This is a genomic window from Variimorphobacter sp. HTMS_6, assembly GCF_059717775.1.
The window spans coordinates 2,936,372-3,325,000 of sequence record NZ_AP046094.1; the positions used below are offsets into that span (position 1 = coordinate 2,936,372).

The window sequence follows — 388,629 nt, forward strand, 5'->3', positions numbered from 1 at the left end:
TATATCTTTATTCATTGATAGCCCCCCATTATTATTCGCTATTTTTTATCAATTCCTACCCAAATTGATACTTGTATCTTTTTCTCTCATGAATTCAGAATAACCATTTTTCGCCATTATAGTTGTTCCCATATTATTTGTCAATACTATGAATAGCAAAAGCCATGAAGGAAACTTATTCTTTTCCGACATGGCTTTTTTGCTGTGCAACCAGGTTGATGATTGCATTATATTAAGATTACTGTATTACAAGATTATCACACTTTAATATCCGCTTTTAAACCCAGCGCATCCTTATTCTCATCAAGAATAGGCTGGATTACATCACGGATGAATTCTTCTGTCTGTTCCTTTGCTCGTCCTGTGTACTTTGCAGGATCCATTGTACTCTTTAACTCTTCTAAAGTCATGTTAAAGGAAGGGTCTGCTGCAATCAGTTCAAGAAGATTATTTTCAAGACCTTTTTCTTTTACATTTCTACCAGCTTCCATGGATAAGGTACGAATTTTTTCATGAAGCTCCTGTCTGTCTCCTCCGGCCTTTACCGCATCCATCATAATATTCTCGGTAGCCATGAATGGAAGCTCCTGCATAAGGCGTCTCTCAATAACTTTCGGATAAACCACAAGACCATCCACGACATTCATATATAGATCTAATATTCCGTCAATTGCTAAGAATGCTTCCGGTACACTGATACGCTTATTCGCGGAATCATCTAACGTTCTTTCAAACCACTGAGTAGAGGTCGTGAGTGCAGGATTTAAAGCATCCACCATAACATAGTTTGCGAGGGAAGCAATACGCTCACTTCTCATCGGATTTCTCTTATATGCCATCGCAGAGGAACCAATCTGATTTTTCTCAAACGGCTCTTCAATTTCCTTTAAGTGCTGTAATAAACGAATATCATTTGAGAACTTATGTGCACTTGCCGCAATTCCTGCAAGAATATTTAACACTCTGTAATCAACTTTTCTGGAGTAGGTCTGTCCGGATACCGGATAGCAACCGGAGAAGCCTATCTTATCAGCGATTATTTGATCCAGCTTCTTTATGCGGTCATGATCACCATCAAATAATTCAAGGAAGCTTGCCTGTGTACCTGTAGTACCCTTTGAACCAAGTAATTGCATGCTATCAATAATATAACAAATATCATCATAATCAAGCTTTAATTCCATTAACCATAATGCAGCTCTTTTACCAACGGTAGTCGGCTGAGCAGGCTGAAAATGAGTAAACGCAAGTGTCGGAAGGGAACGATATTCTATCGCAAACTTCGAAAGCTCAGCCATAACATTGATCAGCTTTTTCTTCACAAGCTTTAACGCTTCAGTCATAACAATAATATCGGTGTTGTCACCAACGTAACAGGAGGTTGCACCAAGATGGATAATTCCCTTTGCCTTAGGGCACTGCTCACCATATGCATAAACATGGGACATAACATCATGACGAACTAATGCTTCTCGCTCCCTTGCCACCTCATAATTAATATTATCCTGTGACGCTTTCAGCTCATCGATTTGTTCCTGTGTAATATTTAAACCAAGTTCCTTTTCGGCTTCTGCCAAAGCAACCCAAAGCTTTCTCCAGGTTTTAAATTTCATATCCGGCGAAAAGATATACTGCATTTCCTTACCGGCATAACGCTCGGATAACGGAGACATGTATTTATCGTTACTCATCTTTCCTACCCCTTTCTTCTCTCAGTAATTATTTTTCAACTTTACTTTATTGTTATTCATACTAAATTGAATATGCTTGACTTATCACGAATGTTTCAAATGACAAACTTATGAGTGTAAATTATACTATTTATATACCACTCTATTCTTACCAGTTCATAATTTCTCGTAACCTTTCCTCAAGCTTATGAGCCATCTTATTATGCGTAATCTTACTAGGATGCCAGTCTATACCGATGTCGTCCTCTTCCAGCTGAACATCAAATTCCATATAGTGAATATGCTGCTCCCCTTCTGATATAAACCTTGTTACCTGTGCTTCAATCTCACCGCACAATTCCTGACCCATTGCACCTAAGGTACATACAATCTCAGTGGTCGGATTATTGGAACGAATATATTTTAAAAATCGATAATATTCTTTTCCGAATGCATTAATTCTATCCGATAGGTTCTTTGTATAGCTTGCATCATTGGTTCCGAGATTAATCACGATACAGTCCGGTACAAAGGGATCGTACTCCCAAGCCTTTGGCATATCATTACCAAGTGCAAGGTCGGTTGCCTTGTCCGTATACGGATACATTGCAGGCATCAGCCATTCATCGTTCGCTGAATCCTCCTCTGTATAATTTGATATCACTCCAATTCCACTCCATGAAATCAAATGATAATCCGCATTAAGAGCCCGTGCCGTTATCGCAGCATACCCTTCCCATGGATTTTCTGTTGAAGTATCAAACTCGTCCTGATTCCATACGCCTTCATTTCCATACCCACAAGTTATAGAATCTCCGATATATTCAATTCGCCGCTCTCTTTTTAATGTGGGTCTTGGAGGTTGTTCTCCATCAATTATAATTGACTTAATCCCAATCTTTCCAAAGGCCACTTCAGAGTATTTTACCAAGGTAAGTTTTCTTTCTTTGGGAGACGTATTTGTAGCTGCCTTCTCTTCAAAGAGAAGATACGTTCCTTCCTGATCCACAGCAATTCGCTTCACAGGCTCTTGTCCATCATCGACAAACACCCCTATCCAGGCTTTACAACTACTCTCTAACAAGGATGAATTGGTCCAAAGCTCCGCTTCCACCCGATTGCCTGTAAATAAAAATTCTATTGAGGAACAGGAATAATTCATGTATCGAACACCATCGTAAAACAGTGTTCTTCCTGTTACATTCACATAGTTATTATCTGCAGCAAATCTCATAAAAACAACCTTGTCCTTCCTCATAACTTAATATACATACTGTTAACACACATACTCTTTGTGTTAGTTTATGCCGATAATTCCGCAGTCACAAACGTTGAGATGTAAAAAATGCATTTCGATAATTCATCCACCTTAATACACAAACTTGTTAATGTGAATTATGCTTTTCAATAATTCACATTAACAGCAAGATTAGTATATTATAACATATCTTTTTAATTTACGCCTCATAATCTCCGCGAATGTCTTCCTTCGGTGGTTCAATTGGATAATTACCGGTAAAGCAAGCATCACAATATCCTATATCTCCACCAATCATCTCACTCAGTCGCTCAACATCCAGATAACCGAGGGAATCAGCACCAATCATATCCCTGATCTGATCAACTGTATTGTTATGAGCGATTAATTGATCACCGGTTGGAACGTCGGTTCCAAAATAACATGGATGTAAGAATGGAGGTGAGCTGATTCTTACATGCACTTCGGTAGCTCCAGCTTTCTTTAACATTCTGACAATCTTCTCACTGGTAGTACCACGAACAATGGAATCGTCTATCATAACAACCCTCTTACCCCTTACTACCTCAGCCAGAACATTCAGTTTAATTCGAACACTGGAGGTACGCATGGACTGTTTTGGCTTAATGAAAGTTCTTCCCACATAACTGTTCTTTACAAATGCCATTCCAAACGGAATTGCAGATTCTAGAGCATAACCCATAGCAGCTGCATTACCGGAATCCGGAACACCGACTACAACATCCGCTTCTACCGGATAAGTCTGTGCAAGAATTCTACCGGCCATAATTCTGGAATTGTATACGCTTACTCCATCAAAGGTAGTATCCGGTCTGGAAAAATAGATATATTCAAAAATACATTTTGCAGCCTTCTGACCACATTGAGAGGTATCGGAATGAATTCCATTCTCATCGATCATCACTACTTCACCCGGTAATACATCACGTATAAATTCCGCATCAGCAGCATGTAATGCAGCTGTTTCAGAAGCTAAAATGTATGCATTCTTTCTCTTTCCAATTACTAACGGGTGAAAACCAAATGGATCTCTGGCTCCCATCAGCTTTCTTGGGCTCATTATTACTAAAGAATATGCGCCGCTTATTTTCTTCATCGCTCTTGCTACTGCTTCTTCCGCAGTTGCAGAGTTTAAACGCTCTCTTGCAATGTGGTATGCGATGACCTCTGAATCAATCGTGGTCTGGAATATCGCTCCCGTATATTCTAACTCTTTTCTCAATGCAGGTGTGTTCACTAAATTACCGTTATGAGCAAGTGCTAATGTTCCTTTTACATAATTTAAAACTAAGGGCTGAGTATTTGCAATATTACTTTCACCTGCTGTAGAATAGCGAACATGTCCAACACCGATATTTCCGCCTGTTATTTTATCCAAATGCTCCGGCGTGAAGACTTCGCTGACCAGACCCATTCCCTTCCAAGCCTTAACCGTTCCTTTTGGGCCCTCGGTATCACTTACTGCAATACCGCAGCTTTCCTGCCCTCTATGTTGAAGTGCAAACAAACCATAATAAATTGTGGAGGCTACATCATTGCCATCCAGATCATATACTCCAAAAACGCCACATTCTTCATGTATTTCATCAGGATTATAACTGTTATATTCAAAATTCATGAGCACGAACCTTCCTCTCAATCAATAGTAATGACCAATCATCATTCCCTATTATGCCATGTAGTTCTTAAGCAATAGTCTCATTCAATGTTTCCAAAGTTAGGATGAGGCTGCCCAAATCCTCGAACAGCCTCATAAGTATCTATCTGTGACAAGCTTCGCTGCTTATCCTATTCTTATCTATTATATTCCTAAACGCTTGAATACTTCAACATAAGCCTCTTCAACATCGCCCATATCTCTACGGAAACGATCTTTATCAAGCTTAGCATGTGTATTTACATCCCAAAGTCTACAGGTGTCCGGAGAGATTTCATCCGCAAGGATAATCTGCCCGTCAGTGGTCTTGCCGAATTCAATCTTAAAGTCGATTAATTCGATGCCCTTTTCTTCTAAGTATTTGCAAAGGAAATCATTTACCTTAAATGTCAATTCTGTAATACGTTCAATCTCTTCTCTTGTAGCGATGCCGATTGCAATTGCATAGTAGTCATTGATCATTGGATCACCCAAAGCATCATCCTTATAAGAGAACTCTAAAGTAGGAGCCTTTAAACGAATACCTTCTTCCATGCCCAACTTCTTTGCAAAGCTACCTGCAGATACGTTTCTTACAATAACTTCAAGAGGAACGATAGTAACCTTTTTAACTGCGGTTTCACGGTCGCTTAACTCTTCTACAAAGTGAGTCGGTACGCCTTCCTTCTCAAGGAGACTCATAAGGTGATTGGACATTCTATTATTTACAACGCCTTTACCTACAATAGTTCCCTTCTTTAGCCCGTTAAATGCAGTGGCGTCATCTTTATAATCAACGATATAAACGTCTTCCACATCTGTTTTATAAACCTTTTTTGCTTTTCCTTCATAGAGCATGTCTAATTTTTCCATTGCAACTGCCACCTATCCTTTACTATATTTTCGATATAATACTTTAGAAGCCATCCGTTACACTTACATATTATAATAAACCGTCACGGCTTCGCAACAGGATTTTGATGTTTTAAAGTTGAAATGAATAAATTTGTATATATGCACAAAACACAGGTCGTTTTTTCACCCTTTTATATCACATTATTCGATACAAAAAACGTCCCAAAATCCCATTAATTAAGCACGTTTATGTTATTTATAACCCTCATTAATAAATGATTTTTTGATGATTGTTTTTACATTTTTTATGAGATAAAATTCATCGATTAGCTGATCCATTGACTACTTTTTTTAATATTCCATGTTTCTCCGTTCCACTTCGCCTTTGCATTATCACTTCCGACCGCTCCATCCCCTGATCTCCATTTACTAATCGAATAGGAGATCTCGCCATTATCTTTACTTAATTTCACATGAGATATGGTAATTAGAATACCATCTTTAAATATAAGGTTTTGCTTGTCAATTATCCCCTGTGCTGACAATTCATCCATTGTCCCTTCTTTAATCTCTACGTTATATTTTAAATTCATTCGCCCAAGCACAATCTTCTTCTCATTCTCCTCTAAACCGATCCACCCTGAAGTGTCCACAACAATTATTTTGATATTACCATTCAAACCGTTATCCTCTTGATAAATATCATCAATCATTGCTAAGTATCCATCTGTAATTTTATTATGTCCAATTACTTTTACCGAAAATGCACCAATTTGCGCCGGATAAGAATCCAACATTCTACCGTTATAGGTTATCTCGATGATATCCCCTGGTTTTCAAATCCTCTGCTTTCATCTTTTTCCCTTGCTTATTCGTAATTACCGCATCAACAAGACTTACCGACATTTTGTCAGAGGATTTATACTCATCACTTGCATAATGAGGTGCGATCAATAACCCATTCTTATTATCGATTATTTCCCCAGTAAACCGAACCTTACCACCCTTTTTTAAAGTACCCTGATTACTTTGTAATGAGTCACTTGTAGGTTTATTAGTCACATGATCCAATCCTTGGCTTATGGGCTTAATCGATCCACACCCTGCTATTATTAACACCATCAATATAATCGGTAATATTCTCATTGCCTTCTTCAAATAAAACACATTCCCTTCCATTGAGACCACTAAAATCCATATTATATTATATTCGTAACCTCAACATCCTTAACGATAATCTTTATCAGGGATTACTTATCTATTTATAAGTCATTTTAATTAGACTCTTTACTCTCTGAAATGATTCCATATATAAATATAGCCATATAACTCGCATTGACTAAATCCTCCTAAGATGAAAAATGATATGATCCTATGAAGTAGATTCTGGTTATTTACCATGTCTACTTCATAGGATCATATCATAAACGTCCTGAGAGGTTCTCTAAATGCTTCTTAGATGTCCTGCATTATAGCAGATGTCTCTACATTACCTAAAAGTTTGTATTTCTTGCTTTATATCATCTAGTGACATAGGTTCTTCCTTAGCAATATAATTTTCTCCTATTTTTTCAATGTTTGAACTTGCTTCCACACTTGGTATATATCTAGAATATAGATTTGTACTTTTATTCAATATATATTTACCCCTAAAATTACCGATCGGAACATAGCCACCTGCAACTCTTCCAGATGTCTTTTTTTTGCCTAAAAACACAATATAATTATCCCCTTCCAAAGATAATGGTGCATTTGCTAGTGATACTAATAATACACCATTTTCAATTTTATCCTTGGATATTTTTTCAAAATGATCATCACCATATTCATTTATAAATGTTTTCATTCTCACGTACCCATTTGACTCACCAATACTAATCAAACTACCTGCCTTTATATCACCTTTAAGTGTTTCAGAAATCTTAAACTTATAAATTGTTCTTGGTATAGCATCATCATCTGTATATTCAACCGTCTCAACCTTTCCAACAACTACGTTATTTGCTTTATCATAAATTGTATTCAAATCAGGAAAGGATTCAACAAAATCTGCTGTACCCTTTGATTCTTGTAAAACTTTTTTACCATTAAGACTAAATGCATTTTTTAATGATATAGTGTTATCAACAATCTTGTTGTCTGTGGTAACAGAAACATTAGCTTGAACTTCTTTAGCCCTATTTGTCATAATGCTTGTGTTTGGTCGCATTGCCTCTTCCTTTTTACTACCACATGCAGTTACAAATAATGCACCAACAATAAACATAACATTTAAGAAAATAAACATAACTTTCTTCATAGCTTCCTCCTAAAATATTTTCCCTGTATGATTCTTTGATCGTTAACCATTGAGTATAACAACTTAAATTAATATAAACTCTCATTAAAAACTAGAAACAATATAAGAATAAAGTTCACTCTTAAAAATATTTACATCTTATTTCATTATATGTAGTGCAAAAAGTGACATTTTACTTATTATACCTTTATTAATATAGAAAGTTTATACCATTCAACTCATCTTTTGTACAATGATCAGTCGTAACGGTGTCACCATATGGATACATCAAACAAGAAGAACTTTTAACGTGACACAAACCCATTGCATGTCCTATTTCATGAGCCGCAACACCCTTTTGCCTATTTATACCATTTACAGTTCTAGAAATATATGTATAGTTTGGTTTGTTTAAAATTATCTGAGTCCATCCCCAATTTGAATTCGGGAAATAACCTATGTCCGCAAGCATATTCTGGTTTTTCCAAAACAAAGTAACGCCGTACACGCCCTCTTCTTCTTCATACTGACCTTTATAGTAAAAGTCAAATACACTGTCAGACTTTACAGTAGTTTTCTTTACTGATATCGGTGTGGTTATTCCCATAGATGATGTAGTATGTATCCATTCACTCCATGCTGAGCCAATATCCGTAGACATAGTTTTTGAACAGCTGCTGTCAACAAAGTAATACCTATTTGTATTACCATAGTTTCCAACTCCACCATTTAATACATGACCTGTGGTTTCATAAGCATAAGCAGTTTGTGTTCCTATTCCAATTGACATAATTACCATTCCAACTAAAATGGATTTTAATAGTTTTAATATCTTATTATTCTTTTTCATAATGTAGATTTTACTCTCCTTTCTTTTTTTAAATTTTACTATATAAGTAATTATATGTCAACCTAAGGCATATTTTGTAATTTTATACAATATATAAGACTGAAGGACTCTAGTATCAAATTTACTTAAATAATATATTATCAACCAAACTACGCCAATTTAATCAGAATAATGCAAACGTACATACCTCAATTATGAATTAACTTTGAAAGCAAATTCAATTTTATTATGTGCCTCCTAACTTCCCTATTGAATCCCCATTTTCCCCCTATTAATTCCGGGTTATTTTAGATTACTACACTTTCTTTTAGTTACAACTCATGTGTCTATTTTACTTTATAAAAATTTAAGACTTCTACCTCATGCTGTTACTGATGAATTGAATGGATATTCTTAGCTTTGTGTTCATTACGAAATTTTTACCCCCTAAATCTACGATATTTAATATCCAAATACCTAAAGTATAGATAATATTTTATTAATACTATTCTATAGATTTCCAATATCTATCAATCAACTGTTTTATTCCATTCTCAAATTCACTTGCTTTAAGTAATCGATATGAGTACATATCCGGTTTCTCCCCAGTAACAATCTTGTTGCTCTTTGATGCAATTGTATTCCATTCAGTACTAACCAAGTAATAACCGTCTTCTGTAACCTCAATTTGATTATGATATGGATAAATAATCCTAATATCAGAGTCATATCGGCTGTCACCACCTGCAATTTTTTTACCAAAATGTGTTATTTCAAAGGAAGACTTGTAAAGTGGAAACATATACGTGTGACCTACTTTAAGTAATACTACATTGTCAATTCCAATCGCATTTTCACATTCTATTTTTATAGTTTCGTTAGGGATTAGATTCCCGTACCAAGACCTCTTCACTTTTACATTGTAAATCACATGGGTTTCCTTCATTTTAAACTTACCGTTTTCCCCAAATTTGTCATCATAAATTTCATACTTATAACTTCTCAAATAAGCACCAATAATAGTACCCTCAATGATACTATCGCTTTTCCTCAACATATTTTCATCAAATATCGAAATGCTCATCGTTCCCATATTAACCTTATCAATTCCTACAATCTCCACATTGCTTTTGGGTATTTTCAAAGAACTATATCCAACTGAGCCCTGAGGTATTTCATTTTGTGAAGCATCAGGATTCTCAGTTATCTTACTGCGATTTAATGAATCTGTTAGCTTTTGTCCACTGGAATCGAATAAATTAAAATGACTCATTTGCGGCAAAGTATAAACCGTCAAACCAAAAGATACAGTAATCAGAACTGCTGCAGCCACTGCATATTTTATAAGTAGCGTTCTTCGTTTCGGTTTATATTCCTTAGCTTCATTAACATACTTTTCATCAATTTTGCTCAGATTTTCAAACATTTTCTCGTTATTCAAACAACAACACCCCTCTCTTCTAAATAATCTCTAAGTTTTTTTCGTAAGCGAAATAAAGTCGATGTCAACTTACTTTCTGACATATTCCATTCAAATGCAAGGTCTTTAATCGACTCACCATACCAATATCTCCTCACGAATAGAACACGATTATCAACAGATAATCGTTCCAAAAAAAAATTCAGTTCCTTTGTAATCTCCTTACTTTCAATTTCTCTATCAATTGAACTAATATGAGGAATTGTCTCATCAAGTTCTGAGAGAAGCTCTTCCATACAACTGTTACGCTTTTTTCTGTGTTTTTTTCGATACAAATCAAATGCAGTATTTCGCGTAATTTTACTTAAGAATGCAAAGAGACACCTTGGTGAATTTGGTGGAATACTCTCCCACGCCTTGAGCCAGGTATCATTAACGCATTCCGAAGCATCTTCTGAATTATGTAAAACATTCATCGCAATTTTGGATAAATATATTCCATATTTATTTATAGATTCTTCTATAGCTAGCTCAGAACGTGCCCAAAAAAGTGAAATTATTTGATCATCATCCATATTCATCCTCCATGTTTCATAAGTCCTTATATCTAGTAAGACGACATTTTTATTTGTATATTGCACTGCCAATAAAAATATATTATATATATATATATATATTCGCCATTTCATCCCAAAAGGTACTGATTTTGGGCTATATACACAAACAGATATCACTCCAATAATGGATTAATTCTTGTGGTAGAGAAAACCTTGGTGATAAATTTCCTTACGATATGTTTGCTTTTCTATCTATTTTTGATAAGGGATTGGACCATGATGTATGATAAGAAATTAATTATCTATCAAATGAATCTTGAAACTCATCACGAAATGGATGATGTTTCCCAACGACACTAGAGAAACGTAATAATCTTCGCCTATTGATCTGTAAAAGACATGATATCGACTCCAATATTTGGTATATTCGAATTCTGATGAGATACCGCTCAACTGCCCCTTTTACCCTTATTTAATTTCAATTTTACACCTTTTAATTAAAAAAATCATCCAAATATTTACACTAGTATATCAGTAGTTAATATTTTCATAAACAGCTAGACATTTACTATGGCAAACCAGAACTTACATAGTCAATTTACTTATAGTAGTACAATTACTATTGGCATTACAGTAAGAAACGATCCGGCTCCATGCTAATATAATCCTGCTTAAATCCGGGTCGTTTCTATGATTTATTTACTCTTTTTATTACTGATCATTCAATCGCAACATCAACTGCTTTTATTATTGCTCTCCAATACAAAGTGAATTATTTAACTCTACCAGTGCAGCTCTTGGATAGACTACTCCTGCAATTTCTTTACGGTCTTTGTCTCTTCCGTATAGTGTCAGTAACACATCATTATTTGGTATTTGAATTACTGCTATTGTGTGCTCATGATTTTCAGTCTGAAGTGTTAAAAAGGAATATTCACCCGGTTTTAAATCTACCGAGGTTGTACCTAATAGGATCGGGTGGGGATACAATCCATACAGTCCATATACTGAAAAACCAACCAGTACACTCGTACCAGAATTATTTAACGCCTCCAAATGCCAATCATATAATTCTCCTAGAACAAAATCTTTATTCACTGGTCCTGACGTAAGAAGCATGCAATTACCTCCATAATATTTTTTATCCGACATGCCAAGCGTTGTTTTTATAAGAACTTCCCATACCAAACCCTCCGCATCATACCTCTTGCCAGACAATAATTAATTGTATGATAACCACTTGGCATTATATCATATGTCGAATTATGGAACATTGTGACGAATATATTAAAGGTATTTCATTGTTTTTGAACAAAAAACTGTTTCAACCCATGCTCCTCCTTCCCAAAACAAAGAATTAAACGTTTTAAGAACTTACATGAATTGAAACAGTTTTTATATTTATTATATTATTTAAAATTCAGCTTTCCATAAACCGTGAATGTTACAGTACTCATAAACAGTACCTTCCTCATCAACAGCGAAGGAAGCTTCCGGCTCTACACCAGGCTCTAAGTATTTAAACTGAACTGTATTACCGGATACACAGGCAATCCATTCAATATAATGCTCTTCCAACATAGGGTGTGTTATGGAACCAATGCGAACAAAGATGGATCCATCTTCTTTTGTTATATCAGGGACATGTTTTTCCTGAACAGCATCCGTTGAATTTGCCTTTAACTCTCCCATCGGCTCTCCACAACAAATAACAGGAACTCCTGCATCCTTAACAAATGTAATGATATTACCGCAATGTTTACATCTAAAAAATGAAATTTCTTTTTTCATTATATCACCATACCTTTCTACTGCCTGCAAATCTCAGAATGCAGACTTATAATTTATAAGAAACAAATCTTTTTCTTCTTTAGTAATTATTCTTCTTAATTTCAAAATATGCCTTTGGATGGTCACAAACAGGACAAACCTCAGGAGCTTTTTTACCTACATGTACATAACCACAATTATTGCAGATCCAAACAGTATCACCATCTTTGGAGAATACAAGACCATTCTCAAGATTTCCGATTAATTTACGATATCTTTCCTCATGATCCTTTTCAATCTTTGCAACTGCATCAAAGAGATAGGCAATTTTATTGAAGCCTTCTTCCTTTGCTTCCTTTGCAAAAGTGGCATACATATCGGTCCACTCATAGTGTTCACCAGCTGCTGCATCTTCTAGATTAGTCGGTGTATCACCAATTCCATCATGAAGAAGCTTGAACCAAATCTTAGCATGCTCTTTTTCATTATTAGCGGTCTCTTGAAATAAATCTGCTATCTGCTGATAACCTTCTTTTTTCGCTTTTGATGCATAATAAGTATACTTGTTGCGAGCCATTGATTCTCCCGCAAAAGCAGCCATAAGATTGGCTTCCGTTTTTGTTCCTTTTAATTCACTCATCTTGTCATCCCTTTCTTTAAAAGTAGTGTTAATTAGTAACTAATATAAATTTTACCATTTTATACAAGCTCTTTCAATATATCTTTCCTTAACTTTTTGAAAAGTATTCATAAAAATCAGGTAGATAAGTTACAAATAAGCTATTACAAAATGCACTGGTTCATGGAATGAAAATCCATAGAGAAGCATTTGTAATAGCTTATTAAATGTATATATAATTAATTCTTGGTTTTACTTATAACCTACATTACTAACAAGATTTCATTTACGTCCTTTAATGCGCTTTCTGCTAAGTAGTTTTTCTCCAGTTTTTCACCATTCAGGAAAAATTCCTTGTATCCGCTTTCCTCACCGTTCGGATTTTGAACCTTGATGTTCAACTTTCTACCACGGAATACCTTCTCGATGGAGAATTCCTTCCAATCGCTTGGCACACTTGGAGCAACTGTTAAACCGTTCAGATCCGGTCTCATACCAAGAATACCTTCTACGCAGCCAACCATAACTGTGGATGCAGTACCGGTCAACCAGTGAACATGAGATCTACCCTGATGAGGGCTATCGGTAGCTTCTGTGAACTGGCCATGTACATATGGCTCAAGAACTCGAACTTCTGCCTGATCATTTAATGTTGCAGGACTGGATTCTGTAAAGTATTCAAAAGCGCGATTACCATGTCCCATTAAAGCTTCTGCAAGGATAATCCATCCCTGAGGCTGGGAGAAGATACCGCCGTTCTCTTTGGTGGATGGATTAAAGAGAATTGCCAATGCGCCATCAAATGCATGATCCACATAGGAGGGAGCCATTAATCGGACACCGTAAGGTGTATTTAATTCTCTATGAACACTTTCCAATGCTTTCTCTGCCTGATCCTTGGTTGCAAGACCACTGATTATAGACCAGGGCTGTGGTTCCAACCACATATTTGCTTCCGGATCGTGCTTAGAGCCGATGACTTGACCATCCTCTTTGAAACCACGGATAAAGCGATCATCCTCCCAGCAATTATCATTAATGGTATCCTTCAATTCCTTCTGAACCTTATCAAGATATGTGATATATTCTGTATCATTTCTATCAACAGCGATGTCACGGATAACTGACATTGCATAATATAACTGTAATGCTACGAAAGTAGATTCGCCCTTTTTACCAAGTCTTAAACAGTCATTCCAATCAGCGTGAAGACCTGCAGGCATCTTATGCGTACTAAGGCGTTCCATCGAGAAGTTTATTGCTCTCTTTAAATGGTCATATACATCCCCTTGATCCTTATTTGCATAAGGAATCACTTTATCTAAGAACTCCTTATCACCTGTTTCCGCCATGTATTTATATACAGTCGGGAATAACCATAACGCATCATCCGCACGATATGCAGGATGACCGGTAGATTGAGCATAAGAAGCATCATCCGGAGTATCCTCATGTCCTGCATTATGAGAGAATTTAACCAGTGGAAGACCACCTCCGTTATCCACCTGTGCGGATAACATAAATTCAATCTTTTCCTTAGCCATAGCAGGATCCAGATGAATGATACCCTGAATATCCTGAACAGTATCACGATAGCCATAACCATTTCTTAATCCTGCATAGATAAAGGAAGCTGCTCTAGACCAGATAAAGGTAATAAAGCACTGATATGCATTCCAGGTATTTAACATCGCATTAAAGTTCTCATTCGGAGTTTTTACCTGTAGTGCAGAAAGCTTACCATGCCAGTAAGATTTTAATTCACATAATTCCATATTTACTGTCTGAATATCCTCATAAGTAGCGATAATCTTCGCGGATTCCTTATCGTCCTTCTTACCCAGTACAAACACGAATTCTTTGCTTTCACCTGGTTGCAAGGTCATCTTTGTCTGTAATGCACCGCAGCAGTTAGAGTTATAGTTCAATGCATTATCACACTCACCGTTCTCAACTGCAATCGGGTTACTATAGCTTCTATAATTACCGATAAAATGAGATTTATCACCGTTATAGGAATCCACCTGAGCTCCAGCAAGGCCGAAGAAACGCTCATTTCCATTAGATCCGTCCTCATTCTTCCCACAATTCTCATTGATTACCTGTTGAATTTTATTCCCTTTAAAATAGGTTTTGGTTATAAAAAGTGTGTACTGTAAATTCACCTGATCATTTTCATAATTACCTTCATTCGTAAATTCAACAAAGCCAAATGCAGATAAATTACGTATCTTATCCCCTGTATTTTTAACGGTTACTTTCCATACCTCATGGGTCTTGTTAAGCGGTACATAATAGAGCACCTCTGATTCTATCTCTGAATACTGCGCTCTCAGCGTGGTATATGCAGTACCATGATGGCACTCACTCTTATATTCATCTAGGGGTTTGCCAACAGGCTGCCAAGAAGCAGACCAATAATCCTTAGAATCATCATCACGAAGATATACATATCTTCCGGGTTTATCCTCCTGATTAAATATGTATCTTGTGATTCTACCGCTTGCACCACTCTTTACAAAGCTGTATCCTCCTGCATTATTAGATACAATTGCACCATATTCGGGTGATCCAAGATAGTTTGCCCAAGGTGCCGGTGTATCGGGTCTGGTAATGATATACTCTTTGTTTTTCTCATCAAAATAACCGTAATTCATTGTATCAATTCTCCTTATACATTATTTATTTTTCTTATAACTTTCCCCATTTATATCAATTTATTTTATAATGTATTTTATTTATGGACAATGGTATTACTTATCCTCTTTTTGTAATATCCCATTATCTGCTACGTGTAATAATATCCTTGAGATCCTCCACACTGAAATGATATTGTGTATTACAAAAATGGCAATTCACTTCAATCGGTTCATTATCATCGATCATCTCCTGGATGTCTTTACTACCGATGGATACAATTGCTTTCTCAACTCTGTTCTTACTGCAATTACATTCAAATGCGGTTGGAATCTTATCCATAATCTCTAGTCCAAACTCACCGAGGATATCTTCCAATATCATCTCCGGAGTCATATCTTTATCCAGTAGCTTTGTAATACTGTCTATTTGGCTGATTTTCTCCTCCAGCTTAGATATTATGCTTTCATCTGCAAATGGTAGTAGCTGAATAATAAAGCCTCCTGCTCTTCTGACCGTGTTATCTTTATTCATCAATACTCCAAGTGCAACTACAGACGGCACCTGTTCACTTGCCGCAAAGTAATAGGTTAAGTCCTCTGCGATTTCTCCGGATACCAGATGAGTCTGTCCAACATATGGCTCCTTAAGACCCATATCCTTAATAACACTTAACATTCCTGCTCCAAGAGCACCCGCTACATCGAGCTTTCCCTTATCATTTGCATGGATTAAAACTTCAGGATTATAGACATAACCTTTTACCGTTCCCTTTGAATCTGCTGTAACTGTAATTCCTTCAATCGGACCGTCTCCTTTCATCTGAAGCGTAAGGATATCTTTGTCGCCTTTCATCATGGTTCCCATGATAGCACCACCTGTCAGCAATCTACCTAAAGCTGCAGTCGCAACCGGGCTTGTTCCATGAATATCTCTTGCATGCTCTACTAATTCTCTAGTTGTTGCTGCGAAAGCACGAATTTGATTATCTGCTGCGCTCGCACGTACGATATAATCTGTCATATAAATTACCATTCCTTTCATCGTGTTCAGCTGATTTAATTAACGAATAATACGTTCAGTTATATTTAGCCTATCTGCTTTGTTTTCTTACAATATCAGCTGATGTTTTTACTAATTTCTTATCTGTGATTTTCTGTAGTCTAACTTGCCTTTCCTGTAGACTATATTATGATTATTCATTTATCTATTTAGAGTCTAATCTGATACTATATATCTTTTACTTTTATTTTTTACTTATTATCTTATATTTTTTATCTTAAATCTTTTACTCTTTATCTTATACTTTACATCTAACTATCAATTTAATGTCTGAATTCTATAAACTCAACTGAATACAAGCATCGTTCATACTTGATTTCTCTGATTTCTTAATAATAATTTAAATGATAAAAATACTCGTAAGTATTCTGCTCCTTGTATATTCTAAATATACAATTTATCTTGTTGGCGCTTCTCACGAGCGATGATATATACTCTTTCACAATCCTTTTTCGGCTTCTTCTCCGTTAAAGCATCATAAACTGCCACCCACTCCATACCGGCTTCCTCAATGAGCTCCTTAATTCGGTCAATGGAATATGCTTTTCGGTAATGTGTCTCCTCATATTTATGATACAAAGCATTAGAATTGTTTTCTTCATTCTCACTTATCTCCGGGATAAATAAGGTGAGACCCACCTCATTCATGGTTTCCTCTTCATAATACGTATTCTCCCAGATAAAGCTTCCTTCCTCACGGTTCTCTGCAATCGTGTTATCACCAAGCACTTCACAATAAGCATATTCTGTATCTAAATCAAAGATAAACAGCCCATTTGGATCCAGATAATTATTAACTAGCTTAAATACCTGAAGCAAATCCTCCTCGGATAGGATGTAGTTCATGCTGTCACAAACACTAATCACAGCATTTACTGTGCCATAGAGTTCGAACTCTCTCATGTCCTGGCACAAATACAAGGTACCTTCTACATCACCATTTTTCTCTCTTGCTATACCAAGCATCTCCTCAGAGTTGTCTATCCCAATCATATCAAATCCTTTATTTGCCATACGTCTGGTCATACTACCTGTTCCGCATCCAAGCTCTAATAATAAGCCTTCCTCAATTCCATATTTCTTTAATAACAGTTGTACATAATCTGCCCAATCATCATATGGAACATTATCCATAAAGAGATCGTATACGGCAGCAAATCCTGTATATGGCTGCATGTACGCAGCTCCTTTCTCTATAAATTATCATGAGAACTTAATTCATCCCATAACTGTATTAATCAAAAGCACAACCAGTTATGAGAATCATAATCTGATCGTGCTATAATTTCCGTTCATTATTTTACCATACTATAAAGTGTGAATCAAATCAATACCTATCTCCTGCTTACTTCTTTACGACCGGAACCCATATTTCGCAAAAAACCGTTCCATCACTTTCAGCCGGATAGAATTCAATATCAGTTTCATCTACAATATCATAACCGGATGCGGGTAAGAATTCCTTAAAAATCCTGTCCCAAGTCTCACCTATGCAATCGCCATTTTCTCCAACGCATGGGAATATTGCCCATAAAGTAGGCTTGACTGCAAGTAGATGGTATCCTTGTGGTACTGTACTTCCATCATAAAGCATCCCGATTCCATAGTCAAAATATCCGCTATCTTTTGATATCGGAGAACAAACGCCATAAATGTCTTGTCCTACCGAATGTTTTCTCAGTACATCAAATACACCACAAGCAGCTGATTCCTTCCAAAAATCAGGTATTTCTGTATTTCCTTCCTCAGATATAATTTCATTACGAAACTGTTTCCCCTTTACTATAAGCTGAAATGCTTCCTTGTGAATAACTTTGTAATCCATTATCATACCACCTTCTACAATTATTTTTATGTTTAGGCGATTGTATAATTTGAGCTGTTTACCCATTCTTCTTGCAACGCTCGGCGAAACACCGTGAAATCTGGTAAAAGACTTCGTGTAGCTTTCCGGAGAATCATATCCATATTTATATGCGATATCAATGACTTTAACATCGGACAATAATAGTTCCTGAGCAGATAGTGACATTCTCCGATTCCGCATATATTCATTAGCGGTAAGACCAGTTAACATACGAAACGTTCTGTGAAAATGATAGTTTGACATATAAACTTCTTTTGCCACATCCTCATAATTGATATTTTCAAGAATATGTTCTTCCATATAGTCGATTGCTTTTTGAACACTTGTAATACAGTCCATATTTATTATCACCTCACGATAATTGTATTAGAATATAACTTATTTTTCCTGACTTAACTTGCTTATATTTGGCAGTAAAAATACTATGGGAATAATGTCTTTGCTATAAGTATTCTTACTAAGGTAATAGAAAGCCGGAACAAGAAAAAATGAACATTTTCAAATCAAATTGTTTGAATTGAAGATGCCATATTTTCTTGTTCCGGCCTAATTATATCACAAATCGATAATCAAATTAGAATAATTCTTATTATACCATCTTATCATACATATCTTTTAATGTAGGATAAAGCTGTTTGAATACATCGTATTTCTTATTGTAAAGCTCAACTTCAGCTGCGTCCTGATCAGTAGTCTCAACTACTTTGATTAATTTTGCTGTTGCTTCTTCTACGGATGCATACTTACCACAACCAACTGCCGCAAGGATTGCTGCACCGAATGCAGGACCTTCTGCGGAATTAATCTTATCTACTTTAACATTTAATACATCAGCGATAATCTTACACCATAATGGGCTCTTAGCACCGCCGCCATTGATACGAATTCTTTCGATTGTTACACCAAGGGATTTTGTAATTTCAAAGGAATCACGAAGTGCAAATGCTACACCTTCAAGTACTGCCTGGGTCATATCTTCACGGGTTGTATCCATTGTCATACCAATGAATGTACCTCTTGCATTAGGATTATTGTGAGGAGTTCTCTCACCCATCAAGTAAGGAAGGAAGAAAACATTGTTTTCGCCAAGTTTTTTGATGCCCTTCTGCTCGCTAGGATAATCTTTTGTTCTGATAATCTCATCCATCCACCACTTGTTAGAAGCTGCTGCACTTAACATAACGCCCATAAAGTGATATTTTCCATCTGCATGTGCAAATGCATGAAGTGCATTATTTTCATCTACTGCAAATTCTTTCGCGGAGATAAATACAACACCTGAAGTACCAAGTGATACACTGCACATACCTTCGCCTACGCAACCACCACCAACTGCTGCAACTGCCTGGTCACCGCCACCTGCGATAATCTTAACATTTGTAGTGAAGCCAAGAGCATCTGCTGCTTCTTTTGTGATGTTTCCAACAACTTCATAAGACTCATGGATTTTCGCCATTTGCTCTTCTTTTAAACCACAAATTTCAAGCATTTCTTTCGACCAAGTCTTGTTTTTAACATCTAATAATAACATACCGGAAGCATCGGATACGTCTGTACAATGTACACCGGATAATTTATATGCAATATAATCCTTAGGAAGCATAACTTTCTTAATTTTTGCAAAGTTCTCTGGCTCATGTTTTCTAACCCATAATAACTTCGGAGCAGTAAAGCCTGTTAATGCCATATTAGCTGTATAACTGGAGATCTTCTCTCTACCGATTTCATTATTTAAATAATCACATTCTGCCTGGGTACGACCATCGTTCCACAGAATTGCAGGACGGATAACATTATCATTCTCATCAAGAATAACCATACCGTGCATCTGTCCACTGAAGCTTACACCTTCGATCTGGGACTTATCACAATCTTTTGTTAACTCCTTAACACCATCAATCAGAGCGGAATACCAATCCTCTGGATTTTGCTCAGACCAGCCTGGCTTTGGAAAATACAACGGATACTCTCTGGTTACAATACTCTTAATATCTCCCGCCTCATCCATTAATAAAAGCTTTACGGAAGACGTTCCTAAATCCACACCAACGTATAACATGTTTTAAAACTCCTTTCGGTTTCTATGAAAGGAGTTATTACGCTCCTTTCGGATTTTAAAAAGAATATTACTTCTTTCCTTATGCTGCATGTTCCGATTAAAATCATATCAATATTCTTTGTATTGAAAATCAGTTTCATGCTAGAATCGCATTTATTTGGTCAATAAACTATATGTAAATACTATAACAAGTAGTGTTATTTATGTCAAGCACGAATGCATATTACTTCATTCCCCAAATTTAGGCTTTCCAAAAAAATCAATTTATGTTAACATATTATATTATCAATCCTAACGAATGAAAGGTGACTGTGATGGTAACAGGCAGTAAAGAGCTCATAAGAGACATCAATACCAAATTGGTATTAGAAACAATAATTAATAATACCGCAATATCAAGAGCTGCAATTGCTAAGTACCTCGGCTTAACAAAAGCAACGATATCTGCTATTGTACAAGAATTAATCAACAAAAAACTAGTAATAGAGATAGGTAGCGATGATACCAGTTTGGGACGCAAGCCTATTCTATTAAGTTTGAACAGAAAAGCAGGTTATGTGATTTGTATCGATATCGGAGTTGACACAATATCTGCATTACGAGCGGATTTAATTGGAGAAGATTGCAGTCTTAAACAAATTAAAACGCCGAAGAATCCTACAAATATTATCAATGTTTTGATTGAATTAATAGAATCAATGAGACTCCCTAAAAATACTCCTTATGATTTAGTCGGAATCACCCTTGGTATTCACGGTTTAGTGGCAAATAACCAGGTATCTTTCGCTCCTTATTACAATTTATCCGGTATCAATTTGGGAGAGAATCTGGAACGACATTTTAGCTCTCCGGTATATTTGGAGAATGAAGCAAATTTATCCGTAATTGGTGAAAACACGTTCCAGTATGATTATACGAATATTGCAAATATCAGTGTGCACTCCGGTATCGGTCTTGGAATTATTATTGACCACCAACTCTATACCGGTTATAACGGAAGAGCAGGCGAATTCGGACATACCATTATCGAGATAGATGGAAGACAGTGCCCCTGTGGCAACCAAGGCTGTCTAGAGCAATATGTATCCGAACGTACGCTAATTAATGAATTTGCGAAGTTGAAGGGACTGGAAGAAGCTACCTTCGAACATTTCCGCATTGCTTATGAAACAAATGATTCAGATGCTCATAAGATTATGCAGGATTTCATCAAATACATGTCGGTTGGCGTAAACAATGTATTGAATGCTTACAATCCTGATATTGTAGTAATCAATAGTTCCTTCACTATCTTCTTCCCGCATATAACTGAGAAGATTGAAGCTGCCCTTAAAAGCAAAATGAATAGCTATATCCGAATTGTACCCTCCGTACTTCAGGATACATCTATACTGCTTGGCGGAATCTGCGTTGGAATTAAAGGCTTCTTAGGTGTAGACGTATTAAAACTTAACCATATCGATATTCGTAAATAAAATGCAACCGCCACAAGAATAACAGAATATAATACAGCTTTATAAAAACCTAAAAATCACAAAACGGGCTACCCTGAAATCGAATGAAATGATTACGAAACATTTCATTCCTATCAGGATAGCCCGATTTTTGTTACGATATCAAGGTACCGCTATTCATTGCAAGCATACATTTTTCTATCACTCAAAGTTGAATCATCTATTCCTACTGTTCTTCTTTCATCTCTTTTCGCTTTTTTTCTTCTCGTTTTCTCTTCGTCATTAGTCCACCGATTCGACCAGATTCCTTTGCCGTGAGTGATTTCCATCCCGAATCAATCACCTTATCCAGGTACCCCAACTCACTTGCTATTTCATACTTGGTGGCTTCCTCCGGCTTAATATCATTTAAATCAATTTTCTTCTCTTTCTTACCCATATTGGCACACCCTTCTAATCCAAATTCAATCTTGTATTTTAGCTAAAGATCATATTTAATATCTAGAGTGTACCCAACTTCTATTCTTCTATACGAATCTCTTTTCCCAAATAAAGCGAGTAGATGATCATCTCCTTGACCCTCTTATGCAACATTTGTTCTAACGCCCTCTTGTAATATTCAAGCTGCACTTTATAACGAGTAATCAGTTGTTGCTCCTCTGATACAATATCTGATTTGTAGTCTAGTAAAACCAGTTCACCATCCTCTTCAAAGTACACATCAATAATACCCTGGATTAATATCAACTCATCACTGTCCTGGTTTTTGATTACCTCAGAAGCTTTAATTCCGATTACAAACTGCTTCTCCTTGTAAAGCTTGTTCGAATATTCCGCCATCCTCATTCGATTCGCGACCTCACTGTCAACAAATCTCCTGATATAATCTGCCTTAAGCATCTTCATATCCGATTGCTTAACAAGATTTTTACCGACCATGCACTGAAGTTCCCCTTTGACACCCTCACCACTCATTACTCTGGTTAGGTCAAGAAGCTCAAGTACCTTGTGATAAAGGGTTCCTCGGTCGGTTCCACTTACAGCCACTTCCTTTTCACTGATAAAGTTTGGTACAGTGGCAGGAACAACGATATACTCAAGTTCATTTTGATTCTTGTCAAACTCAGTTATTATGTCCGGATTTATTTTTGTTATTATTTCCCCTTCTAATTCTGTTTTGAATTTAGGTGTCAGCCCTATTTCCGCCTTTTGATACAAATTTACACTTTGATCCTCATCCTGGAACTGACCAAGCTTTTTCAATTCGGATACCGTCATTTTCACTTTGATATGTGCATCCTTCTGATATGGATACACATATTGAAATCTTGACTCTAGCTCCTCCTTTAAATCCTGATTATATGTTGTTGCCGGATCAATATTTAACAGATCTTCTTCATCTTTTCTCGTAAATATCTGCTTTGTGATTTCTTCCTTAACCAAAGAATTCTTATGAACTAAGGTAATGGACATATCGTCTTTACTACATACCAATTCATTATTAATCACTTCCGGTTCCCATCCAATCCGGTTTACTGTAGCCGGTAACACCCAGTCCAGATAACTCTTTGCAGAAAGTAATTCAAAGAACGAGAAATCCTTGCACAGGATTTCATCAACAGCTTTTAAATATCCTGTTAAAATTAATTTTTCCTTTGGTCTTGTCAATGCAACATATAATACTCTTAGCTCTTCACCAAGATTTTCAATTTGTACCTTCTTTTGAATTACTTTTTTGATTAAGGTCGGAATTTTTGTTCTCAACTTACTGTCGATACACTCCGGCCCAACACCCATATCACTATGAAGGACAATACTGCTGCGCAAATCCTGTGTGTTGAACTGTTTGCTCATCCCTGCCACAAAGACAATCGGAAATTCCAATCCCTTACTTTTATGAATACTCATGATACGAACCGTATTATCTTGTTCTCCTGAAGTGGAGGCTTCTCCGAAATCAATTTCGTATTTATGAAGCTTCTCAATGTAACGAATAAAATGAAACAGCCCGGTATAACTGCCCTTTTCAAATCTCACTGCTTGTGAGATAAGCATATCAACATTCCCTTTTCTTCGGTCACCGCCAGGCATTGCACTAACATAGTAATAATACCCTGTTTGATCCAATACAATTTGTATCAGCTCATGAATGGGCTTATGATTTACCATAGAGCGGAAGGAGCTTAACAATTCCATAAATGCGTTTACCTTATCTTTAAGCGCTTCCTGCTTTCCTTCCTTCCTATAATTAACGAGAGCCGTGTACATTGAAACATTACGGGTGGTGGAACGAATCAAAGCAAGCTCCGTCGTCGTCAATCCGACAATTGGAGAATATAATACACCGGTCAGCGGAATATCCTGTCGGGGATTATCAATCACACGAAGCATATTAATTACAGTCATGATTTCTAAGGTTTGAAAATATCCTGTGCCGGTATCCGCATAAGCTGATATACCTTCCTGCATCAAAGTATTAACAAAAACTTCCGACCATCCGGTCACACTTCTAAGAAGGATAACGATATCCCGATTGGTGGCAGGCCTATGTCCACCTGCTTTTCTGTCAAACACTAGCATGCCATTAACAGGATCCGTCAGTTCCTTGATTTTACGTGCAATCATCTTAGCTTCCAGTTCTCGTTTGGTATAGGCTTCCTCCTCCGGATCAGTTTCTATACTCTCCGTAGCTTTCGTATTATCATCTGATAAACTGCTGTCAAACTCTTCTTCCGTCACCAATAACAAATCCACACGGGAGGGAATCCTATCAAATATCTCGTTCGGTAGAAATTCGGTACTATGATTGTTATATTCTTGTTCCTTAAGTTCCTTCTCCTTAGATTCCTTTTCCTTTCGTTCTTGTTCCTTTGACTCTTGTTCCTCTGGTACGTATTTATTTTGTTCATGATCAATATCTATTTTTAAGGTTTCTTCAAATAATTCACCATATTTTAAAGAAGCAGACTCATCATATATAATTCCGCCAACCTGTTCATGCATAATCTGTTCAAATATTTTATTTACATAATCCAGAACGATCTTCCTGCTTCGAAAATTCTTGTCCAGATCAATGCGCTGATATAGATTCTTACTGCCATCTTCACAACATTCCTCACTGGAATAGGTATTGTACTTCTGCATGAATATCTCCGGCATCGCCAGGCGGAACTTATAAATACTCTGCTTCACATCGCCAACCATGAAGCGGTTCGGGAACCCCATATCCTCTCTGGAAATGCTTTTAAGGATTGTCTCCTGAACCATATTACTATCCTGATACTCATCTATTAGAATCTCTTCAAATTGCTCACTTAGCTCTAGAGCAGCCTGGGTCGGCTGTACCTCTGCTGCATCCTTTTTCTCAACTAGTATTTTCAGTGCAAAGTGTTCCAAATCATTAAAGTCAATTAGATTCTTTTCTTCTTTCTTCTTCGCAAATTCCTGCATGAATTCCAGCGTAAGATCAAAAAGGACCTGCATGAGTTTTCCAACTTCTTGAATATCCTTAAGCATCTCCTCAGGAGATTGAAAGAAGAACCCGGCTGTGATATCCTTAATTCCTTTTTTCATTTCTTCTCGAAGCGCTTTAATTCTATCCTTCTTCTCCGGAAGTACCCCTTCCTCTTTCTTGTTCGATAACCTGGCAAATGAGATTGATGAAAAGGCATTCATGTACTCTTCATATGAAGATGCTGATGCAACATTCTCAAGTATCTCACGGTCAGAGAGCAACGCTGCTTCATAAGCCGTTGGCCCTCCGGGCTCACAACATATCTCGAGTGCTGTTTTGTTTTTGGAAATCAGATCACCAAGTACATCCTTTACATAACTTAACAATTCCTGCATCCAAGAGCACTGTCCCATCTCATCCACGGAAGCAATCTCAAATAATCTTCTTTTATCCTCAATCCACTGTTTTGGCCAAGGATCACTCATAGAGAAATTAAATAGTTGAACAATCAAATCTTCAATCGGAGCATCCGATTTCGAATAAGAGTAACTTTCAACGAAAGCATGAAACTCCTCTCGTCCTACTTCGTACCATCGTTCCAGCAAATCAGCAATCACATCGGATTTCATCAGTGTAATCTCTGATTCCTCCGCAATCTTAAAGGATGGATCCAAATCAATCCGGTGAAAATAATTTCGGATTACATTCAAACAAAAACTATGTATTGTTGTAATCTGAGCACTCTGTAACAGAGAAATCTGCTTCTGCAAATGGCGGTTATCCGGCTGCTTAACCAGCTTCTCTTCAATCGCCTTACCGATACGCCCTCTCATCTCAGCCGCCGCTGCATTCGTAAATGTAACTACCAGCAAATGATCGATATCGATTGGATTCTCCCCCTCAGATATCATCGTAATAATACGCTCAACTAATACAGCAGTCTTTCCCGAGCCTGCTGCTGCCGAAACTAATACATTCCTTTCCCTCGTATCAATAACCTTTTGTTGTGCCTCTGTCCACGCCATACAAACTCCTTTATCTAAAAACGTAATAATCACAACGCAACCTTCATATTCCATCGTAAACTTGGTAGCTTGATTATGTTAATAACATATGAGTTAATGCTTTCTTTGAAACAATGATAAGATAAATCTTTACATACTAAATCTTTTATTTTATCAAGACTCATCTCTCCCACGGAATATCTCAGCCTTCATCTCATCGATTGATTTTTTAGCCAGATTCCGGTATGCATGACCGGGAACACGAACATCAAAACCGCAGGCACTGCGGTAGCTGCAATAATCACATGCGGTTTCATTTGCAGAGCGATAAGGATTCACCCTGGTATCTCCGCTTAAAATCAACTTACTGTCCTCCGCTAATTTGCGGTTCACATAATCCACCATCGCATTAATATTTTTTTCCTTCTCCGCTACGGAACGTTTGGTAAGCTCCCCTTCCTTGTTGGTCTCTACCGGTATGATGTCGGATTTCACCGATGAAGATAACGTTCCGTCGGATCCCGCCAAGCGTTGATCCATCAATGCTAATACCTTCTTATCTTCATTAACCAATCCGTTCATTCTAAGACTCTTTAATATCTCTTCCTCCGTATGCTCAGATTTTGCTACAATTGGATCATCAATGTGATAATAGAATATGCCGGAAGGAACAATCTCTTTCCCCGGATGTCTCTTCTTTAGATAACCCATCGCAGCACTCAGATAGATGGACAACTGTTGCTGCAAGCCATAATATACCTTGCCGATATCGAATACGGTATTACCCGTCTTATAATCAATTACTCGAACATAGACCTTATCGTCTTCCTCATACAGATCCAGTCGATCGATGCGTCCCTGTAATGATAAGGTTCCGTCCGGAACATGATGAAATGCCATCTCATAACCCGAAGGTTCAAAAGAACCCTGTTTAATCTGATTGCACAAAGCCCACAATGTACGCACCGTTATTCGTTCCATACGTTTAATCAGGTACTCGTTTCGCTTCGTGCTCTTTAGGATGGAACTCTCATACTCCTCCACCGCCTGAGCCACACTCTCAAGTGCCCAGCTTTCACGTACCTCATCCGGTATGTTATGCCAGGTATATTCTCCGGTATCCAATCGCTTGGAGAAACGATCGATCGCATTATGAAAGATATTACCGATATCCGGAACCGCCAGCTTATACTCCTGCCTCTCCTCTAGGGTCAATCCATATGATAGAAAATGTGCAAATGCACATCCTGCATAGCGCTCCAACCTGGTCACACTACCATTTAGCTCTGCCCCGTATAATAATCTCGCAGCCTCCTTAGAGATACCTCGTTCTGTATTGATATAAAAGGCTCCCTTCACAAGCTTGTCAAGAATTTGGTTCTTCTCTCCATCACTGCGATAATACAAATATAGCTCCTTCCACAGTTCGGAAGTTTCTTTATGATGATATCCTCTTAATCCTTCGGCCAGATAAGTCAACCCTTCATCACGAAGAATATAATCCAGCTCCTCACAGTTTTCATCCTCTTCTATGATCTTAACCGTAGGGATTAGTTGCTTTACTTTCCCGATTAGAAAGGATTGATTAACTGCCTTCCCTTCACCATTCAACTTATGATAGGTAATATAAAGCTTTTCGTTAGGTTTTGTCATATTCAAATAGATATAGAATTGCTCCTGGAAGGCCTGCTGCCTCTTTGTCGGTGCCAGTTCAATATCATGATTTATCAACAATTCTCTCTCAATATCGGATAGAATTCCACCACTTGAGATTGCTTTGGGGATAATACCTTCATTAACCCCCAGGAAGAATAACGCTTTAATGTCTTTTAGCCTTGTTCTCTCCGTATCACCAACCACAACCTCATCAACGCCCGGAGGGATTAGTCCCACCTTAATCTCCACTAATCCTGTATCCAGAATTTCACCAAATTCCTTCAGGGTACAGTGCTCCTCCCCTAAGAGTAGAACCATCTGATCATAGAGTTCCATTATAATTGGATAAACCTGTTCATATTCCTTCGCTATCAACGGTTGATTTATCTCTGCAAAATAAGCTCGATACCCCTCCAGCTTTTCCTCTATTCGTAGTTGAACCCCCAACTCATAAAGAGCTTTCGTATACTCCTTCAACGTTCTTTCTTTATCTTTTAACACCTCATAAAGTGGTGTAATTTCTTCTATGAATCGTGCGCGGATCTCATTAATCTGCTCCAGCTTTACGCCTTCCTTGGTGCGGTATTTTCGTATAAACGGTTCACTCCATCTTTTATATCCTCTGATACCGGTAGCTATGATGTAATTCTCAATAATATCAATTTCTTCTTCGGCAAAATCAGTAAGTCCTGTTCTGAGATAACGAAAAACTCCCTCATAACTAAAATCCTCACTAATGACTACGAGGACAGAACGAAGAAGCGCCGCAAACGGATTACCCAGGATATCCTTCTTATAATCAATAAAGCACGGAATTCCGGAGATAACGAAACCTCTCTTTGCAATTCTTGCATACTCCTCCATATTGCCGGATACTACTGCGATATCCTCATATCGATATCCTTCCTCACGAACCAGTCTTTTGATTTCTCTGGCTACAAATGCAACCTCTTCCTCTGCATCCTTCGCAGCATGAATGGAGATATCCGTCTGCTCCTCCTCATAGGTTTCATAGGGATAACGGAATAAATTACGCTCCAAAGATGCTAATCCCGGAGCAGAACTAAATCGGTACGGAGTTTGTCCCTGATAGCAATCCTGAACCAGTACAGGCTTCTCTATCTTAGTTCCAACTTCTTCCCCAATTTTAGTGAGTTTTTGTATCGTTTTGGTACTAAGCCCGAACAGAAGATGATCTGAGTTCTTATTATCTATCTTCTCCCTGCGGTCAATTGTCACCGTAACCATAACCTTCTTAGCATTCTTTAGCATTTTACCAAGTAGTTGATACTGGCAGGGGGTAAACCCGGTAAATCCATCCAGACATATAACGGAGTTTTTCAACCACTGGGAGCGGTCGATCACTTCATTTAACACCACTAGAATTTCTTCCGCTGTGATGTATCGCTCTTTCATAAAATTGTGAAAACCCTCATATACGGTCAGCAAGTCAGTAAGCTTTGCTTTTAAAACAGGCTTATTCTGTGATACTTCCTGCATCTTTTTGATATCTTCAGGTTGGATATTATATTGATAAAACTCTGACATCAGAGATTTTAATTCATTCACAAATCCCGGCTTCTTTACGTTAGAGCCAAACAGGATTAAATCCTTGCGCTTTTCTGACACCACCTTACGAAGTACCATACTCTTTCCGGTATCCTCTAAAATTGGCAGATCACCACCACCTACTTCATCAAAGATACGGTATGCAAAGCGTAAAAAACTAAGAATATCGACATTTGTTACACCATGATCCGGGTGCATCGTAACGATATCCTTCTGAGTTTGTAGGGTGAATTGTTCTGGAACGATAACCAGATAATCCGTATCCGGATTCTGCCTAGATTGGCTGATTATCTCTTGGTAGAGCTGATACGATTTGCCTGCACCTGCACTTCCTAAGTAAAATTGTAAGGACATAATTATAACCGCACCTTTCCTTTATATTAGTCTGTTCCGAGTATTATACAAGCACAAACTTCTAGGTGTGAATTATGCTCTTAAATAATTCACACTAAACACATCATTCCTACCCTTTATGTTAGTTTGTGCCGAGGATTTCGCAGGCACAAACTTCTAGGTGTGAATTATGCTCTTAAATAATTCACACTAAACACATCTATCATTTCATTTTATCTGCATAATTTATTATTTCTCATAATAAGATATAGTAAGAATCAAGACATGAAGCGAATCATGCTCCGGAGGATAGATATGGCAAAAACAAAAATAGTAGTTATCCAATTAAAAGAAATCATATATACAGTGATTTTTGCGGCATTAGGAATTCTACTAATACTACTTCTCATATTTATGTTCAGAGGTGGTAAGGATGATGGGGTAGCGAAGAACGGAACTGAGTTATATAAATCAGGAAAATACACTTCTACCATATCCTTAAATGATACGGATTTTAATTTAGAGGTAGTGGTCGATAATAATCATATCAATCACGTTGATATTCAGAACATCAATGATTCCATTGCCGCAATGTTTCCGCTTGTCAAACCATCCTTAGAGGATATCTCATTACAGTTAAGCAATGATGTTCCTCTTGATAAGATTGAGATTGACCAAGAAAAGCAATATACTGAGCAGATGCTGATCGATGCAATTAAGGCCGCCTTGGAACCGGCTAAGTTGAACAGCAAAAAATAAATTACATAGTATCAACATAAGTCTCATCACTTATAAGTACTCTTTATAACCATAGAAATGATAATCTATGTTATTCCGGGATGCAGTTATGTATTAATTTAACTGCATCCTCTTTATTATTTTATTTTAAATATTTCTTAAAAGGGGAAACCTCATCTAGAAAAATAATTCCAATGATTCCTGGACCGGTGTGAGCTCCAATTGCGCAACCAACATAGTTATTCATAAAGTGCTTACAGCCATACGTCGAAGTCAGCTGCTCCTTAACAAATTCCATCGTAGTAGAATCATCACCATGCACTAAGCCAATGTACTGATTATCCAGTTCTACACCTCGTTCTCCTACCATCTCAATTAATCGTTTCAGAGATTTTTGTCTTCCTCGCACCTTTTCAACCGCCTCGAGCGAACCGTTATCATTCACATGAAGAATCGGCTTAATATCAAGTAAACCACCGGCTATCGCGGACGTTCTGCTCAGTCGCCCGCCTTTAAAGAGATATTCTAACGTATTTACGGTAAAAACATGTTCCATGTGATTACAGTGCCATTCGATAGCATCAATAATCTCTTGCTTGGAAGCGCCATTTTTTTGCATTAATAAAGCATAGTAGGTCGCCAATCCAAAGCCAAGGGAAGCACATTTGGAATCAATAATCGTTAAATCAAATTCAGGATACTTCTCCAAAAGTTCAGTTTTTGCAAGGTTTGCAGCATTATATGTACCTGCAATTCCTGTAGAAAAGCAGATATAGATAACCTCGTCCCCATTCTGTGCATAGGATAGAAAATGTTCATAGAACATATGGGAATTGATATGATAAGTCTTTACGTCCTTGCCAGACCCTAGAACTTGATAAAAATTCTCCGGTAATATTGTTTCACCGTCAAAATAATCAATTTCATCAATTACAACAGGTGTCGGTATAACATGCAGGGCAAATTCTTGCTTTACCCAATTGGGTGTATCGGAGGCTGAGTCAGTAATAATTTTGAGTGCCATAGTAAGTTCTCCCTTCGTAACCAAGCATGTAAATACCACATGCACAATATCGTTATTAAATAATTATAACAATTCTAATTCTTTCATCCATAAGGTAGCGGACGCATCACTTGGCATTCTTAGATCACCTCTCGGTGATACAGATACACTACCCACCTTTGGACCATCTGGTAGGCAGGAGCGTTTGAATTGCTGGGTGAAAAATCTGCGATAGAATATCTTAAGCCATTTTAAAATCTCTACGTGTTCGTATTTCCCTTCAAACGCTATCTTTGCTAAATGATACACTTTAGTCGGAGTAAACCCAAACCGTAATATATAGTAAAGATAAAAATCGTGTAATTCATAAGGTCCCACGATATCCTCTGTTTTTTGTGATATTTCCCCATCACTTGGCGGTAATAACTCCGGGCTTACCGGAGTGTCCAGGATATCCTCAAGAACTTCTCTAAGCTTCCCATCCTCTGCAGTATCAGCAAAGTAAGAGACCAGATAGCGAACAAGCGTCTTCGGTACGGAAGAATTTACTCCGTACATGGACATATGATCCCCATTATAGGTTGCCCATCCAAGTGCCAGTTCAGACATATCTCCGGTTCCTACAACAAATCCGTTATATTTGCTGGCGATATCCATTAACACCTGAGTACGCTCTCTGGCCTGGCTATTCTCATAAGTCAAATCATGAACATTCTTATCATGACCGATATCATTAAAATGTTGCTCCACCGCCGCACGAATCGGAATTTCTAGCAGAGTTACACCCAATCGATTTGAAAGCTCTACTGCATTATTATAGGTTCTGTCAGTGGTACCAAAGCAAGGCATCGTTACTGCGACAATTCCCTTTTTATCAATACCTAGAAGCTCGAATGCTCTGTAAGCTACTAACAGTGCTAACGTTGAATCAAGTCCACCTGAGATACCAAGAACCACACATTTGCCACCTATGTGAGAAAGTCTGGTCTTAAGCCCCATCGCCTGAATGTCGATGATATCCTTACAACGCTTATCACGCTCTGCTTTATTAGACGGAACGAATGGAGCAGGATCAATAAATCTTGTTAATTCGATCTCAGGAATCTCTTCTTGACCCATACATAATTCAAAACGAACGACCTGATACGGTAAGCTATGCTGATTAAAATAAGTAAGCATTCTTCTTCGTTCGCTCTTTAATTTACCCAAATCAATCTCACTGGATATGATTCCATTCTCAAATGCCTTTGATTCAGCTAAAACCGCTCCGTATTCTACTATTAGATTGTGTCCGGCAAAAACAACATCCGTAGTGGATTCTCCCTCGCCTGCATCACAATAAAGATATGCACATACCAACTTACCTGACTGACTCTTTACTAGATCTCTTCGGTACACATCCTTGCCTGTCAGCTCATCACTCGCGGACAGATTTGCAATTACCGTAGCACCGGCTATACAGTGTTCTGTACTTGGTGATCTAGGCACCCACAAATCCTCGCAGATCTCTACTCCGAGAACAAAACCGTGTATATTCGAACATTCGAACAGAATTCGTGAACCAAAGTATATATCCTCGCCTTCAAAATTAATAGTAATCGGATCAAGAATACCGGTTGTAAAATGTCTGCCTTCATAAAACTCCGTATAGTTCGGAATATTCATCTTAGGTACAAGACCGAGAACTTTTCCTCCCTGAATTACGGCTGCAGTATTATATAGCTTGCCCCTTACGGCATATGGAAACCCTACAACGGCAACAATATCTTTGCCAATTGTATAGTTAGCAATTCTTTTAATATTTTTAATTGCTCCATGCAATAATGTATCCTGTAAAAACAAGTCACCGCAGGTGTAACCGGTTATACAAAGCTCAGGGAATACAACTAATTTATTACCCTGACTCTCTGCCTCCCCAATTAACTCCATGATTTTCTCCGCATTATAATCACAATCCGCGACCTTTATCACCGGAGTCGCAGCCGCAACTCGTAAAAATCCATGTTTCATCGGAAGCCTCCTCGTTAGCTATTTATAATCCAAGTATTTATATTATCATTATCCTATTTTAATTTATTATAGATATCTCCATGCAAAAACACAAGGAAAATGTTGATTTATCAAATGCTAACCAAAGTAAATGAATGTACTATCAATAATACTACTATTGTTTTTCTGTACAAAAAAAGCGGCATAAGCCGCTTTTATCATTCGTGTTAACCCAAAATGCCGTTTCCTGTATTTTGACTCCTAGCTAAGCTAGGTGGGTAACCGCACATAAGCTTCTGCCTTCCACTGCAAACGGTGGCTTGACATCCACTTCCGAATATAGGAATCCCGTATTAAATCATGTAGGTTCAAAATAGCAGGAGTGTCGAACACTTCAGGAAATCTAATATTATTGTAACCAATTTTCTGATTTTTTTCAAGGTTTTTATCTCTTTTTTACTTGGTAATTTCAAACTGGGCTACCATGGAAATTATCTTCCATTTTTTTGAAACAGCGTTAATTCTTCTTCCATAATTTCAAATTTGTATCCGACTCCCCATATGGTCTTGATATTCCAAGTAGGATGCTCCACCGTATCCAGCTTGGAACGAAGACGCTTTATATGAGAATCCACAGTCCGGCTATCACCAAAGTAATCAAATCCCCACAAGCTATCAAGTAAATTATCCCTGGTGAATACCTTGTTCGGATTAGTAGCTAATGTCCACATCGTATCAATTTCCTTCTTGGTTAACGATATCTTCTTCTCTCCAATATGAAGCATATATTCGTCCAGATTAATCTCCAAATCACTTATTTTATATATCTTTTCAACAACCGGTTCAACCGGTACATTAACAACTCTTCTTTTAATCGCCCTTATTCTAGCCATAACCTCCCTGGGGCTAAACGGTTTCAAGATATAATCATCTGCACCAATATCAAGTCCTAGTATTCGATCAAATTCATCACTTCTAGCTGTAATAAAGATGATTGGCACATTCGATACACTTCGTATTCTTCTGCATATTTCATATCCGTCCTCCGTAGGCAGCATGACCTCCATCATTACTACTTCCGGATTATATTCAGCAAACAGTCTGAAAGCCTCTTCCCCATCGTCTGTAACCAATGGTTCATAGCCTTCCATTCTGGAATATGTAGATAACATATCAGTAATATCACGATTATCATCAGCAATTAATATATGCTGCATAATGAAAATCTCCCTTCATAATTCTACTGTTTTCTATCTCACGTATTTTATTATACATGAAAGTTCAACCCAAGCACAATAGTAAAAGAAGTCTAAATGTAGGTGCTAAAGCAGGCATATTACTTATATATAGTATATTGATATCCAATTATTGTCAACCTTCTTAGACTTTTTCATCCATTTTTAAGAATACCAACTTACCAATGAAATTAGTTTGTACTATTATATATATAGCAAAAATAGAACCACACAAACCTTTAGGCTTGTATAGTTCTATTTTTCAAATTAACTTCTCTTTATTTAACGTTATAATAATTTCCGTAATAATCACTTATGCTACTGACATATCTTACTCCATCGTAAGTAAACTCAAAGGATAGCGTTGTATATGGATCATACCAGGTCGTAGAACCTTTTACTTTAAATGTTACATAGGAAGAACTATGGGGTGGAATTTCAATCCAACTTAAATTTTTACCCGATTTATCTACAAGCTGTAAGGATCTATTGTAACTCGAGTAATCATCATCAACCATTTTCGCATTCGTATTATATATCCTAAAAGGACGACTTCCAGTATTCTCCACATAAATCATAACACTCTTGCAATTAGATGAGGTTACTGACGGGCTCAGCACAGTGACAGAAGGTGGAGACGGCGGTAATGTTGTACCTTTCACAATACTTGAGTATTTACTATACACTTTGCCAGAAGCTTGATAAGCTCTGATCTTATAGTAATACGATTTTTTTACTCCAAGTCCTTTATGCGTGTATGAAGTACCGGTGACTGTTGCTAAAAGTTTATACTTTCCTGTTTTAGAACTTGAGTACCACACTTGGTACTTATTTGCACTTGAAACTGCATCCCATTGAATCGTTACTTTTCTACTTCCGCCTATCGCTCGTACGTCACTTGGAGCTATAGCTTTAAATGTTGTCCACTTTGCATACACGGTCATATTTGCTCTTATTGTAATTGGGAATGTTACTTTGGTTCCGCCGTTAGTAGAAGTATACCAGCCGGCAAATACATACCCTTTTTTCGTTGGATTTTTTGGTGCTTTAACCCTATTCCCAGAATATGTCGTGCTACTTTTTACCCCTGTTCCTCCAACTGTATTATAAGTAATTGTGTAGTTAGGGAGTGCTTTCCATTTCGCTGTAAGGGTTAAATTACCCTTCAACGGTGTTTTAAAATTATATAACACGGTGCCATTATACCAACCGTCGAAAGAATACCCAGCTTTCGTTGGCGAAATTGGGATGGAAACTAGTTTGGTCAATTCTACTGACTGGCTTTTTACTAAGCTTCCTCCATTAGAATTAAAGGTCACTTTACGCATACTTGCGTAGTATATTTTAATTACATCATTAAATGTGTTCTTTCCCACTACAACCGAGGAACTAGGTAATATTATGGAACTCAGGTCTCCACTGTCATAAAACGCATAATCTCCTATGTATTTCACATTCTTAGACATTGTAACTTTACTAATATTATAACATCCATAAAAAGCTCCTTTTCCAATCGATGTTATCGTATCAGGTATTATAACCGTTTTCAATAAAGTGTTATCTTCAAAAGCATATTGGCTTATTGATGTTACTTTTACTCCGTTAATGGATATTGGTATTGATAAAGTTGAATTAGAACCGTTATATCCCATAATTGTTCCTGTATGTATATCAAATACAAAGGAAGTAGCAGTATCAATGTACGGAGCAGTTGTAATTGACGCTATGTTTGTCGGTTGGCTCGAGGTTTTTAATCCGATTGATTTACTATTCGTTGTAGTGACTACACAGTAGTAATATTTTGTCCCAACACCACCTAAGACAGGAGTATAACTCGTACCTTTTGCTCCAGTTATCGCAATACCACCCGATGTTGATTTAGTGTTATTAACATACCACTGATAAGTAAGGGTTCCTACTCCCCTAACTGCTGCAGATATCTTTAAAGCTTGCACTGTTTTACCTTGTCTATAGGTTGCATCTGCTGGGTTTGCTTTAATATATGGTCTATATGTTTGGTCTGCATAGAATACCGCAGTATCCGTATCAAATGCATTTTTTCCAAGAATCACTGAGGAATTAGGTAGAAGAACAGCATTTATATAATTCGAATAGAATGCTTCTTCTCCTATGTTCTTAATATTTTTTGACATTTTTATTGAGCTTAAATTACAACGGTAAAATGCCCTGTTCCCTATTGTTTTAACACTATCAGGTATCATTACACTTTTCAAAGTATATTTCCAAGAAAATGCCTCTCCTTTGATAGCGGTTACAGACACACCATTTATCGTTGAGGGTATTACCAAATTATTATCATCCCCTGTATAATCAACAATGGTACCCGTGATAAGATCAAACGCGATAGAAGTAGCAGAATCGATATAGGGATTTGTAGTAATTGCTGCAGCCTGAGAGACTTTGTTTGCTGTTTTAGATGATATTGATTGATTATTTGTTACAGTTACTACGCAATAATAATATTTTGTACCGACGCCTCTTAAAACCGGGGTATAGCTTGAATGAGTTGCACCCGCAATTAATACACCACCAGTTGTCAAATTCGTTGTATTAGAATACCACTGGTAAGAAAGAGTTCCCGCTCCTGCAACACGTGCACTAATATTCAAAGGTTTCACAGTTTTACCTTGTGTATAGGTTGCACTTGATGGATTTGTACTTATGATTGGCTTATATGTTAAATCCGCATAATAAATAGTTATGTAAGAATCGAAAGCGTTAGTTCCTAGGCTGATCGATGATTTAGGCAATACAACACTATCAATGTCATTTCCGTAAAATGCATTATCCCCAATACTTTTAATATTTTTTGACATCGTTAATGAACTAATACTACAACGAGAAAATGCACTATCCCCTATCGTAGTAACACTGTCTGGTATTGTGACATTCTTCAATTTATAATTAAAATAAAATGCCTCATCAACGATTGTAGTTACTGACACCCCATTTATCGTTGAGGGAATTACCAAAATCTCATCATCCCCTGTATATCCGGTAATTGTACCTGAAGTTAGATCAAAATCAATAGAAGTTGCCGAATCTCGGTAAGGATTTGTTGTAATAGAAGCAACTAGAGAGGTTTGTTTTGCAGATTTCGTTACGGTAGCGTTATTATTGGTTGTAGTTACCACACAATAATAATACTTTGTGCCTACCCCACCTAAAACCGGAGTATAGGTTGCACTGGTTGCACCCGCTATCGAAACACCACCGCTTGGTAAATTCTTAGTATTGGAATACCATTGATAAGAAAGAGTTCCCACTCCTGCCACGCTCGCGCGAACATTCAACGGAACTACTGATTTACCTTGTGTATAGGTTGCACTTTGTGGGTTCGTATTTATGATTGGCTTATATGTTTGATCAGCGTAATAAACCGGTGTTAAATCATCAAATGAGGAATTTCCCAAAATAACCGTTGATTTTTGAAAAAGTACATAATCTATGTTATTAAAATAAAATGCATGATCCCCTATCGCACTGATATTTTTTGACATAGTTAACGAATTGATACTACAGAAAGAAAATGCATAACTCCCAATTGTAGTAACACTGTCCGGAATCGTTACACTTACTAATGTATCCTTATTCTTGAATGCATCATCCCCGATGGCTGTTACCGCCACTCCATTAATAGTTGAGGGTATTACCAAATCACTATCATTACCCATATACCATGTAATCGTGCCGGTATTGGTATCAAAAACGATACCGGTAGATGGGTCTGTCACCGTAGCCGCTTCTGCTTTTGATGTGCTTTGTAATAAAAGGACTAAAAAAACAGCAAACATTGCGAATAGTTTAATCCATATTCTTTTCATAATCATACTCCTCTTTCGTATTCTAATGATTTTATATTTACATTTATATCCTTGTTTATCAGTAAGAATATGGTACCATAAAATGCTATAAAATGGAATATAATTAAATTATTATTTATTGATGCTCCATGAATTAAAACATTTAATAACTAAAGACTAATTTTAAAGGATTAATTTCTATAACATAGTATCCTCTTTATTTCTCAAACCTTTATATCAAAGTTTCCAATCATCTTTATTATTGAGAATATACTGATTTTTCTTCCCTTATAAACTACTTTTATGTTAACATATGGATTAGAATCAGTTCAAGTTAATGCTTATATCTATTGGAAACAGAAAGAGAGGAATTATCATGGCATTTAAATTTCTGCATAATAATTTTAATGTAAAAGACTTAGAGAAATCACTTCAATTTTATGATGAAGCGTTAAGATTAAAAGAGGTAAAACGTATTGTTCCGGATTCCGGTGAATTTATCATTGTTTTCTTAAGTGACGGGTCTACCACCCACCAGCTAGAATTAACCTGGCTGAGGGATTTTGACAGAGCATATAATCTTGGAGATAATGAATTTCATTTAGCTCTGAAAGCTGAGAATTATGAGCAAGCTCACAAGAATCATCAAGAGATGGGATGTATCTGTTATGAAAACCAAGCGATGGGAATTTATTTTATCAGTGACCCAGACGGATATTGGATTGAAATTATTCCAGCAAAGTAAATGATTTAACGTGATGACGACTAAGATATATTCTTTAAGTTATTGTTGATTATACTATAAAACGGAACAATGTTAATTTCTGAAACATTAGTTGAGCGATACCTCCAAGCAATGCATTACAGGAATTTAACTTCGTTCCGTTTCTCTTTTAGAGCATGAAGTATAAGTTTCTAGTACATCATATTTAATATAGAAGTTTATTATCTGTTTTTTTATCTACTTTTATAAACCAGATGATAAACCTCTAATTAATTAAAGTTAGATGATGTCATAGTTTCATCTGCTTCTTATTCCCGTTGAATACTTTCTCTACAATAAGTATTTCTTCTTTTCCGACACATTCCAAACCCTCAAAATCCAATCGAATCATATATGGCATATAATCAATAATACGAAGAAAGCTGTCACAATTAAAATTTGAATTATAATAATTTAGAATGGAGCTTAATGCTGTACCATGAGTTCCAACTATAATAGATTCTCCTTGGTGCGTATGTAAGATTTCTTTCATTACTTCTATATTCCTTCGTTGAACCATTCCGATGGATTCGCCGTCTTCTTCATGAAACTCTAGGTCTTCCCACCTTTTATGAAACATATTCATATTATTGGCATTAAGTCCTGCCTTACGTTCTCGAAGCCTTTCATCGGTATGCAGGGTCACACTCTTACTTTCAACACATTTTCGAATCGTCTCCATGCTGCGGTAATATGGGCTTGAAATCGCAAAATCTAAGGTAATGTTTTTCAATGCCTCTACAACTTTCTTACTATCATGAATGCCTTCTTCCGTCAACGGTCTGCTTCTGTCATCCTCCCAGCCATGCTCCGGTTGTGCATGCCTTACAAAATAGATATGTGTCAATGTATTTACCTCCTGTAACAATCAATTCTTTCAAACTAATTAATAATATTATAACTGACTTCCACCTATCTTTCAAATGTATCTGGATAATTTATATTCTTCCCACCAAAATACAAATAGCGTGTGAACTATAATCCATTATGAGACTTAATTGCCGCCATAAGCGGAAACCTATCAACATCGTCTCTTCAATTGAATTATACATTCACACGCTATCTGTTTATAACTTTATAATCATCTGTAACATACTATCAGATCTTTGCTACATCCACTAAAGTGATATCGCTGTTGTCACTTTCCATACTCGCTATTAACGCTGCTGCCGTATCGATTGCGGTGAAACAGGTTACACCGGTCTCGATAGATAGACGACGAATGATGAAGCCATCTCTGGTCTTATCACGTCCCTGTGTAGGCGTATTGATAACCATATCAATCTTGTGGCTTAAGATTAAGTCAATGATGTTCGGACTTTCTGCATCTATCTTCTCCACAAGCGTTGCAGCCACCCCACCATCTCTTAATGCTTCCAGTGTTCCCTCTGTTGCATAAATCTCATATCCAAGAGCAACCAATCTTCTACCAAGGTCAACAGCTTCTTCTCTATCCGCTTTATTCACCGTCATAATCATCTTCTTATGCTTTGGAAGATTTACACCGGAACCTAAGAAGGCTTTATATAATGCTTCATGGTAGGTCTTTGCAATACCAAGGCATTCACCGGTGGATTTCATCTCCGGTCCTAAGCTGGTTTCTGCACCGCGTAATTTCTCAAAGGAGAATACCGGCATCTTAATTGCGATATATTGTGACTCCGGCCATAATCCTGGTGTATATCCAAGGGATTTTATTTTCTCACCTAAGATAACTTTAGTTGCAATATCCACGATCGGTAATGCGGTTACCTTACTGATATATGGTACGGTACGGCTGGAACGAGGATTTACTTCGATTACATAAACCTCTTCATTATATACAATAAACTGAATGTTAATTAAGCCAACTACATGGAGGGAATTCGCAAGTTTCTTCGTGTAATCAACGATATCCGCTTTCACCTTTTCACTCACATTCTGAGTGGGGTATACGGAGATACTGTCACCGGAGTGGATACCAGCTCGCTCGATATGCTCCATGATACCGGGAATTAAGATATCTTCTCCGTCGCATACCGCATCTACTTCTACTTCCATACCCATCAGATATTTATCAACCAGAATAGGATGTTCCTGCAATGTCATATTGATAATTCTCATGAATTCAACGATATCGCTATCGCTCACCGCAATCTGCATGCCCTGACCGCCAAGTACGTAGGATGGACGTACCAGAACCGGATATCCAAGCTCATTTGCCGCAGCAAGTGCTTCTTCGGTGGTGTATATGGTTTTTCCTGCCGGTCTTGGAATACCACATTGTTCAAGAATCTGATCAAATAGCTCTCTATCCTCTGCTGCGTCCACGTCCGCTGCTGAGGTTCCGAGTATCGGAACACCCATCTTTAATAATGCTTCCGTCAGTTTAATTGCAGTTTGTCCACCAAACTGTACTACTGCACCATCCGGTTGCTCGATGTCTACGATATTCTCTACATCCTCAGGAGTTAATGGTTCGAAGTAAAGCTTATCTGCAATATCAAAGTCGGTACTTACTGTCTCAGGATTATTATTTACGATAATGGTTTCGCATCCGCTCTTTGATAATGCCCATACACTGTGTACGGAGCAGTAGTCAAATTCGATACCCTGTCCTATACGGATTGGGCCAGAACCGAGAACCATGATTTTCTTTCTGCCACTCGTCTTCTCCACTTCATTGAAGCTGCCAAATGAGGAGTAGTAATATGGTGTTGCTGCATCAAACTCTGCTGCACAGGTATCAACCATCTTATAGCCAGCCACGATACCGTTTTCCTTACGTATAGCCTTTATCTCTGCTGCAGGCTTACCTGTAAGCTCAGAGATAACACGATCCGGGTATCCAATACGTTTAGCCTGCGCCAATAATTCAACAGTAAGGGGAGCCGATTGAAGTTCTTGTTCCATCTCCACAAGAATTGCAATTTTATCGATAAACCAGAGATCAATCTTTGTTATTTCATGAATTTCATCATAAGTAATTCCTCTACGAATTGCTTCTGCGATAACAAAGAGACGTCTGTCATCTACTAGATGTAATTCGGAGCGAATCTCCTCCAAAGTTTTCTCTTCATAATTTCCGTATTTTAAGCTGTAGATATTCTGTTCTAAGGAACGAAGTGCCTTCATAAGCGCTGCTTCGAAGTTGTTGCTGATGGACATAACCTCTCCCGTTGCCTTCATCTGAGTGGTTAATAATCTCTTCGCAGTAATGAACTTATCAAATGGCCACTTTGGAATCTTCACTACACAGTAGTCAAGGGTCGGCTCAAAGCTTGCATATGTCTTCTGTGTAACTGCATTCTGGATTTCATCCAGATTAAAGCCTAGTGCGATTTTAGCAGCAACCTTAGCAATCGGATAACCGGTAGCTTTCGATGCAAGTGCAGAAGAACGACTAACACGTGGATTTACTTCGATTACTGCATATTCAAAGGTATCCGGGTGAAGTGCATATTGAACGTTACATCCACCGGTAATCCCCAACTCTGTAATGATGTTCAATGCAGAAGTACGTAACATCTGATATTCTTTATCACCAAGCGTCTGAGAAGGAGCCACTACAATACTGTCACCGGTATGTACACCAACCGGGTCGAGGTTCTCCATATTACATACAGTAATACAGTTACCTGCACTGTCACGCATTACTTCATATTCGATTTCTTTCCAACCTGCGATACAACGCTCAATCAGACACTGACCAACACGGCTCAAACGAAGTCCATTTGTACAGATATCTTCAAGCTCCTCCTGGGATGCTGCGATACCGCCACCGCTACCACCCATCGTATATGCCGGGCGAACAACAACCGGATAACCGATTGAGTCTGCAAATATAACCGCTTCACCAACCGTAGTTACTACCGTACTTGCGGTACAAGGCTCACCAATCTTCTCCATGGTGGTCTTAAATTCAAGACGATCCTCTGCCTTTTTAATGGTTAAGGAGGTTGTACCGATTAATCGAACATTCTGTTCATCTAGAAAGCCTGATTCTTCGAGCTCCATTGCAATATTCAAAGCTGCTTGGCCACCGAGTGTAGGCAATACGCTATCCGGTCTTTCCTTCAATATAATTCTTTTTACAAAATCAGGTGTTAAAGGCTCGATATATACGATATCCGCAATCTCTTTGTCCGTCATGATTGTTGCAGGATTGGAGTTAACAAGAACAACTTCGATACCTTCTTCCTTTAAGGAACGGCAAGCCTGTGTACCTGCGTAGTCAAATTCTGCCGCCGAACCGATAATGATCGGACCGGAGCCGATAACCAATACTTTTTTAATACTCTCTATTCTCGGCATTATCCCTGTACCTCCATCATATTAATAAACTCGTCGAAAAGGAACTCACTGTCCATCGGACCTGCACAAGCTTCCGGATGGAACTGAACAGAAAATACATTCTTACCAAGGTAGTGCATACCTTCTACTGTCTTATCATTAACATTAACAAAGCTTACTTCTGCCACTTCCGCGCTCAAGCTGTCGCCCTTAACCATATATCCGTGATTTTGAGTGGATATGTAAACTCTGCCGGTATTTAAATCTTTCACCGGATGGTTTGCTCCACGATGACCATATTTCATTTTCTCTGTATCTCCACCGTTTGCAAGCGCCAATAACTGATGGCCAAGGCAGATTGCAAAAATCGGTACATTACTATCAAACATATTCTTAACTTCTGCGATAATCTCTGTACATTCCTTCGGATCTCCAGGTCCATTGGATAACATAATACCATCCGGATTGTTCTTTATTACTTCCTCCGCTTTTGTAAAAGCAGGATATATCGTAACCTCACACCCTCTTTTCGCTAAGCATCTAGGAATATTATTCTTTAAACCGTAATCCATAAGCGCAACCTTATATTTTGTTTCGCCTATTGCAGGGATTACTTTCACATCCTTTGTTGTGGTTTTCATAACAACCTTTTCAACCTTATACTGTTGAATACGTTCCTGTACTTCTTCTAAATTATAATTTTCGTTCGTTGTAATCATACCGTTCATAGTACCTTTATTTCTGAGCAGCTTAACCAGTGCTCTGGTATCAATTCCGGCGATTCCGGGGATATCATTTCTCTCTAAAAAGCTTTGAATGCTCTCTTCATTTCGGAAATTACTAGGCATTCTTGATAATTCTCTTACTATGAAACCATCAAGCCATGGCTGATGTGATTCCATATCCTCGTAACATATACCATAATTACCAATCAAAGGATATGTCATAACTACACTTTGACCTGCATAAGAAGGGTCTGTCAATACTTCGAGATAACCTGTCATACCGGTGTTAAAAACAATCTCACTGATAATCTCCCGTTTAGCTCCAATACTCTCTCCCGCAAAGACATTACCATCCTCAAGAATTAAGAACGCTTTCATTATATCCTCCATTCCGCCGATTTCTCGGCATATATTTAAGCATGAAAATTATTAATTTTCTTGCATATTTATCAATTAGTTACCGAATTTGTGCAAAAAAAAAGAATACTAGCCCATACTGGAGACATTCATCCCCAAATATCTATTCTTAATTTTTATAAATTTTACATGTATAAATATTCATTTCTCTAAGCATTTTTATGATTGTAGCATATCTATTTTGAAATAGCAAGAGGTTTTAAAAAATTTATTAATTATATATATTAATGATATATATTATCAAATATGCAAGTAGTTATTCTTATCCTAATTCACATTTTTAAACAAACAACATAAGTTGGTAATAAAATGAGCGAATTGAGGTCAAAATCATGAATTCCTTTCATAATCCTCAAAACCAGTACAAAGCAATTCCAAATTTAAAAGTATATCCAACCCAGATGGAGACACAATCACTCGGACGATATCGTGTACGTTGTACTACTGCCGGAGAGATTCCGATAGCGAATGCAACCGTTACTATCACCGCACAAAACGAACCAAATAACGTTCTGGAACGTTTAGTTACAAATGACGATGGACTTACTGGGGAGGTGGAGCTCGCCACTCCCCCATTAGACTACAGTCAGGAGCCAAATCAACCTAGACCTTTTGCTAATTACGATGTCCGGGTTGAAGCACCGAACTATGAGGTGCTTTTGTATAATGGCGTTGAAGTATTTCCTGATGTAACCGCCGAGCAGGAATCGATCATGACCCCAATCGAGCAAACACCTGGAGAACGCATCTATAACATTGATGCCAACACTCTATATGGTGTATATCCACCCAAAATCCCCGAGAGCGAAATCAAACCCACAGGCGAATCCGGAGAAATCGTATTAAACCGTGTTGTTGTTCCGGAATATGTTATTGTACATGATGGTGTACCTTCTTCCAGCGCTCAGGATTACTATGTCAGGTTTCGAGATTATATTAAAAATGTAGCCTCCAGTGAAATCTACTCCACCTGGCCGGAAAGTACTATTTATGCAAATGTCTTGGCAATCCTATCCTTTACTCTAAATCGTGTCTATACGGAATGGTATCGCAATCAAGGTTATAACTATACAATCACTTCCTCAACCGCATATGATCACAAATGGACACGAGGAAGAAACATATTTGCAAACATAAGCTTTATTGTAGACTCAGTATTTGTCAATTATATCTCAAGGCCGGGTGTAAGGCAGCCTTTATTAACGCAGTACTGTGACGGGCAAAGAGTACAGTGCCCAAGATGGATGACGCAATGGGGCTCTAAAAGTTTAGGTGATCAAGGCTATACCGCGATACAGATTCTACGAAACTTCTATGGTAATGATGTATTTATAAATACCGCAGCTGAAGTATCCGGTGTCCCTAGTTCCTGGCCGGGTGCCAACTTATCAACCGGGTCAAATGGAGAAAATGTAAGAATCATTCAACAACAGCTTAATCGTATTGCACAGGTTTACACTGCTATCCCCACTATAGTTGTTGACGGTCAATACGGTCCAAGAACAACTGCTGCTGTTAGAGCATTCCAAAACATTTTCAGTTTACCCGCAACAGGCGTGGTTGATCGCGCCACCTGGTACAAAATCTCACAAATCTTTGTTGCTATAACAAGAATAGCAGAACTCTAATCACACCTTCCTATTTAAATCATATTTTATAATAAGCGATAAACGAGGTGACGAAATGAATCCTTACTACTACAATAAGAACAAGTATAAAGCCATAAAGGTATATCCGACACAAATGAGCACCCAATCACTCGGGAGGATACGGGCACGTGTTATGGGCGCCGGGATGGTTCCGATTGAAAATGCTACAGTTACAATATCAACCACAGGAACACCAGAGCAACAAATCGCAGAGGTTAGAACCAACTCCTCGGGCCTAACCGAGATTATTGAGGTTCCTGCACCTCCCCTGGAATTTAGCCAACAACCCTCGGATCAACAACCATACGCTAATTACCGAATTAATATGTCCGCATCCGGTTTTGAACCAGTAGTAGTGCAAAATGCTGAGGTAATGCCAAATGTAACCGCGTTACAGGATGCAACTCTGCGACCCGAAGAACCGCAAGCACAGCCCGATCTCTATGTAGTTCCACCTCATACCTTATTCGGTGATTACCCACCCAAAATAGCGGAGGCTGAGATAAAACCAACCGGAGAATCAGGTGAAATTGTCCTTAACAGAGTAGTAGTCCCCGAATTCGTTATTGTACACGATGGTCCTCCAACCGACCGATCCGCTAGAGATCATTATGTTCGCTTTAGAGATTATATTAAAAATGTAGCCTCCAGCGAAATCTATTCCACCTGGCCGGAATCCACCATAACCGCCAATGTCCTTGCTATCTTATCCTTTACACTCAATCGTGTATTTACAGAATGGTACCGAAATCAGGGATTTAATTTTACTATCACCTCTTCCACCGCATTTGATCATAAATGGATTCCCGGTAGAAACATCTACGATAACATAGGATTAATCGTAGACAGTATATTTAATAATTATTTATCCAGACCCAATGTTAAGCAACCCATTTTGACACAGTACTGTGATGGAAACAGAGTGCAATGCCCGAACTGGATGACACAGTGGGGATCCAAGCAATTGGGCGATCAGGGGCAATCTGCAATTGAAATTCTGCGACATTTTTATGGAAACTCCATTTATATCAATACGGCCACCGAAGTGTCAGGGGTTCCCTCCTCCTGGCCGGGTTCAAACCTAACCATAGGTTCCTCTGGTGCTAATGTGAGAACCATCCAGGAACAACTTAATAAAATTTCAGAAAAGTATCCTGCAATACCTACAGTTGCAGTAAACGGTCAATTCAATAACCAAACCGCTGAATCCGTTAAAGCCTTTCAACAAATCTTTGATTTGCCTGCCAACGGAATCGTAGACTTCCCCACCTGGTACAAATTATCCGGCATCTATGTTGCAGTTACCCGAATGGCTGAACTGTGATTTTCATGTATGTATACCGTATATGATGTATACCGTACGGAAAGGAGAACCCTTACGGTGACAGAACTATAATGACCCATAACATATTTCATTCAAAAAGGACCAACACAAAATCCCTTGAAAGCGATTTAATGTTGGTCTTTTATTAAAATAATGTAATTTGTGTCTGAGTTGCCATTCCTTTTACCTGAATAAATGCCTGTCGAACAGGTGGAATCAATAATATTATTATCGTTGCGATTGCTTCCGGTACGATATAAGTTGCATTATATCCTAAGGAATAGATAATTGGATTCATACCCTTTGGAGTGTACATACTAAAGAACACAAATCCGGAGATTACATGGCTGATATATCTACCGAATACGCCTAGTACATATCCTTTAATTAATCCATTCTTTGATTTTGAAAATACTCCACTCAAACCTAAGCAACCGAATGCGATCGGGTAGTCTAATAACATTTGTACCGGATGCAGAATGGTAGGACCTAAAATCAGATTAATAAAACCATAAGCGATACCGGTAAGTACTCCGGCCTTGGTACCATATAGATAGCCAATCAAAGCAATAAACAGCATACTGAATAATGTGATAGATCCACCAAATGGCAGTTTCGCAAAGGTGATGAACGAAGTAACCACGGCTAATGTTACCGCCATTGCAGAAAATGCTAGCTGCTGAACTCTAATTTTTGACTTACTGTTTGAAAACGCAGCCATCGCGATAAATAAGATAGCCACAACAACAAAGAGTGCTATATTACCCGCTAGTGTAGGTGTGTAATAGGTTTCTGCGCCGGAACCTTCTTTCGTTGTTAAAAAATTCAAAATATCTTGAAACATAAAAAAACCTCCTTATGATTGCTTCGGAGGGGGCCACTTGAAATGCTTCCTTCCGCCGGTATTATCCGGATCAAGTAGTAAGGGTCAGTATGTAGTACAACATACCTCTCAGCCTGGGCTCCCCTAGCAAAATATATCATTTTATTTTGTCTCAGCTATCATAACGGATAAACCAAAGGATGTCAATAGGAGTATCCGAAGAAAATGAGAGGGCAGACAAAAATCATTTGCCTACCCTCTTAATTAATTGATTTAAAATAATGATTTTATTACATCATACCCATTCCAGGTGCGCCTGCAGGCATTGCCGGCTCATCCTTCTTGATATTTGCAACAACGGATTCTGTTGTTAATAAAGTGGATGCAACACTAGTTGCGTTCTGAAGCGCGCTTCTTGTAACCTTAGTAGGATCCAGAATACCTGCTTCTACCATATCAACATATTTCTCAGTTAAAGCATTGAAGCCAACGCCCTGTTTGCTAGCCTTTACCTTACTGATTACTACAGAACCTTCTAAGCCTGCATTGTATACGATGCTGTATAAAGGAGCATCAAGTGCTTTAAGAATAATATTTGCACCAGTTTTCTCGTCACCGTCTAATTTTGCAGCTAATTTAGAAACTTCCTTAGATGCGTGGATATATGCGGAACCACCGCCTGCAACGATACCTTCTTCCACTGCCGCTCTGGTAGCTGCAAGAGCATCTTCCATACGAAGCTTGTTTTCTTTCATTTCAGTTTCTGTTGCAGCACCAACTCTGATTACTGCTACACCACCAGCAAGCTTAGCAAGTCTCTCCTGTAATTTCTCTTTATCAAATTCAGAGGTAGTTTCTTCAATCTGAGCTTTGATCTGGCCAATTCTTGTAGTGATATCAGCTTTATCACCTTCACCATCAACAATAATGGTGTTTTCCTTCTGAACCTTAACTGATTTTGCACGACCAAGCTGCTCTATAGTAGCTTCTTTTAAGTCAAGACCTAATTCATCAGAAATAACTGTACCGCCAGTTAAGATAGCGATATCCTGAAGCATCGCTTTTCTTCTGTCACCATAGCCAGGAGCTTTTACTGCAACAGCAACGAATGTACCTCTTAATTTATTAAGAACTAAAGTTGTAAGAGCTTCACCCTCGACATCTTCAGCGATTATTAATAATCTTGAACCAGTCTGAACAATCTGCTCTAGTACAGGAAGGATTTCCTGAATGTTTGAGATCTTCTTATCCGTGATTAAGATATATGGATTCTCAAGGGTTGCTTCCATTTTATCCATATCGGTACACATATAAGCGGAAAGATATCCACGATCAAACTGCATACCTTCCACAAGATCAAGCTCAGTCTTCATGGTTTTAGATTCTTCGATTGTGATAACACCATCATTTGATACTTTTTCCATCGCATCAGCAACTAACTGACCAACTTCATCATCACCTGCAGAGATTGCTGCAACTCTTGCAATCTGCTCCTTACCCTTTAAGGAAGAGCTCATTGTTAAAATTGCTTCTACAGCAACATCAGTTGCTTTCTTCATACCCTTTCTAAGGATAATAGGGTTAGCGCCTGCTGCTAAGTTCTTCATACCCTCGGTAATCATAGCCTGTGCAAGAACAGTTGCTGTAGTTGTACCATCACCTGCTACATCATTTGTCTTGGTAGCAACTTCTTTCACTAACTGAGCACCCATATTCTCAAAAGGATCATCCAACTCAATTTCCTTTGCAATTGTAACACCATCATTCGTAATCAAAGGTGCACCGAAAGATTTATCAAGAACTACATTTCTTCCCTTAGGTCCAAGGGTTACTTTAACGGTATTTGCTAATTTATTCGCGCCGATTTCAAGCGCTGCTCTGGCTTCTGCGCCATATTTAATTTCTTTAGCCATGTTGTGTTTCCTCCATTCTATTCTTCTACAACTGCAACGATATCATTCTGCTTAACGACGATGAACTCTTCATCCTCCAATTTCACTTCAGTTCCCGCATATTTGGAGTAAATAACCTTGTCGCCAACTTTAACCTGCATCACAACTTCTTTTCCATCAACGATTCCGCCAGGACCAACAGCGATAACTTCTGCCTGCTGAGGTTTTTCTTTTGCTTGGCCGGGTAACACAATGCCTGACTTTGTTGTCTCTTCAGCAACTAATTGCTTCAATACTACCTTATCTCCTAAAGGTACAAGTTTCATGTTAAAATTCCTCCTTAATTAATTATTACTAAATTTTTCAAGGGAACCACAAACTCGGATAGTAATCCGTATTTGTTACGTGATAGAATTCCACGGTGTGCATTAATCGTGAATCTCACATTACCCTTAGCTTAAGAATTATTAGCACTCCATGTGGTCGAGTGCTAACTTTGATTATTATATTAGTAAATTTGCTTTTATAATGCAACTTCATTTCCATTAAAATATCATAGCAAATTTAGTAATTTCTCTCTCATACTCTTAATATCTCGCGATATCTCATTTTTTCTCATTTTTATGTTGATTTCACTGCTATCTTCTGTTCACACCCCATGAAATCTGTTATTCCATATGACTGATCCATTCGTTTAATGTAATGTTGCATCGAAGTCAAAATAGATTAATTTCACATATATAAAAGGCGCAAGAAAAAGTTATCACCTAACGGCAATAACTTTTTCAATTTCATACATACTAATTAAGTATATTCTTTATCAGTCATAATATACCATGTTTGACAAAGTTTAATAAATTTAAGCAATTACGTGAGCTTTTTAACTTCATTGTTAAGGGTTTATAGTATACTATTTGTCTTTTGCATGGATCTGGGTAATGCATCCTTGGCATTCTTCCAGGGTTCGTCTGCATAACGATAGTCAAATTTATTGATGAACCATTCTAAATCATCCCTTACTCTTTTCATATTGTCCAAGTAAAGAGTATTTAACTCCGTGATAAAACTTGATAATTCGTCACCTTTTAGATTGGTAGGAGCTTCTTTATAGAGCATTTTATAATGCTCAGAACAAAAGCCCTTTGATCCCTTGAATTTTTCCCGAAAGTCATGATCTGTATGATAAAGATGAAAGATTGTAGCAAGGTAACGTTGAAATGTTGTTTCTATCTTATCACAAACAAAGCAACTGTGTTCTATTGTATCTAAAAAATCAACTACGGGAGATTCCTCTGCCTTCTTACGAAACAGTGAGGTGGCAGAAATCTTGGTTCCTGAATGTTTTTCAACCATCTGGATCGTATTATCCATGTGTGATTTTAACATCAATGCCAATCCCAATCGATTTTGATTCTGATATAGCTGATTAAGGTGCTTCTCACAAAATCCCATACGCGAAGTCGCCCCCCTTATATCATCTTCCATATAACTAGGACCCATAGTATATTCTACCGCATCCGTCTCCAACTTTTTTTTCATTGCACACAGAGGACATTCGCATTCCGATTCAAAAGCTTCATTCACCGGGATAGTATATAATTTTTCTTTCAAAGTAGATACCCGCCTTTATCTTAGCAATTAATTCTTTTGATCCTTTATCAAATCCTTAATTTCTCTTGCCTTTTGCTTGATGCGCTCATTGGCATCTTTGGAAATCAATACTCTGGATATCCATCTGCCGGCTTCATCAAACTTTCCAATTTTTCTAGCTAATTCCGCCATTAATAACGTAATGGTAGTTTCATCCATTCCACACATCGGAAAATCTTCTTTACTGAAGGCTTCTCCAAAGCCTGCATAGGCTTTTGATAAGAAATCCTCTTCTTCTACTCTTAATTCTTCGATTGCTTGTTGATAATTCGGGAAATCCTGTGGTAAATTTTCTGATTTTCCTCTGATGACCCAGGCTGTTTTTAAGCAGGTATATGCTCGTTCCGAAATCTTTGATTTCTTTACAATTGCATTTACTAATGCCAACTTATGTCTGGATATTGCATCATCATAGGTAAATATATTACCGGTTTCCTTCAATCCTCTGAAGTTTGCCGAAATATTCGTTTTGATTAAATTAGACTGCGCTGAGGATACATATTTAAAAAAGCGATTTAATGCGGCAAATCCACAGGTAGGACAAACAATCGCATCATATTTTAACGGATCCATATTCTCATACAACGGTCTTAAATCGGTATCCAAAGATAGAAGCTTTACTTTACCGGACTTCACTGTCTTAGATTTAAACTCGTTATCACATACAGGACAGGTGTAGGTCTTGTCAAAGATGTTATCTTCTTCAGAAAATGCCGGTTTTTCATTCTCACCGGATTTCTTACCGTTTTCGCTATCCTTGGTTTCATAGATATCCATATTAGATAAACCACCGAGACCAAATTCCTCTAATCCAGAAAATATATTAGCCACTGCTAATCCTCCATTCTATAATGTACTTTACTGTTTATTCGGGTTGTAAGAGCTTTTCAATGACACAATTCGATTGAAAACCGGTTTTTCCGGGGTAGAATCTTTGGAATCCAAACAGAAGAATCCCTGTCTTAAAAATTGGAAGCTATCCGGTGCCTGCGCTTCATCTATACTTGGCTCTACGTAGCAATCCTTTAATATTGTTATTGAGTTAGGGTTTAAATTCAAGCTTCCGTCTTCATTATAAACACCCTTTGATTCATCTACAATATTCTCATACAAACGCACTTCCGCTTTCTTTGCTGATTGCGCTGCTACCCAGTGAATCGTACCTTTTACTTTTCTTGCATTAAAGCCGGATCCGCTCTTTGTCTCCGGATCATAGGTACAATGAACTTCAGTTACATTACCATTCTCATCCGTAATATAATCCGTGCAAGTTACAAAGTAAGCATTCATAAGACGAACCTCATTTCCGGGGAATAAACGGAAATATTTCTTCGGAGGCTCTATCATAAAGTCATCACGTTCTATATATAATTCTCTTGCAAACGGAACCTGTCTGGTGCCCATTGCTTCATTTTCCTGATTAGCCGGGGCTTCCAGATACTCAACCTCACCCTCTGGATAATTCGTAATCACTAATTTAATCGGGTCAAGAACAGCCATGATTCTAGGTCTCTTTAACTTCAAATCCTCACGGATACAATATTCTAACATTGCATAATCTACAGAACTTTGGCTCTTTGATACACCACAAAGCTCCATAAACAGTTTTAAAGATTCAGGGGTAAATCCTCTTCTTCTAAGAGCACTGATGGAAACCAATCTAGGATCATCCCATCCGTCAACAATACCTTCCTCCACTAATCTCTTAATATATCTCTTACCGGTAATTACATTTGTAAGATACATTTTAGCAAACTCAATCTGCTTCGGTGGAATCTCATATTCAAGTTCCCTTACCACCCAATCATAAAGTGGACGATGATCCTCAAACTCCAAAGTACAGATGGAATGAGTTACCTCTTCAATCGCATCTTCGATTGGATGAGCAAAATCATACATTGGATAGATACACCATTTATCTCCTGTATTGTGATGAGATACTGTCGCTACTCGATAAATAACCGGATCTCTCATATTCATATTCGGGGATGACATATCAATCTTTGCACGAAGAACCTTGGAACCATCGGCAAATTTACCAGCTTTCATATCTTCGAACAGCTGTAAGTTCTCTTCAATGCTTCGATCACGGTAAGGACTGTTCTTACCGGCTTCCGTCAGCGTTCCACGATACTCTCTAATCTCTTCCGCTGTAAGATCACAAACAAAGGCTTTTCCTTTTTTTATTAACTTAACCGCAGCCTCGTACATCTGCTCAAAATAATCGGAAGCAAAAAATAAGTGATCCTCAAAATCTCCGCCTACCCATTTTACATCCTTGATAATAGAGTCTACAAATTCTGTTTTTTCCTTTGTCGGATTCGTATCATCAAAACGAAGGTTGAACTGACCGCCGTATTTTTGTGCTAAGCCATAATTTAATAATATTGATTTTGCATGACCTATATGAAGATAACCGTTTGGTTCAGGTGGAAATCTGGTAACAATCTTCTTTACCTTACCCTCTTCCAAATCTTTATCAATAATCATCTCAATAAAATTTTTCGAAACCGTAGCCTTTTCCTCCGGCTCCAAATGATTGTCTTCCTTCATATTATTATTCTCCATGAAGAACCTCCCGATTGATAATTTATTTGAATTGAATCAATCAACTCATTTGTCTGTATTATTTATCATTAAAATACTCTTTAAATATAGGAATTTCAAGTAGTATCTTCCATAAAAATATTATTTTTATATAATAACACAGTTTAACTTAACTTAAAAGCACGAAATTGCAAAATTAGTTTACGCTAGTTCTAAGTGACTACAAGTAAATCTATCCCATTTTCGGTTCTTGGCTAAAGAAAGTATCTGCTTGATTGCACCCCACTAGTCATTGCAATGAAAAATTAATTAATAAAAAGCTATATTACTATGCATCACGCAACGGTAATATAGCTTTCTCTTGATCAGTGAAACGTACTTAACACTCTTTCCTGTTGAATTTCAGCCTTATATTATTTCGATTGTCCCTCATGCTCTTTTTTGTATTTCGCCAATAAAAGATCCAGCATTCTGTCATAGCTTCGTACTCCGTCCGATTGATTATTCGCCTTCAAATAAGTATCATTTATTTTATTGGATACCGTACTTATGGTTTTATTCTCGAACTTCGCCCAGTAATTGGAATTATCATCAAAATCCTTTTTTACACCTTCACTATATAACTCAGCCACCTCAAAATACAAATCCTGATTTGCTTCATATAAGGCATTGCCGGCAGTTACGAGAGCCAGCATTGTACCACTATATTGAAACTCGATATCCCCTGATTTCATTCCTGCAAGATAAGCCAAGTAATTTGCCTCGTCTTCTCTCATAAACCCATGCAAATGTGCCAGCTCATGAAGCATTGTAGAAGGGATACTATAATCCGGTATGTCCACATTCACATTTGCTTCCATCGTAAATGGAATAAAAACACCGGTAATCTCCGTTTGAGCCATTGCTTTCGACAGTAGTATTGGCTTTGGTGGTCCGTAATGCCCCTTGAGTATCGGATAATCTTTTGATAATGCTTCATACGCTTTGTTTGCCCGCTTCGCCAGTTCGTAATTATTCTCAGACAATTTGAATACTCCATTATCATCGGTGTCCTTAATCTTCTCTCTTAGGTCATTTGCTTCCAATGCCAAACTTTTAGTCAATGAATACAACTCCTGTACCGAGGATTTCTCTATTGTTAGGTTAGAATAATCCGCAAAGGAATATCGATAATAGTTAAGTCCTCCACACATCAGGAAGACGAACCATATTACACTTACTATACATAATAAATTAATCAAACCTTTTATAAATCGTTCTTTCCGATTCTTCTTATTAATAAACATTAATATTATAAATCGTACCAATAATGCGAGTAATATCGCCGGAAGTGTAACGATAAGAATTTCCGCGATTGAGAATGGAAATAATCCTGTTATCCATCCGTATACTTGTGAAATCCATTTATAAATATGCTTCGCATAGATTTGTTCCGCAAAAAAACTATTACTCCTTGCTAACAGAGTCAATAGTATTGATATAGGAAGTAGACTTAACAGATAAATGCGTTTATATTTTAAGATATGTTTCATACGAAATCCTCATTGAATATGTATCAGTGTCATAGTGCTAGTTATTGTTTATGTTATCGTAACACGAAAACCTTGCGGGTGCAATCACCTCCCCCTACTTCTTGAGGTGAAATGAATGGGAATAGAGTGATTCCTTGACAGGTAATTGAAAAGCGAGAGGATGCTTCTTCCATCCTCTCGCTTTAATTTAGAACTTAGGTACTACAGCACCCTTATATTTGTCATTAATAAACTTCTTAACTTCCTCACTTTGTAATGCTTTGATTAAAACTTTGATATCTTCTCTATTTTCATTTCCCTTTTTTACAGCGATAATATTACCATAGGTTTCTGCAGCTAAAGAATCTTTGCTTTCCACAGCGATCGCATCTTTTTCTACGCTTAAGCCCGCTTGAATTGCGTAGTTACCATTTACTACGCCTAAATCTACATCTTTTAAGGAACGAGCAATCTGAGCTGCTTCGATCTCAACAATCTTAACATTTTTTGAATTTTCTGCTATATCATTCTTTGTAGCATTAATGTCCGCACCATCCTTTAATTTGATGATACCATTTTCTTCAAGTAATAAAAGTGCTCTTGCTTCATTGGATGCATCATTCGGAACCGCAATCTGAGCACCATCTTTTAGTGCATCGATTGTTTTTGTCTTGCCAGGATAAAGACCAAATGGCTCATAGTGGATGATTCCCGCAGAAACCAATTCTGCTTTATGCTCTTTATTAAAAGAATCCATATAAGGTACATGCTGGAAGTAGTTCGCATCCAAATCACCGCTGTTAAGTGCTACATTAGGTTGCACATAATCGTTATATACTTTGATTTCTAATTTATAGCCTTCTTTTTCTACTAAAGGTTTTGCTACCTCTAAGATCTCAGCATGAGGTACTGCACTTGCACCTACCACGATGGTTTTATCAAATCCGGCTTTCTTACCGCAGCCTGCTAAGGATGCCACGATTAAGGTTAATACTAATAATGTACTTATCAGTTTCTTCATAATTTATTTCCTCCTAAGTTAGTTTATATTTAAAATTCAATTTCTGTTATCAGTATGTTACGAAAACAGATTTCCTATTATAATCTTCGATCAGACTTCTTCGTAATTGCTGATCCTATTTCCTGAATAACCTGTAAAATGATAATTAATAATATTACCGTGACTAACATAACATCTTTTTGATAGCGGTAATATCCATAGCGAATTGCGATATCACCTAATCCCCCACCTCCGACAAAGCCTGCCATAACCGTATAACTTAATATAGTAGAAACTGCTATTGCACTACCAATAATCAGGGATGGTTTTGCTTCTGGAATCAACACTTTATAAATAATCTGAAATGGGCTTGCGCCCATACTTTGTGCCGCCTCAATAACACCCTTATCAACCTCTTTCAAGGATGATTCAACAATTCTGGCTATGTAAGGCGCAGAAGATACAATCAACGGAATAACAACAGCAGATGCACCAATGGTTGTACCGATAATTGCTCTGGTTACCGGCATAATTGTAATCAATAATATAATGAACGGAACAGAGCGAACAATATTTACAATGACACCAATGATTTTATTCAAAATAGAGTTCGGAGTAATACCGTCCTTATCGGTGATAACAAGCAGGATTCCTATCGGCAACCCTATGATATATGCGATAAAGGATGAGAACAATGTCATATATAGGGTTTCAAGAATGCCCATCCCTATCGTTCCTAATATGGTTTCACTAAACATTATTCTTTACCTCCTCGTATGGAATTTGGTTCGACACAAGATAATTCAGTATTCTTTTTCTTCCGATATCATCATTTGGTAATTGAATAATCATTTGTCCGAATGCTTTCCCGTCAATGTCCTTGGTATCTGCAAATAATATGTTAACCGGTGTTTTACTTTCTAATACCATATTTGCAATAACCGGTTCGAAAGAGGTTCTGCCGTCAAATATTATCCTGCACTTATACTCTCCTTCAAAGCTCTCAATGTGTGTATCACCAGAGAATACTAATTGCTTTGCGATGGAAGACTGTGGTCTTACAAATACATCTTCTACCTCACCAAGTTCTGCGATACGGCTCTTATCAATGATTGCAACACGATGGCAGATTTCCTCAATCACGCTCATCTCATGTGTAATGACGATAACTGTGATTCCTAGTTTCTGATTTATTTCTTTTAATAGGTTTAATATAGATCGAGTCGTCGTAGGATCGAGTGCACTGGTGGCTTCATCACAAAGCAATACTTTAGGGTTTGTTGCTAATGCTCTTGCAATTGCAACCCTCTGCTTTTGTCCACCGGACAGTTGAGAAGGATAAGCCTTTGCTTTATCGGATAATCCAACCACCTCTAACAGTTCCAATGCTCTTGCTTTTGCCTGGCTTTTTGGTATACCTGCAATTTCCATCGGAAAGCAGATGTTCTGCAATGTATTTCGTTGCATCAGTAGATTAAACTGTTGAAAAATCATCCCCATGGACTGTCTGGCTTTTAAGAGCTCTCTCTCAGGTAAGGAACCCAAATCCGCTCCGTCAAAAACAACTGCTCCGGAAGTTGGGCGTTCCAGCAAATTGATACATCGTACCAAGGTACTCTTTCCGGCACCACTGAGTCCGATAATTCCAAAGATTTCTCCCTCGTTGATGGATAAGTTAATATCCTCCAAAGCCTTTACTTCATTGTCCTTGTTCTGAAACACTTTCCCCAGACCTACCAATTCTACGATTGGCTTCTCATTCATATTATCAAACCTCCACTTTCTCCAATTCATAATTTCATAATTTTATCATTCTACTAATTTCTCTTCCAGTATTCCCATTCGTTCCATGGTCTACTCGAAGCGCGCGCTTGAGAAACGTAGTATAATAAAGTATCTTCCAGCTGACACTTTGCGCCTGAGCAGTTGCGAAGCAAAACTTCATTGCCGCGAAGTACGCATCCTGCCTGGAAGGCTTTTTGTATAATGGGATAATGAGAATGTCCTATTACACAAAAAAACAGGAGTGCCTTGATAAGCCTCCTGTTTATGAAATCATTCTTCCGAAACACAAGCTTTATACTTATGTTAGCGGCATGACAACATCACATTCACTTATCAAGTAAACATGTTTCACCGGCATGTTACACATACCGCACATATTAACGCACATAGTGACAAATGATGTTCTCATCGCTTTCTCCTTCCGAATGTATACTATTTATATATGAATTGATGCGCTAAGTATACATTACCGCATTAACGTTTGTCAATACTAAATTATTGAAATTGGATTTAATTAATACCAATTATTGGAACAATTGGTATGTAATGGTACTGTATTCGCACCCAAAATATATTCTAATATTGTGGGAGGCCTAATATAAAGCGATATACCTTTATGATAAACCGATAATTCTATCGGTCACGAATCACCTCATCCGGCATCACCTTTCCAATTAGAAAGTCAGAATCCGGGTTATGCTTTAGAATGTTTTTATGGATCGAGGCATCACTGTGATTCGCATAACAATAGATACACCCATTTATACAGGTGTTGTAAACACCAATATCTACGCTTTGGATGCACCGGCATCCCGGTCGTTGACTCTTATCCTTCTTCTCATTGATTGGATGGCCACAGATTCTTTCTATAAGATCACGATCAATACATGCTACCGAAGTCACTTCAATACCGGATGTCTCCACGATCTCACAACAGGTTTGAAGATTAATCCCATATCTATGTGCTATCTTTGATAAATGCATTGTTAATTCACTCATCTGTTCCTGACTAATCGCGGTAATAATGCTCTCTTTAACCTGTTTACTCAACTTACGATAACTATCAACGAAACTAATCATGCAAACATTCGTATATCCACAAAGAGCTTTACAAAGCTTCTCAAATTCCACACAATGATAGATAATATCCATGCTCTGGTTGATAATGATTGGATCATAACGCCAGATCATTCTTTCTTTACCGATTTGATCCGATAACTGCTGAAAGGTGCGAATTATTTCTTCCTTGGGTCGCAAATTCCGTTCAATATCCTTATGATAAGGTGTTAATGTAAACTGGAAATAATAGTTGTAATGTAGTAAATCAATCATATGCAACTTATCCAACATCGGTGCCGGATCCTTTGTCCAAAATACGATGCAATCAATCGTATCCGGCGATAACTTAATCCTGCTGATTTGAGAATGATTAAGCGGATTTTTGGTCAGTACATACCCTTCCTTTATACGATTTAAAAACCAATCGGAGTAATAGCATGGTATATCCGTTCTTCGGGAAGCGGAAAGAATCATATTTGTTCCTCCTTAGAATAAAAAGCACGATTGAATAATCAACCGTGCTTAATCGTTTATCAAATATGCTTATTGAACAAGCTCACATCAAAATCCTATAAAATAATCGAGGCGACAAGATTTGAACTTGCGACCTCTGCGTCCCTAACGCAGCGCTCTAGCCAAGCTGAGCCACGCCTCGAATTAACTATCTAAGCCTACGGAATTAACCTACCGCCAAAGACAGCAAAGTTATTATATTACGTGAGCCAAACATTTGTCAATAAAAACATGAAGTAATTTTTATAACTATAAATGGTAATTAAAGGGCGCTACCTACCACTAAATGATGTTCATTTGACTCTCGATCAAACGTAAATCACTTCATGCTTAACAAAAAATGCCGCCAAAAAATGGCGGCATTCTCTATCTTAATTAATATACTTTTTCAATTTGTGCTGTATCAGAAGATGTCGGAGAATTCGATGCATATGTAGCACCTGTAGGATACATTATACTAGTAAATGATACACCTTGAGGTGGAGTGGGATGACATAAGCCTAGGCAATGTCCAATTTCATGACAAGCAACACGTTTTGCTGTCGTTGGTGTCAACGTAGTACTGAGGTATACGATACAATTATTCCAACTACTGGTTGGTGGGTTAACTTGATTTGTTACAAGAGTGCTCCCAGAATAAAGCTCTGTATAACCGTTAACTCCCGAAGCCCATGATGGAAAAGTTCCCTTTGCTTTAAACACGATAGTAGCGCCTGAAGCAGAATAAACTCGTGTTAATTTAACTTTTGCTTTCGTTGAATTCTGTGCAGTTGCAGTCACCCACTGCTCCGCTGCATCGTCAATTGCCCCTGCAAATAATGCTTGGCTAGCAGTAGTATCAATATAGTATGTAAGATTTGCTACACTACCACTTTGCAATTTGTAACTGTAGACATAATCAAGTGAACTAGCATCTGCTTTGATACTAAAAATCGAGGATACAAGTACAAAAACCATTAAAAACGATATAACTCTTTGCAATTTCATTTTACCAAGATGTTTCATTTTTAACCACCTATCCTTTCTTATATAAATATGTCATATTTTAACATATTTAGTTTATCACCAAATATAAAGCTTGTCAATATATACTTAGCAAATAATGTAAACAAATGGCGTATTCTGTTGGAAACGCTCATTGAATAAGGCATTAAAAAAGGCACTCTTTCGAGTGCTTTTGTTTTCCTCTTATTCGCTTACAATCCCTGACTTTCTAGGATTTCTCGTAAGCTGCCAACGGGAATCGAACCCGTGACCTCCACCTTACCAAGGTGACGCTCTACCGACTGAGCCATGGCAGCAAATGACTTAAATCTCCCTGAGTACCTGATTTAATTTTGTCTTGATTCTTGTTAATGCATTGTCTATGGTCTTCGGCTCTTTTCCTAATACCTCCGCAATCTGAACATACTTTAAATCCTTCATATACAAGCTAAGAACACGCTTTTCAAGGTCGCTCAGACGCCTTACAAGTTCATATTCTATCATACTGGTATTCTCTTTGTCAATAACTAATTCTTCTGGATTTGAAATATATTTTTGATTTATTATGTCAACCAGAGGATCTTTTTCTTCCGTATCATTTCCCTCTCTGTAAGCAGGGGAATCCAGTGATATATACGTATTTAGCGGGATGTTTTTCTTACGGTTTGAGGCCTTGATTGCACTGTATATCTGACGTGAGATGCAAAGATCGGCAAAGGAGTAGAAGGTGCTGTCCTTATTGGTTTGGAAGTCACGAATTGCCTTATAAAGGCCGATCATCCCTTCCTGAATTAAATCATCTTTATCCCCACCAATTAGATAGAGCGCCTTCGCCTTGCTTCGCACCAAATACTTGTATTTTTCAAGCAAATAATCGATTGCAGGCTGATCGTCGTTTTGAATTCTGCATAAAATCTCTTCATCGGTTAACGTATCATATTTTACTGCAGTATTCAAAGCACCAATCCTCCTTTCATCTCTTTACTCTTAGTTTAATCTCTGTCTTACTATTTCATATGCCATGATTCCCATTGCAACGGATGCATTCAGAGAATCCACCTTACCAAACATCGGTATCTTAGCTGTAAAATCACATTTTTCCTTAATCAGACGACCGACGCCTTCTCCTTCACTGCCAATAACCAGACCGATGGGCCCCTTTAAGTTTAATTGATACATCATCTCGCCACTCATATCGGCACAGACAAACCATAATCCTTTTTCTTTTAATTCCTCAATTGTTGTTGATAGGTTCGTAACCTTTGCAACCGGCAGATAGTTAATCGCGCCCGCGGATACCTTTGCAACCGTAGCAGTTAACCCAACCGCACGTCTCTTCGGTATAATGATTCCATGTGCGCCTGCTTGATGCGCTGTACGAATGATCGCACCCAAATTATGCGGATCTTCAATACTGTCAAGTATTACCACAAATGGCGGTTCACCCTTCTCCTCAGCCGCTTTAAAGATATCCTCAACCTCAGCATATTCATAGGCAGCAGCATATGCCATTACTCCTTGATGCTTACCTGTTTCAGACATTTGCTCCAGACGTTCTTTTTTCACATAAGTAACGATGCAATCCGTCTTTTTTGCTTCTCTGACGATGGATTTCACCGGACCATCCTGACAACCGTCTAAAACAAATAAACGATCAATTGTCTTGCCGGAACGAAACGCCTCCATCACTGCGTTACGTCCCTCTATTGTAAACTCCTCATATCTCATGTTTATACCTAACCTTTCAAATTATCTATCGAAGTATCATTATCTTATCTACAGTTCATCATTATGTCAATCTATTCTTTTCACAGACCACTGATATTCTCATAGTTGCTTCTAGTATAATCATTTCAAAGCCAAAATTCAATATAAATTAAGCCTTGTCCACTTATACGCCATAAAAGGATTGGGCATCGTATCTCACGAAGAACCCAATCCAATCTACTCTCACTTTATCACTGCTTACCTACTAACTAATCATTCCGCCTAGCATACCACTGAGACTGCATAGGATGAAGGATGTGAACAGGCTTCCAACGGGAAGTGGGGAAGCACGGTGCATCGCCACGCATACCACCAACACGATTGCAAAATATATGACTCCCATTAAAAGTCCCCATATAAACTTCTTTTGTTCCAGCTTTTTACCTACAAAAAACCCACCAATAAAATTAGATAAAATATATGCAAATATTACCCCTCCGCCTATGACAGCGCCGGATAAATCCATCTTCAACATCAGGAAGGACAATAACAGTAGGACAAATGCTGTTACAATATAAGAAAACAACACCCCCCTAAGCAGAGCAAGAACTTTTGCATTTTGGTGTAAAACCTTATCCATAGGATACCTCCCGGATTATCTATACTAGATATATATTATTCACTCCCTTAATATATTCGTACAAATTTCAGACAGGTCTTATTTTTTGAGTAAACCATCCTGTGAATAGCTGCATCCTGAGTTCCACAGCATCCATTCACCATATCCTGCATCATAAACTCCTTTAATCTGTGCTCTAACCTCATCACCTGTGTACGGAATATGATGAGTTATCCAAGAGGCGGTAAAGTCCTGCAGCCATGGTCGAACAATTGCTCTATGGTTTTCCTTCGGTAATTCCTTTAGTTTTTCTTCCGACTTCATCAGTACTTTATAGATCAAGTCATAGGGCTTCATATCGGGGTATTTTATTCCATAATTACCTTCACCAAAATGCGACGGATAAATCATTGGACAAATATAGTCCAGATATTTCGCCATGCTCTTATAGTCCTGACCAACAATCCTGGAATCTATCTCACTATTGATAATCGTGCCATACACATCCGCAGATACAGCCACCCCCAGCGGGCGAAGTGTTTCACATGCGTATTTTGTAAATTCCGTGATAACCTCCTGCTTTGTTTTATTCATGGCAGCAGCACCAAAGTCGGCATTCTTGATTGCCTCTCCGGTAGAAAAGCGAATATAATCAAATTGAATCTCGTCAAAACCATCCTTTGCAGCCTGCGCTGCAACACCTACAACATAATTCCAGACCTTCTTATTATAAGGATTAACCCAGCAGTCATTATTATTATCCTTATATAAGGTACCATTTTTATTCTTAATTGCAAGATCATGACGTTTACTCGCCAAATAGGGATCCTTAAATGCAACAATACGTGCAATCAGATAGATGTTTTTACTTTTTAACTTTCTTGTTAGTGCCTTGATATCTGATATCGTACCTGTATTTGCTCCAATCTGTTTAGCCATAGTATTATCCATCTTGTAAGAGATTTTTCCGTTGTCTCCCTTTACATCAATAACAAAGGCATTGAGTTCAGTCGAGGCTGCAAGAGTAATTAAATCATCTATTTTATTAGAACCCGCTGTTGAGGCCGGAATATAAATTCCTTTTACAATAGGAGGAGTGTTCGTTGTCCCTACATCAACCACTCCTGAACCATCCTTATTATCTAGTGAATGGGCTGAAGGGGTCATGCTTGGTACTTTAGTGAGATTTAAGGATTGAATTTGTGTGGGAGATAATTGCTCATTATTTGTACCATTCACAACCGGACTTGGTGATACATTTTGTACAAAATCAGTGTTATTGTTATAACCTCGTTCTTTACTAAGTGAATCAACCCGCATAATTGAATAGGTACAGATTGATAATCCTATGAGAAATGCAATAACAACCAGATACATCCACGGTTTATTGTCATTATTATTATTTGAATTCTTATCGTTCATCTTCAAATCATTCTCATTTCCCATCTCGGATACCCCTTACTCATTTATATTTATATATTAGATTATCTTCAAATTCTCACTTATTATACGAAGAGTATTGCTATTCCTGAAATTCTTTGTTCCGTGAATCGGAGTAGAATCCCAAACTTTATAACCTTAATAATTTGCTTTATTCAAGATTAGCCGCAATTATTTTCGGAATTATTACAAATTTCGCACTATAACAATACAAATTATGTAATTAATATTGACATGGCTATTTTTATCGTCCTATAATTGTTCTGAATATACAAGTAATACTGATATAGGGCACAGAAAAGAGAGGATAAAACATGCGATTTTGTTTACGATTAAAACAACTCAGACTAAAAAATAAGCTAACACAAAGTGAATTAGCTGATATTCTGGGGGTAAAGCCAACTGCTATATCAAATTATGAATCAGAACGTAATGAACCTTCATTCGATAAGCTTATTGCTTTATCTAAATATTTCGATGTTTCCTGTGATTACCTTCTAGGAGTTTCTGATACGTACCTTCCGGTAGGGGGAGAGGTACTGGATAAAAACATAGTTGAATTCTTTGACTTATATAAGAGATTAAACCAAGAAAATGTCGCTGAGCTTAAGAAATTTACCAAGTATTTATTATTTAATCAAGTAATTTAGTGATTACATAAGGAAAAAGAGGATGCCACACCTCCTAAGTTCCCTAGATATATATCGAAAAGGGAGCTTTCGTTTTGTAACATCCTCTTGCAACTGTATTATGCGTTTACGCCACAGCATTTCTTATATTTTTTACCGCTACCACATGGACATGGATCATTTCTTCCTATCTTCTTATCCTTAACGATAGTGCCGGAGCTCTTCTGCTCACGATATAATTCTTTTCTACGATCAGGTGTAAGAATGGTATCCCACTCTTCTAATTCATAGAGCCAATCTGCTTTCGCTTCTATCATATTATAGTATAATTTTTCTTTATCAATCTGAATCTTTACGGTAGTATCCTTATCCATTTCTTCAATAGGATTTGGTGCCTGTAAGCTGTCATTGACACCATCAAGGAAACCGATGAACCAGCTTAAATCTGTATTAAATTCTTTTGCAAGAGAAGCCACGCTTCCCTCCCAAACTTTATCGGGATTAGCAAGAATCACCTTATAAATCTCTCTCTCGATGTTGAAATAGTTAGCCCAAAACAGTTCTGCGGTACGCTCATCCATCTCGCTGCTGTATGCAAGCTCTCTCCACTCTTGTAATAAACTCATGGTTTTCATCCTTTCATGTACTATTCGTACTTTACATAATTAACGGCTCGAACTAGGCGTCTATGTATTATACACATTCACAAACGCTATGTTCTATTTCCGCTTGGACAGAGAATTGAAAAGAGCCCTTACCAAAATTTTTAGGGCGCTTTTCAATTTTCTGTCCATTATTTATCGCGAAACATAGTATAACATGAAAATTTTTAAATTTCTACGTGTAAAATATTTTTCTTTGATGAATAAACAAAAAATATGTGTTCATACTAGTAATATCCAAATGTGGAACAAAGGCGTTCCGTTATATGGATGTAAATGCGTATGCTCTTTCATAATTGGACTCCCCCTCCAATTATGAGCACCAAAGAGAAGTTAAATACTTATCCTCCCCTTTTTAGCATCAACCCACTGCAAAGATGTAGTGGGTTGTTTGCTGTTTATAAGTGAGTTGTTTAACCATGACAATGGTATCCCTGGGGTTTTGCATGCTTATTTCTTTACTCGATAAACATAGATACGCCATATACTGTCTTCGCTGTCAAACGATTTAAGAAACGTTAATCCTTTCTGATTTGGTGAATCAATCTCAACTCCTGAAAAGATAAAGTCACAGCCCATATTTTTTAATTGACTGGTATTCAGATCTAAATCGGTTAATTTGGTCGTATCCTTCTTTGTATATATATAAGAAGTACCCAACTGTGCTGTAAATAGATAACACCGGTTTCCCCAATCATCAAAATAAGATTGAATCGTTTTGCTTTTATCCAATTCCTTTTCTATAATTTTTCGAAATTCATTCTTATATGCTAAACTGTAATTATTCGAATAACCATCAATACAGTAAAATCCATTATATAGAGGAATGGAAGAATAAAGCGCCAAGCTTGCAACTTTATAAGAAGATTGATCCCTCCCGATATAATCTTTAATCTGAGAAAATATATCCTCAGCAAAAAACTGCTTCCAACTGACATAATTATTCACAATTACGTTTGTTTTGTTTTTTAGATTTGATACATTACTCTTTACGCTGCTTTGTGTGTACACGTGTAAGCCGATACTACATATAAGAAAAGCACATATAATAAATCGTATCGATTTTATAAATAATTTTTTGGGTTTTGGGCTGATATGAAACCTCCCCCAATTCGACATCGCATTAGAAAACCTTGAGGATTCTATATCTTTGAATATGACATTTACAAAATATAATATTAACCCGAATATAAAAAACCATATAGCCGGATTAAGCCAATAAAAACGATCAAACTGAAAATAAACAAAAATACCACCTAATTGATTGCGGACATTAATCGCATAACGACTATGCCAAAGGCCATAAAATGCTGCAATCGCTGCTGCGGATGCCAAGAGTGTAAGAAAGAAATAGTATAATCTTTTACTCTCTGATTTTAGTCTTCGATAATAAAGGGTAAAAACCAACAAACCAGCAAAACTGTATTCTTGAATTCTTGCATGCAAGGATGGTGCATGGTAATGCCCTAGCTTCCACATATTCTTTACATCCTGGCGGAAATTTTCAGGAATAAGTTTGTAGGCTGTTCTTTGTGATATAAAGTCACTTGGTAAAATGAGCGATAGAATTAAATTGATATTAAACAAAAGATAAAGCATAATTAATGTTATGGTTCCAATATAAATCCATCGATTATTGTTGTGCTTCTTCCGACGAATGAATTGTACAAAGCAATAAATAATGCACAAAATAACATCAACATATCCGACTAGAGACAAGGAAGAAAATCCTACGAAAACAGCTATAATAATTAATGATTGTACTTTATTTTTCTGCTTTGCCAAGCATATCATTGCATATAACAATAACGGTTGACCCATAATTGAAAGGCCATAAATTGAGAAAAAAGGTAATAAAACAAAAATAAGTGCTGTAAAAAGAGAAATATAACAACTTTTCGTCAATTCTTTTAAGCTGAGATACATTCCGGTAAATGATAGGAGTAAGACGAAATAATAATTAAGGATAAAAGCAGTAATTGGAGAAAAAAAGCAATAAAATAATGTGGTAAGTGGAGAAGATGGATTTATTGCTGATGATGAAATTCCTCCTAATATCTCGGGTATAGTGCCTTCAAACAAGTGCTTCGCTTTCAGAATATATAAAAGAACCTCACTATCTAGCTGTTCAGGTATATAAATAAGTGAATTTGCACGCAAAACAAAGTAAGGTATAGCAAGAATTGTTGTAGCAAACAATCCAATCAAGAAAACAATATCGATAGATTTAAATTTTTTTCTGGGTAAATCCATTAAATTATACCTCCCACTCTAGTAGCGAAATACAGCTAATAAATAATAATTTGATTATTTATTTTATCAACATATCGTGTATATTTTTCATATGATTCCCCTGAATCATCTGAATCAGCAGCATCCTTATTATTTCTGATACCTATCTTTCTATTAATTATCCGGCTGCCACAAATAATATTTATCCGTTTGTTTGATAAGTGTGTGATGTTTTAATGCTTGATTAAATTCTTTAGAACTGACTTTGTTTAATATATCATAGGAACCCATATCCATAATCATATAGTTCTTCGATTTCGAGATATAATCTATTACTTTTTGTATATCACTTCTAGTAAACCAATCAATCGTCGCCGGTACATTTGCAATTTTAGTATCACTTTTTTGGCAATAAATCACTGCCGCATGATACGATATAATATCGACTTCTTCGTTTATTAATTTACCGGATGTTACTTCAGTCAATATTGGTGATATAATTTCTTCCTGCTTCTCTGTACTTGTTGGCTTATGCATATAGCTTGGATAATCTTTTATAAATGCAGTTGATATAAAGCCAATTACACTTATTATGAATACCATTCTGATTAAGTAATATATTTTATCAAATGTAAAAAATCTGTTTTTAATTCGCTTAAAATAATCAAGTATATATTCTTCTGCCAGTAATATCAGAATTAGTATTCCGGGCCATAACACAAAGGCAAACACATTCAAATGGCTTCTTCCTTGATAATACATAAATGTTCCTAATCCTATAATCGCCAGAAGAAAATACATTACATTATTTGATTCATCCTTATCTGCACTGAATTTTTTAACAAACTTCAAGCAATTCAATGATTTAGCTAAAGCGATGATATAGATGATGATTAATAATATCCATGGATGTACGAAAGGCATTCTGATCATGCCAAACCCCAATCCATAAAAAATAGTCTGACCATATATAATATCACGTGGATTTATAATTTCTCCAGATCTACCAAAGGTGATAAGCATTAATATGACATAACTACCTATAACTGATGTTATAGTAAAAGCAAATCTTTTTAATGCTCCTAACCAGAATTCTTTCATCTTAATATCATATTCCAAAGCAAGTAAATAGATATGGAATGCCATATAAGCAATAACAACAACAATACCGGTATCAATATTCCATATTAAAGATAAAGTACATATTATATAACCCAATACATCAACACATAGATATAATTTTTTATTCTTTATTCTATAAAGCAATGCACCTATTAGTAAAATAAGCGTTGGAAAAATAATTCTATGCGGAAATCCTTGTAGGTAGTATTTTCCCTGATACAATGTTGGTAGAATAACAACGATAAAATCCGTAGCTAAGATACCAATAAATGCAAGCATTTTATTCTTTACTAACAAAAATATAGTAATTGCGATTGATAATAATGATATAAAGACTAATGCTGCCATTACCATGCTAAATCTATGCATATTAATCGCACCGGTTAGTTTAAAAATCGGAGCCAACAGGTACGGATAAAAACCATAAATATTATTGAAATCAATCAAAGGCGTATATCCGGCATACACCTTATATACCGGATAAAAGTATGCATCAAAATGATTAGAGACAAAAACATCATTATAATAATAGGTATAAGTGACAAATGATCTTGCTAATTCTAATATTATTAAAATCGTCAAAGAAAATAATAAGGCACCACATATATGTGTATAACGTTTTAATAATTCATATATATAAATCGCTGTTATAATAACAAAACACTCTATCAAAATAATAATCATACTGATGATTGGATTATTGAAATCCCAAATAAACGACAAGTAGAATGGCTGAAAATAGTTTATATATAAGATTAAAAATATCACAATCATAAATCCGGTAATCAATAATACTCTATATAAACGCTCCGCATTCTTATAATGCTTTTTTTTCGATATCAATCTGGAATATATGATGTATCCGATAAAAAACGTTATTGTTCCTAACATATATTGTAGTTTTTCAGATAATTCCGGAGAGAATAATGATATATCCGCAATTAAATTTTTGGAGATATAATCACTATCCAGTTTATTAGGAACAAAATTCAATAAAAGTATTACCATAATCGTTGTAAAGATAGTTAGCAGCAATGCCACATATTGATTGATTCTCTGAATAGTCTTATTTGTGTCCATTAAAATATCTCCTTCTATATAATTAAGTTAATCATCAGAATCCTTCTCAATTGGTTTTTCCGCCACAAAATTAATTCTTTTATCTTCAACAACCAATGGTCTGTTTATTACCCTTGTATTTATACTCAAGATATATTCTCCTAACAGTCCAATAAAAACCAGCTGTAAAGAACCCAGTAGAAATATACCGATTAGTGCTGGTGCTGTACCCATAGGAAAACGATCCCAATATATAATTTTCAAAACCAAATATCCCACAGAAATCAGTAAACAAACTCCTGAGAATATAAACCCAAGAATCGTTGCTAATCTTAGTCCGATCTTTGTGTAGGATGTAAAACTGAGCATCGCCGCATCATATAGTCTATAAAAGTTATTGCTTGTTTTCCCTGCGCGTCTCTTTTCCTGAACATAAGGAAGCTCTTTTCGATCCGTTCCTAATTCTGCAACAATCCCTCTAAGAAATGGGCTAGGTTCTTTTAGACTTCTGAGCGTTTCTATAAAACTTCTATCATACAGTCCAAAACCCGTGAAATGCTCGATTTGTTCAATGTCGGATAATTTTTTAAGTAATTTATAAAAACACGAACGCAAGAAATACATCAACTTATTTTCCTTACTGGTTGATTTTATACCGATCACAATTCGATAACCATTTTCCCATTCTTTTATAAAATCCACGATCATATGAAGCGGATCTTGAAAATCCGCACACATTAATATTGTACATTCTCCTGTTGTCTGAAGTAATCCATAATAGGGAGAATTGAATTGTCCAAAATTCTTAGCATTAAAAATCGCTTTAATATTTTTATTCCCTTCACATAATTCCGTTATTTTTTCCCTTGTACTATCTTTTGAATGATTATCTATAAAAATAATTTCATAATTGTAATTTCTTAATTCGTCATGAAATAATCTAGTTATTTCCTCGCTCAATGGTATTACATTATCTTCTTCATTATAAGTAGGTATTACAATACTTATTTTTTTCATATCTACCTTCATATCTGAAAACATCAATTTGCATATTATATTAAGTCAAGAATCCCATCCTTAAAGCTCACCAGACAGGTCCATTTAAGATAACTTTTCAATTTATCCACGGAAGGATTTATATTTATCATACCCTCCGAACCATATGACAGAGCACCAAATTCCAGCTTACTTTCCGAATGTATGATTTGTTTCATCTCCACGATAAACTCCTTCAGCTGTTTGCTGTTTCCGCTTGCTATATTATAAATACCTTCACAGTTATTCGATGTACCTAACTGATATAATGCCCTAGCGGCATCTTTGACATGAATAAAATCCCAGAGTTGTTTACACTCTGTCAATTGTATGTCTTCATTCCTAATTAATTTTTTTAATGTTGACGTGATTAAGCTTGTTTCACTGTCATATCTTCCATATACACTGAACAGTCTTGCCCATATAAATTTAATGCCCTGTTCAACTGCTAATGTTTCTAATTTATGATATGCTTTTAATTTAAATTTTCCATACTCTGAAATCGGATTCGGTGAAATTTCTTCTGATATCTTCCCTTCACAGTTCCCATATTCCGCCTGTGACCCCACACCTATGAATATTCTACATTTGAGTGCAATAGCGGCTTCCATTGCTTTTACTGCATTATGATAATTTTTCATTTGCAATGCTTTATCATCACGATGCGTTGCTCTTATTCCTTCCCATGCCAAATGAAAGAACGACTCAAATTGTCTTTCACATAACAATTCAGAAAGCTTAGTAATTTCACTAGAATCCAGTTCAATTACTGTTACTCTTTTATCATATGGGATACGGTCAATGTGATTGGAGCCTGGTCTTACAACAGCTACCACTTGATAATCTTGAATTAATAATTCTTTGATAAGATGCACTCCAATAAAACCGGACGCACCAGTAATAATTACTTTTTTCATAACATACTCCGACTGTATTAAATTTTCATCAAGTATTCATATAGTTCTCTGTCGATTAATGGATCTTGATCTTGGCAGGGTCTGCCCATAGATAATTTCGGATATACATGGGTCTCATAATCTAAAACAATTTCTATGATAGCGGGCTTAGGATCATCAAATATATTAGCGGTTAATTGATCCATATCCCATATTTTTTGATAGGGAATATCGAATGCATAGGCAATCTTCTCAAAATCAGGTACAGAGTAACCATTGTTTTTCACTGTCTGAAAGTAATTCGAGTCAAAATATATTTCTTGAAAATGTCTAATCATACCAAGCGAATAATTATTCAATATAATTATCTTAATAGGCAGTCTCTCTCTTTTTATAAACTCCAACTCTTGAAGATTCATTTGAATTCCGCCATCACCGGTAAAACAATAAACAGTATTGTTCGTGGCATAATACGCACCTATCACTGCTGGTAAGGAATATCCCATAGCGCCGTGACCCCCTGAATACAATACTCTCTGTTTTTCTTTAAATTCAAATGCTTGCGAAATCCAGACCTGATTTTGACCCACATCGGTAGTTATAACAACATCATCTGGAATACATCTGCTAATCTCTTTTATGATATCTTTGGTTTTGTTCTGATCCAAATCTTTCAATTTTGAATTAATCAGATCACACACTGAGTTCCAGAGTGTGTAATTTTTATTTAAATCGGTATTTAGTTTGTGTATTAATAAATCAAGTTTGTTAGTGGTAAGCCGATCAATTATTTGAATTTCATCTTCCTTGATTCGATTAGTTAATTCATTTTTGTCTACATCAACTCGTATCAATTTTGCATTCGGTGCAAATAGTTCTTTATTTACTCCGGTTTGGCGACAATCCAATCTGCTTCCCATAGATATGAGTAAATCACACTTTGCTACGATAAAATTAGCAGCCCTGTGACCGTACGCACCGATAAACCCATAATAATTAGACATATCCGCGCTCATAATGTCTGCAGCTATCATGCTGCTAACAACCGGGATTCCCATACTCTTTGCAAGTCTTCTAAACTCGTTCACTAATCCGCTACTCTTAATTCCGGCACCTACCAGCATACAGGGACGCTCAGACTTCTGCAGCTCTTTGATTATGGTGTCGTAGTTATCATTCACTGTTTCTTTATCATAACAATCCTCTATCACCGCAGCTCTATTGTTATATGACCCCTGATAACTTCTTAAATTATTACCTTCTATTTCTTCTCTCTGGATATTCATTGGAATGTCCAGCAATACCGGCCCCTGCCTTCCATCCATACTAATACAATATGCTTTTTCTAATTCATATCGGATCTCATTCACATTCGTAATCTGTACCGCATATAAAGTTAATGGTTTAACGATAGTAACAATGTCTGTTTCTTGAAATCCTCTTTGTCTAACTAACAGCTTCCCCTTTGCTTCATATGTATTAACCTGACCGGTAATAAATATGCTGGGAATAGAATCAAAATAAGCGTTTGCAATTCCTGTTATCAGGTTCGTTGCCCCCGGACCACTCGTAGCATAGGCAATTCCGGGCTTATGTGTAACCTGTGCATAGCCACATGCTGCAAATGCAGCTCCCTGCTCATTATAATTTACATGTGCCGAAATCTTGTCTTTATACTTTTCAAAGGAATCCACTAAGTAGGTAACCATACCTCCCGGATATCCAAAAACATCCGTGATTCCTTTACTAATCAAAAACTCAACAATATAATCACTAACCCTCATCCTTCAGCCAAATCCTTTCTTAGTGTTCTATATTGCGTTTACTTTAAAGCCCAATGTTTAATAAACCAGAAGTTTAATGGTATTGTTATTAGCAAATTGATTAATGGGGCTATTATTTCGGAGATTCCAATCAAATCAACCCAGCAAAAGAGCAGTCCTATACTTAATATCAATGTCGACCCATACACGACAAAAGTGCGTAGTAATGGTTTTAGATTGCCTTTTACTTTTTTCTGAAAAACATATTTGTTATTCCAATAGTATGCATTTAGAATACTTATGACAAAGCCAACCGTATTTCCCATAATATAAAATTCTTTGTTTATCCATATAAATATATAATATATCGTTAAGGATATTGCTGTATTTGATACACCAACAATCCCAAATTTGATGAACTGAAGTATAAGTTTTAATAAGTTGTTGCACCTTTTCATTCTTTTATCGCCTCAAGAATAGTGCTTACCATATAATCAATCATCTCATCTGTCATTCCTGGATAAACACCGACCCAGAAAGTATCCTTCATAATTCTATCCGTACATTTTAAATCACCAACAACACGGTACGCATCCGATTTTTTTCTTATTTCATCAAAACATGGCTGTTTAATAATATTACCGGCAAACAGTACTCTTGTCTGAACACCATGGTCTTCAACATACCGTACCACTTTGTTTCTATCAATGGGACTTTCACAAGTGATCGGAAATCCAAACCAGCTTGGATCCGAATTATCACAGGCTTCCGGTAAGATAAGTTTATCTTGCGCTTCCTTTAATCCGGCTTTTAATCTATTAAAATTCTGCTTCCTTCGTTCCACAAAAGCAGGTAATTTTTTTAGCTGTGCACATCCAAGTGCCGCTTGCATTTCTGTAGCATTAAAATTATATCCAAAATGTGAATAGACATATTTATGATCATAACCCAACGGTAGTTCTCCGTATTGCTTATCAAACCTATGACCGCATAGATTATCTTTTCCTGATGGGCAGATGCAGTCTCTTCCCCAGTCTCTTAGTGATCGTATAATTTTATTTAGTAATGGATTATTCGTATAGATTGCTCCACCTTCTCCCATCGTCATATGATGTGGTGGGTAGAAGCTTGATGTTCCGATATCGCCAATTGTACCAGTCATTTTCTTAATGCAATCTATCTCATAGGTAGAACCTAGTGCATCACAATTATCTTCTATTAACCATAAATTATTACTATCGCAGAATGGTTTCACTATTCCCAGATTAAAAGGATTACCTAATGTGTGTGCAATCATAACTGCTTTTGTTTTGACAGTAACAGCTTCTTCAAGTTTTGTAACATCAATATTATATTGTGGAATGGTTACATCAACAAACACCGGAACCGCTCCATATTGGATCATAGGTGCGACCGTAGTTGGAAAACCAGCAGCAACCGTAATCACTTCATCACCACGTTTTATGGCTCTATCCCCTAACATAGGAGAGGTTAATGCCATAAACGCCAATAGATTCGCCGATGAGCCAGAATTTACGATATTGCAATACTTAGTATTAAGATATTTTGCAAACTCCCGTTCAAATTCATCACAATATCTTCCCGAAGTAAGCCAGAATTCCAAACAACTTTCTACCACATTCACCATTTCTTCGTGATTGTATATTCTTGCTGCATATGGAATTCTATCTCCTTCTTTATACTCCATCGTTGTATGATATTTGTCACAATACTCTTCCACCAAACTAAGTATTTTACTTTTTGCCTGCTGTTCTGTTAAATCTTCAAACATAATTTTTTTCCTTCTATAATGGATATTCTTGAGCTCTTACATATGAGTGCCAAAATCCTTCTACCTAACAACTCCGCTTCGTCATGTTGCAGAATGCGCATTAACATTGAAAAAATTCTTTAATTTGTCCATCCATACATTCTCTGACATTATCATGATTCAGATAGCACTTTGTCCATTCCACCGTTTTTTCAATTGCAGTCCCAATATTCCAGTGAGGGCTCCATTGAAAGGTACCCTTCAGCTTTGAGCAGTCCAACTTCAGATAATTTGCTTCCTGTGGACCATCTACAGCTTGATATTCCCAAGTCTGACCTTCTCCCCATTCTTTACAAAACAGCTCAACTAAAGCACCTGTTTGAATACAGTCATTTTCATTCGGCCCTACATTATAATGCCCTTCGTATTGTTTATCTTCATACTGCTTCCTATTAATCATCAAATAAGCATATAAAGCTTCCAAAACATGTTGATAGGGTCTGATTGCCTGTGGATTCCGTACAATAATTTGTTTCTTTTCTACGGCTGCCCTGATACAATCCGGTATAATCCTATCCTTCGCGAAATCTCCTCCACCGATTACATTACCGGCTCTTGCCGTCGATACCTTTACCGGTTTATTAGCAAAAAATGAATCCTTATAGCAATGAGTTACCAGTTCTGAACATGATTTGCTATTAGAATATGGATCTTTTCCATCCAGTGGCTCATTTTCACGATAGCCCCATTCCCATTCATTATTCTTGTATACTTTATCAGTTGTAACATTTAATACTGCTTTTACACATTCATTCAATCTTACACACTCAAGCAAATGAACGGTTCCCATTACGTTCGTTTCATAAGTATATACCGGCATCCTATAGCTATCCCGAACGATAGGCTGTGCTGCAAGATGAAATATGATCTCCGGTTGTACCTTTATAAAAACTTTGGATAAGTCGTCATAACTTCTTATATCCCCAGTAAATGAGTTTATATCATTTCCAACATTAGCGATTTGATATAGACTAGGATTAGTTGGAGGATCTAATGAATACCCGGTTACCTCTGCCCCTGCAAAAGACAATATTCTGCACAACCATGCTCCCTTAAATCCGGTATGACCGGTTACCAGAACCCGTTTACCTTTATAAAAGTTTAGATCCATTACCATTTCCTCCATGGAGCCTTACCACTACTACAAAGTTCTTCTAACTGCTGTTTATCTCTTTGCGTATCCAGACATCTCCAGAAGCCGGAGTGTTTATAAGCCTTTAATTCTCCCAGCTCCGCTAAAGTCTCAAGCGGTTCCTTTTCCAGTACTGTATGATCCCCTTCGATAAAATCAAAAATATTTGGTTCCAATACCATAAATCCTGCATTAATCAAGTTTTCATCATTCACACTTTTTTCCCGAAAGGATATAACTGAATTATCTTCTTCAATATCTAGAACGCCAAATCTCTGCCCTGCATTGACCGCCGTTATGGTCGCAATCTTGCCATGTGCTTTGTGGAATTCCACAAGTTTCGATATATCAATATCACTTACCCCGTCTCCATAAGTAAGCATAAATGTTTCGTTCCCAATATATTTCTGGATCTGCTTTATACGTCCACCGGTCATTGTATTTAGTCCGGTGTCAACTAGTGTTACTCTCCACGGTTCTGCATAATTATCATGCTTTATCATGGTATTGTTATCACTAAAGTCAAAGGTAACATCACTTTGATGCAAATAATAATTCGCAAAATAATCTTTTATAACATACGCTTTATATCCACAGCAGATTACAAAATCATTGTAGCCATAGTATGAATAAATCTTCATAATGTGCCACAATATGGGCATGTCGCAAAGTTCAATCATAGGTTTTGGCTTAAGGTGTGATTCTTCACTTATTCTAGTTCCAAAACCACCTGCAAGTATTACGACTTTCATCATATCCAGACCCCTTTCAACTGTAAGTCGTCGCAAAATCAGTAATTACCGAAGTTACCTCGATGTATTAATCTGTTTCAAAAATCGAGTCGGAATTTGACCGTTCGGGTTTATCCTCTGAATTATGGTGTCAGTAATAGTTAATTTTAAATGTAAGAAAATGATACATATATTAAATATCATATGCCAATATGTAAATATTTGTTATTCTATGTAAGCGATGTAGTTTACCCTATAACGAATTGAAGTTCTTCTTAAATAACTTATCTACCATCATCCATCATCCTAAACATGCAATTTATTTTAATTAGTTTTAAAGCATTGAATAAACGATATTTTTGTGCACTTTTATTAAAATTTTATGTTTTATGTTATTCAACATTTTTCCACATTAAATACTAAACAAAAAACATATTATAAGCATAGAGAATTTTTACTATTTTACACAAATATATCTAGTATTTTCCACATAGTATATAGTATAATTAGCTTGTTCCATTTTCTGGTAATGCTGTAACAGCAACCAAATATAACGAGGAGGAATAATATGAGCAAAAGAAGTAAAAGAGTAGTAGCAATTTTAACAATCATGGTATTGCTATTTACCATGATCCCCACTGACGGACTAAAAGTCGTACAAGCAGCAACGGGGGACCAATCAGTAACACTTTATGACTTAAGTAAAGATTCCAGTCTGAAAGTCGGGGAATCAATGTCCAGCACTGCACTAGTAAAGGCAGGTGGACCAACAATCGATGTGGTGCAGGGAACCGATAGCCCATCCCTACATTTAACAAACGTAGTAAATAGTTGGGACGGTGTGGATCTAAAAACCTCATCACTAAAGCAGAATGACTCCTATCTACCAGGTACCTACACTTTTACAGTGAAAGGGCATGTTGATCCGGGCGTTGCCGCAGCTTATGTCGATAAAGATGATAAATCTGCTGCCCTTCAGATGGTTTTATGCATGTCAGAATCTCCAAATAGTTGGTTTAATAACCAAACCATAGCTACAGATGGTGATGGTGCCTTCACACTCACCTATACCGCCAATTATTCAAGTGCTTCAGATCTTGAAAATTTGGGATATAATTTCCGAATTCAAAAGAACGGGGAAGGACTTGCGGCCAAACCGACTTCCTTCTATATTGATGGAATTACCGTCAAGGTAGCACCTAAGGTTGCAGAACCGATTACACTTTATGACCTCAATGCAGATTCCGGCCTGGCTGGGGGAACCATGGCTAGTACTGCATTAGTGAAAGCAGGTGGACCAACAATCGATGTAGTACAGGGAATCGATGGTCCCTCCCTTCATTTAACAAATGTTGTCAATAGTTGGGATGGTGTTGATCTAAAAACCTCATCACTAAAGCAAAATGGCTCCTATCTACCGGGTGCTTACACATTTACTGTAAAAGGACATGTCGATCCAGGTGTTGCAGCAGCTTATGTCGATAAAGATGGTAACCCTGCTGCCCTTCAGATGGTTTTATGCATGTCAGAATCTCCAAATAGTTGGTTCAATAACCAAACCATAGCTACTGATGGTGATGGTACCTTTACACTCACTTATACCACCACTTATGCCACAGCTTCTGATCTTGAAAATTTGGGATATAATTTCCGAATTCAAAAGAACGGAGATGGACTTGCGGCCAAACCGACTTCCTTCTATATTGATGGAATTACGGTCAAGGTAGCACCTAGCACAAGCCAGGAGCCTGAGGTTCCTGATACCACATTACCTGTGGGAACTACCAAAGATCTCTATGAGCTTGATAAAGATACTAATCTGACTCCAGACGGCAACTTGACATCTAGTCCAGCTCTTTTGAAGTCAGGTGAACCAAATATCAGTATCAAGGATGCTGGAGAAGATGGCATATCCCTGTTTGTTGATAACCGTACAAGTAATTATTTTGGTGTAGATTTAGTACGCTCTACACTACAACAAAATGATGCTTATTATGCTGGTGATTATAAGTTCACCGTAAAAGGACATGTGGATCCGAAAGATATTACCGCCGGACTAAAATTTGTTTTAGGTATGTCAGAAAGTCCGTGGAGCGAATTAGCTAGTTCTGAAGTAGCCGTTGGAGGTAATGGCAGCTTTACCATTACATACACCAAGAACTATACATCAGCTGGTATCAAAGATCTTGGTTATAATTATCGTATTCAGTCAGGTTATAACGCACCATTAGTACCATTTTATATTGATAATATTACTGTTTCTGTAACAGGTTCTGCACCAAAGCTTTTTGGTATTTATTCCTTACCATTTAGCGACAAAACAGCACAGGGCTCTTACTTCTCCTCAACATCCAGCTCTGCGGGGCTCGAATGGGTTAATGGAAGCGGCATAGGTCATAGTGATGATGCAGCTTTAAAAGTTACTCATACTGGTGATGATTATAATGCATCAAATAATGCAGTTCGATTAACATTACCAAAGGCTCTACCTGTTGGCGCTACATATAATATATCTGCTTGGGTATATGTACCTACCGTAGGTAATGAAGGGAAAGGTGAATTAACCGGACCCGGTATAGTAATTAACGGAAATTATGATGGTGAAACAGGCGTAAGTAAATTCCCTTCCAGCCCTGGAACAATTACTGCCGGAGAATGGAAAGAGTTAAACGTTACTCTACCGAAAAGCACTTCACCTATCACTACAATTGACTTTAACTTTGTAACGAATGATGCAGCATCCCATCCTGATGTATGGATGTTTGATAATATTGTAATTTCACAAGTGGGTGATCGTACCCTTAACCCTAAATGGGACTTAAGCCTCCCTTCTTTGGCTGATGCTTATAAAGGAGCTTTCCTTATTGGTAATATTATGGAGCCAGGTCAGACTACGGATTCGGAACTTACCGCAATGTATAAAAGCCAGTACAATGTGGTTACAGCTGAAAATGCTATGAAGCCGGAAAAACTGTCTACTGTAAAAGACCAGTATAATTACACAGATGCCGATAAGCTCGTAAAATGGGCACAGGATAATAATATTAAAGTGCATGCGCACACACTTGTATGGCATTCTCAGTCAGCAGACTGGTTGAATAAAAACACTGATGGTACACCACTAACTCGTGGCGAAGCCCAGGCTAATATGAAGAAATATATCGATAATGTAGTAAAGCACTTTGCAAAGTCAGGTCAGATTATCTCTTGGGACGTAGTCAATGAAGCATTTTCGAATGACGTATATGATGCTCCTGCCAACTGGAAAGATGCATTGCGTGGAGCTCCTGGTATTCCGGATACCAACCCATGGTATGCAGCCTACGCGAAGGGTGCAGATGTTAGTAAGGGTGAAAGCGGAGCTGATTTTATTTACGATGGCTTTGTGTTTACTCGTCTTGCTGATTCAAAAGCAAAATTATTTTACAATGACTACAATGAAACTGAGCTTGGGAAATATGAAGCAATTGGTATGATGATTGAAGATCTCAATGCTAAATGGAAAACCGATCCTCGAAACACTGATCCTAAACGTCCTCTCATTGAAGGTGTTGGCATGCAGGCACATTACTGGACACTTGATGCAGATTTAGCAAAGAATGCTGAAGCAGCCATCAAACGTTTTATCAAAGCGGGAGCCGACATAAGTGTTTCTGAATTGGATATTCCTGTTGGCAGCTATCTAACTTATAAGCAAAATACAATATTAACATACGAGAATGAAAAGCTACAGGCAGATTTATACAACCAGTTATTTAAGGTTTATGATAGATATACAAGCCATATCGATCGTGTCACCTTCTGGGGAAAGGCTGATTCACAAAGCTGGAGATCCGAAGGATATCCTAATCTCTTTGATGGATCCTTTGCTCCAAAGTTATCATATTATTCGGTAATGAGTGCTGCTGCAGACATTACACCGGAATATGCTGTAACATTTAACAGCCAGAGTGGAAGTACCGTTGATCCTAAGTTAGCAAACGACGGTAATACAATCACAGCACCTGAAGATCCTATCAAGACCGGTTATACTTTCGGAGGCTGGTATAAAGATGCAGCGTGTACTGATATCAATAAATGGGATTTTGCAAAGAATACGGTTACGGCTAAAGTAACTCTGTATGCTAAGTGGACGATTAACAAATATACCGTAACATTTAAAAATCAGGATGGAAGTACGCTTTTCACCAAGGATTATAATTATAATGATACAATCCCAGTATCAACGTCTCCAACCAAGACCGGTTATACGTTCGGAGGCTGGTATAAAGATGCAGCATGTACTGATATCAATAAATGGGATTTTACAAAGAATACGGTTACAGCTAAAGTAACTCTGTATGCTAAGTGGACGATTAACAAATATACCGTAACATTTAAAAATCAAGATGGAAGCACACTTTTCACCAAGGATTATAATTATAATGATACAATCCCAGTATCAACATCTCCAATCAAGACCGGTTATACGTTCGGAGGCTGGTATAAAGATGCAGCATGTACTGATATTAATAAATGGGATTTTGCAAAGAATACGGTTACGGCTAAAGTAACACTGTATGCTAAGTGGACGATTAATACATATAAAGTAACATTTAAAAATCAGTATAGTAGTTCAGATTCTATTCAATATGTAAGTTACAATGGTAAAATCAAAAAGCTTACAGATCCTACCAAAACCGGTTATACTTTTGGAGGCTGGTATAAAGATTCAGCATATAAGACTCCATGGGATTTTGCAAAGAATACGGTTACAGCTAATGTAACTTTGTATGCTAAGTGGACGATAAATAATTATGCTGTAGCATTTAAAAATCAGGACGGAAGCACACTTTTCACTAAGAATATTAATTATAATAATACAATCCCAGAACCAAAAGATCCTACCAAGACCGGCTATACATTTGGTGGCTGGTACAAAGATACATCGTATAAGAGTGCATGGGACTTTACATCAGATAAAGTTACAAAAACTACAAATTTATACGCTAAGTGGACGATAAATAAATATACGGTATCTTATAATAGTGTTGGTGGAAGTAAAGTAACTAGCAAAACTACGAACTACAATACATCAATAGCAGCTCCTACCGCACCAACAAAACCAGGATATACGTTCCTTGGTTGGTACAAAGATACTGCATATAAAGCAATCTGGACCTTTGGTAAGGATAAAGTAACAAAGAACACTACTTTATATGCTAAGTGGGCAAAAAATCCTTCCGCACCAGGAAAAATATCTGTATCTAAGGTAAAATCAACGAGTGCAAAGATTAGTTGGAGTAAAGTAAGTGGTGCAAAAGGTTATGAATTATACCGCGCTACTTCGAAATCCGGTAAATATACCTTATCAACTTCAACTACTGGAAGTAGTTATACGAATAAATCACTTTCAAAAGGAAAGACCTACTATTACAAAGTAAGATCTTATAAGATAGTCGATAATCGTAAAGTGTATAGTGGATATACCAAAGTAGTATCCATTAAGTTTTAGGTTATTCTAAAACACGATCAATATTTATGGGGCGGGATTCATAGAATCCTGCCCCATTATTTTATAAAGCTATTCGTTAACAATTTCCATTTTAATGTAATATCATTTACCAAACAACTATTTGGTAAATTATTTGAGTATGATGGAGAGACAATGGGACAGGGATCAATAACGAAAGAACAAATCTTTCAAACAGCCTTAAAAATCTTTGCTCAGCAAGGTTATGAAGGTGCTCGTATTGATAAGATTGCATCTAAGGTCGGTATTAATAAAGTTTCTTTATATTTTCATTTTAAAAGTAAGTAAGAAATTTTCGGGAGTTGTTTCAGTATATAATCAAGAAATACCGAGCAAAGATGAAAGAGATTGTATCAAATTAATATTAATCCTTAATCGAATTATTATTTTGTAACATCCTCTTTTGGCTATTTTTAAGGAATGTATTTATAAAATATTCGTTCCACATAAACATAAACCTGCATTTCATCAATATACATATGATGAAATGCTTTTTTACAAAACGCAGGAAAGGTTTCAAAGCATGAATGAAATTAAAATAATGATGCTTAGCAAAAGAAAAATCAAGCAAGGATTTATTATTACAGTTGCTTCTATCATATCAATATATATCCTAATTTCTTTCTATTTTATAAATCATTTTTATTATGCGACAGAGATTAACGGCGTAAATGTATCTCTAAAATCCCATGATAAAGGAAGTGACCTGTTCCAAACTTTCGTGCAGGATTATAAGCTTCAACTTCAAGAGCGAAACGGTGAGACCGAGTTTATTACAGGTCAAGATGTTAGCATGTACTATAATCAGCGTTTTGATCTATCTCAGTTGCACTCTCTGCAAAATCCGTTTTTATGGATTAGTGCACTATTTAAAAAACACTCCTATTATTTTGACCATATGTATGGTTTTGATCAAGGTTTACTTATGGATAAGATCAATAATCTACATTGTTTGAACAAAGAAATTACTGAGCCTCATAATCCAACCTTTCTCTATTCTGAAGGCTCTTACACGGTCGCAAAAGAAATATATGGAGATCGAATCAATATTGTTCAGCTAGGGAATGCTGTTGTGCAATCCATTCTACACGGCAAAGCAAAGCTAAATTTAAATAAGAAGGATTGTTATGTAAATCCTCTTTATACGATACATTCCCCAAAAACCTCCTTGACCAGGAATCTACTAAATAGCTATGTATCGGCAAGAATCACCTATCACTTCGGTAATACTTCGGAGAAAGTGGACAGTACCTTAATTCATCAGTGGTTAAGTATTGATAGCAACCTAGATGTTATAATACATAAAGATCAGATTGCGAACTACGTCCGTGTATTAAGTAAGAAATATGATACGGTCGGTATACCAAGAGAATTCCGAACCTCCACCGGTAAAAAAATTGTGGTAAACGGCGGGCTCTATGGTTGGAAAATCAATCGTGAACTAGAGGCGGATGCCTTATATCAACATATTATGCGTGGAGATGTGATTGATAAAGAACCGGAATATATTCAGAAGGCCTTATCTAGAGAAGGCAATGAGATTGGGGATACCTATATTGAAATCAATATCACTAGACAGCATGTGTGGTTTTATAAAAATGGCACATTATTGGTACAGGGGGCTGTGGTAACCGGTAACCCGAGTAGAGGAAATGCCACTGTCCTGGGCGTTTACATGATTAATTATAAGCAACGAAATGCTACCTTGGTGGGTGAAAATTATGCATCTAAGGTCACCTATTGGATGCCCTTCTTCGGTAATATGGGACTTCATGACGCTCCCTGGCGATCCAGCTTCGGAGGGAACATCTATTTATCCAGAGGTTCCCATGGATGTGTGAATGCACCATTATACTTAGCAAAGACGGTATTTGAAAACTCTGCTCCGGGGACACCGATTATTGTATATGAAGAGGAATAAAAGCGTTTGGTGGTATAGTTATCAACATATTTTAAATATATCTTACTTCAAATGGATTTAAGGTAATTTTCACATAGCTCAACTTTTTAACTTCGTTTTATTTTGTTATGATATGTTTAAAAGGTGTAGTAATAATATTAAATAATACTAATTTCCTATATCAATCATTAGGATACCCTAATATTGACATTGAATTAATTTCAAAGAAAGTGTTATAATGCAGAATACTTAAAATAGATAAAATCGATCAGGAGGAATACACGTTGAAGAAATTAAAACTAAAGATGCTTGTTGTTTTGATTCCAATTATTCTATTAGCTTTATGTGCAATATCCGGAATCAGTTATTATTTTGCTATGCAAGTAATACAAAACAATACAAATGAAATATTATCTGAGAATGCAACATCCAGTGCAAATAAAATTGAAGGTTGGGTCAATACACAATCTCAATCCATAATTGGTAGTAAAGCCACTCTGGAAAATCTGAATTTATCATCCAAAGATGAATTATCCTATTTATCTACAACTTTAAAAAGTAATTCAAACTTTTTTGATCTATATATCGGTACAAAGGAAGGGCTTATGATTGACGGATCCGGTTGGGAACCCCCAACTGATTATGACCCGAGAACAAGGGAATGGTATACATTAGGTAATAATTCGGAAAAAGTTGTAATAACAGAACCCTATCTTGATATGAATACTAAGAAAATGGTTTTATCAGCCAGCGTAAAGCTAAATGATGCCGAAGGAAAACAACGTGGTGTTCTCGCCGGTGATATTAGTCTAGAGAAAATTACAGAGTTTATTAAAGAATTCAAATACGGAAAGACCGGATATGCGTTCCTTGTAGACAAAACAAAAGGAACAATTCTGGCTCATAATAATGAAAAAATTATCACTAAAAAGCTAGCGGAAGTGAATAGTAAGGATCTAAAGGAATTACAGAACCAAATATCAACCAAGCAGTCTGATAGTGCGACTTTTAACATGGATGGTAAGAAAATGCTGGCACATTTCGTTACTATTCCGGGCACAAACTGGACTGTGGTGATAGCTGTTACTCGGGCAGAAGTTGTGAAGGATCTCAATGAATTATTCAAGAATATCCTAATAACTTTAATTGTATCTTTGCTTCTGATTGGCCTTGCGATTGAACGTGCCAGCCATCAGATCATCAAGCCGATTCGTTCTCTTGACTCATCCATTCGTAATATCACACAGGGTGATTTTACTCAAGAAATCTCTCAGAAGAATCTGAGCAGAAGGGATGAAATCGGTGTTATTTCACAAGGAATACAACATATGCAGGATTCCCTTCGCAGTCTAATTCATCAGGTTAAAGAGGAGTCTGAATATATTAAAGCGGATGTAAACCAAGTCATAAATAATGTAGAAGATCTTTATGACAACATCGGAGATGTATCCGCAACTACGGAAGAATTATCTGCAAGCATGGAAGAAACAGCAGCTTCTTCGGAAGAAATGTCCGCAACCTCTCAAGAGATTGAATATACCGTACAACAGATTGAAAAGCGTACACTGGAAGGTGCAATTGAGGCAGAAGCTATCACTCAAAGAGCAGATCAAACCAAGGCAAATGTTACTGCATCCGACCAAAAAGCGAAGGAAGCATTATCCCTTACTCAGCAAAATTTAAAGGATGCTCTTGAAGCTGCTAAGGTTATCGAGGAGATTGAAATTCTTTCTTCCTCTATTATGCAGATTACCGCACAAACAAATCTTCTTGCTTTAAATGCTTCTATTGAGGCGGCAAGAGCAGGAGAAGCCGGCAAAGGTTTCTCCGTAGTGGCAGAAGAAATTCGTAATCTTGCGGATCAATCGAAACATGCCGTTCTTAAAATTCAGGAAACTACCTCAAAGGTAACGAACTCTGTGGAACGCCTGTCAGACTGTGCTCAAGACGTGCTATCCTTTATCTCAACCGATGTTGTGAATGACTATGCTACATTATTAGGGGTTGCTGATCAGTATAGTAAGGATGCGAAATTTGTTGATGATTTACTGACAGAATTCCATGATAATTCCAAAAACCTTCTCTCCTCTATTCAAAATATCATCTCTGCGATTGATGGCGTTGCTATCGCGGCAAATGAAGGAGCTAAGGGTACCACAGATATCGCAAACCGAGTATCCGATACAATGCAAAAAGCCAGCTTTGTTCAGGATGTTGTCGCTAAGACTGAAAAGAGCACTCTTCGATTATTAGATGAAATCTCGAAATTCCGTGTATAGTTATAAACTACGTTAATTCTTTTTCTAATATATGCCAATAGGGTATCAAATGACCTGTTCGAAAGAACTTTATCATCAATATGCATTAAACATAATGCATTTATACATTGACGATAGAATCTTGAAATCGGTCATTTGATACCCTATTCATATTCTTATTATAAACCGAGCTAATCAAGCTTTAAATCACCCACTGTAATCATGCTTCTTATAGCCGAGTATAACTCTATACCCCATTATTCTTATGATTCAAATAAGGCTTGTGATGCTTTAATTGCTTCTGTTCGGGTCTTCTGTCCATTATATCTCATCCACAATATAATATTACCTTTTCTAACAACGAGGCCAAAATAATTCTTATCGTTCATCGAAGACGGAATATAGTAAACTTCATCCAATCCTGGGCAATTCACTTTTTTTACTTTCTCTTTACTGTTTTGAATATCAATAAAATAATCTTTTGCCTCTTGTAGCACATCCTTAAGCGCCGGTTTTACCATAAAGGGTAGATCTATTCTATAGTATTTTGTTCTTAAGGACGGAGAATAATCCTTCCCTTGCCATGTCATGTCTTTTTGTAAAAACTCTTCGTTTATTTCTTTTTCTTTTATAAATATATTATTGGTAACCTCTACATTACTTCTGTAATGTTTACTATATTTCAAAATATCATTTCGCATAACGGGGTTATTAAGCTTCTCTATATCATTTAACCGTACGGCCTGAAGTTTTGTGTTAAACGTTAGTTCCGTGGTTGACTTTCCTGTAAGTTCCCCTGTTATGTTGATTATATTACTGATGATGGACGCAAACATTAATATCACCAGCCCAGCTGATATCCCATATATAACAAAATGGCTAATTGAACGCTTTCTCCATACTTCATGATGATTAATCGAGTAGCCCTTACGGAGCCTATGCCTCGTTCGGATGAGCATTATTGATTGTATACCAATTTGATAAACAACCAGCATCATTGCAAATAGGTTTACAAGTAAGTTAAAGTTGTCTTCTAATAGGTTTAATACCGGCGTGTCTCTTATCCTAGTTATATAATATGTCACCCCTGCCATCATTAATAAAAAGAACACCTCAACACATATCAGAGCTATAAGCTTCCGGCATGTTTTCTTTAATGTAAAGCTCTGTTCCTGTGGATCGGTATGAATCTCCACCAGGTTGTCTGAAGCCTGTGCTTGAAAAATATGAACTCCCCGATAGGAACAGGTATAACTCCATCCTGACAATTTATATAATTCAAGCATCTCTTCCTTCAGTGTCGTGCCATCTAGTTCAATGCGATATTCCATATCAGCCGGCTGTTTTTTCACAAAGATATTATGGCTTAGGCTCATACCCTTTAAGAATAGCCCTTCGCTCGCCATGTCCGACAAATAGCTCTCCATCTTACCAATCTCATATAAATTAATCGTACGATACTTCTTTACTCTCATGATAAATCCCCCTCTAAAAATCCACCGTCAATAACCATTAATTTAAGGCGGAGGTATTCCGCATTCAGAGCATTTTTCCCCTGTATCGTTAACTCATATGTTTTACGTCTACCATCATCTTCCTTTAACTTCACCATGTTTTCTTTCAACAATCTGGTAAGCACACCATATAAGGTACCCGGCCCCATATGAATACGTCCTCCGGACAATTCCTTAATATCCAACATCAGCTGGTAACCATGTGCCGGCTTACTAAGTGCTAAAAGAACATAATACATCGCTTCCGTCATCGGTCCCTCTTGATGCGGCATATCAAATCCTCCTATCGGTATAACATATATTACGCGTTACGATATATCGTTACACATAATATATGACTAATAAGAGGTTTTGTCAATAAATATTTTCCTTTTTTTACCTAAGCTTTTTTATCGATCGCTGAATAATCATAGTGATTTTCAAATCGGAAATATTTTTGTTCCATTTCACATTTCTCAGATTTACTTGTACTATGATTCGGTATTTTCAATTTGTCGTCCTTGTCCTCCACGTCTTTTCTCTTTTCCGGCAGACTTTTATATTGATCAGTTTTCTTAAATTCAGTGGTTACATTATCATAGGCTGCCATCAGAGGTTGCTTAGCCGGATCCTTCTTGCTTATATTGGAGACATAAAAATTATAAGTATCCTCTACCTCTTCTTTTGATTTACAATTCTTTAATTTGTCCTCTAAAGCTTGACGTTGCAATTGCACTCTGGCAATCATCGCATATAAATATGGACTCTTTATACGAATGTACTGCATTTCCGTCTCAGTCAGCTTCTCCCCGTTTTTAATCTTCTCGTTGATCCGCTTCTCATAATCAGCCTTTTCTTCATCCGACATTTTGCTCGTCGGATCAAGGGATTCATCAAGCTTTTCCTTCAGTATGCTTCTAATCTCGCTATAAATCTGTTGTTTAGTCTTATTCGTGTCCGGTACTGTTTTATCTGACGTTGTAGTTTCTTTCTTGTCATTCTTGTTGTTCATCTTATTTATCGACTCTCGAAAGATAAGAGCTATACCGTTTATACCCATGTAACCACCTCCCACTTTTTATATGTATCGGATTAATTTGGAATTATATTTACATGCTTTTGCAATGTAAAAAGAGCTTTGGCAAAATACATCCATACGTAAGGACATACGTCCTTGGGATATCATTTTACAAAAGCTCTTAACAGTGTAATTCCAATCTGTAAATATCCTTCTTTCGGAAAGGTACCTTCTGTTCCATTATTAATGCAAGGAATCGATAATTTTCTTCAACTCCTGTATATCTACTGTGCCCTCTAACGTATATCTTATGTTATTGTCAATAAAATACGCAACATATGCACCTATGGAACCCGGATTACTACTACCGCTTAAAATCTCAACCTTAAATCCCTGCGCACTTTTATAGGTTTCAATATAGGATAAATTCGAGTTTTCAGTACTAAATCCAGCAAATTGCTTTTTGGTTCCTTTAATAAAAAACTCAATCCTATAACTAATCGGAGTTGCATATTTATAATCGCCATATGGATTCGAGTAGATTACTGAATTACCTGGTTGCCACTTCAAATCTTTGATATCTCCAATGATATAATTTGAAGCCTCTATATTAACCCAATTTCCATACTTTGGATAGTATAAGGTTACTGCATCCGGATGAATTTCCTTCCATGCCATATCGCTGGTCAATAGATGAATTCCTAGATCATCCGCGCATTCTTTCACGGAAGAATAATGCTTCCCTTCAGCATACGTTCCGTATACCTCTAGCTTATCTCTTGATTTTACCTCAATAGGCCTAATTTTTTCTTCTAATAAAGTTCCGTTATATGTCCACGTTGTATATTTGGCAAATAGATTTGACGCCATGCTATAGATAACTTTGGAATTAGCAACAACGAATAATGCTATGCAAGCTGCCATTCCTAGATATGCTATTCTTTTTCTTAAGGATGACTTCTTATCTGCTGCAACTTTTTCATAAAATCGTCCTAATATATTGTTGGTGGATAGATTCATTTCCTCTTCCAGTATGATAATATTCTCCTGTTTATCCAATAAAGATTGTTCAGATAGCTTAGTATTCATAATAATATCCCCTTTCAGTGAGCTGCTTTTTCAACTTCTTCCTACTCCGAACCAGTTTTGCTTTGACTGTATTGGGATTCATGTGCATCTCAGAAGCGATTTGATTAATACTGTGTCCATCCATATGATATTTTGTAAAGATATAAGAATCCTGTGAATTAAGAGTATTCACTTCACCCATTAGTACCTCCATGGATTCCTTATTCAACACCTCATCCTCCGGTGAAGCTTCTACTTTAGTTATCATATCATCTTCCAGAATTACAGTATCACATCGTTCCCTCAGCTTATTAATTGCTTTATTTCTTGCTATCATTCCGAGATAATTCTTAATGGATCCCACTTTGGGATTCAGCTTACCCCTCTGCTTCCATAAAGCAAAGAAGACATCAGCTACTACTTCCTCCACATCCTCAGGCTCCATTGAATAAGATAATCTACTCTTAACAATAGCACCAACATAATTTTTATATGTGGTAACAATCTCTTCAAAGACACTCATATCTCGTTTTTTTAGCCTCTTTATCATATTTTCATCCTGCAATAGCTTTTCCTCCCACTCATGTAGATCCATAAAAGCATTTATGTAAGCTTACATCAATATAATCACACTAAAGTGTATTTTGGTTGCAAGAAATCTTCAAAAATCTTTAAAAAAAAGTAAAAAAATATAAGTTCAAAAATCAATAAACAAAGCACTTTATAGACTTTAAAGTAGCACAGATATTCTACCACCTAAATGAAACAAATTTATTTAAAAAAACATAACATTAATACATAAAGAACAGCTTATAGCTACAATATATCTTAATGATAAAATAACCGCAATCCGGTAAATGCCATTACGATGTTGTGCTTATCACAGGCTGCAATTACGTTATCATCTCGAATGGAGCCACCCGCCTGCGCAATATAGGATACTCCGCTCTTAGCCGCTCGCTCTATATTATCACCGAACGGGAAAAAGGCATCCGAACCTAAGGATACGCAGCTTAAACCTTTCAGCCATTCCTTACGCTCTTCCTTACCAAAGGGTTCGGGTTTCTCTGTAAAGATCGTTTCCCATACTCCCTCTGCTAATACCTCACTAGCATCCTCAGATATGTATAAATCAATTGCATTATCCCTCTCTGCTCTTTTTATCTCTTGATTAAACGGAAGAGAAAGCACCTTGGGGTTCTGGCGTAAATACCAATTATCAGCCTTATTCCCTGCCAATCTCGTACAATGAATTCTCGACTGCTGACCGGCACCGATTCCAATGGCCTGACCATCCTTTACATAGCATACGGAATTGGACTGGGTATATTTTAAGGTAATCAAAGATATTAACAAATCTCTTCTCGCACTATCTGTCAGCTCTTTGTACTGCGTAGGAATATTAGCAAAAAGTTCCTTCGTGAGTATTATATCATTGCGTCTTTGTTCAAAGGTGATTCCGTATAATTCCTTCCTCTCTGTCTCCCTCGGTAGATAGGATTGATCCATTTGTATAATCAAGTAGTTTCCTTTTTTCTTCTTTTTTAAGATATCAAGTGCTTCCTCACGGTAAGATGGCGCAATGATACCATCAGAAAATTCTTTGGATAAGTAATTAGCTGTTGATACGTCACATTCCTCCGATAGAGCAACAAAATCGCCATAGGAAGACATCCGATCCGCACCTCTGGCTCTAATATAAGCCGTCGCGATATCACTTAACTTTCCCTCCGGAACAAAGTAAGCCTTTTTTATCACATCCGTGAGCGGAACTGCAACTGCTGCCCCCGCCGGGCTAACATGCTTAAAGGATGCAGCTGCGGCTAAACCGGTACACTCCTTCAGTTCCCGAACCAGCTGCCAACCGTTCAATGCATCCAGCAAATTAATATAACTGGGATTACCGTTCAGAATCCGAAAAGGAAGCTCCTGGTTCTCACTGTATACTCGGGCTGGGTTTTGGTGTGGGTTACATCCATACTTCAGTACTAAATCTCTCATTGTAATACTCCTTTCTGCTACCAGTTACAATAGAACTAATGTGTATCTATGTTGCTATCGTAAATATGCACAAGCCTTTGCATACATTATGAATATTGAAACATGTAGTCCTAAGAAATATGTTTTTTATTCTAATCAAAACATAAATTTGTGCATAAAAAGAGCCGACTATCCAGGCTCTCACCCAGACGGTCGGCTTATATTCATTATACTTCATGTGGTTGATTCCACTTCCGTCAGTTGTATAAATGATAACTAAAATTTACCATCTAAGTATACTACTGTCAAGTAATTATTCTGCTCACTCTAGATTTCATTTATTGTAATTGATCCATAACCTTATGCAGCAATCGATATAATTCTTTTGCTTCACCTGAATTTAGGTTAATGCATTTTCCCATTTCGGAAGGAACGGTAAGAGCTTTATCTCTTAGTTTTTCCCCAGCTTCAGTGATGGAAACACGCAGATTCCTCTCATCCTCCTTATATCGCTGCCTGGTCAGATATCCCTTTGCTTCAAGCTTCTTTAACACCGGAGTGAGCGTACCTGAATCGAGATATAAGCTCTCTCCCAGATTTTTTACGTTCATCTCTTGCTTTTCCCACATTACCATCATCGTGATATATTGTGTATAAGTCAAATCCAGTTTATCAAGAAATGGTTTATACTTTCTTACAATTTCTTTCGAACAGGCATAAAGTGGAAAACATAATTGATTTTCTAATTTTAATGAATCATACTGATTCGTATTATTCTCCATGGATCATTCTCCCTTTCCATTGTATACAATTATATTTACCACGATTTCAGCCTATTTTCAACTAGAATATTACAAAAGCTCCTTTACTTTTTGCTCTACCAGATAAACATCCGTTGTTGGCTCAAAGCGTTCCACTACATTTCCTTCTTTATCGATTAAGAATTTCGTAAAGTTCCACTTGATATCCGGAGATTCCGCAAAATTTGGATCCTCTTTTTCTAACATGCTATTGAGAATCCCTGTAAGAGGATGTTCGTTGTCAAAACCCTGAAAGCTTTTTTGAGATTTTAAAAATTTAAACAAAGGATGTGCATTCTCACCATTCACATCTATCTTTTCAAAGATAGGGAAGGTAACACCATATCTTGATTGGCAGAAGGTCGCAATCTCTTCATTGCTTCCGGGTGCCTGTTTACCGAATTGATTGCAAGGAAAATCAAGTATTACAAAATCCTGATTGGAATACTTTTCATATAAATCCTGGAGATTATCATATTGTGGGGTAAATCCGCATTCCGTTGCTGAATTAATAATAAGAACCACTTTTTTCTTGAATTCGGATAAGGATATTTCCTCTCCATTATTTTTTGTTGCCTGATAATTATAAATCTTCATATTTTACCTCCATTCCTGCGCACGTTTTATGCGCATAGTGAAAGATTTATCTTTCACTCTTCATCTTCCTATAATAATTTTTTGATTTTCGCTTCGATTTTATCCGGTGTTGTGGTTGGTGCAAATCGCTCCACTACTTTACCGTTTCTATCTACTAAGAATTTTGTGAAATTCCACTTGATTTTATTACTAACAATTCCTCTTTGTTGAGATTTTAAATATTTAAACAAGGGCTCCTCGTTGTTTCCATTTACATCAACCTTACCGAATAAGGGGAATGTTGTATTATATTTTAATTGACAAAAGCTCTGAATCTCATCCACGGTTCCCGGAGCCTGGTTCCCGAATTGGTTGCAAGGAAAGTCAAGTACCTCCAAGCCTTCCGTTTGATAATTGTCGTATAATTTTTGTAATCCTTCATACTGAGGTGTGAATCCACATCCTGTCGCTGTGTTAACAATCAATAATACTTTTCCCTTATAATTACTTAATCCAACCTGATTACCCTTTGCATCTTTTACTTGAAAATCGTATATACTCATATCAAATCTCCTTCAACCAAATTGATTACATTGCTTATAATTAGATTGCGTACAATGTTTATGAATAGATTGTATACAATTTGATTTTATTTGTCAACCCCTTTTCTATGATATTTTTAAGCTGCTTGTTTCTTAATAAAACTTAATAGTATGTCTCATGAATTGACAAATGCCAATAAGTGTATTATAAATTGAATCATACAACGCTCTCATGGAGGTAAACACACATTATGAAATCAATCAAGATTTTTTTCTTATTATTCATCTTAGTTTTTATAAATGGATGTAGTAATACCAAAGGAGGAAATTCAACACCCTCCATATCACCCAAACCTTCTGGTGGTACTACTCCTACTACAACACAAGCACCAACAAATTCCCCAACGAGCACTCCGATATCTACACCTACAATTGCTATAACACCGACATCTACAGTTCCTCCCGTCACTGCAACCGTTACACCAAAACCCTATCTTAATAAAAGTGCCTCCGAGATTCTTGATTCTATGAGCCTGGAGGAAAAGGTAGGTCAAATGTTCTTTGTCCGTTGCAACAATGAGACAGCGCTTAAGGATATTGAAGAATATCAACTTGGTGGTTTCATCCTGTTTGCAAATGACTTTGCCGGCCAAACCAAAACCACCATAAAAACCACTGTCGCAGGTTATCAATCTGCTTCCGCAATACCGATGTTGATTGGTGTGGATGAAGAAGGTGGCATGGTAAACCGTATTACAAAATACCCTGCATTTCGAGCTGTTCCTTTCAAATCGCCACAGGATTTGTATCGTATGGGTGGCTTTAATCTGATTGCCTCCGATACGATAGAAAAAGCTAGACTACTTAAAAGAATGGGAATCAATGTGAATCTGGCTCCTGTTTGTGATGTTTCCACTAATTCTAATGACTTTATTTATAACCGTTCCTTCGGCAAAAATGCAGAGGAAACCTCTGATTATGTTAAAACAGTAGTTAGTACTATGAATGCCCAGAAAATAGGCTCTACATTAAAGCATTTCCCCGGATACGGGAATAATATCGACACCCATACCGGCGTCGCAATTGATAACCGGAGTAGCGATCAATTCTACTCTACTGATTTTTTACCTTTTAAAGCAGGTATTAAAGCCGGAGCCGGAAGTATCTTAGTATGTCATAATATTGTTAAGTCCTTTGACCCTGATTACCCTGCTTCCTTATCCCCTGTGGTTCATTCCATCTTACGTCATGATCTAAAATTTAACGGCGTTATTATGACGGATGACTTAAGTATGGATGCCATTAAGGAATATACCAATAATCAAGAAGCGGCTGTATTGGCTGTACAGGCGGGCAATGATCTTTTGATTGCTACAGACTACAGCACCCAGATTCCTGCTGTGATTGATGCGGTTAACAGCCATAAGATTTCAATGAAGAGCATTAATGATTCTGTCCTCCGAATTCTAAAATGGAAGATATCGTTGGGAATTATGAATCAGTAGTAATAATATATTGAATGGTTACGATTTGATGATTGTATATTGATCAATTTTATGTCCTGAAGTTACATTAATCGTTTTAATGGATAGGGATCCTCCTGTTATATGAATTACATTGTAGGAAGGCTCCCTATTCTGATATCTTGTTGCAATATAATCCTGCTTTGGATGGATCAAATCATTGAATTTACTACCGGTTGAGGAGTTCGCATCCATATATAATACTCCCTTCGGATTTTTCACTACATGTTCATCCATATTCTTCTTCTCTGTAACAATCTTATAACATTTATTCTGCTTTAAAAATTCAGTACGAATTGCCGGATCACTTAGATTAACATTAGTATCATATGCCGTATGCTTTTTCCCATCACCGGTTAACTGGTAGCTTCTCGAGAAGGTATGGTCATGTCCTTGTAATACCACATCGATATCGTATTTATCCATAAGTGGTGTCAGTTGCGTTCTTAATATGATACCATCTAACGCAGAGTGTTTCACTCCTGACCCATATATATCCTGATGGAATGTAACAATCCTCCACTTTACCTTAGGGTTTTCAGAGGTTGCTTTCTGTAACACCTTTTCATGTTCCCTACAGTTCAAATTATTCGTATCTAGGAATACAAAAAGTGCCTTGCCATACGTAAAGTAATAATCTGTGCCTGCAGAGGTAGAAGTAACAGAGGGTGCTTGTGCGTTTGGATTATTAAAGTGATTTTTATAATTTGCAGTAGTTGAATCGTGGTTCCCTATCGTTGTCGCTACGGGTAGAGAAGCCATAAACCTTGGAGAAAGAAACCCTGCATATTGCATTTCCTGTATGGTATCCTGTTCCTGTGTTCTATTCTTCTCTGTCTCATTAACCTGATCCCCTGCTGATAAAATAAAGCTAAGTCTGGGGTAAGCTTTATTCGCATGTTCTAACGTCTTGTTCCAATTGAACGAGTCTCTTTCACAGGCCTGCTCGGCCGTTAGAGTCACTCCGGTGTCTGCGGCAATCCGTCCGACCGACGCACCAATTTGAGGGTCTCCTACATAGAGTAAAGTGAAGTCATCCGGATTTTGTGTTGTATATTGTTTCGTTTTCGACCATTTTCCATCCACATAATACTGATAGTAATATACTGTGCCCTGACGCAATGATGAAGCTGTAACCTTATTAGAGTAGTAACTGACTCCGTTCAACTTCTTATATCGAATTGATTTACCTTTAAAAACCGTCGGATGTGAAAGATTTTTTTGCTTAGATAATCGTACCTTCGCTTGACCTTCATTTCTAGAATACCAACCAAAGTTCAATTGTTTTTCATTCTTTCCGGGAGTAAGTGCTATCTGTTCAAAGTCGTTTTTTTCTGCAGCCCATGATGCCTTCCAATTAGTCCTGTCAGTAACTTTATACTGCGAATCGGCAAAACCGGGTAAAATGAGTAACACCGCAAATACTGCTATCAATAAAATCATTGCTACTTTATTTTTTACTTTCATTGCTTCCTCCTAACAGGGTGATCTTTATCACCGAGCAAATTATTCACTATACAAATCCTTCTATTAATAATAAAATAGTATTAGGTCAATTTCAATATTAATCCTTAATGGCAGGTGATTGTTTATGAAATATATTGTTCCAGAATACTATAACCAATTTCAATGTAAATGTGGAAAGTGTCGGTGGTCCTGCTGCGATGGATGGCCAATCAGAATATCGAGAAAAGAATATTATCATTTACTTGGAATTCGTTGCTCCGAAAAACTACGCACAAGGCTGGATCTTGCATTAAAAACTACTACGGAACCGGGCTCAGCTTCATCTGCCCTAATAGCAACAGACTGGCGTGGTAACTGTAAGCTTCATCGAGAGGACGGGCTATGTATCCTCCATACTGAACTTGGGGAAACCGCTCTACCACAAGTTTGCAAATTATTCCCACGAAGAATAAAAACCAGTGAATCAATTAATCTGTGTTGTTGTTCCAATAGTTGTGAAGCGGTAGTAGAATTGTTATTTAAGATAATCGCTCCTCTTCAGTTTGAAGAAATAGAGTTATCAACCAAAGCCGAGCTCCAATTTAATTTATCAACAAGTCAATATGATATTTGTAGTAACTCTATATCCATTATGCAAAACCGAAGCCAATCCTTGGAGGAAAGATTTATATTCTTAGGTAATTATCTCAATGTTGAAGATTTTTATACCACAAGTCACAACAACCCGATTCATTCATTCGAAATCTTAAATCAACTCAGTGAATATTTTAAGGACAGTTTCAGTATATCCCATTACAATAAGATAACACAGAATTATTTTGGATTTGATGTAGCTGAATTAAATTCTGATTCAGATCTATCTTTATTATCAAATAGATATCATTTAGCCTCTGACCATATCGATAAAATATTACCCTCCTGGCAGATACTCTTTGAACAGCTTATGATAAACCATATGTTTTATCATAGCTTCCCGTTCACAGATGATTTTGGAGGAAGTGATGAATCATTTTACTCCCTGATTTCTGTATATTCTTTTCTACGGTATAATCTATTGGGATTTTTCGCTGAACGTAATAATACGGACGGTTTGATTGATTTTTTCTCCTCTATGTTTCGTGTCATTGAACACTCTAATTTTAGAAATATCGCAGTAACTCTACTTAGAAATGGCAGTACAGACACTACTAAGAAGCTTATCGATCTTATTTACTTATAGATTTATCGCATTGGATACTTAAAACGAACAAATTAGGGCTGTTGTTTTACAACAGCCCTCTCTTTAGGTTATACTCACTCCTCCAGATATTATTTTATTTCAAATACAACGGTTACATCTGCCTTTACTTCTGCTTTTCCTCCACTAATGGAAGTTCCTGCGATATCATTTGCAGCCATTTTTGCATTTTCTGCTCCGTAATAAATTGTATCAGACTTAACGCTTTGCTCCTTCACATTGATCAAGTGAATGGAGACATTTCCTATGCTGTCCGCAATTGTTTTAGCCTTGCTTTTCGCATCACTAATCGCTGACTTCAGAGCTTCATTGTAGGCTTTACTTTTATTATCAATTGCAAAGGTGATTCCATTGATAATATTGGCATCCTTGTTCATAACAGCATCGATAATCTTACCACATTGGGATATATCCCTAACTGTAATACTTACTGTATTTGACACAACATATCCATTAATCTTGCCATTGTCAGAATAGGATGGATACACCGAATAATCCTCGGTTTTAATATCATCTTTATCCACTCCCTGCTTTTTAATCTCCTCCACTACGTTATTGAACTTTTTTGTATTTTCCTTCTGAGCAGTTTCTACCTTCGAGTACTTTGTCTGTACACCAATGGATATATATGCAATATCCGGAGCTTGCTTAATAATTCCCTCACCCTGAACCGTAATTGTATTGCTAGTATCCATTTCTTGTGTCGCCACGCTTGATGCCTGAGTTATACTGTCCTTATTCGCCAATAGGAACCCACTCACTATAATGCCTAAAGCAAACATCATCGAGATTAATGCAATTGTCATTCTTGCTTTCATCTAATATCTCCTTTCAATGATTATGAAATTTATAAATATTAGACGTTAGGTTTGGTTAACAAGTTCCATTGATTTACATGTCAATTTTTGGTATTTCTTCATCATCTTCCGATTTATCTTCTTTTACTTTCCGCTTTATTACTTGATAAGGTCTCATCATCTCATTATCCTCATGATCAAGGATATGGCAATGCCATACATAACCCGGTAGGACGCAGGGATCAAACGGATATAAATTATCACCAGGTCTTACCCAACACTGATTCACCCTCTGAGGAGCAAAGCGAATTACAATTCTGGTAACCTGCCCCGGATTCATACGTATGGTATCCTTCCATCCCCTTTCATTTTCATCAGGAAGAATCGGATCACCAATTAGATAATTCTCCAGAGGAATTTCTTTCGGAGGATGATCAAGTGGCGGAATTCCATTACATTGTTCCCATGCCTCCTGATATGAGGCGGCATCGATATCTTGCCGATTTAAAAGCTGAAATTGAACCAAATGCAGATGGATCGGATGAGTGTCCATAGTAAGATTAACAATCTCCCAAAGCTCAGTGGAGCCAACAACCGGTTTCTCCGTCACCGGATACATCCACTTTAATCCATCTTGTAATACCTCTATCGGCCCATTGGGTCCCGGTACTTCATAAAGTGTTTTAATTCTTGTTCGATCAGGATATAATGCCGGCATACAGTTTAGTCGATCCGGTAATTCAGACGGACAAACCAGTAAAGATGAGCAATTGGATATTGTGAATTGCATAATCTGACCGAGCGTATCCGGATTCGGGCTATCACCATCCGGATAGGGTGCATTCGCATTATTAAGCAGTATAATTCGCTCCCCAGGATTAAACTCTGAAAAGTCAATTAATATATCCGCTCTTTCCCCTGGTGCAATTAACAAAGATGTAAGCTTCACAGGTTTCGGAAGAAATCCACCGTCACTTCCAATCTGTGTAAACTCCATTCCATTTGAAAGATATAAATTATAAAATCTAGCATTGGAACCATTCAAAACTCGAAATCGATATTGACGTCTTTCCACATTAAGATTTGGCCAAACCTTGCCATTTACCATGATAGTGTCTCCGAATAATTCCGGTACCCAATACGGATGAATGCCTGGATTTACTCCCACCTCTTCATAAAACAGAGAACCATCTGTCATAAATATTCTATCCTGAATTACAAGCGGAATCTCATAATCTCCTCGCGGTAAAATCAGCTCTTCCCGGTTACAGCACTTATCATAGCCTCTATTTTTTCGCAATAAATAAAAACCTGCCAGTCCGGCGTATACATTCAATCTTGTGATGCCCAAAGCGTGGTCATGATACCATAATGTTGTCGGTTCCTGCTCATTAAGATACGTATAGAGTGAGGATTGATAAGCAGGTCCGTATTGTTTGTTATATGTGAACCATGCCTCCGGAAAGCCATCGGATGGCGGTGCTACTTCTCCTCCATGAAGATGTGTTACAATTGGAACCGGGTATTGAGCTTCGCGGAATCCCGGCGGAAATGGCGGCCATGGTTTTTCCGGGTTCATCGGCATGTCATTCGGATTAGCCCAGTGTAATGTGGGGTCAACTGCAAATGGATGCTTTCCCTTTAACTGATTATACCATTTTACCTTAACCGGAACTCCTTTCATTGCTTCAAAGGTAGGACCCGGCGAGCTCCTGATATAACGAACACGGCCTGTGATCTGGTCTCTCGCGGTTCCTCCGTAGCCCCAAACGGTTGTTTTTGGATATCCCTTCGGAAGAACTTGCTGTTTAAATTCACTGATATCTATTTGATAAAGATGCTCTATATTACAACCTCCATCCTTTTTTATAACCCTGATAATCTCTGGTTCAAAAACAGGAGGCTTTACTAGTTGGTTTTTATACTTCTTAATTTTTGTCGGATCCAGCCTAGTGACCGGATAATCCTGTTTATCTGATGTTTCTTTATTTATTGTAGCGATGTGGATATTTTCTTTTACGTGAAAGAACTTGCTTACCATCTCTATTAATTTCATGTCATTACCTCCTAAATTGTATCTATATTATTATATGCAATTTCGACGTAATCCGACATAAATTCGACAAAAAAATGGTTGTTGACCATGCCTCCATTCAGGAGTTGCACATTCAACAACCATTTATTAATTATATTTCTACATCCTGTGTATAATCTACATTATCAAAGCGGAAACCAAACATATGATAAAAATCTTCCCAATATCCTGTTAAATCCGCAAACTCATTTACATTTTCATTATTAATTTGATCCCAGCTTTCCATCACCTTCGCTTGTATATCCTCCTGCATCTCATAGTCATCAAGACGAATTCGGTTTTCTTCATCTACTACGATACCGGATGGAGCGAGCTTTTCATGGAAAAGACGTCCCAGCTGTTCTATACAACCCTCGTGGTTACCCTTCTCTTTCATTACCTTATACAAGATAGCAAAGTAAAGTGGTACAATCGGAATTGCAGAGCTTGCCTGCGTTACAAGTGCTTTATTAATACTGATATACGCCTTTACACCCTTTGCAGCAAATTCCTTGGTTATCTCAACCGAGGTATCATATAGATGTTTTTTGGCAAGGCCAATGGTACCATTATAATAAACCGGATATGTTAATTCCGGCCCGATGTAGGAATATGCAATCGTTAATGCATTATCCGCTAATACATCCGCCTCGTTAAGAGCAGTAATCCAATCCTTCCAATCTTCACCGCCCATAACCTTAATCGTAGATTGTACTTCTTCCTCTGTAGCTGGCCCAATCGTAGCTTCCGTAATTATATTCTTGTTTAAATCTAAAGATTTATTAGTAAAGTTTCCACCGACTGTCTTCAATGTGGAATTGTAAATTGTACCGTCTGCCATCGCCCTTCTTGGTGCCGCAAGACTATAAATCACCATATCAACTTTACCAAGATCCTGCTTAATCAATTCAATTGTTTGATCCTTGATTTCTCTAGAGAATGCATCACCATTAATTGATTTTGCATAATATCCATCCTTAGCAGCAACATCTTCAAATGCAACTGTATTATACCACCCCGGAGTAGCAGTTCTACGCTCACTTGCAGCCTTTTCAAACATTACTCCGATCGTTGATGCATCACTACCATAGGTTGCAGCAATTCTTGTTGCTAATCCGTAACCGGTCGAAGCTCCAATTACCAGAACCTTTTTCGGACCATCTGTTTTACCTAACTGTTTGATATATGATATTTGCCTTAAAACATTCTCTTTACAACCCACCGGATGTGCGGTCATACAGATAAATCCTCTCACCTTCGGTTCGATAATCATAAAAAACCCCTTTTCCATGTCATTATTCATTATTACTTTGATAATCAAAGTATATTTTAACATAGTCCCCATCATAAAGTCAATTTGAAACTTACGACGGGTTGTAAATAGGGCTGTTGAAAAATAATAATTCGGAGGAACAATGCTATATTACCATAATGCACTGTTTAGAAGACCATGTTTATAATTATGTATTTCGATGGCGAACTGTTATGTACGGCTACGAAATACATAATTGTGAACTTGTCTTCTAACCTATGTGTGAGGTAATATAACTTTCTTCCTTAATAGAATTATTATTTAACAACAGCCCTTACTATATTGTTAAAAGTTATTTCCATTCCAACCCCAGGTTGATACCTCTTCATACTTCACATAGATGCAATCCGGGTCTATATTAAGCTCCTCATGGATAATATCTGTAATTGCTTTGGTTAAATTTTTGTATGCATCGGAAGTTGACGCTCCGAAGATTTTCACTTCTATAAATGCTAATGGTCTGTCATTACTTCCTTTAAAATACATTAAAGCGTTCTCGTCAAAGCTAAGCATCAGCCAGTTCTCGCTTTTGCCTGGAATTAACTCTATCGCTTTACCCAGTTTTGTTTTAATTAAGTCTCTTTTTTCCTGGCTGATTGAAGCTGTGGTTTTGGTACTGATATAAGGCATTCTTATTTTCCTCTCATTTCTAACATATTTGGGTTATTCCATGAAGTTGTACTAACTTTAACTATATTCACAATAAGTTCTCTTTTACTATTAATAATTACTATTCTCTATATCTATCATCTTATACTTTTTCATCTACCGCAAGGCCCTTTAAATCCTCTTCGGTAACTTTTTTATTATCAAGTAAAGATTGTGGATCCTGAAGGATGTTTTGGCTTGGATCAATATCCAGATTTTCATTTACCTTATTCTTAAGCTCATCAATAATTGCTTTTTGAATCTCCTCATCAACCTTATCTAATATCTTCTCACTTGCTTCCTTAGCATCCACCATTGGAGCATCTTTTAAAAGACCTAATTTGATACCATCGACACTCATCGCTTCATTAACCGAATTCTGACGTGCACTCTCTGCTCTGTTTTGAAATTCCTTTTGCATCTTAGAATATTCAAGAGAGGCCTGCTGATACTCCGTTAATGGTCCCATGGAGGCGATTCGATCACTCTCCTCTTTAGTAAGACTCTTCCCATTTGCTTTCTTTACCAAGAGATCTAAATCTTTCTGCTCAATGCTATCATCATCTATTTCGTAAGTTTTCTTTAGTTCCTGTTTAAAATTTTCAAGCCTATTTACCTCATTCTGATTAATATCTGCTTGATTCAGATATTCTTCTTGTTTATTCAGATGTCCCTCAATTGTTGCATCAACGCCTAAATCTTTTTTGAATTGATCTATCTGAACCTTTAATGCATTCTTCTGTCCTAATAGAGCTTTTAAATTGTTGCTTTGATCACCCGCGATCATAAGAGAGGAAGAATCTACACTCAAGCCTGATCTTGTTTGAGTTACATTTGATTGTTCTCCTTTATTATCCGAACTCCTTTTATTTGTAGAGTCCACATTTTTACTATCCTGAATCCTCACATAACTTGAATTTGATACTTCCATTATTCCACCCCTTTTAATCGTTTGACCATATGTTCCAATATCGTTCATAATGCACTCTCATAATTTGTATTATATAGAAAATATCGGAAGTTTTGTAATAATACTTTAGGGATATATTTGATTATATGAACTTTCTTACATTTTATATATTTTTTAGGCTCTATATAGTCTAGCTGTTCCTAATAGCTAAATTTTGATGCTCCAACTTTATTAATCTTTCCTGTGATAAAGTCACTGTCACTCTCCGCCAAATAAATTATTATTGATATGAAAATATAGTTCACAGTCACTACATGACCTAGGTGAACAGGACATCGTTTGGAGAATGAACATGAAGAAATTATTCGTTTTATGGAAGCAATATTCTTTTTTACTACTGTTGGCTTTTCTTTTTCTTAGCCTGTTGGACTTACGTTTTGCCTTACCAGCTATTATATGTATGGCTGCACCTCCGCTTCTCGCAATATTCCGAGGAAGATATTGGTGTGGTAACCTATGCCCCAGAGGAAGCTTCTATGATAATCTGATAAGTAAGATCAGCAAGAAAAACAGAATTCCTAAGTTTTTTAAATCCAAGATATTAAGAGGTGTAATGGTAATCTTCTTACTATCCATGTTCTTTACCGGAGTGATTCAAAACTGGGGGAATCCCTATGGTATCGGTATGGTATTCTATCGAATTATACTGATTACAACTGTCATCGGAGTAATATTATCTCTCCTATTCAACCACAGAACCTGGTGCCAAATCTGCCCTATGGGAACCCTTTCTGCCTTAATATCAAAGCATCGAAAGAATAAAAAGACGCTACAGGTGTCTTCCGCCTGTATCTCCTGTAAATTATGTTCTAAAAAATGTCCCTTAGGTATTGTACCTCATGATTTTAAGGGTGAACATCTTAGTCATCCGGATTGTATTCAGTGTGGAAAATGTGTTGAAGTGTGCCCCAAGAATATGATAGGCTATAATAAAATAAACGAATAGATATTATTTCTACTTAGTACAATAGAATTAGGAGGATATTAAGATGGATGGATCAGTTACTACTCATGTTAATTTCATACTTGTTTTTCTAGAAGGCATCTTTTCCTTCTTTTCTCCCTGTGTCATACCACTTTTGCCGGTATATATGGGATATCTGGCTGGGAATACAACGAATAATAATGAAGATGCGTCGGTTCCATACAACCGTAAAAAGGTTCTCCTTCATACTCTATTCTTTGTATTGGGAATCTCCTTCGCATTTTTTGCGCTAGGGCTAACATTTACTTCATTGGGTGAGATTCTTGCTAAGAATAAGTTATTCATAACCAGGGTTAGCGGAATTCTAATTATCATATTGGGCTTAATTCAGCTGGGAATCTTTGATTTTTCTTTCTTTCAAAAAGAGAGAAGATTTCATCTTAAGTTGGAGAATAAGAAGGTAAATCCACTAATTGCTTTCTTGCTGGGCTTCACTTTCAGCTTTGCCTGGACGCCCTGTATAGGTCCAGCACTATCTTCCGTATTATTAATGGCCTCTGGTGCAAAAACATCTCTAACCGGATATCTACTGGTGCTTGTTTATACTGCCGGATTTGTTATTCCTTTTCTGCTGCTCGGTTTCTTTACCACCGAAGCACTTGATTTTTTAAAACGGAAAAAGAAACTACTCCGCTATACGATTAAAATTGCAGGTGTAGTATTAATCCTGATCGGGTTCATGACCTTTACCGGATTTATGAATGGCGTATCCAGTTACTTAAATTCCTATGCACCGAAAACTTCTGGGGAAAATGGAAATAGCGATGGAGAGAAAGAAACTTCCTCCTATCCCGGTATCGACTTTAACTTATATGACCAATACGGTAAGAAGCATACATTATCAGAATATAAGGGGAAAGTGGTCTTTCTTAACTTTTGGGCCACCTGGTGTCCGCCCTGTAACAAAGAGCTTCCTGATATTGAAGAATTATATAAAGAATACAACTCAAATAAAGGTGATGTTATCTTCCTAGGTGTCACTAATCCTAGCAGTGAAGAGTATCCCAACAATCAGGATATCGGTCAGACGGAAATCAAATCCTTCCTTCACGAAAAAGGATATACCTTCCCGACTCTGTTTGATGAAACAGGCGATTTATTAAATAGTTACCGCATTAGTGCCTTTCCAACTACTTTTATCATAAATAAAAACGGAGACATCATCAGCTATGTCCCCGGAATGATGACAAAGAATATCATAAAAAATGCGATTGCACAGGCTGTTGAATCAACCAAATAGAGACTAACTTTATCACTTTAAAATTACAATAAAAAGTCTTTCCTCGTAGAACAAAAACAAAGCCCGTAAATTAACTTTTACGGGCTTTTGCTATAATTACTATTCCTAATATGCTTACTACGCATACTATACCTGCGATGAGTAGCAGGATGTTATATCCGGTGGTCTGCTTCTTTACTGCTGTAACGGCTTCATTCACCGACTGTTTAATCCCATCAATATTTTTATCATAATAAAAAATTGTATAATTTGATTTTGCCAAAGAATAGTTACCTTGTTCTCCGGAATCAATCACATAATTCCCCTTAGAATTTACTCCAAGTATTTGAACAATATTATGAAACTTACTGGTTGAGACCAGAGCATCCGCTGGAATTTTAGTTACTACTTTCCCTTTCTTAACCTTAGCAACATACTTGTGAGAGCCATTCACTAATAATCTGATTGAAGTAATGTTCGGATCCGATATCTTAGCAGTAATTTCTACATAGTTATTCACTGCATTTTTATCTACCTTGGTAATCTTTAAGTCCTGGCTTGGTGCGTAATAATGTAGCGAAGCTATCATAGAATCCAAGCTGGCCATCTGTTGATCCATCCATTCAACACGGGCTGTAATAAAATCCTTCATATTTTGAACGGATTCATCAAATCCAACACCCTCATAGCTTTGATAGGTATGCCCCCATTTTAAATCATTTGCTGTTGCTGCGGCTTGATAACGCTCTGTATACATGTCAATCTTTCCGCCATCTTTAATCATATTTTCAATAGCGGACTTACGAACCTTTTTATACTTTTCATAAACCTTTACTAAAAAATATGGATCTCTTAGTAATGAGCGGTTCCATTGCACGCTTTGATAATACTGTTCCATTGAGAAATAACTGCTTGTTGTATACCACTGGTCCGGAAACCAGGTATTTTGATCTTTTCTATTAATATTTCCCCAGGCATTTTCAAAATCCCAAACAGGACCCATATAGAATAGTCCGTCAACGTCCTTATACAGGAACTCATTACTCTTTAAACTATCCCAATTCATTGAGAATTCTTTTACCAAAAAATTTTCTATCAGAGAATCCATTTCAAACAATTCACTGTAATGCTTACCGTCATACACAGGAGCACTAAAATCACTGAGCTCATAGCCCGAATTCTTATTACCACCGTTACGATTGAGGGCTCTGTATTTATCCCCTTGCTCATGGTAAGAGAAATCCGCGCTATGCAGCGCATGTTCAAAGCTTTGAATATAATCTTGGATACCAGTATATAATTCACTATTCGTTTTTGCGTATTGCGGAATTTTAAAAATTAGAGGTTGGGAGTAGTCCGTAACCATAGAGGAAGGGTTATTCTTATTAAAACCGTTTACGCCCATCTCAAGCAGTACTCCGCCTGTTGGTGCCGGTAACTTAACATAATCACCAATTATATATGTCTCCGGTGTACCATCCCCATCTACATCATAGCGAAAAGCATAAGGACTAGTCATCCAACTTAAATTCTGGCACATCGCCATTTTCACATTCTTCTTTAGTAATTCAATTTCTTCTTGATTGATAACATTTGATTGGTTGATATTCGTATTGTTATTAATATTATTATTAACGGAATTGCCTATATTTGTATTGTTGTTATCAGTTGTATTACTGTTAGTATTATTGATATCATTGGTATTCGTTGTCCGATTATTGATATCTTTCGAATTAAGAACCTGATCAACTATCGCATCCGATGCTTCTTTCGCGATATTATCCCAATCAAATAAATCAACACGCTCAGTACCAATGTTAATCGGCTCACAAAGTTGGTAAACCCCATAATATTTATTATTAAAGATCAATACAACATTCTCTGATTTAGAATAAATGTTCATTCCAATATCTTTTGAAAACTCATACAAGAGTTTATTTCGCATCAGAGTATGATCCGTATCACTCACTAGCAATGACCAATTCTGATTCTTGCCCATACCGAGTAAGTCTGTTTTCTCGCTCAGTTCAATGTCAAACGGTTTTTTTGCCATCGCTTTAGTTGTATCAGCGTTTACCTTAAGCTTAATATCTCCTTTGTAAAGCTGTTTCCCATTGGAATACAATTTACATCCCTGAGTATTCATAGCCGCATCTGAAAAAACATCACCGACACCATTATAACCTTCCTCGTTATTGATATAAACTACCGGAAGTAAACTGAAGTATATGGAGGCCGATAGATTTGCATCCCCCTCCAACGAAACTGTTATTAATTTTTCCTGATCTTCTTCTATGGGGGTATAAGAATTTTCCTGTGTTGTAAAGGTCTGTTTTATACCGTCAGCAGAGGTAATAACCCAATTGAAAGTAGCTCCTTTGGGTGCATTCTTTACCTTCAGAGGAACTCCCGCTTCCACCCACTTCTGATCAAAATATATTCCCACTTCCTTATCAGCAATATCCTTTGTAACTACCGAATTTCCCGGTTGCTTTGTCGGCTGTTGTGTAGCCAATGCATTCACATCCTTCATCAAAAAGAATGCTATTAACATTGCTAAAATAAACGTTTCACTTATGATTAAAATGAACTTGTATTTATTCCCTACGTATCGCATCTTAACCTCACTCCAATAATCTTAATTTAGACTCATTTCTTGCTTTTTTCTTAATGCTTCTATATAATGAACTTTATATTAATCAGTAATCATGAAAGGACTTATCCTATGAATAAATCAAAACGTGTAACTGCCATTATCGGCATCGTTCTCCTAGTAGCTATCTATTTACTAACGCTTATATCAGCTATATTTGGAAGCAAGTACACAAATGGCTTATTTTTCTCAAGCCTGTTCGCATCCTTCTTTATTCCCGTCACAGTTTATGCCATTATGCTAATATACCGATTGGTGCATAAGACAAAGGATGTCTTCAGCCCGGATTTAACGAGTGAAAATGAAGATGATCCCACAGAAGGCAAATAATTGCCTTATTATTTTTTAATAAATTTAAAATATTCTTGAATCTGTTTCTCATAACCATTATTGGAAGGAACGTAGAATACTCTGTCCTTAATTTCATCCGGAAGGTATTGTTGCTTCACATAATGGTTTTCATAATCATGGGCATATTTATACCCCAATCCATGCCCTAACTTAGAAGCACCTTTATAATGTGCATCCATCAAATAAGCCGGAATTGTGGCTGTTTTTTCATTCTCAACAATTCGATAAGCTTCATCAATCGCACATATGGCAGAATTGCTCTTTGGCGCACAAGCTACATAAGCAACTGCCTGAGCCAATACAATCCTAGCTTCCGGCATACCGAGTCTCTCTACCGCCAGTGCAGCATTAGTCGCTACAACAAGAGCATTCGGATCTGCATTGGATACATCCTCCGCAGCACATATCATAATTCTTCTTGCAATAAATGTAACCTCTTCTCCTGCATACAACATTCTGGCAAGATAGTATATGGCGGCGTCCGGATCAGAGCCTCTCATGCTTTTGATAAAAGCTGATATGGTATCGTAATGATTGTCTCCGTTTTTATCATACTTTAGCACTCTCTTTTGAATACATTGAGACGCTACCCCAAGTGTAATATGAATGAAACCATCTTCCGCGCGTTCCGTCGTCAAAACTCCAAGCTCAATCGCGTTAAGAGCCGCGCGTGCATCACCGTTGGATATATCACCGAGAAACTCCAAAGCATCCTCATCAATGACAGCACGGTATACACCCATTCCTTTTTCTTCATCCTGAACCGCCCGTAGAAGTAACTTCTTGATATCTTCCTTATCGAGTGGCTTCAATTCAAATATGATAGAACGGGACAATAGCGCCGAATTTACTTCAAAGTATGGGTTTTCTGTAGTTGCGCCGATTAACACTATGGTTCCATCCTCAACAAATGGCAGAAGATAATCCTGTTGTCCTTTGTTAAAACGGTGTATCTCATCGATAAAAAGAATGGTTTTCTTCCCATACATACCCAGATTATTCTTTGCTTCCAAAATTACCGCTTCCATGTCCTTTTTACCCGATGAAGTAGCATTAATCTGGGTAAAGATAGAACTGGTCGTACCCGCAATCACCTTAGCCAACGTAGTTTTCCCCGTTCCCGGTGGACCATAAAAAAGGATTGAGCTAATTTTATCAGCCTTAATAGCGCGATATAATAATTTATCTTTTCCAATGATGTGACTCTGACCAACTACCTCCTCCAATGTAGACGGACGGAGTCTGGAGGCCAGCGGAGCTTCCTTTTTCATTGTATCCACTCTCATATAATCAAATAAATCCATTCTCTCCTCCATTCTGCCAACCGGCTAATCAAAGTATAATTTGTCTTGTTTCAGTATTGAAAATTATCCTAATATGTGCATAATAAAATAAGAATTATATGTAACAACGAAAGGAGCTACCCATGAGTTTGCCACAGGATCCTAATATTCTATTAAGCTATATCAACACAAAGTTGCGTGATAATTACCCTTCGTTAGACGAGCTATGTGAGGATTTAGATTGCAATAAAAATCAAATCATATCCTCTCTTGAAGCTATTGATTATATTTACAATTTGGAACAAAACCGCTTTTCACCTAATTAGTAACCTTTTTTCTCTTTCGGATAATGTGTTTTGTTATCCCATATAGAATTAGCGTAAATAGAACTGATCCAGTTAATGCACCGCTTGTATCCAGCATTACATCTTTCAACATTCCGGCTCTTTCTGCCACAAAGGTCTGATGGAATTCATCACCGGATGCATATAGAAAGGATAATATTACAGGTAATATAAAAATCCATCTTCGTCTCATACCAATCACAGATAAATGCATTGCGAATGCAACACTTAAAACTGCATATTCTGAGAAATGAGCAGCTTTACGAACGATATGATTTATAATGCCCATGATTTGTTCTTTTTCTTCTCCAACATGGTGCGTTTGCGTTATATTCTCATATATTGTATATATTTTATCTGCAATCTTTAGGCTGCTTTCATTTGATTCATCTGCTGGCTTTGATGAAAATATAAAGATAATTATCATAATGATTGCAGCAGGAATCCATGAAATGTACTTCAGTTTCATAGCATCCTCCATAGTTTTAATGTGTTTTTCATTCTTGTACTGAATATCGAACATTTTTATGATATCACAAAACATAACACAATGGCAACATCAGTAAAAAGTTAATCTATACTTCATAACTTCAAAATGAAAGGAGTATTCATGATGACAGAAGCATTTCATACCATTATGGAAGGTGGAACTGGGGAGATTGTAGTAAAAAAATCCAGATTTATTGCAACCGTATCCTCTGTAAATTCAGAAGAAGAAGCCATTAATATCATTGAAACACTAAAGAAGAAGTACTGGGATGCTTCCCATAACTGCTTCGCCTATATTATAGGATCAGAGAATCAGGTCTTAAGATGCTCCGACGACGGTGAACCCAGTAAGACAGCCGGTAGACCTATGTTAGATGTTTTAATAAATCATGAACTTACCAATCTTGTTGTGGTAGTAACCCGCTACTTTGGTGGGACTCTGCTTGGTACGGGTGGTTTAGTAAAAGCCTATCAAAGTGCTGTGTTGGAAGGTCTGAATCAAAGTATTATCATAAAAAAGGAATTGGGGAATAAGATAGAGATTACAACAGACTATAATTGGATTGGTAAAATACAATATTATATTAATCAAGAGAAAATTACGTTACTTTCCAGTGAATATACGGATATTGTCATAATTACCGTACTGGTTCCTCCCTCTAATAACCAAAATTTTCACAAAAAAATAGCCGAACATACAAACGGTTCAGCTACTTTAATGATGAAAGGTCAAATTTACTACACTGTTGTAAATGGTGAAGTAATTCTTTTTTAATTATGCTACACCGGTAACCACGAGCTCGTTCACAAGCTCGTCCACAATCTCTACCATAGAAATCGGGGTTACTTGGAATTGACATAATTTTTTCAAAATTAAGACCACATCCTCTTTACAGGATGAAATCCCGGAGATTTCATCCATTTCCGTATTGCTGTCCAGATACTTCGTAATCTGAATTCCATAATAAGAAAATTTCGGATCACTTTCCATTATTCCCTCTGTTAGAGAATAATCCAGTTTCATTACCTTTTCGCCTTCCAATGTCACTTCATTGGTAAATAATAACTGTTTCATCTTACAACATCCCCCTAAACAATATAAAATACCTTAAAATAACTGACAAATTACATTATACACAGATAATATATAGAAATAAAGTACATTTCAACGCACAAATTTCTTACTTTCGTTTATTTTCGACATACCTTCACGATTTGTGAAGTTCGTTTGACATTTATCAGCAATTATATTGATTTTACTAAATAATTCACACGATTTTTGCAAACTTTTTATAGATTCGAGACAATGATTTAATACTTTCTTTAACCGAAATGGTTTACATTCCATATTTTGGTTAAAAATATATCCAACACAATATTTAACTTTATTTCCAAAGAAAAATGTGATAAAATCAAAGGTACGCATGAGTAAAGTGTTACCGATATATGACTCTATTCAACTACGACCGCATTCCTACTTCGCAGTCACTCAGGCGCACATTTGTCAGTAGGCTGACACTTTATTCTACAAATGGATAATAAGTCTATATAAATATGAATTCCATCAGATTGGAGGTTATCATGGATTATAGTAAAAAAGGAATAGAATATAAACAGAATAGCTTGAAATCTAATTCAAAGCGATTCGTATCGAAAGCTCGTATCACACTATTCCGACTTTGCATCGTTGCCTTCCTATTTATTGTTATTGTTGGTACCTATGCAAGTTATGGATTTGTGAAAGGTACACTCGACAGTGCACCTAAGATATCACAAATCAATGTAACTCCTACCAGCTTTACCACCACAATATATGATAAAGAAGGAAACGTGATAGAGAATTTGGCCGGGCCGCAATCAAATCGTATCTTTGTTTCGATTAATGATCTCCCACATTATGTAAAGAATAGTTTTGTCAGTATTGAGGATGAACGTTTCTATCAACATAACGGTATTGATATTCGAGGTATTATTCGCGCCGGCATTCGCGGCTTAACTTCAAATAGCTTTGATCAGGGTGCAAGTACGATTACCCAACAGCTTTTAAAGAACCAGGTATTCAATGGTGGTCAGGAGAAAACATTTGTCAAGCGAATAGAACGTAAGATTCAGGAACAATATCTTGCAATTCAGCTTGAACATAAATTGGACAAAGACTCCATCCTTGAAAACTATGTGAATACAATTAATCTTGGAGCCGGATCTTACGGTATACAAACCGCTTCACTAAGATATTTTAATAAGGATGCGAAGGACTTAACCTTATCCGAAGCAGCAACCATAGCTGCAATCGCTCAAAGTCCCGTTTATCGTAATCCGATTACAAATCCGAAAAACAACAAAGAGCGTCGGGATGAAGTCCTTAAGAAAATGCTGGAGTTACGTTATTGTACTCAAGAAGAATATGACAAGGCAATTAACGATGATGTATACAGCAGAATTCAGACTGTAAATAATGTAGAGTCTTCAACGAATTCCTACTATAGCTATTTTGTTGATGAATTAATCGAGCAGGTTATGAAGGATCTGCAGAATAAACTTGGCTATACACAGGCTGAAGCATCAAGTCTGATTTATAGCGGTGGCTTAAGCATCTATACTACTCAAGATCCCGATATTCAAAAAATATGTGATAATGTATACTCGGACAAATCGAATTTCCCTGCAATGGGCGACTCTCATTACGAACTCACCTATGCTTTATCCATAAAGAAATCAGATGGAACAACCATACATTATCATACAAATGATTTAGAAAACTATTACAAGAAAAAAAATAAAAGCTTTTCAGTTTTGTTCCTTGATAAGAAGGAAATGCAAAAGAAGATAGATGCATTCAAAAAAGCGATGGTAAAAGTCGGTGATGAGATCCTCGCAGAAAATACTACGATGACCGTTCAGCCACAATCCTCATTTGTCGTTATGGATCAATCGGACGGGCAGGTACAGGCAATCATCGGCGGTCGAGGTCAAAAAATTGGTAACCGTACATTAAATCGTGCTACTAACACACTTCGTCAACCGGGTTCCACTTTTAAAATTCTATCTACTTACTTGCCTGCACTCGATACCGCTAATTTAACTTTAGCAAGTGTACAAGATGATGCCGGTCCGTATTACTATCCCGGTACCAAAACAGAAGTAAACAACTGGTACGAGAAAGCTGGTTCTAAGAATTATAAAGGTCTATCAACTTTGCGACAAGGTATTACCAATTCACTAAACGTTGTCACTGTTAAGACGTTTGCTGAGGTTACCCCTCAAGTAGGATTTGATTATTTACAGCGACTAGGATTTTCTTCCCTTGTTGAATCACGTAAGGAGTCAAACGGAAAAATTGTATCTGATATCAATTTCCCTATGGCACTTGGTGGATTAACTGATGGTGTAAGTAATCTGGAGTTAACAGCAGCATATGCCTCAGTCGCAAATGACGGTGTTTATATACCACCGACCTTTTATACTAAAATACTTGATCATGATGGGAAAGTGCTACTGAATATCAAGCCGAAAAAGGAACAAGTTATGAAGGAATCAACTGCATTTCTTTTAACTAGTGCCATGGAGGATGTTGTTAAAGTCGGAACCGGTACCGCTGCAAGATTTAACTCAATCAGTATGCCAGAAGCCGGCAAGACCGGTACAACTACCGGCAATAGAGATTTATGGTTCTGTGGATTTACTCCATATTATACCGCGTCAGTTTGGTCAGGTTATGATCATAACCAGTCCCAGGATAATACAATCTATCATAAAAAATTGTGGAGAAAAATTATGGAGCAAATCCATATTAAAAAAGACTTAAAGAGAAAATCCTTTGATCGACCTTCTTCCATAACTTCGGCTAGAATTTGTACCAAGTCAGGCAAACTGGCAGTTCCAGGATTATGTGATAAATACGAGGGTGGTGATGCTACCCGAGTTGAATACTTTGCAAGAGGTTCTGAACCTACAGAAAAATGCAATGTTCATATTAAAGCATCCATCTGTCCGGTTTCAAATGTTCTTGCAACTGACAAGTGCCCAGTAAAAGAAGAGAGAGTCTTCTTGGATAAAAAGGAGACCTGTGTAACTGCAGATTCACCGTTTATATTACCTACTGAAACCTGCAAAGTTCATACGGGACAAATAACTCCAACCAATTCACCACTTAGTCCGACTATTACACAGACTCCCCTAGATGATCTGATTCATAATATCTTGAACTAATCGGATTCAAATTATAAAGAAGGATGTTACAAATCAATCCCATATCATAGTGGGCATGATTTGTAACATCCTTCTTTAATTTTTCATCTTTGCATTAAAACACCATGAAGCTATATAACTTAATATTAAAGCAGCTGATATTCCGACTGAGGAGGAGGTAAATCCACCTTTAAATATTCCAATAAAGCCTTCCTTATCAACCGCTTCTTTTACTCCCTTATAAAGTATATTTCCAAATCCGGTCAATGGCACTCCTGCCCCGGCTCCAGCCCATTTTGCAAATGGTTCATAAATACCTATCGCTCCCAACACTGCTCCGGTACACACTAAGATAACCATAACCCTTCCAGGTAATAACTTTGTTTTATCCAACAATATCTGAACAATGGCACAGATCAAACCACCTACAATAAACGCTTTTACATAATCCATATAGTTTACCAAACCTTTCGTATTGCATGGACCTTCGTATATTCTCTGTTGTATAATTGAAGAATATTTATCCAACCGACTCTACAATAATTGCATGTGCAATTCCAGGAACTGACTTTCCTTCGTTAAAGCTTACTTGTGACAGCAATGCTCCAGTAGGAATGAATAAAACACGCTTCCATTCTCTCGATATAAGCTTCCTGAGAACGAAGCTGGCGAAGATGATGGCAGAACATCCACAGCCACTTCCTCCTGCATGGGTATCCTGATTTTCTTGATCAAATATTTCTATGCCGCAATCCATATGATTCGAGCTGATATCATAATTTTTCTCTTTCAAAAGATCCTTGAGTATATTTGACCCCACATAACCAAGATCTCCCGTAATGATCTTGTCATAATAATTAGGTTGAATACCAAAGTCCTCCATATTCTGTTTTATCGTTTCAAATGCAGCCGGTGCCATACATGCACCCATATTCATGGAATCTTTTAAACCATAATCAACTATTTTTCCGGTGGTAATTCCTTTGATCACAACAGAAGCTTTCACGGTGTCAGCTTTATAATCCTGGTCGGATATAATGACACAACCGCTTCCTGTAACTGTCCAAGATGCGGAGTAAGGTCTTTGATTGCCATAATCTAGAGGGAACCGAAATTGCTTCTCTGCTCCTGCGAAATGACTGGAGGTAATCGCAAGTACTTTTCCTGCATAGCCACCGTCGACCAGCATGGATCCGACCATCATCGCCTCGCCCATCGTGGAACAGGCTCCATAGATTCCAATTAAAGGTATCTCAAGACTTGCTATACCAAAGGAGGTCGCAATCAATTGCCCAAGAAGATCTCCTCCCACCAGATATCGAATATCTGTATTCTTTAGCCTCGCCTTTTCCAAAGCTTTATTTGCTGATAATTTCATCAACTCACTCTCGGCTTCTTCCCAGCTATTTTTACCAAGAAGCGGATCTTCTTGAATCACATCAAAAAGCCCACCCATAGGACCCTCGCCTTCCTTTTTTCCGGCGATCGAGGCACTTGAAATAATAAATGGTGGGATATTAAAAGCAATGCTTTGTTTTCCTACCATCTTTGATTGACTTACTGCTTTTTCAGACATAACACTTGCTCCTTTTCTCAAACAACTTTCATCAATTTTAAAATGTAATAAATTAATCCCAATATCCATGTTGAGAAAATTCCGTAAAGAATAACAGGGCCTGCTATCGTAAATATCTTACACCCGATACCAAATACTTGTCCTTCCTTCTTATATTCGATAGCCGGAGCAGCTACAGAATTAGCAAAGCCTGTAATCGGTACCAAGGTACCGGCTCCTCCAAACTTAGCTATCTTTTGATATACGCCTATACCGGTTAATAGGACAGCCAAAAACACTAGAGTAAGAGTATTATAGGATTTCGCTAATTCAAGGCTGGCACCTCTGCTTTGATAAAAATTGATAAATCCCTGACCGATTGTACAGATGATACCTCCAACAAGAAAGGCTTTCACCATGTTTTTGACAAGACTATACTTGGGAGTCATTTGTTTCACATACTCTTTATAATTTTCCTCTCTTGTTTGTTTATCCTGCTGCCCTACCACAGAGGAGGCTGATACTTTTTTCTTATCTTCCATAAATCCACCATGCCTTTCACAACCTGCAATATTACAGATTAAGCTTAATATTATTAATATTAATTCAATATTAAGCTACTGTCGGGAACTCGTCATACACTTTTACTAAAGTCCCATCAAACTCTGATGAATTATCCGATGTAAAATATCCTACACATAAAACCAAACCTACCGCAGCAAGAATAATTAGCGCAGCGATTAATAATATTTTTCTTTTTACTGTCATTATAATTCGCACCTTTCTAGTATTCATCAAATTCAAGATTAGCCCACTTATCGATATTATATGAATTAACTAATTTACTATACTGGTAATAAATTCATCAAAATCTCTTAGCATTCAGATTACATATCTACTAAAAAATACAAGTAATATTCCGCATAAAAAAGCAGGATCTCTTCAAAATAATATTACTTAATCAAGTTTAAATCCTTCAACCTGATACGTAACTTTTGCTTTGAAAATACCCTGCTTATTATTAATGATTTAAATAAATGAACTATGCACCCATACGTTCTCGCATAATTTTTAATATCCTTTTTTCCATTCTTGATACTTGAACCTGCGAGATTCCCAATTCCTTTGCTATGTCTGTTTGTGTTCTATCTTTAAAGTATCGAAGCCTGATGATTTCTTGTTCCTTTTCATCTAAGGATGCAATTATTTCTCTTAATGCAAGCCTGTCCACTAAATTTTCACTCTCATCCTTTGTTTCTGTCAACTTGTCTATTAAGAAGATCGGGCTTCCGTCTCCCTGATAAATTGTTTTATATAGCGATTCCACTTCTGCTCCTGTTTCCAGAGCCATTACTACTTCGTCCTTCGCAATATTTAATTCCTCTTCAATCTCATCTATGGTAGGTTCTCTTCCATACTGATTACCGAATCTTTCCCTAACCACACGTATCTTCGTCGCAGTCTCCTTTAAGGATCTGCTTACCTTTATCATTCCATCATCTCTTAAGAATCGCTTAATTTCTCCTGTTATCATCGGTACCGCATATGTTGAGAATTTTACTTCATAAGTGGCGTCAAACTTGTCGATCGCTTTTATAAGACCGATACACCCAATCTGGAATAAGTCTTCCATTTCATGACCTCTATTCGCAAATCTTCTCACAATGCTCCATACTAGACCTACATTCTCGGTGACAACCCGGTCTCTTGCATCCTTGTCACCTTCCTTTGATAATCTGATTAATTCAAGCGTATCCACATTAAACTGTCACTTCCCTTCCATCTGCATGGGCATTCTATTTTCCGACTTTTTTCTTCATCTTAACAGTAGTACCCACACCCACATTCGATTCTACCACCAGTTCATCCATAAATGCTTCCATAAAAGAAAATCCCATACCGGATCGTTCTAGTTCCGGCCTGGTAGTGTACAAGGGTTCCAATGCTTTCTCAATGTCGTCTATCCCTGTGCCTTCATCAATGATTTCGACCATTATCTCGCTATTACAGATAATGCAGTGCATCTTGATGATTCCCTTAGTATCGGCATACCCATGAATTATGGAATTAGTCACTGCTTCAGACACTGCGGTTTTTATATCTGCCAATTCTTCAATGGTTGGATCCAACTGTGCAGCAAATGCAGCAACTACTGTTCTTGCAAAGCTTTCATTCTGAGATTTGCTTTCGAATTCTAATAACATTTCATTTTGATCATTCATTTAAATTTTATCCCCTTTCCTCTTTGTAACCATAATGCTATGCTCTATAAACTTAAGCTTTTTGCAGCTTATTTAAGGCAGCTTCTACCGAATCATATTTTTCAATTATTTTATATAGACCGGACAGCTTAAATATTCTGTCCACTGCTGAATTGACATTCGCAACCGCTGCTTTTCCCCCAATAAATATAACTTTTTTATATCTGCCCATGACGACACCGATTCCTGCACTGTCCATAAATACCGCACCACTAAAATCAAATATAATATGCTTTATATTATTACGGTCAATCAATTTGTCAGCTTTCTCTCTAACCTGTATCGCATTATGATGATCTAACTCCTCTTGCAATTTAATAATTAAGCAACGATTACAGATTTCATACGTTGTACCCTTTTCACCTCCTTTTTTTGACGACGTTACATTTTTTTTCGCATCCTGCATGCAATATTCCCTCCTAACTACCTAATTCATCGATCAAGCGTTTCCTTTCGCAGAATAAACAAAATACAAACTTACGATTGATTGCCATACTACAAATTAAAAAAAGACCTTTTATGGAACGAAATAATCGCTCTACATGAAATGTCTTTTTTTAGTCTTTTATCTTCGGTTTTTCTATTTCAATTTATCGTTGTTACTGGACACTTTTAATGAGTTGTTTTGCACTGGAAGCTCTGCTGGTATCCGGAAAATCTGTAATTAATTGATTGTAATACTTTGCTGCATTTGTATTATCATTCATTTTATCATAAGAACGAGCTACAAAATATACTGCATTCTCATCCTTCGGATCAAATTTCATTGCCTTTAATAATAAAGCAATTGCATCTTCAAATTTACCACCATTGTATTTGACATACCCATTGTGATAATAATCCTTTGCAACATCCGGGTATACAGCATCACGTAAGGTTTTTACTAGATTTTTCGCTGCGTCACCCTCTAATTTAGTATCATCTATCGAAGCCAGAGTATCTGCGGTAGCATTAAAATCCTGCTTGCTTTTTGACTTCCCTGACTCAGTCATATATTGACCGGTTGCTTTAATCAAAGAATCATAGGTGCTCTTTACACCAGTGTTTGCTGTTGAATCTTCTAATTGTGACTGCAGTTGTGTTATTTGATCCTTCAAGTCGTTATTCTTATCATTTAAATCTTTGATTTCATTATCTTTTTGCTGAATTATAGTCTGTGTCGTAGAACTGCCACTATTCGTATCAGAATTCTTATCATGATTACGTAATGACGGTAACCCTAATACAGCCATAAAAGCTAGTCCAATCAAAACACCTATAACAAGATTTACAAATGCCATGATATTCGGCTTGTCCTCTTTGTACGAAGAAACAGGCACAATCGCATTCGTATAGCTTTGCTCCGCCTCCGGATTTGATTCCATATCCTTCGCCAAAGGCTTTTCTAATTCACCCATATATTTCAGGGTAATGGTATTTGATACATCTATCTTTCCGGCTTTCGTCAGATATTTCTTTGCTTTTTCATTCTCACCCAATTTCATATGCAACAATGCCAATAACTGATAAGCACGAACAAAATTCGGATTTAATGTTACTACTTTCTTTAACTGAATAATTGCTAAATCTTCACTTCTCTGCTTTGAATAATTCAGCGCTGAATTATATCTCTTTATCGCTTGATTTAAGGTATCAAGTCTAGTCGGATTCGATTGAACTCTGTGAATATAGTCATCGGCATCATTGTTATTCGGCTGAAAATGTTTGCTGATTACCCATTCGCTGAGAGCTGAAACTGTTTCACCCATAGCGAAGTAGGTTAATCCTAATAAATTTCTTGCACTTGTATGAAGTTTATTTAACTCAAGACATTTACGAAGGGCAATCACTGCTCCTGATAAATCATGGACCTTCGCTCGAGCCAAACCATTATTATAATAAAAATTTGAAGTTCTAATTATCTTCTTATACATTGTTAAATCTATTCCACATCTCTCGCATTGTGTCCTCTTATCCGACACATTACTTCCACAATTCGGGCAAACCATATCATCCCCACCTGTCCATTGTAATCTATTTTTCTTATTTATCTTTGTTTTCTTTTAGCAATTCCTTTAAAATATCTGTTACATCTGTAAGGCCATTATTGGTTATTACATCTTCAGCTTGTTCAATCTCTAAGCTTGGCTGAAACTTTTCAATCTCTTCATCAAAATTGATCATATAATACTCCTTTTCCCCTAGAGGATAAATCCTCCATATATTCTATATCTTAATAATTTAATATCCCAATATTTATCATACTATAAACACAAGAAAAATCAATACTTTATCCACTATAATGATAAAATAACAAATAAATTATATACTAAACTGCTTATTTTATCAATGAATTGTTATTTTAATCATTCGACTTAAGTTTACAAAATATTTAAAATTGATATTATATTTTATCAATGGCTTTTCAAATGTAAAATAATTTTATAGATATTGCATTTATTATAAATCGAGTTATAATAAGTCACATATGGGATATTTTCCTATTTTAGTTTAAATAATATAATGATTTATGACGATTGAATTTAGAAACGTATAGTATAAAGCTAAGCCACTCATAATATAATATTATTATTATGCTCATTGAAAGCCTCTTTTTTGTCTTCGAGAAATGAAAATGTGCTTTTTATAATCTGAATTCAAGTTTAGGCGTTATGGAGGTAATAAACATGATAAAATCAACAGTTCGTCTTATCAGTCTATTTGGAAAAAAAATAAAAGAAGACCATGTAGAAGCTTATTCCGCTCAGGCTTCCTTTTTTATCATCATCTCATTTTTTCCTTTTATCATGCTACTTTTAAGTATTGTGCAGTATTTTAAGATTGGTGAAAGCACTACCTTACGTATTTTTACTCAGATCTTTCCTACAGCAATCAATTCCATGTTCATATCTGTATTTAACGAAATCTACCATACGGATGCTACACGTACTCTGATTTCAGTTACTGCAATTTCTACCCTATGGTCAGCCGGTAAAGGGTTTTTGGCTATTATGAAAGGTTTGAACTCCGTAAGTTCTATTGCAGAAACTAGACGTTACTTCTTATTACGAGCTATCTCTGCCATATATACTCTGATCTTTGCCATTATGTTAATTGCTACAATGATTTTATTTGTATTTGGTAATCGTCTGTATTTTTGGATAGAGCAGAAAATACCTATGTTACGTGATACCGCATTTATCATTATCAGCCTTCGTACGATTCTTGGTCTAGTTGTTTTAATTATATTTTTCTTGATGATTTATTCCTTCGTACCAAACCGCACAAGCAGATTTATGAACGAACTTCCCGGCGCCATGTTAAGTGCCGTTGGTTGGATGGGCTTTTCCTATGCATTCTCCTATTACATTGATAACTTTTCAAACTATTCCTCCATGTATGGCAGCCTGACAGCTGTGGTATTATTCATGTTGTGGATGTATTTTTGTATGTATATCCTATTTATCGGAGCGGAGTTTAATCTCTTGTTTGAGAATAAGGAGTTTGTTCAAAAGATTAGGCAACTCTATCATATTCCTGCAAAGGGATAAAACAAAAGATTATTGATCCTTCCTCCTATATTTATAGCCGTTATAACCAGGAGGAATAATAATAATAATAATAAGGCTGTTACAATACTCTTTTTGTGATTTCACTAATCTCACAGAGCAAGTATTGTAACAGCCTTTCTCTTAACTTCAGCTATAGATATTACCAATAATGGTTCCTTTATAAAAATATGATACGATATCTTTGTAATTCTTACCCTCTTCGAGTAGTGCCTTAACTGCATTCTGGCTCATTCCGACCCCGTGGCCGAAACCTCCTCCGGTCAGGGTAAGGGTATTGAGTTTCCCGCCTTTTTTCTTATCATTTATCATAAAGAACGCGCTTGGTAACAAGCTCATACTCTCTACCTTCGTATCGTCCTGGCGCACAATACTATCATATATTGGGGCGAGTAATGCTCGGATATTATATTCCGTACGTACCTTGATTGTATTTTTCGTTCCTTTAATCAACAGCTCGGTGATTATTCCACTTCTATCCCTTTTTGTTACACTGATATCCACAAGATCACCTACGGTATCCACCGGTTCACTCTTATATTTTGAGTCATCGGTGTCCTTGGTCAATATCAGATTCGGATTTGCATTATATTTTGTAGACAAGTTATTATTAATCACTTTTTCAATATCGGAAGCTGACATTGTTACCTTCCAACGATACCAGCTGAACTCACTATCGTAAGTGGTAAAATCCTTTGCAGTAATGAATTTTTTAAATCGCTTCTCTGTTGATAGATCCTGATATAATTTTTCTGCATCATCCTGATCATCCGACTTATCCCCCTCACCATTCGTCAGCATTAACTGACCATCCAAATAAGGAATATTTGAGTTAGTGGCCCAAACACTGGAAGGACTGGCTGTATGACCGCAGGAGGTGGAAAAATAATATGCGATGATAACGTTATCATTATATTTTAAGACCTGTCCGTAGGTATCCTTAACTGCAAGTATAGAGTTTTCATTCTCCGAGGTGTTGTTATAGACCTGATATGCCTGACTGTCATCAACATGTGCTCCGTACTGGCTCAGACTGTTTGCCATCAGATGACGATATGCATAACTTCTGGCACACACTGCCTGTACCTTTAATGCCTCTACCCCGTAACTTGTTGGCATTTCACTTGGTATAACTGCATAAAGGTATTCTTCCATTGGCAGCTCGTTTACAACCAGTAATTTATTATCATCCTTCGCAATCTCTATCGAACCTCTGTATTTTGGATTACCGCAGGCACGCTTAACGGATAGTAACTGAATTTTCCCGGAGCCGGTGGCAGACTTTACTGTAATTCTACCGTCCGAAAACAATTTATTATCCGTATTGATTGTCACCTTCTCCCCTGCCTTATAGGTTTTTTTTGATTTCTTTGTGCTTACAACAAAATCAGTCTTCGAAGTTACTTCAACACTGTTATGGTAAATATCCTTATAGCCGTTGCTCTTAATTAAAACTCTAATGTTTTGCGCCTTGATACTCCCTGTAATTAATGCCGCACTGATCTTTCCATTTGATACTACAAATTCCGTATTATCATATCCTACCAGAATACTTCCTGAAGGCTCAATCTCTATATCACCATAAACCTTATAGATCTTATAATCCTCCTCTAACGGAACCTTCCCATAACCTGCTATTTCAATATAATCTTTACCTATGCTCTGCACTTTCCCATGTATCTTGTCCGGTTTCACATTAATCTTAACAATCTTTTCATTTTCTACCGTAATATCACTGATAACTTTTTGAATGGGTGATTTTATCTCTGAGATTGCTTGGAAGCTTTTGCTTATCCCATTGATATAGGCATCCACCTGTGTTTCTTTTCCTTCTTTTATATAAACATTATGTACAACTATCTTTTCAGTAGTTACAGAGGATATATAAACTAATTCCTGATCACAGACTAATACGTTGATCCCTTTATTCATAAAAATATCTGTCATATTCTTAGCTTGATCTTGGTTTGAATTATCTTGCCCTGATATATCCTCGCTTGATTTCGGTGTAGGTTTAGATGTTGAACTCTTAGATTTATTTAAGTATTTATCATAGCTCTTAGCGTTCAAATAGTAGTATTTACCTTTATCCGTAACCATACGGTCTTTGCCATCTTCACTGACATCCCTACCTAATACAAGTAAGGTGTCCTCCTGTACTTTGCGTTGTTCCTTTGACTGACTGTCCAGAAGCCCTTGATATAATTCTAGAAAATCCGTTACCTGCATGTCCTTCTTTGCGCTAGTAAAATCAAAGGTAATTTTTTTATATGAGGCTTGATACGAAGGATCCGTCATAATCAGTTTATCAATCATATCCTTACATTCTCCATAAGTAAGAGCAGCAGCAGGATTTTTCTTGACCTTATTACCGATTAACCCCATCTTCCATACTGCATTTACATAGGTATCATACCAGCCTGACATCTTATTACTACTATAATCAATACCTATTGGTATTGCTTCTCTTTCTGTCTGATTATAATCCAGATAGCTTAACAATCGATACGCTTCCGCACGTGTAATTATATTCTCAGGAACGGATTTTACTCCGACTCCTTCTTTATTATCTATCTGAATTCCTCGCATAATATTAACCGTTAGAACGACCAATACAATTCCAATACATATTCCCATTAAAACAAGTTTTCTCTTTATACTCATCGTTGCTCCTATTCCAGGCCTACCCCTATTTACATAGTTTGTCTTGCTTCTATGCTAATATATTATGTAAATGAATATAATATTCGTACAAGTTATATTTTTCATATTACATTATAAGTGTTAAATACGATGATGTATATGAAAAGATAAAGAAATATTTCCTATAATTAGCTTCCTTCATCTTTTTTTGCTTCATCAATCCAGATGGGGTTGGTAAAAAAAGGCTACCTCAGAACAGTTTCTTCGTTGCAAAGCAATATCTATGCTTGGCAGAGAATTTAACTGTTCTGAAGCAGCCTTCATAATGATTAGATCCGTTTCTTATAGCAATTATGATAGGATACGAAATCATTCAATAATTATTTTGTGGGCTTAAAGTCCTTAATCTTATCTGCAATTAATTGAATCTTTCTCTTATCAGCTAGGAAATATACTCCGGTTCCCTTATCTACAATATCAAAGCTATCGTTGTATGGGTATAATGTTGCTGCTACCGGTGTATCATTATCCGTTAGGTGGAACGAAATAGAGAAAACCGGTTTTAACTTTGATACATCTACCTTCTTATCTAAAACTGCATCATACATAATGGAATCCAATGAGCGATATAGTTCGGAAAAGGCTTCGGCACCAACATCAGCTCCATTGAATTTGAATGTTTGAGTTGAAACCTCTTTCCCATCCTTATCCTTTGATTTAGTCGTCTTTATATCCATAATATAGCTCTGCCCGTCAAAATCCGCAGTAATCTTATCTACTCTTAATACACTTGGAATCGCTGCATATTTGTTAATCAGCGTGAAAGCATCTACACCTAGCATACCATCTACCGTATTTGCACTCAGTAAATATACTGATTTCAACCCATCTACTCTTACGTAATAATTGTCATCCTCTGTCTTATTACCAATATAGATTGTATATCTCTTACTAATCTTTGGTGTCACTATCGCTGGACCTGTTTTTGCAGGCGTCGGTGTTGGAGAGGATGGATTCTGATAATATCCAACAGTTACAGTTGCAGCAGGCTTATCCAAGCCGTATTTACTCAATTTATCACCCTTATAGTCTACACATCCGTTATACGTAAATGTAGCATAATTTTGTATAATCTTCTGAATTTCATTCGTGTCTGCTGTATATCCATCACCATAAGGCTTAATATACTGCCAGTTGAAATTACCGAAACCGCTATTATCCTTCGCAGTTGTCTCGCTTAACATTAATTCAATCTTCTGTCCACCACGTTTATCTATTTTCAGATAGTTGATCTTATCGGGGGCTATATCGGGGGCTTTCTTTATCTCCGATATTGATAGATTTGTAATTGTTAGTGCTGAGCTGTAACTTCTGTCAACAAGATATACTTTACTATCCTTGTTCACCATCGCATAAAAGCCATCTCCTGTCGGTGCTTCCAAGCCAAGCTTTAGAATTACGGTGGATCCATCTTCCATCGTTATCTCAACAGATGGCTTTGGAGTATCCAAACCAAAGTTAGCGAGGTCATCCGTTGATTCTGCAATAACTTTTGTAGCTGTAATATCCTGAATGTTATTTATCATACCCGATATACTATCCTGATTAATCGGTCTATCCGGCTCCTCTTTGGACTTCCATACGCCATCCTTTTGAACAAAATCCATATTAAGATCGGTACCAATATAATGGATTTGTGTAACCTTTGAAGGATCAACCTTCGCTAAGGATATCGTTTTTGTATCCTCTGGAGTATCTTTTTTTGTCTCCCTATTGCCATACCAAACATAAACTCCTATTAGAGCAACTAATAACACAAGAAGGGAAACTATGGTAATGGCATTTTTTTTCTTTCTTTTAGCCATTATTTTCTCCTCCTTCTATAGAAGACCACTCCACCAATAACCAATATCACAATCGGAATAATCAATACAACTGTGGCACCGATTACAATAACCTGGTTTTGTGATAACTGTACGTATGGACTTGATAAACTCTTAGTCGGAATAGATAACATGTTCTTATCCCCTACACAATAGCCAATTGATCCACTTAACAATGATAAATTTGAATAATCCTTTGCGTCGTCGCTAAAAGTAAATGCACTACCGAATACTACAATTCCTGAGGTAATTCCATTAAATTTATCGGTTGAAACCAAGCCCACATTAAACGGACCATCAATATCACCATTTTCCTTGTTCATACTATTGCTAGACATATCTACTCTAGAAAATGAACTTTCTGAGGTTTGTAATAACGTTTCAATTGTTAAGGTATTTCTTTTTTGAGCAGCTATCTTTAAACCGGAGGATATCGGCATAAGTACAGGAACATCTTTATTCTTTACATTAGTAGTAATATCGTTTGATTTCACATCCGGTAATAATGAATTAATATATTGATTTACATGCATGTTAGCATCGCTTTCAAGAACGATACCGTTCACTATTTCCACACCGTAATACTCCAGAATAGAATCAAAATTCTTTAAGGAATAAGCATTATAATCTACGGTAATAAGAGCTTTACCACCCTTTATCAGATAATCTTTAACAAGCTTTGTCTCTGCATCTGTAAAATCAGTAGTTGGAGCATTAATGAAGAGAACACCACAATCTTTTGGTATACTGCTTTCAGAAACGGTCTTTAAGGAGTCGGTTGTCACATTCATCTTCTTTAATAATTCATCAAAGGTAGTCCCTGTTTCTGTCTCCCCATGTCCCTCAACAATATACATCTTTGTAGGTTTCGTGGTCGTAATATTTTGAATCGCAGAAGTAATCTCACCCTCCACATCAATTGCAGTCGTTCTTTGTTCGCCTGACTGTTGATCTGTCTCTGTTACTAATAGATCATTATAATCTACATATTTAGCCTTCTTAGTCCTATCATTCACGATAAGGAAGCTGTTATTCTGAACCTTATCCTCTACACCGAGCTGTTGGGCAAACTTCGGATATAACACAGGATCCTTGTATACAACCTTAATCTTATTAGAAGATGCCTCATATTGTTTAATAATATTTGTGAACGTTTTTTGCTCCGTTCCACTCTGTACCAAATAGTATATTGTTACATCATCCTTTAAATCCTTCACCAACTTCTTTGAATCATTGGTTATAGAAAACATATTCTGTGTACTTAAATCAACCTGAAGGTTCATCTTTGTTATAAGCATATTAACAACAAGGATAATTACGATAACCACAAAGGACATCGCGGTTACGTACGCACCGCTACGTAATTTTCTTCCGGAAAAGGACGCTTTCATCCCCGCTAAAAAGCTTTTCTTATTATTATCTTTCACGATGATATTCTCCTTTCCTAGCTCCATCTCTTTTTCCTAATTACCTGCGTCGTTAAGAACGTAAATAAGAAGGTGATACTTACATAGTAGATAATACCGGACATATCAAATATTCCGTAGCTGAATTGAGTATAACGATCAGCCATGGATAACCATCCTGTAATCTTTGAAACAGAGCCGTCCAATAAGGTTGGCTGTAACCTATAGATAAGGAGGAGTGCAATTTCTAAAATAATTGCGGCACTTAATGCAATCGTCATGTTATTCATCATACGATAAAGAATGATACAGACCAGTATAATGATAACTGTGAATACGATAAAAGCGGTTCTGTTATCAGAAGGAATCGTATTCGCTATGTTCTCCATTAAAAATGTAAATAAGAAGATTACAAAAGATACGACTGCTGCTACCACCTGGCTTTCAGTTAAGGATGAAATATATAAACCGATTGATAGATATGCCGCGCCCATAGCAACAAATCCAAGAATTCCGGAATATGCGGACAGTAACGGGATTTCGCCGTATTTAGATAATACCAAAGGATATGCACAAGTAATTAGCATTGCTGATAAAAATACCGTGAATACCGCAAGGAACTTACCTACTGCAATCGCAGATGCGGAAAGTGGTGAAGTTAATAATAACTGATCTGTTTTTTGTTTGTTCTCTTCCGCCATTAATCTCATTGTCAATACCGGTGTGAGTAACACAAAAAGAAAGCTAATTGATTGCAATGTATATTCAAAGTTACCATAGGTCTGGATTAAGTTCTGGAACAAAAATCCGATACCGATAATAACAAGGAAAAATGCAATAAACACATATCCGATCATCGATGTAAAATAGGAACGTAATTCTTTCTTATAAATCGCCAGCATTTGTTGTATCCTCCTCTTCACTCTTACTCTCTTCCAGCTGAGCTACTTCAGGTTTTTCCTCTTGATCACCAACAGTGCTGTTTTGATCTGTAACCTTTAAGAAGATATCCTCTAAGCTCATTTTTACCGTCTGCATCTCAAGAATCGGGGTCTTTGCATCACACATAGCATAGAACACCTCTTCACGAACATCATCATTCTCACCATAATAAAGAGTGAATTCACCGATTCCGTCTTTTGAATCCGGCTGCTCTTCGATATTTGTAATCTTTTCGATCTTTTTTAATGCGGTAATAACCGTTTCATGATCTCCTTTTACTGTGATTTTCATCAAACCGGTCACACCCAGACGAGCACTGAGATTCTCTGGCTTATCACTTAATACTAATTGTCCTTTATCGATAATCATAACGGTATCGCATACTGCACTTACTTCCTGCATGATATGGGAGCTAAGAATAACTGTATGCTTTTTACTAAGTTCACGAATTAAATCTCTGATTTCAATAATTTGCTTCGGGTCTAAGCCAACGGTTGGCTCGTCCAATATGATCAATTCCGGATATCCCATGATAGCCTGGGCAAGTCCGACTCTTTGTTTATATCCTTTTGATAAATGCTTAATAAGACGCTCTGACATATGTGTGATTTTGGTAGCTTCCATAACATCGCCAATCATCTTATGCTTCGCACTCTTTTTTACTTTTTTAATGTCCGCGATAAAATCCAAATACTCTCGAACTGTCATATCCGGATAAAGCGGAGGCTGCTCCGGAAGATATCCTATCATTTTCTTTACTCTTTCCGGCTCATCATAAACATCTACATCATTTATAGTCACTGTTCCCTCTGTAGCTGACATATAACCGGTGATGATATTCATGGTAGTTGACTTACCGGCACCATTCGGTCCTAGAAAGCCTAAAACCTGTCCCCTATCAACGGTAAAAGATAGATCATTTACTGCAGTATGATTACCGTAACGTTTAACCAAATTTTTTACTTCAATCAAACCTATTTCCTCCTTAATCTTTCGATATTCCCTGGTAAGTACATGGAAATATCCTATTATTTTGATTTTAACCGTAAATACTACATTTTACAAGTATTTCGATTCTTAATCGCACTAACATATTTCATAGAAAATGTTTGTGCTTCCTCCCTCTGGAAAACCACATGCGTTTATCATACAATAATATTACGAAAATTTTGTGAACAAACCTGATTAATTTTAAAAGAATGTGTTCTACAAGGCAGATTAATACCATGACAGAACAAAGTGTCAGTAACTGATACTTCGCGCCTGATTGGTTGTGAAGCAAAACTTCATTACCAAGAAATGCACATCCTGCCTGAAAGGCTTTTATATAACTAGAAATTCGGAATTTCCTATTATATAAAAAATCCCCATGCTATGAACGAATTATTATCACTAATTATCGTGTCACATATTTGCATGGGGAATTTGATTAATCCATTACATCACTCATATTATACTTACCGGCAGGATTGCCAGGAAGGAACTTAGCAGCCTGTACTGCACCCTTAGCAAAGATAGCCTTGGAGTAAGCAGTATGTTTTATTTCAATCACTTCATCGGTTCCTGCAAAGATGATTTCATGTTCACCTACAATTGTACCTCCGCGTACCGCAGAGATACCGATTTCTTTCTTATTTCTCATCACTCTGTCACCGGATCTGTCGTATTTATAATCATATTCATTATTTAATGCTTCATTCATCACATCTGCAAGTGCTAACGCTGTACCTGACGGAGCATCAACTTTTCGATTATGATGCTTCTCCACTATTTCAATATCAAACCCTGCATCTGCTAACATTGCAGTTGCTTGTTTAAGAAGCTTAGAGATAAGGTTAATCCCCATTGACATATTCGCAGATTGAAAAATCGGAACTCGTTTTGAAGTCTCCTCTACTGCGATTAGCTGTTCTTTTGATAATCCGGTGGTGCAAAGCACAATCCCGATACCCTTCTTCACCGCAAATTCAAGCATTTCTTCTATGTTGATTGGCGAAGAAAAATCTATGATAACATCTGCCTTTACATTACATTTTGTAAAGCTTTGATATACCGGGTATTTATTCACCCTGTTTTGAAAAATGTCAACTCCCGCAACAATTACTGCATTCTCATCCGCCTCAACAATGTCTGTAATTACTTGCCCCATTTTACCATTACAACCACGTAAAATGATATTTGTCATATGCTTCCTCCATTCAAAAGAACTTTTGTATTCATAAATATCATACCAGTTCCTCGTAATAAGTAAAGTAATTCCTATATTAGGATATTATTTTTATTATTTAAATCGTATAACTCCTGCTGCATTCATCTCTTTTAATAAGAGTTCTGCATTCGCCGGCTCTATCTCGGTTAATGGCATTCTTAGGGTTCCCACTTCAAAACCCATCAGATTCACAGCCTTTTTCACTGGGATTGGATTTACTTCACAGAACAATGCATTAATTAACGGTAATAATCTAATTTGAATATTACGGCTGCCTACCACATCACCCTCAAGGAATTTCTCAACCATATCATGTGTTTCCTTAGGAGCCACATTAGAAAGTACAGAGATTACACCGATACCACCTAAGGATAGTACAGGTACCACCATCTCATCACATCCGGAATATAAATCAATCTCACCGTTCGTTAAAAGCATTACTTCCGCAACCTGAGCGATATTTCCACTTGCTTCTTTAATTCCAACGATGTTATCCACATCTTTCACCAATGTAGCAACCGTATGTGGAAGAATGTTGCATCCAGTTCTGCTCGGCACATTATAAAGAATAATCGGAATGTTCACTGAATTTGCAACTGCAGTAAAATGACCGATTAACCCTTTCTGAGTTGCCTTATTATAGTAAGGAGTTACCACTAAAAGTGCGTCGGCACCGTATTTTTCAGCTTCCTGAGAGAGGTAGATAGCTGTTTCAGTGGAATTAGATCCGGTACCTGCGATAACCGGTACTCTTTTTGCCACCTTCTCTACTGTGTATCGGATACACTCCAAATGCTCCTCATGTGATAATGTGGATGCTTCACCGGTTGTTCCGCAGATTACTATGCTGTCAGTTCCTTCGGCGATTTGATATTCAATCAGCTCTCCGAGTTTTTCATAGTTCACCTCGTTATTCTCTGTAAATGGTGTTACGATTGCAACACCTGCGCCCTTAAATACTGCCATAGTTCTAACCTCCATCTTTTCAATCTAAAACTACTTGTTCCATTCGAATTTGTTGTACCAATGCTTACACGGATTAAATAAAAAAAGTCGACCTCAAGAGTCGACAACTAAAGAATAACCGAGGTTGCATGATAGACTATTTCTTCATGAACCATCTAGATTAAATATTCTTTAGGCAGCTCTCCATCAATTTTGATGACAGTCAAATGATTATTCACCATTTGCCCAGCAGTAATAACTCAGGATTATCACCACTTCGGCACCGTTTCCTTTCGCTGCTTTCCTCTATTCCTGACATATCCAGCAGTTTACTCTTAAACAATGCACCTCTACCATAAGCAATATGCAATTTACAATATTCGTAGCTTCATATTAACACCGGACTTTATTGATGTCAATGAATTTTTCCATTAATTTTCATTCTAGGGACGGTTACTGACATAGTTACATGATAAGGAGCAGTTTTGAGATGCAGTTGAAGTTTACTAGCAATTCTAAGGTGCCTTCTTTCGCTCTTTCGGACACCTAAGCATTGCACGTAAACTTCAAAATTTTTCAAGTAATGAACTGTATTCTACGCCAAAAGCCTAGTAATGATTCTGTTTATTTTTTTTGAATAAGAAACACAGTGAAGGAAAACATTATTACATCTATATGATGGCTGGTGCCAATAAATTTCTTCGCATTTACTATGCAAGAGTCAATAAATATTTAAACACGCTATAAGATTTATCCGTAACATTAATTTTTAGGCCAGCAGTGATGGTGGTTATTTCTTCACAGTCATTCAATTATCTCAAATCTGTTGCTGGCTTGCCGATGACGTTATTCACCACTGTTTCCTTGCTGTCTTCCTTTTTAGGCCATTTGCGCCATACAATTAATAAAAGTATAAGAGAGGATGTAATCAGAATTGCCAGCAACCGAATCTCAAAAGTAAAAGTCGGTCCTCCAAACAACAGTCCAAAGTTGATTTGAGTATTAGGGTACATAGGAGTAAAATAGCTGATCACTTTAAATAAATCAGGCATGATTTGTAGTGGCATGGTACCACCTCCGGCTATTGTCTGCGCAAGCATCAATGGTATATTAATAAAGATACCGTTTTGCCCAAACAAAACCGAGAATATAAAAGCAAACTGGAAAGCTGTTATTTGCATAAAAATCTGTTGCAGATAAACGATTACCAGCTTCTGCAAACTGATTGAAATTAAGATTCTCGCCATAAATACTCCAAACAAGGGTGCAAGAATGGCAATAACACATCCTGTAATTTCGACATATCGAAAAGCCTTCCATTTTCCGATAATAGGGATAAAAGCGAGAAAAATATTCATCAGTACAATCGCTACAACCATAGAAGAAGCGTATGTCGCTATAGTTAAAAATGATGGTGCCATTACATAATCCATACTGCTGGGTGCTTTGTTGATATAAACATTATTTTGAACTACTGAATTATTCAACTGTTCCGTAATCTTTTCCTGCTGCGTGACATTGACATTGAGAGAATTCAGTATGTTAGTTAGTTTTCCCTGATTAATAGCTTGGTTAAAATTGTCAGTTATAGATTTGGCAACTGCCCCCATAGTATTTATAACCGTAGTTGTATTTGATTCATCAATATAAAAATCAATCGTTGATTTTCCTGACGTTAAGTCATCCACAAAATTTTCAGGGATGACAATAATCATTTGTATCTGCCGATTATCAAGTTCATCTTTACTCTCTTCCAAACCCTTGTCAGTAATCACTTTGCTAAATGATTTGGACAAAGTTGGAACAAGTTCTTCTTCGATTGCTGTTCCTTTATCGCCATCCTGATTTACCACATTGATTACAAGTAGATTAACCCCATTTGGTAGGACGTGATACCCGTAAATATAAAGTCCCACCATCGCGATCTGATAAAATACTGCCAAAATTATGGCATAGATAACGCCCTTACTTAGCAAAAACTTTGTAAGTTTCATAACTATTTCTCCTTTAACAAGTGTTTATGATTATAAAATCTGCTTTTTATGTTCAGTCATGTTCGTTCTGAATCTTTATCTGAATTCCGTTCGTAAGAAGATAAATGTTAAGTGCCTTTTTTAACAAGTTTTCTATAGGTTCACTTATATTTTTTGTTTCTTCAGGCCAGTTACCAATATCTCTTCCAGCCGAAATAAGCCTTCCCAACATATCAATGTCACCTGTTGTAAAATCATTTACCATGTTCCACCAGCGCTCCGCAAGCTCCTGTCCCTCTTTTCCGGCAGGATCAGCACCTTGTTGATACAAGTTTTCCAGTTGCTCAAAAACTTCTTCTACCAAAATTTCATTTTTTTCAAACGAGGTTAATAATCTGTTTTCAATACTTTTGAGCTGCTCTTCATTAAGATACCTGACGACAAACGAGTACGGGTTGCCTTGCTTCATTAACTCCATAATGGTAATCAATCTATCCACGCTAATCTCCTGCCCGCCCGCTGTCTCTGATATCACCTGATCTAAAGTAACAGCGATTTTATTTAAGTTTGCGATTTGATGTAGCAGTATTTCACGCTGTTGGGTAAAGACTTTATTTAAATCAACGGAATTTTTTGATTTCAGGATTTTGTTATTTATCTCTTGAAGAGGAAAGCCTAATGATTTCAAAAAAAGAATTTGTTGAAGTTTTAGTATATCGTCACGGGTATATACTCTTTTATGGCTCTCAGTATAAGTAGAATTTAGCAGGTTTGCCTGATCGTAATACTGCAATGTTCTTACGGATACTCCTACAAGTTTCGCCAATTCCCCAATTGTAAACAGATGTTCTTCATCGTTCCCCATACTATTCCTCCTTGCTATACTTGTTAGATCTCTTGGGTTCAAATCAAGTGATCTGTTTTTCATAATATTTTTTATTTTTTTAATCTGTTTGGCCCCTGTATTGAATAATTTTTAGAGTCTCACTGATTAAATGAGCCAACTCATCAGGTACAAAATAACTATCATCATAAATTTTCATCTGTTCGACCTTTTTATATATTCTCCCTGAACATTATCTCGTTTATATGAATCTGCTCATGACAATAGGGACATTCTCCCGGCTTGTTTTGCTGCTGATCAGTAACTGCTGCTTTATTTTTCTGGCCGATTGTTATTCCATACTCTACTGCTAATTCTCTACCTGAAAATGTAACCACATTGTTATTGATATCCATCTTTTTGAAGACTACCGAAGACAAAGGAATCTCTCTATGGCAGTGTGGACATATCCCTGGTTGATCATGATGGGTTCCAGTAACTTCCACTTCTCCTTGCTGTGTTCTTATGATGATGTTTCTTGTCGATGCGCCAGTCGAGCTTTTCTCCATGTTATTATTCATATAAATCACCTTTCTTCCTTTTTATATTTACATACTATCACGCGACGTTACGTCGTTAGCAAGTTTTTTTAATATTTTTTAATGTAAATTATTTCAAATAATTTTACCGATAAAGAAATACACAAATAAAGGTCATCATTTACTTCTCTAGCTACAAGTTTATGTGATCATTTACAGTATGCTTCTCGTCCATATGGCGAAATAGTAGCCGTTCCGTTTGAAGTAAACCACTCAGAAATTGAACTCAAACAATTAGCTCATCGAATCAAAAAGTTATCAGGTGAGTCTCTCGTTATTATGGAATTTACGGGTAAATATTTCCATTGTGAACCATCTGCACCATGAAGGAATTTTTGTATCTGTAATCAATGCTATCTTAATTCACGACTATAGTAATTCAAGTATCAGAAGAGTAAAAACTGATAAAAAGGATGCGCTTAAAATAGCTAATTACGGACTCGATCGGTGGATTGATCTACCTGAATACATACCAGAAGACGAACTTCGGCTGCTTCTAAAAACTTACAATCGCCAGTTTCACAATACACAAAACTAAAAGTTGTACTGTCTAATAGCTTACTAACAAATCTTGATCAAACATTTCCTAATATAAATACGCTGTTTGGTAATACTCCATGGCAGGATGGTCATCAGTAATGGATAGATTTTTCAATGACGTTTTGGCATTGCAATTGTGTTTCATCACAGTCTAAAATAAGTTTCGTTAATAAATATGAAAAATGGTACCATAAAGCTGGTTACCATTATCAACCGCAAAAGCTAATGAGATTTATGAATCTGCATCTAAATCCATTAATACGCTGCCTAAGAGCACAAACACCCAGTTTCTAATACAAGTAAGTATTCAGGAGCTGAACTCTCTCATCAATTCACTTGAAAGGTTACGTAAAGAAATGAATCGTGTTGCCTCTTTACTTCCAGATTTCAAAAAGAACAAAGTGTCAGCCAGCTGACACTTTGTTCCTGAGCGGTTGCAAAGCAAAATTTCATTGCCGCGAAGTACTCATCCTAGCTAGAAGGCTTAATATACAAGTAAATTCGAAATTTCCTTGTATATTAAAAACAGATCCGACATATCTCTTACACCATATATCGAATCTGCATATTATTTTTATATTTATAGCACCCATCTCTAAATCACTTTCTTCTATTGTAAAAACTATAATGCAAAAAATAAATAAATAAATAAAGTGAATGCTTCTTTTAATATTCCTCTAGGTATTCCAACTTGCTTACTGAAACCTCATAGGCTACACGCTTCTCAAAATCTGTTTCGTTCAACTTCTTCTGATACTCTCTACTCTGGATTCTGCCCCATATTTGCACGTGTCCCCCGACCGCAAAGCTTTCGGCGAATCTTGCATTTCTTCCCCAGCAGATGCATGGGATATAATCCGATTTCCCATAGGGACGATTTACTGCCAGAAGTACATCGGCAATTTCTCTTCCGAGTGGAGTCTTGCGATAGATCGGAGGTTTGCATACAAAACCATCCAAGAAGATGTGATTCGGTTTCGCATTCTCGGATAATTCATCCACCATTTTTATTTCCCTTGCAAATACGGATAAGACTAACTTATTTTTACTCTCCTCATGACGATTATAGGAACGGAATTGCCCTAATATCTCAACAAATTTGCCCTTATAATCTTGTTTCACATCAATGAGACGTTCGGATACCATAACCGGAATCATGTCGTAGGAATTACTTAGTCGACTGACTACTACCTCCAATACATAAAATCCTTCGCCAAATACATCATGGCTGAACGTGAAATCACTGATTACCTCTCCTGCAATACTTACTTGATTGTTATCAAATACTTTATCTGTCATACCGTGCCTCTCCCTTCTCTCTCGGCGTTCCTTTTTTACGCCAATCTACTCTAAAATGTGGGGTAAATTTTATCTGTTCAGTCAAAAACAGTTTGATTCACCTATGATTAAATATATGCGTGATTTAAAATTTTAGAATAAAAAAATCATAGACATTTGAATTTTTTCCAATTTCTGTTACTTTATACAAATATAATCACTATTTTTTATAAATTTTCTCCAATCATACGTTGATTTTTATTTCTACCCTATGCTACAATGTAGAAATGCTTTTAAATAAGTAAAGAGAATCATGTAATATTTTTGCATTCACTGATTTTTTGTGTTCATAATCGGATCATCAAGGCTGGGTATGTCAGATTATGTGAATGATTCCTTACATTATTCACACTATATATATGCGAAGTTTTTGCGCGTAAGAAAGAAGGTAATTATTAATGAAACGAGAGGATATTCGAAATATAGCGATTATTGCTCATGTCGATCATGGTAAAACAACATTGGTTGATGAATTATTGAAGCAAAGTGGTACATTTCGTGCTAATCAAGCAGTAGCGGAGAGAGTCATGGATTCTAATGCACTGGAAAGAGAACGAGGCATCACAATTTTGTCTAAAAACACTGCAGTTCAATATGAATCAGTGAAGATCAATATTATAGACACTCCAGGACATGCGGACTTCGGTGGAGAAGTTGAGCGTGTTTTAAAAATGGTTAATGGTGTAGTTCTTGTAGTAGACGCTTTCGAAGGACCGATGCCACAAACAAAGTTCGTTCTAAAAAAGGCATTGGAGTTATCCCTGCCTGTTATCGTATGTGTTAACAAAATTGATCGTCCGGAGGCACGACCTACTGAAGTAGTGGATGAGGTTCTGGAATTATTCCTTGAACTCGATGCAAACGATGAGCAGTTAGACTGTCCATTCGTATTTGCTTCTGCAAAGGCCGGTATCGCTTCTATGTCCATTGATGAGGAAGCAGTTGACATGGTTCCTTTGTTCGAAACAATTATTAACTACATTCCTGCTCCCGAAGGTGATCCAGAAAAAGGCACTCAGATATTAATCAGTACAATCGATTATAATGAGTATGTTGGTCGTATCGGTATCGGCAAAGTGGATAACGGAATAATTAAAATAAATCAGGATTGTGTTATGTTGAATGCTCACGAACCGGATAAGAATGTTAGAGTTAAGATTAGTAAACTTTATGAATTTGATGGTTTAAAACGAGTTGAAGTAAATGAAGCTACGATTGGTGCCATCGTTGCAATCAGCGGTATTGCAGATATTCATATCGGTGATACCATCTGCTCTCCTGAAACACCGGAAGCAATCCCGTTCCAGAAGATCTCCGAGCCTACAATTGCGATGTATTTTAATGTAAATGACAGCCCTCTTGCAGGTCAGGAAGGTAAATTTATTACTTCCCGTCACCTTAGAGAACGTTTAATGAGAGAGTTAAACACTGACGTAAGTCTTCGAGTGGAAGAAACAGAGACCACTGAAAGCTTTAAAGTGTCCGGTAGAGGCGAGTTACATCTGTCCGTATTAATTGAGACCATGCGTCGTGAAGGCTACGAATTCTCTGTAAGTAAAGCAGAGGTATTATACAAAACCGATGAAAACGGAAAGCGTTTAGAGCCTATGGAACATGCCGTAATTGACGTTCCTGATGAATATGCAGGTACAATCATTGAAAAAATGGGTCAACGTAAGGGCGAAATGGTTAATATGCATAATGCAGGCAATGGTCATACCCGAGTGGAATTCTCTGTTCCCGCACGTGGATTAATCGGTTACCGCGGTGACTTCCTTACCGATACTAAGGGAAATGGTATTATGAATACCTTATTCGATGGATACGGTCCATACAAGGGCGATATTCAGTACCGTAAAACAGGAAGCTTAATCGCATATGAGACCGGTGAAAGTATAACCTACGGCTTATATAATGCACAAGAAAGAGGTATCCTATTTATCGGCGCAGGCGTAAAAGTATATGCTGGTATGGTTGTCGGACAAAATCCGAAAACCGAAGATATTGAGGTAAATATCTGTAAACGTAAACAGCTATCCAATACCCGTTCTTCCGGTGCGGATGATGCACTTCGTCTAGTACCTCCGAAGGTTCTTAGCTTGGAACAGGCTCTTGACTTCATCGAGACAGATGAATTACTTGAGGTAACCCCTCAAAACCTACGTATCCGTAAAAAGATCCTTGATTCTACCCTTCGAATGAGAGACCGTAGAAACAGACAAAGTAATTAATAGACAGGAACCCTTTCGTGGTTACCTATCCTGAACATGATAATTAAAATGAAGCGCCAAGAATTACAGTTCACTTTTTGTAGCACTCCTTGATTGTATGTATATCCAAACATCTGGAGCCAGCTACAAGAAGATTGTAAATCTCAGGCGCTTCTTCTACGTATTAGCTTCATATCATTTTCTGTCCAATTACTATGTTATTTAATTAATTAGGTATCCTGCTACTAAATTAGTATGTTAACCCATTAGCAAAGCATAATATTTCGTGATTTATTTAACATATATATTTAAAAAAAATCATCTGCTCAAATCTTTAATTTCGTTCACTCTTTGCTCCGGATACTTATAAATCTCATTGATGGAATTGATGTCATACTTTTCTAGGATATCAGTAAAATAAGTTTTTAAGCTATCCTTCGAAAAGATTTTATTGTTGTATTTGTCCCTAGATGGTTTCATAGATGCTTTCTCATAAGCTATAAGAGCCTTCAGTGCTTTGGGTCCAAACCACATAAAACAATCCAGCACCCCGTTAATCAATTCTATATCATCCTGATTAAGATACTCATCCACACCTTCCAACTTATGAACACCACACTGTTTCATGCTTTCATACAGTTTTAAATATGGCATCTGTTCCGCATTGATACCACATTCCTCCTGAAAAAGTTCTTTGTTGTTTAAAGCTAAGGAGAAAGCCTGCGTATAATATAACAAATGCTGTATATAACCCGGACAGATATCAGCATTACATTTATTCACAATATAATAGGCGGCTGCATAAACTCTTGAAGCCATTATCTTGCTCATAACTGCTTTTTTACTTTTACGATAAGCTACACTCGTCAAAAAATCTTTTTTCTGACATAACAAATCATAATAATATTCCGGATCATTCAATATTCTTCTCAACTTGCTCGAATATTCATTCGTTGGTATGTCCCCTTCCATATAACGAATTATGGTTGTTTCCCCCCAACCAAGTAACTTCGCCAAAGGTTTCTTACCAATCCGATAACGATCTAATATCAGCTTAATCTCGTCCGATGATATAATTTCCTCCATACTCATTTCTATTTTGTTACCCATCATTTTAGCACTCCTCAGCTTTAATGTATTAACTTGTCAAATTTTTTATTATTTTACCACTGATTTGCTAATTTGTATAGGTATCTTTTTATTAAATTTAAAATTTTCTAAACTCGTTCAGATCATGAACTATTATTTTAAATCCTTTGATTAATCTTTCGAACAATCCGACGCGGTATAGATTCACCAAAACCATTCCTATCGGAATGCCTAAAATCATACCTGCCACACCATAAAGCTTAAATCCTACAAAGAGGATAATTAATGTTGCCAATGGATGTAGTCCGATGCTATCACCCACCATTTTAGGTTGAAGAAACTGCTTCACAATCTGGCATACCAAATAAATTACTACCAAACCGATTGCTCTAAAATAATTACCAGAGAGCATATCGAGGATTGCCCATGGCCAGAGTATCGCACCGGTACCAAATACCGGAAGGAAGTCAAGAAGTGCTATGCCAATAGCAAACAAAAAGGAATATGGAACCTGTAATAATTCAAAGCCAAGGAACATAATTCCTATCAGAATAATCATAATTTTAAATTGTGCCTTGAAATATCCACCAAAAGCTGCTTTAAAATTATCCACTACTAATCTCCAATAGTTTATGATTGTAGCCGGTAAATGTTTTTTGCAAAAGCCGGACATCTCATCCTTACAGGCAGTAAAGAAATAAGCAGATAGAATTGTTATAATAATAGCAAGTAAACCTTCTGCCATATTCCTTGCATAAGAACTGACACGATTAGCAGACAGCAACTCCCTATTGCTAACCATCTTCTTTACTTCATCTCCCGCTCCGTTTATAAATTCAAGGACTGATTTTTGCATCTTTGGAGGAAGTGCTTCTGATTTTTGGCGGATTACCTCAGTAAAGTTATTTAACTTCTCGCCTGCTGTGTTCACTAAGGTAGGCAAGTCATCTGTCAACTCCTTTGCCTCTCTATAGATCAAGATACTAACAGCCGTCATAACACCTACAATTAATAAAATCACGGTTACCATAATAATAACCGTGCTGTGTTTTCTAAGCAGCTTTACTCTCTTTTCGAGAAAGCGAACAAGAGGATTCGCCATCAATGATACAATCCATCCGACTACAAAGGGCATAAAGAATCCAATCAGATGTGGTAATACAAATATCAAGAATAGCGCAAACGCGATTACCAGTAAAAAATTCACCATTATTTTTAAATAAATCATAAGCTTCGTTTCTTTCATGCCTTCCTCCTGCAAGTTGCGATCATTTATATATAAGGTATCAATTACTAAAGTTTATCATTTATTTTATTATAATATAGTGCTTACTCTGTATCAAATCATTTTTTACTAAATACTGTAATATTATAGGCGTTTTTTCCCCGAAGAATTAAGAAACAAGGTAATAAAAAATAGAATTGCTGAAATTATGACAATTGTAGGTCCTGCTGCCGTCCCCAAATAATACGATACAATCAGACCTACCACTCCCGAATATAAGGATATCAAAACAGAAAACAGATGATATTCTCTCACATTCGAAGACATGTTCCTGCCAGCAGCCGCCGGTAAGATCAAAAGCGCATTGATAATCAGTATACCGACCCATTTTACTGAGGACATAACAATGACTGCGATTAATACACTGAATAAATCCTCCATCAAATTACTGTTTATGTTCTTACTTTTTGCCAAAGTTTCATTTACGCTAATTGCAAGGAGTCTATTAAATCCCCACAACCAGAATAGGATGGTTAGTATTAAGATAAATAGCAGCAATTTGATTTCATTCGACTTGATGCTTAAAATGTCACCCACTAATAGAGCTGAATATTTTGCGAAATTCCCTCCACGAGATAAAATCATTAGACCGATTGCAACGCTTAAGGAAGCAAAAACTGATATAACTGTATCTGTGGACACCGTTTTCTTCCTTTTAATCTGATTTAGAAATATCGCAAAGATTACTGCAAAGATTAGCATGGAGAGATTGGTATTCACAATTCCGAATACTGTTCCGATTGCAACGCCCGTCAGTGCAGAATGACCAAGTGCATCCGAAAAAAAAGCCATGCGATTATTCACGATCATTGTTCCTAAGATTCCAAACAATGGTGCAATCAATAATATGGCAAGTAGCGCATTTTTCATGAAGTCATACTTCACCCAAGAAAATGGTAAAATCACTTCCATGATATGATAAATAGTCTGCATAATTACTTCGTTCCTCTCTTGTTAATCAAATACCTCATGAAACTCTACGCTGTCTAGAACCTCACTCGGGCTTCCTTCCTTAATGATGGTTTTATCCAGTAATATTACATGATCCGCGTATTTTCGTACGAATTCAAAATCATGGGATACAATGATCATAGCCAAATCAAAGTTCGTTTTTAACTTCTCAACATTATGGTAAAACAATTCCATTCCGTTCTTATCTATTCCTGATACCGGTTCATCCAATAATAATAAATTAGGCACCGGAGTTATGGCAATGGATAATAACACACGCTGTAGCTCTCCACCGGATAAGTCACACGCTCTCTTATCGATGAGATCCTGCGCTTCAAAAACTTCCAACTGTTTCTTAATCTTCTTATAGAGTGAAGCACTTCTTCGAAAGAATATTGGGTAATTACTAATTAAGCTACCAAATAAATCATAAACGCTCATTGGAGTGTTCCGCTCTATATTCAAATGTTGCGGTACATAGCCGATGGATAACCGGTTCACCATTTCATTTTTTAAATCGATAAGTTCAATACTTCCCTGATGCTTAATCTCTCCAAGAATTGCTTTCATTAAGGTTGATTTTCCCGCTCCGTTTTTTCCGATTACTGCAGTTATCTTCCCACAATGGATATGAAGATTAATATCTTCTATAATTGTACGCTCTCCATCCCGCACTGTAATTCCCTTTATTTGAATACAGTGCAAACCGCATGCAGGCTCCTGCATACGAGAAGAATTAATTCTTTTTCGTGATATACTTACTGCCACGCCTGATCCTCCCTCCAATTAACCGGATTGCTCCTATTAAATTACTCGTTCATGCTCTCTATAACCTTAAGATTGTTCTCCATAGAGTTTAGATAAGAATTTATATCTCCTTGTCCGGTAACCGCTGAGTCAATGATGGTTACCTTCGTTCCGGTTTCCTCCGCAATCTGCTTCGCGATTGAATCACTAAACTGCTTCTCTGTAAATAAATTCTTGATCCCATCTTTTTTTACTTCATCTATAATCTCTGCAATCACACCTGCACTTAACGAAGTATCCGCATCCAGATCCACCGCAAAAGCCACTTTCATATTCAATCGATTTGCCAGATACGCAAAGGAGTCATGAAAAATAACTACCTGGCTCTGTGATTTACTGCCCGTGCTACCTTTATCCAGACTTTTTCTGCATCTTTCAAGCCGTTGATCCAGTTTTTTCACCTTTTGAATATACGAATCTGCGTTTTTATTAATCGTAGACTCAAGATTGTCCGGGAAGGATTTTTCAGAATGTTGTTTAATATAATCTATCAATCCGTTTCTAACATTATCAATCTGTTGATTATAAAGCTTTGGATCCAGCCATACATGAGCATTATACTCTCCGTGACCATGCTCCTCTTCTTTCTCTTTCTCTGTTCCGTTCGTAGTTTCCGCTCCTAAATCCGTTTCGTTCTCATGCTCTTCCTCGTGACTTTTTAGCATATTTATACCCTGACTGGCGTCAATAATCTTTAAATTCGGATAATTTGCCTTTACATCAGAGAGGAACGCCTCCATTCCTCCACCGTTTATCACTAAGATATCCGCGGTGGAAATCAGTTTCATATCCTTTGTCGTTAACTGATAATCATGAAGACAACCTGTATTCATCTTAATCAAACTTGTAACTTCCATGGAATCTACCTGGTCCGCTATATTTAGTCCAATCATATATACCGGATATATCGTTGTGACAATCTTTAATCTATTCTCATTCTTGGAGTTTTCTTCCGCACTTACATCATTCTTTAGCTTTGGGCTAACCGCATGTATCGCCACTGCTATTATAATTGTCAGCAGTAACATGATGGAAAGTAGTTGTATCAGTTTTTTTATCATAGGCATACCCCTTCTAATTGCAATTCATTTGCATTTAACAATTATATTATAAGTATTACCCGCTGTCAAATTATTAGACGTCATGATTGTTACTTCTGTACGAATAAGTACGTACATTTATAGGGGCATGTAGACAGTAGCATAAAGCAAGGAAGCATTTTTTCGGTGTATCTGTTCGCATCATATCAAGCATTGACATAGGATGATCATTGTTTTTGTATCTATTACAACTTTATGAAATAGGTTATTGTAATCTGATATATTCTATGGTATCATTTCACATAATAATTTTACTAAATATCACATATATGAAATATATATTATATACTAGGTATAAATCAGTGAAATTGGATTGACTATTTAGGATTTAGTGTGAATATGTAATACGTTCTTCACACCTAAAACGAAGAAGGGAATGGTTATTTTTATGAAACAAAATAATATTACAAAATTAGTCACTGCAGCTTTATTAGCGGCTTTGACCTGTATAGCAACTATGTTTATGCAAATACCGATCACCGGTAGTGGTTATATTCATCCTGGTGACGCGTTTGTATTGCTCTCAGGTATTTTGCTAGGACCAATTTATGGTGGTTTGGCTGGCGGTATCGGATCCATGCTTGCTGATCTCCTATCCGGTTACGGAGTTTATGCACCGGCCACGCTGATTATCAAGTTCCTTGCTGCTATGATAGCCGCTCAATCTTTCCGTCATATTCGTAAGAATTCTGTAATTCTCGCCGGAATATTCAGTGGTATCATCGTAACCAGCGGCTACTTTTTATTTGAATGCTTCTTATCAGGAAAGTGGGTAGGGGCTTTCGCTGCAGTTCCATTTAATCTTTTACAGAACTTAGCGGCAATCATTATCACACTAATTCTCCTCCCACTGTTGAAACAGGTTCCTCAGATCAGAGGATTAATGGAAAAGACTCCTGTTAAACTAAAATATTAATCCCAAGTATATTCTCATATATGATATTTTCTAATAGATATCATAAGATAAACTTAAAAGAGTGTTGTTGACATCAATGAATCTGCATCATATAATAAAAATATATCGGAACTGGCGGATATGTGGGTAACCACGAGGGACCGATATCAACGCTTTCTTTATAGGAAGCCGGACTAGAATGTCGACCGCCTGGGCAAACGCTCAGGCGGTTTTTTTTGTACTCATTTTATCAAGTTAACATGATAAATCAAGATTTAGAAAAATCGAATTAATACATGATTACAGTAACTGCTTGACATCAGTAAAACCGAAACTTTAATCACTCACAGTAGCCGCATAGTAAGCAGTCTTTATCCGCTTACTCAGGATTCAGAACGGAGGAAAACTATGAATGCATGGTATGACTTTAAACCGGGAAAATGGCAGGATGCAATTGATGTCAGAGATTTTATTTTAAACAACTATACAAAATATGACGGGGACGAAAATTTTCTTGAGAAAGCAACTGATCGTACCTCAAAGCTTAATGCGATGTACTTGGAACTAGCTAAAACAGAACATGAAAAAGGTGTTCTATCCATCAATACTGATAAAGTAAGTTCCCTACTCACCTATGAGCCAGCCTACCTTGATAAGGAGAACGAAATCATCTTCGGTTTTCAAACCGATGCACCATTAAAAAGAGGGGTCAATCCCTTCGGTGGCATACGTATGGCTAAGCAAGCCTGCGAAGCCTATGGCTATGAACTCTCTAATGCGGTGGAAGAACATTTTCGTTACCGAACCACCCATAATGACGGTGTATTTCGTGTATATTCTCCCGAGATGCGAAAAGCAAGAAAGAGTGGTGTAATTACCGGGTTGCCGGACGCCTACGGAAGAGGTAGAATTATTGGTGATTATCGCAGGGTTGCCCTATATGGGGTGAATCGTTTAATCAAGCAAAAGGAAGCGGATAAACTCTCCCTTAGTCATAAAATGATGTCAGAGGAAAATATTAAAACCCTTGAGGAATTATATAGACAAATTGACTTTTTAAATCAATTAAAGCAGATGGCTCTCGGATATGGAATTGATATCTCCAATCCGGCAACAAATGCAAAAGAGGCTGTACAATGGCTCTACTTTGCTTACCTAGGCGCAATCAAGGAACAAAACGGTGCGGCGATGTCACTGGGACGAACCTCCACCTTCCTAGATATCTACTTTGAGCGCGACTTAAAGAATGGAGTAATAACAGAACTTCAGGCCCAGGAGATCATCGATCAATTTGTGCTCAAACTTCGTATGGCCAGACAGCTTCGTACACCGGATTATAACGAGCTCTACGCTGGAGATCCGACCTGGGTTACTGAATCCATCGGTGGAATAACTGAGAGCGGCCAAAGCATGGTGACCAAGAACAGCTTCCGCTTTCTGCACACCTTAACAAACCTGACTCCCGCTCCTGAGCCAAATCTAACGGTTCTATGGTCAGAAGAATTACCGAGGGCTTTTAAAGAATACTGTGCTAAGTTGTCCATCGAAACCGATTCGATCCAGTATGAAAATGATGAGTTGATGAGAGCTGATTACGGTGATGATTACGGAATCGCCTGTTGCGTGTCCGCAATGAAGATTGGCAAGCAAATGCAGTTCTTCGGAGCACGCTGCAATTTAGCTAAGGTACTATTAATGAGCTTAAACGGTGGCAAGGATGAAAAAAGCGGGGAACAAATTGGTCCTGTGACCAAGGTATTTGAAGAAGAAAAGGTACTGAATTATGATGATGTAATGGAACAATTCCTTCCGATGATGGATTGGCTTTGTGGACTCTATGTCAATACAATGAATGTTATTCATTATATGCATGATAAATATGCTTACGAAAAGCTTCAGATGGCGCTGCATGATACTGAGGTCGATAGACTTATGGCTTTCGGGTTAGCCGGCCTATCCGTTGTAGCAGACTCCCTGAGTGCGATCAAATATGCCAAGGTAGTACCACTAAAGGATGAACGAGGAATTATCACTGATTTTAAGATAGAAGGAGAATATCCAGCCTTCGGCAACAATGATGACAGAGTGGATCAAATTGCTACCCTACTTGTGAAGGAGTTTATGACAAGACTTCGCAAATACCCCACTTATCGTAATGCAAAACATACATTATCCATCCTGACAATCACAAGCAATGTAGTATATGGTTCCAAAACAGGTTCCACTCCGGACGGAAGAAAGAATGGTACCCCCTTTGCTCCCGGAGCGAACCCGATGCATGGTAGGGATAAGAACGGCGCACTGGCTTCCTTGCAATCCGTATCCAAGCTAAATTATGATGATTGTAAGGATGGCATCTCATATACGTTCTCTGTCACACCTGATACCCTTGGAAAATCCATGGATGTCCGCAAACAAAATCTCGCTGCTCTTTTGGATGGATACTTTAAACAAATGGGTCATCACATCAATGTAAATGTACTTGACCGTTCCCTCCTCCTTGATGCAAAGGCTCACCCCGAAAAATACCCGAACCTTACCATCCGTGTATCCGGCTACGCCGTTCGCTTCAACTCGCTTAGTCCCAAACAACAGGACGAAGTCATCGCACGAACGTTCCATTGTTCTTTGTAAGTTGATACGCTGAGTTATTGAAACAGAAATGAGGTGTAACATAACCCCTCACTCACAGGTTGAAGTACACCTCCGTGATTTTGTATGCCCCAATCGTACAATGAAATTGTTCGCTTGGGGCATACAGATATTCACGGAGTCGTTCTTCAAACAGTGAATTATGGGGATATTGTTACACCTCATTTCTGTTGCCATACACATTGGAATCAATTTATTTTAAAAGCACTCTGAGATACGTTCTTCCGCTTGGGGAAAGGAAGAGTGAAGAAACCTTAATACAATACGAGCGATAATCGAGTGGAAACGTGCCTCTGCTGAATAGTATATCACTCTCTTTTTCGTAACCTAGGCTATGCTAAAGATTCCGCAACTAAAAATAGCGCCTTCATATACTTGACTGCTTATCACTTAATACCTTCAAAAATAGCGCATGCTTTATTAATCCATAAGGAGACCGTTTATCGCCGTCGGCAGTGCCGTTACGTGCGATAATCGAGTGGAAACGTGTCTCTGTTGGATAATAATGCATACGCTTTTTCTTTACCTATATGTGATAAGCCTCATTAACTATAAGGCGCGCTCATCTTTATTTACCAATCTTTAGAATGCCTTCAACCACTGCTTGCATCTCAGCGGTTTCACAAACTGTATTATGAAGAACCGGAGCGGTACGAATCTCTTCTACTGCATTTGGAATCTCAGTACCGGATACTTTCTTTAACACAAGAGCCTGATCGTAATCCTCACTAGGGATCTCATCAACATTAAGCGCTGAGAGAACACTGTTTGCAAATTTATATGGACTTGCCGTGGATACAATTACAGACTTTGTTGCATCCTTTGTATTATTTACATATCCACTATATACACTTGCTGCAACCGCAGTATGAGTATCAATTACATAGTTGTTATCCTGATATTCCTTATCGATTGCTGCTCTTGTTTCAGTTTCGGATGCCCAACCACCTACAAAACCATGAAGTTTTTCCTTCATGTTGTCAGTGATTTCATAAACGCCCTGATTATTTAAAGCCTTCATGAATTGCGCTGTCTTTTCAGAATCATTACCAGCGATATGATAAATCAAACGTTCCAGATTACTGGATACCAGAATATCCATGGATGGTGATTCTGTTAAGATAAATTCTCTATTTCTATCATAACAACCTGTTTCAAAAAAATCAAAAAGAACCTTGTTATCGTTAGAGGCACAGATTAATTTGTTGATCGGAACACCGATGCTTTTTGCATAATAAGCAGCAAGGATATTACCAAAGTTACCGGTTGGAACAACAAAATTGATTGTTTCTCCTGCTTCTATCTGTTTCTCTCTGTATAAAGATACATAGGAGTGAACGTAATAAACGATCTGAGGTACTAATCTACCAATATTAATGGAGTTAGCAGAGGAGAATAAATATCCGGAATCCTTAAGACTCTTTGCAAGATCGGTATTATTAAACATCAGTTTTACACCGGTCTGAGCATCATCAAAATTACCCTGGATACCGATAACATACGTATTATCACCCTTCTGAGTAACCATCTGCTTCTCTTGAACACTACTTACGCCATCTTTCGGATAGAACACGATGATTTTTGTACCCTCTACATCTGCAAAGCCTGCTAATGCAGCTTTACCAGTATCGCCTGAGGTTGCAGTAAGTATTACGATATCCTCTTTTACTTCATTCTTCTTCGCAGCCTTCGTCAGAAGATGAGGAAGAATGGATAATGCCATATCTTTAAATGCAATGGTTGCACCATGGAATAATTCTAAATAATATGCTTGACCAACTTTCTTCAGTGGAGCAATTTCAGGAGTATCAAACTTTTGATCATATGCTTTATTGATACAATCCTTTAATTCTTCTTCCGAATAGTCGGTAAGAAAAAGTTTCATTACTTCGTAAGCGATCTCACGATAATCCATCTTAGAAAGTTCTTCAAATGATTTTGACAATACCGGCATCTCCTCCGGTACAAATAAGCCGCCATCCGAAGACAAGCCCTGCAGCACAGCTTGAGAAGCTGTAACTCTGTTATTGGAGTCTCTTGTGCTTCTGTACATTAGGTTCATATCACTTCATTCCCCTTTTCCATTTATTCAACGTCTGTTTTCTCCCTAACGAATTTTGCTTTTCTAAAAACAAAATCTGTATTACATTTATAAGAATTTTACATCAGGTGAGTTTCATGTATTATAACACGCTTATTCTTCGGATACAATAGCTCTAATATATTTTTGTATACTTATGCACAACTATCTACGTTTATAAAAATCGTGTCCGCCGTGTTTAAAAAGCCAATTCAAACGAGTGTCAAACCATCTTGTTTTTGCGGAGCTTAATCTACTCTTTGATACAAAATATAATGCACCCTTGGAGTAGTCTACTCCATCCAAGGCTTTTTCCACTGCTGCTTTGGTACTCGCAGAAACTTTAACCCTCCAGAGCTTTCCACTCTTCGCAGGGGAGAACTGATACCTGTTACCCGAGTGTTGAAGAATTACCCCTTTAATTGATTTTGGGAATGTTCCGCTTTTTACTCGGTTTATAACAACATTCGCAACAAGAATTTTACCGACTGTATCTTCTCCACCGGCTTCTGCTTGTACAATTCTTTGAAGCAAGGTCACATCATTGCTCGAAATATTACCATATGCTGAACGGTATGTGAGCTCCGGGGAGCTTGTCCTTACTTTTTTCTTAGGAGCTTTTTTGGTTTTCGGCATAATGCCCGTCTGCTGCATTAAGCTGTCAAAAGTCTCTCCATTCATCTCGGTACCGAATAACCATACCGTATCACCACTCGTCGTTGAATCCTCGTCCTCTTCACTTAGATCATACGACTGATCTGACTCCGTAGTATTTGAATTTGTATCACTTGTTGTTCCATCGTCTGTAGTTACATCACTTAATGCTGCTACATACAACGGTTCTTGCGTTCCTTCTTCAATGTCAGTATTGATATCTGCTGCCTTTGAGCTAATATTGTAAAACGTATCTGAACCCAAAGCTAACAAAAACGCTGACAGTAGATATGCAACGAATACCATCTTAAAACCATGGTTATTCTCATGCATTTTTCTCTTTTGAAGAAACGAATATATTTTAGACATACTCTTTCCTCTTTCTTTCAAATTTATAAAGCGTAAAGCTTTTCCACATTTTGGTTGCTATCCGACAACTATTCTGCATTATAGGTAACGAAGTTTTTTATGTCAATAACACAGTGTGATTTTCGTTATAACGTATAACTAATATTTTCCTTGGATTATGTTTACAATGTAAATACATACAAATAGTTTGCAATTTTCATTGATTTATTATGCAAATTGCACAGGCATATTTTAACAAATTATTAACGATATATTAAATATTTTATGCAAATCCTTTCCATTTTATGACTATTCTACTCCACTAGTATGTAAATTCCTTATTTTGAAGGGTATTCTACACAGAATGTATTTAACAATTTAGTAACATAACAGGCTTTTCTTGCGTTTTATTTTTGTTTCTGATATATTCAAAATATACCAAAATCCCAGTAATCAAAGGGATATATGAGGATAAAACAGGGGGTGATATCGATCTTACCAGGTGTACATCAAGCGATTAAAGCGAACGGAGAAACTTATTATCGATCCTCGATTACTTATGGAGGAAAGCATATCAGTTTAGGGAGCTATTCCGAGGAAGAAAAAGCAAGTCAATCATACCAACTGGCATCGGAAGTTTTATCTGAAACAGCCAAATATACCATAGAAGATTATCCCTCTGACTGTATTCTGACTTTTCATAAATGGGTCGTGTTAATTAATTTTAGGGATAACCGAATTTATTTTAAAAATCCCATCTATCTTAAACAGAGATACTTCCTATATTATATAGATGAAACAGATCCTCTCAAATTTAGTGCAGAAGATTTATTCTATTATGCTCGTCATAAAATCATGAGACGAGGAGGGTATCATTTTGTTTCAGATTATGGGATGCAGATTGGTATTCTATCCCGATACGGAATTAAAAATTATGCCGTGGCTGGAAGAGATTATCTATTTGTCAATGGTGATAACACAGATTTTAGATACCAGAACATTGAAGTAATCAATCCATATCATGGAGTATCAAAGGTATACTTTAAAAACAAACCGGCTTATATGACTAAAATTCATATCAACGGTGATTATCTGGTAGGTAAGTATGAATCAGCTGCGGAGGCTGCTATTGCTTATAACAAGGCTGCTTTATTACTTAACAATTGTGGTTTGGATAAAAACTTTCCTCAGAACTTTATTGAGGGAATTGATGAGATTGCTTATGCCTCTATTTTTCAAAAGGTCAGTTTATCAAAAAAATTCAGAGTATATGCAGAGAGTTTTAAAAAATAACACATTTTATTATTTTTAATGGATAAAATAGAATTACATTATTATATAGAAGAAATATGAAGCCCAACAATTCTCATTTACAATTGCTTTATGTCATGGTAGAATACAACCTGTGAGTAGTACAGATGGTCGCGCCTATTATAGGTGAGGAAAGTCCGGGCTTCACAGGGCAGGGTGCCGGATAACGTCCGGTGGAGGTGACTCCAAGGCTAGTGCAACAGAAATATACCGCCAGAGTTTACTCTGGTAAGGATGGAAAGGTGGCTTAAGAGACCACCGCCTTGTTGGTAACAACAGGGGCAGATGTAAACCCCACCCGAAGCAAGACCGAACATAAAGCAATACGGCTGCCCGCCGTGCTTTAGGGTAGGTCGCGTAGTATCTGCGTAAGCGGTACTGGAGCCACATGGTAACATGTGGTCAAGATAGATGACCATTCAAGACATAACCCGGCTTATCGTGCTGCTCATATCAGAAGAAAATTAAGGCTGTCGTGCTTAAAGTACGACAGCCTTTTATATAAGTTAGGTTGTTAGGTTTATTATCACAATAAAGATTAAGATGTTAAAGCATCTTATTAACCTACGGCTCACTCATTTTGTGTGAAAATGTTACAAGTATTATCATGAATCAAAATACATTTTCACTTCATCACACCTTAAAACAGCTTCCTCCCACAAATTCTTTCAAAATCGAATTTTGTGGTACGGTTTCGCTCGGCGTGCTTATAAAATAATCCAGGAATTTAAGTAATCTTTTTGCTTCCACATATTCTTCACTGTTGCGATCTATGCCAAATAGGATTGGTTCCGCGTATTGCTTTAATACAGCCAGTTCATATATCAATGCAGAGTTGAACATTACATCTGCGTCTTCCTGAAACGGGAAGATATTCTCATCCTCTCCCCTTCGTACGGAAGGCCACATCGAGATGGTTCTCTGCGCAGAGGCTCCTCTTGTTCTAGCATCTCGAACCATGCGACGGATCAATCGTCCATCCGTAGTCGGAATCCGATTATGTTCATCAATATTAAGCTGTGTGAGAGCACTAATATATATCTTGAATTTACTCTCTCTCGGCAAGGAATAGGATAGCGCATCGTTTAAGCAGTGAATTCCTTCAATTACAAGAATATCGTCAGCGCCAAGTGTTAGAAAATTATTTTTATACTCCCTTTTTCCGGTCACAAAATTAAAATTTGGAATATCAACGGTCTTTCCGTTTAGTAAATCAGTCATATCTTTATTGAATTGCTCTAAATCAATCGCTTTTAATGTCTCAAAATTATATTCACCATTCTCATCCTTCGGAGTCATATCACGATCTACGAAGTAATTATCCACCGCGATAGGATGTGGTTTCAGACCATGTGCCTTAAGCTGAATACTAAGCCGATGAGAGAATGTAGTCTTACCGGAGGACGATGGCCCTGCTATCATAATGAACTTTTTATTTCCAGCTTTTTTTATGCTCTCTGCAATATCACTGATTTTTTTCTCCTGCAAAGCTTCCTGCACCAGTATCAAATCATTCATTTTGCCCTGCGCTATGATATCATTTAACGCACCAACATTCGGAATACTCAACATTTTAGCCCAATGATTTGACTCCTTAAGCGTCTCATATAATTTCACTTGGGGAACAAATTCTTCAACCAATGTGGTGTTCTTCTTATTAGGCTGTAAAAGCATGAATCCATCATCATATTCAATTAAATCAAAATATTTTACAAAGCCCGAGCTTGGTGGCATATAACCGTAAAAATAATCTTCAAACCCATCCAAACTATAAATATTAGCTTTGGATACGCGACGATAGCGGAATAATCTCTCTTTATCATACATACGATATTGACGAAACAGCTCGATGGCATCATCGGTTCCAATGCTTCGTTTTACGAAGGGAATATCCCGTTTTATAATCTCCTCCATGCGTTTTTTCACCGATTGGATACGCTCTTTTGTCAAGGCAACCTTACCGTCATAATCACAGAAAAGTCCATTTCCTACAGTATATTCCACAGAGACCTTTTCTACATTCTTTTCTCCAAACTCTGCATAAAACGCCTTTAGCATCACTAGAATCAATCCACGTGAGTAAGTTTTTCCGCCCGCATCATTCCCGGTAGTGACAAAACGGATGGTACAGTCATGCTTGACCGGCTTAAACAGTTCTCTTAAACGGTTGTTTACAAATGCCAATATAATCTGGTCTTTAAAGTCTTTTTGAAAATCCTTACTGATCTCTAAAAGCGAGGTATTCTTCGGATACTCATATTCCTGATTACAAATCAACACTTTAATATTTGAATTCATACTACGTACTCTCCTCTTTTTAAACACACATTTTAAAATACTCTAGACCATGATTAATTAATTCTATTCTATCTTTTAATTCCTTTTCTCGCTGCTGTGCCTGTTCGGATCTGTTATGCTCCAATGCCTTATAAATCTCATTACATATTTCCAAATCCCACAAGAGGAATTCCCGAAGCACCGGGTTCCTACTCTCCAATAATAGCTTACCGTAATGAAAATGTTCCTCGCTCGATAACAAATAATTTTTATCATTATCAACATTTTTTTTTGGTACAGCTTTTATCATCGCATAATATTTACCATCCTCTTTTAACATATTCTCTTCAAGAATGATAAATTCCTGTTCTGATAGCAAATGTCGAACCTTATATATCTCTGATTGTGGCTGCAAAATCAGCTCACGAACGGATTTCATAACATCTTGGCGATCAGTTAATATCTGTACCATCAAAGCTCCACCCATGCCGGCAATTACCACTGAATCAACTTCTCCAACACTTAACGCCATTAAGCCATTTGATTTTCTTGTCTCTATTTTCTCTACGCAGCCATATCTTGTAATATTTTCTTTTGCTCTATCAATTGGCCCTTGGTTAATATCCATAGCAATAATATGCTCCGCTATTTGATTCTTAGCAAGATAAATAGAGGTGTAGGCATGATCACAACCCACATCAGCCACTCTATTCCCCTTTGTCACCATATTCGCCACTGCTTGTAATCTTCTTGAAAGCTGCATGTTGTCCTCCACTGTATGCAAAGCATATATACTATTTTATTGATTGTATACTCCCTATTCTACCATGATTTGTCATATATTATCAACCGTAATGCAGTGTAGACGGATTATTTCTGGACTTCATACTAGGGACGGTTGCTGACAGAAATTCTGGGAGATAGGATGGAAGCTTATAGAGCTGTTACAGTTTACTAGCGCTTCTATGGTATCCTCCCTCACTCGGATGCCTAAGAATTGCACGTAAACTGCAAATGCTCCATAAGTTTCCATCCCATCTCCTGATTTTCTGCCAGCAACCTGTCTTTGTATTGTTCTACTAGAAAATTAATCCTTATATTTGTACCCATTGCATCTAATATCGGTATATATCGATAACGCAAGTCGATATTTGAATCCAAAATAATTGTGCTGAAAGTCTATCCTATTTATGGACGAACCCTACCCTGGCTTTTAACAATGAGCCAAGAAAATGGGCTGTTTCAAAATATACCCCTCCAAAATGCTCCCTGCGATATACTTCACGTTAATGTATACCGATTATATAGCAGGTTCCTTAGGATTATTATTTTGAAACAGCCCATTCTAAGTACTACAGTTTATCAAACAAATAAGTTATGAATCTGGAAAAGATATTTAAATATATTTTACTCTAAATAATCCTTCAGTTTACGGCTACGGCTAGGATGTCTAAGCTTACGTAGAGCCTTTGCTTCAATCTGACGAATACGCTCTCTGGTTACATTGAACTCCTTACCAACTTCCTCTAGGGTACGAGCTCGTCCATCATCTAGACCGAAACGAAGGCGTAAAACCTTCTGCTCTCTCTCTGTTAAGGTTCCAAGTACTTCCACCAACTGTTCTTTTAATAAGGTAAATGCTGCTGCATCCGCAGGAACGGGTACATTATCATCCTGAATGAAATCTCCAAGATGGCTATCTTCCTCTTCACCAATCGGAGTCTCTAAAGATACTGGTTCCTGTGATATCTTCTGAATCTCACGAACTCTTTCAACCGGCATATTCATCACTTCAGAGATTTCCTCCGGAGAAGGCTCTCTACCCAACTCCTGTAATAACTGACGCTGAACTCTAGTTAACTTATTAATTGTCTCTACCATATGCACGGGAATACGAATCGTTCTTGCCTGGTCTGCAATCGCTCTTGTGATAGCTTGTCTAATCCACCAGGTCGCATACGTACTGAATTTATATCCCTTACGATAATCAAACTTCTCAACAGCTTTTATCAAACCAAGGTTACCCTCCTGAATTAAATCAAGGAATAACATACCACGTCCCACATAACGCTTCGCGATACTTACAACCAGACGTAGGTTTGCTTCAGCCAGACGTTTTTTCGCATATTCATCACCCAGCTCCATCTTTCGTGCCAGTTCAATTTCCTCATCTGCATTCAAAAGCTGAACCTTACCAATTTCCTTCAAATACATACGAACCGGGTCTTCGATATTAATACCCTCAGGAATTGATAAATCTATGGTTTCTATTTCCTCTTCATCTTCAAGAATGATATCCTCTTCATCTTCTTCGGAGATCCTAAGAACATCGACATTGTGCTTTTCGAGGTAATCATATATTTTTTCAATGCGCTGGGGATCCAACTCCATATCCGCAAAAAAATCGTTAACCTCCTGAAATTCCAGTACATTTTTCTTTTTCTCGGCAAAAGCCAGTAGTTCTTTCAGTCGCTCCGTAAATTTAACTATATTGTCGTCCATAGATAATCCTTCCTTTTCTAACTCTTATTATATTTTAACCATCATTTTATGAAGTATGCAATCCGGGCTACTTGGGGATTTTAACTCCGGCCGCTTCATTTCGGTTAATTTACAAATGCATCTGCTTTTTCTTAAGTTCCATCTTCTCCTGAATAATTTTCATAAGCAGGGCTGTATCATTCTTTTGAGTTGCTTGTTGACTTTGGTAATCTAGGCTATGTTCCTTCAATTTCATTAAAGTATCGTTTAGCGCTTTTCTTTTACCGGCCTCATCCATCTCGCCTCTGATCTCTGCGGAAAATAGGCTTGCAACTTCCGATTGTTCCTCTTTATTCTGAAAGCAGTTAATTATTTTTGCAGGAATTACTGCCTGCTCTTTCTCATATTGGTCAAAGACCAATGCTGCAACCTCTTTATATATTCCTTCCGTAAAATCCTCCGGACCTAAAAATCCTTTAATTTTATCAAAGAGGGAATGATCTTCTATTAACCAAGTAAGCATAAGCTTTTGAGATTTTGAAATTCCGTCCTCCGGAGCCTTCTTGCCTCTAGATGATTCCAAACGGTACTCCTTTGGTTCATTTAATCCCACCACAATCTGTGACCCCAGTCTGTTCACTAACTTACGAAGCTGCTCCACATCAATCTGATATTCCTTGGCAATCGCATCAATATAAAAGTTTCTTTCTAATTCCTCTCCAAACCCAATCAATTTTTTGGCTGTTTCGTGAAAGAACTTTGTCTTTTGCTCCGGATCGGCCATATTGAAGCCGGTCTGTAATACATCAATTTCAAAGAAAAAGCTATTCTTCGCTTCATCCAGCCTCTTTTGATATTCCACTGCGCCCAGTGCTTTAATAAATTCATCCGGGTCCTTATACGGTTTCATATTAACCACTTTAATGGATAATCCTACATCTTTTAGAATTGGTATCGCTCGGAGTGCCGCCTGCGTTCCAGCCGAGTCACTATCAAATGTAAGTAATACTTCATTCGTATACCGTTTTAACAGATTTGCATGAAACATCGTAAATGCTGTTCCAAGAGCTGCTACCGCATTCGTAAATCCAGCCTGATGAAGAGCAATCACATCCATATACCCTTCACAGATCAATAGCTGTGTTTTCCTTGATGATCTTGCATAATTTAAACCGTAAAGATTTCTGCTTTTATCAAAGAGCATAGTTTCGGGCGAATTCAGATATTTAGGTCCTCCTTCTCCCATTACACGTCCACCAAATCCGATTACTTTATGATTTACGTCCATGATTGGAAACATAACTCGATTCCAGAATTTGTCCGTTCCGCCTCTTTGTTCATCAATCGTTACCAATCCTGAATGTTTTAGAAAACCGTCATCATATCCAAGACCTTTTAGATATTTGTATAAATCATCACTAAACTTATTCGAGTAACCAAGGCCGAATTGCTTGATTGTCTCTTCTGAGAGTCCTCTTTCAACCAAATACTCATGAGCAGCTTGTCCTCTCTTAGAAGCCAGCTGGTAATAAAAATACTTCGCTGCCTGCTTATTTACTTCAAGTAATCTGCCCTTTAAATCGGACTGTTTCTTAGCCTCTTCCGAGTACTCTTGTTCCGGAAGCGCAACTCCTGCACGCTCTGCCAGGTGTCTCAGTGCTTCGATAAATGTATAATTTTCATACTCCATAATAAAGGTGAATACATTGCCTCCGACTCCGCACCCGAAGCAATGATACATCTGCTTTGAGGCGCTCACGGAAAAGGAAGGGGTCTTCTCATTATGGAAGGGGCATAGCCCCATATGATTGCTGCCTTTTTTCTGCAATCTTATGTAGGTACCTATTACACTAACAATATCATTTTTACTTCTGATTTCTTCTACCAGTTCGTCTGAATAAAACATAGTGTACTACTCCTTCCATCTAAATTCATCACGAAACCAGTATCGGCATATTCTGCTTTTCCTTATGAGCTTCGTATATGATTCTTCCCGGTCTTTCAATATTCCTTCATCAGAACGGGGTCAATACACACTCCAGGAAGACGGAATCATTAATTCTTTGAACTTCGTAATTGCATAATTATCTGTCATTCCTGCAATGTAATCGCATACAACAAGGTAGAGAGGCTCATTCAGTTGTTCCATACGGTGAATATATTCCGCCGGTAAATAACTTGGATGCTCTATATAATAAATAAATAATTGCTCAAGTAAACGTTCCGCTTGTTCTTCCTGACTTTTTGCCTTCTTATTTAAATAGACACTTTCAAACATATATTTTCGTAAATTACGCATTGCTGTCTCTATCTCAGGTGTCATAATGATATCATTCTTATTTTCACTATTGGTTACTATATCATGTATCAACGTATTCAAGCGTTCTCCCAAACTATGACCGAGCACATCCGTATATTCCCGTGGGATATCCTCTTCCTTCATCAATTGGGCTCTGATTGCATCGTCAATATCATGATTAATGTATGCAATTTTATCACATAACCGAACAATCTTCCCTTCCAAAGTGGAAGGTTTTCCTGCTGTTTGATGGTTCATAATTCCATCTCTTACTTCCTTCGATAAATTCAATCCTTGTCCATGTTTTTCTAATACTTCCACAACACGGATGCTTTGCATATGGTGTTCAAAACCCTTCGGGCAGATACGATCAAGTGCTCGTTCTCCTGCATGACCAAAAGGTGTATGTCCCAGATCATGCCCTAATGCAATCGCCTCCGTTAAATCTTCATTCAACAAGAGTGCCTTTGCGATGGTTCTGGATATCTGAGATACCTCCAGGGTGTGAGTCAGTCTGGTTCTGTAATGATCCCCTTCCGGTGATAGAAACACCTGTGTTTTATGCTTTAGCCTACGAAATGCCTTACAATGGTAGATACGATCTCTATCCCTCTGATAGATGGGACGAATATCGCATGGTTCTTCATACACGTCTCTTCCAAGCGATTCATCAGAAAACGCCGCAAAGGGACTTAAAATCTCATGTTCTCTCTGTTCCTGTTTCTGTCTGATATTCAACCTATGCTCCATATCTTCACCTCAGTTCCACTTCACAAAGCGGTCATATAATCGTGTGAATGAGTTCTATCCTGCCATAGTTATAAAACATTATTCCAAATTCCTAATATGTATATTCATAAGACGAATTCGTGCCTATACTACTAATATTCTACAAAGACTGCCTATTTCCTTTTTTTATTTTTAAAAAGTTGAATCTTTATTACATAACGTTAATTGCCAAAGTAAATTCCAGTCCGCATCTTTCAAAAGCTGATTTTACTTTGGCAATCTATGTCCATACCGTTTACCTTACAGTTTATCTGTCAAACTCATTTATGTTATAGTTATGTTGCTATGTCCCGGTAAATAAGGAGGTACCAACATGGCCAATAATAAACATTTAACGCTAGAAGATCGCTCAACTATCCAATCCATGCTAAAGGACAAAACATGCTTCAAGGAAATTGGGCGGGTTCTTTTCAAGGATCCTACGACGATTTCAAAAGAGATACGTTCCCATCTAGTCTTTCGACGTATCGGAGGTATGCACACTCGTTACAATGCATGTCAGCATCGCTTTTCCTGTTCAAAAACTCACCTCTGTAGTCCCTGCAATGCCGATCGCAGATTCAAGCTTTGTAAACACTGCTCCATGTGCAACTCTTTTTGTAAGGACTTTCAAAAAACTCTATGCTTTCTTTTGGAAAAACCACCGTATGTCTGCAATGGATGCTCAAAAAGATTTCAATGCAGCCTCGAAAAACGCTATTACTATGCAGAAGAAGCTCATAAGGAATATCGCTTGATTCTTTCAGAGACTAGATCTGGCATCTCTCTTTCCGAAGAAGAGGTTCTGTATCTTGATGATCTTATCTCTCCTCTTATCAAGCAACAACAGTCTCCTCATCATATTTATGTAACAAATCGTGACTCCATCATGATCAGTGAGCGCACGATTTATCGATTAGTAGATGCTCGTGTTCTTTCTGCAATGAACCTTGATCTTCCTAGGAAAGTTCGCTACCATTCTCGCAAAAAAACAATTCAGCTAAAAGTGGACAAATCATGTCGCATTGGACGCAATTATGAATGCTTTCAAGCCTTCCTAACCAATCATCCGGATGTCCCCATTACTCAACTCGACTCTGTTGAGGGCAAAAAAAGCGGAAAAGTTCTGCTTACAATTCACTTTGTGAATACTGAAATGATGCTTGCTTTCCTCCGTGATCATAACGATTCTAAGTCAGTCATAGCGATTTTTAATGCACTATACCGAAACCTAGGATCGAAATATTTCACACGGATTTTCCGAGTATGTCTCGCTGACAATGGAAGTGAGTTCTCCAACCCAAAGGCAATTGAGTTTGATGTGTTGGGGAACCAAAGAACACATATCTTTTATTGCAATCCCAACGCACCTTATCAGAAAGGATCGGCTGAGCGCAATCATGAATTTATAAGATGTTTTTTGCCCAAAGGCACTGATTTAGAGCCATATACTCAGAAAGATATCAATCGAATGATGGATCACATTAATTCGTATAGCAGAGAAAGTATTGGTGACAAATCTCCTTACGATATGTTTGCCTTCCTCTATGGCAAAGACATTCTAGATTTACTTGAGTGCCACCGTATTCCTCCCCAGGATGTGACACTCAATAAATCTATTTTTGATAAGGAGGTCGAATTATGATGTACGATAAAAAATCCATTAGTTATCAAATCAACCTTGAAGCGCTTCACGAAATGGAGGAATGTGTCCCAATGACGCTAGATGAACGCAAAAATCTACGTGAATGGGTCCGTAAAGGCCATGACATCGATTCCAATCCATGGGATTACTTAGATTCTGACGATATGCCACTCAACTTCCTACAAGCATATCGGTTAGAGATTGGATATTCCAGTGGCCCATGGGACTACTGGAAAGGCCCCGAACATCAAACATACTGGAATGATGACTTAAAATGTTTCTTATCAAAAGATGAAATCTAACCACCAATAAACCAAACCGGGACACAGCATCACATAACTCCATTGACGGGTGGAATTTACTCTGGCAAAAAAATGACTAAATCTCACTCGCGCTGAATTGCGCCCTTTTTTCCTTACCTAAGTCCAATTTTACACCTATAATCACCAAAATGCATTAGTTTTAAGAGAACATAGCAATTCATTCTTGATCTCCACTACTTTACTGTCATGGGACTAGAGGTTTACTATGGCAAACTAGAACTTACCCTGTCAATTGACCCTTTATTACATAACTAAATTGCCAAAGTAACTTCCAGTCTCCATTACTAGGAGGCAGTCCATACTTTGGCAAATAGTAACTTACATAATCAATTGATCTCTTTAAAATGGTGAGTACCATTATTTCTTGTCACAATTCTCTTTTATGGAGCAATTTGAACAGGAGGAGCACCCTCCGCAACAAGTTTTGCCCGCCTTTAAATCCTTCACTTTCTTATATATCACAAATCCGGTATAGGAAAAGATTGCCATTCCTAGTAACACTTCAATTAATATTTCAGTCATAAAGCTATCACTCCTTTACAGCTGATACAGGATTCTTCTGGAATTCTGTATCAGAAACATTAATGTATAAATAAGCTTCCTATCTGATATACCAAAGTTGATATCAATAACGCAACTCCTAATTGAAATACGATGGAGAATATAGTCCAGCGTAAAGATCTCATTTCTCTTTGAATAACACCAATGGTTGCAGCACACGGAATATATAAGAGACTGAAAACCATTAGAGAATATGCATTGAGGGCACCAAAGCCGTACTGCGCCAGTGCATCGGTCAAGCTTGCCATTCCTTGCGGTGATGTCACATTTCCAATCTGAAAGAGTACGCTAAAACTGGATACCACAACCTCTTTCGCTGCAACACCGGATATCAAAGCTAACACAACCTGCCACGTTCCGAGGCCTGCCGGTGCTAACACAGGTGCTACTGCTTTTCCGATGATTGCTCCAAAGCTTTTCGACATATCTTCAACCATTCCCGACGGGCCAAAGTTTAGAATAAACCATATAATAACGGATGCTGCAAATATCGTTGTACCTGCTTTTGATAGATATTCCTTTACTTTATCCCATACATAGATAAATATCGTACGTTGATTCGGTGTTTTATACTCAGGAAGTTCAATTAATAAAGAGTTGCTGATTCCACCATTTCCTTTCCCTTTCATGACAAATGCTACGGTGATCGCCACTACAATTCCGATTAGATACATGGAGTAAGCGGCAAGCATAGCCATCTTTCCAAAGAACATCTGTGAAAAGAGTACATAAATTGGAAGTCTGGCACTACAGGACATAAATGGTGTAATTAGTATTGTCTTTCGACGATCATTGATATTTTCAAGACCTCTGGATGCCATAATGGCAGGTACTGTACATCCAAAGCCCAGTAGCATCGGAATAAATGCTCTTCCAGTCAGACCAAGCTTGCTCATAATACCATCCATTATGTATGCCACACGTGACATATATCCGCTATCTTCCAGATATGCCAGTGCTAAGAACAAGATAAATATGTTCGGAAGGAAGGTAAGGATGCCGCCGACTCCCGCTATAATACCGTCTACAATAAGTGAAGTTATAAATTCACCCGCATGAATAGTCTGCAAAAATCGCAATGTTCCTTCTGAAAATGCACCGATGAAAATCTCAAAGCCACCTTTGATAAAATCACCCACCTGAAAGGTAAAAAAGAATACCAATGCCATAATTCCAAGGAAAATCGGCAGTCCGAAGTATCGATGAGTAAGGATTTTATCAACTTTGTCTGTAACTACTGTTTTGTTATTTTTATTTACGAGAACCTCTTCTACAATTTCTTCTATGAAATCATATTTTTGATATATGATATCCCCTTCATAGCTACGATCATAGATGCCCTTTGTATCAACCGGATATTTCTTTAATATAGCATCATCCATTTCAAGGGTCTTTATTGCATACCATCTGGTATTTCTCAAGTCCGGATATTTCATCTGCAATAATTCACAAATATCATCTATTTTATCCTCAATCTCATCGCTATACACCACCGGATAGTCCATATGATGCTCATGCTTATGAGTACGGCACTGCTGCTTTTGCTTATTATGATGATGCTCGAGGTTTTTATCAATATATTTGTCCTGATGATGTGCTACCGTATGCATTAATATATCAAGACCAGTTCTCTTTCTTGCAGACACCGGAATGACTGGAATACCAAGCATCTCCGGAAGTCGGTGAAGATCAATCTCCATACCGCGCTCTTCCACGATATCCATCATGTTTAATGCCAGGATAACTGGTTTTCCAAGCTCGAGCAACTGCAATGTCAGATAAAGATTTCTCTCAAGACTTGAAGCATCTACTATATTAATAATTACATCCACATTGGATTCTAAGATATATTCTCTGGTTAGTCTTTCTTCCATCGTATAAGATGTGAGGCTATAGATTCCCGGCAAATCCACCAGCTTAAAGCGTGCATCATGATACTTAAATGCCCCTTCCTTTTTCTCGACCGTAACTCCCGGCCAATTAGCCACCTTAAGATTTGCTCCGGTATATGCATTAAATAATGTTGTTTTACCACAGTTAGGGTTACCGATAAAGCCTACCTGAATTTCCTTTTTCATTACTCTACCTCCTTCATATCAATGGACTGTGAGATTGCTTTTCCCAGTGCCAATCTGCTACCCCGTACCATTAATATGACAGATCCCTCACGATTACGATTCAGTATTTTTATATCTGTACCACCGGTAAGACCTAAAGCCTCCAGTCTTCCCATAATTGCACGGTCAAGCTGAAGAGAGTTTATTGTATAAGTTGCTCCGATTTTCCCATTATTCAGTGTCATAAAATCATCCCCTCACCAACATCATCGATATCCAAATAATGTAATTGATATTGATTATCATTTTCCGATTTAATTATAGCACTTGAGTCTTCTATGTCAATCTCATTTATTCACAGAATTCAGATGTATTTTTACTATTTTTTATATATTTCTTCCTAAGTTATATTGTAGTATTGAAAAAGCCAAAAGACAGCTAAAATGCAGACATCTTTTGGCTTTTATATATATTCTATTGATCCTGTGATCGATCACGGAAGGAATAGACACATCCACAGTAATCCTGTCGATACAGATTATATTCTTTCGATAGTTCGATGGATCGTTTATATCCGTTCTTCTTTTTAAAATCGGATGGTAGATATTCTACCCCGTATTCCTTCGACAGGCTGTTACCGATCTCATTCAGCTTCTGAGCATTCTTATGTGGGCTAATCGATAAAGTTGTTGTAAAATAATCAAACCCAAGCTTACCAGCCAAAACTGCTGCCTCCCTTAGTCTTAATTCATAGCAGATAAAGCAACGATCCCCGCCTTCCGGCTCCTGTTCCATCCCACTTACAGCCTCATAAAAAGTATTCGGGTGAAACTCACCTTGCATAAAATGCACCTTTGATGCGAGATTCATCTCTTCAATGAGCCTCTGTTGTTCCTCTACTCTTCTAATATATTCCTGCTCCGGATAGATATTCGGATTAAAGTAATAGATCGTAATCTCAAAATAATGAGATAGATATTCCATCACATAACTACTGCAAGGTGCGCAACAGCTGTGAATCAGCAGCTTCGGTCTTCGGTCACTCATCTCACTAATCAGTTGATCCAATTCTTTTTGGTAATTCATTCATTACCCCCTAATAACTCCATCTTTTTTAAAGCACTCTCAAATTTCACTCGATCGATTGGCTTACCAGCATACGCATTACAACCCAATTGAAATGCCTTTGCCACCTTTCTACCTTCGTGAATCGCCGTAGTCATAATGATTTTGGCCGCATTTTCCTCCGGTATGTTATATTCCTTTTCAATATCCCTAATATGTTTCAGTGCCTCAAAGCCATCCACATTCGGCATAACAATGTCCAAGCATATAAGGTCATATCGATCATCAGATTCCAACGCAACGCGAAAAGCTTCCACAGCCTCATATCCATTCACTGTCACATCACATTCACCGTACTTCGACATAATCTTAAGCATATATGTTCTACTGAAGAAATCATCTTCAACAATTAGAATTCTCATAATTACCTCCCAATAATATAGCAACAAAACAAAACCATATTATTTGGTGTGATTTGTTATAAACTGTTTTAAAAATGTAATTAGTTTTTCCATCTCATCCTGTGTTCCAATGGTAATTCTAAGATGATTATTAATACGCGGAAGGTTAAAATATCTGACATAAATATTATTAGCCCTTAATTCATCAAATATTTCTTTCGCAGGGATGCTTTCATGTGTTACAAACAAAAAGTTAGCGCTGGAGGGCAGGCAGGTAAAACCAAGCTTTGTTAGTTCCTGTTCTGATTTCTCTCTGGTAGTTATAATATTTGTGATTTTCTCCTCAAAATACGCACGATCTTTTACCGCCTCAACTCCCGCTTCAATAGAGGTATGGTTCATGGTGTAAGAATTGAAAGAATACTTTACATCGTTTAATGCTTTGATTAATTTTGAATTGCCCATTGCATACCCAATTCTCATACCAGCCATAGATCTGGATTTGGAAAAGGTCTGAACCACCAATAAATTCTCGTATTTTGATATCAACTCTACTGCGGAACGTCCACCAAAATCAATATAAGCTTCATCTACAATTACGATTACATCCTGATTATGAACAACAATATCCTCAATCAATGACAAATCCTCGTATATAGAAGTTGGGGCATTCGGATTAGCGAGAATAACACCACCGTTTTCTCTATAATAATCTTCTTTCACAATTCTAAAGTCTGAATTCAAAGACGGCGTAATAGAAGGAATCTTATAAAGATCACTCCATACCGGATAAAATGAATAAGTAATATCCGGGAATAAAATCGGTTTATCCGAGTTAAAGAAAGTCAAAAATGCCATAGCGAGAACGTCATCCGACCCAACTCCTACAAATACCTGATCGGTATTAACTTGATAAAAGTGGGCTAATTCATCCACTAATTGCTTAATTGTTGAATCCGGGTACAATCTTAATTTATCCCCATCAAATCCATGAAGTACCTTTTCTACTCCCGGCGCCGGTGGATATGGATTCTCATTAGTATTTAATTTTACCATACCCTCTTTGTTTGGTTGTTCGCCCGGTACATAGGGTACCACCTTACGAATATTTTTCTCCCACGGTTTCATGTTTTAACCTTGCATCATATCAATAAATGTTTGATACATTTTCCTTTCTAAATAACCATCTACACTAATACATTTTATATAAAATGTGATAAAATTACAAATTTAATTTTATAGTACTAATTACTTATATTGCTCTGCTAAAAGTTTGAATTTAGGAAGTGCTCTTTCAATCATAGAGTAATCAACACAGTAAGCAATTCTGCAATATCCCGGGCAACCAAACGAAGAACCGGGAACAATGAGAAGATTCTGCTCCTTTGCCTTAGCTGCAAATGCTTTATCATCCTCTTCCAGCGCCTTCACAAACAGATAAAATGCTCCTTGAGGTTTTACACACTCGTAGCCATAGTTAGTCAGATTATTATAAAGCAACTCACGGTTTCGATTATAAATCTCAACTTCAACCTTTGCATCCAGACATTTTGCTACTGCTCTTTGTATTAGTGATGGAGCATTCACATAGCCCAGGATACGATTGGCAACATTCGCAGCCTGAATCACATCCTCATAATCATCCACCTCATTCGGTATTACCAAATATCCGATACGTTCACCGGGAAGAGATAATGATTTACTGAAGGAATAGCCGACAATCGTGTTATTATAATATTTTGTAAGGTACGGAACCTCCACTCCGTCATAAGCTAACTCTCTATAAGGCTCATCCGCAATCAAATAAATTGAGTTTTGAAACTCTAATTGTTTTTTATATAAAATATCTGCCAGATCTTTAATGGTTTGTTCGGAATATACAACACCGGTAGGATTATTCGGTGTATTCACGATAACCGCCTTGGTTTTGCTCGTAATCTTTTGTTCAAACTCAGAGAGATTTGGTTGAAAATCTGTTGTATTCGGTGACACCACAACCAACTCTCCCTCAAAGTTAGATGCATAATTACGATACTCACCAAAAAACGGAGCAAATACGATTACTTCCTCCGAAGGATTTAAAAGTGATTTCAAGATGACATTCAGTCCACCGGCCGCACCGACCGTCATTACGATATTATCCTGATGAAAGGAGGTACCAAAATTGGAATTGATGGAATCAGCAATTGTTTTTCTTACATCTTCATAACCGGAGTTATTCATATATCCATGTACAAGATTTGGACTTTCCTCCGTAATGACCTGAAGAAGTGCCTCTTTGATTTGAGCAGGTGGCTCAACACTTGGATTACCAAGACTAAAATCATATACGTTTTCAGCTCCATAAATACCAGCAAGTCTTTTTCCCTCTTCAAACATCGCTCTTATAATGGAGCTATTCTGTACTAACCCTCTCATCTTCTCTGAAATCATGATATCCCTCTTTCTCATATATGTTCTTATAAATTTTGGTGTAAAGTATAACATACTATCGATTCCATATCAATACTTTTATGGAAGCGGATGGGGGAATAAACCGATTAATCAACAAAGGTATAGGCATAGGAGTTAACTAAGGGGTAGACATAGGAGTTAACTAAGGCACGGTTTGTGGTGATGCCTCTGATTGTGGTAAAAACGTTGAACCGTAGCGGCTATACTAACCCTCTACCTCAACTTGAAGCAGTAATAACGCGCAAAAACTCCGAAAGGAGAAGGGGTAAAATCTACTCAGTAGCTTTCACCCCTTCTCCTTTCGTCAAACAGTTTGCGCTCGTGCGATTTATCGCACGTATTACTTGATCGTTTCAGTAGAGCCTAAGTATAGCTCGCTACTTATCAAATGTTTTTACCACGTATCAGTTGCATCACCACAAACCTGATTTTGTATAATTTATTGTTAATACCCTATGATATGTCTTATTATATTGTTCTTTTTAATCGGTATATCATTTGTAATTTTTATACTAATTGCTTTATGTTGTTATATTTTGTATAATATTACCATGATTAGAGGTACAATATTGGTATGTCATTATATAAAGTCAATTATAACTTAATGCTTTGTGTTTTTAGGATTCCATCTATCTTTGTAAATAATATTTTAGGAGGGACATATGAACGCAGTAAAGAATAATTTAAAAGCTTTGGCTATTCACATTATTATTAGTATTATCGGTATAATCGTATGGTTTGTTTTTGACGGAGCCTCTCAAAAATGGGCCTCGGAGAAAGCTGCACAAAATCATCAGAATTTAATTATGCTGATAGGGGCAGTTGTAGTTATTATCGCCATTTTATTCTATTTCTTTAGTGCTAGAATTCTTCTTGCTAATCAGGGAAGTTTAGTGAAGAATCTTCTCGCAGCCAGTTTGCCTTTTATCATTGGAACTCTTATCTGGGTCAGCGCAGTTATTCTTCGCTTTCATGGTACAAACGGAGAGCTACTAGGTTCTGATATTTGGGGCTTCTATTGTGTCTATAACGGGTATTCTTTTCTCTTTTTGAATGCTTTCAATATTAATAATGTTTTCCTATTTTTCATCCCAACCCTACTTCCATCGATTGCAATGGCACTTGGCATGCAGTCACGGGGGAGATAACAATATACTCCCGTGATTGTTATAGCTGTAATAAATAAATAAGGAAGAGGGGTATTGCAAATTCTTGCAATACCCCTCTTCCTTATTTATTATTTATGCCTTAAGTATATTAACTCTATTTTGTAAACCAAAGGGTTACGAATCAAATCGGATATCCAGATACGATTTTACAATATCTACGCATTTTTGGAAGCCAAGATGACCGCTGTTTAAGCATAAATCATAATGCTTCGCATCGTCCCAATCTCTTCCCGTATAATACTTGTAATAGTCGGATCTATGCTTATCGATTTTTTCAATTAGCTTTTCACTATCTCTGTCGTTCTTACTGGTCACATCCATTACATTCTTGATGCAATCTTCATGAGGAGCATGAACGAATAATTTTACTACATTAGCTTTATCCTTTAATATAAAATCTGCACAGCGTCCTATGATGATACAGGATTCTGTATCTGCAAGCTCTTTAATGATTTTTGCTTGATAATTAAATAAATTATCATTTGATACAAAATCATCGCTATCCGGGGGAATAATTTCACCCTTATAGACATTACTTGCGATTCGATATAAAAGACTTTTTTTAATCTTTTCATCTGCCTTAGCAAATAGTTCTTCATTAATACCACTATCATCGGAAGCCAATCTTAGGAGATCCCTGTCATAATACGGAATTCCCAGTTGCTCAGACAACATTTTACCGATTGTCCTACCACCACTACCATAGCCTCTTGCAATTGTAATAACATATTTACTCATATGAAACACCTCCTGCTATTTAATGGCTTACTAATATTTATTAATAACGGATATGTAAGATCCATCATTATCTTATTGTGTAAAACTATTCACCCAAATACGCCTTTTTAACAGATTCATCATTCATTAAGTCCTTTGCATTACCACTTAGAACAATCTTACCTGTCTCTAAGACATAGGCACGATCAGAGATTGCTAAGGCTTTTTTTGCATTCTGCTCAACCAAAAGTACCGTTGTACCGCTCTTGCTGATGCTTGTAATAATATTAAAGATTTCTTCCACAAGAATTGGAGAAAGTCCCATGGATGGCTCATCCATCAACACGATCTTAGGATGGGACATCAATGCACGACCCATTGCTAACATCTGCTGCTCACCACCACTTAAGGTACCGGACAACTGATTCTTACGCTCAAATAATCTTGGGAATCTTTTATATACATTCTCAAGGGACTCTTCGATTTCTGATTTATCACTACGAGTAAATGCACCCATTAACAAGTTATCATATACTGAAAGCTGGGAAAACACACGTCTACCTTCCGGTACATGTGCAATTCCTTGTGATACGATTTTATGAGCAGGGATTTTCAGTAGATTGGTGCCCTCATATAATACTTCACCGTTTTTTGCAGGAATCAATCCGGTAATCGTCTGAAGAATGGTAGTCTTACCTGCGCCATTCGCTCCGATTAATGCGATAACCTCTCCTTCGTTAACTTCAAAGGAAACATCCTTAATCGCCTGAATAACTCCGTAATAAACCTGTAAATCTTTTATTTCTAACATTGCCATAATGTATCCTATCCTTCCTACATCCGGTTATTCGCCCAGATATGCCTTTATTACATCAGGATTGTTCAGTACGTCAGTCGGTAAGCCATTCGCTAGCTCCGTACCAAAATTTAATACATAAATCTTTTCACAGATACCTGCAACCAGCTTCATATCATGCTCAATCAATAATACTGTTACATCATATTTTTCACGGACAAGTGTAATGGTTTCCATTAACTCATCTGTTTCAGCCGGATTCATACCTGCTGCTGGCTCATCCAAAAGCAGAAGCTTTGGATTCGTTGCGAGAGCTCTTGCGATCTCAAGCTTTCTTTGCTTACCATAAGGGAGATTTGAAGCGAGTCTATTCGCCTCCTGATCCAAATCGAACACTTTCAAGATATCCATTGCCTTCTCATTCATCAGCTTCTCTGTCTTATAGAAAGATGGTAAACGAAGAATTCCGGCGAAAGTGGAATATTTATAATTATTGTGAAGACCAACTTTAACATTATCAATAACGGATAAATTCTTAAACAAACGAATATTCTGGAAGGTTCTTGCGATACCTGCTTTATTGATATCAATTGTGCTAAGCCCTGTTATGTCTACTCCATCGAGCACAACACGTCCGGTATCCGGTTTATAAACACCGGTAAGTAGGTTGAACGCGGTTGTTTTACCGGCTCCATTCGGACCAATCAAACCGTAAAGCTCACCTTTTTCAATCTCGATAGAAAAGGAGTCAACTGCTCGTAATCCACCAAAGGAGATACCCAAATTACTAACTGATAGCATTGCCATAATTAAGCCTCCTTCTTCTTAAAGTTGAATATTTCTTTTAACGGGTGTCTTTTACGCCATGCAATACAGGTCGGATTCCAGTTGAAGATCATCATTACAATCAATACAATTGCATAAATCAACATACGATAATCCTGTAAGAAACGTAAGTATTCCGGTAGGAGTGTTAACAATACCGCCGCAATAATGGAACCTCTAATATTACCGATCCCACCAAGTACAACAAATACTAAGATCATAATGGATTGGTTATATCCGAAGTTTGCCGGTGAAGGCATTAGGGTCGGAATCTTATGTGCGTATAATACACCGGCTAAGCCTGCCATCGATGCCGATAATGCAAATGCAATCAGCTTGAATTTGGTAATATCAATACCGACAGATTCAGCAGCAATTCGATTATCACGAATCGCCATAATCGCACGTCCGGATCTTGAATGAATCAGGTTTGAAGTAATCATATATACTATAATTAACAGAATAATCGAAACCAAAAATGTTGAGTTACTAGGGGTTCCGGAGATACCTTGTGCACCCTTTAAGATTAACTTCCCATTCTCCTGAATATTTAAAGAGGTTGCATCGTTGATAGCAACATGAAGCCCTTTACTATCAATTCCAATGTATAAAACATTTATAATATTCTTAATAATTTCACCGAATGCAAGTGTTACAATCGCCAAATAATCACCGCGTAAACGTAATACCGCAACTCCGATTAATGCACCGAACAATGCTGCACAAATCGCACCAATTATTAGAGCTAGGGTAAAACGAATAAAGGTGTTTGGAATTGTGTCTACTGTTGCCTGCGTAAAGAACGCTCCTGTAAAGGCGCCAACACACATAAAGCCCGCATGACCAAGACTTAGTTCACCTAAAATTCCTACTGTCAGATTTAACGAAACAGCAAGAATTGAGTAATAACAAAGGTTTACTAACAGATCTTGTAATAAATTTGACATAGTACCTGTCGCAATCATAATTTGACAGATCACATAAAATATTACGATAATTCCAACTGTAATCAAGTTGTTTAAAACATTCTTATTAATATGCTTCATTCCTGTATTTTTCATATTCGCCACCTACACTTTCTCATGGAACTTCTTACCAAGAATTCCGGTTGGCTTAACAAGAAGTACAAGAATTAATATTATGAATAAGATCGCATCTGCAAGCTGGGAGGAGATATATGCACGACCTAAGATCTCGATGATACCAAGCAAGATACCACCTAACATCGCTCCAGGAATGGAACCAATTCCGCCTAATACCGCTGCAACAAATGCTTTAATTCCGGGCATCGCTCCGGAAGAAGAAGAAAGACTTGGATAAGCAGAAAACATCAATGCACTTGCAACTGCTGCAAGAGAAGAACCGATTGCAAAAGTAATTGCTATGGTTCTATTCACATTTACACCCATTAATACCGCTGCATCCTTATCCTCAGATACGGCAAGCATTGCACGTCCTGTTTTTGTATATTTAATAAAGAGTGTTAATCCAATCATGATCACGATACAAAGTGATATTGTTAGCACGGATACCCCTTTAATTGCAAGCTTTCCGCCTGCAAGATTTAGTGTCGGTAATGTAATAACTGATGTAAATGACTTCGTATCTGCACCAAAGATTAAAAGTGCAATATTCTGTAATAAATAACTTACACCAATTGCTGTGATAAGAACAGCCAAAGAGGACGCCTTTCTAAGTGGCTTGTACGCAACCTTTTCGATTGTAACACCGAGAACAGTACAAATAATTACTGCAGCCAGCACTGCAACTAACGGATTCAAACCCATGGAGCTCATGGCAATAAATATTACATAGCCACCGATCATAATGACATCACCATGCGCAAAATTCAGCATCTTAGCGATACCATAAACCATGGTATAACCGAGCGCAATCAGAGCATAAATCGAACCCTGATTTAGACCATTAATCAAATAAGTAAGAAAACTCATATTTACCCCCATCTGCATTTTCCAAGCAGAATTCTCAAAATTATTATAAAACACTCTGTGAACATAACAGGTACCATATACCGTCAACTTATTATGAATCGATATGATATCTGTTATGTTCATAATAAGGTTTTTATTAATTAAATTATATCATAGCCATAACACTGATACAATGTTAAAAGTATCAATTATCTATATTATGGAAACTACTTATGAACACTAATAGAGGGACGCTAAATAGCACCCCTCTGATTAATTATCTCATAATATCATTACTTACGCATATAAGTTTGCAATGCCTAAATTATTTGGACAATACATAAGCACCGTCTTTGATCACGATTGCTCTAGGTGCTTTGTTAACTTCACCTGTCTTTGACCAAGTCATACCTGCGCCTGTTAAACCATCAACACTAATCTGTGGCATAGCTCCCTTAAGTGCATCACCAATTTCTTTTACGCTCATATTCGGTTTTGCACCGGATTTTTCAATTGCTGCTTTGATAATATAGATCGCATCATAAGCATCTGCTGCGAACTGATTTGGTGTATCAGTATAAGCCTTCTTATAGCTTTCTACGAATTTCTTTGTCTTATCATCTGTAGCATCTGCTGCGAACGGTGTTAATAACATTACGCCTTCTGCTAAAGATTTATCAAAGTTCTTAACTGTTAATATACCATCAAGGCCGTCGCAACCGAAGAAGATTGGTTTAAATCCAGCGTCTTTGGACTGTTTCAGAATTAAAGAAGCCTCATTGTAGTAAATTGGAAGGAATACAAGCTCTGCGCCTTTATCCTTTGCTTTCTGAATCTGTACGGAGAAATCCGATTTACTTTCGGAAGTAAATGCTTCTGCTGCTACAACTTCAAGATTTTGTTTCTTTGCTTCCTCAGCAAATTTTGTATAGATACCGGACGAATAAATATCGGAACTATCATAAATTACTGCTACTTTTTTAGCAACATTATTTGATGCAATATAATCTGCGGATGCAATACCCTGGTTCGGATCGGTAAAGCATACCTGGAAGAAGTTATCATATTTTAATAAGTCTGCTGATGAACCAGATGGTGTGAGCTGGAACATATTATCAGCATGTGTCTTCTCGATAACTGCCTGGCATGCGCCGGAAGTTACAGTACCCATAAGGATCTGCATTCCTTGATCTTTTAACGTATTGTAAGCGTTAACTGACTTTTCAGGGTTTGCTTCGTCATCCTGGAATACGAATTTAATCTTTGCTCCATTGATTCCGCCAGCTGCGTTAATCTCATCTTTTGCAAGTTCTGCACCGTTTTTAACACTTTGTCCATAAACTGCAGCATCTTTGGTTACTGGTCCGATACCACCGATTACGAAAGTATCTCCTTTTGTTGTTGCTTTATCGTCTGATTTTGCAGTATCTTTTGTACCACAAGCATTAAAGCTGGCAATCACCAAACTCAATGACAAAGCAAGTGCGATTGACTTTTTAAACTTTCTCATACTAATTCTCCTCCTGATTTCTATAAAATATGCATAAAAAGACAAGTTCACCAAAATTCAGATTATTTGCAGTTAACCCAAATATCAGTGTCTTGTTATAAATAAGGCGTTCTTCGCATTTGACAATATGATGTCACTATCGGAACGCCTTTATTCTGCATATATAATAACCTCGGGAAATTGTTTTGTCAATATAATATTTCAGCGCGTTAAAGTTATCCTTTGATATATCAGTAAATTTTATTGGATTTATACATAATTCGATATTAATTTCTAAATATTACTATTTACAGAGATTAATAGTATTCTTAATTACTTATTGTATTAATTCTCCACCACATTTGTCACAGAACTCTAGCCCTTCTAAAGTGACTCCTCCACAGTCGGAACAGATTATTTTGGCAGGATAAATATCCCGCTCCAAAACCTCATATACCTCTTCTTCATCCTCTTCTGAATCCTCCACACCCGTATCGGAAAGTACTTCCTCTTCAGCAGGATCTGCATCCTCCTCATCCGGGAGCTCTTCTAGGAAATCGCCTTCCAGCATTTCTACTTCCAGCATTTCTACTTCCTTCACTCCATAGAGTTGTTCTTTCGGTTGAAAGGATGTATCCTGTCCTTTCCTATTAAATATACGACCAATCAAAGACATATTCTGATTCCTTTCGTGTTCGTGATGGAATTAACTTTCACTACTTAATAGTTTTTGTCCGGTAGATCCACGCATCTCAATCACCGGCACACCTTTTCCTTCAATATAATCCCTCGTAATAATAACTCTTCCGATATTATCATCCTTTGGAATTTCATACATAATATCAAGCATCAGATCTTCAAGTATGGCTCTAAGTGCTCTTGCACCGGTCTTCTTCACCAGCGCTTTTTCTGCAATCGCTTCCAAAGCTTCCGGATCAAACTGAAGATCAACCTCATCCAAGGCTAAAAGCTTTTGATACTGTTTTAATATTGCATTCTTTGGCTCCTTTAAGACAGTAACCAACATATCTTTTGTCAAACCTTCCAGTGTATAAAGAATAGGGAGTCTGCCTAGGAATTCCGGAATCATACCGTATTCACGAAGATCGTCCAAGGTCACCTGCTGAAGAATATTTGGATCCTCATCATATTTATCTTTTAAATCAGCTTTAAAACCGATCGAAGATTGTTTATTCAATCTTGTTTTAATAATCTTATCCAAATCAGGGAATGCTCCACCACAGATAAAAAGAATATTCTGTGTATTTACGGTAGTTAAAGGAACCATCGCATTCTTTGAACTCGCACCAACCGGTACCTCTACATCGCTTCCTTCTAAAAGTTTAAGCAATCCTTGCTGTACTGATTCACCACTTACATCCCTGCTATTCGTGTTACGTTTTTTCGCTATCTTGTCAATCTCATCAATAAAGACAATCCCTCGCTCCGCCTTCTTTACATCATTATCGGCTGCCTGTAGCAGTTTGGAGATTACACTTTCTACATCGTCACCGATATATCCTGCTTCTGTAAGTGATGTGGCATCAGTTATGGCTAACGGCACATTTAAAAGCTTAGCCAACGTTTTTACCAAATAGGTTTTACCACTTCCGGTCGGTCCTATCATTAGCATATTCGATTTTTCAATCTCAATCTCCGGTTCCGTTGTACTACCAATTCTCTTATAGTGATTGTATACACCTACCGATATAACCTTTTTTGCGCGTTCCTGACCGATAATGAATTCGTCAAGACTTGCTTTTATTATATGTGGTGACGGGATCTTCTTGCGGTCGAACGCTTCCGACTGCTGTGCCTCCTCCTCTGGCTTACTCTTTTTTAATTTCTGAGACTTTGGAATATCATTTTGAAGTTGTGATAAATTCATCATGTTCGGTGTTACTCCCATCATATGAAGATATGGATTATCTCCTTTATTAATGGTGTCAAACGTTTTCTGCATACAATCCGCACAAATACTGATCTGGTTCGGAATATGTATCATCTTCCCCACCTTGCTCTCAGGCCTTCTGCAAAGATAGCAGATCTCCTCGAATTCTTCATGATCTTTATGATTATCTATATTGTTATCATCAATATTACTCATTCATTACCTCCTAGTTGTAATAATTTAACTAATATCATTGGTTTAGGTTTTATTTATATGACGATTATATCCTATAACCCTATTCGGTTCAATAGCTGAATATTTTACATATTCTCTATTTAAAATATGTTGAATTCCATAATTTGGTCAATACTTTTAAATAGAAGAAATGCCGGATACTACTCAAATTACAGAGCAGACATCCAGCACTTCCATCTATCTTTTTGCACTATTTACACTTTGTTATTGGTTAGGAGAATCGGACAATTGAGGGTTTTTACTCAGAATAGCTTTTATCTTCGCTTCCTTATACTGTCCATCCGTGTTACGCATATAAGTTATCTCTACTTCAGTACCGACCTTCAGGCTGTTAACCTTGTCTTTTAGCTGAGTGATAGAGGTGATTTTTAAATCATTCAACTTCGTGATGATATCCTCTGGTTTGATACCTGCTTTTCCCGCTGCACCGCCAGGGGCTACCTCATTAACATAAACGCCAATTGGAATCTTGTAGGCTTTTGCATCACTATCGGTAACATCATATCCTGTGATACCGAGGAAACCTTTTTCCTGTTCCGAAAGTATTTCTCGTTTCATTAACTCATTGATAATCGGAGTTGCTTTGGAGATAGGAATAGCATAACCCATTCCTTCAACTTCATCGGATGCATATTTTACGGTATTAATACCAATTACTTCGCCCGCATCATTTAACAAAGCGCCGCCGCTGTTTCCGGGATTAATTGCTGCATCGGTTTGCAACAAGGTCATCTTTTTTGAGGCGGTATAACCGTCTGAAACTTCAACTACACGGTCTTTGGCACTGATATATCCAACGGTAACTGATTGGCCATACCCTAATGCATTGCCGATAGCAATTGCAATTTCACCAACTTTTACATTGTCAGAATTACCGAGTTTCGCTACTTTTATCGCTTTTAATGTAGTGTCTTTTAAAGAAGAAATATTAATACTAATTACTGCCAGATCAGCTATGGCATCCGTTCCTTTTACCTCTGCCAATGCCTGTGTTCCGTCAATGAATACTACCGATATCTTTGTTGCACCTTCCACCACATGGTTATTGGTTGCAATCAATAATTCTTTATCATTTTCACCAACGATAATTCCGGAACCGCTTCCCTGCACTACCTGATCATTTTGCTGACCAAAGAATGAATTGGGTTGTGTTTCAGTAGAATTGATGGACACAATAGCAGGTAGAGTTTCAGCAGATACATTTGAAATTGATGATCTATCCTTCGTATTAACATTACCCTGCTTTGTATATCCAACTTGATAGGAATCCTTTTCTCCTATCTTTCCAATCGTGGATAACGCCGCATCGGTAGGAGAATTCGGATTAATGTTATGATATAATTCCTGACACCCGATAAAGGTTAAAGCAGCAATCAATCCAAAGCTGATTGCTTTTATAGTAAGCATAAACCCCTTAAAGTTTTTTCCTTTTTCTTGCTGAGGAGGCTGACTCGCCGCAGCATTGGAATTATTACTTTGCCAAGTGTCCGTTCCCTGGTTATAATAAGTATATGTGCTGTTTGGCATTTGTTCAGCCCAAAAGCTGTAGTTTGGCAATTTATTTAATTCATTGTCATTATTATTTTCACTGTTATCCCTACTGTTTTCATAAAAATTGTTGTTATTATTTTGCTCAGACATTGAAATTCTCCTTTCAGCAATTAAAACTAAGTAATTCATAATTCATTCTTAGGATAGTTTATCAACAGATTGTGTTTAGATTGTGAAAAAGAAAAAGAAAAATAAAAAAACATGTATCAATTCCTTACATTGACAAGTAATTTCCAGTTGAATCAAAAAATTATGTTGTTGAAATTGACATAATCATGTATTATATTAGAGAAGTTGCTCTGAACTTTTATATCAAAAAGCTAACATAATCAAAATATTAATATATACGCATTACTTAGTTGCTTAGCGGCAACGCGGAGGTTAACATGATTAAAGACAATCAAAAAACATTTAATAGAGTACACGTCCTTTTGGATGCATGTGTTGTTATAATATCCTACCTTGCATCCTACTATATCCGATTCAAAGGTCCTTTTCAGAGTTGGGAGCTATTTCAGGCAGAGCCGGGAACCTTTTACGATATTCAGGGTTACGCATGGAGAGTGATATTCGTCGTTCCTCTATACTTAACCATATATTACTACACTCATCTGTACACGCCAAAACGTGGAAGAAGAAGGTTATCCGAGGTTATTAATATTATAGGAGCTAATGTATTAGGGCTGGTATTCTTCTCCTCATTCTTATATATAACGAAGGAAAGTAATATATCACGTGCGTATCTAGGACTGTTCTTCACAATGAACATTACATTAAGTGTCATTGCACGAATGATTGTGTCCAATATTCTTCGACTTGCACGACGTAAGGGATATAATCTCAAGCATGTTCTTTTGGTTGGTTACGGAAGCGGTGCACAAGCTTTTATCGATCGTGTATTTTTGAATCCTCAATGGGGCTATTATATCCATGGAATATTGGATGACAACATAGAAATCGGTACGATGTATAAGAAAGTGCCGGTGATCGGAACGATAACTCATCTAGAAGCGTTCTTAAGAAAAATGACGCTGGACGAGATCGCGATTACAATTAGTGTTAATGAGTATCACAAACTGGAGAAGATTGTTCAAATCTGTGAGAAATCCGGAGTTCATACAAAGTTTATTCCTGACTATTACAGCTTTATACCAACCACGCCTTATACCGAAGATTTATACGGACTACCGGTTATCAATATCCGTAATGTTCCGTTGACCAATTCCTATAATAGCATTAGAAAGCGAATTGTTGATATCTTTGGTGCCTCCGTGGCATTGATTTTATTTTCGATTCCGATGTTACTGGTTGCGATGATTATTAAGATAACTTCACCAGGACCTGTTATATTCTCTCAGATTCGTGTCGGAAAACATAACAAGAATTTTAAAATGTATAAGTTCCGATCAATGGAGATACAACCGGAAAAAGAGGAACAGAAGGCATGGACGACCAAGCGAGATCCCCGTGTGACCGGCATTGGTAAGTTCATAAGAAAAACCAGTATCGATGAATTACCTCAGCTAATCAATATACTAAAGGGTGATATGAGCCTAGTAGGCCCCAGACCCGAGCGTCCCTTTTACGTTGAAAAGTTCCAGGAAGAGATACCGCGTTATATGATTAAACACCAGGTTTCTCCTGGTCTGACCGGTTGGGCACAGATTAATGGCTACCGAGGTGACACTTCAATAAAGAAACGAATCGATCATGACTTATATTACATTGAAAATTGGACTTTAACACTGGACTTTAAGATTATATTTTTAACATTCTTTAAAGGGTTCATAAATAAAAACGCTTATTAATATTTCCAATAGATTAATATTAATATCAAATAACCATACTAAATCACAAATGAATAATAAGGAAGAAGGGAACAAATCATGGAAAACGAAAAGATGAAAACCACTAACTTAAATAAGAAACCGCAAAAAGCCAAGAAAAAAATGAGCAAAAGAAAAAAGCTTATAATATTATTTATTGTAGAACTTTTTATATTGATAATTGCAGTAGGTCTCATATATGGAATAAGTAAAGTAGGTAAAATTCAGCATGATAGCTCCGATGATAAGAATATTATCAAGAATGAAAATGTTAAGATTACTGGATACCGTAACATCGTATTATTTGGAGTAGATTCCAGATCTAACGCATTAAAGAAAAGCACTCACAGCGATACCATCATCATTGCAAGCATTAATAATAAGACCAAAGATGTTAAATTGGCTTCCGTATACCGTGATACCTATGTAAACATCCCTGACAAAAACAAATTTGATAAAATTAACTCAGCATACTATAGAGGTGGTTATTCACTCGCACTTAGTACCATTAATACTAATTTTGATCTTGATGCGAAGGAATTTGTAACTGTGAATTTTGACGCAGTTGTAAAAGCCATCGACTTGGTTGGCGGTGTTGAAATCGATGTTCAGGAAAATGAATTAAAACATATGAACAAATATATCAGAGAGTTGAATAGAATCAACAAAACCGACGTATCTGAAGTAAAATCCGCCGGCAAACAATTATTAAACGGTACTCAAGCAACCGGATGGTCTCGTATCCGTTACACCGCAGGCGGAGATTTCAAACGTACTGAACGCCAACGTGTTGTAGTAGAAAAAGTATTTTCTAAGGTGAAGAAGTCCAATATTGGTACTATTAATAAATTTATTGATATTATGTTCCCTAAGATCTACACTAATCTATCCAATGTGGATATGTTAATGTTAGCAAAGGATGTATTCTCCTATAGCATTGTGGATCAAACAGGCTTCCCATATGAAAAAGATGCCCATACGTATAACAAAGTATCCTATGTATTCCCGATTGATTTATCCGCAAATGTATCTAAACTGCACCAATACTTATTTAACAAAGAAGGATACGTGCCAAGTGATACGGTGCAAAAGTTCTCCAACGAAATAGAATCGATACGCAAATAGAACGCATCTTCTTTCACACCGAAAAGCCCCCATACAGAACAGTATGGGGGCTTTCGATTGCTATAAATATTTATCTTTATTTCTTTAGTTTCGCTTCGTATATTTCACAAATCTCATTTACGTCACCCTTCGCGATCATGGTGCCCCTTTCCAATAAAATTGCTTTATTACAGATGGATTTTACTTGTTCTATGCTGTGAGATACAAATAACACAGTTACACCCTGTTTAAACATGGATTTAATCTTCTTCTCACTCTTATTACGGAATTTCGCATCACCAACCGCAAAGACTTCATCGAGTATGAGTATCTCAGGATCTACTACAGTTGCAATAGAGAAGCCCAAACGAGTTTTCATACCGGAGGAATAGTTTTTAACCGGTACATTAATAAAATCACCCAGCTCCGAAAACTCTACAATCTCATCATATTTTGATCTGATGAATTCTCTGGAATACCCTAGAACGGCTCCATATAAGAAGATATTTTCTGCACCGGTATATTGTAAATCGAAACCAGCTCCAAGCTCAAGTAACGGAACAATACGACCCTTAGAAGTAACACCACCCTCTGACGCCTTTAATACTCCTGCAATAACTTTTAACAATGTACTTTTACCTGCACCATTTAAGCCCAGTATACCGACACGATCCCCTTTTTCTACCTGGAAATCGATATCCTTTAACGCCCAAAAATCTTTATAATTAATATTGCCTTTAACTTTTCTGATTAAAAATTCTTTTAAGTTGTCCACTTTCTCGGAGCCCATACGAAATTTGACACCTACGTGATCAACTTTGATAACATTATTACCCATGAATCCTCCATTCCGTCAATATAACCACTATATATTCAATATAAACTTGTCCTGATTTTTATAGAACATCCATATGCCTAGAACTAACGTTACTACACTGAATATTCCGGAATAGGCCAGTGCCTGTGGATCAAGAAACTTTGCATCTATAATAGCTTCTCTAAAATTCTGTATTACTGAATATAAAGGATTAAGTTTTAGTATCCAACTATGTCCTGTTTTCAAAAGCTTATCAGGATAATAGAAGATTGCGGAGCAATACATAATAATCATGAGTAGTACACCCCATAGGTACTCCATATCTCGGAAAAATACCGCCATGGTTGCTAAAATCATACCAACACCAATTACCATGATGAACAATACAAATAAAGGAATAATTGCTTGAAACGTATATAATGTCGGTCTCACATGTGTATATATTTGAACACCAATTAACACGATTAATGAAATTAAAAATGTTACATATTGAGCAATAATTGCTGATAACGGATAGATATATTTTGGCACATAGACTTTCTTAATCATTTGTCCATTAACACGAATTGAGTTCATTGCCCCCTTAGTCGCATTAGCAAAGAAGGTGTACAAAAGACGTCCTGTAACGATATAAAGCGGAAATTGCACATTTTTATTCCCATACAATCCACCAAATACCAGTGTTAATACTATCGTGGTCAATAACGGCTCTAGTAATGTCCATAGAATACCCAAATAGGATCTTCTATACTTCAACTTAATATCTTTAATGATAAGTTCGGAAAGTAAGAATCTATACTTCTTAAAATTTTTAATTACCTGTTTCATTCTTGTCACCATTTTTCAAAAATGTATTCATATCATCATAACTCCTTAGAAAGTATTGACTAAGCAATCAGTAGGTATACACATATATCCCCTCGTATGTGCTCCATATAACACTTCTGAATTAATTTTCCTTCATCACTTTATTATTTGTTTGCTCTTCCCTATAAATTTAGTACAAAAGCGATTATAGCATTCTCACTACTACAAGTCAATAATGCTTTCTTTACTTTATCTCAGAACAAGAAAATGCTGCTGAATAACAATAATTCTATTCAGCAGCAATAATCCGTCTAAAGATTAAAAGTTTAATCGATTTAATGCACTAAAAATCGCTCGAATGGAGGCTCTGGTAATGTTAGAACTTATTCCGACACCGAAGGTCGTTTTACCATTTTCCAAATTTAACATCTGAATATATGCAGCAGCCTGTGCATTCTCTCCCCCACCTAATGCATGCTCTGTATAGTCAAGAATTTTGACCTGAATACCTAATTCCTTTTGTAAACCTTTTAATGCAGCATCAAGAGGTCCATTTCCAACTGCTTCAAATGACTTGTTTACACCGTTATTCGTGTAAACAACCGTTGCATTCGTGCTTGCCGCATCATTTTCAGCAACATCTTCTATTTTACATTTTATAAAATGTAACGGTGTTTTTTTGTCCAAGTAATTCGCTTTGAACTCATTCATAATCTGATCAGGAGAAACTTCTCCTTGTTTTTCAGATAATAGCTGAATTACCTCTGCAAATTCCTTGTGCATTCCTTTCGGCAGCTTGAATCCATAGTAGTTCTCCATAATGAAAGCAACACCGCCCTTACCGGACTGGCTATTAATACGTACGATTGGTTCATATTGTCTGCCAATGTCGGATGGATCAATCGGAAGATACGGTACAGCCCAATACACACTGTTACGATCCTTCATCGCCTTGACCCCTTTATTTATCGCATCCTGATGAGATCCTGAGAAAGCTGTAAATACAAGCTTCCCGGCATAAGGATGACGTTCATGTACCCTCATCTTACAAGTGCGTTCATAAACCTCTATAATTTCATTAATACTGTCTATCTCTAATTCTGGATTAATTCCTTGGGAAAACATGTTGTATGCTAATGTTAATATGTCGACATTACCGGTTCTTTCACCATTACCGAATAACGTTCCTTCCACTCTATCCGCTCCTGCTAAGATTGCAAGCTCGGCGATTGCAATGCCGGTACCTCGATCGTTATGTGGATGAATACTTAAGATAATAGAATCTCTATTCTTAAAATTACGGCTCATCCATTCAATCTGGTCTGCATACACATTTGGAGTGTTCATTTCAACGGTAGCAGGAAGATTAAATATTACTTTATTGTCAGGAGTGGCTTCCCATATCTCTTGCACTGCTGTACATACCTCAAGAGCATATTCTACTTCAGTACCGGTAAAGCTTTCAGGGGAGTATTCTAAAAAAATCTTGCCGGGAAAGGTCTTTGCATATTCCTTTACAAGCTTCGTTCCTTCCATGGCTATCTGTTTAATCTCTTCCTTGGACATATGAAACACTACATCTCTTTGTAAAGTAGAGGTAGAGTTATAGATATGTACAATCGCTTGTTTTACACCCTCTAACGCTTCAAAAGTCCTCTTTAATAAATGCTCTCTGCACTGTACCAATACCTGAATGGTTACATCATCAGGAATTAACTTTCTGTCCACCAACTGTCTTAAAAAGTCAAATTCGATTTGAGAAGCGGATGGAAAACCGACTTCAATTTCTTTAAAGCCAAGCTTTACTAACATCTCAAAGAACTCTATCTTTTCTTCCACTATCATTGGCTCGATCAAAGCCTGATTACCGTCTCTTAAATCAACGCTACACCAGATCGGTGCTTTTACAATCTGCTTATTTGGCCATTGTCTATCAGGTAAATTTACAACCGGGTTTCTTTGATATCTCTTATAATTCAACATATGAATTACCTCCTAAATTAATATGTTTTCAGCGTTCTGCCACAGGCAGATAAAAACGATACGCATATATGCGTTTGCGCTGATAGCGCATCCTGCACGGGGTGCATCTTTTACTCATACTAACTACGGAGTCGATATATCACACTGTACAATTTGACAATAAATAAATTCGTGTTGTCTACTCGAGTCCCAAAAAAATCAAATCCCTTCTTTTTTATTTTATAATATTCACCTGTAACTTTTATACTGCAATTCGCAAAAGCGACAGGTAAAAAAATATAACCTTCACATCGTTGTGTAAGTACAAAAAATATACCTTAGTACATTTTCACACTGTATGGGTTCTGCAACATTGTGAATAATGTTCTAAATTATATCATCATCACCTAATTTTGGCAACTATTTTTTTATAAATTCATCCCCTAATCCATTTTCAATCATATTGCTTAAAACTTCAGCAGCTTCTTCCTCATCGGAACCATCGCATATTAATTCAATCTCATCACCGTACTTAATGCATGCGGACAGAACACCTAATACGCTCTTAGCATTAACTGTTTTATCTCCTAATCGTATTGAAATTGTTGACTTAAAATCAATTGAACGGTTGCACAAAACACTGATAGGGCGTAAATGCAATCCGATCGGATTTTGTATGACCAGTTTTTTGCTTACCATAAGATACCTCCTGCCATTGTTCAAAATGATTATTTCATTAAGCGTATGTTCACTTCAGGATCATTTTCTAAAACCAAATATTCGGGTAAATCTGCTCCAAGCTTAACAGCGTAGGTACCCCCCGTGTAATTGGTAAGGTCAATATAAGGTTTTACTATCTCTTTTGTAAGGTTGTTAATCTTCAAACGTTTAAACGGTCCGTTTACCTGAACTGTGATTGGACTCATAGTCAGATAATCCAGGTTGTACCCCAGAGGTTTGTTCTTTATATCAATATCCTCCGGCAAAAATGTAATCTCCTTTGTCTCAGCCTGATCAACGGTTACATTTATTACCGCTGATTGGTTTTCACCAACTAAAATCACACCCTTCGGTAATTGATCCTGAAGATTAATCTCCTTTTCAATCGCTGCATTGGCTGCTGTGACATCCTCCTCCACTGTTAAATCATTTATTGTTTGAAGTAAATCGTCAGGTGCAGCTATCACTATTGTTTTCGGTTCATATTCAATCTTAGAAATCATATATCCGTCGGCTGGTTTCCCCTTGGGCAAGACATTCAAGTTAATTGTTTTCGTTTTATACATGTCTATCGCTACTACTACGCCGTTTTCGCTATATTGCAGATGTGAGGAATCAATCTCATTCCCATTCGCATCCAAAGCCTTTGGTCTTTCTTTAATGTGAAATGATTCATGTTCATCCGATACATTCACTTCTACTACGATCTGAGCGATGCTGTCAATCTTGCTCTTAGGACCTGAGACACGTAACAATGTATTCGCTGTTTTTTGATAGACATAATATCCATCAGCAGGTTCTCCCTTTTGTACAACATTCACCTTAAACGGTTTCTCCACAACATCTTCCAGTGTAATTTTCATTACCTCATTGTTGCCGTTTACAACAGTCACCTCGTTGCCGTATCTTGGACAAGTGATATTAATACTTACTGTATTAAGTTCAGATAACTTCGAGAAATCTGCAGTTACTTTAAAATCCGCAGATGTTAATTCTTCTGTAATCTTTCTACGTGCAGATACTGTAAAATTGATAGTTTCCCCGGACTTAATATCATAAATCTTACCTAATTTCTTAATTTCACTTTCATTCAATATTTGCACCGGAACATTATAAAAGGGCTTCTTGCTGATCGGATTCTCAAGATTCGTAATAACAAGCCATAAGAGTGCCGCAAGAATAATTGATAGAATTTTCAAACCAATATTTCTAGTCAACTTCTCTTTCATTCTTGAATCTTCCCTTCCATAACTTCAATTTTTTTGCTTCTACTGATTTTTTCTGTGCTTCTTCCAGTTTTGAGCGAAGGTAATCACCATCTACATTCCGAATCAACTTACCACCCTTCGCAATAGAAACTTTACCTGTTTCTTCAGATACGATAATCGTTAAGCTGTCACACACCTCACTAATTCCAATTCCTGCACGGTGTCTGGTTCCCAGATCCTTGCTCAACTGCATGTTATCCGATAAGGGCAGATAGCATGTCGCTGCGGCTATTCTGTTGCCACGAAGTATAACAGCTCCATCATGAAGTGGTGTATTATGTTCAAAGATATTAATTAAAAGCTCACTACTAATCAAACTATCAATATAGATACCAGTGCTTTCATAATCCTTCAACGATATCTCATCCTCAAGAACAATTAAAGCACCAGTCTTAGCTCTGGCAAGTTCAAATGTTGCTCGAACAATCTGGTTTAGCGTATAATCTGAGAATTTCTCATTTTTATCTTTTCCATCATCAAAAACCATAATCGATTTAACCAGGTTCTTCTGTCCTAACTGTTCTAACGCTTTCCGAAACTCTGGTTGAAATATAATAACAATGGCTATAATGCCCACATTAATTGTGTTTTTTATAATCCAAAGCAGAACATTTAAATTAAACAGCACAGCAACAAACCAAAAAACCATAATAACCACTAGCCCTTTAACCAGTGACCATGCTCTCGTGTTCTTTATCCATTTCACTACATTGTAGATCAAGTATGCAAGAATGCATATCTCCACAAAATCAGTTGCATAAACCTTAGGCGGGTAGAATTTCAGCAAGTAATCATGTAAAAAATTATTAATCAATGACCCCATCTGCATTCACCCCTTACCTAGTATTTATTGATTTGTATCAGAATTCTCAACTTTATCTGTCATTTCAGGTTTAATCTCTTCTTCGATATGTGTCTCTTCCTGGATTACATCCGACTTAATGTCTTCACTTTTTGATAATCCATGAACTGAATTTTTCACATTTATATGTTTGATTTTCATCTGTGGAGTAGTAACGGTTACTTTTGGTACTGCCTTAACATAGTAATAATATACATCATCTTCAAATTGCACATATTCTGCACCGGAGTAATCCAGTGTAAGTTTAAAGAAATGAATAATAAATACAATTCCTGCAGAAACAATGGTTCCTAGTATCATAGACAATATTTGCCCTGTTTGATCCAAAACATAATCAGAGATTAAAAAGGCAAGAATACCAACTAGTGCTCCGGCAGCAATTGAAAATTCGAAAGCATAATCAAATTTCATCCTTCTGACATAATAAACAACCAGGATAACTAACGCAAATATCGCAATCGAAATTATCATCTGTTTATTACCGATTAATTCATCAATAACATAAATATATGTTTTAAGGATATCGCCGACCGATGTTGTTTGCTGCATGGATACCGCTGTTTTAATCACCTGAAGCAGATAATATATGAATATACCACAGGCAGTCGGTACAACTGCGATCGGTGTTGCGATTACTCCAAGTAATATAGGTACCATATAAGGTATCTTAATATAGTACAAAATCGGGATAGCAAAAAGAACATATCCTAGTTTTGGTGTAAATCTTGCAAAAAGAAGATATACAATTAGAAGTAACAATATCACAATCACCGATAAGAACGGTGATACGCAGTACACATGAATCACTACCATAATAGCGGCTAAGAGAATCATGACTGCAGATGGTGTGAATGCACTTAACAAAGATAAAGCTAATACGATTGGAATAGATCTTAATCTCGGATCATAGCCAATCTCTTTGTTTATTACTAAAAATGAAGTTAATGCAAAAATAAATTTAATAACCGGGATTAAATAAGTATCATATTTTTGATAAAAATTCTTCACCCGTTCTCGAAATACCAACAATGGCATCATATAGTAGTTCCTCCCAAATTTAAACTTCCGATGTTTCCTCATTATAAAGATTATTCAGACGTTTTAATAGTTTGTAGTAACGTCCCAGCTTCTTACGGGATCGATTGAACCTGTAAGTATACAATAGTGCTGTCCCCGCTCCGTATACAATTAATAGTATAATATAATAAGCTAATGCTGTCGTTCCAATTGTCTTATAATTCAAAACCAATGCATCCTTAATGATTTCCTCTGAGCGATAGAATATGATAAATCCTAAAATCAAAAGGTAGCCAATTGTAGCAAAGATTATTGATTTGATTACCTCATACCTTACATAATCCCCTTTAAAATATTTGCTCAAACGGATATCGTCTTTTCCCTTTTTTTCTTCATACAGGGCTAGCTTTGTCATAAGTCTAATCTTATCATTATTCACCATGATAAATACCATGCCTTTCATCAAAACCTGCAAGCTTTGAACCGCAGGCACTTTCTCTAAATACTTCACCATATTTTCTTCAAATATTCACAGTCTAAATCCATGTGGTCAAACTATGCAAAAATTCGGTTTATAGCTATTATAGCATAATCGATTTTGAATTTCGAGAATTTTTTTATCATTTGGAAATATTGACTATTTTTTCATAATAATAGGGTGTTTAAGGTGTAAAAAAGAATGCCAGACTCCTTCACCTACCAGTAACAGTCAAGAAATCTAGCATTATATTGTTTTTTACATGTATTACAACTAGGATAAAAATATTTATCACTTCATAGCACGACTTTATTCTATCTCCCTCAATCTTTCAACCAGTGATCTTCTGCTGAAGATATCAACTATAATAAAGGAAAGCAATACCGGTATCGCAATTACAAAAGTTCCATATCCCAGAAAATAAAGTAACGGAAAACGATATTCCAGATAGGTAATCCCGCTCCAAATCATTAATCTGACAAATCCATAACCTACTAATGTGCCGGGCAAAGCTGCAACAATAAGATTAACAAATGCAAAATACAACCCGTCGCGTATTATCATTGCTCTGATTTGTCTGTTCGTTGCACCAATTGCACATAGACACGCAAATTCTCTCCTCCTTGCCATAACACTAGAAATCAAAGTATTTAACAGGTTAATTACACTGAATGCAATCACGAAGAAAGCTCCTCCCATAAAGGTGGTATAAATCATGTTATACTGCTCCTTCGATTTCACCTTTTCTTCCTTATGAGTAGACAAACTTAATAGCGCATTGTTACCGGCAATCTCCCTTACATCATGTTCAACTCCTGCCTTTTGATCATTCGATGCGACAATGAGTCTTGAGTTTAAATTAAACTGAGGTATCATCATTTTCATTAATAAATCATTTGGCAACAGGAACCAACCGGAGCTGTATGCTAATTTGAACATATCTTCATCTCGATATAACATACTGCTATTATCAAGAATTCCTCCTATGGTAAAGGTATCCTCCATTTCTTTCTCACCATTGAACCATTTTAATGTAACACTGTCTCCAAGCTGAAAGGACCAACCGAATACTTCTTTTGCAATGTCATTATGAGCAATAAGAATTTCTTTGTTTTGAACCATTCTGTTATAGTCAATGTTTCCTTTTTTAATATATCTTCCAATCAAGGAGATATCTTCGTTCGTAAAAGGTACCACACTATCCTTCTCCGTTACCCCACGGTAAGTATAGTCAACGGATAAATCTTCAATAGGGATTACTTCCTTAACCCCGTTAATCTTAATTAATCGATTAATCAGATCCTTATTCAACGGATTGTTCATCTTTATTCCCGTTTCTCCATGTCCATTCGTCTGAGCCGCTTCTGTTGACAGTTCAATAACATAGTCACCAAAGTGAAACCAGGATTGTCTTGAAAATGCATCTTCATTAATCGAAGTTAAAAAGGAACTTGAACATAGGAATACAATACCTGCCAAACAAAGTGAAATCATTGTCATCGTGGATTTCTTGTGGTCGTCACCACCCCTGCTTGCCTCAATTGGGGATATATTTGCCGCCAGCTTTGCCGGTTTTCTAATTGAAAACTGTACGGTTATATAATTAGCAAATAAAATCGCAACGCTATATATTATAAATACAACCGGATTAAACCCCTGGGGTTTCAATAGATAAGCAAAACAAGCACCAATCCCGATTCCAATTATTCCACCAATGAAAGCTAACGCTGTACCTTCTTTTCTAACCATTCTTTTTACTTGCTTCTTGGTCATGCCAATTGTTCTAAGTTGTCCGAACTGACGTATTCTTTCCGATACAGAGATATAGAATATACTGTGAATTACAAACACGCTTACAAAGAGCACAACGATTCCGATTAGGATAATCGAGATTATATCTCTGATGTCAAAGGATAGATTGCCTCCATTCATATTACGCTCTATCTCCAGAATCGCTCCGGAATAGAATGCCAACCCTGCAATCAACCCCACGGATAGAGTAATGGTTATTAACGTAAATAAATTACGCAGCTTATATTCTTTCAAACTACCTTTTACTAGTTTACAAATCGTTTTTTTATTATTTACTTTAAGCATAGGAACCACCCACAATTCTACCATCTTCGATCCGGATGATTCTGTCTGCAAGCTGTGCAATTTCTTCATCATGTGTTATTACAACCATGGTCTGCTTAAATTTCTCACTGGTTACCCTTAACAATCCGAGTACGTCCTGACTGGTCTTACTGTCCAGATTACCGGTCGGCTCATCGGCTAATAAGATAGCAGGCTTCGAAGTCAGTGCTCTTGCAATTGCAACCCTCTGCTGCTGTCCTCCCGATAACGTATTGGGTTTGTTTTGTAGTTTGCTTTCTATCCCCAGTGCGGTTATTATTTTATTGATATAGGTTTTATCCGGTTCTTTGCCGTCAAGCGCGATTGGCAACAATATATTATCGTATACATTCAGTGTTGGAACCAAATTATAATTTTGAAATACAAATCCAATCTTACGTCTACGAAATATGGTGAGTGCTTCCTCTTTTAACTTATATATTTCATTACCATCTACAAAGACCGTTCCTGACGTAGGGTGATCAAGCCCACCGAGCATATGCAAAAGTGTAGATTTTCCGCTTCCGGATGTTCCTATTATCGAAACAAATTCCCCATTTTCCACCTTAAGATTTATTCCCGCCAAAGCATGAACGGCACTTTCATTTTTACCATATATCTTTGTTAAATCCTTCGTTTCAAGAATCGTCATATTAAAACCCTCCGTATCATTCTATAAAGATTTTAACGGAATAATCTTTCAAGAATCTTTCCGGTACTCAAATAATTCTTACACTTTTGAAAGATTTCACCCTTCCATCGGTAAAAAAACCGAAAAAGTCGACCCCTGATTCAACTTAGAACTCACTTTGATATATCCACCTTGGTTTGATAGTATCTCTCTGGATAGATAAAGGCCGATCCCTACCCCTTCTACATCACTGACCTCGGGCGAACGATAAAAACGTCTAAAGATCTTGGAATAGTTCTCTTCCCTTATCCCAATCCCTGTGTCACATATCTCAATACAGCAAAAAAGTTGATAAGCTTTCACTGATATCTGCACATTTCCGCCATTCGGGGTGTACTTTATCGCATTATCAACGATATTGTATAATGCTTCACCCGTCCATTTCGCATCAAAGATGGCCTCCTGATCGCTTACCTCTACATTCAAAGTTATCTGCTTTGCTTCAGCCTTGGGATATGCCTGAATAATCACGTCATCGACCAACTCCCGTACACGATTCTTCTTTGGGGATACCGTAATAATGCCCGCCTCCAATCTGGAGGCTTTAATCATGGAGGCGATCAGAAAGCTCAGTTTTTGTGACTGTTCCATCAACGCAGTTACATATCCCTGGTCCGTCTCTGACAGATCACTCTCTGCGAGTAATTGTGTATATAATAAAATATTAGCAAGAGGGGTTTTCGTCTGATGAGATATATCCGATATGAGTTCATTCACTTTCGCCTTCTCCTCTGAAAGCTGGGTTTTGGTCTTGTTACTCATCATCAAATACTGAGAAAGCTTGGTTTCCAGAGCAGACACTTTCGATTCATCAAAACCGTTTTCGATCGGTCTGCCTTCCATGGCATTCTCTACCATCTGATTTAAACGCTCAATTGTATGATTCACTTTAAATATATCCATCTATTTCACCACCCATGTGTAACCGATTCCGTAAATGGTCTTAATATACTTTGGTTTGTTCGGAGCCTCCTCTAACTTATCCCGGAGTCTCTTAACTGTGACAGAAAGTGCATTCTCATCCACATATTCTGCTCCATCCGTCCAGATACGATCCACAAGGGTCGCTCGCTCTATGGTAATTCCCTTGTTTTCAACCAATATTCTTAGTAGCTTTTGTTCCGTCTTGCTTAACTCAATCGGTTTATTATCATTGAGGTACTCCATACGATCAAAGTCAAAAGAAAATCCATCCTGTATATAACAGTTTGTCTTTCCTCCCTGCTGCTTCCTAAGCTGCGTATTGACCCTAGCGCGAAGAACTGCCAGACTAAATGGTTTCGTTATGTAATCATCCGCTCCCATCTCCAACCCGGTTACAATATCAGTCTCCATATCATTTGCCGTTAATAGAATGACAGGAGTGCTACTTCGACTCTTCACTTCCTTCATTAGGTTCAGTCCATTTCCATCCGGAAGGTTGATATCCAGAAGCATCACATCAAAGAGGGCTTGCTCCATTAAGGTTTTTGCAGAAGAGATGGTATGGCATTGAACCATATCCACCTCCTGATTTCTTAAAGCGAGGCAGATTCCTTCCGACAGAGCCTTATCATCTTCTACAAGCAGAATACGCTTCAATAATTTACCCTCCTTCATTGATCACTTTGTATATCTGAAATCATCATTAATGTTAATATCTTACTACTCATTATAATTAATGATGATGTGAAGTCAATTGAAAGGTTTATAATCTAAAATATTGGATTGTGCTTTAGTACACAAAAAAGGTGACGAACGAATTCGCCACCTCTTACATTATTTATACTGTTCTTTCACCTCAACTAAAACTCCAAGTACTTTTGATGTGTCAAAATATTCATACGCCTCATAGCCTTTTTCTTGTTTAAAAAGTGAATCAAATCCCGCATTTTTCATAGTTTCTTCGTCATTTTCTAAAGGTCCGTCTGATAACAAGCATATTGAGCAAATTGACGTGCCATGTTCTTTTAACCAAGCTGCCCATGGGTCATTATTTCCTAGCGGCTGGATAATTTCAAACCAGAAATTATCGCTGAAAATGCTCTCTACCTTCATTGGGGTATCCGTGATATCGGCACCTTTATACTTCGTAAAAGGTGTTCTTACCTCTTTATGCTCTGTATTCTGCTCTTTAGGCGCTTTCCCTGTGCCTAGTAAAGTTTTATATGCAGAAACTGTTTTTTCTAAATCGTCTGTTACGACAATAACCTTAATTATATTCGTTGATGATAATGCCATTTTTTTCTCCTTTATCTTATCTAGTAATCTCTATTTGTTTATTTATTAGTGAAACCCCCGTCAGCAATAATCTCAGCACCTGTCACATAAGAAGACTCATCGGAAGCTAAGAATAATGCAACCGCTGCAATCTCGCTAGGCTTGCCGATATGCCCGATGGGTAGTTGTGAGACAATATTGTTTCGAAGTTCGTCATCACCGTGCACAAAATCTGTGAATGCCTGTGTTTCCGTTGGACCAGGGCTTATCGCATTTGCTCTGATTCCTATTTCTGCAAGCTCTCCTGTGAACGAACGCGCCATAGACCTAACCGCTGCTTTCGCCGCATTATAGACAATGGCATTTTTTCCCCCTTGAAAACCTGCAATTGATGATATTAGAACAATTGAAGATTTTTCAGACATATACGGAATTAATTTCTGTACCGTGAAAAAAGCAGAAAAAACATTAAGATCCATTGTCAAATGAAACTCCTCCGGTGTGATTTCGGAAATTGGGTTTTGAGGTCCGTTTCCAACAATCGGTAACACCGATTTTACTTTACGACCTGTTTTTTTAACCGCTTCTGCTATTTTTTCTAAATCTTTTACATTTGTTGCATCGACTTTTATAATGTCAACAACCTGGCTGTTTCCTTCATATACTTTTTTCGCAGTTTCCACATCAAAATCAGCTACTATTAAATCAGCACCTTCACTTATGAGACGTTCTGCGATTGCTCTGCCAATTCCATTCGCCGCACCTGTGACAACGCATAATTCTTTATCTAATACTTTACTCATAAAATTCCACCTAAACCTTTCATCGCTACACCCAAAAATCGTGTGAAACTAACCATTTAAACCTATAACCATCTAACATGCCTTCTCCTCAAATTGCTTGTTCATAAGTTATTGTCCCACTTTATGCGGGACAATGACCTCTGCCATAAACGAAGAAGGGTGAATTGTGCTCTAATTCACACTAAACGATATACTCAAAATACTCAAAGGTAGCTGTTGAATCGTAGCCGGAATAATCAACTGCAGCCAAGCCCACAAATGCTCCCGTGAAAAAGCCACCATAATGTAAATTCACGTAATCATCTGACAAAATTATTGCATCAAGTTTAACAGGTATTCTTCTCCAATTTTTCCCGTCAAAGGAATAATCATAAAAATAATCCAAATGATCTACAACTGTCTTGAACCAAACCCACTCCGTTCCTTCAGGAATCCTTACCGCATTTCCTTTTAAAACAGAGGTGTATTTGCCACTGTTGCATTCTGCAACTTCTATCACATTATTACATTCGTCGTCTTTTGTGATAAAAATCCATGACCAGTGCTCGCTGTTATAATAATTTACAAGACCTGCCATTGCCTGATAGCTATATGGGCTAAATTTCACCTTTGTCACTGCTGAAAACTCAAAATCTTTCCATCTTCTAGCAATAAATGATGGGTTGAAATTATTTGAAAGTGAACCACGTCCTATCAGTTCAAGTTTTCCATCTCCAACCTTTCCCATGCTTTTAGAAAAAGGAACCCTTAAGGTATTCCACTCACCACCTAGCTGATCCAATGAAAAATCATCAAAAACAGCATTGGTTTCAGGCGCCTTAGTTAGTATGGCATCTAATGGAGCATCAACCTCTTTCAAGCCGCCATGCCCACCTACAACTCTTGGCCAAAGTTCATCATCCCAGTATACCTTCTGAATACTTGTTTCACGTCCAAGTGTACACCACCCTCTTGGGTCATAAATACTCTCGGTGGAATGGTGAAGAGGCCTAGCACATAGTGAGGCATAATACCACTCACCAGAAGGGGTTTCGACAAGCGAACCATGCCCTTGTTTTTGAAGATAGTGGTCTGGTGTGTCAAAGTTGGTGATAAAAGGTCCGTTCGGCTCCGTTTCATAAGGTCCAGCCAGATTTTTTGAACGGGCAACAATTTCTTGGTGTGACCACATTGTGCCGCCTTGTGCTGCAAATATATAATAGTATCCATTCCGTTTATATATATGCGGTCCTTCCACTGTCTTCACGTTGGTACCATTGTAGACAGTTTTTGCGGTCTCCGGTTTCAACCTCTTATTATCTACATCGTATTCTGTTAAAGTAAGCCCATTGAATGCGTTGTTATACTCACGATGATCCCAAGTTTGTTGAATGAGATATTTTTTCCCATCATCTTCATGAAATAGAGACGCATCAAAACCAACACCATTTAGCTTGATCGGTTTGCACCAAGGACCTTTTATATCCTCTGCTATGGTCAAATAGTTATACATATCTTTGAACGCACCGTCTATCACTTTTACATCAGTATAAACGAGCCAAAACTTTCCGTCAGCATAGGATAAATCAGGCGCCCAAATACCCCCCGAGCTAGGATTGCCTTTCATATCAAGCAACTCCACGCTGTCAAGAATAGATGTGGTCAAATTCCAATGCACAAGGTCTTTCGATTCATGCACCCTGACGCCAGGAAACCACTCAAACGTAGAAGACGCAATATAATAAGTGTCGTCTACTCTAATCATTGACGGATCGCCATGAAAACCTGTAAGAACCGGATTTATGATTTTCATAATGTTTCTCCCTCATATTTAAAATCAAGTTGTCGTCTGATTTCATCCATGATTTTCATCACGGATAATGTGTCTTCCCAAGGCATAACAGAAGATTCCACCTTACCTTCTAAAAGACACCTTTGCACCTCAGCAGCTTCAAAGTGCATACCAAAAAGCCCGTCACGACCACCTTCATGATTTTCATGTGTTTTTGAGATGTACTCAAATGTTGAACCGTCATTATAGTAAACAGTAAAATCCGACGGTCTGTAAAATTGCCTATGTATTTCTATTCTCCCTTTTGTTCCGCAGATTGCAGCGGTGACAGGAGATGATGCAAGTGAACTAAAAGCTAACATGGCAAGTGCACCTTTACCATTTTCATATTCAAAAATGGCAGCATCATTTGAATCTACACCTGTTGGCGTTGCAGAGCCAGCCGCGATTATTCTTGTTGGGTTTCCAAGCAAAAACTGCGCGAACGATATTGGATATACGCCCAAGTCTAAAAGAGCTCCGCCTGCAAGCTCAGGTGCATATAAGCGATGTTTCGGATCAAAAGGAAAAGATACCCCATGGTCCGCAATTATCTGTACAATGTCCCCAATTTCGCCACGATCAATCAACTCTTTTACCTTGATGATATGTGGCAAAAATCGAGTCCAATACGCCTCCATAACAAATAGATTTTTCTCTTTTGCTAAATCTAGAATTTCTTTCGCCTGCTTATAATTTTGTGTAAATGCCTTCTCAACTAATATAGGCTTATTGTGTTGCAAGCACTTCATCGCCCACTCATGGTGCTGCGCATGTGGAGTTGCAATATAAATTACATCAATGTCCGGATCTTTCATAAGCTCTTCGTAAGAACCATACGCTTTTTTTATTGATGGAAACTCACATTGGAATGCCTGTGCTTTTTTCAAATCACGGGAACCAACAGCAGCGATGTTTCCACCGGCTTTGATTACCTGTGCAGAAAAACAGCTCGCAATCCAACCGGCACCAAGGATCCCCCATCGATGCGTATTAGGCATCTTTTCATCTAGCTGTTCAGGATAAGACCTACTCAGTAAAAATTCTTTTTTTATATTTTCCATCGTTTTAAAACCTCATAATATGTCATCTGTCCTACAAAACCTGGCACAGGACTTCTTGTTTTCAGCAAACAAACAGATCGTTATGTGCCTTATAACATTTACCTATTTCATTTACTTATTTTATTCAAACTTCTCTTTCGCCAAGCGACCAATTTTCAGCGCTGTTTTCAACAACGCAAACTAATATATCATCGCGCCTGATTCCAATGTCTACAAGCCTCTTTGTCAGCTCTTTGTATGTTCTTTTCTTTTGCTCAAGTGAAAACATATTAACCATTGTGATTCTAATGATGATTAAATCTTGTCTGTCACGATTGTCATACGTTGGTGAAAAAATAATTTCTCCATCGTCATGTGGTCGAAATACTTGGAATAGATCGGTTGTATCCATACCCAGACCTGCAACCAGCGAATTATGAATTGTATTTGATATTTCTTTTCCTTTATCCTCAAACACAGACCTTTTTAAGTCAACTTGAATTAACGGCATATTTATCTCCTTTTTTCACTACCCATCTGCTCTTGTTTTATTATTTTAGAGCGCCAGCACTCATTCCTTTTTCAAAATTCTTTTGCATGAGCAAATAAACAATAATCTCAGGAATTGCAATTAACACAGCTGCTGCTAATATCTTCGTCTGATCATTGGTAAACTCACCCTGGAAGTATTGTGGAAGCAGTGTTACTGTCTGCTTGTCCGGGCTTTGCAAGAACAAAAGTGGCAGGAGATATGTATTCCATGAATTGATGAGTGTTAAAACAATAATAGAAGATGCAATTGGCTTTGTAAGCGGAAGGATTACATAGTAAAATGTCGAAAAAACACCTGCACCGTCAAGGCTTGCAGCCTCCATTAACTCATTCGGAATTCCACTGTCAAAATTTCTAGCAAGTAGAATTGTAAATGGCAGTTGCAATGCTGCGACAGGTAAAATTACAGCAAAAAAAGTGTTAAATAAATGCAACTGCTGGAATGTTACAAACAATGGAGATAGCAAAATCACTTCGGGTAATGTCAATGCAACTAAAATCAACCAAAAGAACACTTCTTTTCCGAATATATGTAGTTTTGCAAACCCAAAGCCAGCTGTCATACTAAATATATAAACCAACAAAATTACACCAACTGATATGATGAGTGAATTTCTAAAATAAATCGGAACAACACCTGTGTCCCATACCGCCTTATAATTTAAAAACCCTTTTCCACCGATAGAGCCAAGAAACATTTGAACAAGTGGAATCGCATAAGGTATCGTTAGTATCAGTAGAACGATTTGCAAAATGACTTTACTTTTTAAACTTCTAATTTCAAACATTTTATTTCTCGTCTCCTTTATTAATCGTATTTATAAGTATTGCACCACCGATTGCGAGTATTAGGAGCATTACTGATATTGCAGCTGCGTAGCCAAGATGGGATTGCCTTATTCCCTGTCTATAAATATATGTACCTAAAAATTCTGTTGCATGATTTGGCCCACCAGTTGTAATCAGATAAGGAATATCAAATGTTTTCAAAGCACCTATGATTCCAAGCATTGCAAGAGAAACCGTCGTGCCTTTGCAGTTTGGCAATACCATGTTCCATAAAGTTCTTAAGTTTCCTGCTCCATCTAAGCGAGATGCCTCAAGCATTTCTTTATCTATTTGACTCATTGCCGCATAATATAGAATGAAACTCATTCCTGTGAACTCCCAAATTGCAACTATCATGAGAATGAAAAGTGCTGAATTTGGTTTTGACAACCAATCAACCGTTATACCTATATGAAGTGTATCAAATATATCTTGCAGCATTCCCTGTGGAGAGAACAGCAATCGAAACACTGGTGCCATGGTCGCTGGTGCTAAAATTGTAGGTATAAAAATCAAGCACTTATGCACTGTAGCAAGCTTTACTTCTGTATGCAAAATTGCGGCAAGTATAAAGCCCAAAAAGTTTTGAATTACAAATGTAATTACAAAAAAAACAATTGTATTTCTTATCGCTTTCCAAAAAATCCAGTCAGAAAGTGCCTTAGTAAAATTGCTCATTCCTACTCTTGTCTGAACTGGATCAAGCCCATTCCAATCTAAAGTAGACAGATTAAATGTATAAAATATTGAATAATATATAATCCCTACAACAAAAATAAATGCAGGAAGGATCCACGGAAGTCCGTTTATTTTAGTGGCTTTCAATGTTTTATTCTTCTTTTTCATGTTTAAAAGTCTCCTCAACTCTAAATGATAGGGATCCTAGAAAAATAGACCCCTATCAAAATATTTTCCCTTACTTACTATCAGCTTGAGTCGTTGCAAGTTGAGCTGCACCATCTTTAGGAGTGATTGTTCCTCCTGCCACGCCAGCCAATACATCCATCATCGCTTGGTTCATATCTGCATTTATTCCTGCAAAACGAGCATTATCAACACTATTCATTGCATTTTCAAGATATTTTTTAACTGCTTCGTTTTGTTTCTCAGGATTTACAAGTTTTACATTGTCCCAATCCGGAGTTGCAGATTTTAGAGAAGGAACAACGTTTAAGGAATCTGCAATTATCTGTTGACCACTCTGGGAGGTTCCAAGCCAAACAGCAAAGGTAGTTGCAGCCTTCAAATTCTTTGATGTTGCGGACACTGCTGTTGAATAGTCTAAATCACCAAACATAGATCCTGTCTTTCCTGTTCCTGCAATATCAGGGAAATTAATCGGAATCAATGTGAACGGCTTTTCTGATGAAGATGCAGACTCAATAGCAGCCTTCATCGTATCAGGCAAAGTGTTTGATGTATACCAAGATCCCATCATAACCATAGCAGCCTTTTGAGACATAAATAAATTGTTTGCATCTGGATATTGTTGAAGACCAAGAGCACCCTTTTGCATGATTCCATCATCAAACAGGCCTTTCCATAGTTCTAATGCTTTGACAATTGAGTCGTCAGTCCATTTTACTTCACCTCTTGTTGCTTTTGTGAACGTACCAGGACTTACATTATCAGCAATTGCATGGAACGTGTCCATGTTAAATGCACCTTGACCTGCTCCCTGCACAAAACCGTCAATACCATGTTCTTTAAAAGTTTTACAAGCAGTTTTCCACTCCTCATAATTAGTAGGAACTTTTACATTATATTTATCAAAAAGATCTTGGTTAATCCAAAGATTTCCTGAATATACTGTTCCCACACCGAGTGCTTTCAACTGACCATTGACAGTCATTGTAGTGATTGATGACTCGTTGAGCTTATCTTTATAATCATCACCTAAAGCCTTTTTTACAGCGTCAGTTAAGTCAACTGCTTGACCTCCAAAAACTTTAACGCCACCATTTCCTGAACCCGCTGAAACCTCAAAAGCATCAACACCCTCGCCATTTGCTAAAGCTGGTTTAATCGCAGCGTCATAATCATCAATTGATGTTTGTTTCCACGTAACTTTGATGTTTGGATATTCTTTGTTAAATGCTTCAATATATTTTTCATTCGTTGGGGAACCTGGCGTCCACCCCCACCAAACTACTTCGCCTGATGTTTCAGATGAAGTATCTACTATCTTTTTACTGCCACTACATCCAGCCAGCACAGATGACATCATAACCATTAAAGCAACTAAACCCACTACTACAACTTTTCTTTTTTTCATTTTTTCTTCTCCTTTTCCTTCTTATTACTTGCTATAAATAAACGCTTAGAGCGTCATTAAAGCCTTTATGTAGTTGACACTGTTTAAATATTCCTCATCTGTATTAAGATGCTCAATGATAAACGGCATATCTTCATCAAAGGATAAACCATTTTTGATTAGGTGTTTGATATTTACTCCACCGTTTCCAACACTGGTTTCCTTAAAAAACAACGTATAATCGTCCTTCATCTTGACATCTTTCAGATGGCAACTTTTTATATGCTCACCTAGTTTCTCAAAGCATTCGCATATGAATTCTTCATTAAAGAAATACCTTCTTGGTGTAGTTATCCAGTTAAAAATGTCCATATGAACCCCAAATCTATCTCTGTCTACAGACTCAAGCAACTGCAGATACTCATCCGGCCCGGTCGGGAACATCCATGGCATTGACTCGATTGTAAAATACGTATTTCTAGGGTTTACCGCATCTATAATCTCCTGGATTGTCTTTACACCCAGTTCCCACGTTTCCTTTGTAAAATTATCTTTATAAGCACCATCCCAACGAGAGCCTCTTGCACCTAATATATTCACATAACAGCGAGAACCGATTCGATCAGCAAGTTCAAGCTGCCCCATGGCATACTTAATTGCCTTTTTACGTGCATCTTCATTTAAATCCAATGTATTGCGCCAAACCCCAACCTCTGCTATCACAAGGTTGTTTTCTTTTGCTTCTTTCACATACTCGTCAATCAGTGCATCATCATTTTCGAAAGTGAGTGGGAAATTTACAGTTCCAAGCCCTAAAGCTTTATGTTTCATAGCCCATTCCTTTGGACTGCTGTGTTTTAATGGTGAAGATGTCCCAAGTCTCATATTTAAATCATGCCTTTCTTTTTATAGGTAGTGTGAATTACTTATTGTAACTCTCGAGAAGCTCAACGATACATTTTAGATCCGGAGCATCAAGATAATTATATTCACCGCTGCCATCACCATAAACGCCTCTTTGAACCAGCTTTAAACCTGCAGCTTCCGCATTTGCAACAGCAGTCTTTGAATCGTTCACTTGAAACGCAACGTGGTGAATGCCTTCACCCTTTTCGTCAAGAAAGCTTCTCCATGTTGAAGGCTCCTCGTTCGGCTGAATTAATTCAAGTTGAAGTCCTGGGCCTACATCAAAGAAAGCCATCCAACAATATGCATTTGGAGCTGCTTCTCCTTGGTACTTTGTTCCTGTTATCGCATAGTCACCAATCGGTTGTGTCTCAGGGACATCAACACCTAAAAACTCAGCCCACTTTTTCTTTGTTGCCTCAACATCTTTAACGATAAATCCCACCTGTGCTACTAAATTTGTTCCTACTACTCCTGACATATTATGTCTCCTTTCAGTCTTTGCGTTATTAATTATTAAACTTCATCCATATATCCACCTGGTTTTAAAGGCTCTGGCCTCTCACAGGTAGTTTTCATTTTGTAAAACTCGCCATTTTCAGATGAAATCATCATTCCTTCTATGGCTTCGGTAATGTGCATTATCAAACTGCCATTTGCTCTATTATTCTTGTTTGCTTCTATCGCTTTCGCAAGATCAAGCACGCCTAATCCCCTTGAATAATCTTTCACTCTAGGATATAGTTCAGGCAGCTCATAGAACCTCTCTTTTCGTGCCATCGCTTCCTCTGTTTTTTGATAAACCGTGTCCGTGTACTGTTCTTTCCGGTACACGCTAGGAGTGCCGCCCCCAAAGTTCGGATCCGGATAGGTGAGCGTGCCACCATCTCCATAAATTTCAAACATCGGAAGATTTGACTTATAAATATCAAAACTTACATTAAAGTTCACAACAACGCCACTTCTCAATCTCAATATAGAAGAGTAATGAGTAGGGATCTTTACTTCAATATCAGTTCCTGCCTCTCGTCCCACATAGATATGTCTCTTATCGCTACCCTTTGCATCAAGAGCAGCAATGCTCTCTATTGGTCCTAATAGAGTTACAATCGCTGAGAGATAATATGGTCCCATATCAAATAAAGGGCCACTGTTTTTCATATAAAAAGGGGAAGGGTTAGGGTGCCAAGTTTCAACTCCGAAGGTCGTCATGTTTGCCGTAACAAAGAAAGGCTTTCCTATGAGATTAGCATCAAGATAATATCTCAAACTCTGAAGTCCTGACGCTAAAAAGGTGTCCGGTGCACAACCAACTTTAACACCCTTTGCTTCTGCTAAATCCAGCACTTCCTTTGCATCTTTTAAATTGGGTGCAAACGGTTTCTCGCTAAAAAGATGTTTACCGGCTGTTATTATCTGCTTAGCCAACTCAACATGAAACTGTGGCGGCGTGAGGTTTATTACAATCTCAACTTCATCATCCTTTAACAATTCCTCGGGCGTATATGCCTTTTTTATACCAAATTCCGATGCTAATTTTTGCGATAGCTCTACATCTATATCTGCACAAGCGATTACTTCGAGATTTTTGTAAAATGCTTTTATATCGGCAAGATATGTTCTGCTTATCACTCCAGCTCCAAGTATACCTATTTTAAATATTCGCAATGTACTGTTCCTTTCTGATTAAATTTGTGATATATACAAACCATTTTTCAATGTGTTTCTCTGTTTCTATGTTATCAATTTTACTTACATCCTTCTCTTTAAAATTTGTGTATTACCTATGCAGATATTACTATAATTATTTTTTTTGCGTATATTTTGCACATAAAAAACCCTTGAAATTCAAGGGTTTTGTCAATTCTGTATGCATATCTTCCCGTTAGACATATCAAATATTGCTATTTGCCATCATAAATGATAGACTAAACATGTACAAAACTTCACCTATATAACCAGTAAAGGAGATTTTCAATTATGCATACGAATAACTATTTTGAGATGTTGAATTTTAATAGTGGTCAGAAAATAAATGTTTCAAACAAAATCGATATGAATTTTTCTGATACGATGCATTGGCATCCTTATATTGAGATACTGGTAAGTCTTTATGATAATAATGAAGTAACGATTAATTTCACTAAACATGTTCTGAAAGCGAACGACTTTGTCATAATTTATCCTGGTGACTTGCATTCGCTTCGTCCTGTAGATGAAAATGCATTTATTCTTGTTCAGTTCCCTCTAGACTTACTGATGATTATGAGCGAATTTAACAGCAATTTTTCTGTGTTTAATCAGTATCATTGCATAAAATATGACCCATCAAATATTGATTCTGATCGAATGATTTTATTAATTAAAGAATTGCCTGCGCTTTATTATTCCCAATCACTTTTTAATGAAGTGCGTATATACTCACTTCTTCTAGAGTTTTTTGTAAAGGTTGGACGATACTGCGTCAATGCTAAGAAAGAAGAATTCTCTGGTGAAGCAAACACAGAATACAAATCCACTAAGTTAATGACAGAAGCTTGCCTTTACATATCACAAAATTGTACGAAACCCATTACACTTGATGATGTTTCTCATCACATAGGGGTAAGCAAATCTCACTTCTCGCACTTATTTAAAAAATATACGAATATGACATTTATTGATTTCCTTACTACCGAGCGTATCAAGAGGACAGAATTCTTGATATCAAATCCCAAAGCGCATATCATTGATATTGCCTTTGATTCAGGGTTTTCAAGCGTATCTTCTTTTAACCGAGCTTTTAAAAAAATTAAAGGAATTTCCCCTAGTGAATTTAGGGAGACGATGATTAATAATGACTTGCAGAGTGATTCTTTATCTCAATAACGCAACGGCTTACTGCCTCGTAAACTCGGTACATCGAGATTAATCATATCAGCAAATTGAACATCGATTACTCACAAAAGATATTCATCAACGCATATTCAATAGTTCTAAGGCTTCCTTTCTATTTTCTTTTATATTTATGCGAAAGAAGATAGAAAGGATGGCTGCTTCTGATATTACTAATACTCATATTGAAACTACCTATCAGATGTATAATAATCACAACAAGCAGATCTGACCTTAAAATGATAGACATAAAGAACAGACAAGAACTGATTGGAAATTCTACTTAGCCCTTGTCTATATGATTAATTAGTTTGTAATTATTTATCTCTGAATTCTAATTACCAGATTTTCTTTTGTAATAATTTGTCCATTGCAAATGCTCTGGGGGTTATTCATGCTCCGCGGCGATCTCCCAGATAATATGGTATTACACCTTCAAAATACCAGACAATACACCTATCGGAGCAAAGTAAACAAATACTTCGATAGGGGCTGCTGTAATTTTCTGTTGACATCATCCTTAACCATGATCAATTATACAAGTAACTATAATAAGCCCAGATATTTTTAATTGATTCAAGGGATTTACACAATGCGTACTGTTACAGTTGTTCAATTAAATACATTTTTCATCTTGTGAAATCATCTCAGACACATTTTTCATTCTTATTTATTCTATACTTTAATCACCATAATGAATTCTGTATTTTTGATATACAAAAATACTCCTTCGTTCGATAATTCTACGATTAAACGGGTTTGTTTGTATTAGGTAGTCATGGATACTTGTTAAAGATAACTCTTGTTTTTGATTTAAATATAATATGGTTTGAAGTAGTTGATACCATTGAACCCATGCGCACTTCGATGTCGGCTTACTAATTCCTGAATAATTTCCATGATGCCTACCTAAAACAAAAAGTAAAAAATTATCTTTCTTTATATATTTCTTCTTTATACCCATCTTGCTTGCTAATTCGGCTTCGCTAGAATTTTTTATCCATGTTTCAACTACATTAATCCATTTTTGTGTTTGCTCATTGTAATTATTTTTTTTACTTTTTAGGGCAAAGGATGAGTAACTGGTTGGATCTTGCCACTTAAGCTGGAACAGAGCAATTTCACCCGTTACTTTATCAACGACTGCTGCGTCTATATCTGTACTTATTTTACCTTTGCTTTCTAGTAAAATTGCGTACGGTACACAAAAAAAGCGTTTGTTATCAAACAGCAGGTATAATTGCTCTTTGAATGTCTTCTCTCTTGTATTAACATTTCTATCCCAGTCTTTTGGGTATGAATTATGTAGTCTATAGAGTGCAAAATCAAACGCTCCATCTAAAAATCCTCTAATAGATCTTATATACTGATGTTTGGACACCTTAATTAACGGAGCACTTGAAGCACTTGTATTATTATAATAGCTTTCATTCTCCGTAGTTAAGGAAAGTGTGTCTAATATTGTTTTAGCGTTTTTTATATCAGTCTTCTGGTTGCTTACAATAAGATTCACCAAATCTTCTTCAGTAAAAATACAAGTAAATAAATTTTCGTTTATCAATTTAGGATACAATGTTTTCAATACATTCACACAATATATATGCTTAATTGAATACCCAGAAAAGTCTGTAATTGCCTGCACGATATCTCCATAACGGATATTTTCAAATAGACATTCAGGAGAAAACATATCCCAATCAACAGTTTGCTTAGCATCTAAATATGCATGTTCATTAAAATATACTTCGGTTTCTATATCGTTGGCATAGCCTATAAAATGATCCCGCCAGACAAATACAGATCGTGATATCTTATCAAGGATCTCTGGCAACTTGGCATTTAACCTATCATACTCATTTTGCTGAAGCTGAGCTATTGTTTCTGAGTACCAGGTTAAATATTCTTTCTCAAGATATTCATTCCAATGATATTTTTCTTTGAATTTAATACGTACATGATTAAATAATGAGGTGTATGACAAATATCCCGCTTTCACATCATCAATCATACTTTGCATCCATCCGATAATACCACAAGAATAAATAAGTTTATTATATAATATCTTTAGCTGACCATCTATCGGTTTAAGCACAACACCGGGTAATTTTTCAAACTCTTGGTCATAAAATGTTCGAATAAATACTGGATAACTATATCGAATTATCCTGTCATAATAAGGCTTGATAAGCTTTTTCGCATCTGGACTGATGGAATCAACAAATAACTTATCATAAATTCCTATTGCACTTATGAAAAAACGTTGCTTGTCATAAATATTCCAAAAACTGCACAACTTGTTAAGGTTTTTCTCAGCATTAGTCATTATTGACTTGAAAATTTTACACTCATTTTTCATAAATAATCACCCCTATATTATTACCATAGCATATCCTTGGACGTCTTCCCATTATCACTATAATAGGTAGTTCACAATCAAAGCATTTTCATGATTTTCATTAGAACAAAGATTAGCGAATAATCTACATTCCTCATTAAGTCATCTTGCCAATTAGGCTCTTAAAAATTCATATAGTTATAATATACTTTCAAGAAGCGTAAAAAGATATAAAAACGTAGCATGTCCAAATTCAGCTTCCCTCAATTGTTTACATTCATAAAATAAATATCCATAGCACCTAGACTTAAGCAAAATGCCATCAATTATCAATTTCCTATTACGCGACATTATCACTCCCTACCCCATAAATATCACATCATTATGGTATTCAAGAAATTCTATTGACGGTAAAAACTTATCAGGTAAATTTATTTTTTTATGTTCATACGAACAAAGCCATTCCTTCGTTTCCTGATCCATCTCTGCCTTTTTGAGTTTATCCGAAATAACTATCTCATAATCAGGTCTAACTGTAATAAAGCCCTGATCAAATGCTTTGTCATGAAATGAATTTAAGCACAATCCGTTTCTAGGGTTTGTCCTCTCCGCTTTCTTGTTACTCACCTTCCATGGTTTAATATGACTAGCAATTAAAAGTCTAGGTTCAGAGATCCCAGTTATACAACACTGTCTATGATATGCAGTTAAAACGGAAGTTCTGAAGAAATACTGCCCAATTCTAGCTGTTGTTGCCATTTCTCTATCTTGTCCATATGGAAAAATATCCAACTCAAAATTTTCTATCTCTGTGTTAATAACCATATCGACAGAGATATTTTTAATATCAGCTATCGCCTTTTTTGAATCACAGATAAATTTGTATGTATCTTCTTCAAATGCTTTCCACACTAGTTTATCGTATTTATTTGAATGAGATAGTGCAACTACACCTCGTTCAATTTGCTTAGGATCATGAGCCGCAATGTTAAACATCTTTTTTGCAACAGCTCCAGGCTTTCTTTTCAAAAGCTCAGCCAACTCAATTACTTCAGTATTTCTTGCTGATATTTTAGAATAATCCGTTCTTGAATATAAGTCAAAAGCCAAGATGGTTTCTTCCCACGTCCATACCTTTCCACCATTTTCCAAACCCATGACACTTTATCACCTCATCAGATTGTTTGTGTTATTTCTTAAATCTCATATATATATCTTTCAGTGTTTCATATTCCGTATCTTGAATCCCAAGCAATCTCAATACTTGTTCTGCAACCGCTCTACCAAGTAAAGGTGGTACCGCATTTCCAATTTGCTGATATACTGAATCTTTTGTCCCATAAAAAACATAATCATCCGGGAATGCTTGTAACCTTGCAGCTTCTCTCGCGCTTATAGCCCTGTTAAATTCCGGATGAATCCACATCGACTTTCTTACATTTACCACTGTATCTGATGGTTTCTCATTCATCAACCTTTTATAAACGGTATTTTGTGTTCTACTTGGATCTTCGTATGAACTTTTTAATTCCTCTGGTAATGAATGAAAATTATCTCCAGGTGCAATTGCCTTAAATTTTTCTTTTGCCTCCTGACTACTTTCAGTGCAAACATGATTAAATATTTTATTGCTATCTTGTTTCATTATAATATACCTATAAAAAGAATTTATTGCTGGTATATATTTTTTTGTCAAAACTTCATCCATAGAACGTGTGGTGGGCTCAAATTTTTTCAAGTCATATATAGCATCTTTTACTTTAACAAACTCTTCAACATCGGTAATAAGCGCTTCAGGTGTATGTACTTCCCTGTCATTCAAATATTCTGGTTGAACTCCGATTAATAAATAGCGCTCTCTTGTTTGTGGCACTCCAAAATTTGCTGCATTTAGTACATTCCCTTCTATTTTATAGCCAAGTTTATGAAATGCTTTCTTAATAAACTCAATAACGATGTATGTTTTTAATGATATTGATATTTGCCTAGCTGAATAGGATATATCATATACAACATCCTTTTTTTGTAATTCAAGAATTCCATGAAAATAACGTTGTATATCCCAGAATTTTCGAATAACGTCATCTTCCTTCTCAGATAATACAGTAGCATTTACCAATAAATTTTCTAATACCTTATTTACTTCCAAGCAACTCTCTCTCAACCATTGAGGTTGATTCTCTGAGCAATTTAGTTTTTCTATTATCGATTCAACTTTCTTCCTATTGTCTTTTTTCGAAAGATATTTTGCAAGACTCTTCTTTTTCTTATGAAGATTATAAAGTACATATAACTCTTCTTCAGAAATAAGTGACATCCTATACTCTTGTACTTCAGCAAGGCTATCCCTCATCCCAATAACATAATCGCCATCGTATAAAGTAATAGAAGTCTCTGAAATTTTTACTTGTAGCTCGTTTTGTACATAGTCAGCATCTTCATGTGTCAAACAAAAGTGGTGCTTATCCGAAGCAATTGTCTTTACATTTTCCATAACAAATGCCTTTGGTTCTAATTCCTTTATCGCTTCGACGTATTTCTTGACTAACTCGTTACTACCGTTAATTAATTGTCTTCTCTGACGATTAGCATTAGAAAAACCCTGACAAGGCGGACCACCAATAATCACATCAACCCCACCTTTAAGTTCTTCCTTCATCTTTTTGAAATTTAGACTCATAATATCTTCATAATTCTTAATTCCTTCGTGGTTCTTTAAAAATGTTCTGGCTGCATACTTGTTATTCTCAACTATTGCCACTGTTTTGAATTGACCAGTCATTTCAAAGCCAATACTAAGCCCTCCGGCACCAGCAAATAAATCTAGTGTTCTATACATTGGTTACCTCTACAATTCATTATTTTCAAATCTTTTTTGTATTAAATCCCAGCATTCATCTTTTTTGCACCATTGACCAATGTTTACACCTTCTATTGTTGGCTTTTGAAAATGATTCCATACTTTGTAAATAACATCTTCTATTACGAGCCCTAAATCTGCAGTAATATCTTGATGATTCCATATATACAAAAAATCAATCATATTTGAATGATATTTTCCTAGTAGTGCCATCGTGTAATAAACCTGCTGTGCTTTAAAACCTCCAAATCTATGATTAGCAATAATAGAATCACACTTGTTAAACAGAATAACCTGTGCAATCATTCTTTTGAAATTTTCTTCAGTTGCCTCAGGAATTTCTCCTTCACTCATCAATTGTGTAAAATACACAAAATTCGTTTCCAATCCTTTACTAACAACGCTTGGGTATCCCATCCAACACATCATGCATTTTGCAGCAACAGCCTTAGAAATACATCTTTTTTTAGGGTTGTGTTCTTTAAAATCTCTTTTTAAAGCAGGTGTTAGCTGTCGATTCACCTCTACAAAATATTGACCTCTTGCTCTTTCATAGAACCATCTATCCAATGACTTACCTTTTTCCACTGGAATATACACTATTCGAGAGTATCTTTCCATATTAATATGATAATCATCATTCGCATTAAAATCAGACATCTTTATTGGATTTTGACTATTGGCATATCTTGATATATTTGCTATAACATCGTTTGTCTTATCTTGGCTCTTAATTACCGTAAGTTTCATTTGTACACTTACTTTTGATAAATCAATTTTATTTTTATATACATTGTAGATTGATGCTGTTGTCTGTCCACCATTGACAATTTGCCATCCAGTGATTGATTTAATAACCACAGAATAATCATTTGATATATTTTCATCAATTTCAATCTCGTCTGCAATTGTAGATATTCCATTATTATATGCCATAAACATCTCAGGTTCATGTAACAAAGAATCTCTAATACCCCTATTAATTTTTCCGGTAGCCTGAAGGAAAGATCTAACATTCTTTTCAATAAGTTTTTGTCCTTCATCGTTATAGATTTTCGCAAGTAGTTCTCCAGAGATGTAGCCGATGTAGCAGTCATAAACATCATTAGCAGTTTCTACTTTTATTAATGGTAAAACTGTATTGTATTTTTTATTTAGTTTTATGTCTATACTGTCAGCACTATTATTCATAAATATATGTTGAAATAATCTTTCAATATCCCAGACATCATACTTAATATTAGCTTTTCCTATCTTTGTATCCTCTGGCACATATAAAACAGCACGCTTATTTGTTATTAGAACAATTTCAATAGTTTCTACTTCGTCTTTACATGCCATTATATATTCAAATGCCTGAAACCCATCGCTAGATTCTTCTATATCATCAAAATAATTGGTAAAGCAATTCTTATAAAATCTCAATCCTTGCTTTACCGCTTTATCAATATCTGTTTTTCCCATTTTATCTACTGACGGGTTTTGTGAAAAGTCACTGATTAGTAAGGTGAGCGTATTAAAATATTGGCTAAACACATATCCATCTACTTTAACCTTATCAGCTGTTTTCTTAAAATCTATAATATGGCAATCCGCTATACTTGTTTCGCCAATTTCGTTAAGGTAGGATAGAAAAATAGTCTTGAAGGCTACGGATGTTGTTACCACATTATTATTACGATACTCCATTACTTCTTCAATTATTTCTTGATTGAATTCCTGTAATTTATCTGACATCTTCCGTATTTCCTTTCAACAATATTTTTTCTGCCTCTAGTTTTGTGATCTCATACATTCTGCATTCATCAACAAGCACATCATATACACAGTTAGAAACACCATTTGCCAAATCCTTGCCAATTATCCTTGGGAATCCATTCTCTACTTTAAAGAAGGCCGTTTCTCGATCTACATATCCATTGACATATTTCTCAGATACCGAATCAAAGTACCCATATTCCTCCAAGTTCGTTTCAAATGTCTCCAACGCATGTGGATTGCCCCTAAATGAATTTCTGATCCTATGAATAATAGTTGCAAGCCTTTCCCCATCGGATTCACTCTTTCGAAATGCATAAAACATCACAAATAAATCACCTGTTACATCTTTTTCATCTAATTGATACTCACTGCTGATATGTATTTTATATGGAGCTTTTTTGCTTGTTGTCTTTATCTCTACTCCATTTCCATTAACGTAAAAATCATGTGTTTCATATTTGCATCCTGACCAATATAAAACTGCTTTGGTTCCCATCCTTTCGACTAGTTCTTCCATAAATCGAAGTTCTCCATACAAACCTTGTTGCCGCTCTGGTGACATTACTATTTGCCTGTTTTTTGTAAAGAAATCTTGCCATCTTTTTAATGTTTGAGCAACTATTACGGTTATATCTGTTCCTTTACTATTTAATAGTCTTGCTCTAATATCTTCTATTATTGTCTCATAAATATATGATTCATTTCCTTTTACTTGGATCAAATTACAAAACAAAGCATTCACATCGTATTCCGGTAACCTAACTGCATTAAATTCGATACCATTACAGTTTGGTATTCTGTTAGTATCTTCTATGTCTGCTTTGAAATAAAAATGACGCACTTCATCTTCACAAGATACAGCAAAAATTATTTCTTTTTTGTTTGGTAGCTCATATCTCAGCGATATTTGCTTCTTAATTCTCTCATTTCTTACCTCTGAAAATAAATCTTCATATATTTTATGCGTCAAAGTCATAGCTCTTTTTCTCCACAGCAATATCATTTATTCGGTACGATTTGATAGTTCCCTGGTCTTGCCTATCCGGAAATACAATTGCAAAACCGAATGGGGTCTTATGCCCTTTAATAACATCAACTCTAGTTAACGGTTCAACATCCCCCAACGGATACAATATCAGTAAGCCATCTTTACGATTCCTAGTTCCTTTTCTAAGATCCGGATTATGCTTTCCTTGATTTTTTAATTCATCAAGTTTATTAAATTGAGTAGTTGTATAGTCCAAATATTCATGTCCTTCTGATGTCAGTACATGAACATCACATACGGAGCCTCCATCTGTACATTCAGCGCTGTCTCGATGCACTCCTGCTCCGATTGATAAACCGGCTATCTTTATGGGTGGCTTAGTGATAATTTTTACATTTATCATACAAACCGTCCAATTAGTAAGTCCCTGACATTCATTCTGATTTGCAATATAATCAGCCATATATATGCTATTTGCTCTACTTGCTGAAGCAGATGTTTTATATTCCCGAAGGAATTGTGAAACATCCTGTCCAAGTACATTCAACCAGTACACATGTTGACCAACTCGTTTGATATCTCTATTTGTTAATTCTTCCTCTGTAGCAGGAGCTCCAATCGAGTATAGTAAATTTTCAACAGCATTAAAGTTCTCATCATACTGTTCTGGATCTACATCAATCATCCTAGTCTGGCTCAGATGCGCACTAAAATCTCTCTTCATATCTTTTCCAGTACGCATTTTATCTCTACTGGTTATCAGCAAATCTGGATTAGATTCTACGCCAAGTCCAAACCCCGAAGGATTTTGCTTTACAACTTCACACATATAGTTAATTTGTTTAACCAAATCTTCAGTAGCCCTTGAAATGTCCACAAAGAATCCGTGTAACTCTTTTGTCGCAAACAGTCTGCACAAATCAATATAACCAGGTCTGTATCCAAACCAACGCCCCATCTGCATTAAGGTATCGTATGTATTTGAGCTTCTCGTAAAATAACTTACCATTAGTCCCTCTAAAGTAAGTCCTCTTGCCAGTTTATCTCCACCTATTACTATTACATTAAATGGTTCGTCTTTGTGACTATCATAAATCAACACATCATCACTATCACCATTTATGCTATAAATAGTAAATTCTTTTGCCTTAATATATCTGCGTATTTCAGTATACACATCACCCCAAAAGAAATCAGGAACGTTCATCATATATTTCCCAAAGTCTTTTCTCATTTCAACTGTTGTTGCATGAAAATCATTTTCCCAGATAATTCTTAAGTCTTCCTCTACCGCTGGATCACTATTGACAATATAATTATAAATTTCTTCGATAAAATATGCTTCCACTTTTCTCTTAATTGTATTTTGCTGACCTTTATACCTTACGATATGAATAAGCATTGAGTTCGGTTTACATCTTTGTCCTCGTAAATTTCTCACTGCAACTGAAACAACAAATGTTTTTATTGCTGTTTTCAAATCATCAGGAATTTCTCCGACTAAATCATCCTTCTTGGTTCCCTTTCCAAGATAATCTTTTCCTTTAACTATTTCTCTGAAAAGGGGCATGCTTTTAATTTGTTTTTCATCATCACTAAGACCAAAGAATTCTAATGCCCCAATATACATACTTGATCTAGGAATATTCACTATAAAGTCGCGCGGAAAAAGATCATCACCATATTTCAAATTAGTTGCCTTTGGTGGTATAAAAATATTTGCGAATGGTGTAGCCGTATAACCAATATATGCATTACACTCAAATAGTCCAAGCAACCTTCTTATACATCCGTTTATTTTTGTAGGATCAAAATCCTCTTTAAGTGTACCATCTGCGTTATAACAGTCTTTTGTATTTAGTGAAGCCTGATCCGCTTCATCATCAATGATTAATGCTGGATATTTCGTCGGGATAACTTTTTTACCTTCATTATTAGTCACACTGATAGGAATGTCCTTCAAGTATTTGATAAGTCTGTTTAATACAGATGCATTTTTCTTTGTTACAACAACTAGTGGTGGATTCATTGATGTTCCTGCTTTTATTTTATTAAAATCTCCTTTTTCGTCTCTTGATGTAAGAGCCTGAAGGTGATGAGATACATCACTCATTTTTCCCACACCAAGAACATTCTCTTCCGAGCCCAAAGTACCATTGACATCGTAACCAAGTACTTCTTCCTCAAGCCGAATTTGTGTCTGGCTTCGAAGATTATTATGTATTCCAGCTAAAATAATAATAATTTCATAACCAGCATCAACAGCTTTATTTATGACTCCTAAATAATGCGCTGTTTTACCGGATTGAACATAGCCAAACGCCAGTCCTCTTATATCCTGCTTTTTTTCGATAGAAGGATCTGCCAAAAAGTTTACAACTGCATCAGTTGATTCATCAATATCTGTAATAGCATCTAACGACCAAGATGATTTCTGATTAAGGTAGTCATAATATCTTCTCCAATACTCCATGAGATGACCTTTTTCCTTCTTATAATTGTAAAACCATTTTGAGTCTTTAACTGTCTTATCTACCATGATATGAACTGGATCAACCGGAATTTTTACCTCAGCTTTTAGAAATGCTCTGAGTTTTATCTCATCATTTACAACAGAACCCCACTTACTGGCAACTTCATCTATTATTTCATCCGCTGTAACCTTATTATTCTTTTCTTTTATAAGCTCACGGCATTTTTTAAATGCTGCTATGTATAAGCCGATTTCGCTTTCAGATAATCCTTCTGGATAGTTAATCATAGTTTTCTTCCTCGAATATTTTTTTCAACTCGTCTTCAATGTATCGGTAATTTGGCATTCCTAAGATAATTGTTTCGACTTCATCCTTTGAAAAATCATTTCTTAAAAACTTCCTAATATATCCTTTCGCCTCTTTTACGTCAGCTTGCTTTTCAGATTCCTCTGGGTCTCCTTTTTTTCTATCGCCTAAATATTCAGTGAGTCCCGACTGCATAAACGGCGCATAACTTTCTATTAATGCGATATACGCTTTTAGACTTTCACGACCATCTTCATCTAATTTTCTAATTACTTCCATTAGAATCGGGTGTTTCTTGTTTATGTAAAATGCATATGCCCCCAATCTATTCTTTCTTTGTTCCCACACATAGCCAAGCTGTTGAGATGTTGGATTCTTTGAATATGCTCCTCTCGAGTTATATACTTTAGAAGAGACGTTAGTACATACAACAATTGCTCTTTCAAGCATATCTCTTATATATAAAGGCGGAGTAGCAATGGATTTTTTGATATCAATCTTCCAGTCATAGTCTGACTCTGATGTAATGTCCAGTTTTATTCGAGCCAAATTAAATGCTGGTTCTTTCTTAATTATGTCGAACCAAGTACCAAACACTAATAATCTTCTATTTCTATAAACATAAACTCCTTGATGTGCGCTCCATCCCTTCGATCCCTGAGCTATTTCATATTCATCTGTTGATGTAAATTTTGTTTTATGTGGTAAAACGTATGGTTGTATAATTACTTTCTTATCAGCCTCCCAATATTGTTCCTCACTTAATTCTTGAGTTGCATTATTATCAATAATAAAAGGATTCCATGCCTGAATTATATCTTCTCCAAAATATATGTTTAAATCATCTTCTTCAATAAATCTATGAAAAATTATCCCAACATGTTTTTTAACTCGCTCTATCGTTTTATAGAAACTGGTTTTTGATTTGTTTAGATTTTCATAATCAACAAGGCGATCCAAAACTTCGATAACAAGTAGTGTCGAATTCTCAAATCGATTCAAATATGATTTTGTCCAATTTAATTTATCCTCATTACCTCGATTAACAATAAGGTTCCATTTTCTGTCTTTTTGTTTTTCAATATAACTCAGATCCCATGTTGCATTTGAAAATGTTTCTCTTTGTTTAGTAGCTACAAGTAACCTTTTTCCAAGCGAAAAAGCTGCTGTTTTCATTCCCATTCCAAAGCGGCCAAGATCTTCATTCGATCTCTTTTCCAACGGATCAGATGAACCAATTTTCATTGATGTAATCAATTCATCAAACGCCATTCCCTGACCATCATCCCATATGCAAATTTTCGAATCATTTGAGTCCCAGATAAAATCCACATGAATTTCTGTCGCACCTGCCGAAATAGAATTATCAATAATATCTGAGATGGCAGTTTCCGTTTTATATCCTACCGATCTAAGCGATGTTAATAATAAATTAGCATCTGGAATCAATTCAATTGTATATTCATTCATCTCGTAATTCCTCTCAGCTAGTGCTTAATATATTTGCCGCTTTTTACTCTTTTGTCCTTGGGTTTTTCAACATCATTCGGTATAGCCCAATATGACCCAATCTTCATTGCTCCGTGAATTCTGCTTTCTGTACAAAGAACCTGTATTCTCCTCGTAGAAATTCCCCACTTTACTGCTGCCTGACTGATAGATAAATATTCCATACTTAATTCTCCATATAACCATATTAGATTGAGCTTCATAATATCTTTATTATAATCTTAACCTCGAATAATATCAATCTAATATTTCCCATTTCAACTTTTTTCGCGTTACTTGGTCATTTTTTCGACCATATTCACTAACTGGCAAGTAGTTTGAACAGGAGAAGTGCTAGTGCCTCACTAGTTGTCGTGTGTCCCCAATTCACTCAGAAATCCATCACAGATGCCTGGCTACGCACTCACTAATGTAAGCGCTATAAGAATCTTCCGTTTCTCCAAGAAGTAAAAAGCGGGCCCCCACCAAACTGTTAATCTGATGATTTCTCCAAAGACTATCTCTGTGTGATTTTATCCTTCTTATCTTTATTTTCCTGCTACTGAGATTCATCCATCTGTAAAAACATATTAATATTATGCTTCGCTTTCATATATTCCTGCATCTCCGTTTTTGTCTTCCGGTACTCACTATAGGCTGATTTTTATTTCGTAAGAAGCTCAGGAAATACTTCATTCAGATCCATTACCCTTGTAATCTCCCTATCCAACTTATTGGGTACTTCCTTTACTACCTTATGAAGTGCCAGCTCCATACGATGCTCCTCCGATATGATTTCTCCTTGCTTGAAGGACTGATGAATATGATAAAGATGAAATCTCCCTTAGGTTTCCTACCATTGGTTCCGCTTGTTTTTATATCTCTGTTTGCTAACAAAAAAGAATCCCCTGTTTCCAAGAGATTCTTTCAAATATACTTTATTATTTCGTTGTAAGTTGGTCGTAAATCCTGACCTATATTTTCTCAAACCCGCACAAATACTGGATTTTTTATTCTTTGTTCTTCATCGTCGGGAACAACAACACATCCCTAATAGCCGCTGAATCGGTTAACAGCATAACAAAACGGTCAATACCAATTCCGATACCGCCTGTAGGAGGCATACCGTATTCGAGTGCAGTTAAGAAATCCTCATCTAATTCGTTGGCTTCATCATCACCGGCTGCACGAAGTGCTTCCTGTGCTTCAAAACGACCTCTTTGATCAAGGGGATCATTTAACTCGGAGAATGCATTTGCCATCTCACGCTTCGTGATAAAGAGCTCGAAACGCTCTGTATAATCAGGATCGGTAGGCTTTCTGCTTGCAAGTGGTGATATTTCAACCGGGTGATCCATAATAAAAGTAGGCTGTACCAAATGTTCCTCAACAAATTCTTCAAAGAACAGATTGATGATGTCGCCTCTCTTATGACGATCCTCGAATTCGATATGATGTTCTTTCGCAAGTGCTTTTGCAGCTGCTTCGTCAGCCACTTGGTCAAAATCGATATTAGCATACTTTTTAATCGCTTCAACCATAGTTAAACGCTCAAACGGTTTTGCTAAATCTATCTCAACTCCATCATAGCTGATGGCGGTGGTACCGAGCACCTTTGTAGCTACGGTTTTGAATAATTCTTCTACTAAATCCATCATACCATAATAATCTGTATATGCCTGATACAACTCTAAGAGTGTAAACTCAGGGTTATGTCTAACGGATAAGCCTTCATTACGAAATACTCTGCCGATTTCATAAACACGCTCTAAGCCACCAACAATCAGACGCTTTAAGTATAATTCCAAAGAAATTCTAAGGTGAATATCTTGATCCAAGGCGTTGTGATGTGTGAAGAATGGTCTTGCTGCAGCTCCGCCGGCATTAGGTACTAAAACCGGTGTTTCCACTTCAATGAATTCTTTACTATCCAGATAATTACGAATCTCACGAATAATCTGAGAACGTTTTACAAAGGTATCTCTTACCTCAGTATTCACTATTAAATCAATATAACGTTGTCTATATCTGGTGTCGGTATCCTTCAGTCCATGGAATTTCTCAGGTAAAATCTGAAGACTCTTTGTTAAGAGAACTACTTTTGACGCTTTGATTGAAATCTCACCAGAATGAGTTTTGAATACTTCACCCTCAATACCAACGATATCTCCGATGTCATATTTCTTAAACTCAGCGTAAGGCTCTTCTCCAACTTCATCTCTCTTAACATAAGCTTGGATATTACCGCTAATATCATTGATGTTACAGAAAGATGCTTTACCCATCACACGTTTGGACATAACACGTCCTGCGATGGATACATGTTTTCCTTCCATTTCTTCAAAGTTATTAACGATATCCTTCGTATGATATGTTACGTCATACTTCATTATCTGGAAAGGATCCTTTCCATTCTCCTGAAGATCAGCTAACTTCGCTCTTTTTACCTTTAATAATTCATTAATGTCCTGTTCAGCTTGAACTCTTTCATCAGCCATGTATCTCACCTCTAACGCAGTAAACTTTTCCTGCTTACCGATATTTTATTAATTCGATTTTTGAATCTGGAGAATCTTGTACTGCATGATACCTGAATGGGTCTCTACATCAACAACATCTCCGATCTTTTTACCGATCAGCTGACTTCCCAAAGGAGATTCATTGGAGATCTTGCCTTTTAAGCTGTTTGCCTCTGTAGATCCTACCAGCTTATATTCCAGTTCTTCATCATATTCCATATCCAAAATTCTAATTTTGCAACCAATATTTATTGCATTTACATCAACTTCATCTTCGACTACAACTTCTGCATTTTTAAGAATCTTTTCGATGTCTTCAATTCTTGCCTCTATATCTCTCTGTTCGTCTTTAGCGGCATCATATTCAGCGTTTTCAGAAAGATCCCCCTGCTCTCTGGCTTCTTTAATCTTCTGAGCTACTTCTTTTCTTTGATTCACTTTCAGATCATGAAGCTCTGCTTCGAGTTGTCGTAATCCCTCATAAGTCAATATGTTTTTCTTTTCTACCATAAAACACCCTTCCTCCATATTGCTTTTTATACTACATACAATACATTCAAAGTATTATATCGTATCAATTGTATCTTGTCAACATGATTAAAATTGTTTAAAATTACGCAATTAACCTGCTCGAAAGTTACATTATATCTTATCTATAAACCAGTCAAAATATTCTATTGAATTATGAATAATCTACAATTGATTTACATCGTTTTTACAATAATTTTACAATCAGAGTTACTGAGCATCTTTCAAAATGTCACTAAAATCAAATGTTGCAAAATAATCCTTTGGTGTTTCCGCTCTTCGAATCATCTCAACTGAACCATCTTCCTTTAATAAAATTTCTGCAGATTTTAGCTTGCCGTTATAATTATAACCCATCGCAAATCCGTGCGCACCGGTATCGTGAATAACGATTAGATCACCGATATCAATCTTTGGTAACATACGATCAATCGCAAATTTATCATTATTTTCACACAATGAACCGGTGATATCATATTTGTGATCACATGGGGCATTCTCTTTTCCCATAACCGTAATGTGATGGTATGCGCCGTACATGGCAGGTCTCATTAAGTTTACTGCGCAAGCATCCAATCCGATATATTCTTTATAAATGTGTTTTTCATGAATTGCAGTCGCAACCAAATGACCATATGGAGCAAGCATAAACCGTCCAAGCTCAGTAAAGATTGCAACATCTCCCATTCCTGCAGGAACAAGAACTCGTTCAAACTCTTTTCTTACACCCTCACCAACCTTCATGATATCATTTTTCTCAGAATCCGGTTTGTACGGAATGCCAACACCACCGGATAAGTTGATGAATTTGATCTCAACACCAGTTAGGTCTCGAACCTCAACAGCTAGCTCAAATAATATGCCTGCTAATGTAGGATAATATTCTTCCGTAGCTGTATTACTAGCTAAAAACGAGTGAATACCAAAGTATTTTGCACCCTTTGCTTTTAATCTTTTGAAACCATCGATCAACTGATCCTTGGTCAATCCATACTTTGCATCCCCGGGATTATCCATGATTCCGTTTGAAGTTTTAAATACTCCACCTGGATTATAGCGACAACTGATCGTCTCCGGAATTCCTGTTACCTTCTCAAGAAAATCAATATGAGTATAATCATCAAGATTAATATAAGCATTTAATTCCTTCGCCTTAATAAATTCCTCAGGAGGAGTCGCATTGGAAGAGAACATGATATCGTCACCAGAATATCCAAGCGCTTCTGACAACATAAGTTCCGTCAAAGAGGAGCAGTCCACACCGCAGCCCTCTTCTTTTAAGATATTAATGATATAAGGATTTGGTGTTGCTTTCACAGCAAAATATTCCTTAAATCCTTTATTCCAGGAAAATGCTTCATAAAGCTTTCTTGCATTCTCACGAATACCCTTTTCGTCATAGATATGAAATGGGGTCGGATATTTTTTTGTTATTTCAAGTAATTGTTCCTGCGTTACAAATGGTGTCTTCATATGAATCCTCCTTATATTTTAAGAATTTTATATCATGATAGATGTATATACGCTCTATCCCAGTTACATAAAGATGTATGAATGTTGCTTTTCGATTATATTACTCAAGACGATTATAAAAGTGATATCAATATACGCGAATCAAATCATAATTACCTGTTTTAATGCTATCTATAAAGTCGTGAATATTCTCAAGTCTGTGATCAAAGGTCAAACCGCTACGGCTAGTTTCTTCACCATGTGAATCAGTTCCCGCCGTCACCGGAAGCTTATGCTTTCTTGCATAAAGGAGCGCTTGACGGTCAAAACCAGCGTTCTTATTTCCTACATTGATAGCTTCCACCGCATCTACATACTCTGGAAACAAACGAATCTCTTTAATATATGGTCGGACACGGTATGGATGTGCATGCACTATAAAACCACCATCCTCATGTACTCTCTCATATTGCTCTTCAATCGACCAGTCTAGAATGTCTGAATGTTGCTTCAACCATTCCTTGTCCAGTCCATAGATCAAAAATTCTGTTCTGCGAAAGTTCGCTTCCCAGCCAAAAAATACATCAAGACCAATCTTATCTCCTTCAGCCTTGGCATTCTCATAGCCCTTGCAAAACAGGTCAACTCTTTCCTCCCAAGCCAAATCGGCCGGTACACTGGTATGTCCATTGAAAAAATGGTTGGTTACAACAATTCCCGTATAACCAAGTTCCTTATACTTTCTTACCTGCTGCACCGCATCAAAGATAGCACAGGCACTCGCTTCTGTAGTATGAAGATGTGTTTCATATTTATATATCATACCGAAACCTTAACCTTTCTTTCTTGTCCACCTTGTATAATTATACCTAATTAATTCATATGCTATATTTTACAAATTGCTTCAAAAAGCAAAACCGTAAAGAATTCCCCCTTTCGCTCAGCTTCGAGGGGGCAGTATTTTATAATAAATAATTGTTCCCATTATACATCATTCTACGTTTTTTTCAACGGTTTTTATAAAAAAGTGGACATGTTGTATACCGTAACTAATGAGTTGTTAAACTTATACTTTGATCTATGTTGTATTACAAGTCCAATAAATGATTTTCAAATCAGAGTATTTGTATTCGTCGGTACTTAGGTTCTGTATTTTAGAATCTTATGTACCGCTACGTAATACAACAAAGCGAGAGCGTCTCTGATTTTGGAAACATTTATTGGACTCATAATAGTATATTGCCAAAATCTAGACTGCAACTTATGAGTCGAACGTATGATTGTAATAGAGCTGGAAATCCTAAGTTCATTGTGTTATAATCCAAATTGAGTGTGTTTATGCTCATTTTGTCATATTTTAGAAAAAGGGGTTTATACCATGGAACAATATAATGGAAGTCAAATCGTCATATTAGAGGGTCTTGAGGCGGTCAGAAAACGTCCCGGTATGTATATCGGAAGCACAAGTTCAAGGGGTCTTCATCATTTAATTTGGGAGATACTTGATAACGGAATCGATGAGCACCTAGCAGGTTTTTGTTCGAAGATCGATATTACCTTATTAAAGGATGGCGGTATTGAAATCAGCGATAACGGCCGCGGTGTACCGGTAGATATTCATCCGACCAAGAAGATTCCTACCGTACGAGTTGTTTATACGATATTACACGCCGGAGGTAAGTTCGGTAATTCCGCTTACAAGGTATCGGGAGGTCTTCACGGTGTTGGTGCCTCCGTAGTTAATGCTTTATCAAAGAAAATGATTGTCGAAGTAAGGCGTGACGGCAAGATATACCGTGATGAATATGTTGATGGCGGTCATCCTACTGTAGGACTGGAAGATGGCCTTTTACCTGTGGTTGGAAAATGTAATAAATCCGATACCGGAACGAAGGTTACCTTCTATCCGGATGATACTATATTTGAAACAATTGAATTCAAGCCTGAGGTTATTCATAAAAAACTGAAAGAAATCGCTTTCTTAAACAAGAACATTATAATTAACTTCATTGATCAAAAACACGGAACTTCAAAAACATACCATGAAGAATTCGGTATCAAGAGTTTTGTATCCTATTTAACACGTGAAATGACACATCTTCATGAGGAGCCCATATATCTTGAGGGCAAAAGTGGTGATATTGAAGTGGAAATCGCATTTCAATATACCGACAGTTATTCCGAACAGATTAATGCTTATTGTAACCGTATCAATGTAGTAGATGGTGGTACACTGGTTACCGGCTTCAAAACTGCACTAACCCGTGTTATGAACCAATATGCCAGAGAGTTGAATGTATTAAAGGACAAGGATGAGAACTTTGACGGAAAGGATATCCGTAACGGACTTGTATCTATAATATCCATTAAACACCCGGATCCTCAGTTTGAGGGACAGACCAAAACTAAGCTTGGCAATACCGATGCTAAAAGCGCGGTGGATGAAATATTCTCCGCAGAAGTACAGCGTTGGTTCGATAAGCATGTTGAGGTATTAAAGAGTATCCTTGATAATTCAATGAAGTCATTCAATGCAAGACGTGCCAGCGACAAGGCCAGAACCGCAGTCCTTAAGCAGTTAAATGATGTTGATACCAAAAGCAAGCTTGCCTCCTGCTCGTCAAAAAAAGCAGAGGATTGTGAACTATATATCGTCGAGGGTGATTCTGCAGGTGGAACGGTAAAAACCGCAAGAAATCGTAGGACTCAGGCAGTTCTTCCTCTGCGTGGTAAGATATTGAATGTTGAAAAAGCTACCCTTGAGAAGATTCTGGTTAATAACGAAATCAAATCTATGATAGCAACCTTCGGTTGCGGAATCGGGGATGAATTCGACATTACAAAACTCCGCTACGATAAGATCATCATCCTAACTGATGCGGACGTAGATGGAGCTCATATCAGTACACTTTTATTGACTTTCTTCTACCGCTTTATGCCGGAGTTAATCTTAGAAGGCAAGGTATACAGAGGTATGCCTCCTCTGTATAAGGTAGAATACGATACAGCAGTCAAAGGGAAAAGAGCAAAGAAATCCGAATATTTATTCAATGATTTTGAACTGGATAAGTTCCGTAAAATCGAAGGCAATAAGATATTGAGCCTTCAGCGTTATAAAGGTTTGGGTGAAATGGACGCTCATCAGCTCTGGGAGACGACACTGGATCCGGATACCAGAATACTTGCACAAATCTCCATCAGCGATACCGTGGAAGCAGATGAAATTACCACCATGTTAATGAGCAGTAATGTTCCTCCGAGACGTGCCTTTATCATGGAAGAAGCAAAATACGCAAAGCTTGATGTATAGAACAATTGGAGGTAGTGTGAATTAAATAATTCACACTCGAAGTTTGTGCTTGCGAAATCCTCAGCACAAACTAACACATAGGATAGCATGTTAAGATTGGTGTGGAAAATAAATTTTCCACACATCAAATTTGCGCTGACGCCCAAATTCGAGGGTGTTGGCAGTATGGAGGATTAATTAGATGAAAAGTATATCTGATCAGATAATCCAGATGGATTTTTCCGAGGAGATGAAAAACAGTTATAGAGATTATGCGATGAGCGTTATCATCGCAAGAGCACTGCCCGATGTACGGGATGGTTTAAAACCGGTGCAACGAAGAATTCTTTATTCGATGATTGAGCTTGGTCTCGATCCTGCGAAGCCACATAGAAAAAGCGCCCGTATCGTCGGTGATACCATGGGTAAATACCACCCTCACGGCGATAGCTCCATCTATGAAGCACTCGTTCGTATGACAGAGGATTACTCCTTGATGGTTCCACTCGTAGACGGTCATGGTAACTTTGGTTCCATCGATGGTGACGGCGCTGCAGCGATGCGTTATACCGAAGCTAGACTATCTCTTGGCGCGATGGCTCTTCTAGATCATTTGGAAAAGGGATTAATTGAGTTTATCCCTAACTTTGATGACAGCGAAAAGGAGCCCACCGTACTTCCTGCCATGATTCCTAACCTATTGATTAACGGAACTACGGGTATTGCGGTTGGTATGGCAACAAACATCCCACCTCATAATCCGGATGAGGTTATCGATGGAGTTATGGCCTATATGGATAACCCCGACATCACCGTCAGAGAGCTGATGAACTATATTCCAGCACCTGACTTTCCGACCGGCGGTATTATTACAAATCAAGATGACCTTGTCAGTCTGTACGAAACCGGCGAGGGTAAGATTCGAGTTCGCTCCAAGGTTGAGATTGAGAATGGAGATAACGGTCGAAAGAATCTTGTCATTACTGAGATTCCTTATACTGTAGCCGGCAATAAGACTAAGCTGGTGGAAGGGCTTGCAACTTTAATGAAGGACAAGGTCTTTGATGAAATATTTGATATCAGAGACGAATCCTCCAAGGAAGGTATCCGTGTAGTGATTGAGGTCAAGAAGGATCGTGATCTGGATAACCTTTTGAACGGTCTGTATAAGAAGACCTCTATGGAAGATACCTATTCTGCCAATCTTCTGGCGGTAAAGGATCAACAGCCTATTGTCTTTAATTTGAAGAATATACTTGGCGAATTCGTTGATTTCCAGGTTGAATTATATACAAAAGAATATCAGTATATGCTTGATAAGGCGATCAAGCGTCTCGAAATTGTCGGTGGTTTAATTAAGGCTACGGATGTTATCGACCTAATTATCGAAATCCTTCGTGGAAGCTCCTCTGTTAAGCAGGCCAAAACATGCCTTACCGATGGCATCGTAGAAGGTATTAAATTTAAATCCGCACAGTCGGAGAAGGAAGCTAAAACACTGAATTTCACAGAACGTCAGGCAGATGCAATTCTTGCCATGCAGTTAAGCAAATTAATCGGACTTGAGATCCTAAAGCTTCATGATGAGAACAAATCCCTTCTGGATTCCATTGAAGAATATAGAAAAATATTAGGAAACAATAAGGAACTATATAAAGTAATCAAATCCCGTTTAAAAGAATATAAGAAGCTCTTCCATACCCCAAGAAAAACCGCTCTTATGAATTCAGCCAGCATGGATTATGTGGAAGAGATTAAAATCGAGGATATCTTTATATTGATTGATCGCTTCGGTTATACTAAGTCCATTGATACAACCAGCTATACCAGAGCTTCCGAGGACAATCTTAAAGAATATGTCCATATTGTACCGATGAAGAATAACGACAAGCTCTGTCTTTTCACCGCAGAGGGTAATATGTATCAGGTAAAGGCTGAGAATATCCCAAGATGCAAGATGAAGGATAAAGGTGTTCTAATTCACACCCTATGTAAATTGAATAAGGAGAATGTTATTATCTACACTTCCTTTGAACAGTTATTCGAATCACAGCTCCTATTCACAACCAAGGTTGGTTTTATCAAGCAGGTGTCCGGTGTTGAATTCGAGACCAACCGCTCTCAGATCGCTGCAACCAAGCTTGAAGAAGGTGATGAAGTTATATCCATCTGCCTGCTCTCCGCTTCCGAGGTGATGGCCGGCGACCAGAAAGTAATTATCCTGACGGAGAAGGGCTTATCCCTTGGCTTCCCTCTATCCGATGTTAGCGAATTGAAGAAGACCAGCCGAGGCGTAAAAGCAATCACATTGGAGAAAAATGATACCGTAAGCTTTGCCATCTCTCTTAACCCGAATATCGAAACCTTTACTTACAAGGAGAAAGAACTCAGTGTGAAGAAGGTTCGAAATCGCAAGCGTGGCGATAAGGGACAGAAGGCAAGCCTATAATTCGAAAGAAAGATGGAGAATGCTATGACTCATATATATTTTGTTCGCCATGCCCTACCCGAACACAAATGGGAGGTAGATCGAACAAGACCCTTAACCTCAGAAGGAAAATCAGACATTGCAAAAGTAACTGAGACCCTACGTGGTGTTCATCTGGATTATGCAATATCCAGTCCTTATATTCGAAGCATGGAGACAATTCAGGAATGTGTGAAAGAGCACGGTTTGATTATGGAGATTGATGAACGCTTTCGAGAAAGGGAACGCGGAATAAATAACAGTCTTGATATGCTAAACCGGCGTTGGGAAAACTTTGAATTCCACGAAGAACAGGGCGAGTCCCTTGGTGTAGTTCAACGTAGAAATATCGAGGCTCTCCAGGATATACTCCGTGAACATGAAGGAGAAAGTATTATCATAGGTACTCATGCAACCGCATTAAGCACAATCTTAAATTATTACGATTCGTCTTGTCATAAGGAAAGCTTTATAAGAATTATAAATTGTATGCCCTATATTATCAGACTTGATTTTGACGGTCAACGGTGTGTCTCCAAAGAAGAGCTCCTAGTAATTGATAAGGATGTCACAGAATATAATAAAGCTTATAAGAGCAAGTAAATCTATATAGGTAAATAATATCTGTATAGAAAACAAATCTATATAGAAAATAAAAGCTATATAGAAAACAAAGCTATATAGAAAACAAATCTATATAGAAAATAAAAGCTATATAGAAAATAAAAGCTATATAGAAAATAAAGCTATATAGAAAATAAAGCTATATAGAAAATAAAGCTATAAAAAACCCCATGCATATATGATTTTATCATACCTGCATGGGGTTTATGTTTATACTATATCTCGCTTATCTTCTCCGGAACGGATAATACGATCCAGTGATTTCTGATAATCAAACCTGCGCATGGAACTCTCTTCCACTAAAATGGCTGCCTTGTTTAAATCAATCTTCTTCAATACTGCTTCCAATCTATCCGAGAAATCCACCAACTCGTTCATGTAATTAACCAAACGATTATGGACGTCCGAAGCGTCTTCATTTAATAATGCGATTTCCAATTGATATGTCAATTCCGAAATCGAATTCGCACCTACATTATTAAGCAATTTTCTCAAGGTTTGAGTAATGGTTCTTAGACCTTCGTATTCATCCGTCATGCACATCATCTGAAGCAAAGGAAGCTTCGATTTTATGCTCTTTAAGATGGCAAAAAGTGCTTTTGTATAATTACTCAAATTACAAAGAAAATATTCATATCCTATTTGAAATTCAATCTCCGGAACCTCTTGAAAAAGTTCCGTTGTAATTGTTCCCTTCATCCCAATAAGCCCCCCGTGGCTATATGTAATAAAAAACATTACAAATATTGTAACACAAAGCAAATACTAACATATATATACTGTTTTGTAAATAGTCCAGACCCCTATTTACCTATTATTATATAGCAATATTCGGCATTTTTCATCAAATACAGTAACATTTAGGACCAAATTACCACAACAGTGACCAAAAGAATTCACTTAATCTAGATATGTTACCATATTTCGAATTAAGTTACTTTCTTCTCTTATAAAATTCTTATTCCGGCATTATATTTATTAGAATTACAGTTTAATAAGAAGGATATCATTAGAAAAGTATTCATTCTTTTGTATATTTTATATGAATTACGGGAATGTTTGCCTATGATTTAGGTATATCGCTAAATCTTTTATTTGGACTAGCATAATGACAAAAAATGTTGTATTATGAATCTACATTTTGAATAAGAGAACGAAAACCATTCAACGGATTTTTAGGAGGTTAACAAGTGGAAAAAGAATTAGTAATCGTACTTGACTTCGGCGGTCAATATAATCAATTAATTGCCCGAAGAGTCAGAGAATGTAATGTATATTGTGAAGTTCTTCCTTATAATACGAGCATTGAGCGTATTAAAGAAATAGCACCGAAGGGAATCATTTTTACCGGTGGTCCTGCAAGCGTATATGGAGAGGATGCTCCTCATTGCGATCCTGAAGTATTCAACTTAGGAATTCCGGTATTAGGTATCTGCTACGGCTGTCAGCTTATGACCTATCTTCTTGATGGCAAGGTAACCAAAGCTCCCCTCAGAGAATACGGAAGAACCGAAGTAAATGTTACTACTACTTCCAAACTATTTAAGGATATCTCCGAGAATACAATCTGTTGGATGAGTCATACCGATTATATCGAAACTCTGGCTTCTGGCTTCAAAGTAATCGCCCAATCTGATTCCTGCCCGGTTGCTGCAATTGAAAATACCGACAGAAATCTATACGGTGTTCAGTTCCATCCTGAAGTTGTTCATACCCCAGAAGGTACAAAGATGCTTCATAACTTCCTATATGAAGTATGTAACTGCTCCGGTGACTGGGTTATGTCTTCCTTCGCGGAAGAGATGGTTGCATCTTTAAAGGAAAAAATCGGTGACAAAAAGGTATTATGTGCGTTATCCGGTGGCGTTGACTCTTCTGTGGCTGCTGTTATGATCAGTAAAGCAGTTGGCAAGCAACTTACCTGTATCTTCGTAGACCACGGCTTACTTCGTAAGAACGAAGGTGACGAGGTTGAACAAATCTTTTCCAATCAATTCGACTTAAACTTTATTCGTGTAAATGCACAACAACGTTTTTATGATAAATTAGCAGGTGTGTCTGAACCGGAAGAAAAAAGAAAAATAATCGGTGAGGAATTCATTCGTGTTTTTGAAGAAGAAGCTAAGAAAATTGGTACAGTAGACTTCCTTGTACAAGGAACCATCTACCCCGACGTAATCGAAAGTGGCCTCGGTAAATCTGCTGTAATCAAAAGCCACCACAACGTTGGCGGTCTTCCTGATTACGTTGACTTTAAAGAAATCATTGAGCCCCTTCGTAACCTCTTCAAGGATGAAGTAAGAAAAGCCGGCTTAGAACTTGGTATCCCTGAAAAGTTAGTATTCCGTCAGCCTTTCCCAGGACCCGGTCTTGCAATCCGTATCATCGGTGACATCACCCCTGAAAAGGTAGCCATCCTACAAGATGCAGACTTCATCTACCGTGAAGAAATTGCAAAAGCAGGCCTTGACCGTTCCATCGGCCAGTACTTTGCAGTACTCACAAACCTTCGTTCCGTAGGTGTTATGGGTGATGAAAGAACCTATGATTACACTGTAGCACTTAGAGCTGTTACTACTACTGATTTTATGACAGCGGAGTTCTCCGAGCTTCCTTGGGATTTACTTGGTAAGATAAGTAATAGAATTGTAAATGAAGTGAAACATGTTAATCGAATCTGCTACGACATTACGGGCAAGCCACCGGCAACGATCGAGTGGGAATAATCGCGTAAAGCTACAAGCCATACTACGAAAGAAAAAGGAGCTCAGTACGAATTTATTCGTATCTGAGCTTCTTTTCTTGAGCTAGCGGGCGCCAGCCCGCGTGTTGATGAATACGTAGTATTCAGCAACTAGTATGGCGTAACTTAAATGTATTTTCTAGCGCATAAGTTTTCCGATATATATTTTCTAATGATTAATAGGTGACTATGTATGTTTTTCACATTGATTTGTGGACATTGTAGCCACCTATTATATTAATTTAGAGGAGGTCTTCCTAGTGGAAAACAATCAAAAAGAACTTCCTATTAAAAGACGAAAAAACTCACAGTCTATTAGCTTTTGTTATGGCATTAGGAACGAAAAATTTATGTATACCTCAACCTTTTTCTTCAACCAATTATTTTATATTCTATTAACTAATTGATTTTTACAAAATTATTTACTAGTGATATAATGGGATAAGCTGGTATATAAAATATATATCTACTGAATTTAGCTAATTTAATTTATATATTTATTAATAAATTAAAAACTGGAGGAGAGTTGCAGTGTATTTGCTAAAAAGTGATAAAATCAGATCCGATATATGGATAAATTGCATGGCTGTTGGTCTTTAATAACACTTCTTTTTTTATGAAAAACATTTATACAATGAACGGGATTAGACACTCCAAATTTATACATAGAACTTATCCTTCCTTTAATTGTATAATTGTTTCTATATTATATGGGGGTATACTATGGTTTTAAAAGCAAATATTATTATTAGATTGTTTTTTATGCCTTATTTATTTTGTTTTCTATATTATTTATAACTGTGATTTATTTTCTCATCACTGATTTTCAAACCGACATGCTATTAGGCTTAATTATATTTCCATGGATGATGCTGTTCCACTTTCGGTTTATAAACGGCTGTAAAATAGAATTAAAAGGTTCAGAAGTTATACTAAAATCATGGAAAAATGGCTTTTCGAATATAGATGAAAAAGTAGGAGACTTTTTGAGCCAGATAAAAATACCTAGTAGTAAAGTATCAATAATAAATATATATGAAATACAAACTTTAATGATAGGTTCTCTTACAGATATAAAGAAGTTCTGTCAGAATAATGGAGACATAATTTTAGAAAAGGAAATCATTAAATTTAAAAAAAATTTGAGTATTAATTCAAATACAATTACTTCAATATCAATTAGTTCTCGAACTTATATGTATTTTAAGTTAAATAGTAACACTTCAAAAATTGTTGATGTAAATATGATTACAAGAAAAAATTTAAAAAAGTTTATTGAAAAATTAAAAACATTAAACAAAGAAATTATTAGTTACCCATAATATGAGTATCTTTCCCCGTCCTTTTTGAAGGTATAAATTTATGACTGCGGAATTCTCAGAACTTCCTTGGGATTTACTTGGAAGAATCTCTAATAGAATTGTAAATGAAGTAAAACATGTGAATCGTATCTGCTACGCCATTTTGTTAACACTAATAGAATTGCTTCAAGCAAAGGGAATTAATCTAGTCAGTAATAAAGAAAATATTGATACTTCAACACCGACTGGTAAACTAATGCTTACCATGATAGGTGCAATTAATGAATTTGAACGTATGAACCTTTTAGAACGGCAAAGGGAAGGCATAGCATTAGCTAAGGCTGAAGGTAAATATAAGGGTAGAAAGGAAACAGGATATCCTTCTAACTGGAAAGATGTTTATAACCAATGGAAGACTAGAAAAATTACTGGTAATAATGCTATGGAGTTACTTGGACTTAAACGGAATACATTTTATAAATTGGTGAAGGACTATGAACTAACAATCAAGTCCTATTAATCAATGAAACTAAAGTATAAAAGGGGCATTTATATGGATAAGAATAAAATTGCAAAAGTTGCAATAGACGAAATAATAAATCCAACCTTTGAATTAACTAAGCAATATTTAGGAGTAAATATGCTAAAAATGGAGAATAATCTACCACTGATAGAAGATATCATCATTTCAGAAGATAAATTATCGGCAGAAGTTTACTTTCCAGTTGTGAGTGAACCTTTCTATTTTGTCATATATTTGGATTTGGTTCCTAAGCTGAAAGTTAGATTTATGAATATGTCTGCTGGTAACAGGGTAGAGTTATTTGTTTCTTCTGATAGTATTGAACTTGATGAGTTTATTACATTATTGCAGATTAGCACCAAAGAAAAATGGTCTAAAGGACAAATTAGGATTATTAATGGCATAAGAAATTGTCCGCCTCATAACGATAGTGGTTTTATTTATGCACCAATTGATAAAACTTCGGGTGAAGTTGAGGACAAATTAGACCATCTATTAAATGAATTAGTACCTTATAAAGATGTTCTTAGAGAACTTGAGAAATTAGCAAATGTTGAAATTCAGGTAACATATTATGGTTATAAGGATGAGATGTGGGGCATCAATTTCAAGCCATATACAATTCAAATGATATCAGAAATTGGTGTATCATTGGATATTGATTTATATGCTAGCGGAAAGGATTTGAAGTAGTTTTATTAATTTTGACTCATAGAAAATTATTTTTAGATGCTTTGATATAATAATAAAAATCAAGGATATGGAATGATGAATATAAAACTCGTAGAAGTACGGATAGTTCCTATTTAACTTATAATTGTAATATCGAGATTATATATTATGAAAAGGTGATCATATGAGTAAAAACCAAAACGACTTGCAAAAAATTAAAAACATATACTATATCTTAGCATTTATCGCAGTACCTATCTTTTTTTCTGCTATTACTTTACCGCTTTCTTGGATATGTAATCATGTACCCGATGGTATTGTTGGACTTGTATTAGTTTTGGGATATATTGTCGCTATTGCTACATCAATCTTTAGATATGAAAAAATTCTCTTAAGAAAATACAATAAAGTAATCGCTGCAATCAAGGCCAAAGCAAAAGACAATAATTAAATTCCCTCGTACGAAATCAGCATAACACATTACAAAGTTGCTTTGTAATCGTATACAAATATGAATTGAACAGTATTTATATAATAAACAGTATTATAATTTGAGATTAGGAGGGTATCCATTTTACCATATATCATTGGCAGTATCGCAATGTTAATTTATCTTGCATGTGCTGTATCGGCTATTTCTATTACATACAAAATAAAAAAGAGCAAAAAAGCTGAGAATAAAGAAGAATTTTGTTGAGAAAATTAATGTTTAAAGATCAATGGCGAGTAGCTTCTTTCTCGTAGCAGCGCTGGTTGTTATAATAATTTTTGTTGTATCGATGGGAATGGGAATTCTATTGCAAAAACGTTGGTCTAAATGTATGGGTTATATGTAAAGAAGGTGTTTATCTATTTTGGGAAAAAGACCGTATAATCAATTGGGATGATGTCAGTGATTTAAAATATAGAGAAATATGTATTATAACTAATTTTAATTTTAGGCTTACATTCAGGGCTCATGGTAGAAAACATCGAATTTTTGTATTGCCGAATGATTTGGAACTTGTTCAGAGTTTATGTCATCAACATTCTCAAAATATAATCTACATAAGTATCCCAATTTCCGGTATCATTAGTTACAGTAAGCTGAAACGCATAGCTACCCGACTTGTTTTAAAGATTAATATTAAAAAGGATAAATCAAATCATATATCCATAAATTGGTATTTAATGATTTACATTGTAGACTTTGCAATTTATAATATAGTTAAGAATAAAACTATAGACAAATTATTGAGCAAAATGAAAGTGACTGTGGCTAGAACGTTCATGAAATCAGTGAGTGATGGAAGGCCTACATACACCGCAATATCTAAAAACATAGTTAACACCTGTGAAAAGGGAAAGGAAAACTAAGAATATAAAGAAGGGGTTTTACAATGAAACATATACCAGCTTTTATTCTCGTAGGCCTGTTCATAATGTCCATGACATTAACAGGATGTGCCAAAGTAATCAAAAATCCAATTAGCTCAACCATTACCCCTAGTAACTCTAAAGATGAAGGTAGTAAAATCAGCCCAGTGGCTACTCGGGCGATCGATCCGGAAGATAAAATTATCAATATTTATAGTTTCACAGATGAAGTTTATAAATGTACTCATAAGTTCAAGGAACTTCATCCTGACTTCCCTTATGAATTCAAGAGCTTTTGCTGGGCTGGGACAGACGGCGATTATCAGACTGATCTTGATCAAGCTATTGCTGCCGGTGGTACAGATGCACCCGACATTTACTGCGCGGAAGCTGCTTTCGTAATGAAATACACCAAAGGTGATATGTATCAGCATGCAGCACCTTATAAAGATCTCGGTATTGACGTTGATAACCTCTTAAAAGAAGCAGATATTGCTCAGTATAGTGTTGATATGGGAACCAATCCAGATGGCCAAATTGTTGGTCTTGGTTATCAGTCAACCGGTGGCGCATTCATCTATCGACGCTCTATCGCGATGGATGTATGGAACACAGACGATCCTGCTACGATCAAAGATAAGATTGGTCCAGGCTGGGATAAATTCTTCGAAGCTGCAGATGAATTAAAGGCTAAGGGCTATGGTATTGTATCTGGTGAAGGTGATATCTGGCATGCAGTCGAGAATAGTGCAAAAGTTGGCTGGTTAGTTGATGGTAAAATTCATATTGATCCAGAACGAGAAAAATTCTTGGATTATGCTAAAAAGTTTAAAGATAAGGCTTATACCAATGATACACAAGACTGGGAAAATCCTTGGTATGCAGATATGCAAGGAAAAGGAAATAAGAAAATCTTCGGTTTCCTCGGTCCAGTGTGGTTAATTAACTATGTATTGACTGGACATTCTGGCGGAGAAAAAGTTGGCAAAGGCACATACGGCGATTGGGCAGTATGTGAACCGCCTGCTGGCTTCTCTTGGGGGGGAACATGGATTCTTGCAAACAAGGATACTAAGAAGAAATCGGCTGTAGGTGATATCATAAAGTGGATTACCCTTGACAGCTCTGATACCGGACTTCAGTACTACAGCGCGAATGGTACTTTGAATTCTGATGGAACAAAGGATTCCGTTGCATCCGCTACTGTTATGAAGAAATCTAACGGTAAACTTGATTTTCTTGGAGGACAGAACATGTTCGATGTATTCATTCCAGCAGGAAAGTTAGCGACCGGTTTAAATAAGACTGAGTTTGACGAAAAAATCAACAATATCTGGCGTGATCAGGTACGTGCGTATACATCAGGCAAGAAAACAAAAAAACAGGCTATCTCCGATTTTAAGCAAACGGTAAAAAAGAACCTTGATATTGATGCGGAATAAGTTTAGTAGGTTTTTTCCAACAACCCAAATAGCTTTTGTTAATCTGCTAAAGAAAGCAAGATTGAGTATAAAAATTTTAGTAACCGGAGAGATTTCGCTCTGGTTACTTTTTTAAATAGGAATTTTTATAAACCTTATCTTGAATGGAACTTTATTCAAAAAGACAAAAAATATTCAAAAAAGTATTTCATAACGTCAGATTAACTACAATTCTTACGAATGTATATAATAACCGGTTACATAAAGGAGAGGTTGATACTATGATCACAGATAAAGATTTATTGTTGCTCCTGCAAAATAATCCCGAACGGGGTCTTGATAAGTTGATTAGCATTTATTCCGGGCTAGTTTATACCATAGTTTACAGCAAACTTGCTGACAGTTCGTCGCAGGATATTGAAGAATGTGTTAGTGACATTATTTTTGAATTGTATAAAAATCGAAATTATATTGACTTGCAAAGGGGTTCAATAAAAGCTTATTTGTCGGTAATTGCAAAAAGAAAAGCCATTGATCATTTCCGAAAAATAAGTTCAACTGTTCAAAATCTATCAATCGATGATGTAAAACAAGTTGATTTACCTGCAAACAACAATATTGAAGCGGAAATCCTGAATAGAGAGGCCAGAAGCATCTTGATACAAGAGATCAATGCGTTAGGGCAACCGGATAGCGAGATATTTATAAGAAAATATTATTTGGGTCAAAGCACAAAATCAATTGCGAGATCACTACATCTTAGAGAAAATACCGTAGATAAAAGAGTGTCACGTGGCTTAATAAAACTAAGACAATCGCTAGGAGGTGTTCTTTAATGGAGGATAAAGTATTGGATATATTTGATAATCTTGAGATTGAAGAAGCCGAAAGATTATTAAACTGTGATGTTAATATTGATATTGATAAAAAAGCGAAAGATCGGATTCGTAAACTGGTTTATAAAAAAGCAGGCTTGCGATCAAAAAAACATTTTATATCAAAAAGTTTACTTGTATGCGCAGCTGCCGTCATTATTCTTATAACATCGTTATCCGTTATTGGGATAGACAGTGTAAAAGCTGCAATTAATCAAGTATTTAGCTTTATACCCGGTTATGGAATCGTTGAAAACAATGACACCATTCACTATATTTTAAGCGATACCGTATCCTCAGAAAATAAGAACGCTATCTTAACACTGAACAATGCCGTTGCCACAAAAGACAGTATAACGGTTACGTTCACTCTACAGCGGAAAAATTATTCTAAGGAACAATTAATAAAGGATAAGCAGAAAGAATGGGATCAGCTACAAAAAAGCGATAAGTTTACACATTCTAATGTTATCTTATATACGAATGGTAAGGAATATACGGATTATGTTGGCTCGACTGGGGGTGGTACTACAGACACTTCTAACTTTACCTATACGTTAAACCCTGATGAGATTAACAAGGATGCCACCTACAAACTAACTTACAAAGATTTCAATTTATCAGTGGAATTTAAACTTAAGGATTATCAAACTTACAATAATCTTGAACAAATTGGTTCCACGGGTTATCACAATAATATTTCACTAACCGCCGTGCCAACTTTTGTTGGAGATAAAATTGAGGTGAATTTATACTCGATTAATAAAAGCCAATATAGAATCAATTCATTTAACAAAATATATTACGGATATAAGGGGGATGATTTGAATCTGGTAACGAACAGTGGAACAAAATCATACTCATTACCTGATGGTTTTAATGGTGTTAACCAGAAATATATCTTCAAAGTAAAACCGACTGATACCAACTTCACTTTAAATATCCCCTATATCGTCGTTCAAAGTAATGAGCATAAGAATATATCACTACCTATTCCTAACGTTGACCAAGTGATTGATGTGAATAAGCAAGTGAAATTTAATGATAGTACGATGACCATTGTACGTGTTAAAAGAGTTCATAATAAGAGTGGTGGAAATGATAGCCTGATGCTATATATTCGTTATGATAATAAGAGGAGTAATCTCATCCTGTTTAGTTCTAAATTTAATAGAATCAACTTTTGGGGAACTACTCAAAGCGGAGGGTACTCTTCCACTATTGATACAAATGATATTGAATCCACGGTATATTATGATTTAGAGAAGGGTGATAAAGCAACTCTTAGATTAAAGATTTCAGAGCCTAACTATTTTCTGACCGATGCTTATCATTTGAAATTTGACAGAAAATAATCAAAGCAAAAAAGGGATGTTACAAAATAAATAGCAACATCCCTTTTTTCAAAACCTTATTTCCATTCATCTTTTAATTGCTTTAGGTAATCTGCCGCCTTTTTAGGATCTGCTTTTGAGGAATCAAGTACTAGATCAAATAATATATTGGTGCCCTTGTATTTTTTATTTACGCTGATTAATCCTGTTTTTTTATTATAATTAAAAGCATTTACATTATAGAATGGCGAATCTAGTACTGCCAAATACATAGTTTTATCCGCAAATACTTCAATGTTATCACACTCGATAATTCTGTAAAGAGTGCCCTTAATCACTTTCTCTGTATAACTTCCATTCATACTTACAATATTATAAGTCCAAGGCTCTAACCCCTTAATTAGTGGTGATATAAATAAATCTAGACTATCACCGTCGGACATCTTGTCCCCGTTTGCTTTATCTATAGCAACCGCAATGTAAATTCTGTCCGGATGCAGATCCCAGGCTGTTCCCGTTCTATCGCTAATCGATTTTCCTGTTACATGTCCTAAATATGTGACCTTATATAAACCATCGGTAACTGTTTTTTCTACTTCCTTACCATTCTTATCAAAAGCATTTGCCAGTTTCTTATCGTCCAGTTGTTCTGCTGTTTTACCCGGCGACAGGTAGTGATATGCAGCATAAGCTGTTACTGGAATAATAAGTATGCATAATATAATCGCTGCTACCATAACCCATTTTTTACTTTTCATTTTCATAATGCCACTCTCCTTCATTAAGACCGTGTTATTCAACTCATCTGAAGGGTTCTTTGTAGGAGATAAGGCAACTTTTAGAATTTTATCTATATCATTCATAGTCTAAATCCTCCAAATATAACTTTAATAAGTTTCTTCCCTTATGAAGTCTACTTTTCACTGTACCCATAGGAATATGTAATACCGTACCAATCTCTTCAACAGACATTTCAGCAGTATAATACATATATAGCACAGTTCGTATTTTTTCAGGAAGTTGCTTAACTCCGCTTTGCACAGCTTGAATAATTTCCTTCTTTATCATTACCTCTTCTGGCTGGCTATTCGGATCTTCCATATCATTCATAAGATTTTCACTATATTCACCAATTTGGACATACTTCTGCCTTACAGCAAATTTCTTTTTATGATTCTGCCATATCTTTACCGAGATTCCTATCAGATAACTTTTAGGGTTGCCACTGCTATCAAGTTTGTGGCGTAACTCGATAGCTTTCAGGATGGTGTCTTGATATAGATCATCTGCCTCAATTTTACTTCCAGTAAGGTTACAACAAAAGCTATAAATATGCTTACCATATTCGATTATAAGTTGCTTTAGCTCATCTGTTGTCATATATGAATCCCCTTCCAGTTTTTATCAACAGTAATTTAACCATCCTATATAGTATTGTAACGAAAATAGAAATGGTTCATTTAACCCTGACTTCTAGCTTTTTATTTAGTTATTATAAAAACCTAGAAAAATCAACTTTTCCTAATCAATATAACGATATAATAGTATTGTTAATGCTCTATATTTTTCCATATTATAGCATTTCAATCGCCTTTTTTCAACAAACTCTAAACCACATCAATAATGTTATTCAACGACGTACTGCTAACTATATCCACCCCCACCCAAATAACCCTTGCAAATACTTCCACCAAGTATTATGATGAAAGTAGTTGCAAAAACAACTATATTGAGAGGAGGATGCATGAAAACTTTTGATGAAGTTGTTCAAAGTATCTTTGAAATTGATAAGCATACTAAACTATTTCTGCGTAACAGGTTTAAGCCCTATGGGTTAAATCTAGCGGATGGATTAATTCTGATGTGTTATTACGGAAGGAATAAATATTGTAGATTGGGCAGTGACATATCTGATGATTCCCGTGCAAACAGTAAAACTCAGGACCAGATTGTTGGGCAGCTGCATTTTGATAAGAGCGTAACGGCGAGAGCAATGCAGAATTTAGAGCAAAACGGATATCTTATTAGAACAGATAATCCGGAGGATAAGCGCTCCTATCTCTTTACCCTTACTAAAAAAGGACAGGCTTTTGAGTTGACTTTAACTAACATTATAGAAGAATGGCATGAATCTCTCATACAGGGTATTGATAGTACTACACTTGAGCTAATCAGAAAAAGTTTACATACAATATCTGAAAATGCAATTGAGGGTAGTAAATCTTAATTATGATCAGAAAATTAATTGATTATTAGGGAGGAAAGAGTGAAAGATAAATCTTTCACTCACAAAGTTTGAGCCTGTGTAATCCTCGGCTCAAACTTTATATGCGCATAAAACGTGCGCAAGAATGGAGGAAAAATGAAGCTTTTATATTTTACGGCAACCGGCAACTGCCTCTATGCTGCCAAAAAATTTGGAGGAGAATTGATATCCATTCCCCAAGCCATCAAGGAGGAGAAATACGAATTTAGTGATGATAAAATCGGTCTTGTAATTCCTATCTACTGGTTAGGAATTCCGTTATATGTGGAAGACTTTTTAAGAAAAGTAAAGTTAAATAGTAACTATATTTTTGCAGTTTTGACCTATGGCAAATTTGCCGGAAGTGCTTCCGTTCAACTACATGAGATAGCGAAGGATTCCGGAATTCATTTTTCCTATATTAAGTCGCTTCAGATGGTTGATAATTTTTTGCCAAGCTTTGATATGACAAAACAAATAAAAGGTGAGTCTGAGAAGATGATCGATGAAAATCTTCAGAGTATCATCAATGATGTCAATTCTTCTAAAATTCTTCCACCTAAGTCTTCCCTCTTAGCAAAATTCATCTCAAAACGTATGAAAAGGAAAGCAATGATTGGTGACGGACTGGCAATGGACTTTCTAGTGGAGGATTCCTGCATCAAGTGTGGAAAGTGCGTAGTGCTATGTCCTTTGGATAATGTGAAAGCAGAAGGATTTAAACCTGAATTCGGTGCACGGTGCATGAGCTGTCTTGCCTGTACACAGAATTGTCCGACGAACTCAATCCGAATTCGAAAAGAAAAGAGCAATGCAAGATTCCGAAATCAACATATAACATTAAAAGAAATTGAAGATGCAAATAGATAATACCTTCTATTACATATAAAAATGCACCAGGAGCAGTTACAGCTCCTGGTGCATTTTTATGTCTTGTCTAAATAATGATTCAATATGTTGCAGAACGAGAAATCGTCATTGATTCTTTAACTAATTATTTTATCTTACTTCATACTCAATCTTTTGTTTTTACTCAATCTTTTGTTCTTACTCCATTTTTTGTTCTTACTCAATCTTTTTGTTCTTACTCAATCTTTTTGTTCTTGCTCAATCTTTTTGTTCTTGCTCAATCTTTTTGTTCTTGCTCAATCTTTTTGTTCTTGCTCAATCTTTTGTTCTTACTCTATAATTACTAACTGTTCTTTAAATCGTCCAGGTAACTACTACTCCAGTCACAGTATAACTTTTGTTGACGTATTCCTAGATCAAGCATCCGAAGAACATATTGATGATTATGCTCATTCTTGTAGGGATCCATTAAAGCCCGGTATGTCTCATACAGTTGTAAGTATTCGTTATTTTGTTTATAAAACCTCTCCAGATGATGGATGATGTCAAGCTTGTTATTGTCGTCTGCCAAAAAGAATTTAAGTAAGGCTTCACTCCTTACAGTATCCTTTTCATACTCCTGTGACATCCATTGATTGAATACTTCTGTTCCTTTTTCAGTAATTCTGTAGCGTATCTTGCCTCTATTGTCCGGCTCCTTCTCTTCGGTGCTTTTAATCAATCCTTCTTTATCCATCGCATTCAACTCAGGATAAATCTGTCCGTAACTTTCCTGCCAAAAATAAAACATTTTCAGTTCAATCTGGTTCTTTATTTGATAGCCCGATAGATCTTCATCTCTTAGCAGGCCTAAGATAACATATCTTGTCTTTTTTTTCATAACCTTAGTCTTTCTGTAGATATTGATTTATTTTATTAAGCTTATCTTGATTGTTATCTTGTAATTTAGCCGGATTTTTAAACTCAATCGTATCTAGGATGGTATTATCTTTTAGAAGTTCTTTCATTTTAGAGAAGCACTTTTCTGCCCCTCCTCCTGCATGTGTGGCAACCAATATGATTTTCTTGCCGCTAATCTTGTAATCATGAAGGAAAGTATTAATGGGCGGTGTAAATGTTCCAGCCCAAATCGGTGTACCAATAATTAATGTATCATATTGGTCGATATCAATCTTTTCATTAATTAATCTGGGTTTTTCCCCAAAAGTAGCACTTTTTCCACCCCATATAAATTTACTGATTTTTCCTGTCGGATATTCCTTACTCGGTATTAGCTTGATACTATCTATCGTATTTTTATCTGCAACCTTGTTCACGATGTATTCCACATTTCCTTCTAATGAGTAGTATATAAATGCTGTTTTCATGTTCTACCAACCTTTCTTCAATATATCTATTAGATATATATTATCTATCTTTTAGATATATTATATCTAATCCTTTATTTTGTCAATCATAATTTTACCAGAATCTTGTTCAGACCGATTAATCATTACTTTTCTATTGATAGAACAAAATTAAGAATGTCCTTGGCTCATTCTCGCACTGTGCGCGTTCCCCATAAGTAGATAATTATAATACACATATATGTTTTGTGATGATTGTGTTTCCTTCATGAGGTAATCTATATTCTAAAGATACACTGACTTTATCTACGTATATAACATGACCTTTCCTTACAATAAAAACGCTGCCGATTAGTATCTGTCGACAGCGTTTTTTCATAAATCATTTACTTATTATTCCTTGTATACTGATATGTTACCACTCGAAGTCTGCGTCTTAATCTGAAGGGATGGGTTCTCTCCTACCATTCCGTTCGCATGCTTTTTATGCTTATCCTTTGTCAACACATCATCAAAGTCAGTTTTGATATGTCCACTACTGGTATCCGCGCTAAATCCAAAGGTAGCATCAGTAGGAATCGAAAGCTTAATATCCCCACTACTCGCACTCATTGTAATTGAACTTGTGATCTTTTTCACATCAAATGATATTACACCCGAGGAGGTTTCAAATTCACCGCCTCCTTCCAAAGCAGATATCTTTAATGCCCCACTGGTTGAGGAGGCATCGATCTCTCCGACTGAATCCTCAACATGTATAGTCCCTGAGGATGTATTCAACTCCTTCTTACCGTTCGTTCCATCAATTCTTATATCCCCGCTCGAACTTTGGGCATGTAAGCTTCCTATAGATTTTTCGATATAGATTGCTCCTGACGAGGTTGATACCTCACTATCTCCCGTGCCGCCAAAAACCTTTATACTTCCGCTGGCGGAGGATACGCTTCGATTTCCCTCCGCTTTTTGCAGTCTGATATCGCCACTTGATGTACTCACGTTAAGATCCCCCGCAGTTACTTCGTTAAACCGAATGCTCCCGCTTGCACTGGACGCGTTAAAATCTTTCAATTTTAAAGCCAAGTCTGATTTAATCGTACCACTTGAGGTGGACACCGTCAGACTTTTCGAATACCATGACGGGAGATAAATTTCTACTTTACCATTACGATTTTTATTTAAGAATAGATGAACAATCGGTTTTTTACCGTGCACCAATAATCGACTGCCTTCTGTTGTTATGGTAGACAATTCATCCTTATTGGGCGTATTACGTTTATACTCTTTGACTACGAGTTCATTCGAATCACTTGTTAGAAATTCAACCTCATCCGAGTAAAATCGAATATCTAAATCATCAATGTTTTCCATCGTCACTTTTTGTGTATTGACTAATTTTAAATTCGTTACAAAATCATTATCAACCAGAGAGCCGCGATTGATAATCCATATCATAAATACTACTAACATAACCGCGATTAGGACAAATGCTCCCACTATGGCTACGACCGCTTTTTTCATTCCTTACTCCCCTTCAATTGAAATAATAACAATATGATAAACTGAACACAAATTGCAACCAAAAATAATACCCAAGTGATATACCAAGCCATTGTTAAAAAGCTAACAACAAAGTAAATCATTAAAATGAAGCTCCAAAGTATCAATGAAACTGATACTTTAATTGATTTTGATTTTGTATTCTTTACCTTCCATTCTTTAAACTCCTCCACCAACGTATCATTCCTTCTTACGTATTTGGGATATAAGCTATACATATATACGAGCATGCAGGTTGGTATGATATCAATAAGAAGCATAATAATGAATCCAAACCAAATATAATCAAATTGATTGGCACCCCAGTACCAACTAGATTGATACGTATTCATCATTCCAAAGAACAAAAATACGATAGCACTGAAGATGTATATTCCGATTGCTACTGTTTTATAGATTGCAGCTTTCTTTGCTTTTTCAAAGCTCATAAACCTATCTTCACTTTCTTCTTCCTCTAGTCCCCTGAACAATTCTGATACATTACCGATTGATATAATAACATTCTTTGTTGCATCTTCCGGTGAGATTCCGTCGCTTATTAAGTCCTGATATCTGTCTTCTGCATTGGATAATAGCTCTTCCTTTAATTCCAACGCTTTACGGGTTTTGGGTGCTTTTTCGAAAAGCCCGTTTAGTTGATTCCTTAATTTCTCATTCATAGAGATAGCCCTTCCTTTCATCAAAGCATGCAGACTATATATAAAGAATAAGTTGCATGTGAAATGTTTTATTACTTACTAATTATTTTAATAGTTTATCGATAATTGCCTTTGCACTTTCCCAATCCTTCTTGTACTCCTGATAAGCTTCTTTTCCCGTTTCTGTGATTGCATAATAACGGCGTCTCGCACCGACATCTTCATTTCCCCAATATGATATTATTAGGTTTGCCTGCTCCAACCTTCGAAAAGCCGAATACATAGTTGCTTCTTTCAATTCATAAAGATTATCAGTCTTCTCCATGATTTCTTTATTAATCTGATAACCATAACTATCCTTCTCATACAAATGTGCTAAGATAATCGGTTCTGTATGGCCTCTAATGACATCCGATGTAATTGACATGATAACTCCTCCTTACTTTATCACTATTATATTCCAACATACCTCGCCTGTCAAGGTATATATTTTAGTAATGTATATGTTACCATGAAGTAACTACAACTCAATTACAATTAATATCTGCAATCTACGAAGCTATCCATAGTACACTCAATCATGGTACCTTTCCTCTTTTATTCTATATTTATTTCTCCGTAAGCAAAAATGAGCCATAGCGCAAATTCTAACACCGAATAAAAAAGGATCAGGGTTCAAATCCCCAATCCTTAAATATCATTTCTTATATTATAATTCTAGTATAGCTAATACATTCCATTATCTATTTTAATTTAACTACATCAAAGTTAGCGTTTATAACCGTCCAAACCGGAGGATAATACAGCATAATATTCCAAACTCCCTTGCCTTGAAGTTGAAAATCCACTACTAATTTGCACATGGCCTCAATGGTTCGAACATCAATAAACCATATAATATGCTGATATGCATTATCAAAACTGAATTGATTATAATTAAAGTATGGCGTTAATGAATCATTATCAAATTGTATCTCTGCTGATAGCTCCTGCGCCAGCCCCAGTACAGAATAGACTGAAAGAGACGAAGCACTAGACTTTTCCGGAATATATGGTAGCCTCCAATCATATCCGATAATAGGTATCCCAACCATAACTTCTTCAGGAGACACCGAAGACACCACATACTCCAGTAAGGATTTCATATAATTTATATTAGTAACAGGAGCAGGTGGACCGTAATCTGACCCCCATTTAAATTCTATAAAAATAATTTCATCCGTGTATTTACTCATAGTCGCATAATCAATGTTATCAAATGTAAATATTTGATTTACTGTTTTCTGATTATAATTAATCGTTACAAAGAAAAGATACCCTTCCTGCTGTAGGCGTTTTGATATTTTTTGTACAAATGATTGATAAAAGGCTTCATTCTCTTTATTTAAATAATTGAAAACAATATTAATTCCTTCATAACCTTTTAGCTTCATTATATCTACAAATTCATTGATATTTTTCTCCTGGATATTTTCATCTCTTAGTACATTATTCGCTACTTCTAAATTAGGTGTCCCTTTTGGTGTAAGTGTTGTTAGCAGCATCAACGGAACTGTACCATATTTTTTAGCTGTTAATATAATTTCTCTATCATCCTGATATTCAATAATTTCCCCTTTTTCAATTGTAGTATAGTTTATAATCGATAGATACGTAAGTTCTGGCAAGGTTCTAAGTAGGCTTTTACGGTCAATAAACGGATACGCAAACCCCATTGTGTTGATTTTTCTCGACGTATTATAGCTGATAACAAGTGTTTCCCCCGGAAATATATTCTCTCTGTCTGTAAGGAATGGATTGTTTCTTAAAAGCTGCATAATCGAGACATCAAATGCTATCGCAATACTCTCAAGCGTATCCCCATTTTGAACAACATAAGTTTGTTTTGGATATGCAATTACTAATGCCTGCCCAATCAGTAGCCCATAGGGATATAGTAATCCATTATTCTCAATTAATCTATCCAGATCAACTCCGAATTTCTCGGCGATTGAATTTACGGTATCCCCAATTTGAACAATATAAATATCCATAAACAACCCTCACAATTCACACTTACTATCAGTATATGAACCTCATACATAAAATATATTGTAACTAAAAAACTTAGTGAGAATGTGGTTAACTTTTTGTCGCAGTATATTCATATTATTATCTCGCGAAGACATCTTCCTCCAACAGTTCATTGTCTTTGGGCAAGAAAAAACGCTTCACACCCATTTCTTGCAGCCTATTTTCTGAAAAATACTCTCTTATATCTTCTCTTGTTTCTATGCAATGATTGAATGTATCCAAATGTACGATTATAAATGTAAGCCTGGGATTAATACGAATGGTTCTCTCCAAATCCATGATATTCATAACGATTTGATTACTGTTTAAAAATTTTGGAGAGCCAGCGTTCATTAATAATATCTGCGGATTGAACTGTTCAATATTATGTTTGATGGAATCATTATAAATAGTATCCCCAGTAATATATAACGTTGGTTCCTCCTCTGACTGCAATATATATCCACTCGTGATACCCATTCTTTTCTCTACCAATCCGCAACCATGCTGCGCAGCAACACGAGTTATCTTTATCATTCCATAACGAATACTTTTCTGAATGGGGAATACATTGACAAATCCTTTCTCCCTGATTGTTTTTTCATCTTCTTCCTGACAAAGTACCGGTATCCCCTTATTCAGTACATCATAAGCCACAATATCAAAATGATCATTGTGAGTATGAGTATTCAGGATGAAATCCACATCAAAAATTGTATCCATTGGAGTGCTCAGGTCAACAAGTGGATTCTGTCTTCTGTTTGGAGTCAGCGGAATCGCATTGTAAGTATCTTTGGGTGCTAATACCGGATCAACCAGTATTTTCGCTCCTGCATAAGTTATAATTGATGTAGCATGCCTAACGTGTAATAATTTCATATCATCTCACCTTTTCTCTTAATTATTTAATCGTCTTCCTTGAAAGGAATTTGACATCCTAACTAAAATTATAATAAAATAACGATATGGAAACAATTTTCTAATCAACATAGATGGCTGTATTTACTTTCATTATGAAAATGTTTCACAGCTAATTCTTACATTGCAATAAGAGAAGCGGCATATAGTATGAATTATTAATAGAATAATTCACATCTCTAAATTTGTGCCTGCGAAATTCTCAGAATAATCTAACATAAAGGTAAGGTACAAATCTACATAAATATAAGGTACAAACCTACACAAAGGGCAGTCATAATATGTTAGAGGGAATTTTATGTTTATACTGTGAGGAAGGGTATGGTTGTATATATGAACATTGATTCGGTAGATTTTCAGATTATAAGCTTACTAAAAGAGAATTCAAGACTATCCTACAAGGAGATTGGAGATATGATTCATCTTACCGGTCAAGCGGTAGGCGCAAGAATCTCCGAACTTGTTGAGGAAGGCTTCATTGAGAAATTCACGATAGCGGTGAATAACGAAAAGCTTGGTTTACCCATTACCGCCCTTATAAAAATATATATGAAAACTCTGGACCATAATAAAATGAAACGTTTGATAAAGAATACGGAGAGCATTACGCAGGCATATCGAATCAGCGGCGATTGTTGCTACCTAATTCAGGTCGAAACTTCATCAAATGAGATTCTTAACAACATCCTTGATGATATTAATGAATTCGCTACGTATCAGCTCTCCTTATCCATTGGAAAGCTTAAATAATTTAAGAATAACGATAGAATGGTTTTGGATAGGGTGGTGCAAAGCATTCAATTACCTTGTTCTCCTGTGAACCATGGAAATCCACCAGCACTTCATCCAGTGCAGTATTCACTATCTCTTGTAATTTCTCTGAGGAGATATTAACCCTCATATTCATTAATAGTCTACCACTGTCAATTTGAGTCTTTAATTTCCGATCCATAATATTATCTCTGTATATACTCACACAGCTCAGCTTACATATTGAGACACTGGTCTCCATATAAATCTTCATATGTGCAATTTCACAGGATTCTGTTTTTAAGCTCTTCTTTACCTTGTCTGCTACACTACTAACAAAAAAGTTCCCGGATATTCTTTTTTGCATCGTTACACTGGTGCTAAGACTGAGCCATCCAAGCTGAGCCTCCGCCCTTGCATACACATCATAATTCAAATCCAAGCTATATCTTGCGTAATTCTTACTACTTATACTGAGGCGTTCACATTCTGCTAACCATATATCTACCCCTGAGTTTCTTCTTGAACTGATATAAAGGACTCGCTTATTCGTGTATTTAATTCGAAAGAAGCTCTCTATTCTCTGAATTTGAGATTGCGCAAGCATATCTGAACGGTTCACTACTATGATATCCGCTTCTTCCATTTGCTTAAGCATAAGGTACTCTGTTTCCTTTGTCAGATATCGATCTATGGAAATCACTTCATTAATCAAGCGGATCGGATCTACAATGACCGATAATGGCATTAATTTGCAATATCCAATTTTGCCGTATCGTATTGGTTTCATCATAGTTGCTACCAGATCCACGCAGCTTCCTACCGGCTCCACCAATATATAGTCATACATCCCTTTTTTGTTTAGCTCCAGAATTCTTTCATTGAATTGATTGAAATCAGATCCGAGTAACCCACCTGTTACCGTTACAATATCATACCCCTGATACCTTATATATTCCGTATCCACTATACTGCCACTGTGTCCATTCGTAATGATTGCGACTCTTTTTCCCTGTTCCACATAATACTTCGCAGCAGATGTAATAGCCGTTGTCTTTCCAGCACCAAGAAATCCACCAACTATCATAATATTCGTTTTCCTCAACCCAGCCACATCCCTTTCTATGCTTATCCTTAATGACATATCATCAATACATTGCAAACCACTCGTCATATCATCATATGAAATCGATCCGTGTTTGGGTAGTTGGGCTCAATCATAATTACTATTTTTTAACATTATTATTGACAAACAATAATTTTGTAGTTATAATTATCGTAAAACAATAATTACGGGGGTGTTTTATGAATAAAATCAAACTGGGTTTATTGATAGAAGGCGTTCTATCTGTCATTCTTGCTTTCACCTTATATTTTCTTGGTGAAGTAAAAGAATCTTTGTATCTTTTATCATTACCATTAATAAGATTGGGGGGTTGGCTTCGCGACTTATCACTAATATCTAACCTTGGTAATGTATTTGCGATTGTTATCTATGTTCTGATTTGCGTTATTCCTATATTGTATTTTCTTTTCAAAATCAAAAAAAGTTCATTACAAAAATCTGATTCTATCCTTATAGTTATCAGTTTATATTTATTTTTTATGCTCTATCAATTTATTAACCCTGAATTATTGATGAAACATATTCCCAATGATGTAGAAGGTATGGACTTTTTACCCATCATCAAATTAGCATACGCAATTATCTTTTATGTACTATGTTTCAGTTATTTTGTCTTCCATATGCTTGAAAGCCTTCATTATGGGAAAGCAAAAAACAGAAAAGCCTTTTTATGTAATGAATTACAGAAGCTTTTAGTCATTTCAGCCGCACTTTATATCTTTCTAATTGGTTTCTTTCGCACTTTTGAAATGTTAAAAGAGTTTCAGACTTTTCAGGCGCAGTCCTCCTCTCAGACACAAGATTTATTTCCACCAATGTTTCACTATAATGTAATACTGGGTAACTGTTTTATCCTACTCTCCTATTTACTTGATGCAATCCCAATACTATTCTCCATCGCTATATTAATTGGTGGGGTACATTTACTAAAATCAATGATTGATCATCACTTACAGAATGGTGAAATAGCTGCCGCAAAGCAACTTGGTAGAATAAGCAAAACAACGGTATTCATAACCGTAATATGCAATCTGTTATCAAACATATTGCAACTAATTTTTTCAAACCAACTTAGTAAAACAAACTATTCCTTACAAATATCCTTTACTCCTTTGATTATCGCATTCGCAGCCTATATCTTGGCCGGATATTTCAAAGAAAGCAAAGCCTTATATGATGAAAACAATATGATTATCTAGTAATGGAGTATGAAATAGAGATTGGAGGTTATTATGGCGATACAAATACATCTGGATGAAAAACTTCGCGACCGACATATGACTTCAAAGGAATTATGTAAATTGGTTAATATCACTGAGGCGAACCTATCCGTATTAAGGAGCGGTAAAGCGAAGGGTGTACGCTTTCAGACCCTGAATAAAATATGTCACTACCTTCATTGTGATGTGGGTGAGATCCTTACCTGTGATGGTAATTTAGAGAAAGAAGAGGAGAATGAAGATGAATAAGAAGATTTTATGTATGATTTTATGTATGGTGCTTATAATTACCATGTTATCCGGCTGTAAGTTAGCGCGTGAGGATTCAAAAGCAGTGGCTAATAACAAAAACCCCGATATAGTATGCGGAGTATTTGTATCCTTTGATCCCTCACCGACCGAAGAAGAGAATAATGAAGGAATAAAACGTCCGGATGGTACGATTGAATTTAACGGATTACATGGATACTATATGGGAGTCGAACATAAAAAAGACAAGAACGGATCCTATATCAGTAATATAGCCGATAAAGAATTTCAAGAAATTGACACCAGAATAAATGTTGTAGATAAAAAATCTCAAACAGCTACTTTTGATGGTAAACTGTATTTTGACCGTAGCTTCCAACAACCCATTTATCTTAATAAAGTATATCAACGACCTGATAAGTCTTATTATTGCGAAAGAGCAGGTGCTGGTGCAATGGTGGATACATTGGGTGAAGGTTCCCTCAACATAAAATCATCAATAGAGAAAAAGTCCAACGGAAAAACCATTACACAAACCGAAATATACAATATAAAATTTGATACAGCTAATATTAGTGATAAAGTATTAATCAAGGAGATGGATTCCAAGGATAAGGAAATCAAAACAACGGAATATCATCAAACCGACTCCGACAATTATGTGGTTAATAAGAATACCGCATATGTTATTGTGGAAGAGACTTATAAAAAAGCATCCGGTTCTGATCAGATAAAAAGAGCAATTTATAGTGTGGATCATACATTTGGTAAGGACGAAGATATCTATCATCGATTATTTTACCCAGGTAGGGAAGGGGCTCTTATTCCGAAGATGGTGCATTTTAAGAGGTAGCTCTTAGACCATTTGTCGCTGTAGACATTAAGGCTGTGCCAGCTTTTATCCTAGCTGGCACAGCCTTAAGTGCGGCTACGTGCTAACAACTTAACAAGAACGTGTCTCTGCTACACCTCATCTATTCCCCAAAGGCACTTACTCTACCTTCTTCTGTTAAACATCCTTTAAGAACTGTTGAAATGACGGATTGCAACAGGTTATCCAGACTATAATTCAGCGAAGCGATTATCTTTGCATCTACAATATGGTTTGCAGCACCCACCAGGATATGTGCCACTAATTTTGAGTCCATATCCTTCCGGAAGATCCCGCTAACCTTACCCTCTTCAAATAACCCAAGTAAGTTAACCATAATTACTCTACTACGAATCTCCGTTATCTTTCCAAAAGCTTCTGGAAAGCTACGTTCAATCTGTTCTAAAGCCAATGGATTGATCAAAGAAAATCGTTCTCCCATTAAGTGAAAAAATCGGTTTAGCTTATCAACAGGCAATAGACTCGTATCTGCCATAATTTCTTGTACAGACTTTTCTATTTTACCGGCAAAATGCTCTATTGTACTATAAAGCAGTTCCTCTTTGGACGGAAAATACTGATATAACGTACCTTTTCCAATTCCTATTCCCTTCGCTATCTCATCCATCGTTACATTATTCACACCGACACTTGTGAATTTTCGAAAGGAAAAATCTAATATTCTATTTCTCTTCATTTCATCCGATGCCATGTAATACGCTCCTCATATCGTTAATCCAGTTTGTCCCCATTATACTATATTCTTCTATACTTCTTCAATGCGACGATGTTTAGTCCAAAAAACAATAGAATAAATACTAACAACGCTAATATCTGAGGAATCACATCCCCAAGTCCTAATCCCTTATTTAGGACGGAGTTCAGTGCATCACAAGCATAGTAGATTGGCATTACTCTTGATAGATAACCCAAATGATATGGTAGAGTATCCAATGAGATCAAGCCTGAGAAAAAGATCTGTGGAATAATAATCAGCGGAATAAACTGCATAATCTGAAACTCGTTATTAGCATAAATGGAGCAAAATGCGCCAATACACACTGCGGACATAGATAGCAAGATCATGATAAGACCGGCTTCTATCACCGAACCAGCTATATTCATATTAAGAATCCATTTCACATAGCAGAGCAAGATTATACTTTGCAACGTAGCAAAGATTCCAAAACCAATGGTGTATCCCAGCACCACCTGCCATCTCTTAACTGGTGTTATCATTAACCGCTCCATCGTTTGTGCCGTTCGCTCTCTAACGAATGATATTCCGGCAATTATAAATATAAGGAAAAACGAAATCACTCCAAGGAATACATAGCCAAGATTATTAAACATACTAGAATCTTTGTCCCCGTATAGGAACTCCGTTCTTATTCCTCCCGCTGAAGACATATCCTTCAATGAACTCTGTAGTGCTTTTGAAATCAAACCGGTTTTCACCGCATCATTGCTCTCAAAGTAAAGCACAACATCCTTGCCGTCCATATAAAGAACAGCATCAATAACCTTATCCTTTACTTCCTTTTTCCCCTCCTCAAGGCTTATATCCTTAACCGTAATATCCTGTGCTTTTATCTTTTCCACCAGCATAGGAGGCATCTGATATTGGCCGATCGTAGCCTTGTAATTGGAATCACCAAGTAGAAAATAAATTAATGTAAAGATAAATAGTGGTGCTATCAATATTAGTGCAAGGGAACGTTTATCATTTACTGTTTGTTTTACGATACGCTTTATAATCGCTGCTGTTTTCATTATTTTTGCTCCCCTTTCACTAGGAATAGTTCCTCAATTGTATTGTTTTTTGTTCTTGCAAGTAAGGATTCTACGGTATCGCAATCGATAATCTCACCATTATAGATCAACCCTAATCGATCACATTTAATCGCTTCATCCATCACATGTGTAGTAACCACTATCGTCTTCCCCTGCTCTTTTAGCTGATAAAATTCGTTCCATATCTTCATACGTAAAATAGGATCGATTCCCACCGTTGGCTCATCCAATATCAAAACTTTCGGGCTGTGCAAAAGAGCTACCGCTAGGGATAATCTTTTTTTCATACCACCCGAATAATTAACCACCTTTTTCTTACTGTCCTTATCTAACTCAACTAGTTTTAGCACTTCTTCTGCTCTGCTTCTAAGCTCTTTCTGATTCATATGATACATACTTCCATAAAACATCAAATTATCCAGTCCGGATATATCATCATATAGCGCATCATATTGCGGCATATAACCGATCATATTCAATGCTTTTATACTTGGAACCTTATAATCTTCAATTTGAATTGAGCCCTGATCCGCATTGATTGCTCCCATGATTAAACGAATTAACGTACTTTTTCCTGCTCCTGATGGTCCAATCAGTCCGAATATTTCATTTTCTTTAATCGATAAATCAATTTTAGTCAGCACTTCTTGCTTTTTGAAGGCTTTAGCTACACCTCTTACCTCTATCAGCATATCTTCTCTCCCTTTCAATCAGTATCATTTTTTTGTCATTAATATAGTATTATATAATTTTCCATAAGATCTTTGAGTTTTACAGAACTATAATCGTTCTGATAGTTCTATCATATTCCTTAACGTTGATTTTGTCAATCAACATATTATGAACACTATAGCCAACTTAAGATAATATAATCTGCGAGATACAAGTTAGCAACTGTAGATTATTTGCATATCGAATTAAGCTTTCAGGTAATGCAAAGTGCTATATTAAACGGGGTAATGTGAATAATTCATTTGCTTTACTAGTACGTAGATATTATTGACAGTTTCAGAGAAATGATGGTAGCATAATCTTATCTATGCTATATTTAGAATAAATACTTGTTTGTTTATTTGTTTATTAGAAACAGAGCTGACCACCATTATTATCATCTCTGCTTAACCAGCAATAATTATACAAAGGAGATCAATTATATGAAAGATGGAAAAGCAATTATCATAAACTCAGCTCCCGGTGTAGGAAAATCCACTGTATTAAAGCATCTGCACTCTAAACTACCCGACGGTTTTGCCATCATCGATGGTGACGACGTCGGAAGAATCATACCCTATCAAAATAACTCAAATTGGATAAATGTTATTCAAGATAATATTGCTGATTGCTGCGTTAATTTTAAAAAATACGGACTTTATAATTGTGTAATAAGCTTTGTTTTCCCCGGAGAGGAACGCCTCAACCATATGAGTGAGTTGTTGGAAGCACGGGGATTTAAAGTAAGTCATATCTTATTAGAATGTGATGAACATGAGATAGAACGAAGAATCAAACTACGTGATACAAGTAAAACAATCAATATTCAGAATGCGAAAAAGCTCAACCAAGAAATGAAGGAGCTTGATGTTGATTTTACTGTTGATACAACTCGGGTTGGGGCTGATAAGGTTGCTGATATTATCGTTAGTTATTTAACGGATAATAGTTATTAGAATGTATAAAATTTAGATGCCAATATAATACTGCCAAAATAATATTTTAAAGCTCTGTTAGATAATAATATTGGTATATGGATATGACTGAAGGAGGGATGTAATTCCCTCCTTTTAAATTCACAATGCATGAATATTGTGTACTACACCAATATAATTGTATTTCATAAAGTTATTTACAAAAAGTACTCAAGTGCTTCATAGCATATAACAGACCTTAGTAACTGAATACGTTTAACTTCATCATCATCAAGACCAGCAACACCATTTTGTAGTAAAAAAGAATTATATCCCCTTTCAATAGCGCCATTGTAGGTAAATAGAACACATTGTTCCACGGAAAATCCACTAATAATAAGACAGTCTACACCTTCACGCTTTAGAAGAGTATCCAACTCTGTTTCCCAAAAAGCATTACTATAGGTTTTATTTACAAAAAAATCATTGTTTGATACTTCTAATTCGTCTACACACTTAAACCCATCAGTCTCTGGTCCTCCTGCTTCGACATCTTGTATGATTACTACAGGGTGTTTTTTCTTACGAAAATATTGACTAATTTCATTAATATATTCTACTGTTCTTTCAAATGACGCTTTACAAGTCGTGGCTTCTTTACAATTATTTTGCATGTCTATTACTAAAAGTGCTACTTTTGACATAACATCCTCCTATTTTTCGTTATATTGATTTTTTCCACTACGCAATAGTAAACTATTACGAACCATCAGCTTGGTAATATTATACATTACATATTTGCTTAACATCATTATCTTTGTTTAACAGAGTTTAATTTAAATATAAATAGCATTGCAAAACATTACTTATATTTATATATGTAAAAAACTTCAACAATAATAAGCACGATAGATAATGATAACTTTAGCCATGGTAGGACTTCTTTTCCTATGGTGCCGTATCTATCGCGCATATCGTATATAAAGTCTTTCTTCATTCCTACTTAATTAATTTTTCTATCTCTTTATCTGTTGCATTTGGGAATTTAAGCTTTATCCTACTTATAATTCTATCCTTGCATTCCTGTGCACCGATTTGATAAGCGGAACGAACGTAATCCGTCCCAAATAACTTCTCCGAAAGAGTATATACAGCTACCGCCCAGCCATATTCCTCATTCTTTTTATTGCGTCTTTTCTGAAAGCGTCTTACTGAGATATAGGTTTGCATTTGCAACTGACTTATCGCTCCTTCAAACCCCTTTTCTCCTGTCTTTCCAAAACCGGCTGCTGATTTTAGCTCATTCGAAAGAATCTCCCCTTTGATAGAGAGAACATCCATAAGCTTCTTAGTACGTATACTGGCTAATCCATCTTCATATCTGCTATCAAAATCATATCCGTCACGTCGATAGGATGCGAATATCGGATACCATTCTTTTGATACGAAGCCAGCCTTATTCGCGAACAATTTGCCGTAAGCAATATCACCCTCCTCGGCTATTACTCCTCGCCACTCCCATGGATCTTCTATCGGATTGGGTCCCCACCAGGCTTCTGACAACGAATACTCCTCCACGGAGAAACCTTCTATTGTATTCTTAAATAATGGTAGGAATCCAATCTCGTTGATTAATTCTGATATCTTATCATAACTTTTGATACATCTGGGATCCTCTCTATCAAGCCCCTCGGGTATCCATTTATCTTCCATTGTAATCATAAAAACCAGCACCCCTTTATATCTGAAAATTTTGTATTAACAAAATACTCTGATGTAGCAAGAAAAACTATTATCTCTTCCGAAGAAGACACAACTCTAAAATACTACTACTTCGAAAAACAATTATATGAGTAACTTTTATATCAACATAGTATTTAATACACAACAAAACACGCTCTCACAGTTGAAATTGTTTCAGTTTTACTATATTACAATTCCCCCATGAAAATATGTTTCCATAACCTTTTTGTCGTGCAAGAAAATTTCTTCATACCCGTTAAACCACTCGGTATCACCACTCACGTTACAATGATAAGTATAGTTCCCATTCCGATAAATCATTGGCCCACGAAATGGATATTCTGCCGGTACTCGGTATAGCGCTTCTTTTAAAAAGTCTCCTGAGAAACCTTCCCCTAGAACTCTTCCACTATAGTTCATAGACCACACGGGTTGATTGCCTTCCCATATAGCTTCCTCTCCTATGAACCTTTCTCCTCCGAGATATGTATCAATATACAGGTAATTTCCCTCTCGAAATTGTAAGTCATGTGAATTCGGTCTCGAAGCGGCAACCTCCGCTCCCTTTGCCGCATAGGTATTCCTCTTAGCCTTACATAAAAACTCTACAAGCTCTTTCTTCATAATGACCCCCTTCAACTTCAATAGTGTGATATAAATTACGTTTTTAATAATTCATATTACTAACCTTTGTTTAATTCATCCAAATTCTTATCGTATGCTGGCATAAATTCCTGCATAAAGATGTTCACTTCCTCAAGTTCCATAGATGTTAGTATGTCATGAATTGATTTTTCGGCGCTGTAAAATTCAGTATTACCCGCCTTCCTCTCCTCAATGCATTTAATAAGTGCAGATAATTTATCCGCCGCTTTTACTAACTTCCACAGATATGATTCCTCCTCCTGTGGATTAAAGATACTGATATAACTTTTTCGGATATCCTCCGGCAGCATCATAAGCAATCGATCAGCAGCTGCCTGTTCTACTGCTTTGAAGGCTCCCTGTATATTCTCATTAAAATATTTGATTGGAGTAGGCATATCACCGGTGATTATCTCGGTAGCATCATGATATATTCCGATTAATGCAGCCTTCTCCGCATTTAGATTCTTACCAAGTCGTTCATTACTAATCACAGCAAGTGCGTGTGCCAATATACTTACCTCGAGTGAATGCTCACAAATATTCTCTGATATTGCATTCCTCATAAGTGCCCATCTCTCTATTAGCTTCATTCTTGATATCATAGCATAAAAACCATAATCCATAATGCTCCTCCATTCTCCTGTTACATATGCATGTTACAAAATGTTGTTCATCCTGTTATTCCGCAAACAGTCTTTATCTGTGTCATTCTCCTTAAACCCAAGCAATATTCCATCCCTTGATAGATTTCTTTTATGATAGTAGATAAAAACGGAACTGTAACACTACGGTAAATTATGATATTACCTTTTTGCCACAGTTCCATTGTAGGTCATATAATTTCAAATAAATTCTTAGCCAGCACATCGTTGCATATATTGACAATGTGAATTATGAGAACGCTTTTGATACAATAATCACATTCATTACTTCTATTGATTATTGGTTTTCCAAATACTTTTTAACGTAATATCCGGTATAAGACTTCTCATTCTCAGCCACTTCCTCCGGAGTTCCCTGAGCAATCACTGTACCACCCTTATCTCCACCTTCCGGACCGATATCAATGATATAGTCTGCTGTCTTTATCACATCCAAATTATGTTCGATTACTACTACCGTATTACCAGTATCGGAGAATCGTTTTAAGATATCAATTAGTTTGTGAACGTCCGCAAAATGAAGACCGGTTGTAGGCTCATCCAGAATGTAGATCGTCTTACCTGTGCTTCTCTTACTTAATTCCGTCGCTAATTTTATTCTCTGTGCTTCACCACCGGATAGTGATGTAGATGGATGTCCTAATCTGAGATAGGACAATCCTACATCATGTAGGGTTTCAATCTTTCGCTTAATAGATGGTACATTTTCAAAGAAATGCACTGCCTCTTCAATCGTCATATCAAGCACTTCATATATATTCTTACCCTTATAACGTACCTCAAGGGTCTCTCTGTTATAACGCTTACCACCGCATACTTCACATGGCACATAGATGTCCGGAAGGAAATTCATCTCAATCTTGATAATACCATCACCACTGCAGGCTTCACAGCGTCCACCCTTAACATTAAAGCTGAAGCGACCTTTGCTATACCCTCTCATCTTGGCATCCTGGGTTGCGGCAAATAGATCTCTGATCTGATCGAATACGCCGGTATAGGTAGCTGGATTGGATCTTGGGGTACGACCAATCGGAGACTGATCAATATTAATGACCTTGTCCAATTGTTCAATTCCAACCATCTTCTCATGCTTGCCTGGGATGCATCTTGCTCTATTCAAATCTCTAGCAAGTCTCTTATATAATATCTCAGTTACCAGCGAACTCTTGCCGGAACCGGACACACCTGTGATGCAGGTCATAATACCAAGTGGAATATCCACATCAACATTCTTTAAATTATTCTCGGAAGCACCGATTATAGATAAAAAGCCAGTTGACTGTCGTCTCTGTGAGGGAACCGGAATCTTAATTCTTCCACTTAAATAAGCTCCGGTAGCAGACTTCTTCACCTTCATAATCTGCTTAGCAGTTCCGGCAGCAACTACTTCACCACCGTGTTCTCCTGCTCCTGGACCAATATCAATGATATAATCTGCCGCAAACATCGTATCCTCATCATGTTCTACAACAATCAGCGTATTACCAAGGCTTTTCAGATTATTCAAGGTCTTTAATAGCTTATCATTATCTCTCTGGTGTAATCCGATACTTGGTTCATCTAGGATATATGCAACACCCACCAGTCCTGAACCAATCTGAGTCGCCAGTCTAATTCTCTGGGATTCACCACCGGATAAGGTTCCGGTTGCACGGGAAAGGGTTAAATAATCAAGTCCAACATCTAGCAGAAAGTTTATTCTTGCACGAATCTCTTTTAATACCAGCTCGCCGATCTTCATCTGCATGGAGGTAAGTACAAGCCCTCCCATAAATGCAGCAAGTTCACGGATGGAATACTCAGTAACATCCGAGATATTCTTATCACCTACGGTTACTGCAAGTGCTTCCCTCTTTAGTCGTTTTCCATGACATTCTTTACAAGGAGTTGTTCTCATAAATGTCTCATATTCCTGCTTTACAGAGTCAGAACCTGTTTCACGATAACGTCTCTCTATATTACGGAGAAGTCCTTCAAAGGCAACGTCATACACACCATAACCACGCTGTCCCTGATAATGTACTTTAACGGATTTACCCTCTGTTCCGTAGATAAACATATGTCTGATATCATCCGGTAATTCCTCATATGGAGTTGCTAAATCAAACTTATATTCCTTCGCCAAAGCCTCCAATACGCTTCTGGTGTAGCTACCTTTATCTCCCGCTGATTGCCATCCAGGAGCTGCAACTGCTCCGTCCAATAAGCTTAAACTTTGATCCGGAATTAGCAGTTCTTCGTCAAATTCCATCTTAATGCCTAAGCCGTGGCATTCCGGGCAGGCTCCAAAGGGATTATTGAAGGAGAAGATTCTTGGTTCAATCTCATCAATACTAATACCACAGTCCGAACATGCAAAGTTCTGGCTATAGGTGAGTTGTTCGCCATCAATTACATCAACATAGAGAAGACCCTCTGCCAGTTTCAGGACATTCTCCACGGAATCAGATAATCTTTTTTCGATTCCATCTTTGATAACGAGACGATCCACAATTATCTCGATGTTATGCTTATTATTCTTCTCTAGCTTGATCTCCTCGGTCAATTCATAAAGGTTTCCATCCACCCTAACTCTAACATAGCCGCTTCTCTTTGCTTGTTCAAAAAGCTTGGTATGTTCACCCTTACGTCCTCTAACCACAGGCGCAAGAAGCTGAATCTTAGTACCCTGTGGTAAGTTCATGATCTCGTCCACCATCTGGTCAACCGTCTGCTTCTTGATCTCCTTACCACACTTCGGACAGTGGGGAATACCAATTCTTGCGTATAACAAACGGTAATAATCATAAATCTCAGTTACTGTTCCTACGGTAGAACGAGGATTACGATTTGTAGATTTCTGATCGATGGAGATTGCAGGGGGCAAGCCCTCGATACTTTCTACATTCGGCTTCTCCATCTGTCCAAGGAATTGTCTAGCATAGGAGGATAACGACTCCATATATCTTCTCTGACCTTCGGCATAAATCGTATCAAAAGCTAGGGAGGACTTACCGGATCCGCTCAGTCCTGTCAGTACGACGAACTGGTCTCTCGGTATATCAACACTGAGATTCTTTAAATTATTCTCCTTAGCTCCTCTAATCTTAATATAATTCTTCTTTTCAGCCATATTTTCACCCAATCTGTTTATCTTATCTTCTTTTTCTTATTTTACCAAATCCAAAAGCTGTTTTTTTATCTCAACCATCTTATCTCTCAGTTCTGCTGCCTTCTCGAAGTTTAACTCTGCTGCTGCTGTATGCATCTGCTGAGTAATCTTCTTCACCAATACCTCTAATTCCTGACGGGACATGGATTCCATATCCTTCTCAATCTCGTTGATATTCGTGTCAGCTTTCTTGGAGATACTGATTAGGTCACGTATCTTCTTCTTAATGGTAGTCGGAGTAATACCGTGTTTCTCGTTATAAGCCTGCTGGATCTGTCTTCTTCGGTTTGTCTCAGATATCGCTTTCTGCATCGAATCTGTCATCTTATCCGCATACATCACTACATGCCCATCGGCATTACGTGCGGCACGACCAATCGTCTGAATCAGAGAAGTCTCGGATCTTAGGAATCCTTCCTTATCCGCGTCAAGAATGGCCACTAAACCAACCTCCGGTATATCAAGTCCCTCTCGCAACAGATTAATTCCGACCAGAACATCGAATACATCCATACGCATATCACGTATGATCTCTGACCGTTCCAATGTATTAATATCGGAATGAAGGTATTTGATACGGATTCCTACCTCTCTCAGATACGAGGTAAGATCCTCTGCCATCTTCTTCGTCAGAGTAGTGACTAACACCTTATTCTTCTTATTCAGCTCCTTATGGATCTCACCTAGCAGATCGTCAATTTGTCCGGTAACCGGTCTTACCAATACCTCCGGATCTAATAATCCGGTTGGTCTGATTACCTGTTCAGTACGAAGAAGTTCATGTTCCTTCTCATAAACCGAAGGGGTAGCCGATACAAACATAATCTGGCTGATTTTACTCTCAAATTCTTCAAAATTCAATGGACGGTTATCCAGTGCAGAAGGCAATCGGAAACCAAAATCCACAAGTGTCTGTTTTCTTGAGCGGTCTCCGGCATACATTCCTCTTACCTGTGGTAGCGTTATATGGGATTCATCTACAATAATCATAAAATCATCCGGAAAATAATCCATTAAGGTGTGCGGAGCACTTCCCGGTGCAAGACCGGTTAGATGCCTAGAGTAGTTCTCTATACCGGAACAAAATCCGGTCTCTCGCATCATCTCTATATCAAAATTCGTTCGTTCCGATATTCTCTGTGCTTCTAAAAGCTTATCTTCACTCTTGAAGTAACGAACCTGCTCAATCATCTCATCTTCTATATTTTGAATTGCCTGTGCCAGCTTGTCCTGTGATACTACATAGTGGGAGGCTGGGAATATCACCAGATGCTCTAGCTTCGCTTTGATCTCACCGGTCAGAATATCGATCTCAAGGATTCTCTCTACCTCATCCCCAAAGAATTCAACTCGTACTGCCACTTCTGCAGAGGAGATCGGGAAGATCTCCACCACATCGCCCCTTACGCGAAAAGTTCCTCGCTTAAAATCCATATCGTTACGATCATACTGTATCTCTATTAATTTTTTCAAAACATCGTCTCGTTCTTTATTCATACCTGGTCTTAAGGAGAGCACCATATTCTGATAATCAATCGGGCTACCCAAACCATAGATACAAGAAACGCTGGCGACAATAATAACATCACTTCGTTCTGCTAATGCAGCGGTAGCAGAGTGCCTTAGTTTATCAATCTCATCATTAATCGAGGAATCCTTCTCAATATAAGTATCCGTGGAAGGAACATAAGCCTCCGGTTGATAATAATCATAATAACTTACAAAGTACTCAACCGCATTCTCCGGAAAGAATTCTTTGAACTCACCGTATAACTGAGCCGCAAGGGTCTTATTATGCGCAATGATCAAAGTTGGTTTTTGAATTTGTTGAATGACATTCGCCATCGTAAAGGTTTTACCGGAACCGGTTACACCAAGTAATGTCTGACACTGATTTCCACTGCGGAAACCATCGACCAACTCCTTGATTGCTTCCGGCTGATCCCCTGTAGGTTGGTATTCCGAAACCAATTTAAACTCCATATACAAAACCTCCCTGCTACTCGTATAGACTACAGTGTATCCATTTTTGGAAAAATAACGCACTACACTATTTGGAATGTCTATAATTCTATCATAGCAGGGATGTAAAATCAATACATTTTCGAATGTTTGTTCTGATTTAGTAAATTAGTAATTCTCGCAGTTCAGTTGATAATAACCCTGCGGGTAATCACATACCGGACACACCTCAGGCGCACATTCATCATAAACCAGGTTACCACAATTAAGGCATACCCATACCATCTTCTGCTTTTTACAGAAAACCTCATCATCCATGATATTTTCAGCCAGCTTGCGAAATCTTACATCATGATGATGTTCGATATTTGCAACTCCTTCAAAAAGATCAGCAATATCATGATATCCTTCCCTTTTTGCTTCCTTGGCATAATTCATATACATTTCTGTCCATTCATGACGCTCGCCGGAATATGCATTCTTAAGATTGTCTAAGGTACATGGAACCTCACCGCCGTTCAGGATTTTGTACCAGATTTCAGCATGTTCACGTTCATTTCCTGAGGTCTCCATAAAGATATTACCTATCTGCTCATATCCATCTTCCTTTGCCTTCATTCCAAAAATCGCATATTTACCGCTTGCGGACGTTTCTCCTGCAAACGCATCCTGTAAGTTTTTGTAGGTATTGCTTTTCTTAAAATAATCTTCATTGTTATCGTACATAGGTGCCTCCGATAATTATATTCCTTAATTATCTTATGACCCTATAATAGTTTCTGTTAATCTTAAGTATTTAAATACTTATCCTATTTATGATAATTCGCATACTTTCAAACTTTAATACTTATTCCACAACCTCAGCTTTTTTACCCCCGGTTATCCACACTATGATATAGTTGTGCATAAAATCCGTGCTTTGTTAAGAGCTCCTCATGGCTGCCCTGTTCGATAATCTGACCATTATTCATAACAAGAATACGATCTGCTTCCTGAATCGTTGATAATCTATGGGCAACAACAAAGCTGGTACGTCCCTCCATCAACGCCGCGAAGGCCTTCTGTATCTTAATCTCTGTACGGGTGTCAATATTGCTGGTTGCTTCATCGAGAATTAACATAGAGGGTTTCATCAGCATCACTCTAGCGATACATAGTAATTGTTTCTGACCCTGTGAGATATTTCCTCCATCCTCCGTCAGAAGGGTATCATACCCCTTCGGCAAACGTTTAATAAAGCTATGTGCATGTGCGGCTTTAGCGGCTGCAAGAATTTCTTCCTCTGTAGCATCCTCTTTCCCATAAGCAATATTTTCACGTACTGTACCCTGAAACAGCCACGTATCCTGAAGCACCATTCCGTATAAACTGCGAAGAGCCTTCCTCTTCATTGCCTTAATATTAGTCCCATTCACCTCAATCTCACCGGCATCACTGTCATAAAAACGCATTAGGAGATTTATAACCGTCGTCTTTCCACTGCCTGTTGGTCCGACAATTGCTATTCTTTGTCCCGGTTCAACATATAGGTTGAAGTTCTTAATTAATTCGTTCTCTTTTTTGTAAGAGAAATCCACATGTTCTATCCTGACTGTTCCATCTCCATAAGCCTCCTGAGCCAGACCTTCTTCGCTGCTTTCCTCCTCTTCATCTAGCACAGCGAACACTCTTTGTGCCGAAGCTAGCGCGGATTGTAATTCAGTTATGATACCGGATATCTCGTTAAATGGTTTGGTATATTGATTTGCATAAGCTAAAAAGCTGGACAACTGACCAATTGAAATCAATCCGTTTATCGCCGTAAATGCTCCGTATATTCCCACCGTTGCATACACGATACCATTAACAAACCTTGTGCACGGATTGGTAAGGGAAGAATAAAATTGTGCTGTAACGCCACATTCATGGAGTCTTTGGTTGATCTCCTCAAAACGATCCACAGCTCTGCCCTCATAGGATAATAGCTTGATTAGTTTTTGATTTGAAATCATTTCTTCAACCAGACCACCCATTTCGCCCTTAATCTTTGACTGCTCACTGAACTTGTGGTAGATACGCCGTGAGATAAAGGCTGCCACAAATAAAGATAACGGAGTTAACAATATAACAGCCAGAGCAATCCTTACATTAATCGTCAACATGAAGATAATTGTTCCTATGATCGTCACCACACCGGTGAACAAGCCGGCAAACCCCTGTAATAAGCCGTCCGATATGGCATCAATATCATTTACCATTCGATTGATGATATCTCCATGAGAATTCTGATCGATATAGGAAAGAGGAACCTGATTCAATTTTTGAAACACTTGATTTCTTAAATCCTTAATTGTTTTGAACGTAATATGATTTGTGAAAAAGGTCATTAACCATTGAAATAATGCACTTCCTGCGATAGCCAGTACCAGAAGCCCTAATATCGGGAGTATTTTTGTGAATTCTACCTGACCCTTTCCAATTATGTGATCAACTGCTTTACCAATTAGAATCGGTGTCATCAGGGATAGGGCCACACTTACCACTGCACAAATCAAAGCGATTATCATGCTGATACGATATGGGCGAGTATATTCTAATAATCTCTTAAATACGGAGGTGGTTTTTCTTTTACTCATGACTATGCCCCTCCTTACTATCTAATTGAGAGTGGCAAATCTCCTGATAAACTTCACAGGTATGAAGCAATTCCTCATGCTTCCCGCTACCGGCTATCTTGCCGTCATCAAGCACAATAATCTGATCGGCTCCGCGAATTGCACCCACTCTTTGTGATACCATAATTACCGTGGTATTCTTTAATTCATCACGAAGTGCTTTTTGAAGTTTTGCATCCGTAGCATAATCCAGTGCGCTGGAGCTATCATCTAGAATAAGGATGTCCGGACCGCTTACGATCGCCCTTGCAATTGCCAGTCTCTGTCTCTGCCCACCGGATAGATTTTTTCCACCCTGCATGATTAGGTAATCTGCCCCCTCCTGTAATTTGTCGACAAATTCCTTGGCCTGTGCGATTCGTAATGACTTCCCAATATCTTCATCCGTGGCGTCCTGACATGCCATTTTTATATTATCTTTAATCGTACCATAGAATAACACATTTTTCTGTGGCACCATGCTAATGTTTTTACGAAGTTCCTCAAAGGTATATTCCCGTATAGGGATTCCTCTAAGTAGAATCTCTCCTCCCGACACATCATAGAGTCTAGGCAGAAGATTAACAAGCGTGGATTTCCCTGATCCGGTTCCTCCGATAATTCCAATCACTTGCCCAGCTTTTATCTCTAGATTAATTCTCTCTAAAGCATATTCCTCTGAATCCGGATAAGAGAAGAAAACCTCCTTCAAAGATAATAGCGGTTTTATTCCTCCAAATGTTGTGGAATTTACCTCTCCTGAAACATCAGATTCTGCACTCAGATTACTCTCCTCACTACTTTGTCTACTGTAATCGCCCTCTACAAGAGAAGACTTCATATCAAACACCTGATTAATTCTGGCACCTGAGGCTGCTGCCTTAGTAAAAATAATCACCAAATTCACCACCACTACCAGTGCTAACGAAATCTGTGTCATATAATTAATTAATGCGATTACTTCACCCTGAGTCAGACCACCGATATTTACTCTCACTCCACCGAACCAGATAATCGCTACAATAGCCAGGTTCATAAGCACAAAGGAAGCAGGGCTAAGAAGAGCTGATAGCTTTCCAACCCGAATTGCAATATCGGAGGCCTGATCATTTACTTCATTAAAATGCTTAATCTGCTTTTCCTGATTGGAGAAGGCTCGTATTACTCTGGATCCACTTAGATTCTCCCTTGTAAGCAAAGAGATGATATCAAGTATTTTCTGTCTTGTGCGGTATAACGGAACCGATTTCTTCATAATGAAAAATAGTAACAACACAATTAGCGGCCCTACGATAAGAAATATAATGGAAAACCTTAAATCCAGCATCATAGCCATCACAGTAGCTCCAATCACCAAAAAGGGTGCCCTCACCACTAATCGAATCAGCATAGCGACAGCCAGCTGCATTTGATTCACATCATTCGTAATGATTGTGATAAGTGAATTTGTTCCTAACCTATCTAATTCTGCATGGGATAACCGATTGATATGGGCAAACAAATCATTCCTCACTCTGGTTCCGAAGCCTTGGGATGCCCTTGATGCACTATACTGACAGATTAATGCAAAAATAAGGCCTGCTACTCCAAGCAATAATATAATTCCGCCTTTTTGGAGTACATAGCCCTTATCCTGATTTTTTATTCCAATATCGATAATAGAAGCCATCACAAGCGGCACAATCAGCTCGAAAACTGCCTCCATTAATTTAAAAAACGGTCCGATTATAATTTCTACTTTAAAATATTTAAGATATCTTGCTAAACGTATCATACTCTACCTCTTATGTTCTACTTCTGTGGTCATGCACAAATGCTCTCTCACTTGCACATTATTATGAATTATTAACTTTCCTCAAGACAATTTCCAAATTAAATATCTGCGTCCTTCTTCGGATTGATTTCTTTGGAACAAATGCGAAGCAGAGCTTCTCGAAATCTTTCATCATCGCCCGAAGTGCGCTTTCTGGAACGTCCTTTTATTCTATCACCGGCTCTGCGCTGTTTTTTAGCAATATCTCTCTCCATTAACATAACTTCAATATTATCATTGGTGTAAACCTTACCACTTGGATGGATTGCATATGCCCCCTTACCAAGTGCCATAGCAGCCACCCCATAATCCTGTGTAATGATGATATCCCCTCGAACAGATCGATTAATCAGCGCAAAATCCACTGCATCCGGTGCCTTACTAACCATTACGATTTCACTGTAATCAGAGGTCAGTATATGACTTGTATCAATAAACATAGTCACCGGTATCTGCATACTTTGTGCAACTTCTTCGATAATATCCTTAACCGGGCAAGCATCTGCATCAACCAATATTCTCATAAATCCTCCCATGCTATATCATTTATTATTCTGAAGTTACCTCCGGTAACTTCATGCTGTAAATCTCCGTGTATACCATTCTGCTTTTCACTCGCTCCGACTTCATCAAACTGATTTTACCCACTTTCATGTGCATAGGAGTGAATGATGCTTCCATATTCTTTATCAAAGAGATATCCTTACATTTCACCTTTCTACCAATTGTCAAATGAGGTTTATACTCTTTCTCTTCAATATTAGTAAATCCTGCTCCTTTGAGTTCCTTCACAAGCTGTAATTGAAGGTTCACTAAGACTTCATTCCTTCCAACTCCGATCCAGTATATATCTCCTTCGTTGCGTTTGAATCTTCCCATACCACTTATTGATAATTGAAATGACCTACAGCCCAATTTATTCACCGCATCCTCAATTGCTTTTTTGACTACTTCCGTTTGATTTGTTTCTCCGATAAAATTAAGAGTCAGATGTAAATTCTCCTTGCTTGTAAAACTTCCTGTTGCAATATTTTGAAGTTGGTTAATGGTATCTTCTATTTTATATTTTATAACTTCATCCAGTAGAACAGCGGTAAATAATCTCATTACTTCATCCACTTTCTTTATAATATAGAGAAAAATTTATTTTTACTATATTATACATAAAATCATCGTACCTATCCCTAATATCTTGATTATATCTCAAATCATATCTTGTAACAATACATTATCATATGCTCATTCTTAACTTATAGAATGAAAGGAGACATACCCTACTATATTTTCATTGTAATATAATAATACAAAGGATATAATGAAACGACAATTTCTTTCGTAAAACAAGTGACAGAATTGAGGTATATAATGAATAAAAAAATCAAGAAGTTATTCCTCCGCGCAGGAGGCGCCACCCTTTTGGCAGTACTTGGGTTAACAGTAAACTATTTTGGACAATCTACTGAACAACCCTCAACCCCATCGTATCAACCAACTGCTCAAGTAACCAATCAACCATCAACACAGCCAGTCACCATCACTCCTACCCAAACGGATGGTCAAATGGAAGTGCATTTTATCGATGTTGGTCAGGGCGATTCCATACTAATTAAAGATAACTCCCATGCCATGTTAATTGATGCAGGGGAGAATAACCAAGGCGGTACGGTTGTAAACTATCTTAAAAAAGAGAATATAAAAGAACTCGATTATGTTATCGCAACGCATCCTCACAGTGATCATATCGGAGGCATGGATACCGTAATACAGAACGTGAAGATAGATCAGATGATTTTGCCCAAAGTGGTGCATAACACAAAAACCTATGAGGATGTACTCGATGCCATACAGAGCAAGAACATCTCGGTAAAGCAACCAAAAGTCGGCGATACCTACACCCTGGGCAATGCTCATTTTATAATATTATCCCCCTCCTCCTCTTCTTATGAGGAACTAAACAACTATAGCGTGGGGATTAAACTTACCTTAGATAAAGTATCATTTATTATGGCAGGGGATGCTCAAACGCTTTCCGAAAAGGAAATGACGAAAACCGGAATCGATCTAAATGCAGATGTACTTAAACTAAGTCATCATGGTGCTGCTAATGCAATAAACGAAGACTATTATAATGCCGTAAACCCCAAGTATGCTGTAATCAGTGTTGGGAAAAATAATGACTATAATCATCCCAATTCAAAAACATTACAAGCTATGATCAAACATGGTATTTCTATCTTTCGTACCGACGTCCAGGGCTCTTTGGTATTTCGGACAGATGGAACCAATCTAACTGAAAATGTTACTCCGTATATCATCAAAAAGGATGATCTGAACAAGGGTAACTAGCAAGGAGGCAGCTATGAAAAAACTAGTCATTGATCGTATCGAAGGTAAATTTGCTTTCTGTGAACAGGAAGATAAAACCATTATTAAACTCCCGAAATACAAGCTTCCACTCGGCTGTAAAGAAGGAGAATGTATTGTTTTAAATAAGGACGGAATGTACGAAACAGACCTAGAGAATACAAGTAAACGAGAAAAACAGATAACCGATAAAATTAATCGTTTATTCGAGCGTTGATTTTAATTCACCGTTCACTGTTGTAGGAGCATATTTATTCCCCTGGGCAATTAAAACCTTTGGTTAAAATATTTCTTCTGCATTTTTATGAGTATAGATACTGAGACAACATAGGCATTCACTCGAATATGTAACTCTAATAATACATGTTAAATTCACAAGCTTTGTGATAAAATAAAAGAAAAGATTTAAATACTCCTCAGGAGATAATGTATGAATTATAAAGATATATTTAATACCGCTATGCTGGCTGGAGAAATTATAGCTCAAAGCGGAGCCGAAACCTTTCGTGTTGAGGATACGATGATAAGAATTTTAAAAACCACCGGAGCATCATCCGTGGAGGTGTATGCAACCACCACCGGAATTGTTGCATCCATATCAGTGGCTGATAAGGAGCCTTTATCCGGTGTGATAAGAATTGCAAACCGCTCCAATAATTTAAGCAGAGTAAATGATGTGAACCAAATATCCAGGGATATCTGTGATGGAAAAATTACTATTGATGACGCATATACCATACTGTTGAAGATCAAGACAAATAAAATATATTCTAACTTAACCATAGCCATTGCCTCCGTTATCTCCATGATTGGTTTTGCAGGTCTGTTCGGAGGAAGTCTATTAGACTGCGTTTTTGCAGGGATAAACGGACTTTTTATCATATTAGTCGGTCGATTGATTGATAACAAGTTGAACTCTACCTTTATGATTGATGCGATTAAATGCTTTGTATTGGCATTCCTGACCTTAGTTTTTGTAAATTATTATCCTTCCACACATATGAACATCATCATAATCGGATCGATCATGCCCTTTGTACCGGGCGTCCCTATCACCAATGCGATTCGTGACACCTTACAAGGTGACTATAACTCAGGTGCTGCCCGTGCTTTGGAGTCCTTTGTCATCTCCCTTGGAATTGCAGTAGGTGTGGGCTTTGGAATGGGCTTTTATCATATGATAGAAAGGATGTGGTAGGATGTTAATTCAGGCAATCAGTGCATTCTTTGCTTCGGCAGCCTTCTCTATATTATTCTACCTGCCAAAGAGATATATCATACATGCCGGAATGTCCGGGAGCTTCTGTTGGTTCATCTATCTGGTCGTTGAAAAAGTTACCGATGATAAGGTTTTAGCTACCTTCGTGGCAACTTTGGTTGTTGCGATAACCGCCCATATATTAGCCCGCCTTCTCAAAACTCCGGTCACTTTATTTTTAATTCCCGGAATCATCTGTCTGGTACCCGGCGGCGGTATGTATCAGATTGTTCAGAGCTTTATCGAAGGAAATAATGTGATGACACAGCGTTACTTTAATGAAACATTACAGGTAGCCGGAGCGATTGCATTGGGAATTTTTATAGTCGATACGATATTTAGAAAGTCTATTAAGAAATAGTTGAATTAAGAAGTAACTAAATTAAGTAATATCTGGATTAAGTATCATCTAGATACCATGAAGGAAAGGATGATAATAGTATGGAAGATCATATTTTAACCCTTCGGTTATTAAAAGAAACTTACGGTGTATGCAGGCTAAATCCTGAGGAGAGCATTCCTGATTGGGTTAGAAAGTCTGAATTCTTCTCCATCACCGCAACTTCTGAGGAACTATCCGTGGTATGCACCCAAAACTGTATTCCGGAGCATATTCGTTGTGAAAAAGATTGGAGAATATTAAAAGTGGAAGGCACTCTGGATTTCTCACTAATTGGGATCCTCTCCTCAATCAGCACTATATTGGCTCATAATAAAATCAGTATCTTTGCGATATCAACCTATGATACCGATTACATATTAGTTAAGAATAGCGACATCGATACTGCTATCCTTGCACTGAAATCCGAAAAAGAATTATTCCAGATACAAGAGTAGAAAAACATACTAGGGACGGTGTAACGTATGAGGTGAACTTGAGCACCTCATACGCTACACCTGTCTATGAATTAATAAATAATCTCATTCTTATTTCTGTTTATCTATAAGATATAATCTAATCGAACAAAACTTGTAATTTTTTTCATCTTAGTTTCATAAATTTTATATTTAAGATCCTCAGAACCTCATTAATAAACATATCTACAATTAATGCAACGCATCTCTTATTTATTTCTGATTATATATAGGAATTAGTCCAGTCATGTAACCATACCTTAGTAGCATAGTTATATCTTATCTTTTACCTCGGACGCAATTTTTTCCATCACCTCTTCAATCTCAAGACCTTCTGCATCGACAATCACATGAGCGTATTGTTCATAAAGTGGGCAACGTTCCTCGTACAATGACATTAACGTCTGTCCCTCTCGAAATACAACGCCTCGTTGTTGGATATTACCAAGACGCTTACTTATGGATTTATAGCTTAGACTAATGTATACAACAGTTCCGATATCTCTCAGGTGCTTCATCGCTCTCTCACCATAGATTACACTACCACCGGTTGCAATAACAGAATGAGTCACATCAATCTCTGCGTTAACTTGTTCTTCTATTTTTATTAGACCCTCCAGGCCGTCTCTTTTTATGATTTCTTTTAGCAAACATTTTTCTTGTTCCTGAATTAACAGGTCTGAATCTATAAATTGAAGGCCCAATACTTTAGCCAGAATAACTCCTATCGTACTCTTGCCAGCGCCCGGCATACCGATCAACACTATGTTTTTCATATCGCATAGTCCTTTCCTTCTTTTTAGCCGATTATATCATTTTTTGCGATGCATTTCTACGATTTATGACATTATTTAAATAATTAATTTATCCTATCCATTGCAAAATAGTATCAGTGAGAGTATGATGCAAGAATAAACTAACACCTAACAAACATAAAACGGTACACACTGTGATTCCATTACATAAATTTGTTTCAAATTACTCTGCGTACCTAGGACGGAGGAAAATATGTCACAAATTTTTGAAGCAATTATGGTAATCAGTTTTGGTATCTCATGGCCAACCTCACTCTTTAAATCTTACACTTCCCGCACCGCAAAGGGGAAGAGCCTTATTTTTCTATTATTTATCTTTATCGGATACATTTTCGGAATTCTCTCAAAGATCGTAGATCATAATATCACTTATGTTCTTGTGTTCTACATTATTAACGTACTTATGGTATCCATAGATTTGGCTCTCTATTTCAGAAACAAGCGATTTGATGCACAGTCAGAATAAATTAATTTATATATTTTGTAACCTTTTTGCATAGTTGATTGAGTTATTGGTAGAGAGGGGGTAACACATGAATTCAGATGCTAGGGATAAGAATGAGACTATCGATGATATTATCTCTCATTATACGAATCTCGTCTTTGGAATTGCCTTAACTCATACCAATAACAGAAGTGATGCCGAGGATGTATTTCAAGAGGTTTTCTTGATATATTTCAGAAAAAATCTAATTTTTCAAGATCAGGAACATCAAAAGGCATGGTTGATCAGAACAACAATCAATTGTTCAAAAAGGATTACCTTCAGCTCCTGGAAAAAGAAAGTGCAACTGGATTCTCTCCCTGACCAAGTTTTCGAATTTGTTAGCGATACAGAAAACAGCGTCTATTTAGCCCTAACTCAGCTACCTGCGAAATATAAAACTGCAATTTATTTGTTCTATTTTGAAGAGATGTCGATTGAAGAGATTAGTCGATTTTTAAAAATTAAAAAGGGAACAATTAAAGCACAACTATCTCGCGGGAGGGCTATGTTGCGCAATCTTTTGAAAGGGGAGTATTTTAATGAATAAGGACTTTTATAAAAAAATGCATGACCAGATGGTTCCGAGGCAAGAAGTCATCCATAATCTGAAAGAGACCTTGGAAGACACACAAACGGAAAGACCAATCATACACCTTTATCAAAGCCAGCGACCTACCATTGTTACACTGAGTTTTATCCTAATCCTTGCATTAATCATATATGTGAAATTGAATGATCCAACTACTAAGGATACTACTGGTCACAATTCTACTATACCAACCTCCATACAAAGCCCAATCTTTATAAATCCGAATGCGATTTACTCAAATATTCACTTACCTGAAAATGAATTTGGTACTTACATCGACATCCCCTACGGTTATTTCTTTCAGGATCACTTAGCCAGCCTTATTACAAACTCAGATTACGATAATTTTAATTGGAACGCATCTAATTCCACTCCTTCTTCACCGGTACCTCAACAGTATTTGCCTAGTGGTAATTACACGATAGCCTATAAATCCTTAACCGGAGATCCAGATTATGTTCGTAAAGATTCTGCTGGTAACAAAAAAACTTATGCAACTCAGATAAGCTATCAATATTATGATCCAGATTCGTTAAAGATACAAAAGTGCTTTAATGTATTTACTTTCTCATCAAAAGACTTGAAAACGAATGATGTCATTAAAAAATATCAAGTGCTGCAAAAAAATAAAACTATTGAGTTACCCTATATTGAACTTCCGAATCCCAGCACAAACACACCCATTAACACCTGTTTATATTATCAAAGCGGTGATTCCTTAGTTATAATAGAGGCACAGGCCGATCCTGTATTTGATACAACAGGCGGAAAGAGTGAAATAAATTATGTTCAGACGACACAGAATTATCAGCAGATTAATAACGAATTGCAAAATATAATGGTCGGGCTAGTTGAGAATTATGCCTCAGCAACAACCTCTCCCACCGGTAATAATAACAGCATGTTTCCTGAAGAGCTTGCTACCGCAAAGGTTATCGCAGACAACCCTGATTTTCCATCCAACCCATCCTTAACATTTGTAAAATCATTTGAAATCGGTGGCAAACAAAATACGAAGATAAATGTTAAGTTTACAACCTCAGTTGACAAGATTACTGATTCAGAGTATCAAATTACACTTACAAAGGATTGGGGCTTCACCTTCGGATCAACCTATGTAAAGAGTTTTTGGAAGTACCGTGTAACGAAGGATAGTGTGACATTAATCGATAAGAAGGATTTAGATAGTTTGCCCATGATAATTAAGTAATATGTTTGGTGTGTCTCCCATATTTATATAAAATTATATTGACAAACACAGACTATTGTAATAGTCTTATCACATAGACTATCGCAATAGTCTTATATTTTGAAACAGAGGAAGTATCATATGGAGATCAAATTATTCGACAGTGAACTAAAATTAATGAATCTGTTATGGGCGCATGAGCCGATTAGTGCGAAGGAATTAACGCTTTTGGCCTCGGAGCTTTATGACTGGAACAAGAATACGACATATACCGTTATTAATAAGTTAATCAAGAAGGGAATCATTGAGCGCAGTGAACCGGGCTTTTCATGCAAATCTGTAGCCCATAAAGAGGACGTTGCAAAGGTTGAGACCCATAGTTTAATCGAGCGCATGTTTTCCGGATCGCGAAAGGCCTTCTTTGCTAGCTTTATCGATGATAAAGAAATCAGTGAAGAAGAGAGAAATGAACTGATGGAAATGTTAAAAAATCATAGAACAAAGTAGAGGAATCCGATTATGTCTGAAGTTATATATTGGTTATTGAATATGAGCTTATTAGCAAGTGTGTCAGGTTTAGTAATCGTCATACTTCGTAGAATAAGAAAGCTTCCACGGAGGATTATTTATATACTTTGGGGTGTTCCCTTTTTACGCTTTCTGTTACCATTTGCATTTACCTGGGACTTTAGCTTCTTTCAATTACTAGATCGCTTTCGATATGCAACAGTTGTGTTCTGGAAACCCATGACTTCTACTAATATAGATGTTCAATTAGCAGCCAGCAATTACATAGGCGCTACCAATTATAAGAACAATTTCATCTATCAAAAACCGTTCCAGTTTAAAACTGATTTACTTGCGGATGTCTTTCATATCGCATTCTGGATATGGATTTTTGTAGCGCTCATACTCCTTCTATTTGTTATCGGTTCCTATATCATAACCCTACAATCCGTGAAAAATAACCAGTATGACTTAACAGCTCCTATGGTGTATGGATTGTTTAAGCAACATATTTTCATACCCACAAACTTGAAAGAACCGGATCGCCAATATATCCTTTTACACGAGAAGGTTCATGCCAAGCGACATGATAACCTATATCGTATGCTGGCATTGATCATCGTATGTCTTCATTGGTTTAATCCCTTCGCATGGTTTTATCTGAAACTATTTTACACTGACATGGAACTAGCCTGCGATGAAACTGTTTACTCCCGGCTATCAGATAAAAATAAACTCAGCTACGCGCATACTATTATCAACCACACCAAGGGAAGTAACTCCTATATGACTGCCTTTTCAGGTGCTCCGGCTAGACTTCGTATTGTTCAACTTCTCTCCTATCGTAAATTGACCCTATTATCACTGGTTATGTTACTTAGCTTTTTAGTTATTGTCTTCTTTACTCTACTAACCAATGCCGCATAAGAGGTGTGTTTATGAAAAAATTATTATATATTATAATCCCTATCTTACTGTTTTCTTTTTCATCCTGTGGTACATATACTCATAAAACAAAGCAAGACGTACCAATGGCAGAGCTTACAAATGGTGGTTACATCACTAGCAATAATGATTCTAAGAATCCGGTAACCGTTTGTAGCTGCGTCCCAATTCCTAAAAATTTTTCGATTGAGGATACCGTTCACCAGCGCATGTTCGTAATTGGTGATAATGGCGTCATTAGTGGTAAACAGTATTGGAACGAATTTTATTCTGCTTCTTTAAAAAAACATAATTCCAAGGTCATTATTGTCCACTTCTATAAACCAGAGACATCTGAAAGCAATATGTCTCACATTTTTATAGAACAGCTCACCTATACCTCGGGTAAGGGCTATACCTTTACCACCTTTGATGAATCCCTTCACAAATATCACTACCCCTATTTGATTCAAGTGTCCGGGCGTATGCCTAACGCTATTAGTGCAAGTCGGAATTACTATCTAGTTAAGAATCCTAGTTTGACCTACCATCAGTTGAATTGGTCTGTTCTGAGCAGTAGCAGTAAAGACTTTATTCCTAACGTGATGATTTGGTTTGAAACAATATCTCAACCATAGTCTGCATAAAAAAGGAGAAGAACCTTTTATGTTAATCTCAGATACGCTAATCTCGAAATGTCCGATTAAAACTTCCATAGATTTTAGAGCAGTTACAATAAAAACCCGAAAGAAAGAGAGACTTATTTAAAAGTCTCTCTTTCTTTCGGGTTTTTATTATGAACATATTATGGGGAAAAGCTTATTAAATAAATTACAACTTATTGATGAATCGTTCAAATGCTGCCTGTCCTTGTTCCGTTCTTTTAAATACTCCAGCGTGCTCTAACACTTTAAGAAATACTTTTCCAATTTCATCTTGAATGATTCTGTCAATATTATCTTCCGTTATATTTTCATAGTTAGGAAGAAATTCTTCTACCCAATAGGCATGCTTCATTATCATCTCATTGGTGTGAATGTAGTTACCTTTTAGTATGTATTCCTTCAATAATTCCATCTCCTCCTTTAATCTAGGAGGAAGAATGGCAAGTCCCATCACTTCAATCAATCCGATATTTTCCTTTTTGATATGATGAAGCTCTGCGTGAGCATGAAATAATCCATCCGGATACTCCGGTGTTGTCAAATTATTACGGAGTACCAAATCAAGTTCATAGAACTCTCCACGCTTTCTTGCAATCGGTGTAATGGTATTATGCAGTTCGCCTTCCGTCGAAGCGTAGATTTGAACCGATTCATCACTATACCCTCTCCATTGTTTTAAGATATGAGCCGCCAACTCAACCAGGCTGTGGTCAAATTGTGAGGTAAGTCTAATTACAGACATTGGCCATGCCACAATACCCAACTCAACATTCTCAAACCCTTTGATCGTATAGCTTTTCTCTATCGGAGCTTTTGCCATCGCAAATTCGTAATTACCACCTTGAAAATGATCGTGGCTTAATATCGAACCTCCTACAATTGGTAAATCCGCATTGGAACCCACAAAATAATGTGGAAAACGGATAACGAAATCAAGTAATTTACGAAATGCTGCTTTATCTATCTTCATTGGGACATGTTCGTCGTTAAATATAATACAATGTTCATTGTAATAAACATAAGGAGAATATTGAAAACTCCAGGGTTGATTACTAATGGTAACTGGTATGATACGGTGATTTTGTCTGGCCGGATGATTTACCCTACCGGCATAACCAACATTCTCTTTGCAGAGAAGACATTTCGGATAGCTAGCCTGTTTCATTTGCTTCGCTGCTGCTATTGCTTTCGGATCTTTCTCCGGTTTAGACAAGTTAATCGTAATATCAAGGTCTCCATATTCTATTTTCGTAATCCATTTGATGTCTTTTTTTATTCTGTATTTTCTGATGTAATTGGTTGATTGACAAAACTGATAATAATAGTCGGTTGCCGCTTTCGAAGAGATTGCATAACGTTTATTAAATTCTTCAATCACCACACTTGGGCTAGGTGTGACAAGCCCCATAATCATGGTATCAAATAAATCACGTTCCGTAATACTATTCTCCTGTAATAGACCTTTCTCATAAGCATAATCCAATAAATCTGATAAGATTTGTTCCAAATCCAGTTCACCCAATGCACCCAGCTCTTCAATATTCATCTGCTGTTCTTGTGGCTCCATGTAATAATCCAGTTGAAATAATTCAATTAATCGATTTACCGTATATTCTCTATCCGCTCTATGAATCAGTCCATTCATTTCTGCGTATGCAACTAGCTTTCTTATCCGTTCGTAAATCATATCTCCTCCAAAGTGACATCCAAAACCTCTATTAGGTTTCTGATAACTTCTCCTCTATAACTTAAACTAATTATTTATATCCGTTGGGATGATTTTTATGCCAGTTCCATGCTGACTCAATTATTTCCTCAAGATCTGCATGCTCCGGATTCCATCCAAGTACTGATTTTGCCTTCTCACTGGAGGCAATCAACACAGCAGGATCGCCCGCACGTCTTGGTGATACCTCTGCCTTAATTGGATCACTTGTAACCTTACGTGCAGTTTCTATTACCTCTTTTACGCTAAATCCGATTCCGTTACCAAGATTGAAGATATTACTTGGATTACCTTTCGCAAGGTATTCTACCGCCAAGATATGTGCCTGAGCAAGGTCTGTCACATGAATATAATCTCTGACGCAGGTTCCGTCTTTCGTGTTATAATCCTCACCGAATATCTTTATGGAATCTCGTTGTTTATTCGGAACTTGTAAGATAAGAGGAATTAGATGGGTTTCCGGTTTATGTGCCTCACCGATCTGACCACTCTTATGTGCACCACATGCATTAAAATAACGCAGAGATACATATCTCAGCCCGTGTGCCTGCTCCGTCCAATAGAACATCTTTTCCATTGATAGCTTTGTCTCACCATACGTATTTGTTGGAGCGGTACGATCCGTCTCTACGATAGGAACTCTTTCAGGCTCTCCATAAGTTGCAGCAGTGGAAGAAAATACAATCTTATCAATCTTATGTGCTACCATGGATTGTAAAAGAACCTTGGTTCCATTTACATTATTATCATAATACTTCAAAGGGTTTTCCATACTCTCACCAACGAGTGAGTTTGCTGCAAAATGAATAACAGCATCGATCTTTTCCTTATCAAATACGCTGTCGATAAAGGCACGGTCACGGATATCACCCTGATAAAAACGTGCTTTGGGATGAACAGCCTCAATATAACCTGTTTCCAGATTATCAACAATTACTACATCCTCTCCACGATCAATTAACTCATAAACTGTATGGGATCCAATATATCCAGCCCCACCTAAAACTAATATTGTCATACTTCTTCATCCTCTCTTTCTTTAACTATCACTTAGGTAATTACAATACTCCTACAGTATTACCTGTATTGATATTACTAATAATATAATATTTATTAGTTCGGATGTCAAAGCGTAACCGGACCATTCCCTATCTCCACAATATAAAATGATGCCTCATACCCGATTTTTTCTTTGTATTCTTCTCCAACGTGCTTTATGAAGTTATCAATTGCTTCTTCCTTTACGATGCTAACCGCACATCCTCCAAAGCCTGCTCCAGTCATTCTTGCTCCTATTACACCTTCCTGCTTCCAGGCTGATTCTACAATAGTATCAAGCTCAATTCCGGTTACTTCGTAATCATACTGCAGAGAAATATGGGAGTCATTCATTAATTTTCCAAAACGCTCAAGATCTCCCTGCTTCAGTGCTTCTACTGCTTGTACTGTACGTTGATTTTCATATACTGCATGTTTTGCACGCTTGATATGAATTGGATTATGTATAGAAGTTTGGTAAGATTCAAACTCTTCTTCACTCAACTCACCAAGAGAGTTTATGGATACCACCTTCTGTAAATCCAAGAGAGCAGTTTCACATTCTCCTCTTCTTTCGTTGTATTTGGAATCACCTAGCCCGCGTTTTTTATTCGTATTCATTATAACAATCTTCGCTCCATCCAAATGAATCGGTGCATATTCATAGGATAAATCCGATGTATCCAAAAATATCGCATGATCTTTCTTTCCCATCGCTATAGCAAACTGATCCATAATTCCACAATTCACACCATTGAAGTGATTCTCACTATACTGACTCATGATTGCCAAATCCGTCATATCAATATCCAGGTTAAATAACTCGACTAACACAAATCCCGTTAATACTTCAATGGATGCCGAAGAAGATAATCCAGATCCATTCGGAATATTACCAAAGTACAAGATATCCATTCCCTGATCAATCCGGTACCCTTTCTTTTGCATCGTCCAAATGATTCCTTTCGGATAATTAGCCCAATCATCTTCTTTTTTATACAGAATCTCTTCAATTGAGGATTCTATCACACCTAAGTTATCTAAATTTATAGAATAGAAACGTAGTTTTTTATCGTCTCTCTTTCTGGCTACTGCATAGGTTCCTATTGTTAACGCACAGGGAAAAACATGTCCGCCATTGTAATCAGTATGTTCACCGATCAGATTCACTCGTCCTGGTGCAAAGTAAGCATTATATTCTCCGCTATCACCAAAAATCTCTTCGAATTTCAACAACAACTCCTTCTTCAATTAAATCCTCCTTTCTGCCAATACCATGAATTAGGCTTCACACAAACTTGATTTGTGGATGATATTGTATACCCACTCTGATCATTTATTATATTCTTGATATTACTTTATATTCTTATTTATTCTATATATTTTGTTTTATAACATATTTTCTGTTTCTTTGAGTAAATAATACTCCTCTTTACGCTTCTTGTAAAGAGGAATTTTATAATTTTTATTCGCTTTTAAATACAAATTTCATAACAATATTTTGTGCATAATCTCCAAATGCTTCTCCAAACAAGTTCAATCCACCCTTATTTTTCGCATCTTCTTTGATTCCAATTCTCACAGAGATAAAATCTTCTTGAATCAGATTAAAATCCTTTAGCACCTGATCAGCACTTTGTTCATCATCCAAAAAACATCCCTGTTCAGTAAGCTTCCAGGTCTTTAATAATCCGTACTGCGAATTCTTATCCGGCCACCATTCAGGATTTAATTTTCCTCTTCTGCCACCAAAGTCACTTTGACAAGTCCATGTTCCGACTTCCTTCTCATTGATCCAAAGTGTAATATCAGAAGGATAATTCATATTATATTCATGATCTTCAGAGCAAATCTCCATGGATATTTCTATAAAATCAATTTCTTTCTGCATTAATGAATGATTTGGAAACCTGTATTCTATATATCCATCTCCAAACCAGATTAACTGAGCCTCCGACCTCTCTGGTAAGTAAAAGCAGCGAGGTTCATCCTCATGACCAATCGGCCCTTTTGAACTAACAATGCCGCAGGTAGGTTTAATTTTATAATCAACATAATCCCCTATCGGCATTCGGATAATTACTTCCTCCTGTTTCAGATTCATCGTCGTATTAAGTTCAACATAGATATGATCCAGCACAGCACGACAAACCTTTGCTGATCCTCTTATTCCGGGCAATAACGTAGTTTTAATAAAGCCTGCCTCCTCCAAAACCTTTACGTGAGCTGCTGACGATGAGGGCGGAATATTAAGTAGTTCCGCTATTTCATTTACATTCAGTTCCTTATAGCGCAGATGGCGCAGTATCTCGATCCTCGTTTCGGAGGATAATGCCTTTGAGATAGTCGCAAGCTTTTCCGTATCATCCAGATTCATCTTGATCGTTTGTATCATAAGCTCCTCCAGAAATTCATCAATAATACCTCTTTGTATTACTTTATATCTCTCATGGATTTATTCTTCCTCATTATTGCTAAGGATTTGAATCCCCCTATGTTCAACCGCAGTTGAGAACACAATCTGAGTACTGGTTTTTCCAAACCTTTGAACATCTCCAATGAAAACATCCAAATCCATTGTACTTTGAAAACAAACTTTTATCAACATTGAATAGTTACCGGTAACACAATTACACTCCATTACATTCGGACATTCCTGGATGAAGGGATAAAACTCCTGCTTCTGGTCAGGCGCCACCTCTAGGTTTATGAATGCAGTTATATGATATCCAAGCTTTAGCCAATCTATCTCTGTATGATAACCTTTAATAACTCCCTGTTTTTCCAATCGGGAAATGCGTGCCGCCGCAGCAGGTGATGATAGATACACCCTGTCTGCCAACTGTTTCAATGGCACCCTGGCATTTTCCTGAAGCATACTCAAAAGTTGCTTATCAATCTGATCCATGGACTTCCTCCCTTATGTTCTAAACTGAGCAGTAATGCTTACAGTTTAATAGAAAAGCTTTTACAGCTCAACTTTCTGGTATTCTAATTAAACATTTTAAGCCCGCGGATTTTATAATGCAAGTAAATAATTATACTGCATTCCCCTCCTTTTTAAAGTTGTATCTCTAAAAGCATTTTTAATTGATTTTCATATACCCATTTTGGACTATAACGCTGGCGAACCGTCTTTTTTGCTTGGAGAATTCCATTCCTCTCTATATCTCCTACAATTAATCTCGCATTCTCTTCGTAATACATCTTTTCACTTGGATGATAGGTTTCATAGGTATCAAATCCAAAATTGCGAGCACTCCACCTCATATAATAAGCCCCAAGTATATCCCCAACTTCCTTTAGTGCGGGGACAGCTTCATTTAACACCAGATAATTTCCCATGGCGGAAGCCTCAAGAGCGGTTAAGCCAAAGGATTCAGACATCGAAGGGCATATAAAGAGATTCGAGAGGGAAAACAAATTTAATACGGCCTCCCTCATAAGACCCAACGAATATCCGAAATCACTGACAAATATCACATCTTCCGGATAAATCCCTGAATTAATACCCGCTTTCCATATCCTTTGTTTGTATTCATTGGCGTCAGTATCAATAGCAGTAAATTCACAAAATATTACCTTTACCCGGTACGAACTTACCGTTTGAATTGCACCTGCCAACATCGCTACTTTCTCAAAATGCTTCCCTATAGTAAATCTAGCGGGATAAACTATTAAAATATCCGGCGATAACAGATCAATTTTCTCATGTAGATCAATAACCTGAGGATGCATGTTTCCGATTAGATTTAAGGAGTTATTCAGCACCCTACATCGTTCTGGCTCCACATGATATTGTCTGGATAAGGAGGGCAATCCACATTCTGTCGGATAGGTGTATATGGTATTCTTCATCGGACTATACCTGGCTGAATGTGGCCAGGGAACTTGAACATTCACCTGGCTTTCATCCGGCAATGAGTGTGTCACTGCAATAAATCTTAAATATGGTAATCGATCGACAGCATATCGAACCGCAACATTATGTACCAAATGCCATCCTTGATAATGAATATCGTGCATAATACATACATCTAGATCCTTTAATTTTTGTGTCAAATCCTTACCGATCTCAGTTGCTTCCTCCATAAAATTCTTATGAATGGGGATATCAGGAGAGCTATAATCCCTCCAATGAATTTGCTTACCCTTATATCGATTGCATACCTTCACCCACTTAATTCTCGAATCCAAATACACTCCTGATTTTTCGCTTTCTGGCATATCCTCACATACAAATAGAGTGACTTCCTCTCCCGCATCCAATAACATACGAACATGATCCGCAACTACGTTAACCAAAGAATAAATGCTTGCCAAGCCATTAAACATCGTTAAAATTCCTACTCTCATATGAGCTCCAATCAAACTTTTTTATAAAATATGCCTGAATCAGTATCTTTACGAATGAATTCTAGTTCCATCTTGATTTTATTAAAAGTTTTGCCACAAATTAAAAAGAATAGGATATCTTCGACACATTTCGCCATGTGATTCATATAATGTTTTGAGGAGTTAACTATGCCGTACGACTCAATATCATATGAGGAATACGTTTCATTTTTATAAAAATGTTTTAATAGGAGCGATAAATATGAATAAATATTCTGACACAAAAAGTGATTTTCAACTTAACCCTTTATTTCAAATTACGAAATATAATTTAATTACCAGTGAAGATTTGTATCAACGACAGAGCGAAGTAGAAGGTAGGATTGCTGTTGGCGGTTGTGCATATTTAGAAAACTTTTCTTTAGGAAAAGGCTTATGTGATCCCCCACTTGCTCCTTGTCCACCTTATGAATTAGATCCTACTTTGATTGTTGGCAAAAATTTAATATGGAATAGTGGAGCAAATCATGCAGGGAGTACCGTTATGACTAAAACCGGCGACTATGACGTAATGAATGTTCATTATTCCAATGCCGACGTAAGTAACCAGCCGTTTCGTCTAGATAGCCTACCATTAGACTTTGAAGAGTATTATGACTTCTTAAAATGTGCTGCTGACCAATGGTCTGAAATGTCCAGCCCGCTGGAAGCAACCAGAGTTCTTAACTGCTATGGACATATATTTTTAATAGGCCTGCACCCAAAGATTAATATTTTTAATATTCACGCAACACGTATCGCAGCTGCTGAGCACACGATTGGTTGCAACGGAAACTCATTGACTGATATATTCAGCATTACCATTATTGCACCGAAAGAATCCACCATACTAATTAATGTATCCGGGAACAGTGTCGTATTCGGGAATTTTGCTACCTATCGTAGCTCATTTATCCCTGGGACTCTTCCGTCTACATCAGATATCACAGACGAAATACTTCAGCAAGGCTCGGCACCAAATGCGGATGAAAAAAGCTTAATACTCTGGAATTTTTATAACGCTGATAAGATTTCCACATCAATTAACAGCTTTCAGGGAACACTATTTGCACCATATGCAAAAGTTTATACCATCGGTGGAGCCATTGAAGGTAATGTAATTGTTGAGAGTTATTTACCGTACCGTGTGAATACAAACCATACCGAAATTCATAATTATCCGTTCAGGGGATCCTTGCCTAGGATAAATTGTTCTTCTTTTACCACAACATACTGTCCTATCACCACTCACTGCCCAACTACTTCCACCACAACTCACTGCCCAACTACTTCCACAACAACTCACTGCCCGACTACTTCCTCTACAACTCACTGTCCGACTACTTCCTCTACAACTCACTGTCCGACCACATCCTCCACGACTTACTGCCCGACTACTTCCTCCACAACTCACTGTCCGACTACTTCCTCCACGACCTACTGCCCGACTACTTCCTCCACAACTCATTGCCCAACCACGACCACTACAACTCATTGCCCAACCACGACCACCACAACTCATTGCCCAACCACCCACTGTCCGACATCAACCACTACCTGTCCTTATTGGTGTGGCTTTTGGCCTTGCGATCCAGGTAAACCAAGTGATCCATGTGATACTCCTACTTGGAAATGGTGGGCAAGAATCTGTAGGTTTATACCTGAGAAAATCACTTGTATTATAGCAGTTTCCTTGATGTTGTTTAGTGCTGTCATTTTAGCTCTAATCATAATTCTTACTAATTTATAGTTCTAAAATGAGCTCTAAATACAATCATCTATATGCCCAGTATTATGAAAAGCAAAGAAGGGGATATTGCAAAATAAATAATTTGCAACATCCCCTTCTAATAATTTCCTAAACCTTATTCAATATCTTCGAATAATTCTGTCTGACCACAAGAATCATTATATGCCAATTTTACTCCGACAATATAGATGCTAAGTACTAATAATAGCAAGAATACTCCTATATACACCGGGTTGTGCAACCAAGCGGGAACTGCTTCAAAAAGAGTAATGACACCGAAGAACAGGAAGATGATACCTGCACCCCACTTAATATATTTTTCTGGGACATGCTTTGCCATCCAAGCTCCGCCTAAGATTCCGATTCCGTCTGCGATTAACATACCCACTGTGGTTCCCATCAATACAAAGAGTGGAAAGTGACTTTTAGCAGCAATTGATATGGTCATCAACTGTGTCTTGTCTCCCATTTCTGCAATAAAGAAGGCAATAGCTACTGTTACAACTGGTCCGAATTTTGATTTCTTTTTCTTATCCTCATCCAATTTATCTCCTCTTAATGTCCATAAACCGAACAACAGAAACGAGATGGCAGCCACAATTTTAATCGTATCCTGCGAAATTAAAGTATTTAGATAACTACCAACTCCCACTGCAAGCGCGTGATTGAAAATTGTTGCAATCAATACTCCCAACATAACCTTACTTGCCTTATACTTACTTGCCATAGCCATTGCTAACAGCTGGGTCTTGTCCCCCATCTCAGCAACAACAACAAATAGTAATGCAGTCAAAAAATCCGACATTATTATACCCTCCTATCATTTTTTCGGAAGAAATCTTATCCCTTATACGCTTATGATAAATAACAGTACAAAAAAAGACCTCTAACACAAGAAATACATTGCTCATTACCTTTTCACAAAAAGATAATAAGAAATATATTCGTTGTGTTAAAAGTCTCACTTGACTGAAATCAGTCACGATAAAGCCAGGTCAAAGACCAGTATGTTGACTTTATCACCTATAAGAAAGGCAGCTACTCCCTTTTAATGTCATATATGTTTCTCATCCCTACAAATATAGCATATTTTAGAAATGTAATCAAGCCTGTTTATGTAATGTAACCGTACTTATTTATAAATCATGCATATTTATAAAGGTTTAATCTCAATATTTTCTTCCGTTAGCGCTTGGCGAATCTTTTTCACAAAATCCAAGGCTTTTACTCCGTCACCATGAACACATATGGAATCCGCCTTAATTGGTATTTCCTTACCATTTACAGCAGTAACCTTACCAAACTTAACCATCGTTATAACCCTATTTATCGCAAGCTCTTCTTCCTCAATCATAGCTCCCTGCTTCGTTCTGGCAACCAGTGTTCCATCCTCTTCATAAGCTCTGTCTGCAAATACCTCCTGCTTAAAGGTTAACCCTACCGTCTTCGCAGCCTTTTCCATCTGACTGTTACTAAGTCCTAACAACATAATTGTGGGATCAACTAGTGCTATTCCCTCACAGATAGAACAAGCCAGATCATAATCTTTCGCAGCCATGTTGTAAAATGCTCCGTGAGGTTTTACGTGGCTAAGGGGTACTCCTGCTGCTTGACAAAAAGCGTTCAATGCACCGATCTGGTACATGGTATATGTCTTTGCTTCCTGCCCGGACAAGCTCATATTTCTTCTACCGAACCCAAGTAAGTCGGGAAATCCGGTGTGTGCACCGATATGTACTCCATTCGCCTTACATAACCTTACGGTCTTTTCCATAATCAACGGATCTGAGGCATGATAGCCACAGGCAATGTTAGCGGATGATATAAAGGGAATCACTTCCTCATCCATTCCTAACGTATATCTTCCAAAACTTTCACCCAAATCACAATTTAAATCAATCTGATACATGTGACCTCCATACTGCCAGCGGCAGTCCAATTAAATGATTTATCAACTAATCGCTATGGCAAATCAATCTACAGTTTTTATCCTAAACTTCGAAGTTATTAAACTGACATAGCAAAAGATGAACTCCTAAAGTTTAAGCTCCACATTCTTTACATCAGTAATAAACATATGCCCCGGTGCATGTGTAATTGCAAATGGGGGCTTTGAAGCCATCAGTGCTGCCTGTGGGGTTACACCACAAGGCCAAAATACAGGAACCTCTCCCTCTTTTATCGTTACCTTATCACCAAAATCAGGCTTATTAATATCCGATATTCCGATGTATGTAGGATCCCCTATATGTATCGGAGCTCCGTGCACTCTTGGCATCGCCGCAGTTACGGATACTGCTTTCGGTATATCCTGATATGGAATCGGTCTCATGCTTACTACCATATTCCCAGAGAATATACCTGCCTTCTCACATGGGATATTCGTCATATACATCGGTACGTTACATTGTTCCTCAATATGTCTTACCGTGATACCGGATTGCAATAATTCCTCTTCAAAGGAAAAGCTACATCCAATCAAAAAACTGACAAAATCATCTCTCCAAAAGGAAGAAACCCCAGAATACTCACCTACTAATTCTCCATATTCATACACTCGGTATTTGGGCAAATCAGTTGCAATGTCAGCATTGGTTGCCATAAAACGTGTTGCTCTCTCTCCCTCATCCAGCACCTCCAGTATCGGACATGATTTGGGATTGCGTTGAGCAAATAAAAGAAAATCGTAGGCAAACTCCTTTGGTAAAATCACCAGATTTGCCTGCGCATATCCGCCGCACATTCCCGGAGTAGGTGATGTAATTTCACCGTCACGAATTAATTCTCGCACTTTGGAAGGGGTACAGTCTCTATAATCCACATTTACCTCCAATCAAACACCAATAAGGTCATTCCGGATCAAATCCAGATAGTTGAATCATTTTACTTTGAAATTTATTTCTCACTTTAACATACTTTTTATAGAGCTTGTGTGCTTCTTTTAATGATATAACCTTAAACGTTATCTCATCACCCGGCTTACATTGTGCCAAAATCGGTATATCGATTGATATAACATTAGCAATTTTGGCGTATCCACCCGTGGTTTGTCTGTCCGATAGCATGATAATTGGCTGCCCATTTGAAGAAACCTGAATTGCACCAAGCGAAATTCCGTCCGATATGATATCCATCGCCTGCTTTCCTTCAATAACAGGACCTACCAGCTTACATGCCATGCGGTTCGAATCATTACTTAGCTTATAAACCTCATTCTCAAAGGTATGTAATCCGTTCTCTGTAAAATAATCATCCTGAGGACCTAATACCACACGTACATTTCGAATCTTTCCTACTTCACTAGCTGGTTTTTCAACATATCGTTGCTTCATCCTCGTTAGTTTACCTGATGGATTCACAAAGCCTAATTCGTCGTTTACCTTTAACGCCCTTCCCCTATATCCTCCTATTTCACACTTTAAGTTAGTAGATTTACTTCCAAAGCGTTCTTCAATCCGAAGGCCTCCCGAGAAAGCGATATAGCTTCGACATCCCTTTGCTGCAAAGCCAAGTACTAGGGTTTCGCCGGCTTTTACTGTCACTGCCTGATTCAAAGAAATCTCCTGGTCATTAATCTTGGGATTCATATCCGCACCAGTAATTGCGATCACATTATCCCGGTTAAAATAAATGGTCGGTCCAAAGAGGGTGCATTCGAATACTGCTTCACCCAACTTATTACCAACCAGTATATTGCCAAGTTCCATTGCTTCTGTATCAACTGCCCCTGAAGGGGAAAAACCTATATCTGCGTAACCTATTCTTCCATAATCCTGTATGGTGGTCAATGCACCCGGAGTTATGATTTGTATATCCATGCCATATTCCATATCAGACACCCTCCATAAACACTTTGCATTGATAGTTCCGTTGATTGACTGAATCTTCAATCATTTGATATTCCTCCTGCGTAACAGGCTTAAACCTTATGTAATCTCCTGCCTGATATAGAGTCGGATTCTCTCTTTCACTATCGTACAATTTTAATGGAGTTCTTCCTATCAATCGCCATCCACCCGGAGAAGCAATCGGATAAATTCCGGTTTGTTCTCCTCCAATACCGACCGATCCAGCTGGGATGGAAGTTCGCGGATTGGACAAACGTGGAGTAATCAGTCTATTGTCCATTCCACCAAGATAAGGGAAGCCCGGTAAAAATCCTAGCATATAAATTAAATAGTCCCTACCGGAATGGACTTTAATCAGTTCCTCTTCACTTAAACCTGTATGACGAGCCACATCACCAAAATCCTCCCCATATTGACCTCCATAACACACTGGAATCTCAATGATTCTTTTCTGTTTTGTGGCTTCGCTACCCTTTTGAGCAGATACACTCTTTACATATTTACAAAGCTTCTTATAAGTTATGGTTAATGGATCATAATGGATTAGTAAGGAACGGAAGGTTGGAACCGTTTCAACCACTCCCTTTACTCTATCCCTGCGGATACATTGATTTAATTGCATGACCCTATCGTTACATTCCGTACTTATCTCATTCCCAAATTCTACGATAAGGGACAGGTCGCCCGCAGGCAAGATACGAATATCAGACATAATTACACACCCCTTGATAATTAAAAAACCCTTTCTCTAATACACTTTCATACCAATGATCGCTCTTACCCTCAAATTTAAGAGCATACCCGGTACATTGACGCATCAGCTCAACAATATTAACATTCATTTTTGTATTAAATCCATCGATACCCGGAATCAATGATCCGGTCATATCTACAATCCCGCATCTTGTCGCTACTCGCATTACCTCCATCTCCATATCTCCTTTGTGGAAGATATCCAGATCTTTTTTCAGATAAGCGATTGCTGCCATTAATCCATAACAACCCCAATCAGATACCGTTGCTGTTATGATATTATCTGCCTTAGTTGCAGCCAGAATTCCACCCTTACAGTCACATTTACATTGCCCCTGTGCGGTGTATGGTACATACTTTTTAATATGATCACTAATTGTTCCCATTCCTATTTCATTACCTAGATCTCCGATTGCAATATTTAATACACCCTTCTCCTGTAATCTACGAAATAGAATGTCTGTTTTTGCTTCAAGATCAGTAAGATTTAACCCGATTGCATTGTGATATTCTCCACACTCATTCGCACCGGGAGCTTCGATTGATATCACCGCTTTAGGAAGTTTTCTTTCAATAATCCGGTCAGCCTGTATCTCTGCTAACTCCTTATCCTTCGTGAAAGAAATTACACCCATGGAGATTGGTAATTCCTCCACCTTATCTAAATCCTCGTAGCAGTGAAGTCCCACAACACCGGCACATTTTTTTACCGCTTCCAGATTATCCTCCGGACAGATAATCACTGGCTTTGCATCAAATGCCTGGACCAAGGATCTTGCCAACAGCATGGAACTTACGATACCATCCATCTCCGGAGCCTTATGAGGAAGAAGAATAAAACCGGTAATGATATATACAAAATCCTTCGGTTTAATTACTTCCACTAATTTTTTCGCGGAATGCATTGTAAGAGGCTCCCCGGTATAAGCCCTGCTTCCGCTATAGAGGATACGGCATACACCATATCCTCTTGGGTCAAGATTCATTAAAGAATCCAGGTTTTCACCAATATTATAGATTGCAAGTTCATGATTTGTCATATCTGTTACCCCTCTTTTTGATTGGTCGCTATCAGATATTCCTCCATTAAAGCTTCCTGCAATTTGTGTAAGAGCTCTGGTGCTTTACCGCCTACTTTCTGACCGTCTACTTCGGTTGCAGACAAACAGAAATTACTGGAGGAACTTACAACCACCTCATCTGCTTCCATTAACTCCTTTAGGGTAAATACAGTTTCATCCACCGGAATACCAAGTGTTTTGCTCATTTTAATCAAATGTGTTCTAGCGATTCCGGGCAGGATATAATGATCTGCCGGTGGTGTAATAAACTTACCGTCCTTAATAATGTGAATATTGCTATGGGCACATTCTGTAACTCTGTCACCACGATGGAAAATCACTTCATCACAGCCAGCCAAAGCACACTTTTGTGCTGCCATTACATTGGGTATTAAATTTAATGTTTTGATATTACAATGCAGAAATCTGGTATCCTCAACAGTTAATAATTTTAATTTCTTACCTGGATCACCTATTTGAGATGGTCTTATCATAATCCAGAGTTTAGCACATTGATCCGGAAATTCATGCTTTCTCGGGGCAACTGCTCTGGTAACCTGCCAATATACAAAGAGCTCATTCCCTTCTACCTTTTGCACCATTTCATTCAAGATATCCTTCAATTCCTCTTTTGTATGAGGAATTGTAATGTTCAGCAATCCGGCACTATTATAAAAGCGCTCAATATGCTCCTCCAGATTAAAGATAATATGATTCCCGGCACAGGTAGCATCGTATACACCGTCTCCGTAGTAATGTACCCTGTCATCAAATGGTACTACCATATTCTCAATTAAATCGTATTTCCCATCATAATAACCCAAATTCTCCAATTACTTCACCTTTTTCTATTATTTTTTCTTTAAGCACCCAATCTTAATGATATATAACCCTTAATTAATTCAACCGTTTTTTCATATCCCAACTTACCGGTATTCAGGCACATATCATAATTAGCCGGATTCATCCACTTTTTCCCGGTATGATAGGTATAATAATCACTTCTGAATTTATTAATTTTCTTAATATTTTTTTTCGCTTCTTTTTTACTGCAGACAAGGCGCTCCATCTCGTGCTCTATACATACCTCTTCATCCGCTGTAAGGAAGATAGAAATCAGATTAGTTGCATCACGTAAAATGTAGTCACCACATCTGCCAATCACAATATAGGACTCTTCTACAGCTAATTCTTTTAAAACCTTAGCCTGATAATTAAACAAGTTAATGTCGGAGGTGAAGTTATCACTCTCGGGCGGAATCAGTTCTCCGTTATAAACTCTTTTGGAAGCTTTATAAAGTATCGTATTTTTCATCTTTTCATCTGCACTAAAAAATAATTCCTCATTAATGCCGCTATCCTCAGAAGCCAAACGTAAAAGCTGTTTATCGTATAAAGCAATTCCATATTCTTTGGCAAGCATATTACTGATCGTAGTTGCACCGCTGCCACATGTTCTTGTGATTGCTATTACAAATCGTTCCATACTAACCTCCTTCATGCCGTATTACGGCGTAACCGGTTTACTGTCCAAGGTAAGCTTTACGAACTCTATCATCTTCAAGGAGTTCTTTCGCATCTCCGCTTATTGTGATATTACCTGTTTCTAAAACATATGCACGATCGGCAATTCCAAGAGCCATCTTTGCATTTTGCTCTACTAACAGTATAGTGATTCCCATATCATGGCAGTACTGAATAATACTAAATATTTCTCTTACCAGAATAGGGGACAGACCCATGGATGGCTCATCCATCAACAAAATCTTAGGATCACTCATCAAAGCTCTACCCATGGCTAGCATCTGTTGCTCACCACCGGATAAGGTTCCTGCCAACTGCTTATATCTTTCTTTCAATCTTGGGAAACGGCTAAATATCAACTCGTAATTCTCTTCCAATTGACTCTTGCTTTTCTTAAATGCATAAGCACCCATCTCCAAATTCTCTAAGACCGTCATATCAGGGAAGATATGTCTGCCTTCCGGTACATGGCTAATTCCATACCTTACAAGTTTACTTGGGTCTGTTGTTCTCAGATCCAGAGCTCCGTAAGTTATACTTCCGCTAGTTGCTGCCTTTAATCCCGTAACTGTATGTAATATTGTTGTTTTTCCTGCTCCGTTCGCTCCAATCAGCGATACAATCTCGCCGTCATTAACTTCTAGGCTGACGCCATGAATGGCATGAATAGCGCCATATGAAACATGTAAATCTTTAATTGATAACATAAGCACATTCCTCCTATTCGTCGTCTTTACCGAGATAAGCCTCGATAACCCTTGGATTTTTCGAAATCTCTTCCGGTGTTCCAAATGCTATGGTTTCACCGTAATCAATTACCTGAATTTTTTCACAAATCTTCATAACTAAACTCATATCATGTTCGATTAATAATACAGAGATGTTAAATTTCTTTCTGATAACATTAATAATATCCAGTAGTTCCGCAGTCTCGGTAGGATTCATACCTGCCGCAGGCTCATCTAGTAGAAGAAGCTTCATACCAGTTGCTAAAGCTCTCGCTATTTCAAGTCTTCTCTGTTGACCATAGGGAAGATTTTCCGCAACAAAATCAGCTTTATCTCCAAGGTTTACAACTTTAAGAAGCTCTCTTGCTTTAACATCTATCTCCTTCTCTTCCTTCCAGTACTTTGGTAAACGAAGAAGTGCTTCACCAAGGGAATACTTCATATTCATATTCATTGCAACCTTGACATTTTCTAAGGCTGTCATCTTTTTAAATAAGCGAATATTTTGAAATGTTCTTGCAATACCGGATTGAACCACTTGATGAGTTTTCTTTCCGTTCATTTTCTCACCATTCAGATAAAATGCGCCCTCTGTGGGCTTATATACTCCGGTAAGGAGGTTAAATACTGTGGTTTTTCCTGCACCGTTTGGTCCAATCAAACCAAATAATTCACTTTTTCCGATTTCAATATTAAAATCTTGTACAGCCTTAAGACCGCCAAAAGCAATTCCAAGATGGGATGCTTTTAATACAGGTTGTTCTACGCTCATTATTTTCCAGCCTCCTTCTTATTCTTTTTGCCAAATATCTTTGAAAGAGTACCTGTCAAGGAGAATTCGTAAGTACCGAAGATACCACTCGGTTTAAAGATCATAACCAATACCAATACGATAGAATATGCTAACATTCTGTATTTGGAGAATTCTCTCATCGCCTCAGGTAATGCAGACAGGAAGCTTGCACCTAGGATAGAACCGGTGAGAGATCCGGTACCGCCGATAATAACCTCTGTTAAAAACTCAGCAGAATACATAAAGTTAAAGTTAGTAGGAATCATCGCTGTCATATAATGAGCGTACATTGCACCACCTACCCCTGCAAAAAATGCTGATAATGTAAAGGTTAATACTTTATAGTAAGTAACATTAATACCACTTGCACTTGCTGCTATGTAATCCTCACGAATTGCAATAACAGTACGTCCATATCTGGAACGTACATACATATACATTAAAGTCACACATATTACCATAACCCAGAAACACCAGCTAAAGCTAGAGAGCTTTGTAATACCGCTCATAGTTCTACCACCACCGGTAAAGGAGAAGTTACAAAAAGCTACTCTAATAATCTCAGCAAATGCGACGGTAACAATAGCCAAATAATCACCCCTTAATCGGAGTGCAGGAATACCTACCAAAGCTCCTGTAATTGCAGCAGCAATACCACCAACTAATAACGCAATAATGAACAAAAGAATATTTGGAATTCCCTTATCCACCAACTGATTGGTTACGATAGCTGAGCTGTACGCACCTACTGACATAAAGCCTGCATGTCCAAGTGAAAATTCACCCATATACCCTGTCAAAAGGTTAAGAGAAGCAACCATAATAATCGTATAGCATGCAGTGGTAAAAATACCTTTAATATAATTTGTTCTTGAACCTAATACGTCCGATTGAAACATTACTGTAAATAAAAGAAAAAGGACACAAACTCCGATGAGATTGATTAGGTATGACCATTTTTTATTCTTTAAAAGATTCATATTCGCACCTACACTTTCTCCCCTATACTTTTACCAAGAATGCCGGATGGCTTTACAATAAGCACAATGATTAATAAGCTATACGTAATTGCTTCATACCAACCCGGTGCAATGTATACCTTAACTAATATCTCAATCAAGCCAACCAATAAACCGCCAATCATAGCTCCCGGAATACTTCCGATACCGCCAATAACCGCTGCAATAAAAGCTTTCAGACCCATAACACTTCCCATATCCGTAGTACTTCTCGGATAGGTACTGCAATACATTAATGCTGCCACAGCCGCTAACGCGGAGCCGATTGCGAAGGTGATTGTAATAATTGTATTCACTTTAATACCCATAAGAGTTGATGCCTGTTTATCCTGAGGAACAGCTCTCATTGCCTTGCCCATCTTTGTTTTCTTAATAAACAACTGTAAGGCAACCATAATAATAATTCCGATTCCCAATGTCAGAAGGTTCTTCCACTGTAAGAATATATTCCCTACATGAAGAGGTGGTAATTTAAATATTGGCGGAACTGTTTTCGGATTTCCACCAAAAAGCACCATCGCAAGATTCTCTAAGAAGAGACTCATTGCAAGAGCTGTAATCAAAGCGGTCATTGCTCCTGCCTTTCTAACCGGCCTGTATGCAATCACCTCAACTAAAACACCTACTGCCGTACACACCGCAATTGCGATAAATACTGCCATCCAAGCCGGCATTCCGGCGTTAATCATCATAGGAATTGTATAGAATAAAGTATAACTGCCCACCATAATGAAATCACCGTGAGCAAAGTTAATCATACGTATAATGCCATAAACCATCGTATAACCAAGAGCAATCAGGGCATATATCGCACCCTGATTAAGTCCGTTTACTAAACTTTGTATAAGTAATGACATGCTTCACCTGCTTTCCGAACATTTAATGAGATATGGGGCTGTTGCATTAAACAACAAGCCCCCATCTTTTTCCGCTCATACTTTGTAGAATCTAGATTACGGATTTAAGGTCTTTAACCATTTAACTTTGCCTTTTTCATATGTATTGATTACCACACTCTTAACAGCGTTACGGTTTTCATCAATTGTAAAGGTACCACCAACACCGGTAAATGTCATTCCAGTCATACCTTTTACTAATTTCGCTGTATCAGTTCCGCCGCCATTTTCTGCCGCTTTTACTAACATGTAAATTGCATCATAGTAAAGAGCTGCACAAGCATTTAAAGAATCTGCGCCGTATTTCTCTTTGTATTTTGTAACGAACTTCTGTACCGCCGGTGCGGTATCTTCTGATGAATAGTGATTTGTGAAGTAGCAGTTGTCAAAGTAAGTTTCTGAACCGGAGGTATCAGAACCATCCCAACCGTCACCACCCATGATGACACCCTTATAACCAGCTTCTCTGATCTGTTGAACGAACAATGGAACAGTATCAAGGAAACAAGGATAGAATACGAAATCTGCACCTGATTCAACAGCCTGGGAAGCCTGTGCGGTAAAGTCAGTATCCTTCGTAGTACATCCGCCTGTATAAACTACTTCAATACCATTTGCTTTTGCATTCTCAACAAATGCATCCTTTAAACCATTTGAATAATCATCATCTTTTGCAAAGATAATAGCAGCTTTTTTAGCTCCTTTCTCTTTTGCGAACTGAGCTGCCATCTTGCCCTGATAAGGATCGATAAAGCAATCTCTAAAGATTGTAGGTCCAACTTCTGTTACTTTTTTGTTTGTTGCACCTGCAGCAAGCAATAACATGTTCTGGCCTTTTGCAATTTCAGCCATAGGCAATGTTACGGATGAGAAGAATGCACCAACAACTGCTTCTGGTTTCTTTGGCTCTAAGCTGTTGTAAGCATTTACTGCTTGCTTGGAGTCACCGCCATCATCAACGACATCAATAATCTTAACCTTGTACTTGCCGCCGCTACTATTGATTTCATCTGCAGCCATGGTTACGGAATTTTTAGCTCCTTCTCCATAAATAGCACTACCACCGGTAAGGGAAGCAACAACGCCGATATTAATTACATTATCTTCCTTTCCTGGTGCAGTTGTAGCAGCTGGTGAGTCTGCTTTTTTGTCTGAAGTTCCGCATCCGGTCAACAACGATCCAATTAAGGTTGTTGCCATTAAGATAGCTAATAATCTTTTCTTCATAAATTTCTACCTCCTTTTATTTACGACAGTTCCATATCAAGTAATTTGCCATTCCGTAGATATAACTTAATTCTCGATTTGCTGGAATTGTGCCATATAACATGAAAAGGGCTTCAGCCCTTATGGATAAACACTACGTCGGTATTTATTCATAAACGTTGAAACCCTTTCGTTTCCATTTAATGTATCAAGTTAGTATTCAGATTAGCTCATTAAATGATTTTCAAATTGTTTTCAGATATGGCTATCGTGATACGGTTATTATATTACTATTTTTCGGACATTGCAACTATTAATTTGTTATAATTTTACTAGGTGATTTTTGTTTATTTTAGTAATAAACCATAATATTTTAGTAATAATAGGTCACCAATACTTATCCAACTGTCTTATTATTAGTTCCATATTGTTAAAAAAGAGGAGGTATGCTAGAATCAAACCAAGATGAAATTGCAGGTAAAAGGAGTACAGAATGAAGACGATTGACTACATAATAGAGACAGTAAAAACATTGGTTAATATCCCTAGTCCCTCCGGTTTTACAAGAGAGGTTATGGCATATGTACAAAAGGAAGCACAGAGTTTTGGTTACACTTGTGAGTTCAATAAAAAGGGTGGATTAATCATATCAATAAAAGGAAATCAAGAGGAAACATTAGGATTGTCTGCTCATGTAGATACGCTGGGCGCTATGGTTCGCTCCATTAGTGCGGATGCTTCTTTACATTTCACCCTTATCGGTTCCTATACGATGCACAGCGTAGAGGGTAGCTATTGTAAGATACATACCAGGGATGGCCGAACTTATACCGGAACCATTCTGGCAAAGAGCCCTTCTGTTCATAGCTATGATGATGCGAAAACACTTGAACGATCTGATCGAAATATGATTGTACGAATTGATGAAATTGTCAAGACAAAGGATGATGTCCTTGCACTTGGGATCAATACCGGCGACTATATCAGCTTTGATGCCCAGTTTCAATATACGGAAAAAGGTTTCATTAAATCCAGACATCTGGATGATAAAGCATCTGTTGGGGTACTCCTTGGTGTACTAAAGGAGTTGTCCGAGGGTCAGATAACTCCCCCAAAAAATATCAAGATATTAATCTCTAATTATGAAGAAGTGGGCTTTGGTGCCAGCAATCTTCCCTCAGGAATTGACGAATTACTGGCGATTGATATGGGAGCCATCGGTGATGACCTTAATGGCAATGAATACGCAGTATCCATCTGCGCAAAGGATACCACCGGTCCTTATGATTATGATATGACAAACCGCTTAATTGAACTGGCTAAACAAAACAATCTAAGCTACGTAATTGATGTCTTTCCTCATTACGGCTCCGATGTATCTGCTGCCCTCTCCGGAGGAAACGATATTCGTGGTGCACTAATCGGGCAGGGAATCCACGCCTCTCACGGCATGGAACGCACCCATATCAGTGCACTAGAGAATACCTTGGAATTAATTAAGGCGTATATAAGATAGAAAAACATTCTGGGAACGGTTTCTGACCGGAAGAACAACTACGGGATGTGATTTTGAAAGCTGTTACAGTTTACTAGCACTTCTATGTGCTAGTAAACTGCAAATGCTTTCAAAACCACATCCCATCATCGTTCTTCCGGGTATTTGATTTTTATGTATTCTTTAATTAGCTCTACGCATTTGTCAATTCCGACCTTCTCGCTGTTTAGGGTCATATCATAATTGACGGGATTTACCCAGGTGTTGCCGCCAGTATAGTGCTGGTAGTAGGCGGCACGGTATTGATCCGTTTTTGCGATAGAAGTATGTGCTGTCTCCTCGTTGACACCCATTTTTTTCATGACACGTTCGACGCAAAATGCACGGGGTGCTTCTATATATATGCTAATTACATTCGGATAATCTTTTAATACCCAATCCGCGCATTTTCCTACGATGATACAGGATTCTGACTGCGCAAGATTTTGAATAATCTGACTTTGAAACTCAAATAATCTTTGATCAGACACGAAATCATCATCCACAGGCTTTGGTTTTAACGTTCTTGGTAATCCTTTTAAAAGACCGGAGAACTTTTTACCTCTAATCTTTTCATTTACTTCCTGAAAAAGCTCCTCTTCTAAACCGCTCAACTGAGAAGCGAGCGTGAGAATACGATTTTCATAACAACCAATTCCTAATTCGTCCGCTAATTTTAGGGCAATCTCTTTTCCACCACTCCCAAATCCTCTCGCGACGGTGATCACTACATTCTCCATTAACACCCCTCCTTGTTTTTGTTTCCGCGTTATAAAATTGCACAAAGCAAACAGTTATATCAACTTTACTGCCAACCACTCCATGTCTGTTTACTAAATGTATTTCTAAGCTTAAGTCAAACTCTTAAATTATATCTATATGACTATGCCAATGCATATTTTGCTATATTAATGATAACAAGCTTTCCACTGTTTCTTTAATAATATCATAGGCCTTATCACAGTCTTCCTTTGTAACAATCAGCGGAGGTACCATTCGTATGATGTGCCCTCCAATCGCGGTCAATAAAAGCTTTCTGTCAAAGCATCCATGCTTTACATCAATTCCTTTAATCGCATCATCGAACTCAACTCCTACCAATAATCCCTTTCCTCTGACTTCTTTTACATGTGGAAGCGATTTCAGTTTATCCATAAAATACGCTCCGACCTCTTTTGCATTATCAGCGAGATTTCTGTCAAGAAGTTCACCTACCTGTGCCAAGGCAGCTGCACAAGATACCGGATGCCCTCCATAAGTACTTCCATGAGAACCTGGTGTGAATACCTTCGCCACTTCTTCCTTGGCACAGATTGCTCCGATCGGCATTCCTCCTCCTAACGCTTTTGCCATGGATACAATATCGGGTTCAATACCATATTGCATGTAACACATTACAGAGCCTGTTCTGCACCAGCCAGTCTGAATCTCATCAATCAATAAAAGAAGACCCTTCTCATCACAGAGTCTACGGATTCCTTTCATAAATTCCATCGTAGCCGGATTTACTCCGCCCTCTCCCTGAATCGGTTCAAGCATAATTGCTGCGGTGTTCTCCGTCACTGCATCCTCAAAGGATTTCAAATCATTAAAGTCAGCATAGCGAAACCCCGGTGTCATCCCGCCAAAACCCACTTGGCATGCATTATCCGGTTGACCTGTGGCGCTCATAGAGCCGAAAGTTCTTCCATGGAATGACATTTTTGCTGAAATAATTTCAAATTTACCTGGTCCGTACTTTTCAACACCATACTTTCTTGCCATCTTAATCATAGCCTCATTGGATTCTGTACCGGAATTTTGAAAAAAGATTTTATCCATTCCAATCGTAGTGCAGATCTTTTCTGCAAGCAGTGCCTGTGGTATTGTATATGGATAATTAAAAGTATGTATCAGATCACCAACCTGATCTCGAACCGCAGCTACGACCCTTTCATTACAGTTACCTGCACTGTTCACCGCGATACCGGCATAGAAATCCAGATATGCATTGCCTTCTTCATCATAAAGATACATATCCTTTCCCGTTTCCGCTATAAAATCAAAGCGTTCATAAGTCTCAATCATATATTTTTTGACCTTTGCCTTTAGTTCCTCCCTGGTTAATCCCGCATCTTTTAACAACATATTATTCCTTCTTTCTGTATACTCTTCTTATTATTTAAAACTAAATGTCGAGGTAATTTTTACAATTTCACTGCCTTCATTGCTGTACCAATGTTCGATATCAGAGTCGAAGCGAAATGCATCTCCGGCGTGAATCTTATATTTTTTATCACGAATTTTCAATGTAAGTGTACCGGTTGCTACCGTGATATATTCTACTGTTTTCTCACCATGAGACCCACTGTAATAGGTACCGTTCGGATATATTTCCATTCCGTATATTTCAAATTGACGATCCTTCTCATACGGGAAATAGGTGTAGATAGAATACTGCCCTTCCACTTCCTTCGTAGGAATCATTTCCTCTTTGGATATATGGTAGGTATCCTGACGTGGAGGCTCAATCAGCTCATTCAAATCTACTCTGAGACCACTCACAATCTTGCCAAGGCAGCCGATGGACGGATTTGCCTCACCACGCTCGATGTTGGCCAACATACTCTTACTGACACCGGTCTGCTCCGCCGTTTCATCAAGGCTCATATTCTTTCCTATTCTTATTTTCTTTAAATTAAATGCGATATTTCTATTGATATAATCCATTCCGACACACCTCCTTGGATTATTATGTTAGCCATTCATAAATCTTGATAAGAATTCCTTTGTTCTCGGATTCGACGGTGTAATAAACAGCCGTTCCGGAATATCCTGTTCCGCAATAACTCCCTGATCCATAAAGATTGTTCTGGTTGATACATCTCGGGCAAATGCCATCTCATGTGTAACGATGATCATCGTCAACCCTTCTTTGGCTAATTCCTTGATAACAGTCAGTACTTCTCCAACCATCTCAGGATCTAATGCGCTGGTTGGTTCATCAAATAACAGCACCTCCGGCTCCATGGTAAGTGCTCTGGCGATTGCTACTCTTTGCTTTTGTCCACCGGATAACTGGGAAGGCTTTGCATTGATATAGGGAGCCATTCCTACCTTTTTTAAATATTTTATTGAAATGGAATGCGCCTCCTGTTTGCTCTTTTTTAGTACCTTTCTACAACCTGCCATACAATTTTCCAATACAGTCATATTGTTAAACAGATTAAAGGACTGAAACACCATACCAACCTTGGAGCGATATTCGTTAATCTTCTTCTGAGAGCCACCAATTTCGCTCTCTCCATAATAGATTGAACCGCTTGTTTTAATTTCAAGCAGGTTTAAGCACCGAAGTAATGTAGATTTACCCGAACCGGAGGAACCGATGATACATACAACCTCTCCTTTATCAATGGTAAAATCGATATCCTTTAATACCTCATGATTTCCGAATGATTTACTTAAATGTTGTACCTGAATAATTGACATATCGATTACCCCCTAATCCGTTAAATATTCGGTTGCTAATTCATAGTCCTTCTTACCCTCAAGTTTCTTCTCCAGCATATTGAGCAGCTGCGTAAAAATTACACATAGTACAAAATATATTGCGCCGGTAATTAAGAACGCTTCGAAGTATTTATAATAAGTATTCGCGGCTGTCTTTGTTACAAAGTACAATTCCGCAATTCCGATTACATTCAATACGGAGGTCATCTTTAAATTCGTAATAAACAAATTCCCCATCTCCGGAATAATATTACGAAATGCCTGCGGAAGCACTACTGAAAACATGATGGTAAAGTGCGACATACCCATGGCTTTGCCTCCTTCAAACTGTCCGTTGTCGATAGATATAATTCCACCACGAACTGTCTCCGCCATATATGCTCCGGTGTTTAACATGATTACAAGTATCGCTGCATTAAATGAAGATATATCGATACCGTTCTGCTTTAACCCATAATAAAGTACCATAGCCTGAACCATCATCGGCGTTCCCCTAAATATATGGATGAATCCGCTGGTTAAGATCTTTAATATCTTATAATAAATTCTCTTGAACAAACTGTCCTCCGGATGAACCGGCGTGGATTGCACGATACCAAGAAGGAAACCTAATAAAAAACCAAGTACAGTACCAAGTATGGATGTCTCTAATGTAATTATTGTTCCCTTCCAGAAGTACCCTCCATATTCTTGCAATAAAAATAAGATCCACTGAAAAATATTCTTCTCCATACTTATTCTCCTTTATACAATAGTCAAATCCTAATATATTCCCGATCCGTATTACGTATTTAACTTATTTCATTCCACAAATAAAGATAAAAGAAGGCGCCTAGGTACTGTTACGCCCCTATGCGCCATATATTTTATCTATTTTATTTTTATTTACTGATTTACTTAATTACTGATTTGTTTATTTGCTTAACGGCTGTAAAGAAACCGCAAGATCCATTAGATCATTCATTTTCTTTTCATCCCATTTTATTGCATTAAGTGCATCATCTAACTCTTTCTGTAACTTCTTATCGCCTTCTTTTACCGCAACACAAACATTCAGCGACTGACCCTCCGGTACCTTAAAGCCATCGGACTCTCCAAACTTAACATAAGTGATGTTAGGATTTGCGATTGCTGCGGACATTGCAGTCGGTTCGTCTAGAACTGCACAATCAGCTGTTCCTGTTTGCACTGCCATAACTACCTCAGAAGTAGTCTCGTAGTAAGTTAATTTTTTGCCTTCCGGAATTTGAGGAACATATTTTTCCCAAATTGTACCGATTTGAGTAGTAGCAGAAGCACCTTTAAAATCCGACAGGTTTTTCGCATTTGCAAATTTCCCATTCTTATTTACGATTACAACATTATTTCTAATATAATAAGGCTTTGTAAAATCTACACTCTTCTCACGTTCATCCGTATAACCCATACCTGCGATTATTGCATCATAATCTCCGGAATTCATACCAAGTACAATACTTGACCAATCCACTTTATGTACTTCCAGCTTCCAACCCATTTGATCAGCGAGCTTCTTAGCCAACATAACATCATAACCATACGCAAAATCCTTTGTTCCATAGATGGGAACTGCCTCATCTCCATTGGATAACTTATTACCCGACTGTGTCCAGTTAAATGGAGCATATGCACATTCCATACCCACTCTTAATACTTTTTTCCCATCACTGCCACTATCTTTTGTTCCACATCCAACTAATAATGATGTAATCAATACTACCGACAATAATATAGATATAATTCTCCTTTTCATAACAGACCCTCCTAAGAATAAATGCTATTGTTGAAAGACTTATTCTGCAGATAAGCCTTCTGGGGGAATGAGCTCATATCAAGATCAAATCGATTTATAAAATAGACAAAGGCGCTGGTTATGCACCAACGCCCTTGTTCTTGATAGATTACATTCTATACACAGAAAATGGATTTGTCAATATACAATTAAACAATATTTTGCACATAATTCATGTTTTTGTGCATCATTTAATATAAGTGTATCAATATATTGCACAATTTGATTCAATCCAATAATTTCTTAGCTTTGCTCTCCTGCTTTAAAATTATAGATTGGTTTGATACTCTTGATAATGTCAGCCGTATCTCCAATATTTTGTACAATGTCCTCCATCCCTTTATACGCCATAGGACATTCATCCAAAGTATCCTTATTTACGCTCGATGTATAGATACCCTCCATCTGCTTTTTAAATTCAGATACTGTATAAGTATTACGGGCTTTTGTTCTTGACATCAATCTTCCTGCACCATGTGGAGCAGAGTAGTTCCAGTCTTCATTCCCTTTTCCTATACAGATTAGTGATCCATCTCTCATATTAATCGGAATCAGTAGCTTTTCTCCTATCTTTGCAGATACTGCACCTTTTCTAAGGATCATTGCCTCCGTATCAATATAATTATGAATGGTCATAAACTCCTCTTCGACCTTTAGCTTCATACCACGAATTAATTCATCCATCATTGCTTTACGGTTTAACATAGCAAATCTTTGAATAATCTTCATATCATGCAGATAGTCCTCCATCAATTCACCGGATACATAGGCAAGTGCCTTAGGAATATCTGTACGAATCTGCTTTTTCAGAGCTTCAAGTGCTGACTGGATTTCTTTATCTCTTCCACTCGCCTTATACTCTGCTATTAGATTAGTAATCTCATGTTCTGCAGGCTCCGCCAATACTTTGTAAGCCTCTTCCTGATAAAAGGTGGCGACCTCCAATCCTAGGTGTCTGGAGCCGGAATGAATCACAATATATAGATTGCCGTCATCATCCTTATTGGCTTCGATAAAGTGATTTCCCCCTCCAAGTGTCCCTAAGGATTTCACTGCTCTGTTAAGGTTCACCTTCCCATTTGACATTGACGCGCAACGAAGCTCGTTCAAATCAATCTCTTCATTATAGGCATGTGCCTTTTCTCTTACGTTAAAGCCGGATGGAATCTTTTCGTAAATCAACTTATCAAGCTTTTGCACTTCCAGTTTTGAATTCTTTATACGAATTGTTTCCATTCCACATCCGATATCCACTCCAACCAGGTTTGGAACGATATAGTCTTTAATTGTCATCGTTGTGCCGATTGTGCACCCCGCACCTGCATGAACATCTGGCATAATTCTAATTTTTGAATCTCTTGTATACTCCTGATCGCACAGATTCTTAATCTGCTCCATTGCCTCATTCTCTAATATTTCAGTAAATACCTTTGCGCAGTTATATTTTCCTTCAATAATTTTCAATTTATTACTCCATTTCTATTAACATTTGTGAGGCAGATTACATTGATCCTTAATAGAATTACTTATTATGCAACAGCCTCTTTAACCTCTAAAAATCCTTATTCTTTTTATAATCTTTCATATCATCTAGTTTCGCATTCAATCTAACTTTTCTTTTCTCCCGATTCGGTTGCGTCGCTTTTGCCCGTGGATAATATTTATCACACTTTTGACAGTAATGTTCGTGGCAGGCTTCCCTTCCCTTTTTGCATTCACCGAATGCAATATAATGAATGCATACTGCTTCTCTATACTTTGCCATATTTATTCTCCTTTTCATACAATGGTACCGCCTAACGACATAGAAAAAGCCGATCTTATCGCGAACACAATTCGCAATATCAATCGGCTTAAAATCAAACTATGCAGTTATCACCGATAGCATTAAAGATATGCTATCGAAAAATTTAATCTATTATAGATTCACGGATTCCATTGCTTGAAATCCGGATACAATTCGACCATAGCATATACCATTATTCTGTTTTAAACTACATTGACTATTAATATTTTCTCTGACGAGTAATGTTTTTATTATTAATTGTGATTTCATTGCAATGTCTCCTTTCTTTTATTATATTGATTCGTTACGTTTAGTAATATAACACAGGTTTCTATATTTGTAAAGAAAAACCATTTAGATTAAATCGTAGATAAAATCAGTAATCCTCTGTGTGGATCTTCCGTCCAGGGAATTTACGAATACCTCTTTAAATAACTTCATTCGATCCGGATCACCCGCTGCACGCTTAAGTTCAGAACATAGCTCAGACTGGCTTTTTACGATTGAACCTGGAACAAAATACTCATATTCAAAGTAAACATCCCTTTTCTCCATATATTCTTCCTTATCATAAGCATAGAAGATCATAGGAATATCAAGCAAAGCAGCTTCAAATATCACCGAAGAATAATCCGTTACCAAGATATCGGTTACGAATAATAAGTCATTGATATTCTCATTCATGGATAGATCCATAATTCTATCTTTGTATTTTCCATCATAACGAAATCTATCTCTTACGAATGGATGCATCTTTGTTACAAATACATAGTCCTCCGGTAGCTGTTCACATAATTGATCCAGTGAAATTCGATCCACCGGGTAATATGCATCCCGGTTCCCGTCCCCACGAAAGGTTGGTGCAATCAGAACCACCTTCTTCTTATAAAGCATGGGGTACTTCTGTAATAGTGTTTCATAAACCGCTTGCTTATAGTCCTCGGAGAAGAAATCATCCGTTCTTGGAACACCGAGATTTAGCACATGCTCAATTGGTAATCCAAAAGCCTCACTGTATATACTTCGAATACGCTCTCCGCTAACAAAGGTATAGTCATAACATCTATGGTTCTTGGACTGCTGAGGTGCCCACCCCGGTTTATCCATTCTGGTATAACCAAAGGTTTTAAATGCCCCACAGGCATGCCAAAGCTGAACGACCTTACTCTCTGTTCTGATATCCAGTGCATGAAGCTGAGGATAAAAATCATCTAATATAATAATTTTAGCAGTTGCAATGGTCTGTGCGATATGTTTCAACTCGCTAAAGCTTAAATCTGCCACCGTTTTTTCATTTTGAAGTAACAGAATTTCAAGTCCGCTCTTCGCCTTTAATGCCTCCATCACACGATACAGATTACCGGTTCGGTCCAGTCTGCGCTCTGACAGAAACACAACACGGTTTTTCGCCAAAGCACTATTTTTCTCTCTATGATAAATTTCTGCAAAATAATTTGTTTTCCACTCCCTAATGCTGTAGCTGACTCCGCAGATTTCAGAGGTTTTTAAACTTGCATATTTTAGTGCACCCCTAAGGCCCTTGGTTTTGATAAAACCTGTTACAACAAAAATCGGTAGCAATAGAAGGCACAGCAAGAACAGAATACATTGACCGACACGGTATACAAAACCCAATTTCTTCTTCGATGTGTCGCGGAACAAGGAACCGTTCAGTACCATGATCCCATTCTCCACTCTGATACCAAGCATGCTAAGATTTTCCTCAACCGTATAAACAACATCCTTCTCCTTATATCCATAGATTAGAAGAAGCTTCATTGTACACTCCTCAAATTGCTTATCTTGAAAGAACACACTGGGTAGATGGATATGGGCAAATCCCTCAAATTCACATTGAATTGTATTCTTTTCTACAAAGGAATAGGTAACATCAATTGGAATTCTCCTATTCTCAGACTTATGCTCGAATAAAAGAAGAACTCTTGCTTTATTCTTTTGCACACAGTCACTTAGCAATCCCTTCAGGTGGAAATCAAGGTACTGGTTATTTATTTTTATCTCACTAATCCGAATTTCCATCCCTTGTCTATTCCTCCGTTTCATTCATGCTTCTCATTATTAAGTATCAAATCTACTACGCGTGTAGTAGCTTGTCCATCCAATGTGCCATAATGACGCTTTAAAAAGGTATCTCTCTTTTTTGCATAATCCGTATTCCCAGAAGATTTAACAGCTTGAATTAACTCCTCCATATTCTTCACAATCGGTCCCGGTACCATCTCTTCATAAGGATCATAAAAGCCCCTGTCATAGCGTTCCACATCATAGGCAAAGAAAATCATAGGTCGATTAAGAAGTGCATATTCAATCACAGCGGATGAATAATCGGCGATCAATAAATCGGATAGGATATAAAGCTCTTTCACATCATCGTGATCGGTTACATCGATACAATTCTTTGGAAGCTTCCTTGCATCAGGACGAATCTGTGGATGCATCCGCACCATAATTACATAGTCATTGCCAACCTCATGAAGTAATTTGTCGCAATTAAAATGCTTTAATATCGCATTGTTTTCCTCCGGTGTTTGACGAAATGTTGGCATGTACATTATTACCTTTTTACCAATGGTACCTGGGTAGAGCTTTTGCAAGCGCTCCCTTCCCTTTTGATGAAGATCCGTTCTAAAATAATAATCGGTGATTGGTATGCCAATTGGATAGATATGCTCTGCTGCTACACCCATTGCCTCCTCAAAATACGGTACAAGCGCCGGTGCTGATACAAATTGGTAATCTACTTGCCGATTGCCGGTTGATACCAGCTTTCTCACTAAGGGATCCGTTTCTGTTGAAAGCCCAAACTTTTTAAACAATCCTACTCCATGCCAAAACTGAATTAACTTTGTCTCTTTTTTCAGCTTCATATGTCCAAGAGGTAGAAAGTTATCATTTAAGCAAATATATTTAGCAGTTGCAAAATGATAATTTAATATGAAATAGAAATAGAATGTTCCAAAAAGCTTTTTTACCAATTTGACAACCTGCTGATTACTCCTACTATAAAAAATATCCTTCTTGGATACGATCACAAAGCGATAGGATGCATCCCTCTTTTTCATTTCCTCATATATATATTTAAGATTACATTTAAAATTACTGTTGTGAATCATAAAAAGAACGACCTTCTTCTTATTTAACGGAAACAACTTAAGAATTGTGAAAATAAAGCCGTATAAACGATACGTTATTTCTCTCATTGATTTCATTCTCCCTGTTTATTCAGTATCCTTCTATTTCTTGATAGTACAGTAATTTTAATTTCATTATCCTACACTACCTTGAGATTATACCTCACCAAAAATCAATTGACAATAAAATTTTCCGTATAATATACCAGCATTGGGTGAATAAAGGAAATATGGATATAACCAGAAAATAAGGCTGTCGGAATATGAAACTCCTTCGGGAATCATGACAGTTTCCCAAGTTAGTGCATATTTACCGACAACCTCATAAAAACACTTATTATAAGCTCTAGATAATCTCTAAACAATTATTTTCTTACTAACTCAAAATAAGTTCCGCCTCCAATTACAATTAGGGTGTTATCATCTTTTACCAAGAAGGTACAGCCATTATTCGAGGAATCAGAGATCTCAATCAGAGTAGCCGAATCCGTGCTTATTCCAAGCTTTTCAAAGCTCATATTGTAATTAGCAAGGAAGTCAGCACCTGTAATCTTAGTGCTCTTATAATTTGGATTTTTTACTGCTTTATTCAGATAATCAGAATTATCACCAAAGCAGGTAGCGCCATCCTTTGAAAAAGTAAGGTTCTTGCCAATCAATCCTTCTGCATCCTCTTTGCTGTAGGTTCCTACTGAACCGTATGCGACTACCTTACTGATTTTCCAATCACCATAATAACTCTCGTTTTTGTTACCTGATTGACTATCCTTGGTAGGTGTTTTTGTTACCTCTGGCGTCTTTGTTACCTCTGGCGTCTTTGTTCCCTCCGGTTTCGTTGCATCTCCCCGATCAGACCCGTCTTCCTTCGTCGGTGCTTTGGTTACAACCGCAGTAGGCGTTGGTGAATCAGTAATCTGGACATTCTTAACTTCATCAGTAACGGAAGGGGTATCATTATTGCCTGTATATGTGCCGACTTTTTTACAACCGGTTAATCCGACCAATCCGACAATCAATATTAACATAAGAGTGATTAGTGTATTTGTCCATTTTTGCTTTTTATATTTAGAAATCATAATGATTCTCCTTTTGTAGTTTGATTTATGCTTCCATAACCCTGCTGTAACGGGTATAAAATTAGATTCCGAAAACAGCTTAATTAATTTGATGACTGTTGTACCGTAATTTTGATATTCTTCCGCTTTTAGATATCTTAATGCCTCTGCATCACAGGATATCTCACAATCCTCATGCAGTCTGGCAATTGCATACCAAACGAGCGGCTGAAAGAAATAAACGATTTGTAATAGCGTAAGAATCCAATTTAATGCAATATCTTTTCTTTTGTAATGAGACAATTCATGAAGGAAAATATATTTTATCTCCTGATCACTTAACTGCTCCAGGTATGCTTCCGATACCAATATTCTTGTATGAAACATGCTGTACAGAGAAGGTGTTCTGGGTCTGCTTGTCGTGTAAAGGGATATCTCTTTTTTAATTCCTACAATGCGTTTACATTCACTAAGGATTGATAAAACTCTAGCATTCTTTGAAGGCCTGTAGGTTCTCTTCATCTTCAAGTAAAATAGTACATTGATATAAACGGTATAAAGAAGCAACAAACTCACACCACATAACCATAATAGTGCCATTACTTCCATAAATCCGATATGATTGGCGAAATTATTCCCCGAAGTATTCGAATTACCGGTTGCACTGGATGGCTTATCCGGCGCATTGTCTGCTGCCGGATGATTCTTTACCGCCTCCTGTAAAGGTGCATCTTCGTAACCTGTATTGTTTGATGGATTCAATGAGGGAAGTGTAGCTTCACTCTGAATATGTAATTGTTCTACAGTAAAATAATACAGGTTCAGCGCGCTGAAAGAACTCTCCGGAAATACCGGAATCAATAGTCTGATTACCAGTAACATCCAGATATAATAATGCCATCTTGGGCTCATGATTTTGCCAAACACCCTTTTTAGTACCAAAATAAGCACTATAATAATACTGGACAATGCTCCCAGATATAATATTTCATTAAACACCTTTACCAAATGATTCATCATACAAATAACCATGCCTTTCACTTATCATGTCTGAACTTTGTGCTAGATTGTGTAAGCCCCTTGTGTTAGTTTGTGCCGAGGATTTCGCAGACTCAAATTTTGTGATGTGAATTATGCTTTTCAATAATTCACATTGGACTTATTATGTATGCCCTTGAGTTAGTTTGAGCCGAGGATTTCGCAGGCTCAAACTTCGTGATGTGAATTATGCTTTTCAATAATTCACATTGGACTTATTATGTATGCCCTTGAGTTAGTTTGAGCCGAGGATTTCGCAGGCTCAAACTTCGTGATGTGAATTATGCTTTTCAATAATTCACATTACTTGCTTTTCTTCGCCTTTAACAAATTCTCAAGTTCCTCAATGTCTTTGTTTGATAATTTCTCATCTTCAATGAAGTTAGCCAGCAGCATATTAAGTGAACCATTAAAGCATTTCTCCAAAAATGTTTTTGTTTCTTCTTTCACACATTCCGCTTCACTTACCATAACAAAATAAGAATAAAAGGTATTCTCTTTTCTAGCCTCTACCGCACCCTTTGATACCAGCCTTCTGATTAGTGTGTGAATAGTTTTCGGGTTCCAACCTGTGTCCGGCTCGAGCTCCTCCACAATCTCACTGGCTAATCTAGGGGACTTCTTCCACAATACCTTCATTACCTTCCATTCGGAGTCTGATATATTGTTCATGCTATTAATCCTTTCGTATTACAAGTGTAGTACTACAAAACCATATTACAATTGTAATACGGTTTTGTCAAGCATAGATTTATGTAACTAAAAGATTAAATGAGATGATATGACTTTACGTAACTTATATTTGGAAATTATTTGTATAATATCAAACTTCGCATTATAATAGCTTTATTTAATTTTATAATATTACGTTTTATCGTTTACAAAAATATTGGAAAGTAGGGAACTCATATGATAAAAAAATATAGAAAGAATCAGATACTTTTGATATGTATAATTTCAATATTTGCATTATCAACGGGATGTAGTCACAAAAACCAAATCTCAGACAAACAGCATAATGAATTTGGATCGATTGATAAACATAATATTACCAGCTTTAAAATACACAATATAAAATGTGAGGAAAAAGAAATTAAAAGCAAATCAGAAAGAAACAGAATAATAGACTTAATTAATAGTGTACATATTACCAAAACTGACGTAGAACCGCTTTGTGGAATAGGATACGGTGTTATTATTACCTATTCAAATGGGGATTCATTTACCTCCAGTTTTTTATCCGGTACCGTGTCATATTCAAACAATGGTACAAAACATTGGTGTAGCATTGGCAACGATACTGTTGATGACCTACGCAATTTTTATGATAAGATTAGATGATAAAGATATTTACTATACATTTTAAAAAATAGTGTTGGGCAATTTATGAAACAACCCAACAACTATGTAAGTAAAAAACGAGCTTTCTAGAGAGAAATATATGTAACTTATTCCTCTTCTCTGTATTTAAACCACAGATATATACCTAAACCAGGAATTAATGATGCCAATCCAAGAACAAAAAACCATCCGAAAAGCGATACCCCGTTATCCCCACCATTTTTCGTAAGTCTGTATGCTGTTCCATATGAAAAAAGAGTTTGCACAGCCACTATTATTTGCCACAATATAACCATTCTTGTTGTCCTCCCCAAAATATAAATTCACAAAAATTATTAAAATAATGTATCTTACTTTTCCATTCAATAATACAACAAATATTGGTAGCAATCAACAAATTATTCGTAATACCATTATTGCAAAATCGTTTTTACGGATAACTTGTCAATAATAATCGAATATATCTCACAAAGAAGAACCCATGAATATTAATCAAGGGTTCTTCTTTGGAATACAAGGATTCGATCCTTGAGATACTGTAGTCAGAGTATATCTTCTCTGGCGTATTTTTATTTTTTAATATAAAAATTTATCTCATTCTATTCATTTTCTTTCTATGCTTTTTTCTTTTATAAATGATAAAAGCTATACATCCAACGCCCGAAAAAATGGCACCCATAATTAATGGCATATTTGAAGTGGTATCTCCTGTTTTCGGAACACTATTAATCTGTTGTACAAATAGAACAAACGGCGAAAGCTCTGTTACAGTTACTGTAACCTTTCCGTTTATAACCTTACCGGTAAGTGTTTCGATTGTGCCGTTTTGTTTTTGATGTAGAACCGACACTGACCTTGCGTTATAACGCTTGTTAACCGTAAAGACGATTTTTAGTTTGCCCTGATAACTACCACCCGAAACGGATACTAGAAAAGCACCCAAAACTTCATTTTTACCAATCATATTCTTTAATGCCTTATAGTCCGAATGCGCTATAGAGATTGGATCAACATTGATGGTAATGCCACTTTCCATATTACCGCTTACGATAATTCCATTATCCTTATTCTTAATAGACTGTAGCGCGTATATTGGTGTTGGAGCAGCAGATGGCTTTGCTGTTGGTGTCGATGTTGGTGCTGTTGTTGGCTTTGTTGTTGGCTTTACCGTTGGCTTTACCGTTGGCTTTACCGTTGGCTTTGTTGTCGGGTGTGCTGTTGGTTTCGATGTTGGCACTGGTGCTGGTTTCGATGTTGGATCTGGTGTTGGTTTCGATGTTGGCACTGGTGTTGGTTTCGATGTTGGCACTGGTGTTGGTTTTGATGTTGGCACTGGTGTTGGTTTCGATGTTGGATCTGGTGTTGGTTTCGATGTTGGATCTGGTGTTGGTTTCGATGTTGGCACTGGTGTTGGTTTTGATGTTGGCGCTGGTGTTGGTTTCGATGTTGGCGCTGGTGTTGGCTTTAGTGTTGGTGTTAGTGGTGCGGGTTTCTCCTTAACCGTGATAGCCAGACTAACCTTTTGAGAATCATATGTGATTTGAATCGCCTTATCTGTCACAGAAAGGTTCGCTTTATTAAAATGAAAGTCCCTCTTGGTCTCTTCGTTGTATACCACATTCGTAGTAGTAGCGTCATCATAATGCAATGCCAGCACTAAACCGGAAGGATCAAAGCGGTCACCCGTAATATAGTTTGTTTTACTCGGTGCGCTCTTTACCGAAATACCATTTAACACTTTAGCGGCTGTTTCCGGAAATACGATGGAAACTGTTCCGCTATTCTCAGCATTCGTCACAGCCGTCACACCGCTATAAGTAAAGCGGTTTACTGTCACTCCTGTAAAAGTATATTCTGCTTTCGGTGAAAGGTTAACGGTTGCGGTGTATGTTGTCCCACCGACAAACATTTTGTCTGATGGGTTCCATGTCACTGTTCCCGTATATTGAGAAGTGTCAATGGATGCAGAACCAGGTGTATTTCCTTTTACTGGCGCGGTTACAAGTTCAGTGAGATCAAACGAAGTAACAGTATTAGGATTCACTGTAATTGGCTGACTAAAATTCCTACCTAAAAAAGTAATCGAAACATCGGTATCACTCGCCCAGAGTGTGGATTTGCTAAACTGAAAAGCTGACTTACTTTCCTCATTATATGGGATATCCTGCGTGGTATCGTCATCATAGTGGAAGGACATGATAAGTCCTGTAGGGTCAAAGTTCTCGCCGGATAGATAGGTTGTTTTAGTAGGTGCACTTTTTATTGAAATTCCGTCTACTACTCTACCTACCGTTGCAGGAAATACAATGGAAACCGTTCCACTGTTCTCGGCATTCGTCACATAGGTCGCTCCGCTATGGGTAAAGCTGTTCGCTGCCACACCCGTGAAGGTATATCCTGCTTTTGGTGTTAGATTAACGGTTGCGGTATAAACAGTGTCACGACCAAAGACGGAGTCGGAAGGATTCCAAGTCACTGTACCTGTATATTGAGTGGTATCTATGGCAGTCGTATTTGGTGTCTGCCCTCTTATCGGTTTGCTTATAAGTGAGGTAAGATTGAAAGCGGTAACCTTTGTTGCATCCTCTGGTACCTGATTGTTAATAATCAATGGTGCGTTGTTCACATCATAATCCAGCTTTTCGATCGAGACCTCAATCACACTGGATGAATTTATACGTGCGGAGGAAGCAAATGTAATCTTCGGTTCGGTGGTAGAAATATCACTCACTGAGTAATCTGTTCCGCTAGTTAACATAACTCCATCTCTGGTTACAACAACATCTTCTGCGGATAAACTAGGGATTGCCGGATTTAAATAAAATCCTGCCGAACCTGTTGCACTTGTCAGTGCAGATGCTTGTGTAGCTGTAATACTTTGAGGTGTGTAGGAGTTTAAAATTGCCTGATTCGATGAAATGTTACCTTTATAATTGTTCACTTCTGATTTAATCCCAACCTGTGTTTTACCTGCCGGTAGATAAGCCACAACTTTACCTTGAATATAGACGGTAACATCCTTTATACCGTAGCGATACCCAAGTGCTGGTACACTTACCAATTTTGAAACCGCCTCTTCGAATGCTCCTCCAACAGTAAGCTCGTACTTTTCAACCGGAGTATTATTTGTAGCAGACACCACCGGATTTAAGCCAGGTTGTATGCCTCCATATATATTTCCACCAGAAATGTACAAATGAAAGAGAGAGCTATCGCTCATATGTAATTTTTGAATACCGTAGTAACCACCCCCATAAATATTACCTCCAGTGATATTAACAGTCGTATCCCCCATCACATTTTCACTATTTCCGCCAGCGCCAATGGTCGATAACACTCCACCGCTTACCTCTATGTTACTATTACCGGTTACTGTTCCATATGCACCGCCTCCGGTTACAAAACCTGCTTGCCCGCCTTTAATCTTTATAGAAGTGTTAGATATCGATGATGATTTCGACACATTTCCCCCATATATTGATTCAAATGCGACCCCATCTGTCAGGGTAATCGCTGAGTTGCCACTTACCGATCCAAGATCACCGCCACAGCCTCCGGCAACTGTGTTAACGACACCTCCATTGATATCAATGGTAGTATTGCCATTCAAGTTACTGTTAAAGCTACCGCCAAATATACCAAAAACCACTCCACCATTAAGTGTAACCGAAGTATTGGCCGATAAATTCTTATCACTTCCACCATATACTAGCGATATAGCAAGCCCATCACTGCCGATATGCCAAAAGTATCCGACTCCTGTGTAATATGTTGTTCCATTAATATTCCACACAATATAAGCAGAACAGGATGCCGAAGGAGGTTCTACATAACCGGGTACCGTCCCTTTCACCGCTCCATCCGGTATTGATGCTTCAATCGTAACAGGGGTGCCATTTGCATAAAAAATGTACTGCGTAACATTGTCATCCATATTAATACCACCTGTGGGTGCAAAACTCGCCGCCTGGACTTTAAACAACAAATTCGAGGGTAACAGCGAAAGTAGCATAGTAAATACCAAAATAACCGCCAAATATTTACTCTTATTATTCTTCATCATAAACTTAGCTTTGTTTTTCATAATCTCACCATAATCCTTTTATTATATGATAGAACTCATTGGTATTACAAAGATTAATAACACGCTTAAAAATATCAAATATATGCTTCTATCTTCTGCTATCCTATCCTAAATTAGTTATAACCTTATCCAGTATAGGGTACTTCTTGTTGAAATAACCAAGTACAGCATGAAATGGTATTATGTATACATGAAATGCTATCGAGTTCTACTATTTCCCAAATAAACAGAATAACTTACAGCATATGCTTCTCGCTTCCACCATAATTACTTCTTTATTGACTAACACTCTGTCATTATGCTATATTTTGGATGATACTCTTTGGGGAGGTGCCAAATTGATTAATATTGCTATATGTGATGATGATATGCGCCAGCTTTCAGAGTTAAGCGCAACAATAGAAAATTATAGAAAACTACATATCAATCAAAAAATAAATCACAGGATTTTTAAAAATGGAGCTGACTTAATCTCCGAAATCGAAAAAGGTATTCGCTATCATATTATTATACTTGATATTATTATGCCGCTGGAAAACGGTATTGATATCGCAAGAGAGATCCGTTGTTTTGATAAACTAGCTAAAATTATTTTTTTGACCTCCTCCACAGAATTTGCGCTAGAGTCCTACGAGGTGGAGGCATTTCACTACCTAACAAAGCCTGTTTTGGAAGTGAAGTTACTCGCCATTTTGGAAAGGGCCTTTTTGGATATAATCGATATCTCTAAAGATAGCATCCTAATCCATGCAAAAACCGGTCTTTCAAAGGTATATTTACATAATATTGAGTTTGTAGAGATATTTGGTCGACAGCTCACTTATCATATGAAGGATGGTCAATGTTTGGAGGTCAAAGGAACGTTAGGCGAGCATGAAAAAGCCTTACTAAACCACAAGCAATTCATTAAGCCGCATCGTTCTTATTTAATAAATATGGATTTCATTGACACAATCACAACAAACGAGATCCGAACTCAAAGTCAATTATCCATCCCCCTATCAAGAACAAAATTTTCTGATATTAAAAAGGCATATCTGGAATATTCCTTTAAACGAGGTGATCAATAAGTGTTATTTGCGCTAAACTATTATGCTCTATTTTTATATGGATTGTTTATAACATTATTTCTTTTAAATATTAAGGGAAACCGAACAAATACGATTGCCATTTCAGTCTACTCTGCATTTAGCGGCATAATAATATTTGTCTTTTTTTATTGCTTTGGTAGAAAATTCGTATCATATGCTTATCCTATGATTATTCACCTGCCGCTTGTACTGTTTGTATGGAGATTTTTTAAGAGACGCGTTGTAACAGTATTATTTGTTGTTGGAGTGGCATATATGTTAACCACCCCTAGAAAATGGCTTGGGGAAACTGCTGCTCAGTTATTTCATTATGACAATAACACCTCTTTGATTTTTCAAATCATCATTTCCATTCCTTTGTTAATTCTTGTCTATAAATTTGTGCGTCCGGCTATCATTAAAATCATCGACTACTCCGGTATGAAAATTCTATTTTTGACTTTTATTCCTTTTGTCTATTATCTTTTGGCTTATTCAATGACCGTATATACCAATTTACTTTATCACTCTAATATTGTGATCGTGGGCTTTATGGCCTCTTGCATCATCTATGTTTTTTTTGCTTTTTTAATGACGTATTTTAACGGAATAACCCAACGCTTATCTCTACAAAATGAGCACAACATTTTTAGAATGCAGGTAGAAGAAACCAATCTTCAGCTTCAACAAATAAGAGCTTTGCAAAACAAATCAGCCATATATCGTCATGATTTACGGCATCATTTAAACTTATTGGACGGATTGATGGAAAATGGTAGAATTGAAGAGGCCAGAGTTTATATTGCAACAATTAATCATGACATGGAAAGCATTGCGATAAAAAGACATTGTGAAAATGAAACCATTAACCTTATTCTTTCATTATATATTGCAAAAGCAGAGGAAATACAGATAACGGTAAATGCTGATATTGTAATTCCAAATAACATAGATATTGATCCCTCGGATGTATGTGTCATTCTTTCAAATGCACTTGAAAATGCAATACACGCCATAATCCCCATTCTTGACCCACAGCAAAGAACAATCAAACTATTCTGCCATACTAAGAACGGTAAATTATTTATAGAAATCGTTAATCCATTTGAGCGAGAAGTTATTTTCGAAAACAGTATTCCACAAAATTACCAAGAGAATCATGGCATGGGCATGAAGAGCATTGTAGCTGCATGTGAAAAATATAAGGGTCTGTACTCCTTCGAAGCAGAGAATAATATTTTTACTTTGAGGGTTATTATCTAGGATTCATTTATCATACTAACCCACAAACTTATCAGGAGATCATAGCAAAGCTTTGATCCTTAAACTGGAACGATACCTGTACTGTTTCAAGAAGATTATACTCTTTATTTGTATTTTATGTTCAGGATGCGATAAATCCTATAAATCATCACAAGATAGAAGTAACCGGAAAGTTGGTTTACGACAGTTCGGAGATAGTTTTTAAGGAGAACTGATTGAAATTTACAAGACAGACTGAATGATTGTGTTTAAAAACTAATCCTTTCATTTGAAACTACACCCATAAAGGATTGACGGTTGTCTTCTCATGAAATTGCCGTACTCAAAAAGGGGTATGATAGACTTATATTAGTCTTACCTTATCCCTTTTTGTATTTATGTTCACTTATTTATTATTAGTTATATAAAAAGCATAATAGGCATTGCCTTGAGGCCATGTTGCATGAATTTCATAGATATATCCCTGTTCATCATTTGACAAGGTAATAATATCATTAGATGTTTTCAATGTTTCAAAGTGATTTTCATACGCTTCTTCTTTTCCAATGTACCTATCAGTCCAGTACCGACCTGTATAAGAAGTAGGTTTTGACGTAAAACTTATTTTTAATTCTTTTAAGTCATCTGTTTTTTTAATTTCTGGCATGTGTCCCACAGAATCTAAAGGATGACGACCATCTGCTTCAAAACTTCCACCCATACTCTTCCAACTTGCAGAACCATGTTCAACAGTAACTTTTTCGAGCTTTCCTCCTAGGGTGTATTCTAACTCCATCGTTGGAACATCTTTGTTGTTGTATTTTATAAATATTACAGCCATTGCAACAAGCAATAGTATGAGAATGCCAAAGCCCCAAAACTTTTTCATTACAATACCTCCATAAAACGTAATTCCACCAAACGGAACATCGATAATTTTCACTTCCCTGTTGTAAACTATTGCAAACTATTTACATGGTTAAATTATACATTACATGTTTACTAAATACAATATTTTGCCCTATTTATTATCTTCTCCTTTGAATTATCCCATTGCTTTTCTCAGTAAGGTTATCTAATGGGTAATACTAATTTTCTTCATATATCCTCTTCCTTTCATCATAAAAACTAGGCACTAGACCACCTTGAAAAAGGTTAAGAATCTAGTGCCTTATAACATTGAAATTCGAGTATTAAGAATCAAAAAACCAATGATTTCAACAAATCATTGGTTTAAGCAGGGATACAAGGATTCGAACCTTGAGATGCTGGAGTCAGAGTCCAGTGCCTTACCGTTTGGCGATATCCCTATGGTATTTTTTTGTGTGTCTGTTTGTCAGCCACGAATGATATTATAACCCATCAAAATTTATTTTTCAAGCATTAATTTCATTTTTTTTAAACTTTTTTTCATCCTTATTTTACCTGTATTTTAATCCCAATAATTGCATCGCATTCCCTCCTAAAATCAGTCCCCGTTGCTCCTTCGTAATATCCAGTTTATTTATCACGGAACGCCCTTCTTTTTGGCCATCCCATGGGGAATCCGTCCCAAACAAAATCCTTTCACAATCATGATTTTTCACTATTCTTAAGAACTGTTCCGTTCCCATCTTGGTTAAGGAATAGCTGGTATCTAACCATATATCTTGACCCACAAGATATTTCTCCACATCATCCCACATATCATAACCACCCATATGGGCAAGAACAATCTTTCCATCACCCTTACCGATTTGGCACAGCATATCATAAGTAAGCTTTGGAGTACAATGCACCGGATCTGGTAGTCCAATATCAAGACCTGCATGAATCACAACAATTAATCCGATCTTCACTGCGTACTGAACCAACCGTATCATTTTAACATCATTAATAAAGGTGTTCTGATAGTCCGGATGTAGTTTAATACCCTGTAAGCCCATCCTTTTAATTTGATCCAGCTCCTCCTTGTAATCTTTACTATCCGGGTGAATTCCGCCAAAGGATATAATCCCATCCTTCCCTGTTATCTGTACGGCGTAATCATTAACTGATTCAAACTGGGAAGGTCTTGTAACTACAGGAAGAACGACAGAGATATCCACAGCATTCTCTCTCATTGAGGAGATCAATCCACAAAGTGTACCATTTGTAAACGCTTTCACTCCACCTGCTGCCTCAAGTTTCTTTATTGTAGCAGCCGCGATGCTCTCCGGAAATACATGCGTATGAAAATCGATTACCATCCTTCTACCTCCAAAAGATAACGTTATACTAATACATCCTGCCTTTGTGTTAGTTTGTGCCGAGGATTTCACAGGCACAAACTTAGAGGTGTAAATTATGTTTTTCAATAATTCACACTACTACTTTTCTGCAATAAAACTATTCTCGATATTAATAATGCAGTTATGACGTTCATCATATCGTTTTACATATTCGTTAATGCTGTCCAGTAAATTATGCTTCTCCGATTCCTTATACGAATACGGAACGACCAGATCAAATACCATATTAATCCGATACTCACCGTTTATCACACGGAAATCATGTAGGGAGGCTTTCGGCTCCAGCTCGCTTATAATCTGAATTAACATCTGCTTCTTTTCTACAACCTTTACATCGTTAATCTCAACCGGGTCCATATGGATTACCAAAAAGATATCCATCGTCTCACATATCTTCTTCTCAATTAAATCAATGGTATCATGAATCTGTTCAAAATTCACATTATTCGGCACTTCTACATGAATCGTAGCCATTCTGTTCGTAGGACCATAATTATGAATAATCAAATCATGTGTGCCTACAATCCCATCATAGCTTTCTACCAGCGCGGTTATTCTTTCATAAACATCTCGTTCCACCGGTTGCCCTAGCAGGGGTTCCAAGGTATCCTTTGCAATACGAAATCCTGCCAGCATAACGAACACTGATACAACAACACCCATATAACCATCAATCTTTAAATTCGTAAATCCTCCGATGATCGTAGAGATAATCGTTGCCGATGTAACGAATACATCTCCCATCGAGTCTGCAGAAGTTGCTAACATCACCGTTGAATTAATCTTCTTCCCTAACTTTCGGTTAAACAACATCATCCATACTTTAACCAGTACTGATAAACACAGTATTCCCGTTAATATGGGATTAAAGTTGATTTCTTCCGGATGAAGCACTTTTTGAAAAGAGCTTTGGAACAGATTAAAACCAACCTGCAGAATTAGGAACGCAACTGCCAGCGCAGCAATATATTCAAATCTTCCGTGTCCGAAGGGATGTTCCTTATCCGCCGGCCTCCCCGCTAGCTTCACACCTATAAAACTGATTACCGAAGAAGCTGCATCCGATAAGTTGTTAAATGCATCGGCCGTTACAGAAATACTGTTGATCACCATTCCCACCGTAAGCTTTACTCCAAAGAGAAATATATTGCATATAATCCCTACTACACTAGATAGAATTCCATATGCTGTTCTAACCTTTGGATTTTCATACTGTGTATTGTTTTTTAAAAATATTTTAACTAATAGTTGCGTCATGTAACTACTCCCTCCCTCATTAGGAATCGTATATGATCTATTGCGTATATATTGATTTCATATGTTTATATATAATTACAACCAAAATTAAAAACAGATTAAATCCTCATTATGATTTGTTTACCTTACTTGACACACTCAATTTAACCATTATATGATGGAAAAAAGATCAATAGGAGGATTTCTTATGCTCGTAACAACTACACCTTCCATAGAAGGAAAACAAATTAATGATTATTTTGGTGTCGTATTTGGTGAGGTAATCTCAGGCGTAGATTTTGTAAAGGATTTTACCGCAGGCTTGTCTAATTTCTTTGGTGGCCGCTCAAGTACCTATGAAGAGGAGCTGATTCGTGCCAGAGAACAAGCGATGCAGGAGATGGTCAGCCGTGCCCAGCAACTAGGAGCAAATGCCGTGATCGGCGTTGATATCGATTACGAAGTACTTGGCTCAAATAATGGTATGCTAATGGTTACCGCGTCAGGAACCGCGGTTCGTATCAGCTAAACTACTTAATAAAATATGGTTGTGATTGCAATCATCACTACGCAAATCAATGCATAGCATATAACACCGGCATTGACAAAGTAATCCTTTCTTTTAACCAATGGATTTGTTTTAGTAAAATAGATTTTCCTATAGTTAAAAGCAAAGAGTAGACTACCTGTTATGATTGCAAGAAACACCCATCCCACCATAATCAAACTAATAATTTTATTTCCTTTCAATACAAACGGTGCGACTATGGTTGAGCTCGCGTTAATAATCATATGTAATATAATTGCATATCTTATTGTATTTGTTCGTATTGTAACATAAGCAAAAACAAATCCCAATACGGCCGCATAAAAAAACTGGGTCAAATTCATATGGAACATACCAAATGCAATTCCTGTCATCAGTATAGCTTGAATATCTCCAAACCGTCTTAGTTTATCCAAAAGAATTTTCCGAAATATAAACTCCTCTACTACCGGAGCAATAATAGATGCATAAATAAGAGCCATCACATAATTACTGTTCATAATTGCTTCCTGTGCCGGATTTATCAAATGTGTATCACCTTTTAGGAACGCAATAATCAGTGTTAATATACTACTAATTATATTAGTGATGTGCATTGCCGCCATACATATAAAGAATATAACCAAGAAATGTAACGGCTTTAATTTCACTACCTCTCCCTTGGTGGAGTTTGGAATCCTCTTCATTAAAAGTAGGTAGACCGGTAATCCGAGTCCAATTAAAGGAAACGCGGTAAGTACCCATACGTACCAATCGGTTTTAGCCAAACCAGGATAAAACCGGCCTACCAAAATATCAATACCACTTTGTGAAAATACAAAAATACATGCTAATACAAATAATGCAATTCCTGCGCTACTTAGAATCTTCTTTGCCTTCTGCTTATCCATCTCCTCATAACTCATAGATCTTTTAATTCCCCCGTTATTTATTTTAATCCATAATCCATTAACTTTATCGCGTCATCATACCTGTTTCCTGCATTGGAATGCATAATTACGCAAATTACTTTTTTACCATCTTTTTTAGCAGCCCCAATCAGGCAATTACCGGCCATGGTACTGGTACCGGTTTTTAAACCAAATGCTGAGGGGTAATACTTCCCACTATTACGATTTAATAACTTATTTGTACTTGTCCAAGTCGCTTCTTCTCCGCTGGGAAATTTCGAGCTACATCTACTCTTTTTCACTATTTCAAGAATCGTATTATAATTGATGGCTGCCATACCAATCAAGCCCATATCATATGCTGTGGTATATTGACCAATTGCATCATATCCATCCGGTGTCATAAAGTAGGAGTTTTTAACGCCAATTCTTTTTGCTTCTTCATTCATCAGACGACGAAATTCCCCTATCGCTTCTTCCTTACTTGCATCAGGATTTTTTAAAGACTTTCTTCCTACAAAAGCAGCAATTACATACGCTGCATCATTCCCGGAAGGAAGTAGCATCCCTTCTAATAGATTCTCCACTGTAAGCTTTTCCCCTTTTTTCAAATAAGCTCTCGTGGAGTCGGAAGCGATCATAGTAACCTCATCCCCTATCGTGACAACATCCTTGGTATCACAATTTTTCAAAGCTACAATTGAAGTCAATAACTTTGCCGTACTTGCGGGAAATTCCGCTTTCACAGGATTTTTATAATACAATACTTTTTTAGTATTTGCGTCCAGTAAAATCGCAGCATCCGCCTGAAGGTCAATGTTGGGATTTTTAATATCTAATGCCTTCCTTAATTCACTATCCCAAACCATCTTTGGAATATGGGATCGATAATCTACCTTTCTATAATCATAAATAAGTTGTGGCTTATATACGGAATCGGCAGTTGCCATGATGGATGCATTGGATGAGTTATAAATCGTACTATCCTTTATCTTTTCATCCGGAACTCCACTTGGAACGGGAGTTATCTTTTGATCAGCCTTCCCTGAAGCAATCAATGCATTATAATCTATATCCGTTGGCTTCTCATAAGCGTATTCTCTTGCTGCTTCACCAAGGTCAACCTTATTCTTTGTATCCGTTATCTTCTGGGTGGTCCTATCTTTTTGAGCTTTCTTTGTCGGAGCAACCGTAACTGCTGCTGCTTCATCAACGGATGACTCCGTTTGTACCTTTGTATTATTTACCTCATTTTTAACAAAATCCGTACTCTGATTACTTAATACCTTATCTTCCGTATGATTTACTCCTGCTTGTTGTGTGTGTAATGTATCGCTACTTTGTTCAATGAGTATCTCCGTAGATAAAAACATACCGGATATTACAACACATGAAAACAGAAGCAATCCAAGCAGACTTTTCTTATTCATATCATCTCTCCATTCTGCCGCTTTCAATAGCGCTTTGCAGTAACTTTGATTTACTATTTTTTATTGTCAGGTAACTATCAAGAAATGGAGACGTTAGGATAATTAACGCCCCCATTTATATTTTACCTATTCTTTAAAACAAGTATTCCAATTTATTAAAAAAATTACTTGTTTTATATTGGTAATCAATGAATAACCACAAAATAAAGGTATGAAAAGAATTATTTATCATATTTTCTAAGCTATACGTCCCCACTTGAATGAAAAAAGTAATGGTACATTAATAGTATGTGAATTTTATCTCTAATGAATAATTAGCATTTGTTTAACTAAAATTCTTTATTTTATTTTTATATTAACTGACCCGACGCCTCCATCTACTTTGATTTGATTTTGTGCACCCAGATTATATTTGCCGGAAATCTTATTGCCATTTAATTTAATTGAACCAAGTCCGGTATCAACATTGTAACCGTAATCCTCTGCTTCACCGGATAGATCTAGTGATACTTCTCCAACTCCACAATCCACATCCGTTTTACCTAAGAGCTGTCCACTCACATCAAGTTTCCCGACCCCGCAACTAAATTCTGATTCTTCAAAACGTACTTGACTCAAGGTGATAGATCCAACCCCTCCATCAAGCCTTGCTCTGGCTGCAGTGAGATCTTTTGTTCTAATGTTACCAGCTCCTGCTTCAATAAATAAATAATCTGATTTTAGACCTTCAATAATAGTATTACCTGCTCCTGTACTGATTATAGATTCTTTGGAGACAAAATCAGAGGGCACATATACAATAATATCAGAACGAGGATTTGTTAATCCATCGAAATTGAACCATAGGAAGTTGAAATCATTTCCCTTGTCTTTTATCGTTAATGTTCCATCTTCATTCACGTCTGCATCAAATTTCTTACTAACATGATTTGCTACTACTCTAAAGTCTTCACCAACACAAATCTTTAAATTACCAAGAGCATTTTCTACTTTTAAGCTACTTACTCCCTTGAAGGATTTATCATAATCCACAGAAAAGTTTTTTTCATTCTTAGCGTTTGCAAACTGAAATCTGTTTGAGGTTCCGCTAAAACCATTCGCGATAGTAAACGCGAGATTAGCCATCGCCGAGATAATTCCTACCGCCAGCAGTATTGCAAATGTCATTGCACAATATTTGATTGCTTTTTGGGTACTACTCATTTGATATCAATCCCCCCAAACATACATGTTGAGTTTAAATAGATAGTCGGAGCAGCTGGATCATTCGTATGATTTGCCTTGTTGCCCACGCCGCCAAATATTGGTATATTATTGACCTTCACTTTCACACCAACCGGAATGTATATATCAATTCCTCCAAAGATAGCCTGTGCGGAAATTTCTACATCATGATTGATTTTTGCTTCCCTTAGGTCGATTGACAGCCCTGCAAATACCGCTGATAAGCTGGCACCGACAAATTCCTCTTCAATACGAATTCTGCTTCCGGAAAAAACCGCACTATATTCACGTTTTTCTCCCCCATTAAATGTTTGCCCCTGATCTGTTGTATAACCTTCATTACTCGTTTGAAAATTCGTTCTTTTACGAAATGAATTCTGAAAAATGATACGAAATCCGATAAAGATTAACATAATCGGAACAACAAGATTCCATACTTCAAAAGGTAGGGCTACATTCTCTGATATCAGAATTAATATACCCACTACAAAACCGAAGGTAGAACCGAATCCCATCCCATTCTTAATCATACTGATAAAGCATGGAATAATAATAAACAATGTCCACCAACCCGCAAAAAACACATTAAAATTCCAACCAAAAAGTACATTTCCTGCAAAACCGACTCCGATCATAATAAATATTAATCCCCAAAGTCCATTTGATAATCTATTTCTCATATTTCCTCCTAATAAACAATATCTTCTTATATTTTCCATGTATATCATACTTCAAATAAAAACATCCTGCAACAAAAACCATGTTCTCTAATCGATTTATAATCTTTTATATCCAGAATTTTGAAAGCACATTATCTGACACGAAGTGTATTAAACACATTAAATACATTCAAAATTCCATACCCCCAATCTCTATTAGGGTAAAGCAGTTGCGGGTTTCTTTCCGCTCCTCGAATAATAAATTTCTTGATTTCCACGGCATCCACTCCAGGATAATTTCCTTTCACGATTGCCCATTCTAAAATCATTGCTATGATACCGGATGTATAGGCTGTAGCAACACTGGTACCGGTAAAATTGGTAAATCCCTTTTGAAGAGTGGGACCAAGAACATCTACGCCCGGCGCAGCGATATCCGGTTTGATCTCATTGTCACGTGTATATCCCTTTCCTGCCCTCCGATATAAGCTGTTATTTCTGGTGTTGTAGGCCGTACAGGTAATCGGAACCGGAGAATTACCGGGTGAAGTAATTGTTGTATAAGGATCTGCCTGAAGAAAGTAGGTATCAGGACCAATAAAATCGTCACTGGGTAGCCATACGTGAAAGGAACCCTGAAGATTGCCTCTAGTATATACTTTAAAATTCCATATTCCCGGAGACGGATTACGAAACCTCATCAAGATTAATTGATCTCCCGTTGAGGATTCCACCATTTGATAATCAATGGATATGGTAGTATCTTCAAAGATAAAGGAAATCTCACGATTAACTCGAATGCTCTCTGGAATGCGTGGGATATATTCATTTGAAGGCGATGTAATATCAATCGAGTAGCTATTTGGCGCATTCCCCCATAATTCCATTGAAAAACCTTTCTCCCCCTCACCGACATTTAACTGTACATTACTATATCCTATCGCTGATTCAATCTCATCATAAAAATGTCTGTTTGCCTCTCCTTCATTCCCTGCCGCAACAGATGCAACCACACCAGAATAATTTGATGCAACGGATATAAAATAACTGAGCGCCCCTCTTCCGTCATGTGACCCCTGTGAAGAACCCAGACCAATGCAGATAGAAATCGGATGTTGAAGTACTCTTGCCCTATCTATACAATACTGTACCCCCCACATAATATCATTCTCTTGAAAACATGCAACATTATCCGGAATGACAAAGATATTACGTATTACTTGTTTTGCCGGTTTTAATTTTACAATAATCAATTCTGTGTTCGGAGCAACACCACTAAAATCATTTGCAGTCACTTCTGAACCGGCGGATACACCTGCAAGCATTGTGCCATGTCCGTTTTCATCGGTACTTGGAATGACCTCTAAAGGATTCGCACTGGCAAGTGCACGGTTAATGTCCTCCCTGGTATATTCCGTTCCGAAATTATACGGTGTTGGATGATTCCCTGTATCAATATTCTGATCCCATAGATATGCGATTCGGGTAGAACCGTCAGCGTTTCGAAATACCGGATTCGTATAATCAATGCCGGTATCAATAATTCCGATCATTACCCCCTGACCTCTCAGATTAAAATTTGGCATACGGCGAAGTCTTGTTACACCAGACGCGTCAAAATTCCCCTGACTAGTCAGACCGTAACAGGCAGGATATAAAGAATACCCCTCAAGGCTAATATATCCAGTCCTGATAGCTTCCTTAGGAACATAAACAATCGCGAAGATATCGTTCATAATATGCACCGTTCCCCCGGGGAAGCGATCAAAAATCTTCATGTTCTGATTATATTCGACAATGAGATCCACATAATCATTACTAAAAATTTTGAATCTATCATTATCTGTCAACATATACGTCCCCCCCTATTCATTTACGGTGCTGTACTCACTCTAAGTGTATCAAAGATATTATACACATCTAATATTCCATAACCCCAGTCACGATTCGGATATCTTAAATCCGTTGATCTTCTGGCTCCTCGTATCATGAACACTTTCATATCAACTGTACTAAGAAATGGTTGATTTCCTTTCACGATCCCCCATTCGAGCATCATCGCTGCGACTCCGGTTGTATGCGCAGCTGCAGCGCTGGTTGATGTAACTTCGTTAAAGGAATTATTTAGTCCTGGACTTATAATATTTACACCGGGGGCAGTAATCTCCGGCTTAATCCTACCGGTAAGAGTAAATCCTCTGCTCGCATTAATATATAGGCCCTGGTCTCTTGTATTATAGGCAGTCACCGTTATCGGAGATCTTCCATTGGCCAGCGATAATAACGTAATATTCGGATCTGATTTTGTAAAAAATGTATTATTAGAGACAAACCCCTCCATAGGTAGCCACATGTTAAATGCACCTTCCAAATCGCCACTATAATACACTTTAAATCTCCATATACCTGCAGAAGGTCTGCGAAATCTCATAAGAATTAGTTGTTCTCCACTTTGTGATTCTGATATTTGAAAATCAATATTAATTACCGTGGGTTCAAATATAAAGGATAGGGAACGATGCTCATCCAGAACCGGGATTATTTTTGGTATATATTCACCGCTAGGAGTCTGAACATCTATCCCATAGATATCCGGCGACAAGCCCCAAAGCTCTATAAAAAAACCCGGATCATTCGCTCCCACCTGTAATTCAACCGTATCATATCCAATTGCTGGATCTACCTTCCCGGAATAATGTCGCCTTGCATTCCCTTCATTCCCTGCTGCTATAACAACTCCAACACCGATATTTTCCGCTTTCATTGATAGTCCACCACTCAAGGTTCCTTTCCCATCATGAGGCCCTTGAGAAGTACCTAGTCCCACGCAAATTGCGATTGGCCTGTTCAAGCGGTTGGCAACCGCTATCAGATAATTTACTGCAAAGAGGATATCATTCTCCTGATATGCTGGTACATCACTGGGTATTGAAAAAAAGTCTCTTAAGTATTGTTTTGCTTGCTTCAGTTTCACTACTACCAGTTCTGCATCAGGAGCCACCCCATAGAAATCACTATTCGGTACTTCATTCCCAGCTGCGATCCCGGCTAGCATAGTACCATGTCCTATATCATCCGTAGTAGGAACTACTGTACGAGGTTGATCGCTTTTCAGCGCTTCATTGATCTGTTCCCTAGTATATTCTGTTCCAAAGGAAGTATCGTCTGGATAATTATCACTGAATATGGTTTGATCCCATATGGATACGATTTTGGTTGATCTATCCGAGTATTGGAAGATTGGGTTCGTATAATCAATGCCTGTATCCATAAAACCAATCAATACGCCCTGTCCGCGAAGATTAAAATTCGGTACATTCCGTATTCGTAGAATACCGGAAGCCTCCAAGCTTTCATGACTACACAAACCGAATATGGAAGGCATGACAGCGTATCCCTTTTCTAAAATAGTATCATCACTGATCTCTGTGACAGGCACATGAACTACTGCATTGTAAAAATCTATGATATTGATAACATTATTCTTATAAGGAAGAAAAGCGCTTCTATCTCCGCTATATGTAATAAGTAAATCCGCGAAATCATTACTAATTATTTTTTCTCTGTCTTCCCTTGTCATCATTATCCTCCATTCCGTCATAGTCCAATTAGATTTCTTATCAACCGAAGCTGAGCTTTTCTCTTCACAGAATTCCTTTACTCTATTATATCGATACAGTTGAATTAATATAATCGTTTTCTTTGTAAACCTAGTACCCTAAAGTGAAAAAGTATGTGCAATCTTCACGGAGTAATTTTTTATTCTATAGGATACACTGTCTTTATCAAACTACAATAAATTTCCTATATAATAAAAAAAAGTGTCGCATACGCGACACCTCATTTATATTATGTTTATTTATAATTAAGCTAATTTGGATTTTGCGAGCTCAGCAAGTGCACTAAAACCTGCTGCATCGTTGATTGCCATATCAGAAAGGATCTTTCTGTTGATATCAACGTTAGCCAACTTTAAGCCATGCATTAATTTGCTGTAAGATAAACCATTTAATCTTGCTGCTGCATTGATACGAGCGATCCATAACTGTCTGAATTGTCTCTTTCTTTCTTTTCTACCAGCGAAAGAAGATGTTAAAGCTCTCATAACTGATTGCTTTGCTACTCTATATTGTTTAGATCTTGCTCCTCTATAACCTTTAGCTAATTTTAATACTTTATTATGTCTTTTCTTAGCGTTTAATCCGCCTTTAATTCTTGCCATGTTCTATTTCCTCCTTATCACCAATCTCTTAAAGATATGGTAAGATTTTCTTCATGTTCTTAACATTGGTTGCATCTGTAATAGTTGCTTTTCTAAGATTTCTCTTGGTCTTAGCGGATTTTTTAGTTAAGATATGTCTCTTGTAAGCTTTACTTCTCTTAAGCTTTCCGGTTCCTGTTACTTTGAAACGCTTCGCTGCTGCTCTGCTTGTTTTTAATTTTGGCATGATATTTCCTCCTTAATAATTAATACAGCAAAAAGGGATTTCTTATCGTTCCCTTTCAAAACGCTGTAATATTTAGTATTTTAACGTTTTTCTGTTAAGAACATAATCATATTTCGTCCTTCGAGCTTCGCTGGTTTTTCTACAACAGCAATATCCTCTAGTTTTGAAAAGAATTCATCTAAGATTACTTTTGAGGAAGAGGTATGTGCCATCTCTCTACCACGAAAACGCAGAGCAACCTTTACTTTATCACCATGAGTGATAAATTTACGTGCCTGATTTGCCTTTGTATTTAAATCATTATCATCAATATTGGGAGATAATCTGATTTCTTTTACATCGGTAATCTTCTGCTTCTTCCTTGCTTCCTTATCTTTTCTTGCAAGCTCATATCTGTATTTACCGTAATCAATAATCTTGCAAACCGGTGGCTTTGCTGTTGGAGCAATTTTCACAAGATCCAGATTTGCATCCTTCGCCATCTTCATTGCATCTTTAGAAGACAAGATTCCTAACTGCTCTCCGTTTTCACCAATCAGGCGAACTTCCTTATCCCTGATTTGTTCATTAATCATTAAATCGCTAATAGTACTGCACCTCCATAGGTTATAAATCAATTAGTTACAATAACAGAACTTCTATAGAATTCTCTATAAAATAAAAATAGGTGGATAAAGATCATCCACCTAAAAGCTCAATCACATTATTATCTCTATACAGAAATAATATTAGTTTTTAAAAGCATTAACCCGTTCACAGTAACTCTGATCGTACGCTATGGGTGAGAGATGGATCTCTTCTTTATCATGTTAATATTGCCACGCAATACTAACAGCTAGAGTATTGTAACATAGAATCATATTTGATGTCAATAGTTGAGCACTTATTTCTATATTATTTTTTACCCAGGGTTCGACATTCTTCTTAAAATGGAACCATCCGTTAATTAACCAAGGAATTTTTCTTAACATATGCATCAAGAACCTTAGCAATTGCTCCGGCTACAATCATACAGGTGATTGCTTCTACCGTACCGTTCACGCTTGCTATTGCAAAGAAAAATGCAAATATGTTTGTCGCATGTACACTGGTTGCAAATGCCTGGATATAATCGGTATTATAAAAGAATAATATTACTGCTGATAAAAAGAACACCGTGTTTAATATTGATCCTATTAAGCTAGTCGCAGCATATGACCATATCTTCGTCTTATCTATTTTCTTAAATCCGATAAATATTAATCCCGCAAACCATCCCATAAGAATTCTAGGAACCATACATGTAATAAAAGTAAAAATCGGATTAATTGACAATAGCTGTGCTCCAAATGGCTCTATACCAAAGCATCTAAGAAAGCTGGTTATGCCAAATACTGCTCCCAGAATAGCTCCGCTTGTAGGCCCTAACACAATTGCTCCAACGATGACAGGAACACCTACCAAAGTGATGGATAATCCCAAAGTATTAATATATCCTAGTGGGGTCAAGTTTAGCAATGCAATGATTGCTGTGAATAGTGCCAGCTGCACCAGCTTTCTGGTACGTAAGTTAGTTGTTGTATTCATTTTTCCTCCATTCTGCCGTTCATCACGGCTCCTTTTACAACTCGCTACTTTTATTTATAACAGCTGAATATTATTATTCTTCCTAAAACACTCTTAATCATTTATAATGTTACCTTTTTTACACATTACAATGCAGAATCAAACATTTTCACGCACAAAAAAATGCTAATCTCCCATTGTCGTAACAGACCAAAGAAAATCAGCATATCATTTATTTACGAAGAAAAATCCATTTTCATTTCTTCTTTAATACGTAATTACATAGTAAATAAACGAATAAGATCTTTTCAGTTCCTGCCACGAAAGTTTTTACTGGGTCAAGACTTACTATTAAGAGTTATTCTTATATTATCCGTACAAATCAAAAATCACTGACCTTAGTGTACGGTGGAAGTCGGATCTATGATAATCTCCATCTCCTCCTAAATATTTCTTCACGCCCCTTTATCAGAGTGCATATGAAACATCGATTCAGAAACAGTTACAAGTGATCATCATCTATCCCATGTAATATTCAATTGTCATTAGTATGATATATGATTTTTATTTCAGATGCAAGCTAAAATTTTAACGCTTATATCATCAATCCATAATCCGATATAATTTTAATGATCTAATCATTAGATATGTCACACCCGCCCCCAGAAACATCATTACAAAATAGGATGTTATCCTCTCCGGGAATACCAGAATCAAGTAAGAGCTTATATTCACAGTCATATGCAGTATGATCGGAGCTATGATTGTTTTAAATTTATGATACACCAACCCTAATAAAAATCCGAGCAAAGCGGCGTAAATTCCTTGAATGATATTAAAATGATAGATTCCAAACAATGTTGCTTGGATTAGGTTTGCCCCCAGAAAAGAGATATATCTATTCGTATGATGCAGGATAACCCCCCTAAAGATCAATTCCTCAGTAACCGGAGCAATTACAGCCAGTAATAAAAAAACTACCCACGCACTTCCATGGTGCAACGAATTGATCTGGTTTGCATAATCCTCAAATAATTTTACTAAGTACTTTTGAAGGATGCTCATAGTTCCGGATACCGCAAACTGACATCCGATTCCGAGGAGAATAAGGAAAAACCCTATTCTAACTGAGGTGGGACTTATTAGCCTCATTTTCTTATCCCCTCGTGTCTCCAAAGTATACAATATAAAGAATACAATACCACATAAGAGGATACCGGACGCTGATACCAGATACTGCATATTCTGAGATAACCCAAATTGCGATACATCATTAGCTTTGGAATTCGTGACACTCTGATATCCAGTCAATATCATTACGAATATACTCGATGCTACGATTTGGATTGCTTCCGCTAATATAAATATCAATAAAGCGTAAAAACACTTTCCCCTCTGATTCATCTATATATTCCTCCTGTTTATTTCTATTCTATCTCAATAATTATGAATATGTTTTCTTTTCAACCTGTTTTCTTCCTATAACTTATATTATCATAGCAAACGCAATTTTCCAATTCAAAAAGTCAAAACTCAAAAAAGCTGCCAAAGCAAATAAATTTACTTTGGCAGCACATTATTAATCTATTATATTATTAGCCTAATACAACTTCAACTTCGTGAACCTTCTTGTCACCGGCTACAGGAATGATATTCCCTTCCACTTCCTTACCGTCTACAATCATCTTCACTACGCCCTTAGATACATGGTTCGGGTTCTTAACTGTTACATTGTATTTATCGCCTCTGAACTCACGAGTGAGTTTATAGCCATCCCAAGCCTGTGGAATGGAAGGATCAATCTGTAAACCATCGTATTCCGGTTTTACACCAAGAATAGACTGAGAGATTGCAACAAAATTCCAGGAAGCAGTACCTGTTAACCAGGAGTTCTTCGCTTCACCGTGACGTTTTGCATCCTTACCTGCTACCATCTGTGAGTATACATATGGCTCAAGTCTATGAATCTCAGAGTACTCTTCTGTATAAGCAGGAGCGATTTTTGAATAGTAATCAAATGCCTTATCACCTCTACCCATCTGAGCTTCTGCGATCATAATCCATGCATTGTTATGACAGAAGATACCTGCATTCTCTTTGTAACCTGCAGGATAGGTGGAGATTTCACCATATTCTACGTAATACTTTGTAAATGCTGGATTTTGAAGCACAAGACCATATTTGGTTCCGAGACGTTCCTCGATTGCATCAAGTGTCTGAATCGCCTTACCGTCTTCCACACCACAGTTACCCATGATACAGAAGCCTTGGGATTCAATGAAGATCTTACCTTCTTCATTTTCATCAGAACCGATCTTATTACCATTGTCATCATATGCACGAAGGAACCAAGAACCATCCCAACCGTGCTCCATGATGGCATCACGCATCTTACCTACTTCTGAAGTAACTCTATCTGCTTCTGTCTTATTACCAGACTTGTCCATCAACTTCACATATTCTTCGCCGATATAACAGAACATTCCTGCAATCATAACGGACTCAGCCACTCTGCCATCCTTGCTGGTAGAAGTCTGGAAGGACTCACCCGGTTCAGTAGAGAAGCAGTTTAAGTTAAGACAATCATTCCAGTCAGCACGTCCGATAAGAGGTAATCCGTGAGGACCTACATTATTGATTACATGATCGATGGAACGTTTTAAATGATCTGCAAGCGGTGTAGCCTTTGAATCATCATTATCATATGGAGTCATTACATCTAAGATGGAGAAATCACCTGTTTCTTTGATATATCCAACTACGGCAAGTACTAACCATAATGGATCATCATTGAAGTCGCCACCGATTTCGTCGTTACCCTTCTTAGTAAGTGGTTGGTACTGATGATATGCACCACCATCCTCTAACTGAGTGGAAGCAAGGTCGATAATTCTCTCTCTTGCACGATCCGGAATCTGATGTACGAAACCAAGTAAATCCTGGTTGGAATCTCTAAAGCCCATACCTCTACCGATACCGGACTCGAAGTAGGAAGCACTTCTTGAGAGATTGAATGTAACCATACACTGATACTGGTTCCAGATATTAACCTGACGATTCAACTTATCATCTGCAGTATCAACAGTATATTTGGATAATAATAAATCCCAAGATGCAGCAAGCTCATCAAATGCCTTATCTACCGCTTCAACAGTGGCGAATTTCTCGATGATTTCTTCTGCTTTTGTCTTATTGATAACGTTCTTGCTTTCCCATTTGTCTTCAACAGGATTCTCAACATAACCCAATAAGAATACATATTCTTTTGATTCGCCCGGCTCTAAATCCACTGCGATAGAATGAGAAGCAATCGGATGCCAACCATCTGCAACCGAATTGGTAGACTCACCAGCCAAAACTGCCTGTGGATTCTCAAAGCCGTTATAGGTTCCCATAAAGCTCTCTCTATCGGAATCAAATCCTGCAATCGGTGTATTTACTGAGAAGAATGCATAATGATTTCTTCTCTCTTTATATTCTGTTTTGTGATAGATAACAGAGCCCTTAACCTCTACTTCACCGGTGTTGTAATTTCTCTGGAAGTTAGTCATATCATCCTGAGCATTCCATAAACACCACTCGATAAAGGAGAATAATTTCACCTGTTTCTTCTTATCAGTTGTATTCTTAACAACCACCTTATGAATTTCAACATTTTCATTAAGTGGAACAAAATAAGTTACTTCGGTTTCAACTCCCCTTCTGGAACCGGTAATCTTAGTATATCCCATACCATGTCTACATTCATACTTGTCCAAATCTGCTTTAACCGGTGCCCAGCCCGGAGACCAAACATCACCTTCATCGTTGATATAGTAATATTTACCGCCACCTAAATCAAGCGGAACATTATTATAACGATATCTAGTAATTCTTCTCAGCTTCGCATCCTTGTAAAAAGTGTAGCCTCCCGCTGTGTTGGAGATTAGTGAAAAATACTCCTGGGAGCCTAGGTAATTGATCCACGGATATGGTGTAGTAGGTGTCGTAATAACATATTCCTTCCGCGCATCATCAAAAAAACCGTATTTCATTTAAAGTCCTCCTTATAACTATTTGTACTCTCAGTGACCATTATATTATACCTTAGGATCCATTTCAACAAAAAAGACAGAATAAAGAACACAAAAAAAAGGCTTCAAATTCGTGTATTATTGTTGCATTTCTTGACATATTCTGAGCTTTTAAATATACTATGAATAATATATCCAACAAATCGGATATTAATTTTATTAAATATGTATTAATGGGGAGGAAATTATGGAAGAAAATAACAATCACCAAAATTCTCAAGCTCCTGACAGCGAACTGTCCCCTGGTATTCAATTAGAACCGATTGACTTGACCCAAGGCATCGCTTACACGGGAAGTAGTAGAAAAAAACATTTCTTATTATTTTCATTGATACTGGTTTTTATATTGCTCACAACCGGATCACTCACCGCCTATGCATTCAAAAATAATATATCAAATTCCTTCGCAAAGATGACAAAAAGCCCCGCAGAATATTATTCATACGTCGAGAAGCGTGCAATGTCTAAAGCCGTTCACTACTATGCTCCTGCCGTTGCCTCCTCCTCACGGGATAATGCCTATCAGTTAAAAACCGATGTGACTATTGATCGATCTTCCGTAGATTCCATGATGAAAAGCTCCGCTAATCTGAGTCTTGATGAGATGGAAAGTCAATTAGGTATTAAACTAGAAAGCGTTGGCTTAAATCTTTTGTATGGAAAAAAAGATAATATCTTGAATCAAACACTCGGACTTACCTTAAACAAAACCGATATTCTATCAATGGAAATATTTCAGGATACGAATACAAAGAAATATCTTGCACGAATCCCCGAATTAAGTACTGCTTATATTAATTTTTATAATGATGGTGAGAATCCGGAATTATCAAAGAAGGTTAAGATGCCTTCCAGTGCAGACACAATAGATTTTCTTGAGCGATATAATGACATTATCGTAGATCAAGTATCAAAGGTTGAAAGAAAAGACAATTCAGTCTATACACTGGATACATTGTCCAAGCAATGCACTAAGTTAACAGTAACCATTACAAATGATGATGTCAAAAAGATTATTGAAGCCGTTTTAGATCAGGCTAAGAATGACGATTACATAATTAAGTTACTTCCGTTATATAATTTGTCAAAGAGTGATTATCAATCCTCCATCGATGATGCGAAAACTAATCTTAAAAAAAGTACAGACGCTCTGATTGATACAGATATAAAGATGATTGTATACGTGGACGGAACCGGTAATATCGTTGGTCGTAACATCTCCACGCAGGCTTCTAAAGCTTCTATTGGATATGGTCTTCTAACCAAAAAATATTATCAGGAATATAATTTCTATGTTAATAATGAAGAAGGCTATACAGTGTTTAACGTAACCGGTAATCACAAAAAGAGCAAAGGTGTAGTAAACGGTGATGCTACAGTAACTGTAGGAAATACCGCCAAATCTGATTTAAAAGATATCAATATTGATTTTAAATATAAGAACATCAAAACGGTAATCAAAAATAAACGTTCCCTCCAATCCGGTACATTTTATTTATCCTCAGCTGATTTAATGGGTCTTCAGATCACAAGTGATTTTTCCATTAAGGAGGATACCCAGGTTAATAAAACCACCGTGGAGCTTGGAACCACAAAATTAGCCACAATAAACAGCACTGTTATGCCGGTAAAAGACTTCAAACCAACTATGCCGGATGAAGATGCGAAGATTTATGATATAAAGGATATGCAAGCTTATTCTTCTACCATTAATATCGTAGCATACCTTCAATCATTATCCGAGAAGCTCGGACTGAATCTTAATTCCGTACTTGGGAATCTTTTTCTTGGATCTCAAGTGCAGCCATGATCTCACAGGATTAGTGGTTAATTAATTAAGGTGCGCCCTATTAAGTTTAAGATGTTTATCACAATATAGCTTACGAAGTTAGGCGAGGGAATTATCATCCTTCTGAGACACGTTTTCACTCGTTATCACACGTAGCGGTTCATAAGGTCGTAACAGATGTTCCATCTGCCACAACCTAAGAACCGACGGCGATAAACGGTCCCTTAAGGATTGATAACTCCCTCGCCTTTTTTAGGTAACTAGGTGATAAACCTTCTAATTTATGAGGGCGCTTATAAATTTACATAATCAAATCATGTTGATGTGGAAATCATGTTCGACGAAAACTTCTTGAAGATCAAATCATATTGTGTGGTGATCATGTTCGACGAAAAGTATCTCATAATTTTTTGAACTTATCAGAAACAGGTGATACGGCTGGGGTTAATCTATTTGACTAAATTTATAACTTTCCTGATAATACTTGCTTCCAAGCTCCAATATGGAAGTCTAGTATTAGCTGAAAGTTATAACTGCTAGTCAAATAGATTACACCAGTCGTTTCACCGTCCCTAGTAAGAACTATTGCATCCCATCATTCCGAAGCCGGACATATTATTTTAATAGATATTTTATATTTGCTTTCTATGCGAATTAACAATATTATGATACACTATTAGCAATACTAATACCGTTGAATTTTATCATAAATTCACGAAGAAATAGAGAGGTTTTACTATGTCAAAACAAACAAGATTGGATGATGATGCATTAATTTATCAACCACGTAAAGAACAAACAGAAAAAGAAAAATTAAAGGATATGACTTTCCGAAAGAAAATCGAATATTTAACGGAGTACTACAAATTTCATGCGCTGGTTACTGTTATAGTGATTATATTAATAGCATATACTGCGAATACCATCCTCAACCCGCCCAGCTCAACACGCTTCTATGCTGCAATGATTAGTAGCCCGGTAGATCAGAAGCTTCTCGCAAAATATAATACCGATTTCGAAAAATATTTGAAACTGAATCCCAAAAAGGAAAAAATCGAATTAAATAACAGCTATAATTTCACCATGAAGGACTCCTATGCCATGGATTTAGAGCAAGCATTGGTTACCCGTGTCAGTGCGAAACAGATTGATGTCATCATAGCACCAGAATCATATTTTAAGAAATATGCCAGTGCAGGCAGCTTCTTAAAACTTTCCGATCAGCTACCCACCGATATATATAGTTCGTTAACCGATCAATTTTATATCACTCATACAGAAGAAGATAAAAGTCAAACCGCTTACGGTATCTATATGAATAATACCGAATTATACAAGAATATTTCTAAGAACTCAGATCCTTTTGTACTTGGAATTGTTGCGAATTCTAAACATGTAGATAATTCAATTGAATTTGTCCGTTACCTGTTTAAAAAGAAGTAAACCAAAACTAGTATATAAATATAAGGGCTTTTACAAAATATATTTCCAAGCGAGAGAATAACCCGTGGAATCATTATTTTGTAAAAGCCCTTTTCTATGCTCTTAACAACTGATTTTTCAGTTTTCCTATGAATTCATTAGTTCGGTTAATATAAACAAAAAATTTATTTTGCTGTGATATATCCCTGTGCCTTCAAAAGTTCAGCTATTAATACTGCCCCACCTGCTGCACCTCGAACTGTATTATGAGATAAGCCAACGAATTTATAATCGAACGCAACATCTTCACGAAGTCTGCCAAAACATACTCCCATTCCGTTCTCATAATCTCTATCAAGCTTAGCCTGAGGGCGATTGTCCTCTTCAAAGTATTTGATAAACTGTTTCGGAGCACTTGGCAATTCAAGTTCTTGAGGAAGTCCTTTAAACTCAGCCCAAGCCTTTAAAATTTCTTCCTTGGTAGGCTTTTTCTCAAAGTTTACAAATACTGCTGCTGTGTGTCCATCTGTTACCGGAACACGGATACACTGTGTTGTAATAACCGGTGACTCTGCTTTCACAATCTTTCCGTCTACTACTTTACCCCAGATACGTAATGGTTCCTGTTCACTCTTCTCTTCTTCACCACCGATGTAAGGGATTACATTATCTAACATCTCCGGCCAATCAGTGAAGTTTTTACCCGCACCAGAGATTGCCTGATAAGTGGTAGCTACTACAAGCTTTGGTCCAAATTGTTTCAAAGCATTCAAAGCAGGTGTATAGCTCTGGATAGAACAGTTCGGTTTTACAACAATAAAACCTTTCTTTGTACCCAGACGAGCCTTCTGTGCTTCAATCACTTCCAGATGCTCCGGATTAATCTCCGGTACAACCATCGGTACATCCGGTGTCCACCTGTGCGCACTGTTATTGGATACAACAGGTGTTTCAGCCTGTGCATATGCTTCCTCTATTGCCTTAATCTCATCTTTTGTCATATCTACAGCACTAAAAACGAAATCAACACCAGCGCTAACTTCGTCAACTTCATTCACATTTTTAACGATAAGTTTTTTAACACTATCCGGCATCGGCGTAGCCATCTTCCAACGGTTCCCTACTGCTTCTTCATATGTTTTTCCTGCGCTTCTAGGACTCGCTGCAACTGTAACGACTTCAAACCATGGATGATTTTCCAGTAATGATATAAAACGCTGGCCAACCATTCCTGTACCACCAAGGATACCTACTCTTAATTTACTCATTCCTAAACCTCCACTTGTTTCTGTATGGCATACATATGTCTTTCCTGTAAGTATACTATAACGCAATTTCCAAAAAAATCAACATTTTTTTATATTTCTCCAAATATTTGTTACTATTATATATTATTGATACATTTCCGGTTATGGCTTTGGTTATTTTTCAAGATGTTTTTGATAGTTTTCCAGTAATCGGAATAGATCATCCAGACTTTCTATCTCATTTACGCTCCCTCTAAACTTAGCTGAGCCGGGATATCCGGTCATATACCACGCAACATGCTTCCTCATCTCACGAAAACCGATAAATTCTCCCTTAAATTCAACCAATAGCTGTGCATGGCGGACAATCATATCCCTAACATCAGAGAAATGTGGCTTTGGTAACAGGATTCCTGTCTCCAAATAAGCTTTAATCTGCTCGAATATCCATGGATTGCCTCTGGTTCCTCTCGCAATCATTAATCCGTCACAACAGGTTTGCTCTAGCATCCTTTTTGCATCCTCCGCACTGAAGATATCCCCGCTTCCAATAACCGGTATACTAACCGCTTCCTTCACTTTACGAATTATCTCCCAGTCAGCGGTACCACTGTAATACTGCTCTCTCGTTCTACCGTGTACTGCAATTGCTGCTGCTCCGTTTTCTTCTGCGATCTTTGCTACTTCAACAGCATTTTCTTCGTGAAAGCCCTTTCTTATCTTGACTGTAATCGGTTTGCTGTAGCCTTTCGATACTTTCCTTATAATTTCACCGATCAATTTCGGTTCCTTCATTAAGGCCGATCCCTCACCGTTATTTACCACCTTCGGCACAGGGCACCCCATGTTGATGTCCAGTATATCAAAATTACGATACTCGATCAGTCTGGCAGTATTACTTAGAATATCTGGATCTGAACCAAATAATTGTATTGCCGCAGGCCTTTCCTCCGGTAGTACCTCAAGTAGATTCTCCGTGTTCTTATTATTGTATTGAATCCCCTTTGCGCTTACCATCTCTGTATAAACCAGATCTGCCCCTTTTTCCTTGCATAACAAACGAAATGGCAGGTCGGTAACTCCTGCCATGGGTCCTAAAACTAATTTTCCATTAATCTTTACATTACCAATTTGAAAACTCATGATTTCCTCAATTCTTAATATTGAATTTATCGTATTGCAAGAGCTGTTGCCATTTAACTTAGCAACAGCTCCATGTTATGTGATATATCCCTCTAGCTTATGTTTACTTTATATGAGAATTTTTATCCGTAATAATCTTTAAACCTTTTAAAGTCAGATTTACATCGTATACTTCGATTACATCCGTAGCCTCAGAGATTATTTTTCCCAAACCTCCGGTAGCCACTACTTTAAGATTATCGATACCAGCTTCTTTTTGCATTCTTCTAACAATATACTCTGTTTGACCGATACATCCAAATACAAGACCTGCCTGCATACTGGTAACTGTATCCTTCGCAAGTATGGTATCCGGTTTTGCAATCTCAATCTCGGGAAGCTTCGCTGTATCATTCCAGAGAGCATTTGCTGATATTCTCATTCCAGGACAAGTAACTCCTGCGATGAAGGAACCATCCTCCGTGATTAAGTCATAGGTATTAGCAGTTCCGAAATCAATTACAAGTACAGGTCCGCCATAGATCTCATATGCTGCAACCGCATCTACCACTCTATCCGCTCCTACTTCCTTAGGGTTACTGGTAGCAATCTTAAGACCGGTCTTCGTTCCGCTTCCCACAATTAATGGAGTGATCCCTAAATATTTTATGATACCGGAGTTTAATGAATACATAATCTTCGGTACGACTGAGGCAATTGTTACCTCTTTAATACTTTTTGTATCAATATTTCTTGCAACCAATAGATTGCAGATTAATAAGCCAAACTCATCTGAAGTTCTGGCCGTATTTGTTGTTAAACGAAAGGTTGCTTTAAGATTTACATCTTCAAATACTCCTAACGTTATATTTGTATTTCCCACATCAACAACTAATAACATGGTCTCACCGTGCCCTTCAACGTATTATATGAGCTGGGAAGCATCTTCACCTAGGAAAAAAACTTTGAAATAAAGCTCAAGTGCCTCTAGCAGTTCCGATTTTTCTCTCTGCAATTGCTTTATCTTTAATGCACTTCCTATCTCATCATATAAATAATCGCCTTCATCGGAAGCCACCTGGAATATCAGCGTACCATCCTCATCATATTCCAAAGTTAGCACACCACCAATATCCTCGGTGAATAATACGCACATAATTTTCAATTCCTGCTTGATTTGTTCAGGCAATGTCTTAAAATCGTCATTCATCCAGAATTTTTTATTATAAGCGCTGCTTGCACACAAAACCACTTTCTCCTGATACATGCTTCAAGCTCCTTTATCATTAAAATCTGTCTATATATTACCCAAAGTAGCCACCATGACAGCTTTAATCGTATGCATACGATTCTCTGCCTCATCAAATACAACATCAGCAAAGCGTTCGAACACTTCCTCGGTAACTTCTTTACCTTTTACTGCCGGAAGACAGTGTAAGAAGATTGTGCTATCCTTCTTGGTAAGGGATATTAATTCATCGTTAACCTGATAAGGCTTTAATAAAGCGATACGTTCTTTCGCTAAGTCTTCCTCACCCATGGAGCACCAAACGTCTGTATATACTGCATCAGCGCCTTCCATTGCATTCACTGAATCAGATATCTCAATCTTGCTGGAATATACCTTTGCATATTCTTCGCATTGCTTTATTAATTCCTCCTCCGGCCATAATTCCTTAGGCGCTAGGATGGTAAAATCAATACCCATTTTAGCGGAACCGATCATTAAACTGTTTGCCATGTTGTTACGTCCATCTCCGACGTAGACCAATTTGAGCCCCTTAAGCTTACCAAACTGCTCTTTTAATGTCAAGAAGTCGGCAAGAATTTGTGTCGGATGGTCTGCATCTGTTAAACCATTCCATACTGGTACTCCGCTATATTTTGCAAGTTTTTCCACTGTTTCCTGTGCAAAGCCACGGAACTCAATGCCATCAAACATTCTTCCGAGCACTCGTGCCGTATCCTCAACACTTTCCTTATGTCCTAACTGAATATCATTCTTCCCCAGATATTCCGGATGAGCACCTTCATCAACGCAGCCGATTGTAAATGCACAACGTGTTCTTGTGGATGGCTTCTCAAATATTAATGCTATATTCTTCCCTTTTAAACTGTTTCCTGTAATTCCTTGTTTCTTCTTTGCTTTTAAATCTGCAGCAAGGTTAATTAAATATTCTATTTCCTCGGGTGAAAAATCCTTTAATGTTAATAAGCTTCTTCCTTTTAAATTCATATTATCCTCCAATCCTCCGCCAGGCGGAACATGCATAAATAATGTTTATTTATGCTAAAATAATGTTTATTTATACATTATTCCAATTGAAAGAAAATGTCAAGTTAAATTATTATTGATTAATGACATACATAATTCAAAATTTGTATCTATGTTATCATCCGAAGAATATTTTTCTGAATAACCTTTTCGTAATAACCTGCAAAAATCCATTTCCTGATATATTTTATATCTGGGTATTCTTAATCTTTTCGCACCGTATTCCAATATCGCATAATATAAATTCTCATATCTCCAGTTCTTGCCTAGTTTAAATGCAATAGCAAGCTGAGGCAAAGTTTCTTCCAACCTCTTTCGAACCATTGAAAAGTCACTATAACTCTCTATCTTATTTAAAGTATTCAACCCTCTTAACACGTCATCCGGTAAACCTAGAAACGTATCCAAATAATCCTTTTCCTCCTTAGAAGAATCGATATAATAATCATTCCCCGTCAAAGGCCTGAGTATTCGAACCGCATCATAGTAACCCAACGTTATATTACGAATTGCTTTCTTGCGATTAAATTCTAATACATTGCATAGAGGTACCTTTGGAGCAATATAGATGATATTTACATCCTCCGGTATCTTAACCTTCTTTTCCACCCCTATTCCAAAGATACGGATTACTATAATATTCTTATACCCACGATTAATCAGCATATCAATCGGTACATTATTGGCAAGTCCCCCGTCCAGACACAATTTTCCGTTTAGCTTTTCATTTTTGAACAGAGGAAAGCTTGCACTTGCCATCAGATAATTTTTTAAACAACCATCCTCTGCCTCTTTTGCAACGATCTCTATCTCCTTCATATTAGATACATTAAAGGTTCCGAGATAAAATTCAATGTCAGATTCCTTTATCTTCTTCTCATCAATATTCTCCTCCATCAATTGACGCAGCGGAGTCACATCAATCCCTCCGCCAACCAGAAATCTTCTACTCTGTTTTCCAACCGACTGTAAGTTGATATCTCTAAACCTGCGTTTCATCAGTTTGTCCATCTCATCATCATCAACACTCATGATACTGGAGTAACTGATATTTTTCCAAATCTCAACCGCACGGTCATAATCGCCCATGCACATTAACGCTCCGTTCAACGCTCCGACTGACACACCGGCAACCCCTTTAATTTTAACTCCATATTCCATAAGTGCTTTCCATACACCAATTTGATAAGCTCCCTTTGCTCCTCCACCTTCTAGCACAACTCCATATTCTTTGTTAAAATCAAAGCCAAACTGTTCCATACACGCCCCCCGTTCCATCATGTATATGATCTTATATGGTTATAATATAATAATTAGCAGAAAGCTGTCATAAACCGATTCCTATTCGTTTCATGACAGCTTTTGCCTATCGTTCGTATTCTATTGTGTAATTAATGTTTAACGTATTGGCCAATCAAATCCTGATCCAATATCTGCTTCGATGTTTTTTTCAATAGGATTGCTCTATCGTAATCCTTCTTATAATTTGCTGCATTTACTGCATCATTGGTATCAATCTTCCATGCCCTGCTGCCCTCAAATATTCCCTCTCTGGAAATCTGGAACATGATATCATTCGTAGCAAAGGAACCACCAAATAAATATGCTGTAAATGCTACGAACCCATCCTTTGCATTGGTTAAGTCCTGACCCATTATGAATTTATCATCATAGGATACTCCCATAATGTTAGCTATGGTAGGTAGGAAATCGATCTGTCCTCCGGTTGTGCTGATTGTTTCTTTCACACCACTACCCGGTACATGAATAATCATAGGTACTTTCAACATCTCATCATAGTCATAGTCACGACCTATAAATTCACTTACACGGTCATGCACATCTTCCATACCGCAGTTCATACCATGATGATCACCGTATAAAGCAATTACGGTATTGTCATAAAGTCTGGCTGCCTTCAGTTCATCGATAAATTGTCCAATTGCTTCATCTGTATATCGAACTGTCTCTATATAGTCCCCGAACTTTGTGCCCTGATCTTTTTCAGCCAGCTTTATTGATCTATATTTTTCATCCAGTACGAATGGATGATGATCGGTTAATGTGATTGCAAAGGTAAAGAAAGGCTCGGTCTTCTTTTTCAGAATAGGAATCAACTGTTTAAACATTGATTTATCTGAAATTCCCATACCGATGATCTCATCCTGCTTCAAATCTTCCATGCTGTAGAAATCCTGGAATCCCTCTTTCGGATAAATGTATTCTCTATTCCAGAACTTACCCTCAAAACCATGAATCGCAAAGGAATAATATCCATTCTGTCTCATAATCCAGGGAAGACCATTAAATGTATTATCCTGAAATAGTCGATAACATTCACCATCAATTACAGGATATAAACTGTTTAGGCTTGAGAATTCCGCATCTGCAGTATTACCCTTACCGATGTTTGAATAATATCGATTATAATATAATGTATCCTTTTGAAGTAAGCGGTTTAAATTCGGAGTAATCTCCTGACCCTCATAAGTTGCACCTAACATCATGTTTTGAACTGCTTCCAGCTGAATCACAATTAAATTCTTGCCTTTACCGATGCCGTTGTACTTCTTCGACTCAACCTTCGGTACATCCTGGCTTAATACCTGAATGATCTGATCCTTACTCATATCTTCTTTCACTATATTCTCAGATATGGTCTCATAAACGTCATTCACATGATTTGTGAAGAACTCAGTTGAGTTTACACGCTCAAATGCTGCTGAATGAAATGGGTTTGCAATTAAAGCTGCAAATACAATCGTAACAACATAAATTGTATACTTTAAACGCTTTCCCGGAAAAACTCTTTGTATATTTTCTCTTGTGGCTTTTCTCTTAAAGCTATAGTAGGCAAATGGAATGTCTACAAACAATAAAAAGCTCGCAGGAATCAGTGTTGCAAGAAAGCTCTTCGGCACAGCGGCAACACTTTTTGCCTGCCAGAGCTGCTTGACAGATACTGTTTGATTATAATAATTATAATACATTGTATCGGAAAACATTAATAAGCTAAACAAGAAATAAACAATTAAAAACACAAAACGCTTTTTCTTTAAATTAGATCTTCCGCACAAAATAAAAATAGTTGTCCATACGATCAAACTAACAGCAATTAAGACAATTTCCATGTTTGTAACATGAATGAGTGAATAATAAATCATCATCTTCAGTACAAACAAAGAAGCAATAAAATATGGTGATGCTAATATATCTTTTAACTTTTTCATGCTATCCCCCAATTAGGCATTATCTAAAATATACCATAATTCAGTAAATTAACTAGAATTATAATATAACAATGATAAACCAATATCAAGCTCTTATTTCTTAATTTTTTCTTAATCATTCGCTAACCGAGTAACAATAACTTTCGTCCCGGTTATCCCTTGAACCTTTACCGACGCATCTCTAGGTATTAATCCGCCCTCAAGTGATATCGCAGACCACTCCTGGCCGTCTACACTGACCTGACCCAAACCCTTCATATTGTCTATATCAACAATAACGATCGCTGTCTTACCGATGACCCCTTGATATTCACTTGGTGCTCCTCTTGAAGAATTAAGCTGTTTCATCACTACAGGCCTTGTAAAGTACAACAGCGCTAGCGATACGACTAAAAACACAATTATTTCAAGGATCAGATTATCATAAAATAACGAAAGAATGAATGCGGTTAATGCACCCCCGGCAAACCAGATTGTGGTAATTCCTAAGGTTAAGATTTCGATAAAAATCAGTATGGCCAGTACAATAATCCAGTATATCGAATTCATAATGAGCCCTCCCATCATCTCTAGTGCAGCCAGTTTTCTAGATATTCCCTATTCTTTTTTATTTTAAACAATTAATTACCATAGTGCAAGTGAACTTGTATTTTTCTAATAATATTTTAATCTTTCTATTAAGTATGACACAGAGAATGGCTGAACCGTATCATTATAGCGACACGTTCAGCCATGTTTTACTTGCTTATATCATTTAATAAAATTATACTATCTATCCGGTTCTATATCCCTCGCTGTCTTTGTGCTTCATACATCAATATCGCTGCAGCCACAGCGGCATTTAACGATTCCAATTTCCCGCACATTGGGATTTTAATAAGCTCATCCGCCATTGCTGATGTTTGTTCACTTAAGCCGTTCGCTTCATTTCCAATCATAAATGCACATTTTTTTCGAAAACATCCTTCCGTATCATATGCCATGCCTTGAAGATGAGCTGCGAACAGAGTAATTCCACATTCTTTAATTCTTCTTAAAGTATCAAAAAAATCTTTTGCCTGATAAAAGGGAACCCGGTATAATGACCCCATCGTTGCTCGGATTACCTTAGGATTAAAGATGTCTACGGTGGAAGGATTAAAGATCACACCCGTTATCCCCGCTCCCTCCGCTGTACGAAGCATAGTTCCAAGATTTCCGGGATCTCTTACATCTTCAAGAATTAGCAAACAGGCCTTCGGATCATCAAGCATACTTTCCAGGCTGTACTTCGGTTGCTTCACAATACCCATAATACCTTGCGGTGTTTTAGTCTCAGATATATCCCCAAAGATAGAATCAGCAATTATCTCAAATTCTATATCTTGAAAATAGTTCGGATTCTCATGACTTTTTTCCTGATAAAAGCTTTCCGATGCATAAGCCTTCTGTAGAATATTCCCATCTACTGCTTCTTCAAACATCTTTATACCTTCTATCACAAATAATCCCTGCTCTTCCCTGGCTTTCGGTTTCTTCTGTAACAGGTTCAAATTCTTCACTTGTGCGTTTGATGTACTGCTTATTACACTCTTGGGTTTCATAATATCCTCCGTTACACGATCAGACACTTTACAATAACTGAACATTCCTGTCATTTGTGTTAGTTTGTGCCAAGGATTTCACTGGAATAAACTTGGAGTTTTGAATTATATTTTTCAATCATTTACATTACTCCCCTTGCATGTTACTCAGCTTAGCAGCCTGATCTGCTGCAATTAAACTATCAATGATTTCTTGTAAATCACCGTTCATAACATTATCAATCTGATGTATGGTAAGCTTAATTCTATGATCAGTAACACGTCCCTGAGGGAAATTATAGGTTCTGATTTTCTCAGAACGATCCCCTGTACCGATTTGGCTCTTTCTCGCTTCCGCTTCTGCACTCTGAGCTTTCTCTAATTCCATTTCATACAACTTGGAACGTAATACTCTAATTGCCTTATCCTTATTCTTTAGCTGGGATTTTTCATCCTGGCAGGAGATTACGATACCGGTTGGTATATGTGTCAAACGAACTGCAGAGTCAGTTGTGTTAACGCACTGTCCACCATTACCAGAGGCACGGAATACATCAAACTTACAGTCATTCATGTCAAGTTCCACATCCACTTCCTCTGCTTCCGGCATAATTGCAACCGTTGCAGTCGAGGTATGAATTCTACCGCCGGATTCCGTTACCGGAACACGTTGAACACGATGAACTCCACTTTCATATTTTAACTTAGAATAAGCGCCTTGACCGTTTATCATAAAAACAACTTCTTTAAAGCCGCCGATTCCGTTCTCATTGAGATTCATCATATCGATCTTCCAACGGTTACCCTCTGCATACATTACGTACATACGGTATAATTGTGCCGCAAATAACGCAGCTTCATCACCGCCGGCTCCACCTCTGATTTCGACAATAACGTTTTTATCATCATTCGGATCCTTCGGAAGAAGTAAGATCTTAAGCTCTTCTTCAATTTTAGCGATATTGAGCTTACCGATATTTAGCTCATCCTTTGCCAACTCTCTGATCTCTTCGTCGGTCTCCTCTTCCAGCATCATAATACTCTCTTCGATGCTATTTTGCGTCGCCTTATATTCCTTGTACTTTTCAACAATATCACTTAAATCAGCGTGTTCTTTTCTTAACTTTCTGTACTTATTCTGATCATTCATAATATCCGGATTCATCATCTCTTCTTCAATCTCCTGATAACGAATCAGAATATCCTCTAACTTATCAAACATGCGAAATATTCCTCCAAACTAATTACGGCTTTTTAGCGGACACCACTCTGTCCAAACCGCTCAAATCCTTTTTTATGCATATCTCTATAAATCCTTCCTGACTAAGGATTTGTTTTACAGCTTCCCCTTGATCATGACCAATCTCATAGTACACTAATCCGCCACTACGAAGATACCCATTCAAAGCTGCTGTAATTCTACGATAAAAATATAGTCCATCCTGGCTACCATCCAATGCGATAAATGGTTCATGTTCCTTCACTTCCGTCATCAATTCATCAATCGTCTCTGTCGGGATATAAGGAGGATTGGATACAATAATATCATACACTCCTTGTACTTGTTCGAACAAATCACTGTGGATCAATTCTATCTCAGCACTATGCTTCCTCACGTTTAACGCGGCGACCTCCAAGGCTTTGGTGGATACATCAACCCCAACAGCTCTTGCAGGATGACCCAACTTTTCAATGCTGATTATGATACATCCTGAACCGGTACACATATCAAGGACAGTTTTTCCATCACAGTTCTTTAAGACTTCCTCAACCAGAACTTCTGTATCTTGTCTCGGGATCAAGACATCAGGTGACACTTCAAATTCCAGTCCCATAAATTCCTGTACACCGGTTATATGTTGTAAAGGAATATGGTTCGCTCGAAGCTCCACTAATTTCGTATATCGCTCCGACTTTGCCTCATCAGCATTGCATAACTGGTTCATATAATAATCTGTTCTGCTTATCTTAAAAACATGGGATAACAGGTACCAAGCATCTACATCTCCATCTGTTATCTCATGTTCCATTAAATTCTTTCTCGCCCAGTCTAATAACTGCTTGTAAGTACTCATTTTAATTCCTCTTACCGATAAGTCAAACTTACGCTACACCCGCTACTTAACAGAATCCTCATCAAAGAATTTGTCCAAGGCTTTTAATATCTCATCATCCTCTTCCTCGTCTTTTGAGGGCTTTGTTATCGGTATTGTTCTATTTAAAGGATTGCTATTAACCGGGTTTTCATTCTTAGTCTTGCTTTTACTACTTGCAGGCTTCTTAGTGATAGGGGTTTCTTCCTCTAGTTCCGTTTTCGCTGTCTCAGATTCATTCACTTCCGGCTCTGCTGTTTTCTTTGCCTTTTTAGGCTTTACAGCAACCTTCTCGGTAGCTTTCACATCCTCGATTACGAACTCCTCTTCCGCTACTTGCTCTTCCTTCTCAACAATGGCTGCAGCTTCTTCGGTTTGTAGTTCCACAGCACTCTTATTCACAAAGGTTTTCCAGTCAAATACCGCATCCACTGATTTAATTGCTACCTCAATCATAGAGTCATCCGGTTCCTTTGTTGTTAATGCCTGCATCCACAATCCCGGTTTACTTATGATTTCTACCGCTTTGTTTTCGCTTCTGCCTGCTAAACGAATAATTTCATAGGAGAATCCTGCTATAAAAGGAACGAATACCACTCGAGATATTACTTTAATCAATAAATCACCTGTCGGGATTAACATAAAGAATACTAAACTGATCAGGATTACAAGTAAAGTAAAGCTAGTACCACAACGTTTGTGCACTTTGGATTGACGTCTTACATTCTCAACAGTAAGCTCATACCCCTGTTCGATACAATTTATTGCTTTATGTTCTGCACCATGATACATAAAAACTCTTTTGATTTCATTCATTCTGGAAGCCAAATATACATATCCGATAAAGATTCCAAAACGAATAATGCCTTCTATTAAATTAATCAAAGCATAGTTTTTAATAAAATGCTTGAATATATCTGATAATAAAACCGGAAGAACCATAAAAAGAGCGATTGAGATAACAATTGAAAACAGTACTGCAAATACCATCATTAAGGCATTCGCTTTATCTTCCTTACTGTCATCTGTGCTCAGGTCAACACCATCCATATTAGTAGCGGATATTTCTTCTATATTAAGCTCCTCCACCTTTGGCTTTTTTGTACCCTTCTTACCTGACTTACCGTCCTTCTTCTCCTCTTCTTCAAAGAAGCTGGCAGAAAAATTAAGCACTTTTACGCCCAGTACCAAGGAGTCAACAAAAGCCAGTATTCCACGGAAGACCGGAAGCTTAAATAATTGTAATTTGTTAGAGATATCTTTATGGGTATTCTTTTCAACTACTATTTCATTATTCGGCTTACGGACTGCTACGGCGTATGCTTCTTTGTTCTTCATCATAACGCCTTCCATAACAGCCATGCCCCCAATGCCTGATGGTTTCATTTTTTCACCTGAACCTTTCTCAATCACAAGTACTTATCAGTCCTTGCCTGTTTTTTGCTTACAGCTTAGTAAACATTCCCAAAATACATTTCGCTTTTGTAAATATTTAAAAATAGGCTGAGGAGTAAACCTCAACCCGATTTTTAATGTATCCATTTGATTCGTATAATGTTGTATTAAATACAGCATCTAAATTATCAAGCTTATAATGTAGAACAGAATAGCTTCTACTATTTATCACCTAAACCATACTTACGGTTGAACTTATCGATTGCACCACGAGCAGTAGCAGCCTTCTGCTGACCTGTGTAGAAAGAGTGACACTTAGAACAAATTTCTACGTGGATGTCTTCCTTTGTGGATCCTGTTACAAATTCGTTACCGCAGTTGCATACAACTTTAGCCTGATGATATTTGGGATGGATTCCTTCTTTCATGTTTTCACCTCTTCACATTCGAAAAATACGACTAGATATTATGATAATATTATTATAATAATTCCAATCTAATAAACAGCTTTTAAATTATAGCATAGGTTTATTAAGTATGCAATACCTAAAAACTGGAGCTATCCAACGATTTTCGTCTTTTTAATTATTTCTATAAATTCATTATTCGTCTTTGTCCGAAAGAACATATCAATAATTCGTTCCAGCGCCTCATCCGATTTCATCCCGCCTAACGCTTTTCGCATCAGATAGGTTGCTTCCATCTCCGGCTGTGTCAAGAGAAGATCATCTCTTCTGGTACTGGATCTTTGAAGATCAATTGCAGGAAAGATACGTTTTTCAGATAAGCTTCGATCAAGAACAAGCTCCATATTACCGGTTCCCTTGAATTCTTCAAATACAACATCATCCATTCTACTGCCTGTCTCGACTAAAGCAGTAGCAAGAATTGTTAAGCTACCACCCTCACGCATATTTCTCGCTGCACCAAAGAATTTCTTAGGCATATGAAGTGCCGCTGGATCCAAACCACCGGACAAGGTTCTACCACTTGGCTGTACTGTCAAATTGTATGCTCTGGCAAGACGTGTAATACTATCAAGTAGAATTATAACCTCTTGTTTATGTTCCACAAGTCTCTTTGCTCGTTCGATTACCATTTCAGATACTCTCTTATGATTGTCCGGGAGCTCATCAAAAGTCGAATAGATTACCTCAACATTCTTACCTTCAATTGATTCCTTAATATCAGTAACTTCCTCTGGACGTTCATCAATCAACAGGATAATAAGCTTCATATCCGGATGGTTTGTTGTTACTGCTTTTGCAATCTGCTTTAAAAGAGTTGTCTTACCTGCCTTCGGTTGGGATACGATCATTCCTCTTTGTCCCTTACCAATTGGAGAGATCAGATCCACCATCCTCATCGAGACACCGCTACCCGGTGTTTCCAAATGAATTCGATTGTTCGGGAATATTGGGGTCAAATCTTCAAATCTCTTACGCTTTTGCGCTTCATTCGGATGAAATCCATTTACTGATTTAATATATAATAAAGCACTGAATTTTTCATTCTGGCTTTTCACTCTAGTATTACCTGCTACGATATCACCTGTTTTCAGATTAAAACGGCGGATTTGAGCTGGGGATACATATACGTCATTCTCGCCCGGAAGGTAATTATCACAGCGGATGAATCCATAACCATCAGGCAGTACCTCTAAAATACCTACCTTTGTCTCACCGCTATCCAATTGCTCCATCTCGTTATGTTGTGTGGGAGCCACCTTTCTCTCCTCTTTGCCGGGTAATAAATCAGCCGGCTCCTGTTTTAAACTTTCCTGATTTCCTTCACTCATCTTCACTTCCGGTATTCTAGTCACAGGTTGATTAACTTCAACCGGTTTAACAGTAGGTTGCTTTTTCTCTACATTCTGCACTACTTCAACGCTACTCTCCGAATCCAATCTCAGTAAACTCTCAATTAATTCACTTTTCTTTAATGTAGTAATATTTTTTAATCCTTTTTCTTTTGCTAGTTCTCTCAAGTGTACAAGAGTCAACGAATCATACTGATTACCCATATATTTCGCTCCTTTGATTTTAATTGGATTCTCTTACGGAATGTGATATAGAGATGATTTAGAAAATTATTTAGAAAATATCCATAGATAATCCTTGACTATGCTTCTCATTATACATCATGCTTGGAAGAAAGGGAAGTATTTTCTTCCATGTGAATTATTTATAACTTCGACTTATAATTAGCATGCGTTATTATACTTAGTGGGACTAGCATTTTGCTTGATTTAAGATTTTTATAGTGCTATGATTATTTTAACGATTTACCATGATGGAGGAAAACATGAATATTAATGAACTAGCGTTAAAAAAACATGAAGAGTGGTGTGGCAAAATCGAGACCACTTCCAAATGCGAAGTAAAATCAAGAGAAGATTTAGCAGTGGCTTATACACCCGGAGTTGCAGAACCTTGTAAGGTAATTGCAAAGGATAAAGAAACCGCTTATCAATATACAATGAAAGCAAATACAATCGCAGTAATCTCAGACGGTAGCGCGGTACTTGGATTAGGTAATATTGGCCCTTATGCAGCGATGCCGGTTATGGAAGGAAAAGCAGTGCTGTTCAAGGAATTCGGAGGTGTAAATGCGGTTCCCATCTGTCTGGACACTCAAGATACCGATGAAATTATTAAAACAATCGTAAATATTGCCCCTGCTTTTGGCGGAATAAATTTGGAGGACATCTCCGCTCCTAGATGTTTTGAAATCGAAGACAGATTGAAGGAACTTTTAGATATTCCTGTCTTTCATGATGACCAGCACGGTACAGCAATCGTAGTACTTGCCGGTGCAATCAATGCAATAAAGGTAACAGGCAAAAAGAAGGAAGATTGTAAGATTGTTGTGAACGGAGCCGGGTCAGCAGGTATTGCTATCTCCAAGTTATTATTATCCTATGGATTCCGTCATCTTACTCTGTGTGATATTCATGGAATTATCTCTGGGGATTACCCAAATTTAAACTGGATGCAAACAGACATGCTAAAGGTAACAAATCTGGAGAATAAAAATGGCACCCTAGCAGATGCTTTAGTAGGAGCAGACTTATTTGTCGGAGTTTCCGCACCAAATATCGTTACTCCTGAGATGGTCACTTCGATGAATAAGGATGCTATTATCTTTGCTATGGCAAACCCGGTACCTGAGATTATGCCGGATATTGCAAAACAGGCCGGTGCAAAGGTCGTTGCAACGGGTCGCTCCGATTTCCCGAATCAGGTAAATAATGTTGTTGCTTTCCCCGGTATATTTAAAGGTGCTTTAGAAGGCAGAGCTACACAGATTACGGAAGAAATGAAGCTTGCAGCAGCCACCGCAATTGCCGGTTTAGTTGATGAGCAGGATCTTAACGAAGACAATATCATGCCACAGCCTTTTGATCCTCGTGTAAGTGACCTGGTAAGCGAGGCAGTTAAAGCTTTCATTAGAAAGTAGAGGATTCCCTATGATGTGGGATCAAAAACCCTATCATTCACTTGATTATGAACTAAAGAAACAATTCGGACAAAAGATCTATAAACTATCCTTAAATGGTGGTATGAGCTGTCCAAACAGGGATGGCACACTAGATACAAGAGGATGCATCTTCTGTAGTGAAGGTGGTTCCGGAGATTTTGCTTCCTCTCCAAGCAGATCAATCAAAGATCAAATTGATGAGGCGAAGAAGAAGGTAATTTCTAAGATTAAAAATCCTGCTGACGCCAAATATATTGCATATTTTCAAGCTTATACCAATACCTATGCACCAATCGATTACCTTCGTAATCTATATATGGAAGCCATCTCCGAGCCGGATATTGTCATTCTCTCTATTGCTACCCGACCTGATTGCATTAATGAAGATGTTCTTTCTCTATTACGGGAATTGAACCAAATAAAGCCGGTTTGGATTGAGTTGGGTTTGCAGACGATTCATGAAAAAAGTGCAGAAATGATACGCAGAGGATATGCCTTACCCGTATTTGAACATCAGGTTGGGCGTTTATCGGAGTGTGGTATCACCGTTATTGTTCATACGATTCTAGGCTTGCCAAAGGAAACAAAACATGATATGTTAAAGACCATGGAATATATCTCCATGCTCAAGGTACAAGGAGTCAAGCTTCAGCTGCTTCACGTACTTAAGGGTACCGATTTAGGAAGAATGTATGAACAAGGTGCATTTGCAGACACCTTATCCATGGAGAATTATATTGATCTCGTAATTACCTGTATTGAACTTCTTCCACCAGATATAGTAATTCACCGTATCACCGGTGACGGGCCAAAACAGCTGTTACTTGCCCCACTATGGAGCGCAAATAAGAAATTGGTTTTAAACCGTATTCATCAAAAAATGAAAGAAGGAAATCATTATCAGGGAAAGAAGTATCCATTACAGCTCGATAGCATGACTTAAAACCCGGCAGAATAATTAGAGTACTAGGAGGTAACCATGCAATCTGATACTTTTATGTTATATAAACTAATGATCCTTTATATTCTTAGCAGAGTGAGCTTTCCATTGTCGAATGCCCAGTTAACTTCATTTATATTGGAAAAAGAATATACGAATTATTTCAACATTCAACGAGCAATTTCAGAATTAATTGATGATTCTTTCATATCAACAAAAACAATCAGAAACAGTACTCTGTACAGAATCACGGAGAGTGGTTCACAGACACTTGTATTTTTTGATAATATGATTTCCCCAGGAATCAAGGAAGATATCGAAGCTTATCTAACGCAAAATAAGTACCAATTGCAAGCCGAGATTTCCACTCCGGCAGAATTCTACCAAGTAAAAAAAGGTGAATATGCTGCTCATTTAAGTGTAATCGAGAACGAGGCTTCCATTATTGATTTAACTTTATCTGTTACGACCGAAGAAGAGGCGGTTCACCTTTGTAATAACTGGAAAGAAAAAAGCTCTGATATCTATGCTTACCTGATGAATACCTTGCTGGAAAGCAAATAATGTCAAAGCTTCTTCTCTACCATATGATATTTTTAAAGTTAAGGTTGCTATTCTACTGGTGTATCCGTAGATTTCAACCCAGAAACTTCTTCAATACAATCCCAGATTTCATCCCTGCCCTGCTTCGATAGCGAAGAAAAGGGCAGTATTTTTGTACCCGGAGCAACCTTAAGTGTTTCGCGTATTAATTTAATTTGCTTATCCTTCTGGCTACGATTAATTTTATCCAGCTTTGTTGCGATAATAATGGGTGTAAAACCTTGATAAACAATCCAGTCATACATACTTCTATCGTTCGCATTGGGCTCATGTCTGATGTCGATCAGCAGAAAAACTGCCTTTAACTGTGTGGAATTCTTTAGATATCGCTCAATCATCTTTCCCCACTTCTCTTTAATTGCCACCGAAACTTTCGCATATCCATAACCCGGAAGATCCACATAATATAATTCATCATTGATATTATAAAAATTTATGGTCTGCGTTTTACCGGGTTGTGAAGATGTTCGAGCTAGCGATTTACGATTCATAAGAGCATTGATTAATGAGGACTTTCCTACATTAGACTTGCCGGCAAATGCAATCTCCGGTTTCTCATTCTCCGGTAAAGTACTCGTGATACCGCACACCGTCTCCAAATTAGCACTTTTAATTATCATATTGTACTCCATTCTTACATGAACAAGGGGATGCTGCAAAACTTACGTTTTGTAATATCCCCTTTTCGTTTATGCTATCTCATCTTTACTTTTTTTTGAACTACGTTTTGCGATCTGCTTTCTGGCAACATTCTCATCAGTAATGATTACCTTCGGCTTTTCCTCACCTTTCACTGATTCTTTGGTGATGATACACTTAACCGCTTTCGGGTCAGAAGGTATGCTATACATAGAATCCATCATAACCGATTCCATGATTGCACGAAGACCTCTTGCACCGATCTTTCTTTCAAAGGATTGCTTCGCAATTTCCTCAAGAGCCCCCGGTTCAAGCTCAAGTTCTACTCCGTCAAGCTCAAACAGTTTCTTATACTGCTTTGTAATAGCATTCTTTGGCTCTGTAAGAATTCTGACCAGTGCTGCTTCATCCAACATATCAAGTGCAACCGTTGCAGGAACACGACCTACAAATTCAGGAATTAATCCAAATTTAATTAAATCCTGTGGCATTGCCTGCTTGAAGAGCTCTCCTACGTTGGTCTTATTCTTTTCAATAATCTGAGCATTAAAGCCAATCGACTTCTGTCCGATACGGCCTTCAATAATCTTTTCAAGTCCATCAAATGCTCCACCACAGATAAACAAGATGTTTGTCGTGTCGATCTGGATAAATTCCTGATGAGGATGCTTTCTTCCGCCCTGCGGTGGAACGGATGCTACTGTTCCCTCTAAGATCTTGAGCAGTGCCTGTTGCACACCTTCACCGGACACGTCTCTGGTTATTGAGGTGTTTTCCGATTTTCTTGTAATCTTATCAATCTCATCGATATAGATAATGCCGAACTGGGCACGTTCAATATCAAATTCTGCTGCCTGAATAATTTTCAGTAGAATGTTTTCTACGTCCTCACCAACATATCCAGCTTCGGTTAACGCAGTGGCATCTGCTATGGCAAAAGGAACATTTAATAGCTTCGCCAGTGTTTGAGCTAAATATGTCTTACCGGAACCGGTAGGACCTATCATTAATATATTACTCTTCTGTAGCTCAACATCTAAATCCTTTTCAGCGAGCACTCTTTTGTAATGGTTATATACAGCAACTGCAAGAACCTTTTTTGCTTCCTCCTGACCAACAACATGTTGATCTAGAAAAGCTTTAATCTCTGCAGGCTTTAACAGGTTAATATCCGAATTGATCACAGTATCTCCATCAAATTCCTCTTCGATGATCTCACTGCAAATCTCGATACATTCATCACAAATATATACGCCCGGACCTGCGATTAATTTTCTGACCTGATCCTGTGTCTTATTACAAAAGGAACATCTCAGCTGTTTTCTGTCATCTACTTTTCCTGCCACTACCTAATCACCTCGTTTTCTACGTGATAGATTAATGAAACCCCATGCCCTTGGCATATAAATTATGCATGAAGTTATATTATCTGTTGGTTAAAATACCATCGATGATACCATAATCACGTGCTTCTTCCGCACTCATATAGTTATCTCTCTCTGTATCAACTTCAATTACTTCTACCGGTTTACCGGTGTTTTTAGCTAATATTTCATTCAGTTTTCTTCTGGTCTTAAGGATGTTATCCGCTACAATTTTGATATCAGTTGCCTGGCCTCTGGCACCACCCGAAGGTTGGTGAATCATAACTTCTGCATTCGGAAGCGCAAATCTCTTACCCTTTGTTCCGCCGGAAAGCAGGAATGCTCCCATACTTGCAGCCATACCAATACAAATGGTGGATACGTCACATTTAATATAATTCATGGTATCATAGATTGCCATACCTGCAGTTACAGAACCGCCCGGACTGTTAATGTAGAAATTAATATCCTTACCCGGATCTTCTGACTCAAGGAATAACAACTGAGCTACGATCAAGCTGGCTGTTACATCGTTCACTTCTTCTCCAAGGAAAATAATTCTTTCCTTTAATAATCTTGAATAAATATCGTAGCTTCTTTCTCCACGACTGGTTTGCTCAATGACATAAGGTACTAAACTCATCTATATTTACCCTCCTTATCTACATTCTGTCTCCAATAGTATCATGTTATATAATATATAGAAATAACATCATCAATAAACTCATTTGATCAATTGGTTCAACAATATAGTTTATGCTTCTTTCGACTGTTCAACAACAAAATCAACAGCTTTTTGAACTGCAATATCTGATTTAATTTGCTCTTTTTCCTTCTCGCCGATTAACTCTAATAACTTGTCTGCTTCCATCTGGTATCTGGATGCCATCTCTGTAAGCTCTTTATCAAGCTCTTCATCACTTACTTCGATGTTCTCAGCTTTAACGATTGCATCAAGTACTAATCTGCTCTCGATACGTTTCACTGCCTGTGGCTTTAAGTCAGCGATGAACTTCTGAGGATCCATTCCGGTAAACTGGAAGTACTGTTGAATGGAAAGACCTTGGGACTGCATTCTCTGAGCAAATTCATCTGCCATCTGGTTAACCTGAGACTCAATCATTGGCTCAGGAATATCCATTGTTGCACCTTCGATGATTTTTTCGATGATCTCATTTTCTTTCGCAACTTTTAATTCATTTTCTTTACTTTCCTTAATTGTAGCCTTGATACTTTCTTTGTATTCATCCAAAGTATTAAATTCAGATACATCCTGAGCGAAATCATCATCTAATTCAGGAAGTTCTTTTACTTTGATCTCTTTGATCTTAACCTTGAATAAAGCAGGCTTTCCGGCTAACTCAGCAGCGTGATATTCTGCAGGGAAAGTAACATTCACTTCTAACTCTTCACCAATATTCTTGCCAATTAACTGTTCTTCAAATGTATCGATAAAGGAATGGGAACCGATTGTAAGGGAATAATCTTCTCCTTTTCCACCTTCAAATGCAACACCATCTACAAATCCTTCAAAGTCAATTAGAGTGATATCATCATTTTGCACTGCTCTGTCATCTACAGTAATTGTTCTAGAATTCTGCTCACGCTCTTTTTCAATACGTGCTAAAATCTCTTCTTCTGTTACTTCTGCTTCTTTCTTCTCTACAGCGATACCCTTGTATTCACCTAAAGTAACCTCTGGCTTTAATGCTACCTCTGCTGTAAAGATGAAGTTTTGTCCTTTTTCGATCTGTACAACATCAATGTCAGGTCTAGATACGATATCTAAACCGCTTTCGTTTGCTGCCTTCTCATATGCCTCTGGGATTAACTCGTTTGCTGCATCCTCGTAGAATACGCCAACGCCATACATCTTCTCGATGATTGCACGAGGTGCTTTACCTTTACGGAAGCCCTGTACATTCATTTTACCTTTGTTTTTTTGATAAGCTTTTTCTAAAGCTTTGTCAAAATCCTCAGCGGAAGCCTCTATTGTAAGCTTTGCCATATTCTTTTCTAACTTTTCAACCTTTAAACTCATTTTGTAATTCCTCCTGTATTCTTGAGAGAAGTATCCTCCCTGTTTTCTTGGATATTGTAAGGAGCATTAACCTCCCTTAATTATGTACTTTACTTTTTACCAATTATGGGCATTTCTATACACTCCATATAAAAAAGTACATTCCACCACTTTAATAGGCAGTTTGAACATAGTATATAATAACATCCTCTATCTGTAAATACCATATTTAATTTTAGTGAAAATATAGGATAAATCATTCTATTCTTAATAATATCACTAAACAATAATATGGTATTACAGATAATTCTATTAACCTACATATCCTTGGCTCTTAATTACATCTACGACTCTATCCACCTGCTGCCTGCAGATTTCTTGTGAACTAGCCTCTACCATAACTCTGATTAGTTGCTCGGTACCGCTCTCCCTAACGAGGATGCGACCTTCTGATCCTAACTCATTCTCCACTATTTTGATGATATCAATTACCTTGGCGTCCATTTTAACCGCCTTTTTATCATTAACCTTAACATTTTCTAATAGCTGAGGATATATCTTAATCTCTTTAAGCAGCTCTGAAAGAGGGGCTTTGCTCTCTAACATTACTTCCATTAATTTTAGTGAAGTCAGTATACCGTCACCAGTTGTTGCATGTTTACTAAATATAATGTGGCCAGATTGTTCACCCCCCAAGGCATGACCGTTTGTCATCATATTTTCAAACACATATTTGTCACCAACTGCAGTTTTTGCATATGCTATTCCTTTATTGTCTAATGCCTTATACAAGCCTAAGTTAGACATTACTGTAGTTACGATCGTATTATTCGCCAGTTCATTACGGTTCTTCATGTATACACCGCACAAATACATAATCAAATCACCGTCTATAATATGACCCTTATCATCGACCGCTAAACATCTGTCCGCATCTCCATCAAAAGCAAATCCTACATCTAAATTATGATCCAAAACAAATTTCTGCAAATCTCCAATATGTGTGGATCCACATTTCTCATTAATATTCGTACCATTTGGCTCACTGTGAAGTACAAATGTTTTGGCTCCCAATGCATCGAACACACCCTTCGCTACCGTTGTCGCTGAGCCGTTCGCCAAATCAAGTCCAACTTTTTTATCCTTAAAGGATCTAGTCGCCAATGATATCAGATAACCGATATAACGGTTTCTACCGATTGCGTAATCCACTGTTCTACCGATATTCTCACGAGTTGCAAATGGTAAGGTATCTTCTTCACCGTCAATATACGCCTCAATCTGATTCTCAATCTCTGCTTCTAGCTTATATCCATTACCATTTATAATCTTTATCCCATTATCATAAAAAGCATTGTGACTCGCTGATATCATAATACCACAGTCAAAACCTTCACTGCGTACTACATAGGATACGCTTGGAGTGGTCGTTACATGTAGCAGATATACATCAGCACCACTTGCTGTTAAACCTGCAACAAGGGAATATTCAAACATATAGCTTGACCTTCTTGTATCTTTGCCAATTACTATATTTGCTTTGTGGTCCTTTCCATAATAATGTCCTAAAAATCTACCTACTTTATAGGCATGCTCTACAGTCAAATCTTTATTCGCTTCCCCGCGAAAACCATCCGTTCCAAAATATTTCCCCATCTGTTTTAAGTCCATCCTTTCATAATATATATAAATATATGCCAATATTCACGTGACTCATGTATTAATTGAGGCTTCATTGCCCCTATAAAAATTTATTTTAACATATGTTTTATCCATTTGGAAATATCATTTTCAATTTATTAACCAAATGTTCATACAACCGATTTCAATCTTCATAAGAAATAATATCAATAAAAATGAAAGCATCACTGACAAATGCCTTACTTCGGCTATTATCAGTGATGCTTTATTCATTTGTATCACGCCTTTTTGGCAATACGTTTCATTTTAATGGATTATTTACCACCAGACATCTGTTGTTCCTGCTGTTGGATCATACGTTTAACCATTTCTCCACCTACAGAACCATTCTGTTTGCTTGTTAAATCACCATTATAACCTTGTTTTAACGGAACGCCGATTTCATTAGCGATCTCCATTTTATAACGGTTAAGAGCTTCTTTTGCCTGAGGAACTGAAGAACTATTATTACTTGCCATACTGTTTCACCTCCGTTTTGTTTTAATCAAAGCAATCAAGTACAAAATCAACTTATTGTAGGTTCAGCGATTACTTATTAAGTATTATCACCGCGAGTGATCTTGTTTTGTATTGCCTGTAATCTTATTGTTAACAGGAGAGGGAAATATTATAATGGTAATTTCTGTTTACTATTCCATTTCAATACATCGATAATAATGTATTATTTTATATTAAAATATCTATTTTATTCATTGAATTTCAATTAATTTAAATATATTACTTATTACGCTATTTTAATTTCTATTGTGTACTACTTGATACTACTTTTCCACCTTCCTTCATATACATAGAAAGGACAGTAGTACAGGAGGTTTTTGTTTGATTGAAACGTTAAAGCTTTTAAATAATTTTCTGTGGGGAATTCCCATGCCACTATTACTGTTTGGAACCCATATCTACTTCACGGTTCATTTACGCGGAGTGCAAAAGCATATAGGTAAAGCGATCAAATTATCTGTCAAACCAGACAAATCAGCAGAAGGGGATCTGAGTGGATTTGCATCTCTAACAGCACTCTTAGCTGCAACGATAGGAACCGGCAATATCGTCGGCATCTCTACTGCGGTTGCCCTTGGCGGACCCGGTGCGATATTCTGGTGCTGGCTAACCGGAATTCTTGGAATGGCTACCACTTACGCAGAATGCTTCTTGGGTGTTTTATACCGTAAGAAAACAGAGGACGGTACCTATCTCGGAGGACCAATGTATGCCCTCGAGTACGGCTTACATAAAAAATGGTTGGCGGTTTTATTCTGTATATTTACACTGATAGCATCCTATGGCGTTGGTTGTTCTACCCAGGCTCGTGCTGTCACCGAAACAACAAAGAGCCTTTGGAATCTACCTGAATACGGAGTTGGAATGGTAGTAGCCGTCATCGTTGGCTTAGTTATCGTTGGAGGAGTCGGCTCTATTGGCAAAATATGCAGTAAATTGGTTCCCACGATGGGTATATTCTATATTTTAGGATGCTTCGTACTTCTCATAATCAATCTCCAGTATATCCTACCTTCCATTATCCTAATATTTAAATCCGCATTCGTATCCACCCAACTACCGGCTGCTGTAGCGGGAGGCTTTATCGGCAATACTCTTAAATCGGCTGCAAGGTACGGAATCGCACGAGGGCTATTTACGAATGAGGCAGGACTTGGCTCTGCTGCCATCGCAGCTGCCGGTGCTAAAACCTCCCATCCATCCAGGCAGGCATTGATATCAATGAGTGCAACCTTCTGGGACACAGTTGTAATGTGCGCTATTACCGGCTTAGTTATTGTATCAAACTTATTAAAAAATCCGAACTCTGTAAAGGGATATTCTTTTGGTGAGCTAACGACGGCTGCATTTAATTCTCTTCCCTATGGAAATATCATATTGGGAATGTCACTAATTGCATTTGCGGTTGCCACCTTAATTGGATGGTCCTATTTCGGAGAAAAGGCAGTAGAATATCTCTTCGGAAAATCCGGAATCAATACCTACCGCCTCTGTTATATCGTTATGATTTTTGTCGGTTCCATCATGTCGTTGGAATTAGTGTGGGAAATGACAGACCTCGTCAATGCCTTTATGGCTATTCCTAATCTTCTATGTCTATTCTTGTTGCGGAAGAAAATCATCGCACCAAAGGACTATGTTCGAAAGCGAAAGCTGCAAAATAAATAATTCTAATTAGGAACAATCTTATTTGCCTCACACACAGGTTGGAAGGATATCGTTTATATTTTGTATTTCGTAGTCGTACATAATAGTTCGCCTTCGAAATACAAAATTATAAGCATTGTCTTCCAAACAGTGCATTATGACAATATAACATTATTCTTATAATTATTTATTTTGCATCACCACGTAGATTTATTAATAATGTGCATAATAGATGGTTTCTGCAACTTTACTTGCCTCTTCCTCTCCAAACAACTTCCGAATGATTGCCAGGGAAAAATCGATGGCGGTTCCCATAGCCTTGGATGTAATGACATTACGATCCTCCACCACATCATCCCCTGTTACAATCGCACCCTCTAATGACTCTTCATTACCCGGAAAACAGGTGGCCTTTAACCCTCTTAGGATTCCCTTCGTACCTAATACCTTTGGAGCCGCACAGATCGCAGCTAAGTTCTTACCGTTACTATGAAATTCTTTCAACAAGCGATCCAAGCCCTTATGTTCCAGTAAGTGCTTCGTTCCCGGCATTCCGCCCGGTAATACCAGCATGTCCGCATCATCAAATTTGCTGTCCTCAAATACTACATCTGCTTTTGTAACGATATTATGGGCACCGGTAACATAGATTTCTCCAGTTATCGATACCATCACTGTTTCAATGTTCACCCTACGTAATAAATCAACTACCGTTAATCCTTCTATCTCTTCATATCCATTTGCCAGAAACAAATAAACCTTTGCCATCGCCAAACTCCTCTCGTATCTTTTTCTTCATTATATTATTCTTATCCTTGTAAATCAATCCGTAAAGCTTGTATCATTATTAGGATACACAAAAGAAGTTGGTACAAATCAATCATATCCTATAGAATATCATCTGCTATAAATTACATGCACAATAATTACTCTTTAAGAATGACAATGACTTGGGCCAACTTCAAGAATTATATAAATTAATTACTCATTTATCTGTCATGTTTTTTAAATGATATCTATTCCATCATTAAGTTTGCCACTCCTACATTCTTTAAAGTTATCATCGGCTTACAAGATAATCTGTTTCGATTCCCACGGCAGCATCTACGATTACTGGAACGAACAGGACATACCACCAAGAGATAAAAATCGTCATATGGAACATTAAATTTAAAGCATCCGCAATCCGAAACTATCTTACAGTCAATCAAAAATCGATTGTCCCCACAGGACTTATACAGCTTTAACTCCCACTCATGATTGTGACCGCAGCTGCACCCCCATATACAACCAAATATTGTACCAGGTTTAATTAGACAGTCATTACATTGTTTCTCCTCCGGCACTGGTATAGGAATCGGAATCGGGATTGGTTGCACCATAGTAGGACATGGAGGACAAGGCTCAGGAGTTGGACATTGCGGGCACTCTTCCTTCACCGGCATTGGAATAGGTATTACAATTGGCTTAGGTGTCGGTTTCGGTCTTGGAGTAGGCCTCGGCTTCACCGCTGGCCTCGGTGCCGGTGCTGGCGTCGGTGTAGGAGGGACCTCCTCATGCGCCGGTTCCACTTGTGTGGGAGCTTCTTGTACTGGCTGCTCTTCCTGTGCAGGAGCTTCTTGTACTGGCTGCTCTTCCTGTACCGGTGCTTCTTGTACCGGCTGCTCTTCCACCTGTTCCGGTAGAGTTTGTGTCGTGTTACATACTACTCCGCCAACAAATGGATACAAATGAAACTCAAAACCACTGGTATTATTGACCTCAAGTGATCCTAACGCAGCGTTTCCGGATACAGTTCCACCGGATTGATTTGCATGATATTTTGCCTGTGGTGCAAATATACTTCCCCATATTTGTGTAGGCTTTTCCATATAGATATGATTTGCATCCTCGAATACATAAAGTGTATGCGTTGCATCTGCTTCATTCCCGAATAATCCCGCTCTGATATAGGCGTTGTTACCGGTTTTCAATCTTATAATAGCCAAGCTGTTATCTGGAATTTCCAGACGAAGTTCTTTATCCAAAATCCCATTTGGAGAAACGTCAATCTGAAATACATTTTGATTCGGATCATTTCCCTGAAGAATTAATGTTGAATATCTTTGAGTTACCGTACCGTTTGGCTGTAAGTCAGTCAAGCAATTCATAAATGTTGAAAAGCTTTCTCTTGCATCTTTAAAAAATTCATCTAAATTTGCATTAACTCTAGATGCCGGAATATAACGCGGAACATCATAACTGGATACCGCATAGTGCGTACCTCTGTCACTTAAACTCCAGTATTTACTTCCTCCATCCGCATGATATAAATCTGATAGTTGCTGCGCTTGGTTAGGGGAGCCATCTTTTCCGATCATATACGTGCTGCCTCTTGCGGCTCTAAAGTCCTTGCCTCCAACAACATGGCCAATCACAACTAATGGCCCCTGCATTGCGACATCTCCTCCAACTAAAAAACGAACAAAATCAGGGCTATAACCGGTTCCCGCCAGCTTTCTATCCTTTCCGTATCCAAGACTAAGTCCTCTGGAACTTGTAAAATTTCCACCAACCGCCATTGCTCCTTGTGTATCTACAATATTTGAAGCATCTCCAAGTATTATAGAATTAAAGTAAGATGCAATCCCAAATGGCTGGCCATTTACATCATACCAGGTCAAATCATCATAAGGTAACCCTGCAAAATCATTATTGTGATATTGATACATTGTTTCCTCCTTAAAAACGCTATGAATCTCAAATATCCAATATTCTCTATTCAGTTTATTCACCTAAAAAATAATCGTGCAGGCTTTTTTATAAGAAACAAAAATATCAAAGCAGTATCCATTTGTTCACAATTATTTCGCTAGGTTTTTTGTATATCCTATAGTATAATGGAACTTGTTCCATTCATCTTACGAAATGATTTATTGATTTTTGGAACGGAATTATCCGGTCATCAATACCGGATCAAAAAGAAAGGACTAAGTTATGCAGGAATGGATAATTGAAATAATGAATAAATTCGGCTATCTCGGTATTTCATTATTAATTGCTATTGAAAATTTATTTCCGCCAATCCCTTCTGAGGTAATCTTAACCTTTGGCGGCGTTTTAACTACACAACCAAAATCAAACCTTAATGTGTTTGGTGTTGTAATCGCAGCAACCATTGGTTCTGTAGTTGGTGCGATAATTCTGTATGGAGTAGGACGTATCCTCTCAGCCGAACGACTAGGCAAAATACTCGACGGCAAAATCGGGCATATTCTACACTTTAAAAAGGAAGATGTATTTAAAGCATGTGATTGGTTCAACAAGCACGGTAAAAAGACCGTTTTTCTATGTCGTTGTGTTCCGGTTGTAAGAAGCTTAATTTCTATTCCGGCAGGCATGGCCAATATGAAATTTAGTATATTTCTATTTTTAACTACATTGGGTTCTCTGATTTGGAATATTGTACTTGTGAATCTAGGTGTTCTTGCAGGTAACTCTTGGGAGAAAATTGTAGCTGGTGTAGGTGTATATCAGACAATAACTATTGGTGTATTAGCAGTAGTCGCAGTTGTTATTGTAATATTATATATCCGTTATCGTAAAAAAGATAAAGCTAATTAATAATAAGCATATGTAAACTCTTATCAAATCAAGAAACACCTGACTTGATAAGAGTTTTTCAATATAATAGTTATCATTTATGAGTAAACATTCAATTTAAAAACACTTAGACGAATTAAAATTCAGTTATTAAAATGTATTTTCTCATAGAATTAATATAAGGGTATTTTCGCATGCATATTCACATTACGAAAATACCCTTATTATTAGTCTTCTTCCTCTTCTTGTTTTACCCCGATGTAGAGCTTCACTTTATCAATACGTTTATTCTTAACACTTTCTAATTTAAATACCATATGCGCAATTTCAATTGTACTCTCATCATGCTCCTGAGGGATAGAACCCATATGATCGATTAGATAACCGGATATTGTATCATAATTCTCTGAATATAGATCCAGATCCAGTTTCGCATTCAGTTCATCAATCGTAGTCATACCATCAATCAGATAGGTGGAGTCATCCAACTTTTTAATCTTAAAGGAGGTAGGATCATATTCATCTTCAATATCACCCATTACTTCTTCTACCAAATCCTCCATCGTTACAATTCCGGCAAAGCCACCATACTCATCAATCAATACAGCAATATGCTTCTTTGATTGTTGTAATTCACGGAACAAATCCTTAATGATTTTACTTTCCGGCACCAGATAAGGTCTCTTCATAATGCTTCTGACATTTACATTCTTATAACCTACTTTTACTACTTCTTTTAAGAAATCCTTTAAGTAGAGGATACCGATTACATTGTCAATCTCTTCTTCATACACCGGAATTCGCATATATTTTGTTTTCATCAATTCTTCTAGGTATTCTTCCTTTGGCGCTGATAAATCAATTGCAAATACATTAATTCTAGGAGTCATAATCTCCTTTGCAATGGTTTCATCAAATTCCATAATAGAGTTGATCATTTCTTTTTCTTTTTTATTTAAGACACCGTGAGCCTGTCCTTCATTTACTAATGAAATCAATTCTTCCCTAGATAGAATCTCTTCCGTATTTCCTTCCTTAATACCGAACGGCATTGTAACAATATTTGTTGAGAAGGTCAACAACTTTATAAAAGGGTAGGCAACCTTTGATACCGCTTTAATAGGCTTAACACAAAACATACTAATTGCTTCCGGTTTTTGTAATGCAATCTTTTTCGGAACCAACTCACCAAATACTAATGTAAAGTATGATAGGATTAGAGTTACCACTACCAAAGAGATTTGACCGGCATAAGGAATATTATTTGTTTTTAGCCATTCTGCGAACGGACTGGAAAGTCCCGAGGCGGCAGATGCACTTGAGAAGAAGCCGGCAAGCGTAATTGCTACTTGTATTGTAGACAAGAATTTGGTCGGTTCATCATTAAATTTGAGTACTAACTTAGCTCGCTTATTACCTTCTTCCGCTAACCTTTTGATTTTACTTTTGTTTGCGGATACCATAGCCATCTCAGCACATGAGAAAAAGGCATTAATTAAGGTTAAAATTACCAAAATCATAATCTCACCAAGCATATTAGCAGTGTCAGGGTCATCCATTCTTAAATCCTCCATTTTTACGTCTATTATTATAGACATTGTAAATTATTATATCCTAAAATATTATAGCAAATAGTATAGCATAGTTATTTTATTTATTCCAAACATTTATTATGAATTTTCCATAAACCTAATATTTAAAATTCTTCTTCACAATGAAAAAGGCATTTGAAACTTATGTTTCAAATGCCTTTTTGCTGCGGATGAAGGGACTTGAACCCCCACTCTCTCGAACCAGAACCTAAATCTGGCGCGTCTGCCAATTCCGCCACATCCGCTAATATTGTGTTACAAATGAGACATCCGGGATTCGAACCCGGGACACCATGATTAAAAGTCATGTGCTCTACCAACTGAGCTAATATCCCTTACTGGGCTAGATGGATTTGAACCATCGAGTGCAGGAGTCAAAGTCCTGTGCCTTACCGCTTGGCGATAGCCCAATTTATTATATCTTACATTCCTTTTTATTGAAAACGAAAAGTCTTCTCAGACTTTTCTAGGAATATAATATAAGGTGGATAAAGGGATTCGAACCCTTGGCCTCCAGAGCCACAATCTGGCGCGCTAACCAACTGCGCTATACCCACCATAAAAACATTCTCATCTGTAGAGATGAAAAATGTGCCAGAAGGGATTCGAACCCCCGACACATGGCTTAGAAGGCCATTGCTCTATCCAACTGAGCTACTAGCACATTATGATGCGATATTGATAAAATATCAAATATCAAGCGGGTGATGGGAATCGAACCCACGTATCTAGCTTGGAAGGCTAGTGTTCTACCATTGAACTACACCCGCATATAATTACTATTTAATTATTTTGCGTTACAACATGTTAAATTATGCAGTTAATATCAAGTGAATGTTGCTTCACATAATTGGGAAGTTCCCAGTCGGGGTGACAGGATTCGAACCTGCGACCTCTTGATCCCAAATCAAGCGCGCTAGCCAAGCTGCGCTACACCCCGAGAAAATCTTTTTGTTTAGTCATAACGCAATCAATTGCTATCGACTGTCTAATGATTTATGCTTATCCCTCACCAGCTTTTTCAACATCTTTAAGTCGTTTCTGCCGTGACGCAAGATTTATTATATAATAGAGAAAAGGTATTGTCAACAACTTTTTATAACTTTTTTAATTTTTTAAATATTTTACAAAATTTAGAGTGTTTCCAATAATTGTGTACACAATTCCACAGTATGGATTCTGCACATCTTATTCTGGTAAACTATTCAAACTAAAGTGGGCATCACCGTTATCATCAACCTCCATGATGATAAAGGTATGCTTCCTCCCATGCTGTCTAGGTAGTGCCAAACTACCCGGATTGATCAGCCATACGTCCTGTGATAAATCGATCATAGGTACATGAGTATGGCCAAACATAGCAATATTTACATGGTTCTTTTGAGCAGTCTCTAGCAGATGAGTTGTTCCATAATTTACGCTATAACGGTGACCATGCGTCAGCAAAACAGTATATTTACCGATCCTCATAATAACTTCTCTCGGCATGTCGGCGAAAAAATCATTATTACCGGACACCATTTCTACCGGGCAATTTGCTATTGATTTAATGTATTCTTCTCCGCCTTCAAAATCACCCAGATGGATTAATAAGTCTATCGGTGATACACGCTCTATTGTTTTTAACAAGTATTCATTCTTGCCATGAGTATCACTAACAATCAAAATCTTCATGCCAACTCTTCCATTTCTTATAAATGTTTAATAAGTTCTTCTTTCATAGCTCTTAAGGCTTTCCCACGATGACTAATCTCGTTCTTTTGATCAGACTGCATCTGTGCAGTCGTACATTGGTACTGTGGCACATAGAAGATTGGATCATAGCCAAATCCATTCTCACCGCATATTGTATCGCTGATAAAGCCTTCTATCGTGGCTCTTTTCGTAATAACCTCCCCATTAGGAAATGCACAAGCAATAACACATACAAACCTTGCACTTCTTTCCTCTTCAGAAGCTGATTTTAGCTGGTCAATAATATACTGGTTCTTAATATCATAGGAAGTGTCCTCTCCCATGAATCTTGCGGAGTATACACCCGGTGCTTTGTCCATATAATCCACTTCTAAGCCGGAATCATCTGCTAATACAATCGTACCTGTTAATTCTAATACCGCTTTCGCTTTGATAACTGCGTTTTCTTCAAATGTTGTACCATTCTCATCAATATCCGGATTTAATCCGGCATCTTTAAGGGAAAGTAGTTCAATATCTAAACCGTTAAGTAATTCCCTGATCTCTTTCATCTTACCTTCATTCGAGGTTGCAAATATAATCTTCTTCATAATAAATCCATTCCGCCGATTCTAGTGCTGCTTTCTTAATATTATTTAACAGGAAGCTGCTTATAGGCTTTTATAATACCGTCATAAATGCCTTTCGCAATCTCCTTTCTATTACTCTGCTTGGTTATATAATTCATATCATTGGTGTTTGTCAGATACCCTATTTCAATTAATATCATAGGTACCTTTGCTTTGTCCATAATATAAACATCATCATCTTGTTTTTTCACAATACCACGCTGTTTGAGAGGTATCTTACTTGCTACCGTATTTGAAAATAAATTTGCTAAATCTGCATTCTTTACTCCCTTATTCTTATGATCCGTATAGAGAACTTCTGTCCCGTTTGGATAAGCTTCCACATTTGCGTTGCAATGTACACTGATGAAATAATCACAATCAACATTGTTAGCAAGCGTACTACGCGGTCTGAGATATACCGTACTATCATCGGTACGTGTATAATATATCTTAATGCTTTTCTCTTTATCCAAAAGTTCTTTTAATTCCTTTATTATAGCAAGATTTATATTCTTTTCAAAATACTGTTTGTTTTTTGAGCTGGCTCCAACATCTTTTCCACCGTGGCCTGCATCAACTACAAGTATTTTATCATATACCTCGGAGGGCTTTCGAAGATCTATATAATAATTATCTTCATCCTCATAAACAATATAAGCATAAACTTTATCAAGTTTCAATAAAATATTATCCGTATTAGAAAGATTATTATCCTGTGTAGAGGTAATATTGATTGCAGAGCAGATATCACCATTCTTAGCTTTTGAATCCAATTCTTCCTTAGTAGGTTTAATCGGCTTTCCTACAAAGCTTTGACTACCTCTTACCCGTGTTATCATATTATCTGTCATCTGATTCGATATGATTCCGGATATCCTTATACGAATACTTTGGTTTATGTATAGATCATCAAACTGTAAGCTAAGATCTTTTCCTTCCGGTTTTTTTATTACAAGATAATTTAACCCCAGTTTTTCTTTCACATTCTTTTCATGTCGGATCTCTAAAGGTTGAGTATCGGATAAATTATTGTTTAGCATCTCCGAATTTATATTCAACTGATTCCATGGATCATCAAAATTTATATTATTCTCTATATCCTGTGTTGTCTGTCCGCTCGCCTGTATTGTTATTGTCTGGTATTGTTTTAGAGAATACGAAAATGTAATTACTGCTGTCATTAATGCGAGACATTGTATCGCTGTTTTCTTTAGCAATGACGTATCCATTTAACACCCCCATAGATTAATATTTATCGGAAAATGCCATTATTCTACAAAATACTATAATATTGTATAAATTATATAATAATTAATCAATATTCTCAACAATATTTTAAAATTTGTAAGATAATTTTTTGCCTTTTTAGCACTAATTGACTATAACTTTCTTGCTTTTTTCCAATATTATCTATATAATATTGGCATAGATTCTACATTTATAATTTTATAAACAAAGGAGATAGGGAGTATGGGTGACGTTATTCACATCCAGGTCAAGCAGGGGGACGGTACTAATACAAATTTAACGCAATATCAATGCCCTGAGAAGCCAAGGGCAAGTGTATTAATTCTACATGGTATGGCAGAGCACAAAAAGCGCTATAAGCACTTTGCTGCTTATCTTACCTCAGCCGGCTACGATGTTTTTATATACGATCAACGTGGCCATGGTAAGGAGCTACGATTGTATGAACTTGGATTTATTGCTTCAGATAATGGGTATGAACTTATCATTCAGGATGCGATTACAGTTTCAAAATACATTGAACAGCATAATCGATGTGATAAATTATATCTGCTCGGCCATAGTATGGGATCTCTAGTCGCTCGTAATGTAATTCAATGTTATGATCGATATAACGGAGTAATCCTATCTGGTACAATGTTTCCTTCAAAATTAATGGTTTACCCCGCTTACGTTCTTGCATCCACACTGCGATTACTTAAGGGTCCTAAAAAATTAACACCGTTTATAAATAACCTTATGTTTGGTAACAAGTATTATACTGCTCACTCACAAAGAACGGTTTTTGATTGGCTTACACGTAGTAATCCAATTGTAGGCGCCTATATTCATGATCCATACTGTGGATTCGTTTGCTCTACATCATTTTACAAGGATCTGCTGACACTCGTTCTCAATTCCACTAATACTAATCTGATACCTAAGACTGATAAAAACCTCCCTCTCTATATTATCAGCGGTGAAAAAGATGCCGTTAGTTGCTACGCGAAAGAAATCAAAAAATTTCTTACTGTATTGAAAGAGCTTGGGTTTAATCAGGTTGATTCAAAATTATATCCAAACTGCAGGCACGAGATTCTCAATGAACTAAATCGTGATGAAGTATATTCTGATATCAATGCATGGATGACAAAACATATGTGATTTTATACTGTTAAAAAAAATTGCTGTAGCAAATCAATGAGTATTTTCTTTGATTTACTACAGCAATTTATTTTGTTGTTGAAAGCAAATTTATTATAAACCGGATGTTTGCTTCGGCGGTTTAGGACCCATATATTGATAAAAATACGTTTTCATCATACCATTGTATATTTTTCGATTCTTCTCTGCAGGCTTACCGATATACTTCTGAGCCTCTTCATAGGCTGTAATGAGATAATATGACCAGGCATCAAGAGAGGAGAATACTTTACCCATCTCTTTATACAGAGCAGGAAGTTCATTCTTTTCCTCTAATCGCTCACCATAGGGTGGATTTGTTATTATAAAGCCATATTTCTTGGGGCTGCTCAGCTCTTTTAACGGCTTTTGTTGAAAATGTATAAAATGATCAACACCTGCCAACCTTGCATTCTGTCTGGCTGCCTTAATAATTTCACCATCTATATCATAGCCCTGTATTGTCATCTGAATGTCCGTACGTTGTTTGTCTTTAGCTTCCTGTCTTGCCTGTTCCCATATCGAGGGTGAAAATAATTCTGTCCATGTCTCTGCCAAGAACGTTCTATTAATTCCGGGAGCGATTCTTGCCCCAATCATAGCTGCCTCAATTGGGATCGTACCACTACCGCAGAAAGGATCCACCAGAATTCTATCCTTATTCCATGGAGTTAACATAATTAATGCAGCAGCCAGTGTCTCTGTAATAGGAGCCTTGCTGGTCAGCTTACGATACCCCCTTCTATGAAGTGATTCACCTGAGGTATCAATACAAATCGTTACTTCATCTTTTAGTATCGTTACACGCAACGGATAAGAATTACCGGTCTCTTCGAACCAATCCTTCTTATATTTTAATTTTAATCTTTCCACCATTGCTTTTTTCATAATGGATTGAATATCAGATGGGCTAAATAACTTACTATTTACCGAATTTGCTTTAGCTACCCAGAACTTACCGTCCTGTGGGATATATTCTTCCCAAGGGATTACCTTCGTATTCTCAAATAGCTCATCAAATGTTACTGCCTTAAAAGAACCTACTTTTAGTAGCACGCGCTCTGTTGTTCTCAAAAATATATTTGCTCTTGCAACTGTATTTATATCGCCTGTATAGCTTACCTTACCGTCTTCTACCTTAGTTATTTCACAGCCCAAATCAGTCAGCTCACGTTTTAATACGGCCTCAAGACCAAAATGGCATGGTGAAACATATTCAAATTGCTTCATTTTTACCTCCGGTTGTGTTTAAAGGAATTTTCTCCTGTACTTTTTGCAGGTTATGCATCTGTTATTGTAAAGCTCTTTTTCACTGTAGTCAATGAAGATTTATCGACTCCGCTCTAATTTACCTCGATAAGCCCTCATTCCTCCATAAAGGCTCTTAATATTATAACCTTCTTTCATTAAATCTCTTGCTGCAAGTAAACTAACATTGCCTCTATCACAATAAAATATTAAGAGAAAATGACGAGGTAATGATTTTCTTCTATCTTCTAGTTCTTCATATGGAATATTAACAGCAGTGGGAATATGTCCTTTATCATAATCGTGTTTATCTCTCAAATCAATAATCATCACATTAATTGCTCCGATATATTTCGCTATATCCCCTGTTTTAATTGTTTCGAAAGACATATCTTTACTGTCACCACCTTTGATGAAAATAAATGGAACCAATATATCATATTCAAAATAAGTCAAATTTGCTCATAAATCGTATAAATTTCGTTTCTTATAGATTAACTTTATTGCTCTACTTATCTTATGTATTCAAAATCCGGCGTTTCTATTCCATCAAAGATATATGATAAACAACCATCAGCAATAAAAAGAAGTCCCCAGATATTAATCTAGGGACATCTTTGCTTCATATATATTAATAATCACTGTCCATATCATCTAAATCATTATAGTTGTTTTTGTATCCGCTCGCATCTTTAGAAGAGTTTCTAGAAGAATTTCTGGATGTGATATCCCTAGAAGAAGCATCTCTGGATGTTGTATCTCTGGATGTTGTATCTCTGGATGTTGTATCTTTGCATCTTACGTCTGTAGAAGCGTTACGGCCAGATCCTGTAGTATAGTTTGATGTTGTGTTTTTACTTCCATAAGAATTTGCATTTCTAGAGCCAGATGCACTGGTTGAAGCATTTCTACTTGAATTGGAGCTGGTTGTATCTCTTAAGTTAGATGTTTGGTTGTTTTTAGAATTATTATTTGCCATAATGACCTCCTATAAATGAGTTAAAATTTGATATTGCAGTACTTATTATCTTCATTTCAAATTGAAATATTCATAAGGAAATCTAGTAATAAATATTCATTAAAATTATTTTAATTTAATTTTACAAATTATGCATTTTACAAAAATAAATTTATTGCATATACTTGTCTTATGTATTATAATTAACAAGTGCTAGGGGTAACCCTAGCACATTATAACCCCTTATTAATTATTTATACTCCCCTCATCGAAAAGACCACCTGGCTCCCCCAAGTGGTCTTTTCGCTTTTTATAAATTATAAATAAAAATCACGCTAAAATCGTTTTCGAAACATTGAATACACCAGCAACAATAGAATAATTGGAACTGCAAATGCAAATATAAATCCTAGGATAATACGTCCGATAATTGCAATAAAGAAGATTGATAAAACTGCAACCAATACAAATAGAACCATATGGTACCATTTAATATTAAATAACTGAAATATACTTGATTTATGATTATTTTGATTGTAATTAGTATATTCTTGTTCTTCAGTATAATAATCAGAAGAATGTGTTTGATACCCAGAATACACTCCTTTTTGTTTTGCAACTTTACTAGACTCAATTATTGTTTTCGCAATTAGTCGTGGATCACCTAAAACCTTGATTACATCTTTTTCGCTTGCAGTCTGGGTACTAATATATTGATCATAATATTGTATGTTCTGCTCAACGGTATCATTATTGACTTCACCGATCAACGATTCTCTTAGAATACTCAGAAACTCTTTTTTATTCATTCGTTAGTAGCCTCCTTTGCAACATTCTAGCATATATCTATACCTGCGTAAATTAATATTAAATTAGAAGTTAATTAAATCTCTATAAATTGAACGGATTATAGTTTATCATTAACACATTCACAACAAAAAAGCATTGTACAGTTTCCTATACAATGCTTTTCATCACGTGTGTTAGAAGATTCGAACTCCCGACCTTCTGGTCCGTAGCCAGACGCTCTATCCAGCTGAGCTAAACACACATATTAATTTGTTGCCATTTTGAAATAAAAACAGCATTACTCTTCTAAGAAGAATAATGCCGGCGACCGGAATCGAACCGGTACGGGAGATTAGTCCCGCAGGATTTTAAGTCCTGTGCGTCTGCCAGTTCCGCCACGCCGGCACAAATGGGACCTATAGGGCTCGAACCTATGACCCTCTGCTTGTAAGGCAGATGCTCTCCCAGCTGAGCTAAGATCCCATGGGATATTGATGTTGCTTACCGCTAAAACATATTAACATATAACTGAAAATCATTCAAGCAGTTTTTTAATATTAAATTCGCAAGTTTCTATATTTAAGAAACTTGACGACCCAGAAGGGACTCGAACCCTCGACCTCCGCCGTGACAGGGCGGCGCTCTAACCAACTGAGCCACTGGGCCATAATATTATGTAAATGGACCTTCAGGGACTTGAACCCCGGACCGACCGGTTATGAGCCGGTTGCTCTAACCAACTGAGCTAAAGGTCCAATATATCTAAGAACGATGTTCCCTGGACTTGAACCGATAACCAGCTGAATTCTCAACTGTTCTGCCAATGTTATACATCGGTATACCGGCAAATAAGGTTTATTCTTTTGCAACTTAATGACTCCAAGGGGATTCGAACCCCTGTTACCGCCGTGAAAGGGCGGTGTCTTAACCGCTTGACCATGGAGCCGCATTTATTATTATATCAAATATGATACATTATGTCAACCATTTTTTAAACAATTTTCACTTCTTTTAGAAGCTAACTCCCCGAGTAGGACTCGAACCTACAACCCCACGGTTAACAGCCGTGTGCTCTACCATTGAGCTATCGAGGAATACATGACAAATGAATAATGTTTTTAATTCATTTGTATATACTCTTAAAACATTAAATCTACACACGAAAATGTTTCATCCATTTACGAACGTTTTGTTCGTTTACTGTAAACCTTTTAAGGTCAAGCCCTCGACCTATTAGTAACAATCAGCTACATACGTTACCGCACTTCCACCTTTGTCCTATCTACCTGGTAGTCTTCCAGGGGTCTTACTAGCTTATGCTATGGGATATCTTATCTTGAGGGGGGCTTCACGCTTAGATGCCTTCAGCGTTTATCCCTTCCAAACTTGGCTACTCGGCCATGCCATTGGTATGACAACCGATGCACCAGTGGTTCGTCCAACCCGGTCCTCTCGTACTAAGGTCAGCTCCTCTCAAATATCCTGCGCCCACGCCGGATAGGGACCGAACTGTCTCACGACGTTCTGAACCCAGCTCGCGTACCGCTTTAATGGGCGAACAGCCCAACCCTTGGGACCTACTACAGCCCCAGGATGCGATGAGCCGACATCGAGGTGCCAAACCACTCCGTCGATGTGAACTCTTGGGAGTGATAAGCCTGTTATCCCCAGGGTAGCTTTTATCCGTTGAGCGATGGCAATCCCACTTTATACCACCGGATCACTAAGTCCTACTTTCGTACCTGCTCCACCCGTCGGTGTCACAGTCAAGCCTTCTTCTGCCTTTGCACTCTTCGAATGGTTTCCAACCATTCTGAGAAGACCTTTGAGCGCCTCCGATACCCTTTCGGAGGCGACCGCCCCAGTCAAACTCCCCACCTGACATTGTCCACCAGCCGGATTACGGCTGAATGTTAGAAATCCAGTAACACAAGGGTGGTATCCCAACAGTGGCTCCATTGTAACCAGAGTTACAACTTCACAGCCTCCCACCTATCCTGTGCATGCATTACCGGATCCCAGTATCAAGCTAGAGTAAAGCTCCATGGGGTCTTTCCGTCCTGGCGCGGGTAACCAGCATCTTCACTGGTATTTCAATTTCACCGGGTGCATTGTCGAGACAGTGCCCAAATCATTACGCCTTTCGTGCGGGTCAGAACTTACCTGACAAGGAATTTCGCTACCTTAGGACCGTTATAGTTACGGCCGCCGTTTACTGGGGCTTAAGTTCAAAGCTTCGGATTGCTCCTAACCTCTCCCCTTAACCTTCCAGCACCGGGCAGGCGTCAGCCCATATACTTCACCTTACGGTTTTGCATAGACCTGTGTTTTTGCTAAACAGTTGCTTGGGCCATTTCTCTGCGGCCTACTTGCGTAGGCACCCCTTCTCCCGAAGTTACGGGGTTATTTTGCCGAGTTCCTTAACAATGCTTCTCCCGTCGGCCTTAGGATTCTCTCCTCATCCACCTGTGTCGGTTTACGGTACGGGCTTACATAGAACAATAGCGGATTTTCTTGACGGCATGGGTTCGGAAGCTTCACTACTTTAAATTCGCTCCTCATCACACTTCAGTAACATCCGGGGGATTTGCCTCCCAGACTAACCTTTGTGCTTGAACCGGTTTTTCCATTCCCGGCTCTTCCTACCCTTCCGTGTCCCCACAGTTCTGTCTATATAAGGTACAGGAATATCAACCTGTTGTCCATCGACTACGCCTTTCGGCCTCGCCTTAGGTCCCGACTTACCCGGGGCAGATCAGCTTTACCCCGGAAACCTTGGATATTCGGCCTAGAAGATTCTCACTTCTATCTCGCTACTCATTCCGGCATTCTCTCTTCTTAAATCTCCACGCCTCCTTACGGTAACGCTTCGTCGTTTTAAGAATGCTCCTCTACCAATTACACACGTAGTGTAATTCCACAGCTTCGGTGACGTGTTTTAGCCCCGGACATTTTCGGCGCAGGACCTCTCGACTAGTGAGCTATTACGCACTCTTTGAATGTATGGCTGCTTCTGAGCCAACATCCTAGTTGTCTTCGAAATCCCACATCCTTTTCCACTTAACACGCACTTTGGGACCTTAGCTGGTGGTCTGGGCTCTTTCCCTTTTGACTACCCAACTTATCTCGTGCAGTCTGACTCCCGATAAACAATTATACGGCATTCGGAGTTTGATATGCTTCGGTAAGCTTTGACGCCCCCTAGGCAATTCAGTGCTCTACCTCCGTTAATCTATATCGAGGCTAGCCCTAAAGCTATTTCGAGGAGAACCAGCTATCTCCGGGTTCGATTGGAATTTCTCCCCTATCCACACCTCATCACCACCTTTTTCAACAGATGTGTGTTCGGTCCTCCACCACCTTTTACGGCGGCTTCAACCTGGACATGGATAGATCACCCGGTTTCGGGTATACTCATGCAGACTTGACGGGCTATTAACCCTTGGTTTCCCTTCGGCTCCAGACTTTCAGTCCTTAACCTTGCCTGCAGAAGTAACTCGCCGGACCGTTCTACAAAAAGTACGCGGTTGCACATATAAAGTGCTTCCACAGCTTGTAAACACAGGGTTTCAGGTTCTCTTTCACTCCCCTCCCGGGGTTCTTTTCACCTTTCCTTCACAGTACTATGCACTATCGGTCACTGAGTAGTATTTAGCCTTGGGGGGTGGTCCCCCCGACTTCCCGCAAGGTTTCTCGTGTCTCGCGGTACTCCGGATCCTGCTCGCTGTCTTCTGGTTTCGTGTACGGGGCTTTCACCCTGTCTCGCCGGCTTTCCCAAAACCGTTCCACTACCATACGACTCACTTATTGCAGTCCATTACCCCACAGCATTGCTGCCGTGGTTTAGGCTCTTTCCCTTTCGCTCGCCGCTACTTAGGAAATCGAATATTTTCTTTCTCTTCCTCCGGGTACTTAGATGTTTCAGTTCCCCGGGTTCCCCCTGCATACCTATGTATTCAGTATGCAGTAACCGAGGTTTACTCGGCCAGGTTTCCCCATTCAGAAATCCACGGTTCAAAGGATATTTGCTCCTCCCCGTGGCTTATCGCAGCTTATCA

Annotated in this window: 334 protein-coding genes, 17 tRNA genes, 1 rRNA gene, 2 other RNA genes, 2 pseudogenes and 5 riboswitches (2 of these 361 only partly in view); of the genes and pseudogenes, 75 read left to right on the forward strand and 281 right to left on the reverse strand. The window is 37.3% G+C overall.

Going from position 1 to position 388,629, the window contains the following annotated elements:
- The 19 genes from AC6IWN_RS13280 to xylB form a co-directional block, all read right to left on the reverse strand.
- Positions 1-15 carry the 5' end (the start) of a class I SAM-dependent methyltransferase gene (locus AC6IWN_RS13280; RefSeq protein ID WP_497987894.1) on the reverse strand. It extends 816 nt beyond the left edge of the window, so the window shows 15 of its 831 coding nt (coding positions 1-15); the start codon lies at positions 13-15; its stop codon lies off the left edge, out of view.
- A 242-nt stretch (positions 16-257) separates the two neighbouring features.
- A complete protein-coding gene (gene purB, locus AC6IWN_RS13285) occupies positions 258-1,691 on the reverse strand; it encodes an adenylosuccinate lyase (protein ID WP_497987895.1) in 1,434 nt (477 codons plus the stop codon).
- Positions 1,692-1,839: 148 nt separating this feature from the next.
- Positions 1,840-2,904 (reverse strand): SGNH/GDSL hydrolase family protein, encoded by a 1,065-nt coding sequence (locus AC6IWN_RS13290; RefSeq protein WP_497987896.1) that lies wholly within the window; start codon positions 2,902-2,904, stop codon positions 1,840-1,842.
- A 223-nt stretch (positions 2,905-3,127) separates the two neighbouring features.
- Positions 3,128-4,567 carry an amidophosphoribosyltransferase gene (purF, locus tag AC6IWN_RS13295; protein WP_497987897.1) on the reverse strand — a complete coding sequence of 480 codons (1,440 nt, stop codon included), beginning with the start codon at positions 4,565-4,567 and terminating at the stop codon, positions 3,128-3,130.
- 183 nt (positions 4,568-4,750) lie between these two features.
- Positions 4,751-5,458: a phosphoribosylaminoimidazolesuccinocarboxamide synthase gene (gene purC / locus AC6IWN_RS13300; RefSeq protein WP_497987898.1), complete on the reverse strand. Its 708-nt coding sequence runs from the start codon at positions 5,456-5,458 to the stop codon at positions 4,751-4,753.
- Between the two features lie 308 nt (positions 5,459-5,766).
- Entirely contained in the window at positions 5,767-6,234 is a 468-nt protein-coding gene (locus AC6IWN_RS13305; RefSeq protein WP_497987899.1) for a hypothetical protein, read from the reverse strand.
- A 10-nt stretch (positions 6,235-6,244) separates the two neighbouring features.
- On the reverse strand, positions 6,245-6,607 hold the full coding sequence (locus AC6IWN_RS13310) for a hypothetical protein (RefSeq protein WP_497987900.1): 363 nt from the start codon (positions 6,605-6,607) through the stop codon (positions 6,245-6,247).
- Between the two features lie 322 nt (positions 6,608-6,929).
- Positions 6,930-7,739 (reverse strand): hypothetical protein, encoded by an 810-nt coding sequence (locus AC6IWN_RS13315; protein WP_497987901.1) that lies wholly within the window; start codon positions 7,737-7,739, stop codon positions 6,930-6,932.
- 190 nt (positions 7,740-7,929) lie between these two features.
- Complete coding sequence (locus AC6IWN_RS13320; RefSeq protein WP_497987902.1) at positions 7,930-8,568, reverse strand: matrixin family metalloprotease; 639 nt, start codon at positions 8,566-8,568, stop codon at positions 7,930-7,932.
- Between the two features lie 484 nt (positions 8,569-9,052).
- Positions 9,053-9,988, reverse strand: coding sequence for a hypothetical protein (locus tag AC6IWN_RS13325; RefSeq protein ID WP_497987903.1), 936 nt, complete (start codon positions 9,986-9,988; stop codon positions 9,053-9,055).
- Positions 9,985-10,542: an RNA polymerase sigma factor gene (locus AC6IWN_RS13330; RefSeq protein WP_497987904.1), complete on the reverse strand. Its 558-nt coding sequence runs from the start codon at positions 10,540-10,542 to the stop codon at positions 9,985-9,987. Before AC6IWN_RS13330 ends, AC6IWN_RS13325 begins: the two co-directional genes overlap by 4 nt.
- A 729-nt stretch (positions 10,543-11,271) precedes the next feature.
- Positions 11,272-11,643, reverse strand: coding sequence for a hypothetical protein (locus tag AC6IWN_RS13335; RefSeq protein ID WP_497987905.1), 372 nt, complete (start codon positions 11,641-11,643; stop codon positions 11,272-11,274).
- 294 nt (positions 11,644-11,937) lie between these two features.
- Complete coding sequence (locus tag AC6IWN_RS13340) at positions 11,938-12,315, reverse strand: desulfoferrodoxin family protein (RefSeq protein WP_497987906.1); 378 nt, start codon at positions 12,313-12,315, stop codon at positions 11,938-11,940.
- A 79-nt stretch (positions 12,316-12,394) separates the two neighbouring features.
- Positions 12,395-12,934, reverse strand: a complete 540-nt coding sequence (gene rbr / locus AC6IWN_RS13345; protein ID WP_497987907.1) for a rubrerythrin — start codon at positions 12,932-12,934, stop codon at positions 12,395-12,397.
- Between the two features lie 242 nt (positions 12,935-13,176).
- On the reverse strand, positions 13,177-15,570 hold the full coding sequence (locus AC6IWN_RS13350) for a glycoside hydrolase family 94 protein (protein ID WP_497987908.1): 2,394 nt from the start codon (positions 15,568-15,570) through the stop codon (positions 13,177-13,179).
- A 124-nt stretch (positions 15,571-15,694) separates the two neighbouring features.
- Positions 15,695-16,573 carry an Hsp33 family molecular chaperone HslO gene (gene hslO, locus AC6IWN_RS13355; RefSeq protein WP_497992207.1) on the reverse strand — a complete coding sequence of 293 codons (879 nt, stop codon included), beginning with the start codon at positions 16,571-16,573 and terminating at the stop codon, positions 15,695-15,697.
- Positions 16,574-16,996: 423 nt separating this feature from the next.
- Positions 16,997-17,788: a class I SAM-dependent DNA methyltransferase gene (locus tag AC6IWN_RS13360; RefSeq protein WP_497987909.1), complete on the reverse strand. Its 792-nt coding sequence runs from the start codon at positions 17,786-17,788 to the stop codon at positions 16,997-16,999.
- Positions 17,789-17,957: 169 nt separating this feature from the next.
- Entirely contained in the window at positions 17,958-18,818 is an 861-nt protein-coding gene (locus AC6IWN_RS13365) for an AraC family transcriptional regulator (RefSeq protein ID WP_497987910.1), read from the reverse strand.
- 250 nt (positions 18,819-19,068) lie between these two features.
- Positions 19,069-20,538 carry a xylulokinase gene (xylB, locus tag AC6IWN_RS13370; RefSeq protein ID WP_497987911.1) on the reverse strand — a complete coding sequence of 490 codons (1,470 nt, stop codon included), beginning with the start codon at positions 20,536-20,538 and terminating at the stop codon, positions 19,069-19,071.
- Between the two features lie 314 nt (positions 20,539-20,852).
- Between xylB and AC6IWN_RS13375 the strand changes: the two genes are divergently transcribed.
- Positions 20,853-22,013 (forward strand): ROK family protein, encoded by a 1,161-nt coding sequence (locus AC6IWN_RS13375; RefSeq protein ID WP_497987912.1) that lies wholly within the window; start codon positions 20,853-20,855, stop codon positions 22,011-22,013.
- Positions 22,014-22,218: 205 nt separating this feature from the next.
- Here the strand turns inward: AC6IWN_RS13375 and AC6IWN_RS13380 are convergent, their stop codons facing one another.
- The 3 genes from AC6IWN_RS13380 to addB all read right to left on the reverse strand — a co-directional run bounded on the left by AC6IWN_RS13380 (position 22,219) and on the right by addB (position 30,029).
- Positions 22,219-22,431 carry an alpha/beta-type small acid-soluble spore protein gene (locus tag AC6IWN_RS13380; RefSeq protein WP_497987913.1) on the reverse strand — a complete coding sequence of 71 codons (213 nt, stop codon included), beginning with the start codon at positions 22,429-22,431 and terminating at the stop codon, positions 22,219-22,221.
- 80 nt (positions 22,432-22,511) lie between these two features.
- Complete coding sequence (locus tag AC6IWN_RS13385; RefSeq protein WP_497987914.1) at positions 22,512-26,471, reverse strand: UvrD-helicase domain-containing protein; 3,960 nt, start codon at positions 26,469-26,471, stop codon at positions 22,512-22,514.
- Between the two features lie 153 nt (positions 26,472-26,624).
- Positions 26,625-30,029, reverse strand: coding sequence for a helicase-exonuclease AddAB subunit AddB (gene addB / locus AC6IWN_RS13390; RefSeq protein ID WP_497987915.1), 3,405 nt, complete (start codon positions 30,027-30,029; stop codon positions 26,625-26,627).
- A 294-nt stretch (positions 30,030-30,323) separates the two neighbouring features.
- Between addB and AC6IWN_RS13395 the strand changes: the two genes are divergently transcribed.
- On the forward strand, positions 30,324-30,767 hold the full coding sequence (locus AC6IWN_RS13395) for a hypothetical protein (RefSeq protein ID WP_497987916.1): 444 nt from the start codon (positions 30,324-30,326) through the stop codon (positions 30,765-30,767).
- A 121-nt stretch (positions 30,768-30,888) separates the two neighbouring features.
- Here AC6IWN_RS13395 and AC6IWN_RS13400 read toward each other — a convergent pair whose 3' ends face one another.
- The 5 genes from AC6IWN_RS13400 to AC6IWN_RS13420 form a co-directional block, all read right to left on the reverse strand.
- A complete protein-coding gene (locus AC6IWN_RS13400) occupies positions 30,889-31,770 on the reverse strand; it encodes a DegV family protein (RefSeq protein WP_497987917.1) in 882 nt (293 codons plus the stop codon).
- 63 nt (positions 31,771-31,833) lie between these two features.
- Entirely contained in the window at positions 31,834-33,759 is a 1,926-nt protein-coding gene (locus AC6IWN_RS13405) for an NAD(+) synthase (protein ID WP_497987918.1), read from the reverse strand.
- A 204-nt stretch (positions 33,760-33,963) separates the two neighbouring features.
- Positions 33,964-34,142, reverse strand: a non-coding RNA gene (ssrS, locus tag AC6IWN_RS13410) — 6S RNA.
- Between the two features lie 87 nt (positions 34,143-34,229).
- Positions 34,230-34,955: a winged helix-turn-helix domain-containing protein gene (locus tag AC6IWN_RS13415; RefSeq protein WP_497987919.1), complete on the reverse strand. Its 726-nt coding sequence runs from the start codon at positions 34,953-34,955 to the stop codon at positions 34,230-34,232.
- A gap of 296 nt (positions 34,956-35,251) precedes the next feature.
- The gene (locus tag AC6IWN_RS13420) at positions 35,252-38,818 is read right to left on the reverse strand and encodes a leucine-rich repeat protein (RefSeq protein WP_497987920.1); all 3,567 of its coding nucleotides are present in this window, start codon (positions 38,816-38,818) and stop codon (positions 35,252-35,254) included.
- 355 nt (positions 38,819-39,173) lie between these two features.
- Here AC6IWN_RS13420 and AC6IWN_RS13425 point away from each other — a divergent pair, with 355 nt between their 5' ends.
- Complete coding sequence (locus AC6IWN_RS13425; RefSeq protein ID WP_497987921.1) at positions 39,174-39,542, forward strand: VOC family protein; 369 nt, start codon at positions 39,174-39,176, stop codon at positions 39,540-39,542.
- A gap of 268 nt (positions 39,543-39,810) precedes the next feature.
- On the opposite strand, the gene AC6IWN_RS13430 is transcribed toward AC6IWN_RS13425, so the two are convergent.
- The 3 genes from AC6IWN_RS13430 to AC6IWN_RS13440 all read right to left on the reverse strand — a co-directional run bounded on the left by AC6IWN_RS13430 (position 39,811) and on the right by AC6IWN_RS13440 (position 44,935).
- Positions 39,811-40,407 (reverse strand): histidine phosphatase family protein, encoded by a 597-nt coding sequence (locus tag AC6IWN_RS13430; RefSeq protein ID WP_497987922.1) that lies wholly within the window; start codon positions 40,405-40,407, stop codon positions 39,811-39,813.
- 251 nt (positions 40,408-40,658) lie between these two features.
- Positions 40,659-43,853, reverse strand: coding sequence for a carbamoyl-phosphate synthase large subunit (gene carB / locus AC6IWN_RS13435; protein WP_497987923.1), 3,195 nt, complete (start codon positions 43,851-43,853; stop codon positions 40,659-40,661).
- Positions 43,853-44,935, reverse strand: a complete 1,083-nt coding sequence (locus AC6IWN_RS13440) for a carbamoyl phosphate synthase small subunit (protein WP_497987924.1) — start codon at positions 44,933-44,935, stop codon at positions 43,853-43,855. The genes carB and AC6IWN_RS13440 overlap by 1 nt, the downstream gene beginning before the upstream one ends.
- A gap of 440 nt (positions 44,936-45,375) precedes the next feature.
- Here AC6IWN_RS13440 and AC6IWN_RS13445 point away from each other — a divergent pair, with 440 nt between their 5' ends.
- Both AC6IWN_RS13445 and AC6IWN_RS13450 read left to right on the forward strand, forming a co-directional pair.
- Complete coding sequence (locus AC6IWN_RS13445; protein ID WP_497992208.1) at positions 45,376-46,602, forward strand: peptidoglycan-binding domain-containing protein; 1,227 nt, start codon at positions 45,376-45,378, stop codon at positions 46,600-46,602.
- A gap of 115 nt (positions 46,603-46,717) precedes the next feature.
- Positions 46,718-47,947: a peptidoglycan-binding protein gene (locus tag AC6IWN_RS13450; protein ID WP_497992209.1), complete on the forward strand. Its 1,230-nt coding sequence runs from the start codon at positions 46,718-46,720 to the stop codon at positions 47,945-47,947.
- A gap of 145 nt (positions 47,948-48,092) precedes the next feature.
- Here the strand turns inward: AC6IWN_RS13450 and thiT are convergent, their stop codons facing one another.
- The 18 genes from thiT to AC6IWN_RS13540 all read right to left on the reverse strand — a co-directional run bounded on the left by thiT (position 48,093) and on the right by AC6IWN_RS13540 (position 65,483).
- Positions 48,093-48,791 carry an energy-coupled thiamine transporter ThiT gene (thiT, locus tag AC6IWN_RS13455; RefSeq protein WP_497987925.1) on the reverse strand — a complete coding sequence of 233 codons (699 nt, stop codon included), beginning with the start codon at positions 48,789-48,791 and terminating at the stop codon, positions 48,093-48,095.
- A gap of 30 nt (positions 48,792-48,821) precedes the next feature.
- A riboswitch (TPP riboswitch) is annotated at positions 48,822-48,926 on the reverse strand.
- A 134-nt stretch (positions 48,927-49,060) separates the two neighbouring features.
- Positions 49,061-50,683, reverse strand: a complete 1,623-nt coding sequence (gene groL / locus AC6IWN_RS13460; protein WP_497987926.1) for a chaperonin GroEL — start codon at positions 50,681-50,683, stop codon at positions 49,061-49,063.
- Positions 50,684-50,700: 17 nt separating this feature from the next.
- Entirely contained in the window at positions 50,701-50,988 is a 288-nt protein-coding gene (locus tag AC6IWN_RS13465; RefSeq protein ID WP_497987927.1) for a co-chaperone GroES, read from the reverse strand.
- Between the two features lie 574 nt (positions 50,989-51,562).
- The gene (locus AC6IWN_RS13470; protein WP_497987928.1) at positions 51,563-52,273 is read right to left on the reverse strand and encodes a DUF6062 family protein; all 711 of its coding nucleotides are present in this window, start codon (positions 52,271-52,273) and stop codon (positions 51,563-51,565) included.
- A 27-nt stretch (positions 52,274-52,300) separates the two neighbouring features.
- The gene (locus tag AC6IWN_RS13475; protein WP_497987929.1) at positions 52,301-53,143 is read right to left on the reverse strand and encodes a DUF2225 domain-containing protein; all 843 of its coding nucleotides are present in this window, start codon (positions 53,141-53,143) and stop codon (positions 52,301-52,303) included.
- A gap of 27 nt (positions 53,144-53,170) precedes the next feature.
- Complete coding sequence (locus tag AC6IWN_RS13480; protein ID WP_497987930.1) at positions 53,171-54,880, reverse strand: glutamine--tRNA ligase/YqeY domain fusion protein; 1,710 nt, start codon at positions 54,878-54,880, stop codon at positions 53,171-53,173.
- 392 nt (positions 54,881-55,272) lie between these two features.
- Positions 55,273-56,391 carry a DUF3810 domain-containing protein gene (locus AC6IWN_RS13485; protein ID WP_497987931.1) on the reverse strand — a complete coding sequence of 373 codons (1,119 nt, stop codon included), beginning with the start codon at positions 56,389-56,391 and terminating at the stop codon, positions 55,273-55,275.
- A gap of 187 nt (positions 56,392-56,578) precedes the next feature.
- Positions 56,579-57,391, reverse strand: coding sequence for a MetQ/NlpA family ABC transporter substrate-binding protein (locus tag AC6IWN_RS13490; protein WP_497987932.1), 813 nt, complete (start codon positions 57,389-57,391; stop codon positions 56,579-56,581).
- A gap of 77 nt (positions 57,392-57,468) precedes the next feature.
- Positions 57,469-58,131, reverse strand: coding sequence for a methionine ABC transporter permease (locus AC6IWN_RS13495; protein ID WP_497992210.1), 663 nt, complete (start codon positions 58,129-58,131; stop codon positions 57,469-57,471).
- Positions 58,121-59,134 carry a methionine ABC transporter ATP-binding protein gene (locus AC6IWN_RS13500; RefSeq protein ID WP_497987933.1) on the reverse strand — a complete coding sequence of 338 codons (1,014 nt, stop codon included), beginning with the start codon at positions 59,132-59,134 and terminating at the stop codon, positions 58,121-58,123. Before AC6IWN_RS13500 ends, AC6IWN_RS13495 begins: the two co-directional genes overlap by 11 nt.
- Positions 59,135-59,788: 654 nt before the next feature.
- Complete coding sequence (locus tag AC6IWN_RS13505) at positions 59,789-60,688, reverse strand: DUF1848 domain-containing protein (protein WP_497987934.1); 900 nt, start codon at positions 60,686-60,688, stop codon at positions 59,789-59,791.
- Between the two features lie 106 nt (positions 60,689-60,794).
- Positions 60,795-60,869 (reverse strand) — tRNA-Pro (locus AC6IWN_RS13510).
- A 233-nt stretch (positions 60,870-61,102) separates the two neighbouring features.
- A complete protein-coding gene (locus AC6IWN_RS13515; protein WP_497987935.1) occupies positions 61,103-61,732 on the reverse strand; it encodes a matrixin family metalloprotease in 630 nt (209 codons plus the stop codon).
- 223 nt (positions 61,733-61,955) lie between these two features.
- A tRNA-Thr gene (locus AC6IWN_RS13520) sits at positions 61,956-62,028 on the reverse strand.
- A gap of 7 nt (positions 62,029-62,035) precedes the next feature.
- Positions 62,036-62,668, reverse strand: coding sequence for an RNA polymerase sporulation sigma factor SigH (sigH, locus tag AC6IWN_RS13525; RefSeq protein ID WP_497987936.1), 633 nt, complete (start codon positions 62,666-62,668; stop codon positions 62,036-62,038).
- A gap of 30 nt (positions 62,669-62,698) precedes the next feature.
- Positions 62,699-63,439, reverse strand: coding sequence for a 23S rRNA (guanosine(2251)-2'-O)-methyltransferase RlmB (gene rlmB / locus AC6IWN_RS13530; protein ID WP_497987937.1), 741 nt, complete (start codon positions 63,437-63,439; stop codon positions 62,699-62,701).
- A gap of 244 nt (positions 63,440-63,683) precedes the next feature.
- Positions 63,684-64,058, reverse strand: a complete 375-nt coding sequence (locus AC6IWN_RS13535) for a TIGR04086 family membrane protein (protein WP_497987938.1) — start codon at positions 64,056-64,058, stop codon at positions 63,684-63,686.
- 78 nt (positions 64,059-64,136) lie between these two features.
- Positions 64,137-65,483, reverse strand: a complete 1,347-nt coding sequence (locus AC6IWN_RS13540; RefSeq protein ID WP_497987939.1) for a putative glycoside hydrolase — start codon at positions 65,481-65,483, stop codon at positions 64,137-64,139.
- A gap of 308 nt (positions 65,484-65,791) precedes the next feature.
- Between AC6IWN_RS13540 and AC6IWN_RS13545 the strand changes: the two genes are divergently transcribed.
- Positions 65,792-66,127: a helix-turn-helix domain-containing protein gene (locus tag AC6IWN_RS13545; RefSeq protein ID WP_497987940.1), complete on the forward strand. Its 336-nt coding sequence runs from the start codon at positions 65,792-65,794 to the stop codon at positions 66,125-66,127.
- A gap of 98 nt (positions 66,128-66,225) precedes the next feature.
- On the opposite strand, the gene AC6IWN_RS13550 is transcribed toward AC6IWN_RS13545, so the two are convergent.
- From AC6IWN_RS13550 to rfbF, 10 genes are all read right to left on the reverse strand, one after another.
- Positions 66,226-66,732, reverse strand: coding sequence for an SEC-C metal-binding domain-containing protein (locus AC6IWN_RS13550; protein WP_497987941.1), 507 nt, complete (start codon positions 66,730-66,732; stop codon positions 66,226-66,228).
- 486 nt (positions 66,733-67,218) lie between these two features.
- Complete coding sequence (locus AC6IWN_RS13555; RefSeq protein ID WP_497987942.1) at positions 67,219-69,021, reverse strand: DUF6044 family protein; 1,803 nt, start codon at positions 69,019-69,021, stop codon at positions 67,219-67,221.
- Between the two features lie 153 nt (positions 69,022-69,174).
- Positions 69,175-71,202 (reverse strand): hypothetical protein, encoded by a 2,028-nt coding sequence (locus AC6IWN_RS13560; RefSeq protein WP_497987943.1) that lies wholly within the window; start codon positions 71,200-71,202, stop codon positions 69,175-69,177.
- 27 nt (positions 71,203-71,229) lie between these two features.
- Positions 71,230-72,198, reverse strand: a complete 969-nt coding sequence (locus AC6IWN_RS13565) for a glycosyltransferase family 2 protein (protein WP_497987944.1) — start codon at positions 72,196-72,198, stop codon at positions 71,230-71,232.
- Between the two features lie 35 nt (positions 72,199-72,233).
- Positions 72,234-73,133, reverse strand: a complete 900-nt coding sequence (locus AC6IWN_RS13570; protein WP_497987945.1) for an NAD-dependent epimerase/dehydratase family protein — start codon at positions 73,131-73,133, stop codon at positions 72,234-72,236.
- A 17-nt stretch (positions 73,134-73,150) separates the two neighbouring features.
- Positions 73,151-74,896 (reverse strand): thiamine pyrophosphate-binding protein, encoded by a 1,746-nt coding sequence (locus AC6IWN_RS13575; RefSeq protein ID WP_497987946.1) that lies wholly within the window; start codon positions 74,894-74,896, stop codon positions 73,151-73,153.
- Positions 74,897-74,934: 38 nt separating this feature from the next.
- Positions 74,935-75,333, reverse strand: coding sequence for a GtrA family protein (locus AC6IWN_RS13580; RefSeq protein ID WP_497987947.1), 399 nt, complete (start codon positions 75,331-75,333; stop codon positions 74,935-74,937).
- Positions 75,330-76,667 (reverse strand): lipopolysaccharide biosynthesis protein RfbH, encoded by a 1,338-nt coding sequence (gene rfbH, locus AC6IWN_RS13585; RefSeq protein ID WP_497987948.1) that lies wholly within the window; start codon positions 76,665-76,667, stop codon positions 75,330-75,332. The genes AC6IWN_RS13580 and rfbH overlap by 4 nt, the downstream gene beginning before the upstream one ends.
- A 100-nt stretch (positions 76,668-76,767) precedes the next feature.
- Positions 76,768-77,823, reverse strand: coding sequence for a CDP-glucose 4,6-dehydratase (rfbG, locus tag AC6IWN_RS13590; RefSeq protein WP_497992211.1), 1,056 nt, complete (start codon positions 77,821-77,823; stop codon positions 76,768-76,770).
- Positions 77,817-78,590, reverse strand: a complete 774-nt coding sequence (gene rfbF / locus AC6IWN_RS13595; protein WP_497992212.1) for a glucose-1-phosphate cytidylyltransferase — start codon at positions 78,588-78,590, stop codon at positions 77,817-77,819. Before rfbF ends, rfbG begins: the two co-directional genes overlap by 7 nt.
- Positions 78,591-79,137: 547 nt before the next feature.
- Here rfbF and AC6IWN_RS13600 point away from each other — a divergent pair.
- From AC6IWN_RS13600 to AC6IWN_RS13615, 4 genes are all read left to right on the forward strand, one after another.
- Positions 79,138-84,063, forward strand: coding sequence for an InlB B-repeat-containing protein (locus AC6IWN_RS13600; RefSeq protein ID WP_497987949.1), 4,926 nt, complete (start codon positions 79,138-79,140; stop codon positions 84,061-84,063).
- A 153-nt stretch (positions 84,064-84,216) separates the two neighbouring features.
- Positions 84,217-84,369, forward strand: coding sequence for a TetR/AcrR family transcriptional regulator (locus tag AC6IWN_RS13605; protein ID WP_497987950.1), 153 nt, complete (start codon positions 84,217-84,219; stop codon positions 84,367-84,369).
- 235 nt (positions 84,370-84,604) lie between these two features.
- Positions 84,605-86,002, forward strand: coding sequence for a L,D-transpeptidase family protein (locus AC6IWN_RS13610; protein WP_497987951.1), 1,398 nt, complete (start codon positions 84,605-84,607; stop codon positions 86,000-86,002).
- Positions 86,003-86,265: 263 nt separating this feature from the next.
- Positions 86,266-88,260, forward strand: a complete 1,995-nt coding sequence (locus AC6IWN_RS13615; protein WP_497987952.1) for a methyl-accepting chemotaxis protein — start codon at positions 86,266-86,268, stop codon at positions 88,258-88,260.
- 242 nt (positions 88,261-88,502) lie between these two features.
- On the opposite strand, the gene AC6IWN_RS13620 is transcribed toward AC6IWN_RS13615, so the two are convergent.
- The 9 genes from AC6IWN_RS13620 to AC6IWN_RS13660 form a co-directional block, all read right to left on the reverse strand.
- Positions 88,503-89,714, reverse strand: coding sequence for a DUF2812 domain-containing protein (locus AC6IWN_RS13620; protein WP_497987953.1), 1,212 nt, complete (start codon positions 89,712-89,714; stop codon positions 88,503-88,505).
- Complete coding sequence (locus tag AC6IWN_RS13625) at positions 89,711-90,025, reverse strand: PadR family transcriptional regulator (RefSeq protein WP_497987954.1); 315 nt, start codon at positions 90,023-90,025, stop codon at positions 89,711-89,713. The genes AC6IWN_RS13620 and AC6IWN_RS13625 overlap by 4 nt, the downstream gene beginning before the upstream one ends.
- A 107-nt stretch (positions 90,026-90,132) precedes the next feature.
- A complete protein-coding gene (locus AC6IWN_RS13630) occupies positions 90,133-90,792 on the reverse strand; it encodes a hypothetical protein (protein WP_497987955.1) in 660 nt (219 codons plus the stop codon).
- Between the two features lie 201 nt (positions 90,793-90,993).
- Positions 90,994-91,839: a DUF4367 domain-containing protein gene (locus AC6IWN_RS13635; RefSeq protein WP_497987956.1), complete on the reverse strand. Its 846-nt coding sequence runs from the start codon at positions 91,837-91,839 to the stop codon at positions 90,994-90,996.
- Positions 91,829-92,368, reverse strand: a complete 540-nt coding sequence (locus AC6IWN_RS13640) for an RNA polymerase sigma factor (RefSeq protein ID WP_497987957.1) — start codon at positions 92,366-92,368, stop codon at positions 91,829-91,831. The genes AC6IWN_RS13635 and AC6IWN_RS13640 overlap by 11 nt, the downstream gene beginning before the upstream one ends.
- Positions 92,369-92,646: 278 nt before the next feature.
- A complete protein-coding gene (locus tag AC6IWN_RS13645) occupies positions 92,647-93,819 on the reverse strand; it encodes a phosphoribosylaminoimidazolecarboxamide formyltransferase (protein ID WP_497987958.1) in 1,173 nt (390 codons plus the stop codon).
- A gap of 175 nt (positions 93,820-93,994) precedes the next feature.
- A riboswitch (ZMP/ZTP riboswitch) is annotated at positions 93,995-94,073 on the reverse strand.
- 63 nt (positions 94,074-94,136) lie between these two features.
- Positions 94,137-94,580 carry a MarR family winged helix-turn-helix transcriptional regulator gene (locus AC6IWN_RS13650; protein WP_497987959.1) on the reverse strand — a complete coding sequence of 148 codons (444 nt, stop codon included), beginning with the start codon at positions 94,578-94,580 and terminating at the stop codon, positions 94,137-94,139.
- 69 nt (positions 94,581-94,649) lie between these two features.
- A complete protein-coding gene (locus tag AC6IWN_RS13655) occupies positions 94,650-95,195 on the reverse strand; it encodes a glutathione peroxidase (RefSeq protein WP_497987960.1) in 546 nt (181 codons plus the stop codon).
- A 68-nt stretch (positions 95,196-95,263) separates the two neighbouring features.
- A complete protein-coding gene (locus tag AC6IWN_RS13660; protein ID WP_497987961.1) occupies positions 95,264-95,737 on the reverse strand; it encodes a glutathione peroxidase in 474 nt (157 codons plus the stop codon).
- Positions 95,738-95,967: 230 nt separating this feature from the next.
- Here AC6IWN_RS13660 and AC6IWN_RS13665 point away from each other — a divergent pair, with 230 nt between their 5' ends.
- The gene (locus tag AC6IWN_RS13665) at positions 95,968-97,221 is read left to right on the forward strand and encodes a glycoside hydrolase family 3 protein (protein ID WP_497987962.1); all 1,254 of its coding nucleotides are present in this window, start codon (positions 95,968-95,970) and stop codon (positions 97,219-97,221) included.
- Positions 97,222-97,239: 18 nt separating this feature from the next.
- Here AC6IWN_RS13665 and AC6IWN_RS13670 read toward each other — a convergent pair whose 3' ends face one another.
- Positions 97,240-98,706 (reverse strand): purple acid phosphatase family protein, encoded by a 1,467-nt coding sequence (locus tag AC6IWN_RS13670; protein WP_497987963.1) that lies wholly within the window; start codon positions 98,704-98,706, stop codon positions 97,240-97,242.
- Positions 98,707-98,830: 124 nt separating this feature from the next.
- Here AC6IWN_RS13670 and fliB point away from each other — a divergent pair, with 124 nt between their 5' ends.
- A complete protein-coding gene (gene fliB, locus AC6IWN_RS13675; RefSeq protein ID WP_497987964.1) occupies positions 98,831-99,925 on the forward strand; it encodes a flagellin lysine-N-methylase in 1,095 nt (364 codons plus the stop codon).
- Positions 99,926-100,014: 89 nt separating this feature from the next.
- Here the strand turns inward: fliB and AC6IWN_RS13680 are convergent, their stop codons facing one another.
- The 5 genes from AC6IWN_RS13680 to AC6IWN_RS13700 all read right to left on the reverse strand — a co-directional run bounded on the left by AC6IWN_RS13680 (position 100,015) and on the right by AC6IWN_RS13700 (position 105,753).
- Entirely contained in the window at positions 100,015-100,761 is a 747-nt protein-coding gene (locus tag AC6IWN_RS13680) for an SIMPL domain-containing protein (RefSeq protein WP_497987965.1), read from the reverse strand.
- 73 nt (positions 100,762-100,834) lie between these two features.
- On the reverse strand, positions 100,835-102,796 hold the full coding sequence (locus tag AC6IWN_RS13685) for a multicopper oxidase family protein (protein WP_497987966.1): 1,962 nt from the start codon (positions 102,794-102,796) through the stop codon (positions 100,835-100,837).
- Positions 102,797-102,926: 130 nt separating this feature from the next.
- Positions 102,927-104,087, reverse strand: coding sequence for an enoyl-ACP reductase FabV (gene fabV / locus AC6IWN_RS13690; RefSeq protein WP_497987967.1), 1,161 nt, complete (start codon positions 104,085-104,087; stop codon positions 102,927-102,929).
- 324 nt (positions 104,088-104,411) lie between these two features.
- On the reverse strand, positions 104,412-104,756 hold the full coding sequence (locus AC6IWN_RS13695; RefSeq protein ID WP_497987968.1) for a phenylpyruvate tautomerase MIF-related protein: 345 nt from the start codon (positions 104,754-104,756) through the stop codon (positions 104,412-104,414).
- A gap of 121 nt (positions 104,757-104,877) precedes the next feature.
- Positions 104,878-105,753, reverse strand: coding sequence for a hypothetical protein (locus AC6IWN_RS13700; protein WP_497987969.1), 876 nt, complete (start codon positions 105,751-105,753; stop codon positions 104,878-104,880).
- A 283-nt stretch (positions 105,754-106,036) separates the two neighbouring features.
- Between AC6IWN_RS13700 and AC6IWN_RS13705 the strand changes: the two genes are divergently transcribed.
- Positions 106,037-106,690 carry a 4Fe-4S binding protein gene (locus AC6IWN_RS13705; protein WP_497987970.1) on the forward strand — a complete coding sequence of 218 codons (654 nt, stop codon included), beginning with the start codon at positions 106,037-106,039 and terminating at the stop codon, positions 106,688-106,690.
- A gap of 43 nt (positions 106,691-106,733) precedes the next feature.
- On the forward strand, positions 106,734-107,969 hold the full coding sequence (locus AC6IWN_RS13710) for a redoxin domain-containing protein (protein ID WP_497987971.1): 1,236 nt from the start codon (positions 106,734-106,736) through the stop codon (positions 107,967-107,969).
- Positions 107,970-108,039: 70 nt separating this feature from the next.
- Here AC6IWN_RS13710 and AC6IWN_RS13715 read toward each other — a convergent pair whose 3' ends face one another.
- Positions 108,040-110,565: a CotH kinase family protein gene (locus AC6IWN_RS13715; RefSeq protein ID WP_497987972.1), complete on the reverse strand. Its 2,526-nt coding sequence runs from the start codon at positions 110,563-110,565 to the stop codon at positions 108,040-108,042.
- A 108-nt stretch (positions 110,566-110,673) separates the two neighbouring features.
- Here AC6IWN_RS13715 and AC6IWN_RS13720 point away from each other — a divergent pair, with 108 nt between their 5' ends.
- The gene (locus AC6IWN_RS13720; RefSeq protein WP_497987973.1) at positions 110,674-110,931 is read left to right on the forward strand and encodes a hypothetical protein; all 258 of its coding nucleotides are present in this window, start codon (positions 110,674-110,676) and stop codon (positions 110,929-110,931) included.
- 8 nt (positions 110,932-110,939) lie between these two features.
- Here the strand turns inward: AC6IWN_RS13720 and AC6IWN_RS13725 are convergent, their stop codons facing one another.
- The gene (locus AC6IWN_RS13725) at positions 110,940-112,256 is read right to left on the reverse strand and encodes a replication-associated recombination protein A (protein ID WP_497987974.1); all 1,317 of its coding nucleotides are present in this window, start codon (positions 112,254-112,256) and stop codon (positions 110,940-110,942) included.
- A gap of 122 nt (positions 112,257-112,378) precedes the next feature.
- On the opposite strand from AC6IWN_RS13725, the gene AC6IWN_RS13730 reads away from it, so the two are divergent.
- Entirely contained in the window at positions 112,379-112,561 is a 183-nt protein-coding gene (locus AC6IWN_RS13730; protein WP_497987975.1) for a DUF4250 domain-containing protein, read from the forward strand.
- On the opposite strand, the gene AC6IWN_RS13735 is transcribed toward AC6IWN_RS13730, so the two are convergent.
- Positions 112,554-113,048 carry a VanZ family protein gene (locus AC6IWN_RS13735; RefSeq protein WP_497987976.1) on the reverse strand — a complete coding sequence of 165 codons (495 nt, stop codon included), beginning with the start codon at positions 113,046-113,048 and terminating at the stop codon, positions 112,554-112,556. The genes AC6IWN_RS13730 and AC6IWN_RS13735 overlap by 8 nt on opposite strands.
- Before the next feature lie 144 nt (positions 113,049-113,192).
- On the opposite strand from AC6IWN_RS13735, the gene AC6IWN_RS13740 reads away from it, so the two are divergent.
- Complete coding sequence (locus AC6IWN_RS13740) at positions 113,193-113,843, forward strand: YigZ family protein (RefSeq protein ID WP_497987977.1); 651 nt, start codon at positions 113,193-113,195, stop codon at positions 113,841-113,843.
- Here the strand turns inward: AC6IWN_RS13740 and AC6IWN_RS13745 are convergent, their stop codons facing one another.
- The gene (locus tag AC6IWN_RS13745; RefSeq protein WP_497987978.1) at positions 113,844-114,143 is read right to left on the reverse strand and encodes a DUF6514 family protein; all 300 of its coding nucleotides are present in this window, start codon (positions 114,141-114,143) and stop codon (positions 113,844-113,846) included.
- A gap of 506 nt (positions 114,144-114,649) precedes the next feature.
- Here AC6IWN_RS13745 and AC6IWN_RS13750 point away from each other — a divergent pair.
- Positions 114,650-117,277: a transglycosylase domain-containing protein gene (locus AC6IWN_RS13750; RefSeq protein ID WP_497987979.1), complete on the forward strand. Its 2,628-nt coding sequence runs from the start codon at positions 114,650-114,652 to the stop codon at positions 117,275-117,277.
- 75 nt (positions 117,278-117,352) lie between these two features.
- On the opposite strand, the gene spoVAE is transcribed toward AC6IWN_RS13750, so the two are convergent.
- The 9 genes from spoVAE to AC6IWN_RS13795 all read right to left on the reverse strand — a co-directional run bounded on the left by spoVAE (position 117,353) and on the right by AC6IWN_RS13795 (position 123,235).
- Positions 117,353-117,709: a stage V sporulation protein AE gene (gene spoVAE / locus AC6IWN_RS13755; protein ID WP_497987980.1), complete on the reverse strand. Its 357-nt coding sequence runs from the start codon at positions 117,707-117,709 to the stop codon at positions 117,353-117,355.
- A gap of 67 nt (positions 117,710-117,776) precedes the next feature.
- The gene (locus AC6IWN_RS13760) at positions 117,777-118,832 is read right to left on the reverse strand and encodes a stage V sporulation protein AD (protein WP_497987981.1); all 1,056 of its coding nucleotides are present in this window, start codon (positions 118,830-118,832) and stop codon (positions 117,777-117,779) included.
- A 17-nt stretch (positions 118,833-118,849) separates the two neighbouring features.
- Positions 118,850-119,353, reverse strand: a complete 504-nt coding sequence (gene spoVAC / locus AC6IWN_RS13765; protein WP_497987982.1) for a stage V sporulation protein AC — start codon at positions 119,351-119,353, stop codon at positions 118,850-118,852.
- Between the two features lie 70 nt (positions 119,354-119,423).
- Positions 119,424-119,579, reverse strand: coding sequence for a hypothetical protein (locus tag AC6IWN_RS13770; RefSeq protein ID WP_497987983.1), 156 nt, complete (start codon positions 119,577-119,579; stop codon positions 119,424-119,426).
- 274 nt (positions 119,580-119,853) lie between these two features.
- Complete coding sequence (gene sigF / locus AC6IWN_RS13775) at positions 119,854-120,570, reverse strand: RNA polymerase sporulation sigma factor SigF (protein ID WP_497987984.1); 717 nt, start codon at positions 120,568-120,570, stop codon at positions 119,854-119,856.
- A 37-nt stretch (positions 120,571-120,607) separates the two neighbouring features.
- Entirely contained in the window at positions 120,608-121,033 is a 426-nt protein-coding gene (gene spoIIAB / locus AC6IWN_RS13780; protein ID WP_497987985.1) for an anti-sigma F factor, read from the reverse strand.
- 52 nt (positions 121,034-121,085) lie between these two features.
- Positions 121,086-121,478, reverse strand: a complete 393-nt coding sequence (gene spoIIAA, locus AC6IWN_RS13785; RefSeq protein WP_497987986.1) for an anti-sigma F factor antagonist — start codon at positions 121,476-121,478, stop codon at positions 121,086-121,088.
- A 193-nt stretch (positions 121,479-121,671) separates the two neighbouring features.
- Positions 121,672-123,060: a tetratricopeptide repeat protein gene (locus tag AC6IWN_RS13790; RefSeq protein WP_497987987.1), complete on the reverse strand. Its 1,389-nt coding sequence runs from the start codon at positions 123,058-123,060 to the stop codon at positions 121,672-121,674.
- Positions 123,061-123,094: 34 nt separating this feature from the next.
- Positions 123,095-123,235 (reverse strand): hypothetical protein, encoded by a 141-nt coding sequence (locus AC6IWN_RS13795; protein WP_497987988.1) that lies wholly within the window; start codon positions 123,233-123,235, stop codon positions 123,095-123,097.
- A 503-nt stretch (positions 123,236-123,738) separates the two neighbouring features.
- On the opposite strand from AC6IWN_RS13795, the gene AC6IWN_RS13800 reads away from it, so the two are divergent.
- Positions 123,739-124,602 carry a YihY/virulence factor BrkB family protein gene (locus AC6IWN_RS13800; protein WP_497987989.1) on the forward strand — a complete coding sequence of 288 codons (864 nt, stop codon included), beginning with the start codon at positions 123,739-123,741 and terminating at the stop codon, positions 124,600-124,602.
- A 147-nt stretch (positions 124,603-124,749) separates the two neighbouring features.
- Here the strand turns inward: AC6IWN_RS13800 and AC6IWN_RS13805 are convergent, their stop codons facing one another.
- From AC6IWN_RS13805 to dapA, 7 genes are all read right to left on the reverse strand, one after another.
- Positions 124,750-127,284 carry a SpoIID/LytB domain-containing protein gene (locus AC6IWN_RS13805; protein WP_497987990.1) on the reverse strand — a complete coding sequence of 845 codons (2,535 nt, stop codon included), beginning with the start codon at positions 127,282-127,284 and terminating at the stop codon, positions 124,750-124,752.
- A gap of 359 nt (positions 127,285-127,643) precedes the next feature.
- A complete protein-coding gene (locus AC6IWN_RS13810; protein ID WP_497987991.1) occupies positions 127,644-129,128 on the reverse strand; it encodes a DUF4340 domain-containing protein in 1,485 nt (494 codons plus the stop codon).
- Complete coding sequence (locus tag AC6IWN_RS13815; RefSeq protein ID WP_497987992.1) at positions 129,128-130,600, reverse strand: Gldg family protein; 1,473 nt, start codon at positions 130,598-130,600, stop codon at positions 129,128-129,130. The genes AC6IWN_RS13810 and AC6IWN_RS13815 overlap by 1 nt, the downstream gene beginning before the upstream one ends.
- The gene (locus AC6IWN_RS13820) at positions 130,591-131,454 is read right to left on the reverse strand and encodes an ABC transporter permease (RefSeq protein ID WP_497987993.1); all 864 of its coding nucleotides are present in this window, start codon (positions 131,452-131,454) and stop codon (positions 130,591-130,593) included. Before AC6IWN_RS13820 ends, AC6IWN_RS13815 begins: the two co-directional genes overlap by 10 nt.
- Complete coding sequence (locus AC6IWN_RS13825) at positions 131,438-132,466, reverse strand: ABC transporter ATP-binding protein (protein WP_497987994.1); 1,029 nt, start codon at positions 132,464-132,466, stop codon at positions 131,438-131,440. The genes AC6IWN_RS13820 and AC6IWN_RS13825 overlap by 17 nt, the downstream gene beginning before the upstream one ends.
- Positions 132,467-132,923: 457 nt before the next feature.
- Positions 132,924-133,679, reverse strand: coding sequence for a 4-hydroxy-tetrahydrodipicolinate reductase (gene dapB, locus AC6IWN_RS13830; RefSeq protein WP_497987995.1), 756 nt, complete (start codon positions 133,677-133,679; stop codon positions 132,924-132,926).
- 96 nt (positions 133,680-133,775) lie between these two features.
- Positions 133,776-134,669 (reverse strand): 4-hydroxy-tetrahydrodipicolinate synthase, encoded by an 894-nt coding sequence (gene dapA / locus AC6IWN_RS13835; protein WP_497987996.1) that lies wholly within the window; start codon positions 134,667-134,669, stop codon positions 133,776-133,778.
- Positions 134,670-134,837: 168 nt separating this feature from the next.
- A riboswitch (Lysine riboswitch) is annotated at positions 134,838-135,009 on the reverse strand.
- Positions 135,010-135,219: 210 nt separating this feature from the next.
- Between dapA and AC6IWN_RS13840 the strand changes: the two are divergent.
- Positions 135,220-135,395, forward strand: a pseudogene (locus AC6IWN_RS13840) (IS110 family RNA-guided transposase); the annotation flags it as partial.
- Positions 135,396-135,460: 65 nt separating this feature from the next.
- Here the strand turns inward: AC6IWN_RS13840 and AC6IWN_RS13845 are convergent.
- The 3 genes from AC6IWN_RS13845 to AC6IWN_RS13855 form a co-directional block, all read right to left on the reverse strand.
- Positions 135,461-136,642, reverse strand: a complete 1,182-nt coding sequence (locus AC6IWN_RS13845) for a YhgE/Pip domain-containing protein (protein WP_497987997.1) — start codon at positions 136,640-136,642, stop codon at positions 135,461-135,463.
- Positions 136,643-136,694: 52 nt separating this feature from the next.
- Positions 136,695-137,486, reverse strand: a complete 792-nt coding sequence (locus AC6IWN_RS13850) for a MerR family transcriptional regulator (RefSeq protein WP_497987998.1) — start codon at positions 137,484-137,486, stop codon at positions 136,695-136,697.
- Between the two features lie 191 nt (positions 137,487-137,677).
- Positions 137,678-138,013 (reverse strand): hypothetical protein, encoded by a 336-nt coding sequence (locus AC6IWN_RS13855; protein ID WP_497987999.1) that lies wholly within the window; start codon positions 138,011-138,013, stop codon positions 137,678-137,680.
- 337 nt (positions 138,014-138,350) lie between these two features.
- Here AC6IWN_RS13855 and AC6IWN_RS13860 point away from each other — a divergent pair, with 337 nt between their 5' ends.
- Positions 138,351-138,581, forward strand: a complete 231-nt coding sequence (locus AC6IWN_RS13860; protein WP_497988000.1) for an IS110 family transposase — start codon at positions 138,351-138,353, stop codon at positions 138,579-138,581.
- Between the two features lie 668 nt (positions 138,582-139,249).
- Here the strand turns inward: AC6IWN_RS13860 and AC6IWN_RS13865 are convergent.
- A complete protein-coding gene (locus AC6IWN_RS13865; RefSeq protein WP_497988001.1) occupies positions 139,250-139,882 on the reverse strand; it encodes a single-stranded DNA-binding protein in 633 nt (210 codons plus the stop codon).
- A gap of 437 nt (positions 139,883-140,319) precedes the next feature.
- Here AC6IWN_RS13865 and typA point away from each other — a divergent pair, with 437 nt between their 5' ends.
- The gene (gene typA / locus AC6IWN_RS13870) at positions 140,320-142,152 is read left to right on the forward strand and encodes a translational GTPase TypA (RefSeq protein WP_497988002.1); all 1,833 of its coding nucleotides are present in this window, start codon (positions 140,320-140,322) and stop codon (positions 142,150-142,152) included.
- Between the two features lie 297 nt (positions 142,153-142,449).
- Here typA and AC6IWN_RS13875 read toward each other — a convergent pair whose 3' ends face one another.
- The 5 genes from AC6IWN_RS13875 to AC6IWN_RS13895 all read right to left on the reverse strand — a co-directional run bounded on the left by AC6IWN_RS13875 (position 142,450) and on the right by AC6IWN_RS13895 (position 147,324).
- Positions 142,450-143,244: a hypothetical protein gene (locus AC6IWN_RS13875; protein WP_497988003.1), complete on the reverse strand. Its 795-nt coding sequence runs from the start codon at positions 143,242-143,244 to the stop codon at positions 142,450-142,452.
- 94 nt (positions 143,245-143,338) lie between these two features.
- Complete coding sequence (ytvI, locus tag AC6IWN_RS13880) at positions 143,339-144,466, reverse strand: sporulation integral membrane protein YtvI (RefSeq protein WP_497988004.1); 1,128 nt, start codon at positions 144,464-144,466, stop codon at positions 143,339-143,341.
- Between the two features lie 123 nt (positions 144,467-144,589).
- A complete protein-coding gene (locus tag AC6IWN_RS13885) occupies positions 144,590-145,438 on the reverse strand; it encodes a metal ABC transporter permease (RefSeq protein WP_497988005.1) in 849 nt (282 codons plus the stop codon).
- A 21-nt stretch (positions 145,439-145,459) separates the two neighbouring features.
- Positions 145,460-146,224, reverse strand: a complete 765-nt coding sequence (locus AC6IWN_RS13890) for a metal ABC transporter ATP-binding protein (RefSeq protein ID WP_497988006.1) — start codon at positions 146,222-146,224, stop codon at positions 145,460-145,462.
- Between the two features lie 41 nt (positions 146,225-146,265).
- Positions 146,266-147,324, reverse strand: a complete 1,059-nt coding sequence (locus tag AC6IWN_RS13895) for a metal ABC transporter substrate-binding protein (protein WP_497988007.1) — start codon at positions 147,322-147,324, stop codon at positions 146,266-146,268.
- 427 nt (positions 147,325-147,751) lie between these two features.
- Here AC6IWN_RS13895 and AC6IWN_RS13900 point away from each other — a divergent pair, with 427 nt between their 5' ends.
- A complete protein-coding gene (locus AC6IWN_RS13900) occupies positions 147,752-148,279 on the forward strand; it encodes an ECF transporter S component (protein WP_497988008.1) in 528 nt (175 codons plus the stop codon).
- Between the two features lie 97 nt (positions 148,280-148,376).
- A riboswitch (ZMP/ZTP riboswitch) is annotated at positions 148,377-148,481 on the forward strand.
- A 185-nt stretch (positions 148,482-148,666) separates the two neighbouring features.
- Positions 148,667-150,892 carry a formate C-acetyltransferase gene (gene pflB, locus AC6IWN_RS13905; protein ID WP_497988009.1) on the forward strand — a complete coding sequence of 742 codons (2,226 nt, stop codon included), beginning with the start codon at positions 148,667-148,669 and terminating at the stop codon, positions 150,890-150,892.
- 586 nt (positions 150,893-151,478) lie between these two features.
- On the opposite strand, the gene thrC is transcribed toward pflB, so the two are convergent.
- Both thrC and AC6IWN_RS13915 read right to left on the reverse strand, forming a co-directional pair.
- Positions 151,479-152,972 carry a threonine synthase gene (gene thrC / locus AC6IWN_RS13910; protein ID WP_497988010.1) on the reverse strand — a complete coding sequence of 498 codons (1,494 nt, stop codon included), beginning with the start codon at positions 152,970-152,972 and terminating at the stop codon, positions 151,479-151,481.
- A 183-nt stretch (positions 152,973-153,155) separates the two neighbouring features.
- On the reverse strand, positions 153,156-154,013 hold the full coding sequence (locus AC6IWN_RS13915; RefSeq protein ID WP_497988011.1) for a cell wall hydrolase: 858 nt from the start codon (positions 154,011-154,013) through the stop codon (positions 153,156-153,158).
- Between the two features lie 444 nt (positions 154,014-154,457).
- Here AC6IWN_RS13915 and AC6IWN_RS13920 point away from each other — a divergent pair, with 444 nt between their 5' ends.
- Complete coding sequence (locus tag AC6IWN_RS13920; RefSeq protein WP_497988012.1) at positions 154,458-155,285, forward strand: AP2/ERF family transcription factor; 828 nt, start codon at positions 154,458-154,460, stop codon at positions 155,283-155,285.
- A gap of 113 nt (positions 155,286-155,398) precedes the next feature.
- An RNA gene (rnpB, locus tag AC6IWN_RS13925) (RNase P RNA component class A) lies at positions 155,399-155,758 on the forward strand.
- A 178-nt stretch (positions 155,759-155,936) separates the two neighbouring features.
- Here the strand turns inward: rnpB and AC6IWN_RS13930 are convergent.
- From AC6IWN_RS13930 to AC6IWN_RS13950, 5 genes are all read right to left on the reverse strand, one after another.
- Positions 155,937-157,601 carry a uridine kinase family protein gene (locus AC6IWN_RS13930; RefSeq protein WP_497988013.1) on the reverse strand — a complete coding sequence of 555 codons (1,665 nt, stop codon included), beginning with the start codon at positions 157,599-157,601 and terminating at the stop codon, positions 155,937-155,939.
- Between the two features lie 19 nt (positions 157,602-157,620).
- Positions 157,621-158,343 carry a tRNA (adenine(22)-N(1))-methyltransferase gene (locus tag AC6IWN_RS13935; protein WP_497988014.1) on the reverse strand — a complete coding sequence of 241 codons (723 nt, stop codon included), beginning with the start codon at positions 158,341-158,343 and terminating at the stop codon, positions 157,621-157,623.
- Between the two features lie 644 nt (positions 158,344-158,987).
- Positions 158,988-160,082, reverse strand: coding sequence for an RNA polymerase sigma factor RpoD (gene rpoD / locus AC6IWN_RS13940; protein WP_497988015.1), 1,095 nt, complete (start codon positions 160,080-160,082; stop codon positions 158,988-158,990).
- A gap of 109 nt (positions 160,083-160,191) precedes the next feature.
- Complete coding sequence (gene dnaG, locus AC6IWN_RS13945) at positions 160,192-161,967, reverse strand: DNA primase (RefSeq protein ID WP_497988016.1); 1,776 nt, start codon at positions 161,965-161,967, stop codon at positions 160,192-160,194.
- A 120-nt stretch (positions 161,968-162,087) separates the two neighbouring features.
- Positions 162,088-163,098 carry a deoxyguanosinetriphosphate triphosphohydrolase gene (locus AC6IWN_RS13950; RefSeq protein ID WP_497992213.1) on the reverse strand — a complete coding sequence of 337 codons (1,011 nt, stop codon included), beginning with the start codon at positions 163,096-163,098 and terminating at the stop codon, positions 162,088-162,090.
- 364 nt (positions 163,099-163,462) lie between these two features.
- On the opposite strand from AC6IWN_RS13950, the gene AC6IWN_RS13955 reads away from it, so the two are divergent.
- Positions 163,463-164,773 carry an IS30 family transposase gene (locus AC6IWN_RS13955; protein WP_497987794.1) on the forward strand — a complete coding sequence of 437 codons (1,311 nt, stop codon included), beginning with the start codon at positions 163,463-163,465 and terminating at the stop codon, positions 164,771-164,773.
- On the forward strand, positions 164,770-165,075 hold the full coding sequence (locus tag AC6IWN_RS13960; RefSeq protein WP_497987795.1) for a hypothetical protein: 306 nt from the start codon (positions 164,770-164,772) through the stop codon (positions 165,073-165,075). The genes AC6IWN_RS13955 and AC6IWN_RS13960 overlap by 4 nt, the downstream gene beginning before the upstream one ends.
- A 378-nt stretch (positions 165,076-165,453) precedes the next feature.
- On the opposite strand, the gene AC6IWN_RS13965 is transcribed toward AC6IWN_RS13960, so the two are convergent.
- The 7 genes from AC6IWN_RS13965 to AC6IWN_RS13995 all read right to left on the reverse strand — a co-directional run bounded on the left by AC6IWN_RS13965 (position 165,454) and on the right by AC6IWN_RS13995 (position 171,613).
- Entirely contained in the window at positions 165,454-165,618 is a 165-nt protein-coding gene (locus AC6IWN_RS13965; RefSeq protein ID WP_497988017.1) for a FeoB-associated Cys-rich membrane protein, read from the reverse strand.
- A 59-nt stretch (positions 165,619-165,677) separates the two neighbouring features.
- Complete coding sequence (feoB, locus tag AC6IWN_RS13970; protein ID WP_497988018.1) at positions 165,678-167,735, reverse strand: ferrous iron transport protein B; 2,058 nt, start codon at positions 167,733-167,735, stop codon at positions 165,678-165,680.
- Positions 167,735-167,959 (reverse strand): FeoA family protein, encoded by a 225-nt coding sequence (locus AC6IWN_RS13975; RefSeq protein WP_497988019.1) that lies wholly within the window; start codon positions 167,957-167,959, stop codon positions 167,735-167,737. Before AC6IWN_RS13975 ends, feoB begins: the two co-directional genes overlap by 1 nt.
- Positions 167,960-168,188: 229 nt before the next feature.
- A complete protein-coding gene (locus AC6IWN_RS13980) occupies positions 168,189-168,800 on the reverse strand; it encodes an epoxyqueuosine reductase QueH (protein WP_497988020.1) in 612 nt (203 codons plus the stop codon).
- Positions 168,797-169,201 (reverse strand): response regulator, encoded by a 405-nt coding sequence (locus tag AC6IWN_RS13985; protein ID WP_497988021.1) that lies wholly within the window; start codon positions 169,199-169,201, stop codon positions 168,797-168,799. The genes AC6IWN_RS13980 and AC6IWN_RS13985 overlap by 4 nt, the downstream gene beginning before the upstream one ends.
- Positions 169,202-169,240: 39 nt before the next feature.
- Entirely contained in the window at positions 169,241-170,308 is a 1,068-nt protein-coding gene (hisC, locus tag AC6IWN_RS13990) for a histidinol-phosphate transaminase (RefSeq protein ID WP_497988022.1), read from the reverse strand.
- A 120-nt stretch (positions 170,309-170,428) separates the two neighbouring features.
- Entirely contained in the window at positions 170,429-171,613 is a 1,185-nt protein-coding gene (locus tag AC6IWN_RS13995) for a pyridoxal phosphate-dependent aminotransferase (protein WP_497988023.1), read from the reverse strand.
- A 683-nt stretch (positions 171,614-172,296) separates the two neighbouring features.
- Between AC6IWN_RS13995 and AC6IWN_RS14000 the strand changes: the two genes are divergently transcribed.
- The gene (locus AC6IWN_RS14000) at positions 172,297-172,782 is read left to right on the forward strand and encodes a hypothetical protein (RefSeq protein WP_497988024.1); all 486 of its coding nucleotides are present in this window, start codon (positions 172,297-172,299) and stop codon (positions 172,780-172,782) included.
- A 135-nt stretch (positions 172,783-172,917) separates the two neighbouring features.
- Here the strand turns inward: AC6IWN_RS14000 and AC6IWN_RS14005 are convergent, their stop codons facing one another.
- The 9 genes from AC6IWN_RS14005 to AC6IWN_RS14045 form a co-directional block, all read right to left on the reverse strand.
- Complete coding sequence (locus tag AC6IWN_RS14005) at positions 172,918-173,541, reverse strand: cytidylate kinase-like family protein (RefSeq protein ID WP_497988025.1); 624 nt, start codon at positions 173,539-173,541, stop codon at positions 172,918-172,920.
- An 85-nt stretch (positions 173,542-173,626) separates the two neighbouring features.
- The gene (locus tag AC6IWN_RS14010; RefSeq protein WP_497988026.1) at positions 173,627-174,337 is read right to left on the reverse strand and encodes an ABC transporter ATP-binding protein; all 711 of its coding nucleotides are present in this window, start codon (positions 174,335-174,337) and stop codon (positions 173,627-173,629) included.
- Positions 174,338-174,364: 27 nt separating this feature from the next.
- Positions 174,365-175,123, reverse strand: coding sequence for an ABC transporter ATP-binding protein (locus tag AC6IWN_RS14015; protein WP_497988027.1), 759 nt, complete (start codon positions 175,121-175,123; stop codon positions 174,365-174,367).
- Between the two features lie 2 nt (positions 175,124-175,125).
- Positions 175,126-176,202, reverse strand: coding sequence for a branched-chain amino acid ABC transporter permease (locus AC6IWN_RS14020; RefSeq protein ID WP_497988028.1), 1,077 nt, complete (start codon positions 176,200-176,202; stop codon positions 175,126-175,128).
- Between the two features lie 9 nt (positions 176,203-176,211).
- On the reverse strand, positions 176,212-177,093 hold the full coding sequence (locus tag AC6IWN_RS14025) for a branched-chain amino acid ABC transporter permease (protein WP_497988029.1): 882 nt from the start codon (positions 177,091-177,093) through the stop codon (positions 176,212-176,214).
- A gap of 304 nt (positions 177,094-177,397) precedes the next feature.
- Positions 177,398-178,582, reverse strand: coding sequence for an ABC transporter substrate-binding protein (locus AC6IWN_RS14030; RefSeq protein ID WP_497988030.1), 1,185 nt, complete (start codon positions 178,580-178,582; stop codon positions 177,398-177,400).
- A gap of 316 nt (positions 178,583-178,898) precedes the next feature.
- Positions 178,899-179,237, reverse strand: coding sequence for a hypothetical protein (locus AC6IWN_RS14035; protein ID WP_497988031.1), 339 nt, complete (start codon positions 179,235-179,237; stop codon positions 178,899-178,901).
- Positions 179,238-179,267: 30 nt separating this feature from the next.
- Positions 179,268-180,668, reverse strand: coding sequence for an ATP-dependent Clp protease ATP-binding subunit ClpX (clpX, locus tag AC6IWN_RS14040; protein WP_497988032.1), 1,401 nt, complete (start codon positions 180,666-180,668; stop codon positions 179,268-179,270).
- 243 nt (positions 180,669-180,911) lie between these two features.
- Positions 180,912-182,348: a S1C family serine protease gene (locus tag AC6IWN_RS14045; protein ID WP_497988033.1), complete on the reverse strand. Its 1,437-nt coding sequence runs from the start codon at positions 182,346-182,348 to the stop codon at positions 180,912-180,914.
- 296 nt (positions 182,349-182,644) lie between these two features.
- Between AC6IWN_RS14045 and AC6IWN_RS14050 the strand changes: the two genes are divergently transcribed.
- Together AC6IWN_RS14050 and AC6IWN_RS14055 are read left to right on the forward strand one after the other, a co-directional pair.
- The gene (locus tag AC6IWN_RS14050; protein ID WP_497988034.1) at positions 182,645-184,066 is read left to right on the forward strand and encodes an undecaprenyl-phosphate glucose phosphotransferase; all 1,422 of its coding nucleotides are present in this window, start codon (positions 182,645-182,647) and stop codon (positions 184,064-184,066) included.
- A gap of 78 nt (positions 184,067-184,144) precedes the next feature.
- Entirely contained in the window at positions 184,145-185,209 is a 1,065-nt protein-coding gene (locus AC6IWN_RS14055) for an LCP family protein (RefSeq protein ID WP_497988035.1), read from the forward strand.
- A 76-nt stretch (positions 185,210-185,285) separates the two neighbouring features.
- Here the strand turns inward: AC6IWN_RS14055 and AC6IWN_RS14060 are convergent, their stop codons facing one another.
- From AC6IWN_RS14060 to AC6IWN_RS14170, 23 genes are all read right to left on the reverse strand, one after another.
- Complete coding sequence (locus AC6IWN_RS14060) at positions 185,286-186,026, reverse strand: ABC transporter ATP-binding protein (RefSeq protein ID WP_497988036.1); 741 nt, start codon at positions 186,024-186,026, stop codon at positions 185,286-185,288.
- 27 nt (positions 186,027-186,053) lie between these two features.
- Positions 186,054-186,833, reverse strand: a complete 780-nt coding sequence (locus tag AC6IWN_RS14065) for an ABC transporter permease (RefSeq protein WP_497988037.1) — start codon at positions 186,831-186,833, stop codon at positions 186,054-186,056.
- Between the two features lie 297 nt (positions 186,834-187,130).
- Positions 187,131-188,795 (reverse strand): 2-isopropylmalate synthase, encoded by a 1,665-nt coding sequence (leuA, locus tag AC6IWN_RS14070; protein ID WP_497988038.1) that lies wholly within the window; start codon positions 188,793-188,795, stop codon positions 187,131-187,133.
- 399 nt (positions 188,796-189,194) lie between these two features.
- On the reverse strand, positions 189,195-189,473 hold the full coding sequence (locus tag AC6IWN_RS14075; RefSeq protein ID WP_497988039.1) for an HPr family phosphocarrier protein: 279 nt from the start codon (positions 189,471-189,473) through the stop codon (positions 189,195-189,197).
- Between the two features lie 29 nt (positions 189,474-189,502).
- Entirely contained in the window at positions 189,503-190,723 is a 1,221-nt protein-coding gene (locus AC6IWN_RS14080) for a CdaR family protein (RefSeq protein WP_497988040.1), read from the reverse strand.
- Entirely contained in the window at positions 190,704-191,585 is an 882-nt protein-coding gene (cdaA, locus tag AC6IWN_RS14085; RefSeq protein WP_497988041.1) for a diadenylate cyclase CdaA, read from the reverse strand. The genes AC6IWN_RS14080 and cdaA overlap by 20 nt, the downstream gene beginning before the upstream one ends.
- A gap of 24 nt (positions 191,586-191,609) precedes the next feature.
- Entirely contained in the window at positions 191,610-192,662 is a 1,053-nt protein-coding gene (locus AC6IWN_RS14090; protein WP_497988042.1) for a hypothetical protein, read from the reverse strand.
- A gap of 19 nt (positions 192,663-192,681) precedes the next feature.
- Positions 192,682-193,155 carry a hypothetical protein gene (locus AC6IWN_RS14095; RefSeq protein WP_497988043.1) on the reverse strand — a complete coding sequence of 158 codons (474 nt, stop codon included), beginning with the start codon at positions 193,153-193,155 and terminating at the stop codon, positions 192,682-192,684.
- Positions 193,156-193,428: 273 nt separating this feature from the next.
- A complete protein-coding gene (locus AC6IWN_RS14100; RefSeq protein WP_497988044.1) occupies positions 193,429-195,216 on the reverse strand; it encodes an ABC transporter permease in 1,788 nt (595 codons plus the stop codon).
- The gene (locus AC6IWN_RS14105) at positions 195,209-195,886 is read right to left on the reverse strand and encodes an ABC transporter ATP-binding protein (RefSeq protein WP_497988045.1); all 678 of its coding nucleotides are present in this window, start codon (positions 195,884-195,886) and stop codon (positions 195,209-195,211) included. The genes AC6IWN_RS14100 and AC6IWN_RS14105 overlap by 8 nt, the downstream gene beginning before the upstream one ends.
- 96 nt (positions 195,887-195,982) lie before the next feature.
- Positions 195,983-196,828 carry a sensor histidine kinase gene (locus AC6IWN_RS14110; protein WP_497988046.1) on the reverse strand — a complete coding sequence of 282 codons (846 nt, stop codon included), beginning with the start codon at positions 196,826-196,828 and terminating at the stop codon, positions 195,983-195,985.
- Positions 196,829-197,506, reverse strand: a complete 678-nt coding sequence (locus AC6IWN_RS14115; RefSeq protein WP_497988047.1) for a response regulator transcription factor — start codon at positions 197,504-197,506, stop codon at positions 196,829-196,831. It lies immediately after the preceding gene.
- A gap of 177 nt (positions 197,507-197,683) precedes the next feature.
- Entirely contained in the window at positions 197,684-198,145 is a 462-nt protein-coding gene (locus AC6IWN_RS14120) for a VOC family protein (protein ID WP_497988048.1), read from the reverse strand.
- 38 nt (positions 198,146-198,183) lie between these two features.
- Positions 198,184-198,927, reverse strand: a complete 744-nt coding sequence (locus tag AC6IWN_RS14125) for an SDR family NAD(P)-dependent oxidoreductase (RefSeq protein ID WP_497988049.1) — start codon at positions 198,925-198,927, stop codon at positions 198,184-198,186.
- Between the two features lie 181 nt (positions 198,928-199,108).
- The gene (locus AC6IWN_RS14130; RefSeq protein WP_497988050.1) at positions 199,109-200,719 is read right to left on the reverse strand and encodes a glycoside hydrolase family 43 protein; all 1,611 of its coding nucleotides are present in this window, start codon (positions 200,717-200,719) and stop codon (positions 199,109-199,111) included.
- Entirely contained in the window at positions 200,716-201,801 is a 1,086-nt protein-coding gene (locus AC6IWN_RS14135; protein ID WP_497988051.1) for a Gfo/Idh/MocA family protein, read from the reverse strand. The genes AC6IWN_RS14130 and AC6IWN_RS14135 overlap by 4 nt, the downstream gene beginning before the upstream one ends.
- Before the next feature lie 124 nt (positions 201,802-201,925).
- On the reverse strand, positions 201,926-202,291 hold the full coding sequence (locus tag AC6IWN_RS14140) for a tautomerase family protein (protein WP_497988052.1): 366 nt from the start codon (positions 202,289-202,291) through the stop codon (positions 201,926-201,928).
- A 40-nt stretch (positions 202,292-202,331) separates the two neighbouring features.
- Positions 202,332-203,120, reverse strand: a complete 789-nt coding sequence (locus tag AC6IWN_RS14145; RefSeq protein WP_497988053.1) for a carbohydrate ABC transporter permease — start codon at positions 203,118-203,120, stop codon at positions 202,332-202,334.
- 1 nt (position 203,121) lies between these two features.
- On the reverse strand, positions 203,122-204,006 hold the full coding sequence (locus AC6IWN_RS14150; RefSeq protein ID WP_497988055.1) for a carbohydrate ABC transporter permease: 885 nt from the start codon (positions 204,004-204,006) through the stop codon (positions 203,122-203,124).
- 70 nt (positions 204,007-204,076) lie between these two features.
- The gene (locus AC6IWN_RS14155; RefSeq protein ID WP_497988057.1) at positions 204,077-205,435 is read right to left on the reverse strand and encodes an ABC transporter substrate-binding protein; all 1,359 of its coding nucleotides are present in this window, start codon (positions 205,433-205,435) and stop codon (positions 204,077-204,079) included.
- A 45-nt stretch (positions 205,436-205,480) separates the two neighbouring features.
- A complete protein-coding gene (locus tag AC6IWN_RS14160; RefSeq protein WP_497988059.1) occupies positions 205,481-206,245 on the reverse strand; it encodes a sugar phosphate isomerase/epimerase family protein in 765 nt (254 codons plus the stop codon).
- A 91-nt stretch (positions 206,246-206,336) separates the two neighbouring features.
- Positions 206,337-206,801 (reverse strand): VOC family protein, encoded by a 465-nt coding sequence (locus AC6IWN_RS14165; protein ID WP_497988061.1) that lies wholly within the window; start codon positions 206,799-206,801, stop codon positions 206,337-206,339.
- 35 nt (positions 206,802-206,836) lie between these two features.
- Positions 206,837-207,988, reverse strand: a complete 1,152-nt coding sequence (locus tag AC6IWN_RS14170; RefSeq protein ID WP_497988063.1) for a Gfo/Idh/MocA family protein — start codon at positions 207,986-207,988, stop codon at positions 206,837-206,839.
- A 312-nt stretch (positions 207,989-208,300) separates the two neighbouring features.
- Here AC6IWN_RS14170 and AC6IWN_RS14175 point away from each other — a divergent pair, with 312 nt between their 5' ends.
- The gene (locus AC6IWN_RS14175) at positions 208,301-209,188 is read left to right on the forward strand and encodes an AraC family transcriptional regulator (protein WP_497988064.1); all 888 of its coding nucleotides are present in this window, start codon (positions 208,301-208,303) and stop codon (positions 209,186-209,188) included.
- A 688-nt stretch (positions 209,189-209,876) separates the two neighbouring features.
- On the opposite strand, the gene AC6IWN_RS14180 is transcribed toward AC6IWN_RS14175, so the two are convergent.
- The 12 genes from AC6IWN_RS14180 to AC6IWN_RS14235 all read right to left on the reverse strand — a co-directional run bounded on the left by AC6IWN_RS14180 (position 209,877) and on the right by AC6IWN_RS14235 (position 226,728).
- Positions 209,877-211,550, reverse strand: coding sequence for a hypothetical protein (locus tag AC6IWN_RS14180; protein ID WP_497988065.1), 1,674 nt, complete (start codon positions 211,548-211,550; stop codon positions 209,877-209,879).
- Between the two features lie 339 nt (positions 211,551-211,889).
- Positions 211,890-212,687: an HNH endonuclease gene (locus AC6IWN_RS14185; protein WP_497988067.1), complete on the reverse strand. Its 798-nt coding sequence runs from the start codon at positions 212,685-212,687 to the stop codon at positions 211,890-211,892.
- A gap of 31 nt (positions 212,688-212,718) precedes the next feature.
- Positions 212,719-214,368: a DNA cytosine methyltransferase gene (locus AC6IWN_RS14190; RefSeq protein ID WP_497988069.1), complete on the reverse strand. Its 1,650-nt coding sequence runs from the start codon at positions 214,366-214,368 to the stop codon at positions 212,719-212,721.
- 9 nt (positions 214,369-214,377) lie between these two features.
- Positions 214,378-216,126 carry an AIPR family protein gene (locus AC6IWN_RS14195; protein ID WP_497988071.1) on the reverse strand — a complete coding sequence of 583 codons (1,749 nt, stop codon included), beginning with the start codon at positions 216,124-216,126 and terminating at the stop codon, positions 214,378-214,380.
- Positions 216,116-217,120: a PD-(D/E)XK motif protein gene (locus tag AC6IWN_RS14200; RefSeq protein WP_497988073.1), complete on the reverse strand. Its 1,005-nt coding sequence runs from the start codon at positions 217,118-217,120 to the stop codon at positions 216,116-216,118. The genes AC6IWN_RS14195 and AC6IWN_RS14200 overlap by 11 nt, the downstream gene beginning before the upstream one ends.
- A complete protein-coding gene (locus AC6IWN_RS14205; RefSeq protein WP_497988075.1) occupies positions 217,110-219,899 on the reverse strand; it encodes a Z1 domain-containing protein in 2,790 nt (929 codons plus the stop codon). Before AC6IWN_RS14205 ends, AC6IWN_RS14200 begins: the two co-directional genes overlap by 11 nt.
- The gene (locus AC6IWN_RS14210) at positions 219,892-221,388 is read right to left on the reverse strand and encodes an ATP-binding protein (RefSeq protein ID WP_497988077.1); all 1,497 of its coding nucleotides are present in this window, start codon (positions 221,386-221,388) and stop codon (positions 219,892-219,894) included. Before AC6IWN_RS14210 ends, AC6IWN_RS14205 begins: the two co-directional genes overlap by 8 nt.
- Before the next feature lie 17 nt (positions 221,389-221,405).
- Complete coding sequence (locus AC6IWN_RS14215) at positions 221,406-221,591, reverse strand: DNA-binding protein (protein WP_497988078.1); 186 nt, start codon at positions 221,589-221,591, stop codon at positions 221,406-221,408.
- 825 nt (positions 221,592-222,416) lie between these two features.
- The gene (gene lysS, locus AC6IWN_RS14220) at positions 222,417-223,904 is read right to left on the reverse strand and encodes a lysine--tRNA ligase (RefSeq protein ID WP_497988079.1); all 1,488 of its coding nucleotides are present in this window, start codon (positions 223,902-223,904) and stop codon (positions 222,417-222,419) included.
- Positions 223,905-223,952: 48 nt separating this feature from the next.
- Positions 223,953-224,435, reverse strand: a complete 483-nt coding sequence (greA, locus tag AC6IWN_RS14225; RefSeq protein WP_497988080.1) for a transcription elongation factor GreA — start codon at positions 224,433-224,435, stop codon at positions 223,953-223,955.
- A 228-nt stretch (positions 224,436-224,663) separates the two neighbouring features.
- Positions 224,664-225,926: a diaminopimelate decarboxylase gene (locus AC6IWN_RS14230; RefSeq protein WP_497988081.1), complete on the reverse strand. Its 1,263-nt coding sequence runs from the start codon at positions 225,924-225,926 to the stop codon at positions 224,664-224,666.
- A gap of 127 nt (positions 225,927-226,053) precedes the next feature.
- Positions 226,054-226,728, reverse strand: coding sequence for a PHP domain-containing protein (locus AC6IWN_RS14235; protein ID WP_497988083.1), 675 nt, complete (start codon positions 226,726-226,728; stop codon positions 226,054-226,056).
- Positions 226,729-227,283: 555 nt separating this feature from the next.
- On the opposite strand from AC6IWN_RS14235, the gene AC6IWN_RS14240 reads away from it, so the two are divergent.
- From AC6IWN_RS14240 to AC6IWN_RS14250, 3 genes are all read left to right on the forward strand, one after another.
- Entirely contained in the window at positions 227,284-229,215 is a 1,932-nt protein-coding gene (locus AC6IWN_RS14240; protein WP_497988084.1) for a DNA gyrase/topoisomerase IV subunit B, read from the forward strand.
- A 181-nt stretch (positions 229,216-229,396) separates the two neighbouring features.
- Positions 229,397-231,643, forward strand: coding sequence for a DNA gyrase/topoisomerase IV subunit A (locus tag AC6IWN_RS14245; RefSeq protein WP_497988085.1), 2,247 nt, complete (start codon positions 229,397-229,399; stop codon positions 231,641-231,643).
- A 24-nt stretch (positions 231,644-231,667) separates the two neighbouring features.
- Positions 231,668-232,264 carry a histidine phosphatase family protein gene (locus AC6IWN_RS14250; protein WP_497988086.1) on the forward strand — a complete coding sequence of 199 codons (597 nt, stop codon included), beginning with the start codon at positions 231,668-231,670 and terminating at the stop codon, positions 232,262-232,264.
- A gap of 231 nt (positions 232,265-232,495) precedes the next feature.
- On the opposite strand, the gene AC6IWN_RS14255 is transcribed toward AC6IWN_RS14250, so the two are convergent.
- Complete coding sequence (locus tag AC6IWN_RS14255) at positions 232,496-232,984, reverse strand: hypothetical protein (protein WP_497988087.1); 489 nt, start codon at positions 232,982-232,984, stop codon at positions 232,496-232,498.
- 491 nt (positions 232,985-233,475) lie between these two features.
- On the opposite strand from AC6IWN_RS14255, the gene guaA reads away from it, so the two are divergent.
- From guaA to AC6IWN_RS14295, 8 genes and pseudogenes are all read left to right on the forward strand, one after another.
- On the forward strand, positions 233,476-235,011 hold the full coding sequence (gene guaA / locus AC6IWN_RS14260) for a glutamine-hydrolyzing GMP synthase (protein WP_497988089.1): 1,536 nt from the start codon (positions 233,476-233,478) through the stop codon (positions 235,009-235,011).
- Positions 235,012-236,014: 1,003 nt separating this feature from the next.
- Entirely contained in the window at positions 236,015-236,350 is a 336-nt protein-coding gene (locus tag AC6IWN_RS14265; RefSeq protein ID WP_497988090.1) for a hypothetical protein, read from the forward strand.
- A 37-nt stretch (positions 236,351-236,387) separates the two neighbouring features.
- A pseudogene (locus tag AC6IWN_RS14270) lies at positions 236,388-236,849 on the forward strand (GMP synthase (glutamine-hydrolyzing)); the annotation flags it as partial.
- Positions 236,850-236,882: 33 nt separating this feature from the next.
- Positions 236,883-237,545: a DUF4279 domain-containing protein gene (locus tag AC6IWN_RS14275; protein WP_497988092.1), complete on the forward strand. Its 663-nt coding sequence runs from the start codon at positions 236,883-236,885 to the stop codon at positions 237,543-237,545.
- A 163-nt stretch (positions 237,546-237,708) separates the two neighbouring features.
- Positions 237,709-237,975, forward strand: coding sequence for a hypothetical protein (locus AC6IWN_RS14280; RefSeq protein ID WP_497988093.1), 267 nt, complete (start codon positions 237,709-237,711; stop codon positions 237,973-237,975).
- A gap of 928 nt (positions 237,976-238,903) precedes the next feature.
- Entirely contained in the window at positions 238,904-240,322 is a 1,419-nt protein-coding gene (locus tag AC6IWN_RS14285) for a carbohydrate ABC transporter substrate-binding protein (protein ID WP_497988094.1), read from the forward strand.
- Positions 240,323-240,582: 260 nt separating this feature from the next.
- The gene (locus AC6IWN_RS14290) at positions 240,583-241,137 is read left to right on the forward strand and encodes a sigma-70 family RNA polymerase sigma factor (protein ID WP_497988095.1); all 555 of its coding nucleotides are present in this window, start codon (positions 240,583-240,585) and stop codon (positions 241,135-241,137) included.
- Positions 241,137-242,531: a hypothetical protein gene (locus AC6IWN_RS14295; protein ID WP_497988097.1), complete on the forward strand. Its 1,395-nt coding sequence runs from the start codon at positions 241,137-241,139 to the stop codon at positions 242,529-242,531. Before AC6IWN_RS14290 ends, AC6IWN_RS14295 begins: the two co-directional genes overlap by 1 nt.
- 56 nt (positions 242,532-242,587) lie before the next feature.
- On the opposite strand, the gene AC6IWN_RS14300 is transcribed toward AC6IWN_RS14295, so the two are convergent.
- Both AC6IWN_RS14300 and AC6IWN_RS14305 read right to left on the reverse strand, forming a co-directional pair.
- Positions 242,588-243,373 (reverse strand): hypothetical protein, encoded by a 786-nt coding sequence (locus AC6IWN_RS14300; protein WP_497988099.1) that lies wholly within the window; start codon positions 243,371-243,373, stop codon positions 242,588-242,590.
- A complete protein-coding gene (locus tag AC6IWN_RS14305) occupies positions 243,366-243,890 on the reverse strand; it encodes an RNA polymerase sigma factor (RefSeq protein WP_497988101.1) in 525 nt (174 codons plus the stop codon). The genes AC6IWN_RS14300 and AC6IWN_RS14305 overlap by 8 nt, the downstream gene beginning before the upstream one ends.
- A 364-nt stretch (positions 243,891-244,254) precedes the next feature.
- Between AC6IWN_RS14305 and AC6IWN_RS14310 the strand changes: the two genes are divergently transcribed.
- Together AC6IWN_RS14310 and AC6IWN_RS14315 are read left to right on the forward strand one after the other, a co-directional pair.
- Positions 244,255-244,737, forward strand: coding sequence for a MarR family winged helix-turn-helix transcriptional regulator (locus tag AC6IWN_RS14310; RefSeq protein WP_497988102.1), 483 nt, complete (start codon positions 244,255-244,257; stop codon positions 244,735-244,737).
- Between the two features lie 135 nt (positions 244,738-244,872).
- On the forward strand, positions 244,873-245,625 hold the full coding sequence (locus AC6IWN_RS14315) for an EFR1 family ferrodoxin (RefSeq protein WP_497988104.1): 753 nt from the start codon (positions 244,873-244,875) through the stop codon (positions 245,623-245,625).
- 322 nt (positions 245,626-245,947) lie between these two features.
- Here AC6IWN_RS14315 and AC6IWN_RS14320 read toward each other — a convergent pair whose 3' ends face one another.
- From AC6IWN_RS14320 to AC6IWN_RS14350, 7 genes are all read right to left on the reverse strand, one after another.
- The gene (locus AC6IWN_RS14320; RefSeq protein ID WP_497988105.1) at positions 245,948-246,484 is read right to left on the reverse strand and encodes a PadR family transcriptional regulator; all 537 of its coding nucleotides are present in this window, start codon (positions 246,482-246,484) and stop codon (positions 245,948-245,950) included.
- A 4-nt stretch (positions 246,485-246,488) separates the two neighbouring features.
- Positions 246,489-246,971 (reverse strand): flavodoxin family protein, encoded by a 483-nt coding sequence (locus AC6IWN_RS14325; RefSeq protein WP_497988107.1) that lies wholly within the window; start codon positions 246,969-246,971, stop codon positions 246,489-246,491.
- Positions 246,972-247,343: 372 nt separating this feature from the next.
- On the reverse strand, positions 247,344-248,468 hold the full coding sequence (locus AC6IWN_RS14330) for a DUF4097 family beta strand repeat-containing protein (RefSeq protein WP_497988109.1): 1,125 nt from the start codon (positions 248,466-248,468) through the stop codon (positions 247,344-247,346).
- Positions 248,465-249,166 (reverse strand): permease prefix domain 1-containing protein, encoded by a 702-nt coding sequence (locus AC6IWN_RS14335; protein ID WP_497988111.1) that lies wholly within the window; start codon positions 249,164-249,166, stop codon positions 248,465-248,467. Before AC6IWN_RS14335 ends, AC6IWN_RS14330 begins: the two co-directional genes overlap by 4 nt.
- Before the next feature lie 82 nt (positions 249,167-249,248).
- Complete coding sequence (locus AC6IWN_RS14340) at positions 249,249-249,572, reverse strand: PadR family transcriptional regulator (RefSeq protein ID WP_497988113.1); 324 nt, start codon at positions 249,570-249,572, stop codon at positions 249,249-249,251.
- A gap of 316 nt (positions 249,573-249,888) precedes the next feature.
- Entirely contained in the window at positions 249,889-251,178 is a 1,290-nt protein-coding gene (locus tag AC6IWN_RS14345; protein ID WP_497988115.1) for a LysM peptidoglycan-binding domain-containing protein, read from the reverse strand.
- 118 nt (positions 251,179-251,296) lie between these two features.
- On the reverse strand, positions 251,297-252,076 hold the full coding sequence (locus AC6IWN_RS14350) for an MBL fold metallo-hydrolase (protein ID WP_497988116.1): 780 nt from the start codon (positions 252,074-252,076) through the stop codon (positions 251,297-251,299).
- Positions 252,077-252,436: 360 nt separating this feature from the next.
- On the opposite strand from AC6IWN_RS14350, the gene AC6IWN_RS14355 reads away from it, so the two are divergent.
- The gene (locus AC6IWN_RS14355) at positions 252,437-252,865 is read left to right on the forward strand and encodes an Lrp/AsnC family transcriptional regulator (RefSeq protein WP_497988118.1); all 429 of its coding nucleotides are present in this window, start codon (positions 252,437-252,439) and stop codon (positions 252,863-252,865) included.
- Position 252,866: 1 nt separating this feature from the next.
- Here AC6IWN_RS14355 and AC6IWN_RS14360 read toward each other — a convergent pair whose 3' ends face one another.
- Positions 252,867-253,970 carry a GTP-binding protein gene (locus AC6IWN_RS14360; RefSeq protein WP_497988120.1) on the reverse strand — a complete coding sequence of 368 codons (1,104 nt, stop codon included), beginning with the start codon at positions 253,968-253,970 and terminating at the stop codon, positions 252,867-252,869.
- Between the two features lie 200 nt (positions 253,971-254,170).
- Here AC6IWN_RS14360 and AC6IWN_RS14365 point away from each other — a divergent pair, with 200 nt between their 5' ends.
- From AC6IWN_RS14365 to AC6IWN_RS14375, 3 genes are read left to right on the forward strand one after another with little or no spacing between them, the layout of a single operon-like run.
- Positions 254,171-255,190, forward strand: a complete 1,020-nt coding sequence (locus tag AC6IWN_RS14365; RefSeq protein ID WP_497988122.1) for a hypothetical protein — start codon at positions 254,171-254,173, stop codon at positions 255,188-255,190.
- A gap of 33 nt (positions 255,191-255,223) precedes the next feature.
- Positions 255,224-255,460 carry a helix-turn-helix domain-containing protein gene (locus tag AC6IWN_RS14370; protein WP_497988124.1) on the forward strand — a complete coding sequence of 79 codons (237 nt, stop codon included), beginning with the start codon at positions 255,224-255,226 and terminating at the stop codon, positions 255,458-255,460.
- On the forward strand, positions 255,453-256,313 hold the full coding sequence (locus tag AC6IWN_RS14375; protein WP_497988126.1) for a hypothetical protein: 861 nt from the start codon (positions 255,453-255,455) through the stop codon (positions 256,311-256,313). Before AC6IWN_RS14370 ends, AC6IWN_RS14375 begins: the two co-directional genes overlap by 8 nt.
- Positions 256,314-256,434: 121 nt before the next feature.
- Here the strand turns inward: AC6IWN_RS14375 and AC6IWN_RS14380 are convergent, their stop codons facing one another.
- The 3 genes from AC6IWN_RS14380 to AC6IWN_RS14390 are packed head-to-tail and all read right to left on the reverse strand — an operon-like array spanning position 256,435 to position 258,817.
- Positions 256,435-257,043: a TetR/AcrR family transcriptional regulator gene (locus AC6IWN_RS14380; protein WP_497988128.1), complete on the reverse strand. Its 609-nt coding sequence runs from the start codon at positions 257,041-257,043 to the stop codon at positions 256,435-256,437.
- A gap of 44 nt (positions 257,044-257,087) precedes the next feature.
- Positions 257,088-258,104 (reverse strand): ABC transporter permease, encoded by a 1,017-nt coding sequence (locus tag AC6IWN_RS14385; RefSeq protein WP_497988130.1) that lies wholly within the window; start codon positions 258,102-258,104, stop codon positions 257,088-257,090.
- Positions 258,104-258,817, reverse strand: a complete 714-nt coding sequence (locus AC6IWN_RS14390) for an ABC transporter ATP-binding protein (protein WP_497988132.1) — start codon at positions 258,815-258,817, stop codon at positions 258,104-258,106. Before AC6IWN_RS14390 ends, AC6IWN_RS14385 begins: the two co-directional genes overlap by 1 nt.
- 462 nt (positions 258,818-259,279) lie before the next feature.
- Here AC6IWN_RS14390 and AC6IWN_RS14395 point away from each other — a divergent pair, with 462 nt between their 5' ends.
- A complete protein-coding gene (locus AC6IWN_RS14395) occupies positions 259,280-259,792 on the forward strand; it encodes an AAA family ATPase (protein ID WP_497988134.1) in 513 nt (170 codons plus the stop codon).
- A 176-nt stretch (positions 259,793-259,968) separates the two neighbouring features.
- On the opposite strand, the gene AC6IWN_RS14400 is transcribed toward AC6IWN_RS14395, so the two are convergent.
- The 11 genes from AC6IWN_RS14400 to thpR all read right to left on the reverse strand — a co-directional run bounded on the left by AC6IWN_RS14400 (position 259,969) and on the right by thpR (position 273,472).
- Positions 259,969-260,454, reverse strand: a complete 486-nt coding sequence (locus tag AC6IWN_RS14400) for a cysteine hydrolase family protein (protein ID WP_497988135.1) — start codon at positions 260,452-260,454, stop codon at positions 259,969-259,971.
- 295 nt (positions 260,455-260,749) lie between these two features.
- Positions 260,750-261,472, reverse strand: coding sequence for an AlkZ-related protein (locus AC6IWN_RS14405; RefSeq protein WP_497988137.1), 723 nt, complete (start codon positions 261,470-261,472; stop codon positions 260,750-260,752).
- Positions 261,473-261,676: 204 nt separating this feature from the next.
- Positions 261,677-262,117, reverse strand: coding sequence for a DUF5680 domain-containing protein (locus tag AC6IWN_RS14410; protein WP_497988139.1), 441 nt, complete (start codon positions 262,115-262,117; stop codon positions 261,677-261,679).
- Between the two features lie 59 nt (positions 262,118-262,176).
- Entirely contained in the window at positions 262,177-262,764 is a 588-nt protein-coding gene (gene yfbR, locus AC6IWN_RS14415; protein WP_497988141.1) for a 5'-deoxynucleotidase, read from the reverse strand.
- A 316-nt stretch (positions 262,765-263,080) separates the two neighbouring features.
- Positions 263,081-265,918, reverse strand: a complete 2,838-nt coding sequence (uvrA, locus tag AC6IWN_RS14420) for an excinuclease ABC subunit UvrA (protein WP_497988143.1) — start codon at positions 265,916-265,918, stop codon at positions 263,081-263,083.
- A 36-nt stretch (positions 265,919-265,954) separates the two neighbouring features.
- A complete protein-coding gene (gene uvrB / locus AC6IWN_RS14425; protein ID WP_497988145.1) occupies positions 265,955-267,940 on the reverse strand; it encodes an excinuclease ABC subunit UvrB in 1,986 nt (661 codons plus the stop codon).
- Between the two features lie 147 nt (positions 267,941-268,087).
- Complete coding sequence (locus tag AC6IWN_RS14430; RefSeq protein ID WP_497988147.1) at positions 268,088-268,645, reverse strand: rubrerythrin family protein; 558 nt, start codon at positions 268,643-268,645, stop codon at positions 268,088-268,090.
- 143 nt (positions 268,646-268,788) lie between these two features.
- Positions 268,789-270,534: an ABC transporter ATP-binding protein gene (locus AC6IWN_RS14435; protein WP_497988149.1), complete on the reverse strand. Its 1,746-nt coding sequence runs from the start codon at positions 270,532-270,534 to the stop codon at positions 268,789-268,791.
- Positions 270,527-272,326: an ABC transporter ATP-binding protein gene (locus AC6IWN_RS14440; protein WP_497988151.1), complete on the reverse strand. Its 1,800-nt coding sequence runs from the start codon at positions 272,324-272,326 to the stop codon at positions 270,527-270,529. Before AC6IWN_RS14440 ends, AC6IWN_RS14435 begins: the two co-directional genes overlap by 8 nt.
- Positions 272,327-272,424: 98 nt before the next feature.
- Positions 272,425-272,889, reverse strand: coding sequence for a YaiI/YqxD family protein (locus tag AC6IWN_RS14445; protein ID WP_497988152.1), 465 nt, complete (start codon positions 272,887-272,889; stop codon positions 272,425-272,427).
- A gap of 25 nt (positions 272,890-272,914) precedes the next feature.
- Positions 272,915-273,472 (reverse strand): RNA 2',3'-cyclic phosphodiesterase, encoded by a 558-nt coding sequence (gene thpR, locus AC6IWN_RS14450; RefSeq protein WP_497988154.1) that lies wholly within the window; start codon positions 273,470-273,472, stop codon positions 272,915-272,917.
- Between the two features lie 258 nt (positions 273,473-273,730).
- On the opposite strand from thpR, the gene AC6IWN_RS14455 reads away from it, so the two are divergent.
- The 5 genes from AC6IWN_RS14455 (at position 273,731) to AC6IWN_RS14475 (ending at position 276,824) form a co-directional block, all read left to right on the forward strand.
- Positions 273,731-274,711, forward strand: coding sequence for an MBL fold metallo-hydrolase (locus tag AC6IWN_RS14455; protein ID WP_497988155.1), 981 nt, complete (start codon positions 273,731-273,733; stop codon positions 274,709-274,711).
- A 13-nt stretch (positions 274,712-274,724) separates the two neighbouring features.
- The gene (locus tag AC6IWN_RS14460) at positions 274,725-274,946 is read left to right on the forward strand and encodes a DUF3006 domain-containing protein (RefSeq protein WP_497988157.1); all 222 of its coding nucleotides are present in this window, start codon (positions 274,725-274,727) and stop codon (positions 274,944-274,946) included.
- A gap of 213 nt (positions 274,947-275,159) precedes the next feature.
- Positions 275,160-275,927 carry a threonine/serine exporter family protein gene (locus AC6IWN_RS14465; RefSeq protein WP_497988159.1) on the forward strand — a complete coding sequence of 256 codons (768 nt, stop codon included), beginning with the start codon at positions 275,160-275,162 and terminating at the stop codon, positions 275,925-275,927.
- Position 275,928: 1 nt separating this feature from the next.
- On the forward strand, positions 275,929-276,348 hold the full coding sequence (locus tag AC6IWN_RS14470; RefSeq protein ID WP_497988161.1) for a threonine/serine exporter family protein: 420 nt from the start codon (positions 275,929-275,931) through the stop codon (positions 276,346-276,348).
- 80 nt (positions 276,349-276,428) lie between these two features.
- Positions 276,429-276,824 (forward strand): ACT domain-containing protein, encoded by a 396-nt coding sequence (locus AC6IWN_RS14475; RefSeq protein WP_497988163.1) that lies wholly within the window; start codon positions 276,429-276,431, stop codon positions 276,822-276,824.
- 290 nt (positions 276,825-277,114) lie between these two features.
- On the opposite strand, the gene AC6IWN_RS14480 is transcribed toward AC6IWN_RS14475, so the two are convergent.
- Positions 277,115-277,618, reverse strand: coding sequence for a shikimate kinase (locus tag AC6IWN_RS14480; protein WP_497988165.1), 504 nt, complete (start codon positions 277,616-277,618; stop codon positions 277,115-277,117).
- A gap of 232 nt (positions 277,619-277,850) precedes the next feature.
- On the opposite strand from AC6IWN_RS14480, the gene AC6IWN_RS14485 reads away from it, so the two are divergent.
- The 6 genes from AC6IWN_RS14485 (at position 277,851) to AC6IWN_RS14510 (ending at position 281,991) form a co-directional block, all read left to right on the forward strand.
- Positions 277,851-278,123 carry a hypothetical protein gene (locus AC6IWN_RS14485; protein ID WP_497988167.1) on the forward strand — a complete coding sequence of 91 codons (273 nt, stop codon included), beginning with the start codon at positions 277,851-277,853 and terminating at the stop codon, positions 278,121-278,123.
- Between the two features lie 67 nt (positions 278,124-278,190).
- Positions 278,191-278,691 (forward strand): RNA polymerase sigma factor, encoded by a 501-nt coding sequence (locus AC6IWN_RS14490; RefSeq protein WP_497988169.1) that lies wholly within the window; start codon positions 278,191-278,193, stop codon positions 278,689-278,691.
- A complete protein-coding gene (locus tag AC6IWN_RS14495) occupies positions 278,684-279,943 on the forward strand; it encodes a hypothetical protein (protein WP_497988171.1) in 1,260 nt (419 codons plus the stop codon). Before AC6IWN_RS14490 ends, AC6IWN_RS14495 begins: the two co-directional genes overlap by 8 nt.
- A 120-nt stretch (positions 279,944-280,063) precedes the next feature.
- On the forward strand, positions 280,064-280,429 hold the full coding sequence (locus AC6IWN_RS14500; RefSeq protein WP_497988172.1) for a BlaI/MecI/CopY family transcriptional regulator: 366 nt from the start codon (positions 280,064-280,066) through the stop codon (positions 280,427-280,429).
- A gap of 12 nt (positions 280,430-280,441) precedes the next feature.
- Complete coding sequence (locus AC6IWN_RS14505) at positions 280,442-281,356, forward strand: M56 family metallopeptidase (protein WP_497988174.1); 915 nt, start codon at positions 280,442-280,444, stop codon at positions 281,354-281,356.
- A gap of 11 nt (positions 281,357-281,367) precedes the next feature.
- Positions 281,368-281,991 carry a hypothetical protein gene (locus AC6IWN_RS14510; protein WP_497988175.1) on the forward strand — a complete coding sequence of 208 codons (624 nt, stop codon included), beginning with the start codon at positions 281,368-281,370 and terminating at the stop codon, positions 281,989-281,991.
- A gap of 193 nt (positions 281,992-282,184) precedes the next feature.
- Here the strand turns inward: AC6IWN_RS14510 and galT are convergent, their stop codons facing one another.
- The 6 genes from galT to AC6IWN_RS14540 form a co-directional block, all read right to left on the reverse strand.
- Positions 282,185-283,705, reverse strand: a complete 1,521-nt coding sequence (gene galT, locus AC6IWN_RS14515; protein ID WP_497988177.1) for a UDP-glucose--hexose-1-phosphate uridylyltransferase — start codon at positions 283,703-283,705, stop codon at positions 282,185-282,187.
- Between the two features lie 70 nt (positions 283,706-283,775).
- Positions 283,776-284,762, reverse strand: a complete 987-nt coding sequence (galE, locus tag AC6IWN_RS14520) for a UDP-glucose 4-epimerase GalE (protein ID WP_497988179.1) — start codon at positions 284,760-284,762, stop codon at positions 283,776-283,778.
- 107 nt (positions 284,763-284,869) lie between these two features.
- The gene (locus AC6IWN_RS14525) at positions 284,870-286,033 is read right to left on the reverse strand and encodes a galactokinase (protein ID WP_497988181.1); all 1,164 of its coding nucleotides are present in this window, start codon (positions 286,031-286,033) and stop codon (positions 284,870-284,872) included.
- Between the two features lie 214 nt (positions 286,034-286,247).
- Positions 286,248-287,177 carry an ArsR/SmtB family transcription factor gene (locus tag AC6IWN_RS14530; protein WP_497988183.1) on the reverse strand — a complete coding sequence of 310 codons (930 nt, stop codon included), beginning with the start codon at positions 287,175-287,177 and terminating at the stop codon, positions 286,248-286,250.
- Positions 287,178-287,237: 60 nt separating this feature from the next.
- The gene (locus AC6IWN_RS14535) at positions 287,238-287,690 is read right to left on the reverse strand and encodes an Lrp/AsnC family transcriptional regulator (RefSeq protein ID WP_497988184.1); all 453 of its coding nucleotides are present in this window, start codon (positions 287,688-287,690) and stop codon (positions 287,238-287,240) included.
- A gap of 152 nt (positions 287,691-287,842) precedes the next feature.
- Entirely contained in the window at positions 287,843-289,138 is a 1,296-nt protein-coding gene (locus AC6IWN_RS14540; RefSeq protein ID WP_497988186.1) for a glycosyltransferase, read from the reverse strand.
- A 241-nt stretch (positions 289,139-289,379) separates the two neighbouring features.
- On the opposite strand from AC6IWN_RS14540, the gene AC6IWN_RS14545 reads away from it, so the two are divergent.
- A complete protein-coding gene (locus tag AC6IWN_RS14545) occupies positions 289,380-290,906 on the forward strand; it encodes a choice-of-anchor A family protein (RefSeq protein WP_497988188.1) in 1,527 nt (508 codons plus the stop codon).
- 115 nt (positions 290,907-291,021) lie between these two features.
- On the opposite strand, the gene AC6IWN_RS14550 is transcribed toward AC6IWN_RS14545, so the two are convergent.
- The 13 genes from AC6IWN_RS14550 to AC6IWN_RS14610 form a co-directional block, all read right to left on the reverse strand.
- Positions 291,022-291,711: a TMEM165/GDT1 family protein gene (locus AC6IWN_RS14550; RefSeq protein ID WP_497988190.1), complete on the reverse strand. Its 690-nt coding sequence runs from the start codon at positions 291,709-291,711 to the stop codon at positions 291,022-291,024.
- Positions 291,712-291,872: 161 nt separating this feature from the next.
- Positions 291,873-291,965, reverse strand: a riboswitch (yybP-ykoY riboswitch).
- A 94-nt stretch (positions 291,966-292,059) separates the two neighbouring features.
- Positions 292,060-292,815: a LamB/YcsF family protein gene (locus AC6IWN_RS14555; RefSeq protein WP_497988192.1), complete on the reverse strand. Its 756-nt coding sequence runs from the start codon at positions 292,813-292,815 to the stop codon at positions 292,060-292,062.
- A gap of 126 nt (positions 292,816-292,941) precedes the next feature.
- On the reverse strand, positions 292,942-293,727 hold the full coding sequence (locus AC6IWN_RS14560; RefSeq protein ID WP_497988194.1) for a putative hydro-lyase: 786 nt from the start codon (positions 293,725-293,727) through the stop codon (positions 292,942-292,944).
- 28 nt (positions 293,728-293,755) lie between these two features.
- Positions 293,756-294,736 (reverse strand): 5-oxoprolinase subunit C family protein, encoded by a 981-nt coding sequence (locus tag AC6IWN_RS14565; RefSeq protein ID WP_497988196.1) that lies wholly within the window; start codon positions 294,734-294,736, stop codon positions 293,756-293,758.
- A 1-nt stretch (position 294,737) separates the two neighbouring features.
- The gene (pxpB, locus tag AC6IWN_RS14570; RefSeq protein ID WP_497988198.1) at positions 294,738-295,466 is read right to left on the reverse strand and encodes a 5-oxoprolinase subunit PxpB; all 729 of its coding nucleotides are present in this window, start codon (positions 295,464-295,466) and stop codon (positions 294,738-294,740) included.
- Entirely contained in the window at positions 295,459-296,547 is a 1,089-nt protein-coding gene (locus tag AC6IWN_RS14575) for a DUF4392 domain-containing protein (RefSeq protein ID WP_497988200.1), read from the reverse strand. The genes pxpB and AC6IWN_RS14575 overlap by 8 nt, the downstream gene beginning before the upstream one ends.
- A 5-nt stretch (positions 296,548-296,552) precedes the next feature.
- On the reverse strand, positions 296,553-297,401 hold the full coding sequence (locus AC6IWN_RS14580; protein ID WP_497988201.1) for an aminotransferase class IV: 849 nt from the start codon (positions 297,399-297,401) through the stop codon (positions 296,553-296,555).
- Positions 297,402-297,430: 29 nt separating this feature from the next.
- A complete protein-coding gene (locus tag AC6IWN_RS14585) occupies positions 297,431-298,054 on the reverse strand; it encodes a cytidylate kinase-like family protein (RefSeq protein WP_497988203.1) in 624 nt (207 codons plus the stop codon).
- A 37-nt stretch (positions 298,055-298,091) separates the two neighbouring features.
- A complete protein-coding gene (locus AC6IWN_RS14590) occupies positions 298,092-298,805 on the reverse strand; it encodes an ABC transporter ATP-binding protein (protein ID WP_497988204.1) in 714 nt (237 codons plus the stop codon).
- A 7-nt stretch (positions 298,806-298,812) separates the two neighbouring features.
- A complete protein-coding gene (locus AC6IWN_RS14595) occupies positions 298,813-299,592 on the reverse strand; it encodes an ABC transporter ATP-binding protein (RefSeq protein WP_497988206.1) in 780 nt (259 codons plus the stop codon).
- Positions 299,592-300,593, reverse strand: coding sequence for a branched-chain amino acid ABC transporter permease (locus AC6IWN_RS14600; RefSeq protein WP_497988208.1), 1,002 nt, complete (start codon positions 300,591-300,593; stop codon positions 299,592-299,594). The genes AC6IWN_RS14595 and AC6IWN_RS14600 overlap by 1 nt, the downstream gene beginning before the upstream one ends.
- An 8-nt stretch (positions 300,594-300,601) precedes the next feature.
- Positions 300,602-301,489 (reverse strand): branched-chain amino acid ABC transporter permease, encoded by an 888-nt coding sequence (locus AC6IWN_RS14605; RefSeq protein WP_497988210.1) that lies wholly within the window; start codon positions 301,487-301,489, stop codon positions 300,602-300,604.
- A 96-nt stretch (positions 301,490-301,585) separates the two neighbouring features.
- Positions 301,586-302,755: an ABC transporter substrate-binding protein gene (locus AC6IWN_RS14610; protein ID WP_497988212.1), complete on the reverse strand. Its 1,170-nt coding sequence runs from the start codon at positions 302,753-302,755 to the stop codon at positions 301,586-301,588.
- A gap of 472 nt (positions 302,756-303,227) precedes the next feature.
- Between AC6IWN_RS14610 and AC6IWN_RS14615 the strand changes: the two genes are divergently transcribed.
- On the forward strand, positions 303,228-304,250 hold the full coding sequence (locus AC6IWN_RS14615) for a M42 family metallopeptidase (protein ID WP_497988214.1): 1,023 nt from the start codon (positions 303,228-303,230) through the stop codon (positions 304,248-304,250).
- Between the two features lie 125 nt (positions 304,251-304,375).
- Here the strand turns inward: AC6IWN_RS14615 and AC6IWN_RS14620 are convergent, their stop codons facing one another.
- The 13 genes from AC6IWN_RS14620 to AC6IWN_RS14680 form a co-directional block, all read right to left on the reverse strand.
- Entirely contained in the window at positions 304,376-305,008 is a 633-nt protein-coding gene (locus AC6IWN_RS14620) for a cytidylate kinase-like family protein (RefSeq protein WP_497988216.1), read from the reverse strand.
- Positions 305,009-305,171: 163 nt separating this feature from the next.
- A complete protein-coding gene (locus AC6IWN_RS14625) occupies positions 305,172-306,395 on the reverse strand; it encodes an aspartate aminotransferase family protein (protein ID WP_497988218.1) in 1,224 nt (407 codons plus the stop codon).
- A 30-nt stretch (positions 306,396-306,425) separates the two neighbouring features.
- Positions 306,426-306,977, reverse strand: a complete 552-nt coding sequence (locus tag AC6IWN_RS14630; protein ID WP_497988219.1) for a helix-turn-helix domain-containing protein — start codon at positions 306,975-306,977, stop codon at positions 306,426-306,428.
- A gap of 27 nt (positions 306,978-307,004) precedes the next feature.
- Positions 307,005-307,739, reverse strand: coding sequence for an amino acid ABC transporter ATP-binding protein (locus AC6IWN_RS14635; RefSeq protein ID WP_497988221.1), 735 nt, complete (start codon positions 307,737-307,739; stop codon positions 307,005-307,007).
- A gap of 12 nt (positions 307,740-307,751) precedes the next feature.
- Positions 307,752-308,492, reverse strand: a complete 741-nt coding sequence (locus tag AC6IWN_RS14640) for an amino acid ABC transporter permease (protein ID WP_497988223.1) — start codon at positions 308,490-308,492, stop codon at positions 307,752-307,754.
- 181 nt (positions 308,493-308,673) lie between these two features.
- Positions 308,674-309,531, reverse strand: coding sequence for a transporter substrate-binding domain-containing protein (locus AC6IWN_RS14645; RefSeq protein ID WP_497988224.1), 858 nt, complete (start codon positions 309,529-309,531; stop codon positions 308,674-308,676).
- A 282-nt stretch (positions 309,532-309,813) separates the two neighbouring features.
- On the reverse strand, positions 309,814-311,034 hold the full coding sequence (locus AC6IWN_RS14650; RefSeq protein WP_497988226.1) for an RtcB family protein: 1,221 nt from the start codon (positions 311,032-311,034) through the stop codon (positions 309,814-309,816).
- Between the two features lie 88 nt (positions 311,035-311,122).
- On the reverse strand, positions 311,123-311,335 hold the full coding sequence (locus tag AC6IWN_RS14655; RefSeq protein WP_497988228.1) for a hypothetical protein: 213 nt from the start codon (positions 311,333-311,335) through the stop codon (positions 311,123-311,125).
- A 153-nt stretch (positions 311,336-311,488) separates the two neighbouring features.
- Positions 311,489-311,626 carry a hypothetical protein gene (locus AC6IWN_RS14660; protein WP_497988230.1) on the reverse strand — a complete coding sequence of 46 codons (138 nt, stop codon included), beginning with the start codon at positions 311,624-311,626 and terminating at the stop codon, positions 311,489-311,491.
- An 84-nt stretch (positions 311,627-311,710) separates the two neighbouring features.
- Positions 311,711-313,396, reverse strand: a complete 1,686-nt coding sequence (locus AC6IWN_RS14665; protein ID WP_497988231.1) for a CDP-glycerol glycerophosphotransferase family protein — start codon at positions 313,394-313,396, stop codon at positions 311,711-311,713.
- A 20-nt stretch (positions 313,397-313,416) separates the two neighbouring features.
- On the reverse strand, positions 313,417-314,577 hold the full coding sequence (locus AC6IWN_RS14670; protein WP_497988233.1) for a CDP-glycerol glycerophosphotransferase family protein: 1,161 nt from the start codon (positions 314,575-314,577) through the stop codon (positions 313,417-313,419).
- 296 nt (positions 314,578-314,873) lie between these two features.
- Positions 314,874-316,595 carry a M56 family metallopeptidase gene (locus tag AC6IWN_RS14675; RefSeq protein WP_497988234.1) on the reverse strand — a complete coding sequence of 574 codons (1,722 nt, stop codon included), beginning with the start codon at positions 316,593-316,595 and terminating at the stop codon, positions 314,874-314,876.
- Positions 316,596-316,904: 309 nt separating this feature from the next.
- The gene (locus AC6IWN_RS14680) at positions 316,905-317,273 is read right to left on the reverse strand and encodes a BlaI/MecI/CopY family transcriptional regulator (RefSeq protein WP_497988236.1); all 369 of its coding nucleotides are present in this window, start codon (positions 317,271-317,273) and stop codon (positions 316,905-316,907) included.
- Positions 317,274-317,510: 237 nt separating this feature from the next.
- Between AC6IWN_RS14680 and AC6IWN_RS14685 the strand changes: the two genes are divergently transcribed.
- Complete coding sequence (locus tag AC6IWN_RS14685) at positions 317,511-317,942, forward strand: hypothetical protein (protein WP_497988237.1); 432 nt, start codon at positions 317,511-317,513, stop codon at positions 317,940-317,942.
- Positions 317,943-318,049: 107 nt separating this feature from the next.
- On the opposite strand, the gene AC6IWN_RS14690 is transcribed toward AC6IWN_RS14685, so the two are convergent.
- Positions 318,050-318,238 (reverse strand): hypothetical protein, encoded by a 189-nt coding sequence (locus AC6IWN_RS14690; RefSeq protein ID WP_497988239.1) that lies wholly within the window; start codon positions 318,236-318,238, stop codon positions 318,050-318,052.
- A 293-nt stretch (positions 318,239-318,531) separates the two neighbouring features.
- On the reverse strand, positions 318,532-322,026 hold the full coding sequence (locus tag AC6IWN_RS14695) for an LPXTG cell wall anchor domain-containing protein (protein ID WP_497988241.1): 3,495 nt from the start codon (positions 322,024-322,026) through the stop codon (positions 318,532-318,534).
- Between the two features lie 338 nt (positions 322,027-322,364).
- Here AC6IWN_RS14695 and AC6IWN_RS14700 point away from each other — a divergent pair, with 338 nt between their 5' ends.
- Positions 322,365-323,096 (forward strand): LytR/AlgR family response regulator transcription factor, encoded by a 732-nt coding sequence (locus AC6IWN_RS14700; protein ID WP_497988243.1) that lies wholly within the window; start codon positions 322,365-322,367, stop codon positions 323,094-323,096.
- Positions 323,097-324,359 (forward strand): sensor histidine kinase, encoded by a 1,263-nt coding sequence (locus AC6IWN_RS14705; protein WP_497988245.1) that lies wholly within the window; start codon positions 323,097-323,099, stop codon positions 324,357-324,359.
- A 385-nt stretch (positions 324,360-324,744) separates the two neighbouring features.
- On the opposite strand, the gene AC6IWN_RS14710 is transcribed toward AC6IWN_RS14705, so the two are convergent.
- The 4 genes from AC6IWN_RS14710 to AC6IWN_RS14725 form a co-directional block, all read right to left on the reverse strand.
- Complete coding sequence (locus AC6IWN_RS14710; RefSeq protein WP_497988247.1) at positions 324,745-325,227, reverse strand: hypothetical protein; 483 nt, start codon at positions 325,225-325,227, stop codon at positions 324,745-324,747.
- 349 nt (positions 325,228-325,576) lie between these two features.
- Positions 325,577-325,648, reverse strand: a tRNA-Gln gene (locus AC6IWN_RS14715).
- A gap of 111 nt (positions 325,649-325,759) precedes the next feature.
- Complete coding sequence (locus tag AC6IWN_RS14720; protein WP_497988249.1) at positions 325,760-326,566, reverse strand: amidohydrolase family protein; 807 nt, start codon at positions 326,564-326,566, stop codon at positions 325,760-325,762.
- A gap of 120 nt (positions 326,567-326,686) precedes the next feature.
- Positions 326,687-327,865: a cation diffusion facilitator family transporter gene (locus tag AC6IWN_RS14725; protein ID WP_497988251.1), complete on the reverse strand. Its 1,179-nt coding sequence runs from the start codon at positions 327,863-327,865 to the stop codon at positions 326,687-326,689.
- A gap of 187 nt (positions 327,866-328,052) precedes the next feature.
- Here AC6IWN_RS14725 and AC6IWN_RS14730 point away from each other — a divergent pair, with 187 nt between their 5' ends.
- Positions 328,053-328,373 (forward strand): putative heavy metal-binding protein, encoded by a 321-nt coding sequence (locus AC6IWN_RS14730; RefSeq protein ID WP_497988252.1) that lies wholly within the window; start codon positions 328,053-328,055, stop codon positions 328,371-328,373.
- A 5-nt stretch (positions 328,374-328,378) separates the two neighbouring features.
- On the opposite strand, the gene AC6IWN_RS14735 is transcribed toward AC6IWN_RS14730, so the two are convergent.
- From AC6IWN_RS14735 to AC6IWN_RS14790, 12 genes are all read right to left on the reverse strand, one after another.
- Complete coding sequence (locus AC6IWN_RS14735) at positions 328,379-329,296, reverse strand: CPBP family intramembrane glutamic endopeptidase (RefSeq protein ID WP_497988254.1); 918 nt, start codon at positions 329,294-329,296, stop codon at positions 328,379-328,381.
- 23 nt (positions 329,297-329,319) lie between these two features.
- The gene (locus tag AC6IWN_RS14740; protein WP_497988256.1) at positions 329,320-330,711 is read right to left on the reverse strand and encodes a D-alanyl-D-alanine carboxypeptidase family protein; all 1,392 of its coding nucleotides are present in this window, start codon (positions 330,709-330,711) and stop codon (positions 329,320-329,322) included.
- A 339-nt stretch (positions 330,712-331,050) separates the two neighbouring features.
- Entirely contained in the window at positions 331,051-331,914 is an 864-nt protein-coding gene (locus tag AC6IWN_RS14745; RefSeq protein ID WP_497988258.1) for a DUF4097 family beta strand repeat-containing protein, read from the reverse strand.
- Complete coding sequence (locus AC6IWN_RS14750; protein WP_497988260.1) at positions 331,911-332,615, reverse strand: LiaF transmembrane domain-containing protein; 705 nt, start codon at positions 332,613-332,615, stop codon at positions 331,911-331,913. The genes AC6IWN_RS14745 and AC6IWN_RS14750 overlap by 4 nt, the downstream gene beginning before the upstream one ends.
- A 131-nt stretch (positions 332,616-332,746) precedes the next feature.
- On the reverse strand, positions 332,747-334,447 hold the full coding sequence (locus AC6IWN_RS14755) for a S8 family peptidase (protein WP_497988262.1): 1,701 nt from the start codon (positions 334,445-334,447) through the stop codon (positions 332,747-332,749).
- Between the two features lie 20 nt (positions 334,448-334,467).
- Positions 334,468-336,174 (reverse strand): S8 family peptidase, encoded by a 1,707-nt coding sequence (locus tag AC6IWN_RS14760; protein WP_497988264.1) that lies wholly within the window; start codon positions 336,172-336,174, stop codon positions 334,468-334,470.
- Between the two features lie 285 nt (positions 336,175-336,459).
- The gene (gene rplT, locus AC6IWN_RS14765; protein WP_497988266.1) at positions 336,460-336,816 is read right to left on the reverse strand and encodes a 50S ribosomal protein L20; all 357 of its coding nucleotides are present in this window, start codon (positions 336,814-336,816) and stop codon (positions 336,460-336,462) included.
- 28 nt (positions 336,817-336,844) lie between these two features.
- Positions 336,845-337,042 (reverse strand): 50S ribosomal protein L35, encoded by a 198-nt coding sequence (gene rpmI / locus AC6IWN_RS14770; RefSeq protein ID WP_497988268.1) that lies wholly within the window; start codon positions 337,040-337,042, stop codon positions 336,845-336,847.
- A gap of 80 nt (positions 337,043-337,122) precedes the next feature.
- The gene (gene infC, locus AC6IWN_RS14775) at positions 337,123-337,617 is read right to left on the reverse strand and encodes a translation initiation factor IF-3 (protein ID WP_497988270.1); all 495 of its coding nucleotides are present in this window, start codon (positions 337,615-337,617) and stop codon (positions 337,123-337,125) included.
- Between the two features lie 367 nt (positions 337,618-337,984).
- Positions 337,985-338,608 (reverse strand): ECF transporter S component, encoded by a 624-nt coding sequence (locus AC6IWN_RS14780; RefSeq protein ID WP_497988272.1) that lies wholly within the window; start codon positions 338,606-338,608, stop codon positions 337,985-337,987.
- A gap of 582 nt (positions 338,609-339,190) precedes the next feature.
- Positions 339,191-339,991 (reverse strand): CPBP family intramembrane glutamic endopeptidase, encoded by an 801-nt coding sequence (locus AC6IWN_RS14785; RefSeq protein ID WP_497988274.1) that lies wholly within the window; start codon positions 339,989-339,991, stop codon positions 339,191-339,193.
- 191 nt (positions 339,992-340,182) lie between these two features.
- Entirely contained in the window at positions 340,183-342,621 is a 2,439-nt protein-coding gene (locus tag AC6IWN_RS14790) for a glycoside hydrolase family 94 protein (RefSeq protein ID WP_497988276.1), read from the reverse strand.
- 226 nt (positions 342,622-342,847) lie between these two features.
- Here AC6IWN_RS14790 and AC6IWN_RS14795 point away from each other — a divergent pair, with 226 nt between their 5' ends.
- Both AC6IWN_RS14795 and AC6IWN_RS14800 read left to right on the forward strand, forming a co-directional pair.
- A complete protein-coding gene (locus AC6IWN_RS14795) occupies positions 342,848-344,470 on the forward strand; it encodes a hypothetical protein (RefSeq protein ID WP_497988278.1) in 1,623 nt (540 codons plus the stop codon).
- Between the two features lie 717 nt (positions 344,471-345,187).
- Positions 345,188-345,892, forward strand: a complete 705-nt coding sequence (locus tag AC6IWN_RS14800; RefSeq protein ID WP_497988280.1) for a hypothetical protein — start codon at positions 345,188-345,190, stop codon at positions 345,890-345,892.
- 164 nt (positions 345,893-346,056) lie between these two features.
- On the opposite strand, the gene asd is transcribed toward AC6IWN_RS14800, so the two are convergent.
- The 14 genes from asd to rho form a co-directional block, all read right to left on the reverse strand.
- Positions 346,057-347,139 carry an aspartate-semialdehyde dehydrogenase gene (gene asd / locus AC6IWN_RS14805; protein ID WP_497988282.1) on the reverse strand — a complete coding sequence of 361 codons (1,083 nt, stop codon included), beginning with the start codon at positions 347,137-347,139 and terminating at the stop codon, positions 346,057-346,059.
- Between the two features lie 153 nt (positions 347,140-347,292).
- The gene (dusB, locus tag AC6IWN_RS14810) at positions 347,293-348,261 is read right to left on the reverse strand and encodes a tRNA dihydrouridine synthase DusB (RefSeq protein WP_497988284.1); all 969 of its coding nucleotides are present in this window, start codon (positions 348,259-348,261) and stop codon (positions 347,293-347,295) included.
- Between the two features lie 103 nt (positions 348,262-348,364).
- Complete coding sequence (locus AC6IWN_RS14815) at positions 348,365-349,141, reverse strand: type III pantothenate kinase (protein ID WP_497988286.1); 777 nt, start codon at positions 349,139-349,141, stop codon at positions 348,365-348,367.
- 24 nt (positions 349,142-349,165) lie between these two features.
- Positions 349,166-349,507, reverse strand: a complete 342-nt coding sequence (locus AC6IWN_RS14820) for a DUF6145 family protein (RefSeq protein ID WP_497988288.1) — start codon at positions 349,505-349,507, stop codon at positions 349,166-349,168.
- A 30-nt stretch (positions 349,508-349,537) separates the two neighbouring features.
- Entirely contained in the window at positions 349,538-350,476 is a 939-nt protein-coding gene (argF, locus tag AC6IWN_RS14825; protein ID WP_497988290.1) for an ornithine carbamoyltransferase, read from the reverse strand.
- Positions 350,477-350,575: 99 nt separating this feature from the next.
- Positions 350,576-351,775, reverse strand: a complete 1,200-nt coding sequence (locus tag AC6IWN_RS14830) for a patatin-like phospholipase family protein (RefSeq protein ID WP_497988292.1) — start codon at positions 351,773-351,775, stop codon at positions 350,576-350,578.
- Positions 351,776-351,906: 131 nt separating this feature from the next.
- On the reverse strand, positions 351,907-353,745 hold the full coding sequence (locus AC6IWN_RS14835) for an LTA synthase family protein (protein ID WP_497988294.1): 1,839 nt from the start codon (positions 353,743-353,745) through the stop codon (positions 351,907-351,909).
- 111 nt (positions 353,746-353,856) lie between these two features.
- Entirely contained in the window at positions 353,857-354,294 is a 438-nt protein-coding gene (locus AC6IWN_RS14840; RefSeq protein WP_497988296.1) for an NfeD family protein, read from the reverse strand.
- 233 nt (positions 354,295-354,527) lie between these two features.
- Positions 354,528-355,328 carry a TrmH family RNA methyltransferase gene (locus tag AC6IWN_RS14845; protein WP_497988297.1) on the reverse strand — a complete coding sequence of 267 codons (801 nt, stop codon included), beginning with the start codon at positions 355,326-355,328 and terminating at the stop codon, positions 354,528-354,530.
- Between the two features lie 127 nt (positions 355,329-355,455).
- Complete coding sequence (gene prfA / locus AC6IWN_RS14850) at positions 355,456-356,529, reverse strand: peptide chain release factor 1 (RefSeq protein WP_497988299.1); 1,074 nt, start codon at positions 356,527-356,529, stop codon at positions 355,456-355,458.
- A 22-nt stretch (positions 356,530-356,551) separates the two neighbouring features.
- Entirely contained in the window at positions 356,552-357,382 is an 831-nt protein-coding gene (gene prmC / locus AC6IWN_RS14855) for a peptide chain release factor N(5)-glutamine methyltransferase (protein ID WP_497988301.1), read from the reverse strand.
- A gap of 42 nt (positions 357,383-357,424) precedes the next feature.
- A complete protein-coding gene (locus AC6IWN_RS14860; protein WP_497988303.1) occupies positions 357,425-358,786 on the reverse strand; it encodes a DUF1385 domain-containing protein in 1,362 nt (453 codons plus the stop codon).
- A gap of 230 nt (positions 358,787-359,016) precedes the next feature.
- Positions 359,017-359,223: a 50S ribosomal protein L31 gene (gene rpmE, locus AC6IWN_RS14865; RefSeq protein WP_497988305.1), complete on the reverse strand. Its 207-nt coding sequence runs from the start codon at positions 359,221-359,223 to the stop codon at positions 359,017-359,019.
- A gap of 131 nt (positions 359,224-359,354) precedes the next feature.
- Positions 359,355-360,818: a transcription termination factor Rho gene (rho, locus tag AC6IWN_RS14870; RefSeq protein WP_497988307.1), complete on the reverse strand. Its 1,464-nt coding sequence runs from the start codon at positions 360,816-360,818 to the stop codon at positions 359,355-359,357.
- Positions 360,819-361,099: 281 nt separating this feature from the next.
- On the opposite strand from rho, the gene AC6IWN_RS14875 reads away from it, so the two are divergent.
- From AC6IWN_RS14875 to AC6IWN_RS14885, 3 genes are read left to right on the forward strand one after another with little or no spacing between them, the layout of a single operon-like run.
- A complete protein-coding gene (locus AC6IWN_RS14875; RefSeq protein WP_497988309.1) occupies positions 361,100-362,254 on the forward strand; it encodes an NAD(P)-dependent malic enzyme in 1,155 nt (384 codons plus the stop codon).
- Positions 362,255-362,264: 10 nt separating this feature from the next.
- Entirely contained in the window at positions 362,265-363,218 is a 954-nt protein-coding gene (gene mnmL / locus AC6IWN_RS14880) for a tRNA modification radical SAM protein MnmL/YtqA (protein ID WP_497988311.1), read from the forward strand.
- Between the two features lie 36 nt (positions 363,219-363,254).
- A complete protein-coding gene (locus tag AC6IWN_RS14885) occupies positions 363,255-363,779 on the forward strand; it encodes a DUF4364 family protein (protein WP_497988313.1) in 525 nt (174 codons plus the stop codon).
- A 47-nt stretch (positions 363,780-363,826) separates the two neighbouring features.
- On the opposite strand, the gene yihA is transcribed toward AC6IWN_RS14885, so the two are convergent.
- The 6 genes from yihA to AC6IWN_RS14915 form a co-directional block, all read right to left on the reverse strand.
- The gene (yihA, locus tag AC6IWN_RS14890; protein WP_497988315.1) at positions 363,827-364,438 is read right to left on the reverse strand and encodes a ribosome biogenesis GTP-binding protein YihA/YsxC; all 612 of its coding nucleotides are present in this window, start codon (positions 364,436-364,438) and stop codon (positions 363,827-363,829) included.
- A 69-nt stretch (positions 364,439-364,507) separates the two neighbouring features.
- Positions 364,508-365,803, reverse strand: a complete 1,296-nt coding sequence (gene clpX / locus AC6IWN_RS14895; RefSeq protein ID WP_497988317.1) for an ATP-dependent Clp protease ATP-binding subunit ClpX — start codon at positions 365,801-365,803, stop codon at positions 364,508-364,510.
- A 79-nt stretch (positions 365,804-365,882) separates the two neighbouring features.
- Positions 365,883-366,464 (reverse strand): ATP-dependent Clp endopeptidase proteolytic subunit ClpP, encoded by a 582-nt coding sequence (gene clpP, locus AC6IWN_RS14900; RefSeq protein ID WP_497988319.1) that lies wholly within the window; start codon positions 366,462-366,464, stop codon positions 365,883-365,885.
- Positions 366,465-366,575: 111 nt separating this feature from the next.
- Complete coding sequence (gene tig, locus AC6IWN_RS14905) at positions 366,576-367,862, reverse strand: trigger factor (RefSeq protein WP_497988321.1); 1,287 nt, start codon at positions 367,860-367,862, stop codon at positions 366,576-366,578.
- 291 nt (positions 367,863-368,153) lie between these two features.
- Positions 368,154-369,497, reverse strand: coding sequence for a phosphoglucosamine mutase (gene glmM, locus AC6IWN_RS14910; RefSeq protein ID WP_497988322.1), 1,344 nt, complete (start codon positions 369,495-369,497; stop codon positions 368,154-368,156).
- Between the two features lie 299 nt (positions 369,498-369,796).
- On the reverse strand, positions 369,797-370,000 hold the full coding sequence (locus tag AC6IWN_RS14915; protein WP_497988324.1) for an alpha/beta-type small acid-soluble spore protein: 204 nt from the start codon (positions 369,998-370,000) through the stop codon (positions 369,797-369,799).
- A 361-nt stretch (positions 370,001-370,361) separates the two neighbouring features.
- Between AC6IWN_RS14915 and AC6IWN_RS14920 the strand changes: the two genes are divergently transcribed.
- Complete coding sequence (locus tag AC6IWN_RS14920) at positions 370,362-371,708, forward strand: alanine/glycine:cation symporter family protein (RefSeq protein WP_497988326.1); 1,347 nt, start codon at positions 370,362-370,364, stop codon at positions 371,706-371,708.
- A gap of 192 nt (positions 371,709-371,900) precedes the next feature.
- Here AC6IWN_RS14920 and AC6IWN_RS14925 read toward each other — a convergent pair whose 3' ends face one another.
- Both AC6IWN_RS14925 and AC6IWN_RS14930 read right to left on the reverse strand, forming a co-directional pair.
- On the reverse strand, positions 371,901-372,455 hold the full coding sequence (locus AC6IWN_RS14925; protein WP_497988328.1) for a DJ-1 family glyoxalase III: 555 nt from the start codon (positions 372,453-372,455) through the stop codon (positions 371,901-371,903).
- Between the two features lie 248 nt (positions 372,456-372,703).
- On the reverse strand, positions 372,704-374,398 hold the full coding sequence (locus tag AC6IWN_RS14930) for a collagen-binding domain-containing protein (protein ID WP_497988330.1): 1,695 nt from the start codon (positions 374,396-374,398) through the stop codon (positions 372,704-372,706).
- A gap of 265 nt (positions 374,399-374,663) precedes the next feature.
- Here AC6IWN_RS14930 and AC6IWN_RS14935 point away from each other — a divergent pair, with 265 nt between their 5' ends.
- A complete protein-coding gene (locus tag AC6IWN_RS14935; protein WP_497988332.1) occupies positions 374,664-375,290 on the forward strand; it encodes a DedA family protein in 627 nt (208 codons plus the stop codon).
- 206 nt (positions 375,291-375,496) lie between these two features.
- On the opposite strand, the gene AC6IWN_RS14940 is transcribed toward AC6IWN_RS14935, so the two are convergent.
- The 11 genes from AC6IWN_RS14940 to AC6IWN_RS14990 all read right to left on the reverse strand — a co-directional run bounded on the left by AC6IWN_RS14940 (position 375,497) and on the right by AC6IWN_RS14990 (position 380,396).
- Positions 375,497-376,828, reverse strand: a complete 1,332-nt coding sequence (locus AC6IWN_RS14940; RefSeq protein WP_497988334.1) for a hemolysin family protein — start codon at positions 376,826-376,828, stop codon at positions 375,497-375,499.
- Positions 376,829-377,026: 198 nt separating this feature from the next.
- Positions 377,027-377,106: transfer RNA gene (locus AC6IWN_RS14945), tRNA-Leu, on the reverse strand.
- Positions 377,107-377,123: 17 nt separating this feature from the next.
- A tRNA-Lys gene (locus AC6IWN_RS14950) sits at positions 377,124-377,196 on the reverse strand.
- 3 nt (positions 377,197-377,199) lie between these two features.
- Positions 377,200-377,271, reverse strand: a tRNA-Gln gene (locus AC6IWN_RS14955).
- A 73-nt stretch (positions 377,272-377,344) separates the two neighbouring features.
- Positions 377,345-377,418: transfer RNA gene (locus AC6IWN_RS14960), tRNA-His, on the reverse strand.
- Positions 377,419-377,451: 33 nt separating this feature from the next.
- Positions 377,452-377,525, reverse strand: a tRNA-Arg gene (locus AC6IWN_RS14965).
- Positions 377,526-377,560: 35 nt separating this feature from the next.
- Positions 377,561-377,631: transfer RNA gene (locus tag AC6IWN_RS14970), tRNA-Gly, on the reverse strand.
- A gap of 95 nt (positions 377,632-377,726) precedes the next feature.
- Positions 377,727-377,801, reverse strand: a tRNA-Pro gene (locus AC6IWN_RS14975).
- Between the two features lie 248 nt (positions 377,802-378,049).
- The gene (locus AC6IWN_RS14980; RefSeq protein WP_497988336.1) at positions 378,050-378,535 is read right to left on the reverse strand and encodes a metallophosphoesterase family protein; all 486 of its coding nucleotides are present in this window, start codon (positions 378,533-378,535) and stop codon (positions 378,050-378,052) included.
- A gap of 17 nt (positions 378,536-378,552) precedes the next feature.
- On the reverse strand, positions 378,553-379,146 hold the full coding sequence (locus AC6IWN_RS14985) for an XTP/dITP diphosphatase (protein ID WP_497988338.1): 594 nt from the start codon (positions 379,144-379,146) through the stop codon (positions 378,553-378,555).
- 41 nt (positions 379,147-379,187) lie between these two features.
- Entirely contained in the window at positions 379,188-380,396 is a 1,209-nt protein-coding gene (locus AC6IWN_RS14990) for an N-acetylmuramoyl-L-alanine amidase family protein (RefSeq protein ID WP_497988340.1), read from the reverse strand.
- A 241-nt stretch (positions 380,397-380,637) separates the two neighbouring features.
- Here AC6IWN_RS14990 and AC6IWN_RS14995 point away from each other — a divergent pair, with 241 nt between their 5' ends.
- The gene (locus AC6IWN_RS14995) at positions 380,638-381,558 is read left to right on the forward strand and encodes an alpha/beta fold hydrolase (RefSeq protein WP_497988341.1); all 921 of its coding nucleotides are present in this window, start codon (positions 380,638-380,640) and stop codon (positions 381,556-381,558) included.
- A 93-nt stretch (positions 381,559-381,651) separates the two neighbouring features.
- Here the strand turns inward: AC6IWN_RS14995 and AC6IWN_RS15000 are convergent, their stop codons facing one another.
- The 12 genes from AC6IWN_RS15000 to AC6IWN_RS15055 form a co-directional block, all read right to left on the reverse strand.
- Positions 381,652-382,806, reverse strand: a complete 1,155-nt coding sequence (locus AC6IWN_RS15000) for a THUMP domain-containing class I SAM-dependent RNA methyltransferase (RefSeq protein ID WP_497988342.1) — start codon at positions 382,804-382,806, stop codon at positions 381,652-381,654.
- 99 nt (positions 382,807-382,905) lie between these two features.
- Positions 382,906-383,280, reverse strand: coding sequence for a rhodanese-like domain-containing protein (locus tag AC6IWN_RS15005; protein WP_497988344.1), 375 nt, complete (start codon positions 383,278-383,280; stop codon positions 382,906-382,908).
- Positions 383,281-383,455: 175 nt separating this feature from the next.
- A complete protein-coding gene (locus AC6IWN_RS15010) occupies positions 383,456-383,803 on the reverse strand; it encodes a hypothetical protein (protein WP_497988346.1) in 348 nt (115 codons plus the stop codon).
- A gap of 314 nt (positions 383,804-384,117) precedes the next feature.
- Positions 384,118-384,591, reverse strand: a complete 474-nt coding sequence (locus tag AC6IWN_RS15015; RefSeq protein ID WP_497988348.1) for a DUF1700 domain-containing protein — start codon at positions 384,589-384,591, stop codon at positions 384,118-384,120.
- Between the two features lie 168 nt (positions 384,592-384,759).
- Positions 384,760-384,833 (reverse strand) — tRNA-Arg (locus AC6IWN_RS15020).
- 57 nt (positions 384,834-384,890) lie between these two features.
- Positions 384,891-384,976: transfer RNA gene (locus tag AC6IWN_RS15025), tRNA-Leu, on the reverse strand.
- 5 nt (positions 384,977-384,981) lie between these two features.
- Positions 384,982-385,054, reverse strand: a tRNA-Val gene (locus AC6IWN_RS15030).
- 109 nt (positions 385,055-385,163) lie between these two features.
- Positions 385,164-385,237: transfer RNA gene (locus AC6IWN_RS15035), tRNA-Asp, on the reverse strand.
- Between the two features lie 15 nt (positions 385,238-385,252).
- Positions 385,253-385,326 (reverse strand) — tRNA-Ile (locus tag AC6IWN_RS15040).
- Between the two features lie 119 nt (positions 385,327-385,445).
- A tRNA-Glu gene (locus tag AC6IWN_RS15045) sits at positions 385,446-385,517 on the reverse strand.
- A gap of 76 nt (positions 385,518-385,593) precedes the next feature.
- A tRNA-Asn gene (locus tag AC6IWN_RS15050) sits at positions 385,594-385,665 on the reverse strand.
- Positions 385,666-385,784: 119 nt separating this feature from the next.
- A 23S ribosomal RNA gene (locus AC6IWN_RS15055) occupies positions 385,785-388,629 on the reverse strand; it runs 58 nt beyond the window's last position.

Excerpts from the sequence above, each read along its gene's own strand:
- purB (WP_497987895.1), bottom strand. The coding sequence starts at position 1,691 with ATGAGTAACGATAAATACATGTCTCCGTTATCCGAGCGTTATGCCGGT.
- AC6IWN_RS13290 (WP_497987896.1), bottom strand. The coding sequence starts at position 2,904 with ATGAGATTTGCTGCAGATAATAACTATGTGAATGTAACAGGAAGAACA.
- purF (WP_497987897.1), bottom strand. The coding sequence starts at position 4,567 with ATGAATTTTGAATATAACAGTTATAATCCTGATGAAATACATGAAGAA.
- purC (WP_497987898.1), bottom strand. The coding sequence starts at position 5,458 with ATGGAAAAATTAGACATGCTCTATGAAGGAAAAGCAAAAAAGGTTTAT.
- AC6IWN_RS13315 (WP_497987901.1), bottom strand. The coding sequence starts at position 7,739 with ATGAAGAAAGTTATGTTTATTTTCTTAAATGTTATGTTTATTGTTGGT.
- AC6IWN_RS13320 (WP_497987902.1), bottom strand. The coding sequence starts at position 8,568 with ATGAAAAAGAATAATAAGATATTAAAACTATTAAAATCCATTTTAGTT.
- AC6IWN_RS13330 (WP_497987904.1), bottom strand. The coding sequence starts at position 10,542 with ATGGATGATGATCAAATAATTTCACTTTTTTGGGCACGTTCTGAGCTA.
- AC6IWN_RS13335 (WP_497987905.1), bottom strand. The coding sequence starts at position 11,643 with ATGCTTCTTACGTCAGGACCAGTGAATAAAGATTTTGTTCTAGGAGAA.
- AC6IWN_RS13340 (WP_497987906.1), bottom strand. The coding sequence starts at position 12,315 with ATGAAAAAAGAAATTTCATTTTTTAGATGTAAACATTGCGGTAATATC.
- rbr (WP_497987907.1), bottom strand. The coding sequence starts at position 12,934 with ATGAGTGAATTAAAAGGAACAAAAACGGAAGCCAATCTTATGGCTGCT.
- AC6IWN_RS13350 (WP_497987908.1), bottom strand. The coding sequence starts at position 15,570 with ATGAATTACGGTTATTTTGATGAGAAAAACAAAGAGTATATCATTACC.
- hslO (WP_497992207.1), bottom strand. The coding sequence starts at position 16,573 with ATGACAGATTATATCGTACGTGCGAGCGCAGCAGATAATCAAATTCGT.
- AC6IWN_RS13360 (WP_497987909.1), bottom strand. The coding sequence starts at position 17,788 with ATGCAGCCATATACAGGATTTGCTGCCGTATACGATCTCTTTATGGAT.
- AC6IWN_RS13365 (WP_497987910.1), bottom strand. The coding sequence starts at position 18,818 with ATGGACTGTATTACAAGTGTTCAAAAAGCAATCGACTATATGGAAGAA.
- xylB (WP_497987911.1), bottom strand. The coding sequence starts at position 20,538 with ATGTTATACGTTGGTGTGGATTTAGGAACGTCTTCCGTAAAGCTTTTA.
- AC6IWN_RS13375 (WP_497987912.1), top strand. The coding sequence starts at position 20,853 with ATGGTAACAGGCAGTAAAGAGCTCATAAGAGACATCAATACCAAATTG.
- AC6IWN_RS13380 (WP_497987913.1), bottom strand. The coding sequence starts at position 22,431 with ATGGGTAAGAAAGAGAAGAAAATTGATTTAAATGATATTAAGCCGGAG.
- AC6IWN_RS13385 (WP_497987914.1), bottom strand. The coding sequence starts at position 26,471 with ATGGCGTGGACAGAGGCACAACAAAAGGTTATTGATACGAGGGAAAGG.
- addB (WP_497987915.1), bottom strand. The coding sequence starts at position 30,029 with ATGTCCTTACAATTTTACTTAGGAAGTGCAGGTGCAGGCAAATCGTAT.
- AC6IWN_RS13395 (WP_497987916.1), top strand. The coding sequence starts at position 30,324 with ATGGCAAAAACAAAAATAGTAGTTATCCAATTAAAAGAAATCATATAT.
- AC6IWN_RS13400 (WP_497987917.1), bottom strand. The coding sequence starts at position 31,770 with ATGGCACTCAAAATTATTACTGACTCAGCCTCCGATACACCCAATTGG.
- AC6IWN_RS13405 (WP_497987918.1), bottom strand. The coding sequence starts at position 33,759 with ATGAAACATGGATTTTTACGAGTTGCGGCTGCGACTCCGGTGATAAAG.
- AC6IWN_RS13415 (WP_497987919.1), bottom strand. The coding sequence starts at position 34,955 with ATGCAGCATATATTAATTGCTGATGATAATCGTGATATTACTGATATG.
- AC6IWN_RS13420 (WP_497987920.1), bottom strand. The coding sequence starts at position 38,818 with ATGAAAAGAATATGGATTAAACTATTCGCAATGTTTGCTGTTTTTTTA.
- AC6IWN_RS13425 (WP_497987921.1), top strand. The coding sequence starts at position 39,174 with ATGGCATTTAAATTTCTGCATAATAATTTTAATGTAAAAGACTTAGAG.
- carB (WP_497987923.1), bottom strand. The coding sequence starts at position 43,853 with ATGCCGAGAATAGAGAGTATTAAAAAAGTATTGGTTATCGGCTCCGGT.
- AC6IWN_RS13440 (WP_497987924.1), bottom strand. The coding sequence starts at position 44,935 with ATGAAAGCGTTCTTAATTCTTGAGGATGGTAATGTCTTTGCGGGAGAG.
- AC6IWN_RS13445 (WP_497992208.1), top strand. The coding sequence starts at position 45,376 with ATGGAGACACAATCACTCGGACGATATCGTGTACGTTGTACTACTGCC.
- AC6IWN_RS13450 (WP_497992209.1), top strand. The coding sequence starts at position 46,718 with ATGAGCACCCAATCACTCGGGAGGATACGGGCACGTGTTATGGGCGCC.
- thiT (WP_497987925.1), bottom strand. The coding sequence starts at position 48,791 with ATGTTTCAAGATATTTTGAATTTTTTAACAACGAAAGAAGGTTCCGGC.
- groL (WP_497987926.1), bottom strand. The coding sequence starts at position 50,683 with ATGGCTAAAGAAATTAAATATGGCGCAGAAGCCAGAGCAGCGCTTGAA.
- AC6IWN_RS13465 (WP_497987927.1), bottom strand. The coding sequence starts at position 50,988 with ATGAAACTTGTACCTTTAGGAGATAAGGTAGTATTGAAGCAATTAGTT.
- AC6IWN_RS13480 (WP_497987930.1), bottom strand. The coding sequence starts at position 54,880 with ATGGAGAATAATAATATGAAGGAAGACAATCATTTGGAGCCGGAGGAA.
- AC6IWN_RS13485 (WP_497987931.1), bottom strand. The coding sequence starts at position 56,391 with ATGAAACATATCTTAAAATATAAACGCATTTATCTGTTAAGTCTACTT.
- AC6IWN_RS13490 (WP_497987932.1), bottom strand. The coding sequence starts at position 57,391 with ATGAAGAAACTGATAAGTACATTATTAGTATTAACCTTAATCGTGGCA.
- AC6IWN_RS13500 (WP_497987933.1), bottom strand. The coding sequence starts at position 59,134 with ATGAATGAGAAGCCAATCGTAGAATTGGTAGGTCTGGGGAAAGTGTTT.
- AC6IWN_RS13505 (WP_497987934.1), bottom strand. The coding sequence starts at position 60,688 with ATGATTCTTTCCGCTTCCCGAAGAACGGATATACCATGCTATTACTCC.
- AC6IWN_RS13515 (WP_497987935.1), bottom strand. The coding sequence starts at position 61,732 with ATGAAACATCTTGGTAAAATGAAATTGCAAAGAGTTATATCGTTTTTA.
- rlmB (WP_497987937.1), bottom strand. The coding sequence starts at position 63,439 with ATGAGATATGAGGAGTTTACAATAGAGGGACGTAACGCAGTGATGGAG.
- AC6IWN_RS13535 (WP_497987938.1), bottom strand. The coding sequence starts at position 64,058 with ATGGATAAGGTTTTACACCAAAATGCAAAAGTTCTTGCTCTGCTTAGG.
- AC6IWN_RS13540 (WP_497987939.1), bottom strand. The coding sequence starts at position 65,483 with ATGGGAAATGAGAATGATTTGAAGATGAACGATAAGAATTCAAATAAT.
- AC6IWN_RS13545 (WP_497987940.1), top strand. The coding sequence starts at position 65,792 with ATGCGATTTTGTTTACGATTAAAACAACTCAGACTAAAAAATAAGCTA.
- AC6IWN_RS13550 (WP_497987941.1), bottom strand. The coding sequence starts at position 66,732 with ATGAGTTTATTACAAGAGTGGAGAGAGCTTGCATACAGCAGCGAGATG.
- AC6IWN_RS13555 (WP_497987942.1), bottom strand. The coding sequence starts at position 69,021 with ATGGATTTACCCAGAAAAAAATTTAAATCTATCGATATTGTTTTCTTG.
- AC6IWN_RS13560 (WP_497987943.1), bottom strand. The coding sequence starts at position 71,202 with ATGGACACAAATAAGACTATTCAGAGAATCAATCAATATGTGGCATTG.
- AC6IWN_RS13565 (WP_497987944.1), bottom strand. The coding sequence starts at position 72,198 with ATGAAAAAAATAAGTATTGTAATACCTACTTATAATGAAGAAGATAAT.
- AC6IWN_RS13570 (WP_497987945.1), bottom strand. The coding sequence starts at position 73,133 with ATGAAAAAAGTAATTATTACTGGTGCGTCCGGTTTTATTGGAGTGCAT.
- AC6IWN_RS13575 (WP_497987946.1), bottom strand. The coding sequence starts at position 74,896 with ATGAGGGTTAGTGATTATATTGTTGAGTTTTTGATTAGTAAAGGAATC.
- AC6IWN_RS13580 (WP_497987947.1), bottom strand. The coding sequence starts at position 75,333 with ATGAAAAGGTGCAACAACTTATTAAAACTTATACTTCAGTTCATCAAA.
- rfbH (WP_497987948.1), bottom strand. The coding sequence starts at position 76,667 with ATGTTTGAAGATTTAACAGAACAGCAGGCAAAAAGTAAAATACTTAGT.
- rfbG (WP_497992211.1), bottom strand. The coding sequence starts at position 77,823 with ATGGTAATGGATCTAAACTTTTATAAAGGTAAACGGGTTCTGGTAACC.
- rfbF (WP_497992212.1), bottom strand. The coding sequence starts at position 78,590 with ATGAAAGTCGTAATACTTGCAGGTGGTTTTGGAACTAGAATAAGTGAA.
- AC6IWN_RS13600 (WP_497987949.1), top strand. The coding sequence starts at position 79,138 with ATGAGCAAAAGAAGTAAAAGAGTAGTAGCAATTTTAACAATCATGGTA.
- AC6IWN_RS13605 (WP_497987950.1), top strand. The coding sequence starts at position 84,217 with ATGGGACAGGGATCAATAACGAAAGAACAAATCTTTCAAACAGCCTTA.
- AC6IWN_RS13610 (WP_497987951.1), top strand. The coding sequence starts at position 84,605 with ATGAATGAAATTAAAATAATGATGCTTAGCAAAAGAAAAATCAAGCAA.
- AC6IWN_RS13620 (WP_497987953.1), bottom strand. The coding sequence starts at position 89,714 with ATGAGAGTAAAGAAGTATCGTACGATTAATTTATATGAGATTGGTAAG.
- AC6IWN_RS13625 (WP_497987954.1), bottom strand. The coding sequence starts at position 90,025 with ATGCCGCATCAAGAGGGACCGATGACGGAAGCGATGTATTATGTTCTT.
- AC6IWN_RS13630 (WP_497987955.1), bottom strand. The coding sequence starts at position 90,792 with ATGGGTATAAACGGTATAGCTCTTATCTTTCGAGAGTCGATAAATAAG.
- AC6IWN_RS13635 (WP_497987956.1), bottom strand. The coding sequence starts at position 91,839 with ATGAATACTAAGCTATCTGAACAATCTTTATTGGATAAACAGGAGAAT.
- AC6IWN_RS13640 (WP_497987957.1), bottom strand. The coding sequence starts at position 92,368 with ATGATAAAGAGGCTAAAAAAACGAGATATGAGTGTCTTTGAAGAGATT.
- AC6IWN_RS13645 (WP_497987958.1), bottom strand. The coding sequence starts at position 93,819 with ATGAGAGATTTAGTACTGAAGTATGGATGTAACCCACACCAAAACCCA.
- AC6IWN_RS13650 (WP_497987959.1), bottom strand. The coding sequence starts at position 94,580 with ATGGAGAATAATACGAATCAGTATGATTCATTAAAATTAGAAAATCAA.
- AC6IWN_RS13655 (WP_497987960.1), bottom strand. The coding sequence starts at position 95,195 with ATGAAGATTTATAATTATCAGGCAACAAAAAATAATGGAGAGGAAATA.
- AC6IWN_RS13660 (WP_497987961.1), bottom strand. The coding sequence starts at position 95,737 with ATGAGTATATACGATTTTCAAGTAAAAGATGCAAAGGGTAATCAGGTT.
- AC6IWN_RS13665 (WP_497987962.1), top strand. The coding sequence starts at position 95,968 with ATGAAATCAATCAAGATTTTTTTCTTATTATTCATCTTAGTTTTTATA.
- AC6IWN_RS13670 (WP_497987963.1), bottom strand. The coding sequence starts at position 98,706 with ATGAAAGTAAAAAATAAAGTAGCAATGATTTTATTGATAGCAGTATTT.
- fliB (WP_497987964.1), top strand. The coding sequence starts at position 98,831 with ATGAAATATATTGTTCCAGAATACTATAACCAATTTCAATGTAAATGT.
- AC6IWN_RS13680 (WP_497987965.1), bottom strand. The coding sequence starts at position 100,761 with ATGAAAGCAAGAATGACAATTGCATTAATCTCGATGATGTTTGCTTTA.
- AC6IWN_RS13685 (WP_497987966.1), bottom strand. The coding sequence starts at position 102,796 with ATGAAATTAATAGAGATGGTAAGCAAGTTCTTTCACGTAAAAGAAAAT.
- fabV (WP_497987967.1), bottom strand. The coding sequence starts at position 104,087 with ATGATTATCGAACCGAAGGTGAGAGGATTTATCTGTATGACCGCACAT.
- AC6IWN_RS13695 (WP_497987968.1), bottom strand. The coding sequence starts at position 104,756 with ATGCCTTATATCAGTACCAAAACCACAGCTTCAATCAGCCAGGAAAAA.
- AC6IWN_RS13700 (WP_497987969.1), bottom strand. The coding sequence starts at position 105,753 with ATGAACGATATTGGAACATATGGTCAAACGATTAAAAGGGGTGGAATA.
- AC6IWN_RS13705 (WP_497987970.1), top strand. The coding sequence starts at position 106,037 with ATGAAGAAATTATTCGTTTTATGGAAGCAATATTCTTTTTTACTACTG.
- AC6IWN_RS13710 (WP_497987971.1), top strand. The coding sequence starts at position 106,734 with ATGGATGGATCAGTTACTACTCATGTTAATTTCATACTTGTTTTTCTA.
- AC6IWN_RS13715 (WP_497987972.1), bottom strand. The coding sequence starts at position 110,565 with ATGCGATACGTAGGGAATAAATACAAGTTCATTTTAATCATAAGTGAA.
- AC6IWN_RS13720 (WP_497987973.1), top strand. The coding sequence starts at position 110,674 with ATGAATAAATCAAAACGTGTAACTGCCATTATCGGCATCGTTCTCCTA.
- AC6IWN_RS13725 (WP_497987974.1), bottom strand. The coding sequence starts at position 112,256 with ATGGATTTATTTGATTATATGAGAGTGGATACAATGAAAAAGGAAGCT.
- AC6IWN_RS13730 (WP_497987975.1), top strand. The coding sequence starts at position 112,379 with ATGAGTTTGCCACAGGATCCTAATATTCTATTAAGCTATATCAACACA.
- AC6IWN_RS13735 (WP_497987976.1), bottom strand. The coding sequence starts at position 113,048 with ATGAAACTGAAGTACATTTCATGGATTCCTGCTGCAATCATTATGATA.
- AC6IWN_RS13740 (WP_497987977.1), top strand. The coding sequence starts at position 113,193 with ATGACAGAAGCATTTCATACCATTATGGAAGGTGGAACTGGGGAGATT.
- AC6IWN_RS13745 (WP_497987978.1), bottom strand. The coding sequence starts at position 114,143 with ATGAAACAGTTATTATTTACCAATGAAGTGACATTGGAAGGCGAAAAG.
- AC6IWN_RS13750 (WP_497987979.1), top strand. The coding sequence starts at position 114,650 with ATGGATTATAGTAAAAAAGGAATAGAATATAAACAGAATAGCTTGAAA.
- spoVAE (WP_497987980.1), bottom strand. The coding sequence starts at position 117,709 with ATGGATTATGTAAAAGCGTTTATTGTAGGTGGTTTGATCTGTGCCATT.
- AC6IWN_RS13760 (WP_497987981.1), bottom strand. The coding sequence starts at position 118,832 with ATGTCTGAAAAAGCAGTAAGTCAATCAAAGATGGTAGGAAAACAAAGC.
- spoVAC (WP_497987982.1), bottom strand. The coding sequence starts at position 119,353 with ATGGAAGATAAGAAAAAAGTATCAGCCTCCTCTGTGGTAGGGCAGCAG.
- AC6IWN_RS13770 (WP_497987983.1), bottom strand. The coding sequence starts at position 119,579 with ATGACAGTAAAAAGAAAAATATTATTAATCGCTGCGCTAATTATTCTT.
- spoIIAB (WP_497987985.1), bottom strand. The coding sequence starts at position 121,033 with ATGAATGATCAAAATGAAATGTTATTAGAATTCGAAAGCAAATCTCAG.
- spoIIAA (WP_497987986.1), bottom strand. The coding sequence starts at position 121,478 with ATGCAGGATGCGAAAAAAAATGTAACGTCGTCAAAAAAAGGAGGTGAA.
- AC6IWN_RS13790 (WP_497987987.1), bottom strand. The coding sequence starts at position 123,060 with ATGGTTTGCCCGAATTGTGGAAGTAATGTGTCGGATAAGAGGACACAA.
- AC6IWN_RS13795 (WP_497987988.1), bottom strand. The coding sequence starts at position 123,235 with ATGATCAATTTTGATGAAGAGATTGAAAAGTTTCAGCCAAGCTTAGAG.
- AC6IWN_RS13800 (WP_497987989.1), top strand. The coding sequence starts at position 123,739 with ATGATAAAATCAACAGTTCGTCTTATCAGTCTATTTGGAAAAAAAATA.
- AC6IWN_RS13805 (WP_497987990.1), bottom strand. The coding sequence starts at position 127,284 with ATGAGTATAAAGAGAAAACTTGTTTTAATGGGAATATGTATTGGAATT.
- AC6IWN_RS13810 (WP_497987991.1), bottom strand. The coding sequence starts at position 129,128 with ATGGCTAAAAGAAAGAAAAAAAATGCCATTACCATAGTTTCCCTTCTT.
- AC6IWN_RS13815 (WP_497987992.1), bottom strand. The coding sequence starts at position 130,600 with ATGGAGCTAGGAAAGGAGAATATCATCGTGAAAGATAATAATAAGAAA.
- AC6IWN_RS13820 (WP_497987993.1), bottom strand. The coding sequence starts at position 131,454 with ATGCTGGCGATTTATAAGAAAGAATTACGTTCCTATTTTACATCGATG.
- dapB (WP_497987995.1), bottom strand. The coding sequence starts at position 133,679 with ATGACAAATATCATTTTACGTGGTTGTAATGGTAAAATGGGGCAAGTA.
- dapA (WP_497987996.1), bottom strand. The coding sequence starts at position 134,669 with ATGGCAGTATTTAAGGGCGCAGGTGTTGCAATCGTAACACCATTTACA.
- AC6IWN_RS13845 (WP_497987997.1), bottom strand. The coding sequence starts at position 136,642 with ATGAAACTTACAAAGTTTTTGCTAAGTAAGGGCGTTATCTATGCCATA.
- AC6IWN_RS13850 (WP_497987998.1), bottom strand. The coding sequence starts at position 137,486 with ATGGGGAACGATGAAGAACATCTGTTTACAATTGGGGAATTGGCGAAA.
- AC6IWN_RS13855 (WP_497987999.1), bottom strand. The coding sequence starts at position 138,013 with ATGGAGAAAAGCTCGACTGGCGCATCGACAAGAAACATCATCATAAGA.
- AC6IWN_RS13865 (WP_497988001.1), bottom strand. The coding sequence starts at position 139,882 with ATGACAGATAAAGTATTTGATAACAATCAAGTAAGTATTGCAGGAGAG.
- typA (WP_497988002.1), top strand. The coding sequence starts at position 140,320 with ATGAAACGAGAGGATATTCGAAATATAGCGATTATTGCTCATGTCGAT.
- AC6IWN_RS13875 (WP_497988003.1), bottom strand. The coding sequence starts at position 143,244 with ATGATGGGTAACAAAATAGAAATGAGTATGGAGGAAATTATATCATCG.
- ytvI (WP_497988004.1), bottom strand. The coding sequence starts at position 144,466 with ATGAAAGAAACGAAGCTTATGATTTATTTAAAAATAATGGTGAATTTT.
- AC6IWN_RS13885 (WP_497988005.1), bottom strand. The coding sequence starts at position 145,438 with ATGCAGACTATTTATCATATCATGGAAGTGATTTTACCATTTTCTTGG.
- AC6IWN_RS13895 (WP_497988007.1), bottom strand. The coding sequence starts at position 147,324 with ATGATAAAAAAACTGATACAACTACTTTCCATCATGTTACTGCTGACA.
- AC6IWN_RS13900 (WP_497988008.1), top strand. The coding sequence starts at position 147,752 with ATGAAACAAAATAATATTACAAAATTAGTCACTGCAGCTTTATTAGCG.
- pflB (WP_497988009.1), top strand. The coding sequence starts at position 148,667 with ATGAATGCATGGTATGACTTTAAACCGGGAAAATGGCAGGATGCAATT.
- thrC (WP_497988010.1), bottom strand. The coding sequence starts at position 152,972 with ATGAACCTAATGTACAGAAGCACAAGAGACTCCAATAACAGAGTTACA.
- AC6IWN_RS13915 (WP_497988011.1), bottom strand. The coding sequence starts at position 154,013 with ATGTCTAAAATATATTCGTTTCTTCAAAAGAGAAAAATGCATGAGAAT.
- AC6IWN_RS13920 (WP_497988012.1), top strand. The coding sequence starts at position 154,458 with ATGAGGATAAAACAGGGGGTGATATCGATCTTACCAGGTGTACATCAA.
- AC6IWN_RS13930 (WP_497988013.1), bottom strand. The coding sequence starts at position 157,601 with ATGAATTCAAATATTAAAGTGTTGATTTGTAATCAGGAATATGAGTAT.
- AC6IWN_RS13935 (WP_497988014.1), bottom strand. The coding sequence starts at position 158,343 with ATGCAGCTTTCAAGAAGATTACAAGCAGTGGCGAATATGGTGACAAAG.
- rpoD (WP_497988015.1), bottom strand. The coding sequence starts at position 160,082 with ATGGACGACAATATAGTTAAATTTACGGAGCGACTGAAAGAACTACTG.
- dnaG (WP_497988016.1), bottom strand. The coding sequence starts at position 161,967 with ATGTTTTATTCAGACGAACTGGTAGAAGAAATCAGAAGTAAAAATGAT.
- AC6IWN_RS13955 (WP_497987794.1), top strand. The coding sequence starts at position 163,463 with ATGGCCAATAATAAACATTTAACGCTAGAAGATCGCTCAACTATCCAA.
- AC6IWN_RS13960 (WP_497987795.1), top strand. The coding sequence starts at position 164,770 with ATGATGTACGATAAAAAATCCATTAGTTATCAAATCAACCTTGAAGCG.
- AC6IWN_RS13965 (WP_497988017.1), bottom strand. The coding sequence starts at position 165,618 with ATGACTGAAATATTAATTGAAGTGTTACTAGGAATGGCAATCTTTTCC.
- feoB (WP_497988018.1), bottom strand. The coding sequence starts at position 167,735 with ATGAAAAAGGAAATTCAGGTAGGCTTTATCGGTAACCCTAACTGTGGT.
- AC6IWN_RS13975 (WP_497988019.1), bottom strand. The coding sequence starts at position 167,959 with ATGACACTGAATAATGGGAAAATCGGAGCAACTTATACAATAAACTCT.
- AC6IWN_RS13980 (WP_497988020.1), bottom strand. The coding sequence starts at position 168,800 with ATGAATTACCAAAAAGAATTGGATCAACTGATTAGTGAGATGAGTGAC.
- AC6IWN_RS13985 (WP_497988021.1), bottom strand. The coding sequence starts at position 169,201 with ATGAGAATTCTAATTGTTGAAGATGATTTCTTCAGTAGAACATATATG.
- hisC (WP_497988022.1), bottom strand. The coding sequence starts at position 170,308 with ATGAAACCGTGGGAGAAAAATATTCGTAAGGTGGTACCCTATGTACCG.
- AC6IWN_RS13995 (WP_497988023.1), bottom strand. The coding sequence starts at position 171,613 with ATGATTTCAGAGAAGATGAGAGGGTTAGTACAGAATAGCTCCATTATA.
- AC6IWN_RS14000 (WP_497988024.1), top strand. The coding sequence starts at position 172,297 with ATGAACGCAGTAAAGAATAATTTAAAAGCTTTGGCTATTCACATTATT.
- AC6IWN_RS14005 (WP_497988025.1), bottom strand. The coding sequence starts at position 173,541 with ATGAGTAAATATGTTATTACAATTGCAAGAGGCTATGGTAGTGGTGGT.
- AC6IWN_RS14010 (WP_497988026.1), bottom strand. The coding sequence starts at position 174,337 with ATGGCAATGTTAGAAATAAAAGATTTACAGGTTTATTACGGAGTTATT.
- AC6IWN_RS14015 (WP_497988027.1), bottom strand. The coding sequence starts at position 175,123 with ATGGCAATGCTATCAGTTAGTAATTTGGGTATCTCCTTTGGTGGATTA.
- AC6IWN_RS14020 (WP_497988028.1), bottom strand. The coding sequence starts at position 176,202 with ATGAAAAATACAGGAATGAAGCATATTAATAAGAATGTTTTAAACAAC.
- AC6IWN_RS14025 (WP_497988029.1), bottom strand. The coding sequence starts at position 177,093 with ATGAGTTTTCTTACTTATTTGATTAATGGTCTAAATCAGGGTTCGATT.
- AC6IWN_RS14030 (WP_497988030.1), bottom strand. The coding sequence starts at position 178,582 with ATGAGAAAGTTTAAAAAGTCAATCGCACTTGCTTTGTCATTGAGTTTG.
- AC6IWN_RS14035 (WP_497988031.1), bottom strand. The coding sequence starts at position 179,237 with ATGTCTTTGATTGGTCGTATATTTAATAGGAAAGGACAGGATACATCC.
- clpX (WP_497988032.1), bottom strand. The coding sequence starts at position 180,668 with ATGAGTAATATTGATGATAACAATATAGATAATCATAAAGATCATGAA.
- AC6IWN_RS14045 (WP_497988033.1), bottom strand. The coding sequence starts at position 182,348 with ATGTCTGAGCAAAATAATAACAACAATTTTTATGAAAACAGTAGGGAT.
- AC6IWN_RS14050 (WP_497988034.1), top strand. The coding sequence starts at position 182,645 with ATGATTAAAGACAATCAAAAAACATTTAATAGAGTACACGTCCTTTTG.
- AC6IWN_RS14055 (WP_497988035.1), top strand. The coding sequence starts at position 184,145 with ATGGAAAACGAAAAGATGAAAACCACTAACTTAAATAAGAAACCGCAA.
- AC6IWN_RS14060 (WP_497988036.1), bottom strand. The coding sequence starts at position 186,026 with ATGGGTAATAATGTTATCAAAGTTGATCACGTAGGTGTCAAATTTCGT.
- AC6IWN_RS14065 (WP_497988037.1), bottom strand. The coding sequence starts at position 186,833 with ATGAAACAGGTAATTAAAAATTTTAAGAAGTATAGATTCTTACTTTCC.
- leuA (WP_497988038.1), bottom strand. The coding sequence starts at position 188,795 with ATGTTGAATTATAAGAGATATCAAAGAAACCCGGTTGTAAATTTACCT.
- AC6IWN_RS14075 (WP_497988039.1), bottom strand. The coding sequence starts at position 189,473 with ATGGTAAGCAAAAAACTGGTCATACAAAATCCGATCGGATTGCATTTA.
- AC6IWN_RS14080 (WP_497988040.1), bottom strand. The coding sequence starts at position 190,723 with ATGAAAGAGAAGTTGACTAGAAATATTGGTTTGAAAATTCTATCAATT.
- cdaA (WP_497988041.1), bottom strand. The coding sequence starts at position 191,585 with ATGGGGTCATTGATTAATAATTTTTTACATGATTACTTGCTGAAATTC.
- AC6IWN_RS14090 (WP_497988042.1), bottom strand. The coding sequence starts at position 192,662 with ATGATGCCATTGTTGGTATTTCGAGAACGGGTGAAGAATTTTTATCAA.
- AC6IWN_RS14095 (WP_497988043.1), bottom strand. The coding sequence starts at position 193,155 with ATGGTGAAGTATTTAGAGAAAGTGCCTGCGGTTCAAAGCTTGCAGGTT.
- AC6IWN_RS14100 (WP_497988044.1), bottom strand. The coding sequence starts at position 195,216 with ATGCTTAAAGTAAATAATAAAAAAACGATTTGTAAACTAGTAAAAGGT.
- AC6IWN_RS14105 (WP_497988045.1), bottom strand. The coding sequence starts at position 195,886 with ATGACGATTCTTGAAACGAAGGATTTAACAAAGATATATGGTAAAAAT.
- AC6IWN_RS14110 (WP_497988046.1), bottom strand. The coding sequence starts at position 196,828 with ATGGATATATTTAAAGTGAATCATACAATTGAGCGTTTAAATCAGATG.
- AC6IWN_RS14120 (WP_497988048.1), bottom strand. The coding sequence starts at position 198,145 with ATGGCATTATCATCAACGAATATAATTAAGGTTATTGTCGTAACAGAC.
- AC6IWN_RS14125 (WP_497988049.1), bottom strand. The coding sequence starts at position 198,927 with ATGAGTAAAGTATTAGATAAAGAATTATGCGTTGTCACAGGTGCGGCG.
- AC6IWN_RS14130 (WP_497988050.1), bottom strand. The coding sequence starts at position 200,719 with ATGAAAATCATAAATCCGGTTCTTACAGGTTTTCATGGCGATCCGTCA.
- AC6IWN_RS14135 (WP_497988051.1), bottom strand. The coding sequence starts at position 201,801 with ATGGAAAATATAAAAAAAGAATTTTTACTGAGTAGGTCTTATCCTGAA.
- AC6IWN_RS14140 (WP_497988052.1), bottom strand. The coding sequence starts at position 202,291 with ATGCCGTTAATTCAAGTTGACTTAAAAAGGTCTGTGTTTGAGGATAAA.
- AC6IWN_RS14145 (WP_497988053.1), bottom strand. The coding sequence starts at position 203,120 with ATGTTTGAAATTAGAAGTTTAAAAAGTAAAGTCATTTTGCAAATCGTT.
- AC6IWN_RS14150 (WP_497988055.1), bottom strand. The coding sequence starts at position 204,006 with ATGAAAAAGAAGAATAAAACATTGAAAGCCACTAAAATAAACGGACTT.
- AC6IWN_RS14155 (WP_497988057.1), bottom strand. The coding sequence starts at position 205,435 with ATGAAAAAAAGAAAAGTTGTAGTAGTGGGTTTAGTTGCTTTAATGGTT.
- AC6IWN_RS14160 (WP_497988059.1), bottom strand. The coding sequence starts at position 206,245 with ATGAAACATAAAGCTTTAGGGCTTGGAACTGTAAATTTCCCACTCACT.
- AC6IWN_RS14165 (WP_497988061.1), bottom strand. The coding sequence starts at position 206,801 with ATGTCAGGAGTAGTAGGAACAAATTTAGTAGCACAGGTGGGATTTATC.
- AC6IWN_RS14175 (WP_497988064.1), top strand. The coding sequence starts at position 208,301 with ATGCATACGAATAACTATTTTGAGATGTTGAATTTTAATAGTGGTCAG.
- AC6IWN_RS14180 (WP_497988065.1), bottom strand. The coding sequence starts at position 211,550 with ATGAAAAATGAGTGTAAAATTTTCAAGTCAATAATGACTAATGCTGAG.
- AC6IWN_RS14185 (WP_497988067.1), bottom strand. The coding sequence starts at position 212,687 with ATGGGTTTGGAAAATGGTGGAAAGGTATGGACGTGGGAAGAAACCATC.
- AC6IWN_RS14190 (WP_497988069.1), bottom strand. The coding sequence starts at position 214,368 with ATGTATAGAACACTAGATTTATTTGCTGGTGCCGGAGGGCTTAGTATT.
- AC6IWN_RS14195 (WP_497988071.1), bottom strand. The coding sequence starts at position 216,126 with ATGTCAGATAAATTACAGGAATTCAATCAAGAAATAATTGAAGAAGTA.
- AC6IWN_RS14205 (WP_497988075.1), bottom strand. The coding sequence starts at position 219,899 with ATGATTAACTATCCAGAAGGATTATCTGAAAGCGAAATCGGCTTATAC.
- AC6IWN_RS14210 (WP_497988077.1), bottom strand. The coding sequence starts at position 221,388 with ATGAATGAATATACAATTGAATTGATTCCAGATGCTAATTTATTATTA.
- AC6IWN_RS14215 (WP_497988078.1), bottom strand. The coding sequence starts at position 221,591 with ATGGAATATTTATCTATCAGTCAGGCAGCAGTAAAGTGGGGAATTTCT.
- lysS (WP_497988079.1), bottom strand. The coding sequence starts at position 223,904 with ATGGCTGATGAAAGAGTTCAAGCTGAACAGGACATTAATGAATTATTA.
- greA (WP_497988080.1), bottom strand. The coding sequence starts at position 224,435 with ATGGTAGAAAAGAAAAACATATTGACTTATGAGGGATTACGACAACTC.
- AC6IWN_RS14230 (WP_497988081.1), bottom strand. The coding sequence starts at position 225,926 with ATGAAGACACCATTTGTAACGCAGGAACAATTACTTGAAATAACAAAA.
- AC6IWN_RS14235 (WP_497988083.1), bottom strand. The coding sequence starts at position 226,728 with ATGATATATAAATATGAAACACATCTTCATACTACAGAAGCGAGTGCC.
- AC6IWN_RS14240 (WP_497988084.1), top strand. The coding sequence starts at position 227,284 with ATGGAACAATATAATGGAAGTCAAATCGTCATATTAGAGGGTCTTGAG.
- AC6IWN_RS14245 (WP_497988085.1), top strand. The coding sequence starts at position 229,397 with ATGAAAAGTATATCTGATCAGATAATCCAGATGGATTTTTCCGAGGAG.
- AC6IWN_RS14250 (WP_497988086.1), top strand. The coding sequence starts at position 231,668 with ATGACTCATATATATTTTGTTCGCCATGCCCTACCCGAACACAAATGG.
- AC6IWN_RS14255 (WP_497988087.1), bottom strand. The coding sequence starts at position 232,984 with ATGAAGGGAACAATTACAACGGAACTTTTTCAAGAGGTTCCGGAGATT.
- AC6IWN_RS14275 (WP_497988092.1), top strand. The coding sequence starts at position 236,883 with ATGGATAAGAATAAAATTGCAAAAGTTGCAATAGACGAAATAATAAAT.
- AC6IWN_RS14280 (WP_497988093.1), top strand. The coding sequence starts at position 237,709 with ATGAGTAAAAACCAAAACGACTTGCAAAAAATTAAAAACATATACTAT.
- AC6IWN_RS14285 (WP_497988094.1), top strand. The coding sequence starts at position 238,904 with ATGAAACATATACCAGCTTTTATTCTCGTAGGCCTGTTCATAATGTCC.
- AC6IWN_RS14290 (WP_497988095.1), top strand. The coding sequence starts at position 240,583 with ATGATCACAGATAAAGATTTATTGTTGCTCCTGCAAAATAATCCCGAA.
- AC6IWN_RS14295 (WP_497988097.1), top strand. The coding sequence starts at position 241,137 with ATGGAGGATAAAGTATTGGATATATTTGATAATCTTGAGATTGAAGAA.
- AC6IWN_RS14300 (WP_497988099.1), bottom strand. The coding sequence starts at position 243,373 with ATGAATGATATAGATAAAATTCTAAAAGTTGCCTTATCTCCTACAAAG.
- AC6IWN_RS14305 (WP_497988101.1), bottom strand. The coding sequence starts at position 243,890 with ATGACAACAGATGAGCTAAAGCAACTTATAATCGAATATGGTAAGCAT.
- AC6IWN_RS14310 (WP_497988102.1), top strand. The coding sequence starts at position 244,255 with ATGAAAACTTTTGATGAAGTTGTTCAAAGTATCTTTGAAATTGATAAG.
- AC6IWN_RS14315 (WP_497988104.1), top strand. The coding sequence starts at position 244,873 with ATGAAGCTTTTATATTTTACGGCAACCGGCAACTGCCTCTATGCTGCC.
- AC6IWN_RS14320 (WP_497988105.1), bottom strand. The coding sequence starts at position 246,484 with ATGAAAAAAAAGACAAGATATGTTATCTTAGGCCTGCTAAGAGATGAA.
- AC6IWN_RS14325 (WP_497988107.1), bottom strand. The coding sequence starts at position 246,971 with ATGAAAACAGCATTTATATACTACTCATTAGAAGGAAATGTGGAATAC.
- AC6IWN_RS14330 (WP_497988109.1), bottom strand. The coding sequence starts at position 248,468 with ATGAAAAAAGCGGTCGTAGCCATAGTGGGAGCATTTGTCCTAATCGCG.
- AC6IWN_RS14335 (WP_497988111.1), bottom strand. The coding sequence starts at position 249,166 with ATGAATGAGAAATTAAGGAATCAACTAAACGGGCTTTTCGAAAAAGCA.
- AC6IWN_RS14340 (WP_497988113.1), bottom strand. The coding sequence starts at position 249,572 with ATGTCAATTACATCGGATGTCATTAGAGGCCATACAGAACCGATTATC.
- AC6IWN_RS14345 (WP_497988115.1), bottom strand. The coding sequence starts at position 251,178 with ATGGATATTTATATTGTTCAAATTGGGGATACCGTAAATTCAATCGCC.
- AC6IWN_RS14350 (WP_497988116.1), bottom strand. The coding sequence starts at position 252,076 with ATGAAATTATTACACGTTAGGCATGCTACATCAATTATAACTTATGCA.
- AC6IWN_RS14355 (WP_497988118.1), top strand. The coding sequence starts at position 252,437 with ATGGTTGTATATATGAACATTGATTCGGTAGATTTTCAGATTATAAGC.
- AC6IWN_RS14365 (WP_497988122.1), top strand. The coding sequence starts at position 254,171 with ATGAATAAAATCAAACTGGGTTTATTGATAGAAGGCGTTCTATCTGTC.
- AC6IWN_RS14370 (WP_497988124.1), top strand. The coding sequence starts at position 255,224 with ATGGCGATACAAATACATCTGGATGAAAAACTTCGCGACCGACATATG.
- AC6IWN_RS14375 (WP_497988126.1), top strand. The coding sequence starts at position 255,453 with ATGAATAAGAAGATTTTATGTATGATTTTATGTATGGTGCTTATAATT.
- AC6IWN_RS14380 (WP_497988128.1), bottom strand. The coding sequence starts at position 257,043 with ATGGCATCGGATGAAATGAAGAGAAATAGAATATTAGATTTTTCCTTT.
- AC6IWN_RS14385 (WP_497988130.1), bottom strand. The coding sequence starts at position 258,104 with ATGAAAACAGCAGCGATTATAAAGCGTATCGTAAAACAAACAGTAAAT.
- AC6IWN_RS14390 (WP_497988132.1), bottom strand. The coding sequence starts at position 258,817 with ATGCTGATAGAGGTAAGAGGTGTAGCTAAAGCCTTCAAAAAGCAAGAA.
- AC6IWN_RS14395 (WP_497988134.1), top strand. The coding sequence starts at position 259,280 with ATGAAAGATGGAAAAGCAATTATCATAAACTCAGCTCCCGGTGTAGGA.
- AC6IWN_RS14400 (WP_497988135.1), bottom strand. The coding sequence starts at position 260,454 with ATGTCAAAAGTAGCACTTTTAGTAATAGACATGCAAAATAATTGTAAA.
- AC6IWN_RS14405 (WP_497988137.1), bottom strand. The coding sequence starts at position 261,472 with ATGATTACAATGGAAGATAAATGGATACCCGAGGGGCTTGATAGAGAG.
- AC6IWN_RS14410 (WP_497988139.1), bottom strand. The coding sequence starts at position 262,117 with ATGAAGAAAGAGCTTGTAGAGTTTTTATGTAAGGCTAAGAGGAATACC.
- yfbR (WP_497988141.1), bottom strand. The coding sequence starts at position 262,764 with ATGGATTATGGTTTTTATGCTATGATATCAAGAATGAAGCTAATAGAG.
- uvrA (WP_497988143.1), bottom strand. The coding sequence starts at position 265,918 with ATGGCTGAAAAGAAGAATTATATTAAGATTAGAGGAGCTAAGGAGAAT.
- uvrB (WP_497988145.1), bottom strand. The coding sequence starts at position 267,940 with ATGGAGTTTAAATTGGTTTCGGAATACCAACCTACAGGGGATCAGCCG.
- AC6IWN_RS14430 (WP_497988147.1), bottom strand. The coding sequence starts at position 268,645 with ATGTACGATAACAATGAAGATTATTTTAAGAAAAGCAATACCTACAAA.
- AC6IWN_RS14435 (WP_497988149.1), bottom strand. The coding sequence starts at position 270,534 with ATGAGTAAAAGAAAAACCACCTCCGTATTTAAGAGATTATTAGAATAT.
- AC6IWN_RS14440 (WP_497988151.1), bottom strand. The coding sequence starts at position 272,326 with ATGATACGTTTAGCAAGATATCTTAAATATTTTAAAGTAGAAATTATA.
- AC6IWN_RS14445 (WP_497988152.1), bottom strand. The coding sequence starts at position 272,889 with ATGAGAATATTGGTTGATGCAGATGCTTGCCCGGTTAAGGATATTATC.
- thpR (WP_497988154.1), bottom strand. The coding sequence starts at position 273,472 with ATGAGATTATTTACCGCTGTTCTACTGGATGAAGTTATAAAATATAAA.
- AC6IWN_RS14455 (WP_497988155.1), top strand. The coding sequence starts at position 273,731 with ATGAATAAAAAAATCAAGAAGTTATTCCTCCGCGCAGGAGGCGCCACC.
- AC6IWN_RS14460 (WP_497988157.1), top strand. The coding sequence starts at position 274,725 with ATGAAAAAACTAGTCATTGATCGTATCGAAGGTAAATTTGCTTTCTGT.
- AC6IWN_RS14465 (WP_497988159.1), top strand. The coding sequence starts at position 275,160 with ATGAATTATAAAGATATATTTAATACCGCTATGCTGGCTGGAGAAATT.
- AC6IWN_RS14470 (WP_497988161.1), top strand. The coding sequence starts at position 275,929 with ATGTTAATTCAGGCAATCAGTGCATTCTTTGCTTCGGCAGCCTTCTCT.
- AC6IWN_RS14475 (WP_497988163.1), top strand. The coding sequence starts at position 276,429 with ATGGAAGATCATATTTTAACCCTTCGGTTATTAAAAGAAACTTACGGT.
- AC6IWN_RS14480 (WP_497988165.1), bottom strand. The coding sequence starts at position 277,618 with ATGAAAAACATAGTGTTGATCGGTATGCCGGGCGCTGGCAAGAGTACG.
- AC6IWN_RS14485 (WP_497988167.1), top strand. The coding sequence starts at position 277,851 with ATGTCACAAATTTTTGAAGCAATTATGGTAATCAGTTTTGGTATCTCA.
- AC6IWN_RS14490 (WP_497988169.1), top strand. The coding sequence starts at position 278,191 with ATGAATTCAGATGCTAGGGATAAGAATGAGACTATCGATGATATTATC.
- AC6IWN_RS14495 (WP_497988171.1), top strand. The coding sequence starts at position 278,684 with ATGAATAAGGACTTTTATAAAAAAATGCATGACCAGATGGTTCCGAGG.
- AC6IWN_RS14500 (WP_497988172.1), top strand. The coding sequence starts at position 280,064 with ATGGAGATCAAATTATTCGACAGTGAACTAAAATTAATGAATCTGTTA.
- AC6IWN_RS14505 (WP_497988174.1), top strand. The coding sequence starts at position 280,442 with ATGTCTGAAGTTATATATTGGTTATTGAATATGAGCTTATTAGCAAGT.
- AC6IWN_RS14510 (WP_497988175.1), top strand. The coding sequence starts at position 281,368 with ATGAAAAAATTATTATATATTATAATCCCTATCTTACTGTTTTCTTTT.
- galT (WP_497988177.1), bottom strand. The coding sequence starts at position 283,705 with ATGATTTACGAACGGATAAGAAAGCTAGTTGCATACGCAGAAATGAAT.
- galE (WP_497988179.1), bottom strand. The coding sequence starts at position 284,762 with ATGACAATATTAGTTTTAGGTGGGGCTGGATATATTGGATCCCATACA.
- AC6IWN_RS14530 (WP_497988183.1), bottom strand. The coding sequence starts at position 287,177 with ATGATACAAACGATCAAGATGAATCTGGATGATACGGAAAAGCTTGCG.
- AC6IWN_RS14535 (WP_497988184.1), bottom strand. The coding sequence starts at position 287,690 with ATGGATCAGATTGATAAGCAACTTTTGAGTATGCTTCAGGAAAATGCC.
- AC6IWN_RS14540 (WP_497988186.1), bottom strand. The coding sequence starts at position 289,138 with ATGAGAGTAGGAATTTTAACGATGTTTAATGGCTTGGCAAGCATTTAT.
- AC6IWN_RS14545 (WP_497988188.1), top strand. The coding sequence starts at position 289,380 with ATGAATAAATATTCTGACACAAAAAGTGATTTTCAACTTAACCCTTTA.
- AC6IWN_RS14550 (WP_497988190.1), bottom strand. The coding sequence starts at position 291,711 with ATGTCGGATTTTTTGACTGCATTACTATTTGTTGTTGTTGCTGAGATG.
- AC6IWN_RS14555 (WP_497988192.1), bottom strand. The coding sequence starts at position 292,815 with ATGTATCAGATTGATTTAAATTGTGATTTGGGTGAAAGTTTTGGAAGA.
- AC6IWN_RS14565 (WP_497988196.1), bottom strand. The coding sequence starts at position 294,736 with ATGGAATATGGCATGGATATACAAATCATAACTCCGGGTGCATTGACC.
- pxpB (WP_497988198.1), bottom strand. The coding sequence starts at position 295,466 with ATGTCTGATATTCGTATCTTGCCTGCGGGCGACCTGTCCCTTATCGTA.
- AC6IWN_RS14575 (WP_497988200.1), bottom strand. The coding sequence starts at position 296,547 with ATGACAAATCATGAACTTGCAATCTATAATATTGGTGAAAACCTGGAT.
- AC6IWN_RS14585 (WP_497988203.1), bottom strand. The coding sequence starts at position 298,054 with ATGGAACGATTTGTAATAGCAATCACAAGAACATGTGGCAGCGGTGCA.
- AC6IWN_RS14595 (WP_497988206.1), bottom strand. The coding sequence starts at position 299,592 with ATGAGCGTAGAACAACCTGTATTAAAAGCATCCCATCTTGGAATTGCT.
- AC6IWN_RS14600 (WP_497988208.1), bottom strand. The coding sequence starts at position 300,593 with ATGAATCTTTTAAAGAATAAAAAATGGTCATACCTAATCAATCTCATC.
- AC6IWN_RS14605 (WP_497988210.1), bottom strand. The coding sequence starts at position 301,489 with ATGTCATTACTTATACAAAGTTTAGTAAACGGACTTAATCAGGGTGCG.
- AC6IWN_RS14610 (WP_497988212.1), bottom strand. The coding sequence starts at position 302,755 with ATGAAGAAAAGATTATTAGCTATCTTAATGGCAACAACCTTAATTGGA.
- AC6IWN_RS14615 (WP_497988214.1), top strand. The coding sequence starts at position 303,228 with ATGAAGACGATTGACTACATAATAGAGACAGTAAAAACATTGGTTAAT.
- AC6IWN_RS14620 (WP_497988216.1), bottom strand. The coding sequence starts at position 305,008 with ATGGAGAATGTAGTGATCACCGTCGCGAGAGGATTTGGGAGTGGTGGA.
- AC6IWN_RS14625 (WP_497988218.1), bottom strand. The coding sequence starts at position 306,395 with ATGTTGTTAAAAGATGCGGGATTAACCAGGGAGGAACTAAAGGCAAAG.
- AC6IWN_RS14630 (WP_497988219.1), bottom strand. The coding sequence starts at position 306,977 with ATGGATTATATCAATAGAAATATCGCATTTAATTTAAAGAAAATAAGA.
- AC6IWN_RS14635 (WP_497988221.1), bottom strand. The coding sequence starts at position 307,739 with ATGTCAATTATTCAGGTACAACATTTAAGTAAATCATTCGGAAATCAT.
- AC6IWN_RS14640 (WP_497988223.1), bottom strand. The coding sequence starts at position 308,492 with ATGGAGAAGAATATTTTTCAGTGGATCTTATTTTTATTGCAAGAATAT.
- AC6IWN_RS14645 (WP_497988224.1), bottom strand. The coding sequence starts at position 309,531 with ATGAAAAGGAGAATTATATCTATATTATTGTCGGTAGTATTGATTACA.
- AC6IWN_RS14655 (WP_497988228.1), bottom strand. The coding sequence starts at position 311,335 with ATGGCAAAGTATAGAGAAGCAGTATGCATTCATTATATTGCATTCGGT.
- AC6IWN_RS14660 (WP_497988230.1), bottom strand. The coding sequence starts at position 311,626 with ATGAAATCACAATTAATAATAAAAACATTACTCGTCAGAGAAAATATT.
- AC6IWN_RS14665 (WP_497988231.1), bottom strand. The coding sequence starts at position 313,396 with ATGGAAATTCGGATTAGTGAGATAAAAATAAATAACCAGTACCTTGAT.
- AC6IWN_RS14670 (WP_497988233.1), bottom strand. The coding sequence starts at position 314,577 with ATGAGAGAAATAACGTATCGTTTATACGGCTTTATTTTCACAATTCTT.
- AC6IWN_RS14675 (WP_497988234.1), bottom strand. The coding sequence starts at position 316,595 with ATGGTTATTTGTATGATGAATCATTTGGTAAAGGTGTTTAATGAAATA.
- AC6IWN_RS14680 (WP_497988236.1), bottom strand. The coding sequence starts at position 317,273 with ATGAACAATATATCAGACTCCGAATGGAAGGTAATGAAGGTATTGTGG.
- AC6IWN_RS14685 (WP_497988237.1), top strand. The coding sequence starts at position 317,511 with ATGATAAAAAAATATAGAAAGAATCAGATACTTTTGATATGTATAATT.
- AC6IWN_RS14690 (WP_497988239.1), bottom strand. The coding sequence starts at position 318,238 with ATGGTTATATTGTGGCAAATAATAGTGGCTGTGCAAACTCTTTTTTCA.
- AC6IWN_RS14695 (WP_497988241.1), bottom strand. The coding sequence starts at position 322,026 with ATGAAAAACAAAGCTAAGTTTATGATGAAGAATAATAAGAGTAAATAT.
- AC6IWN_RS14710 (WP_497988247.1), bottom strand. The coding sequence starts at position 325,227 with ATGAAAAAGTTTTGGGGCTTTGGCATTCTCATACTATTGCTTGTTGCA.
- AC6IWN_RS14720 (WP_497988249.1), bottom strand. The coding sequence starts at position 326,566 with ATGGTAATCGATTTTCATACGCATGTATTTCCGGAGAGCATCGCGGCT.
- AC6IWN_RS14725 (WP_497988251.1), bottom strand. The coding sequence starts at position 327,865 with ATGACGCAACTATTAGTTAAAATATTTTTAAAAAACAATACACAGTAT.
- AC6IWN_RS14730 (WP_497988252.1), top strand. The coding sequence starts at position 328,053 with ATGCTCGTAACAACTACACCTTCCATAGAAGGAAAACAAATTAATGAT.
- AC6IWN_RS14735 (WP_497988254.1), bottom strand. The coding sequence starts at position 329,296 with ATGAGTTATGAGGAGATGGATAAGCAGAAGGCAAAGAAGATTCTAAGT.
- AC6IWN_RS14740 (WP_497988256.1), bottom strand. The coding sequence starts at position 330,711 with ATGAATAAGAAAAGTCTGCTTGGATTGCTTCTGTTTTCATGTGTTGTA.
- AC6IWN_RS14745 (WP_497988258.1), bottom strand. The coding sequence starts at position 331,914 with ATGAGTAGTACCCAAAAAGCAATCAAATATTGTGCAATGACATTTGCA.
- AC6IWN_RS14750 (WP_497988260.1), bottom strand. The coding sequence starts at position 332,615 with ATGAGAAATAGATTATCAAATGGACTTTGGGGATTAATATTTATTATG.
- AC6IWN_RS14755 (WP_497988262.1), bottom strand. The coding sequence starts at position 334,447 with ATGTTGACAGATAATGATAGATTCAAAATTTTTAGTAATGATTATGTG.
- AC6IWN_RS14760 (WP_497988264.1), bottom strand. The coding sequence starts at position 336,174 with ATGACAAGGGAAGACAGAGAAAAAATAATTAGTAATGATTTCGCGGAT.
- rplT (WP_497988266.1), bottom strand. The coding sequence starts at position 336,816 with ATGGCAAGAATTAAAGGCGGATTAAACGCTAAGAAAAGACATAATAAA.
- rpmI (WP_497988268.1), bottom strand. The coding sequence starts at position 337,042 with ATGCCAAAATTAAAAACAAGCAGAGCAGCAGCGAAGCGTTTCAAAGTA.
- infC (WP_497988270.1), bottom strand. The coding sequence starts at position 337,617 with ATGATTAATGAACAAATCAGGGATAAGGAAGTTCGCCTGATTGGTGAA.
- AC6IWN_RS14780 (WP_497988272.1), bottom strand. The coding sequence starts at position 338,608 with ATGAATACAACAACTAACTTACGTACCAGAAAGCTGGTGCAGCTGGCA.
- AC6IWN_RS14785 (WP_497988274.1), bottom strand. The coding sequence starts at position 339,991 with ATGAATCAGAGGGGAAAGTGTTTTTACGCTTTATTGATATTTATATTA.
- AC6IWN_RS14790 (WP_497988276.1), bottom strand. The coding sequence starts at position 342,621 with ATGAAATACGGTTTTTTTGATGATGCGCGGAAGGAATATGTTATTACG.
- AC6IWN_RS14795 (WP_497988278.1), top strand. The coding sequence starts at position 342,848 with ATGGAAGAAAATAACAATCACCAAAATTCTCAAGCTCCTGACAGCGAA.
- AC6IWN_RS14800 (WP_497988280.1), top strand. The coding sequence starts at position 345,188 with ATGTCAAAACAAACAAGATTGGATGATGATGCATTAATTTATCAACCA.
- asd (WP_497988282.1), bottom strand. The coding sequence starts at position 347,139 with ATGAGTAAATTAAGAGTAGGTATCCTTGGTGGTACAGGAATGGTTGGC.
- dusB (WP_497988284.1), bottom strand. The coding sequence starts at position 348,261 with ATGAGTTTTCAAATTGGTAATGTAAAGATTAATGGAAAATTAGTTTTA.
- AC6IWN_RS14815 (WP_497988286.1), bottom strand. The coding sequence starts at position 349,141 with ATGTTATTAGTTGTTGATGTGGGAAATACAAATATAACGTTAGGAGTA.
- AC6IWN_RS14820 (WP_497988288.1), bottom strand. The coding sequence starts at position 349,507 with ATGTATCAGGAGAAAGTGGTTTTGTGTGCAAGCAGCGCTTATAATAAA.
- argF (WP_497988290.1), bottom strand. The coding sequence starts at position 350,476 with ATGAATTTAAAAGGAAGAAGCTTATTAACATTAAAGGATTTTTCACCC.
- AC6IWN_RS14830 (WP_497988292.1), bottom strand. The coding sequence starts at position 351,775 with ATGGAACAGTTTGGCTTTGATTTTAACAAAGAATATGGAGTTGTGCTA.
- AC6IWN_RS14835 (WP_497988294.1), bottom strand. The coding sequence starts at position 353,745 with ATGAAAAAGTTAAAAGATATATTAGCATCACCATATTTTATTGCTTCT.
- AC6IWN_RS14840 (WP_497988296.1), bottom strand. The coding sequence starts at position 354,294 with ATGAATTCGATATACTGGATTATTGTACTGGCCATACTGATTTTTATC.
- AC6IWN_RS14845 (WP_497988297.1), bottom strand. The coding sequence starts at position 355,328 with ATGAAACCCAAGAGTGTAATAAGCAGTACATCAAACGCACAAGTGAAG.
- prfA (WP_497988299.1), bottom strand. The coding sequence starts at position 356,529 with ATGTTTGATAAGTTAGAGGATATTCTGATTCGTTATCAGGAGATTGAA.
- prmC (WP_497988301.1), bottom strand. The coding sequence starts at position 357,382 with ATGAGTACTTACAAGCAGTTATTAGACTGGGCGAGAAAGAATTTAATG.
- AC6IWN_RS14860 (WP_497988303.1), bottom strand. The coding sequence starts at position 358,786 with ATGAAACCATCAGGCATTGGGGGCATGGCTGTTATGGAAGGCGTTATG.
- rpmE (WP_497988305.1), bottom strand. The coding sequence starts at position 359,223 with ATGAAAGAAGGAATCCATCCCAAATATCATCAGGCTAAAGTTGTATGC.
- rho (WP_497988307.1), bottom strand. The coding sequence starts at position 360,818 with ATGGGTAATCAGTATGATTCGTTGACTCTTGTACACTTGAGAGAACTA.
- AC6IWN_RS14875 (WP_497988309.1), top strand. The coding sequence starts at position 361,100 with ATGAATATTAATGAACTAGCGTTAAAAAAACATGAAGAGTGGTGTGGC.
- mnmL (WP_497988311.1), top strand. The coding sequence starts at position 362,265 with ATGATGTGGGATCAAAAACCCTATCATTCACTTGATTATGAACTAAAG.
- AC6IWN_RS14885 (WP_497988313.1), top strand. The coding sequence starts at position 363,255 with ATGCAATCTGATACTTTTATGTTATATAAACTAATGATCCTTTATATT.
- yihA (WP_497988315.1), bottom strand. The coding sequence starts at position 364,438 with ATGATAATTAAAAGTGCTAATTTGGAGACGGTGTGCGGTATCACGAGT.
- clpP (WP_497988319.1), bottom strand. The coding sequence starts at position 366,464 with ATGAGTTTAGTACCTTATGTCATTGAGCAAACCAGTCGTGGAGAAAGA.
- tig (WP_497988321.1), bottom strand. The coding sequence starts at position 367,862 with ATGAGTTTAAAGGTTGAAAAGTTAGAAAAGAATATGGCAAAGCTTACA.
- glmM (WP_497988322.1), bottom strand. The coding sequence starts at position 369,497 with ATGGGGAAATATTTTGGAACGGATGGTTTTCGCGGGGAAGCGAATAAA.
- AC6IWN_RS14915 (WP_497988324.1), bottom strand. The coding sequence starts at position 370,000 with ATGGCAAGTAATAATAGTTCTTCAGTTCCTCAGGCAAAAGAAGCTCTT.
- AC6IWN_RS14925 (WP_497988328.1), bottom strand. The coding sequence starts at position 372,455 with ATGGCAAAGGTTTATTTGTTTCTGGCAAATGGATATGAAGAGATAGAA.
- AC6IWN_RS14930 (WP_497988330.1), bottom strand. The coding sequence starts at position 374,398 with ATGTATCAATATCACAATAATGATTTTGCAGGGTTACCTTATGATGAT.
- AC6IWN_RS14935 (WP_497988332.1), top strand. The coding sequence starts at position 374,664 with ATGCAGGAATGGATAATTGAAATAATGAATAAATTCGGCTATCTCGGT.
- AC6IWN_RS14940 (WP_497988334.1), bottom strand. The coding sequence starts at position 376,828 with ATGGATGACCCTGACACTGCTAATATGCTTGGTGAGATTATGATTTTG.
- AC6IWN_RS14980 (WP_497988336.1), bottom strand. The coding sequence starts at position 378,535 with ATGAAGATTTTGATTGTTAGTGATACTCATGGCAAGAATGAATACTTG.
- AC6IWN_RS14985 (WP_497988338.1), bottom strand. The coding sequence starts at position 379,146 with ATGAAGAAGATTATATTTGCAACCTCGAATGAAGGTAAGATGAAAGAG.
- AC6IWN_RS14990 (WP_497988340.1), bottom strand. The coding sequence starts at position 380,396 with ATGGATACGTCATTGCTAAAGAAAACAGCGATACAATGTCTCGCATTA.
- AC6IWN_RS14995 (WP_497988341.1), top strand. The coding sequence starts at position 380,638 with ATGGGTGACGTTATTCACATCCAGGTCAAGCAGGGGGACGGTACTAAT.
- AC6IWN_RS15000 (WP_497988342.1), bottom strand. The coding sequence starts at position 382,806 with ATGAAGCAATTTGAATATGTTTCACCATGCCATTTTGGTCTTGAGGCC.
- AC6IWN_RS15010 (WP_497988346.1), bottom strand. The coding sequence starts at position 383,803 with ATGGCAAATAATAATTCTAAAAACAACCAAACATCTAACTTAAGAGAT.
- AC6IWN_RS15015 (WP_497988348.1), bottom strand. The coding sequence starts at position 384,591 with ATGAATAAAAAAGAGTTTCTGAGTATTCTAAGAGAATCGTTGATCGGT.